General features: G+C 73.5%; 368 protein-coding genes, 4 tRNA genes, 3 rRNA genes and 2 pseudogenes (2 of these 377 cut by a window edge). 262 read left to right on the top strand and 115 right to left on the bottom strand.

Going from position 1 to position 461,373, the window contains the following annotated elements; genetic code table 11:
* The 8 genes from JOE63_RS16930 to JOE63_RS16895 form a co-directional block, all read left to right on the top strand.
* Positions 1-121, top strand: partial view of a glycosyltransferase family 2 protein gene (locus JOE63_RS16930; protein WP_087469597.1) — the 3' portion only. 842 nt of this gene lie to the left of the window's left edge; only the last 121 of its 963 coding nucleotides appear in the window; its start codon lies off the left edge, out of view; it ends in the stop codon at positions 119-121.
* Positions 118-1,395: a glycosyltransferase family 4 protein gene (locus tag JOE63_RS16925; protein WP_204542719.1), complete on the top strand. Its 1,278-nt coding sequence runs from the start codon at positions 118-120 to the stop codon at positions 1,393-1,395. Before JOE63_RS16930 ends, JOE63_RS16925 begins: the two co-directional genes overlap by 4 nt.
* A gap of 186 nt (positions 1,396-1,581) precedes the next feature.
* Positions 1,582-2,637, top strand: coding sequence for a glycosyltransferase (locus JOE63_RS16920; protein ID WP_157759446.1), 1,056 nt, complete (start codon positions 1,582-1,584; stop codon positions 2,635-2,637).
* Between the two features lie 145 nt (positions 2,638-2,782).
* Positions 2,783-4,009 (top strand): glycosyltransferase, encoded by a 1,227-nt coding sequence (locus JOE63_RS16915; RefSeq protein WP_157759445.1) that lies wholly within the window; start codon positions 2,783-2,785, stop codon positions 4,007-4,009.
* Positions 4,010-4,080: 71 nt separating this feature from the next.
* Positions 4,081-5,166 (top strand): glycosyltransferase family 2 protein, encoded by a 1,086-nt coding sequence (locus JOE63_RS16910; RefSeq protein WP_157759444.1) that lies wholly within the window; start codon positions 4,081-4,083, stop codon positions 5,164-5,166.
* A gap of 91 nt (positions 5,167-5,257) precedes the next feature.
* Entirely contained in the window at positions 5,258-6,445 is a 1,188-nt protein-coding gene (locus tag JOE63_RS16905) for a glycosyltransferase (RefSeq protein WP_204542717.1), read from the top strand.
* On the top strand, positions 6,442-8,223 hold the full coding sequence (locus JOE63_RS16900) for an ABC transporter ATP-binding protein (RefSeq protein ID WP_087469591.1): 1,782 nt from the start codon (positions 6,442-6,444) through the stop codon (positions 8,221-8,223). The genes JOE63_RS16905 and JOE63_RS16900 overlap by 4 nt, the downstream gene beginning before the upstream one ends.
* Positions 8,224-8,238: 15 nt before the next feature.
* A complete protein-coding gene (locus JOE63_RS16895) occupies positions 8,239-9,402 on the top strand; it encodes a glycosyltransferase family 1 protein (protein WP_204542715.1) in 1,164 nt (387 codons plus the stop codon).
* 36 nt (positions 9,403-9,438) lie between these two features.
* Here the strand turns inward: JOE63_RS16895 and JOE63_RS16890 are convergent, their stop codons facing one another.
* Positions 9,439-10,635 (bottom strand): glycosyltransferase, encoded by a 1,197-nt coding sequence (locus tag JOE63_RS16890; protein ID WP_157759443.1) that lies wholly within the window; start codon positions 10,633-10,635, stop codon positions 9,439-9,441.
* A gap of 63 nt (positions 10,636-10,698) precedes the next feature.
* On the bottom strand, positions 10,699-11,784 hold the full coding sequence (wecB, locus tag JOE63_RS16885; protein WP_204542713.1) for a non-hydrolyzing UDP-N-acetylglucosamine 2-epimerase: 1,086 nt from the start codon (positions 11,782-11,784) through the stop codon (positions 10,699-10,701).
* 142 nt (positions 11,785-11,926) lie between these two features.
* Between wecB and JOE63_RS21500 the strand changes: the two genes are divergently transcribed.
* The 12 genes from JOE63_RS21500 to JOE63_RS16825 all read left to right on the top strand — a co-directional run bounded on the left by JOE63_RS21500 (position 11,927) and on the right by JOE63_RS16825 (position 30,979).
* Positions 11,927-14,116 (top strand): cell wall-binding repeat-containing protein, encoded by a 2,190-nt coding sequence (locus JOE63_RS21500; RefSeq protein ID WP_167550996.1) that lies wholly within the window; start codon positions 11,927-11,929, stop codon positions 14,114-14,116.
* Positions 14,117-14,186: 70 nt separating this feature from the next.
* Entirely contained in the window at positions 14,187-16,274 is a 2,088-nt protein-coding gene (locus JOE63_RS16875; protein WP_204542711.1) for an acyltransferase family protein, read from the top strand.
* A 120-nt stretch (positions 16,275-16,394) separates the two neighbouring features.
* On the top strand, positions 16,395-17,705 hold the full coding sequence (locus JOE63_RS16870) for a nucleotide sugar dehydrogenase (RefSeq protein WP_204542709.1): 1,311 nt from the start codon (positions 16,395-16,397) through the stop codon (positions 17,703-17,705).
* A 137-nt stretch (positions 17,706-17,842) separates the two neighbouring features.
* The gene (locus JOE63_RS16865) at positions 17,843-18,802 is read left to right on the top strand and encodes a glycosyltransferase family 2 protein (RefSeq protein WP_204542707.1); all 960 of its coding nucleotides are present in this window, start codon (positions 17,843-17,845) and stop codon (positions 18,800-18,802) included.
* Entirely contained in the window at positions 18,799-19,644 is an 846-nt protein-coding gene (locus tag JOE63_RS16860; protein ID WP_167550994.1) for a glycosyltransferase, read from the top strand. The genes JOE63_RS16865 and JOE63_RS16860 overlap by 4 nt, the downstream gene beginning before the upstream one ends.
* The gene (locus JOE63_RS16855) at positions 19,637-21,661 is read left to right on the top strand and encodes a DUF6541 family protein (RefSeq protein ID WP_087469586.1); all 2,025 of its coding nucleotides are present in this window, start codon (positions 19,637-19,639) and stop codon (positions 21,659-21,661) included. The genes JOE63_RS16860 and JOE63_RS16855 overlap by 8 nt, the downstream gene beginning before the upstream one ends.
* 120 nt (positions 21,662-21,781) lie before the next feature.
* Positions 21,782-22,969: a UDP-galactopyranose mutase gene (glf, locus tag JOE63_RS16850; protein WP_087469585.1), complete on the top strand. Its 1,188-nt coding sequence runs from the start codon at positions 21,782-21,784 to the stop codon at positions 22,967-22,969.
* Positions 22,966-24,984, top strand: coding sequence for a glycosyltransferase (locus JOE63_RS16845; protein ID WP_087469584.1), 2,019 nt, complete (start codon positions 22,966-22,968; stop codon positions 24,982-24,984). Before glf ends, JOE63_RS16845 begins: the two co-directional genes overlap by 4 nt.
* Entirely contained in the window at positions 24,981-25,850 is an 870-nt protein-coding gene (locus tag JOE63_RS16840; protein WP_087469583.1) for an ABC transporter permease, read from the top strand. The genes JOE63_RS16845 and JOE63_RS16840 overlap by 4 nt, the downstream gene beginning before the upstream one ends.
* A gap of 1 nt (position 25,851) precedes the next feature.
* A complete protein-coding gene (locus JOE63_RS16835) occupies positions 25,852-26,577 on the top strand; it encodes an ABC transporter ATP-binding protein (RefSeq protein ID WP_087469582.1) in 726 nt (241 codons plus the stop codon).
* 11 nt (positions 26,578-26,588) lie between these two features.
* Entirely contained in the window at positions 26,589-28,874 is a 2,286-nt protein-coding gene (locus JOE63_RS16830) for a hypothetical protein (RefSeq protein ID WP_204542705.1), read from the top strand.
* Entirely contained in the window at positions 28,871-30,979 is a 2,109-nt protein-coding gene (locus JOE63_RS16825; RefSeq protein ID WP_204542703.1) for an acyltransferase family protein, read from the top strand. Before JOE63_RS16830 ends, JOE63_RS16825 begins: the two co-directional genes overlap by 4 nt.
* Positions 30,980-30,997: 18 nt before the next feature.
* On the opposite strand, the gene JOE63_RS16820 is transcribed toward JOE63_RS16825, so the two are convergent.
* Both JOE63_RS16820 and JOE63_RS16815 read right to left on the bottom strand, forming a co-directional pair.
* The gene (locus JOE63_RS16820; RefSeq protein WP_204542701.1) at positions 30,998-31,843 is read right to left on the bottom strand and encodes a glycosyltransferase family 2 protein; all 846 of its coding nucleotides are present in this window, start codon (positions 31,841-31,843) and stop codon (positions 30,998-31,000) included.
* Positions 31,840-32,394: a GtrA family protein gene (locus JOE63_RS16815; protein ID WP_204542699.1), complete on the bottom strand. Its 555-nt coding sequence runs from the start codon at positions 32,392-32,394 to the stop codon at positions 31,840-31,842. Before JOE63_RS16815 ends, JOE63_RS16820 begins: the two co-directional genes overlap by 4 nt.
* A gap of 89 nt (positions 32,395-32,483) precedes the next feature.
* Here JOE63_RS16815 and JOE63_RS16810 point away from each other — a divergent pair, with 89 nt between their 5' ends.
* The 3 genes from JOE63_RS16810 to rfbB all read left to right on the top strand — a co-directional run bounded on the left by JOE63_RS16810 (position 32,484) and on the right by rfbB (position 35,502).
* Complete coding sequence (locus JOE63_RS16810; protein WP_244286232.1) at positions 32,484-33,488, top strand: glycosyltransferase; 1,005 nt, start codon at positions 32,484-32,486, stop codon at positions 33,486-33,488.
* Positions 33,485-34,441, top strand: a complete 957-nt coding sequence (locus tag JOE63_RS16805; protein ID WP_087469577.1) for an NAD-dependent epimerase/dehydratase family protein — start codon at positions 33,485-33,487, stop codon at positions 34,439-34,441. Before JOE63_RS16810 ends, JOE63_RS16805 begins: the two co-directional genes overlap by 4 nt.
* Positions 34,442-34,506: 65 nt before the next feature.
* The gene (rfbB, locus tag JOE63_RS16800; RefSeq protein WP_087469576.1) at positions 34,507-35,502 is read left to right on the top strand and encodes a dTDP-glucose 4,6-dehydratase; all 996 of its coding nucleotides are present in this window, start codon (positions 34,507-34,509) and stop codon (positions 35,500-35,502) included.
* 34 nt (positions 35,503-35,536) lie between these two features.
* Here rfbB and JOE63_RS16795 read toward each other — a convergent pair whose 3' ends face one another.
* Positions 35,537-36,163, bottom strand: a complete 627-nt coding sequence (locus JOE63_RS16795; RefSeq protein ID WP_087472481.1) for a dTDP-4-dehydrorhamnose 3,5-epimerase family protein — start codon at positions 36,161-36,163, stop codon at positions 35,537-35,539.
* A gap of 2 nt (positions 36,164-36,165) precedes the next feature.
* Positions 36,166-37,677: a DUF2142 domain-containing protein gene (locus tag JOE63_RS16790; RefSeq protein ID WP_087469575.1), complete on the bottom strand. Its 1,512-nt coding sequence runs from the start codon at positions 37,675-37,677 to the stop codon at positions 36,166-36,168.
* Positions 37,678-37,749: 72 nt separating this feature from the next.
* Between JOE63_RS16790 and rfbD the strand changes: the two genes are divergently transcribed.
* The gene (gene rfbD, locus JOE63_RS16785) at positions 37,750-38,598 is read left to right on the top strand and encodes a dTDP-4-dehydrorhamnose reductase (protein ID WP_204542698.1); all 849 of its coding nucleotides are present in this window, start codon (positions 37,750-37,752) and stop codon (positions 38,596-38,598) included.
* Positions 38,599-38,626: 28 nt separating this feature from the next.
* Here the strand turns inward: rfbD and rfbA are convergent, their stop codons facing one another.
* From rfbA to JOE63_RS16770, 3 genes are all read right to left on the bottom strand, one after another.
* Positions 38,627-39,490, bottom strand: a complete 864-nt coding sequence (gene rfbA / locus JOE63_RS16780) for a glucose-1-phosphate thymidylyltransferase RfbA (protein WP_087469573.1) — start codon at positions 39,488-39,490, stop codon at positions 38,627-38,629.
* Between the two features lie 52 nt (positions 39,491-39,542).
* On the bottom strand, positions 39,543-40,211 hold the full coding sequence (locus tag JOE63_RS16775) for a class I SAM-dependent methyltransferase (RefSeq protein ID WP_204542696.1): 669 nt from the start codon (positions 40,209-40,211) through the stop codon (positions 39,543-39,545).
* Positions 40,212-40,299: 88 nt separating this feature from the next.
* A complete protein-coding gene (locus JOE63_RS16770; RefSeq protein ID WP_087469572.1) occupies positions 40,300-41,094 on the bottom strand; it encodes a TIGR03089 family protein in 795 nt (264 codons plus the stop codon).
* Between the two features lie 179 nt (positions 41,095-41,273).
* On the opposite strand from JOE63_RS16770, the gene JOE63_RS16765 reads away from it, so the two are divergent.
* From JOE63_RS16765 to JOE63_RS16755, 3 genes are all read left to right on the top strand, one after another.
* On the top strand, positions 41,274-41,603 hold the full coding sequence (locus JOE63_RS16765) for a WhiB family transcriptional regulator (protein ID WP_082141085.1): 330 nt from the start codon (positions 41,274-41,276) through the stop codon (positions 41,601-41,603).
* 132 nt (positions 41,604-41,735) lie between these two features.
* A complete protein-coding gene (locus tag JOE63_RS16760) occupies positions 41,736-45,101 on the top strand; it encodes a glycosyltransferase (protein WP_204542694.1) in 3,366 nt (1,121 codons plus the stop codon).
* A gap of 4 nt (positions 45,102-45,105) precedes the next feature.
* A complete protein-coding gene (locus JOE63_RS16755) occupies positions 45,106-46,848 on the top strand; it encodes a DUF5719 family protein (RefSeq protein ID WP_204542692.1) in 1,743 nt (580 codons plus the stop codon).
* A gap of 10 nt (positions 46,849-46,858) precedes the next feature.
* Here JOE63_RS16755 and JOE63_RS21730 read toward each other — a convergent pair whose 3' ends face one another.
* Positions 46,859-47,437: a metallopeptidase family protein gene (locus JOE63_RS21730; protein WP_307840181.1), complete on the bottom strand. Its 579-nt coding sequence runs from the start codon at positions 47,435-47,437 to the stop codon at positions 46,859-46,861.
* A gap of 113 nt (positions 47,438-47,550) precedes the next feature.
* On the opposite strand from JOE63_RS21730, the gene JOE63_RS16745 reads away from it, so the two are divergent.
* From JOE63_RS16745 to JOE63_RS16725, 5 genes are all read left to right on the top strand, one after another.
* Positions 47,551-47,904: a DUF3499 domain-containing protein gene (locus tag JOE63_RS16745; RefSeq protein WP_047232115.1), complete on the top strand. Its 354-nt coding sequence runs from the start codon at positions 47,551-47,553 to the stop codon at positions 47,902-47,904.
* A gap of 42 nt (positions 47,905-47,946) precedes the next feature.
* Positions 47,947-49,404 (top strand): phosphomannomutase/phosphoglucomutase, encoded by a 1,458-nt coding sequence (locus JOE63_RS16740; RefSeq protein WP_087472477.1) that lies wholly within the window; start codon positions 47,947-47,949, stop codon positions 49,402-49,404.
* A gap of 62 nt (positions 49,405-49,466) precedes the next feature.
* The gene (locus JOE63_RS16735; RefSeq protein ID WP_204542690.1) at positions 49,467-50,645 is read left to right on the top strand and encodes a cell wall-binding repeat-containing protein; all 1,179 of its coding nucleotides are present in this window, start codon (positions 49,467-49,469) and stop codon (positions 50,643-50,645) included.
* 269 nt (positions 50,646-50,914) lie between these two features.
* Positions 50,915-51,967, top strand: coding sequence for a cell wall-binding repeat-containing protein (locus tag JOE63_RS16730; protein ID WP_157759439.1), 1,053 nt, complete (start codon positions 50,915-50,917; stop codon positions 51,965-51,967).
* Positions 51,968-52,044: 77 nt separating this feature from the next.
* Positions 52,045-52,233 carry a Trm112 family protein gene (locus tag JOE63_RS16725; protein ID WP_087469567.1) on the top strand — a complete coding sequence of 63 codons (189 nt, stop codon included), beginning with the start codon at positions 52,045-52,047 and terminating at the stop codon, positions 52,231-52,233.
* Positions 52,234-52,311: 78 nt separating this feature from the next.
* Here JOE63_RS16725 and JOE63_RS16720 read toward each other — a convergent pair whose 3' ends face one another.
* From JOE63_RS16720 to JOE63_RS16710, 3 genes are all read right to left on the bottom strand, one after another.
* Complete coding sequence (locus JOE63_RS16720; protein WP_087469566.1) at positions 52,312-53,259, bottom strand: glycine betaine ABC transporter substrate-binding protein; 948 nt, start codon at positions 53,257-53,259, stop codon at positions 52,312-52,314.
* 116 nt (positions 53,260-53,375) lie between these two features.
* Complete coding sequence (locus tag JOE63_RS16715) at positions 53,376-54,245, bottom strand: ABC transporter permease (protein WP_087469565.1); 870 nt, start codon at positions 54,243-54,245, stop codon at positions 53,376-53,378.
* The gene (locus JOE63_RS16710; protein WP_087472476.1) at positions 54,242-55,603 is read right to left on the bottom strand and encodes a quaternary amine ABC transporter ATP-binding protein; all 1,362 of its coding nucleotides are present in this window, start codon (positions 55,601-55,603) and stop codon (positions 54,242-54,244) included. Before JOE63_RS16710 ends, JOE63_RS16715 begins: the two co-directional genes overlap by 4 nt.
* A gap of 568 nt (positions 55,604-56,171) precedes the next feature.
* Between JOE63_RS16710 and ahcY the strand changes: the two genes are divergently transcribed.
* The 5 genes from ahcY to JOE63_RS16685 all read left to right on the top strand — a co-directional run bounded on the left by ahcY (position 56,172) and on the right by JOE63_RS16685 (position 62,419).
* On the top strand, positions 56,172-57,731 hold the full coding sequence (ahcY, locus tag JOE63_RS16705) for an adenosylhomocysteinase (protein ID WP_204542688.1): 1,560 nt from the start codon (positions 56,172-56,174) through the stop codon (positions 57,729-57,731).
* A 35-nt stretch (positions 57,732-57,766) separates the two neighbouring features.
* Positions 57,767-58,396 carry a hypothetical protein gene (locus JOE63_RS16700; protein WP_204542686.1) on the top strand — a complete coding sequence of 210 codons (630 nt, stop codon included), beginning with the start codon at positions 57,767-57,769 and terminating at the stop codon, positions 58,394-58,396.
* 121 nt (positions 58,397-58,517) lie between these two features.
* On the top strand, positions 58,518-60,038 hold the full coding sequence (locus JOE63_RS16695) for a sensor histidine kinase (protein ID WP_204542684.1): 1,521 nt from the start codon (positions 58,518-58,520) through the stop codon (positions 60,036-60,038).
* Between the two features lie 115 nt (positions 60,039-60,153).
* Positions 60,154-60,813 (top strand): response regulator transcription factor, encoded by a 660-nt coding sequence (locus tag JOE63_RS16690; RefSeq protein ID WP_087472475.1) that lies wholly within the window; start codon positions 60,154-60,156, stop codon positions 60,811-60,813.
* A 211-nt stretch (positions 60,814-61,024) separates the two neighbouring features.
* Positions 61,025-62,419 (top strand): acyltransferase family protein, encoded by a 1,395-nt coding sequence (locus tag JOE63_RS16685; RefSeq protein WP_307840179.1) that lies wholly within the window; start codon positions 61,025-61,027, stop codon positions 62,417-62,419.
* 27 nt (positions 62,420-62,446) lie between these two features.
* Here JOE63_RS16685 and JOE63_RS16680 read toward each other — a convergent pair whose 3' ends face one another.
* Positions 62,447-63,265: an RDD family protein gene (locus JOE63_RS16680; protein WP_087469560.1), complete on the bottom strand. Its 819-nt coding sequence runs from the start codon at positions 63,263-63,265 to the stop codon at positions 62,447-62,449.
* Positions 63,266-63,353: 88 nt separating this feature from the next.
* Between JOE63_RS16680 and JOE63_RS16675 the strand changes: the two genes are divergently transcribed.
* Complete coding sequence (locus JOE63_RS16675) at positions 63,354-64,343, top strand: stage II sporulation protein M (RefSeq protein ID WP_204542681.1); 990 nt, start codon at positions 63,354-63,356, stop codon at positions 64,341-64,343.
* A 65-nt stretch (positions 64,344-64,408) separates the two neighbouring features.
* Here JOE63_RS16675 and JOE63_RS16670 read toward each other — a convergent pair whose 3' ends face one another.
* From JOE63_RS16670 to JOE63_RS16645, 7 genes are all read right to left on the bottom strand, one after another.
* The gene (locus JOE63_RS16670) at positions 64,409-65,719 is read right to left on the bottom strand and encodes a winged helix DNA-binding domain-containing protein (protein WP_204542679.1); all 1,311 of its coding nucleotides are present in this window, start codon (positions 65,717-65,719) and stop codon (positions 64,409-64,411) included.
* Positions 65,720-65,726: 7 nt separating this feature from the next.
* Positions 65,727-65,849 (bottom strand): hypothetical protein, encoded by a 123-nt coding sequence (locus JOE63_RS21495; protein ID WP_255318720.1) that lies wholly within the window; start codon positions 65,847-65,849, stop codon positions 65,727-65,729.
* 171 nt (positions 65,850-66,020) lie between these two features.
* On the bottom strand, positions 66,021-67,313 hold the full coding sequence (locus JOE63_RS16665; RefSeq protein WP_204542677.1) for a DUF58 domain-containing protein: 1,293 nt from the start codon (positions 67,311-67,313) through the stop codon (positions 66,021-66,023).
* A 10-nt stretch (positions 67,314-67,323) separates the two neighbouring features.
* Positions 67,324-68,298 (bottom strand): AAA family ATPase, encoded by a 975-nt coding sequence (locus JOE63_RS16660; protein WP_087472472.1) that lies wholly within the window; start codon positions 68,296-68,298, stop codon positions 67,324-67,326.
* A gap of 224 nt (positions 68,299-68,522) precedes the next feature.
* Positions 68,523-69,779 (bottom strand): DUF4350 domain-containing protein, encoded by a 1,257-nt coding sequence (locus JOE63_RS16655; RefSeq protein WP_307840178.1) that lies wholly within the window; start codon positions 69,777-69,779, stop codon positions 68,523-68,525.
* The gene (locus JOE63_RS16650) at positions 69,776-70,447 is read right to left on the bottom strand and encodes a DUF4129 domain-containing protein (protein ID WP_204542675.1); all 672 of its coding nucleotides are present in this window, start codon (positions 70,445-70,447) and stop codon (positions 69,776-69,778) included. The genes JOE63_RS16655 and JOE63_RS16650 overlap by 4 nt, the downstream gene beginning before the upstream one ends.
* On the bottom strand, positions 70,444-71,796 hold the full coding sequence (locus tag JOE63_RS16645; RefSeq protein WP_204542673.1) for a DUF7544 domain-containing protein: 1,353 nt from the start codon (positions 71,794-71,796) through the stop codon (positions 70,444-70,446). The genes JOE63_RS16650 and JOE63_RS16645 overlap by 4 nt, the downstream gene beginning before the upstream one ends.
* Before the next feature lie 197 nt (positions 71,797-71,993).
* Between JOE63_RS16645 and mtrA the strand changes: the two genes are divergently transcribed.
* The 7 genes from mtrA (at position 71,994) to secA (ending at position 82,810) form a co-directional block, all read left to right on the top strand.
* Entirely contained in the window at positions 71,994-72,677 is a 684-nt protein-coding gene (gene mtrA, locus JOE63_RS16640) for an MtrAB system response regulator MtrA (protein WP_204542671.1), read from the top strand.
* Entirely contained in the window at positions 72,674-74,515 is a 1,842-nt protein-coding gene (gene mtrB, locus JOE63_RS16635; protein ID WP_307840177.1) for an MtrAB system histidine kinase MtrB, read from the top strand. Before mtrA ends, mtrB begins: the two co-directional genes overlap by 4 nt.
* Positions 74,512-76,272, top strand: coding sequence for an LpqB family beta-propeller domain-containing protein (locus tag JOE63_RS16630; protein WP_204542669.1), 1,761 nt, complete (start codon positions 74,512-74,514; stop codon positions 76,270-76,272). The genes mtrB and JOE63_RS16630 overlap by 4 nt, the downstream gene beginning before the upstream one ends.
* Before the next feature lie 137 nt (positions 76,273-76,409).
* A complete protein-coding gene (locus JOE63_RS16625; protein ID WP_204542667.1) occupies positions 76,410-77,180 on the top strand; it encodes a ComF family protein in 771 nt (256 codons plus the stop codon).
* 273 nt (positions 77,181-77,453) lie between these two features.
* Positions 77,454-78,107, top strand: a complete 654-nt coding sequence (gene hpf, locus JOE63_RS16620; RefSeq protein WP_087469553.1) for a ribosome hibernation-promoting factor, HPF/YfiA family — start codon at positions 77,454-77,456, stop codon at positions 78,105-78,107.
* A 152-nt stretch (positions 78,108-78,259) separates the two neighbouring features.
* Positions 78,260-79,492, top strand: coding sequence for a winged helix-turn-helix domain-containing protein (locus tag JOE63_RS16615; protein ID WP_087472470.1), 1,233 nt, complete (start codon positions 78,260-78,262; stop codon positions 79,490-79,492).
* Between the two features lie 240 nt (positions 79,493-79,732).
* On the top strand, positions 79,733-82,810 hold the full coding sequence (secA, locus tag JOE63_RS16610) for a preprotein translocase subunit SecA (RefSeq protein ID WP_087469552.1): 3,078 nt from the start codon (positions 79,733-79,735) through the stop codon (positions 82,808-82,810).
* A gap of 100 nt (positions 82,811-82,910) precedes the next feature.
* On the opposite strand, the gene JOE63_RS16605 is transcribed toward secA, so the two are convergent.
* Both JOE63_RS16605 and JOE63_RS16600 read right to left on the bottom strand, forming a co-directional pair.
* A complete protein-coding gene (locus tag JOE63_RS16605) occupies positions 82,911-83,510 on the bottom strand; it encodes an Rv3235 family protein (RefSeq protein WP_087469551.1) in 600 nt (199 codons plus the stop codon).
* 27 nt (positions 83,511-83,537) lie between these two features.
* Complete coding sequence (locus tag JOE63_RS16600) at positions 83,538-84,566, bottom strand: LysM peptidoglycan-binding domain-containing protein (RefSeq protein ID WP_204542666.1); 1,029 nt, start codon at positions 84,564-84,566, stop codon at positions 83,538-83,540.
* A gap of 167 nt (positions 84,567-84,733) precedes the next feature.
* Between JOE63_RS16600 and JOE63_RS16595 the strand changes: the two genes are divergently transcribed.
* Positions 84,734-85,273 carry a hypothetical protein gene (locus tag JOE63_RS16595; protein WP_239576734.1) on the top strand — a complete coding sequence of 180 codons (540 nt, stop codon included), beginning with the start codon at positions 84,734-84,736 and terminating at the stop codon, positions 85,271-85,273.
* Positions 85,274-85,356: 83 nt separating this feature from the next.
* Here the strand turns inward: JOE63_RS16595 and JOE63_RS16590 are convergent, their stop codons facing one another.
* Positions 85,357-85,572 (bottom strand): helix-turn-helix domain-containing protein, encoded by a 216-nt coding sequence (locus tag JOE63_RS16590; protein ID WP_087472469.1) that lies wholly within the window; start codon positions 85,570-85,572, stop codon positions 85,357-85,359.
* 126 nt (positions 85,573-85,698) lie between these two features.
* Between JOE63_RS16590 and JOE63_RS16585 the strand changes: the two genes are divergently transcribed.
* Genes JOE63_RS16585 through JOE63_RS16575 form a run of 3 tightly spaced genes read left to right on the top strand, consistent with a single transcriptional unit; the run spans position 85,699 to position 88,308 of the window.
* Positions 85,699-86,400 (top strand): hypothetical protein, encoded by a 702-nt coding sequence (locus JOE63_RS16585; RefSeq protein ID WP_087469548.1) that lies wholly within the window; start codon positions 85,699-85,701, stop codon positions 86,398-86,400.
* Complete coding sequence (locus JOE63_RS16580; RefSeq protein WP_307840175.1) at positions 86,397-87,773, top strand: AAA family ATPase; 1,377 nt, start codon at positions 86,397-86,399, stop codon at positions 87,771-87,773. The genes JOE63_RS16585 and JOE63_RS16580 overlap by 4 nt, the downstream gene beginning before the upstream one ends.
* A 4-nt stretch (positions 87,774-87,777) precedes the next feature.
* On the top strand, positions 87,778-88,308 hold the full coding sequence (locus JOE63_RS16575) for a DUF6912 family protein (protein ID WP_087469547.1): 531 nt from the start codon (positions 87,778-87,780) through the stop codon (positions 88,306-88,308).
* A gap of 8 nt (positions 88,309-88,316) precedes the next feature.
* Here the strand turns inward: JOE63_RS16575 and hisN are convergent, their stop codons facing one another.
* The 5 genes from hisN to JOE63_RS16550 all read right to left on the bottom strand — a co-directional run bounded on the left by hisN (position 88,317) and on the right by JOE63_RS16550 (position 93,067).
* Positions 88,317-89,111, bottom strand: coding sequence for a histidinol-phosphatase (gene hisN, locus JOE63_RS16570; RefSeq protein ID WP_087469546.1), 795 nt, complete (start codon positions 89,109-89,111; stop codon positions 88,317-88,319).
* Positions 89,112-89,167: 56 nt separating this feature from the next.
* Positions 89,168-90,250 carry a ribosome small subunit-dependent GTPase A gene (rsgA, locus tag JOE63_RS16565; RefSeq protein WP_087472468.1) on the bottom strand — a complete coding sequence of 361 codons (1,083 nt, stop codon included), beginning with the start codon at positions 90,248-90,250 and terminating at the stop codon, positions 89,168-89,170.
* A complete protein-coding gene (aroA, locus tag JOE63_RS16560; RefSeq protein ID WP_204542664.1) occupies positions 90,250-91,605 on the bottom strand; it encodes a 3-phosphoshikimate 1-carboxyvinyltransferase in 1,356 nt (451 codons plus the stop codon). The genes rsgA and aroA overlap by 1 nt, the downstream gene beginning before the upstream one ends.
* 71 nt (positions 91,606-91,676) lie before the next feature.
* Entirely contained in the window at positions 91,677-92,381 is a 705-nt protein-coding gene (locus tag JOE63_RS16555) for a DoxX family membrane protein (protein WP_204542663.1), read from the bottom strand.
* Positions 92,382-92,521: 140 nt separating this feature from the next.
* Positions 92,522-93,067: a ferritin gene (locus JOE63_RS16550; RefSeq protein ID WP_087469543.1), complete on the bottom strand. Its 546-nt coding sequence runs from the start codon at positions 93,065-93,067 to the stop codon at positions 92,522-92,524.
* 242 nt (positions 93,068-93,309) lie between these two features.
* Between JOE63_RS16550 and JOE63_RS16545 the strand changes: the two genes are divergently transcribed.
* Together JOE63_RS16545 and rsrA are read left to right on the top strand one after the other, a co-directional pair.
* Positions 93,310-94,029, top strand: a complete 720-nt coding sequence (locus tag JOE63_RS16545) for a sigma-70 family RNA polymerase sigma factor (protein WP_239576732.1) — start codon at positions 93,310-93,312, stop codon at positions 94,027-94,029.
* The gene (gene rsrA / locus JOE63_RS16540) at positions 94,026-94,361 is read left to right on the top strand and encodes a mycothiol system anti-sigma-R factor (RefSeq protein ID WP_244286228.1); all 336 of its coding nucleotides are present in this window, start codon (positions 94,026-94,028) and stop codon (positions 94,359-94,361) included. Before JOE63_RS16545 ends, rsrA begins: the two co-directional genes overlap by 4 nt.
* A 113-nt stretch (positions 94,362-94,474) precedes the next feature.
* Here rsrA and JOE63_RS21810 read toward each other — a convergent pair whose 3' ends face one another.
* Positions 94,475-94,549: a 50S ribosomal protein bL37 gene (locus tag JOE63_RS21810; protein ID WP_099052597.1), complete on the bottom strand. Its 75-nt coding sequence runs from the start codon at positions 94,547-94,549 to the stop codon at positions 94,475-94,477.
* A 190-nt stretch (positions 94,550-94,739) separates the two neighbouring features.
* On the opposite strand from JOE63_RS21810, the gene JOE63_RS16535 reads away from it, so the two are divergent.
* The 3 genes from JOE63_RS16535 to JOE63_RS16525 all read left to right on the top strand — a co-directional run bounded on the left by JOE63_RS16535 (position 94,740) and on the right by JOE63_RS16525 (position 97,148).
* Positions 94,740-95,669, top strand: a complete 930-nt coding sequence (locus JOE63_RS16535) for a DUF4097 family beta strand repeat-containing protein (RefSeq protein WP_204542661.1) — start codon at positions 94,740-94,742, stop codon at positions 95,667-95,669.
* Complete coding sequence (locus JOE63_RS16530) at positions 95,669-96,268, top strand: PadR family transcriptional regulator (protein ID WP_087472465.1); 600 nt, start codon at positions 95,669-95,671, stop codon at positions 96,266-96,268. The genes JOE63_RS16535 and JOE63_RS16530 overlap by 1 nt, the downstream gene beginning before the upstream one ends.
* 76 nt (positions 96,269-96,344) lie before the next feature.
* Positions 96,345-97,148, top strand: coding sequence for a DUF4097 family beta strand repeat-containing protein (locus JOE63_RS16525; protein WP_087469541.1), 804 nt, complete (start codon positions 96,345-96,347; stop codon positions 97,146-97,148).
* A gap of 72 nt (positions 97,149-97,220) precedes the next feature.
* Here the strand turns inward: JOE63_RS16525 and JOE63_RS16520 are convergent, their stop codons facing one another.
* A complete protein-coding gene (locus JOE63_RS16520; RefSeq protein WP_087469540.1) occupies positions 97,221-97,844 on the bottom strand; it encodes a GDSL-type esterase/lipase family protein in 624 nt (207 codons plus the stop codon).
* 93 nt (positions 97,845-97,937) lie between these two features.
* Positions 97,938-98,852: an aldose 1-epimerase family protein gene (locus tag JOE63_RS16515; protein ID WP_307840173.1), complete on the bottom strand. Its 915-nt coding sequence runs from the start codon at positions 98,850-98,852 to the stop codon at positions 97,938-97,940.
* Between the two features lie 108 nt (positions 98,853-98,960).
* Here JOE63_RS16515 and JOE63_RS16510 point away from each other — a divergent pair, with 108 nt between their 5' ends.
* Complete coding sequence (locus JOE63_RS16510; RefSeq protein WP_204542657.1) at positions 98,961-99,956, top strand: aldo/keto reductase; 996 nt, start codon at positions 98,961-98,963, stop codon at positions 99,954-99,956.
* Between the two features lie 182 nt (positions 99,957-100,138).
* Here JOE63_RS16510 and JOE63_RS16505 read toward each other — a convergent pair whose 3' ends face one another.
* From JOE63_RS16505 to JOE63_RS16495, 3 genes are all read right to left on the bottom strand, one after another.
* Positions 100,139-103,918 (bottom strand): multifunctional oxoglutarate decarboxylase/oxoglutarate dehydrogenase thiamine pyrophosphate-binding subunit/dihydrolipoyllysine-residue succinyltransferase subunit, encoded by a 3,780-nt coding sequence (locus JOE63_RS16505; protein WP_244286225.1) that lies wholly within the window; start codon positions 103,916-103,918, stop codon positions 100,139-100,141.
* Between the two features lie 396 nt (positions 103,919-104,314).
* Positions 104,315-105,523 carry a sensor histidine kinase gene (locus tag JOE63_RS16500; protein WP_204542655.1) on the bottom strand — a complete coding sequence of 403 codons (1,209 nt, stop codon included), beginning with the start codon at positions 105,521-105,523 and terminating at the stop codon, positions 104,315-104,317.
* Positions 105,520-106,323: a response regulator transcription factor gene (locus JOE63_RS16495; RefSeq protein ID WP_239576730.1), complete on the bottom strand. Its 804-nt coding sequence runs from the start codon at positions 106,321-106,323 to the stop codon at positions 105,520-105,522. The genes JOE63_RS16500 and JOE63_RS16495 overlap by 4 nt, the downstream gene beginning before the upstream one ends.
* Before the next feature lie 150 nt (positions 106,324-106,473).
* On the opposite strand from JOE63_RS16495, the gene JOE63_RS16490 reads away from it, so the two are divergent.
* The 4 genes from JOE63_RS16490 to JOE63_RS16475 all read left to right on the top strand — a co-directional run bounded on the left by JOE63_RS16490 (position 106,474) and on the right by JOE63_RS16475 (position 110,450).
* Positions 106,474-107,850, top strand: coding sequence for a hemolysin family protein (locus JOE63_RS16490; RefSeq protein ID WP_087472464.1), 1,377 nt, complete (start codon positions 106,474-106,476; stop codon positions 107,848-107,850).
* Entirely contained in the window at positions 107,847-108,890 is a 1,044-nt protein-coding gene (locus JOE63_RS16485; RefSeq protein WP_204542653.1) for a hemolysin family protein, read from the top strand. Before JOE63_RS16490 ends, JOE63_RS16485 begins: the two co-directional genes overlap by 4 nt.
* Before the next feature lie 132 nt (positions 108,891-109,022).
* The gene (locus JOE63_RS21490; RefSeq protein WP_307840172.1) at positions 109,023-109,832 is read left to right on the top strand and encodes a M15 family metallopeptidase; all 810 of its coding nucleotides are present in this window, start codon (positions 109,023-109,025) and stop codon (positions 109,830-109,832) included.
* A 54-nt stretch (positions 109,833-109,886) separates the two neighbouring features.
* Complete coding sequence (locus JOE63_RS16475) at positions 109,887-110,450, top strand: hypothetical protein (protein ID WP_087469533.1); 564 nt, start codon at positions 109,887-109,889, stop codon at positions 110,448-110,450.
* A 38-nt stretch (positions 110,451-110,488) separates the two neighbouring features.
* Here the strand turns inward: JOE63_RS16475 and JOE63_RS16470 are convergent, their stop codons facing one another.
* On the bottom strand, positions 110,489-111,121 hold the full coding sequence (locus JOE63_RS16470) for a CYTH domain-containing protein (RefSeq protein ID WP_204542651.1): 633 nt from the start codon (positions 111,119-111,121) through the stop codon (positions 110,489-110,491).
* 118 nt (positions 111,122-111,239) lie between these two features.
* Positions 111,240-111,312 (bottom strand) — tRNA-Arg (locus tag JOE63_RS16465).
* A 151-nt stretch (positions 111,313-111,463) separates the two neighbouring features.
* Here JOE63_RS16465 and argS point away from each other — a divergent pair.
* The 29 genes from argS to nucS all read left to right on the top strand — a co-directional run bounded on the left by argS (position 111,464) and on the right by nucS (position 143,229).
* Complete coding sequence (gene argS / locus JOE63_RS16460) at positions 111,464-113,149, top strand: arginine--tRNA ligase (protein WP_087469531.1); 1,686 nt, start codon at positions 111,464-111,466, stop codon at positions 113,147-113,149.
* Positions 113,146-114,534 (top strand): diaminopimelate decarboxylase, encoded by a 1,389-nt coding sequence (lysA, locus tag JOE63_RS16455; protein WP_204542649.1) that lies wholly within the window; start codon positions 113,146-113,148, stop codon positions 114,532-114,534. Before argS ends, lysA begins: the two co-directional genes overlap by 4 nt.
* Before the next feature lie 233 nt (positions 114,535-114,767).
* On the top strand, positions 114,768-115,928 hold the full coding sequence (locus JOE63_RS16450) for a heme/hemin ABC transporter substrate-binding protein (protein WP_204542648.1): 1,161 nt from the start codon (positions 114,768-114,770) through the stop codon (positions 115,926-115,928).
* A gap of 62 nt (positions 115,929-115,990) precedes the next feature.
* Entirely contained in the window at positions 115,991-117,064 is a 1,074-nt protein-coding gene (locus JOE63_RS16445; RefSeq protein ID WP_374059070.1) for a FecCD family ABC transporter permease, read from the top strand.
* Positions 117,061-117,882 (top strand): heme ABC transporter ATP-binding protein, encoded by an 822-nt coding sequence (locus JOE63_RS16440; RefSeq protein WP_204542645.1) that lies wholly within the window; start codon positions 117,061-117,063, stop codon positions 117,880-117,882. The genes JOE63_RS16445 and JOE63_RS16440 overlap by 4 nt, the downstream gene beginning before the upstream one ends.
* On the top strand, positions 117,879-119,276 hold the full coding sequence (locus JOE63_RS16435) for a hypothetical protein (protein ID WP_204542643.1): 1,398 nt from the start codon (positions 117,879-117,881) through the stop codon (positions 119,274-119,276). Before JOE63_RS16440 ends, JOE63_RS16435 begins: the two co-directional genes overlap by 4 nt.
* Complete coding sequence (locus tag JOE63_RS16430; RefSeq protein ID WP_204542641.1) at positions 119,273-120,658, top strand: hypothetical protein; 1,386 nt, start codon at positions 119,273-119,275, stop codon at positions 120,656-120,658. The genes JOE63_RS16435 and JOE63_RS16430 overlap by 4 nt, the downstream gene beginning before the upstream one ends.
* Positions 120,659-120,823: 165 nt before the next feature.
* On the top strand, positions 120,824-122,206 hold the full coding sequence (locus JOE63_RS16425; RefSeq protein WP_204542639.1) for a hypothetical protein: 1,383 nt from the start codon (positions 120,824-120,826) through the stop codon (positions 122,204-122,206).
* Positions 122,207-122,214: 8 nt separating this feature from the next.
* Positions 122,215-123,525 carry a WxL protein peptidoglycan domain-containing protein gene (locus JOE63_RS16420; protein WP_204542637.1) on the top strand — a complete coding sequence of 437 codons (1,311 nt, stop codon included), beginning with the start codon at positions 122,215-122,217 and terminating at the stop codon, positions 123,523-123,525.
* 178 nt (positions 123,526-123,703) lie between these two features.
* Positions 123,704-125,044, top strand: a complete 1,341-nt coding sequence (locus JOE63_RS16415; protein WP_204542635.1) for a homoserine dehydrogenase — start codon at positions 123,704-123,706, stop codon at positions 125,042-125,044.
* Between the two features lie 11 nt (positions 125,045-125,055).
* A complete protein-coding gene (gene thrC / locus JOE63_RS16410; protein WP_204543792.1) occupies positions 125,056-126,159 on the top strand; it encodes a threonine synthase in 1,104 nt (367 codons plus the stop codon).
* Positions 126,159-127,085: a homoserine kinase gene (gene thrB, locus JOE63_RS16405; protein WP_087469528.1), complete on the top strand. Its 927-nt coding sequence runs from the start codon at positions 126,159-126,161 to the stop codon at positions 127,083-127,085. Before thrC ends, thrB begins: the two co-directional genes overlap by 1 nt.
* Positions 127,086-127,347: 262 nt before the next feature.
* A complete protein-coding gene (gene rho, locus JOE63_RS16400; RefSeq protein ID WP_087469527.1) occupies positions 127,348-129,510 on the top strand; it encodes a transcription termination factor Rho in 2,163 nt (720 codons plus the stop codon).
* 166 nt (positions 129,511-129,676) lie between these two features.
* On the top strand, positions 129,677-129,895 hold the full coding sequence (gene rpmE / locus JOE63_RS16395; RefSeq protein ID WP_087469526.1) for a 50S ribosomal protein L31: 219 nt from the start codon (positions 129,677-129,679) through the stop codon (positions 129,893-129,895).
* Positions 129,896-130,057: 162 nt separating this feature from the next.
* The gene (prfA, locus tag JOE63_RS16390; protein WP_087472461.1) at positions 130,058-131,161 is read left to right on the top strand and encodes a peptide chain release factor 1; all 1,104 of its coding nucleotides are present in this window, start codon (positions 130,058-130,060) and stop codon (positions 131,159-131,161) included.
* On the top strand, positions 131,154-132,143 hold the full coding sequence (prmC, locus tag JOE63_RS16385; RefSeq protein ID WP_087469525.1) for a peptide chain release factor N(5)-glutamine methyltransferase: 990 nt from the start codon (positions 131,154-131,156) through the stop codon (positions 132,141-132,143). The genes prfA and prmC overlap by 8 nt, the downstream gene beginning before the upstream one ends.
* Complete coding sequence (locus tag JOE63_RS16380) at positions 132,140-132,868, top strand: L-threonylcarbamoyladenylate synthase (protein ID WP_087469524.1); 729 nt, start codon at positions 132,140-132,142, stop codon at positions 132,866-132,868. Before prmC ends, JOE63_RS16380 begins: the two co-directional genes overlap by 4 nt.
* Entirely contained in the window at positions 132,865-134,118 is a 1,254-nt protein-coding gene (locus JOE63_RS16375; protein WP_087469523.1) for an MraY family glycosyltransferase, read from the top strand. Before JOE63_RS16380 ends, JOE63_RS16375 begins: the two co-directional genes overlap by 4 nt.
* Positions 134,115-134,651 carry a hypothetical protein gene (locus JOE63_RS16370; protein ID WP_239576729.1) on the top strand — a complete coding sequence of 179 codons (537 nt, stop codon included), beginning with the start codon at positions 134,115-134,117 and terminating at the stop codon, positions 134,649-134,651. Before JOE63_RS16375 ends, JOE63_RS16370 begins: the two co-directional genes overlap by 4 nt.
* Positions 134,652-134,815: 164 nt before the next feature.
* Complete coding sequence (atpB, locus tag JOE63_RS16365; protein WP_087469522.1) at positions 134,816-135,673, top strand: F0F1 ATP synthase subunit A; 858 nt, start codon at positions 134,816-134,818, stop codon at positions 135,671-135,673.
* A gap of 108 nt (positions 135,674-135,781) precedes the next feature.
* Entirely contained in the window at positions 135,782-136,009 is a 228-nt protein-coding gene (locus JOE63_RS16360) for an ATP synthase F0 subunit C (protein ID WP_024839300.1), read from the top strand.
* Positions 136,009-136,611: a F0F1 ATP synthase subunit B gene (locus JOE63_RS16355; protein ID WP_087469521.1), complete on the top strand. Its 603-nt coding sequence runs from the start codon at positions 136,009-136,011 to the stop codon at positions 136,609-136,611. The genes JOE63_RS16360 and JOE63_RS16355 overlap by 1 nt, the downstream gene beginning before the upstream one ends.
* Positions 136,611-137,426 (top strand): F0F1 ATP synthase subunit delta, encoded by an 816-nt coding sequence (locus tag JOE63_RS16350; protein ID WP_087469520.1) that lies wholly within the window; start codon positions 136,611-136,613, stop codon positions 137,424-137,426. The genes JOE63_RS16355 and JOE63_RS16350 overlap by 1 nt, the downstream gene beginning before the upstream one ends.
* Positions 137,427-137,535: 109 nt before the next feature.
* A complete protein-coding gene (gene atpA / locus JOE63_RS16345; protein ID WP_087469519.1) occupies positions 137,536-139,167 on the top strand; it encodes a F0F1 ATP synthase subunit alpha in 1,632 nt (543 codons plus the stop codon).
* A gap of 2 nt (positions 139,168-139,169) precedes the next feature.
* Positions 139,170-140,066: a F0F1 ATP synthase subunit gamma gene (locus JOE63_RS16340; protein ID WP_087469518.1), complete on the top strand. Its 897-nt coding sequence runs from the start codon at positions 139,170-139,172 to the stop codon at positions 140,064-140,066.
* A gap of 91 nt (positions 140,067-140,157) precedes the next feature.
* Positions 140,158-141,639: a F0F1 ATP synthase subunit beta gene (gene atpD, locus JOE63_RS16335; RefSeq protein ID WP_204542633.1), complete on the top strand. Its 1,482-nt coding sequence runs from the start codon at positions 140,158-140,160 to the stop codon at positions 141,637-141,639.
* 133 nt (positions 141,640-141,772) lie between these two features.
* Positions 141,773-142,039, top strand: coding sequence for a F0F1 ATP synthase subunit epsilon (locus JOE63_RS16330; RefSeq protein ID WP_087469516.1), 267 nt, complete (start codon positions 141,773-141,775; stop codon positions 142,037-142,039).
* A 13-nt stretch (positions 142,040-142,052) separates the two neighbouring features.
* Complete coding sequence (locus JOE63_RS16325; protein WP_047232904.1) at positions 142,053-142,469, top strand: DUF2550 domain-containing protein; 417 nt, start codon at positions 142,053-142,055, stop codon at positions 142,467-142,469.
* Positions 142,470-142,533: 64 nt separating this feature from the next.
* Positions 142,534-143,229: an endonuclease NucS gene (nucS, locus tag JOE63_RS16320; protein WP_204542631.1), complete on the top strand. Its 696-nt coding sequence runs from the start codon at positions 142,534-142,536 to the stop codon at positions 143,227-143,229.
* Between the two features lie 125 nt (positions 143,230-143,354).
* On the opposite strand, the gene JOE63_RS16315 is transcribed toward nucS, so the two are convergent.
* On the bottom strand, positions 143,355-146,735 hold the full coding sequence (locus JOE63_RS16315; protein ID WP_204542629.1) for an MGH1-like glycoside hydrolase domain-containing protein: 3,381 nt from the start codon (positions 146,733-146,735) through the stop codon (positions 143,355-143,357).
* Between the two features lie 185 nt (positions 146,736-146,920).
* On the opposite strand from JOE63_RS16315, the gene JOE63_RS16310 reads away from it, so the two are divergent.
* The 11 genes and pseudogenes from JOE63_RS16310 to JOE63_RS16260 all read left to right on the top strand — a co-directional run bounded on the left by JOE63_RS16310 (position 146,921) and on the right by JOE63_RS16260 (position 161,029).
* A complete protein-coding gene (locus tag JOE63_RS16310; protein ID WP_204542627.1) occupies positions 146,921-147,652 on the top strand; it encodes a TetR/AcrR family transcriptional regulator in 732 nt (243 codons plus the stop codon).
* Positions 147,649-148,668: a YndJ family transporter gene (locus tag JOE63_RS16305; RefSeq protein WP_204542625.1), complete on the top strand. Its 1,020-nt coding sequence runs from the start codon at positions 147,649-147,651 to the stop codon at positions 148,666-148,668. The genes JOE63_RS16310 and JOE63_RS16305 overlap by 4 nt, the downstream gene beginning before the upstream one ends.
* Positions 148,665-149,186, top strand: a complete 522-nt coding sequence (locus JOE63_RS16300; RefSeq protein ID WP_204542623.1) for a DUF1990 family protein — start codon at positions 148,665-148,667, stop codon at positions 149,184-149,186. The genes JOE63_RS16305 and JOE63_RS16300 overlap by 4 nt, the downstream gene beginning before the upstream one ends.
* A gap of 80 nt (positions 149,187-149,266) precedes the next feature.
* Complete coding sequence (locus tag JOE63_RS16295) at positions 149,267-150,544, top strand: N-acetylglucosamine-6-phosphate deacetylase (protein WP_204542621.1); 1,278 nt, start codon at positions 149,267-149,269, stop codon at positions 150,542-150,544.
* 380 nt (positions 150,545-150,924) lie between these two features.
* On the top strand, positions 150,925-151,980 hold the full coding sequence (locus JOE63_RS16290) for a LacI family DNA-binding transcriptional regulator (RefSeq protein ID WP_204542619.1): 1,056 nt from the start codon (positions 150,925-150,927) through the stop codon (positions 151,978-151,980).
* A gap of 71 nt (positions 151,981-152,051) precedes the next feature.
* Positions 152,052-153,353 (top strand): ABC transporter substrate-binding protein, encoded by a 1,302-nt coding sequence (locus tag JOE63_RS16285; protein WP_204542617.1) that lies wholly within the window; start codon positions 152,052-152,054, stop codon positions 153,351-153,353.
* A gap of 94 nt (positions 153,354-153,447) precedes the next feature.
* Complete coding sequence (locus JOE63_RS16280) at positions 153,448-154,437, top strand: carbohydrate ABC transporter permease (protein ID WP_204542615.1); 990 nt, start codon at positions 153,448-153,450, stop codon at positions 154,435-154,437.
* Complete coding sequence (locus JOE63_RS16275; RefSeq protein WP_087469508.1) at positions 154,437-155,366, top strand: carbohydrate ABC transporter permease; 930 nt, start codon at positions 154,437-154,439, stop codon at positions 155,364-155,366. The genes JOE63_RS16280 and JOE63_RS16275 overlap by 1 nt, the downstream gene beginning before the upstream one ends.
* A 78-nt stretch (positions 155,367-155,444) precedes the next feature.
* On the top strand, positions 155,445-157,742 hold the full coding sequence (gene yicI, locus JOE63_RS16270; protein ID WP_204542613.1) for an alpha-xylosidase: 2,298 nt from the start codon (positions 155,445-155,447) through the stop codon (positions 157,740-157,742).
* A 220-nt stretch (positions 157,743-157,962) separates the two neighbouring features.
* Positions 157,963-159,387: pseudogene (locus JOE63_RS16265) on the top strand (GH1 family beta-glucosidase); the annotation flags it as partial.
* Positions 159,388-159,526: 139 nt separating this feature from the next.
* Positions 159,527-161,029: an MFS transporter gene (locus tag JOE63_RS16260; RefSeq protein WP_239576728.1), complete on the top strand. Its 1,503-nt coding sequence runs from the start codon at positions 159,527-159,529 to the stop codon at positions 161,027-161,029.
* A gap of 40 nt (positions 161,030-161,069) precedes the next feature.
* Here JOE63_RS16260 and JOE63_RS16255 read toward each other — a convergent pair whose 3' ends face one another.
* Entirely contained in the window at positions 161,070-161,516 is a 447-nt protein-coding gene (locus JOE63_RS16255) for a hypothetical protein (protein ID WP_087469504.1), read from the bottom strand.
* On the bottom strand, positions 161,513-162,997 hold the full coding sequence (locus JOE63_RS16250) for an APC family permease (RefSeq protein WP_087469503.1): 1,485 nt from the start codon (positions 162,995-162,997) through the stop codon (positions 161,513-161,515). Before JOE63_RS16250 ends, JOE63_RS16255 begins: the two co-directional genes overlap by 4 nt.
* 724 nt (positions 162,998-163,721) lie before the next feature.
* On the opposite strand from JOE63_RS16250, the gene nrdH reads away from it, so the two are divergent.
* The 5 genes from nrdH to JOE63_RS16225 all read left to right on the top strand — a co-directional run bounded on the left by nrdH (position 163,722) and on the right by JOE63_RS16225 (position 169,205).
* Complete coding sequence (gene nrdH / locus JOE63_RS16245; protein WP_047232913.1) at positions 163,722-163,967, top strand: glutaredoxin-like protein NrdH; 246 nt, start codon at positions 163,722-163,724, stop codon at positions 163,965-163,967.
* An 81-nt stretch (positions 163,968-164,048) separates the two neighbouring features.
* Entirely contained in the window at positions 164,049-164,480 is a 432-nt protein-coding gene (nrdI, locus tag JOE63_RS16240; protein ID WP_021480850.1) for a class Ib ribonucleoside-diphosphate reductase assembly flavoprotein NrdI, read from the top strand.
* Positions 164,481-164,494: 14 nt separating this feature from the next.
* On the top strand, positions 164,495-166,648 hold the full coding sequence (nrdE, locus tag JOE63_RS16235) for a class 1b ribonucleoside-diphosphate reductase subunit alpha (protein WP_204543789.1): 2,154 nt from the start codon (positions 164,495-164,497) through the stop codon (positions 166,646-166,648).
* Positions 166,649-166,786: 138 nt separating this feature from the next.
* Positions 166,787-167,767, top strand: coding sequence for a class 1b ribonucleoside-diphosphate reductase subunit beta (nrdF, locus tag JOE63_RS16230; RefSeq protein WP_087469502.1), 981 nt, complete (start codon positions 166,787-166,789; stop codon positions 167,765-167,767).
* Positions 167,768-167,954: 187 nt separating this feature from the next.
* Positions 167,955-169,205 (top strand): alpha/beta hydrolase, encoded by a 1,251-nt coding sequence (locus JOE63_RS16225; protein WP_204542611.1) that lies wholly within the window; start codon positions 167,955-167,957, stop codon positions 169,203-169,205.
* On the opposite strand, the gene JOE63_RS16220 is transcribed toward JOE63_RS16225, so the two are convergent.
* Together JOE63_RS16220 and JOE63_RS21485 are read right to left on the bottom strand one after the other, a co-directional pair.
* Complete coding sequence (locus JOE63_RS16220) at positions 169,144-169,704, bottom strand: phosphoribosyltransferase (protein WP_204542609.1); 561 nt, start codon at positions 169,702-169,704, stop codon at positions 169,144-169,146. The two genes, JOE63_RS16225 and JOE63_RS16220, sit on opposite strands and share 62 nt — an antisense overlap.
* A gap of 148 nt (positions 169,705-169,852) precedes the next feature.
* Entirely contained in the window at positions 169,853-170,824 is a 972-nt protein-coding gene (locus JOE63_RS21485) for an FKBP-type peptidyl-prolyl cis-trans isomerase (RefSeq protein ID WP_307840165.1), read from the bottom strand.
* Positions 170,825-171,063: 239 nt separating this feature from the next.
* Between JOE63_RS21485 and JOE63_RS16210 the strand changes: the two genes are divergently transcribed.
* From JOE63_RS16210 to JOE63_RS16200, 3 genes are all read left to right on the top strand, one after another.
* Positions 171,064-171,369 (top strand): hypothetical protein, encoded by a 306-nt coding sequence (locus JOE63_RS16210; protein WP_047232918.1) that lies wholly within the window; start codon positions 171,064-171,066, stop codon positions 171,367-171,369.
* 31 nt (positions 171,370-171,400) lie between these two features.
* The gene (locus JOE63_RS16205) at positions 171,401-172,252 is read left to right on the top strand and encodes an alpha/beta hydrolase (protein ID WP_239576727.1); all 852 of its coding nucleotides are present in this window, start codon (positions 171,401-171,403) and stop codon (positions 172,250-172,252) included.
* A gap of 77 nt (positions 172,253-172,329) precedes the next feature.
* Positions 172,330-173,118: an alpha/beta fold hydrolase gene (locus JOE63_RS16200; RefSeq protein WP_087469499.1), complete on the top strand. Its 789-nt coding sequence runs from the start codon at positions 172,330-172,332 to the stop codon at positions 173,116-173,118.
* A gap of 52 nt (positions 173,119-173,170) precedes the next feature.
* On the opposite strand, the gene JOE63_RS16195 is transcribed toward JOE63_RS16200, so the two are convergent.
* Together JOE63_RS16195 and JOE63_RS16190 are read right to left on the bottom strand one after the other, a co-directional pair.
* Positions 173,171-173,617 carry a hypothetical protein gene (locus JOE63_RS16195; protein WP_204542607.1) on the bottom strand — a complete coding sequence of 149 codons (447 nt, stop codon included), beginning with the start codon at positions 173,615-173,617 and terminating at the stop codon, positions 173,171-173,173.
* A 3-nt stretch (positions 173,618-173,620) separates the two neighbouring features.
* Positions 173,621-175,045 (bottom strand): hypothetical protein, encoded by a 1,425-nt coding sequence (locus JOE63_RS16190; RefSeq protein ID WP_204542605.1) that lies wholly within the window; start codon positions 175,043-175,045, stop codon positions 173,621-173,623.
* Positions 175,046-175,421: 376 nt separating this feature from the next.
* Here JOE63_RS16190 and JOE63_RS16185 point away from each other — a divergent pair, with 376 nt between their 5' ends.
* Genes JOE63_RS16185 through JOE63_RS16175 form a run of 3 tightly spaced genes read left to right on the top strand, consistent with a single transcriptional unit; the run spans position 175,422 to position 178,602 of the window.
* Complete coding sequence (locus tag JOE63_RS16185; protein ID WP_204542603.1) at positions 175,422-176,600, top strand: hypothetical protein; 1,179 nt, start codon at positions 175,422-175,424, stop codon at positions 176,598-176,600.
* On the top strand, positions 176,597-177,634 hold the full coding sequence (locus tag JOE63_RS16180; protein ID WP_087469496.1) for a hypothetical protein: 1,038 nt from the start codon (positions 176,597-176,599) through the stop codon (positions 177,632-177,634). Before JOE63_RS16185 ends, JOE63_RS16180 begins: the two co-directional genes overlap by 4 nt.
* 20 nt (positions 177,635-177,654) lie before the next feature.
* Positions 177,655-178,602 (top strand): tetratricopeptide repeat protein, encoded by a 948-nt coding sequence (locus tag JOE63_RS16175; protein WP_204542601.1) that lies wholly within the window; start codon positions 177,655-177,657, stop codon positions 178,600-178,602.
* Between the two features lie 264 nt (positions 178,603-178,866).
* Here JOE63_RS16175 and glgB read toward each other — a convergent pair whose 3' ends face one another.
* Complete coding sequence (gene glgB / locus JOE63_RS16170) at positions 178,867-181,098, bottom strand: 1,4-alpha-glucan branching protein GlgB (RefSeq protein WP_204542599.1); 2,232 nt, start codon at positions 181,096-181,098, stop codon at positions 178,867-178,869.
* A 100-nt stretch (positions 181,099-181,198) separates the two neighbouring features.
* Positions 181,199-182,707 (bottom strand): glycosyl hydrolase, encoded by a 1,509-nt coding sequence (locus tag JOE63_RS16165; protein WP_204542597.1) that lies wholly within the window; start codon positions 182,705-182,707, stop codon positions 181,199-181,201.
* A gap of 223 nt (positions 182,708-182,930) precedes the next feature.
* Here JOE63_RS16165 and JOE63_RS16160 point away from each other — a divergent pair, with 223 nt between their 5' ends.
* On the top strand, positions 182,931-186,374 hold the full coding sequence (locus JOE63_RS16160) for a carbohydrate binding domain-containing protein (protein WP_204542595.1): 3,444 nt from the start codon (positions 182,931-182,933) through the stop codon (positions 186,372-186,374).
* A 166-nt stretch (positions 186,375-186,540) separates the two neighbouring features.
* Positions 186,541-187,164: a LysE family transporter gene (locus tag JOE63_RS16155; protein WP_204542593.1), complete on the top strand. Its 624-nt coding sequence runs from the start codon at positions 186,541-186,543 to the stop codon at positions 187,162-187,164.
* Between the two features lie 94 nt (positions 187,165-187,258).
* Here the strand turns inward: JOE63_RS16155 and JOE63_RS16150 are convergent, their stop codons facing one another.
* Both JOE63_RS16150 and JOE63_RS16145 read right to left on the bottom strand, forming a co-directional pair.
* Entirely contained in the window at positions 187,259-190,807 is a 3,549-nt protein-coding gene (locus JOE63_RS16150; protein ID WP_204542592.1) for a glycosyl hydrolase, read from the bottom strand.
* A gap of 223 nt (positions 190,808-191,030) precedes the next feature.
* Positions 191,031-192,038: a LacI family DNA-binding transcriptional regulator gene (locus JOE63_RS16145; protein ID WP_204542591.1), complete on the bottom strand. Its 1,008-nt coding sequence runs from the start codon at positions 192,036-192,038 to the stop codon at positions 191,031-191,033.
* A 163-nt stretch (positions 192,039-192,201) separates the two neighbouring features.
* Here JOE63_RS16145 and JOE63_RS16140 point away from each other — a divergent pair, with 163 nt between their 5' ends.
* The 5 genes from JOE63_RS16140 to JOE63_RS16120 all read left to right on the top strand — a co-directional run bounded on the left by JOE63_RS16140 (position 192,202) and on the right by JOE63_RS16120 (position 199,508).
* Positions 192,202-193,221 (top strand): LacI family DNA-binding transcriptional regulator, encoded by a 1,020-nt coding sequence (locus tag JOE63_RS16140; protein ID WP_239576726.1) that lies wholly within the window; start codon positions 192,202-192,204, stop codon positions 193,219-193,221.
* Positions 193,222-193,470: 249 nt separating this feature from the next.
* The gene (locus tag JOE63_RS16135) at positions 193,471-194,781 is read left to right on the top strand and encodes an ABC transporter substrate-binding protein (RefSeq protein ID WP_204542590.1); all 1,311 of its coding nucleotides are present in this window, start codon (positions 193,471-193,473) and stop codon (positions 194,779-194,781) included.
* Positions 194,782-194,908: 127 nt separating this feature from the next.
* Positions 194,909-195,868: a carbohydrate ABC transporter permease gene (locus JOE63_RS16130; RefSeq protein WP_204542589.1), complete on the top strand. Its 960-nt coding sequence runs from the start codon at positions 194,909-194,911 to the stop codon at positions 195,866-195,868.
* A complete protein-coding gene (locus JOE63_RS16125; protein ID WP_204542588.1) occupies positions 195,865-196,863 on the top strand; it encodes a carbohydrate ABC transporter permease in 999 nt (332 codons plus the stop codon). The genes JOE63_RS16130 and JOE63_RS16125 overlap by 4 nt, the downstream gene beginning before the upstream one ends.
* On the top strand, positions 196,860-199,508 hold the full coding sequence (locus JOE63_RS16120) for a glycoside hydrolase family 2 protein (protein ID WP_307840161.1): 2,649 nt from the start codon (positions 196,860-196,862) through the stop codon (positions 199,506-199,508). The genes JOE63_RS16125 and JOE63_RS16120 overlap by 4 nt, the downstream gene beginning before the upstream one ends.
* Positions 199,509-199,567: 59 nt before the next feature.
* On the opposite strand, the gene JOE63_RS16115 is transcribed toward JOE63_RS16120, so the two are convergent.
* The 3 genes from JOE63_RS16115 to JOE63_RS16105 form a co-directional block, all read right to left on the bottom strand.
* Positions 199,568-201,121, bottom strand: a complete 1,554-nt coding sequence (locus tag JOE63_RS16115) for an aminoglycoside phosphotransferase (protein ID WP_307840160.1) — start codon at positions 201,119-201,121, stop codon at positions 199,568-199,570.
* Positions 201,122-201,201: 80 nt separating this feature from the next.
* Complete coding sequence (gene treS / locus JOE63_RS16110) at positions 201,202-202,995, bottom strand: maltose alpha-D-glucosyltransferase (protein WP_204542587.1); 1,794 nt, start codon at positions 202,993-202,995, stop codon at positions 201,202-201,204.
* Entirely contained in the window at positions 202,992-205,097 is a 2,106-nt protein-coding gene (locus tag JOE63_RS16105; RefSeq protein ID WP_204542585.1) for an alpha-1,4-glucan--maltose-1-phosphate maltosyltransferase, read from the bottom strand. Before JOE63_RS16105 ends, treS begins: the two co-directional genes overlap by 4 nt.
* 169 nt (positions 205,098-205,266) lie before the next feature.
* Here JOE63_RS16105 and glgP point away from each other — a divergent pair, with 169 nt between their 5' ends.
* Entirely contained in the window at positions 205,267-207,867 is a 2,601-nt protein-coding gene (glgP, locus tag JOE63_RS16100; RefSeq protein WP_204542584.1) for an alpha-glucan family phosphorylase, read from the top strand.
* Positions 207,868-208,153: 286 nt separating this feature from the next.
* Positions 208,154-209,056: a hypothetical protein gene (locus JOE63_RS16095; protein ID WP_204542583.1), complete on the top strand. Its 903-nt coding sequence runs from the start codon at positions 208,154-208,156 to the stop codon at positions 209,054-209,056.
* Between the two features lie 33 nt (positions 209,057-209,089).
* Here JOE63_RS16095 and JOE63_RS16090 read toward each other — a convergent pair whose 3' ends face one another.
* The 3 genes from JOE63_RS16090 to glgX all read right to left on the bottom strand — a co-directional run bounded on the left by JOE63_RS16090 (position 209,090) and on the right by glgX (position 214,508).
* Complete coding sequence (locus JOE63_RS16090) at positions 209,090-210,346, bottom strand: hypothetical protein (protein ID WP_204542582.1); 1,257 nt, start codon at positions 210,344-210,346, stop codon at positions 209,090-209,092.
* Between the two features lie 85 nt (positions 210,347-210,431).
* Positions 210,432-212,186 carry an FAD-binding dehydrogenase gene (locus tag JOE63_RS16085; RefSeq protein ID WP_204542581.1) on the bottom strand — a complete coding sequence of 585 codons (1,755 nt, stop codon included), beginning with the start codon at positions 212,184-212,186 and terminating at the stop codon, positions 210,432-210,434.
* 63 nt (positions 212,187-212,249) lie between these two features.
* Complete coding sequence (gene glgX / locus JOE63_RS16080; RefSeq protein WP_204543784.1) at positions 212,250-214,508, bottom strand: glycogen debranching protein GlgX; 2,259 nt, start codon at positions 214,506-214,508, stop codon at positions 212,250-212,252.
* 204 nt (positions 214,509-214,712) lie between these two features.
* Between glgX and JOE63_RS16075 the strand changes: the two genes are divergently transcribed.
* The 4 genes from JOE63_RS16075 to JOE63_RS16060 all read left to right on the top strand — a co-directional run bounded on the left by JOE63_RS16075 (position 214,713) and on the right by JOE63_RS16060 (position 219,408).
* A complete protein-coding gene (locus tag JOE63_RS16075; RefSeq protein WP_204542580.1) occupies positions 214,713-215,528 on the top strand; it encodes an electron transfer flavoprotein subunit beta/FixA family protein in 816 nt (271 codons plus the stop codon).
* Between the two features lie 13 nt (positions 215,529-215,541).
* The gene (locus JOE63_RS16070) at positions 215,542-216,549 is read left to right on the top strand and encodes an electron transfer flavoprotein subunit alpha/FixB family protein (protein ID WP_204542579.1); all 1,008 of its coding nucleotides are present in this window, start codon (positions 215,542-215,544) and stop codon (positions 216,547-216,549) included.
* Positions 216,550-216,557: 8 nt separating this feature from the next.
* Entirely contained in the window at positions 216,558-217,097 is a 540-nt protein-coding gene (locus JOE63_RS16065; protein WP_087469477.1) for a hypothetical protein, read from the top strand.
* Positions 217,098-217,272: 175 nt separating this feature from the next.
* On the top strand, positions 217,273-219,408 hold the full coding sequence (locus tag JOE63_RS16060; protein ID WP_087469476.1) for a PhoX family protein: 2,136 nt from the start codon (positions 217,273-217,275) through the stop codon (positions 219,406-219,408).
* Positions 219,409-219,483: 75 nt separating this feature from the next.
* Here JOE63_RS16060 and JOE63_RS16055 read toward each other — a convergent pair whose 3' ends face one another.
* Positions 219,484-220,530, bottom strand: coding sequence for an aminoglycoside phosphotransferase family protein (locus JOE63_RS16055; RefSeq protein ID WP_204542577.1), 1,047 nt, complete (start codon positions 220,528-220,530; stop codon positions 219,484-219,486).
* A gap of 220 nt (positions 220,531-220,750) precedes the next feature.
* Between JOE63_RS16055 and JOE63_RS16050 the strand changes: the two genes are divergently transcribed.
* Both JOE63_RS16050 and mnmA read left to right on the top strand, forming a co-directional pair.
* Positions 220,751-222,034 carry a cysteine desulfurase family protein gene (locus tag JOE63_RS16050; protein WP_204542576.1) on the top strand — a complete coding sequence of 428 codons (1,284 nt, stop codon included), beginning with the start codon at positions 220,751-220,753 and terminating at the stop codon, positions 222,032-222,034.
* The gene (mnmA, locus tag JOE63_RS16045) at positions 222,031-223,209 is read left to right on the top strand and encodes a tRNA 2-thiouridine(34) synthase MnmA (RefSeq protein WP_204542575.1); all 1,179 of its coding nucleotides are present in this window, start codon (positions 222,031-222,033) and stop codon (positions 223,207-223,209) included. The genes JOE63_RS16050 and mnmA overlap by 4 nt, the downstream gene beginning before the upstream one ends.
* On the opposite strand, the gene JOE63_RS16040 is transcribed toward mnmA, so the two are convergent.
* Entirely contained in the window at positions 223,182-223,610 is a 429-nt protein-coding gene (locus JOE63_RS16040) for an ester cyclase (protein WP_157759433.1), read from the bottom strand. The two genes, mnmA and JOE63_RS16040, sit on opposite strands and share 28 nt — an antisense overlap.
* A gap of 173 nt (positions 223,611-223,783) precedes the next feature.
* On the opposite strand from JOE63_RS16040, the gene JOE63_RS16035 reads away from it, so the two are divergent.
* The 4 genes from JOE63_RS16035 (at position 223,784) to JOE63_RS16020 (ending at position 229,047) form a co-directional block, all read left to right on the top strand.
* The gene (locus JOE63_RS16035; protein ID WP_204542574.1) at positions 223,784-224,833 is read left to right on the top strand and encodes a hypothetical protein; all 1,050 of its coding nucleotides are present in this window, start codon (positions 223,784-223,786) and stop codon (positions 224,831-224,833) included.
* Positions 224,834-225,002: 169 nt separating this feature from the next.
* Entirely contained in the window at positions 225,003-225,776 is a 774-nt protein-coding gene (locus JOE63_RS16030; RefSeq protein ID WP_204542573.1) for an HAD family hydrolase, read from the top strand.
* Entirely contained in the window at positions 225,773-228,250 is a 2,478-nt protein-coding gene (locus tag JOE63_RS16025; protein ID WP_087469472.1) for a glycoside hydrolase family 65 protein, read from the top strand. The genes JOE63_RS16030 and JOE63_RS16025 overlap by 4 nt, the downstream gene beginning before the upstream one ends.
* Positions 228,251-228,711: 461 nt before the next feature.
* Positions 228,712-229,047, top strand: coding sequence for a hypothetical protein (locus JOE63_RS16020; protein WP_204542572.1), 336 nt, complete (start codon positions 228,712-228,714; stop codon positions 229,045-229,047).
* 7 nt (positions 229,048-229,054) lie between these two features.
* Here the strand turns inward: JOE63_RS16020 and JOE63_RS16015 are convergent, their stop codons facing one another.
* On the bottom strand, positions 229,055-231,241 hold the full coding sequence (locus JOE63_RS16015; protein WP_204542571.1) for a prolyl oligopeptidase family serine peptidase: 2,187 nt from the start codon (positions 231,239-231,241) through the stop codon (positions 229,055-229,057).
* A gap of 210 nt (positions 231,242-231,451) precedes the next feature.
* Between JOE63_RS16015 and adhE the strand changes: the two genes are divergently transcribed.
* Complete coding sequence (gene adhE / locus JOE63_RS16010) at positions 231,452-234,196, top strand: bifunctional acetaldehyde-CoA/alcohol dehydrogenase (protein WP_204542570.1); 2,745 nt, start codon at positions 231,452-231,454, stop codon at positions 234,194-234,196.
* A gap of 79 nt (positions 234,197-234,275) precedes the next feature.
* Here the strand turns inward: adhE and JOE63_RS16005 are convergent, their stop codons facing one another.
* Positions 234,276-234,932 carry a response regulator gene (locus JOE63_RS16005; protein ID WP_087472450.1) on the bottom strand — a complete coding sequence of 219 codons (657 nt, stop codon included), beginning with the start codon at positions 234,930-234,932 and terminating at the stop codon, positions 234,276-234,278.
* A 98-nt stretch (positions 234,933-235,030) separates the two neighbouring features.
* Complete coding sequence (locus JOE63_RS21115; RefSeq protein WP_204542569.1) at positions 235,031-236,254, bottom strand: sensor histidine kinase; 1,224 nt, start codon at positions 236,252-236,254, stop codon at positions 235,031-235,033.
* 178 nt (positions 236,255-236,432) lie between these two features.
* Between JOE63_RS21115 and JOE63_RS15995 the strand changes: the two genes are divergently transcribed.
* From JOE63_RS15995 to JOE63_RS15985, 3 genes are all read left to right on the top strand, one after another.
* Positions 236,433-236,858: a hypothetical protein gene (locus JOE63_RS15995; RefSeq protein WP_204542568.1), complete on the top strand. Its 426-nt coding sequence runs from the start codon at positions 236,433-236,435 to the stop codon at positions 236,856-236,858.
* 74 nt (positions 236,859-236,932) lie between these two features.
* Positions 236,933-237,928: a hypothetical protein gene (locus JOE63_RS15990; RefSeq protein WP_204542567.1), complete on the top strand. Its 996-nt coding sequence runs from the start codon at positions 236,933-236,935 to the stop codon at positions 237,926-237,928.
* Positions 237,925-238,497 (top strand): M15 family metallopeptidase, encoded by a 573-nt coding sequence (locus tag JOE63_RS15985; RefSeq protein WP_204542566.1) that lies wholly within the window; start codon positions 237,925-237,927, stop codon positions 238,495-238,497. The genes JOE63_RS15990 and JOE63_RS15985 overlap by 4 nt, the downstream gene beginning before the upstream one ends.
* Positions 238,498-238,514: 17 nt before the next feature.
* Here the strand turns inward: JOE63_RS15985 and JOE63_RS15980 are convergent, their stop codons facing one another.
* On the bottom strand, positions 238,515-239,468 hold the full coding sequence (locus JOE63_RS15980) for an alpha/beta fold hydrolase (RefSeq protein ID WP_307840157.1): 954 nt from the start codon (positions 239,466-239,468) through the stop codon (positions 238,515-238,517).
* A 113-nt stretch (positions 239,469-239,581) separates the two neighbouring features.
* On the opposite strand from JOE63_RS15980, the gene JOE63_RS15975 reads away from it, so the two are divergent.
* The gene (locus JOE63_RS15975) at positions 239,582-240,553 is read left to right on the top strand and encodes a helix-turn-helix transcriptional regulator (RefSeq protein ID WP_204542563.1); all 972 of its coding nucleotides are present in this window, start codon (positions 239,582-239,584) and stop codon (positions 240,551-240,553) included.
* A gap of 69 nt (positions 240,554-240,622) precedes the next feature.
* Complete coding sequence (gene ligA / locus JOE63_RS15970) at positions 240,623-243,088, top strand: NAD-dependent DNA ligase LigA (RefSeq protein WP_204542562.1); 2,466 nt, start codon at positions 240,623-240,625, stop codon at positions 243,086-243,088.
* A 34-nt stretch (positions 243,089-243,122) separates the two neighbouring features.
* Here ligA and JOE63_RS15965 read toward each other — a convergent pair whose 3' ends face one another.
* From JOE63_RS15965 to JOE63_RS15955, 3 genes are all read right to left on the bottom strand, one after another.
* Positions 243,123-244,028 (bottom strand): dihydrodipicolinate synthase family protein, encoded by a 906-nt coding sequence (locus tag JOE63_RS15965; RefSeq protein WP_204542560.1) that lies wholly within the window; start codon positions 244,026-244,028, stop codon positions 243,123-243,125.
* A gap of 40 nt (positions 244,029-244,068) precedes the next feature.
* Positions 244,069-244,734, bottom strand: a complete 666-nt coding sequence (locus JOE63_RS15960; protein ID WP_087469462.1) for a ThuA domain-containing protein — start codon at positions 244,732-244,734, stop codon at positions 244,069-244,071.
* Positions 244,735-244,804: 70 nt separating this feature from the next.
* Positions 244,805-245,986, bottom strand: coding sequence for an ROK family transcriptional regulator (locus tag JOE63_RS15955; RefSeq protein WP_204542559.1), 1,182 nt, complete (start codon positions 245,984-245,986; stop codon positions 244,805-244,807).
* 409 nt (positions 245,987-246,395) lie between these two features.
* Here JOE63_RS15955 and JOE63_RS15950 point away from each other — a divergent pair, with 409 nt between their 5' ends.
* The 16 genes from JOE63_RS15950 to JOE63_RS15875 all read left to right on the top strand — a co-directional run bounded on the left by JOE63_RS15950 (position 246,396) and on the right by JOE63_RS15875 (position 278,363).
* On the top strand, positions 246,396-247,916 hold the full coding sequence (locus JOE63_RS15950; RefSeq protein WP_087469460.1) for a sugar ABC transporter ATP-binding protein: 1,521 nt from the start codon (positions 246,396-246,398) through the stop codon (positions 247,914-247,916).
* Positions 247,913-248,953: an ABC transporter permease gene (locus JOE63_RS15945; RefSeq protein WP_374059050.1), complete on the top strand. Its 1,041-nt coding sequence runs from the start codon at positions 247,913-247,915 to the stop codon at positions 248,951-248,953. The genes JOE63_RS15950 and JOE63_RS15945 overlap by 4 nt, the downstream gene beginning before the upstream one ends.
* A 98-nt stretch (positions 248,954-249,051) precedes the next feature.
* Complete coding sequence (locus tag JOE63_RS15940; RefSeq protein WP_087469459.1) at positions 249,052-250,119, top strand: substrate-binding domain-containing protein; 1,068 nt, start codon at positions 249,052-249,054, stop codon at positions 250,117-250,119.
* 135 nt (positions 250,120-250,254) lie between these two features.
* Positions 250,255-251,427 carry a Gfo/Idh/MocA family protein gene (locus JOE63_RS15935; protein ID WP_087469458.1) on the top strand — a complete coding sequence of 391 codons (1,173 nt, stop codon included), beginning with the start codon at positions 250,255-250,257 and terminating at the stop codon, positions 251,425-251,427.
* 319 nt (positions 251,428-251,746) lie between these two features.
* Complete coding sequence (locus JOE63_RS15930) at positions 251,747-256,675, top strand: ThuA domain-containing protein (RefSeq protein WP_307840155.1); 4,929 nt, start codon at positions 251,747-251,749, stop codon at positions 256,673-256,675.
* 315 nt (positions 256,676-256,990) lie between these two features.
* Positions 256,991-257,650, top strand: a complete 660-nt coding sequence (locus JOE63_RS15925; protein ID WP_204542557.1) for a hypothetical protein — start codon at positions 256,991-256,993, stop codon at positions 257,648-257,650.
* Between the two features lie 41 nt (positions 257,651-257,691).
* Positions 257,692-258,693, top strand: a complete 1,002-nt coding sequence (locus tag JOE63_RS15920) for a sugar phosphate isomerase/epimerase family protein (RefSeq protein ID WP_053369958.1) — start codon at positions 257,692-257,694, stop codon at positions 258,691-258,693.
* Positions 258,694-258,974: 281 nt separating this feature from the next.
* The gene (locus JOE63_RS15915; protein WP_204542555.1) at positions 258,975-260,222 is read left to right on the top strand and encodes a Gfo/Idh/MocA family protein; all 1,248 of its coding nucleotides are present in this window, start codon (positions 258,975-258,977) and stop codon (positions 260,220-260,222) included.
* On the top strand, positions 260,219-261,871 hold the full coding sequence (locus tag JOE63_RS15910; RefSeq protein ID WP_204542554.1) for a sugar ABC transporter ATP-binding protein: 1,653 nt from the start codon (positions 260,219-260,221) through the stop codon (positions 261,869-261,871). Before JOE63_RS15915 ends, JOE63_RS15910 begins: the two co-directional genes overlap by 4 nt.
* Entirely contained in the window at positions 261,868-262,914 is a 1,047-nt protein-coding gene (locus JOE63_RS15905) for an ABC transporter permease (RefSeq protein ID WP_204542553.1), read from the top strand. The genes JOE63_RS15910 and JOE63_RS15905 overlap by 4 nt, the downstream gene beginning before the upstream one ends.
* Complete coding sequence (locus tag JOE63_RS15900; RefSeq protein ID WP_204542552.1) at positions 262,911-263,993, top strand: ABC transporter permease; 1,083 nt, start codon at positions 262,911-262,913, stop codon at positions 263,991-263,993. The genes JOE63_RS15905 and JOE63_RS15900 overlap by 4 nt, the downstream gene beginning before the upstream one ends.
* Before the next feature lie 147 nt (positions 263,994-264,140).
* A complete protein-coding gene (locus JOE63_RS15895; protein WP_087469453.1) occupies positions 264,141-265,370 on the top strand; it encodes a substrate-binding domain-containing protein in 1,230 nt (409 codons plus the stop codon).
* A gap of 207 nt (positions 265,371-265,577) precedes the next feature.
* Positions 265,578-266,477 (top strand): sugar phosphate isomerase/epimerase family protein, encoded by a 900-nt coding sequence (locus JOE63_RS15890; protein WP_307840152.1) that lies wholly within the window; start codon positions 265,578-265,580, stop codon positions 266,475-266,477.
* Positions 266,478-266,582: 105 nt separating this feature from the next.
* Entirely contained in the window at positions 266,583-272,165 is a 5,583-nt protein-coding gene (locus tag JOE63_RS15885) for a ThuA domain-containing protein (protein WP_204542551.1), read from the top strand.
* 110 nt (positions 272,166-272,275) lie between these two features.
* Positions 272,276-273,169, top strand: a complete 894-nt coding sequence (locus JOE63_RS15880; protein WP_204542550.1) for a hypothetical protein — start codon at positions 272,276-272,278, stop codon at positions 273,167-273,169.
* A gap of 202 nt (positions 273,170-273,371) precedes the next feature.
* On the top strand, positions 273,372-278,363 hold the full coding sequence (locus JOE63_RS15875; protein WP_204542549.1) for a ThuA domain-containing protein: 4,992 nt from the start codon (positions 273,372-273,374) through the stop codon (positions 278,361-278,363).
* 69 nt (positions 278,364-278,432) lie between these two features.
* Here the strand turns inward: JOE63_RS15875 and JOE63_RS15870 are convergent, their stop codons facing one another.
* Entirely contained in the window at positions 278,433-279,008 is a 576-nt protein-coding gene (locus JOE63_RS15870) for a GNAT family N-acetyltransferase (RefSeq protein ID WP_204542547.1), read from the bottom strand.
* An 81-nt stretch (positions 279,009-279,089) separates the two neighbouring features.
* On the opposite strand from JOE63_RS15870, the gene JOE63_RS15865 reads away from it, so the two are divergent.
* From JOE63_RS15865 to pucL, 12 genes are all read left to right on the top strand, one after another.
* Positions 279,090-279,884 (top strand): LamB/YcsF family protein, encoded by a 795-nt coding sequence (locus JOE63_RS15865; protein ID WP_204542546.1) that lies wholly within the window; start codon positions 279,090-279,092, stop codon positions 279,882-279,884.
* Complete coding sequence (locus JOE63_RS15860) at positions 279,881-281,485, top strand: 5-oxoprolinase subunit B/C family protein (RefSeq protein WP_244286214.1); 1,605 nt, start codon at positions 279,881-279,883, stop codon at positions 281,483-281,485. The genes JOE63_RS15865 and JOE63_RS15860 overlap by 4 nt, the downstream gene beginning before the upstream one ends.
* A gap of 637 nt (positions 281,486-282,122) precedes the next feature.
* Positions 282,123-283,644, top strand: a 16S ribosomal RNA gene (locus JOE63_RS15855).
* Between the two features lie 483 nt (positions 283,645-284,127).
* Positions 284,128-287,233: ribosomal RNA gene (locus tag JOE63_RS15850) — 23S ribosomal RNA — on the top strand.
* A 94-nt stretch (positions 287,234-287,327) separates the two neighbouring features.
* Positions 287,328-287,444: ribosomal RNA gene (rrf, locus tag JOE63_RS15845) — 5S ribosomal RNA — on the top strand.
* The 16S, 23S and 5S rRNA genes sit together here, the layout of an rRNA operon.
* A gap of 966 nt (positions 287,445-288,410) precedes the next feature.
* On the top strand, positions 288,411-288,707 hold the full coding sequence (gatC, locus tag JOE63_RS15840) for an Asp-tRNA(Asn)/Glu-tRNA(Gln) amidotransferase subunit GatC (protein ID WP_047232578.1): 297 nt from the start codon (positions 288,411-288,413) through the stop codon (positions 288,705-288,707).
* A 1-nt stretch (position 288,708) separates the two neighbouring features.
* Complete coding sequence (gene gatA, locus JOE63_RS15835; protein ID WP_087469448.1) at positions 288,709-290,250, top strand: Asp-tRNA(Asn)/Glu-tRNA(Gln) amidotransferase subunit GatA; 1,542 nt, start codon at positions 288,709-288,711, stop codon at positions 290,248-290,250.
* Positions 290,247-291,752 (top strand): Asp-tRNA(Asn)/Glu-tRNA(Gln) amidotransferase subunit GatB, encoded by a 1,506-nt coding sequence (gene gatB, locus JOE63_RS15830; RefSeq protein ID WP_087469447.1) that lies wholly within the window; start codon positions 290,247-290,249, stop codon positions 291,750-291,752. The genes gatA and gatB overlap by 4 nt, the downstream gene beginning before the upstream one ends.
* Positions 291,753-291,756: 4 nt before the next feature.
* Entirely contained in the window at positions 291,757-292,362 is a 606-nt protein-coding gene (locus tag JOE63_RS15825) for a GNAT family N-acetyltransferase (RefSeq protein ID WP_307840151.1), read from the top strand.
* Positions 292,363-292,681: 319 nt separating this feature from the next.
* Positions 292,682-293,179, top strand: a complete 498-nt coding sequence (uraD, locus tag JOE63_RS15820) for a 2-oxo-4-hydroxy-4-carboxy-5-ureidoimidazoline decarboxylase (RefSeq protein WP_204542544.1) — start codon at positions 292,682-292,684, stop codon at positions 293,177-293,179.
* Entirely contained in the window at positions 293,176-293,544 is a 369-nt protein-coding gene (gene uraH, locus JOE63_RS15815; RefSeq protein ID WP_087469444.1) for a hydroxyisourate hydrolase, read from the top strand. The genes uraD and uraH overlap by 4 nt, the downstream gene beginning before the upstream one ends.
* Position 293,545: 1 nt before the next feature.
* Positions 293,546-294,487, top strand: coding sequence for a factor-independent urate hydroxylase (gene pucL / locus JOE63_RS15810; protein WP_204542543.1), 942 nt, complete (start codon positions 293,546-293,548; stop codon positions 294,485-294,487).
* 121 nt (positions 294,488-294,608) lie between these two features.
* Here the strand turns inward: pucL and JOE63_RS15805 are convergent, their stop codons facing one another.
* Entirely contained in the window at positions 294,609-295,421 is an 813-nt protein-coding gene (locus JOE63_RS15805; RefSeq protein ID WP_087469442.1) for an IclR family transcriptional regulator, read from the bottom strand.
* Between the two features lie 131 nt (positions 295,422-295,552).
* Here JOE63_RS15805 and JOE63_RS15800 point away from each other — a divergent pair, with 131 nt between their 5' ends.
* The 8 genes from JOE63_RS15800 to allB all read left to right on the top strand — a co-directional run bounded on the left by JOE63_RS15800 (position 295,553) and on the right by allB (position 306,239).
* On the top strand, positions 295,553-297,049 hold the full coding sequence (locus JOE63_RS15800; RefSeq protein ID WP_087469441.1) for an NAD-dependent malic enzyme: 1,497 nt from the start codon (positions 295,553-295,555) through the stop codon (positions 297,047-297,049).
* A 42-nt stretch (positions 297,050-297,091) separates the two neighbouring features.
* Positions 297,092-298,738: a malate synthase A gene (aceB, locus tag JOE63_RS15795; RefSeq protein WP_204542541.1), complete on the top strand. Its 1,647-nt coding sequence runs from the start codon at positions 297,092-297,094 to the stop codon at positions 298,736-298,738.
* Positions 298,738-300,105: a DUF6986 family protein gene (locus JOE63_RS15790; RefSeq protein ID WP_204542539.1), complete on the top strand. Its 1,368-nt coding sequence runs from the start codon at positions 298,738-298,740 to the stop codon at positions 300,103-300,105. Before aceB ends, JOE63_RS15790 begins: the two co-directional genes overlap by 1 nt.
* Positions 300,106-300,199: 94 nt before the next feature.
* Positions 300,200-301,030: a bifunctional allantoicase/(S)-ureidoglycine aminohydrolase gene (locus JOE63_RS15785; RefSeq protein WP_204542537.1), complete on the top strand. Its 831-nt coding sequence runs from the start codon at positions 300,200-300,202 to the stop codon at positions 301,028-301,030.
* A gap of 202 nt (positions 301,031-301,232) precedes the next feature.
* Positions 301,233-302,039 carry a hydroxypyruvate isomerase family protein gene (locus JOE63_RS15780; protein WP_204542535.1) on the top strand — a complete coding sequence of 269 codons (807 nt, stop codon included), beginning with the start codon at positions 301,233-301,235 and terminating at the stop codon, positions 302,037-302,039.
* Positions 302,040-302,127: 88 nt separating this feature from the next.
* Positions 302,128-303,012, top strand: a complete 885-nt coding sequence (locus tag JOE63_RS15775; protein WP_204542534.1) for a 2-hydroxy-3-oxopropionate reductase — start codon at positions 302,128-302,130, stop codon at positions 303,010-303,012.
* A gap of 44 nt (positions 303,013-303,056) precedes the next feature.
* Positions 303,057-304,832 carry a glyoxylate carboligase gene (gene gcl, locus JOE63_RS15770; protein WP_204542533.1) on the top strand — a complete coding sequence of 592 codons (1,776 nt, stop codon included), beginning with the start codon at positions 303,057-303,059 and terminating at the stop codon, positions 304,830-304,832.
* 42 nt (positions 304,833-304,874) lie between these two features.
* The gene (gene allB / locus JOE63_RS15765) at positions 304,875-306,239 is read left to right on the top strand and encodes an allantoinase AllB (RefSeq protein ID WP_204542532.1); all 1,365 of its coding nucleotides are present in this window, start codon (positions 304,875-304,877) and stop codon (positions 306,237-306,239) included.
* Between the two features lie 125 nt (positions 306,240-306,364).
* Here allB and JOE63_RS15760 read toward each other — a convergent pair whose 3' ends face one another.
* From JOE63_RS15760 to JOE63_RS15750, 3 genes are all read right to left on the bottom strand, one after another.
* On the bottom strand, positions 306,365-306,853 hold the full coding sequence (locus tag JOE63_RS15760) for an SRPBCC family protein (protein ID WP_204542531.1): 489 nt from the start codon (positions 306,851-306,853) through the stop codon (positions 306,365-306,367).
* Positions 306,850-307,218 carry an ArsR/SmtB family transcription factor gene (locus JOE63_RS15755; protein WP_307840148.1) on the bottom strand — a complete coding sequence of 123 codons (369 nt, stop codon included), beginning with the start codon at positions 307,216-307,218 and terminating at the stop codon, positions 306,850-306,852. Before JOE63_RS15755 ends, JOE63_RS15760 begins: the two co-directional genes overlap by 4 nt.
* Before the next feature lie 62 nt (positions 307,219-307,280).
* On the bottom strand, positions 307,281-308,705 hold the full coding sequence (locus JOE63_RS15750; RefSeq protein WP_204542530.1) for a cryptochrome/photolyase family protein: 1,425 nt from the start codon (positions 308,703-308,705) through the stop codon (positions 307,281-307,283).
* A 52-nt stretch (positions 308,706-308,757) separates the two neighbouring features.
* On the opposite strand from JOE63_RS15750, the gene JOE63_RS15745 reads away from it, so the two are divergent.
* On the top strand, positions 308,758-310,338 hold the full coding sequence (locus JOE63_RS15745) for a peptide MFS transporter (protein ID WP_204542529.1): 1,581 nt from the start codon (positions 308,758-308,760) through the stop codon (positions 310,336-310,338).
* 90 nt (positions 310,339-310,428) lie between these two features.
* Here JOE63_RS15745 and JOE63_RS15740 read toward each other — a convergent pair whose 3' ends face one another.
* Positions 310,429-311,031 (bottom strand): DoxX family protein, encoded by a 603-nt coding sequence (locus JOE63_RS15740; protein ID WP_204542527.1) that lies wholly within the window; start codon positions 311,029-311,031, stop codon positions 310,429-310,431.
* Between the two features lie 321 nt (positions 311,032-311,352).
* Between JOE63_RS15740 and ilvD (JOE63_RS15735) the strand changes: the two genes are divergently transcribed.
* Positions 311,353-313,218, top strand: a complete 1,866-nt coding sequence (ilvD, locus tag JOE63_RS15735; protein WP_204542525.1) for a dihydroxy-acid dehydratase — start codon at positions 311,353-311,355, stop codon at positions 313,216-313,218.
* A 76-nt stretch (positions 313,219-313,294) separates the two neighbouring features.
* Here the strand turns inward: ilvD (JOE63_RS15735) and JOE63_RS15730 are convergent, their stop codons facing one another.
* On the bottom strand, positions 313,295-313,861 hold the full coding sequence (locus tag JOE63_RS15730; protein WP_204542523.1) for a hypothetical protein: 567 nt from the start codon (positions 313,859-313,861) through the stop codon (positions 313,295-313,297).
* Positions 313,862-313,952: 91 nt separating this feature from the next.
* Between JOE63_RS15730 and ilvD (JOE63_RS15725) the strand changes: the two genes are divergently transcribed.
* From ilvD (JOE63_RS15725) to JOE63_RS15715, 3 genes are all read left to right on the top strand, one after another.
* On the top strand, positions 313,953-315,671 hold the full coding sequence (gene ilvD / locus JOE63_RS15725; RefSeq protein WP_204542521.1) for a dihydroxy-acid dehydratase: 1,719 nt from the start codon (positions 313,953-313,955) through the stop codon (positions 315,669-315,671).
* Between the two features lie 82 nt (positions 315,672-315,753).
* The gene (locus JOE63_RS15720; protein ID WP_087469428.1) at positions 315,754-316,428 is read left to right on the top strand and encodes a 4a-hydroxytetrahydrobiopterin dehydratase; all 675 of its coding nucleotides are present in this window, start codon (positions 315,754-315,756) and stop codon (positions 316,426-316,428) included.
* A gap of 86 nt (positions 316,429-316,514) precedes the next feature.
* Positions 316,515-317,315 (top strand): hypothetical protein, encoded by an 801-nt coding sequence (locus JOE63_RS15715; RefSeq protein WP_157759428.1) that lies wholly within the window; start codon positions 316,515-316,517, stop codon positions 317,313-317,315.
* A gap of 37 nt (positions 317,316-317,352) precedes the next feature.
* Here the strand turns inward: JOE63_RS15715 and JOE63_RS15710 are convergent, their stop codons facing one another.
* The gene (locus JOE63_RS15710) at positions 317,353-318,672 is read right to left on the bottom strand and encodes a cytochrome P450 (RefSeq protein ID WP_244286213.1); all 1,320 of its coding nucleotides are present in this window, start codon (positions 318,670-318,672) and stop codon (positions 317,353-317,355) included.
* Between the two features lie 128 nt (positions 318,673-318,800).
* On the opposite strand from JOE63_RS15710, the gene JOE63_RS15705 reads away from it, so the two are divergent.
* From JOE63_RS15705 to JOE63_RS15655, 11 genes are all read left to right on the top strand, one after another.
* Positions 318,801-319,892 (top strand): 3-oxoacyl-ACP synthase III family protein, encoded by a 1,092-nt coding sequence (locus JOE63_RS15705; RefSeq protein ID WP_244286212.1) that lies wholly within the window; start codon positions 318,801-318,803, stop codon positions 319,890-319,892.
* Positions 319,889-320,680: a glycosyltransferase family 2 protein gene (locus JOE63_RS15700; RefSeq protein WP_204542519.1), complete on the top strand. Its 792-nt coding sequence runs from the start codon at positions 319,889-319,891 to the stop codon at positions 320,678-320,680. The genes JOE63_RS15705 and JOE63_RS15700 overlap by 4 nt, the downstream gene beginning before the upstream one ends.
* The gene (locus tag JOE63_RS15695) at positions 320,677-321,975 is read left to right on the top strand and encodes a cytochrome P450 (protein ID WP_204542517.1); all 1,299 of its coding nucleotides are present in this window, start codon (positions 320,677-320,679) and stop codon (positions 321,973-321,975) included. Before JOE63_RS15700 ends, JOE63_RS15695 begins: the two co-directional genes overlap by 4 nt.
* Positions 321,972-323,750: a class I adenylate-forming enzyme family protein gene (locus JOE63_RS15690; protein ID WP_204542515.1), complete on the top strand. Its 1,779-nt coding sequence runs from the start codon at positions 321,972-321,974 to the stop codon at positions 323,748-323,750. Before JOE63_RS15695 ends, JOE63_RS15690 begins: the two co-directional genes overlap by 4 nt.
* Positions 323,747-324,730 (top strand): NAD-dependent epimerase/dehydratase family protein, encoded by a 984-nt coding sequence (locus JOE63_RS15685; protein WP_204542514.1) that lies wholly within the window; start codon positions 323,747-323,749, stop codon positions 324,728-324,730. The genes JOE63_RS15690 and JOE63_RS15685 overlap by 4 nt, the downstream gene beginning before the upstream one ends.
* Positions 324,731-324,837: 107 nt before the next feature.
* Positions 324,838-325,884 carry a DUF4037 domain-containing protein gene (locus JOE63_RS15680; RefSeq protein WP_307840147.1) on the top strand — a complete coding sequence of 349 codons (1,047 nt, stop codon included), beginning with the start codon at positions 324,838-324,840 and terminating at the stop codon, positions 325,882-325,884.
* 19 nt (positions 325,885-325,903) lie between these two features.
* Positions 325,904-327,772 (top strand): glycoside hydrolase family 13 protein, encoded by a 1,869-nt coding sequence (locus tag JOE63_RS15675; RefSeq protein WP_204542510.1) that lies wholly within the window; start codon positions 325,904-325,906, stop codon positions 327,770-327,772.
* Between the two features lie 377 nt (positions 327,773-328,149).
* Positions 328,150-330,063 (top strand): acetolactate synthase large subunit, encoded by a 1,914-nt coding sequence (locus JOE63_RS15670; protein ID WP_087469422.1) that lies wholly within the window; start codon positions 328,150-328,152, stop codon positions 330,061-330,063.
* A 13-nt stretch (positions 330,064-330,076) separates the two neighbouring features.
* Positions 330,077-330,601 carry an acetolactate synthase small subunit gene (gene ilvN, locus JOE63_RS15665; RefSeq protein WP_087469421.1) on the top strand — a complete coding sequence of 175 codons (525 nt, stop codon included), beginning with the start codon at positions 330,077-330,079 and terminating at the stop codon, positions 330,599-330,601.
* A gap of 121 nt (positions 330,602-330,722) precedes the next feature.
* Positions 330,723-331,748, top strand: coding sequence for a ketol-acid reductoisomerase (gene ilvC / locus JOE63_RS15660; protein WP_087469420.1), 1,026 nt, complete (start codon positions 330,723-330,725; stop codon positions 331,746-331,748).
* A 213-nt stretch (positions 331,749-331,961) separates the two neighbouring features.
* Positions 331,962-332,501: an ASCH domain-containing protein gene (locus JOE63_RS15655; protein ID WP_204542509.1), complete on the top strand. Its 540-nt coding sequence runs from the start codon at positions 331,962-331,964 to the stop codon at positions 332,499-332,501.
* A 69-nt stretch (positions 332,502-332,570) separates the two neighbouring features.
* Here JOE63_RS15655 and JOE63_RS15650 read toward each other — a convergent pair whose 3' ends face one another.
* Positions 332,571-333,788 carry an ROK family transcriptional regulator gene (locus JOE63_RS15650; RefSeq protein ID WP_204542508.1) on the bottom strand — a complete coding sequence of 406 codons (1,218 nt, stop codon included), beginning with the start codon at positions 333,786-333,788 and terminating at the stop codon, positions 332,571-332,573.
* Between the two features lie 131 nt (positions 333,789-333,919).
* On the opposite strand from JOE63_RS15650, the gene JOE63_RS15645 reads away from it, so the two are divergent.
* A complete protein-coding gene (locus tag JOE63_RS15645) occupies positions 333,920-334,963 on the top strand; it encodes a 3-isopropylmalate dehydrogenase (protein ID WP_087469417.1) in 1,044 nt (347 codons plus the stop codon).
* A 208-nt stretch (positions 334,964-335,171) separates the two neighbouring features.
* Positions 335,172-336,305 (top strand): branched-chain amino acid aminotransferase, encoded by a 1,134-nt coding sequence (locus JOE63_RS15640; RefSeq protein ID WP_087472441.1) that lies wholly within the window; start codon positions 335,172-335,174, stop codon positions 336,303-336,305.
* A 108-nt stretch (positions 336,306-336,413) separates the two neighbouring features.
* Here the strand turns inward: JOE63_RS15640 and JOE63_RS15635 are convergent, their stop codons facing one another.
* Positions 336,414-337,004, bottom strand: coding sequence for a hypothetical protein (locus tag JOE63_RS15635; RefSeq protein WP_087472440.1), 591 nt, complete (start codon positions 337,002-337,004; stop codon positions 336,414-336,416).
* 337 nt (positions 337,005-337,341) lie between these two features.
* Between JOE63_RS15635 and cimA the strand changes: the two genes are divergently transcribed.
* Both cimA and JOE63_RS15625 read left to right on the top strand, forming a co-directional pair.
* A complete protein-coding gene (gene cimA, locus JOE63_RS15630; protein WP_087469416.1) occupies positions 337,342-339,000 on the top strand; it encodes a citramalate synthase in 1,659 nt (552 codons plus the stop codon).
* Positions 339,001-339,068: 68 nt separating this feature from the next.
* Positions 339,069-340,118, top strand: a complete 1,050-nt coding sequence (locus tag JOE63_RS15625; RefSeq protein WP_204542507.1) for a lipoate--protein ligase family protein — start codon at positions 339,069-339,071, stop codon at positions 340,116-340,118.
* A 74-nt stretch (positions 340,119-340,192) separates the two neighbouring features.
* On the opposite strand, the gene JOE63_RS15620 is transcribed toward JOE63_RS15625, so the two are convergent.
* On the bottom strand, positions 340,193-340,939 hold the full coding sequence (locus JOE63_RS15620) for a YggS family pyridoxal phosphate-dependent enzyme (protein ID WP_204542506.1): 747 nt from the start codon (positions 340,937-340,939) through the stop codon (positions 340,193-340,195).
* A 109-nt stretch (positions 340,940-341,048) separates the two neighbouring features.
* On the opposite strand from JOE63_RS15620, the gene JOE63_RS15615 reads away from it, so the two are divergent.
* A complete protein-coding gene (locus JOE63_RS15615; protein ID WP_047232538.1) occupies positions 341,049-341,447 on the top strand; it encodes a YccF domain-containing protein in 399 nt (132 codons plus the stop codon).
* 79 nt (positions 341,448-341,526) lie between these two features.
* On the opposite strand, the gene ybaK is transcribed toward JOE63_RS15615, so the two are convergent.
* Positions 341,527-342,030: a Cys-tRNA(Pro) deacylase gene (gene ybaK / locus JOE63_RS15610; RefSeq protein ID WP_087469413.1), complete on the bottom strand. Its 504-nt coding sequence runs from the start codon at positions 342,028-342,030 to the stop codon at positions 341,527-341,529.
* A 25-nt stretch (positions 342,031-342,055) separates the two neighbouring features.
* On the bottom strand, positions 342,056-342,781 hold the full coding sequence (locus tag JOE63_RS15605) for a VIT1/CCC1 transporter family protein (protein ID WP_087469412.1): 726 nt from the start codon (positions 342,779-342,781) through the stop codon (positions 342,056-342,058).
* Between the two features lie 118 nt (positions 342,782-342,899).
* On the opposite strand from JOE63_RS15605, the gene JOE63_RS15600 reads away from it, so the two are divergent.
* Both JOE63_RS15600 and JOE63_RS21475 read left to right on the top strand, forming a co-directional pair.
* Entirely contained in the window at positions 342,900-343,814 is a 915-nt protein-coding gene (locus JOE63_RS15600) for a GNAT family N-acetyltransferase (RefSeq protein WP_204542504.1), read from the top strand.
* A 70-nt stretch (positions 343,815-343,884) separates the two neighbouring features.
* A complete protein-coding gene (locus JOE63_RS21475; RefSeq protein WP_087469410.1) occupies positions 343,885-344,310 on the top strand; it encodes a carboxymuconolactone decarboxylase family protein in 426 nt (141 codons plus the stop codon).
* 79 nt (positions 344,311-344,389) lie between these two features.
* Here the strand turns inward: JOE63_RS21475 and JOE63_RS15590 are convergent, their stop codons facing one another.
* Positions 344,390-347,131, bottom strand: a complete 2,742-nt coding sequence (locus JOE63_RS15590) for a DEAD/DEAH box helicase (protein ID WP_204542502.1) — start codon at positions 347,129-347,131, stop codon at positions 344,390-344,392.
* A 289-nt stretch (positions 347,132-347,420) separates the two neighbouring features.
* On the opposite strand from JOE63_RS15590, the gene JOE63_RS15585 reads away from it, so the two are divergent.
* The 4 genes from JOE63_RS15585 to JOE63_RS21725 all read left to right on the top strand — a co-directional run bounded on the left by JOE63_RS15585 (position 347,421) and on the right by JOE63_RS21725 (position 357,721).
* A complete protein-coding gene (locus JOE63_RS15585; RefSeq protein ID WP_204542500.1) occupies positions 347,421-351,107 on the top strand; it encodes a GH92 family glycosyl hydrolase in 3,687 nt (1,228 codons plus the stop codon).
* 83 nt (positions 351,108-351,190) lie between these two features.
* Positions 351,191-354,676: a GH92 family glycosyl hydrolase gene (locus tag JOE63_RS15580; protein WP_204542498.1), complete on the top strand. Its 3,486-nt coding sequence runs from the start codon at positions 351,191-351,193 to the stop codon at positions 354,674-354,676.
* Between the two features lie 168 nt (positions 354,677-354,844).
* Positions 354,845-356,980, top strand: coding sequence for an acid phosphatase (locus JOE63_RS15575; RefSeq protein ID WP_204542496.1), 2,136 nt, complete (start codon positions 354,845-354,847; stop codon positions 356,978-356,980).
* Positions 356,981-357,127: 147 nt separating this feature from the next.
* Positions 357,128-357,721: a YdeI/OmpD-associated family protein gene (locus tag JOE63_RS21725; RefSeq protein WP_204542495.1), complete on the top strand. Its 594-nt coding sequence runs from the start codon at positions 357,128-357,130 to the stop codon at positions 357,719-357,721.
* Positions 357,722-357,727: 6 nt separating this feature from the next.
* On the opposite strand, the gene JOE63_RS15565 is transcribed toward JOE63_RS21725, so the two are convergent.
* The 3 genes from JOE63_RS15565 to JOE63_RS15555 form a co-directional block, all read right to left on the bottom strand.
* Positions 357,728-358,231 (bottom strand): hypothetical protein, encoded by a 504-nt coding sequence (locus JOE63_RS15565; RefSeq protein WP_087469405.1) that lies wholly within the window; start codon positions 358,229-358,231, stop codon positions 357,728-357,730.
* A complete protein-coding gene (locus JOE63_RS15560) occupies positions 358,228-359,454 on the bottom strand; it encodes a WXG100 family type VII secretion target (protein WP_204542494.1) in 1,227 nt (408 codons plus the stop codon). The genes JOE63_RS15565 and JOE63_RS15560 overlap by 4 nt, the downstream gene beginning before the upstream one ends.
* Positions 359,455-359,529: 75 nt before the next feature.
* Complete coding sequence (locus tag JOE63_RS15555; protein WP_204542493.1) at positions 359,530-360,339, bottom strand: helix-turn-helix domain-containing protein; 810 nt, start codon at positions 360,337-360,339, stop codon at positions 359,530-359,532.
* 144 nt (positions 360,340-360,483) lie between these two features.
* Here JOE63_RS15555 and JOE63_RS15550 point away from each other — a divergent pair, with 144 nt between their 5' ends.
* On the top strand, positions 360,484-360,879 hold the full coding sequence (locus tag JOE63_RS15550; protein WP_204542492.1) for a nuclear transport factor 2 family protein: 396 nt from the start codon (positions 360,484-360,486) through the stop codon (positions 360,877-360,879).
* A gap of 75 nt (positions 360,880-360,954) precedes the next feature.
* On the opposite strand, the gene JOE63_RS15545 is transcribed toward JOE63_RS15550, so the two are convergent.
* A complete protein-coding gene (locus JOE63_RS15545) occupies positions 360,955-361,764 on the bottom strand; it encodes an aminoglycoside 3'-phosphotransferase (protein ID WP_204542491.1) in 810 nt (269 codons plus the stop codon).
* Between the two features lie 137 nt (positions 361,765-361,901).
* On the opposite strand from JOE63_RS15545, the gene JOE63_RS15540 reads away from it, so the two are divergent.
* Positions 361,902-362,372: a peptidoglycan-binding domain-containing protein gene (locus JOE63_RS15540; RefSeq protein WP_087469400.1), complete on the top strand. Its 471-nt coding sequence runs from the start codon at positions 361,902-361,904 to the stop codon at positions 362,370-362,372.
* On the opposite strand, the gene JOE63_RS15535 is transcribed toward JOE63_RS15540, so the two are convergent.
* Positions 362,350-363,360, bottom strand: coding sequence for a 3-methyladenine DNA glycosylase (locus JOE63_RS15535; protein ID WP_374059049.1), 1,011 nt, complete (start codon positions 363,358-363,360; stop codon positions 362,350-362,352). The genes JOE63_RS15540 and JOE63_RS15535 overlap by 23 nt on opposite strands.
* 205 nt (positions 363,361-363,565) lie before the next feature.
* Between JOE63_RS15535 and JOE63_RS15530 the strand changes: the two genes are divergently transcribed.
* Both JOE63_RS15530 and JOE63_RS15525 read left to right on the top strand, forming a co-directional pair.
* The gene (locus tag JOE63_RS15530; RefSeq protein ID WP_204542489.1) at positions 363,566-364,639 is read left to right on the top strand and encodes a DUF4190 domain-containing protein; all 1,074 of its coding nucleotides are present in this window, start codon (positions 363,566-363,568) and stop codon (positions 364,637-364,639) included.
* 29 nt (positions 364,640-364,668) lie between these two features.
* On the top strand, positions 364,669-365,601 hold the full coding sequence (locus JOE63_RS15525; RefSeq protein ID WP_204542488.1) for a hypothetical protein: 933 nt from the start codon (positions 364,669-364,671) through the stop codon (positions 365,599-365,601).
* Positions 365,602-365,633: 32 nt separating this feature from the next.
* Here JOE63_RS15525 and JOE63_RS15520 read toward each other — a convergent pair whose 3' ends face one another.
* The 3 genes from JOE63_RS15520 to JOE63_RS15510 all read right to left on the bottom strand — a co-directional run bounded on the left by JOE63_RS15520 (position 365,634) and on the right by JOE63_RS15510 (position 368,314).
* Entirely contained in the window at positions 365,634-366,014 is a 381-nt protein-coding gene (locus tag JOE63_RS15520; RefSeq protein ID WP_204542487.1) for an MmcQ/YjbR family DNA-binding protein, read from the bottom strand.
* Positions 366,015-366,076: 62 nt separating this feature from the next.
* Positions 366,077-367,084, bottom strand: a complete 1,008-nt coding sequence (locus JOE63_RS15515; protein ID WP_204542486.1) for an aldo/keto reductase — start codon at positions 367,082-367,084, stop codon at positions 366,077-366,079.
* 9 nt (positions 367,085-367,093) lie between these two features.
* A complete protein-coding gene (locus JOE63_RS15510; protein WP_204542485.1) occupies positions 367,094-368,314 on the bottom strand; it encodes a heparan-alpha-glucosaminide N-acetyltransferase domain-containing protein in 1,221 nt (406 codons plus the stop codon).
* A 139-nt stretch (positions 368,315-368,453) separates the two neighbouring features.
* Between JOE63_RS15510 and JOE63_RS15505 the strand changes: the two genes are divergently transcribed.
* From JOE63_RS15505 to JOE63_RS15475, 7 genes and pseudogenes are all read left to right on the top strand, one after another.
* Positions 368,454-369,344, top strand: coding sequence for a methyltransferase domain-containing protein (locus JOE63_RS15505; RefSeq protein WP_204542484.1), 891 nt, complete (start codon positions 368,454-368,456; stop codon positions 369,342-369,344).
* Between the two features lie 57 nt (positions 369,345-369,401).
* On the top strand, positions 369,402-370,184 hold the full coding sequence (locus tag JOE63_RS15500) for a fumarylacetoacetate hydrolase family protein (protein WP_204542483.1): 783 nt from the start codon (positions 369,402-369,404) through the stop codon (positions 370,182-370,184).
* A 2-nt stretch (positions 370,185-370,186) separates the two neighbouring features.
* On the top strand, positions 370,187-370,813 hold the full coding sequence (locus JOE63_RS15495; RefSeq protein WP_204542482.1) for a hypothetical protein: 627 nt from the start codon (positions 370,187-370,189) through the stop codon (positions 370,811-370,813).
* A 736-nt stretch (positions 370,814-371,549) separates the two neighbouring features.
* Positions 371,550-373,082: a glutamate--tRNA ligase gene (gene gltX, locus JOE63_RS15490; protein WP_204542480.1), complete on the top strand. Its 1,533-nt coding sequence runs from the start codon at positions 371,550-371,552 to the stop codon at positions 373,080-373,082.
* On the top strand, positions 373,079-373,879 hold the full coding sequence (locus JOE63_RS15485) for an HAD family hydrolase (RefSeq protein ID WP_204542478.1): 801 nt from the start codon (positions 373,079-373,081) through the stop codon (positions 373,877-373,879). The genes gltX and JOE63_RS15485 overlap by 4 nt, the downstream gene beginning before the upstream one ends.
* Positions 373,880-373,900: 21 nt before the next feature.
* Entirely contained in the window at positions 373,901-375,655 is a 1,755-nt protein-coding gene (locus tag JOE63_RS15480; protein ID WP_204542476.1) for a GmrSD restriction endonuclease domain-containing protein, read from the top strand.
* A 39-nt stretch (positions 375,656-375,694) separates the two neighbouring features.
* Positions 375,695-375,979: pseudogene (locus JOE63_RS15475) on the top strand (HAD family hydrolase); the annotation flags it as partial.
* Between the two features lie 127 nt (positions 375,980-376,106).
* On the opposite strand, the gene JOE63_RS15470 reads toward JOE63_RS15475, so the two are convergent.
* A complete protein-coding gene (locus tag JOE63_RS15470) occupies positions 376,107-377,282 on the bottom strand; it encodes a YeiH family protein (RefSeq protein ID WP_204542472.1) in 1,176 nt (391 codons plus the stop codon).
* Positions 377,283-377,352: 70 nt separating this feature from the next.
* Between JOE63_RS15470 and JOE63_RS15465 the strand changes: the two genes are divergently transcribed.
* Positions 377,353-378,279 (top strand): LysR family transcriptional regulator, encoded by a 927-nt coding sequence (locus tag JOE63_RS15465; RefSeq protein ID WP_204542470.1) that lies wholly within the window; start codon positions 377,353-377,355, stop codon positions 378,277-378,279.
* Between the two features lie 30 nt (positions 378,280-378,309).
* On the opposite strand, the gene JOE63_RS15460 is transcribed toward JOE63_RS15465, so the two are convergent.
* Entirely contained in the window at positions 378,310-378,948 is a 639-nt protein-coding gene (locus tag JOE63_RS15460; protein WP_204542468.1) for a hypothetical protein, read from the bottom strand.
* Positions 378,945-379,724, bottom strand: a complete 780-nt coding sequence (locus tag JOE63_RS15455) for a class I SAM-dependent methyltransferase (RefSeq protein ID WP_204542466.1) — start codon at positions 379,722-379,724, stop codon at positions 378,945-378,947. The genes JOE63_RS15460 and JOE63_RS15455 overlap by 4 nt, the downstream gene beginning before the upstream one ends.
* Before the next feature lie 201 nt (positions 379,725-379,925).
* Between JOE63_RS15455 and JOE63_RS15450 the strand changes: the two genes are divergently transcribed.
* Both JOE63_RS15450 and JOE63_RS15445 read left to right on the top strand, forming a co-directional pair.
* Positions 379,926-379,997, top strand: a tRNA-Gln gene (locus JOE63_RS15450).
* Positions 379,998-380,096: 99 nt separating this feature from the next.
* Positions 380,097-380,169, top strand: a tRNA-Glu gene (locus JOE63_RS15445).
* Positions 380,170-380,351: 182 nt separating this feature from the next.
* On the opposite strand, the gene JOE63_RS15440 is transcribed toward JOE63_RS15445, so the two are convergent.
* The 3 genes from JOE63_RS15440 to JOE63_RS15430 form a co-directional block, all read right to left on the bottom strand.
* Positions 380,352-381,317, bottom strand: coding sequence for a PH domain-containing protein (locus JOE63_RS15440; protein WP_204542464.1), 966 nt, complete (start codon positions 381,315-381,317; stop codon positions 380,352-380,354).
* Positions 381,318-381,319: 2 nt separating this feature from the next.
* The gene (locus JOE63_RS15435; protein WP_167550992.1) at positions 381,320-381,487 is read right to left on the bottom strand and encodes a hypothetical protein; all 168 of its coding nucleotides are present in this window, start codon (positions 381,485-381,487) and stop codon (positions 381,320-381,322) included.
* Between the two features lie 190 nt (positions 381,488-381,677).
* A complete protein-coding gene (locus tag JOE63_RS15430) occupies positions 381,678-382,397 on the bottom strand; it encodes an IclR family transcriptional regulator (protein WP_024840729.1) in 720 nt (239 codons plus the stop codon).
* A gap of 161 nt (positions 382,398-382,558) precedes the next feature.
* Here JOE63_RS15430 and leuC point away from each other — a divergent pair, with 161 nt between their 5' ends.
* Positions 382,559-384,040 carry a 3-isopropylmalate dehydratase large subunit gene (gene leuC / locus JOE63_RS15425; protein WP_204543772.1) on the top strand — a complete coding sequence of 494 codons (1,482 nt, stop codon included), beginning with the start codon at positions 382,559-382,561 and terminating at the stop codon, positions 384,038-384,040.
* A 56-nt stretch (positions 384,041-384,096) separates the two neighbouring features.
* Entirely contained in the window at positions 384,097-384,732 is a 636-nt protein-coding gene (gene leuD / locus JOE63_RS15420) for a 3-isopropylmalate dehydratase small subunit (protein WP_087469387.1), read from the top strand.
* A gap of 75 nt (positions 384,733-384,807) precedes the next feature.
* Here leuD and JOE63_RS15415 read toward each other — a convergent pair whose 3' ends face one another.
* The 4 genes from JOE63_RS15415 to JOE63_RS15400 all read right to left on the bottom strand — a co-directional run bounded on the left by JOE63_RS15415 (position 384,808) and on the right by JOE63_RS15400 (position 390,928).
* Complete coding sequence (locus tag JOE63_RS15415) at positions 384,808-385,719, bottom strand: LLM class flavin-dependent oxidoreductase (RefSeq protein ID WP_239576725.1); 912 nt, start codon at positions 385,717-385,719, stop codon at positions 384,808-384,810.
* A 94-nt stretch (positions 385,720-385,813) separates the two neighbouring features.
* A complete protein-coding gene (locus JOE63_RS15410; RefSeq protein ID WP_087469385.1) occupies positions 385,814-387,121 on the bottom strand; it encodes a hemolysin family protein in 1,308 nt (435 codons plus the stop codon).
* 36 nt (positions 387,122-387,157) lie between these two features.
* Entirely contained in the window at positions 387,158-388,270 is a 1,113-nt protein-coding gene (locus JOE63_RS15405; RefSeq protein ID WP_087472436.1) for a DUF808 domain-containing protein, read from the bottom strand.
* Between the two features lie 132 nt (positions 388,271-388,402).
* Complete coding sequence (locus tag JOE63_RS15400) at positions 388,403-390,928, bottom strand: leucine--tRNA ligase (RefSeq protein ID WP_374059048.1); 2,526 nt, start codon at positions 390,926-390,928, stop codon at positions 388,403-388,405.
* Between the two features lie 257 nt (positions 390,929-391,185).
* On the opposite strand from JOE63_RS15400, the gene lpdA reads away from it, so the two are divergent.
* Positions 391,186-392,592 (top strand): dihydrolipoyl dehydrogenase, encoded by a 1,407-nt coding sequence (gene lpdA, locus JOE63_RS15395; protein WP_204542462.1) that lies wholly within the window; start codon positions 391,186-391,188, stop codon positions 392,590-392,592.
* Between the two features lie 173 nt (positions 392,593-392,765).
* Here the strand turns inward: lpdA and JOE63_RS15390 are convergent, their stop codons facing one another.
* The gene (locus tag JOE63_RS15390) at positions 392,766-393,209 is read right to left on the bottom strand and encodes a MarR family winged helix-turn-helix transcriptional regulator (RefSeq protein ID WP_087469382.1); all 444 of its coding nucleotides are present in this window, start codon (positions 393,207-393,209) and stop codon (positions 392,766-392,768) included.
* The gene (locus tag JOE63_RS15385; RefSeq protein ID WP_204542460.1) at positions 393,206-394,150 is read right to left on the bottom strand and encodes an alpha/beta hydrolase family protein; all 945 of its coding nucleotides are present in this window, start codon (positions 394,148-394,150) and stop codon (positions 393,206-393,208) included. The genes JOE63_RS15390 and JOE63_RS15385 overlap by 4 nt, the downstream gene beginning before the upstream one ends.
* Positions 394,151-394,225: 75 nt before the next feature.
* On the opposite strand from JOE63_RS15385, the gene JOE63_RS15380 reads away from it, so the two are divergent.
* The 5 genes from JOE63_RS15380 (at position 394,226) to JOE63_RS15360 (ending at position 398,387) form a co-directional block, all read left to right on the top strand.
* Entirely contained in the window at positions 394,226-394,417 is a 192-nt protein-coding gene (locus JOE63_RS15380; RefSeq protein WP_157759425.1) for a hypothetical protein, read from the top strand.
* 98 nt (positions 394,418-394,515) lie between these two features.
* Positions 394,516-395,328: a GIY-YIG nuclease family protein gene (locus JOE63_RS15375; RefSeq protein ID WP_204542459.1), complete on the top strand. Its 813-nt coding sequence runs from the start codon at positions 394,516-394,518 to the stop codon at positions 395,326-395,328.
* A 207-nt stretch (positions 395,329-395,535) separates the two neighbouring features.
* Entirely contained in the window at positions 395,536-396,405 is an 870-nt protein-coding gene (locus JOE63_RS15370; protein WP_204542458.1) for a CPBP family intramembrane glutamic endopeptidase, read from the top strand.
* A 9-nt stretch (positions 396,406-396,414) separates the two neighbouring features.
* Positions 396,415-397,686 (top strand): sensor histidine kinase, encoded by a 1,272-nt coding sequence (locus JOE63_RS15365; RefSeq protein WP_307840143.1) that lies wholly within the window; start codon positions 396,415-396,417, stop codon positions 397,684-397,686.
* Positions 397,683-398,387, top strand: a complete 705-nt coding sequence (locus JOE63_RS15360; protein WP_204542457.1) for a response regulator — start codon at positions 397,683-397,685, stop codon at positions 398,385-398,387. The genes JOE63_RS15365 and JOE63_RS15360 overlap by 4 nt, the downstream gene beginning before the upstream one ends.
* Before the next feature lie 51 nt (positions 398,388-398,438).
* On the opposite strand, the gene JOE63_RS15355 is transcribed toward JOE63_RS15360, so the two are convergent.
* Positions 398,439-399,800, bottom strand: coding sequence for a lytic polysaccharide monooxygenase (locus tag JOE63_RS15355; protein WP_204542456.1), 1,362 nt, complete (start codon positions 399,798-399,800; stop codon positions 398,439-398,441).
* 193 nt (positions 399,801-399,993) lie between these two features.
* Between JOE63_RS15355 and JOE63_RS15350 the strand changes: the two genes are divergently transcribed.
* The 6 genes from JOE63_RS15350 (at position 399,994) to JOE63_RS15325 (ending at position 406,473) form a co-directional block, all read left to right on the top strand.
* Positions 399,994-401,034, top strand: a complete 1,041-nt coding sequence (locus JOE63_RS15350) for an adenosine deaminase (protein ID WP_204542455.1) — start codon at positions 399,994-399,996, stop codon at positions 401,032-401,034.
* A 303-nt stretch (positions 401,035-401,337) separates the two neighbouring features.
* Positions 401,338-402,654, top strand: a complete 1,317-nt coding sequence (gene murA / locus JOE63_RS15345) for a UDP-N-acetylglucosamine 1-carboxyvinyltransferase (RefSeq protein WP_087469376.1) — start codon at positions 401,338-401,340, stop codon at positions 402,652-402,654.
* A gap of 75 nt (positions 402,655-402,729) precedes the next feature.
* On the top strand, positions 402,730-404,034 hold the full coding sequence (locus JOE63_RS21720; RefSeq protein WP_157759424.1) for a sensor histidine kinase: 1,305 nt from the start codon (positions 402,730-402,732) through the stop codon (positions 404,032-404,034).
* The gene (locus JOE63_RS15335) at positions 404,031-404,636 is read left to right on the top strand and encodes a response regulator transcription factor (protein WP_087469374.1); all 606 of its coding nucleotides are present in this window, start codon (positions 404,031-404,033) and stop codon (positions 404,634-404,636) included. Before JOE63_RS21720 ends, JOE63_RS15335 begins: the two co-directional genes overlap by 4 nt.
* Positions 404,637-404,668: 32 nt before the next feature.
* Entirely contained in the window at positions 404,669-405,394 is a 726-nt protein-coding gene (locus tag JOE63_RS15330; RefSeq protein ID WP_087472435.1) for a lysophospholipid acyltransferase family protein, read from the top strand.
* A complete protein-coding gene (locus JOE63_RS15325; protein ID WP_087469373.1) occupies positions 405,391-406,473 on the top strand; it encodes an NAD(P)H-dependent glycerol-3-phosphate dehydrogenase in 1,083 nt (360 codons plus the stop codon). Before JOE63_RS15330 ends, JOE63_RS15325 begins: the two co-directional genes overlap by 4 nt.
* A gap of 28 nt (positions 406,474-406,501) precedes the next feature.
* Here JOE63_RS15325 and JOE63_RS15320 read toward each other — a convergent pair whose 3' ends face one another.
* On the bottom strand, positions 406,502-407,203 hold the full coding sequence (locus tag JOE63_RS15320) for an AMIN-like domain-containing (lipo)protein (RefSeq protein ID WP_204542453.1): 702 nt from the start codon (positions 407,201-407,203) through the stop codon (positions 406,502-406,504).
* A 189-nt stretch (positions 407,204-407,392) separates the two neighbouring features.
* Here JOE63_RS15320 and JOE63_RS15315 point away from each other — a divergent pair, with 189 nt between their 5' ends.
* Positions 407,393-407,734, top strand: coding sequence for a DUF6191 domain-containing protein (locus JOE63_RS15315; protein ID WP_087469372.1), 342 nt, complete (start codon positions 407,393-407,395; stop codon positions 407,732-407,734).
* Between the two features lie 16 nt (positions 407,735-407,750).
* On the opposite strand, the gene JOE63_RS15310 is transcribed toward JOE63_RS15315, so the two are convergent.
* From JOE63_RS15310 to JOE63_RS15295, 4 genes are all read right to left on the bottom strand, one after another.
* Entirely contained in the window at positions 407,751-408,902 is a 1,152-nt protein-coding gene (locus tag JOE63_RS15310) for a trans-sulfuration enzyme family protein (protein WP_087469371.1), read from the bottom strand.
* Positions 408,903-409,046: 144 nt separating this feature from the next.
* Positions 409,047-410,252 (bottom strand): acyl-CoA dehydrogenase family protein, encoded by a 1,206-nt coding sequence (locus JOE63_RS15305; RefSeq protein WP_087469370.1) that lies wholly within the window; start codon positions 410,250-410,252, stop codon positions 409,047-409,049.
* 81 nt (positions 410,253-410,333) lie between these two features.
* Positions 410,334-411,365 (bottom strand): hemolysin family protein, encoded by a 1,032-nt coding sequence (locus JOE63_RS15300; protein WP_204542452.1) that lies wholly within the window; start codon positions 411,363-411,365, stop codon positions 410,334-410,336.
* Positions 411,362-412,792 (bottom strand): hemolysin family protein, encoded by a 1,431-nt coding sequence (locus JOE63_RS15295; RefSeq protein WP_087469368.1) that lies wholly within the window; start codon positions 412,790-412,792, stop codon positions 411,362-411,364. The genes JOE63_RS15300 and JOE63_RS15295 overlap by 4 nt, the downstream gene beginning before the upstream one ends.
* Positions 412,793-412,999: 207 nt before the next feature.
* Between JOE63_RS15295 and JOE63_RS15290 the strand changes: the two genes are divergently transcribed.
* Positions 413,000-414,169, top strand: a complete 1,170-nt coding sequence (locus tag JOE63_RS15290; RefSeq protein ID WP_087469367.1) for a D-alanine--D-alanine ligase family protein — start codon at positions 413,000-413,002, stop codon at positions 414,167-414,169.
* A 24-nt stretch (positions 414,170-414,193) separates the two neighbouring features.
* Here JOE63_RS15290 and JOE63_RS15285 read toward each other — a convergent pair whose 3' ends face one another.
* Positions 414,194-414,748, bottom strand: coding sequence for a DUF3515 family protein (locus JOE63_RS15285; RefSeq protein ID WP_307840140.1), 555 nt, complete (start codon positions 414,746-414,748; stop codon positions 414,194-414,196).
* A gap of 64 nt (positions 414,749-414,812) precedes the next feature.
* Between JOE63_RS15285 and JOE63_RS15280 the strand changes: the two genes are divergently transcribed.
* Positions 414,813-415,859: a thiamine-phosphate kinase gene (locus JOE63_RS15280; protein WP_087469366.1), complete on the top strand. Its 1,047-nt coding sequence runs from the start codon at positions 414,813-414,815 to the stop codon at positions 415,857-415,859.
* A 9-nt stretch (positions 415,860-415,868) separates the two neighbouring features.
* Here JOE63_RS15280 and JOE63_RS15275 read toward each other — a convergent pair whose 3' ends face one another.
* Together JOE63_RS15275 and rpmB are read right to left on the bottom strand one after the other, a co-directional pair.
* Positions 415,869-416,384, bottom strand: coding sequence for a GNAT family N-acetyltransferase (locus tag JOE63_RS15275; RefSeq protein ID WP_053371462.1), 516 nt, complete (start codon positions 416,382-416,384; stop codon positions 415,869-415,871).
* A 161-nt stretch (positions 416,385-416,545) separates the two neighbouring features.
* Positions 416,546-416,737, bottom strand: coding sequence for a 50S ribosomal protein L28 (gene rpmB / locus JOE63_RS15270; protein ID WP_024840757.1), 192 nt, complete (start codon positions 416,735-416,737; stop codon positions 416,546-416,548).
* Between the two features lie 321 nt (positions 416,738-417,058).
* On the opposite strand from rpmB, the gene JOE63_RS15265 reads away from it, so the two are divergent.
* The 3 genes from JOE63_RS15265 to rsmD all read left to right on the top strand — a co-directional run bounded on the left by JOE63_RS15265 (position 417,059) and on the right by rsmD (position 421,960).
* Positions 417,059-418,957 carry a DAK2 domain-containing protein gene (locus JOE63_RS15265; RefSeq protein WP_167550991.1) on the top strand — a complete coding sequence of 633 codons (1,899 nt, stop codon included), beginning with the start codon at positions 417,059-417,061 and terminating at the stop codon, positions 418,955-418,957.
* The gene (locus tag JOE63_RS15260; protein WP_087469364.1) at positions 418,954-421,212 is read left to right on the top strand and encodes an ATP-dependent DNA helicase RecG; all 2,259 of its coding nucleotides are present in this window, start codon (positions 418,954-418,956) and stop codon (positions 421,210-421,212) included. Before JOE63_RS15265 ends, JOE63_RS15260 begins: the two co-directional genes overlap by 4 nt.
* Before the next feature lie 115 nt (positions 421,213-421,327).
* Entirely contained in the window at positions 421,328-421,960 is a 633-nt protein-coding gene (gene rsmD / locus JOE63_RS15255; protein WP_204542450.1) for a 16S rRNA (guanine(966)-N(2))-methyltransferase RsmD, read from the top strand.
* 110 nt (positions 421,961-422,070) lie between these two features.
* Here the strand turns inward: rsmD and JOE63_RS15250 are convergent, their stop codons facing one another.
* Positions 422,071-422,814 carry a GNAT family N-acetyltransferase gene (locus JOE63_RS15250; protein WP_204542448.1) on the bottom strand — a complete coding sequence of 248 codons (744 nt, stop codon included), beginning with the start codon at positions 422,812-422,814 and terminating at the stop codon, positions 422,071-422,073.
* A gap of 87 nt (positions 422,815-422,901) precedes the next feature.
* Here JOE63_RS15250 and coaD point away from each other — a divergent pair, with 87 nt between their 5' ends.
* The 6 genes from coaD to mutM all read left to right on the top strand — a co-directional run bounded on the left by coaD (position 422,902) and on the right by mutM (position 426,702).
* A complete protein-coding gene (gene coaD, locus JOE63_RS15245) occupies positions 422,902-423,402 on the top strand; it encodes a pantetheine-phosphate adenylyltransferase (RefSeq protein ID WP_087472432.1) in 501 nt (166 codons plus the stop codon).
* A gap of 23 nt (positions 423,403-423,425) precedes the next feature.
* The gene (locus JOE63_RS15240) at positions 423,426-424,010 is read left to right on the top strand and encodes a hypothetical protein (RefSeq protein ID WP_307840138.1); all 585 of its coding nucleotides are present in this window, start codon (positions 423,426-423,428) and stop codon (positions 424,008-424,010) included.
* Positions 424,011-424,237: 227 nt separating this feature from the next.
* Positions 424,238-424,795 carry a YceD family protein gene (locus JOE63_RS15235; protein WP_307840137.1) on the top strand — a complete coding sequence of 186 codons (558 nt, stop codon included), beginning with the start codon at positions 424,238-424,240 and terminating at the stop codon, positions 424,793-424,795.
* 2 nt (positions 424,796-424,797) lie between these two features.
* Complete coding sequence (gene rpmF, locus JOE63_RS15230) at positions 424,798-424,992, top strand: 50S ribosomal protein L32 (RefSeq protein ID WP_021482203.1); 195 nt, start codon at positions 424,798-424,800, stop codon at positions 424,990-424,992.
* A gap of 5 nt (positions 424,993-424,997) precedes the next feature.
* A complete protein-coding gene (rnc, locus tag JOE63_RS15225; protein WP_204542446.1) occupies positions 424,998-425,756 on the top strand; it encodes a ribonuclease III in 759 nt (252 codons plus the stop codon).
* Positions 425,749-426,702, top strand: coding sequence for a bifunctional DNA-formamidopyrimidine glycosylase/DNA-(apurinic or apyrimidinic site) lyase (gene mutM / locus JOE63_RS15220; protein ID WP_204542445.1), 954 nt, complete (start codon positions 425,749-425,751; stop codon positions 426,700-426,702). Before rnc ends, mutM begins: the two co-directional genes overlap by 8 nt.
* Positions 426,703-426,766: 64 nt before the next feature.
* On the opposite strand, the gene JOE63_RS15215 is transcribed toward mutM, so the two are convergent.
* Complete coding sequence (locus JOE63_RS15215; RefSeq protein ID WP_204542444.1) at positions 426,767-427,708, bottom strand: NAD(P)-dependent oxidoreductase; 942 nt, start codon at positions 427,706-427,708, stop codon at positions 426,767-426,769.
* Between the two features lie 208 nt (positions 427,709-427,916).
* On the opposite strand from JOE63_RS15215, the gene JOE63_RS15210 reads away from it, so the two are divergent.
* From JOE63_RS15210 to JOE63_RS15200, 3 genes are read left to right on the top strand one after another with little or no spacing between them, the layout of a single operon-like run.
* A complete protein-coding gene (locus tag JOE63_RS15210; protein ID WP_087469358.1) occupies positions 427,917-429,404 on the top strand; it encodes an APC family permease in 1,488 nt (495 codons plus the stop codon).
* Complete coding sequence (locus JOE63_RS15205; protein ID WP_087469357.1) at positions 429,401-429,934, top strand: hypothetical protein; 534 nt, start codon at positions 429,401-429,403, stop codon at positions 429,932-429,934. Before JOE63_RS15210 ends, JOE63_RS15205 begins: the two co-directional genes overlap by 4 nt.
* Positions 429,931-431,346 (top strand): dipeptidase, encoded by a 1,416-nt coding sequence (locus JOE63_RS15200; protein ID WP_204542443.1) that lies wholly within the window; start codon positions 429,931-429,933, stop codon positions 431,344-431,346. Before JOE63_RS15205 ends, JOE63_RS15200 begins: the two co-directional genes overlap by 4 nt.
* Positions 431,347-431,354: 8 nt before the next feature.
* Here JOE63_RS15200 and cydC read toward each other — a convergent pair whose 3' ends face one another.
* Genes cydC through JOE63_RS15180 form a run of 4 tightly spaced genes read right to left on the bottom strand, consistent with a single transcriptional unit; the run spans position 431,355 to position 437,637 of the window.
* Positions 431,355-433,196 (bottom strand): thiol reductant ABC exporter subunit CydC, encoded by a 1,842-nt coding sequence (gene cydC, locus JOE63_RS15195; protein WP_204542442.1) that lies wholly within the window; start codon positions 433,194-433,196, stop codon positions 431,355-431,357.
* Positions 433,193-434,974, bottom strand: a complete 1,782-nt coding sequence (cydD, locus tag JOE63_RS15190) for a thiol reductant ABC exporter subunit CydD (RefSeq protein WP_087469355.1) — start codon at positions 434,972-434,974, stop codon at positions 433,193-433,195. Before cydD ends, cydC begins: the two co-directional genes overlap by 4 nt.
* Positions 434,971-436,083, bottom strand: coding sequence for a cytochrome d ubiquinol oxidase subunit II (gene cydB / locus JOE63_RS15185; RefSeq protein WP_204542441.1), 1,113 nt, complete (start codon positions 436,081-436,083; stop codon positions 434,971-434,973). Before cydB ends, cydD begins: the two co-directional genes overlap by 4 nt.
* Before the next feature lie 39 nt (positions 436,084-436,122).
* Entirely contained in the window at positions 436,123-437,637 is a 1,515-nt protein-coding gene (locus tag JOE63_RS15180; RefSeq protein WP_087469353.1) for a cytochrome ubiquinol oxidase subunit I, read from the bottom strand.
* A gap of 532 nt (positions 437,638-438,169) precedes the next feature.
* Here JOE63_RS15180 and JOE63_RS15175 point away from each other — a divergent pair.
* From JOE63_RS15175 to JOE63_RS15160, 4 genes are all read left to right on the top strand, one after another.
* Positions 438,170-441,646, top strand: coding sequence for an Rne/Rng family ribonuclease (locus JOE63_RS15175; RefSeq protein WP_204542440.1), 3,477 nt, complete (start codon positions 438,170-438,172; stop codon positions 441,644-441,646).
* Positions 441,643-442,254, top strand: coding sequence for a GNAT family N-acetyltransferase (locus tag JOE63_RS15170; protein ID WP_307840133.1), 612 nt, complete (start codon positions 441,643-441,645; stop codon positions 442,252-442,254). Before JOE63_RS15175 ends, JOE63_RS15170 begins: the two co-directional genes overlap by 4 nt.
* Before the next feature lie 63 nt (positions 442,255-442,317).
* Positions 442,318-443,778: a 5'-nucleotidase gene (locus JOE63_RS15165; protein ID WP_204542438.1), complete on the top strand. Its 1,461-nt coding sequence runs from the start codon at positions 442,318-442,320 to the stop codon at positions 443,776-443,778.
* 58 nt (positions 443,779-443,836) lie between these two features.
* Positions 443,837-444,526: a thymidine kinase gene (locus JOE63_RS15160; RefSeq protein WP_204542436.1), complete on the top strand. Its 690-nt coding sequence runs from the start codon at positions 443,837-443,839 to the stop codon at positions 444,524-444,526.
* Here JOE63_RS15160 and JOE63_RS15155 read toward each other — a convergent pair.
* On the bottom strand, positions 444,469-445,125 hold the full coding sequence (locus tag JOE63_RS15155) for a protein-L-isoaspartate O-methyltransferase family protein (RefSeq protein WP_204542434.1): 657 nt from the start codon (positions 445,123-445,125) through the stop codon (positions 444,469-444,471). The genes JOE63_RS15160 and JOE63_RS15155 overlap by 58 nt on opposite strands.
* Positions 445,126-445,295: 170 nt before the next feature.
* Between JOE63_RS15155 and JOE63_RS15150 the strand changes: the two genes are divergently transcribed.
* From JOE63_RS15150 to JOE63_RS15075, 16 genes are all read left to right on the top strand, one after another.
* Positions 445,296-445,502, top strand: a complete 207-nt coding sequence (locus tag JOE63_RS15150) for a dodecin family protein (RefSeq protein WP_087469349.1) — start codon at positions 445,296-445,298, stop codon at positions 445,500-445,502.
* Positions 445,503-445,730: 228 nt separating this feature from the next.
* Entirely contained in the window at positions 445,731-446,051 is a 321-nt protein-coding gene (gene rplU / locus JOE63_RS15145) for a 50S ribosomal protein L21 (RefSeq protein WP_047234734.1), read from the top strand.
* An 86-nt stretch (positions 446,052-446,137) separates the two neighbouring features.
* Positions 446,138-446,395 (top strand): 50S ribosomal protein L27, encoded by a 258-nt coding sequence (gene rpmA / locus JOE63_RS15140; protein WP_047234735.1) that lies wholly within the window; start codon positions 446,138-446,140, stop codon positions 446,393-446,395.
* 93 nt (positions 446,396-446,488) lie between these two features.
* Positions 446,489-448,009, top strand: a complete 1,521-nt coding sequence (gene obgE, locus JOE63_RS15135) for a GTPase ObgE (RefSeq protein WP_087469348.1) — start codon at positions 446,489-446,491, stop codon at positions 448,007-448,009.
* 150 nt (positions 448,010-448,159) lie between these two features.
* On the top strand, positions 448,160-449,287 hold the full coding sequence (proB, locus tag JOE63_RS15130; RefSeq protein WP_087472429.1) for a glutamate 5-kinase: 1,128 nt from the start codon (positions 448,160-448,162) through the stop codon (positions 449,285-449,287).
* Positions 449,288-449,340: 53 nt separating this feature from the next.
* Positions 449,341-450,687 (top strand): glutamate-5-semialdehyde dehydrogenase, encoded by a 1,347-nt coding sequence (locus tag JOE63_RS15125; protein ID WP_087469347.1) that lies wholly within the window; start codon positions 449,341-449,343, stop codon positions 450,685-450,687.
* A gap of 191 nt (positions 450,688-450,878) precedes the next feature.
* Positions 450,879-451,034 (top strand): hypothetical protein, encoded by a 156-nt coding sequence (locus tag JOE63_RS15120; RefSeq protein WP_021483496.1) that lies wholly within the window; start codon positions 450,879-450,881, stop codon positions 451,032-451,034.
* A gap of 43 nt (positions 451,035-451,077) precedes the next feature.
* A complete protein-coding gene (gene nadD, locus JOE63_RS15115) occupies positions 451,078-451,683 on the top strand; it encodes a nicotinate-nucleotide adenylyltransferase (RefSeq protein WP_087469346.1) in 606 nt (201 codons plus the stop codon).
* On the top strand, positions 451,676-452,779 hold the full coding sequence (locus JOE63_RS15110) for a hypothetical protein (protein WP_157759422.1): 1,104 nt from the start codon (positions 451,676-451,678) through the stop codon (positions 452,777-452,779). The genes nadD and JOE63_RS15110 overlap by 8 nt, the downstream gene beginning before the upstream one ends.
* Positions 452,780-452,804: 25 nt before the next feature.
* Positions 452,805-453,251, top strand: a complete 447-nt coding sequence (gene rsfS / locus JOE63_RS15105) for a ribosome silencing factor (RefSeq protein WP_087469344.1) — start codon at positions 452,805-452,807, stop codon at positions 453,249-453,251.
* The gene (locus JOE63_RS15100) at positions 453,248-453,928 is read left to right on the top strand and encodes a histidine phosphatase family protein (protein WP_087469343.1); all 681 of its coding nucleotides are present in this window, start codon (positions 453,248-453,250) and stop codon (positions 453,926-453,928) included. Before rsfS ends, JOE63_RS15100 begins: the two co-directional genes overlap by 4 nt.
* A gap of 79 nt (positions 453,929-454,007) precedes the next feature.
* Positions 454,008-454,080: transfer RNA gene (locus JOE63_RS15095), tRNA-Ala, on the top strand.
* A 370-nt stretch (positions 454,081-454,450) separates the two neighbouring features.
* Complete coding sequence (gene efeU / locus JOE63_RS15090; protein WP_204542432.1) at positions 454,451-455,326, top strand: iron uptake transporter permease EfeU; 876 nt, start codon at positions 454,451-454,453, stop codon at positions 455,324-455,326.
* Entirely contained in the window at positions 455,323-456,537 is a 1,215-nt protein-coding gene (gene efeO / locus JOE63_RS15085; protein ID WP_204542429.1) for an iron uptake system protein EfeO, read from the top strand. Before efeU ends, efeO begins: the two co-directional genes overlap by 4 nt.
* A gap of 19 nt (positions 456,538-456,556) precedes the next feature.
* Positions 456,557-457,939: an iron uptake transporter deferrochelatase/peroxidase subunit gene (efeB, locus tag JOE63_RS15080; protein ID WP_204542427.1), complete on the top strand. Its 1,383-nt coding sequence runs from the start codon at positions 456,557-456,559 to the stop codon at positions 457,937-457,939.
* Positions 457,940-458,617: 678 nt separating this feature from the next.
* Positions 458,618-459,196: a hypothetical protein gene (locus JOE63_RS15075; protein WP_204542424.1), complete on the top strand. Its 579-nt coding sequence runs from the start codon at positions 458,618-458,620 to the stop codon at positions 459,194-459,196.
* Between the two features lie 14 nt (positions 459,197-459,210).
* Here JOE63_RS15075 and JOE63_RS15070 read toward each other — a convergent pair whose 3' ends face one another.
* On the bottom strand, positions 459,211-460,188 hold the full coding sequence (locus tag JOE63_RS15070) for an SH3 domain-containing protein (RefSeq protein ID WP_204542422.1): 978 nt from the start codon (positions 460,186-460,188) through the stop codon (positions 459,211-459,213).
* Between the two features lie 171 nt (positions 460,189-460,359).
* On the opposite strand from JOE63_RS15070, the gene JOE63_RS15065 reads away from it, so the two are divergent.
* Entirely contained in the window at positions 460,360-461,205 is an 846-nt protein-coding gene (locus JOE63_RS15065) for an aldo/keto reductase (RefSeq protein WP_204542420.1), read from the top strand.
* 78 nt (positions 461,206-461,283) lie between these two features.
* Here the strand turns inward: JOE63_RS15065 and JOE63_RS15060 are convergent, their stop codons facing one another.
* On the bottom strand, positions 461,284-461,373 hold the 3' portion of the coding sequence (locus JOE63_RS15060) for a hypothetical protein (RefSeq protein WP_204542418.1). The gene runs 360 nt beyond the window's last position; the window shows 90 of its 450 coding nt (coding positions 361-450); its start codon lies beyond the right edge, outside the window; the stop codon is at positions 461,284-461,286.

The raw sequence follows: 461,373 nt of genomic DNA, 5'->3' as shown, positions 1-461,373 counted from the left end.
CACGGTCCTCCTGGCGGTGACCCCCTTCGTGCTCGGTGTCCAGATGCTCGTGTCGTCGTTGCAGCTCGACATCCAGGAGAGCCCCGACACGCCGACGCTCGCCCCGTTCGACGAGGGATGAGCCCCGAGAAGGAGCTCCGCGGCGAGGGCGACGACGTTCGCCGCGCGGGGCGGACGGCCCGCGTCACGATCGCGTCGCGGATCTTCCTGCCTGAGCCGGCCGCGGCGTCCTTCCGCCTCGCTGCGCTCGCCTCGGCACTCGCGGACGAGGGGGCGGAGGTCACCGTCGTGACGGCCTCGGTGCCCGCGTCGATGGGCTCGGGCCCCGAGCACGAGCGAGTCCGGGTGCGGCGCCGCCCCGTGCTCCGGGACGCCAGCGGGTACGTCCGGGGATACGTGCCGTACCTGAGCTTCGACGTGCCCCTCTTCCTCCGCCTGCTCGCGGGCCGACGGCCCGACGTGGTCGTGGCCGAGCCACCGCCGACCACGGGGGCGGTGGTGCGCCTGGTGTGCGCCCTGCGACGGGTGCCGTACGTCTACTACGCGGCCGACATCGTCTCGGACGCGGCGGGGTCGACCGGTGCGCCCCGGCTCGTGGTGGGCATCGTGCGCGCGCTCGAGCGCTTCGCCCTGCGCGGTGCGTCGGCTGTCCTCACCGTGACGGACGCGGTCGAGGCGCGGGCGTCGCAGCTCGGCGCCCCTCGGACGACCATCGTGCGGCACGGCGTCGACACCGCGACCTTCAACGCCGACGTCGTGCCGCTCGCACCCGAGGGCCGGGGCCCGTTCGCCGTGTACGCGGGCAACGCCTCGGAGTGGCACGGCGCCGAGGTCTTCCTCGAGGCCTGGCCCGGCGTCGTGCAGGAGGTCCCCGGCGCGCGCCTCGTGTTCCTCGGACGAGGCAGCATGCACGGCCGGCTCGCCGAGATGGCGGCCGCGATGCCCGACGGCGGAGCGAGCGTGACGTTCCTGCCGCAGCAACCCGCTGCCCAGGCCGCCCGCTGGCTCCGCGGTGCCGACGTCGCGCTCTCGAGCATCCGGCCCGAGTCGGGGTACGAGTTCGCGATCCCCACCAAGGCGCTCGCGGCGATGGCCGTCGGTACGCCGGTGCTGCAGGCCGGACCCGGTCCGGTAGGACAGATCATCGAGCGGGCGACCGCGGGCCGGGTGGTCCCGCACGCGTCCGACGCGGTCGCGCGCGCACTGGTGGAGATGCTCGAGGCGCCGCCGTCGGACGACGAGCGGCTCCGGGTCGCGGCGTGGGCCGAGGAGCACCTCTCGGTGCGCTCGACGTCCGTGATCGCCGCTCGGTCGGTCCTCGGTGTGGTGGGTTCCCGGCTCCGGCGACGCGCGGGGGAGGGGATCCGTCGTGCGACGCACCGATCACGGCCCTGACGCGCTGTGTGCCAGCATCCACGTCGTTCCGCCGGGTTCGCCGTGAACGGTCGTCCGCCCTCGCTGATCCGTCGGGCCGCGTGGTGGATCATCTCGTGGCTCCCGCCGGCGCTCTTCCTGCGGGTCGTCCGGGCGAGAGGGCGCCGGGGCGCCGTCGTCCCGCGCGTACAGGTCCCCAGGGCTCCTGTGCGTCTCTTCGTCGGCCCGGCGAACTCGGCGGGACAGGGCTGGGAATGGGCGCGGTCCGCCGAGAAGTTCCTCGACGGGGTCGGTGCGCGCAACATGACCTACCGACGATCCTTGCCTTTCCCCGCCGACGTCGACGCTCCGTTCCCGTTGCGCGGGTCGAGGGCATGGCAGGTCGCCCAGCTCAGGGCGGTACGGCGCTTCAGCCACGTGATCGTCGAGTCGCAGCTCCCCCTGTTCCCAGCGCTCGGCCGCGGCGTGACGGGGGAGATCCGCGAGCTGCGCGACTCCGGCGCCGCCGTGGCGACTCTCTGCCACGGCAGCGACGTCCGGCTGCCGAGCGCTCACGCGGCGCGCGACCCCTGGTCGCCGTTCCTGCTCGAGTCCTACCGTGACACCCCGCTGCTGCAGGCCCGCGCCGAGCGCAACCTGGACCTGCTTCGACGCCTCCACGAGGACGGCGTCCCGGCGTTCGTCTCCACACCCGACCTGCTGCTCGACGTCCCGTGGGCGACATGGCTCCCCGTGACGGTGGACGTCGAGCGGTGGAGGGAGCCCGGGACGCCGCTCGAGCGCGACGTCCCGGTCGTCGTGCACGCGCCGAGCCGCGCTGCGCTCAAGGGAACCGACCTCGTCGAGCCGGTGCTCCGGGAGCTCGAACGGGAGGGGCTCGTCGAGTATCGCCAGGCCACCGGTCTCGACCGGGACGGGATGCTCAGGCTGTACCGCGAGTCGGACGTCGTCGTCGACCAGCTCCGCATGGGGATCTACGGTGTGGCGGCGTGCGAGGCGATGGCCGCCGGCCGGGTGGTCGTCTCGCACGTGTCCGAGCAGTCGCGCTCGGTCGCGGGGCGCGCAGCTGGACAGGATCTTCCCGTGGTCGAGGCGACGGGCGACACCCTCCGTGCGGTGCTGCTCGACGTCCTCGACCGACGGGAGGATGCGCGCGCGACGGCCGCCCGTGGCCCCGGGTTCGTCCAGGTTCTCCACGACGGCCGCGCGTCCGCCCGAGCGCTGGAGTCGTTCTTGTCCAGCCCCGGCTCCCCGTCTCGGTAGACTCACCCGGTTCCTGATCCGTGACCTGGAGCGCCATGCGTACCGCCATGATGGTTGACCACGACACCCGGGGTGGCTCGCGCGCCGTCGAGCGTCCCTGCCCCGCGGCCGGCGTACCGACGGCGGGAGTCGAGGGGAGACGGCCGTGAGCGTGGTCAACAAGCTCGTCAGCAGCCTGGTGGCGAAGCGCTCCCGGCTGCCACGGCGTGTCAACGCGATGATCGACCGGCTGGTGGCACCCGGCACGGGGCCGCTCGGACGCGCGGTCCAGCGACTCGGGGGCGTCGCCGTCGGTGGCACTGTCGTCCCGCCCCCCCGGGTGCCGGAGGGGTCCGTGCGGCTCTACGTGGCACCCACGAACTACGCGGGTCAGGGGTACCTCTGGTGTCGGGCCGTGGAGCGCGAGCTCGACGGGGTCGGCGCGGTCAACATGGTCGCAGAGGCTGACCACGGCTTCCGCTTCCCGGCCGACGACACCGTGCCCATCGCCACCTATCTGATGAGCCGGCGGTGGCAGCAGGAGCGGGAGGGATACGTGCGGAGGTTCACGCACGTGATGTTCGAGGCGGAGCGTCCCCTCTTCGGTCGGCTCCACGGCGGCGATGCCTTCACCGAGGCGCGGATGCTGCGCGAGACGGGCCTGGGTGTGGCGATGATGTGCCACGGGACCGACGTGCGGCTGCCGAGCCGACACCGGGCGGCCAGCCCGTGGTCGCCGTTCCACGACGACCCGCGCTTCGACGTGCTGGAGGAGACCGCCCGGCGCAACCTCGCCGGCCTCGCCGCCCTGGGCGCCCCCGTCTTCGTCTCGACACCGGACCTGCTGGAGGACGTCCCGGCGGCGACCTGGTGCCCCGTCGTGGTCGACGGCGACCGCTGGCACGCGGAGGCGGACGCGCTCGAACGGACCCGCCTCCGCGTCGTCCACGTCCCGAGCAGCTCGGCCGTGAAGGGGACGAACCTCATCAACCCGGTCCTCGAACGGCTCGCCGCGGAGGGCGTCCTGGACTACGAGCACGTGCAGGGGGTGCCGGCGTCGCAGATGCCGGCCGTCTACGCGCGTGCCGACGTGGTCCTCGACCAGTTCCGTGTCGGCAGCTACGGTGTCGCCGCGTGCGAGGCGATGGCGTCCGGGAGGGTGGTGGTCGGGCACGTCACGTCGTCGGTGCGCGACCACGTCCGTGACGCCACGGGCCGGGACCTGCCGGTGGTCGAGGCGACGCCAGACACCCTGCGGGACGTCCTCCTCGAGATCGCGGAGGACCGCGAGACCTACCGGACGAAGGCTGCTGCGGGACCCGGTTTCGTCGCGTCCGTGCACGACGGGACGCTCTCCGCGGCGGCACTTCGCGCGTTCCTGCTGGGTCCGTGAACCGTCCGGCGCAGCGACGCCGTGCCGCACCGCCCGGTGTCGGCACCACGAACGATCGAGCAGGAGGAGCAGTGGCAGAGCTGTCGTCCGATCCCGTCGTCGACCTCGTCGTCGCCGTCCACAGCACGGCGCGTCCCGTCGAGCGTGCGGTGGCGTCGGTGCTCGCCCACACACGCACCCCGCTGCGGGTCACGGTCGTCTGCCACAACATCGACGCGGGCGCGATCGCGGAGAAGCTGGGTGCGCTGGTCGACGACCCCCGGGTGCGCACGATCGAGCATCGAGACGGGCTGCGCTCACCGTCGGGTCCCTTCAACCGGGGGCTGGACGAGGCCACGGCGCCCTTCGTCTCGATCATGGGTTCCGACGACCTGCTCGAACCGGGAGCGGTCGACTCCTGGGTGGCGCGGCAGCGGGCCGACGACGCCGACATGGTGGTGACGCACCTGCGGCACGCCTCCGGCGCGTACGTCCCGACACCGCCGGTGCGGCCGTGGCGGACCCGCCGCCTCGAGGGCTCGCGCGACCGGCTCGCCTACCGCAGCGCACCGCTCGGCATCGTCCGGCGTGCGGCCTTCCCCACGCTGCGACTCACGGAGGGGGCACCGGTCGGTGGCGACATCGCGTTCGTGCTCTCGATCTGGTTCTCGCGCCGACGGATCAGCTACGACCGTACCGGTCCCGCGTACGTCATCGGGGCGGACGCCTCCGACCGGGTGACCTTCCGGCCCAAGCCCGTCGCCGAAGAGTTCACCTACCTGGAGAGCCTGCTGGAGGACTCGCGGTTCGTGGGGCTGGGTCCGCGGGAGAGGGCCTCGTACGCGGTGAAGTTCTTGCGCGTCCAGGTCTTCGGGGCGGTGCACAACCGCCCGGACCCTGCGTTCTGGACGCCACAGGAACGCGCCGACCTGCGCGCGGTGACGCGGCAGATCCTCGACCTCGCTCCCGGTGCGGAACGTGTCCTCTCGATCGCCGACCGGCGTGTGCTGGACGCGGTGCTGGACCTGGGAACACCCGTGGAGGTCCTCTTCGCGCGCGGCGTCGCACGCCGTCGCTTCCGGAGCCCGGCCGCACTGCTGACACGTGACCCGTCCCGCCTCCTCGCCCGGGAGGCCCCCCTGCGGTTCATGGTCGCCTCGGTCCTCTCACGGCGGTGATCCCGAGCGTCCGTCACGTCCCGCGAGTTTCGGGGACGAGCGGTGCGCTTCGGTAGACTCGCCCGGTTCTCGAACCCTTCCCTGGAGACACATGCGCATCGCGTACATCGTCCACAACGACACCCATGGCGACGCGCGGGTCCTGAAGTACCTCGACTCGGCCGCCGCGAACGGCCACGAAGCGCGGCTCTTCGCCGTGGGCGGCGGTGTGTCCCGCTTTCCTCCAGGTGAGGAACGCCGGCCGAGCGGCGGCGTGATCGTCCGTCTCGGCCCGCGCCAGCGCACCGCAGACCGGGTCAAGCCCGGGCCGAAGTCGCGGCGCCGATGGCTCCAGCTCGGGCTGCGCCAGTGGACGTTCGCCCTGCGCGCCGCGGTGGCGATCCGTCGGTGGAAGCCCGACCTCGTCCACGCCCACGACGCCGACACGCTCTTCGCCGCCATCCTGGTGCGCCTCGTGACGCGGAGGCCGTTCGTCTACGACGCGCACGAGATCTGGGAGGCGCAGACCCTGCCCCCCAGGATCGCCGCCTACTACCGGTGGATCCTCGACCGGGCCTCCTCTCGGTGGGCCGGGACCATCACCGTCTCCCAGGGGATCCAGCGCTGGATGACCGACCGCTTCTCCCTCGACACGCAGCCGACGCTGGTCCGGAACGTGCCGCTGGCCGCCTCGCTGCCGGTGCCGGGGAGCCGTGGGATCCTGCGATCCGCCGCCGACGTCCCCGAGGGCGCCCGCCTCGTCGTCCACGTCGGACTCATCGGACCGGCACGCGGTGTCGCCGAGACGGTCAAGGCGTTGGCGCTCCTTCCCGACGACGTCTATCTCGCCCTGATCGGCCCGGCGCCTCAGCGCTCCCGGGACCACATCGCCTCCGTGGCACGAGAGCACGGGGTGGCCGACCGGGTGAGGTTCGTCGACCCCGTGGAGTCCGACGAGGTGCCCACGGCGATCTCCGACGCCGACGTGTCGGTCGTCTACCCGCAGCCCGTGAGCCTCAACTCGATCTACAGCCTGCCCAACAAGCTGTTCCAGTCGATCCAGGCGGGGTTGCCCGTCGTCGCCTCCGACGCCGAGGACGTGGCCGCGGTCGTCACCTCCCTCGGGATCGGTGTCGTCGCTCCGGCGCGTGACGTCGCCGCGCTCGCCCGGGCGGTCTCCGACGTGCTCGCGGCGGGAGACGGCTACCGCGAGGCCGCTCGCCGTGCCGCGCCGGAGATGACGTGGGAGCACGAGTTCGCCCGGGCGAACGAGCTCTACGGCACGGTGGTGGCACGATGAAGCGACTTCTCGACCAGTACCGGTCGATCTCGCCCTACCTGCCCCGCAGCGCGCAGCGCTTCCTCATCATCTTCTCCATCGGGTCGGCGTTCCTCTCCGTGCTCGACGTCGTGGCGCTCATGCTGCTCTCCAGCGTCCTCGCGGCGGCGGTCACCGGGGGCGACTTCACGATCCCCTTGATCGGGACGATCCCGATCAGCTCCGTGCCGGCGTTGATCGTGGTCCTCTCGGGCGTCGTCCTGCTCAAGTCCGCGATGGGCGTGGCCCTCCAGTGGAAGGCGACACGGCACTTCGCGGGCTTCGAGCTCTCGGTCGGCGACCACCTCTTCCGGTCCTACATCCACTCGCCGTGGACCGAGCGGATCAACATCAGCACGCCGAGGGTCATCCAGCTCACCGACGGCGGGGTCTCGAGCGTCGTGGGTGGGCTGCTGCTGCCCCTGACGACGGTGCCCGGCCTCCTCGTCACCGCCGTCGGGGTGGTCGTCATCATCTTCCTCCAGCAGCCGTTCACGGCGGCGATCACGCTGGCCTACCTCGGCGGTATCGGTGTCCTCCAGTACTACGTGCTGGGGAGGCGCACGCGGGTGGCGGCGCGGGTCGCCCGCGACTCGTCGCTCAAGGTCGCCGGCCTTCTCACCGGCATGATGGCGGCGCTCAAGGAGATCACGCTCCGGGAGAAGGAGGACGAGGTCGCGCAGGCCGTCGCCACGACCCGTGCACGGACCTCCCGGGCGAGGTCGAACCTGTACTTCCTGAGGGCCGTCCCGAGGTTCGTCCTCGACGCGGCGGTCATCGGCGGGTTCGTGCTGACCGGGGGCGTCGGCTTCGCCGTGGGCGGCATGACCGAGGCCGTCTCCGCGCTCGCCCTGTTCGGCATCGCCGGCTTCCGGCTGGTGCCGTCGATCACCTCGTTCCAGTCGATCGTCACGAGCTCGGTCTCGGCGGACCCCTACATCCGGACGATCATCGGCGACATCGAGCGCTCTCGTGAGCGTGCCACCGCGAACCCCGAGGACGACGACGCGGGCCCCGCGCTCCCCAGCTCGCTGGCGATCGAGATGCGGGACGTCTCCTACACGTACCCGACGGGGACCGAGCCGGCCCTGCGGGACGTCGAGCTGACGATCCCGTTCGGTTCGACGGTCGGGATCGTCGGTGCTTCCGGTGCCGGCAAGTCGACGCTGGTGGACATCCTCCTCGGGTTGCTCGAACCGAGCGGAGGGACCGTCTCGTTCGGAGGCGGGGCCCACGCCCAACGGCCCTCCGAATGGCGCCGCCACGTCGGCTACGTGCCACAGGCCGTCGCGCTGTTCGACGGCTCGATCGCCCAGAACGTCGCCCTGACCTGGGGCGGCGACTTCGATCGCGACAGGGTCGAGAGGGCCCTGCGGCGTGCCCAGCTCTGGGACGCCGTGACCGCTCGATCCCGAGGGATCGACGAGCGGATCGGAGAGGGAGGGCTGGCGCTCTCCGGCGGCCAGAGGCAGCGACTGGGGATCGCGCGGGCGCTGTACTCGGACCCGCTCGTGGTCGTGCTCGACGAGGCGACGAGCGCCCTCGACACGAAGACGGAGGCGGACGTGGCGGCGGCGATCAACGAGCTCGCCGGCGAGATCACGGTGATCTCGGTCGCGCACCGGCTCTCCACGATCCGCGACGCGGACCAGATCCTCTACATGGAGTCGGGGGAGATCGTCGCGTCGGGGACGTTCGACGACGTCGTGGCCGTGAGCCCGGCGTTCCACCAGCAGGCCAGCCTCGCGGGCCTCGTCTAGGCGGCGAGGCGAACCATGACCGCCACGACGGACACCCTGCTCATCCTCTCCTTCTCCCGGCTGGAGCAGGACGCCCGGCTGCGCCGCCAGATCGCGCTGTTCGCCGAGACGTACCGTGTGGTCACAGCGGGGTGGGGGCCGCCGGTACCTGGTGCGGAGCGGCACATCGAGCTCCGGGTGCCGCCGTCAGCCGGCTGGCGCCGACGGGCGCGGTTCTACGTCGAGGCCCTGCTCCTGCGCCTGCACGCCTACCGGCTCCTCTACTGGAGCCAGCCCGCCGTGCGTTCCGCGTGGCGGGCGCTCCGCCGGGAGCGGCCGGCCCGCATCCTCGCGAACGACATCGAGAGCCTGCCGATCGCGCTCCGGCTCGCCCCGGGGAGCAGCGTGCACGGGGACCTGCACGAGTTCTACCCGGGACTGCACGACGACAATCCTCGCTGGGTGCGGGTGCGTCAGCCCTACCTGGAGTGGCTGATCCGGCGGTATGCACCCCGCGCGGGCTCGCTCACGACCGTCGGGGCGAGCGTGGCCGAGGCCTACCGACCCTTCGGGCTCGACCTCGGCGTCGTGACGAACTCGCCCTCGTACGTCGCCATGGAGCCGGCTCCGGTCGCAGACCCCGTCCGGATCGTCCACCCCGGGGCGTCGCTGCGGGGCAGGCGGCTCGAGAACATGGTGAACGCGGTGGCGGCATCGACCGCGGACGTGCGACTCACCCTCTTCCTCACGGGGAACGACCCCGGCTATGTCGCGGAGCTCCGCGCGCTGGCCGAGGAAACCGACGGACGAGTGCGTGTCGAGGACGCGGTCCCGCACGACGAGCTCCTCGCGCTCGTCAACACGTACGACGTCGGCATCCACGTCCTGCCCCCGACCGTCACCAACAACGCGCTCGCGCTCCCGAACAAGTTCTTCGACTACGTCCAGGCGCGCGTCGGGGTCGTCGTCGGCCCGACGCCCGCGATGGCCCGCCTCGTGCGGGAGCACGGACTCGGGGCGGTGACGGACGGGTTCGACGTGGACGCCATCCGCGCGGTCATCGACGAGCTGACGCCCGAGCGTGTCGACGGCTGGAAGCGTGCCGCGGACGCGGCCGCCCGCGAGCTCTCCGCGGAGGCGCAGCTACCGGTCTGGCAGCGAGCAGTGGAGGGGCTCCGGCCGGCCCGACGGGCAGACTGACCGGTCGCGGGCGTCTGTGCGTCGACGCCGGCTCCCTCAGCCGGCTCGGGTGCCGTTCTCGACGGCGGCGAGGAAGGCCTCGCGCTCGACCTCCGCGTTGAGCACGTCGGCGGCGCGGTCCGACGCGGCCTTGACGCGGACGACGTCGTCGGGCGTGAGGCCCTCCAGCGCCGTCGCGAGATCGGCGGCGTCGAAGCCGGGGACCACCACGCCGATCCCGTGCTCGCGGACGAGCTCGGCCATGGCCGGGCTCTCGCCGACGACGACCCCCAGCCGTCCCTGGACCGCCTCGAAGAACTTGTTCGGGAGGGCGAACTCGAGGTTCCGTTCGAGCGGTCGGTAGAAGATGATCTCCAGGTCGTACTCGTTGATCCGCTGCGCCAGCTCGCGCATGGGCGCCGGAGGCACGATCCGGATGCGGTCACGGGCCGGGTGCGCGTCGACCTGCTCCCGGAGCCGTGCGTGGACCGCCGGGTTCGGCATGAGCATGAACGTCATGGTGAACCGCTCGGGCAGCACCGTCATGGCCTCGAGGATCGCGTCGAACCCCCGCTTCCACGACGCGAGCCCGTGGAAGAGCAGCCGTGTCTCGCCCGGGTCGACCGGGCTCGGCTCCTGGTCGACGAACGGCGGGATGTTGCGTACCGGGACCAGGGGCTCGACGCCGAACTCGTCGACGTAGAGCCGACCGATCGGGGCGTTCACGACCGAGCGGGACGTGAAGGCGCGATGCCCGATGAAGCTCCGCACCCACCGGTAGTGCGGGCCGGTGATCCGTGCGCCGAGGGTCTGACGTCGCTGGACGGGGTTGTGGTACTCGTGCAGGTCCAGGTGCAGCCGTGCCTGCAGGGCCTCCGGCGTGAAGACGGTCGGGTCGTCGAGGAGCGGGCCGAACTCCGTCTCGTTGAACACGACGAGGTCGTACTGCCCGGAGCGCAGCCTCTCCCGTGCGGCGCGCGGGATCCGGTCGACGATCTGTCGCCGGAACCGCACCCTGGCCGGGAGCAGGAGCTGCGACGCGAGCACCCCGGATCGCGTCGTCACCCAGCGGGACGGCTCCTCGAGCAGGAAGTGCTGCCTGACGGTCGTGGTCGGTCGGCCGCCGAGCCCGAGCGTGTCGACCGCCCATCCCGCACCGGTGAGCCAGTCCACCTGCCGTCGGACCCGCGGGTCCGACTCGATGACCGAGTACGAGAGCACGAGGGCTGATCGCGGTCCGTTCGGGCTGGTCACTCAGGCCTCATCTCTCGTCGACGGGCGCCCGCCGACGCCGACCGCGATCCTATCCGAGCTCCGTCAGGCCCGGTCCGGCACCGTCGAGGCGAGCTCCACGAGCGTCTCCACGACCCGCCGGGCGGCGTCCCCGTCACCGTAGGGGGCCTCCTCGGTCGCGGCGGGCACGGGCCGTGCGACGGCGTCGCGGATCGCCACCACGTCGTTGGCGAGCACGTTCCAGCCGAGCTCGACCGTCTCGACCCACTCGGTCTCCGTCCGGATCGTGGTGCACGGGACCCGCAGCAGGAACGCCTCCTTCTGCAGGCCCCCCGAGTCGGTGACGACGCCGCGGCTGCGCAGGGACGCCGCGACCAGGTCGGGGTAGGCGAGGGGCGCGTGGGAGCGCAGCGCGCCCGTGTCGAGCGAGAGGCCGTGCTCCGCCGCCTTCGCGACCACCCGGGGATGCGCGAGCAGCACGACCCGACGGTCCAGCCCGGCGAGAGCCTCGACGATCATCGCCATCCGCGCCCGGTCGTCGGTGTTCTCCGCACGGTGGATCGTGGCGAGGTAGAACTCGCCCGTGACGAGGTCGAGCTCGTCGAGGATCGGGACGTCGCGGTCGGCGACGGCGTCCCGCACCTGGAAGAGCACGTCGGTCATCACGTCGCCGACGAGGACGGAGCGACCGGCGAGCCCCTCGGAGGCGAGGTGGTCCATCGCGACCTGCGTCGGTGCGAGGCAGAGGTCGGCTGCGTGGTCCGTGAGCACGCGGTTGTGCTCCTCCGGCATGCGCCGGTTGAACGACCGGAGGCCGGCCTCCAGGTGCGCGAGCGGGACGTGCAGCTTCACCGCCGAGACGGCGGCCGCGAGCGTGGAGTTCGTGTCGCCGTAGGCGAGCACCCAGTCGGGGCGGTGCTCGTCGAGCACCCCGTCGAGGGCGCCGAGGATGGCCCCTGTCTGCACGCCGTGGCTGCCCGATCCGACCCCCAGGTGCACGTCCGGCGCAGGGATGCCCAGGTCTCGGAAGAACACGTCCGACAGCATCGGGTCGTAGTGCTGCCCGGTGTGGACGATGACGTGCTCGACGCCCGCGGCAGCCGCCGCGTGGGCGATCGGTGCGAGCTTGACGAACTGGGGGCGCGCGCCGACGACGCTGAGGATCTTCACGGTCGTCGATGCTATCGGGAGCGGGTACGGCGAGCGCCCCGCCCGGAATGGGGCTTTTCCTGGGAAGGGATCTGGGCTAGGTTCACGCACCGTCCGCCGTCTTCGTCTACGCGGACTGCCCACGTACCCAGGAGGCGAGACCGTGGCGCGCGACGAAGCACGGAAGACCCCGACCAGCAGCTCGACGGCGCACCGGGCGGCTGAGCCCGCGCGTGCCGTCGTCGCACGACTTCTCGCCCTCGGCCTAGTGCCGTTGCTGGCGCTCTCGGCCGCGCCCGCAGCGTCCGCCGCCGCCCTGCCGCGGTCAGCGGTCGCCGGGCCGCAGGAAGCCTCTGCGGCGGCACCGGACGCACCTGCTGCGCTGCCGCGGCTCGGCACGACGCCGGCCACCGTCGAGTCGCACGACCCGACCTCGAGCGGTGTCGTCGTCGTCGCGGACGGCTTCCAGACCGCTGCCGTGACCTGGCCGTCGGACCTCGACCCCGCGGTCCCGGAGCTCCGGCTGCGCGCGCGGGCGGTCGACGGCGCGTGGGGACCGTGGATCCACGTGGAGCGGTCGGCCGACGGAGCGGACTCCGGCAGCCACAGCGAGATCGTGACGTCGAGCACGGTCTACGTGGGCCAGTCGGAGGAGGTGCAGGTCTCCACCGTCGAGGCCGGTGCGGTGCTGCCTGAGGGCATCCGGGTGACGACGGTCTCGTCCGCGCTGACGGGGTCGCCCACCGCGCGGCGGTCCGGTCCGGTGACCGAGGCCCGTACCACGGACGCCGCGACCGCGAGCGTGGCCGGACCGGCGATCGTGACCCGCGAACAGTGGGGCGCCGCTCCGGCGTCGTGCGCCTGGGACTCCGCTCCCGCGCTCAAGGGCGGCACCGTCCACCACACGGTCAACGCGAACGACTACACGACCACAGCGCAGCTGATGCAGATCATCCGGAACGACCAGGCGTTCCACCAGGCGGAGCCGCCGAAGGGGAACGGCTGGTGCGACCTGGGCTACAACTTCCTCGTCGACAAGTGGGGCAACGTCTACGAGGGCGCCGACTCCAGCATCGAGTCGGCGCTCATCGGTGCGCACACCGGGGGCTTCAACACGGGCACTGTGGGCGTGGCGATGGTCGGCACGTTCACGAGCGTGACCCCGACGGACGCCCAGCTCGACGGAGTCGCGCGGATCATCGCGTTCCGCCTGGCGCAGTACGGCGTCGACCCTGCCGGGAGCACCACGTTCACGGCGGCGAGCAAGACGGCCGGTGGACGGTTCGAGGCCGGGCAGTCGGTGGTCCTCCCGCGCATCTTCGGTCACCGGGACACCCACCAGACCGAGTGCCCCGGGACGCTCGCCTACGGGAAGCTGGCGCGTATCCGCGAGCTCGCGGCCGGGCACTACCAGGCGTTCCGCGCGGAGATGGTCGAACGGGTCTCGGGGGCCAACCGGTACGCCACCTCGGCGGCGATCTCCGCCGCGACGTTCGAACCGGGGGCGCGCGTCGCCTACGTGGCGAACGGGCTCGCGTTCCCCGACGCGCTCTCCGGCGGCGCCGCCGCAGTCGTCTCCGGCGCTCCGGTGCTGCTGGTCGCACCCGGTGCCGTGCCGGCTCCCGTCGCCGCCGAGCTCCGCCGGCTCCGGCCGCAGGAGATCGTCGTGCTCGGCGGGTCGGGCGTGGTTTCCGGGACCGTCGTCGCGCAGCTCTCGGACCTCGCGACGACCGGGACGGTGACCCGTCTCGCCGGTACCGACAGGTACGCCACCTCCGCGGCGATCTCGTCGGCGACCTTCGCGCCCGCCGTACCCGTCGTGTACGTCGCGAACGGGCTCGCGTTCCCCGACGCTCTTTCCGCCGCCCCGGTGGCGGGCGCGGCCGGCGCCCCGGTGCTGCTCGTCGGCCCGACCTCCGTTCCTGCCTCCGTCGAGGCCGAGCTCCGGCGGCTGCAGCCCGACCGGATCGTGGTGCTGGGCGGGACCGGGTCGGTGTCCGAGGCAGTCGCGGGTCAGCTCGGTGCACTGGCGTCGAAGGGCGTGGCCCGGACCTCGGGCAGTGACCGCTTCGGGACGTCCGCCGCCGTGTCCGCGGCAGCCTTCTCCCCGGGGGTACCGGTCGTGTACGTCGCCAACGGGCTCGACTTCCCCGACAGCCTCTCTGGTGCCGCCGCGGCCGGGGCCGCCGGCGGGCCCGTGCTGCTCACGTCGAGCAGTCGCGTCCCGGCAGCGGTCGCGGCCGAGCTGGACCGGCTCGACCCGGCGCAGATCGTGGTGCTCGGGGGGTCGGGGGTCGTCTCGGACGCCGTGCGTGCGTCGCTCGCCGGGTACGAGGCTGGGCAGGGGTCGTGACCGGCCCGGCCGACGACCGCGGGTAGTCTTCGGCCGGTCACTGTCCACTCGTAGAGAGCACACCCGTCCCGTGCACCCGTCTCCCTCCACGCGTCGCTCCGCCGACCCCGTCGGGAGCGCCCCGGCGAGCACGGCCACCCAGGAGGGGAAGCGGCCCGCCGAGCGGTTCCGCCTGGACGTCCAGGGTCTGCGGGCCGTGGCGGTCGGTGCGGTCGTGCTCTACCACGCGGGAGTGCCCTGGCTGCCGGGAGGCTACGTCGGCGTCGACGTCTTCTTCGTCATCTCGGGATTCCTCATCACGGGCCACCTGCTCCGCTCGCTCGAGACCGGCGGGAGGGTCGGGTTCGCCGAGTTCTACGCCCGCCGCGCCCGCCGCATCCTGCCGGCGTCGTTCGCCGTGCTCCTGGTGACCCTGGCGGTGGCGGCGCTCACGCTCGGACCGGTGCGCGTCCGGGAAGCTGCCGTCGACGCCGTCGCCACCGCCGTCTACGTGCCCAACCTGCTCTTCGCGTACCGGGGGACGCAGTACCTCAACGAGACCGATCCGCCGTCCCTCTTCCAGCACTACTGGTCGCTCGGGGTCGAGGAGCAGTTCTACCTCGTGTGGCCGTTGCTCCTCGTGGGCTTCTTCGCCCTGCGGCGGTCGCACCGGGTACTGACGGTGCTGGTGGGCGCCGTCGTCGTGGTCTCGTTCGTGGCGTGCCTCGTGCTGACCGTCCGGGCTCAGCCCTGGGCCTTCTTCGGCCTTCCCACGCGGGCCTGGGAGCTCGCGGCCGGAGGCCTGGTGGCGGCGGTCGTGGGTCGTGGCTCCGTGCTGCGCCGGTCCCTTGCCGTCCCGGTGGGGTGGGCGGGGCTGACGGCGATCGTCGCGTCGGTCCTCCTGCTCGACGAGTCGACGCCGTTCCCCGGACCGTGGGCCGTGCTCCCCGTGGCGGGGACGGCGCTCGTGATCCTCGCCGGCGCGAGCGCCGGGCCGGGCGGTCCGGCTGCGGTGCTCGCGCGCTCGCCCATGGTCTGGGTCGGCGGGATCTCCTACTCGCTCTACCTGGTCCACTGGCCCGCGATGACGCTCCCGCAGGCGATCCTCGGCCGGGCGGAGCCCGTGCCGCTGCCCTGGCAGCTGCTCGTCGCTGCGGCGTGCGTCCCGCTCGCGTGGCTCTCGTACCGGTTCGTCGAGACGCCGTTCCGCACGGCGCGGCGACTGCGGTCGGCCCGGCCGCGGAGGGTGGGGCTCGCGGTGCTCGCTGCGACCGCCGTCGTCGTCGCGTCGGCCGGGCTGGCGGTCTGGGGCGCGGACCGCGCGCCGCAGTCGTCGGCGACCGTGGTCACGGCCACCGAGCTGCGACGCGCTCCCGTCGGCACGCCGGTCGTCCCCGCGAACCTCGAGCCGTCGCTCGCGGAGGCCGCGGACGACCTTCCGGTGGTCTACGAGGACGGCTGCCAGCTCGACGCGTCCGAGCAGGAGCCCCGCTCGTCGTGCGTCTACGGCGCCGACCCGGCGGCTCCGCGGGTCGTCCTGTTCGGCGACTCGCACGCCAGCCAGCTCGTCCCTGCGCTGAGCCCGCTGGCGGACGCCGGCTCGATCCGCCTGGACGTCATGACCAAGAGCGGCTGTCCGGCGTCGGACCTCGGTGTGGTCACGGGCAGGGGGCAGCCCTACCCGACGTGCCCGCCGTGGCGGGCGGCGGTGCTCGATCTGCTGCGGACCGATCCGCCCGCGGTCGTGGTCGTCGCCGACTACGCGGGCGAGTCGGGCGGAGCGGACGGCGCGCGCTTCGGCGCGGACGAGTGGGGCGAGGCTCTCGGGCGGACGCTCCGAGCGCTCCCGTCGACGACCCAGGTGCTGGTGGTGGGGGACACCCCGACGCCCGGGACGGCGCCCGGCGTGTGCCTCTCCGACCACGTGCAGGACGCGGCGGCGTGCGACCTGGGCGTCGAGGTGCGCAACGTCGTCGTGCAGGAGGGGCAGCGAGCCGCGGCGGGGGCCGCCGGGGCGCGGTTCGTCGACCTCGACGAGTACCTGTGCAACCCGGAGGCGTGCCCCGTGATCATCGACAACACCCTGGTGTACCGCGACGGGACGCACCTGACGGCCACGATGGCGGCGCGTCTCGGCGAGGTGCTGGGTCCCGAGGTCCTCGCGCTGCTGCCGCGGTGACCCTCGCCTCGCGTATCCTGCACGGTGGTCCGACCGCTCGACGCTGAACGACACCGTCGCGGTCCCCCGATCCGGGAGACGCTGCCGGACCGACCACCCGCTCGCCGGAAGGAACACTCGATGCGCATCGCCGTCGTCGCCCTGGGGAAGATCGGCCTTCCCCTGGCCGTCCAGTTCGCGTCCAAGGGACACGAGGTGATCGGAGTCGACGTCAACGCCGGTACGGTCGCCACGGTCAACGAGGGCAGGGAGCCGTTCCCGGGCGAGGCGCACCTCGCCGAGAAGCTCGCGGAGCTGGTCCCGGCCGGCCGGCTGCGCGCGACCACCGACTATTCCGAGGCGATCCCGGGTGCCGACGCCGTCGTGCTGGTGGTCCCGCTGTTCGTCGACGAGGAGACGGCGGCGCCGGACTTCGGGTGGATGGACGCCGCGACGAGGTCCCTCGCGGAGCACCTGACGGCGGGGACGCTCGTCTCGTACGAGACGACGCTCCCCGTCGGCACCACCCGCAACCGGTGGAAGCCGATGCTCGAGGAGATCTCGGGCCTGGTGGAGGGCGAGGACTTCCACCTCGTGTTCTCCCCGGAGCGCGTGCTGACCGGTCGCGTGTTCGCGGACCTGCGCAAGTACCCCAAGCTGGTCGGCGGGCTCTCGCCCGAGGGGGCGGAGAAGGCGCGGGAGTTCTACGAGGCGGTGCTCGACTTCGACGACCGTCCCGACCTGGACCGCCCGAACGGGGTCTGGGACCTCGGCTCGGCGGAGGCCTCCGAGCTCGCGAAGCTCGCCGAGACGACGTACCGCGACGTCAACATCGGTCTCGCGAACCAGTTCGCGCTGTTCGCCGACAGGCAGGGCATCGACGTGCACGCGGTGATCGACGCGAGCAACTCCCAGCCGTACAGCCACATCCACCGTCCGGGGATCGCCGTCGGAGGGCACTGCATCCCGGTGTACCCGCGCCTGTACCTGTCGGTCGACCCGGACGCGTCCATCGTGCGCGAGGCCCGTGCGGTCAACGCGTCCATGCCGGAACGCGTCGTGGGTCGTGCGGCGGACCTCCTGGGGTCGCTCGACGGTCTGGACGCGGTCGTGCTCGGCGCCGCGTACCGCGGCGGGGTGAAGGAGACGGCGTTCTCCGGGGTCTTCGCCACCGTGAAGGCCCTGGAGGCGCGGGGCGCGTCGGTCCGCGTGCACGATCCCCTCTACTCCGACGCCGAGCTCGCCGCGCTCGGCTTCGCTCCCTTCCACCTGGGCGACGAGGCCGACGTCGTCGTGGTCCAGACCGACCACGCCGAGTACCGTGAGGTCGGCCGCGAGAGCGTGCCGGGGGCGCGGCTCGTCGTCGACGGTCGGGGCGTCACGGACGCCGGGCGCTGGGCCGGGGTGCCGCGCGTCGTGCTGGGGCGGGGCGATGCCCCCGACGGGGCCTGAGCCGCGCGGGCGCCCTCCCGCACGGCGTCCGGACGCCGCCTGCAGGCCTCCTGACCTGCGCATCCACCCGCTGCGGGTGGACTATCCTGCACGAGCGCCTTCGCTCGTCTCCATCCACCCGATCCCCGAGGTTCTCCATGCGAATCGCCGCGGTCGTCGTCGCCTACGACCGGCGTGACCTGCTCGTCGAGGCGCTCGACGCGCTCGCCGCACAGACCCGTCCGCTCGACGCGGTCGTCGTGGTCGACAACGCGTCCCACGACGACTCGGCGGTCGTGGCGGCCGAGCACCCCGTCGGGGCGGAGGTGCTCGAGCTGCCCCGGAACACCGGCGGAGCCGGCGGCTTCGCGGTCGGCATGGCCCACGCGGTCGAGGCCCTCGGCGCGGACCTCGTCTGGCTGATGGACGACGACACGATCCCGACTCCGACGGCCCTCGCCGAGCTGCTCGCGGCGCGGGAGGCGTACCCGGGGCCGGTCGCGCTGCTGGGGAGCCGCGTCGTCTGGCACGACGGCCGCGACCACCCGATGAACACGCCGCGCCGCCGCCCGGGAGCGTCCGCGGAGCAGATCGCGCGGGCCCGGGAGTCCGGGGCGCTTCCCGTGCGGTCCTCCTCGTTCGTTTCGATGCTGGTCGACGCGCGGGCGATCCGGCACCACGGACTGCCCGTCGCGGACTACTTCATCTGGAACGACGACTTCGAGTACTCGGCGCGGCTGCTGCGCCGCGGGACCGGCCTTCACGTGCCGGCCTCCGTCGTCGAGCACCGGACCAAGACGTTCGGGGCCACGGACGCCGACCCGGGCGAGCGCTTCTACTACGAGGTGCGGAACAAGCTCTGGATGCTCCTGCGCTCGCCCTCGCTCTCGCCGGAGGAGCGGTTCCTCTACCTGGGCGCCTCGCTGCGCCGCTGGGCTCGCACGTTCAGCGGCTCGGAGCGCCGCGAGGTCCTGCGCGCCGCGGCGTTGCGGGGCGCGCGCGACGGCGTGCTCCGACGGCCCCGCCGCAACGCGACGGTGCTCGCCGCGATGGGACCGCTGACCGCGGAGGTGGACGCGCTCGACGCGCGTCGCGGGCGGCCGGGCACGCCAGCATGACGACGGGGTCGACGCCGCCCTTCTCGCTCCTCCTCCCGGTCTACCACGGCGACGACGCGGCGCACCTGCGCCGTGCCTACCGCTCGGCGACGACGGAGCAGCATCTTCCGCCCGACGAGGTCGTGCTCGTCCAGGACGGTCCCGTCGGTCCCGCGCTCGCGGAGGTCGTCGCCGAGATCGAGGACACGGCGCAAGCCGTCACCGTGCTCCGCCTCGAGCGGAACGTGGGCCTCGCGCTCGCGCTCGAGGCCGGGCTCGCCCGCTGCAGCCACGAGATCGTCGCGCGGACGGACGCGGACGACGTGTGCCGGCCCGAGCGGTTCGCGCGCCAGGTCCCGCTGGTCGCCGAGGGGTACGACATCGTCGGGTCCGCCATCCAGGAGTTCGTCTCCGAGGACGAGCCGGGGCTCGTGCGCGTCCCGCCGCTCTCCAGCGACGCCATCACGACCGGCGCCCGCTTCCACTCGCCGTTCAACCACCCGACCGTGGTCTTCCGCCGCTCCGCCGTGGCTGCCGCAGGTGGCTACCGCGACCTCCCGCTGCTCGAGGACTACTGGCTCTTCGCGCGCATGCTCGCGGCCGGCGCTCGGGGCTGCAACGTCCCCGAGCCCCTGCTGCTCTACCGGGTCGGGGCCGGGGCGTACGCGCGACGTGGGGGGACGCGCCTGCTGCGGTCCGAGATCGAGCTCCAGCGCCGGATGCGTCGCCTCGGCTTCACGACGCGGGCACAGGCCGTGCGCAACGTCGTCGTCCGGGGCGGGTACCGTCTCGTCCCGGAGAAGGTGCGCACCGTCCTGTACCGCACCTTCCTCGCAGACCGGGGAGGGCGTCGGCGTGGGTGAGTGGCTCGTCACGTGGCCCGCCGCGCTCGTCGCGGTGCTCGTCCTCGTCGTCCCTGGAGTCGGCCCCGCCTACGGGCTCGGCCTGCGCGGCCTCGTCGCCTGGGGTGCGGCGCCCGCGCTCTCCGGCGCTGTGGTCGGTTCGACGGCGGTCGTGCTCGGCGAGCTCGGGGTGGGCTGGAACGTCGCGTGGGTGGCGGTCGGCTCCGCGGTCGTGACCGCGCTCGGGTACGGCGTCTGGCTCCTGTCGGGCCGACGGAGCACGGGGACGCTGCGCCGCGGCCGGACACGCGCCGCGGTCGCCGTCGCGGTCGGCGTCACCGGGCTGGTGGCCGTCGCCCTCCAGGTGCGCAGGACCGCCGCGGCGATCGGGGGCCCCGACCGTGTCGCGCAGACCTTCGACACGCCGTACCACCTGAACTCGGTCCGGATGATCCTCGAGAACGGCGACGCCTCGTCGTTCCACATGACCCTGACGCAGCCCGAGGCCACGACGGCCTTCTACCCGGGGCTGTGGCACGGCTTCGTCAGCCTCGTCGTGCAGGTCACCGGGGCCGAGATCCCGGTCGCGGCGAACTGGGTCTCCGTCGCGACCACGTGCGTGGTCTGGCCGCTCGGCATGCTGGCCCTCGGGCGACTGCTCCTCGGCCCGCGCCCGCTCCTCCTCGGGATCGTCGTCCCGCTCTCCTTCGCGATGACGCAGTTCCCCAACCGGCTCCTGTCGTTCGGGCTCCTGTACCCGAACGTCCTCTCCTACGCGATCCTGCCCGGAGTCCTGGCCCTCAGCGTCCTCGCGCTGGTCCGCACGCACGGCCGCGGGCGGCTCCCGGCCGTCGCCGGCGTGCTGACCGGGCTGGTCGCGCTCACCTTCGCGCAGCCCAACGGCGTCTTCGCGCTCGGGTTCGTCGCGATCCCCCTGGTGGTGCACGCGCTCGTCCAGGTGACGGCCCGGCTCCGCCACCGAGGGCGCGGATGGGTCGTCGCACTGCTCCCGTGGCCGGTCACCGTCCTCGTCGTAGCGGCGGGGTACCGGGCGCTCGGCATGCTCCCGCTCGTGAGCGGGTTCCGCGGGAAGGTCGTGTGGGCCGTCACCGCGGGCCGGGAGCAGGCCACGGCCGAGGTGCTGCGGCTGACTGCCATGCACCCGTCGATCACCCCCAACTTCCCGGAGACCGAGATCCTCTCCCCGGGGACCCCGAACATCCTGGTCGGGGCGCTCGTCCTCGTCGGGGCCGTCGCGGCGCTCTTCGTCGCGCGGTGGCGCTGGCTGCCGTTCGCCTACGCGATCCTGGCCGGCCTCTACCTGCTCGTGCGCGCGGTCGACATCCCGCTGCGCGGCACCCTCACCGGCTACTGGTACGCCGACCCCCAGCGCATCGCGGCCCTCCTGCCCCTGGTCGGCGTGCCCCTGACGGTCGTCGCCGTGGCCGGGCTGGCCCGTCTCGTCACGCTCGCCGCGGGGCGCGTCCGCGGCACCGACCGCCTCCGGGTCTCGCCCTGGGCAGGGGCTGCGATCGCGGTCGTCCTGGGGCTGCTCGTCTCCGTGGTGCTGCCGCGAACGGCCACGTTCCGCGAGTCCTTCTCCTACCTGGCGCACGCGTACCGGGTGGACCCCGAGGCGGCGACGTCGACGGGCCTGGTGGACGCGCGCGAGCTGCGGCTCCTTGGTCGCCTCGACGAGATCGTCCCGGAGGGGGTGTCCGTCGCCGGTGACCCGTGGGACGGCAGCGCGCTGGTGTGGGCGCTCGCCGACCGCGAGGCGATCTACCCGCACATGGGCATGGTGATGGACCCCGACCGGGCGCTCGTCGCCTCCTCGCTCAACGAAGCCCTGACCGACCCGGCCGTCTGCGAGGCGGTCGACGACCTGGGGATCGGCTACGTGCTCGCCATGGGCAGGCACCTGTCCGACGGCGGTCAGGGCGGCTTCCCCGGCCTCGAGGGGCTCGAGGAGGCCGGCGTCGCTCGGCTCGTCGCTGCCGAGGGCGAGGCGCGTCTCTACGAGGTCACTGCCTGCTGAGACGTCGCCGCCGCGGTGGTGAAGGTCTTGTGGGGATGTGGACCGGCCGACCCGTCGGTCGAGGCGGGATGGCACGACCTTGTAGGCTTGGGCGGCTGTTCGTCGAGGCTAGGAGAGTGTGTGGACGCGGATCTTGTCGTCGTGGGGTCGGGCTTCTTCGGTCTGACCGTCGCTGAGCGCATCGCCGAGGAGTACGGCCGGAAGGTCCTCGTGATCGACCGCAGGCCGCACATCGGCGGCAACGCGTACAGCGAGGCCGAGCAGACGACCGGCATCGAGGTGCACCGGTACGGTGCCCACCTCTTCCACACCTCGAACGAGCGGGTCTGGGAGTACGTCAACCGGTTCACCGCCTTCACGAGCTACGTCCACCGCGTCTACACCACGCACCGGGGCGAGGTCTTCCCGATGCCGATCAACCTCGGCACGATCAACCAGTTCTTCCGTTCGTCGCATGGTCCTGACGCGGCGCGCGAGCTGGTCAGGGAGCTCTCCGCGGAGCTCGGCGGCAAGAAGCCCGAGAACCTCGACGAGCAGGGCGTCTCGCTGATCGGGCGACCTCTGTACGAGGCCTTCATCCGCGAGTACACCGCGAAGCAGTGGCAGACCGACCCGCGCGAGCTGCCGGCGTCGATCATCTCCCGCCTCCCGGTGCGCTACACCTACGACAACCGGTACTTCAACGACACCCACGAGGGCCTGCCCGTCGACGGGTACACCGCCTGGCTCGAGCGCATGGCCGACCACCCGAACATCGAGGTCCGGCTCGGCGTGGACTTCTTCGACGAGTCCCAGCCCGTCAGCAAGGGCAACGTCGTCGGGAACGTCCCGGTGGTCTACACGGGGCCGGTGGACCGGTACTTCGACTACGCCGAGGGCGACCTCTCGTGGCGCACGCTCGACTTCGAGGAGGAGGTGCTCCCGGTCGGCGACTTCCAGGGAACCTCCGTCATGAACTACGCCGACGCCGACGTCCCGTACACGCGGATCCACGAGTTCCGTCACTTCCACCCGGAGCGGGACTACCCGACCGACAAGACGGTCATCATGCGAGAGTTCTCGCGGTTCGCCGAGCGCGCCGACGAGCCGTACTACCCCGTGAACACCGCAGGGGACCGCGAGCGTCTCCTCAAGTACCGCGACCTCGCGGCGTCCGAGACGGACGTGCTGTTCGGCGGTCGGCTCGGGACCTACAAGTACCTGGACATGCACATGGCGATCGGTGCCGCGCTCTCCATGGTCGACAACAAGCTCGCGCCCCACTTCGGCAAGGGCGCAGGCATCGAGAGCGGGGGAGTGGACGCATGAGTGTCAAGACGGACGCGTCGGTCGTCACCGGCACCGGGCTCGTGAGCGAGGGCTTCCGCACGGTCCAGCGGGTCATCCTCCCCGTCGACGCCGACTCGGACTCGCTGCCGCTGTACGTCGAGGCCGGCGAGCTCCGGGCACAGCAGATCCCGACCGACCTCGAGTCGATCTGGGGCGGCAAGGCGCGACCCGACCTCCTCGGAGCGCGGGCATCCGAGTCGGTCCGGTCCCAGGACATCTCCGGACGGTTCTCGATCTCCGTGCGGCCGGGTCGGCGCATCTCGTTCGCCACCTACTTCAACGCCTTCCCCGCCAGCTACTGGCGTCGGTGGACCGTCGTCGACTCGGTCCGGCTGACCGTGCGCACGCGCGGAACGGGCACCGTCACGGTGTACCGCTCCAACGCGCGAGGCGTGCAGCAGCGGGTCGACTCGCACCCGGTGTCCGGCGACGGGCGCACCGTGGTGGACCTGTCGCTGGGCCAGTTCGGCGACGGCGGCTGGTACTGGTTCGACCTCATCGGTGGCACCGAGCAGCTCCATCTCGTGGAGGCGGCCTGGTCCGTCCCCGAGTCGGGGCGTGGTCACGGACGCACCAGCCTCGGCATCACGACCTTCAACCGTGCCGACTACTGCCTGGAGACGATCCGGACCGTCGCGGAGAGCCCCGAGGTCCGGGAGGTCCTCGACGAGCTCATCGTCGTCGACCAGGGGACGAAGCGCGTCCGCGACGAGGACGGCTTCGACGACGTCGCGGCCGAGCTCGGTGACCAGCTCCGGATCGTCGAGCAGGGCAACATCGGGGGGTCCGGCGGCTTCTCGCGAGGAATGTACGAGACGCTCCAGGCGGGGAAGAGCGACTACGTCATCCTGCTCGACGACGACATCGTCCTCGAGCCGGAGAGCGTGGTGCGCCTCGTCACGTTCGCCGACTTCACCCGTGTGCCGACCCTGGTCGGCGGACACATGTTCGACATGTACAACCGCTCGACGCTGCACACGTTCGGCGAGATCGTCGAGCCGTGGCGGATCCAGCCGGGTCTGCCGCACAAGGACATGGAGAACGGCCACGACTTCCGTGGCGCCGGCCTCCGGTCGACGCCGTGGCTGCACCGGCGCGTCGACGTCGACTACAACGGCTGGTGGATGTGCCTCATCCCGACCTCGGTCATCCGTGAGATCGGCCTCTCGCTTCCCGTCTTCATCAAGTGGGACGACGCCGAGTACGGGCTCCGCGCGCGTGCGCACGGGTACCCGACGGTGTCTCTCCCCGGTGCCGCGGTGTGGCACGTCTCGTGGGCCGACAAGGACGACCTGGTGGGCTGGCAGGCGTACTTCCACGAGCGCAACCGCCTCATCACGACTCTCCTCTACTCGCTCTACGAGCGTGGAGGGCGTGTCCTGCGGGAGTCCTCGTACATGGACGTCAAGCACCTCATCTCGATGCAGTACTACTCCGAGCAGGGCCGTCTCATGGCCATGCGCGACGTCCTGGAGGGCCCCGACGCCCTCCACGGCGTCATCGGGACGAAGCTCCCGGAGATCCGCGGCATGGTCGCGGAGTTCACCGACGCGCAGTACAAGCCCGACCTCGACGCCTTCCCGCCGCCCGCGCCCAGCAAGCCGCGCAACAGGGGCCGCGGCGTCCAGGTCCCCAACCGCCTCACCCTCGTCCCCTGGGCGGCGAAGACCGTGATCCGCCAGGTCGGCAAGCCGGTCGAGCCGCAGCTGGTCGACCAGCCGCAGACGATCGTCCCGCACCAGGACGCGCGGTGGTGGCGGCTCTCGCAGTACGACAGCGCCATCGTCTCCAACGCCGAGGGCACGGGTGCGTCGTGGCACAAGCGTGACCCGCGCAAGGTCCGGAGCATGCTCGCCGAGGGGGTGCGCCTGCACGCGGAGCTGTTCGCGCGGTGGGCGGACCTGCGCTCGACCTACCGCGAGGCTCTGCCGCGCATCACCTCGGTCGAGGCGTGGGAGAAGACCTTCGACGAGAACCCCCCGATGCCACGATGAGCCAGACGGTCGTGACCGAGCGGCCTCTGGTCGAGCCTGGTCGTGGCCACGGACTCGTGGACGTGGTCCGGAACCGCTTCCTCCTCCGGCTCATCGTCAAGAAGGAGGTCCGGGTCCGCTACCGGGGCTCCGTCCTGGGCATGCTGTGGTCGTACGTCAAGCCTGCAGTCCAGTTCGTCGTCTTCTTCCTCGCGCTGGGCCTGTTCCTCGGTCTGAACAAGGGGATCGAGGACTACGCGGTCTACCTGTTCTCGGGCATCGTCGTCATCAACTTCTTCGGCGAGGGCTTCTCGAACGCGACGCGGTCGATCGTCGGCAACGCTCCGCTCATCCGGAAGATCTACCTGCCCCGCGAGCTCTTCCCCGTCTCGTCGCTGTGGGTCTCGGCCGTGCACTTCCTGCCCCAGCTTCTCGTCCTCCTGGTCGGCGCGCTCATCTTCGGGTGGCGGCCCAACCCGGCCGAGCTGGGGGCGGGGCTCCTCGGGTTCACGATCGTGGCGGTCCTGTCCCTGGGCCTCGGGCTGCTCTTCGGCGCGGTGAACGTCTTCTACCGCGACGCGGAGAACTTCGTCGACCTGATCGTCATGGTGGCCACGTGGCTCTCGCCCGTCCTCTATCCGTGGGAGGCGGTGCACGACGTCCTCCCGTCGTGGCTGTTCACGATCTACCAGCTCAACCCGCTCACCGGCGCGGTCGAGCTCTTCCACTACGCGTTCTGGTACCCGGGCACGACGTCGCCCGACGTGGCGCTCCCTCCGTCGATGTGGGTCTTCGGCTGGGCGGGCCTCGGCATCGCCCTGCTGCTCCTCCTCGCGGGACAGTCCGTCTTCCGGCGCCTCGAGGGGCGCTTCGCCCAGGAGCTCTGAGATGACCACCAGCATCGAGATCCGGGACGTCCGGAAGCAGTTCACGCTGCGGCACAACCGCTCGCTCAAGGAGCTGGCGATGTCGGCGATCCGCCGCCAGCGCCTCGCGGACGACTTCGTCGCGCTCGACGACGTCAACGTCACCGTGGAGGAGGGCGAGACGGTCGCGCTCCTCGGGTTCAACGGGTCCGGGAAGTCGACGCTCCTCAAGCTCATCTCGGGCGTGCTGCGTCCCGACCAGGGCACCGTGCGCACCCGCGGGCGCGTCGCGGGTCTCATCGAGGTGGGCGCGGGCTTCCACCCGGACCTCACGGGACGGGAGAACGTCTACCTCAACGGGGCGATCCTCGGGATGCGCGAGGAGGACATCGACCGCCTGTTCGACGACATCGTCGCGTTCAGCGAGATCGAGCGGTTCATCGACACCGAGGTCAAGTTCTACTCGTCCGGCATGTTCCTGCGGCTCGCCTTCGCGGTCGCGGTGCACTCCGACCCGGAGGTGTTCCTGATCGACGAGATCCTCGCGGTCGGTGACGAGCCCTTCCAGAAGAAGTGCCTGGCACGGGTCCGGCGCCTGCGCGACGAGGGCAAGACGCTCGTCATCGTGAGCCACGACCTCGACATGGTGGCCGACCTGTGCGATCGCGGCATCCTGCTCGAGGGCGGCCGCGTGCGTGCGGACGGCCCGAGCCACGACATGGTCGACCTCCTGCGGGCGGCGGCGTAGCGGTGGCGACGATGGAAGACGGCACCGACCCGGCGACGGTCGTGGCGACGGCGGACGGCGAGGCCGGTGCGAGCGCCCCGACGCAGGCGCCGTCCGACCCCGCGCGGTGGGACGCCTTCCGGGCGTGGGGCGAGCGGGGTCGTCGTGGCCCGCTCGTGGCTCTCGCCCTCGTCGTCGTCGCGGTGGCGCTGTCGTTCGTCCCGTACCTGTTCGACGAGCGCTTCTACTTCAACGATGACACCCAGACCGGCGCGTACGGCATCTGGTACGTCATCGGGCAGAGCCTCCGGGCCGGCGAGATACCGTTCTTCGAGCCCAGCCGGTGGATGGCGGGGAACTACGCGGCCGAAGGCCAGTGGGGCCTCTTCAACCCGCTCATGATGCTGGTCGGGCTCGGCGCGAGCGCGGCCCAGGACATGACCGCGTACGCGGCCCTGGTGAAGATCGCGTTCCTCGCGATCGCGGCCGGCGGCTGGTTCCTCGTGCTGCGCTCCTACGGCGCCGACCGCACCTGGGGCTTCCTCGGGGCCGTGCTGACGACGTGCACCGGGTTCACCGTCTACGTGGACGCCGCGTCGTGGGTCACGGGACTCTTCGTCTGGGCCCTCCTTCCGTGGGCGTGGTGGGGTCTCCGCCGTGTGGCAGGCCGGGAGGGGAGCCCGTTGTGGGCCTTCCTGGGCGGCTACCTGGTCATCACCGTGGGATACGTCCACGGGACGATCATGCTCATCGCGGTGATCCTCGCGACGCTGGTCGAGGCGCTCGTCGCCCGGCGGCGGGCGGGGGCGGTCCGCGTCCTCGCGGTGGGGGCGCTCCTCGGCCTCGTCGCGCTCGCGAGCTATCTGCCCGGGCTGCTCACCGCACCGGTCACCGTGCGGGACGCGACGGGGATCCTCAACGACAACTTCATGTCCCCGGACCTCTCGGGCCTCTCGACGTCGTGGATCGCGACGGCCCAGCCCTGGGTGTCCGGCTTCTGGGGGCTTCCGGCGCCCGGGCCGATCCTGTACATCGCGTGGCTCCTCCCCGCCGTGCTCTTCGTCCGGCTCGACCGGGCACGGAGCGTCCTGCCCACTCTGCTCGGGCTGCTTCTCGTCGGCGCCTTCGCCGCCGTCTTCGTCCTCGGGCCGAGCGCCGTCGGACCGTTGCGGTTCCCTGCCCGTCTCATGCCGTACCTCGCGACGTGCGTGATCGGTGTGGTCGTGGTCCTCCTGGCACGGGCCGCAGGCCGGCCGAGCACGCGCAGGATCGTCACGGTGTCCGTCGTGGTCCTCGTCGGCGCCTACTTCGCGTACGCCGAGGCGCCGTCGTGGTGGAAGGTCTACGCGGCGTCCACCGTGCTCGCGCTCGCCGGGGTCGTCGCGCTCGGGATGCTCCTCCGACGGGGTGGGCCGCGGCAGACGCGTGCCGTCCTGGCGGGCGGGCTCGCGGTGACCACGCTGGTGGTCGTCCTGCAGCACGCCACGATCCCTCAGGCACCGCTCCCGGACTACGGGCTCTCGGGGCAGCGGGCCGACTACCAGGACAAGCTCCCCGAGGCGGAGGGCGACGTCATGGTCGTGGGCACGCCTCAGTTCGTCCCCGGTGCCTGGAGCGACGTCGCGTACGCGAACCTCTGGTACCTCAACGACGCGTCCGTCCAGAACGTCTACACCCCGTTGCAGTACCGCACCTACTCCGAAGACCTCTGCATGTCGTCTCACGGTGCTACGTGCTGGGACGTCGTGGACACCCTCTTCGCGACCGACGAGACCACGGGACGGCCGGTCGCGGACCTGCTCTCCGTGAGCACGCTGCAGATCGTCCGGCGGTCCGACGGCGAGTCGCCCGACCCGTACGCCGACGCCGAGCCTCCGCCCGGTTGGCACGAGGCGGGCCGCACCCCCCTGAGCGTCGCGTGGGTGCGGGACGAGCCCGTCGATCCGGCGGGCGGGATCGCCTGGACGTCCGAGGGCACCGAGGTCTCCGACGTCACGGTGACCGGCACGAGGGTCGAGCTCACGGTCGACGGCGTCCCCGAGGGTGGCGGCCAGATCGTCTTCTCCCGGCTCGCGTGGCCCGGATACACGGTGGAGGGTGCCTCGCTCGCCGACCCCGTGCGCGACTACCTGCTCACGGTGGACGTCCCGCCGACGAGCGCGGGCGAGCGCGTGACCGTCTCGTTCCTCCCGCCGGGATGGACCGTCGGGCTGGTCTCGTTGGGCGTCGCGATCGGCGGCGCCCTCGTCTGGTCGATCCTCTCCCTGGCCGTCCCCCGGTTCCGCCGCGCGAGCGCGACCCGGTCCGCCCGGACGTGAACGCGCGGCCGGGCACGGCGGCCGCGCACCAGGACCAGGGGGCGCGGACGGGCCACGGGCGCCGCGACGTCCAGGGGATGCGTGCGCTCGCCGTGGGTGTCGTCGTCGTCTACCACCTGTGGCCGAGCCTGCTGCCCGGGGGATTCGTCGGCGTCGACGTCTTCTTCGTGATCTCCGGCTACCTGATCATCGGTTCCCTCGTCCGCGAGCTCTCGCGGACCGGTCGGGTGCGGCTCGCCGACTTCTACGCTCGTCGGATCCGTCGGCTGCTCCCGGCATCGACGCTCGTCATCGTGGTGTCGGTCGTCGGCACGCTCCTGCTCCTGCCCGAGTCGCAGTGGCGGAAGGTGCTCTCGAGCGCCCTGACGTCGGCGCTCCAGGTGCAGAACTGGGTCCTGGCCTACGGGCCGGACGAGTACGCCCAGGCCACGGCAGAGGTCTCACCGTTCCAGCACTTCTGGTCCCTGGCCGTCGAGGAGCAGTTCTACCTCGTCGTGCCGCTGCTCATGGTCGTGGCCGCGCTCGTCGCGCGACGGACCGGGCACGCGTCGCGTCGGGTCGTGACGGCCATGCTCGCGGTCACGTTCGTCGCGTCGCTGGTCTGGTCGGTCTTCCTCTCGGCGACCGAGCCGGCGGTCGCGTACTTCGTCACGACGACACGAGCCTGGGAGCTGGCGCTCGGCGGGCTCGTCGCGCTCCTCGGCGCGCGCGTGCGGTCTCGGCGGGCGGGTGCAGCCCTGGGTGTCGTCGGGCTCGTCGCCGTGCTCGTGCCGGCGGCGACCTACTCGACCTCGATGGCGTTCCCCGGCTGGATCGCGCTCGTCCCCACGCTGGGGACCGCGCTGCTGCTCGTCTCGGGCGCCACGTCCGGGCCGAGCACGGGAGTCGCGCGCGCGCTCTCTGCCCGCCCGCTCGTGTACGTCGGCGACATCTCCTACAGCCTGTACCTGTGGCACTGGCCGATCATCGTCTTCGCGCTGGTCGTCGTCGGCGGCGCCCAGCTCACCGCACCCCTCGCGCTCGCGGTGCTCGCTCTGTCCGTCCTCGCCGCGGCGGCCTCGACGAGGTGGGTCGAGGCACCGTTCCGACGGAGCCCGACCACGACACCGGCCGCGGCCCGGCACGCGCGCCCGCGGGCCGTTCTCGCACCGACGTACGCCCTGGGCGCGGGCCTGGTCGGGCTCTCGTTGGCGGTTGCCGTCGTCCCGCTCGCGGAGGTCGTCGCGCGATCGGACGCGGCGACCCAGGTGGTCGCCGGTGCGGAGAACCCGGGCGCAGCCGTGTTCGACGGCGTCGTGGCACCTGCGGGGGCCACGATCGTCCCGGACCCGCTCGTCGCGGCCGGCGACCTGCCGGTGGTCAACCTCGACCGCTGCATCGAGGCGGACATCACCGCACCGGAGTCGAGCGCCGTGCCCGTCGACGCCTCGACGTGCCGCTACGGCGCCGACGGTGGCGCCCCCGTCGTGCTCGTCGGTGACTCGCACGCCGCCGTGCTGAGCACACCGCTCGCCAGGATCGCGGAGCAGCACGGCCTCCGGCTGACCGCGCTCGTGCGCAACGGCTGCCCGTTCACCCTCGACCCGATGTCGAGCGAGGGCATTCCGTTCGCCGAGTGCGGGGAACGCAACCGCAGGAACCTCCAGCTGATCCTCGACGAGCGACCCGAGCTCGTCGTCGTCTCGGGGATGACCGCCGACGGCTACCGGACGGCGCTCGGGTGGGGGTGGGCGGACGAGACGACGGCGGTCGCCGCGTATCGCGACACCCTGCGGCCGCTCGTCGAGGCGGGCATCCGTGTCGTCGTCGTGCGGGACACGCCCTATCCGCCGTTCGTCGGACCCGAGTGCGTGGCCGAGCACGGCCCCGGCGCTCTCGCCTGTGCGTTCCCCCGTCCGGTCGACGGGAAGGTGGTGGACCCGGCGGTCGAGGCCGCACGGAACCTCGACGGTGTCGACGTCGTCGACCTGACGGACGGGCTCTGCGAGCCAGAGGAGTGCCGCGCGGTCGAGGGCAACGTCCTCGTGTACCGCGACAACCACCTCACGGACACGTACGCCCTCAGCCTGCTGCCGCGCCTCACGCGCGAGCTCGGGCTCGGGTGAGGGGCCCGGCGGTACCGCTCAGTCCTGGCCGCGCGGACGCATGCGACGCCCGAGCACGAGGTAGGCGGCGCGACGCTGGAGGGCGACGACCTTCGCCAGACGGTCACCTCGGCGCACGTCCTGCTCGGTGATCGTGGCGGGCGCCAGCTCGCGCGCCAGGCGGTGGAACTCCGCCGCCTCCTCCGCCTGCTCCTGCATCAGGCGGACGGACCACTGGCTCGCGCTGACGCGGAACGACGCGAGGGACTCGCGCAGGGCGACCACCTGTCCCTGGACCATCACGTGGGCGTACGAGCCGGCGTCGATGTAGTACCGCAGGTCCTGCCACCACCCCGCGCGTCGCAGCGCGTCGGTGCGCATGAGCACGCAGGCGGGCTCGCCGAAGAGGTTCGTGCCGGAGCGCACGGTGGCCCGCAGCGCCTCGGCGCCGTCCACGACGCCGTCGAGGTCGCCCAGGCCCCGCGCACGGACGAAGACGTCGCCGCGCGCGTCGACGAGATCTCGCTGCGACGCCACCAGCACGGCCCCGGGACCGGCCGCGTCGATCGCCGCGACCTGGCGGGCGAGCATGGTGGGGTGGACGAGGTCGTCCCCGCAGACGAGCTTGATGAGCTCGCCCCGGGCGAGCTCGCTCACCCGGTTCCAGTTCCTCCGGGCTCCGCCGCCCGCCTCCGTCCGCACGAGCCGCACCCGGGGGTCGTCGGCGAACGCCTGGAGCTGCTCCCACGTGTCGTCGTTGGACGAGTGGTCCGCGACGACGAGCTCGAAGTCGTCGAAGGTCTGGTCCAGCACGGAGCGCATCGTCGCGGCGATGTAGTCGCCGTTGTTGTACGCGGGCACGACGACCGAGACGCGAGGGCTCACGTGGGGGCGTCCTTTCTGCTGTGGCTGTCGGGAGCGTCGGTGTCGGCGACGTCGGTGGGCGCCGGCTTCTTGCGTCGGAACGAGAAGCCCTTGTGGCCGAAGTAGCTGATGAGCGCGGTGACGCAGGTGATGAGGAGCTGGGCGGGGATCGGTGCGAGCCCGAAGAGCTCGACGACGAACGGCAGGGCGACGAGGTTGACGCCGAGCGCGCCGAGGTTCACCACCTCGAAGCGGGCGAGGTCGAGCCAGACGTGCCCCGTCACCCGGAAGACGAACTTGCGGTAGAGGACGAACGCGCAGAGCACGGCCGCGACGTGGGCGCAGACCAGGCTCGCCATGTAGCCGAACCGGCCGAGCTGGTCGCGCAGGAGCATCTCGAAGAAGACGAACCACGCCGTGCCGATGACCGTGTTGAGGCCGCCCACGATGAGGAACGCGACCCGCTGGTCCTTGACGAGGGAGAAGAGAGGACCGAGCGACCCGTGCATCCCTGCGGGAGGGGCCGGGGTCGGCGATCCGGGGGCGTCCGTCGTCGGGGGCTCCGGGTCCATGACCATCGGGCGGGGTACCTCTTCTCGGAGCTCGCGGGCGCACCCGAGGGCGGACGGGCTGCGACGACCCAACGACTATAGTCTCCAGCGTGACGAACGAAGACCTCGACGGCGGCCTTCACAAGATCTCCGTCGTCGTTCCCGTGTACCAGGGTGAGCGCACGCTCCCGGCACTCCTCGAGGAGCTCGAGAGGCTCTGTGCCCCGTTCGCGACACCGGCGGGCGCGCAGGCCCAGGTCACGGAGGTCCTGCTCGTCTTCGACCACGGTCCCGACGGTTCCGCCGCGGTCATCCGCGACCTCGCCGCGAAGTACGACGTCGTCCGGCCCGTCTGGCTGAGCCGCAACTTCGGGCAGCACGCCGCGACCCTCGCCGGGATGGCCTCCTCCGGCGGCGACTGGATCGTCACGCTGGACGAGGACGGCCAGCACGATCCCGCGGACATGGGGGTGCTGCTGGACGCGGCGCTGGCGCAGCGGGCGACCGTCGTCTACGCGGCGCCGACCAACGCCCCTCCGCACTCCGCGTTCCGCAACGTGACGTCCAAGGCGGCGAAGCGCGTGATCGAGGCGCTCGCGGGAGGTACCGACACGTCGCTCTACCAGAGCTATCGGCTCGTCCTCGGCGAGATCGGTCGGTCCGTGGCCGCGTACGCGGGCCCCAGCGTCTATCTCGACGTCGCGCTCGGCTGGGTCGCGGGAACCGTCACCACGGCCCCCGTCGCGCTCCGTGACGAGGGGGAACGTCGGTCCGGGTACTCGCTGCGACGCCTCCTGTCGCACTTCTGGCGGATGGTGCTCTCGAGCGGCACCCGGGGGCTGCGGATCGTGAGCGTGCTCGGCGCGGTCTTCGGCGTCGCGGGCGTGGTGGTCGCGGTCGCGCTCACGATCGCCCGCATCGCGGGCGAGTCCGTCCCTGCCGGCTGGACGTCGCTCATCGTCGTGATGCTGCTGGCGACCGGTCTCATCCTGTTCGCGATCGGTGTGGTCGCGGAGTACATCGGGGTGGCCGTCAACATGGCGATGGGCAGGCCGCTCTATCTCATCGTGAGCGACCCCGCGCAGGGCCCGCTCGGACGCGCGCGCGATCGATGACCGGTCCGGGGAGCGCGACCCTGGTCGTGGGCGCGGGGGGGCTTCTCGGCCGGGCCGTGACCCGTGAGCTCGGCCGCCGCGGGACGCCGTCCGTCCGGGCGCGGGTGCGGTGGGGCGTGCGTGCCGACGCCGTCGAGGACCTCGGGCGCGCGGTCGACGAGCTCCTCCGGACGGCGGGCGACGGGCCGTGGGCCGTGGTCTGGGCCGCGGGGGCGGGGGTCACCGCGTCGACGGCCGACGCGCTCGGCGCCGAGCTCGACGTCATCCGCGACGTGGTGTCCCGGATGCGGGCGCTCCCGGCAGACGTCGCGGCACGGGGCGCGCTCCTCTTCGCCTCGTCGGCCGGCGGGCTCTACGCCGGGAGCGACGGTCCACCGTTCAGCGAGGAGACCGCGCCGCGGCCGCTGGCGGCGTACGGGCGTGCCAAGCTCGACGCGGAGGAGGCCTTCCGTACGCTCGCCGGGGCGGGCACGCGCGTGGTGCTGGCACGCATCGCGAACATCTACGGTCCTGGGCAGAACCTCGCGAAACCCCAAGGGCTCATCTCCCAGCTCTGCCTGGCGCACCACACGGCCCGCCCGATCGGGATCTACGTCCCGTTGGACACGCTCCGCGACTACCTCTTCGTCGACGACTGCGCGGCGATGGTCCTCGACACGCTCGACCGCGTGGCCGCCCTCCCGCCGGGGAGCGACCCCGTGGTGAAGATCCTCGCGTCGCAGCAGTCGGTCTCGATCGCCACCCTGCTCGGCGAGATGCGCCGTATCTACAAGCGCCGCCCCCAGGCCGTGCTCGCGGCGTCTCCGTTCGCCTCTCGGCAGGCGCTCGACCTGCGGTTCCGGTCCCGGGTGTGGCCCGAGGTGGACCGCCGCGCGTTCGTGCCGCTCCCGGTGGGCATCGCCGCGACGGGCGCCGACATCGGTCTCGCCCTGCGGGCACGGACGCGGGTCTGAGACCGGGGGACCGGTCGTCTAGAGTGGTCGGTCGGCCGCACGACGACTTGGCAGGAGCAGCGCACATGAAGATGCTGGTGACCGGCGGAGCCGGTTTCATCGGGTCCAACTTCGTCCACCAGAGCGTCCGGGAGCGCCCGGACGTCGAGATCACCGTCCTGGACGCGCTCACCTACGCGGGCGACCGCTCGTCGCTCGATCCCGTGGCGGACCGGGTCCGCCTGGTGCAGGGCGACATCGCCGACGCCGACGTGGTGGACCCGCTCGTCGCCGAGCACGACCTGGTCGTGCACTTCGCCGCCGAGTCCCACAACGACAACTCTCTCAACGACCCGTCGCCCTTCGTGCGCACCAACGTGGTCGGGACGTTCACGCTGCTCGAGGCCGTCCGCCGGCACGGGGTGCGCTTCCACCACATCTCGACGGACGAGGTGTACGGCGACCTCGAGCTCGACGACCCGGCGAAGTTCACGCCGACGACCCCGTACAACCCCTCGAGCCCGTACTCCTCCACGAAGGCGGCGAGCGACCTCCTCGTGCGTGCGTGGGTCCGTTCCTTCGGGGTCGAGGCGACGCTCTCCAACTGCTCCAACAACTACGGCCCGTACCAGCACGTGGAGAAGTTCATCCCGCGCCAGGTGACCAACCTCATCGACGGCGTGCGCCCCCGGCTCTACGGTGCCGGGCTCAACGTGCGTGACTGGATCCACGTCGAGGACCACAACAGCGCGGTGTGGCGGATCATCGACGCCGGTCGGATCGGGGAGACCTACCTCATCGGTGCCGACGGGGAGACGAGCAACCTCGACGTGGTGCGGACGCTGCTCGAGATCTTCGGGCGTCCCTCCGACGACTTCGACCACGTGGCCGACCGCCCCGGGCACGACCTGCGCTACGCGATCGACGCCTCGCGGCTCCGGGAGGAGCTCGGCTGGGAGCCGCGCTACACCGACTTCCGGGACGGCCTCGCCGCGACGGTCGACTGGTACCGGGAGAACGAGTCGTGGTGGCGCCCGGCGAAGGCCGGCGTCGAGGCGACGTACGCCGCGTCCGGGCAGTAGGAGAGGGCCTCGCGGTCGGCGGGTGCCCGGGTGCTCAGGCGCCCGTGCCCCGCCGGTCGGCGAGGAAGGACCGCACGGCGTCCCAGCGGGGCAGCAGGCCCTGCGCGTGCGCCTCGTCGAACGTCGGAGCCTGGGCGTCCTTGTCCGAGAGCAGCGGGCTGAGCGCGCGGCCACGGCGGTCCGTCGTCGGCCACTCGATCGCGAGGCCCGGGTCCAGCGGGTGGATCCCGTGCTCTCTGCCCGGCGCGTACGGTGCCGAGCAGAGGTAGGCGACGGTCGAGCCGTCCTCGAGCGAGCAGAACGCGTGCCCGAGGCCCTCGCTCAGGTAGACGGCGCGACGGTCGACGTCGTCGAGCAGCACCGAGTCCCAGCGGCCGAAGGTCGGCGAACCGACGCGGATGTCCACCACGACGTCCAGCACCGCGCCGCTCACGCAGGTCACGTACTTGGCCTGGCTCGGCGGGACGTCGGCGAAGTGCACCCCCCGGACGACCCCGGCGGCGGAGACCGACAGGTTCGCCTGCCGGAGGTCGAGGTCGTGCCCGACCGTCGCAGCGAACTCGCTGCCCTGGAACCACTCGAGGAACACGCCTCGGTCGTCACCGAACTGGCGCGGCGTGAGCTCCCACGCGCCGGGGATGTCGAGCTCTCGGATCTCCACGGTCACTTCTCCGTCGGTCGGGGTTCGGGCACGTCGTCCAGGGCCCGTTCGGGGGTGGGAGCGGCTCTGCCCAGTCGTTCGGCGAGGAGGAAGACGGCGAGCGCGGCGAGCGAGCCGGTGACGAGCACGGTCAGCGGGGTCGGGGCGAGGACGTCCCACCACCAGCGGGGGTCGCCGTCGAGGTTCCACACGGGCGTCTCGATGCCGACGGTGAACCTCCGGATCGTGGTGAACAGGGCGACCGCCGCCGCCAGCGCGAGCGCCGCCGCCCCGACGACGCCTTGTGCCCGGGTCCACTCGACCTTGCCCCGGACGGTCGCCACGGTGAGGACGCCCACGAGCAGGACGAGCACGGGCAGGAGGTAGCGCGGCTGGACGAACGAGCCGGGGAGCACCCCCGACTGCTGGTGCAGGAGCGTCGGCATGCCCCACAGCGCGCCGAGGGCGACGACCGCCGCGATCAGGGTCCGGGGCGTGGCCTTGCCGAGGCCGAGGAACACGGCGGCAGAGAGGACGGCCCAGACGAGGACGGGGACGAGGGCCGGGAGGGGGACGTCGAACCAGCCGAGACCCCACCCGCCGACGGCCCCGATCCACAGGTCCGGGACCTCGAGCACGGTCCGGAAGGTGTCCCACACGCCGAGGGGCGGCCCTCCGGGTCCGTCGGCGAAGCCGCCGCTCACCTGGCCACCCTGCGTCGAGCTCAGGTAGAAGAGCGCGCCGACCGCCGCGATGACGGCGCCCGCCACGGCCGGGACGACGAGACGGCGGTCGCGGCGGAGGGAGAGGATCGCGACGATCACGACGGCGAGGCACGCGTAGATCCCGGCATCACCACGCGCTCCGGCGCCGAGGAACCCGGCGAGCACGGCGAGCAGGGCGAGCCCGATCTGGCGGCGTCCCTCGACGAGCGTGCTCGCGTAGAGCGCGAGCCACGTCACGCCCGCCGCGAGGTACGCCCACGAGCTGGGGTTGGTCGAGGGGACGACGAAGGCCCCGAGCGGGACCGCCGTGACGGCGAAGGGCAGGACGGCGCTGCGCCGCAGCCGCCCCGGGACCAGAGCGGCCACCCCGGTGACGAGCCCGACGAAGAGGAGCGCATTGAACGCCCGCATGAGCAGGACGGACGTCTCGACGTCGGCCGACGCGAAGACCGACATCGTCGCGTAGAAGACCGGGGGGTACAGGTGCGTCGTGTTGACCCGGTCCGTCTCGACGAGGTCGGTCGAGCCGGACCAGCAGGACGCGTCCCGAGCGGCGTCGCGGGCATAGCAGGGCTCGCCCGCGACCGCTGCCGGGACGAGTCGCGTGAGCTCCTCGGAGCCCTGCTCGCACAGGCCGTCCCGCTCGCCGAGCCCGCACCAGATCGACGGGAGGTGGAAGTCGTCGTCCGGGCTCGAGCCGACCGGCGAGGCGAAGCCCCATGCGAGGAGGGCGACCAGGGCGAGCAGGGGGAGCACGACCCAGGTGGCCGTCCGGCGGGCGCGGGAAGGTCCGCCGATCTCAGGGGTCATGGTTGGTCATCCTACGAGACGGGGGTCTCCACTACGCTCGTCTGGTCATCGCCCACAGATCGGAGGTCGCTCGTGCACTGGTTGGTCACGGGAGGGAAGGGCATGCTCGGCTCGGACCTCGCGGGTCGGCTCACCGAGCGGGGCGAGCAGGTGTGGGCACCGTCGTCCCGGGAGCTCGACGTGCTGGACGCCCGGGTCGTGGAGGACGCGGTCGCCGGGGTCGACGTCGTCGTCAACTGCGCCGCGTGGACGGACGTCGACGGCGCGGAGCAGAACGAGTCCGACGCGTTCGCCGTGAACGCCCTCGGTGCCGACGTCCTCGCGCGAGCGTGCGCCCGTGGCGGGCGCCGCCTCGTCCACGTCTCGACCGACTACGTGTTCGCGGGGACGGCCGACGCGCCCTACCGCGTCGACGACGCACCGTCGCCCGTGTCCGCGTACGGTCGGTCGAAGCTTGCGGGCGAGTGGGCGGTGCGTGCGGCGTCACCGGAGAACCTGGTGGTGCGCACGGCGTGGCTCTACGGCGCGCGCGGCGCCTGCTTCCCCCGGACCATCGCCCGGCTCCTGCGCGAGCGCGGCGGGGTCGACGTCGTCGCCGACCAGGTCGGTCAGCCCACCTGGACGCGGGACGTGGCCGAGATCGTCGACCGCCTCGTGGTGTCGGGCGCCCCCGGTGGCGTCTACCACGCGACGGCGAGCGGCGCGTGCTCGTGGTACGAGTTCGCGCGCGCCGTCGCGGTCGCCGACGGCCACGACCCCGAGAGCGTGCGGCCGACGACCAGCGAGGCGTTCGTGCGACCGGCACCGCGTCCCGCGTACTCGGTGCTGGACCACGCACCGCTGGCGGCGGTCGGGCTCCCCGTGATCGCCCGCTGGGAGGACCGGTGGCGGGCGGCAGCCGCCGAGGTCCTCGCGGGCTGACGGCGCTCGCACCCGCCGACCGCGGTGGTCAGGGTGCGAGAAGACCCAGCAGGTAGCTTCCGTAGCCGGACTTCACGAGCTTCTCGGCGCGGGAGCGGAGCTCGTCGTCCGTGAGGAATCCGCGCCGCCACGCGACCTCCTCGGGCGAACCGACCTTCAGGCCCTGACGGTTCTCGATCGTGCGGACGAAGTCCGACGCCTCGAGGAGGGAGTCGAAGGTCCCGGTGTCGAGCCACGCCGTGCCGCGGGGCAGCACCTCGACGTGGAGCCGCCCCTGGCGGAGGTACTCCGTGTTGACGTCGGTGATCTCGTACTCGCCGCGCGCCGACGGCTCGAGGTCCCGTGCGATCGCGACGACGTCGTTGTCGTAGAAGTACAGGCCGGGGACGGCGTAGCTCGAACGGGGCCGCTGCGGCTTCTCCTCGAGCGAGAGGGCCTTGCCGTGCTCGTCGAACTCCACGACGCCGTAGGCGGTCGGGTCGGAGACCCGGTAGGCGAACACGGCGCCCCCGTCGAGGCCGTCGAACCGCGAGAGCCGCGTACCGAGGCCCGGGCCGTAGAAGATGTTGTCGCCCAGGACGAGCGCCGCCGAGTCCGAACCGATGAAGTCCGCGCCGAGGACGAACGCCTGCGCGAGCCCGTTGGGCTCGGCCTGGACGGTGTACGAGATCGAGATGCCGAACTGCGACCCGTCGCCCAGCAGCCGACGGAACTGCTCGGCGTCGTGCGGGGTCGTGATGACGAGCACGTCGCGGATGCCCGCGAGGATCAGGGTCGACAGGGGGTAGTAGATCATCGGCTTGTCGTAGACCGGCACGAGCTGCTTGCTCACACCGAGCGTGATCGGGTGCAGTCGCGTGCCGGAGCCGCCGGCCAGGATGATTCCACGCATGGGCGCCATCCTCCCACGCGTGTCGCGCGCGATCACGACGGGCTCGCGTCGCTCAGGCCGGCAGGTGCCCGTGCACGACGAACTCGTTGTAGATGAAGAACCGGCCGGTCCAGCGGGGGAACGGGAAGGAACGCGACCCGTCCACGACGACGCCGAGCCGGTCGAGCGCCTGCGCGATCCTCCGGTCGTCGACGAAGTCGGTGTGGGTGGGGTCCGACGCGTACCCGCGCTCCTGGGGGCACACCACGAGCACCTGGGCACCCGCGGCGAGCCGTTCGACGTACGGACGCAGCATCTCGACCTGGCTCCCGGGCTCGAGGTGCTCGAGGACGTGCGAGACGAGGAGGGCGTCGAACGGCGCGAGCCGCCCGTCGGAGCTCGCCTCCAGGAAGTCCTCGGGGGTGAAGGCGTCCATCCCGAGGCTGCGGCAGAACGCGACCGACGAGGCGTTGTGGTCCACGCCGACGCTGCCCGGGGCGAGGTGACGGAGGTTGCGCCCGATCCCGCACCCCAGGTCGAGCGCCCGGCGAGATCCCAGGTGGTGCCGGACGTTCCACCGGTACGGGGCCTGCACGTTCAGGACCCTCTTCCACCGGGCACCTTGGAGCTCACGCAGGCGACGCGTGTACTCGGCGTCCTCCGTGCTCGCGGCACGCGCCGCGGCGTCGCCGGGCCCGCTGGGCACGGAACGCACGGACGGCTTGTCGTCGGGCTGGGTCACGCGCACCTCGCTCGGGGTCGTGCCTGTCCTCGGGTCCACCCACGATAGCCGTGACGTCTCGCCCGTGGGAGGGGTGCAGGGGAGCCGGTCAGGACGGCGTCGCCTGCTCCTGAGCGAGGAGCCGGCGGAGCCGCTCGGGGTCGGAGTCGAGCGCTGTCGCGGTGGTCGGAGAGACGAGGACGACGGACCCGTCCGCCGCCCAGGTCGCGAGGACCCGCACCAGGATCGACGCCGTCGGAGGATTCTCGTCCCCGGGGTGCGGCGTCGGTGCCAGGAGCTGCCGTCCGCCCGCGGAGCGCTCGACCAGGTGCGCGTGGTCCCACGACGAGGACGGCGCGGAGAGCGCCTCCAGCCCGGGCTCGACCGCGGGCGCCCAGCCCACGCGGTCGCCGTAGGTCATGACCGCGGACGCGGCGTCGACCGCCCCGGCCGGGAGGTCGCCGTCGAACCGGCGGGCGAGTGCCGGCAGGGCGACGGCGACGAGCTCGGCGCGCGTGCCCGTCCAGCGGTCGGGGTGCGTCGTCACGACGACGTCCGGTGGCGCCGCGCCGTCGTCGGCCGTAGCGTCGTCGGCAGCGGCCACGAGGACGACCGTCGCGCCGACGCGCCATGCGGCGAGCGCCCAGACGACCGTGCGCCAATGCACGGGAAGGTCGAGAACGACCCGCGTGCCAGGTCCCGCGTCGAATTCTTCGACGAGAAGGTTGGTCGTCTTGTTGACCCAGTTCTCGAGCACCGCGCCGGAGAGCTCGACGCGCTCGCCGTCGTCGCCGTACCACGTGAGCCGCGGGCGGCCGGGGTCTCGTGTGACGAGACGCAGCAGGTCAGCGACGTGCGCGGGGCGGTCGTCGCGAGGGGCCTGGGGATGGGGAGCGGTCACCATGGACACCACCCTAGAGCGCTGATATCGCGTCCCGACATGTCGGAATTTCACCCCTCGCCTCCTCGTCGCTATCACATTTCGGCTTGACGCCCGCGGACGACACGCGTGTAATTTCTTCAATGCAGTTTCCGGCGGGGTTCTCGGCACGAGGCCCGGCGAACGGCATGAAGGGGCGCACGATGTGGAACATGCTGGACGGGACGGGAGGGGTCTTCCCCTCCGACGCTGAACGAGAGGTGGAGCGCGTGGCACCGGTGCTGCCGCTCTTCGGCGAGCCGGTCGACGACTCGCTCATGGGATGGCAGGAGCGGGCGCTCTGCGCCCAGACGGACCCGGAGGCCTTCTTCCCGGAGAAGGGCGGGTCCACGCGCGAGGCCAAGAAGGTCTGCACGGGCTGCGAGGTCCGCGCGGAGTGCCTGGAGTACGCGCTCGAGAACGACGAGCGGTTCGGCATCTGGGGCGGTCTCTCGGAGCGGGAGCGCCGCAAGCTCAAGCGCCGCGTCGTCTGACGACGAGCGTCGCGGTCCGGCTCGGCGCGCGCGCCGTACCGGGGCACCTCGTGACGGGGCCACGACACCCCGCCACACCGGGGCGCGCAAATGCCGCGCCCGGAGCCGTGTCCGTCGCATGATCGACGGGACATGACTTCCTCCGACCTCACCACGTCCGCGCGCAGCGCACGCCCCGGCGACGTCACCCCGGGGGCGGCCGCGCGTGCCGCCGCGGTGCCGGGTGTCGTCGCGGCACCCGAGATCGTCGCCGCCGTCACCGGGGCGCTGCCCGTGGTCACGACGGTCACGGCCGTGGTCGTCACGCGCGGGAGCACGCCGTTCCTCGCCGCGACGATGGCCGCGCTGCGGGCGCAGACGACGAGTCCGCACGCCGTCGTCGTCGTGGACGCCGCGACGGGTGACGCGACGCGCGAGCACCAGGGCCTCCAGCTGGGGGACGCACGGTTCGTCGCGGCTCCGCGGGCCCGCTCGTTCGGGGACGCGGTCGACGCCGCGCTCGCGCACGTCGAGCCGGGCACGTGGCTCTGGCTCCTCCACGACGACTCCGCGCCCGCGCCGGACGCGCTCGCGGAGCTCCTGCGCGCGGTCGAGCACTCGACCGCGGTCGCGGTGGCGGGACCCAAGCAGGAACGGTGGACGGTCGGCACGGGAGCCGAACCGGTCGCGCCGTTCGAGCCGGGCACGGCGAGCCGCCTCGTCGAGGTCGGCGTCACGACGACGCCCCTGGGGCGGCGCATGACGGGGATCGACAACGACGAGATCGACCAGGGGCAGCACGACGCGCGCGACGACGTGCTCGCCGTCGGTCTCGCGGGCGCGCTCGTGCGCCGCACGGTGTGGCTGGAGCTCGGCGGGACCGACCCCGAGTACGGGCCGTTCGGCGACGGCCTCGACCTGTGCCGCCGGGTGCGCCTCGCCGGGCACCGCGTGATCGTCGTGCCGTCCGCGGTGGTGCGGCACGCGCAGGCGTCGCTCCTCGGCCTGCGGGACCGGCGGCGCGGGGCGACCACGCTCCCCACGCCGGACCCCGACTCCTCCTCCGCCGCGCGGCGTCGGTCGCAGCTCCACGCGCGGCTCGTCGGGGTCGCGGCGCCGTGGCTGCCGTTCGTCGCGCTCGCGATGGTCCTCGGTGCGCCGTTCCACGCCGCGTACCGGTTGCTCGTCAAGCAGCCCGGCCACGCGCGCGACGAGCTGCTCGCCCCGCTGTGGGCCCTCGTCCGGGTCGGGCCCGTGTGGCGCGCGCGGCGTGCGGCCCGGCGCACCCGCAGGCTCCCGCGTCGTGCGCTGCGTCCGCTGCGCGGCACGTGGCGCGAGGTCCTCGCCGAGCGCCGCGACCGCCGCCTGGCGCGTGCGGAGCAGCGACGCACCGCATGGGCGCCGACCGACATCGAGCGGCGGGAGCTGCGCGCGCTCGCCCTGCGGCGGCGTGCGGGGCTCGCCGCGACGGTCGTGGCCCTCGCGGCGTTCACGGCCGTCGTGTTCGGCCCGCTCGCCGGGGCGCTGCTCGCCGGCGGGCGCCTCGTCGGCGGCTCGCTGCTGCCCGCGACGGGCACGCTCGGCGACGTCTGGCGCGCCGCCACGACCGGGTGGGTCACGACAGGGCTCGGCGCGCCCGCCCCGGCCGACCCCTACGTCACGGCGCTCGTCCCCGCCTCCCTGCTCGCGGGCGGCGCGACGCAGACCGCGGTGAACCTGCTGGTGCCGGCGTGCTTCGTCGTGGCGGGACTGGGCGCCTGGTTCGCCGCGGGCGCGCTGGTCCGCTCGGTCCCGGCGCGCGCGTGGGCCACGCTCGTGTGGGTGGCCGCGCCCGCGATGCTCACCGCCGTCGGTGCGGGACGGGTGGGTGCCGTGCTCGTGCACGCCGCCCTGCCGTGGCTCGCGCTCGCGGTCGTCCGCGCGCTCGGGCTGCAGCGTGTCGACGCCGTCGCCCCGGCCACCCCCGACGCCGCGCGCCCGGCCCCGCGGCGCGAGCCGGGGTCGCTCGCCGCGGCGGCGACCGCCGGTCTGCTCTTCGCCGTCGTCGTCGCCGGCGCGCCCGTGCTCCTCCCGGTCGGCGTCGTCGTGCTCGTGGTGGTCGCGGTCGGGGTGCCCGCGCACCGGCGCTACCTCGCCCTCGTCCCCGTCCCCGCCGTCGTGCTCTTCGCGCCGTTCCTCGTGCACGTGGCGAGGACCGCGGGCGACGGCGGGTGGCGCCTCCTCCTCGCTGACCCCGGAGCGCCCGTCGCGGCCACGGCCGCGCCGCCGTGGCAGCAGCTCCTCGGCCTGCCGGTGACGCCCGGCGCCTGGTTCGGCCTCGACGGCTCGGGCGCCGTGGACCTGCTCGCGCGGTGGGCCCCGTTCGCGGCCGGCGCGGCGGTCGTGGCGCTCGCCGTCGTGGCCGTGCTCCGCGGGCGCCGCCTCGCCGTCGGCGCGTGGTTCGTCGCGGCGATCGGCCTCGCGACCGCGATCCTCGCCGGCTCGACCGTCGTCGCGGCCGGGGCGTCGCCGGACGCCCCGGTGACGGGCTGGCCCGGGGCGGGCACCTCGCTCGCGCTCCTCGCTCTCCTCGGCGCCGCGCTCGTCGGTGCGCCGCGCCTGCCCGACGGTGGCGCCCCGCCGTGGCGGACCGGCGCCGTCGTCGCGCTCGGCCTCGTCGTGACGCTGCTCCCGCTGGGCACCGCGGCGTCCTGGACGGCGGGCGTCCTCGACCGGGACGACGCGCGGGTCGGCGACGTCCGCGCGACGACCCAGCCCGTCGTCCCGCCGGTCGGTCGCCAGATGCAGTCCTCCCCGCGTCAGGCCCGGGTCCTCAGCCTCGAGCTCGGCCCCGGCGGGGTGGTCGAGTACGCGGCCCTGCGCTCGGACGGTCCGCAGGCCGTCGACTCCTCGGTCGTCGTGGAGGCGTGGCAGGCCGCGGACCCCGGCGCGACCGAGGGCGAGCTGCCCCGGCTCGTCGCGGAGCTCGTGTCCGGGACGTCGTCCGACGCCGCGGGCGGGCTCGGTCGCCTCGGTGTGGGGGCGGTCCTGCTCCCGGCGAGCGCGGAGCAGGACCAGGCGCGGGCGGAGCTCGTCGCGCGCCTCGACACGGTGCCGGGGCTCGAGCGGATGACCGAGGGCCAGGCGGGGCTGGTCTGGCGCGTGGCCCCCGAGGGCGTCGAACCCTCCTACGCCCGGGTGGAGTCCGCCGCCGGGACGCAGTCGCTCGACGCCGACCGGCAGGCGCTGCGACCGGTCGACACGGCGGTGCCCGCAGGGACCGAGGACCGGGTGGTCGTGCTCGCGGAGAACGCCTCGTCCGGGTGGCGCGCGACGCTCGACGGCCGCCCGCTGGAGGCCGTCGACCCGTCCACCTCGGGCGGGCTCCAGGCGTTCTCGCTCGGCGCCGACGGCGGGCGGCTCGAGGTGTTCCACGCCGCGGACCACCGGTCGGGCTGGATGACGGCGGCAGGGATCACCCTGCTCGTGTACGTGCTGCTCGCGGTGCCGGTGCGGCGCCGGCGGGCGGGGACGAGGTAGCGCGGTGACGACGGAGAACGAGACGGGTCAGGGTCGGACGGTCCCGGACGGTGCGAGCGCCGCGACGCCCCACGGTGGGCGGCGCGGGGTGGTGCGCCGGGTCACGACGACGGGCGCAGGCCTGGTCGCGATGCTCGCGGCCGGTGCCGTGGCCGCGTTCGGGAGCACGGGCGCGACGCTCGTCCCCGCCGCGCCGGTCCCCGCCGACGCGGTCGAGCAGGTCGCCGTCGAGCCGGGCCCGGAGGTCACGGTCTGCCCGGGCCCCGCGCGGCTCACCGACCCGGAGACGGTCGGCGACGCGCAGTTCGGCCCCGCGCCGGTGGGCACCGAGAGCAGCCTGCGCGCCGTCGTGGAGGGCGACGGGTCGGCCGAGCTCGGCGCGTTCGACGGCACGGTGGCGCGTGCCGACACCCGGGCGCTCGAGCCGGCGCCCGAAGGCGACGTCACGGTGAGCACCGTCGCGGACCCGGCCGCGGGCACCGTCCTGACCGTCCGCCCGGAGGAGGGGGCGGCGCCGCGCGTCGCGGCGTCGGTCGGGTCCGTGACGACCGCCGGCGACCTGCGCGGCCTCGCCGCGGCGAGCTGCTCACGGCCCGGCATCAGCCAGTGGCTCGTGGGCGGGAGCACCCAGATCGGCAGCAGCACCCAGCTCGTGCTCCAGAACCCTGGGCTCACGCCGGCGGTCGTGCAGGTCGACGTCTGGGGCCAGGGAGGGGCCGCGGTGCTCTCCGGGGGCGGGCAGCAGCTCGTGGGCCCGGGCGAGGAGGTCGTGACGCTCGTCGAGGCCGCCGCCCCCGAGCAGCGGCGCCTCGTGGTGCACGTCTCGGCGACCGGCGGGCTCGTCTCCGCGTACCTCCAGCACTCGACGCTCGACGGGCTGGTGCCGCTCGGCGTCGACTACGTGGTCCCCGGCGCGGAACCCGCGCACGACCTCGCGCTCGCGGGCGTCGCGAGCGTCGGCGAGGCCGTCGACGACCCGCACGCCCCGCAGCTCCGCCTCCTCGCCCCGGGCGACCAGGCCGGGACCGCGCACGTGACGGTCTACGGCGCGGACGGGCCCGTGCCGCTGCGTGGCGTGGAGGACGTCGCCCTCACGCCCGGGGTCGTCACCGACGTCTCGCTCGGCGGCCTCCCCGCGGGGTCGTACGCCGTGGCCGTGCACGCGGACGTCCCCGTCGTCGCCGGGGCGTCGGTCGACCGGCGGGGCGAGCCGGACCCCGACCTGCTCCACGAGGAGCGCCAGTACGACCGGGCGTGGATCGCGGCACGCGCGCTGGCGCCCGCGGGGGACGACGTCCCGACCGAGGAGGACGACGTGCGCGCCGGGCAGGTCGCGCTCGTCCCGGGCACGTCGTCCGTCCTGACGCTGGCGGCCGTGCCCGCCGCGGGTGCGGAGGAGACGGCCGACGGTGCGCTCGAGCTCCGGGTACGCGCCTACGACGACGCCGGGGCGGAGGCCGGCGCGACGACGGTGAGGCTGCCCGCCGGCACGACGCAGACGCTCGACCCCAGCACGCTGCGGGCGAAGGGCTCGGACGCGACGGTCGCGGTCGTGACGGTCGACGTCGTCAGCGCCCGCGGAGACCTGCACCCGTCATGGTCGGTCACGGCGAGCGTCGGTCCGCCGAGCGGGGACGACGGCGACGAGGCGCCGAGCCTGCTCTCGGTGCTCCTGCCCGTCGTCGACGCGCCGGCCCCCGGCACCGTCGCGGTCCGCGCCTCGGACACCGCGGGCCTCGGCGGCTAGGAGCCGCGGCTCAGCGGTCGCCGGTGTACCGGGGGTCGATCTCCTCCGGGGTGCGCGCGAGCAGGTGGGCGACCTGCTCCACGAGCACGTCGCGGACCAGGTCCTCCAGGTCCTCGGCGTCGAACGCACGGGCCTCGACCGGTCGACGGTAGACGACGATGCGCGCGGGCTGTCCCGACTCGGCGGGGAAGCACCGGCCGAGCGGCACGCCGCCGTCCTCCCAGGGCGCGGGGTCCGACGGCGGGACGTCCTCGACCGCGAACTCCGTCCCGCGGAGCTGCTTGGCCCACGACTGCTCGACCCGTTCGACGACGTCGACGACGACGTCGTCGAACTTCTCCGCCCGCGTGCGGCTCGCCGGTGCGGTCGGTGGCAGGAGCGGACCGCGGATCCCGCGACCACGACGGTCCCGACGCCGCGGGACCGGGCCCTGACCGCCCGGTCCGGGCGCACGGGGCGGGATGACGAGCTCGTCGAACGAGACGGGGGGCGGGGCGGGGGCCGCCCGGCGCGACCAGCGGTCGCGGGCCCGGCGCCCCTTGCCGGCGGGCTCGGGCCGCGAGCCCGGGGACGGAGTGTTGCCACGCACACCACGACTCTAGCCCGCCGACGCCCGGCGCAGCGCGCCCACCTGCGGTGGCGCGGGCACCAGGACGGCGTGTGCCGGCCCCACGACACGTCCGGAGGGCGTAAGGTCAGCGCGTGAGATCCGTCAGGCAGTGCTCGCGCACGGCGTGCGTCCGTGCCGCCGTCGCGACCCTCACCTACGTCTACGCCGACTCCACGGCGGTCCTGGGCCCCCTCGCGCACCTCGCCGAGCCGCACAGCTACGACCTGTGCGCCGAGCACGCGGAGCGGCTCACCGCGCCGCGCGGCTGGGAGGTCGTGCGCCTGTCCCCGCAGTTCGTCGAGACCGGCCCGAGCGACGACGACCTGTCGGCGCTCGCGGACGCGGTACGCGAGGCGGGCAAGGTGCGGACGGAGCCCGAGCCGCCGGACGTCACCGAGGTGGGACGACGCGGCCACCTGCGCGTGCTGCGCGCCGAGGGCGACTGACCCGACGCACCCCCGCGCTCCCGCCTCGGTAGGGTGGACGGCGTGACGACCGACCTCTCCCACCTCATCAAGGCGTACGACGTCCGCGGCACCGTCCCGGACCAGCTCAACCCTCAGGTGGCGAAGGCCGTCGGCGCGGCGTTCGCCCGGGCGGTCGTGCTCCCCGAGGCACCGACCCCCGCAGGCGACGCGCCCGCCCGGGCGCGCGTCGTCATCGGGCACGACATGCGGGACTCCGGGCCGGAGCTCGTGGACGCGTTCGCGGCCGGGCTCACCGAGGCGGAGGTCGACGTCGTGCGCATCGGGCTGTGCTCGACGGACGGGCTCTATCACGCGTCGGGCGCCCTCGGTGTGCCCGGTGCCATGTTCACGGCGAGCCACAACCCCGCCGCGTACAACGGCATCAAGCTGTGCCGGGCCGGCGCGCGGCCCGTCGGGCAGGACTCGGGGCTCGCGGAGGTCCGCCGCCTCGCGGAGGGCTATCTCGACGACGGCCTGCCGGTCGTCGCGGACGAGCAGGGCACGGTCACCGACCGGGACACGCTCGCGGACTACGCGCAGTTCCTGCGCTCGCTCGTGGACCTGTCGGGGATCCGGCCGCTCAAGGTCGTCGTCGACGCGGGCAACGGGATGGGCGGGTACACCGTCCCCGCGGTGCTCGGCACGGGCGCGGGGCTGCCCGTGCTCCCGCTCGACGTGGTGCCGCTGTACTTCGAGCTCGACGGCACGTTCCCGAACCACGAGGCCAACCCGCTCGACCCGAAGAACCTGCTCGACCTGCAGGCCGCCGTCGTCGAGCACGACGCCGACCTCGGGCTCGCGTTCGACGGCGACGCGGACCGGTGCTTCGTGGTCGACGAGCACGGCGACCCGGTGTCGCCGTCGGCGATCACGGCGCTCGTCGGGCTGCGGGAGGTCGCGAAGGAGGTCGAGGCCGGGCGCACGCCGACCGTGATCCACAACCTCATCACGTCGCGCGCCGTCCCCGACTTCCTCGGGGCCGCCGGCGCTCGCACGGTGCGCACGCGCGTGGGCCACTCGTTCATCAAGGCGCAGATGGCGGAGAACGACGCGGTGTTCGGCGGCGAGCACAGCGCGCACTACTACTTCCGCGACTTCTTCTTCGCGGACACGGGGATGCTCGCGGCGATGCACGTGCTCGCCGCGCTCGGGTCGCAGCCGCACCCCCTCTCGGCGCTCGCCGAGATGTACGAGCCGTACGTCGCCTCGGGCGAGATCAACTCGACCGTGGCCGACGTGCCCGCCGCCCGGGCGCGCGTCGTCGAGGCCTACGTGACGCAGCAGGGCGGCGGCCCGGTCGAGGTCGACGAGCTCGACGGCCTGACCGTCTCGCACTGGGACGCCCACCCGCAGTGGTGGTTCAACCTCCGCGCCTCGAACACCGAGCCGCTGCTGCGGCTCAACGTCGAGGCCGCCGACGAGGACATCATGGAGAAGGTGCGCGACGACGTCCTGTCGCTCGTGCGCGAGACTCGTTAGGGGAACGTCCGAACCACCGCTACTCTCAGCGCACCCTGTACAACCGCTGAGAGGAACTCAGAATGGCAACACCCCTGCGGGGCGCGGACCTCGACCGCCGCACCCCCGTCCGCGCGCGCCGCGTCGCGCGTGCGCTCCTCGCCTCCACGCTGGCGCTCACCGTGGTCGGTGGCGTGGCCGCTACCGCGGGGGCGGAGCCCCTCCCCGGTCCGGGCGCCACCACGCTCGGCGAGCAGTCCGGTGAGGTGAGGTCGTTCCAGGACCTCCTCGCGTCACGTCTGACCCCGGAGCATGAGGCCGAGCTCGAGCAGCGCGTCCAGGCCTTCGCGGCCGCCGGGACCGAGCGGGTAGCGGGCAAGGACCGCTACCAGACGGCGGTCGCCGTCTCCGCCGCCTTCGACCCGGGTGTCCCGGTCGTCTACGTCGCGAGCGGCACGGGCTTCGCCGACGCGTTGAGCGCGGCCCCGGCCGCCGCGGTGCAGGGTGGCCCGCTCCTGCTGGTCCAGCCGAACGGCGTCCCCACGGTCGTCGCGGACGAGCTGGCACGCCTCGCCCCGCAGCGCATCGTCGTCGTGGGCGGCTCCGGCGCCGTCTCGAACGCGGTGTACAGTCAGCTCGCGGCCTACACCCCCGCGATCCGTCGTGACTCGGGGGCCGACCGGTACGCGACGTCGCGCCTCGTGAGCGAGCGCGCGTTCGCCGGGTCCCCCGTCGGGGTCGCGTACCTCGCGACCGGCGTGGACTTCCCGGACGCGCTCTCCGCGGGCGCGGTGGCCGGCGCCTACGGGGTCCCCGTCGTCCTGGTCAACGGCAAGGCTCCCGGCGTCGACGCGACGACCAAGCAGCTGTTCCAGACGCTCGGAGTCGAGGCCGTCGGTATCGCCGGGGGCTACGGTGCGGTGAGCGCCGGCATCGAGGCCGACCTGCTGGACGAGCCGTACATCAACGGGGCGGTCGCCCGGTTCGCGGGCAAGAACCGCTACGAGACGTCGGTGGCACTGAACCAGGGCGTCTTCGAGTGGGCGACCGGGGCATTCCTCGCGACGGGCTCCGGGTACGCGGACGCGCTCGCGGGCGCGGCGGCCGCCGGCGCACTCCCCCTTCCTCTGTGGGTGGTCCCGAGCACGTGCGTCCCCGGCGGCGTGCTCGACGACGGTGCGGCGCTCGGCGTGACCACGTACTTCCTGCTCGGAGGGCGTGGGGCGCTGGGGGACGGCGTCGCGGCACTGTCGCGCTGCTGAGCGCTGGGGACGGTAGGCCTGGAGCGGATCGGTTCCAGGCCTGCCCTCCCCTCGTACCGCGCATCGACGGTGCAGTCCCCGCCTCTCGTGAGCTCCTGCATCCTCGGTGAGCCGTCGGCGGATTACGTTCGTCACCTCAGCCCTGGCGGCTGGCCTCCGGGGCCGCCGCCTCCCGTCCGATAGATGAGGCCCAGATGCATCCCAACTGCCTTCGCACGACAGCGACTCCGCACGTATTCCGACGGCACCCACGCGTCGCGCGTCGGCTCGTGGCCGTCGCCGGAGCGCTCGCACTTCTCCTGGCGGCACCGACGGCGGCTTCCGCGGGCGCGGCCGTGGACGTCCGCACGACCGGCGCGGCAGGGGATGACGGCGCGGCTCTCGGCCCTGCCGACACGGATCCTGTCCTCAACCCGACGACCGCGCGTCTCGCCGGCGCGGATCGCTACGAGACGGCGGTCGCGATCTCGAGAGCGGGGCATCCCGAGGGCTCGCCTGTCGTCTACGTCGCGAGCGGTGTGGGCTTCGCAGACGCGCTGAGCGCCGGCCCGGCGGCCGCCCATGCGGGTGGCCCGCTCCTGCTCACCCCGTCGTCCGCGTTGCCCAGCGTGATCCGCTCCGAGATCGAACGGCTGGCACCGGAGCAGATCGTCGTCGTGGGGGGTGAGGGCGCGGTGTCCGCCGACGTCTACGCGAAGCTCGCCGCCCTGGCGCCCGACATCCGGCGCGACTCGGGTCCGGACCGCTACGCGACGTCGCGCGTCGTCAACGAGCGGGCGTTCGGAGGAGACGGTCCGTTCACGGTCTCGCTCGTCGCGACGGGTAGGGACTACCCCGATGCGCTCTCGGCCGGTGCGACCGCCGGGGCCTGGGGCGTCCCGGTGATCCTCGTCGACGGGCTCGCTTCGCGCGCTGACGCCGAGACGAAGGCCCTCCTCCAGCGCCTGGGCATCCGTGGGGTGCACATCGTCGGGGGGACGGGTGCCGTGACCGCAGGAGTCGAGAAGGACCTCGGGACGGTTCTCGTGGACGGCGTCGCCCGCCAGGCGGGGAGAGACCGGTACGAGACGTCGGTGCGGGTCAACGCGGCGGTCTTCGGCTCCGCGGACGAGGCGCTCCTCGCCACCGGCGGCGACTTCGCGGACGCGCTCGCCGGCGCGGCGCTCGCCGGCTCTGTCCCCATGCCGCTGTGGGTGGTTCCGAAGACGTGCGTCCCGAAGCTCACGCTCGGCGAGGGGCGCTACCTCGGCGTCACCCGGTACACGCTCCTCGGCGGTCGCGGAGCGCTGGACGACCGCGTCGCGAGCCTCGACCAGTGCTGACTCGACGGCCCGGGCTTCTCTCGCGGCAACCCGTAGACTCACGAAGGCGCTGTATCTGGAGACGACGAGGAGCGAGCATGAGCCTGCAGATCGACCCCTGGGTGCGCGAGGCCCTGCGCTGCCCCGTGACGGGCGCGCGGCTCGTGGACGGCACCGGGCCGACCGGAGAGCCCGAGCTGCACTCCACCGACCCCGACCGCCCGCTCGCGTACCCGGTGCGCGACGGGATCCCGGTCCTGCTGGAGGACGACGCGCGCCCGCTGTGACCGTGCTCGTCGGTCCGACGACGCGCCGAAGGCCGGCTCCCCCTCGGGGAGCCGGCCTTCGGCGTCGAGCAGGGCGGGTCAGACGCCCGCGGACTCCTTGAGGTCGTCGACGAACGTCGGGTTCGCCTCGAGCCACGCCTGGACGGCCGCGGCCTCGTCGGCGTACTCGTCGGAGTTGAACATCATGTTCTCGAGCGAGAAGAGCTGCTCGTCGTCCAGGGTGAAGGCGCCGAGCAGCTTGGTCAGCGTCGGGTAGCGCTCCTCGAAGTCGGACGAGCCCCACATGTGGATCTTCTCGGCCTCGCCGAGCGCGCCCTCGGGGTCCTCGAGGTCGCGGACGGGGAACTCGTCGTAGGCCCAGTGCGGGCGCCAGAGCGTGACGGCGATGTTCTCGCCCGCGTCGGTCGCGCCCTTGAGCTCGGCGAGCATCGCGGGGGTCGAGGAGATGGAGTAGTCCATGCCCTCGAGGCCGTAGGTCGGGATGACCTGCTCCTGGGTGATCTCGGTCAGGCCGGCGCCCGCCTCGATCCCGACGAGCTTGTTGCCGTACTCGTCGGCCATGCCGGCGAGGTCCTCGAGCGACTGCGCGGGCGAGTCCTCGTTCACCGCGACGGTGAGCTTGGCGTCGTCGTACCAGTAGCCGAGGTCGGTGACCTCGTCGCCGTACTTCTTCTCGTAGGAGGCGTGCGTGTAGGGGAGCCAGACGTCGAGCGTGACGTCGAAGTCCCCGCCGGCCAGCCCGGTGTAGATGACGCCGACGTCGGCGGTCTGGGAGGAGACGTCGTAGCCCTCCTCCTCGAGGATCGCCGTCCACAGGTGGGAGACGGCGATGCCCTCGTCCCAGCCGGACGGGATCCCGATGGAGACCGAGGTCTCGTCCTCGCCCGTGGACGACGCCCCGTCGTCGGCGCCCGACCCGGAGTCGGAGGCGCAGGCGGTGAGCGCGAGGCCGAGGACGGCGGTCGCTGCCACGGCGGCGGAGCGGCGGGCGGTGCGGCGGGTGGTGCGGGTACGTGCGGGGGTCATGCTGTCCTTCCGTGGGTCCGGGCGGACCCGGTCGGTGTGCCCGACGCCGGGGGTGCGGCGGGCGGGTTCCCGGCGCTGCGTCCGGGTTCGGTTCGTGCGCGCGTCAGAGGCGCCGCTCAGACGCGCGCCGCGGCGAGCGCGCGCGAGACGGGGGCGCGGTTGCCGAGGGCCGAGGTCACGCGGTCGAGGAACATCGCGAGGATGACGACGGCGAGGCCGGCCTCGAAGCCGAGCGCGACGTTGACGCGCTGGAGCGCGGCGACGACGTCGTTGCCGAGGCCGCCGGCGCCGACCATGCCCGCGATGACGACCATGGAGAGCGACAGCATGATGACCTGGTTGACGCCGGCCATGATGGTCGGGAGCGCGAGCGGGAGCTGGATCTGGCGCAGGATGCGCCCCGGGGTCGAGCCGAACGCCTGGCCCGCCTCGACGACCTCCTTGTCCACCTGCCGGATGCCGAGCTCGGTGAACCGGACGCCGGGCGCCATGGCGAAGATGATCGTCGCGATGATGCCCGGGACGGGTCCCGTGAGGAAGATGACGACGGTCGGGATGAGGTAGACGAACGCCGGCATGGTCTGCATGAAGTCGAGGATCGGCCGCACCACCGCGGAGACGCGGTCGTTGCGCGCGGCCCAGATGCCGAGGGGGATCGCGACGACGAGGGCCAGGACGGCGGACAGCAGGACGAGGGCGAGGGTGTCCATCGCGTTGTCCCACTGGTCGACGCCGGCGATGACCACGAACCCGACGAGCGAGCCGAGCGCGAGCTTCCAGCCCTTGGCGAGGAGCGCGAGGGCGGCGAGCGCGAGCGCGACGACCCAGAACGGCGGGCTCGACAGGATCGTGTCCAGACCGTCGTAGATGCCGACGAGGACGTCCTTGACGAAGCGGAAGAGCGGCCGGAACGTCGTGGTCATCCAGTCGACGAACGTGTCGACCCACTCGCCGAGCGGGATGCGGGGGACGAGGGTGTCGTTCACGCGGCACCTCCCTCGGTCGTCGCCTGGGCGTCCACGGCGGCGTCCTCGACGGTCTCGTCCTGCACCGCCGGCGCGCCGAGGTCGATCTCGCCCGTGCGGGGCTGCTCGGTCGGGACCATGGCCTCGAGCAGGGTGACGCGCGGGACGACGCCGACGAGGCGGCCCGCGCCGTCGGTCACGGGCACGGGGAGCGAGGACTCGGCCGCGGGGGCGAAGATCTCCGCGAGGGGCGTGTCCGGGGAGACGGGGGCGACGCCGTCGTGCACGAGGTCGCCGATGGACTCCTGGCCGGCCTTGAGGGCGGCCACCGCGTCGTCGTCGCGGACGACGCCGTGCAGCACGCGCTGGCGGTCGACGACGTACGCGGCCGAGACCTGCGCCTCGCGCATCGCGCGGCTGGCCTGGCGCGGCCCGCCGCTGACGGGCACGACGACCGCGGGGCGCACCATGACCGACGACGCGGTGAGGACGCGCGTGCGGTCGACGTCGGCGACGAACTGGGCGACGTAGTCGTTCGCGGGGTCGGACAGGATCTGCTCGGCGGTGCCGATCTGCACGATCCGGCCGTCGCGCATGACGGCGATCCGGTCGCCGAGGTGCATGGCCTCGTTGAGGTCGTGCGTGATGAAGACGATCGTCTTGCCGAGGCGCTGCTGCAGGTCGAGGAGCTGCTCCTGCATCTCGCGCCGGATGAGCGGGTCGAGCGCGCTGAACGCCTCGTCCATGAGCAGGACGTCGGTGTCGGCGGCGAGCGCGCGGGCGAGGCCGACGCGCTGGCGCATGCCGCCCGAGAGCTGCGACGGGAGCGAGTCCTCCCAGCCGCCGAGCCCGACGAGGTCGAGCGCGGTGCGGGCCTTCTCGCGGCGCTCGGCCTTGCCGACGCCCTGGATCTCGAGCGGGTAGGCCGCGTTGTCGAGCACGGTGCGGTGCGGCAGGAGCGCGAAGTGCTGGAACACCATGCTCACGCTGCTGCGGCGCAGGGCGCGCAGCTGCTTGGCGTCGGTGCTCGCGAGGTCGGTCCCGCCGACCACCACGTGCCCGGCCGTCGGCTTCCACAGGCCGTTGAGCATGCGGATGAGCGTGGACTTGCCGGAGCCGGAGAGGCCCATGACGACGAAGATCTCGCCGCGACGGACGTCGAAGCTCGCGTCGATGACCGCGGCCGTGCCGAGCGCCTTGACGTCGTCACGGGCCGCGCCCTGCTCGAGCCGGCGGATCGCCTCGACCGGTCGGCGGCCGAAGACCTTGTAGACGTCGCGCACGGAGACGGCGACGTCCGTGGAGGGAGGGGTCGACGGTGCGGGGGCGTCGACCGTCGGGTCAGCGCTGTCGGGCGGGGTGATGCTGGGTGCTGTCATGCGGGCGGGTCTCGCCACCTTCCGTGCGGGGACCGGCACGCCCCGCGCGAGGACGGCGCCAGAGGGGTCCGGCGGCGGCGTCTCGGGGGCGTGGCACGCGGCTCGTGAGCGCGTCGCGGTCGGGCGCCCGGGGGCGACCTCCGCGCTCGGCGCGCAGCGGGCCACATGCTGGTCCGACGTCAATCGGTACTCCAGCACCCTGCCTGATTCGAGGTTCAACTTCTACCTAGGACCCCGGAATCGGGGACTGTTCCAGGACGATTCTTGACCGAGCATCGTTGCAACGGTGCGGATGTCGAACGATCTCGGATCGTTATCCCTTTGTGATCTTGAGATGGTCAAGCATTCGTGTTACGCGCGCGCCCGGGCGCGCGCGCCGGACGAACGGTGCGACCCGCACCGGGCGGCCCGCTCGCCGGGGCCGGGCGGCGCCGTCGTCGGTAGGCTGGGACCGGGCGGGCCGCGGTCCCGTCCGGCGCGGACGGGAGCCCCCAGCGCAGCCACCGGTCAGCCACCGGGAGGGCCGGCACCACCGGCCCGACCGGCACCGAGAACGCACAGGAGAACCATGTCCACCACAGCGCCAGCCCCGACGGCCACCCCGGGAGCCGCTCCCGGCTTCGACGAGGTCCCCGGCCGCTACAAGGTCCGTGACCTGTCCCTCGCGGAGGCGGGCCGCCACCAGCTCCGCCTCGCGGAGCACGAGATGCCCGGCCTCATGGCGCTGCGTGCCGAGTACGGCGCGTCGCAGCCGCTCGCCGGCGCGCGGATCGCCGGGTCGCTCCACATGACCGTGCAGACCGCCGTCCTCATCGAGACGCTCACCGCGCTCGGGGCGCAGGTGCGCTGGGCGAGCTGCAACATCTTCTCCACGCAGGACGAGGCCGCGGCCGCCGTCGTCGTCGGGCCGCACGGCACGCCCGAGGACCCGCAGGGCGTGCCCGTCTTCGCGTGGAAGGGCGAGAGCCTCGAGGAGTACTGGGACTGCACCGAGCAGATCCTGCTCTGGCCCGGGGACGAGTCGCCGAACCTCATCCTCGACGACGGCGGCGACGCCACGATGCTCGTGCACCTCGGCCTGCAGTACGAGCGTGCGGGCGTCGTCCCGCCCGACACGCTGCCCGGCGAGCCCGACCACACGCACGAGATGAACGTCGTGCGCTCCGTGCTGCGCCGCGCGCTCGAGGCGGACCCCCTGCGCTGGACGACGATCGCCCAGGCGATCCAGGGCGTCACCGAGGAGACGACGACGGGCGTGCACCGGCTCTACCAGCTCGCCGAGGCCGGCGAGCTGCTCTTCCCGGCGATCAACGTCAACGACTCGGTCACCAAGTCGAAGTTCGACAACAAGTACGGCATCCGCCACTCGCTGCCCGACGGCATCAACCGCGCGACCGACGTCCTCATGGGCGGCAAGGTCGCGTTCGTCGCGGGCTACGGCGACGTCGGCAAGGGCGCTGCCGAGGCGTTCCGCGGCCAGGGCGCGCGCGTCATCGTGTCCGAGGTCGACCCGATCTGCGCGCTCCAGGCCGCGATGGACGGCTACCAGGTCGCCCGGATCGAGGACGTTCTCGGCGAGGCCGACTTCTTCATCACGACCACGGGAAACAAGGACGTGGTCCGCGCCGAGCACCTCGTCGCGATGAAGGACAAGGCCGTCGTCGGCAACATCGGCCACTTCGACAACGAGATCGACATCGCCGGGCTCGCCGAGGTGCCCGGGGTGTCCCGCACCGAGATCAAGGCGCAGGTCCACGAGTGGACGTTCGCCGAGCCCGGCCCGGGCGGGCAGGCCGCGGGTCGCTCGATCGTCGTGCTGTCCGAGGGGCGCCTGCTCAACCTCGGCAACGCGACCGGCCACCCGTCGTTCGTCATGAGCAACTCGTTCTCCAACCAGGTGATCGGCCAGATCGAGCTTTTCCAGGACGCGACCGGCGCCGGGGAGGAGGGGCGCGAGCGGTCGTACGCGCGCCAGGTCTACCGCCTGCCCAAGGTGCTCGACGAGAAGGTGGCGCGCCTGCACCTCGACGCGCTCGGCGTGCGGCTCACCGAGCTCTCGCCGTCCCAGGCCGACTACCTCGGCGTCCCGGTGGAGGGCCCGTACAAGCCCGAGCACTACCGCTACTGAGCGCCGACGACCCGCTCGCGCCACGAGGAGGCCGCATGGAACCGTCGTCCGACGAGCGCGGCCCCGTCGTGCCCCCGCCCGCACCGGGCGAGGGCACGACGGGGCAGAGCGACGGGCACCCCGGCGGGCCGGGGGACGGGCCCGACAGCCCGCCACCGGGCCGCGTCCGGCCCCTGTGGCACCGGGTGGGCGACCGCTGGGAGCGCGAGCCCCCGCACGACCTGCTGTACGGCGCGATCGTCGCCGGCTTCGTCATGGCCGTCTCGAGCGTGCACGCCCCGAGCGGGGACCGCGTCGTGATCGCGACCTCGCTCGTGGCGGTCGGCTACTGGCTCGCGCACTGCTACGTCGACGCGGTCAGCGGGCGCTTCCACGACAGCGGGCACTCCCTGTGGGACCGTACCCTCACGGCTCTCCGGCTCAACGTCGGGGTGTTGCTCGGTGCGGTTCCCGGGATCGCGGTCTACCTGATCGCCTACGCCTTCGGGCGCGACGCGGAGGCCGCCGCTCTCGTCGCGGTGTGGTTCACCGTCGTGCTGCTGGGCGTCGTCGGCTTCCTCGCGGCGTTCCGCGCGGGGGCGCGGGGTGCACGACTCGTCGGGGAGACCGCGCTGGCGGCAGCGTTCGGCGGCATCGTCATCGCCGTCAAGTACCTGCTGCACTGACGCGCGCCCCGGGCCGACCGCGCCGGTGGCCGCTCCGACGGCGTGACACGGGGGTTGTCCCCACCCCGGTCGGGCGGACGCCTCCCTGTCGCCGTGACCTCGGGTCGCCGAGACTGGCACCATGACTGCCGTGACCCCTGACCAGCCGAGCGTCGTGCCCGCGGACGACCCGACGTCGGGCACCCCGACGCCCGGACCTGCGCGGGCACCTCTGGCGGCACCGACCGCACCCGCGACGGGCGTCACGGCGACGCCCACGGCGGCCGCGGACGCGACGTCGTTCGCCGGCACGCAGCCCGACCCACGGTACGTCGACCACCGCGAGCGCGTGGCGTTCGCGCGTGCGCCGTTCCACCGGCAGACGTGGCGCGCGTACGGATACCTGTGGCTCGCGATCCTCCTCGCTCCGTTCGCGTTCACCTACGGGCTGTTCGCGGTGGTCTTCCTCGTGGCGATGCTGGTGCCGGTCATCGGCCTCGTGGTCGCGGGGTGGGTCGTGGTCGGCGGGCGGGGCTGGGGCTCGATGTACCGGTCCCTGGCGCGCTCGGCGCTCGGCATCGACGTCGCCGCCCCCGCGCCGTACGTCCGGCGGCGCGGGTTCTGGAGCACCCTGTGGAGCGGCATCGGTGACGGGACGGGCTGGCGGGCCGTGCTCTTCCTCCTCGTCACGTTCCCCCTCGCGATCGTGTCGTTCGTCGTGAGCACGGTGTTCCTCGCCGTGGGGCTGGGCGGGATGACGCACTGGATCTGGTCGCGCTGGCTCCCCCTCCAGCAGGCGAGCGACGGGTCGTGGCACCGCGGCGCGTCGTTCGGCACGGACTGGTTCGTCGACACCCCGGTGCGGCAGCTCGGCCTCGTCGTCGTCGGCCTGCTCTTCCTCTGGCTCTGGGCGCAGATCACGCGAGGATTCGCGCAGCTCTTCCGCGCCCTCACCGTGGCGCTGCTCGGGCCGACCCTCTCGAGCCTGCGCGTCGCCGACCTCGAGGAGTCGCGCGGCCGCACCGTCGAGGACGCCGACGCGAAGCTGCGGCGCATCGAGCGCGACCTGCACGACGGCACGCAGGCCCGCCTGGTCGCCGTCGCGATGCAGCTCGGCGAGGCCAAGGAGCAGCTCGCCGCGGGGGGCGACCGCGACGACGCGCTCGAGCTCGTCGACCTCGCGCACTCGTCGACCAAGGAGGCGCTCGTCGAGCTCCGCGAGCTCGCGCGCGGCATCCACCCGCCGGCGCTCGACAACGGGCTCGCCGTCGCGCTGGAGACGCTCGCGGCGCGCTCGCCGCTCCCGGTCACGGTCGACGTCGACCCGGCCGTCGAGGCGTCGGGCAGGCTCGCGCCGGCCGTGGAGTCGATCGCGTACTTCTGCGTCGCCGAGCTCGTGACCAACGCGGTCAAGCACGCGCGCGCCACGGGCGCGTACGTGCTCGTCGAGCGGCAGGGGAGCGGGCGCGGCGCGCGGCTGCGCCTGCGGGTGCGCGACGACGGCCAGGGCGGCGCGCGCGTCGTGCAGCCCGGGTCCGACGGCCAGCGGTCCGGCCTCGCGGGCCTCGCGGAGCGCGTGCGCTCCGTGGACGGCACGTTCGAGCTCACGAGCCCGGTCGGCGGCCCGACGGTCGTCACGGTCCTCCTGCCCGTGCGGGTCTGACGTGCGCACGGACGACCGTGTCCTGCGGGGACGCGCGGACGGCGTCGGGCACGATGTCCCCGGGGCATCCCGCCCGCCGGGGCCGTCGCACGGCCCGCCCGACCGGAAGGACACCATGCGGCTCGTCATCGCCGAGGACTCCGCCATCCTGCGCGACGGGCTCGTCGCGCTCGTCACGCGCCGCGGCCACGAGGTCGTGGCCGCGGTCGCGGACGGCGACGAGCTCGTCGCGCGGGTGGCCCGGCTCGCGGCCGAGGACGCCCTGCCCGACGTCGCGGTCGTCGACATCCGCATGCCTCCGACGTTCACCGACGAGGGGCTGCGCGCCGCGCTCGCGCTGCGCGCCGCGCACCCCGACCTCGGGGTGCTGCTGTTCTCCCAGTACGTCGAGACGCGGTTCGCGAGCGAGCTGCTCACGGGCGGCGCGCGCGGCGTCGGGTACCTGCTCAAGGACCGTGTCGCGGACGTCGGCGAGTTCGTCGACGCGCTCACGCGCATCGCGGCCGGGCAGACCGTGCTCGACCCCGAGGTCGTGAGCCAGCTCATGGGCGCCTCGCGGTCCGACGACGGGCTGGCGCGCCTCACGCCGCGCGAGACCGAGGTCCTGGAGCTCATGGCGCAGGGGCGGTCGAACTCCGCCATCGCGGAGGCGCTGTTCCTCTCCTACGGCGCGGTCGAGAAGAACGTCACGTCGATCTTCGGCAAGCTCGGCCTGCCCCAGGACGCGGGCGACCACCGGCGCGTGCTCGCCGTGCTGCGCTACCTCAAGGTGTAGCCGACCGTCCCTCCACCTGTCAGCACGTGCTCGCGCCCGAGCGCGACGAGCTGCTGACAGGTCGTCGGGACCGGCCGGGGGACAACCCCCGTGCGCGGCGGTGGTCCGCCGCGGCGAGGTCGGGGGACCGTCCCGTACCGGGACGAACAGGATGTTTCGAGACTGGTGAGCACCGGGGATCCTCCCGGGCACGCCGACCTTGGAGCATCCCGTGGCCGTCCTGTCGCCGCCGCCGTCCCCGACCCGCGCGCCGTCCCGCGCACGCCCCGCGCCCGCCCGACCGGCGTCCCCGGGCGGGCCGCACGCCCGCCGGTACCGACCGCCGTCAGGCACCGCGCGGACGCCCGGCACCGCCCCGCTCCCCGTGGAGGACGGGGCGCGCCGGCCTCGCCGCGACGTGTTCGTCGACGCCGTGCGGGCCCTCGCGACGCTCAGCGTCCTCACGGTGCACTGGCTCATGGCGGACGCGACGTGGGACGGCGAGCACCTGCGCATCGGCAACGCCCTCGCGCACGGCGCGGGCTGGACCGTCACCTGGCTGCTGCAGGTCCTCGCGCTCCTGTTCTTCGCCGCCGGGGCCTCGGCCGCGTACGGGCTGCAGCGCGGGCCCGACGGCGGTCGCTCGCCCGGGCTCGCGGGCGCCAGGCGGGTGGTGGCCCGCCCGAGCGCCCTGGCCGACCTCGCGGCCGGGGCGCGGCTCGCCGGTCGGCGCGTCCCCCGGCTGCTGCGGCCCGTCGGGGTGTTCGTCGGGGCGTGGGTCGTCGCGATCGGCGTGCTGCTCGCGGCGGGACTGCCCGGGGACGCCGTGCGCTCGCTCGCGACGCTCGCGCCGCAGCTCCTGTGGTTCCTCGCGGTGTACCTCGGCCTCGTCGTGCTCACGCCGCTCCTGCGGCGCGCGCTGCACGCCGCGGGCTGGTGGACCGTCGGCGCGCTGGTCGCCGCACCGCTCGCGGTCGAGGCGCTCCGCTTCGGCGCCGGTGCGGAGCGCCTCGCGCTCGTCGACGTCGTGCTCGTGTGGGCCGTGCCGTACGCCATCGGGCTCCTGTACGCCGACGCGCGCTCCGGGACGCGCGTCGTGCGCCGGGGACGCGTGGTGCCGGTCGCCGTCCTGCCACGGCCGGTCGTGCTCGTGGGCGTCGGGCTCGCCGCGGCGACGCTCGCGGCCCTGCTCGTCGCCGTCGGACCGTACCCGGTGTCGCTCATCGGCATGCCGGGGGACGCGATGTCGAACCTCGGGCCGCCGACGGCGCCGGTCGTCCTGCACGCGGTCGCTCTCGTCGCGCTCGCGCTCGCCGCCCGGGGGCCGCTCGTGCGCTGGGCGGACGGCCGCGGCCGGACCGTCGTCGCGGCGATCGCCCGACGGTCCATGACCGTCTACCTGTGGCACCTCACGGCGATGATCGTCGTCGTCGGGATCGTGCTCGTGGTGCTCGACCAGCAGCTCCCGGCGCCGGGCAGCGCCGACTGGTGGGCGAGCCGCCCGGTCTGGTTCGGTGCGTTCGCGCTCGTGCTCCTGGGCATCTCCCGCCTGGTGGGCCGCTTCGAGGACGCCCGTCCCGCGCGACCTGTCAGCAGCAGCACGCGCTCGAGCGCGACGAACCGCTGACAGGAGCGGCGGACAGGTGTCGTCGCGTCAGCGCGTGGGGTCGGGGATCGAGTAGGGGAGCCGGTGCAGTAGCTCGGCCTGCTCGCCGGCGAGCGCCTGCGCGCGCTGCGCCGTCGCCCAGTCGCGGTCCCGCCGTTCCGCGAGCACGGCCAGGAGAAACGTCTCCGGGTGCGTGCCGGGCGGCGGGCCCGGCGCGACGTACCGCTCGACCTGCCCCGCGAGCTCCTGCCCCAGCCGGGCCCGCGACGCCGGGTGGAGCTTGCCCGCGCGGGAGAGGAACTGCCGCGCGGCGAGCGCGAGACCGTCGGGCAGGCGGCGCATGTCGGCGCGGGACGCCCACGCGGCGAGGTACGGCGGCATGACGAGCGGCGCGAGCGTCGGCCGCCCGCCCCGCACCCGGATCGCGTACGTCCCCGCCGCCATGTCGCCGAGGCGCTTGCCCTTGTCGTTCGTCAGCGACGCCACGAGCGCGACCGAGCCGAGCGTCAGCCAGATCTCGCCGACGCCGACCAGGGCGCGCAGGAAGGCGTGCCGGAAGCGGACCGGGCCACCGTCGTCGCGCACGACCCGGATGCCCAGCGCCAGCTTGCCGAGCGAGCGCCCGCGCGAGAGCGTCTCGACGGTCGTCGGGACGACGACCATGACGAGCACGGCGAGCGCGATCCCGATGGCCGGGGCGAAGTCCGGGTCGACGAGCTCGAGCGAGCCCGACGTCGCGAAGAGCAGGGCGAACAGCGCGACGAAGAGCGTCAGCATGTCGAGGAAGAGCGCGAGGCCGCGCGTGACGAACGACGCCGGTCGCGCGTCGAGGACCACGCCCTCGCCGATCAGGATGCCGTCCCGCACGCTGCTCCTCGCCTCGTTCCGTCACGGGTCCGTGCCCGCGCGCCGGTCGGCGCACCGGCGGCACGCCCTGTGTGGCAGGGTATCGGTCGTGGACCTCGACGCCTTCACCGACGTGCACCGCGCGCAGTGGGACCGCCTGGAGACCCTCACCTCGCGGCGCACGCTCGACGGCGCCGAGGCGGACGAGCTGGTCCGGCTCTACCAGGCCGTGGCGACGCACCTGTCGACCGTCCGGTCCGTCGCGCCGGACCCCGTGCTCATCTCCCGCCTCTCCGTCCTCCTGGGCAAGGCCCGCACGCGCATCGCGGGGGCGCACGAGCCCGCGTGGCGCGACGTCGTGCGGTTCCTCGTCGTGTCCCTGCCGGCCGCGCTGTACCGGATCCGGTGGTGGTCGGTCGGCGTGACGGTCGCGTGCGTCGTCGTGGCGCTCGTCGCCGGGATCTGGGTCGCGACGACGCCCGAGGGCCTCGCGTCCATGGGGCCGCCGAGCGTCCAGGAGAACTACGTGAACGAGGCGTTCGCGTCGTACTACGACCCCGGCCTCGACTTCGCCACCGTCGTCTGGACCAACAACGCCTGGATCGCGGCCCAGTGCATCGGGCTGGGGATCACGGGGATCTTCCCCGCGTACGTGCTCTTCACGAACGCCGTGGGCGTGGGCTCGATCGGCGGCATGATGGCCGCGCACGGCGAGCTGGGGCTCTTCCTCCAGCTCATCGCGCCGCACGGCCTGCTCGAGCTCATGTCGGTCTTCGTCGCCGGCGCCGCGGGGCTGCGGATCTTCTGGGCCTGGGTCGACCCCGGCCCGCTCCCGCGCTCGCGTGCCCTCGCGCAGGAGGGACGCGCGCTCGTCACGGTCGCGATCGGGCTCGCGATCGCGCTGGCGGTCTCCGGCGTCATCGAGGGCTTCGTCACGGGCTCGACCATGCCGTGGTGGCTCAAGATCGTCATCGGCGCGATCGCGCTCGCCGGGTTCTGGGTCTACACGATCGTGCTCGGCCGTCGTGCCGTGGCGGCCGGAGAGACCGGCGACCTCACCGCCGACCACGCGGGCGACGTCGCCCCGGTCGCGGCCTGACCTTCTTCCCGGCTCCCGGCTCTGCTTCCGGCTCCGGTTCCCGGCTCGGGGCTCGTGAGACCCGGTCAGTCGTGCACGACGACGCGCGCCCGCGCGCCCGGCCACGCGCACCGGACCCAGTCCTCGGCTCGCGCGACGACCGCGTCGCGCACGCCCGGCTCGCGGAGCCGGTCCGCGGGGGAGCGGCGGACGTCGGCGGCGCCCGCTCCGCCGCCGGCCGTACCGCGTCCGGTCACGTCACCCGCGGGGCCGCGCAGCGGGCGCACCTCGACGTGCACGACGTCACCCGCCGGCTCCTCGGGCGACGTCGCCCCGGTCGTCGCCCGGGTGGGGGCGGACCGCGCGGCCGTGGCTGTCGGGCGCGCCGTCCACGCCCCGGCGACGCGGCCGTCGACCAGCACCGTCGCCGCGACCTGGCCGTTGACGCTCACGACGCTCTTGACCGGGACGTCGCCGAGGACCCGCGTCCGGTCGTCGTGGGAGAGGACGAGGTTGTCGAAGTCGCCCGCGAGGACCACCGGCACGGGGGCGTCGCCCGGCGGGCGGGGCGCGTCGGGGAGGTCGAGGAGCTCCTTGTCGTGCGGTCCGGTGAACGTCACGAGCTCGGGACGCAGCAGGTCGAACGCGGCCTTGAGCCGGGTCAGCCCCGCCCAGCGCTGCGCGTCGGCCACGGAGGCCGGGCCGAACGCCGCCAGGTAGCGCCGCACGAGCCCGACGCGCGCCGTGAGGACGGCGGCGGGGTCCGTGTCGTGCGCGACCGCGTCGAGGACCGGGTCGGAGCGGCCCAGCCACGCCTGCGCCATCGTCCAGGTGGTCGTGGTGCCCGGCCCGTTCGCGCCCCAGAGCCCGCGCGGCGGCACCTGGACCAGCGGCAGCAGGCAGCGCGCCCCGTACGCGAGGTGCTTGGGGTCGACGTCGGGCCACCGCACCGCGAGCCGCCTGCCGAGCTCGACCGAGGTCAGCGGCTCCTCGAGCAGGTCGCGTGCGACCTCCTCGAGGTCGTCGAGGTCGACGTCCGCGAGGGCTGTGCCGTGCTGGTTCTTCGCCCGCAGGTACGTGGCGAGCGTCGGGCGCACCAGCGCTGCGAGCCCGATCGCGTCGTCCGCGGCGACCAGGTGCACCGTGCCGCGCAGCGCGCCGACGCGCACGACCTCGCGGTCGGTGAGGAGCGAGCCCAGGTCGTCGGGCGCGAACGCCGCGAGCCGTGACCACAGCGCCGGGTACGGCGACGACGGCACCTGTGACTGGAGACCGACGAGGTGCCGCACCTCGTCCAGCACCGACGCCTCGCGCGGGGCGTCGAGGTGCTGGCGCGCGAGCAGCGCGCGGCTGAGGTCGTCGTGGCTCAGCCGCGGCCCGAACCGCCCGTCCGCCATCGGCAGGTCAGGACAGCACGATCGCGAGCGCGGGGATGAGGAACGTCGCGAGGAGCGCCGCCACGACGATCATCGCGACGCGACGGTTGCGCCGTGCACGCTGTCGGGGATCGGTCGGCTGCCAGGCCACGGGTGTTCTCCTGAGATCGGTGGAAAGACCCGCACGACCCTACCTCGCCCCTGAGGGAACGTCCTTGTCCGCCGAGGTAGAACTGCCGGTCGCGAGGTAGAGCGCCCGGAGCTCTATCTCGCGACCGGAGGTTCTACCTCGCAGTCGGCTGGCTGGGTCTCGGCCCGGAGGTCAGAGGCGGCCGGCGGCCTTGAGGGCGAGGTAGGTGTCGGCGAGGCGGGGGGCGAGGTCGTCGGGGAGGGCGTCGACGACCTCGACGCCGCGCTGGCGCAGGACGGTCGTCACGGCGGCGCGCTCGATCTCGCCACGTGCCGCCGCGGCGGCGTCGTACGCCTCGGCGGTGCCGCTGCGGCCGTCGCGGAGGGCCGCGACCTCGGGGTCGCCGGCGGCGGCGAGCACGACCTGGTGCTTGGCCGTGAGCTGCCCGACGACGGGGAGCAGCCCGGTCTCGACCGCGGCGGGGTCGAGGGTGGACAGGAGCACGACGAGCGCGCGCTGGGACAGGCGTTCGTGGACGGCGCCGACGAGCCCCGGCCAGTCGGTCTCGAGCAGCGCGGGCTCGAGCGGTGCGAGCGCGTCGGCCATGGCGGGCATGAGACGCGGGCCGGCGGCTCCGGCGACGCGCGAGCGCACGGTGCGGTCGTACGCGACGAGCTCGACCCGGTCGCCCGCGCGCCCGGCGAGCGCGGCGAGCAGGAGCGCGGCCTCGATGCTCGCGTCGAGGCGCGGCTCGTCGCCGACGCGGGTCGCCGACGTGCGCGACGTGTCGACGACGATGAGCACGCGCCGGTCGCGCTCCGGACGCCACGTGCGCACGACCATGTCCCGACCGCGGGCGGACGCGCGCCAGTCGATCGAGCGGACGTCGTCGCCGAGGACGTACTCGCGCAGCGAGTCGAACTCCGTGCCCTCGCCGCGGACCTGGACCGCGGCGCGGCCGTCCATCTCGCGCAGGCGCGCGAGCCGGCTCGGCAGGTGGCGGCGGGACGCGAACTCGGGGAGCACGCGCAGCCGACCGGGCACGGTGATCGAGGCCTGGCGGGCGGCGAGGCGCAGGGGGCCGAACGAGCGGATCGTGACCCGGTCGGCGACGCGCTCGCCGCGCCGCGTGGGCACGAGGACGGTCGTGACGCGCGTGGCCTCGCCGGGCGGCAGGTCGACCGGGTGCCGGTTGACCTGGGTCCCCGCGGACGGCGGCCACGCGTCGCGCACGAGCGCGCGGAGCCGCCGGGGCGCGAGGTTGGTGAGGGTGAGGCGCGACGTCGTCGTGTCGGTGAGGCGGACCGACCCCGGGACGCGGCGCTCGATCGCGACGCGCCGCGGGGACGCCGCGAGCGACGCGTCGAGCGCGCAGAGCGCGACGACGAGCAGCGTCCACACGAGCACCGTCCCCGGCACGGGGAACAGCAGCACGGGGACGATCCCGAGCGCCGTCAGGACGACGGCGCGCCACGTGAGGGCCACGTGCGACGCCTCAGCGGGGGACGGGGACGGACGCGAGCACGGTGTCGAGCACGCTCTCGGCGGTCACGCCCTCGAGCTCGGCCTCGGGCCGGAGCTGCACGCGGTGGCGCAGGGTCGGGTGCGCGAGGGCCTTGACGTCGTCGGGAGTCACGTAGGAGCGGCCGGACAGCCACGCCCACGCGCGCGCCGTCGCGAGCAGCGCGGTGGCGCCGCGCGGGGAGACGCCGAGCGAGAGCGAGGGGGAGTGGCGCGTCGCGCGGCACACGTCGACCGCGTAGCCCAGCACCTCGCGCGCGACCTGCACGCGGGCGACCTCCGCACGCGCCCGGTCGAGCACGTCCCGTCCGGCGACGGGGCGCACGCCCGCGCCCGCGAGGTCGCGCGGGTTGAACCCGGCGGCGTGGCGCGCGAGCACCTCGACCTCCTGCTCGCGCTCGGGCAGGGGCAGCACGACCTTGAGCAGGAAGCGGTCGAGCTGGGCCTCCGGCAGCGGGTACGTGCCCTCGTACTCGACGGGGTTCTGCGTCGCGATGACGAGGAACGGGTCGGGCAGCGGGCGCGGGGTCCCGTCCACCGACACCTGGCGCTCCTCCATCGCCTCGAGGAGCGAGGCCTGCGTCTTGGGGGGCGTGCGGTTGATCTCGTCCGCGAGCAGGAGGTTCGTGAAGACGGGGCCCTCGCGGAACGAGAACTCGGCGGTCCGCGCGTCGTACACGAGCGAGCCGGTCACGTCGCCGGGCATGAGGTCGGGCGTGAACTGCACGCGCTTGGTGCCGAGGTCGAGCGACGCGGCGAGCGTGCGCACGAGCAGCGTCTTCGCGACGCCGGGCACCCCCTCCAGCAGCACGTGGCCCTTGCACAGCAGCGCGATGAGCAGGCTCGTCACGGCCCCGTCCTGCCCGACGACGGCCTTGCCGACCTCGGTGCGCACGGCGGCCAGGGCCTGGCGCAGCTCGGGGGACGGCGCAGGCGGCGCGTCGTGCACGGGCGCCGGTGCGGGGACGCCCGGCTGGCCGTAGGCCGCCGGGGGCGCTGCGCCGTAGCCGGGCGTCGGGGCGCCGGGTGCGTGCGGTCCGGGCTCGTGCCCGGGGCCGCCGGCGGCCGCGCTCACGCGGTCGGCGACGCTCGGGTCCTGGGTGTACGGCTGCTCCTGGTGCGGTGGCGGCGCGTAGCGGTCGGGCTGCGGCACGGAGCCGTCGGGGTGGTGCGTCACGAGTGGTAGACCTCGCTCTCGATCCGGTCAAGGTGACGCGCGAGCTCGAGCAGCGCCGCGTCGTCGGCGGGTGGTGGTCCGTACAGGAGCTGGGCGACCTGCTCGCCCGGGCGGCCCGTCGCGCGGGCGACGGCGTCGATGACGGCGGGCGCGTCGGCGGAGCGCGGGAGGCCGAGCCGGTTCGCGAGCCGGTCCGCGGCGCTCGCGCGCAGCCCGGCGGCGGCGTGCCCGCGCGCCCCGGCACGCCGGTAGAGGCGGCCGCGGCCGCGCGTCGTCTCGGCGGCGCGCACGACGACCGGCAGGTCCTCCGTCACGAGCCGGCCGAGCCGGCGGCCGCGCCACAGCGCGACGACGAGCACGACGACGAGCACCTGGAGCGCGACGACGCCGAACCACGGCGGGAGGGAGAGCGCCGGGGTCTGCTCGTCCTCGCCTCCGCCGAGCGACGTGTCGAACGGGTCGGGCACGAGCCACACGAGGCGGTCGTGCGCGCCGAGCGTCCACAGGGCGAGGGCGGCGTTGCCGTCGTCGGTGACCGCGTCGTTGCGCAGCACGGCCGTCGTGTCGACGGCGCGCACGCTCCGCCCGTCCGTCTCGTGCACGAGGTAGGCGCCGATCGACGGGTCGTCGGCGGAGGGGAAGCACAGGACGGTCGTCCGGTCGAGCGAGAGGAAGCCGACGCCGTCGGAGCGCAGCGACCCGGCCGCCTCCGCGGCCGGGTCGTCGCAGCGCGCCGACCGGGCGGACGTCTCCGACCCCCAGTCGTAGGCGAGCTCCGCGCCGCCGTCGGTCGCGGTCGAGAGCAGGAAGTCGGGCGGAGCCACCAGGACGAGGTCGGTCGGCGTGCGGACGAGCGCGTCGACCTGCTCGTCGAGCAGGAAGTCGCCCTGCGCGACGAGGAGGGTGCCCCCGTCCGCGGACGCCGCGACCGCGTCCGCGACCGTCGTCACGTACGTGATCTCGACGCCCCGGTCGTGCAGCACCTCGGCGACGGCGCGCGCCCCGTCGGGGCCGGGGTTGTCGGGCGCCAGCGGCGTCGACGAGGTCGTGGGGCGCGCGATCGCGGACAGGCCGGCGAGCACGAGGAGCGCGACGACCACCGCGACGGGCCAGCGGGCGCGCCGCCACCGGCTCCGCGCCCGGGAACCGGCCGTGGTGCCGTCGCCGACGACGGGCACGTGCGCCGTCGTGACCGTGCGGAGGCCGTCCGTGGCCGCGGGAGCGGCGGGCCCCGGGGGTGCCGTGGTGCTCACGCGTCACCCCCCGAGGACGGGGCGGCCGCCGTCGCGAGCTCGGCCCGCAGCACGGGACGCGTCGCCAGGGTGCGCTCGTCGAGCGCCCGCAGGAACGCGTCCGCCTCGGGCCCGACGGCGGCCTTGCCGTACGCGACGTCGTCGAACAGGTGCGCGCCGCGGGCGAGGCCGTCCGCGACGTCGGGCACGCGCTCGCCCGCGGCCTCGGCGGCCTCCCACGCGGTGCGCCCGGGACGGGCGTCGAGGACGGCCCGCTCCTCGAGCGAGCGGACGACGGCGCGGAAGCGTTCGAGCGTGGCGGTCGCCCAGTCCGACCGGGAGGCCGCGGCGTCGGCCGCCGCGCGCATCTCGGCGGCGGTCCGCACGTCGTCGTCCAGCACGACGGCGGACGTCGTCGCCCGGCGCGACAGGCGCACCGGGCCGGCGACCCAGTAGGCGATCCCGGCCACGAGGAGCACGACCGCGACGACGAGGACCGCGGTGAGCGGGCCGCCCAGGTCGATCGTGGGTGCGCCGTCGAAGAGCCCGAGCAGCCAGTCGACGAACCGCTGCAGGAGCGACGGCTCCGTGCGGTACTCGGGCTTCGCGAGCTCCTCGACGAGCCACCGGCGCGCCTCGTCGGCGCCCGGCTGCACGGGCACGTCGGCCGCGAGCGACCGCAGCGTCATGCCGGCGGCTGCGCGTTCGCCGCGGTGGCGAGCTCGACGTCCAGGCCCTCGCGCCGCATGCGCACGTCGATGTAGAGCAGCGCCACGACGCTCCCGAGGAACAACGTCATGACGATCGTCGAGAGCGCGACACCGAGCGCCAGCAGAGCGTTCGCGACGAAGCCCTGCCCCGCGGCGAGGAGGAACGTGCTCACGAGGCTGAACGGCGAGACGACGATCTGCACGACGACGTACATCGCGACGTAGGCGAGCAGGTAGATGCCGAAGAGGCGCCAGAAGCTGCCGCGCGTCAGGAGCCACGAGCGCCGGACGGTCGCCCAGAACGGCTGGCCCTCGAGCGCGAGCGCCGGCGGGACGAGCCCGGTGCGCGTGCCGACCCAGACGGCCAGCGCCACGAGGCCGGGGAGTGCGACGACGAGGAGGACCACGCCGAGCCCGGTCGTGGCGGCGAAGCCGAGGACGACCAGGAGGACGACCAGCGAGACGGCGACCGCCCACGCCAGGCCCAGCAGGAGCGAGAAGCCGATGAGGAACCACGCGCGGCGGCCGACCTGGGACCAGACCTCCCCGATCGTGGCCTTGCGCCCGATGACGGACTGCCCGATCGAGACCGTGAGCAGCCCGCTGACGATGGGGGTGGCGAGGCTCGTCGTGAGCCCGGTCCCGAGCGTGCTCGAGTAGAGCATCGCGAAGTCGTTCTCCATCCCGCCCAGCCCGGACTCGCTGGGCAGTGAGAGGAAGAAGTCGGCGAAGTAGCCGGAGAACGCCCACCCGAGCAGCGCCCCGACGACGGTGGCGATCACGACGACGAGCGTGCTCATGCCGAGCATGACGCGGGGGTTGTGGCGGATCGCGCCGAACGCGCCGTCGAAGATCTCGCCGAGCGACAGCGGGCGCAGCGGGACGATCCCCGGCTTGGCGGCCGGGGCCACGTAGTGCGCGCCCGCGAACCCGGCGGGCGGGCCGTAGCCCGGGGCGCCGTACTGCTGCTGCCCGTACTGGCCCTGCCCGTAGCCCGGCTGGCCGTACCCGCCCGGATCCTGCGGCGCGGCCTGCCCGTGCTGCGGCTGACCGGTCGACGGCTGTCCCCACCCGCTCGGCGCGGCGGGCGCGGGCGGCTGGTCCGCCGTCGGGACCTGGCCGGGTCCGTACCCCGGGGCGTACTGGCCGTACTGGGGCCGGGGGGCCGCGCTGCCCGGCGCACCGTAGCCGGGCGCGCCGTACGCGGGGGCTCCCCAGCCTCCGGCGTCGCCGCTCTGGGCGGGGTCGGCGGGCGTCGTCGGACCGGGTGCCGTCGTCGGGTCCGGCGTGGCACCGTCCGGCGTGCCGGAGGTGTCGGGTGTGCTCATCTGCTCGTGGTCCCCCGCGGTCGGCTCGGGCGTCGTTCCATGCCGCCGGGCGAGGATCGGGCGACGGCGGCGAGGCCACCCTAGTACGCGGCCCTGCGCGGCGGCGGTCCGGCCCGGCGGGTCGGCAGGGCGGGTTCACCCGCGCCGCGGTCCCCGGGCCGCGCCGAGCGGCGGCCCGTCGATGGCAAGATGTCCGCATGAAGGTTCGTGTGCTCGTGGTCGACGACGACATCGCTCTGGCCGAGATGATCGGGATCGTCCTGCGCTCCGAGGGCTTCGAACCCGTGTTCTGCGCCGACGGCGACCTCGCGCTCGAGACGTTCCGCAGCACCCAGCCGGACCTCGTGCTCCTCGACCTCATGCTCCCGGGCAAGGACGGCACCGAGGTGTGCCGCCTCATCCGTGCCGAGTCGGGTGTTCCCGTCATCATGCTCACCGCGAAGAGCGACACGGTCGACGTCGTGCTCGGCCTCGAGTCGGGCGCCGACGACTACATCTCCAAGCCGTTCAAGCCCAAGGAGCTGGTCGCCCGCATCCGCGCGCGCCTGCGCCGCACGGAGGAGCCGGCCCCGGAGCACCTGTCGATCGGCGACGTCGAGATCGACGTCACCGGCCACCGCGTCTCGCGCGGCGGCGAGCAGGTCGCGCTCACGCCGCTCGAGTTCGACCTCCTCGTCGCGCTCGCGCGCAAGCCCTGGCAGGTGTTCACGCGCGAGGTCCTCCTCGAGAAGGTGTGGGGCTACCGGCACGCCGCGGACACGCGCCTCGTCAACGTCCACGTGCAGCGCCTGCGCTCGAAGATCGAGCACGACCCCGAGAACCCGGAGATCGTGCTGACCGTCCGCGGCGTCGGGTACAAGGCGGGCGCGACCCGCACGTGAGCACGACGGCCGGCTCCACCGACGGGCGCTGGCGGGGGCTCTGGCGCCGGGTCCGACGCCGCGCGCGCGCCACGGTCCGCCGCGTCGTGTGGCGGTGGCGCTCGTCGATGCAGCTCCGTGTCGTGACGTCCGCGCTCGTGGTGGGTGTGCTCACGGTCGGCGCGCTCGGCGCCTACCTGACCGACGCGATGCGCGACGGGCTCTACGAGCGCCGCGCCGCCGAGGTCGACCTGGAGAGCGCGCAGTCGACGCAGCAGGCGCGCAGCACGCTCGACGCGTCTCCCGCCGCGAACGCGACGGAGGCGCAGTCGTTGCTGTTCGACCTGTTCTCCATGCTCCAGAGCACGGGCTCCTCGCGCGACGTCTTCCTGTGGCAGGCCGGGGGGTCGAGCACCGTCGGGTTCCTCGACCTGTCGACGAACCCGCAGCTCGCCGACCTCGTCACGCCCGAGATGCGGGCGGCGACGGTCGCCGCCGACGGCGAGCAGTACCTGCAGTCCGTCGGGATCCCGGTCGACCCGACGGACCCGGACTCGCCGGTCGTGCCGGGCATCGTCGTCGGCTCGACGGTCGAGGTGCCGGTCGCCGGGACGTGGGAGCTCTACTACCTCTACGACCTGCAGGCGGACCAGGAGACGCTGCGCTTCCTGCAGTCGGTCCTGCTCGTCGGCGCGCTCGTGCTGCTCGGGCTGCTCGTCGGCATCACCGCGCTCGTCACACGTCAGGCCGTGCTCCCCGTGCGCCAGGCGGCGAGCGTCGCGGAGCGGCTCGCCGACGGCCGCCTCGACGAGCGGCTCCCGGTCAAGGGCCACGACGAGATGGCGTCGCTCGCGCACTCGTTCAACGAGATGGCGCAGGGCCTGCAGGAGCAGATCGGGCGCATGGAGGAGCTGTCGATGCTCCAGCGCCGGTTCGTCTCCGACGTCTCCCACGAGCTGCGGACGCCGCTGACGACGATCCGCATGGCGTCCGAGGTGCTGTACTCCTCGCGCGAGGAGTTCGACCCCGTCTCGAAGCGCTCGACCGAGCTGTTGCAGGCCCAGCTCGACCGGTTCGAGGACCTCCTCGCGGACCTGCTCGAGATCAGCCGGTTCGACGCCGGGGCCGCGGTCCTGGACGCCGAGCGGCGCGACCTGCGCGACGTCGTCAACGCCGCGGTCGACCACGCCGCCCCGCTCGCCGAGCGCAAGGGCGTGTGGCTGTCGGTCCACCTCGGGGACGAGCCCGTCACGGCCGACATCGACCCGCGACGCGTCGAGCGCATCGTCCGCAACCTGGTCGTCAACGCGATCGAGCACGCGGAGGAGCGGCCCGTCGAGATCACGGTCGAGGGCGACGGGCACGCGGTCGCGATCGCGGTGCGCGACCACGGCGTCGGCATGACCTCGGACGAGGTCCAGCACGTGTTCGACCGCTTCTGGCGTGCGGACCCGGCCCGCGCGCGCACGACCGGGGGCACGGGCCTCGGCCTCGCGATCTCGCTCGAGGACGCGCACCTGCACGGCGGCTGGCTCGAGGCGTGGGGTCGTCCCGGACGTGGCGCGAGCTTCCGCCTCACGCTCCCGCGGCGCGCGGGCATCCGGCTCCAGTCCTCGCCGCTGCCGCTCGTGGCCGAGGCCGCGGTCGGCCGGGGGCTCCCGGCCGAGTGGAGCACCACGACGCCGGTCGTCGAGGACGTCGAGGGGACGGCGGGTCCCGCCGACATCCCGTCGGTCACGGGCGGCATCCCGGTCGTCCTGCCGCGGGACCACGCCGCGCACCCCGGCCGGGCGGCCGAGCCCGGACCCGGCGACAGCACGGAGCACCAGACCAGCGACGACGTGCAGGAGGCGCGATGACCACGACCGGGACGCTGCGCGGTCCGACACCGCGTGGTCGGACCCTGCGCCGACGGGCCGGGCGCGCGCTCGCCGCCGGGCTCGCGACGGCGCTGGTCGCGGCGCTCGGCGCGTGCGCGTCGATCCCGACCTCCGGGCCCGTCACGGAGGGGCAGGCCACCCCGGAGGACCCGGGCCAGCCGTTCGTCAGCGCCGCGGCCCCGATCCGGGACGCGTCGCCGACCCAGATCGTCCAGGGCTTCCTCGCGGCGCAGGCCCAGGGTGCGCGGAGCTCCTTCGACGTCGCCTCGGAGTTCCTCACGTCCGAGGTGCAGGAGGAGTGGTCCCCCCTCGCCCAGGTCGCGATCCTCTCGGGCGAGCCGGAGCTCGTCGTGGACGAGTCGACGCTCGAGGACGGCACGACGACGGTCCGCACGACCGCGGAGCTGATCGGCACCGTCGACGAGCACGGCGTCTACACCGAGCAGGTCCCCGGTCAGACCATCGAGATCTCCTACGGGCTCGTGCGCGACGACGACGACCAGTGGCGCATCGACACGGTCGACGACGGCCTGACCATCACGGAGACGAACTTCGCGCAGACGTACAAGCAGGTCAACCTCTACTTCCCGACGATCGACCGCGCCTACCTCGTGCCCGACGCGCGCTGGTTCCCCAGCCGCAACTGGCAGGCGCTCGCGGTGCGCGAGACGCTGCGCGGGCCGGCGGAGTGGCTCGCCGGCTCCGTGTCGACCGTCGCCCCCGAGGGCACCGCGCTGAGCATCGACTCGGTCCCGCCGGGGGAGGGCGCCGTCATCGTCCCGCTCAACGAGCCCGTGGCCGAGGCGTCGTCCGCCGACCGCGCCCTCCTGCTGGCCCAGCTCCAGGCCTCGCTCGGAGGGCGGGTCGAGATCACGGTCGGCGTGGGCGGCTCCACCCTCTCCGCGGACGAGGTCCCGACCATCGGCGTCGCGACCACCCCGGACGACCCCGTCGTCCTGGCCGGGGACCAGATCATGAGCCTCGAGGGCCGCACGACCAAGGCCGTCGCGTCCGCCGCGCCGCTCGCCGGGCTCCAGCCGACCGCGCTCGCGTTCCGCGGGCGGTCCGTCGACGCGACGTACGTGGTCCGGGACGGGGCGAGCCGCATCGTCACGGCGCCCACCGCGGAGTCCGGTCCGACGACGCTGCTCACCGGGTCGAACCTGCTCGCCCCGACGATCGACCGATTCCAGTACCTGTGGAGCGGGCCGCAGGTCCAGGACGGCACGCTGCAGGTCGTCGACCTCCGCGACGCGGGGTCCGACGCGGCGGTCTCCACCGTCGCGGCCCCCTGGCTCGAGGGCCGCACGATCATGTCGGTGCGCGTGGCGCCGGACGGCGCGCGGGTCGCCGTCGTGAGCGACGCCGGGAGCGGGGCGCAGATCCAGGTCGCCGGCATCGTCCGCGACGAGGCCGGTCGCCCGACCCAGCTCTCGGAGCCGGTCCGCGTGGGGCAGCCCGTGGTCGCCGCCACCCAGGTCACGTGGATGGACCGTGCCCTGCTGGGGGTGCTCGGCCGCACCGCCGGTACGGCCGAGCCTGTCGTGCAGCGCGTGCCCGTCGGTGGGCCGACGGCGGCCGCGTCGCCGGTCGAGGACGCCGTGTCCCTCGCCTCGGCGACCGGCATCGCCACGGCCCTCGTCGGGACGAGCGACAGCAGCCTCTACGCGGCGGGCACCTCGACGCTCTGGACGAAGGTCGCGACCGAGGTGCGCCTGCCCACCTACCCGGGCTGACCGGGGCGCGGACCGCCGCCGTCGGGGCCGGACCACAGGCTCGGTCGCCGGTCGCCGGTCCGGCCCGTGGGCCGCCGTCATCCACAGGGTCCACGCCCTGCGCCCGCCCGCGGACGGGCCGCGGGCATGCTGGTCCGGTGCTCCTCCGTGCTCTCGACGACGTCGCGCGCGTCGCGCTGCCGGTCGCGTGCCCCGGGTGCGACCGTCCCGACGTCCGGTGGTGCCCCGACTGCCTCGCGCCCCTGGGCGCCCCGCTGCGGCGCCGCGAGCTCGCGGCCCCGCGCCTCGACCGGCTCGACGGCGTGCCACCCCTCCCCGTCTGGGCCCCGGCGCACTACGCGGGCCCGGTGCGCGGCGTGGTCGTCGCCTGGAAGGACCGCGGCCGGGCCGACCTCGACCGCCCGCTGGGAACCGTCGCGAGACGAGCGGGAACCGCGCTGGGACAGGTCCTCGGCACCCGCGGCGGCGCACCGCCGGGCCCGGTCCTGGTCGTGCCCGCGCCGACGTCGGCAGCCGCGCGCCGGGTGCGCGGACGCGACCCCGTCACGGTGCTCGCGCGGGCCGTCGCCGTAGGCCTCGTCGCCTCGGGGGCACCGGCGCGGACCGCGTCCCTGCTCGTGCAGCGGGGACCGGTGCGCGACCAGGCCGGTCTCGGCTCCCGGGCGCGCGGTGCCCGCCTCGGGGCGGTCCGTCTCGCGGCGGGTCCGGTGACCGGACGCCGGGCGCGCGCGGCCGTGCAGGACGGGTTCCCGTGCCTCCTCGTCGACGACGTCCTCACCACCGGGGCGACGCTCGCCGCGTGCGAGGACGCCCTCCTGGGCGCCGGGATACCCGTGCTGGGAGCCTTCGTGCTGGCCGCGACACCCGCGCCGTCGACGCGTCGGCAGGCGCCCGACGGGACGGGGTGACGCCCGACGGGGCGTGCGGGTCGAAGGTCCTCCGGTTCCCCTCCCGTTGGTGCTGCCGACACCCCGCACCGCGGGTTAGTCTGAGGGCCAGTCGCCGCGGACGACGGAGGTGCAGGGCACGTCCGACGCCGCGCGAGCGTACCGAGCGCGCGGCCTCGCGCCGCAAGGAGGTGGTAGCCCACCGCACCCGGGAACGGGTGCTCCTACCGAATCCGAACGAGGCGCTCGGACGCATCGAGCCGGGCGCCGCACAAGATCCTCGCGGAGGCTCACATGGAGATCGTCGTCGTCGGCAGGCACACGGAAGTGGCAGACCGCTTCCGCCGGCACGTGGAGGACAAGCTCGCCAAGGTCCAGCAGCTCGCGCCCACGGCGCAGCGCGTGGACGTCGAGGTCACCCACGAGAACAACCCGAGGCTCTCCGGGGTCCGCGAACGCGTCGAGCTGACCGTGCGCGCCAAGGGACCCGTCGTCCGCGCCGAGGCAGCGGCAGACGACCGGTTCGGCGCCCTCGACCTCGCTATGGACAAGCTCGCCGAGCGCCTGCGCCGTGCCCGCGACCGTCGCAAGGACCACCGCAACCACACCGTCGTGCCGCCCGTCGACGTGCGCCCCTACGACCCGGCAGCGCACGCCGCACCCCCGCCGCCGGCGCCGACCGCGCCCAGCGAGCCCGGGGAGGCCGTCGAGACGACCCTCGGCGACTCGCCCGTCGTCATCCGGCAGAAGCTGCACTCCGCGGAACCCATGACCGTGGACGACGCGCTGTACGAGATGGAGATGGTCGGTCACGACTTCTTCCTCTTCGTCGACGTCGAGACCTCGCGCCCGTCCGTCGCCTATCGGCGCCGCGGCTGGACGTACGGGGTCGTCGCGCTCGACACGTCCTGCGACTGCGCCGACGCCGCGGTCGAGAAGACCGCCTGACCCGCACCGACGCGCCCGGCCCCTCCTCGGGTCCGGGCGCGTCGTGCTGTCCGCGCCCGGCCGACCAGGCGGTCCTGGTGGACAGGGGCGGGCGTGTGGGTGGGGCAGGGCAGGATCGGGGGGTGGTCGCCACGCCGTCGAGGTCCGAGTCGATGTCCCTGTCCCAGGCGCGCCGCGTCGCGCTCGCCGCGCAGGGGCTGCACCGCGAGCGTCCGTACGACGGGACGGGCGGGCGGGCCCCGACGATGCGGCAGGTCCAGGGGGTGATCGACCGCCTCGGGCTGCTGCAGATCGACTCGGTGAACGTGCTCGCGCGGGCGCACCTCATGCCGCTGTACGCGCGCCTCGGCCCGTACGACACGGCGCTGCTGGACCGCGCGGCGGGTCGTGCCCCGCGCCGGCTCGTGGAGACGTGGGCGCACGTCGCGTCGTACGTCCCGCCCAGCACGTGGCCGCTGCTGGAGTGGCGCCGCCGTCGGTACCGGACGGAGGCGTGGGGGACCATCAGCGCGGTCGAGATGAGCCACTCCGAGGCCGTGGAGGACGTGCGCCGCCTCGTCACCGAGCGCGGCCCGATCACGGCGAGCGAGGTGCACGAGATCCTGGAGGCCGAGGGCCGGGCGCACCCGCGGGACCGGTCCCAGTGGGGCTGGAACTGGACCGTCGCCAAGCGCGCGCTCGAGTTCCTGTTCTTCACCGGGGAGATCACGTCCGCGCGCCGCAACGGCGCGTTCGAGCGCTGCTACGACCTCACGGAACGCGTGCTGCCGCCGGCGGTCCTCGCGGCGCCGCCCGTCACGGACGCCGACGCCGTCCGGGCTCTCCTCGAGATCGGTGCGCGCGCGCACGGCGTGGGGACGCTGCGCTGCTTCAAGGACTACTTCCGGCTCCGCGGTCCCGCGGTGCGGACGGCGTTCGACGAGCTCGTCGAGGCCGGGACGCTGCGGCCGGTGACGGTGCGGGGCTGGGACGAGCCCACGTACCTGCACGCGGACGCCGCGCTCCCGCGTCGGGCGACGGCGACGACCCTGCTCAACCCGTTCGACCCGCTCGTGTTCGAGCGCACGCGGCTCGAGCGGCTGTTCGACGTGCACTACCGGATCGAGATCTACGTGCCGGCGCCCAAGCGGGTGCACGGCTACTACGTCCTGCCGTTCCTCGAGGGCGAGGACCTCACGGCGCGGGTGGACCTCAAGGCCGACCGGCGGGCGGGCGTCCTGCGCGTGCTGTCGGCGCACCGCGAGCAGGCGGCGGGAGAGGGGACGGCGGCGCGGCTCGCCGCGGAGCTCCGCGTGCTCGGGGGCTGGCTGGGGGTGCCCGAGGTCGACGTCGCGCCGTCGGGAGACCTGGCCCCGGCCCTGGCCGCCGAGGTGGCGGCCGCCTGACGACGCCCACCCTGACGGTGGGCGGGACCGCCGGAGGACGCCCTGTCGTCGTACCCTGGCGCGGGTCTCGCCGGCGAGGTTCGTCGTCGGCGAAACCCGGACGGGTCCGACGTCGCTCCGACTCGCCTACGATGTTGTGTGACGTTGCCGACGTCCGCTGCCGTGCGCGCCCGCGCGGGAGAGCGTCGGCGCTGCTCCCGGACCACCCGGCCCGGGCACCGATCGATACGGGAGTCCTGCGTGCCTTCGATCCTCGACAAGGTCCTTCGCATCGGCGAGGGCCGGATCCTCAAGAAGCTGTCCGGCCTCGCCGACCAGGTCAACAAGCTCGAGCCGGGCTTCGAGGATCTCACCGACGAGGAGCTGCGGGAGGAGACCGACCGCTTCAAGGCGCGCCTCGAGGCGGGCGAGACCCTCGACGACCTGCTCCCCGAGGCGTTCGCCGCGGTGCGCGAGGCGTCGCGTCGCACGCTCGGCCAGCGGCACTTCGACGTCCAGCTCATGGGCGGTGCGGCGCTGCACCTCGGCAACATCGCCGAGATGAAGACCGGTGAGGGCAAGACGCTCGTCGCGACCACGGCCGCGTACCTCAACGCGCTCGAGGGCAAGGGCGTGCACGTCGTCACGGTCAACGACTACCTGGCGAAGTACCAGAGCGAGCTCATGGGCCGCGTCTACCGCTTCCTCGGCCTCACGACGGGCGTGATCCTGTCCGGCCAGACGCCCGCGCAGCGCCGCGAGGAGTACGCCGCGGACATCACGTACGGCACGAACAACGAGTTCGGCTTCGACTACCTGCGCGACAACATGGCGTGGTCCACGGACGACCTCGTGCAGCGCGGCCACCACTTCGCGATCGTCGACGAGGTCGACTCGATCCTGATCGACGAGGCGCGCACGCCGCTCATCATCTCGGGTCCCGCGTCGGGCGACACGAACCGCTGGTTCGGCGAGTTCGCGAAGGTCGTGCGGCGCCTGAACCAGGGGGCGGACTACGAGGTCGACGAGAAGAAGCGCACCGTCGGCGTGCTCGAGCCGGGTATCGAGAAGGTCGAGGACTACCTCGGCATCGACAACCTCTACGAGTCGCTGAACACGCCGCTCATCGGGTTCCTCAACAACGCCATCAAGGCGAAGGAGCTCTTCAAGCGCGACAAGGACTACGTCGTGCTGAACGGCGAGGTCATGATCGTCGACGAGCACACGGGGCGCATCCTGCCCGGCCGCCGGTACAACGAGGGCATGCACCAGGCCATCGAGGCCAAGGAGGGCGTGCAGATCAAGGCGGAGAACCAGACGCTCGCCACGATCACGCTCCAGAACTACTTCCGCCTGTACTCCAAGCTCTCGGGCATGACCGGTACCGCGGACACGGAGGCGGCCGAGTTCCAGGGCACCTACAAGCTCGGCGTGGTGCCGATCCCGACGAACCGGCCGATGCAGCGCGTCGACCAGGCGGACCTCGTGTACAAGAACGAGGAGGGCAAGTTCGACGCGGTCGTCGCGGACATCGTCGAGCGCCACGCGCAGGGCCAGCCGGTGCTCGTCGGCACGACGAGCGTCGAGAAGTCCGAGCTGCTGTCGTCCAAGCTCAAGAAGCAGGGCGTGCCGCACGAGGTCCTCAACGCGAAGCAGCACGAGCGCGAGGCCTCGATCGTCGCGCTGGCGGGCCGCAAGGGCGCCGTCACGGTCGCGACGAACATGGCCGGTCGCGGTACCGACATCATGCTCGGCGGCAACGCCGAGTTCATGGCGGTCGCGGACCTCGCGGCGCGCGGCCTCGACGCCGCGGAGAACCCGGAGGAGTACGAGGCCGCCTGGCCCGACGCGCTCGAGAAGGCGAAGGCCGCGGTCGCGGCGGAGCACGACGAGGTCCGTGAGCTCGGTGGCCTCTACGTGCTCGGCACCGAGCGCCACGAGTCCCGCCGCATCGACAACCAGCTCCGTGGTCGTTCCGGCCGTCAGGGTGACCCGGGCGAGTCCCGGTTCTACCTGTCGATGCAGGACGACCTCATGCGCCTGTTCAACTCGACCCTCGCCGAGTCGATGATGAACCGCGCAGGGTTCCCGGACGACGTGCCGCTCGAGTCGAAGATGGTCACGCGCGGCATCGCGAGCGCGCAGGGCCAGGTCGAGTCGCGCAACTTCGAGATCCGCAAGAACGTCCTCAAGTACGACGACGTCCTGTCGCGCCAGCGCACCGTCATCTACGACGAGCGCCGCCGCGTGCTCGAGGGCGAGGACCTGCACGAGCAGGTGCAGCACTTCCTCACCGACGTCGTCACCGCGTACGTCGAGGGTGCCACGGCCGAGGGCAACCCGGAGCACTGGGACCTGGACGCCCTGTGGACCGCGATCAAGGCCGTCTTCCCCATCTCGATCTCGCCGGAGGAGGTCGTCGAGCAGGCGGGCGGGGAGACCCGGCTCTCCCAGGACCTGCTCCTCGAGGAGATCCTCTCCGACGCCCGCATCGCCTACCAGAACCGCGAGGAGCAGCTCGGCTCGGCGAACATGCGCCAGCTCGAGCGGCGCGTGACGCTCTCGGTCCTGGACCGCAAGTGGCGCGAGCACCTCTACGAGATGGACTACCTCAAGGAGGGCATCGGGCTGCGCGCGATGGCGCAGCGCGACCCGCTCGTCGAGTACCAGCGCGAGGGCTTCCAGCTCTTCCAGGCGATGACCGAGGCCATCAAGGAGGAGACGGTCGGGTACCTCTTCAACCTCGAGGTCAAGGTCGCTGAGCCGGGTGCGGCCGACCCCGCCCAGTCCCCGGCGATCTCCGTCGCGGCGGCGGCCCAGGCCGCGCAGTCGGCGGCGGGCCAGGCGCTCGGCGGTGCGGCGGGTGCGGCCTCGGCGGGCGCGGTCGCCGGTCTCGCGGCGGCGGCCCAGCAGGCGGCTGCTCCGACGCAGGACGCCCCTGTGACGGACGCTCCCGTCGAGGACGCCCCGGCGACGGCCGACGCCCCGGCCCAGGAAGCTCCGGTCGAGGACGCTCCGGTCGAGGCCGAGCCGGTCCCGGCGACGGCCCCGGCGGCGTTCGGCGGCCCGAGCGGCGATCGCCCCGGAACGCTCATCGCCAAGGGCCTGGACGGCCCCGACCGGCAGGTCCCGCTGTCGTACAGCGCGCCGAGCGAGGACGGCACCGGTCAGGCCGTCGTGTCCGGCGACGCGGGTCGACGCTCGCGCCGGGCGCTGCACGGCGAGGCGAGCGCGGTCGAGAGCGACGGGCGCACGTTCCCCGGGACGCCGCGCAACGCGCAGTGCCCGTGCGGCTCGGGCAAGAAGTACAAGGTCTGCCACGGTCAGAACGAGGAGTGACCCTCCTCCCGTCCGGCCTGCGCCGTGACGGGACCGACGACGGCGGGGCGTGCCACCACTGGTGGCGCGCCCCGCCGTCGTCGTGCGGGGTGAGGTCCGCTCACCCGATCTCGAGCGCGACCACGCGCCACGTGCCGCGGCGCGCCTCGAGCCGCGCCGCCGCGGCCCGGACGCGGTCGCCGTCCTCGACCACGACGGTGCCCTCCGCGACGCCGTCGCCGATCCGCAGCACGCGGGCGCGGCGCACGGCGACGGGCCGCGTCGTCGTCGGGCGTGGGCCGTCGGCGACGAGACGCGACCGCCGGGCGAGCGTCTCGTAGATCTCGGGCGACACCCACCGGGCGAGCTGGCCCACGGTGCGCTCGCCGCGGACGACCTCGACGGCGGCCCGCACGACGGCGCAGCACAGGGCCGTCGGGTCCGGGAGCGGGAGCGGTGCGGTCGGGGGTGCGAGGGGGCGGCCCCGCACGACGTGCTGCGGTGCCCGTGCGGTCGTGACGTCCGTCAGGTCCATCGTCGGGACGAGGCGCTCGCCGACGCAGCGCAGCAGGCGGGCGGGCGGCTCGGCGGGCACGCTCGTGGAGCGGGCGGGTCGCGCGGGCAGCTCGGGCGACGCGGGGGCAGCAGCACGACGGTGCGACGGGGCGGCGACGTCGGTCGCGGGCCGGACGTCCGCGGCGGTCAGCAGGGGAGCGGTCATGGTCGGCTCCTTCGTGGCGGGCGGTCGTCAGGAGCTCGGTGCGACGAGCACCTGGCCGGGGCGGACGAGGTCGGGGTCGTCGCCGACGACCTCGGCGTTCGCGGCGTACCAGCGCTGCACCGCGTCGGCGACCTGCGCGTCGGACGCGCCGTCCGGCAGGTGGCGTGCGGCGATCGACCAGAGCGAGTCGCCGCGCACGACGACGACCTCGCGCGGCCCGTCCGCCGCGACGTCACGCACCACCGTGAGTGCCGCGTCACGCTGCGCGGCCGCGGCGCTCGGGGCCTGCGGTGCACGTGCGGGCGCGGAGGTGCCCGCAGTCGGCGCGGTGCCCGGGGCCGTCGCCCGGTCCGGGGCCGAGGCCGCGGCGGGGGTCGACGGCGGGGTCGGTGCGGTACTCGGAGCGTCCGGGGCGCCCGGTGGTGTCGACGGTGCGGCCGGCGCGGTGGTCGCGGTGGTCGCGGGGTCGGGCGACTCCGGGACCGGGACGGTGACCGCGGGCGCCGGCTGGGCGGTGGCCGACGTCGGCACGGAGGGGGCGTGCGAGGGCGCGGGGACAGACGCGTCCGTCGGGTGCGGAGCGGGCTCCGCGGGTGCGGCCGGCTCGGGGGCGGACGCCGAGGTCTGCCACCCCAGGTCGACCGCCACGACGCCGGGGTCGGCGTCGGGGGTCGTGGCGGCCTGCGCGGTCCCTCCGGCGAGGACGAGGCCCGCCCCCACGGTCAGCCCCACGCCGGCCCGCACGGCCCGGCGGACGACGGCCGGCGCCACGCGCAGGACGAGCCGTTCTCCGGCTCCCCACGATCGACCCACGGCACGCACGACGACGCAGCCCAGGCCGAGGAGCGCGCTGACGCCCACCCAGGTGGCTGCCACGGCGCCGAGCGCCACCGCGAGAAGCTCCACGTAGGGCTCCGGGCGGGCGCCGGAGAGGGTGCCGGCGAGGTGCTCAGCGCGGAGCGAGAGCGCCGTCACGGCGCCGCTCATGACGAGGAGGAGCGCGAGGAGGACGGCGATCCCCCCGGCTCGTGCGGGTACGGCGGTGCGACGGTCCATCGGTGCCCCCTGCGCGGCCGTCCGTGGAGGACGGCCCTTGATGTCGTTTGATGTCGTTTGATCGCGACAGGTCGATCTAAGCGCGACCCGGCCCGGCTGTCCAGAGGGCTTCTCGTGATGTGGACACGGCGGGGGTCGCCGGTGCGCGGGACCGCTACGGTGTCCCGGTGCGATGGGACGCCCTCTTCGACGACCTCGCGGCACAGCTCGCCGCCGCGGAGTCGCAGGACCGGGCCGCCGCCGTCGCCGACCTCACCCGCGCCGAGCACGCGACGATCACGCTCGTCGAGCGGCTGCGCGGCACGCCCGGCACGGTCACGCTCGAGCTGCGCGACGGGTCGACCGTCACCGGAGAGCTGCGCGAGGCGGCGGAGGAGTGGGTGCTCGTGGGCGACGCCCGGCGTCAGCACCTCGTCCCGACCGGGGCGATCGCCGCCGTCCAGGGCGTCGGCCGTCACGCACAGCCCGCGCCGTCGGCCCGGTCGGCACGACTGGGTCTCGGCCACGCCCTGCGCGCGCTCATGCGCGACCGCCGACCGGTCCAGGTGCGGACCCCCGCGGGGACGTTCCCCGGCTGGGTCGCGCGCGTCGGCAAGGACCACGTCGACCTGGAGGTCGCCCCCGGCACCGGGCACGGCGCGCGGGTCGTGCCCTGGTCCGCCGTCCTGTGCGTCAGCGAGTCGGAACCGGGGTTCGTCCCGCGATGACGAGCGTGCAGGGGGAGCGCGCACGACTCGCGGCCGTGGCCGCCCAGGTCGTCTCAGGCCGAGCCCGAGGACGCGACGGGAGCTCAGCCGTCGAAGTCGCCGGCCTCGATGCGTTGGCGCGTCTGGGCGTACATCCGCTGGATGTACGCCTCGAGCTCGCTGACCTCGACGCGCCACTGCCCCCGGCCGCCCACCTGGATCGCGGGGAGCTCCCCGGAGCGGACGAGCGCGTACGCCTGCGCCGCCGAGATGTTGAGCTCGTCCGTGACGTCGGCGAGGGTGAGGAACCGCTGGGCCATGGCGTCAGTCTGGCACGCGCGCGCCGCGACCCGGCGCTCGTCCACAGGCTCCGCCACGGGCGGCGCGGACCGGGGATCATGAAGCCGCGGCACGGCTGACGTGCCGGACCACCGAGGGGGAGATCGATGACGACGACCACGGAACGACCCGTGCGGGTCGAACCGGCACCACGTGCCGCCGCGCGCCTGAGGCGACCCGGCTGGAAGGACCCACGGCTCCTCGTGGGGATCGTCGTGGTCGCGCTGTCCGTGGCCCTCGGGTCCTGGGCCGTGAGCACCGCGAGCCGGACCGTCACCGTCTACGCGGCCGGGGCGGCGCTCACGCCCGGGACGGCCGTGACCGCCGCGGACCTGAGGGCGGTGGAGGTGCGGCTCGGCACGCAGACGGACCGCTACCTCCTCGCGGCGGACGGGCTCCCGGACGAGGCCGTCGTGCTGCGGACCGTCGCTGAGGGCGAGCTGGTCCCCGCGTCCTCGCTCGGTGCGGCGGCCGACCTCGCGGTGCGCGCCGTCGCCGTACCCGTGACGACGGGCCTCTCGGAGCGCATCGTCGCCGGGGCGACGGTCGACGTCTGGTACGTCCCCGAGACACCCGTCCCGACGGCCGGCGCCGAGCCGGGTGCCGCCGCGGCCGACGAGCCGCCGCAGCCCGAGCTGCTCGTCGGCGGCGTCACCGTCGCGCAGGTCGACGAGGGGGAGGGGACGCTCGTCGTGGGCGGCCCGACGACGGTCCACCTCCTGGTCGGTGTCGACGACCTCCCGGCCGTGCTCGCGGCGGTGGCCGGGGACGGGACGATCGCGCTCGTCCCGGCCGGGGGTGCGGGGTGAGCGGGGCGACGACGGTCGCGACCGTCCTGTGCGCGGTCCGCGGTGCGCGCGAGGCCGAGGTGGTCACCACGCTCGCCGCCCCCGGGCTCCAGGTCACGCGGAGGTGCGCGGACGTCGTCGAGCTGCTCGCCGCGGCCGCGGCGGGTGCGGGGCGGGTCGCCGTCGTGTCGTGCGACCTGCCGGCGCTGGACCGGCAGGCGGTCGTCGACCTGCACGCCCACGACGTCCGGGTCGTCGCGCTCGCCCCGGGCGGGACGTGGGAGGAGGGACGGGTGCGGGCCTACGGCGTCGACGCGGTCGTCGACCTGGACGCCGCCCCGGACGCGCTGTGCGACGTCGTCCGCTCCGTCCTGCCGCCGCGCGCGGCGGCCACGGGCGCCCCCGGCGTCCCCCGGCCGGTCGTCGGCACCGGTGCGGCGGCCCCAGGGCGGGAACCCCGCCGTGGGCGGACCGTCGCCGTGTGGGGGCCGACCGGTGCACCCGGTCGCACGACCGTGGCGACAAACCTCGCCGCGGAGCTCGCGGGAGCGCCGCCGGCGCGGCGCGCTCGTCCGCCGCGCCGGGAGCGGCGCGCCGCCGACGTGGACGTCCCGGCCGGCGTCCTGCCGTCGCCCGAGGCGGAGGTCCTGCTCGTCGACGCCGACACGTACGGCGGGAGCGTCGCGCAGCGCCTCGGTCTGCTCGACGAGTCACCGGGGCTGGCCGCGGCCGCCCGCAGCGCGGGTCAGGGCGCGCTCGACGCCGCGGGGCTGGTCGCGCTGGCGCCGACGGTCCTGCCGCGGGTCCGGGTGCTCACGGGCCTGACCCGGGCGGCCCGCTGGCCGGAGCTTCCCGGGGCGTCGCTCGACGCCGTGTGGGAGGTCGCGCGGTCCGTCGCGGACTGGACGGTCGTCGACTGCGGCTTCGGGATCGAGCGGGACGAGCTCCTGACGTACGACACCCGTGCCCCGCAGCGCAACGACGCGACGTGGAGCGCGCTCGCCGCCGCGGACGTCGTGGTCGTCGTCGGCGCGGGCGACCCCGTCGGGCTCCAGCGCCTCGTCCGTGCGCTCGACGAGCTCGCCGAGACGGGCGCGTGCGTCGGTGCGGCGCGCGTCGTCGTGGTGAACCGCGTGCGCTCGAGCGCGGTCGGGCCCCGGCCGGAGCGAGCGGTGCGTGACGCGATGGCCCGCTACGCGAGCGTCGACGACCTCCACGTCGTCCCCGAGGACGGTGCGGTCGACCTCGGCCTCCGGGAGGGCCGGACGCTCGCGGAGTCGGCCCCCGCGAGCCCCGCCCGCCGCGCCCTCGCGCGGCTCGGCGCGCACGTGCGGGAGGCGGCACCTCCCGGGCGTGGTGCGGCGCACCGACTCGCGCTGGAGGCGGCACACTGAACCCATGCGCATCTACCTCCCCGCGACGCTCGACGAGCTCGACGCCGTCACCGTGACCGCCGACGCCGCCCGCTGGAGCGTCGCCCCGCGCGGCGCGCACGCCGTGACCGCCGCGCTGACGCGCGCGCTGCCCGACGAGGACGAGGAGGGCCTGGAGTACGCGGCCGCGCTCGAGGCGGCGGACGACTCGCTCGCGCTCGTCGCGGCGCGCCCGGACGCGCCGCGCCAGCGGCTCGTCGTCACGCTCGAGGTGCCCGACGGCGCGGTGCAGGTCGTGGGCGCTGACGACTCCGACGACGAGGACGCACCCGCGCCGAGCGCCGTCGAGGTCCTGCGGACCGTGCCGGACGTCGCGATCGTGTGCGTGCACGTCGACGAGCCCGAGGCGATCGAGGACGTCGAGGCGGTGCTCGCGGCGGCCGACGCCGACGGCCCGGGTGCCGACGCCGCGCTCGACGCCGCGATCGACCGCGTCAACGAGCGGGACCTGCTCTGGTACGACTGGTCGGAGCTCAAGGACGTGCCGCGGGGCTGACGACTGCGTCAGCCCAGGCGGCTCAGCACCTCGTCGTGCAGCAGGCCGTTCGTCGCGACGGCGTTGCCGCCCCACGGGCCGTCGGCGCCGTCGAGCGACGTGAACCGGCCGCCAGCCTCGGTGACGATGGGGACGAGCGCGGCCATGTCGTAGAGCTCGAGCTCGGGCTCGGCGGCCGCGTCGGCCGCGCCCTCGGCGACGAGCATGTACGACCAGAAGTCGCCGTACCCGCGCGTGCGCCAGGCGCCGCGCATGAGGTCGAGGAACGGGTCGAGCTTCCCGCGCTCCTCCCAGCCGTCGAGCGACGAGTAGGCGAGCGAGGCGTCGGACCACGACGCCACGCCCGAGACCTGCAGGCGGCTCGCGGCCGCGAGCGACTTGCCGGTCCACGCGCCGGTGCCCTTCGAGGCCCACCAGCGCCGGCCCAGCGCGGGCGCCGAGACGAGCCCGACGACGACCTCGTCGCCGTCGGCGAGCGCGATGAGCGTCGCCCACACCGGGACGCCGCGCACGAAGTTCTTGGTCCCGTCGATCGGGTCGATGATCCAGCGTCGGGCGCCGTGACCCGACTCGCCGAACTCCTCGCCGACGATCGCGTCGCGACCGCGCGCCCGGCCGAGCTGGCCGCGGATGATCTCCTCGGCGGTGCGGTCCGCGTCGCTCACGGGCGTCGAGTCGGGCTTCGACTCGACGTGCAGGTCCAGCGCCTTGAAGCGCGACATCGTGTGCGCGTCGACCTGGTCGGCGATCACGTGGGCGAGGCGCAGGTCGTCGTCGTAGCCGCGCGTCGAGGGGGGCGTCATGGCTCACACCGTAGCGGTGCCCGCCCGGCCGGGGGAGGCGCCGCGCGGTCGGGGGCTCAGGCTGCGCCGGTGCGCGAGGCGAGCACGCGGCGGAACGACTCGAGCCGGGCGGCGCGGGCGGCGCGGGTCTCGTCGTCGGGGGACGCCTCGACCCACTCGTCGAGCGCGCAGTCCGGGGCGTCGTCCAGGTGGGTGCACCCGCGGGGGCAGTCCGCGGCGACGGCGTCGAGGTCCTCGAACGCGTGCAGCAGGTGGTCGACCTGCACGTGCGCGAGGCCGAACGACCGCACGCCGGGGGTGTCGATGACCCAGCCACCGCCGGGCAGGCGCAGCGCGACGGCGGACGTGGACGTGTGCCGGCCGCGGCCCGTGACGTCGTTGACGTGGCCGGTCGCGCGCTGCGCGTCGGGGACGAGGGCGTTGACGAGCGTCGACTTGCCGACGCCCGAGTGCCCGACGAACACGGACGTGCGCCCGGCCAGCGCCTCGCGCACCGCGTCGAGCGGCTCGATCGCCCAGCCGTCGGGCGCGAGGCCGTCGGGAGCGCGGCGCGTCACGACCACGGACACCCCGAGCGGCTCGTACAGCGCGCGCAGCGGGCCGGGGTCGGCGAGGTCGGCCTTGGTGAGGCACAGGAGGACGTCCATGCCGGCGTCGTACGCGGCGACGACGCACCGGTCGATCATGCGCGTGCGCGGCTCGGGCTCGGCGAGCGCGGTGACGACGACGAGCTGGTCGGCGTTGGCGACGATGACCCGCTCGTAGGGGTCGGTGTCGTCGGCCGTGCGGCGCAGCACCGACGAGCGGTCCTGGATGCGCACGATCCGCGCGAGCGACCCGTCGTCGCCGGTCACGTCCCCGACGAGGTCGACGCGGTCCCCGCACACGATGCGCGTGCGGCCGAGCTCGCGCGCCTTCATCGCGAGGACGGTGCGCTCGTCCTCCCCGGTCCTGTGGCCGGTCCCGTCGCCCGTCCCGTCGTGGTTCCCGACGAGCAGCGTGTACCGGCCGCGGTCCACGCCCGTGACGAACCCCGTGACCGCGTCCGCGTGCTCGGGCCGCTGCTTGGTGCGCGGCCGGCTGCCGTGCTTGCCGGGGCGAGAGCGGAAGTCGGACTCGTCCGGGACGCGGCGGGCCATCAGCGGGCCGCCGCCCCCGTGCCGGATCCGGTCCCGCCCCCGAGCATGCGCTCCCACATCCCCGCGAACCCGGGCAGCGTCTTGGCCGTCGTCTCGACGTTCTCCACGCCGACCCCGGGGACGCGCAGGCCGATCACGGCCGCGGACGTCGCCATGCGGTGGTCGTGATACGTGCGGAACAGCGCGCCGTGCAGGGGGCGCGGCGTGATGACGAGGCCGTCGCGCGTCTCCTCCGCCTGCCCGCCGAGGCGCGTGATCTCCGTCGCGAGCGCGGCCAGCCGGTCGGTCTCGTGCCCGCGCAGGTGCGCGATGCCGCGCAGTCGGCTGGGGGAGTCCGCGAGGGCCGCCAGCGCAGCGATCGTCGGCGCGAGCTCGCCGGCCGCGTGCAGGTCGACGTCGACGCCGCGCACCTCGCCCGTGCCCGTCACGGACAGCACGTCGCCGTCCAGGGACGCAGTCGCGCCCATCGACTCGAGCAGCTCGGGGACCATCGCGCCGGGCTGGGTCGTCGCCGTCGGCCAGCCCGTGACGCGGACGGTGCCGCCCGCGACGAGCGCCGCCGCGAGGAACGGCGCGGCGTTCGACAGGTCGGGCTCGACCTGCACGTCGCGCGCCGCGACCGGACCGGGCTCGACCCGCCAGATCGCGGGCCGCGAGTCGTCGACGACGACGCCGACCTCGCGCAGGACCTCCACGGTCATGTCGATGTGGGGCATGCTCGGCAGCGTGTGGCCGATGTGCCGCACCGTGAGGCCCTGGTCGTAGCGTGCGGCCGCGAGGAGGAGCCCGGAGACGAACTGGCTCGACGCCGACGCGTCGACGTCGACCGACCCGCCGCGCACCCGGCCGCGGCCGCGGATCGTGAAGGGGAGCGTCGTCGGCAGCCCGTCACCGTCGCCCTCGACCGGCACGTCGAGCGCGCTGAGCGCCGCGAGGACCGGGCCCATGGGGCGCACGCGCGCGCCCTCGTCGCCGTCGAACCGGACCGTGCCGTCGGCGAGCGCGGCGAGCGGCGGCAGGAAGCGCATGACGGTGCCGGCGAGGCCGCAGTCGACCTCGACCGGCCCGCGCAGCGGACCGGGGGTCACGTGCAGCGCGCTCGGCGCCGCGCCCTCCTCGACGCCGACGCCGAGCGTGCGCAGGGCGGCGATCATGAGGTCCGCGTCGCGGCTGCGCAGGGCGCCGCGCAGCGTCCCGGGGCCGTCGGCGAGCGCGGCCAGGACGAGCAGCCGGTTCGTCAGCGACTTCGACCCCGGGACCTCGACCGTCGCGTCGAGCGGCCCGCCCGCCGTGGGCGCGGCCCAGCCCTCGTCGACGGCGGGGGGCACGGACGCGGCGGAGGGCGAGGTCGTCATGGCCTCCAGGCTAGTGGAGGGACCGCGCCCGACGGCGGACGGTCCCGCCGCGCGGACGCGTCGCGACCGCGTCAGGCGACCTTCGCGCGGACGGCGGCCTCGGCGTCGTGCACGGCGCCCGCGGCGAGGGTCGCGGCGTGCTCCGCGGCCTCCTGGGCGGCCTTCGTGGCGCGCCGCGCCGAGCGCCGCGCCTCCTCGGCCGCGTGCTTCGCTGCCTTCTTCGTGGAGCGGCCCGCCTCCTTCGCCGCTCCCCGGGCCGAGGCCGAGACGTCCTTCACGGCTCCCTTCGCGCCCGCGACCACGGCCTCCTGCTTCGCCTGCTTGGCGAGCGCGAGGTCGTGCCGAGCCTGCTCGAGGCGCCACTGCACGCCGGGGCGGCCCTCGTAGTCCGCGCCCGCGATGAGTGCCGCGCCGATCGCGCCGACGTTCGCGACGAACTTCCTCGTGCGCTCGGCGCGCGCCGCCTCGCCCGGGGTGAAGGGCTGGTTGACGACCGCCAGCGGCACCGTGAGCGCGGCGAGGGTCAGGGCGGCCGTGCGAGGCGCCTTCCCGACGGCGAGGAACAACCCCGCGACGGCCGTCGCGGCCCCGTGGGCGCGCACGAGCAGCGCGACCTGCTTCTCGCTGAGCGGAGCCTCGATCCCGGCGCTCTTCTCCACGAGCTCGACGCCCGAGCGCGCGGCTCGCACGTGCTCGGCAGGCTTGAGCGCGGCCTGGAGCCCGTCGTAGACGAACCACGAGGCCAGCATGGGCCTCGCGAGGTGACGCAGCAGCATCGGTTCTCTCCTCATCGCCGGTGACTCGTCGGTGTCCGTCCCAGGTGTCCGCCCTGGGTGTCCGCCGGTCGGTCCCAGCCTGCCGCGACCGCCGGGGCGGCGCCACCCGCGGACCGTGAGGCACGCCTCACGGCGGAGCGTCAGAGCGCCCCGCCCGCGGCTTCCGGCGCGTCGGCCGACTCGCCCGCGTCGCCGATCGTCTCGCGCGCGACGAAGTTCTCGAGGTCGAACAGGTTGTCGCCCGCGCGCTGCGCGACGGTGAGCAGGGTCGTCGCCGACGCGACCTCCTCCACCTGCTCCTTGAGGAACCACAGGAGGAACTGCTCGCCGAGGGCGTCACCCTCCTCGCGCGCGGCGCGGAAGATCGCCTCGATCTGCGCCGTGACCTGCTTCTCCTGGTCGAGCGCGAGCCGCAGCGGCTCGACGACGTCCGCGAAGTCGTTGCGGACCGGGCCGGAGCCCGGGATCTCGACGGGCAGGTCCCGGTCGAGGTGGTACTGCACGATCATCATCGCGTGGTTGCGCTCCTCCACCGACTGCCGGTAGAAGTGCGCGGCGAGCTGCGGCAGGTCGTGCGCGTCGAACCACACGGCGATCGCGATGTACTGCTGGTGCGCGTCGAGCTCGTGCCCGACCTGCTCGCGCAGCAGGGTGAGGAAGCGGGACGGGGTCTGCGAGGTCGTCATGGCGCCACGCTAGCGAGGCCGCGCCCGCAGCGCTCGGGCGGGTCACCGGGCGCGGGAATGCGCGCGGGCGCGCGCGGGTTGCACCACTCGTGACCGTCCTGCTCGAGACTCCCGCACCCGCTGCCCGGGCCGCGTCGTCGACCCCCGAGGCGCCGACGGCGGACGCGGCGTTCGCCGCCGCGTGGTCGGCACCGGTCACGTCACCGGACACCCAGACGAACAGGGGACTAGGCTCGTTGTTGATGACAGAGCGAATCTCCGGCAGCGACGTCTCCGGCAGCCCCGCGACGGCGTCGGGAACGACGCCGGTCGAGGGCACGACGCTGCCCGTGGACACGACGGACGCCGAGGACACGAACCGCGCGCCGCAGACCGAGAGCGACGCCGCGCGCGCCGCGCGGTTCGAGCAGGACGCGCTGCAGTACCTCGACCAGCTGTACTCCGCGGCCCTGCGCATGACGCGCAACCCGTCGGACGCCGAGGACCTGGTGCAGGAGACGTTCGCGAAGGCGTTCGCGGCGTTCCACCAGTACCGGCCGGGCACGAACCTCAAGGCGTGGCTGTACCGCATCCTCACGAACACGTTCATCAACACGTACCGCAAGAAGCAGCGCGAGCCGCAGCAGGCGCAGACGGACGACGTCGAGGACTGGCAGATCGCGCGCGCTGCGTCGCACACCTCGCAGGGGCTGCGCTCGGCCGAGGCGGAGGCGCTCGACCGGCTGCCGGACTCGGACGTGAAGCGCGCGCTGCAGGAGCTGCCCGAGGACCGACGCATGGTCGTGTACTACGCGGACGTCGAGGGCTTCCCCTACAAGGAGATCGCGGAGATCATGGGGACACCGATCGGCACGGTCATGTCGCGTCTGCACCGAGGCAGGCGTCAGCTGCGCGAGCTGCTGGCCGACTACGCCGTGAGGCGAGGACTGGTGGGGGCCAAGACCCCCGGAGGTGAGTCGTGAGCACGTCAGAGAGCCGGATCCCGGGGCGCGGCCCCGTGGAGGAGTCGGTGACGCCCATCCCGCACTCGACGGCGGGCGAGTCGGAGTGCGAGCACGCGCTCACGCACCTCTACGAGTACCTCGACTCGGAGATGACGCCGGACGACGAGCTGCGCATGCGTGCGCACGTCGCGCACTGCTCGCCGTGCCTCGCCGAGCTGAGCGTGGAGGAGCTCGTCAAGCAGCTCGTGCGCCGCTCGTGCCACGAGAAGGCGCCGGCGGGGCTGCGGGAGCGCATCCACACGCAGCTCACGGTCATGGTCACGACGACGACGGTCGTCGAGACGCGCTGAGACCACCCGAGGCGCCCGCCACCGCGGGCAGAGCGGGTAGAAGAGCGAGAGAGGGCCCGGACCGACGTCGTCGGTCCGGGCCCTCTCGCCGTCCCCCTGGGGGGCGCGCCGTCTCAGGCGTTGGGGCGCTTGCCGTGGTTCGCGGCGTTGCCCTTGCGGCTGCGACGCTTGCGTCCGCGCTTGCTCATGGTGTTCTCCTGACGATCGGGGGAGTCCCGCCGGTCTCGGCGGGTCCAGTCCGCCCACCATCGTCCCACACGCGACCCCTTGCCACGGTCGAGCACGCGATATATCGTGTCTGGCAGAACGAGATATATCGCGAGTCTCCCACGCGACCGCCTCCATGGCGCAGGGGGCGCGACACGGACGGAGCACAGGATGACGCAGGAGAGCTGGACCGTCACCGGTCCCCAGGCCATCGACCTCGCGCGCGTGCGGACGCTCGACGCGACCGTCATCGGCGGGCGTATCGACGTCGTCGCGCACGACGACCCGACGCGCACCGACACGCGCGTCGAGGTCCACTCGGTCGTGGGCCGTCCCCTGGAGGTGCGCCTCGAGGGGACCACGCTCCGGGTCGGCTACGGGCCGTTCGTCGCGGGCTGGAAGGGCTTCCTCGAACGCTTCCGCACGTACACCGGCAAGGACGCGGCCGACGTGCACGTGGCCGTGCCGGCGACGACGACGGTCAAGGTCGCGACCGTGCAGGGCGAGGCGCTCGTCGCGGGCGTGCGCGACGGCGCCCGGCTGGCGACCGTCTCCGGCTCCGTGATGACGAGCCGCACGCGCGGCGAGCTGCGCGTCGACACGGTCTCGGGCGAGGTCTCGGCGAGCGAGCACGACGGCCCTGTCCGCATGGACTCGGTGTCCGGCGGCCTCACCGCGACCGGCGCGCTCCGTGCGCTGCGCCTCGACTCCGTCTCGGGGTCCGTCACCGTCGACACCCGCACGACCCCGTCCGAGATCACCGTCAGCGCCGTCTCCGCCGACGTGCTCGTGCGCCTGCCCGACCCCGACGCGATGGACTACGCGATCCGCTGCGTGAGCGGGCGCCTCCTCGTGGACGGCGCGGAGCAGCGCGGGTCCGCGCGCTCCTTCCACCAGCCCGCGCGGTCCGGGAAGGGCGCGCCGGTCCGGGTCTCCGCCGTCTCCGGCGACGTGACCGTCCTGCGCGGGGCGCCGGACGAGAAGTCGTGGGACGCGGCCGGGCACCCGGTCGAGGACGCCCCGGTCGATGCTGACGCTCCCGCGTGGGGGAGCCCGGGGGCTCGCGGCGCCGCGCCGTCCAGCGGGCCGGTGGACCGCTGATGGCCACCGTCTTCGCGCACGGTGAGCTCCGGCTCTACCTGCTGGCGCTCCTCGACACCGGGCCCAAGCACGGCTACGAGCTCATCACCGAGCTCTCGGAGCGGTTCGGCGGCACCTACCGGCCGAGCGCCGGGACGATCTACCCCCGCCTCGCACGGCTCGAGGACGAGGGCCTCGTGCACCGCAGCGCCGACGGTCGCAAGACGACGTACGAGCTCACTCCGGCCGGCCGCGCGGAGATCGAGGCGCGCCGCGCCGACGTCGCCGCGCTGGAGCACGGCATCGCCGAGACGGTGCGCCAGCGCGCCGAGGCGCTGCGCGCCGACGTGCAGGGCTCGCTGAAGGGACTGCGGGCCGAGCTCGCGGCCGCCGCGCAGACGGCGCGCGCGCGCCCGCGCGACGGCGAGCCCGACCCGCGGCGACGCGAGTCGTACGCGTGGCGCATGGAGGCCGAGGCGGTGCTGCAGCGCTTCCGCGAGGACGTGCGCGCCGACCTGCGCCGGGCCGACGCGGCGAGCGTCGTCTCGGAGCTCACGGTCGACACCCTGCGCACCGTGCTCGACAGCGCGCGCAAGGCCGTGCGAGCGACCCTGCCCTGACCGACGATCACGAGAACCCCTCGACGAACGACCAGCACCGCACCCCTGAACCGCAGCACCGAACGAGGAGAAGCGCATGAGCACCGAGTCCTGGGTCATCAACGCCCCCCAGACCGTCGACGTCGCCGACGTCCGGCGCGTCGTCGTCCAGCTCACCGACGGCGCGGTCGACGTCGTCGCCGACCCCGCGCGCGAGGCCGGGGCGCACCTCTACGTCAGCGAGGTGTCCGAGCGCCCGCTCCAGGTGAGCGTGCACGACGGCGAGCTGCGCGTCGGCTACGACTTCGCCGGCGTCGAGGGCCTCGTCGAGCGGGCGAAGGGCCTGCGCGACAAGGACCGCGCCGTCGTCCGGCTCACCGTCCCCGCGCACGTGCCGGTCAAGGTGACGACGGCGCGCGCCGCGGCCTCCGTCGTCGGGACGCGGGCCGACCTGTCCGTGACGACCGCGAAGGGCGCGGTGCGCGTCCAGGGAGTGTCGGGCACGGCGTCGATCAAGACGGCGACCGGTGCGGTCGACGTCAGCGAGCACGTCGGCGACGTCCACGTGAGCACCGCGTCCGGGGCGGTCACGCTCGACGGGACGCTCGGCCGGGTGTCGGTCAACACGGTGACGAGCGGTGTCGAGGTCGTGGCACGCGAGAGCACCCCGCTCGTCGACGCGCGCACCGTCTCCGGCGACGTGGCCGTGCGCCTCGGCGCCGGGTCGCCGGTCAACCTCAAGGCCCGCAGCGTCACGGGCAAGGCCGTGCTCGACGGCGTCCGCCTGGACTCCGCCGCGCAGCGCACGACGTCGGTCGACCACGTCGACCAGCCGGGCGCGGGCGGCGCGTACGTCTCGGCGAACACCGTCTCGGGCGACCTCACGGTCTCGCGCGGCTGACGCCGACGCGCCGACGGCCCGCCGTCCCAGGAGTGGTCCTGGGGCGACGGGCCGTCGTCGTGCGTGGTGGGTTCAGACCGTGTCGTCCGGCAGGCCCAGCCACGCGTGCCAGCCCGTGTGCAGGACGAGCCAGGCCATGAGCCCGTAGCCCGCCTGCCCGGGGAAGCCGTTGCCGCTCTGCGCGAGGTCGGCGAGCCACTGCTCGTGCGTGACGAGCGGGCTGAAGGTGTCGACGTACGGCACGCGGCGCCGGTTCGCGACGTCGGAGAAGGCGTGCGAGAGCTCGGCGAGCCGGTCGGCGTCCTGCGCGTGGCCCGGCGGGGGGCCCACGACGAACGTCGGCAGGCGGTGCGACTCCGCGACGTCGAGCACGTTCGCCAGGTTGAGGCGCGAGCGCGCGACCGACAGCCCTGCGTCGAGGTCGTGGCGGCCGAGGCCGATGACGAGGCGGTTGTCCACGTCCGGCTCCTGGGCGAACCGTCGCGCGGTCTCCGCCTCCCAGCGCTGGCTGAGCGCCGTCGTCGTCTCGCCGGGGATGGCGAGCGGGAACACGTACGCCGGCTGGGGGAAGCGCGTGCGCGCGACGACGCGCCCCGCCCACCCCAGGGCCTTCGCGTCGCCGACGCCGGCGCTCAGCTCGTCGCCGACGACGCAGATCCGTACCTCACGACTCACGGCGTCCTCCACGGGCGCCATTCTCCCCGACGTGGGCGGCGTGGGTCGAAACCGCCTCGTGGGCCCGGCGTGTCCAGCCGGGCATATCGGACGGACCGCCCACGACCTGACAGGTCAGAGCAGCGTCGCGCCCCAGGTGACCTCGTGCGAGGCGCCCGACTCGAGGCGCACGAGGCGCTCACCGGTGCGGAACGCGTCCGCGATGCAGCTCATCGGCTCCGCGGCGACGCCGGACCGGCGGAACGCGACGTCCCCGACGTGGTCGCCCGTGCAGACCTGCCAGGTGTCCATCGAGCCGTCCATCCAGACGGCGGACGTGCGGCCGTCGGGAGCTGCGAGCCGCATCCAGGACAGGCCGTCGGCGTCGCGCAGCACGTCGACGTACGCGTCGTCCAGGTCGACGCCCGCGAGCTGGCGCGGCTCGCGCAGGTCGTAGCTCCCCGCGACGGGCTCGGTGCCGGTGGGCAGGAGCCGGTCGTCGGTCGTGACGCGCGTCGCGGCGTCGAGGCGCAGCGTGCACTCGTCGAGGTTCGCGCCGTCGGCGGAGAGCCACGGGTGGAAGCCGATGCCGTAGGGAGCCGTCGTCGCGCCGACGTTGGTGGTCCGCACGTGGACGCGCAGCCCGGCGTCGTCGAGCGAGTAGGTGACGCGCGTGACGAGGTCGAACGGGTAGCCGGGCGAGGGCGGCAGGTGCAGCTCGAGCGTCGCGCGCGCGGCCTCGTGCTCGACGACGACCCAGCGCTGCCAGCACGCGAGCCCGTGCAGGGCGGTGCTGCGGTCGTGCTCCGACACGGGCACCTGGTACGTGGTGCCGTCCACCTCGTACGCGCCGTCCCGCAGCCGGTTGGGCCAGGGGAGCAGGACCGCGCCGTTGAACGCGGGTGCGACCTCGTCCTCCGCGAAGGGGGTGAAGACGGGCCGGCCGCCGACCGCGTACTCGCGCACGGCCGCGCCCACCTCGGTGATCGTCGCTGCGTGCTCGCCGTGGGCGATGCGGACCTGGGTCCCCGAGGGGGCATGGGTGTTCACGCTCACATACGGTACTCGGCGTGCGAGGGTGCGCGATGCGCTCTCGGCAGTCAGACTCGGTGCCCGGGTGTGTCTCCCGGCGCACCCGACGCAGCACGAGGAGGAACGATGGAACGACAGGTGCTCGGACGCACGGGACGGCTCGTCTCGGTCGTCGGACTGGGAACCTGGCAGCTCGGCGCCGACTGGGGCGACGTGAGCGAGGACGACGCGCGCGCCGTGCTCGACGCCTCCGCCGAGGCCGGCGTGACGTTCTTCGACACCGCCGACGTCTACGGCGACGGGCGCAGCGAGCAGATCATCGGCGGCTACCTCGCGGACAACCCGGGCCACGCGATCACGGTCGCGACCAAGATGGGGCGCCGCGAGGACCAGGACGCGGACAACTTCACGCTCGCGAAGTTCCGCGAGTGGACCGACCGGTCGCGTCGGAACCTGCGGACCGACCGCCTCGACCTCGTCCAGCTCCACTGCCCCCCGACGGCGGTCTACTCGCGCGACGAGGTCTACGACGGCCTCGACACGCTCGTCGCCGAGGGCGCGATCGCGAGCTACGGCGTGAGCGTCGAGACCGTCGACGAGGCGCTCACCGCCATCGCGCGCCACGGCGTCGCGACCGTGCAGATCATCCTCAACGCGTTCCGGCTCAAGCCCCTCGACGCCGTCCTGCCCGCGGCGTCCGCCGCCGGGGTCGGTGTCATCGCGCGCGTGCCGCTCGCGTCCGGGTTGCTGTCCGGGAAGTACACGAAGGACACCACCTTCGCGGCCGACGACCACCGGACGTACAACCGCGACGGGAGCGCGTTCGACGTCGGCGAGACGTTCTCGGGCGTCGACTTCGAGACGGGTGTCCAGGCGGCGGGCGAGTTCACCACGCTCGTGCAGGACGTCGTCGGGCAGGTGCTCACGCCCGCCCAGGTCGCGATCGCGTGGGTCTGGCAGCAGCCCGGCGTGTCGACCGTCATCCCCGGCGCGCGCAACGTCGAGCAGGCGCGCTCGAACGCCGCCGCGGGCGACGCGGACGTCCTCGGCCCGCTCTTCACCTCGGGCGTCCGCGAGATCTACGACGAGCACCTGCGCGCGAAGATCCACGACCGCTGGTGACCCGCGAGGTCGACCCGCACGTCGCCAGGTCGATCCTCTGAGGGTCGATCTCGGACGCCCGGGTCGGTCTCGGCGGGGACGGCCCCCGAGCTCCCGGCACGACCGCGCCGTGCGCACGACGACGAAGGCCCCCTCCGTGCGGAGGGGGCCTTCGTCGTGTCCAGGGCCGGAGCCCGGCGAGGTCAGCGGGCGAACGCCTGCTCGAGGAGCACGGCCTGCTGGGCCTGGTGCTTCTTCGCCGTGCCGGCGGCGGTCGACGCCGACGCCGGGCGGGAGACGACGCTCACGCGCGGCAGGTCCTCGGGCAGGTTGATGTGCACGAACGACCAGGCGCCCTGGTTCTCGGGCTCGTCCTGGACCCACACGACCTCGGCGCCCGGGTACTTCGCGAGCTCGGCGCGGATGCCGTCGACGTCGAGCGGGTAGAGCTGCTCGAGGCGGACGAGCGCCACGCCCTCGTCGCCGCGCTTGGTGCGCTCGGCGAGGAGGTCGTAGTACACGCGGCCCGTGCTGAGGAGCACGCGGTCGACCTTCGCCGGGTCGACCGTCGCGTCCGGGATGACGGGCTGGAACGTGCCGGTCGTGAAGTCCTCGACGCTCGACGCGGCGGCCTTGAGGCGCAGGAGCTGCTTGGGCGTGAACACGACGAGCGGACGGCGCGGGCGGGCGTACGCCTGCTGGCGCAGCAGGTGGAAGTACGACGCGGGCGTCGACGGCTGCGCGATGGTCATGTTGTCCTCGGCCGCGAGCTGCAGGAACCGCTCGATGCGCGCGGACGAGTGGTCCGGCCCCTGGCCCTCGTAGCCGTGGGGGAGGAGCATGACGACCGACGAGTACTGGCCCCACTTCTGCTCGGCGGACGAGATGAACTCGTCGATCACCGTCTGGGCGCCGTTGACGAAGTCGCCGAACTGCGCCTCCCACAGCACGAGCGCGTCGGGGCGCTCGACCGAGTAGCCGTACTCGAACCCGAGCGCGGCGTACTCGGACAGGGACGAGTCGTAGACCCAGAACTTCGCCTGGTCCGCGGACAGGTAGAGCAGCGGCGTCCACTCGGCGCCGGTCTCGCGGTCGTGGAGGACGGCGTGGCGCTGCACGAACGTGCCGCGGCGCGAGTCCTGCCCGGCGAGGCGGACGGGCGTGCCCTCCGCGAGGAGCGAGCCGAACGCGGCGAGCTCGCCGAAGCCCCAGTCGATGCCGCCGTCGACGGACATCTGCCGGCGCTTCTCGAGGAGCTGCGCGAGCTTGGGGTGGACGGTGAAGCCCTCGGGCGGGGCGACGTGGACCTGACCGACGCGCTCGAGGACCGAGCGGTCGATCGCCGTCTTCCAGCCGACCATCGTGCCGGCGTCCTCGAGCTGGGACTCCGGGCGCTCGAGACCGGCGACCGGCTCGCGGTCCGCGGCGGGCGTGAAGCCGCCCTCCTTGGTCTCGGTGAAGACGCGCTCGAGCTGGGCCTGGTAGTCCTGGAGGACGTGCTCGGCCTCCTCGAGCGTGATGTCGCCGCGCGCGACGAGGTTCTCGGTGTACAGCTTGCGCACCGAGCGCTTCGCCTCGATGAGGTTGTACATGAGCGGCTGCGTCATCGAGGGGTCGTCGCCCTCGTTGTGACCACGGCGGCGGTAGCAGATCATGTCGATGATCACGTCGCGGTCGAACTGCTCGCGGAACGCGAACGCGAGCTCGGCGACGCGCACGCACGCCTCGGGGTCGTCGCCGTTCACGTGGAAGATCGGGACCTGGTAGCCCTTGGCGACGTCGGTCGCGTAGGTCGTCGAGCGCGACGACGACGGGCCCGTGGTGAAGCCGACCTGGTTGTTGATGATGACGTGCACGGTGCCGCCGGTGCGGTACCCGCGCAGCTGCGCGAGGTTGAGCACCTCGGGCACGACGCCCTGGCCCGCGAAGGCCGCGTCGCCGTGGATGAGGATCGGCAGCACGGAGAAGCCGTCGCCGCCCAGGTCGATGCGGTCCTGCTTGGCGCGCACGATGCCCTCGAGCACCGGGTCGACCGCCTCGAGGTGCGAGGGGTTCGCCGCGAGGTAGACCTTCGTCGTCGCGCCGGTCTCGGCCGTGAAGACGCCCTCGGTGCCGAGGTGGTACTTCACGTCGCCCGAGCCCTGGACGCTCTTCGGGTCGAGGTTGCCCTCGAACTCCGCGAAGATCTGCGCGTAGCTCTTGCCCGCGATGTTGGCGAGCACGTTGAGCCGCCCGCGGTGCGCCATGCCGATGCCGACCTCGTCGAGGCCGTTCTCCGCGGCCTTCGACAGGATCGCGTCGAGCAGCGGGATGAGCGCCTCCCCGCCCTCGAGCGAGAAGCGCTTCTGCCCGACGAACTTCGTCTGCAGGAACGTCTCGAACGCCTCGGCGGAGTTGAGGCGGCGCAGGATGCGGAGCTGGTCCTCGCGCGGCGTGCGCGCGTACCCGGACTCGAGGCGCTCCTGGAGCCACTTGCGCTGCGTGCGGTCGGCCAGGTGCATGTACTCCACGCCGACGGTGCGGCAGTAGGAGTCGCGCAGCAGGCCGAGGATGTCGCGCAGCGTCGACTTGGTGCGGCCGCCGAACCCGCCCGTGGGGAACGTGCGGTCGAGGTCCCACAGCGTCATGCCGTGGTTCTGGATGTCCAGGTCGCCGTGCTTGCGCTGGCGGTACGCGAGCGGGTCGGTGTCGGCCATGAGGTGGCCGCGCGAGCGGTAGGAGTGGACCAGCTCGGCGATCTTGGCGGGCTTGGCCGCCTCGATCTCGGCGTCCGTCGTGTTGTCGCGGACCCAGCGCACCGGCTCGTACGGGATGCGCAGCGCGGCGAACACGCGGTCGTAGAAGCCGTCCTCGCCGAGGAGCTTCTGCGACAGGATCCGCAGGAACTCGCCCGACTGCGCGCCCTGGATGATGCGGTGGTCGTAGGTCGACGTGATCGTCAGGACCTTCGAGATGCCCAGGCGCGCGAGGCGCTCGGTCGAGGCGCCCGCGAACTCGGCGGGGTAGTCCATCGCGCCGACGCCGATGATCGTGCCCTGACCCGCCATGAGGCGTGGGACCGAGTGCACGGTGCCGATGCCGCCGGGGTTGGTGAGCGAGATCGTGGTCCCGGCGAAGTCGTCGACGCCGAGCTTGCCGCCGCGCGCGCGACGCACGAGGTCCTCGTAGGCCGCCCAGAACTGGGCGAAGTCCATCGACTCGGCCTTCTTGATGCTCGGCACGAGGAGCTGGCGCGACCCGTCCGGCTTGGCGAGGTCGATCGCGAGGCCGAAGTTGACGTGCGCGGGGTGGTTCACCGCGGGCTTGCCGTCGAGCTGCGTGTAGCTCGCGTTCATGACCGGCATGTCCGCCAGCGCCTCGACGAGCGCGAACCCGATGAGGTGCGTGAACGAGATCTTGCCGCCGCGGCCGCGCGCGAGGTGGTTGTTGATGACGATCCGGTTGTCGACCATGAGCTTGGCCGGCACCGCGCGCACCGACGTCGCCGTCGGCACCTGGATGCTGGCCTCCATGTTCGTCACGACGCGAGCCGCGGGACCGCGGAGCTTCTGCACGTCGTCGCCGACGGTCTCCGCCTCGGCCTCCGGCGCGCCGGCGACCTTGCGGGCCGGGACCTGCGCGTACGGCGCGGTCGCGGGCTGGGCCGTCGCGACGGGCCGGGTCGCCAGGACCGCCTCGGCGGCGGCGTTGACCTCGGGGTCGGCCGGGAGCTTCGGGGGCTTGACGCGCTGCGCCGCCTCGGCGGCGGCCGAGCCGTCCGTCACCGCGGCCGGCACGACGGGGGCTGCCGGAGCCGCGGCGGGCGCAGCGGGAGCGCCGTTCACGGGCGCCGACGGCGCGCCGGCCGTCGTCGTGGCTGTCTCGGCACGCTCCGCCGGACGGTAGTCCTCGAAGAAGTCCCACCACGCGGGGTCCACCGCGTTCTTGTCCTGGAGGTACTGCTCGTACAGCTCGTCGACGAGCCACTCGTTCGCTCCGAACACGGAGCTTGCGTCGCTGATCGCCTCTGACTCAGCCTTCGGGGACACGCGAGGATCGCCCACTTTCACACACAGGTCGCTGTCGGTCACAGTCTGCGAGCAGACGCGAGACGGCACGCGGAAGGCGTGGCACCCGACGTCGGCACAGACTCGTCCGGATTCCGGACCACTCCAGCCTAGGCCCTCGACGGCGGCCCGGGGGGCTGCGCGGGGCGTTCGCGCGCGGCCTGTTCGCGGGTTCTTCACGCCGTGTCTGGGCCAGGCAAACGCGACCCCACGCGGACCTCGTCGGACGGCAAGATCGCGGAATTCCAAGCCATCGCGAGGTATCCGGGGCGCGCGGTGTGACGGAACTCACTCGCCCTCGCGCGCTCGTGACCCACGCTGTCAGCGCCAGGCTCAGCGCACGGTCGGGTCCTCGCCACCCGGCGCCGGGTCGTCGAGCAGGTCGGGCTCGACGGGGTGCGCGTGCGCCGGGAGCGTGACACGCATCGTCGCGCCGCTGCGCGAGTCCGCGACCTCGATCCGCCCCCCGTGCAGGTCGATCGCCCACCGGACGATCGCGAGGCCGATGCCCGTTCCGCCCGTCGAGCCGCCCGTCGTCGTGTGCGTCCCCGTCGCGCTGGCCCGGGCGAAGCGCTCGAAGATGCGCTCGCGGTCCTCCTTCGCGATCCCCGGTCCCTCGTCCACGATCTCGAGCACGACGTCGTCGTCCACGGGGTACGCCTCGAGCCGGATCTCGCCCCCCTGGGGAGAGTGCCGGATCGCGTTCTGCAGGAGGTTGGTCACGACCTGGTGCAGGCGCTCGCGGTCCGCCTCGAGCACGAGGTCGGGCGGCGTCACGTCGACGACGTACCGCAGCTGCTTCCCGGCCTCCACCATCGACACGGCCTCGGCGTTCTCCTCGAGGAAGTCGCCCACGTCGATCTCGGTGATGTTGAGGGCCGCCGCGCCGGCCTCGATGCGCGACAGGTCCAGCAGGTAGGAGACGAGGCGCGTGAGGCGCTCCGTCTGGGCCAGGGCCATCTCCATGGTCGCGGGCGTCGGCTGCGTGACGCCGTCGACGACGTTCTCGAGCTGCGCCTGGAGCGCCGCGATCGGCGTCCGCAGCTCGTGCGACACGTTCGCGATGAGCTCGCGGCGCACCTGGTCGCTCGTCGCGAGGTCCTCCGCCATGACGTTGAACGCGACGGCGAGCTGGCCCACCTCGTCCCGGCTCGTCGCCCGCACCCGACGCGTGTAGTCGCCGTCGGCCATGGCGCGCGCCGCCGCCGTCATCTCGCGCAGCGGCGACGTCATCCCGCGTGCGAGGAGCTGGGTGAGGAGCAGCGACAGGACGATCGCGAGCGGGAACGTGCGCGACGGCCCGAGCTGGTTCTGGAGCCCGATCCACGTGATGAGGACCGCGAGCGTGACGGTCGCGGCGACGAGCACGCCGAGCTTGATCTTCAGCGAGCGGAACGAGTCGAGCGGCCGGACGTCGGGCAGGTGCGGGCGGATCGTGTGCGCGCGGTGCACGCCGTTCCGCGCCGGACCGGGACTCGCCGACCCGCCCTGCGCCCGGCCCGTGCCCGTGCCGTCGACGGGGTCGGCGGGGTGGGAGGTCATCCGGCGGGCGGCTCGAACGCGTAGCCGACGCCGTGCACGGTCCGGATGAGGTCGGCGCCGAGCTTGCGGCGCAGCGCCTTGATGTGCGAGTCGACGGTGCGCGTCCCGCTCGCGTCGGCCCAGTCCCAGACCTCCGCGAGAAGCCGCTCGCGCGTGAGCACGGTCTTGGGCGAGCTCGCCAGCATGACGAGGAGCTCGAACTCGGTGGGCGTGAGGTGGACCTCCTCGCCGGCGCGGTACACGCGGCGCTGGGCCTTGTCGATCGTCACGTCGCCCACGGTCATGGGCGGGTCGGTCGGGGCGGTGCTCGCGGCCTGCGTGGCACGGTCGACCCGGCGCAGCAGCGCCTTGATGCGCGCGACGAGCTCGCGCATCGAGAAGGGCTTCGTCATGTAGTCGTCGGCGCCCACGCCGAGCCCGATGAGCATGTCGGTCTCGTCGTCGCGCGCGGTGAGCATGAGGATCGGTACGGGCTGCTCGGCCTGGATGCGCCGCGTCACCTCGAGGCCGTCGATGCCGGGCAGCATGACGTCGAGCACGATGAGGTCCGGTCGTAGCCGTGCCGCGGCGTCGACGCCGGAGAGCCCGTCGCGCGCGACCTCGACCCGCCAGCCCTCTGCGCTCAGACGCTGCGCGATCGCCGTCGCGATGGCGGGCTCGTCCTCGACGACGAGGACCGTGGCCGCCTGCTGCGGGGTGCCGCCGGCCAACGGCGCCGTCGTGGGCACGGGCCCGCGGCCCGGGACGGGACCGGCGCCCGCGCCGGTCGGTGATGCGCTCGCTGCCCTCGGATCTGCCATGGGATACAGCGTGGCACACGTCGGCCCAGGTCGGCCGGATTTCACCGCCACCCGGCGGTCGGTCGCCGCGCGCCCGGGCGGCGCGGGGCGAGCGGGCGCTAGCATCGTCGGCACGATGAAGAGCACCTCCCGATATCGGTGGAGCACCTCGTGGTAGGCGACTGGGTCATGGTCGCGCTCGGGGTGCTCCTCACCGCAGGCACCGCCGTGTTCGTGGCCAGCGAGTTCTCCCTGGTCACCCTCGACCCCGCCGTCCTCCCCGCGGGCGACGACCCCGACCAGGAGGGCGACAGACGCGGCTCCCCGCCGTCGGGCGGGAAGGCCCGTGCCGACCGGCGCGACCGCAGCGTCCGGGCCGGGCTCAAGCACCTGTCGACCGAGCTGTCGTCCGCGCAGGTCGGCATCACGCTCACGACGATCCTCCTCGGCTACACGGCGCAGCCCGCGCTGCTCTCGCTGTTCGGCTCCGGGCTGAGCGGCACGGCGCTCGGGCAGGCGGCGTCCGCCGTCCTCGCGGGGGTCCTGGCCCTCCTCGTCGTGAACTTCGTCTCGATGCTCTTCGGCGAGCTCATCCCCAAGAACTTCGCCCTGAGCGCCCCCTACGCGACGGCCCGGCAGGTCGTGCCGGTGCAGCGTCAGTTCACCAAGCTCTTCCGGCCCGTGATCGCCGTGCTCAACGGGTCGGCCAACGCGATCCTGCGACGCGTCGGCGTCGAGCCGCGCGAGGAGCTGTCGGGCGCCCGCTCGGCCTCCGAGCTCGCCGCGCTCGTGCGCCGCTCCGCCCAGGAGGGCACGCTGGACGTGTCCGTCGCGACGCTCCTCACCAACTCCATCGAGCTCGACGAGCTGAGCGCCGTCGACGTCATGACGGACCGGATGCGGATGGTCGTGGTCGACCGTGACGCGACGGCCGCGGACGTCGTGGACGCCGCTCGGCGGACCGGGCACTCCCGGTTCCCGGTCATCGGCGAGGACCGCGACGACGTCGTCGGCCTCGTCCACCTGCGCCGCGCCGTCGCCGTCCCGTACGAGCGGCGCGAGGAGGTCCCCGCGGCGGCGCTCATGGTCGAGGCGCCCCGGGTGCCCGAGACCGTGCGCCTCGGCCCGCTGCTCGTCGAGCTGCGCGGCTTCGGGCTCCAGATGGCGGTCGTGGTCGACGAGTACGGCGGCACCTCCGGCGTCGTGACGCTCGAGGACGTCGTCGAGGAGCTCGTGGGCGACGTGGCGGACGAGCACGACCCGCGCCGCTCCGGAGCGGCCCGCCGTGCGGACGGCTCCTGGCTGGTCCCGGGCGTCATGCGGCCCGACGAGCTCACCGAGGTCACCGGGCTCCGCGCGCCCGAGGACGGCGCGTACGAGACGCTCGGCGGCCTTGTCATGGCACGCCTCGGGCGCGTGCCGGAGCCGGGCGACGAGGTCGTCGCGGGCGACGGCCGCGACCGCGTCGTGCTGCGCGTGGAGGCGATGGAGGGCCGGCGGGTCGAGCGGCTCTCGGTCCGCGCGGCCCCGGTGGAGGTGGAGTCGTGAGCTCGACCACCGCGCTCCTCGTCGCCGTCCTCCTGCTCGCGGGCAACGCGTTCTTCGTCGGCGCCGAGTTCGCCGTCATCTCCGCGCGCCGCTCGGCGATCGAGCCGCTCGCCGCGCAGGGGAACCGGCGGGCGCAGACCGTCCTGTGGGCGATGGAGAACGTGTCGCTCATGCTCGCGTGCGCCCAGCTCGGCGTGACGGTCTGCTCCACCGGCCTCGGCGTCGTCGCGGAGCCCGCGCTCGCGCACCTCATCGAGGACCCGTTGCGGGCCCTGGGCGTGAGCACGTCGCTCGCCCACCCGATCGCCTTCGTCGTCGCGCTCGCGATCGTCGTCTACCTGCACGTGGTCCTGGGCGAGATGGTGCCCAAGAACCTCGCCGTCGCCGGTCCCGAGACGGCCGTGATGTGGTTCGGCCCGCCGCTGGTGTGGATCGGGCGCGTGCTGCGGCCCGTCATCGTCGCGCTCAACTGGCTCGCGAACCACGCCGTCCGGGCGACGGGGGTCGAGCCCAAGGACGAGGTCGCCTCCGCCTTCACGGCGGAGGAGGTCCAGTCGATCGTCGAGCACTCCCAGGCGGAGGGCGTGCTCCGGGACGAGCAGGGCCTCCTCTCGGGCGCGATCGAGTTCTCCGAGCGCACCGCGCAGGACGTCATGGTGCCCGTCGCCGACCTCGTCACGGTCACCGAGGGCTGCACGCCCGAGGAGGTCGAGCGCCTCGTGGCGAAGACCGGGTTCTCGCGGTTCGCGGTCGCCGACGTCGCGGGCGAGCTCGTCGGCTACCTCCACGTCAAGGACGTGCTGTACGCGGACGAGACGACGCGCGGGGCCCCCGTCCCGTCCTGGCGCGTGCGGGCGCTCGCGACCGCCGCGCCCGGCGACGAGGTCGAGGACGCGCTCCGGGCGATGCAGCGCTCGGGAGCGCACCTGGCACGCGTCGACGCGCCCGAGGGCGGACGCGCCCTCGGCGTCGTCTTCCTCGAGGACATCCTCGAGGAGCTCGTGGGGGAGGTGCGCGACGCCATGCAGCGTCGGCACTGACGAGCGCCCCGGCGTCCGGCACCGGTCCTGAGCAGGGGACTTGGCATCGTCGGAGTGCTTCGTTACTGTTCCGTGATTGATCGGTCATCGGTGGCCCGAGGGCCACCCCGAAGGGTGAGAGGCAGGTGGCGGGTGGAGTCGCAGCAGACCGACGCACCCGCCCTCGAGTCCCGACGGGCACGGCGCGAGGCGGAGCAGGGCACGCGCCGTCGCCGCCCCCAGGCACAGGTCTCCAGCCAGCACCGCTGGATGCCGCGCATCGCCGTCCTCGGGACGCTCGCCGCCGCGACGATCGCGATGCCCCTCTCCGCCGGCGCGGACGACGGCCTGGGGACCGGTTCGCCCTTCGAGCCCGAGACGCGACCGCTGGGCCCCAGCGCGCTCGACCTCGCGACCGCCGCGTCGACGGCGCCCGCGGTGTCCCAGAGCGTCGCCGCCGCGCCCCGTGTCGAGGTGCGGCGCGAGGCGGCGTCCCGGTCCGCCGCGCGCGACCCGCTGCCGGGCTGCGACCCGACGGTTCGCCCCGCCGGCACCAACGGCAACCTCGACGAGCACGCGCTGTGCGAGCTCTGGCAGGCGGGCGAGCACCTGCGGCCCGACGCGGCCGTCTCGCTGTCGGCCATGAACGAGGCCTTCCGGGCGACGTTCGGCCGCGACCTGTGCCTCGTCTCGTCGTACCGCACGCTCTCGACGCAGGTCTCGCTCAAGTCCTCCCGCGGCGCGTTCGCCGCACCTCCCGGCTGGTCCATGCACGGGTGGGGCCTCGCGATCGACCTGTGCTCGGTCGAGACCGGCTCGCGCGAGGTCTACGCGTGGATCAACCAGAACGGTGCCACCTACGGCTGGGCCAACCCGGCCTGGGCCAAGCGCGGCGGCAGCGGCGCCTACGAGCCGTGGCACTTCGAGTTCGTCCAGGGCGTCGAGGAAGTCCAGAACTCCTGACACGCGGCCCCCGTCGTCCGCCGTGGCGGCTCGGGGGACCGTAGTCTCGGAACCGTGGCCGACCTGCTCCTCGCCGCGGTCGTCCTGCGCCGTCCCGAGCACGCGCTCGCCGCGCAGGTGCTGAGCCTCGCGCTCACCGGCCTCGTCCGGGTGGATCCGACGGCGTCCGGCTCGTCCCCCGTGCTCGTCCTCCTCGACGCGTCGCCCACCTCCGAGCGCGAGCACCTCGCGCTGTCGGTGCTGTTCGGGGACGCTGCGGCGCCCGGCGCGCGCGTCGCCCTCGACCCGGCCGACGGCGTCCTGCGGGGCCGGGTGCACGACGCGTCCCGCCGCGTCGTGCAGGGTGCGCGTCGCGACGGCTACCTCGAGCCCGGGCGGGCGCGTCGTCTCACGGAGAAGGGCGAGGCCGTGCGCGCCGAGCTCGTGGCGCTGGAGGACGCCGTCGAGCGCGAGGTCGCCGACGCCCGGGCGCACGACCACGCGCGCGAGCACGTCTCGTCCGGGGCGCTCCCGTGGGCCGTGCTGTTCGGGCACGAGCCCGGGTGGGTGCCGGTCGACCGCCGGTCGGTCCGCTTCGACGTCGCCGCCGTGTGCGCGGCGGCCGACGCGCTGCGCTGACGACCTGCGTCGGACTCCCGTGGTGCCCGGCCGCGGACCTACGGCCCGGAGAGCCGCTCGTTGCGGCCGAAGTCCTGGAGGAACCGTGGGCCCGACGCCGCGAGCTCGGCCTCGAACTCCTCGCGCCACGAGCCGTACGGCCGGTTCGCGAGGGCGTCGTTGGAGAAGCGGGGGTCGTCGGTGAGCTCCGTGACGCAGAAGGCGGGGATCTGCAGGTCCGTGACGGGGCCGGTGCGCTCGCACTCCGCGACGACGAGCGGGTGGTTCGCCCCGCCGAACACGTCGACGACCCAGCCGTCCGCCCCGACCCAGACGGAGTACCGCGTCTTGACGACGCGCGCCCCGCCGCGCCGGATCATCTGCACGCCCACCGCGACGTCGACCTCGCGCTCCGCCTCGTACCGCGTGCCGCCCGCCACGGGGCCCTTGACGGTGAGGGTGCACAGGTCGACCGCGGGTGCGTAGCGGTCCAGGAGGTGCACGGCGTCCGTCGTGGGGTCCATCGTCGCGTCGACCGTGGGGACCTTGGCGCGCAGCCGCAGGGCGTAGCCCTCGTCGGCCAGGTAGTAGCTCTGGACGATGAGCGCCGGCGCGTCGCGCAGGTCCTCGGGCAGGTCGCGCACGAGGAAGCGCCGCTCGAACTCGAAGTCCCCGTAGCCGCCGTCGGTCATGGCCCCACCGTAGCGGGCGCGCGGGACGGGGCACGGGAAGCAGGCGAGGTCGACGGTCCCGGAGACGGCGCGAGCCCGGCCGCCGGAGGCGGGCCGGGCTCGTCGGAGCGGTGCAGGGTGCCCTCGATAGGATTCGAACCTACGACCTTCTGCTCCGGAGGCAGACGCTCTATCCACTGAGCTACGAGGGCGAGCGCCGACGGTGTCCGCCGACGCGATGCACGAGACTACCAGCACGTCCGGGGTGCGTGGGCCCGTCGGCGGCCCGGCGGCCCGGACGCCCGGCGGGCCTCGCGCGAAATGCCGCGACGGAGGGTGCTCGCGCCTCGGTAGAATCGCCCGGTGACCCCCGACGAGCTCTCCGAAGCGCTGAGCGCTGCCCTGGCCGCCGCCGTCGCCGACGGCACCCTCGCCCTGGACCCCACCGCGGTCCCCGAGCGCGTCCACGTGGAGCGACCCCGCCAGCGCGAGCACGGCGACTGGGCCACGAACGTCGCGCTGCAGCTCGCCAAGAGGGCGGGCACGACGCCGCGCGCCCTCGCCGAGGACCTCGCGACGCGGCTCGCCGCGACCCCGGGCGTCAAGGCCGTGGACGTCGCCGGCCCGGGCTTCCTCAACATCACGCTCGACGCGGCCGCCGCGGGCGAGCTCGCGCGCACGATCGTCGACGCGGGCCCGGCCTACGGACGCAACGACGCGGAGGCGGGCACGAAGGTCAACCTCGAGTTCGTCTCCGCCAACCCGACCGGGCCCATCCACATCGGCGGCGTCCGCTGGGCCGCCGTCGGCGACTCGCTCGCGCGCGTGCTCGAGGCGAGCGGCGCGGACGTGACGCGCGAGTACTACTTCAACGACCACGGCGCGCAGATCGACCGGTTCGCGCGCTCGCTCCTCGCCCGTGCCCGCGGCCTGGAGGCGCCCGAGGACGGGTACGGCGGCGAGTACATCACCGAGATCGCGGACGCGGTGATCGCGGACGCGCTCGCCGCCGGCGACCCCGACCCGCGGACGCTGCCCGACGCCGAGGCGCAGGAGGTCTTCCGGGCGCGCGGCGTCGAGCGCATGTTCGGCGAGATCAAGGCGTCGCTGCACGACTTCGGCGTCGACTTCGACGTGTACTTCCACGAGGACTCGCTGCACGAGTCCGGTGCCGTGGAGCGTGCCGTCGAGCGCCTGCGCGAGTCGGGGCACATGTTCGAGCAGGACGGCGCGACGTGGCTGCGCACGACCGACTTCGGCGACGACAAGGACCGCGTCGTCATCAAGTCGGACGGCGACGCCGCGTACATCGCGGGCGACATCGCGTACTACCTCGACAAGCGCGAGCGCGGGTTCGACGAGGTCATCATCATGCTCGGCGCGGACCACCACGGGTACGTCGGGCGCATGATGGCGGTGTGCGCCGCGTTCGGCGACACCCCGGGGAAGAACCTGCAGCTCCTCATCGGGCAGATGGTCAACCTCGTCAAGGACGGGCACCCCGTGCGCATGTCCAAGCGCGCCGGGACCGTCGTGACGCTCGAGGACCTCGTGGACGCCGTCGGCGTCGACGCCGCGCGCTACTCCCTCGCGCGCTCGTCGGCGGACCAGAACATCGACCTCGACCTCGACCTGCTCGCACGGGCGACGAACGAGAACCCCGTCTACTACGTCCAGTACGCGCACTCGCGCACGGCGGCGGTGGACCGCAACGCGGCCGACCGCGGCGTCGCGCGCGCCGACGGCTTCGAGCCCGCGCTGCTCGACCACCCGAGCGAGGCCGCGCTCATCGGACGCCTCACCGAGTTCCCGCGCATCGTGGCCCAGGCCGCAGAGCTGCGCGAGCCGCACCGCGTCGCGCGCTACCTCGAGGCGCTCGCGGGCGACTACCACACGTGGTACCAGCAGAAGTCGCAGCGCGTCCTGCCCTACCCCGACGAGGAGGTCACGGACACGCACCGCACGCGCCTGTGGCTCAACGACGCGGTGCGCCAGGTGCTCGCCAACGGCCTGGGGCTGCTCGGCGTGACCGCGCCGGAGCGCATGTGAGCACGGGCCTGCCGGGGTACCCCGGCGAGCCGTGGTCGCGGGGCGTGCGCCGGCGTGACGACGGGGCCGTCGAGGTCGCGGGCGTCGACGTCCACGACCTCGCGGCCGAGCACGGCACGCCCGCGTACGTGCTCGACGAGGCAGACTTCCGGGAACGCGCCCGCGCCTACCGCACGGCCTTCGAGGCGGCGTTCCGGGCGGTCGGGTCGGACGTCGACGTCTACTACGCGGGCAAGGCCCTGCTCACGGTGGCCGTCGCGCGCTGGGCGCGCGAGGAGGGCCTGCGGGTCGACACGGCGAGCGGGGGAGAGCTCGCCGTCGCGCTGCGCGCGGGCGTCCCGGGCCCGGAGATCGGGCTGCACGGCAACAACAAGTCCGACGCCGAGATCGGCCGGGCCCTCGACGAGGGCGTGGGCCGGATCATCGTCGACTCCCTCGTCGAGGTCGAGCGCGTCGCGCGCCTCGCGGGGGAGCGCGGCGTCGTCGCGCCCGTCATGGTGCGCGTGACGACGGGCGTCCACGCGGGCGGGCACGAGTACATCTCGACCGCGCACGAGGACCAGAAGTTCGGCCTGTCGATCGCGGCGCCCCGCGGCGCGGAGGGCGGCCCGTCCGGCGACTCCCCGGCCATGGTCGCGCTGCTCGACGTCGTGGCCCGGCCCGAGCTGCACCTGCTCGGGATCCACTCGCACATCGGCTCACAGATCCTCGACCCCTCGGGCTTCGAGGTCGCCGCGCGCGCGGTGCTGGAGCTGCGGGCCCGGCTCGCCGCGCGGTCGGGCGTGCTCGTCGACGAGGTGGACATCGGCGGGGGCTACGGCATCGCCTACCTCCCCGGCGAGGTCGCGCTCGACCCCGAGCGCGTCGCGAAGGACGTCGCCGCCGCCGTCGACGCGGTGGCCGCCGAGCTCGGGACGCCACTGCCGCGGTTCTCGATCGAGCCCGGCCGCGCGATCGTCGGGCCGGCCGGCCTCACGCTCTACACCGTGGGCACGGTCAAGCCGGTGACGCTCGACGACGGCCGCGTGCGCACGTACGTGTCGGTCGACGGCGGCATGAGCGACAACATCCGCCCGGCGCTCTACGAGGCGCAGTACCACGCGGAGATCGTCGGCCGGTCCTCGGACGCGGAGCCCGTGCTCGCGCGCGTCGTCGGCAAGCACTGCGAGAGCGGCGACATCGTCGTCCACGAGGTGCAGCTCCCCGGCGACGTGCGCGCGGGGGACCTCCTCGCGGTGCCCGCGACCGGGGCCTACGGCCGCTCGATGGCGTCGAACTACAACCTGCTGACGCGCCCGCCCGTCGTCGCGGTGCACGACGGCGCGAGCCGCGTGCTCGTGCGTCGCGAGACCGTCGACGACCTCCTCGCGCTCGACGAGGGCTGACCCGCCCCGAAGACACCTCTTCCGACGGCCCGTGACCTGCCAGGTCACGGGCCGTCGTCGTGCGTGCGCCGACCGCGCGGTGACGGCATGGCCCGGGGTGACGGGGGCCACAGTTCTGGCGCACTGTCAGATACTTGTCAGGTTAGGCTTTGCTAAATAAGGTAAGGCACGGCTTACTCAGATCGTCCGCGTGCGCACCCCGGTGGAGCGCGCCGAACCGGAGCACCGCACCCATGCCTCAGGACCCTCCCCGTCCGCCCCGCACCGACCCGTCGTCACGACGCGCCCGTCGCGGTGCCCGTCCCGCCTCGGTCGTCGTCCTCGGCGCGCTGCTCGCGGTCCTGACCGCGTGCTCCCTGACCGGCGCGGCCGGCACCGGCGCCGGCACTGCAGCCGTGGACACCACGCCGCTCGCCGAGCTCGACGCGCTGGACGACCCCCGCTCGTACGTCGGGGAGTCGACCGCCGTCCTCGCGGACGCCGCGATCGATCCCGTGGCGCTGGACCCGCAGCCGGCCCTGCCTGCGACGGTGACCGACACCCAGGGGACCGAGGTCACCGTCACCGACACGAGTCGCATCCTCGCGCTCGACCTCTACGGCTCGACGTCGCGCGTCGTGTTCGAGCTCGGCCTGGGGGAGAACGTCGTCGGCCGTGACCTGTCCTCGGGCTTCGAGGAGATCGCCGACGAGCCGCTCGTCACGACGAACGGGCACGAGCTGAGCGGCGAGGCGATCCTCGAGCTCGCGCCGACGGTGATCATCACCGACACGACGCTCGGGCCCTGGGACGTGGTCCTCCAGATGCGCGACGCGGGGATCCCCGTCGTGGTCGTGGACTCCCACCGGAACCTGGACAACGTCGGCACGCTGATCCAGCAGGTCGCCGACGCGCTGGGCGTCCCGGAGGAGGGCGCGGCGCTCGCGGAGCGCACGCAGGGCGAGATCGACGCGAAGCTCGCGGAGATCGCGACCCTCGTCCCGCAGGACCCGGCGGACCGTCTGCGCATCGCGTTCCTCTACGTGCGCGGCCAGGCCGGGGTGTACTACCTGTTCGGCTCCGGCTCGGGCGCGGACTCGCTGGTCAGCGCGCTCGGCGGCGTCGACGTCGCGACCGAGATCGGCTGGGACGGGATGCGGCCCGTCAACGACGAGGGCCTCGTCGCGATGCAGCCGGACCTCCTCCTCATGATGACGAAGGGCCTCGAGTCCGTCGACGGCGTGGACGGGCTGCTCGAGCAGCTCCCGGCGATCGCCCAGACGCCCGCGGGCCAGCACCGGCGCATCGTCGACATGGCCGACACCGAGATCCTCAGCTACGGCCCGAACACCGCGGGCGTGCTCGACGCCCTCGCCCGCGCGATCTACGCGCCGACGCCCGGGGACGCCTCGTGACGACGACCCACGTCCCGCGGGACGCGACAACCGACACCACCACCGATGCGGCCGTCGCGACGCTGCGGGACCTCGACGGCCCGGTCGCGCTGCCGCCGGCCCGTCCCGCGCGCGTGACCGCGCTCTTCGTCGCCCTGGCCGTCCTGCTCGTCGTCCTCGGGCTGGTCTCCGCCGGGGTCGGGCAGCTCCACGTGGCGCCGCTCGAGGTGCTCGGGTCGGTCCTGCACCGGCTCGGGCTCGACGTCGGGCCGATGCCGTCGCACCCCAACGGCGACGCGGCGCTGTGGACCATCCGGTTCCCGCGCGTCGTCATGGCGATGACGGTGGGCGCGGCGCTCGCGACCGCGGGCGCCGTCATGCAGGGCGTGTTCGGCAACCCGCTCGCCGAGCCGGGCGTCGTGGGGGTCTCCGCGGGGGCGGCGGTCGCCGCGTGCTCGACGATCGTCTTCGGCATCACCGTGCTCGGCCCGTGGACCATCGCCGTCGCGGCGTTCGTCGGCGGGCTCCTCACCACGCTGCTCGTCTACGCGCTCGCGCGGTCGCAGGGCCGCACCGAGGTCGTCACGCTCGTCCTCACGGGCGTCGCGGTGAACGCCGTGTGCGGCGCGGGCCTGGCGTTCCTCACGTTCCTCGGCGACACGCAGGCGCGCGAGCAGATCGTCTTCTGGCAGCTCGGCAGCCTCAACGGCACCCGGTGGCCGTACGTCGCGATCGTCCTGCCGCTCGTGCTCGTCGGGATCGGCGTGGCCGTCGTGCTCGCGCGCCGGCTCGACCTGCTCTCGCTCGGCGAGCGCGCCGCGCGCCACCTCGGGGTCGACGTCGAGCGGCTGCGGATCGTGTGCATCGTCGCCGTCGCGCTGCTCACGGGCGCGGCGGTCGCGTTCTGCGGCATCATCGCGTTCGTCGGGCTCGTCGTGCCGCACCTCGTACGCATGGTCGTGGGGCCGGGGCACCGCGTGCTCGTCCCCGCGAGCGCGCTCGGCGGCGCGGTGCTGCTCACCGGCGCCGACCTGGTCGCCCGCACCGCGGTGCCGTACGCGGACCTGCCGCTCGGCATGCTCACCGCGCTCGTCGGCGGGCCGTTCTTCTTCTGGCTCCTGCGCCGCACGCGCCGCACGGCGGGGGGCTGGGCATGACCGCGACCGTGAACCCGCCCGTGCTGAGCGCCCGGGGCGTCGGCGTGCGGATCGAGGGCGCGACGATCCTCGCCGACGTCGACCTCGACGCGCTCGCGGGCGAGGTGCTCGTGCTCGTCGGGCCCAACGGCGCCGGCAAGTCGACCCTGCTGGGCGTCCTCGCGGGCGACACGGCGCCGACGACCGGGACCGTCGCGTGGGAGGGCGAGCCCCTCGGCGCGGTCGGGGTCGCCGAGCTCGCCCGACGCCGCGCGGTGCTCCTGCAGGAGACGCGCCTCAGCTTCCCGTTCCGCGTCGTCGACGTCGTCCGCATGGGCCGCGCCCCGTGGCGCGGCACCGCGCGCGAGGAGCACGACGACGAGGCCGTGGCGCGCGCGCACGTCACCGCCGACGTCCTGCACCTCGCGGCCCGCCGGTTCCCGAGCCTGTCGGGCGGGGAGAAAGCGCGCGCGTCGTTCGCGCGCGTCCTCGCCCAGGAGCCGCGGCTCCTGCTGCTCGACGAGCCGACCGCCGCGCTCGACATCCGGCACCAGGAGCACGTCCTCGCGCAGGCCCGTGAGCGCGCCCGGGCGGGCGACGCCGTCGTCGTCGTGCTGCACGACCTCTCCCTCGCCGCCGCGTGGGCGGACCGCGTCGTCGTGCTCGACGGCGGCCGGGTCGCCGGCGTCGGCGCGCCCGACGACGTGCTCTCCGACGACCTCCTGACCCGCGTCTACCGCCATCCCGTGCGCACGCTGCGCCACCCCGAGACCGGCGAGCTGCTCGTGCTCCCGGCACGCACCGCCACCCTGCCGACCCCGGAGCCGTCCCTCCCATGACCACCCCGACGATCCTGCCCACGCACCTCCCGGCCCGCGCCCGTCGGCGTCCCGGCGCACGGAGCGCGCTCTCCGCGCTGCTCGCTCTCCTCGTGACCGCGTCCGCCGCCCTCGTCGGGACGGTCGTCGGTGCCGCTCCCGCGCACGCCGCGGCGCGCGTGACCGTGACGAACGACCAGGGCCGTGCCGAGGCCGACGCGACGTACGCGACGACGCTCACGCTCAGCGGCTCCGGGTTCCAGTCGATCCAGGGGGCGTTCGGCGGGGTGTACGTCTTCTTCGGCTGGGTGTCCGACCCCGCGGGCGGGTCGTGGGCCCCGAGCCGCGGCGGCAGCACCGGTGCGGACTACCGGTACGTGCCCGACTCGGAGCAGGCCGACAACCAGGGCTTCCAGCGGTTCGTCGCGTTCCCGGGCTCGGACACGGAGTACGCCGCGAACGGTGGCGTGGTCGCCGCCGACGGGACGTGGTCGACGCAGCTCGTCGTCCCGGGACCGACGTTCCAGGCGCTCGACCGCAGCGGGAACGCCGTGACCGTCGACTGCCGCGAGGTGCAGTGCGGGGTCATCACGATCGGCGCGCACGGCGTGCCGAACGCCAACAACGAGACGTTCACGCCGGTCGCGTTCACCGACGCCCCGGCGGGCGGGGGCGGTGGTACGACGTCGGGCGCGACCTCCGGCGCCGCCGACCAGGCGGTCGCGGCGCAGGACGGGTCGGGCGAGGCCGCACCCGCGCCGGCCGCCGCGGCCGGCACGGCGACGATCGGCGTCGACCAGGCGACCGCCGTCGCGGGCCGCGCGCTGAGCTTCGTGGCGCAGGGCTTCCAGCCGGGCGAGCAGGTCGTGGCGGTCCTCGACGACGGCGTGCTCGCCGTCGGTCCGCTCACCGCGGGGAACCAGGGCGAGGTCGCCGGCCTGCTCGAGCTGCCCGCGGACCTGCGGGTCGGGACGCACGTGCTCCGCCTGACGGGCGCCGGGTCGGGCCTCGCGCCCGAGGTTGAGATCACGGTCCGCAAGGACCCCGCCGCGGTCGCCGCGGAGGAGGCCGCGGCCGAGGCCGCCGTGAGCGCCGGGCGGGGCTACTCCGCGGCCGAGATCGCCGTCGGCGTGGCGGCGCTCGTGCTGCTCCTCGTGCTCGTCTCGTCGTTCGTCTCCGCGCGTCGCCGGCGGCGTGCGGCCCGCGCGGACGAGGCGACGGCCGGCGGCTCCGGGGACGCGCGGGAGTCGACGGCGGACGTCGGACCCGGGAACGTGACGGTGGCACCGTCGGTCCCGGCAGGGCACGACGGCTGGCACGACGGCCCGCGCGTCGACCTGCACGACGACGCGCCGACCCAGAGCCTGCCGCCCGTGGTCGTCCCGCAGGGTGAGCCCGTGGGGCGGCACGCATGAGCGCCAGGACGCGCGCGCGGCGCTGGGGCGCCCGGGTCGCGGCGCTCGCGGGGCTCGGTCTGGTGGCGCTCGCGGGCCCGGTCGGGCCCGGGGCGACCGCCGCGACCGCGACGGGCGGGGGCCTCGGTGCGGGGCTGGGCATCGACGACGACGGCCGGCCGGACTCGGCGGGGCTGCCGGTCACGGTCACGGTCCCGACGCTGGACGCGGCCGGCGGGCCGTTCACCGTGTCCGACGCCCAGCTCCGGTGGGGCCTCAACCACGAGGCGGGCAGCGCCGCGTTCTTCGGCGGCTGCAACTTCCTCATGGCGGGCGTGCCCGGGACCGACGGCGACACGCACGGCGGCAAGGTCTGGACCGAGGCCCACGGCTTCTACCGCGCGAGCGAGGGCGACGTGCGCGTCGTGCGGGCCGACGCGTCGGGCGCGGAGCGCACCGCGACCTTCGCGACGCGGTGCCAGGCGCCCGACGGGCAGCAGGTGTCGCTCGCGAACAACCTCAGCACCGGGGGGCAGGTCGTCGTGGACGGCGGTGCCGGGACCGTGGACCCCGAGGCCGGGACCGCGACGATCCGGTGGAAGGGCACGTTCACGACCGTCTTCTACGGCGGCCTGACCTACTGGTGGGCCAGCGACCCGGTGCTCACCGTCCGGGCGGACGGGACGGGCGAGCTCACCGCGACCGCGGGCGGGTTCGGCACGTCCATGGAGGACATGACCCGCTGGGAGCGCCTACCCGCGACGCAGGTCGTGCTCGCGGACCTCGAGAAGGTCCTGCTGGGCGACCGCGTGGGCTTCCGCGCCGTGCCGCGCTACCTCGGCGTTACGACCGCCGCGACCGGGCTCACCGTCCGGCAGACGGCGCGGACGAGCGAGAACGCCGCCCACTGGGGTGCCTTCCCCACGAGCTTCGTGCAGTTCCAGGTGCGGACGGGGCAGGCCGCGTACTGGTACACCTCGGGCGGTCAGCGTGACTGGGCGAAGGTCGCGGCGCCGCTGTACGTGAGCTACGACGCCGACGCACCCGTCCCGCAGCAGCCGGGCGGCGAGGCGACGCCGCCGGCGGGGACGGTGTCCAACCCCGTGCTCACGCCCCCGGGCGTCCGCACCGGGCCCGGAGCGGGGGCGGGGAGCGGGGCGGCTGCCTCTCGGGCGACGTCCTCGCTCGGACCCCCGACGGACACGGCGGCGCCCGTCGCGTTCCTCGCGACCCCCGCCGCCACGATCGGCGCCGCGCGCACCGGGCTCGTCCCCGACCTCGCGGACGCCCTGCGCGACCCGTCACAACGGCTCGCGCTCATGACCACCGGGCTGCTGCTCGCCTCCGCGGGCACGGTCGTCGGGTTCCGGAAGGGCTGGCTCGTCCTGCCCTTCCGGGGATAGAGGTCCGCCCCGCCGTCGGGCCCCGGGCTGGCACCCGGACCCGACGGCAGGGCGGTCGCGCCGGTTCGCCCGGCATCGCGCACGCGGGCAGCGCGCGCACCCACCACTCACGAGAGCACCACTCACGGAGCACAGGAGCCGGCACCGCCGGCACGAGAGGACATCATGCACACGCACAGACACCGGACGCGACCCACGCACCGGCTGGTCGCCGGCGCCGCCGTCGCCGCGATCGGCCTCGGCACGGTCTGGGTCGCCGCGCCCGCGCAGGCGGCCGAGCAGACGGTCGAGGGGGCCTCCTTCGTGTGGGGCCTCAACGGCTACGCGCAGAAGGGCATCTTCGGGCCCTGGACGTACAAGGACCTCACGGGCGACGCCGCCCAGCTCGTCGGGAGCGTCTCCGGCGGGACGCAGTCGGAGTACGTCGTCGACCCCGTCCCGGCAACGTCCTTCCCGGCCGAGCACGCGGGCAAGACCCCCAACGCCGTGAAGTTCACCGAGGGCTCCGGGACCTACGACGCGGACACGCACGAGCTCGCGCTCGCCTGGTCCGGCAGCTACACGGTCAACGCCTACCCGGCCCAGTTCGGCGCGCCCGACGAGATCTACGCGAACCCGCAGCTCGTCGTCGAGGCGGACGGCTCCGGGTCCTTCAGCGCAGAGTTCACGCTCGGCGCGGGGATCGACATGTCCGGCAACCCCGTCGACGAGCAGAGCTACGGACGCCTCGACCTCGTGACGTTCTCCCCGGGCTCGGTCGACGTCGTCGATGCCGACACGGTCCGCATCACGCCCGACTTCCAGGGCATCGAGGTCGACCCCGCCGACAGCTCGCCGCAGACGCGCAACTGCGTCGCGTCGGGCACCGCGACGGGCTGGTGGGGCTCCTGGGCGCCCGAGTTCGTCACCACCCTGCCGGGCAGCGTCCGCCCGCACTTCTACTCGACCGGCTGCGGCGGCATGCAGGACCTCAAGCCGGCCCTGCCGATCGACGTCACCTACACGGTCGACGCCGGCCCCGTCGACCCGGGTGGTCCGGGCGAGCCCGGGGAGCCGGGCGAGGGCGACGTGCCGATCGACGTGACCGTGCCCGAGGTCGACGAGCCCGAGGAGCCGGGCGAGTTCGTCTGGACGATCGAGGGGGGCACCCCGGCCGTGAGCCTCGGCACCGCGACCGTGCGCGACGGCTCGTTCGTCGCGAGCGGCGTGCTGCCGAAGGTGACGATCACCGACACCCGCGCGGGCCAGCCCGCGTGGGCGATCAACGGGTCCGTGAGCGACTTCGCGTCGGGCGCCAAGACCTTCTCCGGCAAGCACCTCGGCTGGGGCCCGGCGCTCGCCGGGGACAACACGGTGGGCGCGGGCAACGGGCGCGTCGTCGTCGCGGGCGAGGGCGAGGGCCTCAAGGCGTCGTCGACGCTCGCGTCGGCCCCCGCCGGCCACCCGAAGGGCTCGGTCCAGGCCGAGGCCGCGATCGACCTGCGCCTGCCGCTCGACACGGGGGCCGGGGACTACACCGGCGTCCTGACGCTCACCGCGGTGGGCTGACCGGACCGATGAACCGCGCCGCCGCCCCCGTCCGTACGCACCGCCCCGCTCGGGGCGCGGCGGCGCTCGTCGCCGTGCTCGTCGCCGTGCTCACCGGCACGCTCGCCGTCCTGCTCGCGCTCGTCCCTGCGGGGACGGCGCGGGCGGGCGGCGCGGTGCCCACGGCGCCTTCGGCGCCCGTGGTGTCCACCCTCGCGGGGGACACCACGGGCGACCTCAGCTGGGGCCTCCTGCCCGCCGACAACGACCACGGCACCGACCGGCCCAACTTCTCCTACGCCGTCCGGCCCGGCGACACGATCACCGACACGGTCGTCGTGACGAACCGCTCCGCGCAGCGCCTGGAGCTGCGCACCTACGCCGCCGACGCGTTCACGACGACGTCGGGCCAGCTCGACCTGCTCCCCGCGGCGGAGCGCTCGACGGACCTCGGCGCGTGGATCACGCTCGGGTCCGGCTCGATCACCGTCGACCCCGGCCAGTCGATCGACGTCCCGTTCACCATCGCCGTGCCTGCCGACGCGTCGCCCGGAGACCACTCGGCCGGCGTCATCACCTCCCTCGTCCAGCAGGCGTCGGCGTCCACGGTGGCGCTCGACCGGCGCCTCGCGCTGCGCGTGCACGCGCGCGTCGAGGGTGCGCTCGCCCCGGCGGTCGAGGTGAGCGACGTGGAGGTGGTCCACCACGACGTCGCGAACCCGTTCGGCACCTCGTCGGCGACCGTGCGGTACACCCTGACCAACACCGGGAACGCGCGCGTCGTGCCCGCCGAGTCCGTCGCCGTGACGGGACCGTTCGGCTGGGCGGCCACCACCGCGAGCGACGGGGAGCTGCCGGAGCTGCTCCCCGGCTCCGCGCTCGAGCGCGAGGTCGCCGTCACCGGGGTACGACCCCTCGGCCGCGCCGACGCCACCGTGGACGTGACCGCCACCGCTGTCGGGATCGGCGGCGGCGCGACGGCGAGCGACGACGGCGCGGCGCAGACCTGGGCGGTCCCCTGGGCCGCTCTCGTGCTCGTCGGGCTGGCGCTGCTCGTCGCGCTGCGTGGCCCGGCGCTCGTCGCCGCGCTCCGTCGTCGGCGCGCGGGGGACGCCCCGGGCGGTCTGCGAGCGGCCGGCTCGGCGACCGCGACCGGGACCTCGGCCTCTGTCGCAGTCTCGACGAGCCCGGTGGCGGGCCCCGCCCCGGAGGTGCGCGCCACGGCGCAGGGCGCGACCGCGCTCACCGCGACCGAGCTCGAGGAAGCGCTGGAACGGGCGCGCGCCGAGGGCCGGGCCCAGGCGCTCGCGGAGCGCGTCGACCGGGACCCCGAGGGCTGACCTCCTTCGGCGGTCCGACACGTGGTCGCACGGCGCCCGGCCGAGGAGCGGCCACGTATCCTGTCGCTGCCGTTCCCTCGCCCGACCCGTCGCCCCGCGCGACGGCCCGGTACCCGTCACCGGTTACCGGTCCGCGGACCTGGGAGCGCGCCCCGCCCGTCCCCGAGGAAGGTCCGTCGTGCCCCCTGCCGCCGAGTCCCACCCGCCCCTGCGCGTCGCCCTGCTGGGGTGCGGCGTCGTCGGCACCCAGGTCGCGCGGCTGCTGACGGAGCAGGCCGACGACCTCGCCTCGCGCGTGGGTGCGCGTCTCGAGCTCGTCGGGATCGCGGTGCGGAACGCCGCCGCGCCGCGCGCCTCGTCGGTCGACCGGTCGCTGCTGACCGAGGACGCGGAGGCCCTCGTCGCGCGCGCGGACATCGTCGTGGAGGTCATGGGCGGCACGGAGCCGGCGCGGTCGCTGCTGCTGCGCGCGATCGACGCGGGCGCCGCCGTCGTCACGGCGAACAAGGCCCTGCTCGCCGAGGACGGGCCGACGCTCTACAAGGCTGCGGACGCGGCCGGGGTCGACATCTACTTCGAGGCCGCGGTGGCGGGCGCGATCCCCATCGTGCGCCCGGTGCGCGAGTCGCTCGCGGGCGACCGCGTGCGCCGCGTGCTCGGCATCGTCAACGGCACGACCAACTACGTCCTCGACCAGATGGCCACCACAGGCATGGACCTCGAGGAGGCCGTGAAGGAGGCGCAGGACCTCGGCTACGCGGAGGCCGACCCGACGGCCGACGTCGAGGGCTACGACGCCGCGGCCAAGGCCGCGATCCTCGCGAGCCTCGCGTTCCACACCCGCGTCTCGCTGGACGACGTCGCGCGCGAGGGCATCATGTCCGTCACGGCCGACGACGTCGCCTGGGCCGCGCAGACCGGCCACGTCATCAAGCTCCTCGCCATCGCGGAGCTGCGTGACGGCACCTCGGCAGGCGCGCCGGCCGGCGTCTCGGTGCGCGTGCACCCGGCGCTCGTGCCCACGTCGCACCCCCTCGCGAACGTCCGCGGGTCGTTCAACGCGGTGTTCGTCGAGGCGGAGTCCGCGGGCGAGCTGATGTTCTACGGGCGGGGTGCCGGCGGCGCGCCCACGGCGTCGGCCGTCCTGGGCGACGTCGTCTCGGCCGCGCGCCACCGCGTGCTCGGGGGCAAGGGGCCGCAGGAGTCCACGTACGCCGAGCTCGCGATCCTTCCCGCGAGCGCGGCCGTGACCCGCTACCAGGTTCGCCTCGACGTCGACGACCGCCCGGGCGTGCTCGCGCAGGTCGCGCACGCCCTCGCCGAGCACGACGTCTCCATCGAGGCCGTCCGCCAGCCCGCGGCGCAGGGCGGGGCGGACGTCGCGGAGCCCGGGGTCGCCGAGCTCGTCATCACCACGCACGCGGCGCCGGAGTCGGCGCTGTCCGCGACCGTCGCGGCGGTCGCCGAGCTCGAGCCCGTCCGCACGATCACGTCCGTCCTGAGAGTCGAGGGAGCCTGATGGCCCACCAGATGGCCCACCAGTGGCAAGGCATCATCGCCGAGTATCGTGAGCGTCTGCCCGCGCACGTCGCCGAGCGGATCGTCACGCTCGGCGAGGGCGGCACGCCGCTCGTGGAGGCACCGGCGCTCTCCGCGCGCACGGGCGCGCAGGTCTTCGTCAAGGTCGAGGGCATGAACCCCACGGGGTCGTTCAAGGACCGCGGCATGACGACGGCGATCTCCGCCGCCGCGGGGCGCGGCGCGCAGGCGGTCGTGTGCGCGTCGACGGGCAACACGTCCGCCTCGGCGGCCGCGTACGCGGTGCGTGCCGGGATGACGTGCGCCGTGCTCGTCCCGGACGGCAAGATCGCGATGGGCAAGCTCAGCCAGGCGATCGCGCACGGCGCGCGCCTGCTCCAGGTCGACGGCAACTTCGACGACTGCCTCGTCGCCGCGCGCAAGCTCGCCGACGCCTACCCGGTCGAGCTCGTCAACTCCGTGAACCCTGACCGCATCGAGGGCCAGAAGACCGGCGCGTTCGAGATCGTCGACGCGCTGGGCGACGCGCCCGACATCCACGCGCTGCCCGTCGGCAACGCGGGGAACATCACGGCGTACTGGAAGGGCTTCCGGGAGTACGCCGGCCAGGGCGCCCCCGGCCACGCGGGGGAGGGCCTGCCGGCAGTGTCCACGCACGTCCCGCAGATGTGGGGCTTCCAGGCGGCGGGCGCCGCGCCGATCGTCGCGGGCCACCCGATCACCGAGCCGGAGACGATCGCGACCGCGATCCGCATCGGCAACCCCGCCTCGTGGGAGCTCGCCGAGGCGGCGCGCGACGAGTCGAGCGGCGTCATCGAGGCCGTCACGGACGAGCAGATCCTCGCGGCCCACCGGGTCCTGTCGAGCGAGGTCGGCGTGTTCGTCGAGCCCGCGTCGGCCGCCGGCGTCGCCGGGATCCTGTCGCGCGCGGAGCGCGGGCTCGTCCCCGCGGGCGCGCGCATCGTCGTCACGGTCACGGGCCACGGGCTCAAGGACCCGCAGTGGGCGCTGCGCACGCTCGACGGCAGCGAGGTCACCCCGACGCGCGTGAGCGCCGACGTCGTGTCCATCGCCGACGCCCTCGGGCTCGACTGATGCAGCTCGGCGCGGACCACGTGCGGGTGCGCGTCCCGGCGACGAGCGCCAACCTCGGCCCCGGCTTCGACGCGCTGGGCCTCGCGCTCGCGCTCCACGACGTGCTCGAGGTGCGGGCGCTCGCGAGCGACGACGTGGTCGTCGACGTCGAGGGAGAGGGCGCCGGCGAGGTGCCGGGCGACGAGACGCACCTCGTCGTGCGGGCGCTGCGGGCCGCCCTCGACGTGGCCGGCGCCCCGCAGACCGGGATCCACCTGACCTGCGTCAACCGCGTCCCGCACGGGCGGGGCCTCGGCTCCTCGGCGGCCGCCGTCGTCGCGGGCATCGTGGCGGCGCGGGCGCTCGTCGCCGACCCGTCGGTCCTCGACGACGACGTGGTCCTCGGCCTCGCGACGGCGATCGAAGGGCACCCTGACAACGCGGCGCCCGCGCTCCTGGGCGGCGCCACCGTCGCGTGGGACGCCGGGCACGCCGGGGGCCCCCGCGCGGTGCGGCTCGACGTGCACGACGACGTCCGGGCCACGGTGCTGGTGCCCTCCGCCCGCCTCGCGACCAGCCGGGCGCGAGGCGTGCTCCCGGCGCACGTGCCGCACGCCGACGCCGCCTTCAACGCCGGGCGCGCCGCCCTCCTCGTCGAGGCGCTCACCCGGCGGCCCGACCTGCTGCTCGACGCGACGGACGACCGGCTGCACCAGGCGTACCGGGCCGACGTCATGCCGTCGTCGTTCGAGCTCGTCCAGGCGCTGCGGGACCGCGGACTCGCCGCGACCGTCTCGGGCGCCGGTCCGACGGTGCTCGTGCTGTCGACGGCGGACGGCCTGGAGGAGGTCGCGCACCTCGCGGACACGCTCGTCGGAGGGACCGCCGATTGGGCGGTGCACCGCCTCGACGTCGACACGCGCGGCGTCGTGGCCGACCGGCTCTGACCTCGGGTGCGCCGGTGCTAGGATGATTGTCAGCCTTCGGTCACGCTCTCGCACCAGTACATCCGCACGCAGAGCGCGCTCTCACCCACCGGGTGTGCTGCGACCGAGCAGTCCGAGAGAAGGCAATCCAGCCCCGCGTCAGATGACGTCGTCGTACCACTGACGCGTGGCGACACCTACGCACCGGCCGTCACGGCCGGGCGTCGACCACCCGCGGCCCGCCCTCTGAGCGGCGGGCGCAAACGAGGGGGAAGGGTCCTTCGTGACAGACACCATCGACACCGCCACGAGCAGCGCGACCGGTTCGGCCGCTGCCGGCGGGAACGCCCGGACCGGCGCGCTCTCCACGCTGCGCCTCCCGGAGCTGCAGGCTCTCGCCTCGCAGCTCGGGGTCAAGGGCACGTCCAAGATGCGCAAGGGCGATCTTGTGGACGTCATCCGCGCCCGCACCGGCGAGCAGGGCGCCTCCGAGCGCCCCGCCGCGCCGCGGCGCGACACGGACGGGGCGAGCGCCGCGGGCCGTGAGACGAGCGAGGCGCCTGCCGCCTCCGGGCGCGGCCGCAGCCGCCGCGCCGAGCGGCCCGCCGCGAGCCCGACGGGCACCACCGACTCGGCGGCGCCGGCGCGCCAGGACGCGCCGTCGGCCGCGAGCCGCGAGGAGCGCACCGCCGCTCCGGTGCTCGACCTGCCGGTGCGCTCCGACGAGCAGCGGACGGAACAGCGCGGGGAGCCGCGTGCCGAGCGGCGTGACGGTCGTCGCGACTCCCGCTCGGAGGCCGCTGCCGCGGTCGCCGAGGCGCTCGGCGAGCAGGGCGTGCGCACGCGCGACGCCTCGAACGAGTCCGCCGACGAGCGCGCCGCGCGCGCCGCCGCGGCGGTCGGCCTCGTCACGGGCGAGCGGGGCTCGCGTCGCGCGGGCCGCGGCGCCGGCGCCCCCCGGACCGGCGAGGGCGACGGTGACGCGTCGCGCGCCGACCGTCAGCGCGACCAGCAGGGCGGCGAGCGTCAGCGTGACCAGCAGGGCGGCGAGCGTCAGCGTGACCAGCAGGGTGGCCAGCAGGCCAACCAGCAGGTCCGCGGCGAGCGCCAGTCCGACCGCCGCGACGACCGCCAGCTGCTGGACGACGAGCGCGGCGGCCGCCGTCGCCGGGGTCGTGACCGTGGCCGTGAGCGCGACCGCAAGCGTGGCCGCAACCGCCAGGGACCGGACGTCGCGGGCCTCGACGACATCGAGGTCAGCGAGGACGACGTCCTGCTCCCCGTCGCGGGCATCCTCGACATCCTGGACAACTACGCGTTCGTGCGCACGAGCGGGTACCTGCCGGGCCAGAACGACGTCTACGTCTCGCTCGGCCAGGTGAAGAAGGCCGGTCTGCGCCGCGGCGACGCGGTCACGGGCGCCGTGCGCCAGCCGCGCGAGGGCGAGAACCAGGGCAACACGGCGCGCCAGAAGTTCAACGCGCTCGTGCGCCTGGACACCGTCAACGGCATGTCGCCCGACGAGGCGCGCCAGCGCCCCGAGTTCACCAAGCTCACGCCCCTGTACCCGCAGGACCGCCTGCGCCTGGAGAACACCGAGGCGACGCGTCTGACGCCGCGCGTGATCGACATCGTCGCGCCGATCGGCAAGGGCCAGCGCGGCCTCATCGTCGCGCCGCCCAAGGCCGGCAAGACGATCATCATGCAGCAGATCGCCAACGCGATCACGGCCAACAACCCCGAGGTCCACCTCATGGTGGTGCTCGTGGACGAGCGGCCCGAAGAGGTCACGGACATGGAGCGGACGGTGAAGGGCGAGGTCATCGCCTCGACGTTCGACCGCCCCGCGTCCGACCACACGATCGTCGCAGAGCTCGCGATCGAGCGCGCGAAGCGCCTGGTCGAGCTCGGCCAGGACGTCGTCGTGCTCCTCGACTCGCTCACCCGCCTGTCGCGCGCGTACAACCTCGCGGCCCCGGCCTCGGGCCGCATCCTGTCCGGTGGTGTGGACGCGTCCGCGCTCTACCCGCCCAAGCGCTTCTTCGGCGCGGCCCGCAACATCGAGAACGGCGGCTCGCTGACGATCCTCGCCTCGGCGCTCGTCGAGACGGGCTCGAAGATGGACGAGGTCATCTTCGAGGAGTTCAAGGGCACGGGGAACATGGAGCTGCGGCTCTCCCGGAACCTCGCCGACAAGCGCATCTTCCCGGCCGTGGACGTCAACGCGTCCGGCACGCGCCGCGAGGAGATCCTCCTGTCGCAGGACGAGCTGAAGATCGTCTACAAGCTCCGTCGCGTCATGGGCGCGCTCGACCAGCAGCAGGCGATCGAGCTGCTGCTCGGCCAGCTCAAGAAGACGCAGACGAACGTCGAGTTCCTGCTCCACGTCCAGAAGACGACGCCCGGTGGTCTCGCGGACGACGACAACGTCGGCCGCACGATCTGACGGTCGTCCGGCAGGAGCCGACGGCGGGCGGCCCCGGGAAGTTCCCGGGGCGCCCGCGCGTTCTGGCACAATGGTTCGTCGGCCTGCGTCCGTCAGGCCGCCTGTCGCCGGTTCACAGGTGCGGTCGCCGCACCTGACCCGGAGACGTCACCCCAAGGAGAAAACCGTGAAGTCTGGTATCCACCCCGAGTACGTCCTCACCGAGGTGACCTGCACCTGTGGGAACACCTTCGTGACGCGCAGCACCGAGACGTCGGGCAAGATCAGCTCCGACGTGTGCAGCGCCTGCCACCCGTTCTACACGGGCAAGCAGAAGATCCTCGACACCGGTGGCCGCGTGGCCCGCTTCGAGGCCCGCTACGGCAAGAAGGCCGCCGACAAGTAGCGACACCGCAGCGCCGGTGGTCCGAGCCCGACAACCTCTCCAGGGGCAGTCGGCGAGCTCGGACCACCGGCGCTGTTGCTTTGCCCGAGCGATCCTCCCGATCCTCGCGCGGTCGTGCCCCGTGCCGACGACCGCGACCCGCCCGTCACCGAGGAGCCGTCCGTGACCGAGTCGTTCGCCGCCGTCCAGCCGCTGCTGGCCGAGCATGCCGACATCGAGGCCCAGCTCGCCGACCCCGCCGTCCACGCCGACGCGGGTCGCGCGCGCACGCTCGGGCGGCGCTACGCCGAGCTGAACCAGGTCGTCGGCGCGTACCGCGCGTGGCGGGAGGCGAGCGGCGACGCGGAGGCGGCCGCCGAGCTCGCAGCCCTGGGCGGCGAGGACGGCGACGCGTTCGCCGCGGAGCTCCCCGGCCTGCGCGCCGCCGAGGAGGAGACGCGCGAGCGCCTGCGCCGCGTGCTCGTCCCGCGCGACCCGGACGACGGCCGCGACGTCATCCTCGAGATCAAGGCCGGTGAGGGGGGCGAGGAGTCGGCGCTGTTCGCCGGGGACCTGCTGCGCATGTACCTGCGGTACGCGGAGCGCCGCGGCTGGAAGACCGAGGTCCTCGAGTCGACCGACTCCGACCTCGGCGGCTTCAAGGACGTCCAGGTCGCGGTCAAGGCGCGCAGCACGCCGACCGACCCCGCCGACGGCGTCTGGGCGAACCTCAAGTACGAGGGCGGCGTGCACCGCGTCCAGCGCGTGCCGGTGACCGAGTCGCAGGGCCGGATCCACACCTCCGCGGCCGGCGTGCTCGTCTTCCCCGAGGTGGAGGACGCGGGCGAGGTCGAGATCGACCCCAACGACCTGCGCATCGACGTGTACCGCTCGTCGGGGCCCGGCGGGCAGTCCGTCAACACGACCGACTCCGCCGTGCGCATCACCCACCTGCCCACGGGCATCGTCGTGTCGATGCAGAACGAGAAGTCCCAGCTCCAGAACCGCGAGCAGGCCATGCGCGTGCTGCGCGCGCGCCTGCTCGCCGCCCAGCAGGAGGCCGCGGCCGCGGAGGCCGCCGACCTGCGCCGCTCCCAGGTCCGGACCGTGGACCGCTCCGAGCGCATCCGCACGTACAACTTCCCGGAGAACCGCATCGCGGACCACCGCACCGGCTACAAGGCGTACAACCTCGACCAGGTGCTCGACGGCGACCTCGACCCGGTCGTGCGCTCCGCGGTCGAGGCCGACGAGGCCGCGCGCCTCGCGAGCGCCGCCGATGCCTGAGCCGGTCGGTCCGACCCCGCCGTCGGACGCCCCCACCTCCGCCTGGCTGCGCTGGGCGACGGCCGTCCTGGACGCCACCGGGGTGCCCTCGGCGCGCGCGGACGCCGAGCTCCTGCTCGCCCACGCCCTCACGGTGCCCCGGAGCGACGTGGCGCGTCGCGCTATCCTCGGCACGCCCGTCCCGGACGACGTCGTGCCGGCCCTCACCGAGCTCGTCACCCGGCGCGCGCAACGCGTGCCGCTCCAGCACCTGGTGGGCACCGCGCCGTTCCGGCACCTCGAGCTCGCCGTCGGGCCGGGTGTCTTCGTCCCGCGGCCCGAGACCGAGCAGGTCGCGCAGGTCGCCGTCGACGAGGCCCGGGCGGTCGTGGCCGGAGCAGGACGCGCGACCGTCGTCGACCTGTGCACCGGCTCGGGGGCGATCGCGCTCGCCGTCGCGACGGAGGTCGCCGGGACCGACGTGCACGCGGTCGAGCTCGACGCGTCCGCCCACGCCTGGGCGGAGCGGAACGTGACCGCCGCGCGCGAGGCGGGCGGCGCCGTCGTGCACCTGGTGCGGGGCGACGCCCGCACGGCGCTCGCCGGGGGCGTCGACGACGGCGGTCTCGACGGCACGGTCGACGTCGTCGTGTCCAACCCGCCGTACGTGCCCCCCGGTGCCGTCCCGCGCGACCCCGAGGTGGCCGACCACGACCCCGGCGTGGCGCTCTACGGCCTCGGGCCGGACGGTCTCGAGGTGCCGCGGGGGATCACCACCGCGGCCGCGCGGCTCCTGCGCCCCGGCGGTCTCTACGTCATGGAGCACGCCGAGGTCCAGGCGGAGGCCGCGCGGGACATGGTCGCGGCGACCGGCGCGTTCGTCGACGTCCGCACCGTCGCCGACCTCACGGGACGCGACCGCATGGTCGTGGCCCGGCGATCAGGGCCGGAGCCCGCCGACGACCCGGAGCCCGCCCGTGGGCGTGGAAGGATGGACCCGTGAGCTCCGTCCACCCCGTGACCGACCCGAACACCTGGGGCGCCGGCATCGACGAGGCGGTCAACGCGATCTCCCGCGGTGGCCTCGTCGTGCTGCCCACCGACACCGTCTACGGCATCGGCGCCGACGCCTTCGACGCGGAGGCCGTCGCCGCGCTCCTCGCGGCCAAGGGCCGGGGCCGGCAGATGCCCCCGCCCGTGCTCGTGCCGGACGCGCGCACGCTCGACGGCCTCGCCACGGACGTGCCCGACGCCGCGCGCCGCCTCGTCGAGGCCTTCTGGCCCGGCGGCTTCACGATCATCCTGCGCGCCCAGCCCTCGCTCGCGTGGGACCTGGGGGAGACGCACGGGACCGTCGCGCTGCGCATGCCCGACCACCCGGCCGCGCTCGCGCTCCTGCGCCGCACGGGCCCGCTCGCGGTGTCCTCGGCGAACGCGACCGGCAGACCCGCGGCCCTCGACGTCGAGGACGCGCGGGAGCAGCTCGGGGACCCGGTGGCGGTCTACCTCGACGGGGGGACGGCGCCCGGCGGGGTGGCGTCGACCATCGTCGACGCGACCTCGGACACGCTGCGCGTCGTGCGCCAGGGTGCGGTCACGCTCGACCGGCTCCGTGAGGTCGCGGACGTCGCCGGCCCCGACGACGCGCCGGACGACCCGCCCGCCGCCGCGACCTCCGACGCTCCCACCTCCGACGACGCCGGGGAGCCGGAGGCGAACGGCGGGTGAGGGTCTACCTGCTCGTGATGCTCGTCGCCGCCGTGGTGACGTTCCTCACGACGCCCTTCGCGCGCTGGGTCGCGCTGCGCACCGGCGCGATCACCGCCGTGCGCGACCGCGACGTCCACACGATCCCGACCCCCCGGCTCGGCGGGCTCGCCATGCTGCTGGGCCTCGTGGTGGCGGTGGTCTTCGCGTCGCAGATGCCGTTCCTCGAGAGCGTGTTCGTGGGCGAGGTCGCGGGCCGGCTCGTGGCCGACCCGAGGATCTGGGGGATCGTGGGCGGGGCGGCGATCGTCTGCCTGCTCGGGATCGCCGACGACATCTGGGACCTCGACTGGATGACGAAGCTCGCGGGCCAGGTGCTCGCGGCCGGGCTGATGGCGACGCAGGGCGTCGTCCTGTACCGCCTTCCCCTCGGGATCGGCGACCAGCAGCTCATCTGGTCCTCGCGCCTCCAGCTCGCCGCGACGATCCTCGTGGTGGTCGTCGCGATGAACGCGGTCAACTTCGTCGACGGCCTGGACGGGCTCGCCGCCGGGCTCGTCGCGATCGGCGGCACGGCGTTCTTCGTCTACTCGTACGTGCTCACGCAGAAGGCGAGCGCCGACGACTACTCGAGCCTCGCGACCCTCGTGATCGCCGCGCTCGTGGGCGTCTGCGTCGGCTTCCTGCCGCACAACTTCCATCCCGCGCGCATCTTCATGGGGGACTCGGGCTCGATGGTCCTCGGGCTCGTCATGTCCGCCGCGGCCATCGTCGTGACCGGCAAGATCGAGACCGACGCGCTCTCCGGCGCCCAGCAGATCCCGGCGTTCATCCCGATCCTGCTGCCGCTCGCGGTGATCCTCCTGCCCCTGCTCGACATGGGCATGGCGGTCGTGCGCCGGGTCGCGCGCGGGAAGTCGCCGTTCCACCCGGACCGCATGCACCTGCACCACCGGATGCTCGCGATCGGGCACTCGCACCGGCGCGCCGTCCTCATCCTCTACGTCTGGACGGCCGTGTTCGCGTTCGCCGCGGTCGCGCTCGTCCAGTGGCACTGGCACGGCGTGGCCGTCGGCCTCGCCGGCGCCGTCCTGGTCTCCGCCGTCCTCACGCTCGGCCCGCTGCGCACGCGCGGCCGGTTCCTCGACGACGACGCCGCGACCTCCACCGCGTCCGTGCCGCTCGCGACCACCTCCGACGACGTCCCGCCCGAGACGGCCGCCCCCTCGGCGCCCGCCGTCCCCACCCCGCCGAAGGAAGCCCTGAGATGACGACCAGCCAGCCCGAGCCCGCACGCCCGGACGACGCGGGGTCAGAAGTCGCCCGTCCGTCCGCCGAGGGTGCCGACGAGCACGCCGGCGGCACGGCTGCCGAACCTACGCTCGGGTCGCAGGGGCAGGCCGTGCGCGTCGTGTTCCGCAGGGCGCTGCGGGACGTCCTCGTGCTCCTGGGCGCGCTCACCGTCCTCGGGGTCGCGATCGGGGCGCTGGTGTCAGGGCTCCCGGGGGTCTGGGGCGCCCTGCTCGGCGTGGGCGTGGCCCTGGTCTTCTCCGCGACCACCGTGTGGGTCATGCTGCGGACCGTCGACGCGAGCCCGACGACCACCGCGGCCGTGGTCATGGGGAGCTGGCTCGCGAAGATGGTCGTGCTCATCGCGGTCCTCGTGGTGCTGCGCGGCATGGACTTCTACGACCGGTGGGTGTTCGCGGGCGTCCTGCTCGTCGGCGTGATCGGTTCCGCCGTCCTCGACTACCGGGCCGTGAGCCGCGGCCGGATCCCCTACGTGGAACCTGCCGAACGCTGACCTGGAGCTCCGTGCGGGGCGGCCGCGTCGTACTACCAGGAACCGCGTCCCGCTCGCATGAGCAAAAAGTCACAAGCAGGCCAGGATCGGCGGGACCATGCCGATCCATGCGTTAGGCTACTGGCGAATCCATGACGGCCAGGTCCGACGGCGTGCCCACAACAATGTGCTGGCTGCCGGGACCACACGACCATTGGGAGTCCACCCTGTCCACGCTTGCGACCCCCGTGCTCCTCGCTGCTTCCGAGGGCGAGAGTGGCTTCCACGCGCCGTCGATCGCCGACTTCTTCCCTCCGGCCATCCTCTTCGAGGACACGATCTTCCAGATCGACCGGATCTGGATCATCCGCATCGTCGCGACGATCGTCCTGCTGGCGATCTTCGTCGCCGGTGCGCGCCGCGCGCGGCTCGTGCCCGGTCGGCTCCAGAACGCCCTCGAGATGCTCATCGACTTCGTGCGGGTGCAGATCGTCGAGGAGATCATGGGGAAGGAGAACGCCAAGCGCTTCGTCCCGATGATCGCGACGATCTTCTTCTCCGTCCTCGCGTTCAACATCACGAGCGTCATCCCGGGCCTCAACCTGGCGGGGACCTCGCGCATCGGCCTGCCGATCGTGCTCGCCCTCTGGGTGTTCGTCGCCTACTGGGCGGTCGGCATCAAGAAGCACGGCCTCGGCGGCTACCTGAAGAACAGTCTCTTCCCCCCGGGGGTGCCGGCGCCGATCTACCTGATCGTGACGCCGATCGAGCTCCTGCAGATCCTCATCATCCGGCCCGCCTCGCTGGCGATCCGACTCGCGGCCAACATGATCGCCGGGCACATCATGCTCGTGCTCTGCTTCGCGGCGACGCAGTACTTCGTCTTCGAGGCGGTCCCCGCCATGAAGGCGTTCGGCGTCCTGACGTTCGCCGGCGGTTTCGCGATCACGCTGTTCGAGATCCTCGTGGCCTTCCTGCAGGCCTACATCTTCGCGCTCCTCGCCGCCGTGTACATCAACATGTCGCTCGAGGAGGAGCACTGACCCCCCGGGTCGTGCACCGACTCCGCTCCACCAGACACACCATCAAGCGCAGCACCAACGCGACGCCCGGTCATCCGGTCGGGCGCCCAACGGAAGGAACGAGCAATCGTGGACGTCACCACTCTCGCTGAGGTCACCGGCAACATCGGCACCGTCGGTTACGGCCTCGCCGCGATCGGCCCGGGCATCGGCCTCGGCATCCTGATCGGCAAGACCATCGAGGGCATGGCCCGCCAGCCCGAGGTCGCCGGGCAGCTCCGCGCGACGATGTTCATCGGTGTCGCGTTCGTCGAGGTGCTCGCGCTGCTGGGTCTCGTCGCCGGCTTCCTGTTCTGATGACGGCGCTGGCTGACGCCGCGCTCACCATCGCGGCGGAGACGGGCGAGGAGCACGAGGGCATCGAGCTCTTCCTGCCGGCCGGGTACGACCTGCTCTGGTCGACCGTCATCATGGTCGTCATCGCGATCGTCTTCTACAAGGCGGTCCTGCCCAAGTTCCAGGCCATCCTCGACGAGCGCACCGCGAAGATCGAGGGCGGGCTCGCCAAGGCCGAGTCCGCCCAGGCCGAGGCCGCGGCGGCGCTGGCCGAGTACCACCAGCAGCTCCAGGAGGCTCGGGCCGAGGCCGCGAAGATCCGCGAGGAGGCGCGTGCCGAGGGCGGCGCCATCGTGGCCGACCTGCGGACCAAGGCGTCCGACGACGCCGCGCGCATCGTCGAGACGGCGCACCGCCAGATCGAGGCCGAGCGTCAGCAGGCCGCGGTCTCGCTGCGCAACGACGTCGGTCTGCTCGCGACGGAGCTCGCCTCGAAGATCGTCGGCGAGTCGCTCGCCGACTCGGCGCGCCAGAGCCGCGTCGTCGACCGGTTCCTCGACGAGCTCGAGGCCGCGGGTCCCGCGGCGGCGAGCGCGGCGGGCACGGCTGCCGAGGAGCGCTGATGCGCGGAACGAGCGGCGAGTCCCTCACGCAGGCGCGGGACCGGTTCGAGCCGGTCCTGCGCTCGGCGGGCGAGGGCGCGCTCGCGCTGGGTGAGCAGCTCTTCGCGGTCACCGCGGCGCTCGACGAGTCGGCGCCGCTGCGGCGCTCGCTCGCTGACCCGTCGCGGTCCGGCGCGGACAAGGCGGCCCTCGTGTCCGCGGTCCTCGCGTCGGGCTTCGACGGTCGGGTCGTGGACCTCGTGTCCGGCCTGGTCCGGTCCCGCTGGACCCGCGAGGGCGACCTCGCGGACGCGACCGAGCGACTGGGCCTGGACGCGGTCCTCGCGTCGGCCGAGGCCCGCGGTGCGCTGGAGAAGGTCGAGGACGAGCTGTTCCGGACCTCGCGCGCGCTCGTCGGGCAGCGCGAGGCGCGGCAGGTCCTCTCCGACGACACGACCGCTCCCGAGCGGCGCGCGGCGTTCGTGCACGCGCTCCTCGACGGCAAGGTCGACCGCGTCACCGAGGTGCTCGCCGTCCACGCGACGCGCGCGCTGCGCGGTCGCCGGTTCGTCCCGACGCTGGGCTGGATCGGGGAGATCGCGGCCGAGCGTCGCCAGCGCCTCGTCGCCTCGGTCACGTCGGGCACGGTGCTCACGCAGGCGCAGCTCGACCGCCTCGCGGGACTGCTCGAGCGCGCGTACGGGCGCGCCGTGCAGCTCAACGTGACGGTGGACCCGGCCGTGCTGGGCGGGCTGCGCGTCCAGGTGGGCGCCGACGTCGTGGACTCCACCGTGCTCTCCCGGCTCGCCGACGCGCGCCGACGCCTCGTGAGCTGACGAGCCGACCCTTCCGACCGACGACCGTCCTGCCGGCCACCGGCCGCACAACCGACAAACGTTCGACCGCACCCGAACCACGAGGTGCGGCCACGACAGGAGAAGAGCAATGGCTGAGCTGACGATCCGGCCGGAGGAGATCCGGGCCGCTCTGGACAGCTTCGTGAAGTCCTACGAGCCCGAGGGCGCCGTGTCCGAGGAGGTGGGCCGGGTCACCCTGGCCGCCGACGGCATCGCCCAGGTCGAGGGTCTGCCGGGCGCGATGGCCAACGAGCTGCTGCGCTTCGAGGACGGGACCCTGGGTCTCGCCCTCACCCTCGACGTCCGCGAGATCGGTGTCGTCGTCCTCGGCGAGTTCACCGGCATCGAGGAGGGCCAGGAGGTCCGCCGGACGGGCGAGGTCCTCTCCGTCGCCGTCGGCGACGGCTACCTCGGTCGCGTCGTCGACCCGCTGGGCAACCCGATCGACGGCCTGGGCGAGGTCGCCACCGAGGGCCGTCGCGCCCTCGAGCTCCAGGCGCCCGGCGTCATGGACCGCAAGTCGGTCCACGAGCCGCTGCAGACCGGTCTCAAGGCGATCGACTCGATGATCCCGATCGGCCGCGGCCAGCGCCAGCTGATCATCGGTGACCGCCAGACGGGCAAGACGGCGATCGCGATCGACACGATCATCAACCAGAAGGCCAACTGGGAGTCGGGCGACCCCGAGAAGCAGGTCCGCTGCATCTACGTCGCCATCGGCCAGAAGGGCTCCACGATCGCGGCCGTGCGCGGCGCGCTCGAGGAGGCGGGCGCGCTCGAGTACACGACCATCGTCGCGGCCCCCGCGTCCGACCCGGCGGGCTTCAAGTACCTCGCCCCGTACACCGGCTCGGCCATCGGCCAGCACTGGATGTACGGCGGCAAGCACGTCCTCATCGTGTTCGACGACCTGTCGAAGCAGGCCGAGGCCTACCGTGCCGTGTCGCTCCTGCTGCGCCGCCCGCCGGGCCGCGAGGCGTACCCCGGTGACGTCTTCTACCTGCACTCCCGCCTGCTCGAGCGTTGCGCGAAGCTCTCGGACGAGCTCGGCGCCGGCTCGATGACGGGCCTGCCGGTCATCGAGACCAAGGGGAACGACGTCTCGGCGTACATCCCGACGAACGTCATCTCCATCACCGACGGCCAGATCTTCCTCCAGTCGGACCTGTTCAACGCCGACCAGCGCCCTGCCGTCGACGTCGGCATCTCGGTGTCCCGCGTCGGTGGTGCCGCACAGGTCAAGGCGATGAAGCAGGTCTCCGGCACGCTGAAGCTCGAGCTCGCGCAGTTCCGTTCGCTCGAGGCGTTCGCGATGTTCGCGTCCGACCTCGACGCGGCCTCTCGCGGCCAGCTGAAGCGCGGCGCGGCCCTCATGGAGCTGCTCAAGCAGGGCCAGTACTCGCCGTACCCGGTCGAGGACCAGGTCGCGTCGATCTGGGCCGGCACCAAGGGCAAGATCGACGACGTCCCGGTCGAGGACGTGCGTCGCTTCGAGTCCGAGCTGCTCGACCACCTGCGCCGCAACACGGACGTCCTGTCGACGATCGCGGAGACCGGCAAGCTGTCGGACGAGACCGAGGCCCAGCTCTCCTCGGCGGTCGACGTGTTCCGCTCCGGCTTCCTCACGGGCGACGGCACGCCGCTCGTCGGTGGGGACACCGAGGACGAGGCCGAGACGGAGATCGAGCAGGAGCAGATCGTCCGGCAGAAGAGGGCCTGACGATGGCCGGATCCCAGCGCGTCTACAAGCAGCGGATCAAGTCGACGCAGTCGCTCAAGAAGATGTTCCGCGCGCAGGAGCTCATCGCCGCGTCGCGCATCGGCAAGGCGCGCGACCGCACCGCGGCCGCGGCGCCGTACGCCCGGGCGATCACCCGGGCCGTGTCGGCCGTCGCGACGCACACGTCGACGAAGCACCCGCTGACGAGCGAGCGCACGGACACGAACCGCGTGGCGGTGCTCGTCGTGGCCTCCGATCGCGGCATGGCCGGTGCCTACTCGGCGTCGATCATCCGCGAGACGGAGCGCCTCGTCGAGCGTCTCGTGGCCGAGGGCAAGGAGGTCGCGCTCTACGGTGCGGGCCGTCGTGCCATCACGTACTACACGTTCCGCGGGCGCGAGCTCGCCGGCTCGTGGTCGTACGGGTCGGACGCGCCGAACTCCGAGGTCGCGGGCGAGATCGCGGACGCCCTGCTCGGGGCGTTCCTCGCGCCGGTGGCCGAGGGCGGCGTGAGCGAGCTGCACATCGTCTACACGCAGTTCGTCAACATGGTCACGCAGCGCCCGCGCGTCGTGCGGATGCTCCCGCTCGAGGTCGTCGAGGGCGTCGCACCGGCGGGCAAGCACGACGTGCTCCCGCTGTACGACTTCGAGCCCTCGCCCGAGGCCGTGCTCGACGAGCTGCTCCCGCGCTACGTGCGCAGCCGGATCTTCAGCTGCCTCCTCGAGGCGGCGGCGTCCGAGCTCGCGGCACGTCAGCGGGCGATGCACACGGCGACGGACAACGCGGAGGACCTCATCCGCAACTACACGCGGCTGGCGAACCAGGCGCGTCAGGCGGACATCACCCAGGAGATCAGCGAGATCGTCTCGGGTGCCGACGCCCTGGCGGCGTCATGACGGGCCGCACGGCCCGCGCGGCCAGCACCATCACCGACATCCTGACCGACACCGCCGGGGACCACTCCGGCACTGCGAAGCGAGGCCAGCAATGACCGCCACCACCGTGGAAGCACAGGTCGAGCACTCCAGCGGTCCCGGCGTGGGCCGGGTCGCTCGTGTGATCGGCCCCGTCGTGGACATCGAGTTCCCGGCGGACGCGATCCCCGACATCTACAACGCGCTGACCGTCGAGATCGACCTCTCGTCGCAGGGCGAGGGCGAGAAGTCGTTCACGCTCACGCTCGAGGTCGCCCAGCACCTGGGTGACTCGCTCGTCCGCGCCATCGCCCTCAAGCCGACGGACGGCCTCGTCCGCGGCGCCCACGTCACCGACACCGGCGCGCCGATCAGCGTGCCCGTCGGCGACGTCACCAAGGGCAAGGTCTTCAACGTCACGGGCGACGTGCTCAACGGGGCTCCCGGCGAGACCGTCGAGATCACCGAGCGCTGGCCGATCCACCGCAAGCCCCCGGCGTTCGACCAGCTCGAGTCGAAGACCACGATGTTCGAGACGGGCATCAAGGTCATCGACCTCCTCACCCCGTACGTCCAGGGTGGGAAGATCGGCCTCTTCGGTGGTGCGGGCGTCGGCAAGACGGTCCTCATCCAGGAGATGATCCAGCGCGTCGCGCAGGACCACGGCGGTGTGTCCGTGTTCGCCGGCGTCGGCGAGCGCACGCGTGAGGGCAACGACCTCATCGTCGAGATGGAGGAGGCCGGCGTCTTCGACAAGACGGCGCTCGTCTTCGGCCAGATGGACGAGCCCCCGGGCACGCGTCTTCGCGTCGCGCTCTCCGCGCTGACGATGGCGGAGTACTTCCGCGACGTGAAGAAGCAGGACGTCCTCCTGTTCATCGACAACATCTTCCGCTTCACGCAGGCGGGTTCCGAGGTGTCGACGCTGCTCGGCCGCATGCCGTCCGCGGTGGGCTACCAGCCGAACCTCGCGGACGAGATGGGGCTGCTCCAGGAGCGCATCACCTCGACGCGTGGTCACTCGATCACGTCGCTCCAGGCGATCTACGTGCCCGCAGACGACTACACCGACCCGGCGCCGGCGACGACGTTCGCGCACCTCGACGCGACGACGGAGCTCTCCCGTGAGATCGCCTCGCGCGGTCTGTACCCCGCGGTGGACCCGCTCGCGTCGACGAGCCGCATCCTCGACCCGCGCTACGTGGGCCAGGAGCACTACGACGTCGCGACGCGCGTGAAGTCGATCCTGCAGCGCAACAAGGAGCTCCAGGACATCATCGCGATCCTCGGTGTCGACGAGCTCTCGGAGGAGGACAAGACGGTCGTCGCGCGTGCGCGTCGTATCCAGCAGTTCCTCTCCCAGAACACCTACATGGCCGAGAAGTTCACCGGTGTCGTGGGCTCGACCGTCCCGCTGAGCGAGACCATCGAGGCGTTCAAGAAGATCGCGGACGGCGAGTTCGACCACATCGCCGAGCAGGCGTTCTTCAACATCGGCGGCCTCGAGGACCTCGAGCGCAACTGGGCGCGCATCCAGCAGGAGTACGGCGCCTGATCCGACGCACACGCGGGGCCGGGCCGCTCGGCCCGGCCCCGCGGGCGTCGCACCCGGACCCGGTCCGCGTCATGCGGGCCGGGCGTCGTCCCGGACACCACGCCGGGCTTGAACCGCCCATGAAGGAGTTCCCGTGGCACAGCTGAACGTCGACCTCGTGGCGGCGGACCGCAAGATCTGGTCAGGCCGCGCGCAGCGGGTCACGGCCCCTGCGGCAGACGGTGAGATCGGCATCCTCGCGGACCACTCTCCCCTGCTCTCCGTGCTGCGCGAGGGCTCGGTGCGCATCGTCGCCGAGGGCGAGACCCTCGACGTGCACGTCAGCGGAGGGTTCCTCTCCGTCGACTCCAACCAGGTCACGATCGTCGCGGACTCGGTCGAGTCCGTACCGGCCCGCTGACCCTCGCACGACCATGACGCCCCTGGCCTGGCTCGCGATCGGACTGCTCGTCCTCGTCCTTCTCGCGATCGGGCTGGGGGCGTGGCGTCTGCGGGCCCTGTCCCACCGCGTCGGCTCGTTCGAGTGCGGCGCGCGCCGCGCGGGCGCTGCCGGCGCGCCCTGGGTCGCGGGCATCGCGCACTACGGCGTCGGCCGCATCGACTGGTGGCGGCTGTGGTCGGTGTCGATCCGCCCCGCCCGGACGTGGTCGCGCTACGACCTCGTCATCGCGGGCCGCGAGCCGTTCGTCGGAGACGGCCCCGACACCTACCTCGTCCGGTGCCGCTACCACGGCCAGGACTTCGAGCTCACGATGTCGCGCGCCGCGTACGAGGGACTCGCCTCGTGGCTGGAGGCCGCGCCCCCCGGCCGGCGCGACGTCGTCGTCTGAGGCGTCGCCCGTGGGCTGACGCCACGTCCCGGACCGCCTACCACCGACCCGGAGGACCTGCCCCGTGCGTCTCGTCGTCGCCCGCTGCTCCGCCCGCTACACCGGCCGTCTCTCGGCGCACCTGCCGCTCGCGACGCGCGTGCTCATCGTCAAGGCCGACGGGAGCGTGCTGCTGCACTCCGACGGCGGGTCGTACAAGCCGCTCAACTGGATGAGCCCCCCGTGCACGCTCGCGGTGCGCGAGCCGTCCGAGGAGGCGCGCGAGCGCGGCGTGACCGAGGTCTGGGCCGTGCAGCACGCCAAGAGCGACGACCGCCTCGAGATCGAGCTCCATGAGGTCCAGCACGACAGCTCCCACGAGCTCGGCATCGACCCGGGCCTCGTCAAGGACGGCGTCGAGGCGCACCTCCAGGAGATGCTCGCCGCGCAGATCGAGCTGCTCGGCTCGGGCCACACGCTCGTGCGCCGCGAGTACCCGACCGCGATCGGCCCCGTGGACATCCTCGCCAAGGACGCGAGCGGCGCGACGGTCGCCGTCGAGATCAAGCGCCGGGGCGACATCGACGGGGTCGAGCAGCTCACGCGCTACCTCGAGCTGCTCAACCGGGACCCGCTCCTGGCACCCGTGCGCGGCGTGTTCGCCGCGCAGGAGATCAAGCCCCAGGCGCGCGTGCTCGCGACCGACCGGGGGATCGGCTGCCTCGTGCTCGACTACGACGCGATGCGCGGCGTGGACGACGTGGACTCCCGCCTCTTCTGACGCGCGGGTCTTCTCGCGCGAGAGCCGCCGACCCGCACGACCAGGCGGTCGTGGCCCGTCCCGCAGCGGGGAAGGGCCACGACCGCCTGGTCGTGCGGGTCAGGGCCGTGGGCTCGGCCGACCGATCAGCACGTGGTCGCCGGGAACGGGGCCGCGTGCTCGGTGGCCGTCCCCGCGGCGTCGGTCACCCGGACGGTCGCCGTGCCCGCCGCGAGCGACGTGGCGCGCGCGGAGAACGACTGGTAGGCGTTGGCGCCCGGGGCGACGCCCGTGACCGTGCGCGACCCGAACGGCGTCACGAGCTCGACGTCCACCGGGTCGCCCGCCCCGGCGCCGCCCGTCCCGACGTACGCCGCCCGGACCGCGACGTACGCCGTGCCGGCGAGGCAGCGCGGGACGGCGGTGACGTCGACCTGGGGCGCGGGCGTCCCGACGGACCGGGAGCGCACCTCGAACGAGGCGATGCTCACGGTGCCGCGGTCGGCCCGGAAGCCGATCGTCGGCAGGAGCCCGGCGAGCACGTCGGGGTCGGACGTGTCGAGCGCGCCGCCGGTCGTCGTGCCGCCGTACCAGGTCCACTCGCCGTCCTCCTCGGCGAACACGTCGACGCGCGCGCCGTCCACCTGGAGCGCGATCCGGTCGCCGGGGCCGTAGCCCCGGATGCCGAAGTACGGCGACGACCCGTCCGCGCCCCCGACGTAGTCGAGGCCGGATGCGACGTTCGTGTGGTTGAACCATGCGAGCGCGTAGGTGCGGTCCGCGGCCGCGAGGCCGAGGAACAGCGAGTCCTCCTGCGTCCCCGCGCCGGAGAACGCGCCGATCTCCGCGACCACCACGGACGACGACGTCGCGCGGGCCGTGCGGTGCCCGTACAGCCCCCAGTAGCGCGCGTCGCCGGTCGCGGCGAGCGTCCCGTCCCCGGCCGCGAGGGCGGGCAGCGCCTCGCCGGAGGGCTGCAGCGTCGTCCAGTCCGCGGTCGTGTCGGCGTCGAAGTCGTCGTGCAGGACGACGTCGTCGTACCAGGAGGGGTCGAACGCGAGCCGGGCGGTCGTGGTCGCGCGCGCCTCCTCGGCGCCCCCCGCGTCGCCCCAGCGCGCGACGGCGCCGATCCGGGCCTCGCTGCCGGGGACGGCGTCGGGCCCGGGCGTGACGTCCCACGAGCGGGTCGCGCGGTCCCACGCCCCGAGGTCGAGCGGGCCCGCCTCGCCCACGGCGACGGCCGTCCAGCCGGCCGGGAGATCGGGCGCGACCTCGACGCCCGTCACGGCGTCCGCGCGCGTCGACACGGTCACGTCCACGCGCGAGGCACGCCCGACGGCGGGCTCGGCGGCCTCGACGCGCGCTGAGACGGCCCGTGACACGGGGCTCCACGACTCGAGCTCGGTCACCCCGACGGACTTCCCGGGCGCGGCGTCGAACGTGACGCGGTAGCTCGTCGTCTCGAGCGGCGGGAACGTGATGCGGTTGAGGCCGTTGCCGACGGGCTGCTCGGGCACGCGCGTCTGGTCGGGGACGACCTGCCAGGCCGCGCCGTCCCAGTACTCGAGCTCGTAGCCGGCGGCGGGCTGGACGGCGTCGGCGTCCTGGTAGCCGTGGAAGCGGACGTCGCCGATCGTCGTCGGCTCGGCGAGCTCGACGCCTACCCAGTCGCGGGCGTTCGGCGAGGAGTAGTTGGACCAGCGCGTGTTCTGCGGCACCTCGTCGTACCAGACCTTGCCGTCGAGGACCCGCCACGCGTCGTCGTACCGCCACGTGTACGACGCGACGGGGCGCGGGTAGGCGTTCCGGAGCGGGTTCGCCGACGTGTTGACCACGTGGGGGAGGCGCTGCGGGTCGCCGCTCGGCACCGGCACCTCGACCGGGTCGGCACCCTCGGCGACCGCGTCGGTGTCGGCGTGCAGCACCTGCTCGCCGTCGACGTAGACGCGCAGGCCCGCGCCGGCCCCGTAGCGCGAGCCGTCACGGTCGAACAGGACCGTGACGTTGCGCCCGTGGTACGGCACGTTCTCCGCGGCGAACCAGTCCCAGTCGGCGGGCACGAGCGGGTCGAGCACGAGCGAGTCGTCGGACTGCGGCTGGAGGCCGAGGAGGTCCTGGAGCACGAGGTCCACGTAGCTGGAGTGCAGGTAGTCCTCGGAGTGGTTGTTCCCGTCGTAGATCCAGCGGTCCTCGTCGGGGTGGTGCGCCTCGGCGACGTACGGCTCGCCGTCGCGGAACTGCGTGCGGACGTAGGTGTCGAACAGGTCGAGGTAGTCCGCGCGCGTGAGGTCGCCCGCGGCGTCGTCGCGCAGCGCGGTCGCGACGCCGTCGAGCGTGAGCGACGTCGAGAACGGCCACGACGGCCCGTCCCACTTGCAGCAGCCCTGGTCGGACGAGCGCCAGAAGTCGGGGGAGCGGCGCTCGGTCACCGTCGGGCCGTACGGCGCCGCGAACCCCTGCGGGTCGAGGAGCTGGTCGAGGGCGACCGCCTGCTCCGGCGAGGCGAGGCCGAACTTCCACGGCACGAACCCGACGTCGAGCCGGTCGCGCAGCCGCTCGTGGTCCGGGTTCTCCCAGTCCACGACGTCGTAGAAGAAGTCGCGCTCGTCGTCCCAGAGGTAGGTGTCCACGGCCTCGCGCAGCGCGGCGGCACGGTCGCGGTACTCCGTCGCGGTCGCGTCGTCGCCGTTCAGCGTCGCGACCTCGACGAGCGCGAGCATGTCGCCGTAGAGGTAGGCGTTGATCGACGGCCGGAACGTGTGGCGACCGGCGTAGTCGCGGTCGGTCACGTACGACGCGGGCGAGCTCTCCTTGGCGTCGTACTCGGGCGTCTGCCAGTAGAGCCCGAGCTCGGCGTCGAACTGGTTCCCCCAGTCCTCGACGAAGGTCTCCAGCTCGGGCTGGAGCGCGCGGAGACGGTCGAGGTTCCCGGTGACCTTCGCGCGCTCGACGATCGCGGACACGGCCCAGAACGAGTACTGGTGCGCCCAGTCGGCCGCCTCGGGGTTCTGCGCGGGCTCGATCTGGCCGGGGCCGGTGAGCCAGTAGTCCTCGTAGTCGTCGAGGTAGCGCTGGTCGCGCAGCCAGCGGCCCTCGGCGAGCTGGTGGCCCGCCGCGGCGTTGATGGCCTGGTACGGCGCGGCGTAGCCGCAGCAGTCGAGGAACTCCGTGAGCACCCAGCCCGTGCCGGGCTCGGTGTAGCGCAGGTGCTCCTTGAGCACGCGCCAGCGGTAGTAGTAGACCGCCTCGGCGTCCGCGTCGGGGAGGTCGACGACCGGGACGTTGGCCGCATACCAGTCGGGGTCGGCGTAGCCGTCGAGCTTCTCGCGGACGTCGACGAAGGACGTCCCGGGCCCGACCTCGGGCCGGTCGAGGGGCGTCGTCGGGTCGTCGGTCGCTGCCCCCGGGGAGGTGGCCGGAGCGGCCGCAGGGGTCGGCGGCGTCGCCGCGACCGCCGGGGCCGCGAGGGCGAGGGCCAGGAGGCCGGAGGCGAGCGCCAGGGCGCCCGTCGAGCGTGGTCGTCGCATGCGTGTCCTTCGTCGTCGAAGAGCGGGTCCCCCGTGGTCCAGGGCACGGGGACGTGACTGCGCTGTCGGGCACAGATTCCCACAAGAGCGAACAGAAAACAACAGGCGCCGGGTGTGGACCCCCTCGTGCGGGCCTGCTGCTCCCCGTGGTAGTTTTTGAACATGTTCAAAAACGGCGCGGTCGCATGAGCGCGACACCGAAGTCCGAGCGCACGCGCGCGCACCTGCGCGACGTCGCGGTCCGGATGCTGCGCGACGTCGGGTACGAGCGCACGACCATGCGCGCCGTCGCCGCCGAGGCGGGCGTGAGCACCGGGAACGCCTACTACCACTTCCCGTCCAAGGACGCGCTCGTCCAGGAGCTCTACCTCGAGGTGCAGCGCGAGCACGCCGCGCGCGCCGCATCCGTGCTCGCCGCGGGCGGCTCGCTCGCCGACCGGCTGCGCGGCGTCTGGGGGGCGTCGGTCGACGCGTTCGCTCCCTTCCACGCGTTCGGCGGTGAGTTCGTGTCCGTCGCGATCCGCCCGGGCTCGGACGCGAGCCCCTTCTCCGCGGCCTCCGCCGTCTCGCGTGACCTCGCGCGCGACCTGTTCGAGCAGGTCGTCGCCGGGACGTCGACGCGCGTCCCCGAGCGGCTGCGCCCGCAGCTCCCCGAGCTGCTGTGGCTGGCCCAGCTCGGCATCACCCTGTTCTGGGTCCACGACACCTCGCCCGGGTTCGCGCGCACGCGCCGGCTCGTCGACGGCGGGGCCTCGCTCGTCGGCAGCCTCGTCCGGCTGTCCCGGCTCCCCGTCGCGCGCGGCGTGGTCGACGACGCGCTGCGCCTCGTGCGCGCGGTCCACCCGGGAACGCCCGGGGCGTCGCCTCCGGAGGATGCGGCCCGCGAGCGCGCAGGCGAGCCGGAGGTGGGCGCGTGAGCCCCGCCGGCGCGGCCCTCGTCTCGGGCCTGGTCGTCCTCGGCATGGTCGTGGTCCTGCCGCTCGGCCTCCGGCTCCTGGGGCCCGACGTCGTCCCCGCGGCGCGCAGCGTGGCGTGGCCCCTCGCGGGAGTCGCGGGGGCCGCGGCCGTCGTGCTCCCGCACGGCACCGTGTCCGTCCTCCTCGCGCTCGTCTTCGCGGCGGCGACCGTCGTGCTCGCCGGCACCGGCGCGCGTCTGGCGGTGCGCACGGTGCGCGACGTCCGCGACGGGCGGGTCACCGCGGCGGGTCGTGCCTCGCGCGCGGCGGCCGCGACCGCGCTGGTCATGCCGGCGGTCGGAGCGAGCGCGCTGGTCGCCGAGCGTGCCGGGTGGGGGCTCCTCGGGTTCTCCGGGACGTATCTCGCGCTCACGGTCCCGCACATGCTCTACGCCGGGTTCGGCGCGGCACTGGTGGCGGGCACGGTCGCGCACCTCGCGGTCACCGACCGGCTCGCGGTGGCCGGCGCGTGGGGCGTGCCGGTCGGGACGGTGCTCGTGCTCGCCGGCTACTTCGTCGGCGACGTGGCCGAGCTCGTCGGCGCGGGGGCGCTCACGCTCGCCCTGTGGGCGACGGCGGCCGCGGCGGTCCGCTCGCTCGCGCGGCCCACCGGTCCGGCGCACCCGGCCGACGACGCGCACCCCGCGGGTCCCGGGAGCCCGGCGAGCACGGCGGGCGCCCGGGTGCTGCTCGGCACGGGTGCGGTCGTGGTCGGGCTGTCGATGCTGCTCGCGCTGTGGTGGGCAGCGGGCGAGGCGCTCGGGTTCGCGCACCCGAGCCTCGACGTCATGGCGGCGACGCACGGCGTCGCGAACGCGCTCGGGTTCGTGCTCTGCACCCTCCTCGGGCTGCGGGTCCTCGCGGCCCGGCCGGTGCTCCCGCAGGAGGTGGAGGGCACGGGCGAGGCGGAGCACGGCCACGCGGGACAAGGCAGGAGACACGGGCCCGGACGGGCCCCGGAGGGGAGTGCGGCATGACGTTCACGTACCCGGAGGTCGGCGCGACCCGCACCGACACCTGGCCCACGGGGTATCGCCACCTGCACGTGCGCCGTCGGCTCACCGACCGGCCGCGCACGCCCGACGACCTCGCGTGGCTCGGCGAGCAGCTCCTCACGTGGCGCGTGCACGCCGCGGCGCGCGTGCGGCTCGAGACCGAGGCTCCGGTTGCCGAGCCCGGTGCGCGTGTGACCACGCTGCTCGGCGTCGGGCGGCTGCGGCTGCACGAGCCGTGCGAGATCGTGTGGGTCGAGCGGTCCGAGCGCCGGGTCGCGTTCGGGTACGGCACCCTGCCCGGGCACGCGTTCGTGGGCGAGGAGCGCTTCGCCGTCGAGCGCGACGACGCAGGGGACCTGTGGTGGAGCATCGACGTGTTCAGCCGCCCGGTGCTGTGGTGGGTGCGTCCGCTCGCGTTCGCGGTGCCGACGTTCCAGCGGCTCTTCGCCCTGCACCTCGGCCGCGGCGCGAAGCGGCTCCTCGCCTCGCGCGACCGCTGACGTCTCGCCTCCCGACCCCCGCGCGTCCACGGCCGCACGAGTTTGCACGCCAGGTGTACGAAGTGCGCCAGAATGGGCCCATGACCGACGCCCGCAGCCCTCGTCCCGACCAGCAGCCCGGCACCGCGCGAGTCCTCGTGGGTCGCGTCGTCACCCCGACGGGAGTGCTCGACGACGGCGTCGTGGCCCTGCAGGACGGGCTCGTCGCGTGGGTCGGGACCCGCGCGCAGGCCGCGGACGCCGGCTACGCCGACCTGCCCGCGGGCGACGGCGCGACGCTGCTCCCGGGCCTCGTCGACGTCCACGACCACGGCGGCGGCGGGTCGAGCTTCCCGGACGCGACGAGCGTCGACGAGGCGCGCGTCGCCGCGCGCGAGCACCTGCGCCACGGCACGACGAGCCTCGTCGCGTCGCTCGTCACCGCGCCGCGCGACGTCCTGCTCGAGCGCACCGCGAACCTCGCGGACCTCGCCGACGCGGGCGAGATCGTCGGCATCCACCTCGAGGGCCCGTTCCTCTCCGAGGTGCGCTGCGGCGCGCAGAACCCGCACGACATGCTCGAGGGCGACCCGGAGCTCGTGCGCGCGATCGCGGGCGCGGCGCGCGGGTACCTGCGGACCATGACGGTCGCGCCCGAGGTGCCGGGCGTCGTCGGCGCCGGGGGAGTGATCGAGACCCTCGTCGAGGTCGGGGCGCTCCCGTCGATCGGGCACACCGACGCGAGCACCGAGCAGACCGAGGCAGCGATCGCGGCCGGTGTCGCGGCGCTCGCGGCCGCCGGTCGGCCCGGCGCGCGGCTCACCGCGACCCACCTGTTCAACGGCATGCGCCCCCTGCACCACCGTGAGCCCGGCCCCGTCGCGGCGTGCCTCGCGGCGGCCGCGCGCGGCGAGCTGGTCGTCGAGCTCGTGGCCGACGGCACGCACCTCGCGCACGGCACGATCCGCAGCGTCGTCGAGCTCGTGGGGTCGCACGTCGGTGCCGACGGCGCCGTCGCCGGGCCGGACGCCGTCGCGCTCGTCACCGACGCGATGGCCGCCGCGGGCATGGCCGACGGCGCCTACGAGCTCGGGCCGATGCGCGTGACCGTCGCGCACGGCGTCGCGCGGCTCACCGAGGGCGGGTCCATCGCGGGCGGCACGTACCACCTGCTCGACGTCGTGCGCGAGACCGTCGAGGCCGGCGTGCCGCTGGTCGACGCCGTCCGCGCGGCGTCGTGGACCCCGGCGGGCGTGCTCGGCCTCGACGACCGCGGGGGCCTCGTCGCGGGCCGCCGCGCCGACGTCGTCGTGACGGACGCCGACCTGCGCGTGCGCGAGGTCCTGCGCGCGGGCGACCCGGTCGACCTCGCGCACTGACCCGCCCGCGCCCGCACCCGTCGCGCCGCCGACCGCACCCGCCGAACCCGGGGTCGCTCCTCACCCAGCCCGTCCCATGAGGGGCGACCCCGGGTTCGATCGGACGGGGAGGCTCGGCGAACCCGGGGTCTCGGGCGATCTGGGGGACCGAACCCACCCATGTCCCCGGGTTCGGCGGTTCGACGGGTTTCGAATCCACCCCGACGTCGTCGCAGGTCGGCTCGGGCGCCGCCAACCAGAGAGCGCGTTCTTGCTCCGCGGGCTTGACTCTCGTCATTTGTTCATCCAATACTCGTAACAACGAAGCGCTTCGACGATGCGTTTCGACGAAGCGCTTCGACGGCCGAGGCGGCGGACCGGACCACAGGGGAGTGGTGACGATGGCGACGATGCAGGACGTGGCGCGACGCGCGCAGGTCTCGCTGAGCACGGTGTCCTACGCGCTGTCCGGGACCCGTCCCGTCTCCGACGAGACGCGTCGCCGTATCGAGGACGCCATGGCCGAGCTCGGCTACCAGCCCAACGCCATGGCCCGCGGGCTCGCGTCGCGCCGCAGCCACGTGCTCGCGCTGATCTACCCCGCGATGGAGAAGGGCCTCGGCGGCACGGTCGCCGAGTTCGTCTCGTCCGCGGCGGAGACGGCGCGCGAGAACGGGTACCACCTCGTGCTGTGGCCCTTCCGCACGACCCAGGCCTCGGAGATCCGCGACCTCGTGCGCCAGGGGATGGCGGACGGCGTCCTGCTCATGGAGGTCGCGCTCGACGACGACCGCGTCGACGTGCTCGACGAGGCCGGGGTGCCGTACACGATGATCGGCCGCACGCGCGACGTGACGGACCGGCCGTCGGTGGACATCGACTTCGAGCGCACGACGGACGACGCGGTCCAGCACCTCGTCGACCTGGGGCACCGGCACGTGGCGCTCGTCAACCACTCGCAGGCGACGGCGGACGACGGCTACGCGCCGACGTTCCGCGCCGAGGAGGGCTTCGAGGCGGCGATGCGTCGCCGCGGGCTCGAGCCGGTCGCGCTGCGCGTCGACGAGTCCCCGCGCGCGGGCCGCGACGCGGTCGCGACGCTTCTCGATCGCGAGCCCCGTCTGACGGCCTTCGTCACCATGAACGAGATCGCGACGTTCGGCGTCGTCGCCGAGCTTCAGCAGCGCGGCGTCGCGATCCCCGCGGACATGTCGATCCTGTCGATCGTCACGTCGCCCGGCGTCGGGGAGATGAGCAACCCGCCGCTGACCACGATGCACGCGCCCGGGGCCGAGCTCGGCCGCCTGGGTGTGCAGAAGCTGCTGTCCCTCGTGGACGGCTCCCGTCCGAGCACGCCGAACGTGCTCATCCCGTGCGTCCTCGAAACCGGCAGCAGCGTCGCCCCCGCGGCCGGCCGGTCCCCGGACGACGACGACCGCGAGCCCGAGGCTCGCTGACCCGACCGACCGGGCGACGCCCCGGTCACCCTCCGGCTCCAGCGCCGGAACTCGATGAGGAGGACACGCACATGCTGCGATCCCGGAAGATCTCGCTCGTCGCTGCCGTGGTAGCGCTCCCACTCGCCCTCGCGGCGTGCGGGAGCTCCGGCGGCAGCGGCGGGTCCGACGACCAGACCCTGACGATCTGGCACTACGAGAACGAGGACTCCGCCATGGGCCAGGCATGGGCCAAGGCGATCGAGATCTTCGAGGAGGAGAACCCCGACGTCGACGTCGTCGTCGAGAAGCAGACGTTCGAGCAGATCCAGAAGAACGCCAAGATCGTGCTCACCGGCGACGACGTGCCCGACGTCATGGAGTACAACAAGGGCAACGCGACCGCCGGCCAGCTCTCCGCGCAGGGCCTGCTGACCCCGCTCACCGACGCGGCGACCGAGCGCGGCTGGGACGAGAAGCTCAGCGGCTCGCTCCAGACGACCGCGACCTACGACGACCAGGGCCTCATGGGCTCGGGCGAGTGGTACGGCGTCCCGAACTACGGCGAGTTCGTGCAGGTCTACTACAACAAGGACATGTTCGCCCAGTACGGGCTCGAGGTGCCGACGACGCTCGAGGAGCTCGAGACCGTCATGCAGGCGTTCAAGGCCCAGGGCGTGACGCCGCTCGCCGAGGCCGGTGCCGAGTACCCGATGGGCCAGCTCTGGTACGAGCTCGTGCTCGCGAACTCCGAGCGCGACTTCGTCGACCAGTACCAGCTCTTCGACGGCGACCCCGACTTCCACGGCCCGGAGATGACGCAGGCCACCGAGAAGCTCGACTCCTGGATCAAGGACGGCTACGTCGCGTCCGACTCCGCGGCCCTCACGGCCGAGGACATGGGCGTCTCCTTCATCAACGGCACCTACCCGATGATGGTCTCGGGCTCGTGGTGGTTCGGCCGCATCGTCGAGGAGATGGACGCCGACTGGGGCCAGTTCAACTTCCCCGGCAACACGCTCCAGGTCGGCTCGTCCGGCAACCTCTGGGTCGTCCCCGCGAACGCGGACTCGCCCGACCTCGCCGAGGAGTTCATCGACATCACGCTGCGCCCCGAGGTGCAGAACATCCTCGCGGAGAAGGGCGGCCTCCCCGTCGCCGGTGACGCGTCCGTCATCACGGACGAGCGCACGCAGCAGCTCACCGAGAACTTCCAGGCGATCCTCGACGACGACGGTCTGGCGTTCTACCCCGACTGGCCCGTGCCCGGCTACTACGACGTGATCGTCAGCGAGCTCCAGTCGCTCATCAACCAGTCGAAGTCGCCGACCGAGGTGCTCGACGGCCTCGAGTCCGCGTACGTGGACGGCAAGGCGGACCTGCTCGACAGCTGAGCGGACGCACGTGCCCGGCCGGTCGGGGCCGATCCCAGGATCGCCCCGGCCGGCCCGGCCCCCCACCCGAGGACCTCCCGCGAAAGAGACCGTCATGACCACCCGCACCGACACCGTGCCCGACGCCGGGCCCGGCCCCGCGCGCGAGGCGTCGCGCGCGACCGCGGCGCCCCGCCGCCGTCGCCGGCCCGCCTGGCTCCCGTACCTGCCCTACCTCCTGCCCGGCGCGGTGGCGTTCGTCGTCGTGATCGGCTACCCGTTCGTGATGAACGTCTACTACAGCCTGTTCAAGTGGCGCGGCGGCATGGCGCCGATGCGCTGGTACGGGCTGGGCAACTACACCGACCTCCTGCACGACTCGGCGTTCTGGACCTCGTTCCAGAACTCGATCGCGATGATCCTCGCGATGGTCGTCGCGCCGACCCTCATCGGCCTCGTCCTCGCGGCCGTGCTGTTCGACTACCTCGGCCGGCGCTTCGGCCCGCGCGTCGCGGCGTTCCTGCGCGCCACGTACTACCTGCCGCAGATCCTCCCGGTCGCCGTCGCCGGCGTGCTGTGGAACTGGATCCTCAACTCCCAGACCGGTGCGCTCAACGTGATCCTGCGCGGGATCGGCATCGAGAACCCGCCCAACTGGCTCGGCGACACGACGACCGCGCTGCCGAGCGTCATGCTCGTGCTCATCTGGGTGCAGATCGGCTACCCCGTCGTCATCTTCATGTCCGCGCTGCAGCGCGTGGACCCCGAGCTCTACGAGGCGGCCGAGCTCGACGGCGCGGGCTGGTGGCGCCGCTTCGGGGCGATCACGATCCCGCAGATCCGCCCGGAGACGTTCGTCGTCACGCTCACGTGCACGGTCGCCGCGCTCAAGGTGTTCGGCCCCATCTACGTGCTCACGCGCGGCGGGCCCGAGAGCTCGACGCTCGTCCCGAGCTACTACTCGTACCTCAACTTCTTCGACAAGTCGAAGGTCGGTTACGGCGCCGCGGTGGCGACCGTGCTGACCCTCGTCATCATCGTCGTCGCCGTCGTGATCCTCGCGCTGCAGAGCCGCGCCGAGCGTCGTGAGCAGGAGGGCCGCTGATGTCCACCGTCACCACCACCCCGACCGCGGACGGCACGCCCGCGGTGCCAGCGCCGTCGTCCGGGTCCCGCCGCCCCCTGCGGGCCACGCGCCAGGACGAGCGCTACCGTCGCGGCGTCGGTCGCTGGTTCGTGCTCGCCGCGGCGGTCCTCGTCGCCCTGCTCATGCTGTCGCCGTTCGTCATCATGGTGCTCAACGCGTTCAAGTCGCCGGCGGAGTACTCCCAGGACGGCCCGCTGAGCATCCCGAAGGAGCTCTACCTCGAGGGCGTGCAGAACTTCTGGACGCGGACGAACTTCCCGCAGAAGCTCTGGAACTCCGTCTTCATCTCGGCGCTCGTCGCCGTGTTCGGGACGCTCCTGTCGCTGCTGAGCGCGTACGCGATCGGCGTCGGCCGCATCAAGGGCCGTCTGTGGATCGTCACGCTCTTCCTCGTGGCCAACATGCTGCCGCAGGAGGCCCTCATCTACCCGCTGTTCGACATGGCGCAGAAGGTGGGCCTGTCGAACTCGCAGTGGTCGATCATCATCATCTTCACCGTCATCCAGGCGGCGTTCGGCACGTACCTGCTCGCGTCCGTGCTCGGCACGTTCCCGCCCGCGCTGCTCGAGGCCGCCCAGCTCGACGGCGCCGGCCGCTGGCGCATCCTGTGGCAGGTCGTCTACCCGATCGTCAAGCCCACGCTCGGCGTCCTCATGATCTTCTTCTTCATCTGGACGTGGAACGAGTTCTTCATCCCGCTGGTCATGCTGACGACCAACGACACCCAGACGATCCCCATCGCCCTCGCGTCGCTCCAGGGCGACCGGATGATGGACGCCCCGACGACGAACGCGGGCGCGCTCGTCTCGCTCATCCCCGCGCTGATCTTCTTCCTCATCTTCCAGCGCACGCTCACCCGGGGCGTCACGGCGGGCGCCGTGAAGTGACGCTCCCCGTGTGATGCCGAGCCGCCCCCAGGGGCGGCCCCGAGACTCCGATACGCACCGACGAAGGAAGCACCACCCATGAAGTTCACCGACGGGTACTGGCAGGTCCGGCCCGGCATGCACCCGCTCTACGCGGTCGAGGTCGACGACGTCCGCGCGGACGAGGCGGCCGGCACGCTCACCGTGTACGCGCCGACGGCGACGATCCGCGGTCGCGGCGACACCCTCAACCGCCCCATGCTCACGACGACGTACTCCTCGCCCGCGCCCGGCGTGATCCGCGTGCGCGTCGAGCACCACCAGGGCGCGGTGCGCCGCGGCCCGGCGTTCCAGGTGACCGGCGAGCCCGGGTTCCGGCCCGAGGTCGAGGTGCACGACGACGTCGCGGTCCTGCGCTCGAAGGACCTCGCCGTGCGCGTGCACCGGGGCGACCGCTGGCGCGTGGACTTCGAGGCGGACGGCGAGGTGCTGACGTCCTCGCTGCCCAAGTCCGTCGGGCACGTGACCTCCGACGACGGCCGCGCCTGGACGCACGAGCAGCTCGCGCTCGAGCCGGGCGAGCTCGTCTACGGCCTGGGGGAGCGGTTCGGCCCGTTCGTCAAGAACGGCCAGGTCGTCGACATCTGGAACGAGGACGGCGGCACGTCGAGCGAGCAGGCGTACAAGTCCGTGCCGCTCTACCTCACGACCAAGGGCTACGGCGTGTTCGTCGAGCACCCGGAGAAGGTCTCGTTCGAGGTCGCGTCCGAGGTGAACACGCGCGTCCAGTTCTCCGTCGAGGGCCAGGCGCTGGAGTACCTGGTCATCCAGGGCCCGACCCCCAAGGACGTGCTGCGCCGGTACACCGCGCTCACCGGCCGCCCCGCGCGCGTGCCGGCGTGGTCGTTCGGGCTGTGGCTCACGACGTCGTTCACGACGAGCTACGACGAGCAGACGGTGAACGGGTTCATCGACGGCATGGCCGAGCGCGACCTGCCGCTGTCGGTGTTCCACTTCGACTGCTTCTGGATGCGCGAGTACCAGTGGGTCGACTTCGAGTGGGACCCGCGCACGTTCCCCGACCCCGAGGGCATGCTGCGCCGCCTGCACGACCGCGGGCTCAAGGTGTGCGTGTGGATCAACCCGTACGTCGCGCAGCGCTCGCCCCTCTTCGCGGAGGCCGCGGAGCAGGGCTTCCTCGTCAGGCGCGAGGACGGGTCCGTGTGGCAGTGGGACCTGTGGCAGGCGGGCATGGGCCTGGTGGACTTCACCAACCCCGACGCGACCGCGTGGTACGTGGGCAAGCTCGAGGGCCTGCTCGACCAGGGCGTCGACTGCTTCAAGACCGACTTCGGCGAGCGGATCCCCGTCGACGGCATCGCGTGGCACGACGGCTCCGACCCGCGCAAGATGCACAACTACTACGCCCAGCTCTACAACGAGGCGGTCTTCCGGCTGCTCGAGCGCAAGCGCGGCGAGGGCGAGGCGGTCCTGTTCGCGCGGTCCGCGACGGCGGGCGGCCAGCAGTTCCCCGTGCACTGGGGCGGCGACTGCGACTCGACGTACGCGTCGATGGCCGAGTCGCTGCGCGGCGGCCTGTCGATGTCGATGTCGGGCTTCGGCTACTGGAGCCACGACATGGGCGGCTTCGAGGGCACGCCGGACCCGGGCGTGTTCAAGCGCTGGACGGCGTTCGGCCTGCTGTCGTCGCACTCGCGCCTGCACGGCTCGGGTTCGGTCCGGGTCCCGTGGGCGTTCGACGACGAGGCCGTCGACGTGACGCGCAAGTTCACGCACCTCAAGCTCTCGCTCATGCCGTACCTCGGGCGCGTGGCGGAGGAGGCGCACACCGACGGCGTGCCGATGATGCGACCCCTCGTGCTCGAGCTCCCGCACGACCGCGCGGGGTTCACCGCGGACACGCAGTACCTGCTGGGCGACGCGCTCCTCGTCGCGCCGGTGTTCCGCGCGGACGGCCGCGTCGAGTACTACGTGCCGGAGGGCACGTGGACGCGTCTCGTCCAGCCCGACGGCGGCCCCGCCCTGAGCGAGACCGTGACCGGCCCGCGCTGGGTCACCGAGACCCACGGTTTCGACTCGCTCCCGGTGCTCGTGCGCCCGGGCACCGTCCTGCCGGTCGGCGCCCGCACCGACCGGCCGGACTACGACTGGGCCGACGGCGTCACGCTGCACGCGTTCGAGCTGCCCGACGGGTACGACGAGCTCGTGGTCGTCCCGCCGGCGGACGGCGCACCCGGGGCCACGTTCCGCGTGCGCCGGTCGGGCACGACCCTCTCCGTCGCGTCCGACGACGCCGTCGCGGCCTGGTCCGTGCGGGCCGGATCGGCGACCGCCGAGGCGCGCGGCGCGACGAGCGTGACGATCGACCTCGGCTGAGGACGTATCCTGGGCGAGCATGTCATGGAAGCGCTCCCATGGCATGCTCGCCCCTGTACCTCCGGCCCGTGCCCCGCTCGCACCCACCGAGACGCACGAGCACCCACCGACCACCCGTCGCGGACCGCGTCGTCCGACGACCGACCAGCGAGGACCCTCGTGACCACCGACACCACCGCCCCCCGTCGACGCCCAGGCCGCGCCCGCGGCGTCGGGCCGCCGGACGTTCCCGACCGACTTCCTCTGGGGCTCCGCCACCGCCGCCTACCAGATCGAGGGCGCCGCCGCCGAGGGCGGCCGCACGCCGTCCGTCTGGGATACGTACTCCCACACCCCGGGCCGCACCCTGAACGGGGACACGGGCGACGTCGCGGACGACCACTACCACCGGTGGCAGGAGGACGTGCAGCACATCGCCGACCTCGGCCTCGGCGCGTACCGCTTCTCCATCTCGTGGTCCCGCGTCCAGCCCGGCGGCACCGGCCCGCTCAACCCCGAGGGCGTCGCGTTCTACTCGCGCCTCGTCGACGCGCTGCTCGAGAAGGGCGTCAAGCCCGTCGTCACGCTCTACCACTGGGACCTCCCGCAGGAGCTCGAGGACGCCGGCGGCTGGGCCAACCGCGACACCGCGTACGCCTTCGCCGAGTACGCCCGCCACATGGCGCGCGAGCTCGGCGACCGGATCGACACCTGGACGACGCTCAACGAGCCGTGGTGCTCCGCCTACCTCGGCTACGGCTCCGGCGTGCACGCGCCCGGCCGCACCGAGCCCGCGGCGGCGCTCGCGGCCGTGCACCACCTCAACCTCGCGCACGGGCTCGCCGTCCAGGCGATCCGCGACGAGCTCGGCGAGGACGCGAAGACGTCCGTCACGCTCAACCTGCACGTCATCCGGCCCGACGACCCGTCGTCCGAGGCGGACCTCGACGCGGTGCGGAAGATCGACGCGCTCGCCAACCGCGCGTTCCTCGCGCCCATGCTCGACGGCGAGTACCCCGCCGACCTGCTCGCCGACACCGCGCACGTGAGCGACTGGTCGTTCGTGCAGGAGGGCGACCTCGAGACGGTGCGCCAGCCGCTGTCGATCCTCGGCGTCAACTACTACTCGACCGTGCGCGTGCGCCACTTCTCCGGCGACGGCGAGCGGTCCGAGAACGACGGCCACGGCGCGTCGAGCCACAGCCCGTGGATCGGCGTCGACGACGTGGAGTTCGTCCAGCAGCCCGGCCCGTACACCGCCATGGGCTGGAACATCGAGCCCGCCGGCATGACCGAGCTGCTCGTGTCCGTCGCGAAGACCTACCCGGGCCAGCCGATGATGGTCACCGAGAACGGCGCCGCGTTCGACGACGAGGTCACCGTCGACGCCGACGGCACCCCCCGCGTGCACGACGACCGTCGCGTCGCGTACCTGCACGACCACGTCGACGCCGTCGGTGCCGCGGTCGACGCGGGCGCCGACGTGCGCGGGTACTTCGCGTGGTCCCTGCTCGACAACTTCGAGTGGGGCTACGGGTACGAGCGCCGCTTCGGGATCATCCGCGTCGACTACGACACGCTCGAGCGCACGTGGAAGGACTCCGCGCACTGGTACCGCCGGCTCGCGACGTCGAACGCGCTCCCCACGGTCGACGAGACCGTCTGACACACCGCTCCACCCGCGAGGGCCCGTCCGGTCGCACCGGGCGGGCCCTCGCCGTGCACCGCGGCGGGCGCGGGCGGCCTCCCGTCTCGCCCGGACGGGGTGAGGCGCGACCCGGGTGACCTTCCCTAGCCTCGCAGCCATGAGCGATGTCGAGGTCAAGGCCAGGACGGGCGGGGTGCTCGCCGCCGCGTGCCTGTCGACGCTGGTCGTCAACGCGAACACGTCGGCGGTCAGCATCCTGCTCCCCGCGATCAGCGAGGACACGGGCACGAGCGTGACGACCCTCCAGTGGGCGGTCACCGGCTACTCGCTCGTCGGGGCCGCGGTGATCGTCACCTCGGGAGCCCTGGGCGACGTGTTCGGCCGCAAGCGGGTGTTCCAGCTCGGGCTCCTGCTCTTCGTCGCGTCCTGCGTGCTCATCGCGCTCGCCCCGTCGGGCGGCATGGTCATCGCCGGGCGGTTCGTCCAGGGCGCGGCCGGGGCGACCATCGTGGCGTGCGGGCTGAGCCTGCTCTCCGTGGCCAACAGCGGCGACGCCCAGCTCCGGGCGGTCTCGTTGTGGGGCGCGGCGTCCGCCGTCGGCGCCGCAGCGGGGCCGCTGCTCGGCGGGGTGCTCGTCAACCTCACGGGGTGGCAAGGGCTCTTCTGGGTCGACGCCGTCGTGGCCTCGGCCTGCGTCGTCCTGACGTACGTGGTCGTGACCGAGTCGCGCGACCCCGACCGCTCCCGCTCGATCGACTACGCGGGCACCGTGCTCGTCGCGCTCACCCTCGCGCCCCTCATCCTCGCGCTGAGCAAGGGCAGCGACTGGGGCTGGGGCTCGCTCGCGACCCTCGGCAGCCTCGCGGTCGCCGTCGTGGCCGGCTGGCTGTTCGTCGTCGTCGAACGCCGGGTCGCGGTCCCGCTCCTCGACCTCGCCCTCCTGCGGAACCGCGTGCTCGTCGGCGCGACCGCGGCCATCCTCATCGGCTCCGGCACGATCAACGGGCTCATGTACCTCCTCAGCATCTACTTCCAGGACCCCGCCACGCTGGGGCTGAGCCCGCTCGAGGCGGGGCTCGCGACGCTCCCCGCGACGGCCGGGCTCGTGATCGTGGCCCCGCTCGTGCCACGGTTCGCCGCGAAGATCGGCGGTCGGCAGGTCGTGGGGCTCGGGTTCCTCCTCACCGCGGTCGGGTTCGGCGTCGTCGGGGTCGTCCAGGCCGACTGGCGGTACGGCGCCTTCGTCCTCCCCCTGATCGCCATCGCGGTCGGCATGGGGCTGTCCAACGGTCCGGCGTCCTCGGCCTCCACCGCGTGCGTCTCGGCGAACGAGGTCGGTGCGGCCTCGGGCGTCTCCAACATGGCGCGCTACGTCGGCGCCGCCGTCGCGACTGCGGTCGTCGCCTCGATCTACGCCGCCGTGGTCGCGGACCGCACCGCCGACGGCGCCTCGACGGCCGACGCGCTCGCCGCCGGCCTCGGCACGGCCTCGTGGGTGATGGCCGCGACCAGCGCGCTCGGAGTCGTCATGGCGGTCGTCATGGGGCGGCGCTACCGGGCCGAGCGCGGCACGGTGCACGACGCCGCCTCGGCCGCCGCGGCGGTGGCGCACACCCTGCCGACGTCGGCCACGCCCGTCGCCGCGCAGGCGACGGACTGACCGCAGCCCTCGACTCGGCCGCGGACTGGGGCGGACCGTGTCAGCCCTTGACCGTGTCGTCGAGCTTCAGGCCGTCCACGAGGTCCTGGAACCCGGCGAGCTCGTCCGGGCAGTAGATCTGGATGACGAGGAGCTGTCCCTGGACGACGCGGTTGTCCGCGACGACGGGCCGCATGCCCGGACCTGCGGCCCCGTTGACGAGCTGGCCCAGGAGGGTCGCCCGGCTCAGCGCGCTGCCGGGGTCCTCGCACGTGGCTCCGCCGTCGTCGCCGAGGACCCGCACGACCTGGTCGACCTGCGGTGTCGGCGCGCCCGCGGCGGCGAGCGCGGTGAGGAGCTGCTCCGCCTTCTGCTCGGCCTCCGTCGTCGTCTGCCGCTCGCCGCGGACGAGCAGCGCGACGACGACGAGCGCGACGACCACGACGGCCGCGACGACGTAGATGGTCCGGCGCTCGCGGCGCGGCTGCCGCTCCGTGACCTCGCTCATGGTGCGCTCGCCTCCTTCTCCTGCGTCGTCGCGTCCGGGAGCCTCCACGACGGCTTGCGCAACCGGTAGAACAGGTACGGGACCAGGAGGCCCAGGCCGAGGGCCCCGCCGGCGACGATGACGAGGTACGAGCCAGGACTGCCCGACCCGAACTGCGACGGCGGGATGAACCCGACCAGCAGCGCGGCGAGCGACGCGACGAAGCCGACCCCGCACAGCGCGCCGAGCAGAGGCGCGCGGTACCCGCGCGCGTGGTCGGGCTGCTGGCGGCGCAGACGGACGGCGGCGACGAACATGAGGAGGTACATGATCAGGTACACCTGCGTGGTGATCACCGAGAAGATCCAGTACGCGCTCGACACGCTCGGGATGAGCGCGTAGCCCAGCGCGATCACCGTGGTGACGACGCCCTGCGTGACGAGGATGTTCTGCTGGACGCCGTTCTTGTTGAGCTTCTGGAGGAACGGCGGGAGGTAGCCCTCCTGGCGCGAGATGAGCAGGAGGCCCTTGGACGGGCCCGCCAACCAGGTGAGCATGCCGGCGACGGACGCCGTGACGAGCATGATCCCGATGATCGGGGTGAGCCACTGCGAGCCGAAGTAGGCGAACACGGCGTCGAAGGCCTGCATGATGCCCGCCGTCAGGGAGAGCTGCTCGGCCGGGACGACCCAGCTGATCGCGAGCGCGGGGAGGATGAAGATCAGCAGCACCATGCCCATGGCGAGGAAGATCGAGCGCGGGAACTCGCGTGCGGGGTTGCGCAGCGACCCGACGTGCACCGCGTTCATCTCCATGCCGGAGTACGACAGGAAGTTGTTGACGATCAGCACGAGGCTCGACAGCCCGGCCCACGCGGGGAGCAGGTGCTCGGCGTCCATCGGTGCGGCGGACGCGTTGCCCTGCCCGAGGAACACGACGCCGAGCGTCACGAGGATCACGCCCGGGATGAGCGTGCCGATGATGAGCCCGCCGCTCGCGAGCCCCGCGACGCCCTTGGTGCCGCGGGAGGAGACCCAGACGCCGGACCAGTAGACGACCACGATGACGAGGGCGGTCCACACGCCGCTGCTCGCGAGGCTCGGGTTGATCACGTAGGCGAGGGTGCTCGCGACGAACCCGAGCAGGCTCGGGTAGTAGAAGATCGTCATCGCGAACTGGCACCACACGGCGAGGAAGCCCATCGGCTTCGAGATGCCCTCGGAGACCCACTTGTAGACGCCTCCGCTCCACCCCGAGGCCAGCTCTGCCGAGACCAGCGACGTCGGGAGCAGGAAGACGACGGCCGGCAGGAGGTAGAGGAAGACGCACGCCAGGCCGTAGACGGCCATCGTGGGCGCGGCGCGCAGGCTCGCGACCGAGCTCGTCGTCATCATCGCGAGGGCGATCCACGAGATGTAGCTGCTCGCCGGGACCTTGGCGCGGGCGCGCGCGGTCGTGGCCGGGACGGCCGGCCCCTCGGCGGCCGCGTCAGCCGCGCTCATCCTGCGCGCTCCGCGTCGCTGCGGGCTTCAGGTCCGTGCTCTGGGTGCATCTCGACCGCCTCCTCGGCGCAGTCGTGGACGTCCGACGAGCCGATCGTCCACCGCGCGCGTCGGCGGGCGGATCACCTGCTCCGGGTGACCTGCGAGCCCGGCGAACGTGGCGAACGCGGCAAGCCGGGCGAACGGACGCGGGGTATGTCCGACAGGACGTCCGACATGGCGTACGACACGCCGAGGGCGCGACACGCCGACGACTTCACCGACTTCCGTGTCTGTATTGTCCGCCTTTGCCGGGGGCCTCGGACCCGTCCGCGCGCAGGCGGAGAGGCGTCCCGGGGGTGCGTCGGCAGGGCGCACAGGGTGTGGACCGACGTCGTCCCCACCCTGTGGACGGTGTGTCCCGGGGCGCGGGAACGAGCCGTTCCGGACACCTCCGGGCGGTGGACGACGGGCTGTGGACGACGCCCTCCCGAGGCGTGTCAGAGGGTGGTGGGACCATGGGTCCATGGCTCCTAGCACACGCCGATGGGTGAAGTTCGACCACGACATCTAGTGCGGTGGCGCGGTGTCGACCACTAGGTATAGTGGTTGCACACCCAGGGGGCCGGAGGCCTTCTGGTGAATCACACAGACGTAGTTCCACCGGTGTCCTTCGAGGTCAGAGATGTTTCTCCCTCCCCGAGGACCGATCCCGGGCAGAGCGCGAGAGACGAGGAGCCACCCCATGAGCGTCACGGTCTACAGCAAGCCGGCTTGCGTTCAGTGCGACGCGACGTACCGCGCTCTCGACAAGAAGGGCATCGAGTACTCCGTCGTGGACATCAGCCAGGACGCCGAGGCGCTCGAGCTCGTGCGCGGGCTCGGCTACCTGCAGGCGCCCGTGGTCGTCGCGGGTGACGAGCACTGGTCCGGGTTCCGGCCCGACCAGATCAACGCGCTCGCGCAGAAGGTCTCGCCGGTCGTCGCCTGACCGGCCTCACCGGGGCGCCGTGAGGCGCCTCGGAACCCGTACGGAAGCAGGCGGAGCAGGGCAGGACGGAGGTGCGTCCCCGTGGGGTCGCTCGTGTACTTCTCCAGCGTCAGCGAGAACACGCACCGGTTCGTCCAGCGGCTCGACCTGCCGGCCCTCGGCATGGACGTCCAGCGCATCCCGCTGCGTCCGACCGAGGGCTTCCTGCGCGTCGAGGAGCCGTACGTGCTCATGGTCCCGACCTACGGGGGCGGCAACGAGGGCGGTGCCGTCCCGCGCCAGGTCGTGAAGTTCCTCAACGACGTGCACAACCGGTCGTTGATCCGTGGCGTCATCGCCGCGGGCAACACCAACTTCGGCGAGGCCTACTGCATCGCCGGCGACATCATCTCCGCGAAGTGCCAGGTGCCCTACCTGTACGCCTTCGAACTCCTGGGAACAGCCGAGGACGCCGCGCGCGTCCGCGACGGATTGGGACGATTTTGGCAACGACAGTCACGGATTCCGGCGTGAACTCCGCGAGCGCAGTGGCAGGTGACGTCGCGCCCCAGCAGGTGCCGCTGGCCAGCACCCAGCTCGACTACCACGCGCTCAACGCGATGCTGAACCTCTACGGCCCGAACGGCGAGATCCAGTTCGACAAGGACCGCGAGGCCGCGCGCGCGTACTTCCTCCAGCACGTCAACCAGAACACCGTCTTCTTCCACGACCTCCAGGAGAAGCTCGACTACCTCGTCGAGAACAAGTACTACGACCCGGCCGTCCTCGCGAAGTACGACCGCGCGTTCGTGAAGTCCCTCTTCGAGTTCGCGTACGCCAAGAAGTTCCGGTTCGAGACGTTCCTCGGCGCGTTCAAGTACTACACGTCGTACACGCTCAAGACGTTCGACGGGAAGCGGTACCTGGAGCGCTTCGAGGACCGCGTGTGCATGGTCGCGCTCGGCCTCGCGGACGGGAACGAGCAGGCCGCGCTCGACATCGTCGAGGAGGTCATCTCGGGCCGCTTCCAGCCCGCGACCCCGACGTTCCTCAACGTCGGCAAGGCGCAGCGCGGCGAGCCCGTGTCCTGCTTCCTGCTGCGCATCGAGGACAACATGGAGTCCATCGCGCGGGGCATCAACTCCGCGCTGCAGCTCTCCAAGCGCGGCGGCGGCGTCGCGCTGCTCCTGTCGAACATCCGCGAGCACGGCGCGCCCATCAAGCACATCGAGAACCAGTCGTCCGGCGTCATCCCCGTGATGAAGCTGCTCGAGGACTCGTTCTCCTACGCGAACCAGCTCGGCGCGCGCCAGGGCGCCGGCGCCGTGTACCTGCACGCGCACCACCCGGACATCCTGCGGTTCCTCGACACCAAGCGCGAGAACGCGGACGAGAAGATCCGCATCAAGACGCTGTCGCTGGGCGTCGTGATCCCGGACATCACGTTCGAGCTCGCCAAGAAGAACGAGGACATGTACCTCTTCTCGCCGTACGACGTCGAGCGCGTCTACGGCAAGCCGTTCGCCGACATCTCGGTCACCGAGAAGTACGACGAGATGGTCGACGACTCGCGCATCCGCAAGACGAAGATCAAGGCGCGCGACTTCTTCCAGACGATCGCCGAGCTCCAGTTCGAGTCCGGCTACCCGTACATCATGTTCGAGGACACGGTGAACAAGGCGAACCCGATCAAGGGCCGCATCACCCACTCGAACCTGTGCTCGGAGATCCTCCAGGTCTCGACGCCGTCGACGTTCAACGAGGACCTCTCGTACGACCACGTCGGCCGCGACATCTCCTGCAACCTCGGCTCGCTGAACATCGCGAAGACGATGGACTCGCCGGACTTCGCCAAGACGATCGACACCGCGATCCGCGCGCTCACCGCGGTCTCCGACCAGACGAGCATCGAGTCCGTGCCGTCGATCAAGCGGGCGAACGAGGCGGGCCACGCGATCGGCCTCGGCCAGATGAACCTCCACGGCTACCTCGCGCGCGAGCGGATCCACTACGGCTCCACCGAGGGCGTCGACTTCACCAACATCTACTTCTACACGGTCGCCTACCACGCGATCGCGGCGTCGAACCGCCTCGCGATCGAGCGCGGGCGCGCGTTCGGCGGCTTCGAGGACTCGAAGTACGCGACGGGGGAGTACTTCGACAAGTACACCGACCAGGTGTGGGAGCCGGAGACCGAGCGCGTGCGCCAGCTCTTCGCCGACGCCGGCGTGCACGTGCCGACGCAGGACGACTGGAAGGCCCTCAAGGCCTCGGTCATGGAGCACGGGATCTACAACCAGAACCTCCAGGCCGTCCCGCCGACCGGCTCGATCTCCTACATCAACAACTCGACGTCCTCGATCCACCCGGTGCCGTCGAAGATCGAGATCCGCAAGGAGGGCAAGATCGGGCGCGTCTACTACCCGGCGCCCTACCTGACGAACGACAACCTCGAGTACTACGAGGACGCGTACGAGATCGGCTTCGAGAAGATCATCGACACGTACGCCGCCGCGACGCAGCACGTCGACCAGGGCCTCAGCCTCACGCTGTTCTTCAAGGACACGGTCACGACGCGCGACGTCAACCGCGCGCAGATCTACGCGTGGCGCAAGGGCATCAAGACGCTCTACTACATCCGCCTCCGCCAGATGGCCCTGGAGGGCACGGAGGTCGAGGGTTGCGTCAGCTGCATGCTGTAGTCGCCTGAGGCAACTATTGGTTGCCTCGATGCCCGGCGCCGTCGGCCACCCTCCCGCGGAGGAGTGGCCGACGGCGCAGGGTCCGGTCCCACGAAGTCGTCCCGGTCGGTCCGGGGTCAGCAGGAGAGAAGAAGGCAGATGTCGCCCACGGGGAAGCTCAAGCTCATCGATCGCGTGAGCGCGATCAACTGGAACCGTCTCGAGGACGAGAAGGACCTCGAGGTGTGGGACCGCCTCGTCGGGAACTTCTGGCTGCCGGAGAAGGTGCCGGTGTCGAACGACATCCAGTCGTGGCACACGCTCACCGCCCAGGAGCAGCAGCTCACGATGCGCGTGTTCACGGGCCTCACGCTCCTCGACACGATCCAGGGCACGGTGGGCGCGGTGTCGCTGATCCCCGACGCGATCACGCCGCACGAGGAGGCGGTGTACACCAACATCGCGTTCATGGAGTCGGTGCACGCCAAGAGCTACTCGTCGATCTTCTCGACGCTGTGCTCGACGCGCGAGATCGACGACGCGTTCCGCTGGTCGGAGGAGAACCCGAACCTCCAGCGCAAGGCCGAGATCGTCATGGAGTACTACAAGGGCGACTCGCCGCTCAAGCGCAAGGTCGCGAGCACGCTGCTCGAGTCGTTCCTCTTCTACTCCGGCTTCTACCTGCCGATGTACTGGTCGTCCCGCGCCAAGCTGACGAACACGGCCGACCTCATCCGCCTCATCATCCGCGACGAGGCCGTGCACGGGTACTACATCGGCTACAAGTTCCAGAAGGGCCTCGAGAAGCTCAGCCCCGAGGAGCGCGACGAGCTCAAGGCGTACACGTTCGAGCTGCTCTTCGAGCTCTACGACAACGAGGTGCAGTACACCGAGGACCTCTACGACGGCGTCGGCCTCACCGAGGACGTCAAGAAGTTCCTGCGGTACAACGCCAACAAGGCGCTCATGAACCTCGGCTACGAGGCGCTCTTCCCCAAGGACGAGACCGACGTCAACCCGGCGATCCTCTCGGCCCTGTCGCCGAACGCCGACGAGAACCACGACTTCTTCTCCGGGTCCGGCTCGTCGTACGTCATCGGCAAGGCCGTGAACACCGAGGACGACGACTGGGACTTCTGAGACACGTCTCCAGGACCCCTCGCCACGAGGCGACGACCAGGCCCGGCACCGCAGCAACCTGCGGTGCCGGGCCCTTCGGCTCCCGGACCCCGCGGGCCGGAGACCGGGAGGAACGCCTCGTATTGCCACGCACCGCCTCCGGGCCTACCGTTCGGGACGAGACGGAGCGTTGCGACAGGGGGCGACGATGACCTGGCCGATCGGGTACGTGGTGGTCGTGGTGGTCGTCGGCTGGTGCACCTTCTTCGCGGCCGTCGCACCTCGTCGACCCCACCTGCTGGCGCGGGCGAGCTGGATCTTCGGCATGGTGGTCAACGAGGTGCCGTTCCTGGCGATGTACCTCCTGGTCGCGTCCACCGCCCTGGCGGCCGCCGAGGGTGACCTGGGGACGACGGGAGGCCGGGTCACGGCCGGAGTCGCCGTCGTCGTCGCCGCGGGACTGGTGGTCGTCGCGTGGCGGGGCGTGCGCAGCGACCGGTCGGTGCGGCGGGCACTGGCGGAGGGGCTCGGCCCGGACTGGCGCGAACGGGTGGACGCGCCGCTCCGGCGGCACCGTCCCTGGGCCCGGATCCTGCTGACGCCGTTCGTGCGGTCGCGCCGGGACGTGGAGCGGATCAGGAACATCGCCTACGGCGATGCCGGTCGCCGCAACCTCCTCGATCTCTACCGGCGCCGTGACGTGCCCCAGGACGCACCGGTGCTGGTCTACTTCCACGGCGGCGGGTTCACCGGAGGGGAGAAGAGCCGCGAGGCGCTGCCGTTGCTGACCTGGCTCGCGAGCCGGGGCTGGGTGTGCGTGAGCGCGAACTACCGGCTGCGCCCCCAGGTCACGTTCCCCGACCACCAGATCGATGCCAAGAAGGTCATCGCGTGGGTCCGCGAGCACGGCGGGGAGTACGGTGCCGACCCGGCGAGAGTGTTCGTGGCGGGCAGCTCCGCCGGCGCGAACCTCGCCGGCCTGTGCGCGCTCACCCCGGGCGACCCGCGGTTCCAGCCAGGCTTCGAGCAGGCCGACACCTCGGTCTCCGGGGCGATCCTCCTCTACGGCTACTACGGCCACTACTTCGGCGCGGAGCCGGCCGGGCCACCGCCCGTCCTCCAGCCCCAGGGGTACGTCCACGGCGAGGCGCCGCCGTTCTTCGTCGCCCACGGGACCAAGGACGGCTGGGGCACCGTGGAGGGCGCGCGGCACCTCGTCGCGCGCCTGCGACGCGCCGCGACGAACACCGTGGTCTACGCCGAGCTGCCCGGGGGGCAGCACTCGTTCGACGTCTTCCACTCGCCCCGCTTCGAGGCGGTCGTCGACGGGGTGGACGCCTTCACTGCCTGGGTCCTCGCCGAGGCCCGGCGACCCGCGGGCCCGCCGCGGGAGGGTGTCAGTCAGCGGGCCGGGGCTGCGCGCCCTCGACCGGCGGGTCGGCCGACCACGGGAACGTGATCCACAGGTCGGTGTCCTTCCACGAGTAGTCCGGCTGGATGATCGTGCGCGGCTTGGTGTACAGCACCGCGGAGCGCGCCTCGGCGCCGTGGGTACTGAGCATCTCCATGACCAGGGCGAGCGTACGGCCGGAGTCCGCGACGTCGTCGACCACGAGCACGTGCGCGCCAGGCAGGTCGGACGTGTCCATGAGCGGCGGGAGCACGCGCGGGTCGGTGAGGGTCTGGCCGATGTCGGTGTAGAACTCGACGTTGAGCGTCCCGACGCCCTTGGTCCCGAGCGCGTACGCGACCGCGCCGCCGGGCAGGAGGCCGCCGCGCGCGACGGCGACGACGACCTCGGGCCGGAACCCGCTCGCCACGACCTGCTCGGCGAGCTCGCGCGCGGCGACGCCGAACGTCTCCCACGTGAGCACCTCGCGCTCGGGCGGGACGGCGGGGCTCGGCGACGACGCGTCGTCGGGCACGGCGGGGACCGGGGTCGTGGAGGCGTCCGTCATGGATCGAGAGTACGTCGCGCGACGCGCGGGTCCCGCCCGTCCCGGGTCCCGACGAGCCAGGACCCCCGTCCCGGACCCAGACCGGTCGCGGACGCGACGAGGGCCGCACCCCGTGGTGGGGCGCGGCCCTCGTCGGGTCAGGCGGGGATCACTGCGCGTCGAGGATGTCCACGACGAAGACGAGCGGGGAGTCCGCGGGGATCGTGCCGCTGCCCTGCGCGCCGTAGCCCAGCTCCGACGGGATGACGAGCAGCACCTGGCTGCCGACGGTCTGCCCGGCGAGGCCCTGCGTCCAGCCCGGGATCACCTGCTGGAGCGAGAAGCTCGTCGGAGCGCCGCGGTCCCACGACGAGTCGAAGACGGTGCCGTCGAGCAGCATGCCCGTGTAGTGGGCGGTGACGGTCTGGTCCTCGGTGACGACCGGGCCGGTGCCCTTGATGAGCGTCTGCGCGACGAGCTCGGTCGGGGCCTCGTAGCCCTCGGGGATCTCGATGGTCGGCTTGCCGGTGTCGTCGAGCGTCACGGTCGGCAGGCCCTCGGCAGGCGTGACCGCCTCGCCCTCGGCGCGCGACGGGATGGTCTTGACACCGGTGACCTCACCGATGGTGAGGTAGGTGATCGGCTCACCCGTCGTCTGGTCCGTCGTCGGGTTGGCGAACAGGAAGCGGGTGCCGACCTTCTTGCCGACGACGACGTCGAGGAGCTGCGGGAAGATCGCGTCGTCGATGATCAGCTGCTCGGGGGAGTCCGTCTCCCACGTCGACCCCATCTTGGAGCCGTCCGTTCCGGAGAACGCCGCTGTGTGCATCGTGATCTGCTGCCCCTTGGCGATCTCCTCGCCGTCGCCGTCGTTCAGCGAGATGGCGGCCGCGGCGGAGACCTCGAACGGCTGGTCGAACTCCACGGTCGGCTCGGCGCCGGGGTCGCCGGTGACCGTCACAGCCTCGAGCGCCGCGACGTCCTCGGGCGACGACGTCGCGGCGTCGCTGGCGCCGTCGGCCGCGGACGGGCTCGACGACGTCTCGTCGCCGGAGCCGCCGCCCTCCGAGGCGCAGCCGGAGAGGACGAGGGCGGCGCCCAGGGTGAGCGCGGCGACGCCGCGCAGGGTGCGGTGCTTCACGAGAGGGGGTCCTTCGGGTCGGTGGGACGACGCGGGGCCGTCGGGTCTGGGCCGCACCTGCACGACGACGGTCGTCGGCGTCCCGGGTCGGGGCTGCCTCGCGGCCGCGCGCCGGGTGCAGCACCGGCGCGGACACTCTAGCGGTCCTGCCTGGACACCCGCTGGGAGCTGCAGTCCCGTCCGTCCGTCGGTCCCGCACGCCAGCCGCTCCGCGCGCGGCGCCGGGGGAGAATGGGCGCATGCCGTCCCGTCGACCGTCCCGCAAGCGACCCTGGGGGGCGGAGCCCGCGCCCCTCGACCTGGACCGTGCCCTCGGCGGCGCGCGCCGCGAGTCCGGGGCCGACGGCGAGTGGCAGGTCCGGACCGTGCGCGGCGGGTCCAAGACGTACCTGTGCCCGGGGTGCAACCAGGAGATCCCGCCCGGGACGGGGCACGTCGTGGCGTGGCAGGAGGACTCGTTCTTCGGTGCCGAGACGGCGCTCGACCACCGCCGGCACTGGCACACGTCGTGCTGGCAGGCGCGCGGGCGTCGTCGGCCCCGATAGGTCCGCGGCGGACGAACTAGGCTCGACCACGATGAGCACCGCACCCGAGCCCGCCGGGGCTGACGCACCGGCCGGCCCCACCCCCATCCGGTCCCTGACGGTCCTGCCCGCGCGGCGCGAGGACGTCGAGCTGCACACCGCGGACGGGCTGACGCTCGTCGGCGAGCTCGCGCTCCCCGCGGACCGCGACCCGGTCGCGACGCTGGTGACGCTCCACCCGCTGCCCACGCACGGCGGCTACATGGACTCGCACGTGTACCGGAAGGCGGCCTGGCGCCTGCCCGCGCTCGCCGACCTCGCGGTGCTGCGGTTCAACACGCGCGGGACGTCGTCGCCCCGTGGCACGAGCGAGGGCTCGTTCGACGGCGGTGAGGCCGAGCGCTTCGACGTCGCCGCGGCCATCGAGCTCGCCGAGTTCCGCGACCTGCCGCACCCCTGGCTCGTGGGGTGGTCGTTCGGGACCGAGCTCGCGCTCAAGCACGGGACCGACCCGGCCGTGGAGGGCGCGATCCTGCTGTCGCCGCCGCTGCACCGGGCGACGGACGAGGACCTCGACCGGTGGGACGCGTTCGGCAAGCCGCTCGTGGTGCTCGTCCCCGAGCTCGACGACTACCTGCGCCCCGACGAGGCGCGCCGACGCTTCGCGCGCGTGCGCAACGCGGAGGTGATCGGCGTCGACGGCGCCAAGCACCTGTGGGTGGGCGAGCCGTCGGTGCGGCGGGTGCTCGACGAGATCGTCGGTCACGTCCGACCGGGGTTCCCGCTGCCGCTGCCGACCGAGTGGTCCGGCGACACGACCGGGGCCGTGACGGCCGAGCGCGACACCGCCGACTCCGACCAGGCGAGCTACGAGGCGAGCCGGTCGGACGGCGTCGACGACTGACACCTGGGCGGGACGGTCGCGGCCGTGGCACGGTGGAGCGAGAGCTGACGACGGAAGCACGACCTGAGGAGGACGACGTGACGACGGCCCCGCTCGAGACCTTCACGCTGCGCGAGGGGTACGGGACACCGCTCGTGCTGCTGCACGGCTTCCCGCTGGACCACCGCATGTGGGCCGACGTCGCGGCCGCGCTGCCGGGCGAGCCCACCGTCGTCGCCGTCGACCTCCCGGGGCTCGGCGCGAGCCCGCTGGCGGGCGAGCCGGCGTCGATCGACACCGCGGCCGACGCCACCGCCGCCGCGCTCACCGCGGCGGGGATCACGCGCGCGGTCGTCGCGGGGCTGTCGATGGGCGGCTACGTCGCGCTCGCTCTCGCGGAGCGGCACCCCGGCCTGGTCGCCGGGCTCGGGCTCGTGGACACCAAGTCGACCGCTGACACCGACGAGGCCCGCGCCAACCGGCTGCGCGTCGCGGACGAGGCCGCGCGGTCCCAGACCGTCGACGCCGTCCTCGGCATGCCGGGCGTGATGCTCGGGGAGACGAGCAAGGCCGCGCGCAAGCACCTCACGGCACGGCTCGAGGAGTGGATCCGCGGGCAGCGGCCCGACGGTGTCGCGTGGTCGCAGCGCGCTATGGCGGCCCGGCCGGACCGCACCCACGTGCTCGAGGGGTTCGCCGGCCCGGTGGCCGTGGTCGTGGGGGAGGAGGACGCGCTCACGCCCGCGGCGGAGGCCGAGCACATGGCCGCTGCCGCACCCGCCGCGCAGCTGGTCCAGGTGACGGGCGCCGGGCACATGAGCGCGGTCGAGGACCCGGCCGCCGTGGCGGACGCCCTGGCCGACCTCCTGGCCCGCGCCTCGGCCTGAGCCCGGCCGGCCACGGCCGGCCACGCGCCTGCGCGTCGGCGGGCCGGGGCGGTCAGCGGCCGTCGAGCACGAGCGCGAGCGCGTCCGCGAGGTCGATCGACTCGCCGTCCCGTCCGCCCTTGCCGAGCACGAGCGGCGGGTCCGACGGCTCGACGCTCACCCCGCGCAGCCGTCCCAGCACGGTGCCGGGGACCCCGAGCACGTAGAACTCCCCGTCCTCGCCGACCGCGACGCTGCGGTTGCGGCGCAGGTACCAGCCCTGGAGCGGGGTCCGGTAGGTGGCCGTGCCGTCGAACGACCGGGCGCGCAGCGGCTCGGGCGCGAGGCCGCGCTCACGGGCGCGCACCACGAACTCGGCGAGGAGCGAGCGGGCCGCGGCGCTCTCCCGCGCGCGCTGGCGGTCGAGCTCGCGCTGCTGGTGCGCCGCGGCCTCGGTCCGCTGCCGACGCCAGTCGTCGGCAGCGGACCCGGTGCGGCCCGCGGGGTCCGCGGAGGACACCGGTCAGGCCGGTGCAGGAGCGTCGGTCTCGGCCTCGACGTCAGCCTGACCGGCGGGGCCGCGCTTCGTCGAGGTGCCCGACCCGCCCTGCTGGTCCGGCTCTTCCGCGACGACCGGGAACTCCGCCGTGAGGAGCTGCGCCGCGCGCGCCTGCTGCGCGGGCGTGCCGGCAGGCACCGCAGCCTTCTTCGCCGGAGCCTTCGCGGGCTCGGCCTCGCCGCCGAGGAGCCCGCGCAGCTCGTCGAGGTAGGTGTTGATCGAGTCGTGCTGGCGCGTGAGGTCCTCGAGCTGGCGCTGCGCCACGTTGCGCTGCTGCTCGGCCTCCGCCTTCGCGTCGCTCACCGTCTGGTCCGCGAACGAGCGCGCCTCGGCGACGATCTGGTCGGCGTTGCGCCGGGCCGTCGACATGAGGTCCTTGACGTACGCGTCCGACTCCGTGCGGACCTTCTCCGCCTGCTCCAGCGCGCGCGCGACACGCTTCTCCGCCTCCGCCGCGTGCTCCTCGGCGGTGGCGACGAGCTTCTCCGTCTCGGCCTTGGCCGCGGCGTGCCGCTCCGCGTTCTCGCGCTCCGCCTCCTCGCGGCGGCGCACGACGTCGAGCTCCGCGTCGGCGAGCGCGGTGCGGGCCTTGTCGCGCAGCTCCTCCATCTCCGACGTGACGGCGTTGGCGGCCTCGGTGGCCTTCCGCTGCGCCTCGTCGACCTGGCGCTGCGCCTCCCGGCGCGCGTTCTCCAGGAGCTCCGTGGACTCGCGCTGGGCGGCTTCGCGCTGAGCGGCGGTCTCCGCCGCGACGCGGGCACGCAGCTCGGCGGCCTCGCGCTCGGTCGTGACGCGCAGCTCCGTCGTCTCGCGCTCCGCCGTCGCGCGCAGGGTGCCGAGCTCGCGCTCGAGGGACGCGCGCCGCTCGCTCTCCTCGGTGGCGATCGCGCTCTGGATGCGCGCGGCCTCGCGCTCGGCGGAGCCGACGAACTCCTCGGCGCGGCGCTGCGCGCTGATCAGCGTGCCCTCGGCCTCCGAGGCGCTCGTGGCGCGGATCTCCTCGGACTCGAGCCGCGCGCTGTTGAGGAGCTCGGCGACCTCGTTCTCGGCGCGGGACCGCACCTGGCCGGCCGAGAGCTTGGCGCGCGCCATGATGTCGGCGGCCTGGGCGTTGGCCTGGGAGAGGATGTCCGCGGACTGCTCCTCAGCGGAGCGCATGAGCTGCTCGATGCGGGAGCCGAGGCCGGCGTACGAGGGGCGGTCCGCCTCGCGGAGCTGACGCTGCGCGTCGGAGAGCTCGCTCGTGAGCTGCATGGCGCGGGCGTCCGCGGCCTCGACGCGCGAGCGCGCGTCCTCCACGGCCTTCTCCAGCTTCGCGAGCTGGGCCTCGACCTGGACGCGGTCGTACCCGCGCATGGTGATGGGGAAGAGCGTGCGCTCGTCGGACACGTCGATGACCTCCGGTGCTGGTTCGTCGCGGCGTCCGCCGCCGGGCGGCGTCCCCTCGCGAGGAGGGAGGGCGCGGCGGTCGTGCCACGGCCCCGCCGTGCTCCGACCAGGATACGGGGATCGGGCTGTCCTGAATACCCGGATTGGAGCAGGTGAGACGATGGTCGCAGTGCTGCGGGACGGACGGCACGACGGGACGCGGCAGACCGGTCCGACGGCGTCGCGCGAGCCCTTCCTGAAGGCCGGCTGACGAGCGTGGGACCGTGGGGAGAGGGGCTCGTGAACGGATCGTGAGGATCCGCGCACGATTCCCCGCGGTCGATCTACGAGGGGTTTCGCACCTATTCTGGAACGTCGATCGACGAAGGGAAGCTCGGTGCTCCAACGAATCATCGCCGCCCTCCTGCTCGTGGGAGGGCTCGTCGCCGTCGGCCTCGGCGTCGCGTCCGCCACGGTCTGGCGGGACAGCGACACGGTCGTGGCGACCACGGCGTACACGGGGGACGGCACGCTGCTCGTCACCGAGCCCGGGGTCCTGGACCTCGTCGCCGAGGACGTGACGATCCGTGCCACGGCACCGGGCGAGCAGCAGGTCACGCTCGCGATCGGCCGCGAGGTCGACGTGACGGGCTGGGTCGGGGAGGACGCGCACGGCGTGGTCACCGGGCTCAGCGACTGGGACGCGCTCGCGACGCGTGCGGTCGAGCCGGCCGCCGCGGAGGAGACGCCCGCCGAGGGGGAGACCCCTGCGGACGGAGAGTCCCCCGCCGAGGGGGAGACCCCCGCGGACGGCGAGACGCCGGCTGAGGGCGAGACACCCGCCGAGGGCGAGACGGCCGTCGTCGGCGTCGACCCCGCCGGGTCGGACATGTGGTTCGAGGAGTCGACGGGGGCAGGCTCGGCGAGCCTGCGCTGGTCCGACCAGCCCGGCCGCTGGCAGCTTCTCGTGGCCGGCGTGGGCGAGGACGCCGTCGCCCCGACGCTCGAGCTCTCCTGGCCGCGCGAGGTCGAGACCCCGCTCCTGTGGCCGGGCGTCATCGGCGGTGCGGTGCTGATCCTCCTCGGTCTCGGCATCGGCGCGGCGAGCCTGCGGCCCAAGCGCCGTGGACCGTCGGGACGTGGCACCGCGACGTCGGCCACCCCCACGGTCGCGCCGGCCGCCTCGCCGCAGACGCCGGCGGGCGAGCACGACCCGGGCGAGAACGGCGGCGAGGCGCCGACCGACACCGCGCAGGTGCGCATGCTCACGCGGCGCGAGCTGCGCGAGCGCGAGGAGTCTGACCGCCTCGCGCAGCAGCAGACGCGCGCGCAGAAGCCGCGGCGCGCCTGGCTCACCGGTCAGATCCCGATCGTCGCGCGGGGCGAGCGGCGCCCCAAGACCGCGGCGCAGCCGGCCGTCGACGCGGCGGACGGCCACCCGACCACCCAGGACAGCGCGACGACACGTGCCGACGCCTGGCGCCGAGCATGGGGATTCACTCCCGGCAGCTCGGGGACGAGCGAGGCCCCCGACCCGCAGCGCGACCCGGACGAGACGAAGGACAGCACCCGATGACCAGCACCACCCGCGACACGGCCCGCGCCCGACGCGCCCGCCGTCACCTCGCCGGGGTGGCCGGCGGTCTTGTCGGCGCGCTCCTCCTCGCCGCCTGCTCCACGCCCCTGCCGACGCCGCAGCCGGACCCCACCCAGGACCCGCCCCCTCCCGTCCTCTCCGAGGCGCAGGAGACCGTGGTGCTGGACGCGGTCGCCTCCGCGCTCGCCGCGGCGAGCGAGGCGAACGACCCGGCGCAGCTCGACGCCCGCGTCACCGGCCCGGCGCTCGCGATCCGCACGAGCCAGCTCGCCGTCGCCGCCGCGCGCGGCAACGCGGACCTCGTGACGGAGCTGCCGACCGAGGCCCAGCAGGTCGTCATCCCGACGACGCAGACCTGGCCGCGCACGTCGTACGCCGTGAGCGTCCAGCCCGAGAGCCTGCAGACCCCGCGGCTCTCCGTCCTCGAGCAGGCGGGCGCGCGGGACGTGTACCAGCTCTGGGGGTGGGTCCGGCTGCTCCCCGGCGTGACGATGCCCAGCTTCGCGGACCCGAGCATCGGGAGCGAGGCCGTCGCGCCCGACGACTCGAGTCTCCTCGTCACGCCGACGGACGCCGTCGCGCAGTACGCCGACGTGCTCAACCTCGGGGCCGGCTCCGGCTTTGCCGGGTCGTTCGAGGACGACTCGTTCCGGACGCTGCTCGCCGAGCGCGCCCAGGCGTGGACCACGGCGCTCGAGCCCGCCGCCGGCGCGTACGCGCTGGCGTTCACCCCGAACGCCGACGAGCCGGTCCGCTCGGTGCGGACCGCGGACGGCGGTGCGCTCGTCGTCGGTGCCATGACGTCGCTCGAGTCGATGACGGCCGAGGAGGGCGCGCAGGTCCCGCCCGACACGGAGACGATCAAGGCGCTGTACGGGACGGCCACCCCGACGAACGTGCTCAAGGTCGGGTACCAGGACGTCGTCGCGCTCTACGTCCCGCCGGCCGGGTCGGACGAGAAGATCCGCGTCGTCGGCAACGAGCACGTCGCGACATCGGTGGCGAACGCCTGACGCTCCGTAGGATTGCGACCATGAGCGAACCTACCCAGCCCGCGTTCGACGTGCGCGGAGCGGTCGACCTGTCCGCGCTGACCAGGCCGCAGTCCCCTCCTCCCGGGGAGGAGGGCGGCGCCCCGGCGGCAGGCGGCTACGTCGTCGACGTCACGGACGAGACGTTCGGCCAGCTCGTCCAGGACTCGACGCAGTACCCGGTCGTGGTCCTGCTCTGGATCCCGACCGACCAGGCGAACGCGCAGCTCGGCACCGACCTCGGCGCGCTCGCCGACGAGTACGCGGGCCGCTTCCTCCTGGCCCGCGTCGACGCCCAGGCCTATCCGCAGATCACGGCGGCGTTCCAGGTGCAGGGCGTCCCGACCGTCGTCGCCGTCCTCCAGGGCCAGCCGGTGCCGCTGTTCCAGGGCGCCGCTCCCGCCGAGCAGGTGCGCTCGGTGATCGAGCAGGTCCTTCAGGCCGCCGAGGCGAACGGTGTCACCGGCCGCGCGCCGTCCCAGGGCGGCGACGGCGAGCCCGTGCCCGCCGAGCCCGCCCCGGAGCCGGAGCCGGAGCTGCCGCCGCTGCACCAGGAGGCGTACGACGCGATCGAGCGCGACGACCTCGACGCCGCCGTCGCGGCCTACGAGAAGGCGATCAAGCAGGACCCGCGCGACGCGCTCGCCGTCGCCGGGCTCGCGCAGGTCCGCCTCCTCCAGCGCACGCGCGACGCCGACCTCGCCACCGTCCGCGCCGCGGCCGCGGACGCGCCGGGGGACGTCGACGCGCAGCTCGCCATCGCCGACCTCGACGTCCTCGGCGGCCACGTCGACGACGCGCTGGGCCGCCTGCTCGACCTCCTCCCCGGCGCCGACGCCGACGGCAAGGAGAAGCTCCGCGTGCGCCTCCTCGACTACTTCGAGGTCGTCGGCCCCACCGACCCCCGCGTCGGCAAGGCCCGCCAGCGCCTCGCGATCAGCCTCTACTGACGCACCCGCACCCGCACCCGCACCCGCACCCGGACGATCGGCGGCCGGTCACCCACGGTGACCGGCCGCCGTCGCGCTGAGGAGGCAGCGCAGGAGGTGCGACGAAAGCCGGGTGGGTGGGGTGGTGGCGCCGGGTCGTGGCGGGCCTGGCGGGAGCCGCGAGGAACGAGCGGCGGATGGTAGACCCGGCGCCACCAGCCCACCCACCACCCAGGGTGACCAGACCTCTACGTCGGCAGACCAGGCCTCGACGTCGGCAGACCTCTACCTCTGTGACGGGACGAGGTACAGCGCGCCGAGCGGGGGCAGGCGCAGGGTCGCGGAGTGCGCACGACCCTTCCACGGGACGGGCTCCGCCTCGACCTCGCCGAGGTTGCCGACACCCGACCCGCCGTACACCTCGGCGTCGGTGTTGAGCACCTCGCGCCACGCTCCGCCCGACGGCAGCGCGACGCGGTAGCCCTCGTGCGGCGTGCCGGCGAAGTTCACGACGACGGCGACCTCGCCCCCGTCGCGCCCGCGGCGGACGTACGCGAGGACGTTGTGGTCGGCGTCGTCGGCGTCGAGCCACTCGAAGCCGGCGGGGTCGTGGTCGAGCTCCCAGAGCGCGGGGGTCGCGCGGTAGAGGGCGTTGAGGTCGCGCACGGCGCGCTGCACGCCCTGCCGGCCGGGGTCGGCCGCGAGGCCGTCCCAGTCGAGCGAGCGGCCCTCGTTCCACTCGGTGTGCTGGCCGATCTCGCTGCCCATGAAGAGGAGCTGCTTGCCGGGGTGGGACCACTGGTAGGCGAGGAACGCGCGGACGCCGGCGCGCTTCTGCCAGTCGTCGCCGGGCATCTTGCCGTAGAGCGAGCCCTTGCCGTGCACGACCTCGTCGTGGCTGATCGGCAGGACGAACTGCTCGGAGTAGGCGTACACCATCGAGAAGGTGATCTCGTGGTGGTGGTAGCGCCGGTTGATGGGCTCCTCCGCGACGTAGCGCAGGGAGTCGTTCATCCAGCCCATGTTCCACTTGAGCCCGAACCCGAGACCTCCGGCCGACGTCGGACGGGTCACGCCGGGCCACGCGGTCGACTCCTCGGCGATCATCATGACGCCGGGCGTGCGTCGGTAGGCCGTGGCGTTGGCCTCCTGGAGGAACGCGATGGCCTCGAGGTTCTCGCGCCCGCCGTGCACGTTGGGGTGCCACTGCCCGGGGCCGCGGGAGTAGTCGAGGTAGAGCATGGACGCGACGGCGTCGACGCGGAGCGCGTCGACGTGGAACTCCTCGAGCCAGTACGTCGCGTTGGCGACGAGGAAGTTGCGGACCTCGTTGCGCCCGAAGTCGAAGACGAACGTGCCCCAGTCGGGCTGCTCCCCGCGCAGGGGGTCGGCGTGCTCGTAGCAGGGGGTGCCGTCGAAACGCGCGAGGGCCCACTCGTCGCGCGGGAAGTGCGCCGGGACCCAGTCGACGACGACGCCGACGCCCGAGGCGTGGAGGCGGTCGACGAGGTAGCGGAAGTCGTCGGGGTGCCCGAACCGTGACGTCGGCGCGTAGTAGCCGGTGACCTGGTAGCCCCACGACCCGCCGAACGGGTGCTCGGCGACGGGCAGGAGCTCGACGTGCGTGAAGCCCTGCTCGACGACGTACGCGGTGAGCTGCTCGGCCAGGTCGCGGTAGGACAGGCCCTGGCGCCACGAGCCCAGGTGCACCTCGTAGATGCTCAGCGGCTGCGTGTGCGGGTCGTGGGCGGCGCGCGCGGCGAGCCACGCGTCGTCGGTCCACGCGAACTGCGACTCGACGACGATGCTCGCCGTCGCGGGCGGCACCTCCGCCGCCTTGGCGAGCGGGTCGGCCTTCTGGCGCCACGAGCCGTCGGGGCCGAGGATCTCGTACTTGTACCGCGCGCCCGCGCCGACGCCGGGGACGAACAGCTCCCAGACGCCGCTCGAGCCGAGCGAACGCATCGGGTGCGTCGCGCCCCAGCCGTTGAAGTCGCCGATGACGCGGACGGCGCGCGCGTTGGGCGCCCAGACGGCGAACGCGGTGCCGGTGGTGTCGCCGAGCGCGCTGGGGTACGTGCGCAGGTTGGCGCCCAGCACGCGCCACAGCTCCTCGTGCCGGCCCTCGCGGAGGAGGTGCAGGTCGACCTCGCCGAGCGCGGGCAGGAAGCGGTACGGGTCGTCGGTCGTGGTGGCCTCGTGGCCGTAGCGCGCGCGGACGCGGTAGTCAGGGGCGTGCCGGGTCCCGTCGGCGTCCTGGTGCACCGGGACGACGGCGGCCCAGACGCCGTCCTGCTCGTGCGCGGCGGCGTGCTCGCCGTCGGTCGTGACGACGACGACCTCGTCGGCGAGCGGGCGCAGGACCCGCACGACGGCACGCGCGTCGTCCGCGTCGGGCGCCAGGTGCGGGCCGAGCACGGCGTGCGGGTCGAACGTACGGCCGGACGCCGCGGCGGCGAGCGCGTCCGCGGGCACGACGACGGGGGGCGGGGTGGCGGAGTCGGCTGGCCCGGTCATGGGGCAACCTTTCCACGTCCGCGTGCCGTGCACCGGACAGGCTCGCCCGGTGGCCGCGAGGGGGCGCTCGCGACCACCGGGCGAGCCGGACCGGAGGACGTCAGGACGGCACGGTCCAGCGCTGGTTGGCGGTGCCCGTGCAGTCCCAGACCTGGAGCCGGGTCCCGTTCGTCGACGACTGGCCGGTGACGTCGAGGCACCTGTTCGACTGCGGGTTGCGCAGGGACTGCGCCGCCGCGGAGTACACCCACTGCTGCGCGCCCGAGCCGTTGCAGTCCCAGATCTGGACCACCGTGCCGTTGGTCGTGCCCTGGCCCGCGACGTCCAGGCACCTGCCTGCGTTCGGGTTGCGGATCGTGCCGTCGGCGCGCACCTCCCACGTCTGCGCGACGCCCGGCGCGCACGTGTAGAGCTGGACGGTGGTCCCGTTGGCGGTGCCCGACGCGGCGACGTCGACGCACTTGCCGGCGAGCCCGACGATCGCGCCGGTCGCGGGAGCCGGGCCAGGGTTCGGCGTCCCGCCGCCGGAGCCGAGCTGCACCTCGCCCTGGTTGAGCACGCGCGGGTGGAAGTACGCCGCCTGGACCTCGGCGTCCGTGTTGCTCCCGCGCAGCTGCTCGGACCAGACCATGAAGTAGCTCCAGCGTGGCTGGGCCGTGAGGAGCGCGTCGTTCGGGACCTTCCCCATCTCGGCGATGGCGATGGGCTTGCTCCCGGCGATGGACTGGATCTGCTGGTAGTCCGAGGTGCTGGGGTGGTTCTTGTACCAGACGTCGAGGCTCACCACGTCGACGTAGGAGGAGCCGGGATAGTAGCTCGCCCAGTTCGCGTTCGGGTTGTCCTGGACGTTCCAGACCCAGATGAGGTTGTCGAGGCCCTGGGAGTCGAAGTAGTCCTTCATCTGCTGGTAGATCTTCGCGCCGCCGTTGGCCCCGGCGCGCCCGCCCCACCAGTTCCACGTCTCGTTCATCTCGTGGAACGGCCGCCACAGCACCGGCACGCCGGCGTCCTTGAGCTGGCGCAGGTAGGGCACGACCTCGGCCATGCGCGCGCGCCAGGTCTGGTTGAGCGCGGTGCCGCCGGTGACGATCTGCTCGAACTGGCTCTGGCTGATCTGCGTCTTGACACCGCCCTCGAACTCGCACGTCGACGGTCCGGTCGGGGAGCAGACGTGCCACGTGAGGGCGACGAGCGATCCGTTGGCCCACTCCGTCTTCGCCTGGTCGACGACGCGCTGCCGGTTCGCCTGGTCCTGACCGCGGAACATCATGTCGCCGCCCCACAGGCCCGGGTACTGGCCGGTGATGTCGCGCACCTGCTGGGTGTACTGACCGGGTGCCGAGGCCGGTTCCTTGTTGTGCTGGCCCGAGACGATCGACGTCCCGGTGATCGACCGCAGGTAGTCGATCACCGCCTGCTTGTCGCGCGCCGGGAAGGCGTGCGCGACGGGGGTGGTCGGGACGAGCGTGGCCACGAGCAGCGCTGCGAGACCCGCTGCGAGCGCCGTGAGGGCGCGTCGCGGGGTGCTCCGGCGGGCGATCGTCGTCGCGCCGGGTGCCGGTTCGGGAGCGTGCCCGGGTCTGGGCTGGGTGGGGATGAGGTGTCGCATGCGTCCTCCGCGCCGTTGCGTGAGTGGTGCCTGACGAGCGGCCACGGTAGTACCGAGCCGATGCTGCTGTCTAGCGTTGTCATGAACCGCTTAATGTGTTGATAACACTTGGATCGGCCGTGGAAGCGATGTCACGGTGACAGCGTTGACACGAGGGTGGACCACGCTCTACGGTCGCCCTGCGTCGGGCGGCCGGCGCGCCACCGACGCGAAGGAGCGGACGATGACCCCACGACGACTGCGTGCGGCGAGGCCCCGCGCAGGCAACGCCGACACCCACCGAGGCCGACCGCACGCCGGGCGTCGACCCCCCGCCGGGCGCCGACCGCTCGGCCTGGCCACCGCCGTCGTGCTGGCGCTCGCGGGTACGGTCGTCCCCGTCGGCGCCGCCGCGGGCAGCGCGGACGGCAGCCCGACCAGCACCGCCGCCGCCCCGACGAAGGAGACCCCCGCCGTGAGCGCACCCCTCGGCGAGAGCCGCAACACCTCGTTCGTCGAGCGCGACGGCGCGCGCCTCGTCCTCGACGGCGAGACGTTCCGCTTCAGCGGGACGAACATCTACTGGCTCGGCCTCGACGAGAACGTCCCGCCCGGCACGGTCGACTACCCGACGGCGTTCCGCATCCGCGACGCGCTCGACACGGCCTCGAACCTCGGCGTGACGGTCGTGCGCTCGCACATGCTCGCGTCGACGGGTACGCCGCTCGCGATCCTCCCGTCGAAGGAGGCGGGGTACAACGCCGACGCGTTCGCGAGCATCGACTACGCCGTCGCCTACGCCGGCTCGAAGGGCATCCGCCTCGTCCTGCCGCTCACCGACGAGTGGGCGTACTACCACGGCGGGCACCGCGACTTCGGGGCCCCGTACGGGCTGTGCGCGCCGACGACGCCGCTCACGCCGTGCGCGGAGTTCTACTCCGACCCGCGCGTCGTCGCGGACTTCACGGACTACGTGCACCACGTCATGGACCACGTGAACCCGTACACCGGGCTCGCGCTCAAGGACGACCCGACGGTCCTCGCGTGGGAGCTCGGCAACGAGCTCGAGGGCATGACGCCGGAGTGGATCGGGCACGTCGCCACCGAGATCTCCGAGCGCGCGCCGCGCCAGCTCGTCGCGGCGGGCAAGCGGTTCGGCATCGACGACGACACGCTCGCCTCCCCGCTCGTCGACATCGTCGACGTGCACTACTACCCGCCGACGGCGAGCGGCGTCCGCGCGGACGCGGCCCGCATCACCGACGCCGGGAAGGTGTACATCGCGGGCGAGTACGCCTCGACCGCCGCGACGCCCGAGCTGCTCGAGCCGCTCGCGGCCGAGCCCGACGTCACGGGCATGATGTTCTGGTCCCTCTTCGGGCACGACGACGCGTCCGGCCTCGTGCCGCACGACGACGGCTTCACGCTGCACGACCCGGGCGCAGACGACCGGATGCGCGGCAACGTCGCGGCGATCCGCGACTTCTCGGCGGCGCTCGCGGGCGCCCCGGTCGCCGTCGAGATGAAGCAGCCGCTCGTGACGTCGGTCGGTAGCACGTACGGCTTCCACGAGGTGTCGTGGCGCGGCGCCGCGGGCGCGGCCACGTACCGGGTCGAGCGCGCGGCGGTGTCGGACGGCGTCCCGAGCGGGCCGTTCGAGGTCGTCGCCGAGGGTCTGACGGACACGGGCGAGCCGTACCTCGACACGTCCGCAGGCGGGGACGCGGCCTACCGCGTGGTGCCGGTCGGCACCGACGGCACGGACGGGCCCGTCTCGGAGTCGGTCGTCGTCGCGGCGGGCGAGCAGGTCCTCGTCGACCCGCTCGAGACGCAGCGTCCGCTCGTCGACCACGCCGGGCTCCGCGTCACGCCCGACGGCGACGCCGCGCTGCTCGGCCCGGCCGGCGACGGCGCCGCGCACGCGACGTGGGCGCTTGACGGCCTCACGGGCGCGGAGCTGCGCGTGCGGGCGGCGACCGCCGCCGACGTCGCGGCGCTCGTCGTGGAGACCAGCACCGACGGCGAGACGTGGGCCGCGGCGAGCACCGCCGTCGGGCCCGACGAGGACGGGCGCTTCCGCGTCGCGGTCTCGGCGGCGCAGGGCGAGCGGCTCCGCGTCACGTGGCCGGCGGGCTCGTCGGCGCGGCTCGAGCGCGTCACGCTGCGCGGCGCCGCCGACCTGCCCGTGCTCGACGACGCTCTGGACGACCTGGCGGGGGCGAACGTCGAGGGGTCGGTCGGCATCGACACCGGCAACCCGGACCTGTTCGGCGGTGATGCCGGGCGGGCGAAGCGCGACACGCCCGGCGCGGCGTCGCTCGCATGGGAGGCGGACGGACTCACGCGCCTCGAGGCGACGGGGTGGTACTGGCCCGACGCCGAGCCGGCCCACCTCGCGTTCGAGGCGCGGGTCGACGGCGCGTGGCAGGGCCTCGACGCCGCGGTCGCCGGCGCTCCGGGGACCGTGGGCGGCGCGTGGGGTCGCTTCGCGTACACCGCGCCCCTGCCCGCGGGGACCGACGCGGTGCGCGCGGTCTGGCCCGCCGACGCGACGCCGGAGTGGGCGCAGCAGCTCGGCCACGTGCAACTGTTCGGCACGGGCGGGGAGCTCGCCGCTCCGAGCGCGTTCGCGGCGCTCGCGCCCGACGACGGCGCGTCCGCACTGCGCGGCACGCCGACCCTGCGGTGGGAGCCGGCGGCGCAGGCCGCGACCTACCGCGTGACGCTCGCCCGGACCGACGCGCCCGGTACGCCGCTCGTGTCCGCCGAGGTGCGCGGCACGAGCCTCGCACCTGCCGTGGAGCTCGACGCCGCGACGTCGTACACGTGGCACGTCGAGGCGGTGAACGGCGCCGGGGGCACGGGCATGACGGGCGGGCCGCGGACCTTCGCGACCGACGCGCTGCCGACCGAGCCGCTCGTCGTCGAGGACTACGAGGGCTTCGCCGACGACGCCGCGCTCACCGCCGCGCACCGCGCGAACACGGGAGGCGACCCGATCACGTCGACGCTCGTCCCCGGCGCCGGCGGCGGTCATGCGATGCGGCTCGCGACGACGCTCGCGTCGTCGGGGTACGCGGGCGTGACCCGTACGTTCGACGCGCCGCAGTCGTGGTGGGGCTACGAGGGCCTCGACCTGTGGCTCGACCGCTCCGGCCTCGGCGCGGGGCAGAACCTGACCGTGCAGGTCGTCGCGGGCGGCCAGTTCTGGGAGACGGTGCTGCCCGACGCGGGCCCGCAGCCCGCGGGGGTCGTGCACGTGCCGTTCGCGGACCTGGCCCTCCCGCCGTGGGCGGGCGGCGGCGGTCGCCCGGACCTCCAGGCGGTCACCGAGATCTCGTTCTACCTCGGAGGCAACGGTCCGGCGGCGCTCGTCGTCGACGACGTGCGGACCGCCGTCGCTGCGCGGGACGTGCCCGTGACCGTCGAGGCGTCGTCGCGGTGCCTCGCGGGGAAGGCGTACGTCGCCGTCCGGGCGACGAACGACGGTGACGTGCCGATCGCCGTGACGCTCGGCACGCCGTACGGGAGCAGGGCCTTCGCGGCCGTCGCGCCGGGGGCCAACGCGTACCAGTCGTTCGCGGTCCGCGCGACGTCGGTGCCCGGCGGGTCGGCGGTCGTCACCGTGGGCTCGGGCGACGACGCGGTCGAGCTCGACGCCCCGTACGCGGCGGTCGCCTGCGGCTGAGGACAAAGCCCGACGACGGCCCGCGCGACCCGGAAGGGCCGTGCGGGCCGTCGTCGTGCCCGGGGCGCTCCGCTCAGGGTGCACGGCGCTCTGGGTGCACGCTGCTTCAGGTACGCGGTGCGCTCGGGTGCTCGGCGCCCGCCGGCTGGCGCCTATCCTGTCCGCCATGGCGTGGTCGGTCTGGACGACCCTGGCGGCCGCCGGGGTGCTCATCTCGCTCACGCCGGGCGCGGGAGCGGTCAACACGATGGCCAACTCGATCGGCGTCGGGTGGGCGCGCTCCATCTGGGGGATCCTCGGCCAGCAGCTGGCCCTCGTCGCGCACGTCGCGATCGTGGCGGCCGGCGTCGGCGTGCTCGTCGCGGGCTCGCCCGTCCTGTTCGACGTCGTCAGGTACGGCGGCGCCGCCTACCTCGTCTACCTCGGGATCCGGCAGTGGCGGTCGCGTCCGAGCGGCGACGACGGCGAGGCCGTCGCGCGCGGACCGGAGTCGCGGTGGTCCATGGTCCGGCGCGGGCTCCTCGTCAACCTCACGAACCCGAAGGCGATCGTCTTCTTCCTCGCGTTCATCCCGCAGTTCGTCCGGCCGGACCGGCCGCTGCTGCCGCAGTACGTCGTGCTCGGGGTGACGGTCGTCGTGATCGACGTGCTCGTCATGTGGTTCTTCTTCGCGACCGCGGCCACGGGGCTGCGGCGACTGACCCGCAGCCCGCGCGGGCAGCGCACCGCCAACCGGCTCTTCGGCGGCCTCTTCGTCGGGGTCGGCGTCCTGCTCGCCGCCGTCCACTGAGCGCGGCTCGGACAGGGGCAGAAGGACGCCCCCGCCGCCCGGACGGGCGGCGGGGGCGTCGTTCGTCGGTGACGACGTGCGGGAAGGTCGGACGCTACCCGCAGGTCGTGGCGTCGTACGGCGCGTCGAGCGTCGTGGTGCCGTCGCCCGCGGTGACGGTGACGGTCGCGGTTCCCGCCGGTAACGCCGTCGCCCGCGACGCGAACGACTGGTAGGCGCTCACGCCGGGCGCCACGGCCGAATACGTCCTGCTGCCGTACGGCGTGGTGAGGGAGATGCCGACCGGTTTGCCGCCGGCGTTCGTCGCCCGGACCGCGACGTACGCCTTCCCGGCGAGACAGCGCGCCGACGCCTCGACCGAGACCGCCGGGCCGCCGTCGCGCGACTGCGCGAAGAGCCAGTCCAGGACGACCGGGTTCGCGTAGGTCGGGATCCACGACGAGTGCGGGTACGCGAGCCGGTCCGGGGTGCCCGTCGTGCCCGGGGTGTACGCGGTGTGGAGCACCTCGCTGCCCGTGGCGCGCGCCTCGTCCCACAGTGCCTGCGCCCGCGCCGCCGCAGCGTCGCGCGGGAGGTTGCCCGCCCACTCGCCGCGCGTCACGACGGCGCCCGCGCGCTCGAGGCCGTCGAGGGCCGTGAGCGTGAGGGCGTACGGCGCCGTCGGGTCGTCGATCGCGTGATGTACCCAGACCGGCAGGTCGGTGATCCGCGCCGTGAGCTCGGCCGACTCGCCACCCGCGACGAGCAGCGCTCCCGCGAACAGGCCGCCGTCCTCGGCGAGCAGCGGCCAGCTCGCGCGCGAGCCGCGCGAGAGCCCGGTGAGGTACACGCGGTCGGGGTCGACCGGGTAGCGGCCGACCATGTCCTCGACCATCCCGACGAGCGCCTCGCGCCCGGAGGGCGTGAGCCAGTCCTGGTCGGGGGCGCGCTGCGGGGACAGGACGAACGCCGGGTCGCTCGCCTGCCGCTCGGGCGCGGCGAACGCGACCGAGAGCTGGTTGCCGAGGAGCTGGACGGCGTTGTCGGTGCCGGTCTCGCCCGTGCCGTGGAGCGTGAGCACGAGCGGGTAGAGCGTGTCGTCGTCCGGAGCCTCGCGGTACGCGCGCGGTGTGAAGAGCCGGTACCGGAACGCGTCGCCCGGCCCGTCCCACACCCCGGCCTCGTACTCGTCGACGACGGGCGTGTCGACCGCCGTCGACGCGACCGGGCCGTCGGACGCGGGCACGGTCGTCCCGCCGACGCGCACGTCGGCGACCTGCGTCACCGAGTACGCGGCGGCCAGGTCGTAGGTCTGCGTCGTCCCGGAGTAGAACGTCCCGGCCGCGTTGGCGTCGGACGTGTCGAGCTCCAGGACGACCCACTCGCCCGGCGCGGACTCCTGCCCGGGTGAGCCGGCGCCGTCGGGCCCTGCTGCCGTGTGAGCCCGGACCACGGTGCGCGGGCCGTCCGACGACGTGTCCGGCGTCGGGCCGTCGAGGTCCGCCCGGACGGCGAACGCCGCCGGGTCGAGCTCGCCCGCGGGCAGCGGCGTGGAGTAGCGCACCGCGAGCGCGGCCACCTCGTACCCGTGCGGGTTCACGACGCCGACGACGCGGGCGTCCGTGGCCGTGGGCGTCGCCGTGTTGTCGCGCGTCGCGAACCGCGGCAGCCCCGCGGCGCCGATGCTGTGCTCGTAGAACGTCGCCATGGCCTGCGGCGTGTTGTAGTTCCACGTCCGCACGCCCCACGGCATGGCGAGCGACCAGTCGGGCTGCGCCGCGATCTCGTCCTGCGTCGGGAAGACGAACGTCTCGCCGACGATCATCGGCTTGTCGTCGCGCTGCGCGACGCGCTGCGCCTGTTCGTAGTGCCGAGGCGCGTAGCCCTCGACGTCGTAGAAGTCGACGGACAGCACGTCGTAGTAGTCCGCACCGGGGCTGAAGCTCGACCAGTCGTTGGCGTCGTACTCGGGCAGTCCGCCCTCGAGACCCTCGTAGCGGTCGAACTTGGGGTCGCCGTCGGCGAAGCCGTAGTCGTCGGGCAGGTCCTGGACGTTCCAGACCCACACGATGTTCGACAACCCCTTCTCCTGCTCCAGGTAGTCGTGGACCATCCGGTACAGGCCGGCGCTGCCGTCGAGCCCCGGCCGCCCGCCCCACCAGAACACGTGCTGGTTCATCTCGTGGAACGGACGCAGCATGACCGTCACGCCCGCGTCCTCGAGCGGCTGGAGCAGGCGCGCGTACTCGTCCAGGCGCAGCTTCCAGTTCTCGTTGAGCGGCGAGCCGTCCCTGAGCAGCTCGTCCCACTGGTCCTCGTAGAGGAACGAGTAGATCCGGTTGGGGCTCGGGAGCGTCTCGTGCGCCTGGTCGCCGCCCCAGTTGCCTTGCGCCTCCTGGGCCACGGTGTACTGCGGGGGCGAGACGTGGAACATGATCTGCACGAGGTTGCCGGCGTCCCACTGACGGCGGACCTCGTCGATCATGTTCTGCCGGTACGGGACCGTCTGGCCGGTGAGGAAGTCCGCGCTGTACAGCGCCGGGTAGACGCCGAACTCGTTCGCGACACGCTGGTGCAGCACGTCGTTCGCCGCGGGGTTGGCGTACGACTGGTCGTGGTGCATCGCGGAGAGCATCCCGGTGCCGGTGATCGCGTCGAGGTAGTCGACGACGTCGACCGGCGCGGGCAGGTCGGTCACCTCGATCTCGAGGTGCGTGCCGACGTCGACGGCGAACGTCGTGCCCGCGCCGCCGTCCTCGGCCGGGACGAAGAGGCGCACCTGGTGGACGTCGACGCCGACCGCACCCTCGCCGCGGAAGTCGCCCTTGGGCTCGGGGCGGGTCGCGTCGCGCAGGACCGTCTGGTCGTCGGAGGTCCACGTCGCCTGGACGACCCGTGCGCCGTCGGGCACGACGGCGTGCTCGGCGAGCAGCGAGAGGAGGTTCCCGGCGCCGTCCGTGCGGAGCTCGGTGACGGGGAACGTCACCTCCGGGACCGGTGGTGCGACGTCGAACAGCAGGTCGATCTCGTCGACCACGATGGTGCCTCCTGTCCCCGCCCCGACCTGGTTGACGTAGAGCGCGAACGAGGCGATCCCGCTCGTGCGCAGGGTCCCGGTGCCGGACTTGGGGCGGAAGTCCTCGACCGGGACGTGCACGCGCTGCGGCGCGGTGGACGCCGCGTCGAAGCCCGCGACGTCGTTCAGGTGCGCCTCGAACGACGCGCCGTCGGAGAGCTGCAGCAGCACGTCCTGCCCGGGCGTGCCGTTCGCGATCCACAGCTCGACCGCCCGCAGTCCCGGCCAGTAGCCGTCGACCGCGCGCGAGCGACCGGAGTAGCCGTTGGTGAACGCGTAGTCGAACCGCATCGCCGTCCCGAGGTCCTCGCCCTCGGCGTCGAACGGCGAGTCGACGAGCGTCGCCGTGTTCGTCCCGCCGTTCGTGTTGCGGGGGTACAGCGACGACAGCGCGGAATCGCCCGCATAGCCGTCGAAGTCGTCGAGACTCACCACGACGGGCTCGTCGTCGGGCGGGTCGGCGGCGGTGGACCCCGCTGCCGGACCGGGAGAGGACCACGCGGGCGTCGCCGCGAGCGCCAACGTCGCGAGGAGCGACAGCACCGCGGCCGCGGCTGTGGTGCTCCGACGTATGTGTCGTCGGGACATGGGAGGACTCCTTCGTCCGGTGAGAGATGCGCTGACCCAGCGGACGCTAGGGCTTGCTCGCTGCACATGTCAACGTTGACATGGCTCTTTCGTCGACCGAGGACATTTGGCGGAGAGGTAGGACCGGCGGCGTCGAGCCTTCCGCTTGACAACGTCGACAATGACTGTTGCGAGCGAGAACCCCGGCCACGCGACCACGGCTCTCCCTCGCGCGGGCGGGGCGCTACCGCGGGGGGCGCTCGCCGGAGCCGCGGGGGACGAGGTGGGTGGGGATGCGGACGTGGACCGGCGCGCCCTGCGGGTCGTCGAGCCGTTCGAGGACGCGGCGTGCGGCGGCGCGACCGATCTCGCGGGTGTCGTAGGCGACGACGCTGAAACCGAGCGCGTCGGCGAGGTCGAAGTCGTCGAACCCGACGTACGCCAGGTCGTCGCGCGCGGGGCCGAGCGCGCGGACGAGCGCCGCGCTCGCGCGGTTGTTGCCGGTGACGATCGCGGTCGGGGGGTCAGGCTGGGCGAGCACGTCCAGCACCGCGGCCTCGGTGCTGCGTCCGCCGGCGTCGTCGAGTCGTTCCCACGCGGACGTGTCCGTGACGCCGACCTCGCCGAGCGCCTCCCGGTAGCCGGCGAGGCGTTCGGCGTGCGTGTACAGATTCGCCGGGCTGCACACGAACGCGACGCGGCGGTGGCCGAGCCGCGTGAGCGCCCGGACCGCCTCCGCCGTGCCCTCCCGGTTGTCGAGGACGACCGAGTCGGCGAGGAGGTTGTGCGCCGGACGGTCGATCGTCACGACGGGTGTGCCGAGCCGCCGCTCGCTCTCGAGGTAGGACTGGTCCCGCGCGATGGGGACGAGCACGAGCGCGCGCACGCGCTGGGCGAGCAGCGTGCCGGCGACGCGCTCCTCCTCGGCGGGGTCGTCCTCGGTCGCGGTGAGCACCATGGTCAGACCGTGCTGCGCGAGCTCGCGCTCCATGCCGGCGGCGACCTGGAAGTAGAACGGGTTGGTGAGGTCGCCGAGCACGAACCCCACGGCGGACGAGACCCCGCCGTGGCGGAGGTCGCGCGCAAGAAGGTTGGGCCGGAAGCTCAGGCGCGCGGCGGCCTCCTCGATACGGCGCCGGGTGTCGGGGGAGACGTTGGTGCTGCCGTCGTAGACGCGAGAGACGGTCTTGGCGCTCACCCCGGCGAGCCGCGCGACGTCGGCCAGAGTGGCTCGTTGCTGCGGCTTCTGCACGGGCCGACCCTAGCAGCGGCGACGGGGACGGTGGCCGGGCGCTGCGGTGTCCGGTCGGTCGCCGCGGAGGCGTGCCGAGGTTCGGCAGTTGACAGGTGAAGCGCTTCAGTGCAGCGTGTGGGCGACGGCACGGGGGCCGTCTCGACGACGAGGAGAGCGCACCATGGCCCGGATCACGATCGCGGACATCGCCCGGCGGGCAGGCGTGTCCACGGGTGCGGTGTCGTACGCGTTGAACAACCGGCCGGGGGTGTCGGCCGAGACCCGGTCGCGGATCCTCGGTGTCGCCGCGGAGCTGGGCTGGGAGCCGAGCTCGGCCGCGCGCTCGCTCTCGGGGGCACGCACGGAGACCGTGGGCCTGGTGCTCGCGCGCGACCCGAGCACGCTCGGCTTCGAGTCCTTCTACATGCAGTTCATCGCGGGCATCGAGTCCGAGCTCGCGGCGCGGTCGTACGGCCTGCTCCTCCAGGTGGTCCCCGATCTCGACGCGGAGCTGCGCGCCTACCGCAAGTGGCGGGCCGCGCGCCGGGTCGACGGCGTCGTGACCGTGGACCTCCGCCTCGACGACCCGCGCGTGGCCTGGCTGTCCGAGCCGGACACGATCCCGGCCGTCGTCGTGGGCGACCCGGCGCTCGCCGGCGACCTCACGAACGTGTGGACCGACGACGCCTCGGCCATGCGCGAGTCGGTCCGCTACCTGCACGCCGTGGGTCACCGGCGCATCGCGCGCGTCGCGGGGGTCACGAGCTTCGGGCACACGCACATCCGCGACGAGGCGTTCCGCGAGGAGGTGGCGCGGCTCGGCGTGCACGGGGAGATCGGGCGGACCGACTACACGGCCGACCAGGGGGCGAGCGCCACGCGCACGCTCCTCACGGGACCGGAACGGCCGACGGCGATCATCTACGACAACGACGTCATGGCCCTCGCGGGTCTCGGCGTGGCGAGCGAGCTCGGCGTCCGTGTGCCGTCGGACCTGTCGATCATCGCCTGGGACGACTCCCCGCTCTGCCAGGCGACGTACCCCCGGCTGTCGGCACTGAGCCACGACGTGACGAGCTTCGGCGCCCACGTCGCGAGGCGGTTGTTCGACCGCATCGACGGCAGGACGGGCGGGAGCTTCCTGGACTCCACGCCGACGCTGCGCCCCCGGGGCACGACCGCGCGTCGCGTCGAGAGCTGACACCGGGCCGGGCGCCAGGCCCGCGCGGACGGGGCCGTCCGAGGGGTCCGGCGCGCCGGGGTGCACGCTCTCGTCGTCGTGACCGAACCGTGACCGCGTGTCGTTGACTTACGGCAACTTAACCGCTTCACTCGTCCTCATCGACATCGGAACTGATCATCCGGTGCACCGGACAGCCGAACGGCTTAAGCGCTGTATCCGCATCGGGGCGGCGCGCACTGTCAACGACGACGAGAATGAGGGATCGAGATGGCGAAGAGGCGCATCCTTGCCGCGAGCACGGCCGCGGCCGTGGTGCTCGTGCTGGGAGCATGCTCCGGCGGCTCCACCGGCGGGGGCGACGGGGACGGCGACGGTCCGTCGGGGACGATCACCGTCCTGACGAACCGCACGGACATCGTCGACACCGTGCTCCAGGACTACGTGACCGAGTTCCAGAAGACCTACCCGGACGTCGACGTCGAGTTCGAGGCGGTGACGGACTACGAGGGCGACGTCTCGATCCGCCTCAACTCCGGCGACTACGGCGACGTCCTGCTCATCCCGAACACCGTCGACGCGGACCAGCTCTCGACCTTCTTCGAGCCCCTCGGGACGGTCGACGAGCTCGGCGAGGAGTACCGCTTCATCCACGACAAGGCGTACGAGGGCCAGGTCTACGGGCTCGCGACGTTCGGGACCGCGATGGGCTACGTGCTCAACAAGCCGGTGTGGGAGAAGGCGGGCATCACCGAGCCGCCGGCGACGCCCGAGGAGTTCCTCGACGCGCTGCAGGCGATCAAGGACAGCTCGCCCGACACCGTCCCGTACTACACGAACTACGCGGACGGCTGGCCGCTCACGCAGTGGCAGTCCAACCAGGGCTCGATCGACGGCCCCGAGGCCGTGAACCTGCGCACCGAGCAGGACGCGCCGTGGACCGAGGGCGAGGAGCAGTACGCGATCGACTCCCTCCTCTACGACGTCGTCGAGGCCGGCCTCTCCGAGCCCGACCCGACCACGACGAACTGGGAGGAGTCCAAGAACCTCGTCGGCACCGGCCAGGTCGCGAGCATGGTGCTCGGTTCGTGGGCCGTGACGCAGATGCAGGACGCCGCGGAGGCGGCGGGCAACCCGCGCGAGGACATCGGGTTCTGGCCGATGCCGTGGCAGACGGACGGCGCGTTCCACTCGACGGTCGGGGCGGACTACAAGCTCGCGATCTCGAAGCACTCGGAGAACAAGGAGGCCGCCGAGGCGTGGCTGTACTGGTTCCTCGACGAGTCGGGCTTCGCCGCGAGCCAGGGCGGGCTCGCGCCGCAGGTGGGCGGGGAGTCGCCGGAGATCCTCGCCGACTTCGAGACGTTCGGCGTCGAGGAGGTCGAGATCGCCCCGGCGCCGGAGGGTGAGGAGAACCTCCTGGCCGACATCTACAACGCCGCAGAGATCGACCTGAACGGCGACCAGTTCCGGCGCCAGTACATCGACGTCGCGCGCGGCGCGGCGGACGGCGACAAGGCGTCGTTCTTCGCCGACCTCAACGACCGCTGGGCGACGGCCCGCGCCGAGGTCGTCGGCTGACGAGGCGGGGGGCCGCGCGCCCGACGGTGCGCGGCCGCCCCGCCCGGGGCGCGACCGCCCCCGGCAAAGCCTCGCCGGCCCCCGGCGAGCGACGACCCAGCAAGCACGAACGAAGGAGGCGACTGCGATGGCCGCGGTCACCGGACCGGCCGGTGCGCTCCGAGCGACGCGCCCGGCACGCCTGAGGGGACGACGTCGTCCCGCCCCGGGCGGGGGAGCGACCAAGGGCGGGTGGCGGGTCACGCCCTGGCTCTTCCTGCTCGTCCCCGTGGGCATGCTGCTGCTCTTCACCTACGTCCCCGTGGCGAACATGGTGTGGTACAGCTTCACGTCCTGGGACGGGCTCGACCCTGTCAAGGAGCCCGTCGGCTGGAAGAACTACGTCGAGATCTTCACGCGCCCCGAGATCTTCCGCGTGTTCCTCGTGAGCCTGTACTACCTCGTGGGCGCCGCCGTTCAGCTCGTCCTCGCGCTGTACTTCGCGACGATCCTCAGCTTCAGCACGCGGTTCCGGAACTGGTTCAAGGGGATCCTCTTCTTCCCCTACCTCATCAACGGGGTCGCGATCGGGCTCGTCTTCCTCTACTTCTTCCGGCCCGGCGGGACGCTCGACGCGTTCCTCGCCGCGTTCGGCCTCACGGAGCCACCGCTGTGGCTGGGCGACCCGTCGCTCGTCAACGTCTCGCTCGCCGCGACGAGCGTGTGGCGCTACATGGGCTTGAACTTCGTGCTCTTCCTCGGGGCGATCCAGTCGATCCCGAACGAGCTCTACGAGGCGGCCGACCTCGACGGCGCGAACGCGTGGCAGAAGTTCCGCTTCATCATCGCCCCCGGGATCCGCCAGATCATCGGGCTGTCGGTGATCCTCGCGGTGTCGGGCGCGCTGTCGGTGTTCGAGATGCCCTTCATCATGACGGGCGGCGCGAACGGGTCGGAGACGTTCGTCATCCAGACCGTCAACACGGCCTTCACGTTCTCGAAGGTGGGTCTCGCGTCCGCGATGGCGGTCGTCCTGCTGATCATCGTCCTGCTCATCTCGTGGGTGCAGCGACGCATCGTCCCCGACGAGAGAGGTGACCTCGTATGAGCGCCGCACCGCTGCGCACGTCCGCCGCGACGGACGACGGCGCCCGGACGCCGGACGCGCCCCTGCCGCGTCGCGACGTCGGCGACGCGCCGGCCCGGCCGCTCCCCGCGCCGTCGGCCACCGATCGCGTCCGCGCCGGGTGGGCGCGCTGGACGCGCGGGGCGAGCCCGGTCCTCGGCCCCCTCGGCACGACGCTCAAGTACGCCTCGCTGGTCGCGGCGTGCCTGGTCGCGGTCGTGCCGCTCGTGACGGTCTTCATGGCGTCGTTCAAGACGCAGGCCGAGTTCCGGGAGACCGGCCCGCTCGACCCGCCGTCGAGCTGGACGAACCTCGACAACTTCGTCACGGCCTTCACGCGCGGGGGCATGCTCCAGGGGTTCGTCAACACGACGATCATCCTCGTGGTGGCTCTCACCGGGACGATCCTCATCGGCACGATGGCCGCCTACGCGATCGACCGCTTCACGTTCCGGGGCCAGCGGCTCGTCGTCGGGGCGTTCCTGCTCGCGACGCTCGTGCCCGGGGTCACGACGCAGGTCGCGACGTTCCAGATCGTCAGCGGCCTGGGCCTGTTCAACACCCGGTGGGCCGCGATCGTCCTGTTCATGGGCACCGACATCATCTCGATCTACATCTTCCTGCAGTTCATGAAGTCGATCCCGCGGTCGCTCGACGAGGCGGCCATGCTCGACGGCGCCAACCGTCTGACGATCTACGCGCGCATCGTCTTCCCGCTGCTCAAGCCCGCGATCGCGACCGTGATCATCATCAAGGGGATCGCGATCTACAACGAGTTCTACCTGCCCTGGCTCTACATGCCGAAGCGGGACCTCGGCGTCATCTCGACGTCGCTGTTCCGCTTCAAGGGACCCTTCGGCGCACAGTGGGAGGTGATCTCCGCCGGGACGGTGCTCGTCATCGTCCCGACGCTGGTCGCGTTCCTGCTGCTGCAGCGCTACATCTACAACGGACTGACCTCAGGAGCCACCAAGTGACGAGCACGACCGCCCCGACGCCGACCGCACCCGCCGTGCCGGCGCCCGACCCCGCGCACCTGGTCCGGCGTGAGCTCCACGCGGGCTGGACGGCGCGCGCCGTCGCGGGGACCGTTCCCGCGCACGTCGCGGGCGTGGAGTTCCCGGCCACGGTCCCCGGCAGCGCCCACACCGACCTGCTCGCTGCGGGGCTGATCCCCGACCCCTACCTCGACGACCACGAGAACCTCGTCGCCTGGGTGGGGCGCTGCGACTGGGAGTACCGGACGACGTTCGCGTGGTCCGCGTCCGACGCACCCGGTCTGGACCGGCACGACCTCGCCTTCGACGGGCTCGACACCGTCGCGACGGTGTCGCTCAACGGCACGCGCATCCTGAGCACGCGCAACCAGTTCCGCACGTTCCGCGTCGCCGTGGCGGACCTGCTGCGCGAGGGCGAGAACGAGCTCGTCGTCCGGTTCGCGTCCCCCGTGCGGTACGCCGACCGCGAGTCCCTCGCGCTCGGCTACCGCCCGCAGGTCAACAAGCACCCGTACAACGCGATCCGCAAGTCCGCGTGCAGCTTCGGGTGGGACTGGGGGATCGACGCGCCGTCGGTGGGGCTGTGGAAGCCGGTGCGCCTCGAGTCGTGGTCCACCGCGCGGGTCGCGTCCGTGCGCCCGCTCGTCTCGGTGGACCTGCCGCACGACGCGTCCTCCCGCGCGGGTCACCTCGCCACGGCGCCGGGCAGGGTCGCGGTGCACGTCGACGTCGAGCGCGCGCCGCTCGACCCGAGCGGCGCCGGCACCGCGGGCGACGGACCGCTCGCCGTGCGCGTCGCGCTGCGCGGCCCCTCGGGCCGCCACGACGCGGAGGTGGTGCTCCCTGCGGGCGCGACGACCGCCGTCGTGCCGGTGGAGATCCCGGACGCCGCGCTGTGGTGGCCGCGCGGGTACGGGGAGCAGCCGCTGTACGACGTCGAGGTGGAGCTCGCCGCGGGCGACGCCGCGATCGACGGGTGGACCGGGCGCACGGGGTTCCGCGACGCGCGGCTCGACCTCACGCCGGACGAGCACGGGACGTCGTTCACGGTCGTGGTCAACGGGCGCGCGGTGTGGGTCAAGGGTGCGAACTGGATCCCCGACGACGTGTTCGTGCACCGCGTGACGCGCGAGCGGTACGCCGCCCGGCTCGACCAGGCGGAGCTCGCGAACATGAACCTCCTGCGCGTGTGGGGCGGCGGCATCTACGAGGCCGACGACTTCTACGACCTGTGCGACGAGCGCGGCATCCTCACGTGGCAGGACTTCGCGTTCGCGTGCGCCGCGTACTCCGAGGACGAGCCGCTGCGCTCGGAGGTCGAGGCCGAGGCGCGCGACAACGTCACGCGCCTGGCACCGCACCCGAGCCTCGTCGTGTGGAACGGGAGCAACGAGAACATCTGGGGCTTCGGCGCGTGGGGCTGGGAGCTGCGGCTCGAGGGCAAGTCGTGGGGACTGGGGTACTACACCGAGCTGCTCCCGGGCGTGCTCGCCGAGCTCGACGGGACGCGCCCGTACACGCCGTCGAGCCCGTGGTCGGGGAGCCTCGACGTGCACCCCAACGACCCCGACCACGGGTCGATGCACTCGTGGGAGCTGTGGAACCGGCAGGACTGGCCGCGCTACCGCGACGACGTGCCGCGCTTCATGGCGGAGTTCGGCTGGCAGGGCCCGCCCACGTGGTCGACGCTCACGCGCGCGATCAGCGACGACCCGCTCACGCCCGAGTCGCCCGGCATGCTCGTGCACCAGAAGGCCGCGCAGGGCAACGACAAGCTCACCGACGGCCTGGTGCGGCACGTGCCGCTGCCGGACGACATGGACGACTGGCACTGGGCGATGTCGTGGAACCAGGCGGTCGCCGTGCGGGTCGCGGTCGAGCACCTGCGCTCGTGGGCGCCCCGGACGATGGGGTCGGTCGTGTGGCAGCTCAACGACTGCTGGCCCGTGACGTCGTGGGCCGCGGTCGACGGCGACGGGCGCGCGAAGCCGCTCCTGCACGCCCTCGCGCACGCGCACGCCGACCGGCTGCTCACCATCCAGCCCCGGTCGGCCGACGGCGGCGTCGCGTCGGGCGACCGTTCCGACCGGCTCGTGGTCGTGGTGTCCAACGACACGGACGAGGGGTGGTCGGGCGACGTCGTCGTGCGACGGCTGTCGTTCGAGGGCACGGAGCTCGCGGTCGCGAAGGTGCCCGTCGCGCTCGGCACGCGCACCTCGACGAGCGTCGAGGTGCCGCAGGACGTCGCGGCTCCGGGCGACGCGGCGAGCGAGGTGCTCGTCGCGACGCTCGGCACCGGGCGAGCCGTGTGGTGGTTCGCGGAGCCGCGCGACGCGTCGTTCGCCCCGCCGCGGCTCGTCACCGAGGTGCACCGTGAGCCCGGCGCGTGGGCCGTGCGCGTCACGGCCGAGAACCTCGTGCGCGACCTCGCGCTGCTCGCCGACAAGGTCCACCCGGACCTGCGCGCGGACGACATGCTCGTCACGCTCCTGCCCGGCGAGTCCGTGACGTTCCACGTCGCGGGGCCCGAGGCGGCGCTCGCGGGCGTCGAGCCCGGCGCGCTCGTCGCGCCGCGCGTGCTGCGCTCGACGAACCAGCTCGTCACCGGCCGCGGTCGGCGCTGACCCCGTCCTCGAGGGAGGGGCCCGGTGAGCGACCGGGTCCCTCCCTCCAGGGCCCCGGGTCAGGCGTTCCCCGCGAGCAGGCGGTCCACCGCGGCGAGGGGGATGGGCTCCCAGTCCGGGCGGTTGCGGGACTCGTACACGACCTCGTAGAGCGCCTTGTCGAGCGTGAGCGCCCGCACGAGCGCCTCGGACGTCGCGCGGTCGACGCCGGCCGTGTCGGCCCGGTCGTACGCGTCGAGGAAGGCGGTGCGCGCCTGGACCGCCCACGTGGCGTCGCGGGCGCGCCCGACGGCGGCGGCGTAGTCGAACGAGCGCACGATCCCGGCGACGTCGCGCAGCGCGAGGTCGGGCCGCGTGCGCTCGGCGACGGGGCGCAGCGGTTCGCCCTCGAAGTCGAGCACCTTCCAGCCGAACCGGCGGGCGTGCAGCACCTGGCCGAGGTGCAGGTCGCCGTGGACCGTCTGGAGCCGGGGGAGCGCGTCGGGGACGCGCGTGACGTTCGCGAGGCGCGCGGACGTGCGGTCCCAGAAGGCGGTGACGTCGTGCGCGCGCCGCCCGAGCGCGCGCGACGAGGCGACGGCCTCGTCTCCGCGTCGTCGCAGGTCCGCGACGAGCCAGCGCGCGTCGACGGGCGAGCCGACGTCGAACGCGCGCCGGAGCGCGGCGTGCAGGTCGGCGAGCACGCGGCCCAGGTCGGCCGCGAGGTCGGCGAACGACGCACCCTGGCCCGCGAAGGCGCACGCGAGGTCGAACCCGTCGCGCGCGCCCTCCACGAACTCGCTGAGGATCGCCAGGTGCGCGGAGCGCGGAGCCTCGTCCGGGGTGCTGCCCGACGGCGGTGCCCCGGCCGGTGCGTCCGCGTCGCCCGGTCGGTGGGCCGTGCCCGGACCGACGCGGGCCGGGTCGTCCGCCGCGTCCCAGGTCACCTCGAGCCACGCGAGCGGGCGCGGCACGCCCGTCCAGCCCTGCGCCGCGAGCGCGCGCGGGATCGTCACGTCGGGGTTCGGCCCGATCGCGATGGCCCGCAGCACCTTGAGCATGCTCCCGCCGGCGACGCCCGGGAGCAGCACCGAGCTGTTGGACTGCTCGACGCTCAGCGCACGGCCCCCGGCGAGCTCGCGGTCGGGGGCCGCGGCGTCGCCGGACCCCGCGGCACGGGGCGCCGAGCCCGGTTCCTCCCACGCGACCTCGGCCAGGAGGGCCGCCCAGCAGGCGGGGTGCGCGGCGCCGTCGTGCACGACCCATCCCGGGCCACCCGGGGCGTCCGCGCCGAGGATCCCGATCGACGTCGCGCTCCCGTGCGTCGCCGCACCACCGGGATCCACGCCCCCGGCCGCCGTGCCCGCGGGTTCGAGCACGAGGGGCACCTGCACGACGAGGTCGACGCCGTCCCCGACGAGCCGCAGGAGGTGGAGCTCGACCCGTACGCCCGCCGACGCGGCGTCGGGCCGGCCGGCTGCCGCGGCGGACGCCGGGACGTCGAGCGCGAAGGACAGCCACGGCACGTGCCGCACGGCGACCCCCTTCACGGGGTACCACCGCCGCGCGGGCAGCCAGGCGTCCAGGAGCGCCATGAGCTCCGCCGAGGGCGGGGCCGTCCGCCGTACCGTCACGCGTGCCTCCTCCGTCAGGTCGCCTTCATGCCATCACGCGCCCGTCGCGCCCGCCGCACGAGGACCGGGAGGGGCCGCGCTCAGGCGGGGTCACGCACCACGAGCCAGTAGAAGTCGCGCGAGCCCCACGTCATGACGACGCGCTCGTCGTCGTCGACGGCGGGGAAGTGCGCGCCGCCGAACACGTCGGTGAGCGTCGCCCCGGCGTGGCCGGGCAGGTGCACCGCGGCCGACCGCGCGGTCGCGGAGAGGTTCGCGACGCACAGGATCGTCTCGGTCGGCGTGCGGCGCAGGAACGCGAGGATCGAGTCGTTGTCGCAGTCGAGCGCGACGAAGTCGCCGGTGCCGAACGCCTTGTGCCGGCGCCGGACCTTGAGCATGCCGTGCACCCAGTGCAGCAACGACGTCGACTGCTCGAGCTGCGCCTCGACGTTGACGTAGCCGTAGTGGTGCACGAGCGACTGGACGAGCGGCAGGTACACCTTGCCGGGGTCGGCGGTGGAGAACCCGGCGTTGCGGTCGGGCGTCCACTGCATGGGCGTGCGCACCGAGTCGCGGTCGGGCAGCCAGATGTTGTCGCCCATGCCGATCTCGTCGCCGTAGTACAGGCAGGGGCTGCCGGGCAGGGAGAGCAGGAGCGCGTGGGCGAGCTCGACCTCCTTGCGCGAGTTGTCGAGCAGAGGAGCGAGCCGACGCCGGATACCCACGTTCGCGCGCATGCGCGGGTCGGGCGCGTACCAGCCGTACATCGACGCGCGCTCCTCGGTCGAGACCATCTCCAGGGTGAGCTCGTCGTGGTTGCGCAGGAACGTGCTCCACTGCGCGCCGGGCGGGATGTCGGGCGTGTCGGCGAGGATCTCCAGGACCTGGTTGGCGCGCTGGTCCCGGATCGCGTAGTAGATGCGGGGCATCACGGGGAAGTGGAAGCACATGTGGCACTCGGGCTCGTCCGAGGTGCCGAAGTAGTCCACGACCTCGCGCGGCCACTGGTTCGCCTCGGCGAGCAGGATGCGCCCCGGGAACTCGGCGTCCACCATGCGCCGCACGCGGCGCAGGAACTCGTGCGTCTGCGGCAGGTTCTCGCAGTTGGTGCCCTCGGCCTCGTAGAGGTAGGGCACCGCGTCGAGGCGGAACCCGTCGACCCCCATCTGCAGCCAGAACCGCGCGACGTCGAGCATCGCGTCGGCGACGCGCGGGTTCTCGAAGTTGAGGTCGGGCTGGTGGGAGAAGAAGCGGTGCCAGAAGAACTGGCGCCGCACCGGGTCGAAGGTCCAGTTGGACGTCTCGGTGTCGACGAAGATGATGCGCGCGTCCTGGTAGCGCGTGTCGTCGTCGCTCCACACGTAGAAGTCGCCGTACGGGCCCTCGGGGTCGGCGCGCGACGCCTGGAACCAGGGGTGCTGGTCGCTCGTGTGGTTCATGACGAGGTCGATGACGACGCGCATCCCGCGCGCGTGCGCCTCGCTGACGAGCTCCGCGAAGTCGGACGTCGAGCCGTACTGCGGCGCGATCGCGGTGTAGTCGGACACGTCGTAGCCGCCGTCGCGCAGGGGCGACGGGTAGAACGGCGGCAGCCACAGCGCGTCGATGCCGAGCCACTGGAGGTAGTCGAGGCGGTCGATGAGGCCCCGCAGGTCGCCCGTCCCGCTGCCGTCGGAGTCGGAGAACGCCCGGACGATCACCTCGTAGAACACGGCCGTGCGGTACCAGTCCGGGTCGTCGGACAGGCCGGGGCGCGCGTCGACGGGCGCCGTCGGCTGGCGGCGCGGCGGGAGCGCCGCGACCGGGACGGGCGCGGTGATCGGCGGCACGGGGGCCGGGCCGGCGGCGGGTCCCCGCACGGGGACCGGAGACGCGTCGCGGGGGAACGTCATGCAGGCCTCACGTGCACGACGTGCGCGACCTGGCGCATCGGCTCGAGCCGCACGTACACGTCCTGGCCCCAGCCGTAGCTCTCTCCGGACAGCTCGTCGTGCGCGACGAACGACGGCGCCCACGGGTCCTGCCCGTCGGCGAGCGGGGGCAGCCCGAGGGCCGCGAGGTCGAGGTGCACGTTCGACTCCTGCGGGGAGTGCGGGTCGAGGTTCACCACGACGACGACCGTGTCCGCCTCGCCGGTCGGCGAGTGCTCGGCGGGCAGGTGGCGCGAGAACGCGAGCACCTGGTCGTTCGTCGTCGGGTGCACGGTGAGGTTGCGGAGTTGGCGCAGGGCGGGGTGGTCGCGGCGGACCTCGTTGAGCCGCGCGAGCAGCGTCGAGATCCCGATCTCCTCGGCGAGCGCCCAGTCGCGCGGCTTGTACTCGTACTTCTCGTTGTCGATCTGCTCCTCGACGCCCGGGCGGGGCACGTTCTCCACGAGCTCGTACCCGGAGTAGATCCCCCACGTGGGCGACCCGGTCGCGGCGAGCACCGCGCGCACCGCGAACCCGGCCACCCCGCCGTGCTGGAGGTACGGGGGGAGGATGTCGTGCGTCGTCGGCCAGAAGCTCGGCCGCATGTACGCGCCCGCCTCGCCCGAGACCTCCTCGAGGTACTCGGCGAGCTCGTCGCGGGTGTTGCGCCACGTGAAGTACGTGTACGACTGGTGGAACCCGATGCGCGCGAGCGTGTGCATCATCGCGGGCTTGGTGAACGCCTCCGAGAGGAACACCACCTCGGGGTTCGTCGCGCGCACCTCGGCGAGCAGCCACTCCCAGAAGTCGAGCGGCTTGGTGTGCGGGTTGTCGACGCGGAACGCCGTGACGCCCCGGTCGATCCACACCCGGACGACGCGCAGGACCTCGGCGTAGATGCCCTCGGGGTCGTTGTCGAAGTTCAGCGGGTAGATGTCCTGGTACTTCTTCGGCGGGTTCTCGGCGTACGCGATCGAACCGTCGGCGCGCGTCGTGAACCACTCGGGGTGCTCGGTGACCCACGGGTGGTCGGGCGAGCACTGGAGCGCGAGGTCGATCGCGACCTCGAGGCCGTTGCGCCGCGCCTCCTTGACGAACGCGCGGAAGGTGCGGTCGCTCCCGAGCTCGGGGTGGATCGCGTCGTGGCCGCCGTCCTTCGAGCCGATGGCGTACGGGCTGCCCGGGTCGCCCGGGAGCGCGGTGAGCGAGTTGTTGCGGCCCTTGCGGTGGGTCGTGCCGATGGGGTGGACGGGCGTGAGGTAGACGACGTCGAAGCCCATCGCGGCGATCGCCGGCAGGCGGCGGGCGGCGGCTGTGAACGTGCCCGAGCGCCAGCGCCCGTCCTTGAGCCGGCGCGCGCCCTCCGAGCGCGGGAACATCTCGTACCACGCGCCCGCGAGCGCCAGCGGGCGCTCGACGCGCAGGTCGTACGTGGCCGACGCCGTCACGTGGTCGCGCAGGGGCGCGCGACGCAGGACGTCGCGCACCTCGGGCGACGTCGCCGCGGCGAGGCGGGCCTGCGCGGGGCGGCTCGCGTCGGCGAGGGCGGCGGCCGCGTCGGCGAGCGTGCGCGCGTCCTCGGGGGAGCGGGTGCCCGGGGTGCCGTCCGCGCCCGGGAGAGGGACGGCGTCGGCCAGGACGCGCTCGAAGAGCCGGACGCCCTCGGCCAGCATGAGGTCGACGTCGACGCCCGCGTCGATCTTGATCGTCGCGTCGTGGGACCACGTGCCGTACGGGTCGCTCCACGCCTCGACGCGCAGCGACCAGTCCCCGAGGGCGTCGGGGTGCAGCGTGGCGCGGAACCGGTCGAGGCCGGGCGCGACGTCGATCATCGGCGCGGTGCGCTCGGTCCCGTCGGGGGCGACGAGCACGGCGGTCGCGGCGACGGCGTCGTGCCCCTCGCGGAACACGGTCGCCTCGACCGGCACCATCTCGCCGACGACGGCCTTCGAGGGCCACCGGCCACCCTCGACGACGGGGGACACGTCCAGCACGGGGATGCGGCCGATCGGGGCTGACGGCGCAGGACGGGGGGTGGTCGCGGGGGCGCGGTGCGGCGCGGGGGCCGGAGGGGTCGACGTCACACGCACAACGTATCGAGGCCCGCGGGGGGCGGGCACCTGGGAGCGGTCGGCGCGTCGCGAGGAGGGGCGTGCGGCGGAGGTGACGCCGGGGTGAAAGTTCACGCAAGCGTGACGTGCGCGTGACACCGCGAGGGTGTGCACCGGCCTCGGCCTGCGTAGTCTCGTCCCCGTGAGAGCGATCCGACGGTTCACCGTCCGCACCCTGCTGCCCGCCGAGCTGCGCGACCTGGACGAGCTGGCCCACAACCTGCGCTGGTCCTGGCACGCCCCGACGCGCGACCTGTTCGCCGGCATCGACCCCGAGGCGTGGGCGTCCGTCCACGGCGACCCGGTCGCCCTGCTGGGCGCGCTCGGCCCGGAGCGCCTCGCCGAGCTCGCGGCCGACGGCGCGTTCGTCGAGCGCGTGCGCGCGGCGGCGGCCGACCTGCGCCACTACCTCGACGACGCGCTGTGGTACCAGCAGCAGGCGGCCTCGCAGGACGAGAGCGACCCGCTCCCCGCCGCGATCGCGTACTTCTCGCCCGAGTTCGGCATCACGTCCGTGCTGCCGCAGTACTCCGGCGGCCTCGGCATCCTCGCGGGCGACCACCTCAAGAGCGCGAGCGACCTCGGCGTGCCGATCGTCGGCGTCGGGCTCCTGTACGGCGCCGGGTACTTCAAGCAGTCCCTCACGCGCGACGGCTGGCAGGTCGAGACCTACCCGCTGCTCGACCCGGACGGGCTCCCGCTGACCCTGCTGCGCGACGACGACGGCACGCCCGCGCGCGTCTCCCTCGCCCTCCCGGGCGGTCGGACGCTGCACGCGCACGTGTGGGTCGCAGCCGTGGGTCGCGTCCCCCTGCTGCTGCTCGACTCGAACGTGCCCGGCAACGACGAGGCCGCGCGCAAGGTCACCGACCGCCTCTACGGCGGCGGCGGGGAGCACCGCCTCCAGCAGGAGCTCCTGCTGGGCGTGGGCGGCGTGCGCGCGCTGCGCCTGTGGTCGCGCCTCACGGGCGCCCCGGCACCGGAGGTCTACCACACCAACGAGGGGCACGCCGGCTTCCTCGGCGTGGAGCGCATCCGTGAGCTCGTCGAGCAGGGCCTCACGTTCGACGAAGCCCTGGAGGCCGTGCGCGCCGCGACCGTCTTCACGACGCACACGCCCGTCCCGGCCGGCATCGACCGGTTCGGGCGCGACCTCGTCACGCAGTACTTCGGCGGCGACATGGCCGTGGACGGACTGCCCGTGGAGCGGGTCCTCGCGCTCGGCGCCGAGGACTACGACGGCGGCGACCCGACCGTCTTCAACATGGCCGTCATGGGCCTGCGCCTGGGCGGCCGCGCCAACGGCGTCTCGCTGCTGCACGGCGAGGTGTCGCGCGGCATGTTCGAGGGCCTGTGGCCCGGGTTCGACGCGCGCGAGGTCCCCATCACGTCCGTGACGAACGGCGTGCACTCGCCCACGTGGGTGGACCCCGCCTTCGCGGCCCTCGAGTCCGAGCGGCTCGGGCTCGACGAGCTCACCGCCGCCGACGCGTCGTCGGGCTGGCTGCGCGGTGCCGGGGACGGCGGCGTGAGCGACGGCGAGCTGTGGGCGATCCGCCGCGAGATGCGCGGCCGGCTCGTCGACGAGGCGCGCCGCCGCGTGCGCAAGTCCTGGCGCGAGCGCGGCGCGACCCCGGCCGAGCTCGGCTGGGTCGACGACGTGCTCTCGCCCGACGTCCTCACCATCGGGTTCGCGCGGCGCGTGCCCACGTACAAGCGGCTCACGCTGATGCTCCGCGACCCCGCGCGCCTCAAGGCGCTGCTGCTCCACCCCGAGCGCCCCGTGCAGCTCGTCGTGGCGGGCAAGTCGCACCCCGCGGACGACCAGGGCAAGCGCCTCATCCAGCAGCTCGTCCGCTTCACCGACGACCCCGAGGTGCGCCACCGCATCGTCTTCCTGCCCAACTACGACATCGCCATGGCGCAGTCGCTCTACCCGGGCTGCGACGTCTGGCTCAACAACCCGCTGCGGCCCCTGGAGGCGTCGGGGACGTCCGGCATGAAGTCGGCGCTCAATGGCGGCCTCAACCTGTCCATCCTCGACGGGTGGTGGGACGAGTGGTTCGACGGCGAGAACGGCTGGGCCATCCCCACCGCCGACGGCGTCGAGGACCCCGACCGCCGCGACGACCTCGAGGCGTCGGCGCTCTACGACCTCGTCGAGCAGCAGGTCGCGCCGCGCTTCTACGACCGCACCGCCGACGGCGTCCCCGACCGGTGGCTCGAGATGGTGCGGCACACGCTCTCCACGCTCGGCCCCAAGGTCCAGGCGACGCGCATGGTCGGCGAGTACGTCACGCGCCTGTACGCGCCCGCCGCGGCGGCCGGTCGGGCGCTCGCCGCGGACGGCCTCGCCCCCGCGCGCGAGCTCGCGCACTGGAAGGAGTCCGTGCGGACCGGGTGGTCGCGCGTGCGCGTCGACCACGTCGACTCGTCCGGCATCGGCGAGGTGCCGCAGGTCGGCGACCGGCTCACGGTGCGCGCGTACGTCTCGCTGGGCGACCTGCGCCCGGAGGACGTGCAGGTGCAGGTCGTGCACGGCCGCGTCAGCGAGGCCGACGTCATCGAGGAGTTCACCGCCGAGCCGCTCGCGCTCGCCGAGACGTACGAGGCCGGCCGCTACGCGTTCGCCGGCGACGTCGTGCTCGACGCGTCCGGCCCGTTCGGCTACACGGTGCGCGTCGTCCCGACGCACGCCGGCCTCCCCAGCGTCGCCGAGCTCGGCCTCGTCGCCAACGCCTGACGCACCCCCGCCGAGGTAGAGCCTCCGGTCGCGACGTAGAACACCCGGTGTTCTACGTCGCGACCGGAGGCTCTACCTCGTGGGAGCCGGTGGCCGGGACGAGCCCGCCGCACGCGGTCGACGGTTGTCCACAGGTTCGTGGCCGGCCCTGGCTGCGGCCGGCGTGCTCGGCCAGTCTGTGCCCATGAGCACGGACGAGCACGAGGTCGTGCAGACACGTCGGACGGCGAGTCGTCCCCGGGACACGCGGCGCCCGCCCGGGCGAGACGACGATGCGCGTGCTTCCGTGCCGTTGCCGTCGGTGGTCCGGTTCTCGGCAGAGCGGCGCGCCGAGATCGCGGCCGGGGTCTGCCGCGGCACGCTCGTCCGGGTGCGTCGGGGTGTCTACGCGGCCCCGCCGGCTTCGGGGGCTCCGCCGGCGCAGCGTCGGCGCGACGCCGTCGTCGCGCGTGCGGTAGCGCTCGCGGGACGGTTGACGACGGACTACTGGTTCAGCCACTCGACCGCCGCAGTCCTGCACGGGCTGTGGACCTGGCGGCTCGAGGACGAGGTCCACGTGACGCAGCTCGGGAACCCGTCCGTGCGCCGGACCGACTCGGGGTTCCGCAGGCACTGGACGGCGCTGCCCGAGAGCGACCGCTGCGAGCTCGACGGTCTGCCGATCACCTCGCTGGAGCGCACGATCGTCGACTGCGCTCGTTCGCTCGACCCGACGGCAGGCGTCGTGGTCGCGGACTCGGGGCTCCGTGCCGGGGCTGACGTCCGGAAGGTCACGGCCGTCCTGGACGCGGCCGCCGGTGGGCGTGGCGTCCGGCGCGCACGTCGGGTCGTCGCCGAGGCCGATCCCCGGTCGGAGTCGCCGGGCGAGAGCGTGGTGCGCTGGTTGGTGGTCGACGCGGGCCTCCCGCACCCCGAGCCGAACCTCGCGGTGACGACCTGGCGAGGCACGTACCGGCTGGACGTCGCGTGGGCGACGTACCGCGTCGCGGTCGAGTTCGACGGAGCCGTCAAGTACTCCGGCGGCGAGTACGGCGACCCGCGGGGCCGCCTGCTCGCGGAGAAGACCAGGCACGACGCCCTGACGGAGGCCGGGTGGTTCGTCCTGCGGGTGACGTGGAACGACCTCGCGGAACCCGACGTCCTCGTTCGCCGGATCCGGGCCGCGCTCGCGCGACGTTCCACGAGATAGAGGCTCCCGCAGCGAGGTAGGGCTCGCGGAGCTCTATCTCACGACCGGAGGCTCTATCTCGCGGGTGTCGAGGAGGGCGAGGTAGCGAGTGCGGGTGCGGACGACGTCGGCGAGCTGGGTCTCGATGCCGTCGACGAACTCCTCGCGGTAGACCGCGTCGACCTGCACGGAGATCGCGTAGTAGAGGCCGGTGAAGGTCGCGATGGCGACGGAGACGCGCAGGAGCGTCTGGGTGACGACGAGGTCCGCACCGCCCACCCCGCCGCCGCCTGCGAGCGAGAGCGTCTGCTGCCAGGTGCCGCCGTCGACGTCCCACAGCGCCATGACCTCCGGCGTCACGGTGAGGGTCCCCAGCGCCATGAAGAACACGCCCATGCCGAGGCTCACGACGAGGACCTGCAGGAGCTGGCTGCTCGCGATCATCGTCGCGAGGTTCGCCGTCTGGCCGCGGCTGAAGCGCGTCGCGCGCTCGTGCCCGGGCAGCCGCGCAGCCGTCTCGGCGAGGGCCTCGCGCGCCTCGCCCGGGGAGCGCAGCGCGACGAACAGCACGACGAGCAGCGCGAAGAACGCGCCCAGCACGAGGTCTGCGACCCCGTGCGTGCGGTCGAACACCTGCCAGACCTCGGCGTTGTAGAAGAGGACGAGGGAGAACACCAGCAACAGCGGGAGCAGCCGCACGAGCCGTAGGAGGGCGGCGCCGAGCTCGTCCGTGACGCGCGCGAGGCCCCACCACAGCGACGACAGCACGCCGTACCCCACGACGACGCGCAACACCCCGAGCAGCACCAGGTTCCCCACGACGGTGAGCAGCGCCTCGTCCCACTGCCCGCCGAACACGAGCGGCAGGAGCGCCGGGACGAGCACGAAGAACGCGAGCTCGGGCACGCCGACCGACTGGGGGAGGGTCGACCACGCGCGCCCGCGCAGCACGTTGAGTCCCGCGTAGGCGCCGGCGACGATCGCGGCGCCGCCGAGGAGCGCGAGCGCGTTCGCCCAGGCGGGCCAGCCGGAGCGGAGGGCGCCGGTGAGCTCGGCGAGCAGCACGACGAGCAGGAACGGTGCCGACCGACCGAAGACGTCACGGTCCACGGAGTGACCCTCGACGAGGAGCGGGAGCCCGTTGCGGCGGAAGACGCGTTCGCACGCAGCGACGTCGGACGGGCCGGTCTCCGGCTCCGGGCCGGGCTCCTGGACGACGCCCGGCCCGGCCGGCTCGCCGTGCCCGACCGGTCCCGTACCCGAGGTGAGGGCGGGTCGTCCGGGTCGGGACGCGTCGTCGTGCACGCTCATGCTCGGTGACCCTACCGGCCGTCGCACCTCGCGCGACGGACGACGACAGCCCGCTCCCAGCGACCAGGTGCTGTCTCGCGTGGGTTCAGCCGAGCTCCGCCGCGAGCGAGCGGCCCGCGACGCGGCCCGAGTAGAGGCAGCCGCCGAGGAACGTGCCCTCGAGCGCGCGGTGGCCGTGCACGCCGCCGCCGCCGAACCCGGCGGCCTCGCCCGCGGCCCAGAGGCCCGGCAGCACGGTGCCGTCCTGGCGCAGCACGCGCGCGGACGTGTCGGTCCACAGCCCGCCGAGCGTCTTGCGCGTGAGCACCGAGAGGCGGACGGCGAGCAGCGGTCCGTCCTTGGGCGTGGTGAGCGGGCGCGGGGGCGAGACGCGGATGAGCCGGTCGACGCGGTAGCGCCGCGCCATCGCCGTCGCGACGACCTGGGGGTCCTTGCCGAGGCCGGTGCGCACCTGCTCGTCACGAAGGTGGACGATGCGGGCGAGGGCCTCGCCGTCGACGTGACCGCGCGAGCCCGGCGTCGCGTCGACGAGCGCGTTCATCCCCGCGGCGAGCTCCTCGGGCGTGTCGGCCCAGACGAACTCGGGCGACTGCTCGGCGAACCGCGCGACGGGCCCGACGGCGCCGGGCAGCACGCGCTGTGCGAGCAGCCTGACGTCCTTGCCGGTGAGGTCGGGGTTCTGCTCGGAGCCCGACAGCGCGAACTCGGTCTCCATGATCGCCTTGTTGAGCACGAACCAGGAGTGGTCGTCGCCGCGCTCGGTCACGTGCTGGAGCGCGCCGAGCGCGTCGAACCCGGGGAAGAGGGGCGCGGGCAGGCGGTTGCCGTCGGCGTCGAGCCACAGCGAGCTCGGGCCGGGCAGGATGCGGATGCCGTGGTCCGTCCACACGGGGGAGTGGTTCGCGATGCCCTCGGGGTAGTGCCACATGCGGTCCTCGTGGACGAGCGCGCCGCCCGCGTCGGCGGCGACGCCGATCATGAGCCCGTCGGTCGAGTCCGGGACGCCGGAGAGCATCCGGGCGGGCAGGCGGCCCGCCGACTGGGGCCACCGGGACCGCACGAGCTCGTGGTTCGCGCCGATCCCGCCCGACGTCACGACGACCGCGCTCGCCGCGATCTCGACCTCGCCGACCACGTCGCGCGACGACGGTGCGCCGCGCTCGACGTCCGACGGTGCGAGGACCTCCGCACGCACGCCCGTCACGGCGCCGTCCGTGACGACGAGCGACGTGACGCGGTGCCGGAACCGCAGGTCGAGCAGCCCGGCCGCCCGGGCGTCGAGCGCGGCGCGGACGAACGGCTCGAGGATGCCCGGCCCGGTGCCCCACGTGACGTGGAAGCGCGGGACGGAGTTGCCGTGCGCCCCGGCCGCCGTCCCGTCGGCGCCCGAGGTCACGGGGTACCCGCCGCGCTCCGCCCACTGCACGAGCGGGAACCAGCGCACGCCCTTGTCGTGCAGCCAGCCGCGCATCTCGCCCGCGGCGAAGTCGACGAACCCGCGCGCCCACGCGTACCCGTGGCGGTCGGGTCCCTCGCCGCGGTCGGCGCCGGGCGCGAACCGCGCGGACCCGAGCCAGTCGTCGAACGCGAGCTCGGCGGAGTCGGTGACCCCCATGCGCCGTTGTTCGGGCGAGCCCACGAGGAACAGGCCGCCGAACGACCACCACGCCTGGCCGCCGAGGCTCGCGGCCGGCTCCTGGTCGAGCAGGACGACGCGCCGCCCGGCCGCGGTGAGCTCGGTCGCCGCGACGAGCCCGGCGAGGCCGGCCCCCACGACGACGACCTCGGGATCCTCGATCGAGGGAGAGCTGAGAGGGGAGTCGACCGCGCTGTCACTCATGCGGGAAGAGTAGAGCACGTGTCCAGACCCGTGCGGCCCCGGCGGGCGCGTGCGACCACGCGCCTACCTCGGCGGGGTGGAGACGTAGACGCGCAGGCTCAGGGCCTCGAGCCCGACGACGTCGCCCGCGCGGGCGGTACCGTCGCCGTTCGTGCGGTCCCGGTCGTCGGGGTGCTCCCAGTCGGAGTCCCACGCGAGGTCCCACCGCTCGGCGTCGCCGCGCGAGGCCGCGCGCACGCCGGGGAGCGTGACGTCGACCGGGTCGAGGGCGCCGACGACGACCACGAGGACGTCGGCGTCGCCGGGCTCGGGCGCGGTCCGCAGCATCTGCAGGGTCCGGACGGCGGGGTCGTGCCACGCCGCGTGGTCCAGCAGCTCGCCGTCGGCGTCGAACCAGACCAGGTCGGGCACGCCGGCACCGTCCGTCCCCCGCTGCGTCGCTGCGTCCGTCGGGCGGGGCCGGCCGGTGAAGAACGTGTCGGGGCGCAGCGCGGGGTGCGTGCGGCGCAGGCCGAGCAGGTACCGCGTGGTCGCGAGCAGGTCCTGGCGCCATGGTGACAGGTCCCACGACACCCACGACGTCGCGTCGTCCTGCACGTAGGCGTTGTTGTTGCCGCGCTGGGTGCGACCCATCTCGTCGCCCGCGGTGAGCATCGGGGTGCCGGCGGCGAGGACGAGCGTCGCGAGGAGGTTGCGGATCGACCGGCGGCGCAGGGGCGCGATCTCCACTCCCAGCCCGAGCGCGTCGAGCCCGGCGCCGCCGCCCGCCCGCGCGTCGGGGGCCACGACCGGGCCCTCGAGACCGTGGTTCCACGACCGGTTGTCGTCCGTCCCGTCACGGTTGTCCTCGCCGTTCGCGAGGTTGTGCTTGTGGTCGTACGCGACGAGGTCGGCGAGCGTGAAGCCGTCGTGCGCGGTCACGTAGCTCACCGACGCGACGGGCCCGCGCAGGAGCGGCGGGTCGGAGTGGCCGAACAGGTCCGCGGAGCCCGCGAGCCGGGTCGCGAGGTCGCGCACGCCGTGGCCGGGCCGCCCGTGGGACGCCTCGCGCGCGTCGGCGAGCCAGAACTGGCGCGCCGCGTCGCGGAACCGGTCGTTCCACTCGGCGAGCGGGGGCGGGAACTGCCCGGTCCGCCAGCCGCCCGGCCCCACGTCCCACGGCTCGGCGACGAACTTGAGCCCGCACAGCACCGGGTCGGTCTGGAGCGCGACGAGGAACGGATGGTCGGGGTCGAACCCGGCCGAGCCGCGCCCGAGCGTGACCGCGAGGTCGAACCGGAACCCGTCGACGCCCACGACGTCCGCCCAGTACCGCAGCGAGTCGAGCGCCGCGCGCACGACCGCCGGGCGCCGGAAGTCGAGGGAGTTGCCCGTCCCGGTGACGTCCGCGAGACGCGCGGGCGCGCCGCCGTCGTGCAGGTAGTACCCGGCGTTGTCGAGGCCGCGCCACGACAGGTGGTAGCCGTCTGCACCGCCCTCGCACGTGTGGTTGTGCACGACGTCGAGCAGCACCTCGATCCCTGCCTCGTGCAGCAGGTGCACCATCCCCCGCACCTCGTCCAGGACCGCCCCGGGGCCGGCGTCCTGGGCGGCGCGCGTCGCGTACGCGGCGTGGGGCGCGAAGAAGCCGAGCGTCGAGTAGCCCCAGTAGTTGGTGCGGCCGCTCGCGAGCAGGTGCGGCTCGGGCACGTTCGCGTGCACGGGCAGGAGCTCGACCGTCGTCACTCCCAGCGACCGGAGGTGCTCGATCGTCACGGGGTGCGCGACGCCCGCGTACGTGCCGCGCAGGTGCTCCGGCAGCGCCTCGAGCCGCTGCGTGAGGCCGCGCACGTGCGCCTCGTAGACCACGGTGTCGCGCCACGGGACGCGCGGCCGGGGTGCCAGGTTCCCCGTCGGCTCGGCCACGACCACCGCGTGCGGCACGAACGGCAGCGAGTCGCGAGCGTCCGCCGGGCCGTACGGGTCGCTCCCGACCTGGCCGTGGATCGCCGGGTCGGCGACCAGCTCGCCCACGAGGCCGCGCGCGTACGGGTCGACGAGGAGCTTCGCGGGGTTGTGCCGCAGCCCGGCGGCGGGGTCCCACGGGCCGTGGACGCGGAACCCGTAGCGCTGCCCGGGGCGGACGCCCGGGACGTGGGCGCGCCAGACGCCGTACGCCGGCCCGGCGAGGGGGACGCGGCGCTCGCGGTAGCGGGCGGGGTCGTGGGCGGGCAGCGCCGCGTCGACGACGTCGACGAGGCACAGCTCGACGGCGGTCGCGTGCGAGGCGAGGACGGCGACGTCGACGCCGCCGCCCGCGACGCGGACGCCGAGCGGCGGCACGAGAGCGTGCCGGTCGACGCGTCCCGGCGCGACCGGGAGCGCGGGATCGCCGCTGGCCGGGGGGACGGGGCTCGGGTCGGGGGGCACGTGCACCCGTCCATTGTGGCGGGTGTCACCGGCTCGTCCCGCCGCCCGCCGGTAGGCTTCCCCGAGCGGGCCGGGAACCTCTCCGGCCGATCGCCCAGCGCACAGGGAGAGCAGCCGATGCGGATCGTCGTCGCCGTGAAGTACGTCCCGGACATCCACGCGGACCGGGGCTTCGAGGGCGGGCGCGTCGTGCGCCGGGCCGACGAGGGGACGCTCAACGAGCTCGACGAGAACGCGGTCGAGGCCGCGCTGCGCCTCAAGGAGGCGCTGCCGGAGGCGGAGCGCGAGACCAGCGAGGTGATCGTCCTCACGGTGGCCGGTCCCGACGCCGGCGGCGCGGTGCGCCGCGCGTACCAGCTCGGCGCGGACCGTGGGGTGCGCGTGAGCGACGACGCCGTGGCGGGCTCCGACTACTTCGGCACCGCGCGCGTGCTCGCCGCCGCGGTGCGCCGCCTCGCGGACGAGGCCCCGGTGGACGTCGTCGTGACGGGCATGGCCGCGCTCGACGGGCTCGGCTCGGTCGTCCCCGCGCTCCTGTCGGCGGAGCTCGGGCTCCCGCAGCTCACGCTCGCGGGGAAGCTCGAGGTCGAGGGAGAGCCCGGCGCTCGGACGGCTCGCGTCACGCGCGAGCTCGACGGCGTCGAGGAGGTCCTCGAGGCGCCGCTGCCCGCCGTGGTGTCCGTGACGGACCACGCGAACGACCCGCGCATGCCCAACTTCAAGCTCATCATGGCGGCGCGCACGCGCCCGGTGGAGGCGTGGAGCCTCGCCGACCTCGGCGTCGACCCGGCGCTCGTCGGCGACGCCGGCGCGCGCTCGCGCGTGACCGACGCGTCGCCCCGCCCGCCGCGCCCCGACGCCGAGATCGTCGTCGACAAGGGCGAGGGCGGGCGCGCCCTGGCCGAGTTCCTCATCCGCAACGACCTGGTCTGAGAGGCGTCCGCACATGAGCACCCCCGGGACCCGTACCGTCCTCGTCCTCCTCGACTCCGCCGGCACCGAGCTGCGCTCGCCCGTGCTGGAGCTCATCACCGTCGGCCGCTCGCTCGGGCGTGTCGAGGCCGTCGCGCTGGAGGCGCCGAGCGTCGACGTGCTCGCCCAGCTCGGCGCCTACGGCGTCGCGCTCGTGCGCCAGGCCGAGCCGTCGTCGGGCGGGGAGGTCGTGACCGGCGACGCGCTGCACCTGACGCCCGTCGTGGCCGAGGTCCTCGCCGCCGCGACGCGCGCGTCCGACGCGGACGCCGTCCTGCTCACGTCGTCCTTCCCGAACAAGGAGGCGGCCGCGCGCCTCGCGTTCCTCACCGAGGCGGGCCTCGTCGTCGACGCGTCCGCGCTGACCGACGGCGGCACGCACCTCGTCGCGGACAAGCGCGTCTTCGCGGGGTCCTGGGACGTGCGGAGCGAGATCGTCACCGACCCCGCCGTGCTCACGCTGCGGGCGAACTCCGTCGTCCCGCAGCCCGCGGAGGTCGCCGTGGCGACCGAGGTCGGTGCGCTGCGCCTCGAGCTCTCGCCCGCCGCGACCGCGGCGCGCGTCGTGTCCCGCACGGTCGACGAGTCGGCCGGCGCGGGTCGCCCCGCGCTCGGCGAGGCCGCGATCGTCGTCGCGGGGGGCCGAGGCACGAACGGCGACTTCGGTCCCGTCACCGAGCTCGCCGACGCGCTCGGCGCGGCCGTGGGCGCGACGCGCGACGCCGTCTACGAGGGCTGGCACGACCAGTTCGTCGGACAGACGGGCGTCACCGTCGCCCCGCGCCTGTACATCGGCGCGGGCATCTCCGGCGCCCCGCACCACCGCGGCGGCATGCAGGCGTCTCAGGTCATCGTCGCGGTGAACAACGACCCGGAGTGCCCGCTGTTCGAGATCTCGGACTTCGCGGTCGTCGGCGACCTCGCGGACGTGCTGCCGCAGGCGGCCGAGGTGCTGCGCGAGCACCGGTCGTCGCAGGGCTGACCGCTCTGATGGCCTGGTGGGAGGAGGACAGGTCGCCCCTCGCCGACCAGCTCGCGGACTCGAGCCGGCCGGTGCGGCCGGTGTCGCCGTACGAGGGTGACCACTCGGGCGCGTGGGCGGCCCTGCCGTGGTGGCTGCTGCTCGGAGCCGCCGTCACCGCGGCCGGGATCGCCGTGCTCCGGTTCTCCGGGACGTTCGCGGTGGCCTGCCTCGGGACGACCGTGCTCGCGCTGGGACTCTTCTACCTCAGCCAGTACGGGACCCTCGCCTTCTACGTGCTCCAGGTCGGCCGTCTGCGCGACCGGCGTGCCGCGGCGGCGCTCGCGCACGAGCCCCCGCCGCCCCTGACCGACCACGACGTGCGGCAGTTCCACGTACCGTTCCGCCGCTCGTCCACGGGCTCCGCGTTCCTGGGGCTGCTCGACCCCGGCGAGGGGCCGGCGCCGACGGCCCTGCGCGTCGCGCGGGTGGTCGGTGGCGCGTGCACCGGGGTCTTCGTCGCGGGCGCCGTCCTGACGGTCGTCGCCGGGACGCTGGCGCGCGCCTGACAGCGCCACCCACCGACCCGGCGCCCCCGAGGGCCGGCCGCTCGGCGGGCGGACAGCCGGTGCCGAGAATTCACCCGGTGTCCTCCGGGCGGTGGCCGGCCGGTCATCGACCGTTCCTAGCGTCGGGGCCGACTCCCCGGTGACGGGGAAGCCCCCCGACCTGTGGAGACGACCGATGACGATCACGCCTGCCCCCGAGCATCGCCCCCTGCTCTCCGTCGCGCCGCACGCGCGCGGCAAGCGCAGCCCCGTCACCTGCCGGCTGAAGTGCGCGGACGCGTGCTCGCACCCGGTCCCCAACGAGAGCGCCAACGAGACGTTCCGCGACGTCGTCGCGGGAGCGATGTCGCGGCGCGCGCTGCTGGGCGGGCTCGCGGTCGGCGCGGCGGCCGTCGTGCTCGGCGCGCAGACCGTCGGCGCCCCGGCCGCTGCCGCCCAGGCGTTGCCCGCCCACGGTGGCGGCCACGGCGGAGGCCGCCCGCAGAAGGGCCTGGCCTTCGGCGCGATCTCGCCCCAGCCGGCGGCGCGCGACGCGTTCGTCGTCCCCGACGGCTACCGGTGGCGGCCCGTGATCCGCTGGGGCGACCCGATCCTGCGCGGCGCCCGGCCGTTCGACGTCGCGCGCCAGACGCCTGAGGCCCAGGCCCAGCAGTTCGGCTACAACAACGACTACCTCGACATCCTGCCGTTCGAGCGCCAGCACGCCCTCGCGGGCGCTCAGGGCAAGGGCAAGGGCCCCGGCCGGGGCACGCGCGGCCTGCTGGTCGCGAACCACGAGTACACCAACCCGGCGATCATGTTCGACGCCTCGTACGACGCCCCGACGCGTCGCGCCATCGAGCGCGCCGCGCACGGCATGTCCGTCGTCGAGGTGGGCCGCCGCCGCACGGGCACCCCGTGGGACTACGTCGCGGACAGCCGGTACAACCGCCGGGTGCACCTCTCGACCGAGTTCCGCCTGACGGGCCCGGTCGCGGGCACGGACCTCGTCAAGACCGTCGCGGACCCGTCGGGGACGCGTGTGCTCGGCACGCTCAACAACTGCGCGGGCGGCACGACCCCGTGGGGGACCGTGCTCTCGGGCGAGGAGAACTTCAACGGCTACTTCCGCACGTCGGGCACGGGCCACGACGCGCGCTACGGCCTGCGCGACGCCGCGACGGGGTACGGCTGGGAGCTCGACGACCCGCGCTTCGACGCCCGCAACCCCGGGTACGAGAACGAGCCCCACCGCTTCGGCTGGATCGTCGAGATCGACCCGTACGCGCCGGACGAGCCGCCGGTGAAGCACACCGCGCTCGGCCGCTTCAAGCACGAGGGCGCCAACGTGATCCTCTCGCGGCGCGGCAACGCGGTCGCGTACATGGGCGACGACGAGCGCTTCGACTACGTGTACAAGTTCGTCTCCTCGCGCACGATGCGCCCGGGCAACAGCGAGGGCGCCCGGCGCCACAACAAGACGCTGCTCACCGAGGGCTCGCTGTACGTCGCGCGCTTCACGGGCGACTCCCCGGTGGCCGAGATCGACGGCTCGGGCGCGGTCCCGTCGGACGGCGCGTTCGACGGCCGGGGCGAGTGGGTCCCGCTCGTCCTGGACGGGCGGAGCCAGGTCGCCGGCATGAGCCTCGAGGAGGTGCTCGTCTACACGCGCGTCGCTGCCGACCAGGTCGGGGCCACGAAGATGGACCGCCCGGAGGACGTCGAGCCCAACCCGGTCACGGGCCGCGTCTACGTCGCGTGCACCAACAACACCTCGCGCGGGCCCGCGGCGGTCGAGGCCGCGACCGAGCCGAACCCCCGCAACACCAACCGCGACGGGCACGTCGTGGAGATCGTCGAGGACGGCGACGACGCCGCCGCCCTGACGTTCCGGTGGAACCTGCTGCTCGTCGCGGGCGACCCGGCCACGAACGCCTCGACCTACTTCTCGGGCTACCCGAAGGAGAAGGTCTCCCCGATCTCCTGCCCGGACAACCTCGCGTTCGACGCCGAGGGCAACCTCTGGATCTCGACCGACGGGCAGCCGAGCACGATCCAGAAGTGCGACGGGCTGTTCAAGGTCACGCTCGACGGCCGCGAGCGCGGCCGCGTCGAGCAGTTCCTCTCCGTGCCGCGGGGCGCCGAGACGTGCGGGCCCCTCGTGGACTCCACGGACCGCATGGTCTACGTCGCGGTCCAGCACCCGGGCGAGGACGGCACGTTCGACGCCCAGGCGTCGTACTTCCCCGACTACCTGACGCCGGGCACCCCGGTCCCGACGGGCGCCTTCGCCGGCCCGCGGCCGTCCGTCGTCCAGGTGTGGCGCGACTGACGCGACTCCCGCACGACCGAGGGGCCCGGCGTCGCGACGGCGCGGGGCCCCTCCGTCGTCCGCTCGGAGGCCCGCTCAGAGACCCAGGTGCTCCAGCCACGCGACGGCGGCGACACCCTGGGCGCGCTGGAACGCGCGCAGGCGGGGGATCGTCGGGACGGCGGGCTTGCGCGCGGAGTGCAGGAAGTATCCCGCGATCCCGGCGACGACCGACCGCAGGTCGGCGGGGTGCACGTCACTCCCGAGGGGGTGCGCGGCGAAGGTCGACGCCGCCCACGCGCCGCCGCGCGCGCGTCGGGTCGTGTCGGCGCTCACCGTGACCGGCTCGCAGACGTCCACGACGCCCTGCATGACGACGCTGGGCAGGAACATCGCGAGGTCGAGCCAGGCGGCGCCGCGCGACGCGTGCGGCCAGTCGACGAGGTAGACCTTCTCCGGGGTGAGGAGGACGTTGTCGGCGCGCAGGTCGCCGTGCACGAACGACTCGCCCTCGCACGCCACGAGCGCCCCGCGCTCGGCCTCCGCGAGCGCGTCGAGGTGCGCGGCGGCCCACGGCGAGACCGCGGCCAGGCGCGGGTCGGGGTCCTCGCGCAGCGCTCGCCACCCGGTCGCCATGTCGGCGAAGTCGGGCCCGGTCGGCGGCAGGCGCATGGCACGGGCCCCCGGGACGGACGCGACGCGGACGAGGGTGGTCAGGACCCGGTCGAGCTCGTCGGGGTCCCAGGGCGTGGCGGGCACGTGCCCGTCCACGACCTCGAAGGCGAGCGCGATCCAGTCGCCGTCCCCGTGACCCCACGCGAAGCGCGGGGCCGGGACGTCGCGGGGCAGCCGGGTCGCGACCTTCGCCTCGGCGCGGTGGAGGTTGGCCGCCACGGGCTCGTCCGCGGTCCGCGCCGCCTTGACGAAGAGGCGGGCACCGTCGTCGAACGTGAGGACGGAGGCGAGTCCGGGGCTGAACCCGGACGAGATCGAGCGCTCCTGCACGACCCGCCCGCCGGCGACGGCCTCGAGCTCGTCGCGCAGCGCGAGCGGCAGGTCTCCCCAGAGCAGGCGACCGCCGCCCGAGGCGACCGGGACGTCTCCGGCGGCCTCGACGGCGGGCCGTGCGGCGTCGTCGGGCATCGAGATGCCACTTCCCCTGTCGGTGGCTGGACGGTCTCGTCCTCGGCACGTTTCCGTCCCGCGGCGACGTGTGGCGCGCGACGGCGGTCCTGCGACCAGGACGAGCGCCCGGCGACGGCCGGGCGCAGACCTCTGACAACCTAGCGCTTCTTGCCGGGATGTCCAGCGCCGCCCACCCCTCGGAACGAGGGTGCCGCGATGGTTCGTAGACTGGGTGACCGTGACCCACGCCTCCGGCCCCGTCCCTGCGACGGCGGCCTACCTCGACCACGCCGCCACGACGCCGCTGTCCGCGGCGGCGCGCGAGGCCTTCGTCGACGAGCTGTCGCGCACCGGCAACCCGTCCTCGCTGCACGCCGCGGGGCGTGCCGCCCGTCGCACGGTCGAGGAGGCGCGCGAGTCGATCGCCGCGGCGCTCGGCGCGCGCCCGAGCGAGGTCGTGTTCACCGCGGGGGGCACCGAGGCGGACAACCTCGCGATCAAGGGCCTGTTCTGGGGCCGGCGCACGACCGACCCGCGCCGCCGGCGGATCGTCGTCTCGGCGGTCGAGCACCACGCGGTGCTCGACCCCGCGTTCTGGATGGCCGAGCACGCCGGCGCCGAGATCGTGCTCCTGCCCGTCGACGGCGACGGCCGCGTGGACCTCGCGGCGCTGCGGGCCGAGGTCGCGGAGCACGCCGACGAGATCGCGCTGATCTCCGTCATGTGGGCGAACAACGAGGTCGGGACGCTCCAGCCCGTCCAGGAGGTCGTGCAGCTCGCGCGCCCGCACGGCATCCCCGTGCACTCCGACGCGGTCCAGGCGGTCGGCCAGGTCCCGGTCGACTTCGCGGCGAGCGGCCTCGACGCGATGACCGTGTCCGGCCACAAGCTCGGCGGCCCCGTCGGCGTCGGCGCGCTCGTCGCCCGGCGCGACGCGCCCCTCACCCCCGTCCTGCACGGCGGGGGCCAGGAGCGCGGCGTGCGCTCCGGCACGCTCGACGCGCCCGCGATCCGCGCGTTCGGCGTCGCGGTCGCCGAGGCCGTCGCGCACCGCGAGGAGCGCGCGGCCCACCTGAGGGCGCTGCGCGACGAGCTCGTCGCGGGCGTCCGCGAGCGCGTCCCCGACGCGCTCCTCAGCGGGCCCGAGCCCGGGTCCGGGGGCCCCGCCGCCGTCCGCCTGCCCGGCAACGCGCACTTCACGTTCCGCGGCGCCGAGGGCGACTCGCTCCTCTACCTGCTCGACTCCGCCGGCGTGCAGGCCTCGACCGGCTCCGCGTGCCAGGCCGGCGTGCCGCAGCCGTCCCACGTGCTGCTCGCGATGGGCATGCCCGAGCAGGACGCGCGCGGCGCGCTCCGGTTCACGCTCGGCGCCACGTCCACGCCCGACGACGTCGCGCGCCTCCTCGACGCCCTGCCCCCCGCCGTCGAGCGTGCGCGGGCCGCGGGGCTCGCGTCCGGACCGACGCGCGCCGCGGTCCCGACCCGCACCGCGGTCCCGACCCGCGCGGGAGGTGCCGCGTGAGGGTCCTGGCCGCCATGTCGGGCGGTGTCGACTCGGCCGTCGCCGCGGCGCTCGCCGTCGAGGCGGGGCACGAGGTCGTGGGCGTCCACATGGCGCTGTCGCGCAACCGCGACCAGTTCCGGACCGGCTCGCGCGGGTGCTGCTCGATCGAGGACGCGGGGGACGCGCGGCGCGCGGCCGACGTGCTGGGCATCCCGTACTACGTGTGGGACCTCTCGGAGCGGTTCGAGGACACGGTCGTCGCCGACTTCCTCGCGGAGTACGAGGCGGGTCGCACGCCCAACCCGTGCGTGCGCTGCAACGAGCACATCAAGTTCGAGGCGCTGCTCGACAAGGCGACCGCGCTCGGCTTCGACGCCGTCGCGACGGGCCACTACGCGCGCGTCGTGACGCGCGAGGCGGCCGACGCGTCCGCGCCGGGCGGGGTGCGCCCCGTGCAGGAGCTGCACCGCTCCCCGAACTCGGCGAAGGACCAGTCCTACGTGCTCGCGGTCATGGGCCCCGAGCGCCTGGCACGCGCGATGTTCCCGCTCGGGGACTTCGCGTCGAAGGACGAGGTGCGCGCCGAGGCCGCGCGCCGTGGGCTGTCGGTGTCCGCGAAGCCCGACTCGTACGACATCTGCTTCGTCGCCGACGGCGACACCCAGGGCTTCCTCCGCGACCGGCTGGGCGCGCGCCCGGGCGAGATCGTCGACGCCGAGGGGACGGTGCTCGGCGAGCACGACGGCGCCTACGCCTACACCGTCGGCCAGCGCAAGGGCCTGGGCATCGACCGCCCCGCACCGGACGGCCGTCCGCGGTACGTGCTCGACGTGCAGCCCGCGAGCAACCGCGTGGTCGTCGGGCCGACCGAGCTGCTGAGCGTCGACCGCGTCGAGGCCGGCGCGGCGGTCTGGTTCGACGACGCGCGCCCGGCGGCGGGGGAGCAGGCCGACGTCGAGGTGCAGGTCCGCGCGCACGGTGCCCCGGTCGCGGCCCGGGTCCGGGCCGTCGGCGACGCGATGGAGGTCGAGCTCACGGGCACGCCGCTCCGGGGCGTCGCGGCCGGGCAGTCGCTCGTCGTCTACGCCGGCGCGCGCGTGCTCGGCCAGGCCACCGTGGACCGCGCCTACCGCTCGGCGGCACGGTCGGCAGGTCGGTCAGCCGGTCAGCCGACGCCGACGGGCGCGGGGTGAGCGAGCGCGCGCACGAGCGCGGACTCGTCGCGCACGCACCAGTGCTCGACCTCCTGGCCCTCGGCGAAGCGCAGCACGTGCATCTCGCGCACCTGGAAGCGACGGCCCGTCGGGGCGACGCCGCGGAAGAACCCGGTGTGCCGCGCGCTGAGCTCGACGTGCAGCGCGACGAGGTCGCCCTCGGCGACCGCGTGCAGGATCTCGACGCGCTGGTCCTCGAACGCCTCGTCGTACCAGTGCATCATCGCGAGGAGCGCGTCGGCGCCGCCCTCGCAGCCGGGCGACGTGTCGTGGTTGCGAAACCCGGGTGCGAGCAGCGTCGCGAGCGCGTCGCCGTGGTTGCCGGGGATCGCGCGCGTGTGCACGGCGACCGCCGTGGCCTTGTTCTCGTGCGTGCCCATGTCGTGGCCCTTCCGCACACCCTCGTGCTAGGCGGCCGCGCGGCCCCCGGACCCCGGCGGGGTCGCGGCACGGCTCGGTTTCCTAGTGTGCTCCTGAAGAGAGGTGGACGGCACGTGGTTCGTGACGAGAGGTCGGGCGGCGCCCGGGCCGAGGGCTCGTGCGGGGGCGCGGCGTGACCGCGGTGAGCGGGCTCGGCCCGTGGCCCGGCGGCGAGGGCGCGGACGTGCTGGAGGCGCAGCTCACCGTGCTCGGCGACCTCGCCGAGGTCCCGACGGGCGTGCGCGGGGTGCCGTTCCTCGTCCAGCTCGCGGGGCGCGGCCCCGGCGCGGACGCGACCGGGCGGACGGCCGCGCTGCTGCCCGGCCTCCCGGTCGAGCTGGGGCCGCACGGCTGGAAGCTCGCGGACCACGGGGGTGCGGACCTGCGCCGGGCCGACGCGTACCTGCGCGAGGACCTCGAGGCGCTCGCCATCGCGGGCGCCGGGTACTCCGGTCCGCTCGCCGTGACCGTCACCGGGCCGTGGACGCTCGCCGCCGACCTCTACCTCGCGCGCGGCGACCGCGTGCTGTCCGACCGGGGAGCGGTGCGCGAGGTGGTGCAGGCGCTCGCCGTGGCCGTGGGTGACCACGTCGCGCAGGTGCGCCGGCAGGTCCCCGGGGCGGACGTCGTCGTGCAGGTCGACGAGCCGCTGCTCGCCCAGGTCGGGGCGGGCGTGCTCCCGTCGTTCTCGGGCTACTCGCGCCTGCGGGCGGTACCGGGCCCGGACCTCGTGGAGGGGCTGCGGCCCGTGCTCGACGCCGCGCGCGCCGCGTCGGCGTCGACCGTCGTCCACGTGGGGCCCGCCCGGGTGGGGGTGGCGCCCGTCGTGCTCGCGGGCGCGGACGCCGTCGGCCTCGCGGTCGGCGCGTGGGACGAGCGGCTGTGGGAGACCGTCGCCCGTGCGGTCGAGCGGGGCGTCGGCCTCTGGGCCGCGCTCCCGCCCGCGAAGGTGTCGCAGTGTGCCGGCCCCGCGCTGGGCGAGCTCGCCGACGCGGTCAGCGTGCCGTGGCGCCGCATCGGGCTCCCGCTCGCCGCGCTCGACGACGTGACGCTCCTGGGCGCCTCGCGCGCGGCCGGGGGAGGGCCGGGCCGCGGCGTCGTGGGCACCCCCGACGAGCACCGCGCGCTGCTCGCGAACCTCGGCCGCGTCGCCGACGTCCTGGCCGAGCGCGCCCACGCCTGAGCGCTACCTGGGCGTCGGCTCGGCGGCTTCCCGCGCACCGCTCGTCGTGCGTACGCTTGACCTCGCGCGGCGGTCACGACGGCGACGTGCGGACGGCCGCGCCCCGGCTCTCCGGACGGCACGGACGTGGCCCGGCGCCGATCCCGTCCCCTCACCGCGAAGGACCCCCATGCCCTTGCTGCGAGCCGTGCTGTTCGACCTCGACGGCGTCCTCACGCCGACCGCCGAGATCCACATGCGCGCCTGGGAACGCCTGTTCGCGCCCTACTGCGCGGCGCACGGGCTCGCCCCCTACACCGCCGCAGACTACTTCGCGTCGATCGACGGCAAGCCTCGGTACGACGGCGTCGCGACCTTCCTCGCGTCGCGCGGCGTCGAGCTGCCCCGCGGGGACGCGTCCGACGCCCCCGGCGACGGCACGGTGACGGCGCTCGGCAACCGCAAGGACGAGATCGTCAACCGCATGTTCGCCGAAGAGGGCATCGCGCCCTACCCGGGCTCGGTGCGCTTCCTCGACGCCGTGACCGACGCGGGGGCCGCGGTCGCGGTCGTGTCGTCGTCGCGCAACACGCCCGCGGTCCTCGCCGCGGCGGGGCTCGCGGACCGGTTCGAGGTCGTCGTCGACGGGAACGTCGCCGCGCGCGAGCACATCGCCGGCAAGCCGGCCCCCGACACCTACCTGCGGGCGGCCGAGCTCCTCGGCGTCCCGGCCGCGGCAGCGATCGTCGTGGAGGACGCGCTCTCGGGCGTCCAGGCGGGCGCCGCAGGCGGGTTCGGGCTCGTGCTCGGCGTCGACCGCGGCGTGGGCGCCGACGCGCTGCGCGCGCACGGGGCCGACGTCGTCGTCGCCGACCTGGGCGACCTGGACGCGACGGTCCTCGACCGCCCGCGCGCCGCCGCGGCGTCGACCACGACCGCACGACCTGACGAGGAGAGCGCGTGATCCGCAAGACCGCTGACGAGCAGAGCACCGTGGACCGCCTGCGCTTCCCGGCCGAGCCGTGGCGGCTCGTCGAGTCGCAGTTCTCCGCCGAGGACCTCGGCGTGACCGAGACGCTCTTCGCCGTCGCGAACGGCTACCTCGGCATGCGCGGCAACGTCGAGGAGGGGCGCGAGTCCCACTCGCACGGCACGTTCGTCAACGGGTTCCACGAGACCTGGTCGATCCGGCACGCCGAGGAGGCGTACGGGTTCGCCCGCGTCGGGCAGACGATCGTCAACGTCCCCGACGCGAAGGTCATCCGGCTGTACGTCGACGACGAGCCGCTCCTGCTCCCCGTCGCGGACCTCGTCGACTACGAGCGGTCGCTCGACCTGCGCGACGGCGTCCTGCGCCGCGAGCTGCTGTGGCGCACGCCGTCCGGCAAGCGCGTGCAGATCCGCTCCGAGCGCATGGTGTCGTTCGTCGAGCGGCACCTGGCGATCATGACGTTCGAGGTCACGCTGCTCGACGCCGCGGCGCCCGTCGCGATCTCGTCGCAGATCCTCAACCGCCAGGACGGGCAGGACGAGTACCACGTGCGCTCTGCGTCGCTCGGCGAGGGGTTCGACCCGCGCAAGTCCGACCAGTTCGCCGGGCGCGTGCTGCAGCCGCAGTCACAGTGGGGCGACGACGAGCGCCTCGTCCTCTCCTACCGCGCCACCAACTCGGGCATGACGCTCGCCGTCGCGGCGGACGACCTGCTCGAGACCGAGAACGAGTGGGACGTGCGCACGCAGGTCGACGAGGACCTCGCCAAGCACGTGTTCCGCATCCACGCGGAGCCGGGTCGGCCCATCCGGCTCACCAAGCTCGTCGCGTACCACACGTCGCGCGGCGTGCCGTCGCGCGAGCTCGTCGACCGTTGCCGCCGCACGCTCGACCGGGCGCAGGAGACCGGTGTCGACGCCCAGATCGCGCTCCAGCGCGCGTGGCTCGACGACTTCTGGGCGCGCTCCGACGTCGAGATCCCCGGCCAGCCCGGCGTCCAGCAGGCCGTGCGGTGGAACCTGTTCCAGCTCGCCCAGGCCACGGCGCGCGCCGAGGGCAACGGCGTCCCCGCCAAGGGCCTCACGGGCTCCGGGTACAGCGGGCACTACTTCTGGGACACCGAGATCTACGTCCTGCCGTTCCTCACCTACACGAGCCCCCGGTACGCGCGCAACGCGCTGCGATTCCGCTACCAGATGCTCGACGCCGCCCGCCGCCGTGCAGGCGAGCTGTCGCAGAAGGGCGCGCTCTTCCCCTGGCGCACCATCAACGGCGAGGAGGCGTCCGCCTACTACGCCGCGGGCACCGCGCAGTACCACATCGACGCCGACGTCAGCTACGCGCTCGTGCAGTACGTGCGCGCCACGGGCGACGTCGACTTCCTGCGCCGCGAGGGCGTCGACGTCCTCGTCGAGACCGCGCGCATGTGGGAGGACCTCGGGTTCTGGCGCGCCAACGGCGACGACAACTTCCACATCCACGGCGTCACCGGCCCCGACGAGTACACGACCGTCGTCAACGACAACCTCTTCACCAACGTCATGGCGCGGTTCAACCTGCGTGCGGCGGCGATCGTCGTCGAGCGCATGAAGGCCGAGCACCCCGAGGACTACGCGCTCCTCGTGGACCGGCTCGGGCTCGGCGCCTACGAGGCCGCCGAGTGGGTCCGCGCGGCCGACCACATGTCGATCCCGTACGCCGAGAGCATCGGCATCCACCCGCAGGACTCGCACTTCCTCGAGCGCGAGATCTGGGACCTCGCGCACACCCCCGCCGACAAGCGGCCCCTCCTGCTGCACTACCACCCGCTCGTCATCTACCGCTACCAGGTGCTCAAGCAGGCCGACGTCGTGCTCGCACTGTTCCTCCAGGGCCAGCACTTCACGGCGGAGGAGAAGCTCGCCGACTTCGAGTACTACGACCCGTTGACCACGGGCGACTCGACGCTGTCCGGCGTCGTGCAGTCGATCGTCGCGGCCGAGGTCGGGTACCACGAGCTCGCGCTCGAGTACTTCGTGTCGTCGCTGTTCGTCGACCTCGCGAACCTCCACGCCAACGCGGCCGACGGCGTGCACGTCGCCTCCGCGGGCGGCACGTGGTCCGCGCTCGCGTGCGGGTTCGGCGGCATGCGCGACTCCGAGGGCGACCTGACCTTCGACCCGCGGTTGCCGCAGGAGTGGGAGTCCCTGACGTTCCGCGTCCAGTGGCACGGCTCGCGCCTGCGCGTCACCGTGCTCCCCGACGCGATCGAGCTCGACGCCGAGACCGGCGACGGCGCGCAGGTCACCGTGCGCGGCGAGCGGGTGAAGGTCGTGCCGGGTGAGGTCACGCGCGTCGCGCTCGACGGTCAGGGCCCCGTGAAGCCCGGCCGCCCGAGCCTGCGCGCGCTCTCCGGCAACCGCCGCGACGACGGCACCCTCATCACGGCGACGGTCCCGCACTCCTGACCTCACGCCGAGGTAGAACCGTGGTTGCGTGAGGTAGAACCGTGGTTCTTGTGCTCGACGGCGCGTGGTCGGGTCGGGTGGTCGGGGTGGGTGGTGGTGCCGCGTCTACCATCCGCCGCTCGTTCCTCGCGGCTCCCGCCAGGCCCGCCACGACGCGGCACCACCACCCACCCCGCCCGGCGTCGTCTCACCCCGGTCGGCGCTGAGCCGGGCGACCGCCCGCCTGTCGGGTTCGCCTTCACCTTCCCACTGCCGCATGCGGTCTCCGCCGCGGACCCGGCCCCGCGGCCCGAGACCCAACCACGCGTCGTGGACCCGGCCACGCCGGCACGGGACCTGGCCCCACGCCGGGGACGCGCTCGCGGGAACTGCCAGGAACCTCCTCGCGTCGTCCCCGGTCGCGATGCGCCGACGGCGGTAGGTTGCCGACGAGAGTGGGTCGGTCGAGCGCGGGGGAAGAGATGAATGGTCGTCGGTACGGGCGCGCGTGGGCCGTCGCAGTCGCGGTCGTCTGCGTGGGGGCGGTGCTGTCGGCGTGCGACGGCGGCGGGGACCTGGAGGTCGCCAACGACAGCGGGGGTGACGTGATCGTCCGTACGGGGGACGAGGAGGCCGAGGTGACCGCCGACGGCGGCGTCGTGCTTCTCGACTACGGCTGTACGCCGGGTGCCGTGACGGTCGTGCGGGCGTCGGGCGCCGAGGAGGTCGTGGACGGGCCGGTGTGCCCGGACGAGAAGATCGTGGTCCGCGACGACGAGGTGGTGCTGGTCCCCGTCGTCGCGGACGACGACTCCTGAGCGGACGTCAGCCGAGGCGCTCCGCGAGGAAGCGGTAGTGCACGGCGGCCATGTGCGCCGCCTGGGCGTTGTTCGCGGCGCCGCCGTGGCCGCCCTCGATGTTCTCGTAGTAGGTGACGTCCTTGCCCTCGCCGAGCATCTTCGCGGCGAGCTTGCGCGCGTGGCCGGGGTGGACGCGGTCGTCCTTGGTCGACGTCGTGAACAGCACGGGCGGGTACTCGCGCTCGGCGTCGAACAGGTGGTACGGCGAGAAGGTGCGGATGAACTCCCACTGCTCGGGGTCGTCCGGGTCGCCGTACTCCGCGGCCCACGACGCCCCGGCGAGGAGCTTCGTGTAGCGGCGCATGTCGAGCAGCGGGACGCCCACGATCACGGCGCCGAAGAGCTCGGGGTACTGCGTGAGCATGTTGCCGGCGAGCAGGCCGCCGTTGGAGCGGCCCTCCATGCCGAGGTGCTCGTGCGTCGTGATCCCGCGGGCCACGAGGTCGCGCGCGACGGCGGCGAAGTCCTCGTAGGCGCGGTGCCGGTTCGCCTTGAGCGCGGCCTGGTGCCAGGCCGGGCCGTACTCGCCACCGCCGCGGATGTTCGCGACGACGTACACGCCGCCGCGCGAGAGCCACGCCCGTCCCAGCGCGCCCGAGTAGGCGGGGGTCAGCGAGATCTCGAAGCCGCCGTACCCGTACAGCAGCGTCGGCGCGGTGCCCGTGCCGCCGTCGCTCGCACCGGCGACGAGGTCCGCGCGGCCGACGACGAAGTACGGCACGCGCGTGCCGTCGTCGGACGTGGCGAAGTGCTGGGCGACCGTCATGCCTGCGGCGTCGAAGAACGCCGGGTTGGACTTGACGACCTCGGGCGCGCTCGCGTCGCCCGGGTGCTCGCCGAGCGTCAGGAGCGAGAGCGTCGTCGGGGTGAGGTAGTCGGTCGTGACGAGCCAGAGGTCGTCGGTGTCGACGGGGTCGACCGCGCCGACGGCGACGGTGCCGAGCGCGGGCAGGCCCGGCAGCTCCGAGCGCACCCACGGCGCGTCGTCGGCCTCCGGCGGCGTCAGCACGTGCAGGCGGTTCTTCACGTCGTCGAGCACGTTGACCACGAGGTGGTGGCGTGTCCACGTCGCGCCGGCGAGCGACGTCGTCGCCGTGGGCTCGAACAGCACGGTGAAGCCGCGGTCGCCCGCGAGGAAGTCGTCGAACCGGGCGACGAGCAGCGAGCCCGCGCGGTACGTCGCGCCGCCGACGGTCCAGTCGTCGCGCAGCTCGACGAGCATCCACTCGCGCCGCACGCCGACCTCGGCGGAGTCGGGCACGTCGATCTTCGTCAGGCGCTGCTCGGGCGTGCCGGTGCGCTCGGCGAGGTAGAGCTCGTCGGCGTAGAACGCCTTGGAGCGGTGCACGAAGTCGCGCTCGAACCCGGGCGTGTGCGACCGCCAGGCGGAAATGTACATGTCCTCGTCGGTGCCCTCGTAGACGGTCGCCGCGTCCTCGAGCGGGGTGCCGCGCGTCCAGCGCTTGACCACGCGCGGGTACCCGGACGGCGTGAGCGTGCCCGCGCCGAAGTCGGTGAAGACGTAGACGGTGTCGGCGTCGACCCAGCCGAGCGAGCCCTTGGCCTCGGCGCGGAGGAACCCGCCGTCGCCGGGGGCGACGAACCGCTTCTCGACGAGGTCGAACTCGCGCGTGACGTCGGCGTCGGAGCCTCCGGGGGAGAGCTCGACGAGCGCGTGGCGCCAGGGGTCCCCCGCGGCGAGCTGCTCCGGCGTCGGGCGCAGCACGCTCGCGCCGTGCCAGACCCAGGACTCGCCCTCCGAGGCGGCGAGCGCGTCGAGGTCGAGCACGGTCTCCCACTCGGGGTCGTCCGTGCGGTAGGACTCGAGCGTCGTGCGGCGCCAGAGGCCGCGCTCGTGCTGCGCGTCGCGCCAGAAGTTGTAGTAGCGGTCCCCGATCTTGGAGACCTCGGGGATCTTGGCGTCGGAGTCGAGCACCTCGCGGATCGCGCGCTCGGTGGTCGTGAACTCCTCGGCGACCTCGAGCGTGTCGGCGACCTCGGCGTTGCGTGCGCGGACCCAGGTCAGGGCCTCGTCCCCCTCGACGTCCTCGAGCCAGAGGTACGGGTCGTGGGGCGCGCCGTCGTCGGGGAGCGTGGTCTCGGTGGGGCTCTCGGGCGAGAGCGAGGGGCTCGTCGTCTGCTCGGCGGTCATGGTCCCCCACCCTACGGCGGTGGGACCGGTGGTGCGGAGGTCACGAGTCGGCCGGGACCTTGGGCCCCGGAGGGGCTCCCGGCCTTGTGGGAGCGCGAGGCTTGTGAAAACATTCACAAGTAGAGAGACCGCTGAAGGAGCCGGGGCAATCCGGCCCTGGCAGCACCCACGGCCCGACGCCCGGCCTCGGCCGGGCACCGGAGGGGACGCATGAGCGCGAAGAGCGCCAGCACGAAGGTCGAGAACCGCACCGAGGACACCCGCACGACGCACGAGATCGACGGCCTCGTCGAGCGGGCCCGCAAGGCGCTCGACCAGTACATGAGCCTCACCCAGGAGGACGTCGACCGGATCGTCCTCAAGGCGTCGGTCGCGGGCCTGCACCAGCACGGCCACCTCGCGCAGATGGCCGTCGCGGAGACCGGGCGCGGCGTGTTCGAGGACAAGGCGACCAAGAACATCTTCGCGTGCGAGCACGTGCCCAACTCGATGGCGAACCTCAAGACGGTCGGCGTCATCGGCCGCGACGAGCTCACGGGCGTCGTCGAGATCGCCGAGCCCGTCGGCGTGGTGTGCGCCGTGACGCCGGTGACCAACCCGACGTCGACCACCATCTTCAAGTCCCTCATCGCGCTCAAGACGCGCAACCCCGTCGTCTTCGCCTTCCACCCGAGCGCCCAGCGCTCGTCGGTCGAGGCGGCCCGCATCGTGCGCGACGCCGCGGTGGCGGCGGGCGCGCCCGACGACTGCATCCAGTGGGTCGAGCACCCGTCGATCGAGGCGACCAACACGCTCATGCACCACCCGGGCGTCGCGCTCATCCTCGCCACGGGCGGCAACGGCATGGTGCGCGCGGCCTACTCGGCCGGGAAGCCGGCGCTCGGCGTCGGGGCGGGCAACGTCCCCGCGTACGTCGAGAAGAGCGCCGACCTCGGCCGCGCGATCAACGACGTCGTCATGTCGAAGGCGTTCGACAACGGCATGGTCTGCGCGTCGGAGCAGGCGCTCATCCTCGACGACGTGATCTACGACGACGCGATGCGCGAGCTGGCCCGGCTGCACGCCTACCGCACGACGCCCGCCGAGAAGGCGATGCTCGAGCGCCTCATCTTCGGCGTCGAGGCGAGCGGCACGAACTGCGCCGGCGCCAAGCTCAACCCGAAGGTCGTCGGCAAGTCGCCCGTGTGGATCGCGCGCGAGGCCGGCTTCGAGGTTCCCGACGACACCTCGATCATCCTCGCGGAGATCGACGACGTCGGCCCGCAGGAGCCGTTGAGCCGCGAGAAGCTCACGCCGGTCCTCGCGGTGCTGCGCGCGCGCGACACCGAGCACGGCGTCCGCCTCGCGGAGCGCATGGTCGAGCTCGACGGCCTGGGCCACTCGGCGGCCATCCACACGGCGGACGCGGACCTCGTGGAGCGCTACGGCTCGCGGGTCAAGGCCGTGCGCGTGCTGTGGAACAGCCCGACGTCGCTCGGCGGCATCGGCGACATCTACAACGCGCTGCTCCCGTCGCTCACGCTCGGTTGCGGCAGCTACGGCGCGAACTCGGTGTCGAACAACGTGTCGGCGGTCAACCTCATCAACGTCAAGCGGATCGGGCGGCGCAACAACAACATGCAGTGGTTCAAGGTGCCCGCCAAGACGTACTTCGAGCCCAACTCGATCCAGTACCTCGCGCAGATGCGCGACGTGCACCGTGTCACGATCGTCACCGACAAGGTCATGAGCCGCATCGGCGTCGTGGACCGCGTGCTCGACGTCCTCGCCCGCCGCGAGGAGAAGGTCGCGATCCAGATCATCGACGCGGTCGAGCCGGAGCCGAGCGTCGGCACCGTGAACCGCGGCGCCGAGTCGATGCGCGACTTCGAGCCCGACACGATCATCGCGATCGGCGGCGGCTCGCCCATGGACGCGGCCAAGGTGATGTGGCTGCGCTACGAGCACCCGGAGATCGAGTTCTCCGACATGCGCGAGAAGTTCTTCGACGTGCGCAAGCGCGCGTACAAGTTCCCGGAGCTCGGGGGCAAGGCCAAGCTCGTGTGCATCCCGACGTCGTCGGGCACCGGCGCGGAGGTGACGCCGTTCGCGGTCATCACCGACCCGGAGACGGGCTTCAAGTACCCGCTCGCGGACTACGCGCTCACCCCGACCGTCGCGATCGTCGACCCGGTACTCACGGACACGATGCCCGCCAAGCTCGCGGCCGACTCGGGCTTCGACGCCCTCACGCACGCCACCGAGGCGTTCGTCTCCGTCTACGCGAACGACTTCACCGACGGGCTGTGCCTGCAGGCGATCAAGATGGTCTTCGAGCACATCGAGGACTCGGTCACCCAGGGCGCGGCGGCCCCGAAGGCGCGCGAGAAGATGCACAACGCGGCGACCATCGCGGGCATGGCGTTCGGCTCGGCGATGCTCGGCATCGTGCACGCCATGGCGCACACCGTGGGCTCGACCTTCCACCTCGTGCACGGGCGCACTAACGCGGTGCTCCTGCCGCACGTGATCCGCTACAACGGCCAGGTGCCCACCAAGCTCACGAGCTGGCCCAAGTACGAGCGCTACGTGGCCCCGGAGCGGTTCCAGGAGATCGCGAAGCACCTCGGCCTTCCGGCCTCCACCCCGGAGGAGGGCGTCGAGTCGTACGCGAAGGCGGTCGAGGAGCTGCGCGCCAAGGTCGGCATCGAGTCGACGTTCGCGGCGCAGGGCGTCGACGAGACGGCGTTCCTGAGCCGTCTCGACGACCTCGCGCTCCGGTCGTTCGAGGACCAGTGCGCCCCCGCGAACCCGCGGATGCCGGTCCTGGAGGACATGCGCGACATCCTCGTCGCGGCCTACCGCGGCAGCAGCCGCGAGGTCGTGCGCGCGGAGCGTCTCGCGGCCCACGAGGCCGCGAGCGCCGAGGACGGGCAGACGGCGACCCCGCCTGCCGAGACCGTGGCGGCCGGCTGACCCTTCCCGGCCCCACGAAACCCGGAGCCCGACGGCGCGAGTCCCCTTCCGCCGTCGGGCTCCGTGCGTTCCCGAGACGTCAGCCGTGCGCCCCGGGCCGCACGAGCCCGGCCTCGTAGGCGAGGATGACGAGCTGCACGCGGTTGGTCAGCCCGACCTTCGTGAGCAGCGAGCGCACGTGGCTCTTCACGGTCGCCTCGGTGAGGTGCAGCTCGGCGCCGATCTCGCGGTTCGACAGCCCGCGCGCGACGGCGAGCAGCACCTCGCGCTCGCGCGGGGTGGCGGCGTCCAGCCCGGTCCGGGGGTCGCCGCTCCCGTCGGCGCCGTTCCCGTCGGCGTGGTGCCCGAGCGGCGCGTGCCGCGCGAGCTCGACGTAGGTCGAGATGATGCGTCCGGTGACGGCCGGGTCGAGCAGCGAGTCGCCCGCGCGGACGCGGTGCACCGCGTCGACGAGGGTCTGCGGGTCGGCGTCCTTGAGCAGGAACCCGGCCGCCCCGGCACGCAGCGCGCCGTACACGTACTCGTCGTCGTCGAAGGTCGTGAGGACGAGCGTGCGCACCGCGGCGAGGTCGGGGTCCGCGACGATGCGTGCGGTCGCCTCGATGCCGTCGAGGCGCGGCATGCGCACGTCCATGAGCACGACGTCGGGGCGCAGCGCGCGCGCCATCGTCACCGCGGTCTCTCCGTCCCCGGCCTCGCCCACGACGGTCACGTCCGGCTCGTTCTCGAGGATCATGCGCAGGCCGAGGCGGATCGTGGACTGGTCGTCGACGACGACGACGCGGACCGGGGGGAGCGCGGCGCCGCTCCCGTCCGCGCCCGGCACGGTGCCGGTCACGCGGTCTCCCGCGGGATGCGCGCCTCGACGGTCCAGCCGCCGCGCCCGTCCGGCCCGGCGGACAGCTCGCCCCCGGCGGCGAGCGCGCGCTCGCGCATGGAGGTCAGGCCGTGGCCCTGGCGCCCCCCGGCGCTCGGGAGGGGCGGGCCCGGGTCGTGGACGCGCAGGCGCAGGTCGGCGGCGTCGTCGGTCACGGTCACGGTGACGTCGGGGGCGAGCGAGTGGAGCAGCACGTTGGTCAGGGCCTCCTGGGTGATGCGGACGACGGCCAGCCCGGACTCGGCGTCCGTCGCCGGCCAGGGGCGGGGGAGCGAGAGGTCGACGGCGCGGCCCGCGTCGCGCAGGCGGCGTGCGGCCGCGCGCAGCTCGTCGGGGGCACGAGTGCCGTCCGGTGTCGGGGCGAGGGCTGCGGTCCCGCCGTCGGCCTCGCTCCCGCGGCGCAGCACCTGCACGACCGACCGCATCGCGGTCAGCGCCTGCTTGCCCTCGTCGCTGATCCAGCGCACCGCCTCGGCGGGAGCCTCGGGGCGGTTCGCCGCGACGCGGTCCGCGGCCTGGGCCCGCACGACGATGGCGGACATGTGGTGCGCGACGACGTCGTGCAGCTCGCGCGCGATGCGCGTGCGCTCGGCGAGCACCGCGCGCTCGGCGAGCTCCGCCTGGAGGGCCTGGAGCTCGGCGTTGCGCTCGCGCAGCCGCTCGGAGGTCACCGCGAGGCGGCGGAAGAAGTAGCCGGCCGCGACCGCGCCCAGGACGAGCGCGAGGGCGAGGAGCACGTCCGACGGCGACCGGCCGAGCCCGATCCACCGCGGGGAGAACGGGGTCGGGGGGAACGTCAGGTGCGGTCGGGACCAGAGCTGCATCGCGAACGCCGAGAGGCCGCCGGCGAGGCCGGCGAGCGCCCACGGGACGGCGCCCGAGCGGGTCGCGGCGAACCCCGCGACCAGGAGCGGGAGGAGCTCGAACGGCGTCTGCATGGTCCACGGCAGGGCGAGGGGGTAGAGCATCGCCGTCGCCCAGAAGAGCGGGCCCGGCAGGACCCGGCGCAGGGCGAGGGTCAGGACGATCCACAGCCCCGCCACGCGGTACGACTCGGGGGTGCGGGGGTACCAGTAGTCGCCGCTCTCCATCACGGTGATGACCGCGAACCACACGAAGCCCGCGGCGAGCGCGGTCGCGAGGTCCTGCGCCCACACGGGCAGACGGGTGAGCTGGGGCACCCGTCCACGGTAGCGGGACGTCCCGTGCCGGGGGACCGTCCCCGGGCGGGCAGGCCGGGGCGCCTGCCTCCGCCCCAGGGCGGAGGCCACCCGGTGCGACCTGCCCGCCCTCGGGCGGGGCGCGTCCCCGCCGCCGGGCCGATGCGGCGGCGCGCGAGACCACGGGACGCTCGCCGCCATGCGGAGAATCCCCGAACCGGCCCGCGCACGGGTGGTCACCTACGGCGTCGTCGGCCTGCTCCTGGCGACCGCGGCCACGGGCACCGAGGCGTGGCCGCTCACGTCGTTCCGGCTGTTCAGCACGGTACGGACGAGCACGGCCACCGGGCTCGAGCTCGTCGCCGTGCGTCCCGACGGGGCACGGTCCCTCGTGCGCTTCGATGCGGGCAACCCCGTCCTCGCGACGACGGCCGACCTCCTCGACGACGTCGCCGACCAGGAGCCGGAGCGGCAGCGCGCCATGGTGCGCGCCTGGCTCGACGCCGCGCACCTGACGCCCGGAGACGTCGACGTCGTCCGCGTCGAGCGCGTCGCGCGGACGGTGGGCGCCGATCTGTCGCGGACCGAGGTGTCGCGCGAGGTCGTGGTGGAGGTACGGCCGTGAGGTCCCGTCAGATCGACCCGCCCGTCGCGAGGTCGACCCTCCGAGGGCCGGTCTCGACCGCGCGGGTCGATCTCGTGGCCGCCGTGGTCCGGCGCGCGCGGGTGATCGACTCCGCACTGCTGAGGCCCGTGCCCGAACGCACGCTCGTCCTCGTCCACTCCCTCGTCGCCGTCGTGATCGGGCTGCGGCTGCTCGGCCGGGACTGGACCCTCGTGGCCGCCCGGCCCGCAGTCCTCACCGGCGGCCCGACGCCGTTCGGCTGGCTCCCGTTCGCCGTGCCCGTGGCCCCTCTCGTCGGGTTGCAGGTCGTGGGTCTCCTCGGCGTGGCGCTCGCGCTCGCACGGGTGCGCGCGCGCGTCGGGTTCGCCGTCGCGTGGGGCGCGTACGTGCTGCTCACGGCCCTGTGGGGCAGCTCGGGCAAGGTGCTGCACAACGACGTCCTCACCATCACGGTGGGCGTCGTGCTGCTCGCGGCCACCGTGCCGGCGCGACCCGGGCCCGGTACGGTCGCGCGGTCCGGGTGGGCGGTCCACGGGGCGCTCGCGGTCGTGGGCTGCGTCTACCTCCTCACGGGCGTGCAGAAGCTCGTCCACAGCGGACCGGCCTGGGCGTTCGGCGACAGCATGGCGTGGGTCCTGCGCCAGGGGACGTCCCCGCTCGGGGAAGGGCTCACCCGTGTCGTCGCCGACCAGCCGGTCCTGACGCGCGCGCTCGCGACAGGTGCGCTCGTCCTCGAGCTCACCGCGCCCCTCTGGCTCGCCGTTCGCGTCACGAGGATCCCGTTCGCGGCCGCGGTGGCGGCCATGCACGCGAGCATCTGGGTGTTCCTCGGCCTGGACTACTCCGCGTGGGTCCTCACGGTCGCCGCGGTCGCGGTGCCGACCGGGCTGCGGGCCGCCTCGCGCGTGACACCTCCCGCGGACGGTAGGGCCGGGACCCCGCCCGCGGGCGGAGAGGGAGTCGGACCTCGGGTGGACCGGACCGAGGGAGGTGCGCCGGACGGCGGGGGCCAGGTGCCGCCGTCGGGTCGATGTGGCGAGGGGTCGCGGCGGGCGAGCCTCGAGGCATGACCACGACACCCCTCCGTCCCGCCCGCCACGTCCCTGGCCGTCCCGGTCCCCGTCGCGCGGCTCGCGCCGTGGCCGGCGTCCTCGTCGTCGGGGCGCTCGGCGCGGTGGGCGCGATCACGTACCTCACCGTGTCGACGCCCGACGGCGGCGCCGTCGCCGACCCGTCGCCCACGCTGCGCCCGCAGACCGCGACGGGCCTCGACCCGGAGCTCGAGCGGCGCTTCGACGTGGCACGGGCGGCGGCGGACGCCGACGGCGTCGAGCTCACCCTCACGTCCGGGTGGCGCACCGCGGCCGAGCAGCAGGAGCTCGTGGACGCCGCGCTCGAGCGCTACGGGTCGCCCGAGGAGGCGCACCGGTGGGTGCTCCCGCCCGAGTCGTCCGAGCACGTCGCGGGGCTCGCGATCGACGTCGGGCCGACGGACGGCGCCCTGTGGCTCGAGCAGCACGGCGCGGAGTTCGGCCTGTGCCGCACGTACGCGAACGAGCTGTGGCACTTCGAGGCCGCCGTCGAGCCCGGCGGGACGTGCCCCCCGATGTACGACGACGCGTCCCACGGGTGGGGCTGATCACCCGTCGGCCGGCGTCACGCCCTCTCCGCGGCGCCGTGCCGCTGGAGCCATCCGAGGATCAGGCGGGTGGTCTCCTCCGAGAGCTCCTGCTGGATCCAGTGTCCGCAGTCCAGCTCCACCACCTCGACGCGCGGGACGAACGCCTCGAGGTTCGGCGCTCTCATGACCGTGTCCCGTGCGCCGTAGACCATCAGTGCGTCCTGACGGACGATCGGGTCGACCTCCTTCATCAGCTCCCAGTTGCGGTCCAGGTTGCGGTACCAGTTCACGCTCGGGGTGAAGCCCGACGCCTCGAACGCGTCGACGAACACCGTCAGCTCGGCGTCGCTCATCACGGGCTCGCCGCGCGGCGTCTCGGTCTGGGCGAGGTCGAGGAGCCACATGCCCGGCGGCGGCTCCGCCGCGGGCTCGTTCTTGCGGTACAGGTTGCGCAGGAACTGGCGGGCGTTCGCGTCGAACACGGCGTCCGCCACCCCGGGCCGGCGGTTGAAGTGGACGAAGTACGAGTCGCTGCCGACGACCGCCTCGATGAACGCCAGGGGCGGCACGTCGCCGCGCTCCATGTACGGCACGCTGAGCGCGACCACGTCCTTCACGCGGGTCGGGTGCAGCACGGCAGCGCTCCACACCACGTTCGCGCCCCAGTCGTGGCCCACGAACGTGGCGTCCTCGTACCCGTAGTGGTCCAGGAGTCCGACGAGGTCGCCGGTCAGGTGCACGACGTCGTAGTCGGAGACCTCGGCGGGGCGGGACGACCTGCCGAAGCCGCGCTGGTTGGGGGCGATGACGTGGTAGCCCGCGTCGGCGAGCGCGGCCATCTGATGGCGCCAGGAGAAGGCCAGCTCCGGCCAGCCGTGGCAGAGGACGACGGGTCTGCCGGCGTTCTCCTGCCCCGCCCCGAAGACCTCGAGCTCGATGCCGTTGACGGTGACCATGGTCGGTTCGGGAAAGTCGATGGTGTGCGACACGGGTGCTTGTCCTTCCGGTGACGTGCCGATGCGCGCGGTGCGGCGATCGATCGGCGCGACCGTAGAGACCATCGCGGACAGGAGCTGTCCGCGGTGCGCGGGAGGCTGGGAACATGTCGACGGATCCCACCGGCCGCGCGCTCACGCTGCTCTCGCTGCTCCAGACCCACCGGTTCTGGCCGTGTGCGGAGCTCGCCCGGAGACTCGGCGTGACCGAGCGGACGGTGCGTCGCGACGTGGACCGGCTCCGGGGGCTCGGCTATCCCGTCGCCGCGACCTCGGGCAGGTACGGGGGCTATCGCCTCGAGTCCGGAGCGCACCTGCCGCCGCTCGTCGTCGACGACGACGAGGCCGTCGCGCTCGCCGTCGGGCTCGGCTGTGCGGCGGTCGCCGCCGTCGAGGGTATGGAGGAGACGTCGCTGCGTGCCTTCGCGAAGGTCGAGAGCCTGCTGCCGCACCGGTTGCGCAGGCGGGTGGCGGCGCTGCGCTCCAGCGTGAGGCCTGTGACGTCGCCGACCGACCAGGACCTGGTCGACCCGGGGTCGCTCAGTGTCCTCGCCGCCGCGTGCCGCGACCACGAGCTCGTGCGCTTCCCCTACCGCGCCGGTGACGGCACCCGCACCCGGCGCCTGGTCGAGCCGCACCGGCTCGTCGCCGCCGACCGCCGCTGGTACCTCGTCGCGTGGGACCGGGACCGCGGTGACTGGCGGACCTTCCGGCTCGACCGGCTCGCACGTCCGTCCGCGACCGGGGGCCGCTTCGCACCCCGCGAGATCCCCCGTGGTGGCGCGGCAGCGTTCGTCGCCCACGCCGTCGGCGCGGTCCCCCGAGAGCGGGTCGCCACCCTCCTCCTGGACGCCAGGCTCGACGACCTCGCCGAGGTGCTCCGGTGGGTGGACCACGACGTGGTCGACGCCGCGTCGGGGGCCGCGAGGGTCCGGATCCGTGGCGAGGACGTCGGGCGGCTGGCCCTGACGGTCGCACGGTTGGCTCTCAGCGCCCCCGTGCGCGTGGTCGAGCCCGACGACCTCGCGGACGCCGTCGTGCGCCTCGGCGCCCACCTCGCGCACCGGCGTCGGCCCTGAGCGCGACGACCACGCCAGCCGCACCCGACGGGGGCGGCAGATGTCGGCGGTCCGCGCGATGATGTGCGGGTGAGCGAGAGCACCCCCGCGACGTCCGCCCCGACCACCCCGACCGCGACGGACGAGGAGGTCCCCACGGCCACGTCCGCCGCCGAGCTCGACGAGGCCGCCGCGCAGAGGCGCTGGGCCGAGCTCGTCGCGCAGGTCGAGGCCGACCAGCGCGCGTACTACGAGGAGGACCAGCCCGTCTCCTCGGACGCCGAGTACGACGCCCGGATGCACGAGCTCCAGGCCCTCGAGGCCGCTCACCCCGCGCTCCAGTCGCCCGAGTCGCCCACCCAGCGCGTCGGGGGTCGCGCCGCCGCGGGGTTCGCGACGGTGCAGCACCTCGAGCCGATGCTGTCGCTGGACAACGCGTTCAGCGAGGAGGACCTCGCGGCGTGGGCGGCGCGCGTGCACCGCGACCTCGGCGTGGCCGCCGACGCGGAGGTGGGCTACCTGTGCGAGGTGAAGATCGACGGCCTCGCCATCGCGCTGCTCTACGAGAAGGGCCGGCTCGTGCGGGCCGCCACGCGCGGGGACGGGCGCACGGGCGAGGACGTCACGGCCAACGTCCGTACCATCACGAGCATCCCGCAGCAGCTCGCGGGCGACCCGGCCACGCACCCGGACGTCATCGAGGTCCGCGGCGAGGTCTTCATGGGCGTCGCGGACTTCGCCGCGCTCAACGAGAAGCTCGTCGCCGCAGGGCAGGACCCGTACGCCAACCCGCGCAACACCGCGGCCGGGTCGCTGCGCCAGAAGGACCCGGCCGTCACCGCGAGCCGCAACCTGCGCATGTACGCGCACGGCGTCGGAGCGCTCCAGTGGGAGGCAGGCGAGCACGCCGAGCTCGCGCGCCAGTCCGACGCGTACGACCTGTTCGAGCGGTGGGGCGTGCCCGTGTCGCCGCACAACCGGGTCGTGCACGGGCTCGACGAGGTGATGGAGCGCATCGCCTACTTCGGCGAGCATCGCCACGACATCGAGCACGAGCTCGACGGGATCGTCGTCAAGGTCGACGAGCTCGCGCTCCAGCGCCGGCTCGGGGCCACGAGCCGCGCACCCCGGTGGGCCATCGCCTACAAGTACCCGCCCGAGGAGGTCAACACGCGCCTGCTCGCGATCCAGGTCGGCGTGGGCCGTACCGGCCGTGCGACCCCGTACGCGGTCATGGAGCCCGTGAAGGTCGCCGGCAGCACGGTGCGCCAGGCGACCCTGCACAACCAGGACGTCGTGCGGGCCAAGGGCGTGCGCATCGGCGACATGGTCGTGCTGCGCAAGGCCGGGGACGTCATCCCGGAGATCCTCGGCCCCGTCGCGGCGCTCGCGGACGACGGCTACCCGCGCGAGGACTTCGTCATGCCGGCCGAGTGCCCCGAGTGCGGCACGCCGCTGCGCCCCATGAAGGAGGGCGACGTCGACCTGCGCTGCCCCAACGCCGAGTCCTGCCCCGCCCAGGTGCGCGGCCGCGTCGAGCACATCGGCTCGCGCGGCGGCCTCGACGTCGAGGCGCTCGGCGAGGTCACGGCCGCCGCGCTCACCCAGCCGTACGAGCCCGCCGAGCCGCCGCTGCGCACGGAGAAGAACCTCTTCGGGCTCACCGTCGAGCAGCTCGCGCCGATCAAGGTCGTCGTGCGCGACCCGGAGACCGGCCTGCCCCGGCCGTTCGAGGGCGTGGGGGAGTCGGGCGAGGTCGCGATGTCCGACGGCTCGGTGCTGCTCGCCAAGGTCGTCCGGCCGTTCCAGAAGGTCGCCGCGCGCACCTACCCGCCCGGGTTCGAGGACGCGACGCCCGCCGAGCGCCGCGCGGCGGGCGTCCGCAAGGACTACCCGGTGTACGGGCCGTCGAGCACGGCGCAGACCCTCGTCGACGAGCTGCGGCTCGCGAAGACGAAGGACCTCTGGCGCATCCTCGTGAGCCTCAACATCCGGCACGTCGGCCCGGTCGCGGCCCGAGCGCTCGCGGACTGGTTCGGGTCCCTGGACGCCATCGAGGAGGCGATCCGTGACGGGGGCCGCGAGGCCCTCGCGGCGGTCGAGGGCGTCGGGCCGGTGATCGCGGACGAGGTGATCGCGTGGCTCGAGGTCGGTTGGCACCAGGAGATCGTCGACCAGTGGAAGCGGGACGGGGTGCGGTTCTCCATCCCGGGGCATCCCGGTCCGGGCGCCCGGAAGGCACCCACCGGACCGCTCGCGGGACTCACCGTCGTCGTCACGGGGTCGCTCGAGGGCTTCAGCCGCGACGGCGCCAAGGAGGCGGTGATCGCCGCGGGCGGCAAGTCGTCGGGGTCGGTCTCGAAGAAGACCGACTACGTCGTCGTCGGAGCGAGCGCGGGCTCGAAGGAGACCAAGGCCCGCGACCTCGGCCTGCCCATCCTCGACGAGGACGGCTTCGTCGCGCTGCTCGCCGGCGGGCCCGACGCCGTCGCGGACCGGGTGGGCGGCGACACCTCCGGCGCGGACGACGAGGCGGGCGCCGGTACGGACGGCTGAGTCGTCCGACGCTCCGCGGCGCCGCACGGGTGGGTCAGGGCGCCGACGGGCGCCGCTCCATGACCTCCCGCAGCCGCGCGACGCCGTCGGGCGGGACGGGCAGGGACGGGCCGCGCGGGGGAGCGGTCGGCACGCCGAGGAGGTTCGCGAGCGCGTGGAACCCGCTCACCGGGCGCAGCGACGCCAGGACGTCCGTGAGCGCGCGCAGCCAGTCCAGGACCTGGGCGTCGGGCGCGGTGCCCGCGGCCCGGGCGCGCCGGAGCGCCGTGTACTCGGCGGGCACGAGCGCCGCGAGCCCCGTGTGCCAGGCGTCCGCGGCCTCGGCGCCGCCGACGATCGCCGCGTCGCCGCTGAGCCCGACGCTCACGCCGAGCCCCTCGGTCGCAGCCCGGAGCGCCGCGACGCGGCCCGCCGGACGCGCGGGCGTGGACGCCGGGTCCTTGACGGCCGCGACGGTCGCGGTGCGCGCGAGCCGGGCGAGCGCGGCGGGCGTGACGTCGTACGCCGTCTGCACGCTCCGGTTGTAGTAGCAGACCGGCAGGTCGACGGACGCCGCCACGGCCTCGAACACCGCCACGACCTCGTCCTCGTCGAGCGGGAGGTAGGAGGACGGCGCGAGCACGAGCCCGTCGGCCCCGCCGTCCCGCGCCGCGCGGGCGCGGGCGACGACCTCGCGCGTGGACGCGCCGCTCACGGCGACGTGCACGGGGACGCGCGGCGAACCGGCCGAGGAGCCCGCCGCGACGGCGGCGCGTATGACGGCGTCGCGCTCGTCGGGCGCGAACGTCACCCCGGCGCCCGACGACGCGAGGACGACGACGCCGTCGACCCCCGCGCGTGCGGCGTCGGCCACGACGGCGGCGAGCGCGTCGAGGTCAGGTGCGTCGGCGGGGGTGAGCGGCGTGATCGGGTAGGCGAGGAGGCCGTGGAACGAGGTCACGCGCCGAGTGTAGGGAACGGGGTGCGGGGCGCGCCGAGGGTCAGCGGCTCGCCCAGAGGATCCCGCGCTCCACGATCGTGCGGACGGGCGGGACCTCGAGGTCGGCGAGCTGGTGGCCCGCCGCGCACACGAAGATGCGGCCGGCGCCCCAGCGGCGCGTCCACACGGCGGGGGAGATCACGGGCTCGTGCCACGGGTCGCCGTCGCGCGGGACGATGGTCGTCGTCGCGAGGACCTCGTTGTACGAGTCGGCGAGCACCCAGTACTGCTCGGAGTGCAGCGCGATCGGGCCGATGCCCGCGACGATCGGGTGGTCCGCGTGCTCCGGCGCGATGTCGATCGTGTGGTCGATGAGGTCGTGCGCGTGCGCGGCGAACTGCCCGCCCACCATCTGCAGGTAGTCGGTCGCGAGGCGGAACGAGTCCACGATCCCGCCGTGCCAGCCCGCGAAGCCGGTGCCGTTCGCGATCGCCGTGCGCAGCCCGCGCATCTCGTCAGGGAGGATCTCGCCCATCGTCCAGCACTGGACGACGAGGTCCAGGCTCGCCATGAACTCCTCGTCGGCGTACGACTCCAACGATCCCTCGAGCGTCACGTCGTATCCGGACGCCTCCAGGAACGGGACGAACAGCTCCGCCGCCTCCTCGGGTGCGTGCCCGGGCCAACCGCCCCGGACCACGAGCGCTCGACGGTCCCGCTCGGTCATGACTCCTCCTCGTGCCTCGTCACACTCGTCACGTCCGCGTGTCGCGGACAGCGGCCCCCGGCGACCGCGCTCAGGCGATGAGCGCGTCGATCGCTGCGGGCGAGAGTACGTGATCCACGGCCATGGCGCTCGCACCGAGCACGCCAGCCTGGCCACGCGCCTGCGACGTGACGATGCGCAGGTGCTGCGTCGCGAGAGGGAGCGACCGCTGGTACACGATCTCGCGGATGCCCGCGATGAGGTGCTCGCCCGCCTCGGCGACGATGCCGCCGATGACGATGAGCGACGGGTTGAGGAGGCTCACGCACGCCGCGAGCACCGAGCCGATGTCCCGCCCGGCCTGGCGGACGGCCTGGCTCGCGGTGAGGTCCCCGCCGCGGACGAGGGTGACGACGTCCGAGCTGTTCGTCGCGTCGAGGCCCGCGGCGGCGAGCGCGGCGGCGACCGCCTGGCCGCTCGCGACGGCCTCGAGGCACCCGACGTTCCCGCAGCGGCAGGGGACGTCGGCCGCGCTCGGGACGGCTACGTGGCCGATGTCCCCGGCGGCACCCTGCGCGCCGCGCCGCAGCTCGCCGTCGGCGATGATGCCGGACCCGATGCCGGTGGCGACCTTGACGAACAGCATGTCCGTCACGGTGGGCCAGGCGGTGCGGTGCTCGCCGAGCGCCATGATGTTCACGTCGTTGTCCACGAGGACCGACGCGTTGAACCGCTTCTGCAGGATGCCGGCGACGTCGACGTCGTCCCACGCGGGCATGATCGGCGGGTTGATGGGGCGGCCCGACGAGTGCTCGACAGGCCCGGGGAGGCCGACGCCGACGCTCACGAGGTCGTCGAGGCTGCGCCCGGTCGTCGCGACGAGCTTCTCGCCCGTGTCCGCGACCCAGGACAGGACGACGTCGGGGCCGTCGGCGATCGCCAGCGCGGCGTCGGTCTCGGCGAGCACGTTGGACGCGAGGTCCGTCACGGCCAGGCGGGCGTGGGTCGCGCCGAGGTCGACGGCGAGGACGATGCGCGCCTCAGGGCTGAAGGCGAAGGTCACGGGCGGCCGCCCGCCGGTCGAGCTCGCCTCTCCCGCGGGGGCGATGAGGCCCGCCGCCATGAGGAGGTCGATCCGGGCGGCGATGGTGGATCGCGCCTGCCCCGTGATCGCTGCGAGGTCCGCGCGCGTGCGCGGCTGACCGTCCCGGAGCAGCTGGAACATGTCGCCGGCGCCGGTCGGGCGCGGCGCGAACTTCAGCAGTTCCTCCATGGGCACAGTGAATCACGGAGCCTCTCGTCGGTCGTCCGTACGTGCCGGACGAGTCATCGGCTTTTGCTTGACGATCGCCAAAAGGTACCCTACTGTCCCCTCCCAAGGCGACACGGACGTCGTCGGAAGTTGTGGAGACCCGAGGAAGGGCCTCCCGTCCGGGCGAACACCCGCCCCACCCGCTCGTGCAGACCCCGACCCCAGGCCGACTTCTCGGTGGTTCGGCTCGTCAGCCGGCCGTCGCGCCACCTGTCGACCCGCCTCGTCGATCACTGCCCGTTCGCGTCGTGGGAGCGTTCTCTCGCCCTGACAGCGCTTGTCCACTTTTGCTGGTAACGAAGTTGTAACAGCAGCAAAAGCCCGCGATCTTATGATTGACCGTCGTCAAAAGGTCGGCTAGGTTCACCGCATGGTCACCGCAGACCCTCCCCAGCCGCTCCTGCAGATGCAGGGCATCGTCAAGGTCTTTCCCGGGGCTCGAGCGCTCGACGGCGTCGATCTCGAGATCCTCCCGGGCGAGGTCCACTGCCTCCTCGGGCAGAACGGCGCCGGCAAGTCCACCCTCATCAAGGTGCTCGCCGGTGCCCACCAGCCGACCGAGGGCCAGATCCTCCTCGACGGCGAGCCCATCACCATCTCCGACCCCGTCGCCGCGCTGCGGCACGGCGTCGCGACCATGTACCAGGAGCTCGACGTCGTCGACGGCCTGACCGTCGCGGAGAACGTCTACCTCGGCCACGAGCTCTCGACCCTCGGGTTCTCCCAGCGTCGCGAGGCCGTGCGCCAGACGCGGGCGATCCTCAAGCGGCTCGGCCACAGCGAGATCGCCCCTAACCAGGAGGTCGAGCACCTCTCGGCCGCGGGCAAGCAGATCGTCTCGATGGCCCGGGCGCTGTCGCACGACGCGCGCGTCATCATCATGGACGAGCCGTCCGCCGTGCTCGACTCCGAGGAGGTGGGCAACCTCTTCCGCGTGGTCAAGGAGCTGACGAAGGCGGGCGTCGCCGTCGTCTACATCTCGCACCGCCTCGAGGAGATCCGCGAGATCGGCGACCGCATCACCGTCCTCAAGGACGGTCGGACCGTCGCCCAGAACCTCGCCGTCTCCGAGACCCCGACGCAGAAGCTCATCACCCTGATGACCGGGCGGTCCGTCGAGTACGTCTTCCCCGACTCCCAGGAGCTCGAGGACGGCGCACCCGTCGTGCTCGACGTCGCGGGTCTGGCCCTGCGGGGCGTGTTCGAGGATGTCTCGTTCCAGGTGCGCGCCGGGGAGATCGTCGGCCTGGCGGGCCTCGTCGGCGCGGGGCGCTCTGAGATCATCGAGACCGTCTACGGCGCGCGGCGCGCGACCGCGGGCACCGTGACGGTCGACTCGAAGCGGCTCCGTGCCGGCTCGGTGGCCGCCGCCGTGGACGCCGGGATCGGGCTCGCGCCCGAGGAACGCAAGAGCCAGGGTCTGCTCCTCGACGAGCCCGTCTACCGCAACGTCACCCTCTCGACGTTCTCCCGCTTCGCGCGCTTCGGCTTCCTCGACGAGGGCGCCGAGCGCACGGCCGCCAAGGAGCAGGCCGACTCGCTCGAGCTGCGGCCCGCCGGCGTCGACCGCGCGATCCGGACCCTCTCGGGCGGCAACCAGCAGAAGGCGATGCTCGCCCGCTGGCTGGTCCACGGCTGCCGCGTGCTGCTCCTCGACGAGCCCACGCGCGGTGTCGACGTCGGCGCGCGCGCCGAGATCTACGCCCTCATCCGCAGGCTCGCCGACGAGGGTGCCGCCGTCGTCGTCGTGTCCAGCGAGATCCCCGAAGTCCTCGGCCTCGCCGACCGGGTCCTCGTCGTCTCCGAGGGTCGCGTCGTGCACGAGGGGCCCTCGAGCTCCATCGACGAGCACCAGGTGCTCGACATGGTCATGGAAGGAAGTGTCGCGTGAGCGAGCAGGACGTGTCGGCATCGGTGCCGACGAAGAAGCCGGACGCCGACGAGTCGGCCCGGGTCGAGAAGGCCGCGAGCGAGCGCCGCAAAAGCGGGTTCATGTCCGGGGCGGCGGGTCGCAACATCGGTCTCGTGATCGCCCTGCTGCTCCTGTGCGTCGTGGGCTTCGCCACGGGGGGTGAGCGGTTCGCGAGCGTCAGCAACCTCATGACCATCCTCAGCCTCGGGTCGATCCTCGGCGTCCTGGCCATCGGCATGACGTTCGTCATCACGACGGGCGGGATCGACCTGTCGGTCGGCTCCGTGGTCGGGCTGGCGTCCGTGTGGGCGACGACGCTCGCGACGCAGTCGTACGGCTGGGTCGTCATGGTCGTGTGTGCGCTCGCGGTCGGCATCGGCGCCGGGCTCATCAACGGCCTGATCATCGCCTACGGGAGGGTCGTGGCGTTCATCGCGACGCTCGCGATGCTCGTCGCGGCACGTGGCCTCGCCGAGCTCATCGCGCAGAAGCGCACGCAGATCGTCGACGTCGCGGCATTCAACGACATCTTCCGGGGCAACCTCCTCGGGGTGCCGAAGATCGTGTGGATCTTCGCGGTCGTCGCCGTGCTCGGCTGGTTCCTGTTCAACCGCACGACCTTCGGCCGCCGGACGGTCGCCGTCGGCGGCAACCCCGAGGCCGCGCGCCTCGCGGGCATCAAGGTCAAGCGGCACCTCATGTACGTGTACGCGCTGTCCGGCCTCACCGCCGGCATCGCCGGCGTCATGTTCCTGGCCCGTACGAGCGCGGGCTCCTCGACCAACGGCCTCCTCATGGAGCTCGACACCATCGCGGCGGTCGTCGTCGGTGGCACGCTCCTCGCGGGTGGCCGAGGGACGATCGTCGGCACGGTCCTGGGTGTCCTGATCTTCACGACGCTCACGAACGTCTTCATCATCAACAACGTCGACAGCTCGGTCCAGCAGATCGCCAAGGGCGCGATCATCGTCGGCGCGGTGCTGCTCCAGCAGCGCCTCGCCCGGCGGACCACGTAGCGCCACCGTTCCTCCGGCGCCTCGCGCCACGCACAGCCCGCATCACCCCGTCAGTTCCCCCGAAGTTCCTCCAGCAGGACAGCATCGAAGGAGATCCCATGTCCGCACGCACCACCCTCCGCCGCCGCATCACGCTCGCGACGGTCTCCGCCGCGTCGATCGCCCTGATCGCCACGGCGTGCACGTCGAACACCCCGGAAGCCGAGGACACCGCGGAGGCGAACGGCGGCGGCAGCAGCAACGAGGCCGTCTCCGACAACGACGCCCCCGGCGACCCGATCGTCATCGGCTTCTCGGCCCCCGCCGCCGACCACGGCTGGATGGGTGCCATCACGACCGCGGCCGAGGCCGAGGCCGCGGAGTACGAGGACGTCGAGCTCCGCGTCGCCGACGGCACGAACGACGTCAACGTCCAGATCAGCCAGATCGAGGGCTTCATCAACGACGGCGTCGACGCGATCGTGCTCCTGCCGTTCGACGGCGCCGCGCTCACCGAGGTCGCGACCAAGGCGATGGAGGCCGGGATCCCGGTCATCAACGTCGACCGCGAGTTCTCCAGCCCGTTCGCCGCCCGCACCACGGTGCTCGGCGACAACTACGGCATGGGCGTGAGCGCCGGCCAGTACATCTGCGAGCAGCTCGGCGACAACCCTGACGCCGTCGTCGCGGAGATCGCGGGCATCGACTCGCTGCCCCTCACGCAGGACCGCAGCCAGGGCTTCGAGGACGCGCTGTCCGACTGCGGCCTCGACGTCGACAACCGCGTCGCGGCCGACTTCACCGTCCAGGGTGGCGAGGCGGCGACCGCCAACCTGCTCCAGGCCGCGCCGCAGATCGACGCCATCTGGAACCACGACGACGACCAGGGCGTCGGCGTGCTGTCCGCGATCGAGAACGCGGGCCGCGACGAGTTCTTCATGGTCGGCGGCGCCGGCTCGAAGCAGGTCATGGAGCACATCCAGGCTGGCGACTCGGTCCTCCAGGCGACGGTCGTCTACCCGTCGACCCAGGCCGCGGACGGCATCAAGCTCGCCCGCCTCGTGGCGCACGAGAAGAACATGAGCGACCTCGCGTCGTCCGGCGTGCCGCGCACCGTCCAGCTCTTCGCGCCGGTCGTGACCAAGGACAACGTCGACCAGTACCTGCCCACGGCGTTCCAGTCCTGACGGACCGCTGACGCCCGTCGTCAGCACGCAGCAGGAAAAGCACGCGGACCACGCCCACGGTCCGCCCGGGAGCACCCGGCCGGACCGTGGGCGTGCTCACGTCACGCGCAGGAAAACGCGCACGGAAGGAACGTCATGGCAGGAAACGACGGCGCGCAGCTCGGCGTCGGCATGGTCGGGTACTCGTTCATGGGGGCAGCGCACTCGCAGGCATGGCGGACCGCCCCCCGGTTCTTCGACCTCCCCCTCGACCCGCGCATGCGGGTGCTCGGCGGCCGCAACCCGGAGGCGCTGGCCGCCGCCGCGGAGCGGCTCGGCTGGGAGTCCACGGAGACCAGCTGGCAGGCGCTCGTCGCCCGGGACGACGTCGACCTCGTCGACGTGTGCACGCCCGGTGACACGCACGCCGAGATCGCGATCGCGGCGCTCGAGGCGGGCAAGCACGTGCTGTGCGAGAAGCCGCTCGCGAACACGGTCGCCGAGGCCGAGAAGATGGTCGCGGTGGCCGAGGCCGCCGCCGCGCGCGGCCAGGTCGCGATGGTGGGCTTCACCTACCGTCGCGTGCCGGCCATCCAGCTCGCGCGGCAGCTCGTCGCCGACGGGCGCATCGGGACCGTGCGCCACGTCCGCGCGCAGTACCTGCAGGACTGGATCGCGGACGAGAACGCGCCGCTGTCGTGGCGGCTCGACAAGACGAAGGCCGGCAGCGGGGCGCTCGGCGACATCGGCGCCCACGTCATCGACCTCGCGCAGTTCATCACCGGCGAGCGGATCACGAGCGTCTCCGGACTGCTCGAGACCTTCGTGACCGAGCGGCCCGTCGCGACGGAGTTCGCGGGGCTGTCCGGCCAGGGCGGCGCCGAGCGCGGACCCGTCACCGTGGACGACGCCGCGATCTTCCTTGCCCGGCTGTCCGGCGGGGGCATCGGGACGTTCGAGGCCACGCGGTTCGCCTACGGCCGCAAGAACGCGATCCGCCTCGAGATCAACGGCTCGAAGGGCTCCGTCGCGTTCGACTTCGAGGACATGAACGTCCTGCACTTCTTCGACGCCGCGGACGACGCGGTCGTCGCCGGCTTCCGGCGCATCGTCGTCACGGAGCCGGAGCACGCGTACGTCGCGCACTGGTGGCCCGCGGGCCACGGGCTCGGGTACGAGCACGCCTTCACGCACCAGGCGGTCGACCTCGTCGAGGGGATCGCCGCCGGGAAGCACCCGGCGCCGACCTTCGCGGACGGCCTCGTGGTGCAGCGCGTGCTCGACGCGGTCGAGCGGAGCGCGGCGTCGGGAGGCTGGGTCCAGCCCTAGGGCGAGGACCGGCCTTCCGGACGGGAGTCCGGTCGTCGGCCGTGCGCAGACGCGCGGCCGACGACCGGGACGACGAGAGGAGGTAGGACCGCCGCACACGCGGCGAGAAGGTGCCCGGCGGAGCACCGACGTCTTTCCGCCGACGAGCCCGGGACGGACGGCAGGCCGATGGCGCCGACCCGGCGGAGCGCAGCACAGTTCCCCATCTCGACGAGGAGACCTTGTGAGAAACGTGCTAGGAGGATCGCGCGCCGTCAGGCGCACGGTCGCGGCAGCAGCCGCGGCAGCGGTCGCTCTCCCCCTGACCATCGCGACGGCGGTGTCGGCCACGGCCGCGCCGGCACCCGCGAGCGTCCAGACCGGCCAGGTCACGGCGCCGCTCGCGGCCGCCGCGGACACCGTCCCGTTCGACGTGCTCGTCTTCAGCAAGACCGGTGGCTTCCGCCACGGGTCGATCCCCGCGGGCATCGCGGCGATCCAGCAGCTCGGTACCGAGAACAACTTCGAGGTCACCGCGACCGAGGACGCGGGTGCGTTCACGGACGAGAACCTCGCGCAGTACGACGCCGTCGTGTGGCTGTCCACGACCGGCGACGTCCTCAACGACGACCAGCAGGCCGCGTTCGAGCGCTACATCCAGAACGGAGGCGGGTACGCGGGCATCCACGCGGCGTCCGACACCGAGTACGACTGGCCCTGGTACGGCGGGCTGGTCGGCGCGTACTTCAGCGCCCACCCCCAGAACCAGGACGCGACCGTCAAGGTCGAGGACCACGCCCACGAGTCGACGTCGCACCTGCCCGCACGGTGGGACCGCTACGACGAGTGGTACAACTTCCGCACCAACCCGCGCGACACGGTGCACGTGCTCGCGAGCCTCGACGAGACGTCGTACTCGGCAGGCTCGGGCGCGATGGGCGCCGACCACCCGACGGCCTGGTGCCAGGTCTACGACGGCGGCCGGTCCTGGTACACCGGCGGTGGTCACACCGACGAGTCGTTCCAGGAGCCGGAGTTCCTCCAGCACCTCCTCGGCGGCATCCAGACCGCCGCGGGCGTCGTCCCGTCGGACTGCAACGCGACGCAGTCCGACAGCTACGAGCTCGTGCCGCTGGACGAGAACACCGCGAACCCGATGATGCTCGACGTCGCCCCGGACGGGACGGTCTTCTACGTCGAGCGCGACGGACGCGTCCGTGTCATCGACCCGGCGACGAACCAGACCACGACGGCGGCGACGCTCTCGGTCACGCAGGCCAACGAGGACGGGCTCACGGGCATCGTGCTCGACCCGGACTTCGGCGAGAACGGGTGGGTGTACCTCTTCTGGTCGCCGCAGGACGTCGGGGCCGACGGCCCGCACAACCGGGTCTCCCGGTTCGACTACGACGCCGCCACGAAGACGGTCTCGCTCGCCTCGGAGAAGACGGTCCTCAAGATCCCGACGCAGCGCGAGACGTGCTGCCACGCGGGCGGTGACATGGTCTTCGACGCGGACGGCAACCTGTTCGTCGTCACCGGCGACAACTCGAACCCGTTCGAGTCGGGCGGCTTCACGCCGATCGACGAGCGCGCGGGTCGCCAGAACTTCGACGCGCAGCGCACGTCGGCCAACACGAACGACCTGCGCGGCAAGGTCCTGCGGATCCACCCGGAGGACGACGGCACGTACTCGATCCCCGAGGGGAACATGTTCGCGCCCGGCACCGCGCAGACGAAGCCCGAGGTCTACGCGATGGGCTTCCGCAACCCGTTCCGCATCGGGGTCGACCCGACGACCGGTAACGCGCTCGTCGCCGACTACGGTCCCGACTCGGGCGCAGCCGACCCGGCCCGCGGTCCGCGCGGTGCGGTCGAGTGGAACGTCGTGAGCGACCCCGGCTTCTACGGCTGGCCGTACTGCACGGGCTCGAACAACAACTACGTCGACTACAACTTCGCGACCGGCCAGTCCGGCGCGGCGTTCGACTGCGCCGCGGGCGTCGTCAACAACTCGCCGAACAACACCGGCCTGCAGCAGCTCCCCCCGGCGATCGCGGCCGAGGTCTGGTACACGGGCGGCGGCAACCCCGACTTCCCGGAGATCGGTGGCGGCGGTGCGCCCATGGGCGGCCCGGTCTACCAGTACGACGCCGACCTCGACTCGGACGTCAAGTGGCCCGAGTACTGGGACGGCAAGGCCCTGTTCGGCGAGTGGAACCAGGGCAGGATGTACTCGTTCCAGCTCGACGGCGAGAAGCGTGACGACCTGGTCGACATCAACCGCGTCCTTCCGAAGATCTTCGACCCGTCGGCCGGCTTCGACCGCCCGATGGACTTCGACTTCGGTCCGGACGGCGCGCTGTACGTCGTCGACTGGGGTGCCGGCTTCGGTGGCAACAACGACTCGAGCGGCGTCTACAAGGTCAACTACGTCCAGGGCGACCCCGCCCCGATCGCCCGCGCGAGCGCGGACGTGACGAGCGGCGCCGCGCCGCTGACGGTGCAGTTCTCCTCCGAGGGCACGCGCCACCCGGCGGGCGACCCGATCACGCTGCAGTGGACCTTCGGCGACGGCTCGGAGCCGTCCACCGAGGCCAACCCGGTGCACACGTACACCGCGAACGGCAGCTACACCGCTCAGCTCGTCGCGACCGACGAGGACGGCGCCGTGGGTGTGGCGAACGTGTCGATCGTCGTGGGCAACCAGGCCCCGACCGTCTCGATCACGTTCCCCGAGAACGGTGGCTTCTTCGAGTGGGGCGACCAGGTGAAGTACGAGATCGCCGTGGACGACCCCGACGGGGAGGTCACGTGCGACAACGTCACGCTGTTCACCTCGCTCGGCCACGACTCGCACGCGCACCCCATGGAAGAGCTCTCCGGTTGTGAGGGCACGCTCCAGACCGCGCGCGACGAGGGCCACGGCATCGAGTCGAACATCTTCTGGGTGGTCGAGGCGATGTACACCGACGACGGCGGCGAGGTCGGCGTGCCGCTCTCGGACAACGACCTGCAGATCCTGCAGCCGAAGCTGCTCCAGTCGGAGTTCTTCACCTCGACGGGCCGCGTCGGCTCGAACACCAGCGGGACGCCCGGCGTCCAGACCGAGACCACGGGCGACTCCGCGGGCGGCGGCCTGAACATCGGCTTCATCGAGCCCGGTGACTGGTGGGCGCACTCGCCGGTGTCGCTCGCGAACGTCGACTCCATCACCCTGCGCGCGGCCTCGCCGGGCGGCGGCGGTCCGATCTCGCTGCGGTGGGACGACCCCGAGGGGCCGGAGATCGGCAGCGTCACCGTCCCGGCGACGGGCGACTGGCAGGTCTACACCGACGTCACCGCCGAGCTGCACGACGTCCCGTCGGGCAGCGGCACGCTGTACTTCGTCCAGACCGCCGGCCAGTCGAACGTGAACTGGATGGTCATCAACGGGCGTGGCGTGACGGACAACGTCCGTCCGACGATCGACTCGTTCGACGTCACACCGACGACCGGTACGGCACCGCTGACGGTGACGGCGACGGCGACGGCCTCCGACCCCGAGGACGACGCGATCACCTTCGCGTGGGACGCGGGGCTCGGTGACGGGTTCGTCGACGGCAGCGACTCGTTCGAGGTCACGTACGACCAGCCGGGCACCTACCGGCTGCAGGTGCGTGCCACGGACGCGCGCGGGGCGTACTCGGTGGAGTACACGACCGTGACGGTGAAGGAGGCCCAGACGGGACCGGGGATGTGCTTCTCGGGCCGCTCGGACGACTTCCTCGGCACGGACCTCGACGAGGACCGCTGGACCGTGGCGAACCGCGACCAGAACCTCGCCGTGCGCGACGGCCACCTCGTCATCCCGACGACGGCGACCGACTTCTACGGCACGGGCAACACCACGGTCCCGAACCTGGTGCTGCAGGACCTGCCTGACGGGCCGTTCACGGCCACGGCCAAGCTCACGCTGCCGGCTCGCCAGCAGTACCAGCAGGCCGGTCTGGTGATCTGGGAGGACCAGGACAACTACGCGAAGATGGTGCTCCAGGGCCGCTCGCAGTCGGCGGACCCGGCAGCGCGGATCTTCCAGTTCATCCGGGAGGAGAACGGCGTCCCGAACGAGGTCGCCGCGTCCAACACGGCGAACCTCGGCGCTGCCTACCCCGACACGGTCTACGTGCGGTTCGTGAGCAACGGTGAGAACCTCCAGGCGGCCTACTCGGCCGACGGCGTCGACTTCACGACGATGTCGGAGACCAAGTCGATCGCCGACCTGGAGAACGTGAAGATCGGGCTCGTGTCGCTCAAGGGGAACAGCACCGCGTCCCCCGTGGTCGACGCCGAGTTCGACTGGTTCTCGATCACGCCCGACGACACGGCGTCCGCCGCCGGGCCGGACGACGAGTTCGACGGCACCGCCCTCGACGCGTGCCGCTGGTCGATCGTCCGCGAGGACCCGACCGGCTACCGCGTGGCGGACGGCTCGCTGCAGATCGACACGACCCCGACCGACATCTACGGGACGGGCAACACGGACGTGCCGAACATCCTGCTGCAGGAGCAGCCGGGCGACGAGTGGACGATCGAGACCAAGGTCGACGGCTCGGCGTTCGACCGCCAGTACCAGCAGGGCGGTCTGATCGTCTACGGGGACGACGACAACTACGTCAAGATCGACTACGTGGTCGACAACCAGGCGGGCCAGGCCAGGGCCGCCCGGATCGAGCTGCGCAGCGAGGTCGGCGGAGTGGTCCAGGACCCGCAGCCGAGCGTGAACAACGTCGCCGAGTCGGTCTGGCACCTGCGCCTGACGCGGTCGGGTGACACGTTCACCGGTGCGTACAGCGCCGACGGCGAGACCTGGACCGAGCTGGCCCAGGGCGTGACGAACGCGGCCGCGGCGGACGCCCAGGTCGGGCTCTTCGCGCTCGGTGCGTCGGCTGCGACGGGCGCGCCCGCGTCGTTCGACTACTTCCGGGTGGTCGGCGACGAGGCCGAGCCGATCGCGGTGACCATCACCGCGGAGACGCGCTGCATGGCCGGCAAGACGTTCGTCGCGGTGCGCGCGGCGAACGACGACGCGGTCCCGCTCGCGATCGCTCTCGAGACCCCGTACGGGTCGAAGGAGTTCGCGGACGTGGCGCCCGGTGCGAACGCCTACCAGTCGTTCGCTTCGCGCGCGGCAGGGGTGGACGCGGGCACCGTGACGGTGACCGCGACCGACGCCGAGGGGAGGACGTTCTCCGGGACGGCGGACTACGCCGCCCGGGCCTGCTCCTGACAGGTTCCGGCGGGCCGGTGCCCTGAGCACCGGCCCGCCGGGCACCGCGCTCGGCGTGCGGGCGCTCGGCGGACGGGCGGCCCATCGGCCGGGCCGACCGTACGCTGCCCGCACGACGAGCTCCACGGGGACCTCCGGGTCTCCGGCCCCGGCGCCCGGGAACGGGCGCTCCGGCCCGGCGCCGGGGCACCCCGGGGACCGACGACGACCGTCGGCCCCGGAGCCACCCACGGACCACGACGAGGTGATGACCCGATGTCCCGAACGTCTCCGCAGCCCAGCGGCACCAGCACCAGCCCCCGATCCCGGGTCGGGGTGCGCGCTCTTCTCACGGCGGCGCTCGGCGTGCTGCTCGGCGCCGTCGTCGCGCTGCTGGGTGTGGCGGCCCCCGCGGCCGCGCACGGCGGCGACGTCGTGATCTCCCTCGGCACCGACGGGGAGGGCGGCGTCTCCGCGAACCTGACCTGGAAGCTCGACGGCCACCCGGTCGAGGAGGCGGCCGACGTCTCCGTGACCGCGCAGTCCGCTGCCGGCCAGACCGTCGGCCCCCTCACCCTCTCCTCGGCGTCGGAGGGCGTCGGCTGGTACACGTCCGAGCCGGGCGTCCTTGCCGAGGGCAACTGGACCCTCACCGCGACGATCACGCACCCGTCCGAGGCGACCGCGTCCGCGCAGGTCGACGTCGTGCCTCTGCCCGAGCCGGCCCCGCACGCGGACGACGAGGCCGCGGCCGGTGCCGAGGACGGGGCCGCCTCGACGGGCGCCGAGGACGACGCCGCCGCGGCGGACGGGTCCGGTACCGCGGACGAGGAGCCCACGGGAGGCGGCGCGGGCGTGTGGATCGCGGTCGCCGTGGTCGCCGTGCTCCTCCTCGCCGGCGGCTACGTCGTCGTCCGCCGCCGCTCGCGCGCTGCCGCCGCCGACGAGTCGTCGGACGGCAAGCCCCGCTCCCTGACCAGCACGTCCGCCCGGTGACCCCGGGCGCGATACCGAGAACGACCGAAGGAGACACGACCATGGCACGACCGATCACCCTCTTCACCGGGCAGTGGGCAGACCTGCCGTTCGAGGAGGTGGCGCGGCTCGCGTCCGGCTGGGGCTACGACGGGCTGGAGATCGCCTGCTGGGGAGACCATCTCGACCCGTGGCGCTGGGACGACGACGAGTACGTCCAGGGCAAGCTCGACCTCCTCGCCAAGTACGACCTCAAGGTCTACGCGATCTCGAACCACCTCAAGGGCCAGGCCGTCTGCGACGACCCGATCGACCAGCGCCACCGCGACATCCTCCCGGACGTGGTGTGGGGCGACGGCGACCCCGAGGGCGTGCGTCAGCGCGCCGCCGAGGAGATGAAGCACACCGCGCGCCTCGCCGCGAAGCTGGGCGTGAAGACGGTCGTGGGGTTCACGGGCTCGGCGATCTGGAAGTACGTCGCGATGTTCCCGCCGGTCTCCCAGGAGGCGATCGACGCCGGCTACCAGGACTTCGCCGACCGGTGGAACCCGATCCTCGACGTCTTCGACGAGGTCGGCGTGAAGTTCGCCCACGAGGTCCACCCGAGCGAGATCGCGTACGACTACTGGACGACCGTCCGCACCCTCGAGGCGATCGGGCACCGCGAGGCGTTCGGCCTCAACTGGGACCCGAGCCACATGGTGTGGCAGGACCTCGACCCGGTGAGCTTCCTGTGGGACTTCAAGGACCGCATCTACCACGTGGACTGCAAGGACACGAAGAAGCGGATGCACAACGGCCGCAACGGCCGCATGGGCTCGCACCTGGCCTGGGCGGACCCGCGCCGCGGCTGGGACTTCATCTCCACGGGCCACGGCGACGTGCCGTGGGAGGACGCGTTCCGCATGCTCAACACGATCGGCTACGAGGGCCCCATCTCCGTGGAGTGGGAGGACGCCGGCATGGACCGCCTGGTCGGCGCGCCCGAGGCCCTCGAGTTCGTCAAGAAGTACGCCTTCGACGCTCCGGACGCGGCGTTCGACGCCGCGTTCTCGACCAAGTAGCACGCACAGTCTCCCGCCGGCCGGCTCTGCCGGCCGGCGGGTGGGGGAGAACAGTCCGACACGCCACCGCCCCCGGCCCCTCGACGGCCGGGGGCGGTGGCGTGCCTGCGTCCGTGGGCGTCGTCGCCTGTCGTCCCGCCCCTCGTCGCCGCCCGTCGTCGCCCCGAGCCAAGGCCGTGTGATCCTTCACATTTTGTTTTGCGGTTTGGGTTATATAACCGTGACGATCAATGTTCGGCTTTTGCTTGACGCTCGACAGAAGTGACCCTACGTTGTCATCCATGCGAGCCGACGACGTCGCGCAGGACGTGCGCACCCCGGTGCTGGAACCGGGTGCGCACCTCCCCGGAGCGACCACGACAGGGGCCCCCGCCGCCCAGACGACCTTCCCCGCCAGCGCGCCCGACGAGGGCGGCCTGCCCGCCTCCGGCTACCGTGCGGGGATCCTCGGCGCGGGCTTCATGGGTGGCGTCCACGCGCGCGCCGTGCGCACCGGGGGCGGTCGGGTCGTGAGCGTCGCGGCCGCGGACCTCGAGATCGCCCGCGCAGCGGCGCCGGGCCTCGGTGCCGAGCGCGCCGTCGCCAGCGCGGAGGAGCTGCTCGCCGACCCCGAGGTCGACGTCGTGCACGTGTGCACGCCCAACCACCTGCACGTCCCCCTCGCCCGCGCGGCGCTCGCGGCGGGCAAGCACGTGGTGTGCGAGAAGCCGCTCGCGACCGACGTCGAGGGGGCGGTCGAGCTCGCGGGGCTGGCCGCCGAGGCGCGCGCCGCCGACGGCCGGGTCGCCGTCGTGCCCTTCACCTACCGGTTCCACGCGATGGTGCGCGAGGCTCGCGAGCGCGTGCGCCAGGGCGAGGTCGGCACCATCTCGCTCGTGCACGGCTCGTACCTGCAGGACTGGCTCCTGCGGGAGTCGGACGACAACTGGCGCGTCGACCCCGCGCTCGGTGGCGCGAGCCGGGCCTTCGGCGACATCGGCTCCCACTTCTGCGACCTGCTCGAGTTCACCACCGGCCACCGCATCGCCCGGCTCGTCGCGCAGTCGGCCACCGTCAACCCGCGCCGCCGAGGGGCGGACGGCGTCGTGCACGAGGTCGCGACCGAGGACGCCGTCACGCTCCAGTACGCGACGGACGGCGGGGCGCTCGGGACCGCGGTCATCTCCCAGGTGTCGGCGGGCCGCAAGAACCGCCTCTTCCTGGAGATCTCGGGCTCGGAGTCGACGCTGTCGTTCGACCAGGAGCAGCCCGAGACGCTGTGGGAGGGTCGCCGTGACGTGTCGCGCCTCCTCGTGCGCGACCCCGAGGCGCTCTCCCCGGCCGCGGCCCGCTACTCGCGCCTGCCCGCCGGGCACGCGCAGGGCTACCAGGACTGCTTCGACGCGCTCGTCGCCGACACGGCGACGGCGATCCGCGGCAGCGTCCCGGACGGCCTGCCCACGTTCGACGACGGCCTGCGCGCCGCCCGCCTGGCTGCCGCCGTGGCCGAGTCGGTGCGTTCGGGCGGCTGGGTGGAGGTGCCGGCATGACCGCGACGACCACGCGCGAGCCCCGGCCGCCGGCGACGGGGGAGGGCGGCGACGAGCCGATCCTGCGGCTGCGGGGCATCGGCAAGGAGTTCTTCGGCAACTCCGTGCTGCGCGGCATCGACCTCGACGTGCGTCCGGGCGAGGTCCACGCGCTCGTCGGCGAGAACGGTGCCGGCAAGTCGACCCTCATGAAGATCATCGCGGGCGTGCACCGCCCCGACGCGGGCACGATCGAGCTCGACGGCGAGACCACGACGTTCGCGTCGCCGCTCGCGGCGCAGCACGCGGGCGTCTCGACCGTCTTCCAGGAGTTCAACCTCCTGCCCGAGCGCTCGCTCGCCGAGAACGTCTACCTCGGTCGCGAGCCGCGCCGCGCGGGCCTCGTCGACCGGCGGCGGATGCACGCCGACACGACGGCGCTCCTCGCCGACCTGGGCCTCACCGGCCTCGCGTCGTGGACGCGCGTCGGGTCGCTCTCGGTCGCGCAGCAGCAGATCGTCGAGATCGTCAAGGCCGTGTCCTACGACGCGCGCATCATCTCGATGGACGAGCCGACGGCCGCGCTCGCGGACCAGGAGGTCGAGCTGCTCTACGAGCTCGTCCAGCGGCTCAAGGAGCGCGGCGTCGCGATCCTCTACGTGTCGCACCGCCTCAAGGAGATCTTCGACCTCTGCGACACCATCACGGTGCTCAAGGACGGCAACCACGTCCTGACGACCCCGACGGCGGACATCGACCCCGACCGGCTCGTGCGCACCATGGTCGGCCGCGACTTCGCCGGGTACTTCCCGGACAAGGACGCCTCGACCGTCCCGGGCGAGGTGCGCCTCGCGCTCGAGGGCGTCGGCAACACGCAGGTCGACGACGTGTCGCTCGAGGTGCGCGCGGGCGAGATCGTCGCGCTCGCCGGGCTCCAGGGCTCGGGGCGCACCGAGATCGCGCACGGCATCTTCGGCATCGCGGGCTTCACGCGGGGCCGCGTGCTCGTCGGCGGCAAGCCGGTGGACGTGCGCTCGCCGCGCCAGGCGGTGCGCGCCGGGCTCGCGCTCGTGACCGAGGACCGCAAGGCCGAGGGCCTCGCGCTCGGCCAGTCGATCCTCGCCAACGCCCGGCTCGTCCTCGACGCGGTCGTCCCCGGGCAGGCGGACCGGCGCGCGAAGCGCATCCCGGGAATCCTCTCCTCGCTCGAGCTCGTGGCGAGCTCGCAGGAGGCCGAGGTCCAGTACCTGTCGGGCGGCAACCAGCAGAAGGTCGTCCTCGCGAAGTGGCTGGTCACCGACCCGCAGGTCATCGTCCTCGACGAGCCGACCCGCGGCATCGACGTCGGTGCCAAGCGCGCCGTCTACGACCTCATGCGCGAGCTCACCGCGAGCGGCGTCGCCGTCCTGTTCATCTCCTCCGAGCTCCCCGAGGTCGTCGCGATGGCCGATCGGGTCCTCGTCATGCGCGACGGCCGCCTCGCGGGCGAGCTCCCCGCGGGCAGCGACGAGGAGACCGTGATGGCCCTCGCCACCGGCGCGGGGGAGGACACGTCGGGCGAGCACGTCCACGTCGACCTCGGCGCCCTCGCGGACGCCGCCGACCTCCCCGGCACCGAGCCCGGCACCCCGCACGACACCGACACCGACGGCCCGAAGGAGGACCGATGAGCACCGCGGTCGCGACCGCCGCCCCCACCGCGCGCCGCGCCCCCGCGCGCCGGCGCCGCCTGGGGTCGACGGAGATCGTCTACCTCGCCCTCGTCGGGATCCTCGTGATCGCCGGCGTCCTCGTCGCCGTCGGCGGCGGCAACCTGTTCAGCACCGCCAACACGGCGTACATGCTCACGCAGACGAGCCTGCTCGGGTTCGTCGCGGTCGGGCAGACGTTCGCCATCCTGTGCAAGTCGCTCGACCTGTCCGTCGGGTACGTCGTGGCGCTCAGCTCGATCGTCGGCGCGACGACCATGGCGGGCGACCCCTCGCGCGTCTGGCTCGGCGTCCTCGCGGCGGTGGGCGTCGCGGCGGTCGTCGGCCTGGTCAACGGGCTCGTCATCGCCAAGCTGCGCGTCAACGCGTTCATCGCGACGCTCGGCGTCGGCCTCATCATCAAGGGCTACCTGGACACGCAGTTCAAGGGCCCGGCGGGCGAGGTGCCCGCCTCGTTCCAGATGTTCGGGTACACGCGCGTCGGCCCGGTGCCGGTCTCGACGATCGTCATGCTGCTCGTCGCGGCCGTGGGCGTCGTGCTCCTGACGCGCACCCGCCCCGGCTACCACATGTTCGCCGTCGGGGGGAACACCGACGTCGCGCGGCTCTCGGGCATCCGGACCGACCGGACGCTCATCCTCGCGCACGTGCTGTGCTCGGTCTGCGCGGGCGTCGCAGGCCTCCTCATCGCCGCGCGCTTCGGCACGGGCAACGCGCTCGTGTACTCCTACGGCCTCGACCTCGACTCGATCGCGGCCGTCGTCCTGGGCGGCACGCTCCTCATGGGCGGGCGCGGCTCGATCGTCGGGACCGTGGGCGGCGTCCTCATCCTCGCCGTGCTCGACACGGTGTTCAACGTCCTCGACGTCGACCCGTTCTTCAAGGACGTGCTGCGCGGCGTCATCATCATCGCCGCCGTCGCGCTCTACGCCCGGCGTCAGATCGACCCGGCGAGCAGCCGGGCCCGCTTCCGCCCGACCCGCACCGGAGGTGCGTCCGCATGACCACCGACACCACGCGCCGGACGATCCCCGCGCACGCGCCGCGGGCCGGCTGGCTCGAGCGTCTCACCGCGGGCGGGAGCTGGACCGTGTTCGCGCTGCTCGTGCTCGTCTTCGCGGTCATCCTCGTGATGAACCCGTCGTTCGGCGAGCCCATGTCGCTCATGGCCTTCGTCAAGAAGGCGGCACCGCTGGTCATCCTCGCGATCGGACAGTACTTCGTGATCGTCTCGGGCGAGTTCGACCTCTCGGTCGGCTCCCTCGTCGGTGCCCAGGTCGTCATCGCGGCCAAGCTCATGGACGGCGAGGACTCGATGACCTGGCCGGTCATGGCGCTCATGATCGTCTTCGGCCTCGCGGTCGGCCTCGTCAACGGCCTCGTGACGACGCTCCTCAAGGTCCCGTCGTTCATCACGACGCTCGGCATGATGCTCGTGCTCTACGGCGCGATCCGGCTCTGGACGGGCGGCGCCCCCACGGGCGCGCTGACCGACGGCTTCCGGCAGTGGGGACGCGGGGGCATCCCCGACACGCCCGGCCAGTTCCAGGTGCCGTACGCGCTCATGGTCGTCGTGGTGCTCGGCGTCCTCGCCGCGCTGCTCATGCGCCGCCCGTTCGGCCGCACGCTCGTCGCCACGGGCGACAACGACGTCGCGGCCGGCTACGCCGGGAGCTCCGTCTGGTGGGTGCGCACGCGCGCGTTCCTCCTCTCGGGCTTCATGGCGACCGTCGCGGCGATCCTCATCGGCGGCTACGCCGGCGTCACCGCGCAGGTCGGGCAGGGCCTGGAGTTCATGGCCATCACGGCCGTCGTGCTCGGGGGCGTCGTGCTCGGCGGCGGGCGGGGCACCGTGATCGCCGCGATGGCCGGTGCGCTGACCCTGGAGGCGCTGTTCACGCTGTTCAACCAGCTCAGCCTCCCGTCGACGATCCGGCCCGCGATCCAGGGCGTGATCATCATCGCGGCCGTCGCCTACGCCGCGCTGCCGCGCCGGTCGCGGCGCCGCGCGTCCACCCCGGACGGCCCGACTGCCGCGGGCCCGACCACCGCACCGAAGGAGCCCGCCCCCGCGAACGCCTAGCCCTCGCGCCGGCGGGACCTGAACCCGCGCGACGTCGATCCCATCCGAAGAAGACCCCTCAGAAGAAGTCCCCACCCTTTCGAGCTGTACCCCCCTTCCCCCGCACGCTGCGGGACGACGACGTCTCACCCCCAAGGAGAGAAGGACATGCGACGTACACGAGCACTCCTGGCTGGCGCGGCGGTGGCCACGCTGTTCCTCACGGCCGCCTGCACGACCGACACCCCCACCGACACCGGCGAGGGTGGCGAGACCTCGGCCGAGGAGAGCCCCGCGAGCGAGGAGTCCGGCGGCGCCGACTCCGAGTGGTTCGTCCAGGCGGACTACGACCGTCAGCTCGCCCAGCGCGAGGTCGTGCCCGAGGGCCCGGCGGACCAGCCGTGGCTGCAGGCGATCGAGCCCGAGTACGTGGACACGGCCGAGTACGCGAACGCGGAGGGCGGCAACACGCTGTGCTTCTCGAACGCGTCGGTGTCCAACCCGTGGCGCGTGACGGGCTGGATCACGATGCAGCAGCAGGTCGACGTGCTGAAGGCCGAGGGCGTCATCGGCGAGTTCCGCGTCTCGGACGCGGCGGACGACGACAACAAGCAGATCTCCGACATCCAGGCGTTCGTCGAGGCGGGCGACTGCGACGCGATCGTCATCTCCCCGTCCACGACGGCGACCCTGACGCCCGCGGTCGAGGCCGCGTGCGAGTCGGGCAAGCCGGTCATCGTGTTCGACCGTGGCGTGAACACCGACTGCATGGTCACCTTCATCCACCCGATCGGCGGCTACGCCTACGGTGCCGACGGCGCCGAGTTCCTCGTCGAGAACCTCGACCCGGGCTCGAAGGTGCTCGCGCTGCGCATCCTGCCCGGCGTGGACGTGCTGGAGAACCGCTGGGCCGCGGCCGACAAGATCTTCTCGGAGTCCGAGCTCGAGGTCGTGGGCGCGGAGTTCACCGGTGGTGACGGCGCGAAGATCAAGGACATCGTCACGCAGTACCTGCAGCGCGGGGACGTGGACGGCATCTGGATGGACGCCGGTGACGGTGCCGTCGCGGCGGTCGAGGCGTTCGAGGACGCGGGCAAGCCCTACCCGGTCTTCATGGGCGAGGACGAGATGAGCTTCCTGCGCAAGTGGCAGGACACGGACATGACCGCCCTCGGCGCCGTGTACTCGAACTTCCAGTGGCGCACGCCGATCCTCGCGGCGCAGATGATCTGGGCCGGCGAGCAGGTGCCCTCGGAGTGGGTCCTGCCGCAGTCGCCGATCGAGGCCGAGGAGCTGGACGCGTACCTCGAGGCGAACAAGGACATGCCGTCGCTGCACTACGCGAAGTTCGGCGGCGAGGACCTGCCGGGCTTCCCGGAGGCGTGGACCGACCGCTGACCCGTCGTCCGCACCGGACCTGAGGGTCCGTAGAACCATCGGTCCGACCCTCGCGGTCGGGCCAGGAGGGGCCGCCCGGTCGTCGTCCGACCGACCGGGCGCCCCGCCCGCCCGACGGCGCGGCGCACCTCCCGTGCGGAGGTGGCCCGCGGCGTCGGGCCCGCGGGCGGGACGGCCGAGCGCTCGGACCCGACGAGAGAGAGCGACGTGGCTCTTCCTACCCCGACCCCGCCGCTGCGCCGCCGCGCGCTCGGCGTCAACACGTGGGTCTGGACCTCCCCGCTCACCGACGACGCGCTGCGCGGCATCGCGTCCCGCGTCGCGGCGTGGGGCTTCGACGTGCTCGAGCTGCCCGTCGAGAACCCGGGGGACTGGGACCCGGGGACCGCGGCGACGGTCCTCGCCGACCACGGCCTCGGTGCGAGCGTCTCGCTCGTCATGGGCGAGGGACGCGAGCTCGTCGCCGCGGACGCCGCGACGGTGCGCGCCACGCAGGACTACCTGCGCCACGTCGTCGACGTCGCGCGCACGGTCGGCGCCCCGGTGATCGGCGGCCCGGCGTACGCGTCGGTCGGGCGCACGTGGCGCCTGAGCCCCGCCGAGCGCGCGGCGGCGTACGAGGAGCTCGCCGAGAACCTCGCGCCGGTCGTCGAGCACGCGATCGCGGCGGGCGTCGTCGTCGGCCTCGAGCCGCTGAACCGCTACGAGACGAGCCTCGTCAACACCGTCGACCAGGGGCTGGAGGTCGTGCGGCGCCTGCCCGCGGCCGGCATCGGCCTCATGCTCGACGTCTACCACATGAACATCGAGGAGACGGACCTGCCCGCGGCGGTCGCGCGCGCGGGCGAGCGCATCGCGCACGTCCAGGTGTGCGGCAACGACCGCGGCGCCCCCGGGAACGATCACATCGACTGGCCCGCCCTCCTCGCCGCGCTCGACGCGACCGGCTACGGCGGACCCCTCGTCATCGAGTCCTTCACCGCCGACAACGCGACGATCGCCACGGCCGCCTCCATCTGGCGGCCGCTGGCGCCGACCCAGGACGCCATCGCCGTCGATGGCCTCGCCCACCTGAAGGGACTGATGCCCACGCCGGAGCACCCCTAGCCGTAGTCGATCCACGACCGCAGCGCCGGCACGCCGCGGGATGACGACCCCCCTGCCCGGACGACGACGTCCGGGCCCGCACGTCATGCCCCTGGAGGCAGCACGATGACCGCACGACGCCCACGCAGGGCGAGGTCCGTCGCGGCACTGACCATCGGAGCGCTCGCGTTCACGCTCGCGCCCGTCACGATGGCCAGCGCCGCCGACGACCCCGTCCCCGCGGCCGAAGAGCACAAGGTGCTCATCTTCACCAAGACGACCCAGTTCCGACACAGCGAGGCGATCACGCAGGGCACCCCGGTGCTCGAGGCGGCGTTCGCGGAGGTCGGCATCGCGTCCGACCACACCGAGGACTCGACGGTCTTCAACGACGAGTCCCTCGCGCAGTACGACGCCCTGGTCATGTTCCAGACGTCGGGCGACCCGTGGAACGCCGACGAGAAGGCGGCGCTCGAGCGCTACCAGCAGGCGGGCGGCGGCATCGTCGCGATCCACAACGCCACGGACATGCGCGGCAGCTACGGCTGGTGGGACGACATGATCGGGGCGCTCATGCCCGGTCACGCCGCCACCGGCAACAGCCCCGGCCTGCCGGGCACGGTCCGGGTGGAGGACCGCACGCACCCGTCGACCGAGCACCTCTCCCAGCGCTGGACGCGCGCGGACGAGTGGTACAACTACTCGGCCAACGTCCGTGGCAGCGCGCACGTGCTCGCCACGATGGACGAGTCCACGTACGACGCGGGCAGCAACAAGATGGGCTACGACCACCCGATCTCGTGGTGCAAGCCCTACGACGGCGGTCGCGCCTGGATGACCGGCATGGGCCACTTCGGGGCGCACTACACCGACGAGCCCGACCTCGTGCAGCACATCGTCGGCGGCGTGCAGTGGGCCGCGGGCCTCGTCGAGGGCGACTGCGGCGGCACCGACTGGGGCTCGTTCGAGAAGATCGCTCTCGACTCCAACACGAGCGCGCCCTTCGGCATGGACGTCGCGCCCGACGGCCGCGTGTTCTACACCGAGCTCGTGCGCGGGCAGATCCGCGTGTACGACCCGCGGACGCAGAACACGACGACCGCGATCACCATCCCGGTGTACTCCGGCGGCGAGGACGGCCTGCTCGGCATCGCGCTCGACAAGGACTTCGCGGAGAACGGGTACCTGTACCAGTACTACGCGCCCGCGAGCTCGAACGACTCCGACCCGGCGAACTTCTTCAGCCGCGTCTCGCGGTTCACGGTCTCCTCCGAGGGGCCCGGCTCCACGGTGATCGACCCGGCGTCGGAGAAGGTGCTCATCGAGATCCCGGCCGGGCGCCTGCCCGACGAGCCGGGCCACACGGGTGGCGGCCTCACCGTCGACCACGAGACCGGTGACCTGTACATCGGCGTCGGCGACGACGTGAACCCGCACTCCGAGCCCTCGGGCGGCTACGCGCCGATCTCCGAGCGCGACGGCACGTTCCACGACGCGCGCGCGACGTCCGCGAACACGAACGACCTGCGCGGCAAGGTCCTGCGCATCCACCCGGAGGCCGACGGCACCTACTCGATCCCCGAGGGCAACCTGTTCGCCCCGGGCACCGAGAAGACGCTGCCCGAGATCTACGCGATGGGCTTCCGCAACCCGTTCCGCTTCACGATCGACGCGAAGACGGGCAACCTCGGCGTCGCCGACTACTCGCCCGACAACGGGTCGGACAACCTGGCCAACCGCGGCCCGGCCGGCATCGCCGAGTGGAACCTCATCAAGGAGCCCGGCTTCTACGGCTGGCCCCTGTGCATGGGCAACAACGAGCCGTTCCGTGACGTCGACTACCGGACGAACCCCGTCACGGTCGGTGACTTCTTCGACTGCGACGCGCCCGTGAACGACTCCGTGAAGAACACGGGTCTCACCGAGCTGCCCCCGGCCCAGCCGGCGGACATGTGGTACGGCTACCAGCGCTCGTCCGTCCCCGGCGCGATCAACGCCGGCGGCGGCCTCGCGCCCATGGGCGGCCCGTTCTACCAGTTCGACCCGGAGCTCGACTCGGACACGAAGTTCCCGGAGTCCTACGACGGCAAGGCCTTCTTCTACGAGTGGGCCCGCAACAAGATGTACACGATCGACCTCAAGGACCCCGAGGCCGCGCCCGGCGCGACCGACGTCGAGAAGGTCAACCCGTTCCTCCCGCAGGAGCAGTTCCTCGCGCCGATCGACTCGAAGTTCGGTCCCGACGGTGCCATGTACGTGCTCGACTGGGGCGGCGGCTTCGGCCGCGACAACCCGAACTCGGGCCTCCACCGCATCGACTACCTGTCGGGCTCGCGCTCGCCGGTGTCGAAGCCGGTCGCGACGCCGGACTCCGGCATCGCGCCCCTCGAGGTGGCGTTCGACGGCACGGGGAGCACCGACCCCGAGGGCGAGGAGCTCACGTACGCGTGGGACTTCGACGGTGACGGCACGACGGACTCGACGTCCGCCGCGCCCAGCCACACCTACACCGAGAACGGCGTCTTCGACGCGCGCCTCACGGTGACCGACCCCGCCGGCAAGATCGGCACGGCGACCGTCCCGATCACGGTGGGCAACACGCGGCCCGAGGTCGACTTCGGTCTGCCGCCCACCGGCTCCTTCTTCAACTTCGGCGACGACATCACGTGGGACGTGTCGGTGACCGACGCGGAGGACTCGCCCGAGGGTGACGAGATCGACGACGAGCAGGTCATCATCCAGCCCGCGCTCGGGCACGACGCCCACGCGCACCCGGCCGAGCCGCTGCACGGCCGCACGGGCACCGTGGCGACGAGCCTCGGCGGCGGCCACGGCGAGGACATGAACGTCTTCTACGTGATCGACGCGCGCTACACCGACCGCGGTGGCGAGGGCGACGTGCCCGCGCTCACCGGGTCGGACACCACGCTGATCTTCCCGAAGAAGCGCGAGGCGGAGTTCCACGCGGCCTCCGACGGCACCACGACGATCCCGAGCCGGGACGTCGAGGGCGGCGGCTCCGTCATCACCGGGTCCAACGGTTCCTGGGCGTCGTACGACCCCGTGAGCCTCTACGGCGTGCAGGCCCTGAACCTGCGGGTCGCGGCGGCGGCCGAGGGCACGATCGAGCTGCGTCGTGACGCGGCGGACGGCGAGCTCCTCGGCACGGCCGAGATCCCGCAGACCGGGCTCGGCACGTTCACGGACGTGACCGTCGAGGTCACCGACCCCCTGGAGCCGTTCACGCTCTACGTGGTCTTCCCCGGTGAGGGCGAGCGTCGCCTCAACTTCATCGAGGCCGACGGCAAGGGCGTCTCGGACACGACCCGTCCCAAGGTCCGCATCACGTCCCCCGAGGCGGGCGTCCGTCTCGAGCAGGGCGAGATGGCGGTCACCGCGGAGGCGGACGACACCGAGAACACCGTGACCCAGGTCGAGTTCTTCGTCGACGGCGAGTCGATCGGCGTCGACACCACGGCTCCGTACGAGGCCACGTGGAACCCCACGGCGGACAACTACTACGAGCTGACCGCCGTCGCCACGAACGACAAGGGCCTGTACACGCGCTCGCGCGTCGTCCTCGCCCAGGTCGGCGACCTCTTCGCGGGGATGAAGACCTTCACCAACGCGAACGGGACGTTCGAGCAGCTCGCCGAGGGCAAGTACCTCGTCACCTCGGGCGGCGCGAACATGTGGCAGGGCACCAACGAGTACTCGACCATCTACCGCGAGCAGGGCGCCGACGACACGTGGTCGGCGACCGTCAAGGTCAACAGCCAGGGCAACTCCAACGGGTCCGCCAAGGCCGGCATCATCGTCCGCAACGACGTCACGCAGACGGCCAACTCGCAGGGCTACGCGGCCCTGGGCATGCGCCCGAACGGTGGCTTCGAGTGGCTGCGCGGCAACGCCAGCGGGCAGCTCACGACGTCGACCGGCGCGAGCTCGACGAGCTACCCCGCGTGGGTGCGGATCGTGCGCGACGGCGACCTGTACACGGCCTCCTGGAGCAAGGACGGCGAGAACTTCACGCAGATCGGCGAGCCGCAGGCCCTGCCGGGTGCGGCGTCCGTCCAGGACGTGGGTCTCTTCGTCACGGCGCACAGCACGACGGCGACGAGCGCGGTCGAGTTCCAGGACTTCGTGTTCGACGACGACCCGCAGACCGAGGAGCCCGGCGGGGAGAACCCGCCGCAGTGCCTCGCGGACTCGTCCGACGAGTTCGACGGCGACGCTCTCGACCCGCGGTGGACGGTCGTCCGCCAGGCCGAGGGCCAGCCGATCACCGTCGCCGACGGCCACGCGGTCCTGCCGGTCGTGCAGGGCGACATCAACGAGGCCGTGACCGGGCCGATCAGCTACCTCGGTCAGCCCGCACCCGCCGGGGCGTGGACGCTCGAGACCAAGCTCGACGTCCCGCTCGCCCGGCACTGGCAGCACGCCGGCCTCCTGGTCCACGTGAACGACGACGAGTACACCAAGCTCGCGTTCACCAAGAACCAGAGCGGCGCCCGCTTCCTCGAGTTCCAGACCGAGACCGGCGGGTCCCGGACGTGGCACGGCCAGACGGACGTCGCGGCGGGCTTCCCGTCGGCGATCCACCTGCGCCTCGTCTCGGACGGGTCCGCGATCACGGCGGCGTACTCGGCGGACGGCCAGGCGTGGACGGCGCTCGCAGGCTCCGCGCCGGTCAAGCCCGACGCGACGTTCGGCGTCATGGCGGGCGGCGACACGGCGACCGCGAACACGGTCGCGAAGGTCGACTACGTCCACGTCACGGGCGCCGAGCCCGACGACGGCGTCCGCGAGCCGAGCGACGAGTTCGAGGGCGACGCCCTCGACGGCTGCCGCTGGGACGCGATCGTCCGGTACGACGGGTCGAAGGTCGCCGTCGCCGACGGCGAGCTGCGCATCACGACCCAGCCGGGCGACATCAACGCCGGGAACAACGGCGACCCGCGCAACTTCGTCCTCCAGACCGCTCCGGAGGGTGACTGGGTCGTCGAGACGCGGATGAAGGCGCCGCTCGTGCACCGGTGGCAGCTCGCGGGCCTCATCGCGTACGGCGACGACGACAACTACGTCAAGGCCGACGTGCTCGCGAAGAACGCACCGGGCGCGGCGCTGAACCTCGGCGCCGAGCTCGTCTCGGAGAAGGGCGGCCAGTTCGGCAACGGCGGCAACCGCCAGCTCGAGCTCGCCGACTCGACCGAGTCGGGCTACTGGTACGTGCGCCTCGAGAAGGTGGGGAGCACGTACCAGGGCTGGGTCAGCGACGGCGGGGTGAACTGGACGCCGCTGGGCGCGCCGGTGACCAACGACGCGCCGCTGACCAAGGTCGGCCTCATGGCGATCGGCCCGGAGCAGGAGACGCCGGTCACCGTGGCGTTCGACTGGTTCCGTCTCACGACGGAGTCCGAGCCGGAGCCGACGGTCGACGTCGAGGTCACCGCGTCCGCCCGCTGCCTCGCGGGCAAGGCGTACCTCGCGATCCGCGCGACGAACGTCGACGAGGCGCCCGTCGCGATCACCCTGACCACGCCGTTCGGCTCCAAGGAGTTCGGCGCGGTCGAGGTGGGCGGCAACGCGTACCAGTCGTTCGCGTCGCGTGCGACGTCGTTCGACGCGGGCACGGCCACGGTCACGGCGACGCTCGGCGACGTCACGACCGAGATCGAGGTGCCGTACGACGCCGTGAGCTGCGGCTGACGGCGGGCCGGTGACGGGCGACCCGCTCCCGTCACCGGCCACCGCGCCGGCCCGGCCTCGCGGCCGGGCCGGCGCACACCGAGCGGGACGACCAGGGACAGGAGCGACAGGTGGCACAGCGCACCGCAGGACGGACGTCTGCGACCCGGACGCCGGCGGCGAGGGACGCCCGGAAGGGTTCCGGCCGCACGGGTGGCCCGACGACGACGCCCGCCCGCTCCCGTCCCGCAGACCGGGGCGGTGCCGGCCGCCCCGAGCCCCGACCGCCGGCGCGCGTCCGCGCGCGCCGGTGGTTCGCGGGCCTCGACCCCTGGCGCCGGGTGCTGCTCGCCCTCGCCGCGCTCGCCGTCGTCGCCGTGGTGGTCGCGCTCGTCGTGTCGCTCACCCGCGGGACGTCGTCCGCACCCGACGAGGGGTTCGTCGTCGACCCCGCCCGCGTCGCCGAGCTCGAGGCGGCCGAGGAGGCGCGCGACGCCGACAACCTCGTCGCCTCGATCGAGCACGCCGAGCACGTGCAGACCGAGCTCGTCCCCGTCCTGCACGGGCTGCACGCGGTGCTCCCCGTGGACGGCTCGACCGCGGTCCCGGCCGACCCGGCCGAGATCGCGGAGTGGCGAGCGACCGTCGACGGCCTCGTGGCCGAGACCGAGTCGCTCCAGAGCGGCTCCTCCGAGCACAACATCGTCCGCAACGGGATGCTCACCTCGCTCCAGCTCGTCGGCGACACGCTCGACGCCGTCGGACTCGCGGCCGCCGCGGACGCGAACGACCCGACCACCGCCACGGACCTCTACGCCCTCGCCGGCGAGCTGCGCACGCGCGCCGTCGACACGTGGGGACTCGCCGCGATCCAGCTCGACCTGCGCTCGACCGCCGGGGGACAGGGGCACGTCCACGTGTTCCTGCCCGTGCACCCGGACGACTCGCTCGACGGTGGCATGGACCTCGGGCACGAGGGCGGTTCCGCGGACGACGAGGACGCGCACGAGGACCACGACCACTGACCGACGGCGGCCCCGGGAGGGGCCGCCCCACCGACCTCCCGGTCGGGCGCCCTCCGGGGTGCAGGCCGAGCCCGACCGGGACCTGACCGGAGCGCCCCGCGCGACGACGCGCGGAACCCACGACGCACCACGAGGAAGGAGAGCACGACCTGCGGCACGGCAACGTCGCCGAGCCGCACCGCTCAGTTCTCAAGGAGGAGAAGTGACAGCACGACCTTCGAGAGGTCGGCGCCAGGGGGTCGCGGCGGTCACCGCCGCGGCCCTCGTCGCGCCGGCGCTCACCCTCGCCACGGCGGCCCCCGCCGCCGCGCACGACGAGTTCTCCGTCATGGTCTTCAGCAAGACCGCCGGGTTCCGGCACGGCTCGATCCCCGCGGGCGTCGCGGCGATCCAGCAGCTCGGCACCGACCACCACTTCGCCGTCACCCCGACGGAGGACGCGGGAGCGTTCACGGACGCGAACCTCGCGCAGTACGACGCCGTCGTCTGGCTGTCCACCACGGGCGACGTCCTGAACGACGAGCAGCAGGGCGCGTTCGAGCGGTACATCGCCGACGGGGGCGGGTACGCCGGCGTCCACGGGGCGTCCGACACCGAGTACGACTGGCCCTGGTACGGCGAGCTCGTCGGGGCGTACTTCAACAGCCACCCCCAGAACCAGGACGCGACGGTCGTCGTGGCCGACGACGAGCACCCCTCGACCGCCCACCTCCCGGCCTCCTGGGACCGGTACGACGAGTGGTACAACTACCGCGAGAACCCGCGCGGCCAGGTCCACGTGCTCGCGAGCCTCGACGAGTCCTCGTACTCCCCGGGGTCGGGCGCCATGGGCGCCGACCACCCGATCGCGTGGTGCCAGGAGTACGACGGCGGCCGGTCCTGGTACACCGGCGGCGGCCACACCGACGAGTCCTACACCGACCCCGCGTTCGTCCAGCACCTGCTCGGCGGCATCCAGACCGCCGCGGGCGCGGTCGACGCCGACTGCGGCGCGACGGTCGACGCCTCGTTCGAGCAGGTGACGCTCGCGAAGGGCGCGGCCAAGACGGGCGAGCCGATCGCCATGGCCGTCCTGCCGGACGGCGACGTCCTGCACACCTCGCGCGACGGGCGCGTCTGGTTCACGACCGCCGACGCGACGACGGCGCTCGCGGGCACCGTCCCCGTGTACACCCACGACGAGGACGGCCTCCAGGGCGTCGCGATCGACCCGGGCTTCGCCGAGAACCGCTGGGTCTACCTCTACTACGCGCCCAGGCTCGACACGCCGCCCGGCGACGCGCCCGAGACGTCGGCCGACCCGGCCGCGTTCGAGGCGTTCGAGGGGTACAACCAGCTCTCGCGGTTCCGGCTCACGGAGCAGAACCTGCTGGACCTCGCGAGCGAGCAGAAGATCCTCGAGGTCCCGGCCGACCGCGGGCTGTGCTGCCACGCGGGCGGCGAGATCGACTTCGACGCCGAGGGCAACCTCTACCTGTCGACGGGTGACGACACGAACCCCTTCGCGTCCGACGGCTACGCGCCGATCGACGAGCGGGCGACCCGCAACCCGGCGTTCGACGCCCGCCGCAGCTCGGGCAACACGAACGACCTGCGGGGCAAGCTCCTGCGCATCACGGTCGCCGAGGACGGGTCGTACACGGTCCCCGAGGGCAACCTCTTCCCCGAGGGCGAGTACGAGGCCGGCAAGACCCGGCCCGAGATCTACGCGATGGGCTTCCGCAACCCGTTCCGCTTCGGGGTCGACAAGGCGACGGGCGAGGTCCACCTGGGCGACTACGGTCCCGACGCGGGCGGCGCGAACGCGAACCGCGGCCCCGGCGGCACGGTCGAGTTCAACGTCATCTCCGAGGCGGGCAACTACGGCTGGCCGTACTGCATCGGCGACAACCTCGCGTACAACGACTACGACTTCGAGACCAAGGTCTCCGGGCCGAAGTTCGACTGCGCGGCGCCGAAGAACACGAGCCCGCACAACACGGGCCTCGTCGACCTCCCGCCCGCCGTGCCGGCGTGGCAGCCGTACGACGGCGGGTCCGTGCCCGCGTTCGGGACGGGCGGCGAGTCCCCGATGGGTGCCGTCGTCTACGACTACGACCCCGAGCTCGAGTCCGAGACCAAGTTCCCCGCCTACTACGACGGCAAGCCGCTGCTCTACGAGTGGGACCGCGCGTGGATCAAGGAGGCGATCCGGAACGAGGACGGCAGCCCCGCGGGCTTCGTGCCTGCGCTGGACTTCATGGACCTCCGTCGGCCGATGAACCTCGAGTTCGGCCCGGACGGCTCGCTCTACGTGCTCGACTACGGCGGCGGCTACTTCGGGGGCGACGCGCTCTCGGCCGTCTACCGGATCGACTACGTGCGCGGGGGCCGCTCGCCCGTCGCGCAGATCGACGCGACGCCGACGAACGGCCAGGCACCGCTCGCCGTGTCGTTCGACGGCACCGGGTCCTCCCACCCGGACGGCAAGGAGTTCACGTACGCCTGGGACCTCGACGGTGACGGCGAGACCGACGCCACCGACGCCCAGGTCTCGCGGACGTTCACCGAGAACGGCCGGCACGAGGTGCGGCTCACCGTCACCGACGCCGACGGCAAGCAGGGCGTGGCGACCACGACCATCACCGTGGGCAACACCGCGCCCGAGGTGACGCTCGAGCTCCCGGCCGACGGCCAGTTCTTCGACTTCGGCGACCAGGTCCCGTTCCGGGTCACGGTCACCGACGCCGAGGACGGCGCGCAGGTCGACTGCAGCCGGGTCGTCGTCGAGTACATCCTCGGCCACGACAACCACGGACACCCGCTGTCCAGTGCCACGGGCTGCGAGGGCGTCCTCACGACCGCCAAGGACGAGGGGCACGGCCTCGACGCGAACATCTTCGGCGTCGTCAACGCGACGTACACCGACGGCGGGGGCGCCGACGGCGTGCCCGCGCTCGCGTCCGACGACGAGGCCGTCCTGCACACGCGCACCAAGCAGGCCGAGTACTTCACCGACAGCCAGGGCGTCCAGGTCGTCGCGAAGGACATCTCCGAGGGCGGCAAGCAGCTCGGGTACATCGCGGCCGGCGACTGGTTCGCGTTCGACCGGATGAACCTCGCGGGCATCGACTCGATCTCCGCGCGGTACAGCTCGGGCGGCTCCGGCGGCGTGCTCGACGTGCGGGACGGTGCCGTGGACGGCCCGGTCCTCGCGACGCTCACGCTGTCGCCGACCGGGAGCTGGGAGACGCCGGCGCGCACGCAGGCGGTCCCGGTCACCGACCCGGGCGGCACGCGCACGCTCTACTTCGTCGCGCGCTCGACGACGGGGGCGACGGGCGACATGTTCGACGTCGACTCCGTCACCTTCACGGGTCGGGGAGCGGCGAACAACGTGGCCCCGGTCGTCGGCTCCGTGACGGCGACGCCCGCCACGGGCGACGCGCCGCTCGACGTCGCGTTCGCCGCGCAGGCCTCCGACGCCGACGGCGACGCGCTCACGTACGCGTGGGACTTCGGCGACGGCGGCACGGCGACGGGCGCGACCGCGCAGCACACGTACACGGCGGCCGGGAGCTACACGGCCAAGGTCACTGTGAGCGACCCGTCGGGCGCGCACGCGACCGGCACCGTCGCGGTCTCCGTGTACGGCACGCTCGAGTGCACCGAGCCCGACCCGCAGCGCGGGCCCGCGGACGAGTTCGAGGGCGAGGCGCTCGACGGCTGCCGCTGGGACGTCGTCGACCTCCGCCCCGACCTCGCCCAGGTGCGCGACGGGAAGTGGGTCGTGCGCACGACGGACGCCGACTTCGCCGGCACCGGCAACCAGCGGGTGCCGAACATCATCACGACCGACCAGCCGGGCGACTCCTGGACGGTCGAGACGAAGATGACGGCCGCGTTCGCGAACCAGTACCAGCAGGGCGGCCTCATCGTCCGCGCGTCGGAGTCCGACTACGTCAAGCTCGCCGTGGTCCAGCACCCGGGCGGCCTGCGCGTCGAGCTCCGCAGCGAGATCGGCGACGTCGTGCAGTCCACGAACGGCGACGTCCTCGACGTCGCGAAGCCCGTCTACGGCGAGTACCTGCTGCGCCTGTCGCGCGACGGCGACTCGTTCACCGGGTCGTACTCGCTCGACAACGGGCAGACCTGGGTCCCGACCACGCGCGCCGTCACGCACGCGGGGCTCGGCGACGCGGGCGTCGGCGTGTTCGCGCTCGGCAAGAGCGCGGGCGCGAACCAGATCGACGTCGCGTTCGACCACGTGCGCGAGGTCGACGGCAGCGGCGTCCCCGTGTGCGAGGACGTCACCGCGAGCGACACGTTCGACGGCAGCGGGTCCGGCCTCGGCCTCGACCCGTGCCGCTGGTACGTCGTCGACGCCGACCCGTCGCGGCTCGCCGTCGCGGACGGCGCGCTGCAGCTCACCACGACCGACGACGACATCTTCGGCGCGACGAACTCCACCGTGCCGAACATCGTCCGTTCGAAGGTCGTGACGGGCGACGAGTGGACCGTCGAGACGACGGTGCGCGCCGACCTCACGCAGAACTACCACCAGGGCGGCCTCATGGTCTACAAGGACCAGGCCAACTACGTGAAGCTCGACGTGATCCACAACGGGGCCGCCAACGGCACCGTCGGGTTCGAGCTCCGCAGCGAGAAGGGCGACGTCGTGCTGCAGCCGCAGCCCGGCGTGTCGGACCTGCCCCGCGAGGCGGACAAGACGTACCACGTGCGCCTGGCCCGCTCCGGCGACACGTTCGTCGGCTCGTGGTCGCTCGACGGCGAGCGGTGGACCGAGCTCGCCGCCGTGACGAACGACCAGCTCGACGGGATCGGGGTCGGGCCGTTCGCGCTCGGCAAGAACCAGACCCAGCCCGCGGTCGTCGCGTTCGAGGACTTCGTCCTCGCGGGCGAGGTGGTCGAGCAGCCGCTCGACGTCACCACCGAGGTCCAGATCCGGTGCCTCGCCGGCAAGGCGTACGTCGCGGTGCGTGCGACGAACGCCGACGGCGTCCCGGTGGACGTCACGCTGACGACGCCGTTCGGCAGCAAGGCGTTCACCGGCGTCCAGCCGGGCGCCTCGGCGTACCAGTCGTTCGCGGCCCGGGCGACGTCCGTCGAGGCGGGCGTCGTGGGCGTCGCGGCGACCGGCGACGGCCGCACGTTCGCGGCCGACGTCGCGTACGACGCCAAGAGCTGCGGCTGACGCGGCAGCTCGGACAGCAGGCCGAGGGCCGGTCGGGGACGTCCCCGACCGGCCCTCGGTCGTGCGGCGTCAGGCGCGGGGGAGTGCCATGACCACGTCGCTGTGCGTCTCGCCGCCGACCACGTAGGTACGGCGCCCCACGACGTCGAACCGGTGCTTGCGGTAGAACGCCTGCGCCCGGGCGTTGAGCACGTTCGTGCCGAGCCACACGGGCAGGTCGGGACCGAGACGGGCGGCCGCCTGCGTCGTCGCGGTCATGAGCACGCCCGCCGCGCCCGTGCCCTGGGCCGCGGGGTGCACGTAGATCTTCGACAGCTCGACCGCCTCGCCCGGCCCCACCGCCGCGGCGACGTCGGGGTCGTCCGGCACCCCGCGGACGAGGAGCGCGTACCCGAGGGGTCCCGGGGCGTCCGTCCCGTCGGGCTCGACGAGGAGGAGGGCATGGGCGGCGCTCGCGGCCCATGCACGGAACCGCTCGGGCGAGAGCTGCGTCGTGACGTGCTCGGCGATCGCCTCGGGCGACGTGCCCGGGGGGCACGCGAGCGGGAACGTCAGGGCCGCGAGCTCTGCGAGCGCGGGCGCGTCGTCGGTCGTCGCGCGGCGCACGCGCACGGTCGCCGGGGCGGGGGAGCGGTCGTCGGGCATGCCCGCGAATGTACGCCCTGACGCTGGGTGCACGGCCGGCCTCGCACCCGGGCTCGGGTGTGTTCCGGGCATGATGGTCGGGTGACGCGCATCGACCTCAACGCCGATCTCGGCGAGGGCTTCGGCCGCTGGACCCTCGCCGACGACGAAGCCCTGCTCGGTCTTGTGACCAGTGCGAACGTGGCGTGCGGCTTCCATGCGGGCGACCCGGCGACGATGCGCGCCGTGACGCGCGACGCCGTCGCGCGCGGTGTGCGCGTCGGCGCGCACGTGAGCTACCGCGACCTCGCGGGCTTCGGGCGCCGCTTCATGGAGGTCGACCCCGGCGAGCTCGCCGACGACGTGCTCTACCAGCTCGCGGCGCTCGACGGCTTCGCGCGCCTCGCGGGGGACCGGGTGCGCTACGTCAAGCCGCACGGCGCGCTTTACAACGCGATCGTCCACCACGAGGCGCAGGCCCGCGCCGTCGTCGACGCCGTCCGCGCCTACGACCCCGCGCTCCCCGTGGTCGGCCTGCCGGGGTCCGCGGTGCTGCGCCTCGCGGACGCCGCGGGGCTGCCGACGGTCCGCGAGGCCTTCGCCGACCGGGGCTACCTCCCCACGGGCGAGCTGGTCCCGCGCGGCCTGCCGGGCGCCGTCGTGCACGACGCCGAGCAGGTCGCCCGGCGCGTCGTGGAGCTCGCCTCGGCGGGCACCGTGCTCGCGGCGGACGGCTCCGTGCTCCGGGTCGACGCGGACTCGGTGTGCGTCCACTCCGACACGCCGGGCGCCGTCGGGCTCCTGGGCTCGGTGCGGGCCGCGCTCGAGGCCGCGGGCGTCGAGCTGCGCCCCTTCGTCGACGCCGCGCCGGGTGCGCGCGAGGGCACCGTGCCGTGACGGGCGCCGTGCACGGGTTCGGGGAGACGGCGCTGCTCGTCGACCTGCCCGACCTGGCGGCCGTGCGGTCGCTGCACCGGGCGCTCGCGGACGACGTCCCGCCGGGGGTCGTCGACGTCGTCCCGGCCGCGCGCACGGTCCTGGTCCGGTGCGCGGCGCGCGGCGACGTCGCCGACGCCCGGGCCTGGGTCCAGGGGGCACTTCTCCGCGCGTCGTCCGACGTCGCGCGTCCGCCCGCCGGTCCCGTGGTGGAGATCCCGGTGCGCTACGACGGGCCGGACCTGGGCGACGTCGCCCGCTGGGCGGGGGTGAGCGTCGAGGAGGTCGTCGCCCGGCACTCCGGGCGGGTGTACGAGGCCGCGTTCGGCGGCTTCGCGCCGGGCTTCACCTACCTGGCGGGCGTCGACCCCGCCATCGCTGCCCCTCGCCTCGCGACGCCGCGCACGCGCGTCCCCCCGGGGTCCGTCGCGCTCGCGGGCGAGCTCACCGCGGTGTACCCCGGCGAGTCCCCGGGCGGGTGGCGCCTGCTCGGCCGCACCGACGTCGCGATGTTCGACGTCGACCGCGACCCGCCCGCGCTCGTCGCACCCGGGGCGCGAGTCCGGTTCGTGCCGTCCCGGTCCGTCGCGGCCACCGCGCGGCAGGGGACCCCGTCGACCGGGACGTCGGACGCGAGCGGCGCGCCGTCGGTCGTGGCGGCCGACCCGGGCCCCGGGGGGCCGTCCGTCGAGGTCGTCGCGACGGGTCCGCTCGTCCTCGTCGAGGACGGGGGCCGCCCCGGCCTCGCGGCGGTCGGCGTCGGCCCGTCGGGGGCGGCGGACCGCACCTCCCACGCGCTCGCGAACCGGCTCGTCGGCAACCCGGCGAGCGCGGCGACGCTCGAGGTCACCCTCGGTGGGCTCGCGCTCCGGTTCCGGGGCTCCGCGGTCGTCGCGCTCGCCGGGGCGGCGGTCCCCGCCACGGTCGACGAGGTCCCCGTGGGCATGAACGCACCCGTCCGGGTGTCCGACGGCGCCGTGCTGCGGCTGGGCCAGGCGGCACGGGGACTGCGGACGTACGTCGCGGTCCGGGGCGGGGTGGTCCCGGGAGCGGTGCTCGGGTCGCGGTCCCGCGACGTCCTGTCCGGGCTCGGGCCGGCCCCGCTCCGTCCGGGCGACCGCGTGCCGGTCGGTCCGCCGCCCTCGGGCACGTGGCCGCTCGTCGACGTCGCGCCGGTGCGCCACGTCCCCGGCGTGCTGCGCCCGGGCGAGCGGGCGGGGGCGCTGCTCGACGTCGTCCCGGCGCCTCGGGACGACTGGTTCCTGCCGGGTGCCTGGCAGGCGCTACGGGCGTTGCGGACCGTGAGCGCGGACAGCGACCGCGTCGCCCTGCGCCTCGACGGACAGGCGGTCCCGCGCCGCGCGGGGGAGCTGCCGTCGGAGGGACTCGTCCGCGGGGCGGTCCAGATCCCGCCCGACGGCCGACCGGTCGTCTTCCTCGCGGACCGTCCCGTCACCGGTGGCTACCCCGTCATCGGGGTGCTGCGCGAGGACGACGTCGACCGCGCGGCCCAGCTCCGCCCGGGAGACAGGGTCGTGCTCCGCGCGACGCGGCCTGCGTGACCTGCCGTCGAGGCTGTGTGCGGACGACAGAGAGGACGCACCGCAGGTCGTTCCCGTCCGCCCCGACCTGGGCCGGGACCGGGGAGGACGGCACGACCGGCCTGTGTGGCGGGTCACCCGGAGCCGGCTTGACCCCGACGCGACGGGCCACGTAATGTTCTGGATGTCGGCCCGACAGGGAGGAACAGACACCGCCTCGAACGATCGAGGGTGGCTGGTCCCGGGGTCGAAACCCTTCCACCGCATGGCGTAGGATGTTCTCCTGCCCGCGACGAGGAAGACCACGGTGACTGGACCACGGCGAACAGCCGGGGTTGAGGAGCCGGGGAAGACCTGGTAAGGTTGAAGGGTTGCCCCAAGCGAGGTTCTGCCCGGTCGGGTGGTGCTGAGTTGGTGTGTGTCGGTTGTTTGAGAACTCAACAGTGTGCTTGTTAGTCAATGCCAATTATTTGTCCCTGTGGCATGGCTGATCGTTCCCATCCGTCGGGTGGGGTGGTTGGTTGTGTCTGGGATTCCTTTGGTTGATTTCGGAAGATGATGTCATCTTTCGTGTTGATGCCAGTTTTGTGAACCCTGTTGGGGTTCGCTTCGTATGGATTGTTCACTGCTGGGTTTGCCTGGTGGTGGGCGTTGTTCATTTACGGAGAGTTTGATCCTGGCTCAGGACGAACGCTGGCGGCGTGCTTAACACATGCAAGTCGAACGATGAAGCCCAGCTTGCTGGGTGGATTAGTGGCGAACGGGTGAGTAACACGTGAGTAACCTGCCCTTGACTTCGGGATAACTCCGGGAAACCGGGGCTAATACCGGATATGAGCCGCCTTCGCATGGGGGTGGTTGGAAAGTTTTTCGGTCAGGGATGGGCTCGCGGCCTATCAGCTTGTTGGTGGGGTGATGGCCTACCAAGGCGACGACGGGTAGCCGGCCTGAGAGGGCGACCGGCCACACTGGGACTGAGACACGGCCCAGACTCCTACGGGAGGCAGCAGTGGGGAATATTGCACAATGGGCGCAAGCCTGATGCAGCGACGCCGCGTGAGGGATGAAGGCCTTCGGGTTGTAAACCTCTTTCAGCAGGGAAGAAGCGCAAGTGACGGTACCTGCAGAAGAAGCGCCGGCTAACTACGTGCCAGCAGCCGCGGTAATACGTAGGGCGCAAGCGTTGTCCGGAATTATTGGGCGTAAAGAGCTCGTAGGCGGTTTGTCGCGTCTGGTGTGAAAACTCGAGGCTCAACCTCGAGCTTGCATCGGGTACGGGCAGACTAGAGTGCGGTAGGGGAGACTGGAATTCCTGGTGTAGCGGTGGAATGCGCAGATATCAGGAGGAACACCGATGGCGAAGGCAGGTCTCTGGGCCGCAACTGACGCTGAGGAGCGAAAGCATGGGGAGCGAACAGGATTAGATACCCTGGTAGTCCATGCCGTAAACGTTGGGCACTAGGTGTGGGGCTCATTCCACGAGTTCCGTGCCGCAGCAAACGCATTAAGTGCCCCGCCTGGGGAGTACGGCCGCAAGGCTAAAACTCAAAGGAATTGACGGGGGCCCGCACAAGCGGCGGAGCATGCGGATTAATTCGATGCAACGCGAAGAACCTTACCAAGGCTTGACATGCACGGGAAGCCACCAGAGATGGTGGTCTCTTTGGACACTCGTGCACAGGTGGTGCATGGTTGTCGTCAGCTCGTGTCGTGAGATGTTGGGTTAAGTCCCGCAACGAGCGCAACCCTCGTCCCATGTTGCCAGCGGGTTATGCCGGGGACTCATGGGAGACTGCCGGGGTCAACTCGGAGGAAGGTGGGGATGACGTCAAATCATCATGCCCCTTATGTCTTGGGCTTCACGCATGCTACAATGGCCGGTACAAAGGGCTGCGATACCGTAAGGTGGAGCGAATCCCAAAAAGCCGGTCTCAGTTCGGATTGGGGTCTGCAACTCGACCCCATGAAGTCGGAGTCGCTAGTAATCGCAGATCAGCAACGCTGCGGTGAATACGTTCCCGGGCCTTGTACACACCGCCCGTCAAGTCACGAAAGTCGGTAACACCCGAAGCCCATGGCCCAACCGTTCGCGGGGGGAGTGGTCGAAGGTGGGACTGGCGATTGGGACTAAGTCGTAACAAGGTAGCCGTACCGGAAGGTGCGGCTGGATCACCTCCTTTCTAAGGAGCTACCAACCCTCGCCTCGCCGGCTTCGCTGGTGGGTGGGTGGTTCAGGTGCCACGCCATCGCCGTACGTGTGGTGGGTGGTTGCTCATGGGTGGAACATTGACGAAAGAGCGTCCTGGTCTTCGCTGGTGTCAGTACCCGCCGGCCCGCCAGGCTCTGGTCGTCCCTTCGGGGGTGGTCGGGGTCGGGTGTGGTGGTGGTGGAACATCGCTGGTGAGGGGTGGGGGCTTGTCGAGCACACTGTTGGGTCCTCAGGTCACCGGCCACCGGTTGGTGGGGTGCCTGGTACGGGCCGGTCCTCGGGCCACGAACCGCCAGTCTTGTTCCTCTGTGGAGGGGCCAGGGTGGTAGGCGGGTCGGGTGGGGGTCGGGGTCGTTGGTTGTTTGAGAACTGCACAGTGGACGCGAGCATCTTTGTAAAGATCAAGACACACTCTTGAGTGTGGTTCTTGGTTCTCTGCAGTTTTGTTGTTTTTGTTGAAGTTTTTAAGGGCACAGGGTGGATGCCTTGGCACTAGGAGCCGAAGAAGGACGTTGTAGCCTGCGATAAGCCTCGGGGAGCTGGCAAACGAGCTGTGATCCGAGGGTTTCCGAATGGGGGAACCCCGCACGAGTCATGTCGTGTGACCCGCACCTGAATATATAGGGTGTGTGGAGGGAACGTCGGGAAGTGAAACATCTCAGTACCGACAGGAAGAGATATTCCGTGAGTAGTGGCGAGCGAAAGCGGATGAGGCCAAACCGGGCGCGTGTTCAAGCTGTCAGGCGTTGCGTGTTCGGGGTTGTGGGACCCTTCTGGTGGATCTGACAGTCCGCCGGGGAGTCAGAAAGTCGTGTCATAGTCGAACCGCATTGAAAGGCGGACCATAGACGGTGCGAGTCCGGTAGACGAAATGGTGCGGCCTCCCGAAGGGGATCCCAAGTAGCACGGGGCCCGAGAAATCTCGTGTGAATCTGGCAAGACCACTTGCTAAGCCTAAATACTACCTAGTGACCGATAGCGGACCAGTACCGTGAGGGAAAGGTGAAAAGTACCCCGGGAGGGGAGTGAAATAGTACCTGAAACCGTGTGCCTACAATCCGTTGGAGCCTCCTTGGCTGGGGTGACAGCGTGCCTTTTGAAGAATGAGCCTGCGAGTTAGTGCTCAGTGGCGAGGTTAACCCGTGTGGGGAAGCCGTAGCGAAAGCGAGTCCGAATAGGGCGCCCATAGTCGCTGGGTCTAGACCCGAAGCGAAGTGATCTAGCCATGGGCAGGTTGAAGCGCGGGTAAGACCGCGTGGAGGACCGAACCCACCAGGGTTGAAAACCTGGGGGATGACCTGTGGTTAGGGGTGAAAGGCCAATCAAACTTCGTGATAGCTGGTTCTCCCCGAAATGCATTTAGGTGCAGCGTCACGTGTTTCTTGCCGGAGGTAGAGCTACTGGATGGCCGATGGGCCCTACAAGGTTACTGACGTCAGCCAAACTCCGAATGCCGGTAAGTGGAAGCGTGGCAGTGAGACTGCGGGGGATAAGCTCCGTAGTCGAGAGGGAAACAGCCCAGACCACCGGCTAAGGCCCCTAAGCGTGTGCTAAGTGGGAAAGGATGTGGAGTTGCACAGACAACCAGGAGGTTGGCTTAGAAGCAGCCACCCTTGAAAGAGTGCGTAATAGCTCACTGGTCAAGTGATTCCGCGCCGACAATGTAGCGGGGCTCAAGTACACCGCCGAAGCCGTGGCATCTGCGCTCAACTCAGGCCTTCGTGGTCCAGAGGCGCAGGTGGGTAGGGGAGCGTCGTGTGGGCAGTGAAGCCGCGGGGGAACCCAGTGGTGGAGCCCACACGAGTGAGAATGCAGGCATGAGTAGCGAAAGACGGGTGAGAAACCCGTCCGCCGAATGACCAAGGGTTCCAGGGCCAGGTTAATCCGCCCTGGGTAAGTCGGGACCTAAGGCGAGGCCGACAGGCGTAGTCGATGGACAAGGAGTTGATATTCTCCTACCGGCGAAGAACCGCCCATACCGAGCCCGGTGATGCTGACCGCCCAAACCTGTCCACCGGCCCTTCGGGGCCACCGGACAGGGGCGCGCGGGACCCAAACCGGTAGTAGGTAAGCGTATTAACAGGGGTGACGCAGGAAGGTAGCCCGGCGTGGCGATGGTAGACCACGTCCAAGGCTGTAGGCCGTCTGGTAGGCAAATCCGCCAGGCACACAGGCTGAGAGCTGACGGTGAGCGCACAAGCGCGAACTGGGTGATCCTATGCTGCCAAGAAAAGCCTCGGCGCGAGGTTCTAGCCGCCCGTACCCCAAACCGACTCAGGTGGTCAGGTAGAGAATACTAAGGCGATCGAGAGAATCGTGGTTAAGGAACTCGGCAAAATGCCCCCGTAACTTCGGGAGAAGGGGGGCCCGAAGCGTGAACACCCTCGCGGTGGGAGCGTGGACGGCCGCAGAGACCAGGGAGAAGCGACTGTTTACTAAAAACACAGGTCCGTGCGAAGTCGCAAGACGATGTATACGGACTGACGCCTGCCCGGTGCTGGAAGGTTAAGAGGACGGGTCAACCCTCGGGTGAAGCTCAGAATTTAAGCCCCAGTAAACGGCGGTGGTAACTATAACCATCCTAAGGTAGCGAAATTCCTTGTCGGGTAAGTTCCGACCTGCACGAATGGCGTAACGACTTCTCCGCTGTCTCAACCGCGAACTCGGCGAAATTGCACTACGAGTAAAGATGCTCGTTACGCGCAGCAGGACGGAAAGACCCCGGGACCTTTACTATAGCTTGGTATTGATGTTCGGTGCGGCTTGTGTAGGATAGGTGGGAGACTGTGAAGCCCGTACGCCAGTGCGGGTGGAGTCAACGTTGAAATACCACTCTGGCCGCTTCGGATGTCTAACCTCGGTCCGTGATCCGGACCAGGGACAGTGCCTGGTGGGTAGTTTAACTGGGGCGGTTGCCTCCTAAAATGTAACGGAGGCGCTCAAAGGTTCCCTCAGCCTGGTTGGCAATCAGGTGTCGAGTGCAAGTGCACAAGGGAGCTTGACTGTGAGACTGACAGGTCGAGCAGGGACGAAAGTCGGAACTAGTGATCCGGCGGTGGCTTGTGGAAGCGCCGTCGCTCAACGGATAAAAGGTACCCCGGGGATAACAGGCTGATCTTGCCCAAGAGTCCATATCGACGGCATGGTTTGGCACCTCGATGTCGGCTCGTCGCATCCTGGGGCTGGAGTAGGTCCCAAGGGTTGGGCTGTTCGCCCATTAAAGCGGTACGCGAGCTGGGTTTAGAACGTCGTGAGACAGTTCGGTCCCTATCCGCTGCGCGCGCAGGAAACTTGAGAAGGGCTGTCCCTAGTACGAGAGGACCGGGACGGACGAACCTCTGGTGTGCCAGTTGTTCCGCCAGGAGCACCGCTGGTTGGCTACGTTCGGAAGGGATAACCGCTGAAAGCATCTAAGCGGGAAGCCTGCTTCAAGATGAGGTTTCCATACCCTACGGGGTGAGAGGCACCCAGCAGAACACTGGGTCGATAGGCCGGACGTGGAAGCGGGGACGAAAGACCCGTGCAGCTGACCGGTACTAATCAGCCGACAACTTCAACACCAACACACTTTGCTACGCGTCCACTGTGCGGTTCCCGAACCACCAACACCACACCCCCTTCCGGGGTGCCCAGTGTTGAGGAGGTTCACAGAGTTACGGCGGTCACAGCGAAGGGGAAACGCCCGGTCCCATACCGAACCCGGAAGCTAAGCCCTTCAGCGCCGATGGTACTGCCCTGGAGACGGGGTGGGAGAGTAGGACGCCGCCGGACAACCCTTCACCGAAGGCCCACCCCACACGGGGTGGGCCTTCGGCATTTCCGCATACCCTCAGACATCCGGTACTGACGCCGGCGCCACGTTCGCCCACCGCGCGATCGCAAGCCGCCCGGGTCGGTCGAGACGACCGGCGATCGAGGAAGCGAGAACCACCTGGCCGCTCAAGGCAGCGCGCAGCGGTCACCCGAGGCAGAGGCGTGGTCACGGTAGGTAGAGCCGGGGTCACCCGACGTGGAGCCGGGGTCATGCACGGTCGCCCTGGGTGGTCGGGGTGGGTGGTGGTGCCGCGTCTACCATCCGCCGCTCGTTCCTCGCGGCTCCCGCCAGGCCCGCCACGACGCGGCACCACCACCCACCCCGCCCTGCTCCGTCTCGCCCTGGTCGTCACGCACCTCGGGCGACTGCCCGCGGTGTCGATTCGTGAGCATGTCTCCACGGTCGCACCCGGTCGTTGCCGGGCCGCCGCCCTGCCACACACCCCCCGTGTGCCGCGGCTCCGCGCTGCCACGCGACGCTGGTCGCGGCCCCCGCTCTCGTCGTGGCGACGTCGGGCCGAGTCGTAGCGACGCCATACCGGGCAGGTGGCCATGGCTTGTCCGGAGCGTCGGACGAGCCATGGTCGCCTGCTCGACCTGCCGAGCCCGCCTGCCCGGGCGGTCGCCAGGCCATGGTGGGCTGACGGGCTGAGCGGTGGGGGTGGGCTCGGATGCGAAGGGGCGTCAAAGCGGCGCTCCAAGAACCCACGGCCGACAGATCAGGGCGACGGCGCCGCAGCCCCGAGCACCGAGACCACCCCCACCGCGGACCCGACCACGCGGGCCTAAGAACCGAACCCCGCCGAACCCCCACCACGGGCCCGGCCGGGGTTCTACCTCGGCGGGATGACATCGGTCGCACCCGCGTGTCTGGGAGGGGGCGGCGCGGTGGGCATGGCGTCGGTCCCCACTAGAATGGCGACCATGTCCACCATCTCCCGTGACGAGGTCGCGCGCGTCGCCGCGCTGGCCCGCATCGATCTGCGACCCGAGGAGCTGGACCGGCTCTCCGGCGAGCTCGACGTGATCGTCGACGCCATCGCCAAGGTCAGCGAGGTCGCGACGCCCGACGTCCCCGCGACGAGCCACCCGCTCCCGATGACCAACGTCTTCCGGGACGACATCCCCGAGCCGCCGCTGCCGGTCGAGGACGTCCTCGCCGCGGCGCCGTCGGCCGAGGACGGGCGCTTCGCCGTCCCGCAGATCCTCGGGGAGGAGTGAGATGAGCGAGGACCTGACTCGACTGTCCGCCGCGGAGCTCGCGGAGGGGCTGACCGCGCGCGACTTCTCGAGCGTCGACGCGACCCAGGCGCACCTGGACCGCATCGCCGCGGTCGACGGCGCGGTGAACGCGTTCCTGCACGTGAACGCCGAGGAGGCGCTGGAGACGGCGCGCTCCGTCGACGAGCGACGCGTGGCCGGCGAGGAGCTGCACCCGCTGGCCGGTGTGCCGATCGCCGTCAAGGACGTCGTCGTGACGAAGGGCATGCCCACGACGGCCGGCTCGAAGATCCTCGAGGGGTGGGTCCCGCCGTACGACGCGACGCTCGTCGAGAAGATCCGCGCCGCGGGGCTGCCGATCCTGGGCAAGACGAACATGGACGAGTTCGCCATGGGCTCGTCGACCGAGCACTCGGCCTTCGGCAACACGCGCAACCCGTGGGACCTCGACCGCATCCCGGGTGGGTCGGGCGGCGGTTCGGCCGCTGCGGTGGCCGCGTTCGAGGCGCCCCTCGCGATCGGCACGGACACGGGCGGCTCGATCCGCCAGCCCGGTGCCGTGACGGGCACCGTGGGCGTCAAGCCGACGTACGGCGGCGTCTCGCGCTACGGCCTCATCGCGATGGCGTCGTCGCTGGACCAGGCGGGCCCCGTGACCCGCACCGTGCTCGACTCCGCGCTGCTCCACGAGCTGATCGGGGGCTACGACCCGCGTGACTCGACGTCGATCCCCGGCCGCGCGCCGGCGCTCGTCGACGCCGCGGTCCAGGGTGCGACGGGCGACCTCACCGGCCTGCGCGTCGGTGTCGTCAAGGAGCTCAACGGCGAGGGCTACCAGGAGGGCGTGAGCGCGCGGTTCGCGCAGTCGCTGGATCTGCTGCGCGGCCTGGGCGCGGAGATCGTCGAGGTCTCCTGCCCGCACTTCGAGTACGCGCTCGGCGCGTACTACCTCATCATGCCGTCGGAGGCGTCGAGCAACCTCGCCAAGTTCGACGGCATGCGCTTCGGCCTGCGCGTCGAGCCCGAGGAGGGCCCGGTGACCGCGGAGCGTGTCATGGCCGCCACCCGCGGTGCGGGCTTCGGCGACGAGGTGAAGCGCCGGATCATCCTCGGCACGTACGCCCTGTCCGCCGGCTACTACGACGCCTACTACGGGAGCGCGCAGAAGGTCCGCACGCTCATCCAGCGCGACTTCGCGGCAGCGTTCGAGCAGGCCGACGTGCTCGTCTCCCCGACGGCGCCGACCACGGCGTTCCGGTTCGGCGAGAAGCTCGACGACCCCCTCGCGATGTACCTCAACGACGTCGCGACGATCCCCGCGAACCTCGCCGGGGTCCCGGGGATGTCGGTCCCGGCGGGCCTGTCGGACGACGGCCTGCCCGTCGGGTTCCAGATCCTCGCGCCGGCCAAGGCCGACGACCGCATGTACCGGGTGGGCGCCGCGCTCGAGTCCGCGCTCCTCAGCGCGTGGGGCGGGCCGCTGCTCGACCGCGCGCCGGCGCTGCCCACGGCCACCATCGAGAAGGAAGGCCAGGTCGGATGACCGCCACGACCGTCGACCTCGTCGACTACGCCGACGCCACGCGCCGCTACGACCCCGTCATCGGGATCGAGGTGCACGTCGAGCTCGGCACGCTGACCAAGATGTTCTGCCCGGCCGAGGTGAGCTTCGGCGCGGAGCCGAACACCCAGGTGACCCCGGTCTCGCTCGGGCTCCCGGGCGCGCTGCCGGTCGTCAACGGCAAGGCCGTCGAGTACGCGATCCGCATCGGCCTTGCGCTGAACTGCCAGATCGCCGAGACCTGCCGGTTCGCGCGCAAGAACTACTTCTACCCGGACGTCCCCAAGAACTTCCAGACGTCGCAGTACGACGAGCCCATCGCGTACGACGGGTGGATCGACGTCGAGCTCGAGGACGGGACCGTGTTCCGCGTCGAGATCGAGCGTGCGCACATGGAGGAGGACGCCGGCAAGAACACCCACGTGGGCGGCGCGACCGGTCGCATCCACGGTGCGGAGTACTCGCTCGTCGACTACAACCGGGCCGGCATCCCGCTGGTGGAGATCGTCACGCGGCCGATCACGGGCGCGGGCGACCGCGCGCCGGAGGTCGCGCGCGCGTACGTGCAGACGCTGCGCGACATCTTCCGTGCACTCGACGTGTCCGAGGCACGCATGGAGCGCGGCAACGTGCGCGCGGACGTGAACCTCTCGCTGCGCCCGACGCCCGAGTCGCCGCTCGGGACGCGGACGGAGACCAAGAACGTCAACTCGTTCCGCTCCGTCGAGCGGGCGGTCCGGTACGAGGTCTCGCGCCAGGCCGCCGTCCTCGACGCCGGTGGCACCGTGATCCAGGAGACGCGGCACTGGCACGAGGACACCGGCGTCACGACGTCGGGGCGCGTGAAGTCCGACGCCGAGGACTACCGGTACTTCCCGGAGCCTGACCTGGTCCCCGTCGCGCCCCCGCGCGAGTGGATCGAGGAGATCCGTGCCGGGCTCCCGGAGCTCCCGGTCGCGCGCCGCCGTCGCCTCCAGGGCGAGTGGGGCTACGCCGACGCCGAGATGCGCGACGTCGTCAACGCCGGCGCGATCGACCTCGTCGAGGCGACGGTCGCGGCGGGGACGAGCCCGGCGGGTGCCCGCAAGTGGTGGATGGGCGAGCTCGCCCGTCGCGCGAAGCAGGACGAGGTCACGCTCGAGGAGCTCTCCGTGACGCCCGCGCAGGTCGCGGCGCTGCAGGGGCTCGTCGACGCGGGTCGTATCAACGACAAGCTCGCCCGCCAGGTCCTCGACGGCGTCCTCGCCGGCGAGGGCGACCCGGAGGCCGTCGTCACGGCGCGCGGTCTCGAGGTCGTCTCCGACGACGGCGCCCTGCTCGCCGCGATCGACGAGGCGCTCGCCGCGCAGCCGGACGTCGTCGAGAAGGTGCGAGGGGGGAACCTCGGACCGGTCGGCGCGATCATCGGCGCGGTCATGAAGGCGACGCGCGGCCAGGCGGACGCCGGTCGCGTGCGCGAGCTCATCCTCGAGCGGATCGGCTGACGCCGTGACGCGCGGACCGGTCCTGCTCGGGGAGATGGTGCGCCTGCGCCCGATCGAGGCGCGGGACGCCGACCGCATGTGGGAGTCGCTGCAGGACCCGGAGTCGAACCGGCTCACGGGGACGACGGCGACGTTCACCCGCGACCAGATCGACGCGTGGTCCGCGACGATCAGCGACCGCGAGGGCCGGTACGACTGGGCCGTCACGTCGAGCGCCGTGCGCGACGGTCAGCTCGTGAGCGACGAGATGCTCGGCGAGATCGTGCTCAACGACCTCGACGAGGACGCCCGCTCGGCGAACCTGCGACTCGCGCTGCTCCCGAACTACCGGGGCCGCGGCTACGGTCGTGAGGCGATCTTCGAGGTGCTGCGGTTCGCGTTCGAGGGCGCGACCGACGCCGACGGGGTCCGGCACGAGGGTCCGCGCCTGCACCGCGTGAGCCTGGACGTGCTGAGCATCAACCCGCGGGCACGGATGCTCTACGAGTCGTTGGGCTTCCGCGAGGAGGGTCGGCTGCGCGACGTCTACCGCGACGGCGACGGCTGGGCGGACGCCACCGTCATGAGCATCCTCGAGGACGAGTTCCGGGCGGGGCTCGGCGCGTCCTGAGCGCGGTAGCAGACCTCGCTTCGACCGACACCGAAGGGCCCGGCAGCAGCTGCTGCCGGGCCCTTCGTCGTCCCCGGAGTCGAGCTGGCCCTGGCCCGCCTCGTGTGCAGGACGGAGGGCCACCGTCCTGCTGCCTCCGTGCGACGTGCGACGTGCGACGTGCGATGCCGCCGACGGCGGGGGACCGTGGTTGACATGGCAGAGCCGCCCGGCGTACATTCATAAGACGGAAACGAACTTCCGAGATGTGGAATCGCATCGTAGGCCAGGTCAGGTCGGACACTGCCGGCCCACCGGACGTCGAGAGGGACACGCAGCGATGACGCTGGACGAGTTCAACCGGTTGTCGCCGTCGGAGGCGCGCGAGGTGCTCCTCGCGTGCGCGCACGTGACGCGCTGGGCCGACGCCGTCGCCGACGGGCGCCCCTACGCGACCGTCGAGGACGCGGCCGACGCCGCCCTCGCGGCGGCCGACCCGTGGACCGACGACGAGGTCGACTCCGCGCTCGCCCGCCACCCCCGGATCGGGGAGCGCGCGCAGGGCGACGCCGCGGACGCGAGCATGTCGCGGTCCGAGCAGTCCGGCGTCGACACCTCTGACGACGAGGTGACGCGCCGCCTCGCGGACGGCAACCGTGCCTACGAGGAGCGGTTCGGGCACGTGTTCCTCGTCCGGGCCGCCGGACGCAGCGCCGAGGAGATCCTCGAGCAGCTCACCGAGCGGCTCGGCAACGACGCCGAGACCGAGCGGGCGAACGCCGCCCACAACCTGCGCGAGATCGCCGCGCTGCGGCTGAAGGGAATGCTGATCCCATGAGCACCCATGCCAGCCACATCACCACGCACGTACTCGACGCGGCCAGCGGTAGGCCCGCCGAGGGGATCGCCGTCCGCCTGGAGGCGGCTCCGGAGATCGCGGACAGGACGACGGGGCAGGGCTGGTCCCTGGTGGCGTCCTCCCGCACGAACGACGACGGTCGTGTGCCCGAGCTCGGGCCCGAGACCCTCGTCCCCGGTACGTACCGGCTCGTGTTCGACACGGGCGAGTACTTCGACCGGCGAGACACCGTGTCCTTCTACCCGGAGGTCGTCATCGTCTTCCGGGTGGCGAGCGCTGAGCAGCACTACCACGTCCCCGTCCTGCTCAGCCCGTTCGCCTACTCGACCTATCGAGGGAGCTGACATGAGCACCACCACCACGACCGCCGCGCAGCCGGCGGCCACGCAGAGCAGCGGGGCCATCGTCCTGGGCGACAACCAGTGGGGCAAGGCGGAGGTGCGCCTCGTGCGCGTCGACCGCGCCACGCCTCGCCACGAGATCACCGACCTCAACGTCTCCTCGCAGCTGCGGGGCGGGCAGGAGGCCACGCACCTGGAGGGCGACAACTCCCGGTGCGTCGCCACCGACACCCAGAAGAACACGATCTACGCGTTCGCCCGCGACGGCGTCGGCGCGATCGAGGACTTCGCGATCCGCCTCGGCCGGCACTTCGTCGAGGACTTCGAGTGGATCGAGGGCGGCCGCTGGGAGATCGAGCAGTACTCCTGGAACCGCATCGAGACCGCGGAGGGCGAGCACGACCACGCGTTCGTCCGGAACAACCAGGAGACGCGCACGACCGTCGTCCAGCGCGACGGCGACGAGGTCTTCGTCGTCTCGGGCCTCACGGACCTCGTCGTGCTCAAGTCGACGGGCTCGGAGTTCCACGGGTTCCCGCGCGACCGCTACACGACCCTCGTGGAGACGAACGACCGCATCCTCGCGACGTCGGTCACCTCGCGCTGGCGCTACACGACGACGGACGTCGACTTCGACGCCGTGTACGCGAAGGTCCGCGCGATCCAGCTCGAGGCGTTCGCGACGACGCACTCGCTCGCGCTGCAGCAGACGCTGTTCGCGATGGGCAAGGCGGTCCTCGAGGCCGTCCCGGAGATCGCCGAGATCAAGTTCTCGATGCCGAACAAGCACCACTTCCTCGTGGACCTGGCGCCGTTCGGCCTCGACAACCCGAACGAGGTGTTCTTCGCGGCCGACCGCCCCTACGGCCTCATCGAGGCGACGGTGCAGCGCGAGGGCGAGCCGGCTGAGCCGCGCGCCTGGGCGACCGTCACCGGGTTCTGCTGAGCCGGCCGTGACGGACGGACGCGCCCTGCCCGACCACGGAGCCTCCGCGGTCCGGCAGGGCGCGCCCGCACCGTCACGCCCGGTCCCGTCGGCGCCCGGCCGCTCGGGTCCGCGCGTCGCCTCAGGGCGCTGCGGTGATGAGCTCGCGCGTGAGCTCGCTCGCGACGCGGTGCAGCACCGGCACGGCCCGCTCCCCGAACTCGTACGTCACGCGGGCCGCGGGGCCCGAGACGGACAGGGCGGTGGGGGTCGGGGCGTCGGGCACCGCGACGGCGAAGCAGCGCACGCCGAGCTCCTGCTCGCCGTCGTCGATCGCGTAGCCGCGCTCGCGCGTCGCCGCGAGCTCGGTGAGGAGCGCGTCGACGTCGGTGATCGACTGGTCCGTCGCGGGCGGCATGCCCACGCGGCCCATGATCTCCCGCACGGTCTGGTCGGGGAGCTGGGCGAGCACCGCCTTGCCGACGCCCGTGCAGTGCGTGTAGACGCGCCGGCCGACCTCGGTGAACATCCGCATCGAGTGGCTGGACGACGCCTGGGCGACGTAGACGGCCATGTCGCGGTCGATCATCGCGAGGTTCGCCGACTCGCCGAGGTCGTGCGCGAGCCGCTCGAGGTACGGACGGGCGCCGGCACCGAGCTGGCGCCCGGCCGACTCGCCGAGGCGGATGAGCCGCGGGCCGAGGGTGTACCGGCGCGACGGCGTCTGGCGCACGTAGCCCTGGGCGAGCAGCGTGCGCAGCAGCCGGTGGATCGTCGGCAGGGGGAGCCCGGCGTGCTGCGCGAGCTCGCTGAGCCCGGACTCGCCGCCGAAGTCGGCGAGCAGCTCGAGCAGCTCGATCGCCCGGTCCACGGACTGCACGCCCCCGGCGGGCTTCGCAGGCCGCGCGCCTGGCTGGTTCTCCGTCGGCTCCGTCGCCGTCGAGATCTCGGCCATCTCACGATCTCCTGTCCACCTGGTACCGCCCGACGACGGGTGCGCACCTCGCCTGAGCAGTGCGGGACCGTCCCGCGCTCCCTTCCGCATCACGGAAGACACGCATCAGCATACGAGAAGAAGGAACGAACATGACGTCCGAGACGAAGGCCCCGGAGACGCTGGCCTCGACGGCGAAGGCCGCTGCGACCAGCCCGAGCTACTCCATCACGCTGCGTGTCGAGGCCCCGAGCGGGCACCGCACCGCGAGCGACCTCGTCGCCGCCGTGAGCGCGACGGGCGCCGCGATCACGGGCGTCGACGTCTCGGAGTCGGGCGCGGACCGCCTCGTCGTCGACGTCACGGCGGACACCGTGGACGCCGCGCACGTCGAGCAGATCCGCGACGCGCTCAGCGCGCTCGACGGCATCACCGTGCGCCACGTGAGCGACGCGACGTTCCTCATGCACCTCGGCGGCAAGCTCGAGGTCAACCCCAAGGTCCCGCTGCGCCACCGCGCCGACCTCGCCCGCGCCTACACGCCCGGCGTGGCGCGCGTGTGCCTCGCGATCGCCGAGCGCCCCGAGGACGCGCGTCGCCTGACGGTCAAGCGCAACACCGTCGCGGTCGTGACCGACGGGACCGCCGTCCTCGGGCTGGGGGACATCGGCCCGGCGGCGGCCCTCCCGGTCATGGAGGGCAAGGCCGCGCTCTTCAAGCAGTTCGCGGGCGTCGACGCGTGGCCGGTGTGCCTCGACACGACCGACACCGAGGAGATCATCCGCACGGTCAAGGCGATCGCGCCCGTGTACGGGGGGATCAACCTCGAGGACATCTCCGCGCCGCGCTGCTTCGAGATCGAGCGTCGCCTGCGCGAGGAGCTGGACATCCCCGTGTTCCACGACGACCAGCACGGCACCGCGATCGTCGTGCTCGCCGCGCTGACGAACGCGCTGCGCGTCGTCGGCAAGCAGATCGAGGACGTGCGCATCGTCGTCTCGGGCGTCGGCGCCGCGGGGAACGCGATCATCTCGCTGCTGCAGGGCCAGGGTGCGCGCCGCATCGTCGCGTTCGACCGCCACGGCGCGATCCACCCGGGCGCGAACCTCACGGACGAGCACCGCCGTCGTCTCGCCGAGACGACCAACGCCGAGGGCTTCACCGGCACGCTGCGCGAGGGCCTCGCCGGGGCCGACGTGTTCGTCGGCGTCTCCGGCCCGAACATCCTCTCGGGCGACGACGTCGCGACGATGGCCGACGACGCGATCGTCTTCGCGCTCGCCAACCCGACGCCCGAGGTCGACCCCATCGCCGCGGCGCAGCACGCGACCGTCGTCGCGACGGGCCGCAGCGACTACCCGAACCAGATCAACAACGTGCTCGCCTTCCCGGGCCTCTTCCGCGGGCTGCTGGACGTCGGCGCGAGCGAGATCTCGGACGAGATGCTGCGCGCCGCTGCCGTCGCCATCGCCGACGCCGTCGCACCCGAGGAGCTCAGCGCGAGCTACATCGTGCCGAGCGTGTTCGAGCCCGCCGTCTCCAAGGCCGTCGCGCGCGCCGTCGCCGAGGTCGCGGAGCGCGCCCGTGCGGAGCAGGCTCAGGAGAGCACCACGTCGGGTCACCACGCCGGGTCGGCGCCCCGGGCCTGACGCACCGTCGTCAGCCCGGCCCGCCCGCAGAAAGGACACACCATGACCACCACCACGGCCGTCACCGTCCACGGACCCGCCGTCGAGCGGTCCGACGAGATCCTCACGCCCGACGCGCTCGACTTCGTCGCCGACCTCCAGCGGCTCTTCGGCGCGCGCCGCGACGAGCTGCTCGCCGCGCGCGCCGCACGACGCGAGGAGGTGGCCCGCACCGGTCGCCTCGACTTCCTGCCCGAGACCGCCGACGTGCGCGCGGGGGAGTGGACGGTCGCCGGCGCGCCTGCCGACCTCCAGGACCGCCGCGTCGAGATCACGGGTCCGCCGACGCCCAAGATGGCGATCAACGCCCTCAACTCGGGCGCGAAGGTCTGGCTCGCGGACCTCGAGGACGCGTCGACGCCGCACTGGGCCAACGTCGTCGGCGGCCAGGTGGCCCTGCACGACGCCACGCGCCGCACGCTCGCGTTCACCTCGCCCGAGGGCAAGCAGTACGCGCTGCGGCCCGAGGCCGACGGCGACCCGCTCGCCGTCATGGTCGTGCGCCCGCGCGGGTGGCACTTCGACGAGGTCCACCTCTCGGTGGACGGGACGCCCGCCGTCGGCGCGCTCGTCGACTTCGGGCTGCACTTCTTCCACAACGCCGCCGAGCTCGTCGCGCGGGGTTCGGGCCCGTACTACTACCTGCCGAAGATGGAGTCGCACCTCGAGGCGCGCCTGTGGGACGACGTCTTCTCGCACGCCGAGGAGGCGCTCGGGATCCCGCACGGGACGATCCGCGCGACGGTCCTCATCGAGACCATCCCGGCCGCGTTCGAGATGGACGAGATCCTCTACGAGCTGCGCGACCACGCGTCGGGCCTCAACGCGGGTCGCTGGGACTATCTCTTCTCGGTCATCAAGTACTTCCGCGACTCGGGCCCCTCGTTCACGCTCCCGGACCGGGGCGCGATCACGATGACCGCACCGTTCATGCGCGCGTACACCGAGCTGCTCGTCCAGACGTGCCACAAGCGCGGTGCCTTCGCGATGGGCGGCATGGCCGCCGTCATCCCGAACCGCCGCGAGCCCGAGGTCACGGCCCAGGCGTTCGACAAGGTGCGCGCGGACAAGCAGCGCGAGGCCGGCGACGGGTTCGACGGCTCCTGGGTCGCGCACCCGGACCTGGTGCCGGTGTGCCGCGAGGTGTTCGACGGCGTGCTCGGCGAGCGGCCGAACCAGCTCGACCGGCAGCGCCCCGAGGTCCACGTCACGGCCGACCAGCTCCTCGACGTGTCGTCCGCGCAGGGCGACGTCACCGAGGCGGGGCTGCGCAACAACCTCTACGTGTCCGTCGCGTACGTCGCGGCGTGGCTCGCGGGCAACGGCGCGGTCGCGATCCACAACCTCATGGAGGACGCCGCGACCGCGGAGATCTCGCGCTCGCAGGTGTGGCAGTGGGTGCGCTCGGGCGCGTCGTTCACCGCGGGGGAGGGCGCGGGCACGACGGTCACCGCCGACCTGGTCCGCACGCTCCTGCGCGAGGAGACCGCCCGGCTGCGGGACGACGTCGGGCACGAGGCCTACGACGCCGGCCCCTACGACCGGGCCGCGGCGCTCGTCGAGGACATCGCGCTCAACGAGCAATACGTCGACTTCCTCACGCTCCCCGCGTACGAGGACGTCGTCGCGCACGAGCAGGACGCCTCCTGATGCCGGCGGGATTCCCGGAGGGATCGGGCTCGGCATCGGAGCGGGCCTTCAGCGAGCAGGGGATCGCCGCGCTGCACGCGACGCTTGACGGCCTGCTCGCTCCATGGGACGCGGAGCTCGAGGCGCGGTACCCGGGCGACGACGGCTCGCGCCAGCCCGTGCACACCGTCTACGTGCCGGGCGACCACTACAGCGCGGGCCTCGTGCCCGAGTGGGCGGCGCGGGCCCGCGAGGCGGTCGACGCCCCGGGCGGCGGGGCCGGCGGGGTACGCCGCCTCGTCGACCTGCTCGGGATCGGCGCGGAGGGGGACGGCCTCGCCGAGGCCGTGGCCGAGCGCGTGCGCGCCAAGCTCGCCGTCGAGGCGATCGAGGACCTGCGGATCGACTTCGAGGACGGGTTCGGCGACCGCGGCGACGCGGCCGAGGACGCTGCGGTCACGGCCGCGGCGCGCGAGCTCGCGCGGGCCGAGGCGCAGGGCACGGCGACGCCGTTCAGCGGCATCCGCATCAAGTGCCTCGAGGCCGCGACGCGCCGGCGCGGGGTGCGCACGCTCGCGCTGTTCGTGGCCGAGCTCGTCGCTGCCCGCGCCACGCAGGGACACGCGGGGCTGCCCGACGGCTTCGTCGTCACGCTCGCCAAGGTCACCGCGCCGCAGCAGGTCGAGGCGATGGCGGTCGCGTGCGAGCGTGTCGAGCAGGCAAACGGGCTGGAACCGGGCAGCCTGCGGTTCGAGGTGCAGGTCGAGACGCCGCAGGCGCTGCTCGCGGCGGATGGCACCGCGACCGTCGCGCGGCTCGTGCACGCCGCACCCGGACGCGTCACCGCGCTGCACTACGGCACGTACGACTACTCGGCGTCCCTCGGCATCGCGGCGGCGTACCAGTCGATGGAGCACCCCGCGGCCGACCACGCGAAGTCCGTCATGCAGCTCGCGGTCGCGGGCACGGGGGTACGGCTCTCGGACGGCTCGACGAACGTGCTCCCGGTCGGCGACCCGCAGGCCGTCGACGCGGCGTGGCTCCTGCACGGACGGCTCGTGCGTCGCTCGCTCGAGCGTGGCTACTACCAGGGCTGGGACCTGCACCCCGCGCAGTTCCCGAGCCGGTTCGCGGCGACGTACGCGTTCTACCGCGAGGGCGCGGCCTCGGCGCTCGCGCGCCTCGCCGCGTACGTCGGGTACGTGCCCGACGCCGGCGGCGTGCTCGACGAGCCGGCCACGGCCAAGGCGATGGCCTGGTTCCTCGGGCGCGGCGTCGACTGCGGCGCGCTCACCGAGGCCGAGGTCCGCGCCGCGACCGGCCTGGACCGCGCCGGGCTCGACGCCGTCCGCGTCTCGGGCCACGCCCCGCAGCCCGTCGCGGGCTGACGACCCGCCCCCGCACCTTCCCGTCCACCCCGCCCCGTCCAGCCCGCCGCGACCGACCGTCGTCGGACCGGGCCTTCATCTCGAGGAGTGACCCATGACCCAGACCACCCCCTACTACACCCCGCAGGGTGGCCTGCCCGGCCAGACCGAGCTGCTCACCGACCGCGCGATCGTCACCGAGGCGTACACGGTGATCCCGCGCGGCGTGCTGCGCGACATCGTGACGAGCAACCTGCCCGGCTGGGACAAGACGCGGCTGTGGGTGCTCGCGCGGCCGATCGAGGGCTTCGCGACGACGTTCGCGCAGTACGTCATGGAGGTCTCGCCCGGCGGCGGGTCGGACCAGGGCGAGGACGAGGAGACCGTGCAGTCCGTCGTCTTCGTCACCGAGGGCACGCTCGTGCTCACGCTCGCGGGCGTCGAGCACGTGCTGGAGCCCGGCGGGTACGCGTACCTCGCGGCAGGGGAGCGGTGGGCGCTGCACAACCGGTCGGACGCCAAGGCCGCGTTCCAGTGGATCCGCAAGGTGTACGAGCCGATCCCGGGCCACACCGCGACGTCGTTCGTCACGCGTGAGCAGGACGTCGAGCCGCGCGCGATGCCGGACACCGACGGGGTGTGGGTCACGACGCGGTTCGTCGACCCCGACGACCTCGCGCACGACATGCACGTCAACATCGTGACGTTCCAGCCCGGCGGGTCCATCCCGTTCGCGGAGACGCACATCATGGAGCACGGCCTGTACGTGCTCGAGGGCAAGGCGGTCTACCGCCTCAACGGCGACTGGGTCGAGGTCCAGGAGGGCGACTTCATGTGGCTCCGGGCGTTCTGCCCGCAGGCCTGCTACGCGGGCGGCCCCAAGCTGTTCCGCTACCTGCTCTACAAGGACGTGAACCGGCAGGTCAAGCTCGACCGCCGCCGCTGACGCAGCACCCGGTTGTGGGCATGGAAAGGGCCTGGTTCCGCACGCGGAACCGGGCCCTTTCCATGCCCACAACGGGGCGGGGTGCCGCATCGGCTGTTGACGCTTCCCAGCGAGCGTGCTTACACTTCCATACAGCAGAAGAAAAGTTCCGCAGTATGGAATCGCAAGGTAGCGAAGCGCGGACGGACCCAGGGAGACGACGATGAGCCCCGCACCGACGTACACCGTCAACTGCTCGATCCTGCTCACGGACCTGCCGCTGCTCGAGCGGCCGGCCGCCGCGGCGGCCGCGGGCTTCCGCGGGGTCGAGTTCTGGTGGCCGTTCGCGTCGCCCACTCCCGCGCAGGACGAGGTCGACGCGTTCGTCGGCGCGATCGAGTCGGCGGGCGTCCAGCTCACGGGGCTCAACTTCGACGCCGGCAACATGCCCGGCGGCGACCGCGGCCTCGTGTCGTGGCCCGCGCGCTCGGCTGACCTGCGCGCCAACCTCGACGTCGTCACCGCGATCGGCGAGCGCACCGGCTGCCGCGCGTTCAACGCGCTCTACGGCAACCGCCAGGAGGGCGAGACGCCCGAGGCGCAGGACGAGCTCGGCGCCGAGAACCTCGCGCTCGCGGCGCGCGCCGTCGGGCGCATCGGCGGCACGGTGCTCGTCGAGCCCGTGAGCGGCGCCCCCGCCTATCCGCTGAAGACCGCCGCGGACGCCGTGCGCGTCATCGACCGGGTCGCGGCCGACCACGGCGAGACGAACCTGGGTCTCCTGTTCGACGTGTACCACCTGGCCGTGAACGGCGACGACGTCGACGCGGCCCTCTCGACCTACCGCGGCCGCATCGCGCACGTGCAGATCGCCGACGCCCCCGGGCGCGGCGAGCCCGGCACGGGCGACCTGCCGATCGAGCGCTGGACCAAGGACCTGCGCGCCGGCGGCTACGACGGCTGGATCGGCCTCGAGTACAAGACCGCGGCCGCCGACCCGTTCGCGTGGCTCCCGGCCACCGAGCGCTGACGCACCCGCCGATCTCACGCAGCCGCCCGCCGGCCGTTCGTCGGCCGACACAGACCCCCTCGACCTGAACCACCCAGAGGAGCACACCATGGCCTCCATCGCCTTCATCGGACTCGGCATCATGGGCAGCCCCATGGCCGTCCACCTGCAGAACGCCGGGCACGACGTCGCGGGCTACAACCGCAGCCCCGAGAAGACCGCGCCGCTCGTCGAGGCGGGCGGGCGCGCGGCGTCCTCGGTCGCCGACGCCGTCTCGGGCGCCGACGTCGTCGCGATCATGGTCCCCGACTCGCCCGACGTGGAGGCGGTGCTCACCGGCGACGACGGCGTCCTCGCGAACGCGAAGCCCGGCGCGCTCGTCGTCGACTTCTCCTCGATCCGCCCGGACGTCACGGTCGCGCTCGCGCAGCAGGCGAAGGACGCGGGCCTGCGGATCGTCGACGCCCCCGTCTCGGGCGGCGAGCCGGGGGCGATCAACGCCGCGCTGTCGATCATGGTGGGCGGCACGCCCGAGGACTTCGAGGCGGCCAAGCCGTTCCTCGACGTCGTCGGCAAGACGGTCGTGCACGTGGGCCCCAACGGCTCCGGCCAGACCGTCAAGGCCGCGAACCAGCTCATCGTCGCCGCGAACATCCAGGCGCTCGCCGAGGCGGTCGTCTTCCTCGAGGCCTACGGCGTCGACACCGAGGCCGCGATCGAGGTCCTCGGCGGCGGGCTCGCCGGCTCGGCGGTGCTGAACCAGAAGGCGCGCAAGATGCTCGACCGCGACTTCGGCCCCGGCTTCCGGATCGAGCTCCACCACAAGGACCTCGGCATCGTCACCGCCGCGGCCCGCGAGGCGGGCGTCGTCGCACCGCTCGGCGGCCTCGTCGCCCAGCTCATGGCCTCCGCGCGCGCGAACGGCGACGGCGGCCTCGACCACTCCGGCCTGTTCCGCGGCGTCGAGCGCCTGTCCGGCCGCGACGGCTCCTGACCTTCCCCCTGACGACGACGTCACCTCCAGCAAGGAGAGAAACCATGCCTCGTATGCGTGCGGTGGACGCCGCAGTGGCGATCCTCGAGATCGAGGGCGCGACCCAGGCCTTCGGCCTGCCCGGCGCCGCCATCAACCCCTTCTACTCCGCGATGCGCGCCCACGGCGGCATCGGGCACGTGCTCGCGCGTCACGTCGAGGGCGCGTCGCACATGGCCGACGGCTACTCCCGCGCGAAGCCGGGGAACATCGGCATCTGCATCGGCACGTCGGGCCCTGCGGGCACCGACATGATCACCGGCCTCTACGCCGCGTGGGCCGACTCGGTCCCGATGCTCTGCATCACGGGCCAGGCGCCGGTCGCCAAGCTCGACAAGGAGGACTTCCAGGCCGTCGACATCGCGAGCATCGCCGCTCCGGTGACGAAGATGGCCAAGACCGTCCTCGAGGCCGGGCAGGTGCCGCAGGTCTTCCAGCAGGCGTTCCACCTCATGCGGTCCGGCCGTCCGGGTCCGGTGCTCATCGACCTCCCGATCGACGTGCAGCTCACGGAGATCGAGTTCGACCCGGCGACGTACGAGCCGCTTCCCGTGCACCGCCCGACGGCGACGCGCGCGCAGGCGGAAAAGGCGATCGACCTCCTCCTCGCGGCCGAGCGCCCCCTGCTGATCGCGGGCGGCGGCATCGTCAACGCGGGCGGCGAGGACCTGCTCGTCGAGCTCGCCGAGACGCTCGGCGTCCCGGTGATCCCGACGCTCATGGGCTGGGGCGTCATCCCCGACGACCACCCGCTCATGGCCGGGATGGCCGGGCTGCAGACGTCGCACCGCTACGGCAACGCGAACCTGCTCGCCTCGGACTTCGTGCTCGGGATCGGCAACCGCTGGGCCAACCGTCACACGGGCGGGCTCGACACCTACCGCGCGGGCCGCACGTTCGTCCACGTCGACATCGAGCCGACGCAGATCGGTCGCGTGTTCGCGCCCGACTACGGCATCGTGTCCGACGCGAAGGCCGCCCTCGAGCTGTTCGTCGAGGTCGCGCGCGAGCGCCGCGACGCCGGGCGGGCGCGCGACTACGCGGGCTGGGCGGCGGAGTGCGCCGAGCGCAAGCGCACGCTGCAGCGCAAGACGCACTTCACCGAGATCCCCATCAAGCCGCAGCGCGTGTACGAGGAGATGAACAAGGCGTTCGGCCCGGAGACGCGCTACGTCACGACGATCGGCCTCTCGCAGATCGCCGGCGCGCAGTTCCTCCACGTGTACCAGCCGCGGCACTGGATCAACGCGGGCCAGGCCGGGCCCCTCGGCTGGACCGGCCCCGCGGCGCTCGGCGTCGCGAAGGCCGTGCCGGACGAGCCGGTCGTCGCGCTCTCGGGCGACTACGACTTCCAGTTCATGATCGAGGAGCTCGCCGTCGGCGCGCAGTTCAACCTGCCCTACGTGCACGTCGTCGTGAACAACTCCTACCTCGGCCTCATCCGGCAGTCGCAGCGCGCGTTCGACATGGACTACCACGTGCAGCTCTCGTTCGAGAACGTCAACTCGCCCGAGGTGAACGGCTACGGCGTCGATCACGTCAAGGTCGCCGAGGGCCTCGGCTGCAAGGCGATCCGCGTGACCGACCCCGACGAGCTGGGCGACGCGTTCGCCAAGGCGCAGGGCTTGGCGGCCGAGTTCCGCGTGCCGGTCGTGGTCGAGGTGATCCTCGAGCGGGTGACCAACATCGCGATGGGCGTCGAGCTCACGGGGGTCAACGAGTTCGAGGACCTCGCGATCTCGGCCGACGACGCGCCGACCGCCGTCGCGCTGCTCGACTGAGCGTGCCGCACCGGAGGAGCAGACGACATGGAGGAGGACGCGATGAGCACGGGTGAGGGGAGCGGTCGAGAGCACGACTACGACCTCGTCGTGCGCGGCGCGCGGGTGCTCGTCGCCGGCGGCGAGCACCCGCGCGAGGTCGGAATCAGCGGGGGAGTGGTCCGCGCGATCGAGCCGCTCGGCGCCGGGCTCGACGGCGCGCGCGTCGTCGAGCTGGCACCGCACCAGGTGCTGGTCCCCGGGCTCGTCGACACGCACGTGCACGTGAACGAGCCCGGGCGCACCGAGTGGGAGGGGTTCGCGTCCGCGACGCGGGCCGCCGCCGCGGGCGGGGTGACGACGATCGTCGACATGCCGCTCAACTCGATCCCCCCGACGGTCGACGTCGCGGCTCTGGAGACCAAGCAGAAGGTCGCGCGCGACCAGGCGTTCGTCGACGTCGGGTTCTGGGGCGGTGCCGTGCCCGGCAACGCCGACGAGCTGCGCCCGCTGTGGGACGCCGGCGTGTTCGGCTTCAAGTGCTTCCTGCTGCACTCGGGCGTCGAGGAGTTCGGGTACCTCGAGCCCGACGAGCTGGAGGCGGACCTGCGCGTCCTCGGCGAGTTCGACGGGCTGATGCTCGTGCACGCCGAGGACTCGCGCGCCATCGAGCACGCGCCCACGCCGCACGGCGACCACTACGACACGTTCCTCGCGTCACGCCCGCGCGGCGCGGAGAACGTCGCGATCGCCGCCGTGATCGAGGCGGCCCGCTGGACGGGCGCACGCGCCCACGTGCTGCACCTGTCGAGCTCCGACGCGTTGCCGATGATCCGCAGCGCCAAGCGCGAGGGCGTACGGATCACGGTCGAGACCTGCCCGCACTACCTGGCGCTCGCGGCCGAGGAGATCCCGGACGGCGCGACGCAGTTCAAGTGCTGCCCGCCCATCCGGGAGATCGACAACCGCGAGCTGCTCTGGGAAGGGCTGATCGACGGCACGATCGACTGCGTCGTCTCGGACCACTCGCCGAGCACCCTCGACCTCAAGGACCTCGACACGGGCGACTTCGGGACGGCGTGGGGCGGCGTCTCGTCGCTCCAGCTCGGGCTCGCGATCGTGTGGACCGAGGCCCGGACGCGGGGCGTGCCGTTCGCGCGCGTCGTCGAGTGGATGTCGGCTCGCCCGGCCGGCATCGCGGGGCTCCGGCGCAAGGGCTCGATCGCGCTCGGCTTCGACGCGGACCTCGCGATCGTCGAGCCGGACACGGCGTTCGTCGTCGACCCGAGGGCCCTGCACCACAAGAACCCCATCACGCCGTACGCCGACCGCGCGCTCTCGGGCGCCGTCGTCGCGACGTACCTGCGCGGCGAGGAGATCACCTTCGACCGCCCCACGGGTCGCCTCCTCTCCCGCGGCGAGGCGTGAGGGGCTGAAGCTCCCGTGCCCGGCCGCGGGGGCCGGGCACGGGGAACCACCGAACCACCGAACCCTGCCGACGACGACGGGGCGGCACCGCTGGTGGGTGCCGCCCCGTCGTCGCGCGGCTCGGGTCAGGACTCCGCGAGGAGCTCGTCGAGCTGCTCGTAGCCCTCGCGGACGCCGACCTCCATGCCGCTCGCGACGAAGCCGTCGCGGCCCTCGATCGAGTCGACGAGCGACGTCGCGGTGAGGCGGCTGCGGCCGTCGGGCAGGTCCTCGAACACGAGGCGGTCCAGCGAGACGCCGTCGGGGAAGCCCTCGAACGTGAACGTCTGGACGATGAGCTCGTCCGGGCGCACCTCGTGGACGCTGCCGAAGAACGCGTACTCGTTGCCGTCGGGGTCCACCTGGACGTAGCGGTAGGCGCCGCCCGTGCGCACGTCCCAGTGCTCGTTGCGCTGGGTGAGGTAGCGCGGGCCGTTCCAGCGCGCGAACAGCTCCGGGTCGAGGTGCGCGCGGAAGACCTTCGCCGCGGGCGCGTCGAACTCGCGCACGATGCGGACGATCGGGAGGTCCTTCGGGACGACGATCTCGGTCTCGTGGGTGCCGGTGGTGGTCATGGTGCTGCTCCTGTCGTCGGGTCGTTCTCGGGTGCGGCCAGCCGGTCGGGCAGGTCGCGCAGGACGTCGTCGAGGCGGCGGTAGCGGTCCTCCGCCTCGCGCCGGTAGCGCTCGATCCACTTCGTCATGAGGTCGAAGACCTCCGCCTCGAGGTGCACGGGGGCGCGTCGGGCGTCCGTCGTGCGGGTCACCAGGCCGGAGTCCTCGAGCACCCGCAGGTGCTTGGACACCGCCTGGACGGACATGTCGTACGGCCGGGCGAGCTCGCCCACGCTGGCGTCGCCCGACGCGAGCCGGGCCACCATGTCGCGGCGCGTGGGGTCGGCCAGCGCCGAGAACACGCGCGAGAGCGGGTCGGCCGTCACGGGACCTCCTCGTCGGGCGCCGTTCCCGGCGCCACTAGTCAACTGTTCGGTTGATGATGACGCTACGCCTCCGCCCGGTCGTCGTCAACCCTGTGGTTGATAAAAAGTCGGGTCCGTCGTGCGCGCTCGAAGTCGTCGAGCGAGACCCTGCGCTCGACGGCGTGGTCCACGATCCGCTCGGGGTAGCCGGCCGGTTGCTCCGGCAGCTTCCACGGCTCGTGGACCGCCCGGCCCTCGACGCCGCGCAGCTCCGGCACCCAGCGCCGTACGTAGGCGCCGTCGGGGTCGAACGTCTTGCCCTGCGTGACGGGGTTGAAGATGCGGAAGTACGGCGCGGCGTCCCGTCCCGTCCCGGCCACCCACTGCCAGTTGAGCTGGTTCTGGGAGACGTCGCCGTCCGCCAGGTGCGCCAGGAAGTGCGCCGCGCCCCGCTGCCACCGCACGTGCAGGTCCTTGACGAGGAACGATGCGACGACCATCCGCACGCGGTTGTGCATCCACCCCTCGCCGAGGAGCTGGCGCATCCCCGCGTCGACGAGCGGGTAGCCGGTCCGCCCGGCCGCCCAGGCCGCGAGGTACCGGTCCTCGTCCGCCCCGGTCGCCCACGCGTCGTCGGGCACGACCGCGCGCAGCGACCGCCGCGCCGCGCCCGGGTGGTGGAACAGGACGTCCGCGTGGAACTCGCGCCACGCGAGCTCGGACCGGTAGGCGAGCGCGTCGTCGGACGGCGCGAGCCCGTCGTGCAGGGCGCTCCGCACGTCGGCGAGGAGGGTCCGCGGGTGGAGCTCGCCCCACTTGAGCGGCACCGACATGCCCGACGTCGCGGCACGGTCCGGGCGGTCGCGCTCGGTCGCGTAGCCCGCGAGGTGGTCGGCGAGGAACGCGCGCCACCGCCGGCGCGCGGCTGCTTCGCCCGCACCAGGGAGCCGGGCGTCGGTCCCCGGGTCGTCCGGGACGCCGTCGGACCGCACGTCCGCCCACGGCACGTCGCGCGGGCGCGGCGCCGGGTCGCGCCAGCCGTGCGCGACCCACGCCTCGCGGAACGGCGTGAAGACCTGGAAGGGCGTCCCGCTGCGGGTGAGGACGCGCCCGGGCGCGACGGCGTAGGGCGACCCGGTGTGCACGAGGTGCGCGCCGGCGTCGGGCAGCGACCTCGCGACCGCCCCGTCCCGGGCGACGCCGTACGGCTCGAACGAGGCGGCGACGTGGACCTCCTCGGCGCCCACCTCCCGCGCGAGCGCCGGCACGACGGCGCGCGGGTCGCCGTGCCGCACGACCAGGCGCCCGCCCGTCGCGGCGTGGAGCGCCGCGAGGCTGCGCGCGAGATACGCGCGGCGCGGTGCGCCCGCGGCGCCCCACAGCTGCGGGTCGAGGACGTAGAGCGCGACGACGTCGTCGCCCGCGTCCTGAGCGGCCGCCACCGCGGCGAGGAGGGCCGGGTTGTCGGCGAGGCGCAGGTCGCGGCGGCACCACCAGATCGTCGGCACCCGGTCACGCTAACGGTCGCCCGCCGTGCACGCCGGTGGGAGCATCGAACGCATGACGACGCAGGGTGGCGGCGGCGAACGCGAGTTCGAGGTGGAGCCCGACCCGGGTGCCCCACCCGGCCCGGGGACGACCGCGCCCGCCGCCGGCGCCATCGAGGGGGACCACGCGTTCTTCGGCCACCCGCGCGGTCTGCTGACGCTCTTCACCACGGAGCTGTGGGAGCGGTTCAGCTACTACGGGATGCGCGCGATCCTGCTGTTCTACCTCACGGACTCCGTGGCGAACGGCGGGCTGGGGATCGGCGAGACGACCGGGCTCGCGCTCGTCTCCATCTACGGCACGAGCGTCTACCTGCTCTCGGTCGTGGGCGGCTGGCTCGCGGACCGCGTGATCGGGTCCCGGCGCTCGGTCCTGTACGGCGGGATCATCATCGCCGCCGGGCACGTGAGCCTCACGGTCCCCGGCGCGGGCTTCTCGATGGCGGGCATCGCGATGGTCGCGCTCGGGACGGGCCTGCTCAAGCCCAACGTGTCGTCGATGGTCGGCGAGCTCTACGCGCGCGACGACCCGCGCCGCGACTCGGGCTTCTCCATCTTCTACATGGGCATCAACCTCGGGTCGTTCGTCGCGCCGTTCCTCGTGGGGGCCGCGCGCGCCTGGGGCGGGTACCACGCGGGCTTCGCCGTGGCGGCGGTCGGCATGGCCGTCGCCCTCGTGTTCTTCGTCGCGGGCAGGCGCTACCTGGGCGAGGCGGGCGCGCACGTCCCCAACCCGGTCCGTCCGGAGGAGCGGGCGAAGATCGCGCGCATCTTCCTGCTCGTCGCCGCGGGCGTCGTGCTGGTCGGGCTGATCGCCGTGCTCGTCGCCGGTGGGTTCGACATCTCGACCTTCATCGACACGATGTCCTACCTGGCGTTCCTCGCGCCGATCGCGTACTTCGTCGTCATGTACCGCTCCCCGCGCGTCACCGACGCCGAGCGGCCCCGCGTCATCGCCTACATCCCGCTGTTCGTCGCCGCGATGCTCTTCTGGATGATCTTCGAGCAGGCCGCCACGACGCTCTCCGCCTTCGCGAAGGACCGGACCGACCTGAGCTTCTTCGGCGTCGGCATCAGCCCCGAGTTCTTCCAGTCGGTCAACCCGCTGTCGATCATCGTCCTCGCGCCCGTGTTCGCGTGGATCTGGCTCAAGACCGGCGACCGGCCGACGACGGCCAACAAGTTCGCGATCGGCCTCACGCTCGCGTCGGTGTCGTTCCTCTTCCTCGCCGCCGCGTCCGCGGTCGTCGGGGACGGCAAGGCGCCGTCGTGGGTGCTCGTGCTCGTGTACGTGATCCAGACCCTCGGCGAGCTGTGCCTCTCGCCCGTCGGGCTCGCGGCGACGACGCTGCTCGCGCCCAAGGCGTTCCGCTCCCAGGCGATGGCGCTGTGGTTCCTCGCGCCCGCCGCGGGGCAGGCCATCACGGCCCAGGTCGTCCAGGTCACCGAGGGGGCGTCGGACACCGCGTACTTCGGCGTCATCGGCGCCGTGACCCTCGTGTTCGCGCTCGCGCTGTTCGCCCTCGCCCCGTGGGTCACGCGGCACATCCGCCACGCCGACGAGCTCGAGGGGTCGCACACGGCCGGGGCCTGACGGGCCGGTGCCGCCGTGTGCAGCATGACCGTGACCGCGCGAGGTCGCGCCGTTGCGACCTCGCGCGGATCCCTTCCGGGTGCGCCGTCGTCAGCGCAGCCAGGGCGCCCGGCGGACGAGCGGCAGCGCGGCCCAGCGCCGTCCCAGCCCCCAGGTGTCGCCCGCGAGCGTCGTCGCGAGGACGACGAGGAGCAGCACCACGACGACGTGCTGGTCGACGACCGGGTTGTTCGACCCCGCCGCGAACGGCCACTGCGACAGCCAGAGCATGCCGAAGAGCAGCGCACCGCTCACCGCGGCCACGCGCAGCCCGATCCCGAGCAGGAGGGCGAGGCCGACGCCGAGCAGCCCCAGCATGAAGAGCCAGTCCGTGACCGGGCCGGCCATCGAGGTGAACGTGCCCGCGAGCGGGCCCTGTACCCCGTTCTGGAGGTAGCCCTGGGCGGGCGCCGCGCCCGCGAGCCACGCGCGCTCGCGCGGCGTCGCGTACCCGAGGCCGAGGAGCTTGTCGGCGAACGGCCAGAGGAAGACGACCGCGCCCCCGAGCCGGGCGAGCGCGAGGGCGTGCCGGGCGGACGAGCGGGTGACGACGTCGTCCTGGGTGACCGGACCGGTCGTCGGGCTGACGGCGTCGGGCTCGGTCTTCGCCGCGCTGCCGGGCGGTGAGGTCGTGCGCGTGGTGGACGTGGACATGAGGTGCCCCCTCGGGAGAGAGATCCGCGGATCTTCGGGTCGGTGCCGGGTTCGACCTTGCCGGGCCGAGGCGGCCGTGAGGGTCACCGCGGCGCCGGACGGTCTCCGGCCGTGACGTGCCCGTCTACGGTGGCAGGGGTAGGCGCGGCGGTTCAACCCTTACGTAACGTTTAGGTGGACATCCCTCGGTGGGGAGGGGGTCCACGTACGTAGCCCGACGACCACGAGACGGACGCCCGGTTCGTCCGGTCGCCGTCGGGCGTAATGTGACCCAGCGGCCGGAGGATCGGCCGCGGCCACCCGTCGAAGGAGCTAACCGACATGAGCCGCCCCCTGCGCTCCCGGACATCCACCCACGGCCGCAACATGGCCGGCGCCCGCGCCCTCTGGCGCGCGACCGGCATGGGCTCGGAGGACTTCGGCAAGCCGATCATCGCGATCGCGAACTCGTACACGCAGTTCGTCCCCGGCCACGTCCACCTCAAGGACATGGGCGACCTCGTCGCGTCGGCGATCCGCGAGGCCGGCGGCGTGTCCAAGGAGTTCAACACGATCGCCGTCGACGACGGCATCGCGATGGGCCACGGCGGCATGCTCTACTCGCTGCCGAGCCGCGACCTCATCGCCGACTCGGTCGAGTACATGGTCAACGCGCACTGTGCCGACGCGCTCGTGTGCATCTCGAACTGCGACAAGATCACGCCCGGCATGCTCAACGCCGCGCTGCGGCTCAACATCCCGGTGATCTTCGTGTCCGGCGGTCCCATGGAGGCCGGCAAGGCGGTCGTCGCCGACGGCGTCGCCAAGACCCCCCTCAACCTCGTCAACGCGATCAACTACTCGGCGGACGACGACGTGTCCGACGCCGCGCTCGCGCAGGTCGAGGAGAACGCGTGCCCCACGTGCGGCTCGTGCTCGGGCATGTTCACCGCGAACTCGATGAACTGCCTCACCGAGGCGCTCGGCCTGTCGCTCCCGGGCAACGGCTCGACGCTCGCCACGCACGCCGCGCGCAAGGAGCTCTTCCTCGAGGCCGGTCGCACGATCGTCGACCTCGCCAAGCGGTACTACGAGGAGGAGGACGACTCCGTCGCTCCGCGCTCGATCGCGACCAAGGCCGCGTTCTCGAACGCGATGGCGCTCGACGTCGCGATGGGCGGCTCGACGAACACGGTGCTGCACATCCTCGCCGCCGCGCAGGAGGGAGAGGTCGACTTCGACCTCACCGACATCGAGCGGATCAGCCGCCAGGTGCCGTGCCTGTCCAAGGTCGCGCCGAACCACCCGAACTTCCACATGGAGGACGTGCACCGCGCGGGCGGCATCCCCGCCCTCCTCGGCGAGCTCGACCGCGCGGGCCTGCTCGACCACGACGTCACGAGCGTCCACACGCCGACGCTGCGGGAGTGGCTCGACGACTGGGACATCCGCGGCGGCTCGGCGACCGAGCGGGCGGTCGAGCTGTTCCACGCGGCGCCCGGGGGCGTGCGCACCACGCAGGCGTTCTCGACGTCGAACCGCTGGGAGTCGCTCGACACCGACGCGGCGAACGGCTGCATCCGCGACCTCGAGCACGCGTACACCGTCGAGGGCGGCCTCGCCGTGCTGCGCGGCAACCTCGCCGAGGACGGCGCCGTGTTCAAGACCGCCGGCGTCGACCCCGACGTCTTCCACTTCGTCGGCAGGGCCCTCGTCTGCGAGTCGCAGGACGAGGCGGTCGAGAAGATCCTCACCAAGCAGGTCGAGCCGGGTCACGTCGTCGTCGTGCGCTACGAGGGCCCCGCGGGCGGCCCGGGCATGCAGGAGATGCTGTACCCGACGTCGTTCATCAAGGGCCGCGGCCTCGGCAAGGTGACCGCGCTCATCACCGACGGCCGCTTCTCCGGCGGGTCGTCGGGCATCTCCGTCGGGCACGTCTCGCCCGAGGCCGCCGCGGGCGGCGTCATCGGCCTCGTCGAGGACGGCGACGAGATCGAGATCGACGTCGACACGCGCCTCATCCGCCTCAACGTCCCCGACGAGGTGATCGCGGAGCGCCGCGCCAAGATGGAGGCACGCGAGAACCCGTGGCAGCCGGTCGACCGCGACCGCTACGTCTCGCCCGCGCTCCAGGCGTACGCCGCGATGGCGACGTCCGCCGACCGCGGCGCCGTCCGCGACGTGTCGCTCATCAAGCGCAGCCGCTGATCCGGCCGACGACGGGCCCGCACCCCGCGAGGTGCGGGCCCGTCGTCGTGCCAGGGGCGGGCGTCCGCGGAGGGTGTCAGCACTCCTCCTCGGACTGCTCCGTGACGACCCACCGCGTGCCCGCGGGCGCCATCACGGCGCTGCCGCAGTCGCCGCCGCCGTAGACGACGGACAGCACCGTCGTGTCGGCGCGCTCCTCGCGGACCGCGATCTCGACGTCCGGGACGTCGCCGACGGCCGCGTACAGCCCGGCGGTCGTCGTGGTCATCGACGCGCAGTCCGTGATGCCCGGCCACCCCTGCGACGTCATCTCGGCGACCATCCGCTCGACGAGCTCCGGGGCGAGGTAGCCGCAGGCGACCTCGACGTCCGGGACCCGGCTCGCGGCGAGCCAGGCACGGAACGACTCCTCGGGCGTCTCGCTGCGCTCCTCCGCGGGCTGCTCCTCGGGTGCGGTCCCGATCTCGTCCTCGGTCGCGACGTCGTCGGGGGTCGCGGTCGGGGAGCTCGACGGCGAGGCCGACACCGGCGACGTCGCGTCACCCGGGTCTGCGCCCGACGGCCCCGGGGAGGTGCACGCGGTGGTCACGACCAGGGCGAGGGCGGAGACGAGGGCAGCGGGGGCGAGGGATCGTGTGCGCACGGGCCCATGATGCCGTGCGGTCCCTGGCCGGGTCGGCGTGTCTCGGGACGTCCGGCGCGCCGTCCGGCGACGGCGTTCCTAGAGTGGGGGCATGACTGGGCAGACCCCGCGCACCGACGCCGGACCCGACCTCAAGCCTCGTTCCCGCCAGGTCACCGACGGTCTGGAGGCGACGGCGTCGCGCGGGATGCTGCGCGCCGTCGGGATGGGCGACGAGGACTTCGCCAAGCCGCAGATCGGCATCGCGAGCTCGTGGAACGAGATCACGCCGTGCAACCTGTCGCTCGACCGGCTCGCGCAGGGCGCGAAGGAGGGCGTGCACGCGGGCGGCGGGTACCCGCTGCAGTTCGGGACGATCTCCGTCTCCGACGGCATCTCCATGGGCCACGAGGGGATGCACTTCTCGCTCGTGAGCCGCGACATCATCGCGGACTCGGTCGAGACGGTGGTCCAGGCGGAACGCCTCGACGGGACGGTGCTGCTCGCGGGGTGCGACAAGTCGCTGCCGGGGATGCTCATGGCGGCCGCGCGGTTGGACCTCGCGAGCGTGTTCCTCTACGCCGGGTCGATCATGCCGGGCTGGGTCAAGCTCTCCGACGGCACGGAGAAGGACGTCACGCTCATCGACGCGTTCGAGGCCGTCGGCGCGTGCGCGCGCGGGCTCATGAGCCGCGAGGACGTGGACCGCATCGAGCGCGCCATCTGCCCCGGCGAGGGCGCGTGCGGCGGCATGTACACGGCGAACACGATGGCGTCGGTCGCCGAGGCGATGGGCATGTCGCTGCCCGGCTCGGCGGCGCCGCCGTCGGCGGACCGGCGCCGCGACGCGTTCGCGCACCGCTCGGGCGAGGCCGTCGTCAACCTGCTCCGGCTCGGCATCACCGCGCGCGACATCATGACCAAGGAGGCGTTCGAGAACGCGATCGCCGTCGTCATGGCGTTCGGCGGGTCGACCAACGCGGTGCTGCACCTGCTCGCCATCGCGCACGAGGCCGAGGTCGACCTCACGCTCGCCGACTTCGACCGGGTCGCGAGCCGCGTGCCGCACCTCGGCGACCTCAAGCCGTTCGGCCGCTACGTGATGAACGACGTCGACCGCATCGGCGGGGTGCCCGTCGTGATGAAGGCCCTGCTCGACGCGGGGCTGCTGCACGGCGACGCGCTCACGGTCACGGGGCGCACCGTGGCGGAGAACCTCGCCGACATCGACCCGCCGGACCCGGACGGCAAGATCCTGCGGGCCCTCGACAACCCGATCCATCACACCGGCGGCATCACGATCCTGCACGGGTCGCTCGCCCCGGAGGGCGCCGTCGTGAAGTCCGCCGGGTTCGACGAGGACGTGTTCGAGGGGACGGCGCGCGTCTTCGAGCGCGAGCGCGCGGCGCTCGACGCCCTGGAGGACGGGACGATCACGGACGGGGACGTCGTCGTCATCCGCTACGAGGGGCCCAAGGGTGGTCCGGGGATGCGCGAGATGCTCGCCATCACGGGCGCGATCAAGGGCGCGGGCCTCGGCAAGACCGTCCTGCTGCTCACCGACGGCCGCTTCTCCGGCGGGACGACCGGGCTGTGTGTCGGGCACGTCGCGCCCGAGGCGGTCGACGGCGGCCCCGTCGCGTTCGTGCGCGACGGCGACCCGATCCGGCTCGACGTCGCGAACAAGACGCTCGACCTGCTCGTCGACGCCGACACGCTCGCCGCACGCCGTGACGGGTGGGCGCCGCTGCCGCCGACGTTCACGCGCGGCGTGCTCGCCAAGTACGCCAAGCTCGTCCAGTCCGCGTCACGCGGCGCGATCCTCGAGTAGGGCGCGAGCCGCGCGTGCGTCGGACGCGGGCACTAGCGTGGTGTCGCACCTCGACGCAGCGACGCCCACCCGGAGGACCGCCATGACCGAGACCGCGGACGACCGCATCACCGCACGGCAGTTCCACGACAGCGACGGCGTCGAGGACTGGCGGTTCATCCTCGGGACGGTGCAGACGCTGTTCCGCACCGGGTCGTTCACCGCGGGGGTGGGGCTGGTCGACGCGATCGGCGAGCTCGCCGAGGCGGCGAACCACCACCCGGACGTGGACCTGCGCTACGGGACCGTGACGGTCCGGCTGTCCTCGCACGACGTCGGGGGCGTCAGCACGCGCGACGTCGCGCTCGCGCGGCAGATCTCCGCAGCGGCGCGCGAGCTCGACCTCGTCGCCGACCCGACGGCGGTCCAGGACCTCGAGATCGCGATCGACACGCTCGTCGGCACGGCGGTCCAGCCGTTCTGGCGTGCGGTCCTCGGGTTCGACGAGGGCTCCCCGGAGCTGCCTGCTCCGGACCTTCACGACCCGACGGCACACGCGCCCGCGTTCTGGTTCCAGCAGATGGACGCGCCCCGCGAGCAGCGCAACCGCATCCACGTGGACGTGACCGTTCCGCACGACGTCGCCGAGGCGCGCGTGACGGCCGCCATCGCCGCGGGCGGGCACCTCGTCTCCGACCGGCGCGCCCCGGCCTTCTGGGTCCTCGCCGACGCCGAGGGCAACGAGGCGTGCGTCTGCACGTGGCAGGCGCGCGACTGACCGTCGTCCCGTACGACGGCACCCGGTGAGACGCGCGCGACGGTGCCGGGTGCGCCTGAGACCCTGGTCCCATGCGAGCCGGTCCCGTGAGTTCCCCTCGTCGTCGGAGGCCCGCCGCCGTCCTCCCGCTCCTCGTCGCCACGGCCTGCGTCGTCGTGCTCGGCGCGTGCTCGACCGGCGCCGAGCCGGGTCCTCGGCCGACGACGTCGGCCGCGACCCCGACCCCGTCGGCGGAGCCCGACGACGCGAGGAGCGCGACCGACGCGCCGACGGGGGCGACCGACGAGGCGGACGACCCGCTCGCGGACCGGCCGTCGGAGCCGCCCGCGCAGGCGGTCGACGCCGGCACGGTCGCCGCCGGTGCGCCCGCCGTCGCGAGCGGTACGGGGAGCGCGGAGGTGACGTTCGTGCGCGACGGCGACTTCGCCGTCGTCGTGCACCTCGACTGCGGCGAGTGCACGGACGCACGAGCGTTCATGGCGCCCACGGGCGTCACCCCGTACCCGGGCACCCTCGGCGAGGCGACCGGCTCGTACCTCATGGACGTGTTCGAGGACTCCGCGCCGCAGCAGTCGATCTGGCTCGAGACGCCCGGGGAGTGGTCGGTGCGGTTCGAGAGCTGGAACGACCTCCCGCCCGTCACCGGCGCACAGTCGGGCACGGGGTCGACCGTCCTGCGGCTGGACGGCTCCGCGTCGAGCGCGGAGGTGTCGTGGACGCCGGCCGGGCCGGGGGACTCCTTCCAGGGCCGGTACTTCGGTGTCACGCGCGAGGCGTCGCGCGTGTTCGGCGACACCGAGGCGTTCGCCGAGACGTTCGACCTCGTGCTGCCCGGCGTCCTGGCCGTGAAGACCGCGGGCGCGTGGAGCGTGACGCCCCAGGGCTGACGCCCGGCGCCGCGTGGCGCGGCCCCGCCTTGCCGCGTCAGGCGCGCGCGACGACGAGCTCGTCGTACCCCGGCACGAGCACGCGCCGCTTCGCCCGGCGGGACACGACCCGCAGGGGCACGCCGTCGTCCCACAACGCGTGCAGCAGCGCGGCGATCTCGGCGCGTGCGAGCGCCGCCCCGAGGCACAGGTGGCGGCCCGCGCCGAACCAGAGCTGGCGCGTCTCGCGCACGTAGGGGCGGTCGGCGCGGAACGGCCCGGCGGCGACGTTCGCCGCCCACGTGAGGATCATGACGCGCTCGCCGGCGCGCAGCGTGCGCCCCGCGACCTCGACGTCAGCGGAGACGCCGCGCCCGATGACCGACGCCGGGCTGGTCACGCGCAGGCCCTCGCGCACCGCGTTCTCGACGACGTCGGGCTCGCCCGCGGCGCGCTCGACGGGGTGCGCACGTTCGTCGGCCATGAGCCGCAGCAGGCGGTGCTGCTCGCCCGTGTCGACGAGGAGCGCGGTCGTGCGGGCCATCGCGGACGCCGACGTCTCCGTGCCCGCGACCATGAGCAGGCTCGCGAGCCCCGTGGTCTCCTCCAGCCCCAGGCCGAGCTCGCGGCACCGGCCGAGCAGACGGTCGGCGGGGGCGTGGCGCCACCCGTCGGGCACGCCCCGGGTCAGCTCGGCGACGATCGCCTGCGCGGCGGTGACCTGCTCCGGCGACAGGTAGGTCGAGCCGGCGCTGCCGAGCGCGATCGACGCGAGGCGCTCGCCCGTCGCGAAGGCCGCGAGCGCGTCGTCGTCGCCGGGGACGACGGCGGCGGCGCCGTCGGAGGCGACCGCGCCGCCGAGCGTCGGGATGCCGAGCAGGGAGATCATCATCCGCCCCACGAGCACGCGCGCGAGCCGGCCGACGTCGACCGTGCCGCCCGCCGCGAGGGTCCGCCTCGCGTCGTCGAGGGCGACGGACCACGCCCCGTCGACGAGCGCCGCGGCGCTCGCCTCGGTGAACAGCTCGCGCGAGCGCGTGCGCAGGTCGTGGTGGCCTGGGCCGTCAAAGAGGTCGAGGACCCAGTCGCCGAGGATCTGCGCCCACAGGTGCCCGACCCCGCCCTCGCCGACGATCGTGAAGTGCCGGTGGTCGGTGAGGACGCGGCGCCCGACCGTCGGGTCGGCGGTGACCCAGCCGAGCCCCGGGACCTTGCGCAGCCCGCCGCCCTCGCGCGTTCCGGCGAGCGCCCCGCCCGCCAGCAGGACGCCGGCCATCGCGGGCCGCGCGGCGGCGAGCACCTGGAGCTCCCGCCAGGTCGTGGGCAGGGCGCGGCGTCGCTCGCGGGTGGTCACCGGCGCGGTCGTGGTCGCAGTCACCGGGTCAGTGTGGCGCACGCGGAGCCCGCCCGGGGGCGTGCGCCGCGATCTGGGGATGGGCACTTCACCCCATCGGATCCTGTGGACGACCGCCGTCGGAGCGGGTCTGCTTGGCTACTGTGTCGCGCGTGCCAGACAACCCCGCCGGGACGGCGTCCCGCCCGCCCCTCGCGCCCCCGACGGCGGTGCTCGCCGCCGTCGGGGTGCACCTGCCCGAGCGCACGGTCGACGTGCGCGAGGCGGAGCGCGCCCTCGCGGCGCGCAACCCGGGCGCGGCGCCGCGCGTGCCGATGGTCTCGCGCCTCACGGGCGTGCGGCAGGTCCACGTGCTCCCGGACGACTGGGACGCGTCCGACCTCGCGGTCGCGGCCGCGGAGAAGCTGCTCGCGACCGAGGGGCTGGCGACCGACGACGTCGACCTGCTGCTCTTCGCGTCGGCGAGCCAGGACATGGTCGAGCCCGCGACGAGCCACATCGTCGCCGCGAAGCTCGGCGTCCGGGCGCCGGTGATGGACGTCAAGAACGCGTGCAACTCGGTGCTCAACGCGATCGAGGTCGCAGAGGCGCTCATCGGGACCGGCCGGTACACGACCGTCCTCATCGCGTCGGGTGAGGCGCCGTCGCGCGCGGTCCGCTGGGACGTCCCGGACCGCGCCACGTACCTGCTCTCCGCGCCGGGCTACACGATGTCCGACGCCGGGGCGGCGGTCCTCGTGCGCCGCGCCACCGCCGTCGAGGCCGAGGCGCGCGACGCAGACGGCGTGCCCGCCCCGCGCGGCATCCTCGCGAGCGCGTTCGGCGCGGAGTCGACGCACTGGGACGTCGGCATGCTCCCGGGCGGCGGCACCGCGCACCCGCGCGACCTGGAGCGCACGTACTTCGAGATCGACGGGTCGCGCCTGCGCGACGCGTTCCTCGCCCTCGGGCCGGGCGTCGTCCTCGACGCGCTGGGTCGCGCGGGGCTCGGGTGGGACGACGTCGCGCTCGTCGCGGTCCACCAGGTCGCCGTCGCGTACCTCGACGACGTGCACGCCGCGCTCGGCCTCCCGACGGGCCGCACGCTCGTCACCGTCGCCGACCACGGCAACGTCGCCTCCGCGACGCTCCCGTTGCAGCTCGCCACGGCGCTGGAGACCGGCCGGGTCGGGCCGGGGGACGTCGTCGTGCTCGTCGGGCTCGCCGGCGGCATCAGCATCGGCGCCACGGTGGTGCGGCTGTGACCGCGCGCCGGTTCACGCGGCACGTCGCGAGCCCGCAGCGGCTCGCGGTCGTCGTGCCCGCGCGCGACGAGGCGCACGGGATCGTCGCGACGCTCGAGGCGCTGCGCGACCAGCAGGACACCGACTTCGACCTCGTCGTCGTCGACAACGGGTCGTCGGACGGGACCGGCGACCTCGTCCGCGCGACCGCCGCGGCGTGGGGCATGACGCGCTGGCGCGTGGTCGACGAGCCGCAGAAGGGCACGGGCGCCGCGGCCGACACGGGGATGCGCGCGGCGATCGAGCAGGGGGCGACGCACCTCGCCCGCACGGACGCCGACTGCCTCCCGCTGCCGGACTGGACCCGGCGCGTGCGGGCGGCGTTCGCGAGCGGGCACGACCTCGTCGCGGGCCGGCTCGTGGCGCGGACGGACGACCGGCCGGTCTCGCGCGTCCAGCAAGGGGTGCTGTCGGCGGCGGTGAGCGTCGCGAGCACGTTCGGGCGCTTCCGGCCCGGCAACCAGGACCCGTCCTACCTCGGCCCGTACGTCATGGCGCCGGGCTGCAACATGGCGATCACGGCCGAGCTCTACGAGGCCGCGGGCGGCTTCCCGCGCACGGCGATCGAGGACGTCCACGAGGACCGGGCGCTCGTCAACGCGGTGCGCCGGCTCACGCGGCGGTACGGGGCGCACCGCGAGGTCGTCGTGCTCGCGTCGGCGCGTCGTGCGCACGCCTGGGGCCTCGTGCGGACGCTCGGCTGGTACGCCGACCACCGCTACCGGCCCGAGGTCGTGGACATCCGATGACGGCGACGACGGTCGCGCCCTCGTCCGCCGGGCGCGTCGCGGCGATGCGGTGGGAGGAGCGCGTCCAGCGCGGGGCGCACCCGCTCGTCTACCCGGCGATCCGGGCGCTCCGCCACCGCGGACCCGTGGTGCGCGTCCCCGGCATCGGGGTGGTCGTGTCCGACGCCGCGACCGCGCGGGCCGTGCTGCTCGACACCGAGCGGTTCACCAAGGTGGGCCCGGGGTCGCCGTCGGACCTCTGGACGCCCGTGCTCGGGCCGTCCGTGCTGCTCAACATGGAGGGCGGGGACCATGCGCGGCTGCGCCGCGCGCTCTCCGGGCTCTTCACCCCGCGGGCGGTGCGGGATCTCGTGGCGGTCAGCGTCCCGGACGTCCTCGCCGGGCTCGCGCCGCGCCTGCTCGCGGGCGAGCGCGTCGACCTCGTCGCGGAGACCGCGACCATGGCGGGCACCGTCATCTGCGCCATGACCGGGCTGCCGCCCACCGACGCCGCCGTGCGCGAGGCGATGACGGCAGCGCAGTCCGTGGTCGGGCTGGTGCGGCTGCACCGGCGCAGCCTCACGCCCGCGCAGGTGCGGCACGCGCGCGCCGTCCTCGCCCGGCTCTCCGCCCCGGCGCGCGACGCGTACCGGGACGGCGACCCCGCGACCGTGCCCGGTCGCATGCGCGAGCTCGGACTCTCGGAGGTCGAGGCGATGGGCGCGGTCGGCGCGTTCGTCCTCACCGGGACGGAGACGATCCAGTCGTTCGTGCCGCGCCTCGTCGCGCTCACGGCGGACACGGGCTGGCTCGACCGGCTCCTGGCCGCGCCGCCCGGTCCCGAGGGCGCGGCGCTGCGCGGGCGCGTCGTCGAGGAGGCGCTGCGCGTCACGGCCCCCACGCCCGCGATGCTGCGCGCGGTGCGGACCGACGCGACCGTGGGCGACGTCCGCGTCCGCGCGGGGGACCGGGTCGTGATCGCGACGATCTCCTGCTGCAAGGACGCGGGCCCCTTCGACCCGGACGCACCCGTCGACCCGGCCGTGCGGCACCTGTGGTTCGGCGCCGGCCCGCACTTCTGCCTCGGCATGCCGCTCGCCCTGGCCCAGGTCGACGCGGTGCTGGACGCCCTGCGTCCCGTCGCCGCGGCGGGGCGGAGCGTCGAGGTCACCGAGCGTGCCGTCGCGCGCGGGGTGCTCATCCCCGCGTACCGCTCGCTCGTGGTGCGGGCGGCCGGCGGCGGGGTGGGCGCGTCGGGCGGGGCCGAGCGCCCGGTCACGGGACCAGACGCGTCGCCCGCGGGGGAGGCGGCGTGACCGCGCCCGACGACGCGGCCCGCCACCTGCTGGGCCCGATCCTCGAGCGGGGCGCACCCGGGCACGCGTCCGCGGACGCCGTCGCGCTCCGGCGCTGGACGCGGCCCGGTCGTCGGGGCGCGCGCGTGCGCGAGGAGGTCACGTACGCCGACCTCGCGCGCCGCGTCGAGGCGACCGCGACGGCGCTCGCGGCCGACGGTCTCGCGCCTGGTGACCGGGCGCTGTTCTCGGTGCGGCCCCGGCCGGCGGGCGTCGTGCTCGCGTTCGGGGTCGTCCGCGCGGGCGGCACGATCGTGTTCGTCGACCCCGGCTCGACGCCCGAGCTGTTCGCGGCGCGCGTGGGCGCGGCCGGGCCGTCGCTCGCGACCACCGAGTCGCTGCTGTACGCGGTGTCGCGCGGGCCGTTGCGCCGTCTGGCCCGCTCGCGCGGCCTGCTGCTGCCGGACTACGCGAGCCTGCCGCTGCGGCACGTGCACGCGGGGCCGTGGCTCCCCGGGGTGCCGCGCGGCTCGCGCGCGGCGCGCCGTCTCGCGGAGGGCCAGGTCGACCGCGCGGCGCTGCCGGAGCTCGACCCGGACCGTGAGGCCCTGACCGTCTTCACGTCCGGCACGACGGCGCAGCCCAAGGCCGTCGTGCACACGGCCGGGTCGCTGCTCGCCGGGTGCGACCTGCTGCGTGAGGTCTTCGAGCTCGCTCCGGGCGACGTCGTGCACACCGACCAGATGCTGCTCGGCGTCCCGGCGCTCCTCGCGGGCGCGACGTGGTCCGTGCCCGCCGACCCGCCGAGCCGCGACATCGCGACGTTCGGACGCCAGCTCGACGGCGCCGCGGGCACCTACCTCGTGCCCGCGGACGTCACGGCGCTGCTCGACGCGGTCGAGGACGGGACGGTGCCCGCGCGCGGCCCGCGCGTCGCGCTCGTCGGTGGAGCCCCCGTGACGCGTGCCCTGTTGGCGCGCGCGACGCGCGTCCTGCCCGGCACGCGCTGGGTCGCGGTGTACGGCATGACGGAGATCCTGCCCGTCGCGGTGGTCGAGGCCCGGGAGAAGCTCGCGCACGCGGGGGACGGCGACCTCGTCGGCGCGCCGCTGCCCGGCACGGTCGCGCGGCTCGACCCGGTGGAGGACGACGGGCCGGACGACCCGGCGGACGGCCCCGCCGACGGCGGCGCGGACGTCGTCGGCGAGCTCGTGCTGTCCGGCCCGTCGCTCATGGCGGGCTACCTGCACGACCTCGACGCCCCGGCGCGCGGCAGGGGAGCGCGGGTCGCGGAGCACCGCACCGGCGACCTCGCGCGGCTCGACGACGCGGGCAGGATCGTGCTCGTCGGCCGCACGCGGGACATGATCATCCGCGGGACGACCAACATCTACCCGGGCCTGTTCGAGCCGCGCGTCGCGGCGCTCGACGGCGTCGGCGACGCGCTCCTCGTCGGCGTGCCCCAGGTGGACGGGGACGAGCGCGTCGCGCTCGTGGTCACGTCGGCGGGCACCTCGGCGGGTCCGGTGACCGACGGCGCGCCGACCCGCGGTGCGCGGCCCGACGGCGACGTCGACCTCGACCCCGACCACCCGCTCGTCGGGCTGGTGCGGGCCGCGCTGCCGGGCGTGCTCGACCACGACGCGCTCCCCGACGTCGTGCTGCACGCCGACCGCGTCCCGCTCGCCGGGCGCTCGCGCAAGCCGGACCGGGCGGCGCTCTCGCGCGCCGCCGCGCCGTTCGTGCCCGTCGAGCCGGCCGCTGCCGGTCGCGACGCGCGCGGTGCCGTCGCGTGAGGGTCGTCGTCACCGGGGCGTCGGGGTTCGTCGGGGGAGCGGTCGCGCGCGGGCTGGTCGCCGACGGCCACGACGTCTGGACGTCCTCCCGCCGCGACCCGGGCGTCGCGGGCGCCCGGCACCTCGCGTGGGACCTCACCGCCGGTCCGCTCGCGGACCCGCCCGCGGCGGACGCCGTCGTGCACGCGGGCGCCGCCGTGTCCGACTGGTGCGCGCTCGACGTCGCGCGCGCGACCAACGTCGGCGGGACGCTCGCGGTGCGCGACGCGTTCCCTGGTGCGCGGTTCGTGCACGTCTCGTCGGGGAGCGTGTACGACCCGTTCCGCCCGAGCATCCGCGCACGCGAGCAGGAGGCGCCCGTCGCCCGGTACCTCGACGCCTACGGGACCACCAAGGCGGAGGCCGAGCGCGCGCTCGCCCGCGACGTCGCGCACCACCCCGACCGGGGCGCGGTCGTCGTGCTGCGCCCGCACGCCGTCTACGGCCCCGGGGACACGACGCTGCTCCCGCGGGTCGAGGCCGCCGTGCGCCGGGGGCGCCTCGTCCTGCCCGGCGGGGGGCGCGTGCTCCAGTCGTTGACGCACGTCGACACGCTGCTCGCCGCGGTGCGCGCCGCCGTCGCGCTGCCCGACGACGTCGCCCGTGCGTCCCGCCGCGGAGAAGGGCCGACCCGGGTGCTGCTCGTCGCGAACGTCGCCGACGCCGAGCCGGTCGTGCTGCGCGACGCGCTCACCGACGCGCTGCGCCGCCGCGGCACCGACGTCCGGGTCGTCGCCGTCCCGGTGCGCCCGGCGTGGGCGCTGGCGGGCGCGGTCGAGACGGTCGCACGGCGGCTGCGACGCCCCGAGCCACCGCGCCTCACGCGGTACGCACTGAGCCACCTCGCGATGGAGCGCACCTACGACCTCACGGTCCTGCGCGACGTGCTGGGCGTCGACCCGGCGCCGACCTCGTTCGCCTGGCTCGACCGCGCCGAGTGATGCGCTCCCGCGCGAGCGCTGCGTCCGCGGACGCAGCCGTCGCGCGCTGACGCAGCGCTCGCCGCCGGATGCCTCCGCCCCAGGTAGCGACCGGGCAGGATGGTCGGGTGGAGACCGGGACCGACCTCGCGCGGCGGTACTACGACGAGGTCGTCGGGCCGCTCGTGCTGGAGCGCTGGCCCGGGCTGCCGCACGCGGCAGGGCGCCTCGGGAGCGGGTCCGACGTCCTCGGGCTCGACGACGCGACGTCGCGCGACCACGACTGGGGCCTGCGCCTGACGCTGCTCGTCGACGAGCCGATGGTCGCGCAGGTCGAGGCGCTGCTCGACGCCGCGCTGCCCGACACGTTCGGCGGGCACCCGACCCGGTTCCCGACCACGTGGAGCCCGCACGGCCCGCACCAGGTCGAGGTCGCGTCGCCGTCGGGCTTCGTCACCTCGCGCCTCGGTGTCGACGCCACGCGTCCGCTGGCTGTGGGCGACTGGCTCGCGCTCACCGGACAGGCGGTGCTCGAGGTGACGGCGGGGCCGGTGTTCGTGGACACCGACGGGCGGGTCACGGCAGCGCGCGATCGTCTCGCCTGGTACCCCGACGACGTGTGGCGGTACGCGGTCGCCGTCGACTGGGCGCGGATCGGGCAGGAGCTGCCGTTCGTCGGCCGGACGGCGGAGCGCGGCGACGACCTCGGGTCGCGCGTCGTCGCCGCCCGGCTCGTGCGCGTCGCGATGCACCTGGGGTTCCTGCTCGAGCGGCGCTGGCCCCCGTACGCGAAGTGGTTCGGGACGGCTTTCGCCGCGCTCCCGCGCGCCGCCGCCGCCCGGCCCGACCTCGTGGCGGCGCTCGCGGCCGACGACTGGCGCTCGCGCGAGGCGGCGCTGTGCCGGGGGCTGGAGACCCTGCACGACCTCCAGCGCGAGGTGGGCCTCCCGACCGTCGCGGACGTCGTCGTCCCGTTCTTCGACCGGCCCTTCCGGGGACTTGGTCCGGTGGCCGACGCGGTGACGGCCGCGATCCAGGACCCGGTGGTGCGGGCGCTGCCGCCGGGCGTCGGGACGGTCGAGCAGTGGGTCGACGACGTCGACGTCCTCACGGACCCCGGCCGTCGCGTCGCCGCGGCGCGCGGCGTCGGGCAGGCTGGGACCAGGAACCCGTGACCCGAGAGGAAGCCGTGCGATGACCTCGTCCGCACCCACCCCGGACGCCCTGCCTCGCGGCGGATGGCCCGGCGCCGAGACGCCGGGGGACGCGCCCTGGTGGACGCGCTCGGTCGTGTACCAGGTGTACCCCCGCTCGTTCCAGGACACCGACGGCGACGGCGTCGGCGACCTCCCCGGGATCACCCGGCGCCTCGACCACCTGGAGCGGCTGGGGGTGGACGTCGTGTGGCTGTCGCCGGTGTACCGGTCGCCGCAGGCGGACAACGGGTACGACATCAGCGACTACGAGGACGTCGACCCGCTGTTCGGGTCGCTCGCGGACCTCGACGCGCTGATCGAGGGACTGCACGCGCGCGGGATGAAGCTCGTCATGGACCTCGTCGTGAACCACACGAGCGACGAGCACCCGTGGTTCGTCCAGTCGCGGTCGTCCGCCGAGAGCCCGCGGCGCGACTGGTACTGGTGGCGCCCCGCGCGCGCCGGCATGGAGCCCGGGGCGCCGGGCGCCGAGCCGACCAACTGGCGCTCGTTCTTCGGCGGGAGCGCGTGGCGGTTCGACGAGGCGTCGGGGGAGTACTACCTGCACCTGTTCGACACCAAGCAGCCGGACCTCAACTGGGAGAACCCGGAGGTCCGCCACGCGGTCTACGCCATGATGCGGAGGTGGCTCGACCGTGGTGTCGACGGGTTCCGGATGGACGTCATCAACCTGATCTCCAAGGACCTCGGGCCCGACGGCTCGCTGCCCGACGGCGAGGTGCACTGGGGCACGTACGGCGACGGGAGCCCGCACTACACCGACGGGCCGCGCGTGCACGAGTTCCTCGCCGAGATGCACCGCGAGGTGTTCGCCCCGTACCTCGCGCAGGGCCGCGAGATCCTCACGGTGGGGGAGACGCCGGGGGTGACCGTCGAGCACGGCGTCCGGTACACCGACCCCGACCGCCGCGAGGTCGACATGGTGTTCCAGTTCGAGCACATGGGGATCGACCACGGGGCGACGCGCTACGACCCGGTCCGGTGGGACCTCGCCGACCTCAAGGCGACGCTCGGCCGCTGGCAGGCGGGGCTCGCCGACCGGGGCTGGAACGCCCTGTACTGGGACAACCACGACCAGCCGCGCGTCGTCTCCCGCTTCGGCGACGACTCTCCGGCGCACCGCGTCGCGTCGGCCAAAGCGCTCGCGCTCCTGCTGCACCTGCACCGCGGCACGCCGTACGTCTACCAGGGCGAGGAGCTCGGCATGACGAACGCGCCGTTCACGCGCGTCGAGCAGTACCAGGACGTCGAGTCGCTCGGGTACTTCCGCGAGCTCACGGGCCGCACGGGCGGACCGCGGCTGCGCACCGACGGAGAGATGCTCGCCGTGCTCGCGCACGCGAGCCGCGACCACGCCCGCACGCCCGTGCAGTGGGACGCGAGCACGAACGCCGGGTTCACGACCGGGACGCCGTGGCTCGAGGTCAACCCGAACCACGCGGCGATCAACGCGGAGGCCGCGTGGGCCGACGCGGACTCGGTGCTGCACTTCTACCGGCGGCTCGTCGCCCTGCGTCGCGACGAGCCGGTCGTCGCGCTCGGTGACTTCCACATGCTCCTGCCGGACCACGACGCGGTCTACGCGTTCACGCGCGGCCTCGACACGACGCGAGCGGACGGGACGGTCGTACGCGACGAGCTGATGGTCCTCGTGAACGTGGGCGGGCAGCCCCAGGACGTGCCGGACGACGTCCTCGCCGGCTGGGAGGACGCGCCGACCCTGGTGGCCACGCACCCGGCCGGACCCGACGCCGGGGGTCGGCCGGGCGCCGGCGGGCACCTGCGGCCGTGGGAGGGTCGGGTGCTCCGCCGGACGATCGAGAACGACGCACGTCCCAGTGCGTGAGACGGCTGCCTCGACACGTGACATCCCCGAAACATGGGCGTACAGTCCCATGACGTGCAGACGATCCTCCTTGTAGTACTTCCTGAGCGCGCCGGCTGAGGCCACGCCACCAGGCTTCGTCAGCGCGCTCACCCCTCGTCCAGCCCGGCATCCCGGGTCCGAGGGGTTTTTTGTTGCCACCACAACGCCACCAGCACGGCAGACAGACCGCGGCAGGCCCACCAGGCCACCGCGAGCGCCGCACCCGCGAGACCCGCGAGGACCGGCACCCGCACACCGCGACCAGCACGACCGCACCACCACGGTCGGCTCCGGTTCCCGGCGGAGCGCCCCACGGGGCGCCCGCCGGGCCGAGGCCACGACACGCAGGAGACACCATGGCCCAGGGTCCCACCCCGGCACCTCCGCGACCGGGGGCCCCGACGCCCGCGGCGCCGGCGCCGAAGCCCGCCCCGACACCCGCGTCGGTCGCCCCGCGCGGCGACGTCCGGCGCGCTGCCACGGCTCGCCCGGCCGGCAGCACGCAGGGCACCTCGACCGGTGAGGAGATGACCGGCGCGCAGTCGATCGTCCGCTCCCTCGAGGAGGTCGGCGCCGAGGTCGTCTTCGGTATCCCGGGTGGCGCGATCCTCCCGACGTACGACCCGCTCATGGACTCGCAGCGGCTGCGCCACATCCTCGTGCGCCACGAGCAGGGCGGCGGCCACGCCGCGCAGGGCTACGCGCACGCGACCGGCAGGGTCGGCGTGACCATGGCGACGTCGGGCCCCGGTGCGACGAACCTCGTCACGCCCATCGCCGACGCGAACATGGACTCGATCCCGCTCGTCGCGATCACCGGCCAGGTCGCCGCGGGTGCGATCGGCACGGACGCCTTCCAGGAGGCGGACATCGTCGGCATCACGCTGCCGATCACCAAGCACAACTTCCTCGTCACCGACCCGGACGACATCCCGCGCACCATCGCGGAGGCGTTCCACATCGCCTCGACGGGACGTCCCGGCCCGGTGCTCGTGGACATCGCGAAGTCGGCGATGCAGTCGCGCACGACGTTCTCGTGGCCCCAGGACGTGCAGCTCCCGGGCTACCACCCGGTGACGAAGCCGCACAGCAAGCAGATCAAGGAGGCCGCGCGCCTGCTCGCGTCGGCCCGTCGCCCGGTGCTCTACGTGGGTGGCGGCGTGGTCCGCGCGGACGCGTCGGCCGAGCTGCGCCGCCTCGTCGACCTGTCGGGCGCGCCGGTCGTCACGACGCTCATGGCGCGCGGCGCCGTGCCCGACACGCACCCCCAGAACCTCGGGATGCCCGGCATGCACGGCACCGTCCCCGCCGTGGCGGCGCTGCAGAAGGCCGACCTCGTCGTGTCCCTCGGCGCGCGCTTCGACGACCGCGTCACGGGCAAGCTCTCGAGCTTCGCGCCGCACGCGCAGGTCGTGCACGCGGACATCGACCCCGCGGAGATCGGCAAGAACCGCGACGTGGACGTGCCGATCGTCGGCGACCTCAAGGAGGTCATCGCCGACCTGCTCCCCGAGCTCGAGCGCGAGCACGAGGCCAAGGGGAAGCCCGACGTCGAGGCCTGGTGGCGCCAGATCGACGACTGGCGTGAGACCTACCCGCTCGGGTACACCGAGCCCGACGACGGCCACCTCGCCCCGCAGCACGTGATCTCGCGCCTGGGTGCGATCTCCGGCCCCGAGTCGATCTACGTCGCGGGCGTCGGCCAGCACCAGATGTGGGCCGCGCAGTTCATCCGGTACGAGCACCCGCGCACCTGGATCAACTCCGGCGGCCTCGGCACCATGGGCTTCTCGATCCCCGCGGCGATGGGCGCGAAGGTCGGCCGCCCGGATGCCACGGTGTGGGCGGTCGACGGCGACGGCTGCTTCCAGATGACCAACCAGGAGCTCGCCACCTGCACGATCAACGAGATCCCGATCAAGGTCGCGCTGATCAACAACAGCTCGCTCGGCATGGTGCGCCAGTGGCAGACCCTGTTCTACGACAAGCGCTACTCCAACACCGACCTGCACACGGGCCACGGCACGGCGCGCGTCCCCGACTTCGTCAAGCTCGCCGACGCCTACGGGTGCGAGGGCATCCGCGTCGAGTCGATGGGCGAGGTCGACGCCGCGATCAAGCGCGCGATGGAGATCGACGACCGCCCCGTGGTCATCGACTTCAACGTCTCGCGCGACGCGATGGTGTGGCCGATGGTGGCCGCCGGCGTGAGCAACGACGACATCCAGTACGCGCGTGGCATCTCGCCCGCGTGGGACCGTGAAGACTGAGGAGCGCGCAGCCATGTCCCGCCACACCCTCTCCGTGCTCGTCGAGAACAAGCCCGGCGTGCTCACGCGCGTCGCGGGCCTGTTCGCCCGTCGCGCCTTCAACATCCACTCGCTCGCGGTCGGCCCGACCGAGCACGAGGAGATCTCGCGCATCACCGTGGTCGTCGACGTCGAGGAGCACCCGCTCGAGCAGGTGACGAAGCAGCTCAACAAGCTGGTCAACGTCATCAAGATCGTCGAGCTCGACGCGGCCGCGTCCGTGCAGCGCGAGCTCCTGCTCGTCAAGGTCCGCGCCGACGGGGCGAACCGCACCGGCGTGCTCGAGGTCGTCAACCTGTTCCGCGCCAAGGTCGTCGACGTCGTCCCCGACGCCGTCACCGTCGAGGCCACCGGCACGGGCGAGAAGCTCAACGCGCTGCTCACGGCGCTCGAGCCCTACGGCGTGCGGGAGATCGTGAAGTCCGGGACGGTCGCCGTCGGGCGCGGCTCCCGCTCGATCACCGACCGCGCGCTGGAACGCGTGGTCCGCTCCGCCTGACCATCGCCTACCCTCGCACCGAGACCCGCACGGGCGTCGGTGCGTCCCGATCGATCGCGTCCCACCGCGAGACGTCGCAAACAGACCCCTGCACCGCAACGAAGAACCGAGGAGATCCATCGTGGCTGAGCTGTTCTACGACGACGACGCCGACCTGTCCATCATCCAGGCCAAGAAGGTCGCGATCGTCGGCTACGGGAGCCAGGGCCACGCGCACGCCCAGAACCTGCGCGACTCCGGCGTCGAGGTCGTCGTCGCCCTCCGTGAGGGCTCGAAGTCGACCGCCAAGGCCCAGGACGAGGGCTTCGAGGTGAAGTCCGTCGCCGACGCCGCGGCGTGGGCCGACCTGATCATGATCCTCGCGCCGGACCAGCACCAGCGCTCGATCTACAACGACGAGATCAAGCCGAACCTCGCCGCCGGGAAGACGCTCGCCTTCGCGCACGGCTTCAACATCCGCTTCGGCTACATCGAGGCCCCCGACGGCGTCGACGTCATCCTCATCGCGCCCAAGGCGCCGGGCCACACCGTGCGTCGCGAGTTCGTCGCGGGCCGCGGCATCCCCGACATCATCGCCGTCGAGAAGGACGCGTCGGGCCAGGCGTGGGACGTCGCGCTGTCGTACGCGAAGGCGATCGGCGGCACGCGCGCCGGCGTCATCAAGACGACGTTCACCGAGGAGACCGAGACCGACCTGTTCGGCGAGCAGGCCGTCCTCTGCGGTGGCGTGTCGCAGCTCGTCCAGTACGGGTTCGAGACCCTGACCGAGGCCGGCTACCAGCCGGAGATCGCGTACTTCGAGGTGCTGCACGAGCTGAAGCTCATCGTGGACCTCATGTGGGAGGGCGGCATCGCCAAGCAGCGCTGGTCCGTCTCCGACACCGCCGAGTACGGCGACTACGTCTCCGGCCCGCGCGTCATCGACCCGCACGTCAAGGAGAACATGCAGGGCGTCCTCGCGGACATCCAGTCCGGCGCGTTCGCGGAGCGGTTCATCGGCGACCAGGACGCCGGCGCCCCGGAGTTCACGGAGCTCCGCGAGAAGGCCGCGCAGCACCCGATCGAGAAGGTCGGCAAGGAGCTGCGCTCGCTGTTCGCGTGGAAGCAGCAGGACGCCGACTACACCGAGGGCAGCGCCGCGCGCTGATCCTCGACCTCTGAGCTTGGCTCACCTCTGGGGGTGGGTGACCCCTGTCACCCACCCCCTTGCTGTCGGCTCACCCGGGCGCAGGCCAGCAGGCCGCCAGGCCTGGAACGGGTCGCGGCGTCCAGGGAGGTAGGGGATGGCGTCGGGGCGACACGGGTGGGACGAATGGCGGGAGACCGGGCAGATCGACCGGCGGTGCGCCACGATAGGGGCATGACCCGACAGGCGGACGAGGGGGAACCGGTGACGGACGACGTGGTGGTGGACGAGAGGGCGGCGGAGATCCTCGCGTTCTGGGAGCTGGCACGGCCGAGCGCCGGGATGGCGCGGGTGGGCGTGGTCACCGGCACCACGGTCTCCGAGACCGTGCCGCCGCCCGCGTGGTCGTTCGGCGACAACCCCGAGCTGGCCGACGGTCTGCTCGCCGCGGTGCTCAGCGGCGAGAAGACCGCGACGTCGTCCGCGCTTTGGGAGTACGAGGACTCGGGGGAGCCCGTCCCACGCGTCGGCGAGCTGTCGATCCTGCTCGACGGTGAGGGCCACCCGCGGGCTCTCGTCCGCACGACGTCCGTCGAGATCGTCGCGTTCGAGGACGTCGACGCGGACTTCGCGCTGGCGGAGGGGGAGGACGACGGCTCGCTCGAGGCGTGGCGCGACGGTCACGAGACGTACTTCAAGCGCGTCCTGGAGCGTGATTTCGCTCCCGACATGCCGCTCGTGTGCGAGCGGTTCGAGCTGCGCTACCCGCGCTGAGCGGGGATGAGCGGTGGCCGTCCGTGCCACGGTCGGACGGCCACCGCTCGCGGGGCAGGTGAAGAGGAACTACCCCGGGACTGGTGACGTGCCGACCGGGTGGTCCGGTCGACCCGCTGCGGCGAGCAGGAGCGTGCGCACGTCCTGCGCGACGACGGAGCGCGCCCCGCGCAGGACCGCGAGCTCGGGGACGGCGCTCGCGAGGACCGCGCCCGTGCGCTGGTCGGTGTCGCGGAGCACGTCAGCCGTGGCCTCGGCGAGCGCCGCGCCGCACGCGACGCCCGTCGGTCCGCCGAGCACGACGGCGTCGGGCTCGAGGATCGCCACGACGGGCTGGAGCACGATCGCGACGCGGCGGGCGAGGTCTTGCACGAGCGCGTGGACGGCGTCGGTGTCGCGGTGCTCCCGGACGGCGGCGACGGCCGCGGCGTAGGGGGTGGCCTCCGTGACCCCGGGGACGCCCGTCCGGGCGCAGAGCTCGACGAGCCGCAGGCCACCGACGAGGTCCTGCACGTTGACGGAGTCGTCGATCCCCGTGGTGGGGACGGGGAGGTAGCCGATCTCGCCGGCGCCGCCCGTGGTGCCGTGGTGGACGCGGCCGTCGAGCCACGCGCCCATGCCGATGCCCTCGCCGAGCCACAGCAGGGCGAAGCTCTGCTCGTCCCGACCGGCGTCGCGCTCGGCGATCGCGGCGAGGTTCACGTCGTTCTCGACGCGCACGTCGATGCCGAGGGCGTCCTCGAGGTGGCCCCGCAGGCCCTCGCGCGGCCAGCCCGGCAGCTCGCCGACGAGGGCGATGTCGCCCGTGCGCGGGGCGACGGCCGCCTGGACGCCGACGACGGCGGTCGCCACGCGCCCGACCGGGATGCCCGCGTCCGCGCAGGCCTCGTCGCGCGCCGTGCGGACGTCGGTCGCGGCGGCGCGGTCGGGGCCGGCGGTGACGATGGTCTCGCCGAGGGTCCGGCCGAGCGCGTCGACGACGCTCGCCCGCACGCCGTCGGGCACGACGTCGAGCGCGAGCCCGACGAGGACGTCGGTGCGTGCGGCGTACTGTGTCGCCTGCGGCCCGCGCGCGCCCTGCACGGAGCCGGTCGGCTCGATGAGACCCGACTGCTCGAGCCGTGCGACGATCTGCGAGGCCGTCGGTCGGGACACTCCCGTGCTGTCGCCGATCTGGGACCGGGTGAGCGGTCCGGCGTCGAGGAGGAGCTCGAGCGCCGCGCGATCGTTGATCGTGCGGAGCAGCCCCGGCGTGCCGGGGACCCTCGACGAGGTGGGCGCGGTCATGGCGTTCCTTCGAACGGGCTTTAGGAAAGTTTCCTAATAGTGCATGCTCGCGGCCCGTCGCGCAACTCGGGCGAAGTCCGAGACGTGAGACCGTCGTCCCGAGGGGTGGCGCGGCGGCGTACGCTCACCGCATGACGCGCACCATTGATCTGGCAGTCGTGGCCGGGGACGGCATCGGGACCGAGGTCGTCGAGCAGGGCCTCGCCGTGCTCGAGGCGGCCGTGGCCGGCTCGGACGTGAAGGTCTCCACGACGCCGTTCGACCTGGGTGCGCGCCGCTGGCACGCGACGGGCGAGACGCTCACCGACGCGGACCTCGAGGCGATCCGCGGCCACGACGCGATCCTCCTGGGCGCGATCGGCGACCCGAGCGTCCCGTCGGGCGTGCTCGAGCGCGGTCTGCTGCTCAAGCTCCGCTTCGCGCTCGACCACTACGTGAACCTGCGCCCGGGCAAGCTGTACCCGGGCGTCACCTCGCCCCTCGCCGACCCGGGCGAGATCGACTTCGTCGTGGTGCGCGAGGGCACCGAGGGCCCGTACGTCGGCAACGGTGGCTCGCTGCGCACCGGCACGCCCCACGAGATCGCGACCGAGGTCTCCCTCAACACGGCGTTCGGCGTCGAGCGCGTCGTGCGCGACGCGTTCGCCCGCGCCCAGGCGCGCCCGCGCAAGCACCTGACGCTCGTGCACAAGCACAACGTCCTCGTGCACGCGGGCCACCTGTGGCGCCGCACGGTCGAGGCCGTCAACGCCGAGTTCCCCGACGTCACGACGGACTACCTGCACGTCGACGCGGCGACCATCTTCCTCACGACGAAGCCGTCGCGGTTCGACGTCATCGTCACGGACAACCTCTTCGGCGACATCCTCACGGACCAGGCCGCCGCGATCACGGGCGGTATCGGTCTCGCCGCGTCCGCGAACATCAACCCTGACCGCACCGCGCCGTCGATGTTCGAGCCGGTGCACGGCTCGGCACCCGACATCGCCGGGCAGGGCAAGGCGGACCCGACCGCCACGGTGCTGTCGGTCGCGCTGCTCCTCGACCACCTGGGCCTCGGCGACGAGGCGAAGCGCGTCGAGGCGGCCGTCGCGGCCGACCTCGCCGAGCGGGGGAGCCGAGTACGCTCGACGGCCGAGGTGGGCCGCGAGCTCGCCGCTCGCGTCGCCGGCTGACACGCCGCCCGGGTCTCGCACGGACCCGGACACCGGTTCGCCCGCAGTCCCCGCACCTCGGTCGTCATCGCCCCAGGACCGGATCCCTCCCGTTCTGACCCGGTGACGCCCTGCCGCCGTCGTGCCCTCGCGCGGATCGCCGCACGAGCCGCACGGTCGTGGAAAACTAGGCGGAGACCACCCGGGTCGCCAGGTGAAAGGCCTCATGATGAGCACCCTCGCAGCGCAGCACCAGCCGTCCTCCTCGGAGGAGGACCTCATCGCCCTGTTCGACGTCCGCCCCACGGACGCCCCGACGCCGCCCGCCGAGCGCGAGGCCGCGATCGCGGCCCCGAAGTTCGGCACGGTCTTCACGGACCACATGGCGCGGATCAGCTGGAACTCGACCGACGGGTGGGTCGACCGCCGCATCGAGAAGTACGGCCCCCTCCTGCTGGACCCGGCGACCGCCGTCCTGCACTACGCGCAGGAGATCTTCGAGGGCATGAAGGCGTACCGCCACGCCGACGGGTCGGTGTGGACGTTCCGCCCCGAGGCGAACGCGGCGCGCTTCGCGCGCTCGGCGCACCGGCTCGCGCTGCCCGCGCTCTCGGTCGACGACTTCGTCGGGTCGATCACCGCGCTCGTGCGCACGGACGTCGACTGGGTCCCCACGGGCGACGAGGCGAGCCTCTACCTGCGTCCGTTCATGTACGCGTCGGAGGCGTTCCTCGGCGTGCGCCCGTCGCTCGAGGCCGAGTACCTGGTGATCGCCTCCCCGGTCGGGCCCTACTTCTCGGGCGGCGTGAAGCCCGTGTCGATCTGGGTCGACCGCGAGTACAGCCGCGCCGGCGCCGGCGGCACCGGTGACGCGAAGTGCGGCGGCAACTACGCCTCCAGCCTGCTCCCGCAGGTGGTCGCGCAGCAGCACGGGTGCGAGCAGGTGTGCTTCCTCGACTCCGGGACGCGCACGTTCCTCGAGGAGCTCGGCGGCATGAACGTGTTCGTCGTCAAGGCGGACGGCTCGGTCGAGACGCCGGAGCTCAGCGGCTCGATCCTCGAGGGCGTGACGCGCTCGTCGATCATCCGCCTCCTCACCGACCGCGGGCACGACGTGGTCGAGCGTCGCATCCCGCTCACCGACGTCCTCGCCGGGATCCGAGACGGCTCCGTGACCGAGGTGTTCGCGTGCGGTACGGCCGCCGTCATCACGCCGATCGGCCGCCTCGCGGGCTCTGACTTCGACCACACCATCGGTGGCGGCGAGGCCGGGACGCTCACGATGGCGGTCCGCGCCGAGCTCACGGACATCCAGACCGGGCGTGCGGCCGACCGCCACGGCTGGCTGCGCCGGCTCGCCTGAGGCGCGGCACTCCGCACCCTGCACGACGACGGGGCGCGCCTCCTGCGGGAGGTGCGCCCCGTCGTCGTCGGTGGGCAGAGCGCGCGCCGCGGGCCGCCGCGCGGAGCCTCAGACCGTCGCCGGCCGCACGACGATGGTGCGCCCGGCGACGCCCGCGAGCAGCGACCAGACCGCGATGCCGATCAGCAGGTTGATGAGCCCGGACAGGGCTGCCGCCGTGACGTCGCTCGACCAGGCGAACGGGAGCACCGCGATCACCACGATGACGAGCGCCATGATCCAGCCGAAGAACGCGCGGGGGCGCGGGGTGCTGAGGATGAGCAGGTGCAGGACCCCCGCCGCGAGGACGGCGAGGATCGCGCCGTCGATCGCCCACGCCGCCTGGCGCGACCCCGTGCCGAACAGGTCGGGCGGCGGGACGAGCGTGATCGCGAAGATGCGCTCGAAGATGATCACGCCGAGCATGCCGATGAGCGCGGCGACGAGCGCCGTCGCCGCGGCGCCCGCCCAGAACCGGCCCGCTTCGACCGCGAGGCGCGGGTCCGCGGGGTTGACCGGAGGCCGTGGTTCCGGGAACCCGGCCTGCGGGTCCGTCGGGGGGATCGCGGGTGGCTGGGCGTGCTGCGGCACGGGCGGCTGCCCGTACCGGCGCGTCGGGGGGTTCTGCGGATCGTAGCCGCCCGGCGTCGGGTCGCTCATCGTCACTCCTCGGTCGGTCGCCGCCGCGCCCGAGGGCGGTGGGCGGCTCGGTGGATGGACGCTCGTGTCCATCCTCGCGGAACCTGTGGCACCATGTGCCCTGTGACACACCTCGTCTCCCAGCTCATTATCGAGTAGCGCGCCCGGTAGCACTCACCGGACGCGCAGACCTCCCGCACCCTCGGGGGGTTTTTTTGTTGCTGGGCACCACCCCCGCCCGGCGGCACGGATGCCGGGCCACCCGCCTCACGAGGGCCCCACCCGGCGTCCTGGGAGACGGACCAGAGGGACGGACGCAGCGGCGTCCGCGACACGACGAACGGCAGGAAGAGGCACCATGACCTCGGCGACGACCCCCGTGACCGGCCCCCGCGAGGCCCGGGTCTTCCACGTCTACGACACGACCCTGCGCGACGGCGCGCAGCAGGAGGGCATGAACCTCTCCGTCGCCGACAAGCTCGCCATCGCGCCGCTGCTCGACGAGCTCGGCGTCGGGTTCATCGAGGGCGGCTGGCCCGGTGCGGTCCCCAAGGACACGGAGTTCTTCCGCCGTGCGGCCAAGGAGCTCGACCTGCGCCACGCCGTGCTCGCGGCGTTCGGCTCGACCCGCAAGGCCGGCCTGCGCGCGTGGGACGACCCGCAGGTGCGGGCGCTCGTCGACTCCGAGGCGCCGGTCGTGACGCTCGTCGCCAAGTCCGACGTCCGGCACGTCGAGCGCGCGCTGCGCACGACTCCCGACGAGGGCCTCGCGATGATCACCGACACCGTGTCGTTCCTCGTGGGCGAGGGCCGCCGGGTCGTCGTCGACGCGGAGCACTTCTTCGACGGCTACCGGTACGACCCGGCGTTCACGCGGTCCGCCGTGCAGGCGGCGTTCGAGGCCGGGGCCGAGGTCGTGGCCCTGTGCGACACCAACGGCGGGATGCTGCCGACCTGGGTCGTCGAGGTCGTCGAGGAGCTGCGCGACGCCGTCGGGCTCCCGCACGGGCGCGACGCGCTCCCGGGCGACGCGCTGCTCGGCATGCACGCGCACAACGACTCCGGGTGCGCGGTGGCGAACACCCTCGCGGCCGTCGAGGCGGGCGCGGCCCACGTGCAGGGGACGGTCAACGGGTACGGGGAGCGGACGGGCAACGTCGACCTCCTCACGGTCGTCGCGAACCTCGAGCTCAAGCACGGGCTGCGGACCTTGACCGGGGAGGGCCTGGAGGAGTCCACGCGCATCTCGCACGCGATCAGCGAGATCACCAACATCTCCCCGTACGCGCGCCAGCCGTACGTCGGCGCGAGCGCGTTCGCGCACAAGGCCGGCCTGCACGCGAGCGCGATCAAGGTCGACCCCGACCTCTACCAGCACATCGACCCGACGGCGGTCGGCAACGACATCCGCATGCTCGTCTCCGACATGGCCGGCCGCGCGTCGATCGAGCTCAAGGGCCGCGAGCTCGGGTTCGACCTCTCGGGCCAGGGCGAGCTGCTCACCCGCGTGACGAACCGGGTCAAGGACGACGAGGCCAACGGGTACACCTACGAGGCCGCGGACGCCTCGTTCGAGCTGCTGCTCCGCGAGGAGATCACGGGCGAGCGTCCCCCGTACTTCCGCGTCGAGAGCTGGCGCACGATCGTCGAGCGGGCCGGGTCGCGCGGTACCGAGGCCACGGCCGAGGCGACCGTCAAGCTCCACGCCGGGGGCGAGCGCATCGTCACGACCGGCGAGGGGAACGGGCCCGTCAACGCGCTCGACCACGCGCTCCGGCTCGCCCTCGGGCGCGTCTACCCCGAGATCGAGGTCTTCGAGCTCATCGACTTCAAGGTCCGCATCCTCGACACCGAGCAGGGGACCGACGCGATCACGCGCGTGCTCATCGAGACGACCGACGGCTCGACGTCGTGGTCGACGGTCGGCGTCGGGCCGAACCTCATCGAGGCGGCCTGGGAGGCGTTGACCGACTCCGCGATCTACGGCCTCGTCCACGCGGGGGTCGACCCTCGCTGAGCCGTCGCCGGACGGTCGTGACCGACGTCTCCCGCCGAGCCGCCGCCCCGCGGGCTTAGGGTGGACGGGTGCGTGGTGAGTACAAGGTCCCCGGTGGCAAGCTCGTAGCGGTCGACGTCGAGGTGGAGGCCGGGCGGCTCGCCCGCGTCGCGGTGAGCGGTGACTTCTTCCTCGAGCCGGACGACGCGCTCGAGGACATCGACGGCGCGCTGACGGGCATGCCCGAGACGGCGACGGTCGCGCAGCTCGCGAGCGCCGTGCAGGGCGCTCTCGACGAGGGCGTCACGATGATCGGCTTCTCGCCGGAGGCCGTGGCCATCGCGGTCCGGCGAGCACTTGGGCACGCGACGGGCTGGGGCGACCACACCTTCGAGATCGTGCACGAGGGCCCGGAGGAGCCGGCGATGCACCTCGCGCTCGACCAGGTGCTCACGGAGGAGCTCGACGCCGGTCACCGGGGCCCGACGCTGCGGATCTGGGAGTGGGCGTCGCCCGCGGTGATCATCGGCTCGTTCCAGTCGCTGCGCAACGAGGTGGACCCGGAGGGCGCGGAGCGCCACGGCGTGACGGTCGTGCGCCGCATCTCCGGCGGGGGCGCGATGTTCGTCGAGCCGGGGAACACCATCACCTACTCGCTCTACGTCCCGGGCTCCCTCGTGGAGGGGCTGAGCTTCGAGCGCTCGTACGCGTTCCTCGACGACTGGGTGCTCGGCGCGCTCGCGGACGTCGGCGTCGAGGCGACGTACAAGCCGCTCAACGACATCGCGTCGCCCGCGGGCAAGATCGCGGGCGCGGCGCAGAAGCGGCTGCGCGGGGGAGCGGTGCTCCACCACGTGACGATGGCGTACGACATCGACGCGGACAAGATGCTCGAGGTGCTGCGGATCGGCCGCGAGAAGCTCTCGGACAAGGGCACGACGAGCGCGAACAAGCGCGTCGACCCGGTGCGCTCGCAGACGGGCATGGCGCGCGAGGACGTCATCGAGGCGTTCAAGGCGCACTTCCGGTCGCGCTACCGCACGGTCGAGGGCAAGGTCACGCCCGAGGAGCGCGAGCGCGCCCAGGAGCTCGCGCGGACGAAGTTCTCGACGCCGGAGTGGACCGCGCGCGTCCCGTGACGCCCTCACCCCGTGAGGTAGAACCGCCGGTCGCGAGGTAGAGCTCCCGGGGTTCTACGTCGCGACCGCGAGTTCTACCTCGGCGTGGGTCGCGGGCCGAAGACGGCGGTGCCGACGCGGACGATCGTCGCGCCCTCGGCGATCGCGAGCTCCAGGTCGCCGCTCATGCCCATCGACAGCTCGCGCGCGTCTCCGGTCCCGGGAGCGCCCGAGGTCACGACGGCGTCGCGCACCTCGCGCAGGCGCGCGAAGCCCGCGCGCACCACCGTCTCGTCCGGCGAGTTCGCGCCGATCGTCATGAAGCCTCGCAGGCGCAGACCCTCGAGCGCGGCGACGGCGGTCGCGAGGGCGGGCGCGTCGTCGGGCCGGACGCCCGACTTGGACTCCTCGCCCGAGACGTTCACCTGGACGAGCACGTCGAGCACCCTGCCGTCACGCGCGGAGCGCGCCGCGAGCGCCTCGGCGAGCGCGAGCGAGTCCACGCTCTCGACGCCCGTCGCCGTCGCGAGGACCTGGTTGACCTTGTTGCGCTGGAGGTGCCCGATCATGCGGACCTCGACGCGGCCGACCGCCACGAGGTCGGCGAGGTCGGGCGCCTTGGCGACCAGCTCCTGCACGCGGTTCTCGCCGATCAGGTCCGCGCCGGCCTCGACGACCGCGCGCACGGCGTCCGCGGGCTGCGTCTTGGTCGCCACGAGCAGCCGCACGTCCGACGGCGCGCGCCCGGCCGCGCGGGCGGCGTCGTCGACCCGGGACCGTACCCGGGCGAGGTTCTGCGCGATCTGCGCGGGCAGCGCGGACGACGGGTCGGGGAGGGGCATGCGGTCAGTCTAGGCCGGGCAGGTCGCCCGAGATCCGGGTCGTCTCAGGGTGGTCCCGGATCGGCATCGGCGGTCTGATCGGCGAGAATGGTGGGGAAAGGACGGTGCCGTGAAGACACTGCTCAACATCATCTGGCTCGTGTTCGCCGGGCTCTGGCTCGCCCTGGGCTACGTCCTGGCGGGCATCATCTGCTGCATCCTCATCGTCACGATCCCGTTCGGCATCGCGTCGTTCCGCATCGCGGGCTACGCGCTGTGGCCGTTCGGCCGCACGGTCGTCGACAAGCCGACCGCGGGCGCGTGGTCGACGATCGGGAACGTCATCTGGGTGGTCGTCGCCGGGATCTGGCTCGCGATCGGGCACGTCGTCACCGCGATCCCGCTGTTCGTGTCGATCATCGGCATCCCGCTCGGGATCGCGAACCTCAAGATGATCCCGGTCTCGCTCCTGCCGCTCGGCAAGGACATCGTCCCGACCGACGCCCCGTACACCGCCTACCAGCGCTGACCGACCGCGAGAGAGGGGCCCCGGCAGCGCGAGGTAGAGGCCTGGTCATGGCCAGACCTCTCTCTCGGCCGACGGGCCTCTACCTCGCGAGGGAGGCGGCGGTGCCGTCCGTGAGGCGCAGGAGGTCCGACGGCGCGAGGCCGACGTCGAGGCCGCGGCGGCCGCCCGAGACGTAGACGGCGTCGAACGCGAGCGCGGTGTCGTCGAGGAACGTCCGGTGGCGCTGCTTCTGGCCGAGCGGCGAGATGCCGCCGACGACGTAGCCCGTCGCGCGCTCGGCCGCGGCGGGCTCGGCCATGGCCGCCTTCTTGCCGCCCGCCGCCTTGGCGAGCGCCTTGAGGTCGAGCTGGCGGTCGACCGGCACGACGCCCACGACGAGCGCGGCGCCGTCGACGACGGCGAGCAGGGTCTTGAACACCTGCTCCGCGGGCACCCCGATCGCCGCCGCGGCCTCCAGGCCGTACGACAGGTCGCTCGACGGGTCGTGCTCGTACGGGTGCAGCGTGTGGGCGACGCCCTCGCGCTCGAGGAGCGCGACCGCGGGCGTGCCGGCGTGCGCGGACGACTTCGACTTCTTGGCCACGGGCCGATTCTGCCGCAGCGCCGCGCTATACGTTGACGTCGAGCAGCGACCCGATCGCGTAGGTCACGCCCATCGCGACCGCGCCGCCGACGACGGTCCTGACCGTCGCGCGCCGGGTCGGCGCGTTCCCGAGGCGGGCCGAGCCCCAGCCCGTGAGCACCAGCGCGAGCACGACGGCGACGAACGTCAGCGGGATGCGCACGGCCTGCGGTGCGAGGAGGATCGCCGCGAACGGCAGCAGGCCGCCCACCGTGAACGACGCGATGGAGGCGACCGCGGCCTCCCACGGGCTCGTGAGCTCGTCGGGGTCGATGTGCAGCTCGGCGTCGGCGTGCGCGGCGAGCGGGTCGCGCTCGGTGAGCTGGACGGCGACCTGGTGCGCGAGGTCCGGCGTCAGACCCTTCGCCTCGTAGATCCCCGTGAGCTCCTCGAGCTCGGCGTCCGGCATCTCGGCGAGCTCGCGCCGCTCGGTCGCGAGCAGCGCCCGCTCGGTGTCGCGCTGCGTGCTCACGGAGACGTACTCGCCCGCCGCCATGGACAGGGCCCCCGCGAGGAGCGCCGCGCCGCCCGCCGTCGCGATGACGGGGACCGACGTGCTCGTCGCGGCGACTCCCACGACGACGCCCGCCGTCGACACGATGCCGTCGTTGGCGCCGAGGACCCCGGCGCGCAGCCGGTTGAGCCGTGACCCCGTGCTCTCCGGGTGGTGGGGTTCACCGAGGTGCTGACCGTTGCGCGGCGCGTCGCTCATGGGTTCCACCGTAGGGGCCCACCGGCCCGGCGCGACCGGAGGCCGTGCGGGCCTCCGCCGCGGGGCCGACGACGTAATGAGCGTGCGTCCCGGCGGCGCGGTGAGGTCTGATCGGGGCATGGCGATCGAGCTGGCGACCCCGGACGTCGACGGGCTGGGCGAGGCCCTGGACGCGCTGCGTGCATGGCAGGACGACGCGGCGCCGCTGCAGCTGCACCCCGGCGACGTGGGCTGGTTCTGGCGGTTCGGCGCGCAGGAGACCGCCGCCGCGCTGCGGACGTGGCGCCGCGACGGACGGGTCGTCGCCGTCGGGCTGCTCGACGGCCCCGACCTGCTCCGCCTGGGGATCGCGCCGGACCTGCAGCGCGACGACGAGCTCGCACGCCGCCTCGCCGACGACGCCGGTCGACCCGAGCGCGGCGTGCTGGGGGAGGGCGGCGCGTCGGTCGAAGCACCGGTCGGAGCCCTCGTCGACGAGTACCTGGCGGTGGCGGGCTGGCGCGTCGACGAGCGGTGGGCGCTCCTGCGCCGCGACCTGGCCGCCCCGGTCGAGGACCCGGCGGTCCGGGTGCGCGAGGTGGGGCCGCCGGAAGCCGCCGCGTGGGCCGAGACGCTCCGCTCGTCGTTCGGCGGGACGCGGGCCGCTCCGGAGCGCTGGCACGCCCTGGCGACCGGGCTCCCGTACGCGGACGCACGCTGCCTCGTCGTGCACGACGGCTCGCCCGGAGGCGGTCCGTCCGACGGCGAGACGCCCGACGGCGGCCCGGGGCCCGCCGTGGCGGTGATCGGCGTGTGGTCGGCCGGCCCGGGCCGACCCGGGCTGATCGAGCCCATGGGGGTGCACGCCGACCACCGCGGCCGTGGGCTCGGCCGGGCGGTCACCCTCGCCGGGCTGGTGGCGCTGCGGGAGCTGGGCGCGTCGAGCGCGCTCGTCGCGACGCCGGCGTCCAACGTCGGGGGTGTCGCCACGTACGTCTCGGCGGGGTTCACCCACCTGCCGGAGCGGTTCGACCGGCGGCGCGAGGCCGGCTGACCGCGCCGCCGGCCAGGCCGCGAGTGAGACCGTCGCCGCAGGTCGCGCCCCGTCCTCTACGCTGCTCGGCGTGACGCAGGGGAACTTCACGGACGACCGACCGACCACACGCGCGGAGCGCTACGAGCACGGGAGAGGAGTGTTCGGCGCCGTCAACGAGACGGCGGGCGCCGTCCTCGCGGAGGCGCTCGCGGACGTCTCGCCCGAGCTCGAGCACCAGATCTCGGCCTGGGCGTACGGCGAGATCTACGCGCGACCGCACCTGGAGCCGCGCGACCGGCAGCTCGTCACGCTCGGGATGCTCAGTGCTCTCGGCGGGTGCGAGCCCCAGCTCGAGATCCACGTCCGCACCGCGCTCGACGTCGGTCTCACGCCGGCCGAGATCGTCGAGGCGCTGCTGCAGTCGGCCGTCTACTGCGGGTTCCCGCGGGCGCTCAACGCGACTGCCGTGGCGAAGCAGGTCTTCGCCGAGCGCGGGCTGCTGCCGGTCGACTGAGCGGTCGGGGGCCCGGGGGTTCCCGGGACCGTGGCGCCGACGTGGGCGCCACGGTGTCGGCGCTCGTCGCGGCGTCGGCCTACAGCGGCCCGACCGCGAGCACGGTCACGACCGGCTCGCCCGCTTCGTCGCTCGCCGCGAGGTCGACGCTCGCCGTGATCGCCCAGTCGTGGTCGCCGGCCGGGTCGTCGAGCACCTGCCGCACGAGCCACGTGCCCGCGGGGACGACCCCGCCCGGGGCGTGCTCCGCCGTCGGGCCTTCGTGGCCGGCCGGGACCTCCGCGCCGGCCTCGACGACCTGGAACAGCGCCGCGGCACGGGCGCCGGGGCCGATGCCGACCGCGTCGTCGCCCTGGTCCTCGAACAGCGGGTCGAGCGCGTCGCCCCACGCGTCCGCGTCCCAGCCCGCGCCGCCGTCGAGCGCGCCGAGCGCGCGATAGTCCTCGCGCGACGCGAGCTCGACGCGGCGGAACAGCGCGTTGCGCACGAGCCGCCGGAACGAGCGCGGGTTGCCCGTGACCGGCCGGGTCGGCGCCTCGGCACCCGCGCCGGAGAGCGGCCCGTCGCCGACCTCGGTGTCCGCGTCGTCGTCGACGGGGTGCGCCAGGCGCTCCCACTCGTCGAGGAGCGACGAGTCGACGCCGCGCACCAGCTCGCCGAGCCACTCGACGATCTCCTGCACCTCCTCGGTGCGGTGCTCCTCGGGGACGACCTGGCGCAGCGCGCGGTAGGCGTCCGCGAGGTAGCGCAGCACGACGCCCTCGGTGCGCTCGAGCCCGTAGACGGACACGAACTCCGCGAACGTCATGGCGCGCTCGACCATGTCGCGGACCACGGACTTGGGGGAGAGCTCGGCGTCCGCGACCCACGGGTTGGACCGCTTGTACATCGCGAACGCGGGCGCCAGCAGCTCCTCGAGCGGCTTGGGCCACGTGATCTCCTCGAGCAGCGCCATGCGCTCCTCGTACTCGTACCCCTCGGCCTTCATCGCGGCCACGGCCTCGCCCTTGGCGGCGTTCTGCTGCGCGTAGAGCACCTGGCGCGGGTCGTCGAGGGTCGCCTCGATGACGGAGACGACGTCGAGCGCGTGGGTCGCGCCCTCGACGTCGAGCAGGTCCAGAGCCGCGAGCGCGAACGGCGACAACGGCTGGTTGAGCGCGAACTCGCGCGGCAGGTCGCCGACGAGCCGCACGCTCGGGCGGTAGCCCGTGGGGCGCGACGGGTCGGGCACGCGCACGCGCTCGACGATCCCGGCGACGCGCAGCGAGCGGTAGATGCGCAGCGTCTGGCGCACGTGCTCGCGGCGCTGGGTGTCGGTGTCGTGGTTCGCGAGGAGCAGGTGCCGCATCGCCTCGACCGGGTCGCGTCGCGGGTCGGACACGTCGACCGTCCCGCGCCCGTGCTGGGCCGTGCGCGCGAGGACGTTGAGCACCATGGCGTGCGTCACGGTGAAATGGCTGGTCAGCGGCTCGGGCTCGGCGTCGCGCAGGCGCTCGAACGTCGCGTCGGTCCAGTTGACCGACCCCTGCGGCGCCTTCTTGCGGACGATCTTCTTGAGCTTCTTCGGGTCGTCGCCCGCCTTGGCGAGCATCTTGCGGTTCTCGATGACGTGGTCGGGCGCCATGACGAGCACCTCGCCCACGGTGTCGTACCCGGCGCGGCCCGCGCGGCCGGCGATCTGGTGGAACTCGCGCGCCGTGAGGTGACGCATGCGCTCGCCGTCGAACTTCACGAGGCTCGTGAGCAGCACGGTGCGGATGGGCACGTTGATGCCGACGCCGAGCGTGTCCGTGCCGCACACGACCTTGAGCAGCCCCGCCTGCGTGAGGCGCTCGACGACGCGCCGGTACTTGGGCAGCATGCCCGCGTGGTGCACGCCGACGCCGTGCCGCAGGAACTTGCTCAGCGTCTTGCCGAACCCGGTGCCGAAGCGGAAGTCGCCCAGCTCGGCCGCGATCGCCTCCTTCTCGGACTTCGTCGCGACGTTCATGGACAGCAGCGACTGCGCGCGCTCGACGGCGTCCTTCTGCGTGAAGTGCACGACGTACACGGGGGCGCGGCGCGTGCTGACGAGCTCCTCGATGACCTCGGTGAGCGGCTCGACGACGTAGCTGAAGTGCAGCGGGACCGGCCGCTCGGCCGTGGTGACCTCGGCGACGGGGCGCCCCGTGCGCTCCTCGAGCTCCTCGACGAACCGCGTGGTGTCGCCGAGCGTCGCGGACATGAGCAGGAACTGGGTGTTCGGCAGCTCGAGCAGGGGGACCTGCCACGCCCAGCCGCGCTGCGGGTCGGCGTAGAAGTGGAACTCGTCCATGACGACCTGGGAGATCGCGTCGTCGTCGACAGGTCCGTCGGCGACACCGTCACCGCCGCCGCGGCGCAGCGCGATGTTCGCGAGGATCTCCGCCGTGCAGCAGATGATCGGGGCGTCGGGGTTCACGGCGGAGTCGCCCGTCGTCATGCCGACGTTCTTGGACCCGAACGCCGCGACGAGCGCGAAGAACTTCTCGCTCACGAGCGCCTTGAGCGGCGCGGTGTAGTACGTGCGGCCGCCGCGGCCTGACCGGTGCGCGGCGAGCGCGGCGAACTGCGCGCCCATCGCGACGAGCGACTTCCCCGAGCCCGTGGGCGTCGACAGGATGACGTGCGAGCCGGTGACCAGCTCGATGAGCGCCTCGCTCTGGTGCGGGTACAGCTCCAGACCCTGCTCGGTCGCCCAGGTGGTGAACCCCTCGTAGAGCGCGTCCGGGTCGGGGGCCTTGCCCGTCGGGGCGGGCACGTGCGCGAGGAGAGCCGGGGTGCGGCCGGTCGTGGTGGTCACGGGACGAGTCTGTCAGGTGTGGAGCACCGGGGTCGTCGGCAGCCCGTCGCACCGGCCGCGGGGTCGGTGCGGATCTGGCGCTGCCGAACCCGGGGTTGTTCCCCGGTTCCCCGCCGGACTGGGGGACGACCCCGGGTTCGGAAGATCGGGAGATCGGGGCACAAGGGGTTGATAGCGCTGTCAACGTGTGCGAGGGTATGCCGCGGGACCGGCGTCGAGGCCGGTCCCGGCCTCCGAGTCATCGATGACCACCGACCCCACGCCGCCGTGGGACCAAGGGGAGCACCACATGCGGACAGACAGCGCTGTCAACGCTGATCGCGATCCATTCCCGGCCCGTACCGGACCGTCCCGCTCTCGTCCGCCGCGTCCCGGCGGACACCGGCGTCGCGCGGGCGGCGCCGTCGTCGCCCTCGCCACCGCGGCGAGCCTCGCGCTCCCGCTGGCTGCGTACGCCGCGCCCGGGATCGGGGCGTCGCCCGCGACCGCCACCGGGACGGAGGCAGCGACGGGGTCCGATGCCGCCGCTGCCGCCGTCGACGGCCCGCTGGTCGACTACGTGAACCCGTTCATCGGGACCAAGGACGACGGCAACACCTACCCCGGCGCCGCCGTGCCGTTCGGCATGGTGCAGCTCTCGCCGGACAACGGCCACAACGTCGGGTACGACTACGACCGCACGTCGGTGCGCGGGTTCTCGCTCGTGCACCTGTCGGGCGTCGGCTGCGGCCTCGGCGGCCCGCTCCCGACCCTGCCGACGACGGGCGCGATCACGTCCACCGACTACGGCCAGTACGCGCTCGGCTTCTCGCACGACGACGAGGAGGCCTCGCCGGGGTACTACCGCGTCGGCCTCCAGGCCGCCGCGGGCACGATCGAGGCCGAGCTCACCGCGACCGCGCGCACGGGCGTCCAGCGGTACACGTTCCCCGCGACGGCGCAGGCCAACGTCCTGCTCAACGCTGGCCAGGCGCTCAACCGCGTGACGGAGTCCGACGTGCGCGTCGTCGACGACCGCACGGTCGAGACCCGGATCACCGTGCGCGGCTTCTGCCAGGACACCGAGCCGCAGACGATCTGGACCCGCACGACCTTCGACCGCCCCTTCGTCGCGCACGGCACGTGGGATGGCGCGACCGTCACCGCGGGCTCGGACGCCGCGTCCGGGGGCGAGGGGCGGCGCGGCGCGTACGTCACGTTCGACACCACGGGCGGCGACCTCGACGTCGAGGCCGTCACCGCGATGAGCTACGTCGGCGCCGACGGCGCCGCGGCGAACCTCGCGGCGGAGACCGGCACGTTCGACGCCGTGCACGACGCCGCGCGCTCGGCCTGGGAGGAGCGCCTCGGCCTCGTGCAGGTCGGGCAGGGGGCCGAGGACGACCTGCGCACGTTCTACTCGTCGCTCTACCGCAGCTTCCTCGCGCCGAACGTCGGCTCCGACGTCGACGGGCGCTACCGCGGCTGGGACCAGGAGGTCCACGCCGCGGAACCGGACTTCACGTACTACCAGAACTACTCGCTCTGGGACACGTACCGCACCCAGCAGCAGCTCCTGTACCTGCTCGCGCCCGACGAGTCTGCCGACATGGCGCTCTCCCTCGTGCGCCAGGGCCAGCAGGGCGGCTGGCTCCCGCGCTGGGGCTACGGCACGGTCGAGACGAACATCATGACCGGCGACCCGGCGACGCCGTTCCTCGTCAGCGCCTGGCGGCAGGGCCTGCTCGCGGGCCACGAGGAGGAGACGTACGCCGTCCTGCAGCAGAACGCCGACGGCGTCCCGCCCGCCGACTCGCCGTTCAACGGACGCGCGGCGAACGTCGAGTACCTGCGCGACGGGTTCGTCCCGCACGAGCCCGCGCGCTCCGGCAAGCCGGGGGACTACGACCTCCAGCACGGCGCCTCGGCGACCATGGAGTACGCCCTCGCCGACGCGATGCTTTCGACGATGGCGCGCGGCCTCGGCCACGACGAGGACGCCGACCGGTACGCGGCCCGCGGCCAGAGCTACCGCAACGTCTTCGACCCGCGCACGGGCAACTTCCGGGCGCGCAGCGCCGACGGCTTCTTCGTCGGCGACGCGGACCCCGCGCACTCCGACGGGTTCCACGAGGGCACGGCCGTCCAGTACCAGTGGCTCGTGCCGCAGGACGTGCCGGGCCTGTTCGACCTCATGGGCGGTACCGACGCCGCGATCGACCGCCTCGACGCGTTCTTCGCGTACGACGAACTCGTCGCCGACCCCGCGCGCGTCGCGAGCGAGGTCTGGGTCAACGGCACGTACGACTACTACGGCTGGGAGACCTACAACCCGAACAACGAGCCGAACCTCCACGCGCCGTACGTCTACCTGTGGACCGGGCAGCCCTGGAAGACGACGGACGTCGTGCGCGCCGCGTCGACGCTGTTCACCGACGGCCCCGACGGCGTCACGGGCAACGACGACCTCGGCACCATGTCCGCCTGGCACGTGCTGTCGTCGATCGGCGTGTACCCGATCGTGCCGGGCACCGACCTGTGGGGCCTGACGACCCCGCTGTTCGACGACGTGACCATCACGCTCGACCCCGAGGTCTTCGGTCGGGACTCGCTGCACCTCACGGCGGACGGTGTCGCGCCCGACGCGCACTACACGCAGTCCGTGTCGCTCGGCGGCGAGCCGCTCGACCGCGCCTGGGTCACGGGTGACGAGCTCACCGCGGCGGGCACGCTCGACGTGACCGTCGGCACCGAGCCGTCCGCGTGGGCGACCGACCCCGCGGCCTCGCCGGGCGCCGTCGTGCCCGCGGACGGCACGGTCGAGCGCCTGTTCGTCGGGGCGACGCCGCGACAGCCGGTCCTCACGCCGGGCGGGCAGACCGACGTCGCCGTCCAGGTCGTCGCGCAGGGCGCGGGGACGTCCAGCGGGACGCTCGCGGTGACGTCCGACGGCGCGGTCACCGCGACGACCGACCTCGCCGACTGGACCGCCGAGTCCGCCGGCCTGCCGGCCACGGTCGAGGGCACGGTCACGCTCGCCGCACCCGCGGACGCCGAGCCGGGGCTCCACACCGTGCGGCTCGTCGTGCGTGACGCCGCGGGCACCGAGGCGGTGCGCGAGGTGCAGGTCGTGGTGTCCGGAGAGTCGTGGATCGCGGGCGCGTTCGACAACGTCGGCATCGGCGACGCCGGGGCGGCCAACGCGAACCTCGACGGCTCGGGCGCCTATCTCCTGCGCGACCTGCTCGCTGACCTCGGCGCCGTCCAGGGTCTGGAGCTCACCGTGCCGGGCACGGACCTCACCTACACGCTCGGGGCACCGCCGGCGGGCACGCCCGACAACGTCGCCGCGAGCGGCGAGGTCCTCGAGGTGCCCGAGCACCTGCGCTCGGCCCGCCACCTCTCGGTGGTGGGGACGAGCACGCACGGCACGCACGGGGGAGGCCTCGTGCTCGGGTTCGCCGACGGCACGTCGCAGACCGTCGACGTGCGGCTCAGCGACTGGTGCACGGGCTCGCCCGAGCCCGGCAACATCACGGTCGCGAAGGCGGGGGCGCGCGGCGACCGCGAGAACGTGCAGAAGATCGGCTGCGGCCTCTACGCCACCGCGCCCGTCGCGATCCCCGACGGCAAGGTCCTGACGTCGGTCACGCTGCCGGACGACGAGCGGTTCCACGTGTTCGCGATCGCGACCGACGCGACGGGGGTCGTCCCCGCGCCGCAGGTCGAGGTCACGGCACAGGCCCGCTGCCTCGCCGGCAAGGCGTTCGTCGCGGTGCGCGCGCTCAACACCGGCGAGCAGGCCGCCGCGATCGAGCTCGCGACGCCGTACGGCTCGAAGCTCTTCGGTGACGTCGCGCCCGGGGCGAACGCGTACCAGTCGTTCGCCACCCGCGCCGCCGGCGTCGAGGCGGGCGAGGTCACGGTCACCGTGACGACGCCCGACGGCGAGCCCCAGCAGGTCACGGCCGCGTACGCCGCCGCCGCCTGCTCCTGATCGACGGTGGTGCGGGGCCGCACGGTCCCGCACCACCGTCCTCCATCCCTGCCCTCCCGCTCCTTCGTCCCGTGAGGACCCGCATGTCTCGAACACGTCTCGCGCGCACCACGGTGCGGCGCGCCGTTGCGGCGGTCTCCGCCACGGCGGTCCTGGCCGCCGGCCTCTCTCTCGCGCCCGCCGTCGGGCTCGCAGGCCCGGCGCTCGCCGCCGCACCCGACCTCGTCGAGGACCCCGTCTCCTACGTCGACCCGTTCGTCGGCACCGGCCAGGCGACGGGCGTCGTCGGGGAGATCAACAACTTCCCCGGACCGTCGATGCCGTTCGGCATGATGCAGCTCTCGCCCGACACCCAGGTCTCCGTGGGCAACGGCGACAAGGCGTACGCCGGCTACCGGTACTCGCACCAGGCGATCCGTGGCTTCTCCATGACGCACGCGGCGGCCGGGTGCTGGATCTTCGGCGACGTCCCGATCCTCCCGGTGACGGGCGACGTCGGGCAGTACCCGTGGGACCGCAAGGAGGCGTTCAGCCACGACGCGGAGAGCGCGAAGGTCGGCCGGTACGCGGTGACGCTCCAGTCGTCGGGGATCGAGGCGGAGCTGTCGGCCGCGACCCGCTCGGGCGGGCTGACGTTCGACTACCCGGAGGGCGACGCCGCGTCGCAGGTGATCGTCAACGCCGCGGGCTCGCTCGCGAGCGTGCGGAACGCGACGGTCCAGGTCGAGGACGCGCGCACGGTCACCGGGTCGGTGACGAGCGGCGGGTTCTGTGGCAAGAACAACACCCACACGACGTACTTCGCGATCGAGCTCGACCAGGACGCGCAGGCGTTCGGCACGTGGCAGGGCTCGACCGTCTCGCCCGGCGACCCGTCGGCCGACGGCAACGGCGCGGGCGCGTGGCTCACCTTCGCGCCCGGCGCGACCGTGCACGCGAAGGTCGGCATGTCCTACGTGAGCGTCGAGGGCGCGCGCGCCAACCTCGCGGCCGAGATCCCGGGCTTCGACTTCGACGCCGTGCGCGACGCGAACCGCGCCGCGTGGGCCGACCTGCTCGGGAAGGTCCGCGTCGCGGGGCAGGACGAGGACGACCTCACGATGTTCTACACCTCGCTCTACCACTCGCTGCTGCACCCGAACACGTTCACCGACGTGGACGGGCGGTACATCGGGTTCGACGGCGCGGTCCACACCGCTCCGGAGGGTCACGAGCGGTACGCGAACTTCTCCGACTGGGACACCTACCGGTCGCTCGGCGCGCTCCAGGCCCTCCTGGCGCCCGACCGCGCGTCGGACATGGCGCAGTCGCTCGTCGAGGTCGCCGACCAGTCCGGGTGGCTGCCGCGGTGGCCCGTCGCGAACCAGCACACGGGCCAGATGACGGGCGACTCCTCGGTGCCGCTCATCGCGAGCATGTACGCGTTCGGGGCGCGCGACTTCGACGCGGAGTCGGCGCTCGCGCACATGGTCAAGGGCGCGACGAGCGCGGCGCCCACGGAGAACGGGTACGTCCAGCGGCGCGGGATCGAGACCTACCTGGAGCGCGGCTACGCGCCGCAGACCGAGGAGTTCCGCGGCGACCACCGCGTCGTCGGCGCGTCCATCACGCTCGAGTGGTCGATCGCCGACTTCGCGATCGGCCAGCTCGCGGCCGCGCTCGGCCAGGACGACGTCGCCACCGAGTACGCCGCGCGCGGCCAGTGGTGGCAGAACGTGCACGACCCGGTGACCCGCACGGCGGGCGCCCGCAACGAGGACGGGACGTTCGTGCGGTCGCAGGGCGGCGGCGGGTTCGGTCAGGAGGGCTTCGACGAGGGCAACGCGGAGCAGTACACGTGGCTCGTGCCCCAGAACGTCGCGGCGCTCACCGAGGCGCTCGGCGGGCGCGAGGCCACCGTGGAGCGGCTCGACGCGTTCACCGCGCAGCACAACGCCGGACCCAACGAGCCGTACCTGTGGATCGGCAACGAGCCGAACTTCGGCGTCCCGTGGCTGTACGACTACGTGGGCCAGCCGTGGCGCACGAGCGAGCTCGTCGACGAGCTGACCTCCACGCTGTTCCGGCCCGAGCCGAACGGCAAGCCCGGCAACGACGACCTCGGCGCCCAGGCCGGCTGGTACGTGTGGGCTGCCATGGGTCTGTACCCGACGACGCCCGGCACGGACGTGCTGGCGCTCAACGCGCCGCGCTTCGACCGCGTCGTGGTCGACCTCGGCGAGGGCGACACGCTCGACCTGCGCGCCCCCGGCGCCTCGACCGGCGCCCGCTACATCAGCGGCGTCACGGTCGACGGCGCGGCCTGGGACGGGACCTCGCTGCCGCGCCACGTGGCGCACGAGGGCGGCGTCGTCGAGCTCGCGATGTCGACCGAGCGCGACACCACGTGGGGGACCGCGATCGAGGACGCGCCGCCGTCGTGGCGCGGCGGCGAGTCCGCCGTCGTCGCCGCGGCGGACCCGGGCCTCGTGACGGTCGCGCCCGGCGGGTCGGCCGACGCGTCGGTGGCCGTGCAGCTCTTCGGGGCCGACGCCGCGGACGTGCGCGTCGCGGTCGATGCTCCCGACGGCATCGGGGTCGGCGAGCCCGCGCTCGTCGACGACGGCTCGGGCCACCTCACCGGGACGGTCCCCGTCCAGGTGGGTGCCGGCGTCGCGTCCGGGTACCACGACGCGCGCCTCGTGGTCTCGGCCGGGGACGACGACGTCGAGGTGCCCCTCACCGTCCTCGTCGCCGCGCCCGGGTCGCTCGTCGCGGCCTACGACACGGTCGGCACCGCGCCCGAGGCGAACCGTGGCGTCGGGAACTTCGACGCGGCCGGCAACTCGTTCTCGCGCGAGGCGCTCGCCGACGCCGGGCTCACGCCCGGGTCGGTGCACGAGGTCGACGGCCTGGCGTTCACGTGGCCGTCCTCGCCCGTGGGGCGCCCGGACTCGGTCACGCTCACCGGCGAGACCGTGCGGCTCGACGCGCCGACGAGCCGGCTCGCGTTCGTCGGCGCGGCAACCGACGGGACCCACCGCGGGACCGCGGTCGTGACGCTCGACGACGGCAGCACCGCGTCCACGACGATCGGCTTCGGTGACTGGGTGCTGCCCAGCGCGGACGGGTCGCCCGTGGAGGGCAACTCCGTCGTCGCGCAGATGAACCGGCGCAACGGCGACAAGGACAGCGCGTTCGTGTTCGCCACGGACCCGTACACCGCCCCCGAGGGCCGGCGCGTGGTCGCCGTGACGTTCCCCGACGTCGACGACCTGCACGTGTTCGCGATCGCGACCGAGCCCGCCGCGGACGTCCACCTCGTCGACGTGACGGTCTCCCCGCGCTGCCTCGCCGGGACCCCGTACGTGGCGGTGCGCGCGGCGAACGCCTCCGCCGGGGCCGTCGACGTCGACCTCACCACGGGCGTGGGCTCGCGGTCCTTCACGGCCGTCGCTCCCGGCGCGAACGCCTACCAGTCGTTCGCCGCCCGCGGCGCGACCGGGGACGTCGACGTCACCGTCACGGCCACGGGGGAGGAGGGGACGCAGACGGTCACGCAGGCCGTCGTCGTCCCGCGCTGCTCCTGACCGACGACGGGCCTGCACCGACCACTCGGTGCGGGCCCGTCCTCGTGCTCGACCGCCGTACCGCTCGACCGCTCGAACGCAGTACCCGCAGTACCCGCACGACCGCACGCCCGGTCGGTCTCACCGACCGCACCGACGCACGACCGACAACGACGAGAGGGACGACCCATGACCGGTACGACGACGTACCCGGCCCCGCGACCCCGCGACCGCCGGACCACCGCGCCGCTCGCCCTGCTGGCGGCGCTCACCACGCTCGCGCTCCTGCTCGCCGCGGCGCTCCAGGCGCCCGCGGCGCGCGCCGCGGAGGAGTTCACGCCCACCGAGGTGGTCGGCGCCGGCACCACCTGGCGCTACCTGGACGACAACACCGACCCGGCCGCGGGTAACGCGGACCGGACCGTGTGGGCCGACCCGGCGTTCGACGACTCGGCGTGGAAGACCGGCCGGCCGGGCTTCGGCGCGGTCAACGGGACCGCGAGCGGCATCGGCGGCGGCAACACCATCACGACGCTGCTGAGCTACTGGATCACGCAGACCCCCAAGGTCGTCGTGCCCGCCTACTTCTTCCGCACGACCGTGACCCTCGACGAGGCGACGCTCGACGAGATCACCGGCCTGCGCGGCACGCTCGTCTACGACGACTCCGCCACCGTGTACGTCAACGGCGAGCGAGTCGCCGGCTGGGGCGACTCGATGATCACCCGGAACCTGCAGTACCAGGACAAGGCGGGCGCGACCGCGCCGCTGCGCGAGACCCTCGTCATCCCGGCCGACGTGCTCGTCCCGGGCGAGAACACGATCGCGGTCGAGATCCACCAGTGCAACGAGACGAGCTCGGACGTCTTCTTCTCCCTCGCGCTCTCCACCACCGACGACCCGTCGATGCCGTTCCCGCAGGACGTCCTCGACCGGACCTACGCGTCCGACGCGACGCCGTCGGCCCCAGCGGGGCAGGACTGGTTCACCTGGATGCTGCGCGGGTTCGCCGACCTGCGGGCGAACCACCCGGAGATCCTCTCGCCCAACGAGCCCGGCCAGCCGACGAGCGCCAACGACCTGGGCTCGCTCGCGCGCAACAACGCGTACGTCGCCGGCGACGCGCAGGTGCAGCGCGCCCTGACCGACGGGCGCGGCTCGGCGTACGAGACCATGGCGGACGCGCTCGGCAGCGAGCTGGGGCCGATCTACCGCGACGCGCTCGCCGACGGCCGGCTCCCCAAGACGAAGGCCCTGCTGTCCGGGCGCGTCGAGAAGTCGGTCGGCAACCACGAGCCCGCCAAGGCCGCGTACGACTACAAGCGGCCGTTCGTCCGCCTCGGCTTCACGTCCGCCGGCGGCCACGTCAACGCGTTCGAGACCTCCGGCAGCTACGAGGGCCTGCGCAACAACGGCTCGTTCCCCAGCGGGCACACGAACCACGGCTACGCGCAGGGCACCGTGCTCGCCACGCTCCTGCCGGAGCTCGCGCCGCAGATCCTCGCGCGCGCGTCCGAGTACGGCGACAACCGCCTCGTGCTCGGCTTCCACTACCCCCTCGACGTCATGGGCGGCCGCATGGCCGGGCAGAACATCGCGCAGCTCCGCTGGTCCGACCCCGCGTTCCGCGTGCTCCTCGAGCAGGCCCGGACCGAGCTCGTCACCGTGCTGGAGCGGGCGTGCGGTGACGAGATCGCGGTGTGCGCGCAGGACCAGGTGCCCTACCTCCCCACGGACCAGGCGCTCGCGGTCTACGGCCAGCGCCTCACGTACGGGTTCCCGCGCGTCGGCGAGGCGGGGCTCGAGGTCCAGGTGCCGGCGGGTGCCGAGGACCTGCTGCGCACCGCGTTCCCCGACCTCACGGGCGACCAGCGCCGCCTCGTCCTCGCCGCGACCGCGCTCGACTCGGGCTACGCGCTCGACGTCGCGGGCGAGGCCGAGTGGCAGCGCCTCGACCTCGCGGCCGCCATGGCGGCGGACGTCGTCGTGAACGCCGACGGCACGCTCACCGTGGACGGTGAGGTCGTCGGCGAGCCGACGGCGCCGCTCGTCGACGTCGAGACGTCCGCGCGCTGCCTCGCCGGTGCGCCGTACGTCGCGGTCCGCGCCCGCAACGTGTCCGACGTCGCGCTCGACGTCGCGCTCGTCACCGGCGCGGGGGAGAAGACCTTCGCCGCGGTGGCCGCCGGCGCGAACGCGTACCAGTCGTTCGCTGTGCGCGGCGTGGAGACGGGCGCGGACGTGCCCGTGACCGTCACGGCGACCGGCCCGGGCGGCGCGACCCAGGAGGTCGCGCGGGACGTCGTCGTCCCGGCCTGCGGCTGACGGACCGACCCGGGAGGCAGCCTGCGACACAGCGGGAAAAGCCTCCCGGGTCACTTCTCCGGGTCAGGTCTTCCGGTCGAAGAACTGCCTGGCGCCCCGTCGAGGTCTCGGGCACGCTGGTGCCCCCCCAGCGACGACGGAGGCGCAGTGACCGAGGAGTACCAGGGCAGGCCCGCGACGCACGCGGAGACGCCGCAGGAGTGGCGCGCGTGGCTCGCCGCGCACCACGACGACCCGGAGCCGGGGGTGTGGTTGCTCACCTGGCGCCGCGAGAGCGGCCGTGCGACCTACGGGTACGAGCCCTGGATCGAGGAGGCGCTGTCCTACGGCTGGATCGACGGCCAGGCCGCGACGGTCGACGCCGACCGGCACGCGCTCTGGTTCACGCGCCGCCGCCGCGGCAGCCGGTGGACCCGGCTCAGCAAGGAGCGCGTCGCGCGCGTCGAGGCGGACGGGCGCATGACGGACGCCGGCCGCGCCGTCGTGGACGCTGCCAAGGCTGACGGGTCGTGGACGCGGCACGACGACGCCGAGGCCCTCGTGGTGCCCGACGACCTCGCCGCGGCGCTCGCGGAGCGGCCCGGCGCCCGTGAGCGCTTCGACGCGTTCACGCCCGGGGTCCGGCGCTCGATCCTCGGCTGGATCGTCGAGGCGAAGCGGCCCGAGACCCGTGCGCGCCGGATCGCGGAGACCGCCGAGCAGGCCGAGCAGGGCGTCGCGGCCCACCAGCCGCGCCGCTGACGCGCGTCAGCTCGGGAAGCTCGCGACCCCCACGTGCGCCGTGGTGAGGTCGGGCCCGTCGACGAGGAGCACGAGGTTGCCGTAGCCGTCCTCCGGCGTGAAGCTCCTGTCGACGAACCGGGACCCCTCGGGGACCTCGACCACCGAGGTGTCCTGGAGGAGGGGCCCGGGCTCACCGGCGGGGGGCCGGCTGAGGTCGTCGAGGGAGAGCTGGAACGCGTCCCGCGCGAACCGGTCCACCGACTCTCTCGGCGCGGTGAACGTCACGGTGTACGCGTAGTGGTACCCCGGCACCTCCTCGTCGTCGACCGTGACGTCCGTGGCGTCGTCCGGGAGCTCCAGCCCGGCCAGGGCGAGGACTTCGCTCGGGTCGCTCGACATCGGTGCCTCCTGCGTGCTGCTCGACGGATCGGGTTCGCGGGGCGTGGTCGGCCCGCACCCCGCGGCGGCCAGGCCGACCACGAGGAGCGCGACGAGCGCGGTGCCGCGGCGCCGGTGTGCGGTGCTCATCCTGTCCCTTCGCTGTGCCGTGTCGACGACGACCCGACCATGGTGAACTCCTGCGCGAGACCCTTGCGGTGGAACTCCTGGAGCTCGGCGTCGGTGATCGTGAGGGGGCCGATCTGGGTCGACTTCGTGCCGTCCCAGTTGTAGCGGTCCCGGTAGTTCACCCCGGTGTCCATCTCGTAGCGCCAGGGACCGCCCGGTGGGTCGGGCGGGTAGACGGTGACCTGTCCCGACACGTTGTAGGAGAACCCGCCCGTCGCGTAGTACCAGTTCTTGTCCTGGTCGGGACCGGCGTAGTAGCCCTTCCAGTCCGTGTTGACCGGCATCGTCACCGGGCCGTCGGCACCCGACTCCTGCGCGACGCGCACCGCGTCGGCGCCGAGCTGTGCCTCGCGCGCCGCGACCTGGCTCGCGAGCTCGGGGAGGTCCGCGAGCATGGTGTCGACCGGCTGCTCGAGCGTGCCGCCCGAGTTGCCGAGGTAGTGGTGCAGGTTCCGTGCCGCGTCGGGCCACGTCGCGCTGAGGGCGTTCGCGGCCTGTCTCGCGGTCCACTCCTTCACGTGGTCCCCGAACGAGGCGTCCTCGGTTTTCCACGACGGACCGTCGACGTCCGACCCCTCGTCGGGCGGGTTCCACACCGGCGGCTCGGGCGGGTCGACCTCGGTGCCGGGGACGGGTGTGCCGAGGCCGTTGGGGAACGGCGCCGGGCCGGGGACCTGGTAGGTGGGGTCGGCGGTGCCCTCCCCGCCCCCCGTGTCTCGTCGGCTCTCCTGCCGCTGGTCCTCGCGGGACCCGTCGTCCACGCCGTCGTCGTCATCCTCGGCGGGCGGCACGGGTGGTGGGCCCGGCGACGGCGAGGGCTCGGGGCCCGTCGCGGCGGCGAGGAGCACGGCCGGTCCGGTCGTCGGCGCGCCCGCGCCGACCGTCGCGGCACCCGGGCTCCCCGTCCCGGACGAGGCGCGCGACGCCTCGTCCTGGGCGTCGGCGTCGGCGCGCAGGGTCGTCGCGGCGTCGGAGAGGGTGGAGGAGGCGCGGTGCACCGTGCCACGCAGGGTCGTGGACCACTCGCCTTGGAACTGCTCGGCGTCACCCCCGCGCCACGGCGTCGTCGAGACGAGCGAGTCGACGTGGTCGCGCAGGCCGTCCAGGCGTCGGGCCGCGTCCTCGACCGAGCGGGCGAGCGCACGCAGCGCGTCGACGTCCGCGCCCCACAGGTTCCGCGTCACGAGTCCCCCTCCGATCGTGCCGGTCGCGGGGATCCTAGCAACACGGCCGGAGGGCGTGGGGCGACGGCCCGGACGCTACGGGCCGGCCGGAGCGGTCTGCCGGGTGACGCCCAGGACGGCGGCCGTGGCGTCGTCGGCGGGGAAGAACGACTCGATCGCGACCTCGTCGAGCGTGACGTCCCGCGGGGAACCGAACACCGTCATCGTGTAGAGGAACGCGAGCTCGCCCTGGGGGGTCGCGAGGCGAAGCGGCACGACGGCGTCGCTCGCCGGGGAGCGGTCGTCGCGCCGGGGCTCCGGGTGGGGGAGATAGCTCTCCACCTCGGCGAGCAGGTCGACGAGCGCCGGGTCGCCCGTGCGGTCGAGCTGGCGGCGCACGCGTCGTCGGACGTGCGCGCCCCACTCCGCGAGGTTCGCGATCCGCGCGGCGAGGCCGTCGGGGTGCAGGGTCAGGCGCAGCACGTTGACGGGAGGCGCGCGCAGCTGATCGGGCACGCCGTCGAGGAACGCACCCGCGGCGGCGTTGGCGGCGAGCAGGGTCCAGCGTCCGTCGACGGCCATCGCGGGGAACGGCTCGTGCCCCGCGAGCACGAGGTCCACGGCCCGGCGGGCGGCCGCGAGCGTCGCGGTCGACAGCGGCGTCTCGCGGTGCCGCGGCGCGTAGCCCGCCGCGAGGTAGACGTCGTTGCGCGACCGCAGCGGGACGTCGAGCTCGTCGCACAGGCGGTCGATCATGTCCCGGCTGGGCTGCGCCCGGCCGGTCTCCACGAAGCTGATGTGGCGCGGCGAGACGTCGGCGCCCAGCGCGAGGTCGAGCTGCGAGCGCCGACGCCGCACGCGCCACTCGCGCAGCATCGATCCGGCGGGTGCGTCCAGGGGAGGCATGGACCCACCCTGCCGCTCCCCGAGGGGCTGGCCAACTACCTCCGAGGTCATCGACACCGTGTCGTGGTCCGGCCGACGGTGGTGCTCCGGCCACCCGCCGGACCGCCACGGTGCCGCGGACCAGGTGCCGGCAGAGGAGGGACCATGACCGAGACGACGACGCGGACCGCGACGGCGGTCGAGCGCTACCTGGAGTTCTGGAACACGGCGGACGCGGCCGGGCGCGACCGGCTCGCGTGCGAGACGTTCTCCCGCGACGTCGAGTACGTCGCGCCCGCGGCGCGTGCCGAGGGGTGCGACGCGGTCCTGGCGTTCGCGACCGAGCTGCTCACGCACGTCGCGGGGCACCGGTTCGAGGCACGCTCGGAGCCGGACCTGCACGACGACCGGCTGCGCCTGCGGTGGCGCGCCGTCGCCCCCGACGGGTCGGAGTTCGCGACCGGCACCGACGTCCTGCACGTCCGGCCGGACGGGCTCGTGTCGTCGGTGACGACGTTCCTGGACCGCGCCCCCGACGGTTTCGCCGCGCACCACCACTGACCCGCTGAGCGCGTGAGACGGTCGCTGTCGCTTCGATACGACGGCGACCGTCTCGTGCGCTGAGCGGCTCGGGCGTCAGGCGAGGTCCCAGAGCAGCCGGTAGTAGGCGATGCGCTCGGGGTCCGGGTCGACGCCGTAGCCCGCGTACACGTCGTCGACGTGCCCGGGGCCGTAGTTCCACTCCGTGCTCCAGGCCGCGACGGCGAGGTCGGCCCAGCGGTCCGCGACCCCGAGCGAGCCGAGGTCGACGTGCGCGGCGAACGCGCCGTCGTCGTGCAGGAGCGTGTTGGGCACGCACGCGTCGCCGTGGCACACGACGAGCCGGTCGACCGCCGGGGCGGCTCCGAGCCGGGCGCGTGCCGCGGCGACCCCCATGTCCCGGTGCTCCGGGAACCACCCCTCCGGGCCGTCGCCGCGGGCGAGGCGCGCGTCGGCGCGCGCCACGCGGTCCTCGACGGCCCAGGTGAACGGGCACGAGGCGACGGGCAGCGCGTCGTGCAGCGCGCGCAACCCACGCCCGATCGCGACCGCGGCGGTCGCCGGGTCGGCGACCCAGCGCGGCTCGACCGCGGACCGGCCCGGGACGGCGCGTGTGACGAGCCAGGCGCCGTCGCCGTCGGACCCCTGGGCGAGGACGTGCGGGACCGGGGCGCGGTCGCCGACCCACGCGAGGCGCTCCGCCTCGCCGGGCAGGTCGATCTCGGGCGTCCCGGCGGGGACCCACTTGGCGAACCGGGTTCCGTCGGCACCGTCGAGCCGGAAGGTCAGGCCGCCCAGCTCGTTGCGCCACACGGGCGTGACGGCGTCGCCGCCCGCGAGCGCGCGGACGGCCTCGGGCACGACGACCGGACCGGTCGGGACGGCGGCGAGCGGGGGGCGGGTCATGCGCGCGATCCTCGCACGACGTCTCCCGACACCTCCCGACGCATCAGGAGCGGGCCGCTGCCCTCCCTCCGGACGGGGGCGCGGGACCTCGACGGCGGGAGCACCCTGCCGGTTCCGCGACGACGGAGGGAACGACGATGACGACCGTCCTGACGACACTGCCGACCTGGCCGCGCGTGCGACGCGGCGCCAACGGGCACCCGGTCCAGACGCTCCAGCACCTGCTGCGCCATCGCGGGCACGAGATCGCGGTCGACGGGCTCCTCGGGCCGCGCACCGAGGGCGCGGTCCGCGCGTTCCAGGACGCGACCGACCTCGACGTCGACGGCGTCGTGGGGCCGGCGACGTGGGCCGCGCTCGTCGTGGTCGTGCGCCGGGGGAGCGTCGGCGAGGCCGTGCGCGCGGTGCAGCGCGAGGCTGTCGCCCGCGACCTGTCCGGCGGACCCGACCCGGTGCTCGACATCGACGGGCAGTTCGGCCCGCGCACCGAGGCGTGGGTGCGTGGCTTCCAGGACGCGCTGCACGCCGGGTTCCCGGAGGTGGTGGTCGACGGCGTCGTCGGACCCGTGACCTGGCGCTGCCTCGTCAGCGGGATGCTGTCGCACTGACCTCGCGCGCGTCCGGCGCGCCGAGGAGCGCGTCGCACACGGCGAGCAGCCGTGCGCGCAGGACCGCCCCGCGCTCGGCGAACTCGCGCTGGTGGCGCACGTACTCGGCCTTGCCCTCGGGCGTCTCGATCGCGACGGGGTCGAGCCCGTACGACGACACGTCGTACGGCGACGCCTGCATGTCGACGACCCGGACGTCGCGCGCGAGCTCGAAGCAGTCGAGCACGAGGTCGCCCGGTGCGGCAGGGGTGAGCTTGAGCGCCCACTTGTAGAGGTCCATGGTCGCGTGGAGGCAGCCTGGCTGCTCCAGGGCGGGCTGGGTCTCGCGCGTCGGCCGCAGGCGGTTGAGCGGTCCGGCCTCCGGCGTGAAGAAGCGGAACGCGTCGAAGTGCGAGCACTGCACCGGGTGGGACTCGACGACGCGGTCGGTGCCGTCGTGCCCGAGGCGCAGCGGGAGCGGGTGGCGGTGGTCGCGGCCGGTGGCCCGGTCGCGGTAGACCATCGCCCACTCGTGCAGCCCGAAGCACCCGAACCGGCTGGGCCGCGAGGCCGTGGCGGTGAGCAGGCCGTGCAGGTAGCCCACGGTGTCGCCGCGGTCGGCGAGGAACGCGTCGGCGTCGAGCGTCAGGCCCGCGGGCGTCTCGCGGTACCACCGCCACCCGGCGCGCGCTGTGTACGGGTCGGCGGCCTCCTCGTCGGGCCGAGGTGCCGTCTCGGCGGTGGGCACGTGGCCCGCCGGCCGGGCGAGCACGACGCCGGGGCCCGGGTGCCAGCGGCGGAGCTGCGCCGGGCGCGTGGGGTAGTACGTGAAGAGGAAGTCCTCGATCGCGTGCTTCTCGCCGAGCGGCTTGCGCTCGCGCCACCCCGCCGTGAACGCGTCGGCGCGCTCCGCGTGGGCGCGCTCGCACGCAGTCCACTCCTCGGCCGCGAGCACGACGGGTCGGACGACGGTGGTCGTCGAGGCGGTCGCGGTGGCGGTCGGGGGCACGGTCCCAGGGTACGAGCGTCGGGGCGGCGCCGACGAGCCGGCAGCCGGGACGCGTTTCACCCGGGCGGGCATTTTCCCGATGTGGGCAGGACCGGGAAGAATGCTCGTGAACGTGCTGTGAAGACCCGGCGCGTCCGTGCGGCCGACCACCGTCGACCCGCCACCCGAACGACCGATACGCGCGGCGAGGCCGCGGAGGAGCACCATGTCGCAGCCGCCCACGGCACCGCAGGACCCGTACCAGTTCGACCCCTACCGGCCGCACGGCGCGGACTCCGCGCCGCAGGCGCCGTCCCACGACGCCTGGGCGCCGCAGGGCGACGCGCCGACGCAGCCGTACGGCTCGGGGGACGGCGCCTACGGAGCCCCGGGCTACGGCGCCGCGCCGGACCAGGCGCCGTACGGTGCGGGCCAGGCGCCCTACGGCACGGGCCAGGCACCTGCCTACGGCGCGGACCAGCAGCAGGCGTACGGTCAGCAGCCCGGGTACGGCCAGCCCTACGGTGACCCCTCTCCGCAGCCGTACCCGCAGCCGTACCCGGACCCGGCGCAGCAGGCGTACGGCCAGCCGTACGGCGACCCGGCGCAGCAGCCGTACGGCAGCCCCTACGGGAACGGCTACTCCGCGTACACGGCACCCGCTCCGGCGACGAGCACGATCGCGATCGTCGGCTTCGTCCTGGCGATCCTGGGCTTCCTGGGGAGCTGGATCCCGTTCGTCAACGTCTTCGCGGCCCTGCTCGGCATCACCGGTGTCGTGCTCGGGTTCGTCGGGCTGTCCCAGGTGAAGCAGGGCAGGTCGGGCAAGGGCTTCTCGATCACGGCGATCGTCCTCGGCGTGCTGTCCGTCCTGGCGACGATCCTCATGTGGGTGGTCTTCGTCGTCGCGGCGAACAACGCGTCGACGCAGTACGAGCAGACGCTCTCCGAGATCCAGGAGGACTCCGACCGCGCGTTCGGCGAGGCGACGGACGAGGTCCTCGCCAACGACCTCGGCGTCGAGTTCGGGACGTTCGAGGGCACGGCCGACGAGTACGGCTGGGTCGAGTCCGCGCTGCCGGTGACGTTCACGAACACCTCTGACGAGCCGCTCACGTTCGACATCGACGTGGACGCGGTCGCCGCGGACGGCACCGTGATCGAGAGCGACTGGGCGTACTCCGAGACCCTGGAGCCCGGCGCCTCGGAGACCGTCGAGATCTTCGACTTCGTCGACGCCGAGAACCTCGAGGCCATGAAGACGGCCACGTTCGAGGTGACGCAGGCGAGCGCGTACTGACGGCGGCTGCGCGGAACTGGAGACCGAGCGTGAAGGACCCCATGACCCCGCCGGGGCCGGGCTCGCGCGAGCCCGCCTGGGGGACGGCGCCCGGCACCCAGCGCACCCCCGCCGGGGTCGGCTCCTCGCCCGACCCCGAGGACCCGCAGGCGCCACCCCCGTCCCGCGAGAGCGACCCCGCAGAGCCGTCCACGGCGGCGCGACCTCGTGGGCGCTGGTCGTGGACGACGGCCGCGCTCGTGGCCGCGACCGTCGGCGTCCTCCTCGTCGTCGCCGTGCTCGCCACCGAGGCGGCGACGGCGCGGCGCGGCTGGGCGCACGTCGGGGGCCTGTACGCGGTCGCGGGTGCTGCTGTGGTCGCGGTGGGTGCGGTCGTGTGGCGGCGCGGCACGCGCGGCGTGGCGGGCGCGACGCGCGCGCTCGTCGCGCTCCTGGCGGGCACCGTGGTACTCACGGCGTGGGTGACGGTCGACGTCATGACGGCCGGCGGGCCGGGTTACGGCCCCGGCAGCTCGCTGCGCGGGTACCCGCTGGGCGGCGGCTACGACGAGGGGCCCGAGATCGGCGCCGCCTCGGACCGGGTCTGGTACGGAGAGTCCGTGCGCTACGCGGACGGCCTCGTCGTCGCGGTGTCCGCCCCGCAGCCGTACACGCCGACCGAGGACGCCACCGAGCGGGAGGACGACCACCCGGACGCGGTGCGCCTCCGTGTGCGGGTCACCAACGGCACGGGGCAGGAGGTCGACCCCGACGGGCTCGAGCTGCAGCCCGTGTCGGGCGGTCTCGTCGCCCGCAGGGTCTTCGACTACGCCCCCGACGTGCTGCTCGACGACCCGGACACGATCGCCCGGGGGACGAGCGCCGAGTGGGACCTCGTGTACAACGTGTACGACCCCGAGGACGTCGTGGTCGGGCTCGAACCGACCTGGGCGAACTACGCGGTGGCCGTGTTCTCCTGGTGACCGTGAACGCGCGGGGGGTGTCGTTCCGTGCGTCACTCCGTGCTGTCGAGGTACTCCTGCGCGAGGCGCTTCGGGGCGCGCGCGAGCCAGGCGTCCTGCAGCAGCTCCTCGAGCTCCGGCACGGCCAGCAGGTCGAGCCGCGCGAGCACGATCGGGTACCCGTCGAAGTGGCTCGTCGTGAAGAAGACCGCGGGGTCGTCGCCGAGCAGCGCGGCCTTCTCGCCCTCGTCGGTCACGCGGAACGCGACGGGCGGCGCGACGGGCGCGGCGTCACGGAGCTCGTCGAGGTCCTTCGCCCGCAGCGGCCGCTCCCAGACGAACAGCTTGCCGTGCACGGTCCACTGCCGCGGACCCTTGAGGTCCGTGTCCGGCAGCACCGAGACGATCCGCTCGACGTCCTCCCACGAGGCCATGCCTCCACGGTAGGCCGCCCGTCGGCGACGGACCACACGACCAGCACCCCGGCCGCGGGCCGTCAGAAGGGCGCGACCTTCCCGAGCGGCGGGAAGATCTCGTCGAGCTCGGCCAGGTCCTCGGTCGTGGGGGTCCAGGCCCCCGCAGCCGCGTTCTGCCGGACCTGCTCGGGCTTCGTCGCCCCGGCGATGACGCTCGACACCTGCGGGCGCGACAGCAGCCACCCGAACGCGACCTGGACCTCGGTGATCCCGCGCGCCTGGCAGAACGCGCCGAGGCGAGCGAGCGCCTCCCAGGGCGCCGACTCCAGGAGGTGCGGCTTGGTCCGGACGAGGCGGCCGTCGTCGGGCCGCGCGCCGTGCGCGTACTTGCCCGTGAGCAGGCCGTTCGCGAGCGGGAAGTAGGGGAGCACCCCGAGCCCGTACGCGGCTGCGGCGGGCAGCACCTCGAGCTCGGCCGCACGGTCGACGAGGTTGTACTGGTTCTGCGCGGACACGAAGCGCACCGTCCCGGCCGCGCGAGCGGTGAACTCGGCCTCGGCGATCTGCCACCCCGCCCGGTTCGAGTGCCCGACGTAGAGCACCTTGCCCGCGCGCACGAGGTCGTCGAGCGCGGCGAGCGTCTCCTCGATCGGCGTCCGCGGGTCGGGCGTGTGGAACTGGTAGAGGTCGATGCGGTCCGTGCCGAGGCGGCGCAGGGAGTCCTCGACGGCGCGCACGACGTAGCGCCGCGACCCGCGGGCGTCGAAGTCGTCGCCCGCGGCGCCGCGCATCGACATGCCGAACTTGGTCGCCACCACGACGTCGTCGCGGCGCGACCCGAGCGCCTGGCCGAGCAGCTCCTCGCTCAGCCCGGGGCGGCCCCCGTACGTGTCGGCCGTGTCGAAGAACGTCACCCCGGCGTCGAGCGCGGCGTCGACGACGGCGCGCGTCCCCTCGAGCGTCTCGGTCACGGTGTCCGGGCGGCCGAAGTTGTTGCAGCCCAGCCCGACGGCGGACACGGCCAGTCCGGACCGGCCGAGGCGGCGCAGGGCGGGGCGGGGAGCGGTTCCGTCGTTCGCAGTCGTCATGCGGCGACCCTACGACGCGCCGCGGGCGGGCGTGACCGCGGAGGCGCGCGCCGCGACGGCGGCGAAGAGCCGTTCGAGCGGCCCGCGCCCCAGCGCCCAGCGCCACAGCGTCGCGACCGCGAGCGTGGCGAGGACGAGCGCGAGGAGGGGACCGTTCGTCGTCTGCTCGTAGGCGGCGTCGCCCCACGCCCACAGCACGACGATCTGCGCCGAGTAGACCGTGAGCGCCATCGCGCCGACCGCGGCGACCGGTGCGAGCACCCAGCGCCCGACCCGGCCCGCGAACAGGCACAGGCCCAGCACCGCGACGGCGAACCCGCCCGACCCCACGACCTCCGGGAGGGTGTCCGTGTGCGGGCCGGCGAGCCACAGGTACGCGCTCGTCGGCCAGGGGTCGGACCAGCCCAGGGGTTCGGGCCGGAACGTGCTCGACCACGCCGCGGCGGCGTCCTCGACCGCCTGCGCCCCGCCGAGCGGACCGGTCATGGACGCGGAGAGGCCGTACCCGATCCCTGCCGCGAGCAGACCGCCGCCCACGAGCCCGACCCGCGTGGCGGTCGACGACAGGTCCGAGCGCCCGATCGCGATCCCGACGAGCACGTACGCCATCCACACGACCGCGGGGTAGTGCCCGGAGACGAGGAAGTCCGTGAACGCACCCGAGCCGTCGTCGGGCAGGTGCAGCCCGGCGCGTGCGAGCACCTCGGGGAGCCAGTACGCGAGCACCGGTCCGACCACCGCGACCGCCCCGGCGAGCACGAGCAGGTCGCGGCGGCGCCAGCGCAGGAACGGCAGGGCGAGTACGAAGTACGCGGCGTAGAAGCCGAGGATGAGCAGCACGCGCGTCCCGAGCAGGTCCAGCAGTCCCACGAGCCCGAGGAGCAGCACGGCGCGCACGAGGATGCGCGTGCGGCTCTGCAGCGCGGGCAGCCCGTCGAGCGGCGTCCGCCCGCCCGAGACGATCGCGAGGGACACGCCCGCCACGAGCGCGAAGAGGATCGACGACCGCCCGTGGGACAACGAGAACCAGCCGGAGGGCTCTCCGAAGTCCTCGGAGGTGTACCCGACGTGGGCCGTGAACATGCCGAGGACGGCGATCCCGCGCGCGACGTCGAGCCCCGTGACGCGGCCCGGCCCGCCGAGCAGGAGCGCGGCGTGGCGGCGCGCGAACCCGGGGGAGGGGCGGGCGGGTTCGCCGGGGGCGGGAGTCGTGCCGGTCGCGGCCGTCATGGGGGGATTGTCCGCGCGCGGGCGCGCTCCCACCCGGCCGCCACGCCGGTGCGGCCGATGGCGCGGCCCTGCACGGACCGCGCGCCCAGAGTGTGAGAACGGGGTCGAGAACGATGCACGTCCGGCCTACGGTGCGGGTATGACGCACACCCCCCACGGCGCCGACGCGGCCGCCGAGCACCACGCCGACGCCCCCACCGGGGCCGGGAGCGACCCCGCGCAGGAGTCCGAGTCGTACACGCACGGGCACCACGAGTCCGTGCTGCGCTCGCACCGGTGGCGCACCGCCGAGAACTCGGCCGGGTTCCTCCTGCCGCACCTGCGGGCGGACATGAGCGTCCTCGACGTGGGCTGCGGCCCGGCGACGGTCACCGTCGACCTCGCCGACCGCGTGGCCGGGGGACGCGTCGTCGGGGTCGACGCGTCCGAGGCCGTCCTCGAGAGCGCACGCGAGCTCGCCGCCCAGCGCGGCACCGCGAACATCACCTTCCAGCACGCGAACGCCTACGAGCTGCCGTTCGCGGACGGCACGTTCGACGTCGTCTACGCGCACCAGCTCCTGCAGCACCTGTCCGACCCGGTCGCGGCGTTGCGCGAGATGAAGCGCGTCGCGAAGCCGGGTGGGCTCGTCGCCGTGCGCGACGCCGACTACGCCGCCATGACCTGGTTCCCCGAGTCCCCGGGCCTGACCGAGTGGAACACGCTCTACCACGAGGTCACGCACGCGTACGGGTTCGAGGCCGACGCCGGGCGTCGCCTCTTCTCCTGGGTCCAGGGCGCCGGGTTCGACCTCGACGGCATCGCCCCTAGCGCGAGCACCTGGTGCTACGCGACCCCGGCCGACCGCGCGTGGTGGGGCGGGCTCTGGGCCGAGCGCTGCGTCGCGTCGAACTTCGCGGTGCAGGCGAAGGAGTCGGAGCTCGCGGACGACGTCGCGCTCGAGCAGCTCGCGCAGGACTGGCTGCGCTGGGCCGAGGAGCCCGCGGGCTGGTTCGCGGTCCTCAACGGGGAGGTCCTCGCCCGCGCGTGACCGCGCGCGACACCGTCTGGCGCGGTCGCGCGGGCGCAGGCCGGATAGCCTGAGCCCGTGCGCATCGCGAGATTCACCACCGGAGACGACCCCCGCTACGCCCTCGTCCAGCAGGAGGGGGACCGCACGTACCTCGCGGTCCTCACGGGCGACCCGCTCTACATGCCTGTGACACCGACGGGCGAGCGCATCGAGCTGGGCGACGGCGTCCGGCTCCTCGCGCCGGTGATCCCGCGCTCCAAGATCGTCGCCGTGGGCCGCAACTACGCGGACCACGCGAAGGAGATGGGCAACGACGTCCCGACGAGCCCGCTGCTGTTCCTCAAGCCGAACACCTCCGTCGTCGGCCCGGACGACCCGATCGTCCTGCCCGACTTCTCGCAGGAGGTGTCGTACGAGGCCGAGCTCGCGGTCGTCATCGGCCGGCTCGCCAAGGACGTGTCGCCCGAGGCGGCGCCCGGGTACGTGCTCGGCTACACGGTCGCGAACGACGTCACCGCACGCGACGCGCAGCGCACCGACGGGCAGTGGGCGCGTGCCAAGGGCTTCGACTCGTCGTGCCCGCTCGGCCCGTGGATCGACACCGACCTGAACCCCGAGGACGTCGGCGTCCGCAGCCGTGTCAACGGCGAGGTCAAGCAGGACGGCCGCACGAGCGACATGATCTTCGACATCCCCTTCCTGGTGTCGTACATCTCCGAGGCGATGACCCTCCTGCCCGGCGACGTCATCCTCACCGGCACGCCCGCGGGCGTCGGCCTGGTCGACGTGGGCGACCGCGTCGAGTGCGAGGTCGAGGGGCTCGGCGTCCTGAGCAACCCGGTCGTCCGGCGCCACTGACCGTGGGACGCGCCCCGGGTCGTACCGTCGCGCGCGGGGCGGGCTGGGGCGCGGTCGTCCCGTGCGCGGTCGTCGTCGTGCTCGCGGTCCTCGCGTCGCTCTCCGGGCGCGTCCCCGTCGGTGAGGTGCTGGCCTATGCGGTCGTCCTCGCGATCGTCAGCGTCCCGGTCTGCGCCTTCGCGGGCGCCGCGATCGGCGGGCTGGTGGTCTTCGTCCGCGCGCGTGTTCGGCCAGATCGTCGGACCTCGACGGTAGCGGTCGAGGTGCGAGCGACCGGGACGCGGAGGGCCGCGGACGCCCGTGTGCTTCCGGTCCCGACGACGCTCACTGCCGACGACGTCCTCGCCGTCCCCGGGATCTCGTCGGTCGAGGTCACGACGGTCGAGCCGGGGCGTGAGGATCTGTACGTCCGGTTCGACCACGACCCCGACGGCGAGCGTGACGTCATCGTCCTGCACAACACCGTGCTGGGGAGCGCGCTCGTCCTGGTCGGTACAGCGAGGCTCGAGGTGGACTACGGGGATCTCCGCCAGCTCCTCGACTCGGTCGCACAGCACCGCTACCGGGTGGAGAGGGGCAACCGGGTCGTCGTCTGGCAGGCAACGGGCGACGAGCGGGTCTTCGTCTGACGCAGATGAACCGAGACACCGGGCGGGAGTGATGGGCGTGGCAGACGGCATCGTCACGGTTCGTGAGCTGCTGATCCTCGCGGCGACACTCCCCGAACGCGATCACCATCGGACAGGAGTCCTCGCGGCGTGCTGGGTCGACCCTTGGCATCGAGAGAGCCTTGACAGCCTCGCCGCCGACATCCGCCGTCTGGTCGAACGAGAAGACCTCGTCCTTCTCCCCGGTGACCAGCCCGCGACAGCGTGGGAGGGGGCGCTCCACAAGATTCTCGGGCTTCCGAAGCCACATCTGGTCCACGGGTTGGAAGGCGGCCAGATGTCCGTCGAGAGTCTCCAGGAGCACGTCTGCGATCCGCAGGAGGAAGCACTCCGAGACGAGTACCTGGCCGGCGGAGCGCCACCGGCTCAGGCAGTCGCGTGGGCGGCCGAAGCGACACAGCAGGTCCGGGCCCTGGACATGGTGCTCGGTCGATTCGCCGAGGCGGTTCTCGCTGGGTCGCCCTCCGACGATCGAAAGCCATGGATCTCAAACCTGTTGGTGTCAGAGGCCCTCACGTCGGTCTATCTGTGCGCAGACGCCTCTGCGGTCCAGGACCGGCTGCGTCGGGATGTGGTTCGACGGTTCGTCCAGACGGCAGCCGACCATGAACGCTTTCCCTACCCGCTCGGCCAGCAGCTCCTCAACGGTCTCGAGCTCTGGCGCCCGACGAGCTCGGACGCGGGGGACTATCGGGCGGTGCGCTCTCGGGCAACTACGCTGGGCACCGTGATCCCCGCACCTGGCTCCTCGCCCGTCCGCGTCCGCTTCTGCCCGTCCCCGACCGGGACGCCGCACGTCGGGCTCATCCGCACCGCGCTGTTCAACTGGGCCTACGCGCGGCACACGGGCGGCACGTTCGTGTTCCGCATCGAGGACACCGACGCCGCGCGCGACAGCGAGGAGAGCTACCAGCAGCTCCTCGACGCGCTGCGCTGGCTCGGCCTGGACTGGGACGAGGGCGTCGAGGTCGGCGGTCCGCACGAGCCGTACCGGCAGTCGCAGCGCGCGGACATCTACCAGGACGTCATCGCGCGGCTCGTCGAGGGCGGGTACGTCTACGAGTCGTTCTCGACGCCCGAGGAGTCCGACGCGCGCAACGCCGCCGCAGGCGTCAAGACCAAGGGGTACGACAACTTCGACCGCACCCTCACGGACGAGCAGAAGGCCGCGTTCCGCGCCGAGGGGCGCGAGCCGGTGCTACGCCTGCGCATGCCCGACGAGGACATCACGTTCACCGACCTCGTCCGCGGCGAGATCACGTTCAAGGTGGGCTCGGTCCCGGACTACGCGCTCGTGCGCGGCAACGGCCAGCCGCTCTACACGCTCGTCAACCCGGTCGACGACGCGCTCATGGGCATCACGCACGTGCTGCGCGGCGAGGACCTGCTGTCGTCCACGCCGCGGCAGATCGCGCTGTACCGGGCGCTGCTCGAGATCGGCGTGGCCGAGGTGATGCCGGAGTTCGGCCACCTGCCCTACGTCATGGGCGAGGGCAACAAGAAGCTCTCCAAGCGCGACCCCGAGTCCAACCTGTTCCTGCACCGCGAGCGCGGCTTCACGCCCGAGGGCCTGCTCAACTACCTCGCGCTGCTCGGCTGGTCCATCTCGCCGGACCACGACATCTTCACCGTCACGGAGCTGGTCGAGGCCTTCGACGTGCACGACGTGCTGCCCAACCCGGCGCGCTTCGACCTCAAGAAGGCCGAGGCGATCAACGCGACGCACGTGCGCCTGCTCGCGCCCGAGGACTTCCGCGACCGCCTCGTCCCGTACCTGCACGCGGGCGGCCTGGTCCCCGCGGACTCGTTCGCGGACCTCTCCCCGCGCAACCAGGAGATCCTCACGGCGGCCGCGCCGCTCGTCCAGGAGCGCATGGTTCTGCTCGGCGAGTCGGTCGGCATGCTCGGCTTCCTCTTCACGGCCGACGACGCGCTGACGGTCGAGGACGACGCGCGCGGCGCCCTGCGCGACGACGCCAAGGACATCCTCGCCGCCGCGATCACCGCGCTCGACGTGCTGCAGGACGGCGAGTTCGTCACCGCCGCGATCGAGGAGCGCCTGCGCGACGCGATCGTCGAGGGCATGGGCGTCAAGCCGCGGTTCGCGTTCACGCCGCTGCGCGTCGCGCTCACGGGCCGCCGCGTCTCCCCGCCGCTGTTCGAGTCCATGGAGCTGCTCGGCAAGGGCTCCACGCTGGAGCGCCTCGTCCGCTTGCGGGACGCGCTGTGACGGACGGCGTCTCGGCGACCCCCGTGGCGGTCGAGGGCGTCCTGTTCGACGTCGACGACACGCTCGTCGACACGCGCGCCGCGTTCGCCGAGTCGATCGCCGCCGCGTCGCGCGTCTGGCTCCCGCACCTGCCCGAGGAGCGGTACGACGAGGTCCTCGCGCTGTGGCGCTCCGACCCGAACGGTCACTACCGCGCGTACACGCGCGGCGAGGTCGACTTCGACGCGCAGCGCATGGCGCGCGCGAACGAGCTCCAGGCGACGTTCGGCGGCGCGCTGCTCGACGACGCCGCGTACGTGGACTGGAAGGACCTCTTCTGGGGCACGTTCGAGGCGTCCTGGGCGGCGTTCGACGACTCGCGACCGGTCGTGGACGCGCTCGTCGCGGCCGGGGTGCGGGTCGGGTCGCTGACCAACGCGCGCGTCGAGCTGCAGACCCGCAAGCTCGCCGCCGCGGGCCTGGCCGACGTCCCGCTGCTCGTCGGCGTCGACACGCTCGGCTTCGGCAAGCCCGACCCGTCCTGTTTTCTGGAGGCCTGCCGACGGCTCGGTACCGATCCTTCGCGAACGGCATACGTGGGCGACGAACTCGACGTCGACGCGCTCGGAGCGATTAAGGCGGGCTTGTTGGGCGTATGGCTCGACCGACCTGGCACCCGGCGAGGGCGCGTCACCACATCTGAGATTGATTCGGCCGGACGCGCTGGAGTTGTGACGATCGCCAGACTGACCGAGTTGCTTGCCGCGCGCTCGCTCGCGCTTCCAGCCGCGACGCGGTCAACTTCCTCGTCGGCTTGACAGGCATGGCACTATGTCGACGTGGCCGAACTCGACTCGCAGCCGAAGTCAATCCAGTCTCTGTATGCTTGGTACGCCGAAGGTCAACTATGGGTTAATCGGCGTTACCAGCGCAAGCTTGTGTGGACCCTGGAAGAGAAGCAGCGACTAGTTGAGTCGGTACTAAAGAAGTACCCAATCCCTGCAGTCCTTCTCGCAGAGCGGGATGGCGGAGGGTACGAAGTGATCGATGGTCTCCAGCGGATTCACTCGCTCATGTCCTTTATCGAGATGCAGTTCTCCACTTTGGATGGCCGGTACTTCAACCTGCCAGAGTTTCCGACGGCAAACACGCGGGCGTCCGAGGGCGTTTTTGAGCAAAAGACAGACGTGGCGCTATTGAGTTCACGCGAGGTAGGTACGTTCCTCGATTACAATCTAGCCATATCTGTGATGCGTGGCGCGACGACAAGCGAGATCGACGACGTCTTTGGCCGCATCAACACCTACGGGCATCGGCTAAGTGATCAGGAGCGACGACAGGCCGGAGTTCAGAACGAATTCTCTGGTCTAGTCCGCGACCTTGCTTGCGAGATCAGGGGTGATGTGTCTAGTCCTGAACTCGGCCTGGTGGACATGCCGACGATCAGCATTGACCTGCCCAAGAGCAAGCACGGATATGAAGTATCTGCGAGCGAAGTTTTCTGGGTTCGGAATGGAGTGCTGAGATCAACCGACCTTCGGGACTCGATGGACGAGCAGTGCATCGCAGATATTGTCGCTTCTGTCGTTGGCGGAAGTCTGGTAGAGCGTTCTAAGGATGCGCTAGACGCAATTTATGCTGATGGCGTGGAGGCCGACCGGATTGAGTCGGCCCTGCAAGCATACGGTTCGGCCAAGGTGACCGCCGAGTTCAAGTTTGTCGTTGACGAGGTTCAGTCTATCGTTAATAGCGGTCAGGGAAATCTCCGAGATTTGCTGTTTCAGCGAAGGACCACGAACGCGTTCCCTGCACTATTCGCCGTCGTCTTCCTCGCTCTGCATGAGTTGCTGATCGGCGAGAATACGAAGGTTGCTGACTATCGTGGCGTAAAGGAGGCTCTGCACAACTTGAACCAGCACGTTGACACCAGTAGAGGCTCCACTTCCCCAGAGGACCGTCGCAAGAACGTCAACATCATCAAGGGGCTCGTTCGCCCACACCTGGTTTCGGGTGACCACACGGATATCTACGGTGATCACACCTCGTTCGATATTGATGAGGCGATTCGCCGGTCCGAGATCGAGGCGCCGCACTACGAGTTGAAACAGGGACTGCTGCGCCTCGACGAGGCAAAGACTCTCGATCCGGGTGTGCTGGAGCGCCTCTTGGAGACGATCTGCGCGATCGCAAACAATGGGCGTTTTCGCTCTGGGACAGTGTTTTTTGGAGTTGCGGACAAACTGGCCGATGCGGAGCGGGTTCAGGCTCTTTATCAAATAGAGCCACGAGCTGTCGGTCGACGCCGCGTGGTTGGGATTCGGCGCGAGACCGAGGTGCTAGGCGAGAACGTGGAGGCGTATGTTCAGCGCATACGCAATGCGATTGCTAATTCGCAACTCTCCGAGCCCTTGAAGGGGAGTGTGCTGTCTAGTCTTGCCTACTCCGACTACTACGGCCTTGGAGTTCTGGTAGTTAGGATTCCGGAGCAGTCGGACGTATCGACGCTCGGAGACAAGGTGTTTGTGCGTGAGGGAGACCAAACGGTTGAGGTTGCGGGCTTGGATCTTCTGAACGTGCAGAAGCGGTTCATGTGAGATAACCGAAGCGGCTGTCGTTTCGGAGGATCCGGCAAGCCCGACCCCCGCGTGTTCGCCGAGGCGTGCCGCCGGCTCGGCACCGACCCGGCCCGCACGGCGTACGTCGGCGACGAGCTCGACGTCGACGCGCGCGCCGCCCTCGCGGCCGGGCTGGTCGGCGTCTGGCTCGACCGCCCCGGCACGCGCCGCGGCGGCCCGCACCCCGAGGACCCGGAGTCGGCCCGCGCGTCGGGCGTGCACGTGGTCCACGCCCTGGCCGACCTGCCCGCGACCCTCGGCATCGCCGTCCCCGCCCGCGCCGAGGCCCCCACGCCGAGGTAGAGCCCTGGTCTGCCGAGGTAGAGCCCTGGTCAAATGACCAGGGCTCTACCTCGCGTTACCAGGGCTCTACCTCGCGCCACCACGGTTCTTTCTCGCGTGACCAGGGTTCTCCGCCGGCGGGGACCGGTCAGGTGAGGAGCAGCACGCCGACGAGGGCCGTCGTCGTGACGAGGAGCGCCGACAGCGCGCCGAGGACGAGCGCGCGCCGCCCCGTGCGCAGCAGGTACGGGACGTCCACGCCGAGCCCGAGCGCGAACATGGCGGCGACGAACGCGAGCGTCGTCGCGGTCGCGAGCGCGGCGAGCAGGGGCGCCGGCACGACGCCCAGGCTGCGCAGCGCCACCGCGGCCACGAACCCGACGACGAACCACGGCACCGGTGCGACCCGCGGCGGGGCCGCGTCCGTCGTCGTACCCGAGACGTCGCGGTGGACCGCGCCGGCGGAGCCGGCCCGGGCGAGGGCCGCTCGGCGTGCCCCGCGGGCCACGACGACGCCGGCGACCGCGACGAGCGGGGCGAGGAGGGCGACGCGCGCGAGCTTGGCGACCGTGGCGGTCGCGAGGGCGGGGTCCGAGATCGTCCCGGCGGCCGTGACGACCTGGGCGACCTCCTGCACGCTCGCGCCGATCCAGAGCCCGGCCTGGCCGTCGGTGAGGCCGACCACCGACGCGAGCCACGGCAGCGCGACGATCGCGAGCGTGCCGTAGACGGTGACGAGCGCGAGCGAGGCGGCAACGCCGTCGTCGTCCTCGCGGACCTGACCGGGGGTGCGCCCGGGGCCGGCGACGACGCCCTGCATCGCCGAGATCGCCGCGGCCCCGCAGACCGAGAACCCGGTCGCGACGAGCAGCGTGGTGACGCGCGGCACCCGGAGCGCGCGACCGAGCGCGAGCGTGCCCGTGAAGGTGACGAGGAGGGTCGTCGTGACGACGACGAGCCCCCGCCAGCCCAGCGCGAGGACCTCGGGCACCGAGAGCTGGAACCCGAGCAGCACGACGCCCGTGCGCAGGACGACGCGGGACGTCCACGCGACCCCGGGTCGGGTCGAGGCGACCGCGACCGTCCCGCGCCGGGTCCTGCCCGCCCGGCCCAGCACCGGCGCGACGACCGCACCGAGCACGAGCGCGACGACGAGCGGCGACACCGTCGGGACGAGCCGCGCCCCGAGCAGCACGACGACCGTCGCCGTGGCGACCAGCCCGAGGCCGGGCAGCAGCGCACGGGAGCCCGCGGTGCGGCGGGACGCGCTCGCCGCCGCGACGGGTGGTGTGGTGCGGGTCGTGCGGGGTGCGGGAGGGGCCATGCTCTCGAGCCTGCTGCGAGCGACGACGCCGCGGAAGAGCGATCTGCCTCGCAACCCATAGAGTGGCCCTATGGCTCAGACCTCCCGCGACCGGACCTCGCTCTCCGCGCTCGAGCTGCTCGTCGCGACCGACTCGCACGGTTCGATCAGCGCCGCGGCGCGGTCCCTCGGAGTAGCCCAGCCGACGGCGTCGGCGGGGCTGCGCGCGCTGGAGCGCCGCCTCGGGCTCGAGCTCCTCGAGCGCACGACGCGCGGCTCCCGGCTCACGGAGACGGGCCGCGCCACCGCCGCGTGGGCGCGGGAGGTGATCGAGGCGTCGGACCGCTTCGAGACCTCGGTCGCCGCGCTGCGCGACGCCCCGGCCGCCCGGGTGCGTGTCGCGGCGAGCCTCACGGTCGCCGAGTACCTGGCGCCCCGCTGGCTCGCGCGCCTGGCGCTCGAGGGGTCGGGCCCCGGTGGGGGAGCGCCCGACGTCGAGCTCGTCGTGCGCAACTCGCGCGAGGTGACCGACCTCGTCCTCGACGGCGCCGTGGAGCTGGGCTTCGTCGAGAGCGCGACGCTGCGTCGGGGGCTGCGCAGTCGCACCGTGGCGCACGACCGGCTCGTCGTCGTCGTCGGACCGGCGCACCGGTGGGCGCGGCGGAGCGCGCTGCGGGTCGACGAGCTGCTCGCGGGCGGGCTGGTCGTGCGCGAGCGCGGCTCGGGCACGCGCGAGACGCTCGAGCGTGGTCTCGCGGCGGTCGGCCAGCGGCTTCCCGACCACCTGCCCTACCTCGGCTCCACGGCGGCGCTCAAGACGGCCGTGCAGCACGGCGGTGCCGTCGCCGTGCTGTCGAGCCTCGCCGTCGCCGACGACGTCGCGCGCGGCTCTCTGGTCCGGATCGCCGTCCCGGGGCTCGAGCTCGACCGACGTCTGCGCATGGTGTGGAAGGACGGCACCGCGCTCTCCTCGGCCGCCCGGCGTATCGCGGCCGCGGCCGCCGTCTCCTCGGGCTGACCGGTCCCCGCCCCGGGGCGCTGTGGCGCCTCAGCGCACCGACGCGTCCCAGCGCCAGCGCGTGCGCTGCTGCCGGCCGGGCAGCTCGCCGCGCCCGGTCGCCCACAGGAGCAGGAGGTCCGGGTCCTCGTCCGGTCCCGGGTCGACGTCCGGGAAGAGCCGTGCGAGCACCCGCGGCGCGAGGCCCGCGGGGAACGGCACGTGCTCGCCCGCGAGCCCGAGCAGGACGTCGTGGCCGTGCACGAGCACCTCGACGACGCCCATCGCCGCGAAGCCGGCGGCGTCGGAGGTCCCGTAGGGGTGGTAGGCGCGCGCGGCCACCGGCCGCGTCTCGGCGAGGGTCGCGAGCAGCTCGCCGCCGCCGAGCAGCGCCTCGCACAGGCCCGCCGTCCCCGCCGCGCGGTCGACGTGCGCGATCTCGTCCTCCCCGCGCGGCCCGACGAGCGGCACGTACGCGAGGCGTGGGAGCGCGGCGAGCTGGAGGGCATAGGCGAGCAGGTCGTCCACGACGTGCTCCGCCGTCGTCCAGCACGACCACCGCACCGGACCTGCCTGCGCGTCGAAGGCCGACACGGGGTGCTGGACGAGGTGGTCCGTGAGCCAGCGCGCCGCCGTCCGGACGTCGTCGCCCGTCACGGCGTCCGGGGAGCGGTCGGGACGGGTGCTCACGCGCTGTCCGGCGGGGCTGCCACCACGTCGGCCCGCCAGCACTCGGCGCGGTACGGCAGGTCCACCTCGGCGCGCCCCGCGAGGTCCGGGTGGGTCGCGACGAGGTCGTCGATCTCGCCGAGCAGCTCCTCCCGGCGTGCGTCGGGAAGCGTCAGGAGGTAGCTGCGCGACGCGGCGAGCGGGCGGAGCGACGACGTCGGGACGCGGTCGGCCCAGGGCACCGTGCGGTGCTCGGGCGGGGTGAAGAGCTGCCCGGCGAGCAGGGGCTCGCGGTAGCTGTGCTCGAGGGTGTCGCCCCGGTGGATGATCTCCGTGAACCGGTCGACCCAGTCGACCGCGTCGTCCCGCACGTTCCACACGATGCCGAGGCGCCCGCCGGGGCGCAGCACGCGCGCGATCTCGGGCTGGGCGGCGGGGGAGAACCAGTGCCACGCCTGGGCGACGAGCACGGCGTCGACGCTCGCGTCGGGGAGCGGGATCGACTCGGCGGAGCCGGGCAGGGCCTGCGCGCCCGGGACGGACTCCGCGAGGCGCGCACGCATCGCGTCGGAGGGTTCGACGGCGACGACGTCCAGCCCGCGGGCGACGAGCCGCTCGGTGAGCTTCCCCGTGCCCGCGGCGAGGTCGAGGACGCGGCGGGCGCCGTCGGGCAGGAGCCAGTCGACCGCCTCGTCCGGGTAGGAGGGCCGCGTGGACGCGTACTGGGCGGCGCCCTGCTCGAACGACGCGGCGCGGTCGGCGTGCGAGCCGGGGTCGGGGGAGTCTCCTGCGCTCATGCCTCGACGGTGCCAGACGGCGGCGGTGCGCGTCGACCCGGAGGCGCGCTCCGCGTGCCCGAGCTCGGCGGTTCGGGTCGCATTTGGTCCGCGTCGTCATGTCCGGTAATGTTCTCGGCCGGTGGGACCTCCACAAGAGGGAGCCAGGGGACGAGTCTCGACTCGTCGTGACGGCTCTCCGACGGTGGCTGGTTACCCCCTTGGGGTATGGTGTAATTGGCAGCACGAGTGATTCTGGTTCACTTAGTCTAGGTTCGAGTCCTGGTACCCCAGCGAAGAGCTCCGGCTCAGATCGAGCGGTCAAGACCGCCCGAAACATGAGGTAGAGTTCTCGACGGAGAAACGGACCGGAAACGGTACGAAGATCCACAGGCCCCCATCGTCTAGCGGCCTAGGACGTCGCCCTCTCACGGCGGTAACACGGGTTCAAATCCCGTTGGGGGTACAGAGAAAGGCCCGGTCACCATCACGGTGACCGGGCCTTTGTCGTGGGCGCAGGGGCTTTCAGCGCCGCGCGACGCGACGTCTCGCGCTGCTGCGCGCGCCGGTGTGACGAAGGTCGCGGGCGAGGCCGTGGAGGTCGATCGTCGTGCGGGCACGACCCTTCGTGCGGTCCCCGAGATGCCGTCAGGGCGCGCCGTCGCGACCCGGGCCGGGCTCGTAGGGCTTCGGGATCGGCGTCGGCGTGGGGCGCGGGTGGATGACGGGCACGTAGGTCGCCCGGTGCTCGCCGGAGACCGCCCAGCCGGGCTCGTCGTCCCCGTGGGCCTCGTCGTCCCAGCGGTCGTGCCCGGCGTCGTGCCGTGCGCCCTCGCGGCGCCCGGTGACGGGGAGCGGTTGGGTCGGGCCGCTCGACTCCCCGACGGGTCTGCCCGGCACGACGACCACCGGCTCGTCGGCGCGGGGCGGGGCGGGCACGGGAGGCGTCGTCGCAGGGCTGTGCCCGTCCCACGCCGGCGCGGGGGCGACGGGCGGGGGCTCGGCCGGCTGCGGTGCGCGTGGTCCCGACGGCGGGACGGGCACCGGGGCGACGACGCTCGGCGGGGCCGGTGACGCGCTCGAGCCGCCTCCGGGCGGCGTGCCGGGGCGGCTGCCCGGCGTGAAGAGCGTGTCGCACAGGAGGCGGTAGGTCGCGTCGGGGTGGGAGACCCAGTCGATCTGGCGCAGCGCCTGGTCCTGCCCGGCGGACTCGAGGAGGAACTGCCCGTAGCCGAACACGCGCCCGACGGGCGAACGCCCGTAGTTCATGTCCGTGACCTTGGTGAGCGGCATCATCGCGACCTTGTGCGTGATGAGCCCGTACAGCAGGAGCAGGCGCTTGTCGGTGGCGACGAACCACTCGTTGCGCCACTCGAAGACCTTCCACACCAGGCGCACGGCGAGGACCAGCCACAGCCACCACAGGAACAGCACGCCGTCGCCGACGGCCGGCCCGGCCTGCACGACCAGCCAGGCGACGAGGAACGCTCCCGCGACGGTGGTCACGACCGGCTCGAGCAGCATCCCCCAGTGGTGGCGCGTGGCCACCACGACCCGCTCGCCGCTCAGCACGTAGCGGTCGAGGATCCTGCTGCGAGGACGGCCGCTGGCCACGGTCAGTCCAGGAGCGAGTTGAAGAACTGGCCGATGGAGCTGAAGGCGCCGAGGATGACGTCCCAGATGCCCTCGACGATGTCAGCGGCGCGGTCGGGGCTCCTGATGACCGCGTAGACGGCGAAGATCACGAGGACCCAGATCAGGGTCATCTTCACCTTCGGATGCATCGGGACTCCTCATGTCTCGGGTTCGGACGGTCAGGCTCGCCCCCTGCCGCCACCGAGCCGTCCGGCGCCGGGGCACGCACAGCATGGCAGCAGCCGGTCACATTTTGACAGGGCACGTCCCGTTTGCGGCCCGCGGCACGCCGACCGGGACCGACCCCGCGCCCTCGACGCGAGTCCTTCGACGCGGCGGCTACTCGCCCGCGCGGCGGAGCACCTCGGTGAGGCGGTTCGCCGCGGCGACGACGGACCCGGAGTGCAGGCGGCCGGGCTGGCGGCTCAGGCGCTCGACCGGGCCGGAGATGGAGACGGCCGCGACGACGCGACCGGACGGCCCGCGCACGGGCGCGGACACCGAGGCGACGCCGAGCTCACGCTCGGAGACGGACTGGGCCCAGCCGCGGCGTCGGACGCCCGAGAGGATCGTGGCCGTGAAGACGGCCTCGCGCAGGCCGCGGTGGAGGCGGTCGGGCTCCTCCCACGCGAGCAGGATCTGCGCCGCGGAGCCGGCGTTCATCGTGAGCGTCGCGCCGACCGGGATCGAGTCGCGCAGGCCCACCGGACGCTCGGCGGCCGCGACGCAGATGCGGTGGTCGCCCTGGCGGCGGTAGAGCTGGGCGCTCTCGCCCGTGTGGTCGCGCAGCGCGGTGAGCACGGGGTTCGCGGCAGCGAGCAGGCGGTCCTCTCCGGCCGCCGTCGCGAGCTCGTTGAGCCGAGGGCCGAGGACGAAACGGCCCTGCATGTCACGCGCGACCATGCGGTGGTGCTCGAGCGCGACCGCGAGGCGGTGCGCCGTCGGGCGGGCCAGGCCGGTGGCCGTGACGAGCTGGGCGAGGGTGGCCGGTCCGGACTCCAGGGCGCCCAGGACGGAGGCCGCCTTGTCCAGCACTCCGACTCCGCTAGTATTGTCCATAGGTCGATATTGACGTCTCACGCACTGAGATGCAAGTCCGGCACGGATGTTCCACCCGCTGGACGTTCTCCCCGGCAGGCTGCCGGACGGCGGACGATCGACCCAGGCGGTTCTCCATACCCCCCAGGAGCACCGTGACAGACGACGAGGAGATGAGCTACATGGCCGGCACGCTGGCGGAGAAGGTCTGGGACGCGCACCTGGTGCGACGAGGCACCGACGGGTCGCCCGACCTCCTCTACATCGACCTCCACCTCGTGCACGAGGTCACCAGCCCCCAGGCGTTCGAGGGGCTGCGCCTCGCGGGCCGTCAGGTGCGTCGCCCCGACCTCACGATCGCGACCGAGGACCACAACACCCCGACGCTCGACATCGACCTGCCGATCGCGGACCTCACCAGCCGCACGCAGATCGACACGCTGCGCAACAACGCGCGCGAGTTCGGCGTCCGCATCCACTCGCTCGGCGACGCCGACCAGGGCATCGTGCACCAGGTCGGCCCGCAGCTCGGGCTCACCATGCCGGGGCTGACGGTCGTGTGCGGCGACTCGCACACCTCGACCCACGGCGCGTTCGGCGCGCTCGCGTTCGGCATCGGCACCTCCGAGGTCGAGCACGTCATGGCGACCCAGACGCTCCCGCTCGCGCCCTTCAAGACGATGGCGATCAACGTCGACGGCGAGCTGCCCCCGGGTGCGACGAGCAAGGACATCATCCTCGCGATCATCGCCAAGATCGGCACCGGCGGTGGCCAGGGCTACGTCCTGGAGTACCGTGGCGAGGCCATCCGCAGCCTCTCCATGGAGGCGCGGATGACGATCTGCAACATGTCGATCGAGGCGGGCGCGCGCGCCGGCATGATCGCCCCGGACGACACGACGTTCGAGTACCTCAAGGGCCGCCCGCACGCGCCCGAGGGCGCGGACTGGGACGCGGCCGTGGAGTACTGGCGCACGCTGCGCTCCGACGACGACGCCGTCTTCGACACGGAGGTCACGCTCCGCGCGTCCGACCTCGAGCCGTTCGTCACCTGGGGCACCAACCCCGGCCAGGGCCTGCCGATCTCCGCGACCGTGCCCGTCCCCGAGGAGATCGCGGACGAGAACGAGCGCGTCGCCGCCGAGCGCGCGATCGAGTACATGGGGCTCACGCCCGGCCAGCCGCTGCGCGAGCTGCCCGTCGACACCGTGTTCATCGGGTCGTGCACCAACGGCCGCATCGAGGACCTGCGCTCGGTCGCCAAGGTCGTCCAGGGCAAGCAGAAGGCCGACAGCGTCCGCGTCCTCGTCGTCCCGGCGTCCGCGCGCGTGCGCCTCCAGGCCGAGGCCGAGGGCCTCGACAAGATCTTCCTCGACTTCGGCGCCGAGTGGCGCAACGCGGGCTGCTCCATGTGCCTCGGCATGAACCCCGACCAGCTCCAGCCGGGCGAGCGCGCCGCGTCGACGTCGAACCGCAACTTCGAGGGCCGCCAGGGCAAGGGCGGGCGCACGCACCTCGTGTCGCCGCTCGTCGCCGCCGCGACCGCGCTCCGCGGGACGCTCTCCTCGCTGAGCGACCTCGACCTGCCCGAGGGCACCGACATCACGTCCTTCGACGGCACGCCGCTCGCGCCGCTCGACCCGCACGTCCTCGTGCAGGTCTGAGCACCCGCACCGCGCCGCCCCACTCGTCGCCCCGAAGACTCGAAGAGGTACCACTCATGGAGAAGTTCACGACCCACACCGGTGTCGGCGTCCCGCTGCGCCGCAGCAACGTCGACACCGACCAGATCATCCCCGCCGTCTACCTCAAGCGCGTGACGCGCACCGGGTTCGAGGACGCGCTGTTCGCCGCCTGGCGCGGTGACCCCACGTTCGTCCTCAACCAGGACGCCTACCGCGCGGGCTCCGTCCTCGTCGCCGGCCCCGACTTCGGCACCGGCTCGTCGCGCGAGCACGCGGTGTGGGCGCTCAAGGACTACGGCTTCCGCGTCGTCCTCGCGTCGCGCTTCGCCGACATCTTCCGCGGCAACTCCGGCAAGCAGGGCCTCGTCGCCGGGATCGTCGCGCAGGAGGACATCGAGCTGCTCTGGAAGATCCTCGAGACCAACCCCGGCACCGAGGTGACCGTGGACCTGGTGAACCGCACCGCGTCCGCGCAGGACGTCACCGTGCCGTTCCAGATCGACGACTACACGCGCTGGCGCCTCATGGAGGGCCTGGACGACATCGGCCTGACCCTCCAGCACGAGGACGAGATCTCCGCGTTCGAGGCGACGCGCGCGTCGTGGCGGCCCAAGACGCTGCCCGCGAAGACGCTGCCCAAGGTCGAGATCGAGGCGGCTCGCCCGGTCTGACGCTCGTCGGCCTCTGACGAGGAGCGGGCCGGGGACGGAGACGACACGTCACCGTCCCCGGCCCGCTCCGCCGTCTCAGGGGCGGGGCGGGCCCGCGTCGATCGCGGCGAGGAGCGACTCCGGGGTCGCGGTCCCGGGGTTCCAGCGGGACTCGACCCACCAGGTGGCTCCCGCGTCGGCGAGGCCGGCGAGCTGGTCCGCCGCGGCGGACCGGTCGACCGGGAGCTCGCCCTGGACGACGACGTCGAACGGGCGGGCCGCGTCGAGGCCCAGCTCCGCGCGGCGCGTGGTGAGCCAGGCGACCAGGGCGGAGACGTCGTCGGGCGTGGGCACGTCGAAGCCGCGCTCGCCGCGGAGCTGCAGCACGATCCCGTCCGCGCGCAGCGCGCGGTCGAGCGAGCGCAGCGGCGGGCGCTCGGCGTCCCAGACGCCCACCGGCCACACGGGCACGTGGTGCCCGACCACCGGGCGCTCCACGGGCCGCGGGAGGAACAGCATCTCGCCCGCGTGCACGTGCGTGCCGTCGAACGCGAACTTCTCGCCCGACCAGGCGCGGTCGAGGTAGGCGATCGCGTCGTCGAGCAGCTCCGCGCGCTCGCGCAGGGACTGCTGCTGGCCCGGGACCGCGGAGAAGCCGCCGTCGTCGAGCACGCCCACCCCGACGGGCAGGACGAGGCGGCCGCCCGACAGGTGGTCCACGGTGAGCGCCTGTCGCACGACCTCCCACGGCCTGCGGCGGGGGAGGGCGAAGACCATCGCCCCGAGCGCGATGCGCTCGGTCCGGACCGCCGCCGCCGCGAGGACCGCCCACGGGTCGAACGTGTCGACCGGCATCGACAGCAGGCTCAGCCCGTCCCAGGAGTAGAACCCGTCCCAGCCGGACTCCTCCGCCCCGACCGCCATGTCCAGCACCTGCGCCGCGGAGCCGAAGCTCCCGACCACCCCGACCTTGATCCCCGACCCTGTCCCCGTCGTCGCTGCGCTCATCCGCCCGACGCTACGCCCCGCCACCCACACCCGAGCCCGTCGACTGCTGGGTACGTGTCGTCTCCGGGTGCGGGCGACGACACCTGCCCAGCACTCAGGGCAGCGGCGTGACGTCGAGGCGGACGATGCGGCGGCGGGCGACGTCGGTCACGGTGAGACGGCGGTCGTCGACGTCGACGTGGTCGCCCACCGTCGCCAGCCGGCCGAGCTGGGCGACGACGTACCCGGCGACCGTCTCGTACGGGCCGTCGGGCAGCGCGACGCCGGTGCGCCGCGCGAACTCCTCGATCGTCTGGCCGGCGTCGACGCTCGTCGCGGCGCCGTGCTCGCGCGCCGGGGAGGGCTCGTCGGGGTCGTACTCGTCGCGGATGTCGCCCACGAGCTCCTCGACGAGGTCCTCGAGCGTGACGATCCCGTCGGTCCCGCCGTACTCGTCGACCACGACGGCGATGTGCACGCCCTCACGGCGCATCTGTGACATCGCGGGGAGCACGGTGTTCGTCGCGGGCAGGGCGAGGATCGGGCGGACGACGTCGCGCACCGCCAGGGCGCGTCCTGTCGCCGGGTCGGTCGCCGGGTGGTCGGGGCAGTCGCGCCCGAGGAGGTCGCGCACGTGGAGGAACCCGACGACGTCGTCGAAGTCGTCCCCGGTCACGGGGTAGCGCGAGTACGGGCCCGCCGCGACGGTCGCGGCGGCCTCGGAGAGGGTCGTGTCGGCGCGCAGGAACGCGACCTCGCCGCGCGGCGTCATGGCCTCGGCGAGCGACCGGTCGCCCGCCTGGAACACGTCGTCGAGGATGCGGCGCTCGTCCTCGGGCAGCGACTCGTGCGCGAGCACGATCTCGCGCAGCTCTTCCTCGCTCATCTCCTCGCTGCGCGCCGACGGGTCGCCGCCGAGCAGGCGCACCACGCCGTCGGTCGAGCGCGAAAGCAGCCAGATCACGGGACGCATGAGCGTCGCGAACCGGTCGAGGGGTGGCCCGACGGCGAGCGCCACCCCGGCCGAGCGCTGGAGCGCGATGCGCTTGGGCACGAGCTCCCCGAGGACGAGCGAGAGGTACGCGATGACGAGCGTCAGCCCGACGAGCGCGACCGTGTCCGCGAGCCCGCTCGACAGCCCGAGGGCCTCGAGCGACGGCGCGAGGTCGGGGGCGAGCGTCGAGGCGCCGTACGCCGCGGAGAAGAACCCCGCGACGGTGACGCCGATCTGCACGGCGGCGAGGAACCGGTTGGGGTCGCGCGCGACGGCCGCGACCCGCGCGCCGCGCGCGGACTGCTTCTCGAGCCGTGCGACCTGGCTCTCGCGCAGCGAGACGAGCGCGATCTCCGTGCCCGCGAACACGCCGCCGACGAGGATGAAGAGCAGGACGAGGCCGATGTTGGCCCAGGTGCCGGAGTCCATGCTCCATCCAAGCAGGCCGCCCGGCCCGCCGCGGGATCAGCGGTCGGCGGGGTTCCGACCGTCCGTGGGCTCGGGGTCGGTCGGCTCGGGATCGGCCGAGTCGGCGTCGCCGGGGTCGGCGTCGGCCGCGTCGGAGCCCTGGGGCGCGGCCGCCGGTGCGGCGGACCCGGCCGCCGTCCCGTCGGTCGCGTCGGTCGTCGCCTCGGCGGCGGCCGGCTCGCCGTGCTTGCGGCGCGGGACGAAGTGCGCGACGAGGACGACGACGCCACCCACGAGGATGCCGACGACGGCCGAGCAGGCGGTGTTGACGAGCCAGCCCAGGAACCCGCCCACGCCCGCGACGCCGGTGACGGCGTGCTCGAGGTGGTGCACGACGTCGTACGGGCCGTGCCAGCCGAGGTCGTACGCGCCCTGCAGCAGGATGTGGCCACCGACCCAGAGCATCGCGATGATGCCGACGAACGAGATGACGGACATGACCTTGGGCATCGCGCCGACGAGCCCGCGCCCGAACGACTGGACCCACGGCGTGTCGCGCTGCGCGAGGTGCAGGCCGATGTCGTCCATCTTCACGATGAGCGCCACGACCCCGTACACGAGCACCGTGATGAGCACCGCGACGATCGCGAGGATGACGAGGCGCGACCAGAAGCCCTCGGAGGCGACCTCGTTGAGCGCGATGACCATGATCTCCGCGCTGAGGATGAAGTCGGTGCGCACCGCGCTCGACACCACCGAGTCCTCGTCGACGGCCTTCTTCTCGGCCTTCGTCTCGACCTCGGCGTGGTGTCTGCCGGAGACGAGCTCCCACACCTTCTCGGCACCCTCGAACGCGAGGTAGGTCCCGCCGAGCATGAGCAGCGGCGTGAGCAGCTGGGGCAGGAACTGGCTCAGCAGCAGGATCGCCGGGAGGATGAAGAGCAGCTTGTTGCGCAGCGACCCGACCGCGATGCGCTTGACGACGGGCAGCTCGCGCTTGGCGGCCAGCCCTTCGACGTAGCGGGGCGTGACGGCGGTGTCGTCGATGACGACCCCTGTCGCCTTGGCGCTGGCGCGCCCGGCGGCCGCGCCGACGTCGTCGATCGACGCGGCCGCGAGCTTGGCGAACGCCGCGATGTCGTCCAGGAGTGCAGCGAGTCCGAAGGCCATGGGGAGGTGCTCCGTGCGCCGGCCCGCGTCGCCGCGCACGGGCCCGCTGGTCGAGTGGACGCGGCGGCAGCATCGTAGCGAGTGCCGGTCCCGCGGCGTCGCACCCGCCCACGGCGGTCGTGAGCCTCGTGCTCAGGGCGTCGCGGCGCGCGTCACGACGTTCACGAGGTGCGGCGCGCGCACGACGACGCGCACGACCTCGCGCCCGGCGGTCGCCCGGGCGACGCCGGTCGTCGCGAGCGCGAGGTCGCGCAGCGTGCGCTCGTCGACGTCCGCGGGTACGGGCACCCGGTCACGGACCTTCCCGTCGACCTGGACCGCCGCTTCGACCTCGTCCGCGACGAGCAGCGCCGGGTCGGCGACGGGCCAGGTCGCCTCGGCCACGGACGGCTCGCGCCCGAGGCGGTGCCAGGCCTCCTCGGCCGTGTGGGGCGCGAACAGGCTGAGCAGGACCGCGACCGCCTCGGCGGCCTCGCGGACGGCGGCCAGGTGCGGCGCGTCGGGCTCGCCCGGCGCCGGGCCGGCGTCGGACGCCCGCCGCGCGGCGGTGACGAGCTCCATGACGCGCGCGACCACCACGTTGAACCGGCTCCGGTCGAGCAGGTCCTGCGCCTCGTGCACGGTCCGGTGCGTGGCCCGACGCAGCGCGAGCGCGCGCGACCCGGGCACGACGTCGCCCCGCGCCCCGGGGCCGGTCGCGCCCGACCCGGAGCCCGGGCCGACGGCGTCCGCGAGCCGCAGCACGCGCGCGCAGAACCGCCGCATGGCGCCGGGGTCGACGTCCGCCCAGTCCACGTCGTCCTCCGGCGGCCCGGCGAACACCATCGCGAGGCGGACCGCGTCGGCGCCGTGCCGGTCGAGCTGCTCGCCCAGGTCGACGCCGTTGCAGAGCGACTTGCTCATCGCGCGCCCACCGTTGAGGACCTGCCCCTGGTTGAGCAGCGTCGCGAACGGCTCGACGACGTCCACCCACCCCTCGTCGTGCAGGAACTTCGTGACGAACCTGCTGTACAGCAGGTGCAGGATCGCGTGCTCGACGCCGCCGACGTACTGCGCCGCGGGCATCCACCGCCGCGTGTCCTCGGGTCGGAACGGGACGTCGTCGGGCGGGCCGTCGGCGCCCAGCGAGCAGTACCGCAGGAAGTACCAGGACGAGTCCACGAAGGTGTCGAGCGTGTCCGGGTCGCGCTCCGCGTCCGCGCCGCAGCGCGGGCACGGCACGCGCCGCCACGCGTCGGCGGCCGGGGACGCGAGCGGCGAGCGGCCACGCGGGAGCAGGTCGTCGCCGGCCAGGTCGGGCAGCCGCACGGGCAGCTCGTCGTCGGGGACGGGCACGACGCCGCACGCGGGGCAGTGCACGACCGGCACCGGGGCGCCCCAGTAGCGCTGGCGCGAGACCAGCCAGTCCCGCAGCCGGTACGACGTCGCGCGCTCGCCCGCGCCGTCGGCCTCCAGCCGTGTGATCGCGTCGTCGACGTCGGGCCACGTCTCGCCCGACCCCGCGGGCAGGCCGTGGGCGGCGGCGAAGCGCGCGTCGCGGTCGTCGTGCGCGGGCACGCCCATGACCGCGCCCGTCCCGCAGCCGGGCAGCACGTGGTCCGCCGCCCAGACGGGCAGCCGCTCGCCCGTCACCGGGTGGCGCACCCACGCGCCCAGGAACGTCCCGACGCTCGGGCGCTGCGCGTTCGTCCGCTCGATCTCCCCGGACGCCAGCGCGGCCTCCCGATGCCGGGCGAGCGCGTCCGCGCGCTCGGGCGTGCACAGCGCCGCAGCGAGCGACCCGTCCGGCGCGACGGCGACGAACGTCGCGCCGGGCAGGGTGTCGGGGCGCGTCGTGAACACCTCGACGTGCTCCGGGGTCGCGCCCCCGCCGGGCGACGCGCTCGCGGCCGGGCGCGGACCGCCGTCGGGCACGACCGCGAAGCGCACGCGCGCGCCGGTGCTGCGCCCGACCCAGTTCCGCTGCATCGTCAGGACGCGTGCGGGCCATGCGCCGTCGAGCGCGTCCATGTCGTCGAGCAGGCGGTCGGCGTACGCGGTGACGCGCACGAACCACTGCGTGAGCTCGCGCTGCACGACCGTCGACCCGCACCGCTCGCACCGCCCGCCCACGACCTGCTCGTTCGCGAGCACGGTCTGGTCGGCCGGGCACCAGTTCACCGGGGCGGTCGCGCGGTAGGCGAGGTCGCGCTCCAGCAGCCGCAGGAACAGCCACTGCGTCCAGCGGTAGTACTCCGGGCGGTGGGTCTCCAGCCGGCGCGACCAGTCGAACGACACCCCGTACCGGTGCGCCGTCGCGGCCTGCGTCGCGATGTTCGTCTCGGTGAAGACGGCGGGGTTCTCACCGCGGCGGATCGCCGCGTTCTCGGCGGGCAGCCCGAACGAGTCCCAGCCGATCGGGTTGAGCACGTCGAACCCGCGCAGGCGCCAGTACCGCGCGACGACGTCCTCCAGCGCGAACACCTCGGCGTGGCCCATGTGCAGGTCGCCCGAGGGGTAGGGGAACATCGTCAGCAGGTACCGGTGGGCTCGCGAGCCGTCGTCGCGCGCGCGGAACGTGCCGTGCTCGGCCCAGTACCGCCGCCAGCGGTCCTCGATCTCGCGCGTCGACGAGGGCGGCGGGGGCACGGCGGGGTGGGGTGGGTGTGCGGCGTCCACGGGGAGGCTCCTCGAGAAGGTGGGCTTCGTCGTCGGGCACTTGCCCGGTCCCGTGGGGACGCGCGGGCATCGCCGCGCTGAGCGTGCCCGCCCGGCGGGCTCAGCGCGGCCGGCGAAGGAGGAGCCGCAGGTGTCGCATCCCGGACATCGTGACCCGCCCGACGGCGCCCGGTCAACCCTCGCGGGCCCCGCAGGTGTGGCGGACGTCGCCCGCGCGGGCGCGCCACGGCCGATCCTGCGCCAGTAGGCTTGAGGCCATGGCATCCCACTACGACGTCGTCGTCCTCGGTGCAGGTCCCGGTGGTTACGTGGCCGCGATCCGTGCAGCCCAGCTGGGCCTGTCGGTCGCGGTCGTGGAGGAGAAGTACTGGGGTGGGGTGTGCCTCAACGTGGGCTGCATCCCGTCCAAGGCGCTCCTGCGCAACGCCGAGCTCGCGCACATCTTCCAGCACGACGCGAAGACCTTCGGCATCTCCGGAGAGGTCAGCTTCGACTTCGGCGCGGCGTTCGACCGCTCGCGCACCGTCGCGGAGGGGCGCGTCAAGGGCGTGCACTTCCTCATGAAGAAGAACAAGATCACCGAGTACGACGGCCGCGGCACGTTCCGCGACGCGCACACGCTCGACGTGAAGCTCGCCGACGGCTCGACCGACCAGGTGACGTTCGACAACGTCATCATCGCGACCGGCTCGAAGGTGCGCCTGCTCCCCGGCGTCGAGCTGTCCGAGAACGTCGTCACGTACGAGAAGCAGATCCTCACGCGCGACCTGCCCCGCTCCATCGCCATCGTCGGCGCGGGCGCGATCGGCATGGAGTTCGGCTACGTCCTCAAGAACTACGGCGTGGACGTCACGATCATCGAGTTCCTCGACCGCGCGCTGCCCAACGAGGACGCCGACGTGTCGAAGGAGATCGCCAAGCAGTACAAGAAGCTCGGCGTCAACCTGCTCACGTCGACCGCCGTCCAGACGGTCACCGACAACGGCGCGAACGGCGTCACGGTCACCTACAAGGGCGTCAAGGACGACAAGCCGGGCGAGCTCGTCGTCGACAAGGTCCTCATGGCCGTCGGCTTCGCGCCCAACGTCGAGGGCTTCGGCCTCGAGAACACCGGCGTCCAGCTCACCGAGCGCGGCGCCATCGCGATCGACGACGTCATGCGCACCAACGTCGAGCACGTCTACGCCATCGGCGACGTCACCGCGAAGCTCATGCTCGCGCACGTCGCGGAGGCGCAGGGCGTCGTCGCGGCCGAGACCATCGGCGGCGCCGAGACCCTCACGCTCGGCGACTACCGCATGATGCCGCGCGCGACGTTCTGCCAGCCGCAGGTCGCGAGCTTCGGCCTCACCGAGCAGCAGGCCCGCGACGAGGGCTACAAGGTCAAGGTTGCGACCTTCCCGTTCATGGCGAACGGCAAGGCCCACGGCCTCGGCGACCCGACCGGCTTCGTCAAGCTCATCTCCGACGAGACCTACGGCGAGCTGCTCGGCGGCCACCTCATCGGTCCCGACGCGTCCGAGCTGCTGCCCGAGCTCACGCTCGCGCAGAAGTGGGACCTCACGGTCTACGACGTCGCGCGCAACGTGCACACCCACCCGACGCTGTCCGAGGCCGTCCAGGAGTCGATCCACGGCCTCGCGGGACACATGATCAACTTCTGACCCGTCAGACGCGGTCGCCCGCACGGGCGGCCAGCCGAGCCGAGGCCCGGACCTGCTAGTTCCAGGTCCGGGCCTTGTGCTGTCCGGCGCCCGTGCGCGCGCCGGGGGACGACGTGCCCTCGCGCTCCCTCGGAGGGGAGGCAGACGGTCCGCCAGACGACCCGCCGGTGCAGCTAGGTGAGCGTCCGCGTCACGTGCTCGAGCCAGCGGGCGACGGTGGCCAGCTCGTCGGGGGTGAAGCCGTCGGTGAGGCGGTCGTTCAGCTCGGCGAGCGCGGCGCGGACGTCGTCGAGCGCAGCGGTGCCGGTGGGCGTGAGGTCCAGCCGGACGGTGCGTCGGTCGTCGGGGTCGGTGCGGCGGCGCACGAGGTCGGCGCGCTCCATGCGGGCGAGCAGGCCGCTGGTGCCGGCGGGGGAGGCCTGCAGCGCGGCCGTCACCTCGCCGATCGTCGCGCCGGGGTGGTCGGCGAGGTGCAGCAGCACGCCGGCAGCGGGGGCGCCGAATCCCTGGCCGCCGTTCCCGGAGACGTGTGCGCTGCCGCGCCGCGCGATCCAGCGCCGCATCTGGCGCTCCGCCGCGGTGGTCAGGAACACCAGCCGCGGCGGGCGGCGCGTCATCGTCGCGGCTTCCTGGCAGGGAAGCGGACGTTGCCGTCCTCCTGCGCCGGGGCGGCCCCCGCGCGGGCGTCGAGCCAGGCGAGGAGCTCGGGCCAGAGCGTGTCGCGCAGGCCCCGGCGGAAGAAGCCCAGGTGGCCGATCCTCTCCACGCCGCCGTCGGCGGGGCTCCACGTCCGTCGCTCGACGCGAGCGGCCGTGAGGCGGTCGGTGATCGCGTCGATCTGGGCGGGGGTGGCCCACGGGTCGTCGGTGAACCCGACGGCGAGGACGTCGCCGGAGACCCGTGCGGCGTCCGGCGCGGCGTGCATGGTCGGGTCGTCGAAGAAGTAGCCCGGCAGGGTCGACCAGCGGCCCCACTCGAGCATCGCGGCGGCGGGCATGTCCTCCCCGAGGCTCAGGCGACGGCCGGGGACGTAGCCGAGCACCCGGGCCGTCGCGGGGCCGAGCACCCGCAGGATCAGTCGGACGCGCGCCCGCTCGGCGCGGTCGGGGACCGTGGACGTCGAGGCGACGTGGGACGCGACCGTGACGAACCCGGCCAGGCCCCGGGAGCCCCGTCCGAGCGCGAGCGCGTGCCCGCCGATGCTGTGCCCGACGGCGAGCTGCGGCACGTCGCCGAACCGCGGGCGGGCCCACGCGGCGACCGCGGGGACGTCGTCGGCCATCCAGTCGCGCATGCGCAGGCCGCGGTGGGCGCGCGGGCTGCCGGACCGGCCGGTGCCGCGGTAGTCGTAGGTGACGGCCACGTACCCGTGGGCGGCGAGGAACTCCGCGAACCCCGTGTACAGGCGCTCGGGGACCGCCGTCGCCGGGTGGATCACGACGACGCCGCGGGGCGACTCCTCGGCGGGCTTGCGCACCGTGCCGACGACCCGGCCGCCCGCCGGGATCTGGATCCGCAGCTCCTCGGAGTCCACCGCCGCCGGGTCGTCGTTTCGCATGCGAAGTACCCTAGCGGGCCCGCCGGGCACGTTGTCGAGCGGCCGAGAACGGGTCGTGTGTGGCACGCTTCCGTCGTGGATCCGCCGAGCCGGCCGCGACAGGGCTTCTGGTACCAGGTGCGGCGACCGTTCCGAGCCCTCGGGCGCGGCACCGCCAGAGTCCTGGAGCTCGTCGACCTCGTCAGCGTCGTCGTGAACGTCGGGCGCGGCGTCGTCTGGCTCGTCCGGGGCGTGGGGCGCGTCGTGGCACGCGCCGTCGACTGGTGACGGCCCGCACTCGGACCGAAAGCCCGCCTGCGACCGCGCCGGACGGCCTCGACGACGGCGAACGAGACGCCACGACGACAGGGGAGACCGGCCAGCACATGACACTGACGCTTGAACCGATCCTGCGCAGCGGGCTCATCGACCCCGCGGAGGCTCTCGTGATCCGGCACGCCTTCGTCAAGGAGCACGAGGACACGGGCCTGCCGGGCATCCACGCGGACTCGACCGATGACGAGATCCTGGCGTACACACGCCGGCAGTCCGCGTCGCCGCGGATCTTCCCGGCCGCTCCGCCGGGCATCTGGGTCGTGTTCGTCCGCGAGGGCGGCGACCGGGCGCGGCTGTGGTCGGTCCTGGAGAACCGCGGTGAGGTCGCGAACGACGGGGCCCTCCGCACGTTCGACCTGGTCGCGTCCGAGCGGCTCGCGGACCTGAGGGACCGGTTGGTGATCGGTTGGCGGTCGCCGCGCACGTGGCGGCTCAACGGCCCGACCGCGGCGGGCTACCCGGTCATGGAGATCGCCGACGCGCGGCCCGTGCCGTTCCCCGGGTTCGACCGGCTCGTGCTGGACCACGCGCAGCTGCAGGCGGTGATGCGCGAGCACCGCTATGCCGCGTGGCGCACGGCGCTGGCCTCCGTCGTCGGTGTCTACCTGATCACCGACACCCGCGACGGCCGGCACTACGTGGGCAAGGCCGACGGCGCGGAGAGCATCCGGCAGCGCTGGACCGCGTACGCGACCAACGGCCACGGCGGCAACGTCGAGCTGCGCACCATCGACCCGACCGGCTTCCGCTTCTCGCTGCTGCGGGTGTTCGACCCGTCGACACCGACGCGGGTGATCGACGAGGCCGAGAGCCACTTCAAGGTCGCCCTGGACTCGCGGAGGCACGGCCTGAACCGCAACTGAGCTCCGGGCGTGGTGTGGCGGTCGTGGCGCCGCAGACGCCCACTGGCCGGCAGCCCGGACCGTCACGAGGCGAGACTGCCGCGGCGCCGGTCCCCCGTGAGAGCTACCCCGACTGCTCACCCGGGGGTGATTCGCCGGAGCGCCCGGATTCCTAGCGTTGCTGGTGGTCGCCCAGCCGGGCGGTCAGGCACAGCGACGGAGGCCCGCATGAGCACGACGACCACGACACCTCGCCCCCGGACCCGGGAGGACGACGGCCCCGGACCGGCGTCCCGCTTCCTGCGGCACCCCCTGACGTGGATGCTGATCGGCGTGGTCGGCGTCGCCCTCGTCGGGGGTCTGACGGCGTCGGCCGAACAGTTCCTGCTGCTTCCCGTGCTGGGCGCGGCGCTCGCGGTCGTCGTCTACCGGGTGGTCATGCGGTGCGTCGCCCACCGCCGCACGCCCGAGCTCGCGGGCCGCCGCGCCGTGCCGGAGGCTCTGCTGGGCGCCGCGGTCGGGCTCGGCTTCGTCGCGGTGTCCGCGGCCGTCGTCACGGCCCTCGGCGGCTACACGTTCCGCGTCGCCGACGGCGACCTCCTCGCGGTGGTGGCACCGATCGTCGCGGTGACCGTCGGCGCCGCCGTCACCGAGGAGCTCATGTTCCGTGGCTTCGCTCTTCAGGCGCTCGAGCGTCTGCTCGGGAGCTGGGTCGCGCTGGGGATCACGGCCCTGTTCTTCGGTCTGACGCACCTGTTCAACCCCGCCGCGACCCCGTGGAGCGCGCTGGCGATCGCGATCGAGGCGGGCGGACTGCTCGGCGCCGCCTTCCTTTGGCGTCGGAACCTGTGGTTCGCCATCGGCCTGCACCTCGCCTGGAACGCCACGATCGCGCTGCTCGGCATCCCCGTCTCGGGGCACGCCTCCGCGGGCCTGCTGGTCGCCGACGTCTCGGGGCCGAGCCTGCTGACGGGCGGAGCGTTCGGCATCGAGGGATCGGTGGTGACCGTGGTGCTCGGCGCGCTGATCGCCGTCCCGATGCTCGTGCTCGCGCGCCGGCGTGGGACGTGGGTCCCGGCCCGCCGTCGTCGCCCGTAGGCTCGGGCCGTGCCCGACACCCCCGTCCTCGACCGGGCGTCACGCCCCGGTGAGCCGCATCGACGGTGGCGACCCGGACGGCAGGGCGCGCTGGACGCGTCGCTCGCGGTCGCCCTCGCGGTGCTCGGGTTCGTCCCGACGCTCTCGACGATCGGTGTCGAGCTCGGCGACCTGCCCGAGCGGCCGACGGACGCGCTGGCGGTGACGCTCGCCCTCGCGCAGTGCCTGCCGCTCGCGTTCCGCCGCCGCTTACCCGGGGTCTGCCTCGCCGTCGTCGGCGCCGCCTTCGCCGCGGCGCAGGTGCTGGCCTGCCCGCCGACGTTCGCGAGCGTCGGCCTCTACGTGGCGCTGTACACCGCCGGGGCCCACCTGGCGCGGTTCCGCCGGAGCGTCGCCGCCGTGGTGACCGGGGGCTACGTCGTCCTCGCGGCCACGCTGTCCGGCCTCGGTTCGCCCAACCGGCTGCCTGTGTTCCTCGCGTTCTACCTCGTCCTGGTGGTGATCTGGTCGGGCGGCGCGGGAGTGCGTCGCCGGCGGGCCGAGGAGGTCGAGCGTCGGCGTCTCGCGGCCGCCGTCGCGACCGCTCAGGAGCGCGCCCGGATCGCGAGGGACCTGCACGACGTCGTGACGCACCACGTGACCGCGATGGTCGTGCAGGCCGACGCCGCGCAGTACCTCCTGCCCGCGGCGCCCGACCGCGCCGCCGAGGGGCTCGTCGCGATCAGCGGCACCGGGCGACGCGCCCTGACGGAGCTCCGGCACCTGCTGGGCGTGCTCGAGGCCACGGGCGAGCCGACACCGGCGGAGCGGGCGCCGGCCCTCGGCCGCGTGGACGACCTCGTCGACCAGGCCCGCCGGTCCGGCCAACCGGTGGAGTGGACCGAGGAGGGTCGACGGCGCGACCTGCCCGACGCCGTCGGGCTCGCCGCCTACCGGGTGGTGCAGGAGGGCCTGACCAACGCGCTCAAGCACGCCCCCGGGTGCCCGACCACGGTCCGCGTGCGGCACGGTGCCGACCACGTCGAGGCCGAGGTGAGCACCGGCGGACCCGACTCGTCGGTCACCAGTCCGCGACCCCCGTGGCCGGACCCGCCCGCCGTGGGCGCGGCACCGCCGGCACCACCGGCACCGTCGGCCGGCCGCGGGCTCGCCGGTCTGCGCGAGCGTGTCCGCGTCCTCGACGGGGACCTGGAGGCCGGACCGCCGCCCGGCGGGGGGTTCCGCGTGCGGGCCCGGATCCCCACCGCCCCGACCACCGCCCCGACCAGGAGCAGCCCATGACCCTCCCGCCACCAGAGCCACGGTCCCCGATCCGCGTCTTGGTCTGCGAGGACCAGGAGCTGGTGCGGGTCGGCTACGTCACCATCTTCTCCGCGCAGGCCGACATGGAGGTCGTCGGCGAGGCGCAGGACGGCCGGGAAGCCGTCGAGGCCGCACGACGGCTGCGGCCCGACGTCGTGGTCATGGACGTCCGGATGCCCGTTCTCGACGGCATCGAGGCGACGCGACGGATCGCGGGTCCCGACGTCGGGACGCCGACCAAGGTGCTCATGGTGACCACGTTCAACGTCGACGAGTACGTCTACGAGGCGCTGCGCGCCGGGGCGAGCGGGTTCCTGCTCAAGGACGCCCCTCCCGGCGAGCTGGTCGACGGCATCCGGACGATCGCCCGCGGCGAGTCCCTGCTCGCCCCGACCGTCACCCGCGCCCTCATCGGCCGCTACGCCGAGCGCGTGCGGCCGACCGACGCCTCCCGCCCCGCGAGGGACGAGGTCGTGCGCGCCCTGACCCGGCGCGAGCTCGAGGTGCTCGAGCAGCTCGCCGCCGGGCTGTCCAACGCGGAGATCGCGAACGTGCTCGTCATCACCCCGGAGACCGTCAAGACGTACGTGTCCCGGATCCTGGCCAAGCTCGGCCTGCGCGACCGGGTGCAGGCGGTCGTGCTCGCCTACCGGGTGGGTGTGGTCGCGGCGACGGGCTGAGGCGGGTGGGCCGACGGGTCGGTCCCCGTCGGCCCACCGTCGTCGCGCGACTCAGTCGCAGGCGACCCCGTCGAGCGTGAACCCGGTGGGGTCGGGGTGCGCTCCGGCCGTCGTGGCCGCGCCGTTGAAGCCGAACGTGACCGACTGCCCCGGCGCGATGCTCGACTGCCACGCCGGGTGGGTCGCCGTGACCGTGGTGCCCGACTGGGCGACGGTCGCGCTCCATCCCGGTGCGTCGACCCGCTGGCCCCCGGGGTAGTCGAACGTGACGACCCAGTCGTCCACGGTCGCCGCGGACGTGTTGGTCACCGTGACCGACGCGGTGTACCCGGTGCTGGCGCCGCCCCAGGCGGCCGCGGAGTAGTCGACGGTGCACGCGCCGGTGGGCTCGGGCGTCCCACCGTCGTCCAGGGTGGTGAACGTGACGGTCCGGGTCGCCGAGACCACCCCGGTGTGGTCGTTCCGGGACCGGACCGCCACGGTGTGCGCGGTGCCGGGTTCGAGCCCGTCGAGGTCGACCATGGGCGACCCGTCGGTGCTCGCGATCACCCGACCGGTGCCGGGTTCGAGGACGTCGTACCCCGTGACGCACCCGGACTCGGCGGCTCCCCACATGACGTGCGCGCTGGTCGCGGTGACGGACATGGCCATCACCGCGCCCGGGGCGCCCGGCGCCTCGTCGGGGCACGCGGGCTCGGTGGGCTCGCCGCCGTCGTCGCCGATCCCCGTGACCTCGCCGTCGCCGCCGTCGAACGCGACGTCGGAGCACGAGTAGAAGTTCTCGCTGCTGTCCGAGCGGACCCAGTGGGTGAAGATCAGGTGGTCGCCGCTGCGGTCGGCGGGGAGCGTGACGTCCCAGTAGTAGTAGTTCAGGGCACCCGGTCCGCCCGTGTCGGGCGGGTCGGTCACGGAGTCGACCAGCTCGAGGTCGTCCCACGCGAGCGGGCTCGACGGGTCCCAGCCCTCCTCCGTGACGTACACGTCGAAGCGTCCGGGGTGCTCGGCCCAGTTGTTGTGCTGGAACTGGTAGGTCTCCCCGGCGGTCAGGTGCGTCCGCGGCCAGTCGTCCCGCACGGCGTTGAACCCGCTGAAGTCGTACGGGCCGCGCCCCCCGCCGTCGCAGATCTGGCCGTCGGGGATGTAGCCCGCGGTCCGGCCCGCCCCGTTCGAGTCCAGGTTGCCGAACCAGTTGTAGAACGCCGAGGTGCCGCTGACCGCGTAGGCGTTCGCGCACGCCGGGTTCTGCGGGTCGACCTGTCCGTTGCCGGTCTGGCCGTCCACCCAGCACAGGTACTGGCGGCTCCCGGGGAACACCTCCGCCCCGTGCGCCGCGGCGGGGGCGGGCGGCGAGGCCGCCACCAGACCCGCCGCGCCGAGGACCACCGCGGCGGCCCACGCTGCCATGCGTCGCATCTTTCCAGCTCCTTTGCTCTCGGATGTCGAACACGACGACCATGCCTCGCACCCCACCCTCGGGGGCAGCCGCCTAATCGATTCGGACCGGCGCCGGCCCGACGCCGGTGCGGCTGTCCGGTGGGCCGGTGCGCCCCGGCGTCGGGCACGGGGGAGGATGAGGGCGGGGGACACCGACCCGAGAAGGAGACCCATGCCCGCGCCCACGACGCCCACCCGCGAGTTCGTCACCGGCCTGCCCAAGGCGGAGCTGCACCTGCACCTGGAGGGCACGCTCGAGCCCGACCTCAAGCTGCGCCTCGCGCAGAGGAACGGGATCGACATCGGCCAGTCGACTGTCGAGGAGGTGCGCGCGACGTACGCGTTCGACTCGCTCACGAGCTTCCTCGCCGTGTACTACCCCGCGATGGAGGTGCTGCAGACGGCCGACGACTTCTACGAGCTCGCGGACGCCTACCTCGCTCGTGCCGCGGCGGACGGGGTCAAGCACGCCGAGATGTTCTTCGACCCCCAGGCGCACACGTCGCGCGGGGTGCCGTTCGAGGCGGTCGTGACGGGCTACCACCGTGCCGCGGCCGAGGCGCCGGCCAAGCACGGGATCGACGCGCACCTCATCCTGTGCTTCCTGCGCGACCTGTCGGCCGAGAGCGCAGCCGAGACGCTCGAGGCGTCCGTCCCGTTCCGGGACAGGATCCTGGGCGTCGGTCTCGACTCGGACGAGCGCGGCAACCCGCCGCAGAAGTTCGCCGACGTCTTCGCACGCGCGCGCGAGCTCGGCTACCGGCTGACGATGCACTGCGACATCGACCAGGTCGGCAGCATCGACAACATCCGTACCGTGCTCGACGAGATCGGCGTGGACCGCGTGGACCACGGCACGAACGTCGTCGAGGACCCGGCGCTGGTCGAGGTCGTGCGCGAGCGCGGCCTGGGTCTCACCACGTGCCCGGTCTCGAACTCGTTCGTCACCGACGACATGAAGGCGACCGAGATCGCGGGCCTGCTGCGCTCGGGCGTGCGGGTGACGGTCAACTCCGACGACCCGGCGTACTTCGGCGGCTACGTGGCCGACAACTACGTGGCGCTCGCGGAGGCGGCGGACCTGACGACGGAGGAGGTCGTGCAGCTCGCGCGCAACTCGTTCGAGGCGTCGTGGCTGGGCGACTCCCAGCGGGCCGCCTTCCTCGCCGAGATCGACCGGTACGTCGCCGCGTACGACGCGACCGCCGTCTGACTCGCGCCCGCTGCGCCGAGGCAGAGCCCTGGTCCGCCGAGGGAGAGCCCTGGACCGGGGCTCTACCTCGCGGTTCTGGGCGCTCGTCCCGCGCAGACGTACCGGGGAGTAACGTGTCGGGGACGGCCGCCGCCGTCCGGATGGCGGCGAGCATGCCCGCGGGGGGTGAATAATCTCCGGGTGCCGCATGTTGGCGCACTCGGGACCCGCAGCCGCGGACGAGCCGTCCGCGGCCCGACGCGCGGGCCCGGGCCCGCAGGGGCACCACGGACCATCGGCTTGGCGAGAGGGCGACCAGAGCTCATGAAGGATGTGCTGTACGTCAACGGCGGGACCCCGCTGGACGGGACGATCACCGTGCGGGGCGCGAAGAACTTCGTGTCCAAGGCCATGGTGGCGTCGTTGCTGGGGGAGTCGCCGAGCGTGCTGCGCAACGTGCCGCAGATCCGCGACGTGGGCGTCGTGACGGGGCTGCTGGAGCTGCACGGCGTGGCGGTCAAGTCCGACCCGGACGCGGGGATCCTCGACCTGGACCCCTCCAACGTCGAGTCGGCGCACGTCGCGGACATCGACGCCCACGCGGGCTCGAGCCGCATCCCGATCCTGTTCTGCGGCCCGCTGCTGCACCGCCTGGGCGAGGCGTTCATCCCCGACCTGGGCGGGTGCCGGATCGGCGACCGGCCGATCAACTACCACCTGGACATCCTGCGGCAGTTCGGCGCCGTCGTGGACAAGCGCGAGAACGGGATCCACATCCGCGCCCCCCGCCGCCTGCAGGGCACCAAGATCGCGCTGCCGTACCCGTCGGTGGGCGCGACCGAGCAGCTCCTGCTCACGGCCGTGCGCGCCGAGGGCATCACGGAGCTGGCGAACGCCGCGATCGAGCCCGAGATCATGGACCTCATCGCGGTGCTCCAGAAGATGGGCGCCATCATCTCGGTCGACACCGACCGCGTGATCCGCATCGAGGGCGTGGACCGTCTCGACGGGTACACCCACACGGCGCTCGGCGACCGCATCGAGGCGGCCTCCTGGGCGTCGGCCGCGCTCGCGACGGGTGGCGACATCACCGTCAAGGGCGCGACGCAGCCCGAGATGATGACGTTCCTCAACACGTTCCGCAAGGTCGGCGGCCGGTTCGACGTGCAGGACGACGGCATCCGGTTCTGGCACCCGGGCGGCGACCTCTCCCCGATCGTGCTCGAGACCGACGTGCACCCCGGCTTCATGACCGACTGGCAGCAGCCGCTCGTCGTCGCGCTCACCCAGGCCAGGGGCCTGTCGATCGTGCACGAGACGGTCTACGAGAACCGGTTCGGCTTCACGGACGCGCTGCGCGGCATGGGCGCGACCATCCAGGTCTACAAGGAGTGCCTGGGCGGTCGCGACTGCCGGTTCGGCCAGCGCAACTTCCACCACTCCGCGGTGATCTCCGGCCCGACGCCGCTGGCCGCGGCGGACATCGAGGTCCCGGACCTGCGCGGCGGCTTCTCCCACCTCATCGCCGCGCTCGCCGCGAAGGGCACCTCGACGGTGCGCGGGATCAGCCTCATCGACCGCGGCTACGAGAACTTCCAGGACAAGCTCGTCGCACTCGGCGCGGACGTCCGCCGCGACTGACCCGGGACGCCCGTCGCCGCAGGTCATGACGCCTGTCACGGCGGCGCGGCGCGCGTGCGTGGGACGCTGGTCGACGTGATCACCCGACCGCGCACGTTCCTCGACGTGTGGAGCCGTCGGACCGCGCCCGAGCGGTTCGACGCCTACACGCGCTGGTCGCTGTACCTGCTCTCGTTGTTCGAGCCGTTCCTGGCCCTCACGCTCGTCGGCGTCGACCAGACGTTCCGGCCAGCGACCGTCGGCGCGTGGCTCGTGCTCGTCCTCGTGCACACCGCCGGGTGCATCGCCGTGCTGCGCGCAGGCGTGGTGCACTTCCTCGGTGGCCCCGTGGTGCGGTCGTGGCTGCTCGCGCTGCACGGCGCCCTGTCGGTCGCGGTCGCGGCGGTCGGGTTCTGGACGTTCCCGGTCGGCTCGGCGGAGGACGTCGCCGGGAGCGCCCGGTACTACGCCGTCCTGCTGGGGCTGGGGTTCGGGGCTCTTGCCGTCGTGCCGCTCCTGACGTTCCGGCGCCTCGTCCTCGTCGGCATCGTGATCGCGGCGGTCACCGGGTGCTCGGTGTGGGTCGGGACCGGACCGATCTCCTCGACCACCGTCGGCATGGCGGTCGGGCTCGGTGTGTCGAGCACGATCATGCTCGTCGCGATCTTCGGTTCCTACCGCGTGTCCGTGTGGATGCTCGGCATCGTCTGGGAGCAGGAGCGCACGCGCGTGCTGCACGCGCGGCTCGCCGTCGCGGAGGAGCGGCTCCGGTTCTCCCGCGACCTGCACGACGTCTTCGGCCGCACGCTGTCCGTCGTCGCCGTGAAGAGCGAGCTCGCCGCGGAGCTGGCGGCCCGCGGCCGCCCTGGCGCGGAGGAGCAGATGCTCGAGGTGCGCCGGATCGCGCAGGACGCCCTGCGCGAGGTGCGTGCCGTCGTCGCCGGCTACCGGACGGCCGACCTCGCCGCCGAGCTGGCGGGCGCCCGCTCGGTCCTGCGGTCGGCGGGGATCACGACGACCGTCCACGGTGACGAGACGCCCGTCGGGACGGCGGCCCAGGAGGCGCTCGCCTGGGCGGTGCGCGAGGGCGTCACCAACGTGGTGCGGCACTCGACCGCCCGCACGTGCACGATCACGGTGCACCGGGACCGGGTGTCGAGCGTCGTCGAGATCGTCAACGACGGCGCCCCCGCGGGGGTGGGCGACGGGCGCGGCTCGGGGTTGGTCGGGCTCCGGGAGCGGCTGGAGGGCGCCGGCGGGAGCCTGCAGACGTGGTCCGACGGCGGCCGGTACGGCCTCGTCGCCCGCGTGCCCGACGACGGCGCGGCCCGGGGGGCGCCGGCGCGGGGCAGCGCTCTCGACGTTCCCGCCCCCACCACCGAGAGGACCACGCGCGCGTGATCCGCATCCTGCTCGCCGACGACGAGAACCTCATCCGTGACGCCGTCGCGTCGCTCCTGGCGCTCGAGGACGACCTGGAGGTCGTGGCGCAGGCCGCCTCGGGCCCCGAGGCCGTCGCCGCCGCCCTCAAGCTCGAGCCCGACGTCGCGGTGCTCGACCTCCAGATGCCCGGGCTCGACGGGGTCGAGGTCGCGCAGCGCCTCGCGCACGACCTGCCGTCGTGCGGCGTGGTGATCGTCACGAGCCACGGTCGGCCGGGCTACCTCAAGCGAGCCCTGGAGGCGGGCGCGCGCGGGTTCCTGCCCAAGACGGTCTCGTCGCGCGTGCTCGCGGACGTCGTGCGCCAGGTGCGCGACGGCGGTCGGTACGTCGACCCCGAGCTCGCCGCCGAGGCGATCGCCGCGGGCGCCAGCCCGCTCACCGCGCGCGAGGCGGACGTGCTCGAGCTCGCCGCCGACGGCGCGCCCGTCGAGGAGATCGCGACGCGCGCCCACCTGGCCCCGGGGACGGTGCGCAACTACCTGTCGTCGGCCGCCGCCAAGCTCGGGGCGGCGAACCGCCACGAGGCCGCGCACGTGGCGCGGCGGCACGGCTGGATCTGAGCGGAGTGCCGCGCCCGGTAGGCTCGGTGACCGTGCCGAGCCTGCCCGAGACCCCGCGCGCGTACAAGAACCTCGCGTTCTTCCTGCGCCCGATCCTCTTCGCGATCACCCGCCGTGACTGGCGCGGTGCGGAGAACCTGCCCCCGACCGGCTTCATCGCCGCGGCGAACCATGTCACGGAGTTCGACCCGTTGACGCTCGCGCACTTCCTCTACGACCAGGGGCGCGCGCCCAAGATCACCGCCAAGTCGTCGCTGTTCACGGTGCCGGTCCTGGGTGGCGTCCTGCGCCGTACGGGCATGATCCCGGTCCACCGGGGCACGTCGGGCGCCGCACAGTCCCTCGTCGACTCCACCGCGCGTCTCGACGAGGGGGAGTGCGTCGTGTTCTTCCCCGAGGGGACGCTGACACGCGACCCCGACGGCTGGCCGATGGTCGGCAAGACGGGCGTCGCGCGCCTCGCCCTGACGAGCCGCGCCCCCGTCGTGCCCATCGCGCAGTGGGGCGCCGAGCAGCTCCTCGCGCCGTACGGCAAGGTGTTCAAGCCGATCCCGCCCAAGCGGGTCGCCGTGCACGCAGGCCCGCCCGTCGACCTGTCCGACCTCTACGACCGTCCGCAGGACACCGCGACGCTGCGCGAGGCGACCGAGCGCATCATGACGGCGATCACGCGTCAGCTCGAGGAGATCCGGGGTGCGAAGGCGCCCGCGGAGCGCTTCGACGTGCGTCAGCACCCGGGTTCGGAGCGCCGCCGGTGACCGGGGACCAGACCGTCGAGACGAGCCCCGGGCCGCTCGGCGCGGGCGACGTCCCCGCCGCGGAGCGCGTCGTCGCCGCGGTCCTCGGGTCGGGGAGCTGGGGCACGACGTTCGCCGCCGTGCTCGCCGACGCCGGCTGCGAGGTCCGCCTGTGGGGTCGCGATCCCGAGGTCGCCGCGCAGGTGAACCTCTCCCGACGGAACGAGAAGCGGCTTCCGGGCATCGAGCTGCCCGCAGGGATCCGGGCCACGACCGACGCGCGCGACGCGCTCGCCGGGGCGGGGCTGGTCGTCGTCGCGATCCCCTCGCAGGTCGCCCGCACGACGCTCGCCGAGCTGCGCCCGCACCTGGAGCCCGACGCCGTCGCGGTCTCGCTCATGAAGGGCGTCGAGCTGAGCACCGACCGCCGCATGAGCGAGGTCGTCGCGGAGTCCCTCGGGCTGCCGCCCGAGCGCGTCGCCGTGGTCTCGGGCCCCAACCTGGCGCGGGAGATCGCGCACCGCCAGCCGACGGCGACCGTCGTGTCGTGCGTCGACGAGGACGTGGCGCGGTACGTGGCGCGCGCGTGCTCGTCGTCGTACTTCCGTCCCTACACCAACCGCGACGTCGTCGGGGTCGAGCTCTGCGGGGCGGTCAAGAACGTCATCGCGCTCGCCGTGGGCATCGCGCAGGGCCGGGGCTTCGGCTGGAACACCACGGCCACCGTCATCACCCGCGGCCTCGTCGAGATCACGCGCCTGGGCCTCGTGCTCGGCGCCGACGCGGCGACGTTCGCCGGTCTCGCGGGCATGGGCGACCTGGTCGCGACGTGCTCGTCGCCGCTCTCGCGCAACCACACGCTCGGCAAGCACATCGGCCAGGGGCTGAGCCTCGACGACGCGATCGCCGCGACCGGCGGCACGGCCGAGGGCGTCAAGTCCTGCCGGTCGGTCCTCGAGCTGGCGCAGAAGGTGGGCGTCGAGATGCCGATCACGGCGGGGGTCGTCGCGGTGCTGCACGAGGGCATGCCCGTCGACGAGATGGCGCGCGGCCTGCTCGCCCGGCCGCAGAAGGCCGAGGGGATCTCGGCGGAGCGCTGAGGTCGACGGAGCGCGCCCGACGCGGTCGTCAGTCGTCGTCGCGGACGTCGACGACCACGCGCGTCGGGTCCTCGAGCGAGAACACCCGGAACGGGCGCTGCTCGTCGTCGACCCCGACGAACGCCTGCGTGTAGCCCTCGAAGACCCCGCGCAGCAGGACCTCCTCGACCTCGCCGTCGTCGCCCGCGCGCACCGGGTTGGGGCCCGCGTACTCGTCGACACCCGTGTCCATGGGGTACCCCGAGCCGGAGATCATGACCTGCAGGTAGGCGTCGCCGTCGACGGTCGCGACGTTGCCGCTGCCGTCGTCGATCGGCTCGTCGACGTACTCGACGCGCCACCCGGGCGTCCCCGCGCCGCCGAGCTCGAAGACGACACGGTCGAACCCGTCGTGGTGCCCGACCCGGATGTCCGTCACGGTCAGGGCTGCGTCCGCGGACGGGTCCTGGGTGTCGGGATCGGTGTTCGCGGGGAACGGCAGCGGGGCCTCGGACGCGTCGTCGGCCGGCGTCGACGAGTCGTCGGTCGGGCTCTCGCCCGACTCGTCGGACGGCGAGTCCGTGGGGCTGGGCGAGTCGCTCGTGGTGGTGCCCGACGGCGACGGGGAGTCGTCCGTGCCGCCGGGGGTGCACGCGGCGAGCGAGAGCACCAGCAGCCCGACGGCGGCCGTCGCGGCCCGTGATGACGTCGCGGCTCCGCGTCGCGCCCGGTCGCCTCGGTCCGTTCGCATCGTTCCTCGTGCCTTCATGGACCGATCGTAGAAACCGCAGGTCACGCTCGCGCGGCGGGCAGAGCACGGTCCGGTCCCGGTCGGGTCACGGTGGTGTCTCGGCGCGATCTCGACGTCGTCCCGATGTCGTGTGCGCGCGGGTCCTTGCCGTCATGGTCCTGTCGGGGTGGTCGACGCTACGCTCGGACGATGCTGCAGGGGATCGGTGCACAGGCAGGTGGGGTTCTCGTCGTGGTGGCGCTCACGGTGCTGCTCGTCGTCGGGATCACGCGGTTCACGTCAGGCGCCGAGGCGCGCGCCCGGCGCGACGCGGGCGCGGGGGAGAGCGCGTCGTCGGGCATGTTCGGCGAGATCGTCGAGATCTTCCAGCCGAGCCGCACGCACGTGACGGAGGAGAAGGAGCGGCAGCGGCTCGACATCGTGCAGCGTCCCGCGGAGGGGCGTCCGTTCGACGTCGACCTCGACGACGGCGTCTTCTACGTGCCGGCGGGCACGGCCGGTCCCGCGCGACCGGACACCGACGCGCGGTAGCGCACCTCGGACGATCTCAGCCGGCGGGTGCGCGCAGCGCCCGGTCCAGGTCCTGCCAGAGGTCCTCGACGTCCTCGATCCCGACGGAGAGGCGCAGCAGGTCCTCGGGGACCGTGAGGGACTCGGTCGCGAACCGGCGGCGACGCTCCAGGCTCGACTCCACGCCGCCGAGGCTGGTCGCGGGCACCCACAGGCGCACGGCACCGACGACGGCGTCCGCGCCCGCGGCCCCGCCACGAGGTCGGACGCCGAGGATCGAGCCGTACCCGGTCATGAGTCGCGACGCGCGCTCGTGCCCGGGGTCCGTCGGCAGGCTCGGGTGGCGCACCTCGACGACGTCGGGGTGGTCGGCGAGGCGCCGCGCCAGCTCGGCGGCGTTCGCCTGGGCGCGCTCGACGCGCAGCGCGAGGGTGCGCAGGCCGCGCAGCGCGAGCCACACCTCGAACGGACCCGGGATCGACCCGTGGAGCGTCCGGTAGGAGCGCAGCGTCGCGGTGAGCTCGGCCGTGCGCGCGACGGCGGCGCCGAGGACGACGTCGGAGTGCCCGGCGAGGTACTTCGTCACCGAGTGCACGACGACGTCCGCGCCGTGCGCGAGCGGCTGCTGTCCGAGCGGGGTCGCGAACGTGTTGTCGACGGCGGTGAGCACGCCGCGGTCACGAGCGGCCGCGAGCAGCACGGGCAGGTCGGCGACCTCGAGCATGGGGTTCGTCGGGGACTCGACGAGCAGGAGCGAGGCGCCGTCGAGCGCGGCGATCACCTGGTCGGTGTCCGCGACGTCGACCCGGACGACCTCGACCCCTGCGCGCGCCGCGAGGTCGTCGGCGAAGCCGAGCGTCACCTGGTAGGCGTGCCGGGGGAGCACGACCTTGCCGCCGGCGGGCACGAGCGAGAACACCGCCGCGATCGCCGCCATCCCGGACCCGAAGGCCACGCCCGGGTGCTCGCCCCCCTCGAGCGCGGCGAGCGCCTCCTCGAACGGGTGCCACGTCTCGGTGTCCATGCGCGTGTACAGGAGTTCGCCGGGCTGCTGTACACCCTGCGAGACGTACGTCGAGGACAGGACGATCGGCGGGTTCACGGGCGCGCCCTGCGCGCGCTCGGGCCGTCCGGCGGCGACGGCGACGGTCGCGGGAGAGAGGGCGGCGGGCACGTGCGGGTCGTTCATGGCGGCAGCGTACGCCCGGCCGCACGACGGATGCCCCGGACGGTCACCTCCTGGCACGGTCCCGGTCCTGCCGAGCATGCGGTCGTCGCCCGTCCGGTGGTCGGGATCGGCGACAGCCGCATGCTCGGCGGTCGATCGCGAGACTCAGTCCAGCGGGCCCAGCAGGGACTGGGCGACCGTCGAGTGGGCCGACTCGTCGTCGGACGGGTGGAAGATCCCGGCCAGCACGTCGCGGTACAGGCGGCCCAGCTCGTTGCCCGCGAAGTAGCTCGACCCGCCGGCGACGCGCACCATCTGGTCGACGACCGTCTTCGCCGTCTCCGTGGCGCGCACCTTGAGCCCCGCGGTCGCGCGGAACCAGCCGGCGCCGCGGTCGACGAGGGCGTCGAGCTCGCCCGCGACGGTGTCGATCTGCGGCCAGACCGCGTCGAGCGCGAGCGCGGCGTCTGCGAGGCGCCAGCGGATGTCCGGGTCCTGCGCGAGCGACGCGCCGTCGTTCTTCATCGACGTGCGGCGGCGCGCCGCCGCGACGCCGAGCTCGAGCGCGCGCCCCGCGATCCCGGTGTAGACGGACGCGAGGAGGGTCTCGAACGTCGTGAAGATCCCGACGACGAGCGGGTCGAGAGTGGGCCCGGGCGCGAGCCGCCGCACGACGCGGTCGGCGGGCGCGTGCGCGCCGTCCAGCACCGTCGATCGGGACTGCGACGCGCGCATGCCCATCGTGTCCCAGTCGTCGAGCACCTCGACCCCGGCGTCCCGGGCGACGAACGCGTGCACGAGGCGCGGGGCGTCGTCGGACACCGTGTCGAGCCCGAGGACGCCGAGGCGCGTCCACGCGGGCGAGTTGGACGTGAAGATCTTGCGGCCGTGGAACGTGTAGCCACCCGTGCCGTCCGGCCGCGCCTCGGTGCGGGACCCGAGCAGGACGAGGTCGTTGCCGCCCTCGGAGTACCCGAAGCCGAACACCTCGCCGCGACCGGCCTCCTCGAGCAGCCAGTCGAGCGAGGCGTCGCCGCGCTCGTGCAGGTAGCGCGCGACGCCGGTCCACACGTGGTGCATGTTCACCGCGAGCGCCGTCGCGGGGGCCGCGCCCGCGAGGCGCGCCTGCTCGTGCGCGACCTCGCGCAGGCCGAGCCCGGCGCCGCCGAACGACGCGGGCACGAGCGCGCGCAGGTACCCGGCCTCGGTCAGGGCGGCCAGGTCCTCGTCGAAGAAGGCGTTGTCGCGGTCGTAGCCCGCCGCCCGGCCGCGGACGGCCTCGAGCAGGTCGTCGGTGAGGAGGGTGCGGGGTTCGGGGAACGGCGGCGCGAAGGAGGAGGGGGAGGACGACGGGGCGACGGGCGTGGGCATGGCCTGCCTTCGGTCGGGGCGGACGGCGAGAGGCCCCGGCGACGCGCGTCGCCGGGGCCCCTCCACCGTACGCCGGACCGGTCAGCCGACGAGCGCCGGCGTCGGCTCCTCCGGGGACGGCAGGATGCGGCGCAGCACGTCGGCGAGCGTCACGACGCCGACGAACCGCCCGCCGTCCATGACGATCGCGAGCTGCTCGCTCGACTCGCGCATGCGCGCGAGCGCGGCGTGCACGGTCGTCCCCGACGCGAGCACGAACCCGGGACGCGCGAGCTCCCCGGCGAGCCGGTCGTCGGGCTCCAGGAGCGTGTCGCGCACGTGCACGACCTTCGGGACGACGCTCCCGTTCTGGACGAGGATCCGCAGGTGCCCCGACCGGGCCGACGCGGCACGCACGTCCGCGGCCGTGGCCGTCGCGGGGACCGACGTCGGGCGGCCCTCGGCCGGCACGAGCGCGTCGACCGTGAGGGTCTCGAGCTCGATGACGCCCGAGATCTGCACGCGGTACGACGCCTCGAGCGCACCGACGTTCGCCGAGTGCTCGACGAGGTGGCGCAGGGTCGCGGGATCCTGCCCGCCGCCCTCGACGTTCTCGACGGGCTCGACGCCCACGGCCCGCACGCAGCGGTTCGCGAGCGCGTTGAGCCAGCGCAGGAGCGGACGGAACGCCCACATGAACCCGCGCATCGGGAGCGCCAGCAGGGTGGCCGAGCGCTCCGGGTGGGCGATCGCCCACGACTTGGGCGCCATCTCCCCGATGACGAGGTGCAGGAACGTCACGATGACGAGCGCGAGCACGAAGCCCGCGACGTCGGCGGCCCACAGGGGCGCGCCCCAGGTCTCGAAGACCGGGGTGAGCCAGTGGTGCACCGCGGGCTTGGTGATGGCGCCGAGCGCGAGGGTGCACGCCGTGATGCCGAGCTGGGCGCCCGCCATGAGCAGGGTCAGCTCGTTCGAGCTGCGCAGCGCCGCGCGCGCGGCGCGGCTGGTCGGAGCGGCGTCCTCGAGGCGGTGCCGCTTGGCGCCGAGGAGCGCGAACTCCACGGCGACGAAGAACGCGCTGAGCGCGATGATCGCGACGGTCGCCACGACGACGACCCAGGGGTTGCTCATCGGGTCTCCTTCGCTGCGTCCGCCGGGTGGGCAGCCTCGTGCGTGGTGGGGTGTGCGACGTCCACGGCCGGGGCGTCGCCCCGCTGCTCGACCAGCCGGACGCGCACGAGGCGCGGCACGTGCCGCTCGACAGACAGGACGTCGACCACGAGCGTGCGGTGCACGGGCTCGTCGTGGACGAGGTCGGCCGGGTCGTCCGGCAGCGGGACCTCGATCGTGTCGCCCGCGCGGGGCAGGGCGCCGTGCTGGGCGATGAGGAGCCCGGAGACCGTCTCGTGGTCGCCGCGCGGCAGGTCGTGCCCGAGCGCGCGCTCCGCCTCGTCGACGTGGACGTCGCCGCCCATGACCCACACGCCGTCGTCCTCGGCCGTGACCGTGACGGGCTGCTCCGGGTCGTGCTCGTCGGTGATCTCGCCCACGAGCTCCTCGGCGAGGTCCTCGACCGTGAGCACGCCGGTGAAGCCGCCGTACTCGTCGATGACGCACGCGAGCTGGTTGCGCGTGGAGTTGAGCTGCCCGAGCGCGTCGGGCAGCGTCATGGTCGTCGGCAGCACGACGGCCGGTCGCATGAGATCGGTGACGGGCGCGTCGTCGGGCAGGTCGGTCGCCAGGACGTCGGCGAGCTGGACGACGCCGAGCGGCTGGTCCGTCTCGTCGACCACGGGGTAGCGGGTGTGGGCGCGGGCCATGAGCTCGCGGACCTCGGCGACGGTCGCCTCGGGGCGGACCGTCCCGACGCGCGAGCGCGGGATCATCGCGTGCTCGACGTCCCGCTGGGGGAAGTCGAGGATGCGGTCGAGCAGCACGGACAGCTCGTCGGGCAGGTCCCCGCTCTCGCGCGAGTCGGCCACGATGTGCTCGAGGTCGCGCGCGGTCGCGGTGTTGTCGACGTCGTGCACCGGCTCGATCTTGAGCAGGCGCAGCAGGGCGTTGGACGCCTTGTCGAAGACCGCGATGAGCCAGCCGAACACCGTGAGGTAGGCGGTCGTGGAACGGGCCAGGCCCTTCGCGAGCGGCTCGGCCCGCGCGATGGCGAGGTTCTTGGGGAACAGCTCGCCGAAGAGCATCTGGATGATCGTCGACAGCACGAGGGCGAGGACGGTGCCCACGACCACGCCGACGCCCGTGGGGACGCCCACGCCGCCGAGCATCGTGCCCAACGACTCGCCGATGAGCGGCTCGGCCACGTAGCCGACGAGCAGGCCCGTCACGGTGATCCCGAGCTGGGCCCCGGACAGGACGAAGGAGGTGCGCCGGGTGACGGCGAGCGCGCGCCGGGCCGACTCGTCGCCGGCCTCCGCCTTGGCCCCCAGGCGGGAGCGGTCGACGGTCATGTAGGCGAACTCCTGGGCGACGAAGTACGCCGTCGCCGCCGTGATCGCGAGAACCACGAGGAGACCGAGCAGGAGGGAGAGGAAGGTCGTCATCGTGCCCGCACCGCCCTCCGGTCGTCGGGGACGCGCAGGTGCGTCCGCTCGCTGCCGGGGCCGGTGCGGCCGGGACTATGGTCGGGGTCGTCGGCCGCGGGGGCCTCGAGAGTCGTGTCTTCCACGGCACTCCCAACGCAGGACGGTCCCGGATCGTTCCCGCGGGCGCGTCGGGCCGCGCGGACACGTCCGGTAGGGTCGTCCGCGATGTCCAGCCAGAGCCCCGACCGGTCCGTGCCGTCCACCGACGAGCACCCCACCGGCGCACCCCGCAAGCCCCGCGTCCTCGTGCTGTTCGGCGGCCGCTCCGGCGAGCACGCCATCTCCGCCGCGACCGCCGCGGGCGTGCTGCGCGCGATCGACCGCTCGCGGTACGACGTCGTCCCGGTCGGGATCACGCCGACGGGGGAGTGGGTCCTCGCGGCCGACGAGCCCGCGCGCTGGGAGATCACGGAGGGGCGCCTGCCGCAGGTCGAGCCGACCGGCGAGGAGGTCATCCTGCCGCTGTCGACCGGGCGCCGGGAGCTGCGCGTCCTCACCCCGGGCGACGTCCCGCGCGTGCTCGGCGAGGTGGACGTCGTCTTCCCGCTGCTCCACGGCCCGTACGGCGAGGACGGCACGCTCCAGGGGATGCTCGAGCTCGCCGACGTCCGCTACGTCGGCGCGGGCGTCCTGGCCTCCGCCGTCGGCATGGACAAGCACTTCATGAAGCTCGTGCTCGCCGGCGAGGGGCTGCCCGTCTCCCCGTACACCGTGATCCGCCCGGGCGCGTTCGAGCGCGACCCCGAGGCGTGGACGCAGACCGTGGCGGCCCTCGGCCTGCCCGTGTTCGTCAAGCCCGCGCGCGCGGGTTCGAGCCTCGGCATCTCCAAGGTCGACGACCTCGCAGACCTGCCCGCCGCCATCGCCGCCGCGCAGGAGCACGATCCCAAGGTGATCGTCGAGGCGGGCGTCGTCGGCCGCGAGATCGAGTGCGCCGTCCTCGGGGGCCGCGGCGGTGCGCGCCCGCGCGCGTCGCTGCCCGGCGAGATCGTCGTCACGGGCGAGGCGCACGACTTCTACGACTTCGAGGCCAAGTACCTCGACGAGGCCGGGGTCGAGCTGTCGTGCCCGGCCGACCTGCCCGAGCACCTCGTGGAGCGCGTGCGCGAGATCGCGATCCGGACGTTCGAGGCGGTCGGCGCGGAGGGCCTCTCGCGGGTCGACGTCTTCGTCACGCCCGACGAGCAGGTCGTCGTCAACGAGATCAACACGATGCCCGGCTTCACGCCCTTCTCGATGTACCCGCGCATGTGGGAGAAGTCGGGGCTGAGCTACCCCGAGCTCATCGACGAGCTCGTCGCGCTCGCGCTCGAGCGGCCCACCGGCCTGCGCTGACCCCTCCGCGACGACCCGCCGGGCTCAGCCGACGTCGCCCGTACCGACGCACGCGCGCGTCTGCGGGACCTCCATGACCGCACGGCCCAGGTCCGCGATGAACGACGTGGAGTGGTCCTCGGTCACGGCCGGCGGCACGACGACCTGCACCGCGGGGTCGCGCCCGTAGGTCGTGAACGTCCACGTGCCCTCGTCCTCGACGACGAGCCAGTCCACGGTGCCGCCGTCGGACTCGACGCTCTGGCACGTCGTCGTCGTCGGTCCGGGCACCTCGACGCCGCACCGCAGCGTCACCGCGGCGCCCGGCTCGCCCCAGGCCGCGGTGGCCTGGCTCGTCGTGCCGACCTTCGCCAGGTCCTCGCCGAGGGTCTCCGGCAGCGCGAGCACGACGTCCGCGCACAGCGGGTTCTGGGCGTCGTCCGCCACCGGGACGCCGATGCTCGGTGCGCACGCGGCGGTCGCCGCGACGACGCCGAGGAGCGCCGGCACGGCGACGGTCCGGGTCAGGGGGCGCGACCGGCGGGGCCGGGACGGACCGGGGCGGGTGGACGGCGAGGCGGGAGGGACGGCGTCGAGCACGCGACCACCGTAGCGGCCCGCGGAGGGTGCCCGTGACCGCCCGGGCGGCGACTAGGGTGGCGGCGTGAGCGAGACGCCCCTGCTGGTCCGCGACGTGCCCGAGGAGGCGCTCCTCGCCCGGATCTTCCCTCTGCTGCCCACCGCGCCGACCACCCTCGTCGGGCCGGGGGACGACTGCGCCGTCGTCGCGGCGCCGGACGGCCGCTACGTCGTGTCGACCGACGTCCTCGTCGAGGACCGGCACTTCCGGCGGCGCTGGTCCTCCGGGTACGACGTCGGGTGGCGTGCCGCGGTGCAGAACCTCGCCGACGTGGTGTCGATGGGCGCGCGCCCTGCGGCGCTCGTCGTCTCGCTCGTCATGCCGGGCGACCTGCCCGTCGACTGGGTCACCGGCCTCGCGCGAGGGCTCGCCGACGCCTGCGCGCCCCTCGGTGCCGCGGTCGTCGGCGGGGACCTCTCAGGAGGGGACCAGGTCGTCGTCGCGGTCACCGTCCACGGCGACCTCGAGGGCCGCGAGCCTGTGCTGCGCTCCGGCGCCCGCGAGGGCGACGTCGTCGCCCTCGCGGGGAGCCTGGGCCGGTCAGCGGCAGGTCTCGCGCTGCTCGACGCCGACCGGGCGGACCTCGACGACACGCTCGTCCTCGCGCACCTGCGTCCCGACCCTCCGCTCGCCGCGGGGCCCGTGGCCGCCGACGCCGGCGCGACGGCGATGATGGACGTGTCCGACGGGCTGCTGCGGGACGCGGGACGGATGGCGCGGGCCAGCGGCGTCGTCGTGGACCTGGAGCTCGCCGCTCTGCGTGCGGACCGCGACCGCCTGCGCGCGGTGGCGGCCGCGCTCGACGGCGCGCGCGAGGACGCCGCGAGCGGGGACGGCGACGCCGCGACGGACGGCGACGCCGGGGCGGACGTCGGCGACCTCGCCGAGGGCTGGGTGCTGTCGGGAGGCGAGGACCACGCGCTGCTCGCGACGTTCCCCGCCGACGCCGACCTGCCCGACGCGTTCCGGGCGATCGGCACGGTGCGCACCGTGGACGGCGACGGCGCCGGCGTGCGGGTCGACGGGCGCGTCGCGCACCGCGCGACGGGATGGGACCACTTCCGCGCCTGAGCGCGGTGGTCAGCCCCGGCGGTAGCGGACGGCGGTGAGGTCCTTGCCGCCGATGTCGTCACGGCGCTCGACGCCGTCCGGCGTGAAGCCGTGGCGACGGTAGAAGCGGCGCGCGCGCTCCGCGTCCTCGAGGACCCAGAGCGTGACGGTCGTGCCGGGACGCACCTCGCCGAGCATGGTGCGCATGAGGTCGCGCGCGACGCCGCGCCCCCAGGACTCGGGGTCCAGGTAGATGGCGAAGATCTCGAGGTCGCCCGGCTCGGCGTCCTCGTCGCGGCTGGGACCGAGGGTGGCGAAGCCGATCGTGCGCCCGTCGGCGTCGGCGAGCCACGTGCGGGCGCCGGGGGTCGCGAGGCTCTGGACCCAGTGCTGCTCGCGCTGGTCGTGGTCGAGCGAGGCCAGGTACTCGTCGGGCACGATACCGGCGTACGCGCCCCTCCAGGACGCGATGTGCACGGCTGCGATGGCGCTCGCGTCCGCGGGAGCGGCCGGGCGGATGGTTACCTCGCTCAGTTCCGTCACCATGCACAAAGACTGCCACCGCGGCCCGGATCCGCCAAACCGGTTTGTCCCGATCTTCAGGAGATCTCCGCATCTCGAGGACCGGCGGTCACCGGTCCGACGTGCAGAGACGACGAGAGCGCCTGCCGGATCCGGCAGACGCTCTCGTCACGGTCTCGCGATGCTCAGGCGGGACGGGTGACCTTCCCGGCCTTGAGGCAGGAGGTGCACACGTTGAGACGCTTGGGCGTCCCCGCGACCACGGCGCGCACGCGCTGGATGTTCGGGTTCCAGCGGCGCTTCGTCCGGATGTGGGAGTGCGAGATGCTGTGCCCGAAGCCCGGGCCCTTGCCGCAGACGTCGCAGTTGGCAGCCACGGTTTCTCCTGATCGTCGTGCACGTCGCGCACGCAGCGGCGACGTCCTGAATGGTCTGTAGGGTGTCTCGCCCGGTGTTCCTCGGCGGCTCCTCGACGGTGTCGAGGGCGCGCGAAGCACCCGGGCAACCTCGTCAGGGTAGCCGATCCGAGGGCCCGAGCTCAAACCGGGCGCTCGTCACACTCTCGGACGGCCAGCATGGCCCACCGCGCGCCCCGGCGGCGCGCGCGGTTGACTACCGTGGTCCCGACGGCCCGCGGTGCCGTCCGACCGCCCGGCCGACCGGCCCGGTCGCCCCCGAGTGCGAGGAGCCGGACCGACGTGAGCCCCGGAGCCGACGTGGTCGACGCCGTCGCCGTCGTCGCGTGGGGCCACGGTGGCGTCCGCGCGCTCGCCGCCGCGCGCGAGTCGCTCGACCGCGTGAACGTCTTCCCCGTCGCGGACGCGGACACGGGCACCAACATGTACCTCACGCTCCTCGACGCGGTCCGCGCGCTGCCTGCCGGCGACGCGGCGGGAGCGGCCGACGAGGGCACGGCGGGCGGCGCCGGCGACCTGCTTGTGCGCCTGGCCCGAGGCGCCCTCGTCGGTGCGCGCGGCAACTCGGGCGTCATCCTCAGCGAGTACCTCCGCGGGCTCGCGCTCGCGCTCGCCGAGCACCGGACCGTGACCGGTGCCGCGCTCGCGACCGGCCTCGACCACGCCGCCCGCACCGCCCGCGGAGCGGTGGCCCGCCCCGCGCCCGGCACGATCCTCACGGCGGCCGACGCCGCCGCCCGCGCGGCCGGGGCCGCGACGGAGGGTCCCGGCGCCTCCTCGCCCGCGGTCGTCGCGGCCGCGGCCCGGGACGGGGCGCGGGCCGCGGCGCTGCGCAGCACCGGCGAGCTCGACGTGCTCGCCCGGGCGCAGGTCCTGGACGCCGGAGCCCTCGGCCTGGTGCTCGTCCTCGGCGCGCTCGTCGCGGCGCTCGACGCCCGCGCCCCGGGGTCCGCACCGGGGGACGACGCCGCGGCCTCCGGCACCGTCCCGGTCCGCGCGCTCGGCGGGCACGACGACGCCCGGTCCGCGGGGGCGGGCGTGTCGGAGGTGCTCGGCATGATGGCCGGCATGGTGCCGGTGCCGGGCTCGCCCGGGGCGGCGGGCGCCGGACCGCAGGCCGACCACGAGGGGGGCGAGTTCGAGGTGATGTACGTGGTCGACGTCCCGGTGGGCGGCCCGGCGCACCCCGCGGGCGGGCCCGTCGCGGACCCCGCCGAGCCCCTGCGTGCGGAGCTCGCGCGGATCGGCGACTCCGTCGTCGTGGTGGGCGGTCCGGGGGACCACGGCTCGGGCCTCTGGCAGGCGCACGTCCACACCGACGACCCGATGGCCGCGGTCGCCGTCGGGCGTGCCGCGCTCGCGACCGTGCGGTCCGCGCGGGACGACCGCACGGAGGACCCGACGCCCACGGCGGGGGACGACGTGGTGCTGCGCCAGGTGCGGGTCCGGCACCTCCCGGGGCGCCACGAGCAGGGCCACGTCCTGGACACCGCTGCCGACGGGCCGCACGACGCCGAGGCGGGCGCACCCGCGGCGGCGGGCGGCCCGGGGCTGGTCGCGGTGACGGCGGCGCCCGGGCTCGTCGCGGACCTCGCCCGGGCGGGCGCCGTCGTGCTGCTGCGGGAGGGCCCCGGCCCGCTCGACCTGACCGCCCTGCGCCGTGTCGCGGTCGACGCCCGCGCGACGCACGTCGCGCTCCTGCCCGGTGCGGACCTCGCCGAGGACGACGTCGCAGCCCTGCGCGCGACCCTGCGCGACGACGGGGTCGAGACGCTCGAGGTGCTGCCCGCGTCGACCGACGTGCACGTCGCGGTGGCGCTCGCCGCCGCCCAGCTCGTGGAGCCCGCTGCCGCGCAGCGGCTCGACGCGGCCCGCTCGGCGCTCGCCGCCGTCCGGTGGGCCCGTCTCGGCGCCACGGGGGTGCCCGCGTCGGAGCTGGTGCAGCGGCTGACGGACCTGCTCCGACCGCTCCTGGCGCCCCTCGGCGCGCTCGTCACGGTGCTCGCCGACGACGACGTGCCGGCCGTGGCCCTCGACGCGCTCGCGGCGCACGCTACCGAGGGCGGCGCCGAGGTCGTGCTCCTGCGCTCGGGGCGCGACGGCGGTGTGGTGACGGTCGCCGTCGAGGGGCCGGAGGCCGAGGGCGACGACAGGGAGGACACCGTGGAGGCCGAGCGATGAGCGACCGCCTGTCCGAGCCGCTGACCCGCGCGGTCGGCACGCGCAGCGCGGGCCCGCTGGCGAAGCTGGGCCTCGAGACCGTCGGGGACCTCTTGCGCCACTACCCCCGACGCTACGGGGACCCGGGGCGCCTCACGGACCTCGGGGGCCTCGCGCTCGGCGAGCACGTGACGATCGTCGCGCAGGTCCGCAGCGCGACCGTCCGGCGCATGCGCAACCGTGCGGGCGCGATCCTCGAGGCGGTCGTGACCGACGGCCCGCAGCAGCTCTCGCTCACGTTCTTCGCCAAGAGCCCGAACGTCCTGCGCTACCACGAGCAGCGGCTCGCCCCGGGACGGCACGGGCTCTTCACGGGGGTGGTCGGGCTGTACCGCGGCACGCGGCAGCTCACGCACCCCGACTACAAGATCATCGGGGTCGACGACGACGCCGAGGACGCGGAGAGCGCCGTGCTCGAGGCGAGCCGGCCCATCCCCATCTACCCCGCGAGCGCGAGCATCCCGAGCTGGAAGATCCAGCCCGCGGTGCGCACCGTGCTCGACCCGCTCCGCGAGGAGGACGTCCCGGACCCGCTGCCGGACGCCGTCCGCGAGCGGCACGGGCTCGGGACGCGGCTCGAGGCGCTGCGCGACGTGCACGAGCCCTACGACGAGAAGCAGTGGCGGCGGGGCCGCGACCGGCTGCGGTACGAGGAGGCGTTCGTCCTGCAGGCGGCGCTCGCCCAACGCCGCGCCCGCGCCGCGGCCGAGCCGGCGACGGCCCGCCCTCCCCGCGGACCGGGGGAGCCGAGCATCCTCGCCGACTTCGACGCCGCCCTCCCGTTCACGCTGACGACGGGCCAGCGTGAGGTCGGGGCGGAGATCGCGGCGGACCTCGCGCTCGCGCGGCCCATGCAGCGGCTCCTGCAGGGCGAGGTGGGCTCTGGGAAGACGGTCGTCGCGCTGCGCGCCATGCTCCAGGTGATCGACGCCGGCGGGCAGGCGGCGCTCCTGGCCCCGACCGAGGTGCTCGCCGCGCAGCACGCGCGCACCCTGCGCGCGCTGCTCGGGCCGCTCGCGGAGGGCGGGTTCCTCGGGGGCGCCGAGCACGGGACGCGTGTGGCGCTCCTCACGGGGTCGCTCGGCGCCGCCGCCCGCAAGGAGGCCCTGCTGGACGCTGCGAGCGGGGCGGCGGGGATCGTCGTCGGCACGCACGCGCTGCTGTCCGAGAACGTGCAGTTCGCCGACCTCGGCCTCGTCGTCGTGGACGAGCAGCACCGGTTCGGGGTCGAGCAGCGCGACGCCCTGCGTGCCAAGGCCCGCACGGCCCCGCACCTGCTCGTCATGACCGCGACCCCCATCCCGCGGACCGTCGCGATGACCGTGTTCGGCGACCTCGAGACGTCGTCGCTCACGGAGATCCCGGCCGGACGCGCGGGCATCACGACCCACGTCGTGCCCGCCGGCAACGAGGCCTGGATGGAGCGCACCTGGGCGCGCGTGCGCGAGGAGGTCGACGCCGGGCACCGCGCGTACGTGGTGTGCGCGCGCATCCATCCGGACGAGCCGGACGCGGAGGGGCCGCCCACGGGGACCGACGACTTCGACGAGGTGCCCGACTTCCTCCTCGATCCCGACGCCCCGGACGCCTCGGACCGCGCGCCCCTGCGGGCCGTGCTCGAGGTCGCCGAGGAGCTGCGCGGCCACCCGCGGCTCGCGGGGCTCGACGTCGGGGTGCTGCACGGGCAGATGGCCCCGGCGGACAAGGACGCCGTGATGGCCGACTTCGCGTCCGGCGCCGTCCAGGTCCTCGTCTCGACGACCGTCGTCGAGGTCGGCGTCGACGTCCCCGAGGCGACGGCGATGGTCGTGCTCGACGCGGACCGGTTCGGGATCTCCCAGCTCCACCAGCTCCGCGGGCGCGTCGGCCGCGGCTCCGCGGCCGGGCTGTGCCTGCTCGTCTCGACCGCGCAGCCCGGCACGCCCGCCGCGACCCGCGTCGAGACCCTCGCGCGCACCACCGACGGGTTCGAGCTCGCGACCGTCGACCTCGAGCTGCGCAGCGAGGGGGACGTCCTCGGCGCCGCGCAGTCGGGGCGTGCGAGCTCCCTACGGCTCCTGCGCGTCGTCAAGGATGCCGACGTCATCGCGACCGCGCGCACCGACGCGGCCGCCGTCGTGGCGGAGGACCCCGACCTGACCGACCACCCCGTGCTCGCCGCCGCGATCCGCGACCAGCTCGACCCCGAGCGCGAGGAGTTCCTCGAACGAGCGTGACGGGGGAGAGCGACCGCCTCCGCCCGGGTCGCGGTCCGGTCGCGCCGCGGCCGGGCGCGTCGCGACGGAGGTGCCGCGTGCGTCGCGCGCCGCGACCCGTGCGTAGGGTGGGCGCGTGACGAGGATCGTGGCGGGAACAGTCGGTGGGCGCACCCTGCAGGTCCCGCCCCGCGGGACGCGGCCGACGAGCGAGCGCGTCCGCGAGGCGATCTTCTCCCGGCTCGAGCACCTCGGTGTCGTCGTCGACGCGCACGTCCTCGACCTCTACGCCGGCTCGGGCGCGCTCGGACTGGAGGCCGCGAGCCGCGGCGCCGCCGACGTGACGCTCGTCGACTCCGCCCGGGTCGCCGCCGACGTCGCCCGGCGCAACGTCGCGACCCTCGGCCTGTCGAACGTGCACGTCGTCGCGCAACCCGCCGAGACGTTCGTCGCCGGCGTGGCCGCGGACGCGGCGCAGCGGGCGGCGGTCGGCGGGGCGGACGGGAAGCCGACCGGTCGCGCGTCCCGTGGCCCGTACCACCTCGTGCTCGTCGACCCGCCGTACGACGTCACCGCAGAGGCCCTCGAGCGCGTGCTCGCCCACCTCGCGGTGCCTGGTGTCCTCGACCCGGCCGCCGTCGTCGTCGTCGAGCGCTCGACCCGCACCCCCGAGCCGGCCTGGCCGTCGGGCTGGGAGGTCGTCGCGCGCAAGGACTACGGCGAGACGACGGTGTACTTCGTCGGCCCCGAGCTCCCCGACGAGACGTAGACCCACGCGCCGAAGGAGCTCGCCCCGGCGGGATGGACCCCTCGCTCCGGCCGAGCGTGCGGTCGTCGCCCGTCCCCGGCGCGGAACGGCGGTCGCGGCAGACGCTGCCGTCAGGTCAGGGGCGCGGAGGTCTCGTCGGGGGAGAGGAGGCCGACGGGGACGGTCGCGAGGGCTGCGGGGTCGGCCGGGTCGACGAGCGCGACGCGGTCCCCGGACGCGGCGTCGAGCAGGCGCTGGGTCGCGGCGTCGTCGGCCAGCGCGCCCTCGCTCGCGCGGAGGTTCTCCGCGAGGAAGGCACGCAGGGGCGCTGCCGGGACGTCGTCGGGCGTGCCCGGGCCCAGCGGGAACGACACGAGGAGGAGCGCCGGGACGCGCTCGCCGCCGGGGCCGTCGCCGGGCTGGAAGTAGGGGAGCGCGAGGACGCGCGCGCCGAGCCGCGCGTAGAAGCGCAGCCGGGCGACGGGGTCGCCGTGCGCCTCGCTGCCGGCGTGGTGGGCCGGGTGCTCGACCTCCCCGACGACGAGGAGCGGGTCGAGCGTGCGCCAGTCGGCGAGCGCCGCGGCGACGAGCCGGCCGCCGACCCCGCCGCCGCGCCGGCCGGGCGCGATCGCGAGGTAGAGGACGAGGAGGACGCGCGCGTCGGGGAACCACTCGCCGACGACGCCGGCGACGACGCGCCCGTCCTCCACCACGCCGAGGCTGCGCAGGCGCCCGGTCGCGTGGTCGTCGAGGAGCTCGTCGACGTCCACGAGCTCGGCGGGCGGGAACGACGGCGCGAGCACGTCGTGGTGGAGCGAGCGCACCAGCTCGGGCGTGGTGAGCGGGACGACGACGGGTTCCTCCGGGGCGGTCACGCCGACCATCGTCGCGCGCGACGGAGATCCGCGCCCGCCCGGCCGCGCCGCCGCCGTCCGCGCGACGCCGTGTACTACCGTGACGAGGTGACCACAGCCGTCTGTCCCGGGTCGTTCGACCCGATCACCCTGGGCCACCTCGACATCGTCCGACGCGCCCGCGCGCTCTTCGACGAGGTCGTCGTCGGCGTCGCACGGAACGCGTCGAAGTCGGCGCTGCTGAGCGTCGACGAGCGCGTCGCGCTGGCCCGCGCGGCCGTCGAGGACGCCGGGCTGGCCGGGGTGCGCGTCGAGGTCGTGCCGGGGCTCCTGGTGGACTTCTGCCGCGAGACCGGGGCGGGCGCCGTGGTCAAGGGACTGCGCGGTGGCGCGGACTTCGACGCGGAGCTGCCGATGGCGCTCATGAACCGGCACCTGGCCGGCGTCGAGACCGTGTTCGTCGCGGGCGACGCCGCGCTCCTGCACGTCGCGTCGTCGCTCGTGAAGGACATCGCGCGGTACGGGGGGCCGGTGGACGACCTCGTCCCGCCGGGGGTGGGCGACGCCGTCCGTGCGGCGCTGGCACGGGTGCAGGGGAGCAGCAGGTGAGCACGACGGGAAGGACCGGGTACGTGAGCGAGCAGCAGGACCGGCGGGTGCCGCACGAGGACCGCGCGACGGAGGAGGCGCAGGTCGGGCTGAACGCGATCCTCGACGACCTGACGCACCTCGTGGAGACGGCGCGCGCGATGCCCATGTCGTCGTCGGTGCTGGTGCACAAGGGCGACGCCGTCGCGCTCCTGGACGAGCTGCGCGGCGCGCTGCCCGAGCAGCTCGCGCACGCGGACGAGGTGCTCGCCCAGGCGGACGCGGTGCTCGAGGATGCGCACCGGCAGGCGGAGGAGATCCTCACGACGGCGCGGGCGCGGGCGATCGAGCTCGTGCAGGCGGAGCAGGTCGTGGTCCAGGCGGAATCGCGGGCCCGCGAGATCGTCGACGAGGCCGACGAGGCCGCGGCGGTGCTCAGGCGTGACGCGGACGACTACTGCGACCGCAGGCTCGCGGACTTCGAGGTCGACCTCGGCAAGCTGCTCGCGCAGGTCCAGGGCGGGCGGGCGAAGCTCGCGGACCGCCTCGGGGGCCGTGTCGGCGAGCCGGAGGAGTCGCCGTTCCCGGCGACGATGCGCGAGCGCACAGGCGACCGGGCCGGCCGCTGACGCCCGCACCGGTCCGGGAGCGGCACGCCGCGGCAGGTGGCGGTCGAGCCGTCACGTGACGTAGGATCGATCTTTGGCTCGACGCATCACGCGTCGGCCTGTGCCTGGCAGTCGCCGTCGAGCGGCCGTCGGCCCCCGACCATCGTTGACCATCCGTCCGCGGGCCCCCACGCCCGCGGCCTCCGATCCTGGAGCGCGCCATCACCGCCGAGAAGACGTCGCCGCTCGTGCTCGACACGCACGAGCTCGGTCGGCGACCCGGGAGCATGCGGACGGTCGTCGCGACCGTCCCCGCGCCCGCCGACCTCGGTACCGCGGTCATCGGCATCCCCGAGGGCAGCGAGCTCGAGCTCGACCTGCGCCTCGAGGCCGTGATGGAGGGTGTGCTGGTCTCCGGGACGGTGACGGGGCACGCGGTCGGGGAGTGCGTGCGCTGCCTCGACACGGTCCACGAGGACGTCACGGTCGAGCTCGGCGAGCTGTTCGCCTACCCGGAGCGGGCGAAGGCCGCCCAGGAGTCGGGAGACGACCTGGAGGACGCCGAGGACGTGTACGACCTCGACGGCGACCTCGCGGACATCGAGCCCGCGCTACGGGATTCGGTCGTCACTGCACTACCATTCAGTCCGGTGTGCCGAGCGGACTGCCCGGGGCTGTGCTCCGAGTGCGGGGCGCGTCTGGCGGACGACCCGGGGCACACGCACGACCTTGCCGACCCTCGTTGGTCGGCGCTGGAGAGCATGTTCGACACCTCGAACGTGTCCGACGAGACGAAAGAGAGCTAGCCGTGGCTGTTCCGAAGCGCAAGATGTCGCGCAGCAACACCCGTGCGCGTCGTTCGCAGTGGAAGACGACCGCCGCGAACCTCACCACCTGCCCGCAGTGCAAGGGCGACAAGCTGTCGCACGCGGCGTGCCCGACGTGCGGTACCTACAAGGGCCGCCAGTACGCCGAGGCGCTGCGCACCGAGCACGCAGGCTGAGGCGCGTGGCACCGGCTGCACCGGCATCCGGTCTTCTCGAGAAGCTCGGGGTCCATCTGGACCCCGAGCTTCTCGTGCTTGCGCTCACGCACCGGTCGTTCGCGCACGAGAACGGCGGCATCCCCACGAACGAGCGTCTCGAGTTCCTCGGTGACACCGTCCTGGGCCTCGTCGTCACGGAGACCCTCTACCGCCGCCACCCCGACCTGTCCGAGGGCGAGCTCGCCAAGATGCGGGCGGCGACCGTCTCCCAGAAGTCGCTCGCCGCGATCGCGCGCCGGCTCGGCCTGGGGCAGTACGTGCTGCTCGGCAAGGGCGAGATCCGCACGCGCGGCAACGACAAGGACTCGATCCTGTCGGACACGGTCGAGGCGATCATCGGCGCGGTCTACCTGAGCCACGGGCTCGAGCCCGCACGGGGCCTCGTGCTCCGGCTCGTCGAGCCGACGCTGGCGGCCGCCGCGGGGCTCGGCGCCGGGCTCGACTGGAAGACGTCGCTCCAGGAGGCGGCCGCGGCCGCGGGGCTGAGCGCGCCCTCCTACTCGAGCGACGCCGTCGGGCCGGACCACGCGCGCGTCTTCACCTCGTACGTGCACCTCGACGGCCGGCTCTACGGGACCGGCAGCGGCACCGCGAAGAAGTACGCCGAGCAGGAGGCCGCCGAGCGCGCCTACCGTGCCCTGGCGACCGAGCGCGCGGAGCCGGAGCCGTCCGACGAGCGTGCGACCACGACGGTGGAGGCGGCCGAGGACGCCGGTGCCTGAGCTGCCCGAGGTCGAGACCGTCCGCGACGGCCTCGACCGCCACGTGCTGGGCTCGCGGGTCGTCGACGTCGAGGTGCTGCGCGACTACAGCGTGCGGCGCCACGACGGCGGCCCGGCCGACTTCCGGGACCAGCTCCTCGGCCAGCGGCTCGACGCCGCCGTGCGCCGCGGCAAGTTCCTCTGGCTCCCGCTCGTGCCCGGCGGGCCGACGGGTGGGCCCGACGACGGCCCCGCGGCCGCGCTGCTGGCCCATCTCGGGATGTCGGGCCAGCTCCTGGTGCGCTCGGGGCCCGGCCTCGGGGAGCGGTCGCCGCACCTGCGCGTGCGCCTCGTGCTCGAGCCCGACGGCGCCGGCCCGGCGGGCGCGCTCGCGCTCGACTTCGTCGACCAGCGCACGTTCGGGCACCTGTCCGTCCAGGACCTCGTGCCCACGCCCGACGGCGCCCCGGGCGGCCTCGGCTCCGACCTCGCCGCGGTGCCCGGCCCGGTCGCGCACATCGGTCGCGACCTCCTCGACCCCGCCCTGCGGCGCGACGACGTCGTGGACGCGATCCGCCGTCGTCGGACCGGCGTGAAGCGCGCGCTGCTCGACCAGACGGTCGTGTCCGGGGTGGGCAACATCTACGCCGACGAGGCGTTGTGGCGCGCCCGCCTGCACTTCGCGCGCGCCACGGACACGCTGCGCCGCCCGGAGGCGCACCGCCTGCTCGACGCCGCCGCCGAGGTGATGACGGAGGCGCTCGCGCAGGGCGGCACGAGCTTCGACGCGCTCTACGTCAACGTCAACGGGCAGTCCGGCTACTTCTCGCGCTCGCTCGCGGTGTACGGGCAGGAGGGCGAGCCGTGCCCGCGCTGCGGCACGCCGGTGCGCCGCGACGAGTTCATGAACCGCTCGTCCTACACGTGCCCGCGCTGCCAGCCGCGCCCCCGCAACGGCCGCTGGTAGTTCGTCGGTCCGCCCACCGCCGCCCCGGCGTCGGCTCTCCGTTCGTCTCGCCGTCGTCGCAGGGTCAGCGGGGGACGACGTTGCGGAGCTCGCGGCCCGTGCGGAGCGCGTCGAGGTTGGCGTTCACGAGGTCCGAGGCGCGCTGGGGGCGGTTGCCCGCGACGTGCGGGGTGAGGATCAGGCGGGGCGCGTCCCACAGGGGTGACGTCTCCGGCAGGGGCTCGGTCTCCGTGACGTCGAGCGCGGCGCCGCCGAGGCGGCCGTCGCGCAACGCCGCGACGAGCGCGTCCTCGTCGACCGTGGCACCGCGGCCGACGTTGACGAAGACCGCGTGGTCGGGGAGCTGGTCGATCCGGACCGCGTCGAACGCGTGCCGCGTCGCGTCGAGGGCGGGCAGCAGGGAGACGAGGACGTCGGTCGTCGCGAGGACGTCCGGCAGGTCGTCGTCGGTCACGACAGGGAACCCGTGGCGTTCGCCGCGCGCGCTCGCGACGCCGGTCACGTCGGCGCCCAGGGCGGCGAGCAGCGGGGCGAGCCGCGCCGCGATCGAGCCGAACCCCCAGATCGTCACGCGCGCGCCGTCGAGCGTGTACCGCGCGGCGGTCGCGGGGTCGGCCTGCGCCCGGTTCACGGCGGTGTCCCAGCGGCGCTCGCGCTGCGCCGCCCCGAGGACGTCGAGCCGCCGTACCGCCGCGAGGACGAGGGCGAGCGCGTGCTCGGCGACGGGGCCGTCGTGCAGCGACCGGCCCGACGTGACCGTCACCTCGGGCCCGAACCCGGCGGCCAGCACCGCGTCCGGGCCCGCTGCGAGCGTCTGGACCCAGCGCAGGCGCGTGAGCCGCGCGGCAGCGTCCGCGAGGTTCGCGGGGGTGTTCGCCCACGTCACGAGGACCTCGGCGTCGGCGTCCTCGGGACGGAACGGCGCGGCGGCGTCGTAGCGGACGACGGCGTCGCCCGGCCCGGCGTGCACGTCGAGGGCGATGGTGCTGGGCACGAGGATCTTCAACGCTGCTCCCGGGGTGGTCCGTCGAGGTCGCGGCCTGCCCGGTGCGGGACGGGCCGCCTCGCGAACGTATCACCGCCCGCTCGGCCCTCCCACCTGCGCTTCCGCAGGCGCGACGTCGCTCCCGGCGATATGTTCGCGGTGTTCCGACGACGCGCCCTCCGCGCGCCGTCCCGGTCGGCCCCGCGGGGTCACGGCTTCGGGGGTGGGGATGGGCTCGTCCACGGGCGCGCCGACGCACGCTGAGGTGCGCGCGGCGATCACGGCACGGACGCCGAAGAACTACATCACGTGGCTCACGCTCGCGTTCATGATCACGTCGTCGGTCGCGAGCTTGCGGGCGGCCCCGACGATGGCGGTCTACGGCCTGGCGGCCGTGTTCCTCTACGTCGTGCCCGCGCTCGTGTTCCTCCTGCCGACGTCGCTCGTGTCCGCCGAGCTCGCGTCCGGCTGGTCGGGCGGGGTGTACCGGTGGGTCGCCGACGGCGTGTCGAAGCCGCTCGGCTTCCTCGCGATCTGGTGCCAGTTCGCGATGACGATCTTCTACTACCCGAGCCTGCTCGGGTACGTCGCGAGCACGTTCGCGTATGTCATCAACCCGAGCCTGGCGAGCAACGGGCTGTACGTGGCGATCGTCATCGTCGTGCTCTTCTGGACGGGCGTGTGGCTCTCCTCCCAGGGCACCAAGACGGTCGCCGGGCTGTCGAGCTGGGGCCTGATCATCGGCACGCTCATCCCGGCCGCGATCCTCGTCGTGCTCGGCATCGTGTTCCTCGGTCAGGGCAACCCGTCGGCCGCGCCGATGGACGCGCAGCACCTGCTGCCGGCCTGGACGGGCCTCGCGTCCCTCGTGCTCATCGTCAACAACTTCCTGTCCTACGCGGGCATGGAGATGAACGCGGTGCACGTGACGAGCCTGCGCAAGCCCGCGTCGGAGTTCCCGCGGTCGATGTTCCTCGCGATCGGGCTCGTGCTCCTCATCTTCATCCTCCCGGCCGTCGCCATCAGCTGGGTCATCCCGGCCGACCAGCTCAGCCTCACCGCGGGCGTCATGCAGGCGTTCGACGCGTTCTTCGCCAACTTCGGCGTGAGCTGGCTGACGCCGATCCTCGGCCTCATGCTCATCGCGGCGTCCCTCGGGGGGATGCTCACCTGGCTCGCCGGACCGTCCAAGGGCCTGCTCACCGTCGCGCGCGAGGAGGGCTACCTGCCGCCGTTCCTCCAGCGCCTCAACAAGCACGGCGTGCAGCAGAACATCCTCGTCACGCAGGGCATCATCACGACCGGGATCGCGCTCCTCTACGCGTTCATCCCGGACGTGTCGAGCGCCTACTGGATCCTGTCCGTCATCACGACGCAGGTGTACCTCGTGATGTACCTGCTGCTGTTCGTCGCGGCCGTGCGGCTGCGCCGTCGTGCACCCGACCACCCGCGCGGCTACCGCGCCCCGGCGCTCACGCTCCTGTGCGTCGTCGGGTTCTGCGCGTCGGTGGCCGCGATGATCATCGGGTTCGTGCCGCCCGCCCAGTTCTCGAGCGGGAACGTCGGGGTGTACGTGCTCATCGTGGGCGGCGGCCTCGGCATCATCGGCCTGCTCGTGCCGGCGCTGTTCTACCTGCTGCGCAAGCCGTCCTGGAAGGACCCGGAGGCCGCGGCCATCGCGGCGGCGGACGAGGCGGGGGAGGGCGAGGCGGCATGAGCTCGACGCGCCCCGACCACGTCCCCGTGCACGAGCCCGAGCCGGCCTCGTCCAAGCGGTGGGTGACGTACACCGCCGCCGCGCTGCTCCTGGTCGCGCTCGGCGCGGTCATGCTCATCGTCTTCGACAACGTGCGGTCCAACCGCGACGCGCGCGAGGCCGAGCAGAAGGCGGCCGAGCTGCACGACCGCTTCGCCGAGATCGGGATCACGGCCTTCAGCGAGGAGACGATCGCCGACGTGCTCGGCGACGACGGCGGCGGGTTCTGCACCGACCCGGCGGCGCTCGTCGAGGCGACGGCGAACCTCGGCGCCGCGAACGGTGCGGCCGGACCGGGTCTGCGCCCGTCCGTGCTCGACGAGCGCCGCCTCGAGGGCGACCGCCTCGTCATCGAGGTGTACTGCCCGGACCAGCTCGACGAGTTCGACGCCTACGTCGACTCGCTCGACCTCGACCCCGGCCGGACGACGGAGCCGGGCAGCGACACCACCGAGGGTGCCGACGGCACCCCGACCGAGGAGGACGCGTGAACCAGGCGAGCGACCAGCCGGAGGACCGGACCGGCACTCACGGCGACGGGCACGTCGAGGAGGTGCGCGCCGCGGTGCGGGGCCTCGTGCCCCGCGCGCTCGACGACCTGCGCACGCTCGTCGCCATCCCGTCCGTCGCCGACGAGCGCCTCTTCCCGCGCGCCGAGTGCGAGCGCGCCGCGCAGTGGGTCGCCGACGCCTTCCGCGCCGAGGGGATCGACACGCGTCTCGAGGTCACGCCCGACGGGTCGCAGGTCGTGCTCGGGCACCGCCCCGGCCCCGACGGCGCGCCCACGGTGCTCCTCTACGCGCACTACGACGTGCAGCCGCCCCTCGACGACGCCGCGTGGACGACCCCGCCGTTCGAGCTCACCGAGCGCGACGGCCGGCTCTACGGCCGCGGCGCGGCCGACTGCAAGGGGAACATCGTCACGCACCTCACCGCGCTCCGGGCGCTGCGCGCGCTCGGCGGCGAGGACTACCCCGTGGGGGTCCGGCTCGTCGTCGAGGGCTCCGAGGAGCAGGGGACGGGGGGCCTCGACCGGTGGGTCGAGGCGAACCCCGGGGCGCTCGCGGCCGACGCGATGCTCATCCAGGACACGGGCAACGCCGAGCTCGGCCTGCCGACGCTCACCGTGACGCTGCGCGGCGCGGCGAACGTCGTCGTGCACGTCGAGGCGCTCGAGGGCGAGATCCACTCCGGCATGTTCGGCGGCGCCGCCCCCGACGCGCTCGCGGCTCTCGTCGCGATCCTCGCGAGCCTGCGCGACGAGAACGGCGACACGACCATCGACGGCGTGCCGGCCGCCGTCGGGCATGGGACGTGGGACGGCGTCGCGTACGACGAGGACCAGTTCCGCCACGACGCGGGCGTGCTCGACGGCGTCCGGCTCGTCGGGACGGGCAGCGTCGCCGACCGGCTCTGGGCGCGTCCGGTGGTGACGATCCTCGGGATCGACGCGCCGAGCGTCGTCGGCTCGGCCGCCGCGATCCAGCCCCGCGCCTCGGCGCGGCTCAACCTGCGGGTCCCTCCCGGCTCGGACGCCCAGGACCTGCAGGACAAGCTGGTCGCGCACCTGAAGGCCCACGCGCCGTGGGGGGTGCGGGTGCGCGTGGAGCGCGACGCCGTCGGGCAGCCGTTCGCGGCCCGCACGAGCGGGCACGTCTTCGACACGCTCACGGCGGCGCTCGCGGACGCGTACGGGCGCGAGACGGTCACGGCGGGGCAGGGCGGGTCGATCCCGCTGTGCAACGTGCTCGCCGGGCAGTACCCGGGCGCGGAGATCGTGCTGCTCGGCGTCGAGGAGCCTGCGTGCCTCATCCACGCGCCCAACGAGTCGGTCGCGCCGAGCGAGATCGAGAACCTCGCGGTCGGCGAGGCGCTGTTCCTCGCGCGCCTCGGCGAGGGCTGAGGCGCGGACTACCGCGGTGCGGGCGCCTCCTGGTCGAGCGCCCACCGGTAGGCGGGGAGCCCGAGCAGGTCGGCGTGCGTCCCGCGCGCGATGACGCGTGCCGGGCCGTCTCCGGTGCCCTCGGGCACTCCGAGGAGCAGCACCTCGTCGACCGCCTCCAGCGCGCTGAGCCGGTGCGTCGCGAGGACGACGCCGCGCCGGCCGCCCCCGGCCGACGCGCCCCGCGGTGCGCGGGTCGTCGCGACGAGGTGCCGCACGAGCGCGTCGGCGCCGGCCGCGTCGAGGTGCTCGGCCGGCTCGTCGAGCAGCAGCAGCGGTGCCGGCGACAGCAGCGCGCGCGCGACGAGCAGACGACGGCGCTCGCCCCCGGACACGGTCGTGGCGTCCGGGCCGAGCAGCGTCCCGACGCCGTCCGGCAGCGCGGCGAGCCAGGCGTCCAGGCCGACGTCGTGCAGCGCCGCCGCGGCCTCCTCAGCCGTGACGTCGCCGCGCGCGACGCGCAGGTTCTCCAGCACCGTCGTGTCGAAGACGTGCCCGTCCTCGGCGACGAGCACGACGCCGCGCGCCGCGTCCTCGCGGGGGAGCGCGCCGACGTCGGCACCGTCGAGCGCCACCCGGCCCGCGAGCGCGGGGACGAGCCCGGCGGCCGTGGCGAGCAGCGTCGTCTTGCCGACGCCGGACGGCCCGACGACGGCGACGGCACGCCCGGGGCGGAGGTCGAGGTCCACGCCCGCCACGACGACGCGCGGCGTGCCCGGCCAGCCCGCCGCGACGTCGTCGAGCGTGAGCGACGCCTGCTCGGTGGACGACGGCTCCGCCGGACCGGGGACGGACGCGTCCGCGGGGCGGGCGGTCGTGGTGGCGCGCCTCGCGGAGCCGTCGAGGAGCCCGACGACGCGCGCCGCCGCCTGGCGCGAGCGGTGGAGCTGGACGGCGGCGGCGGGCAGGGCGTTCGCGGCCTCGAACACCGCGAGCGGAGTGAGCACGATGACGGACAGCTCCACGGGCGCGAGCGTCCCGGCCGTCACCGCCGGGATGCCGAGGACGAGCGACGCGAGCACCGCGAGGCCGACCGCGAGCGCGGCAATCCCGGCGGCCACCCCGGCGGGCCGGGCGCCGTCGTCGGTCACGCGTGCGAGCGCGCGGTCCGTCGCGCGCAGGTCGTCGAGGCGCGCGTCGAGACGACCGGAGACCGCGAGCGGGCCGGACTGCTCGAGGATCTCGAGCGTCGTCGCGGTCATCGCCGCCCGCGTCGCGGCGCCGCGCGCCTCGACCTCGCGCGCGGAGCGGGCCGAGAGCCACGGCGCGACGACCGCGGCGAGGAGCAGGCACAGTGCGAGCGCGACGCCCGCGGCGGGCAGGAACGCCCCGACGAGCACGACGGAGCCGACGGAGATCGCGAGCGCCACGCCGGCCGGGACGAGCGCGCGCACGACGACGTCGCCCACCGCGTCGACGTCGGCCCCGACCCGGGCGAGCAGGTCGCCGCGGCGCAGCCCGACGAGCGCGCCGGGCGAGCCCTCCGCGAGGGCGGTGTAGAGGTTCGCGCGCAGGGCGGCCATGCCGCGCAGCGCGACGTCGTGCGAGGCGAGGCGCTCGAGGTAGCGGAACACTCCGCGCGAGATACCGAAGGCGCGGACGCCGACGACCGCGACGGAGAGCGTGAGGACGGGCGGCATCTGCGAGGCGCGCGCGATGAGCCAGGCGGCCACGGCGGCGAGGCCGACGGCGCTCCCGAGCGAGAGCGTGCCGAGCGTGACGGCCCACACGACGCGGCGCCAGCGCACGTCGAGCAGCCCGACGGCGCGCCACAGCGGGTCGTTCGCGAGGCGGTCACGGGGCCCCGTCACCGGTGCGTCCTCTCGGCGGGTGCGGGTCCGGGTGCGGGTGCGGCGGTGGCGAGCGCGGCCGCGTCGTCGGCCCCGCCGTCCGCGGGAGCCGGGGGATCGTCGAGCGGTGTCGAGCGGACCTCGACGACGTCGTCCGCGGCGCGGACGAGCGAGGCCCGGTGCGCGACGACGACGACCGTCCTGCCCTGGTCGCGGAAGGCCCGCACGGCGTCGAGCACGACCTGCTCCCCGCGGGCGTCGAGGTGGGCCGTCGGCTCGTCCAGCACGACGAGCGGGACGCGCGCGGGGTCGCCGAGCAGGGCTGCGGCGAGCGCGACGCGTTGGCGCTGGCCCACGCTGAGCCCGACCCCGCCGCGTCCGATCTCGGTGTCCCAGCCGCCGCGCAGCGTCGCGAGCACGCCGTCCAGACCCGCGGTGCGGGCGGCGCGGTCGAGGTCGGCATCGCTCACGGGCAGGCCGCCGGCGACGACGTCGCGCAGCCGGCCCGGGGCGAGCACGGGCCGCTGGGGCAGCCAGGCCACCTGGGCCCAGAACGTCGCGGGGTCGACGTCGGCGAGGTCGAGCGGCCCGGTACCCGGAGCGGTCAGGGTGACCGCGCCCCCGTCGGGGCGGACGAGGCCGAGGAGGACGAGCGCGGACGTCGTCTTGCCCGCCCCGCTCGGGCCGGTGAGGGCGACGACGCGGCCCGACCCGCCGAACCGGAGCGTGAGGTCGAGGTCGGCGGGCGCGAGCACGGCACGATCACCCGCCCGGACGCTCACGCCGTGCAGGGCCAGGGTGGTGCCGACGAGCGCGGGTGCGGGGGTCGTCCCGGGCTCAGGAGCCTCCTCGTCGAGCACCGCGAACGCCTGCTCCGCCGCGGCGATGCCGTCGGTCGACGCGTGGAAGTGCAGCCCGACCTGGCGCAGCGGCAGGTAGACCTCGGGCGCGAGCACGAGCACCGCGAGCGCGGGCTCGAGCTCCATGCCGCCGTGCACGAGGCGCAGCCCGACGCCCACCGCGACGACCGCGACGGAGAGCGTCGTGAGGAGCTCGAGGACCATGCCGGAGAGGAAGGCGATGCGCAGCGTGCCCATGGTCGCGCGCCGGTTGGCCTCGCCGAGCGCGCGCACGCGCCGCTCCGGGCCGCGCGCGCGGCCGAACGCGAGGAGGGTCGGCAGCCCGGCGAGCAGGTCGAGCACCTGCGCCCCCAGCCGCTGCATGACCACGAGTCGCCGCTCCGACGTCCCGGCGGTGAGCCGCCCGACGAGGACCATGAAGAGCGGGACGAGCGGGATGGTCACCGCGATGATCACCGCGGAGACCCAGTCGAGCCCGAGGACGACGGCGAGCGTCGCGGGCGTGACGGTCGCGGCGAGCAGCAGCTGGGGCAGGTAGCGCACCATGTACGGCTCGAGCGCGTCGAGCCCGCGGGTCGCGAGCGTCGCGACCTCGGGGCCGCGCCCCGTCGCGAGCCAGCGCGGCCCGAGGGCCACCGCGTGGGTCACGACCTGCTCGCGCAGCTCGGCCACCGTGCGCGTCGCGGCGCGCAGCGCGAACCGCTCCTGCGCCCAGGACGTCGCGGCCCTGGCCGCGACGACCCCGGCGAGCAGCCCGACCCGCGGCCCGAGGTCGGCCAGGCCGGCCGTCCCCTGGATCGCCGGCGCGAGGACCGACGCGAGGACGACCGCCTGGGCGACGACCAGGGCTGCCGTGGCGAACCCCAGCACCGCCGTCAGGACGACGTACCCTCGCGCGGCCCGCGCGTGGCGCAGGAGCCGCGGGTCGAGCGGCTTCACGCGTCTCCCGACCCGCCGGCCCCGAGGTCGCGGCCCGCCGAGCCGCCCGACGACGCCCCGCCGAACGCCGCCTCGCGGACCTTCTTGAGCGAGAGACCGGCGGGCGCGGGGATGTCCTTGGTCGACAGGCGGCGCCGGAACACCCAGTAGGTCCACGACTGGTAGGCGATGACGAGCGGGGTGAGGATCACCGCGACCCACGTCATCACGGTCAGCGTGTAGTCCGTGGACGACGCGTTGTGGATCGTCAGCGAGTTCGCCGGGTCGACGGCGGGCATCACGTCGGGGTACATCGATCCGAAGATCAGCACGACGGCGGCGACGATCGTCACCGCGGAGGCGATGAACGCCCAGCCCTCGGCGCCCCGGCGGTTGGCGACGAGCGCCGCCACGAGGCCGCCCGCCGCGAGCACGACGGCGGCCCACGTCCACGGGACGGAGTAGGCGACCTGGGCCCACACGGCCCAGCCGCCCGCGAGCACGAGCGCCGCGACACCGAAGACCGAGGCGTGCTGCCGGGCCCGGGCGCGGATCTCGCCGTCGGTCTTCAGGGCGACGAACACCGAACCGTGGAGCAGGAACAGGCTCAGCGTCACCAGGCCGCCGAGGAGCGCGAACGGGGACAGGAGGGAGAAGAAGCCGCCCACGAACTGGTGGTCGGCGTCGAGCTGCACGCCGCGCACGAGGTTGGCGAACGCGACGCCCCACAGCACGGCGGGCACCCACGACCCGACCTGGATCGCGACGTCGCAGCGCCGCGCCCAGCCCTCGTCGCGGATCTTGCCGCGGTACTCGAACGCCACGCCGCGCACGATGAGCGCGACGAGGATGAGCAGGAGCGGCAGGTAGAAGCCGGAGAAGAGGGTCGCGTACCACTCGGGGAAGGCGGCGAAGGTCGCACCGCCCGCGGTGAGCAGCCAGACCTCGTTCCCGTCCCAGACGGGGCCGATGGTGTTGATGAGGACGCGGCGCTCCTTCTCGCGGTGCTCCTTGTCGCCGCGCGGGAGGATCGACAGCAGCATGCCGACCCCGAAGTCGAAGCCCTCGAGCACGAGGTAGCCGGTCCACAGGACCGCGATGAGCACGAACCAGACGACGGCGAGATCCACGGTGGTGTTCTCCTGAGATTCTGGACGGGTCCGGGCGCGTCAGTACGCGAAGGACAGCGGGCGGTCTGCGGCCTCGGTGCCGTCGTCGGGCGGCTCCTGCGCCTCGGGCGACTCGTCGTGCACCACCAGCGGTACCCCCTCGATCGCGTAGCGGCGCATGAGCGTGAACCAGACCGCGGCGAGCGCGCCGTACAGGAGCGTGAAGACGATCATCGACGTCAGGACGACGCCGGGGCTCACCACGGTGGACACGCCACGCTCGGTGAGCAGGCGGATCTGGTCGATGCCCGTGGGGTTCGGGGCGACGACCCACGGCTGGCGGCCCATCTCGGTGAAGATCCAGCCGAACGAGTTCGCGAGGAACGGCATGGGGATGGCGATGAGCCCGACGCGCGCGAACCACACGTTGTCGGTGACACGGCCCTTGCGGGTGAGCCACAGCGCCATGAGCGCGAGGAGCACGGAGCCGGCGGCCATGCCGATCATGAGGCGGAAGGACCAGTAGGTCATCGCGAGGTTCGGCGTGTACGTGACGGGGTCGCCGGAGGCGGTGACGTCGCCGTAGCGCTCGGTCATCTGCTCCTGGACGTCCTCGACGCCGGGCAGGTAGCTCTCCGGCCCGGAGAAGTGGCCGGTGCCGAGGTACGACGCGAGGCCCGGGATCTCGATGAGGTGCTGGACGTTCTCGCACGAGTTCGACAGGTCGCCGATCGTGAGGATGGAGAACGCGGCACCTTCCTGCCCCTGGCAGAGCGCCTCGGCGGACGACATCTTGCCGGGCTGCTGCTCGTACATGATCTTGCCCTGGATGTCCCCGGAGACGCCGACGCCGATCCCGCCGACCAGCATGGCGATGACGCCGAGGGTGATCGCCGGGCGGTAGACGTCGCGCGCGAGCTCGACGTTCTCGGCCTTCCTGGTGCGGACGAGCCGGACCATCCACCAGGCGGCGACGCCCGTGACGAACGTGCCCGCGGTGAGGAAGGTCGCCGTGATCTGGTGCGGGAACGCGGCCCACAGCGTGTTGTTCGTGAGGACGGCGCCGATGTCGTTCATCTCGGCGCGCCCGGTCTCGGGGTTGAAGATCGCGCCCACGGGGTGCTGCATCCACGAGTTCGCGGCGAGGATGAAGAACGCGGAGAGGTTCGTCGCGATCGCCACGGCCCAGATGCACGCGAGGTGCACCTTCTTGTTGAGGCGGTCCCAGCCGAAGATCCACAGCCCGAGGAACGTCGACTCGATGAAGAACGCGGCGAGCGCCTCCATCGCGAGCGGCGCGCCGAACACGTCGCCGACGAAGCGCGAGTACTCGCTCCAGTTCATGCCGAACTGGAACTCCTGCACGATGCCCGTCACGACGCCGAGCGCGAAGTTGATGAGCAGGAGCTTGCCGAAGAACTTGGTCAGGCGCAGCCACCGCTCGTTGCCGGTGCGGACCCAGGCCGTCTGCATGATCGCGACGAGGGGTGCCAGCCCGATGGTCAACGGGACGAAGATGAAGTGGTAGACGGTCGTGATGGCGAACTGCCACCGGGCGAGATCCAGGGCTTCCACGTGCGCTCCTCGGGGGGCCGACGGGTCGGCGGGCTTCAGGGGGAGGTGCTGAGCTACGGCGCCGGTCAGGACGGTCCGGGGGAGGACCGCCCATGCTCCGACGGTAGGCCCAATCTGCCCCATCAGCAGGGCGGGAGATGACGTCAAGTGCTGAAAATCGACCGCTTGTGACTATGTTCACAAGCCCCCGGGACCATGGTCCTGCTCTGCCGGGACCCGCGGCCCGGGGCGCGGTGCGTGTCGCCGAGGTTCGTTCGCGCCCCTGTGCGATACTGGGCGGAGCCGGGTGGGCACCGCATCGCCCTCCCGACGAGCACGAGATCGCGGCACCAGCGGACCGCGGCAGTCGGAGCGCCGACCGGGGCGAAGGGCCCGGTGGCAGGCGCCCGCGCCGCGCACGCGGACCGCGGCCGTGGCCGACGACTTCCGTCGCCGGACGACGCGCTCCGGTGCGCTCGTCACGAGCGACGACCGACCGCCCCGAGGGGCCGCACGGTGCGGGGCGGTCCCTGTGGCAGCAGGAGCACGACGCGTGACGCTCGACAGCACTTCCGACAGCACCCCCTCCGAGTCGACGGCGGACGCCGCGGCGGCCCCGGACCGGGCCGAGGGCTCGACTCCGGCGGGGCGCAAGCCCGCCCGCCGCCGCGCCACGCGCAGCGCGGCGCCGCCCCAGGCGCCGGTCGCGACGGCCGAGGGTACGACCGCCTCCACCGACGCGCCCGCGGCGCTCGCGGACTCGAACCCGGCCGCCGCGGCGGCCGTCCCCGACGCGGCCGAGGAGAAGCCCGCGCGCCGCTCGCGCCGTGCGACCCGGACGACGTCCGCGTCCGCCGGGCCCGCTGCCGACGCGCCCGCGACCCCCGCCGCCGACGCGGCGGCACCGGCGCCCGCGGTCGACGACGCCGCGGTGCCCTCCGAGCCCGAGGCGGCACCGGAGGCGACCGCAGCGAAGGGTCGTGGACGCACCGCGCGCCGCGCCCAGGGCGGCGCGAGGAAGCCCGCGTCCACCGCGCCCGACGCCCCGCTCGACGTGCTCTCGGAGTTCGGGCTGAGCGCGGCCCCCGCCGCGGAGCAGGCGCCTCCCGCGACCGCCGGCCCGGACGCGGACGCCTTGCTCGGCACGACCGACGCGCCGCGCAAGACCAAGCGCACCCGGACGACGCGCAAGGCGGCCCCGGCGGGCGACGCGAAGGTGACCGAGGCGCCGGAGGCCGCGCCTGCCGAGGCCGCAGAGCCCGTCGGTGCCGCGACCGAGGCTCCCGCGGAGAAGAAGCCCGTGCGCCGCTCGCGCCGCGCGACCGCCGCGGCCGGTGCCCCGACCACGACGGCCCCCGCCGCGGAGGCTCCTGCCGCGGAGGTGACGCCGACCGCCGACGCGCCGACCGTCGCCGCCGAGGCGACCGTGCCGGAGGCGGACGCGCCCGCTCCTCAGGAGGCGCCGAAGAAGCCCGCGCGCCGCTCACGCCGCGCGACCTCGAAGGCGGCCTCGGCCGAGGCCGTGCCCGAGCCGCAGGAGGCGGCGGAGGCGACGTCCAGCGACGCACCGGCGCCCGCGGCCGCTCCCGGGACGCCCGTCTCGCCCGCCGCGACCGGTGCGGGCACGAGCACGCCGCGGCTCGCGACGACCGCCCTGCTCTTCCAGGCGCCCGATCCCGCGGCCGCGCCGCGCCGACCCCGCCGCGCCCAGAGCCCGGCCGGCCCGCCGCGTCACGTCGAGCCGACCCCCGCGGCCGAGGCAGCTCCCGTCGCGGCCGAGCCGCGCGAGCGGTCCCCGAAGAAGTCCGCGGCTGCCCCGGTGGCGTCGGAGCGCGCCGTGGACGTGACGGTCGAGGTCGCGCTCACGGGCGAGGACGCTGCCGCCGTCGAGGAGATCGAGGCCATCGAGTCGGAGCTCGTTGCCGAGGGGATCGAGCTCCCTGACGACGCGTTCGGTCCGGAGGACTTCGCCGACCTGGACGAGGCCGAGCCCGACGAGCCCGAGGACCAGGCCGCGTCCGACGAGGCCGAGTCCGGTCCTCGCCGCCGCCGTCGCCGTGGTGGCCGCGGTCGCCGCGGTCGTCCGGACGCGGGTCGCGAGCAGGACGAGAGCGACGAGACCACCGCCGAGGGCGACGAGCCGGCCGACACCGGCGCGGACGCCGAGGCCGACGAGACCGAGCACGACGCCGCCGACGCCGAGTCCGGCGAGGACGAGGCGGGCAGCAGCCGCCGTCGCCGCCGTCGCCGCCGCGGTGGGCGGGGCGAGAGCGGCGAGACCTCCTCGACCCGTTCGCGGCCGCGCGAGCGCAGCCTGGCCGACGAGGTCACCGCCCTCAAGGGATCGACGCGCCTGGAGGCGAAGCGCCAGCGCCGCCGTGAGGGCCGGGACGCGGGGCGTCGCCGCCAGATCATCACCGAGGCGGAGTTCCTCGCGCGCCGTGAGGCGGTCGAGCGGTCGATGGTCGTGCGCGAGCGCGCGGGCCGCACGCAGATCGCCGTGCTCGAGGACGGGGTGCTCGTCGAGCACTACGTCTCCCAGCAGTCGCAGGCGTCCATGGCGGGCAACGTCTACCTGGGCCGGGTCCAGAACGTGCTGCCCAGCATGGAGGCGGCGTTCATCGACGTCGGCAAGGGCCGCAACGCCGTGCTGTACGCGGGCGAGGTGAACTGGGACGCGGCCGGGCTCGAGGGCCAGCCGCGCCGCATCGAGCAGGCGCTCAAGTCGGGCGACTCCGTGCTCGTCCAGGTGACCAAGGACCCGATCGGGCACAAGGGCGCCCGCCTCACGTCGCAGATCACGCTCGCGGGCCGCTACCTCGTGTTCGTGCCGGGCGGCGGCATGACGGGCATCAGCCGCAAGCTGCCCGACACGGAGCGCAACCGCCTCAAGAAGATCCTCAAGGAGGTCGTGCCCGACGGCGCGGGCGTCATCGTGCGCACCGCCGCCGAGGGCGCGAGCGAGGAGGAGCTGCGCGCCGACGTCGAGCGTCTGCGCGGGCAGTGGGAGGCCATCGAGAGGAAGTCGAAGAGCGCCTCGGCGCCGGCGCTCCTCCAGGGCGAGCCCGACCTCGCGATCCGCGTGGTCCGCGACATCTTCAACGACGACTTCAGCTCGCTCGTCGTCGAGGGCGACGGGGCGTGGAGCGAGATCTCCTCGTACGTCGAGGAGCTCGCGCCGGACCTGCGCGAGCGCGTCTCGAAGTGGACGGGCACGCAGGACGTCTTCACGGTGCACCGTGTCGACGAGCAGCTCGCCAAGGGCATGGACCGCAAGGTCTGGCTGCCCTCCGGCGGCTCGCTCGTCATCGACCGCACCGAGGCGATGACCGTCGTCGACGTCAACACCGGCAAGTTCACGGGCTCGGGCGGCACGCTCGAGGAGACGGTGACGCGCAACAACCTGGAGGCGGCCGAGGAGATCGTCCGCCAGCTCCGGCTGCGCGACATCGGCGGCATCATCGTCATCGACTTCATCGACATGGTGCTCGAGTCCAACCGCGACCTCGTGCTGCGCCGCCTCGTCGAGTGCCTGGGCCGCGACCGGACCAAGCACCAGGTCGCCGAGGTCACGTCGCTCGGGCTCGTGCAGATGACGCGCAAGCGCGTCGGCCAGGGCCTCGTCGAGGCGTTCAGCGAGACGTGCGAGCACTGCCACGGGCGCGGGTTCATCGTGCACACCGACCCGATCGAGAAGTCGGGCGGCAACGGTCGCGGGGGTCACGACCACGGCAGCGGCACGGGCAGCAACCCTGCCGTCGAGGAGCCGGCCGAGGCCGGCCGCTCGCGGTCGCGTCGCAAGCGCGGGTCGGGCTCCGGCACCACGGCGGCCAAGGACACCGCGATCACCCTCCCGCAGGCGGCCGTCCCGGTGCTCCCGGAGGTCACCTCGGAGGCGCGTGCGGCCGTGAAGGCCACGCTCGCGACGATCGCCGCGGCCGCGGCGCACGCCCACGAGCACGAGCACGACGGCGCGGACCCCGCGTCGATCCCCGGCGACGACGCGCACGCGGAGCCCGGCGAGGAGTGACGGGGACCGCACCCGGCGGCGTACCGCTGTACGCCGCCGGGGCCCGCTCCCGCCTGCGCGGGTGGCGCGCGGACGACCTCGCCGCGTACCGTGCGTGGCTGCGCCCGGAGCACGAGTGGCACCGGTGGGACGGGCCGTACTACCCCGTGCCCGACGACGCCGCGTCCGACGCGGCGGTCGCGCGCCTCGCGCACGCCGCCGCCGCGCAGGCAGCCCGCCCGGGCGGGCTGGGCGACGACGGCCTCCCGCCGCGGCGCGTCGTGGTCGCCGACGAGGAGGACCGGCTCGTCGGGACGTGCTCCTGGTACTGGGAGTCGGCGGAGACGCAGTGGGCGCGCGTGGGCATCGGCCTCTACGACCCCGCGGTGCGCGGCCGCGGTCTGGGCCGCGACGCGCTCGGCGCGTGGATCACCTACCTGTTCTCGGTGACGGACTGGGTCCGCCTCGACCTCGCGACGTGGTCCGGGAACGCCGCGATGCTCGGCGCCGGCCGAGCGCTCGGTCTCGTCGAGGAGGGCCGGTTCCGGGACGCGCGCGTCGTCGACGGCGCGCGGTACGACGCGGTCGTCCTGGGCGTCCTGCGCCGGGAGTGGGCCGTCCGGGCCTGACCGGCTCGTGACCGGCTCGGCGGCGTCTTCGTCCCCGTCACCTGCACCTGGCATCATGCCGCCATGGGTTACGACCTCTCTGGCCGCCTCGTCGTCGGCGTCGCCTCGTCCGCACTGTTCGACCTCACCGAGTCCGACCGCGTGTTCCGCACGCAGGGGGAGGCGGCGTACCGCGACTTCCAGGAGCGCCACCGCGACGACGCGCTGGCCCCGGGCGTCGCCTTCGGGTTCGTGCGCCGTCTGCTCGCGCTGAACGACCTGGCGCCGGCGGCGGACGACCCGCTCGTCGAGGTCATCGTGATGTCGCGCAACTCGCCGGAGACGGGCCTGCGGGTCATGCGCTCGATCCGGCACCACGACCTCGACATCACGCGCGCCGTCTTCCGCCAGGGCCGCAGCCCGCACGAGTTCATCCGGCCGCTGCACGTCGACCTGTTCCTCTCGGCCGACGAGCGGTCCGTGCGCGACGCGGTCGACCTCGGCCTGCCGGCCGGGTACGTGCTGGACCCGACGTTCGCGGACGAGGCCGGCGACGAGCTGCGCATCGCGTTCGACTTCGACGGCGTGCTCGCGGACGACTCGTCGGAGCGCCGCTTCCAGGACGGCGGCCTCGCGTCGTTCCGCGAGCACGAGGAGCTCAACGCCGACGTCCCGCTCGGGCGCGGCCCGCTGCGCGAGCTCCTCGTCGGCATCCACCGCGTCCAGGTCGTCGAGCGCGAGCGGCACGCGGCCGACGCGTCGTACCAGCCGCGCGTGCACGTCTCGCTCGTCACGGCGCGCTCGGCCCCGGCCCACGAGCGCGCGGTCGCGACGCTGTCGTCCTGGGGCGTCACCGTCGACGACGCGTTCTTCCTGGGCGGCGTGGACAAGGACGGCGTGCTCGAGGTGCTGCGCCCGCACATCTTCTTCGACGACCAGCGGGCCGTCGTCGAGGCGGCGCGACGCGTCGCCCCGTCGGTCCACGTGCCCTACGGCGAGCTCAACCGTGGCATCCTGCCCGCCGACCCGACGCTCGGTGCCCGCAGCACCCGGCCGGCCGACGCCGCCCCGCCCGCGCCCGCGCGGCGTGAGGCCGCGACCCCGCCGGCCCCGGCCGCGCCCTCGGGGGAGCGCGACGCCGAGGAGGAGCCGGCGCAGGAGCCTGTGCGCGCCGCGCGCACCGGGACGCGCGAGCTCCCGCTCGTGCGGTCCGTCCCAGGCGTCGGGGGGCCGGGCCTCGCGGGGATCGCCGCGGGGGCGAGCGTCGCGCCGGACGTGGAGCCGACGCACGAGGTCGAGCGACGCGACGTCGCACCCGCCCCGGCGGACGCCGGGGACACCGCGCCCCCGGCGGCGGTGACCGCGGAGCCCGCGGGCCGTGCCTCCGACGCCGAGGGCCCCGGGTCGACCGGGACCACGCTCCTCAGCCGTCGCGACGTCGCCCGCCCCGGCGCGCCCGACCGCGTCTCGGTCCTCGGCCCGGCGGGGGAGCCCAAGCCGCTCCCCGTCCGCCCGCCGTCGAACGGCTCGGCCCGGCACCACTGACCGGGAGGCGCCGGCCGCGCGTCGCGCGGCGCCGGTGCGTCGGTGGTTCACTGCTCGCATGAGCGGCGCCGTGCGACTCCCGGACGCCCCGCCCCGGGCGGGCGGGCGGGTCGAGGTGGTGTGCGGCCCCATGTTCGCGGGCAAGACCGAGGAGCTGCTGCGCCGGGTCCGCCGCGCCGAGGTCGCGGGACGTCGGGTCGAGGTGGTCGGTCACGTGCTCGACACCCGGCGGGGGACGGGCACGGTGAGCTCGCACTCCGGTCTGGCGATCCCGTCGCGGACGGCCCGCGACGCGGCCGACCTCGCGCGCCTGGTGCGCGACGGCGCCCCGCTCGACCTCGTCGCGGTCGACGAGGCCCACTTCTTCGGGCCGGACCTCGTCGACGTCGTGCAGCGCCTCGCGGACGACGGGCTGGTGGTGGTCGTCGCGGGGCTCGACGTGACGTTCGACGCGCGGCCGTTCGAGCCCCTGCCCACGCTCGCTGCGCTCGCCGAGCGCGTCGACAAGCTCACGGCCGTGTGCGCGGTGTGCGGCGAGGACGCGGCGTTCCACGTACGGGTGGCGCCGGCGGCTGCCGCGGCGGGTCCGGGGTCGCACGACCCGCTCGTCCCGGTAGCGGCGCACGTCGGCGGCGCGGAGAGCTACGAGGCGCGCTGCCGTGCGCACCTGCCCGGGGCGCCGTGGCGGTCTCAGCCGGGCGACCCGGGAGGGTCCGGCGGGTCCTCGACGAGCGGGACGAACGAGTAGGAGCCGTGCTCGCTGAGCCGGACGCCACCGGGCTCGTCGGGCTCGCCGGGCACGTTCGGCGCGGCCTCGACGAGCACCATCGTGTGCCGGACGGGGATCACCATCCTGCCGCCTGGCGCGAGCTGGCCCACGAGGGCCTCGGGGAGCGCGTCGGCCGCGGCGGACACGAGGATCCGGTCGTAGCGCTCGCCCGGCGTGCCGAGCACCCCCCGCGACGCCGTCACGATGCGCGCCCACGGCGAGTGCGCCGTCGCGAGGTTCGCCGCGCCCCACGCGGCGAGGTCGGGGTCGCGCTCGACCCCCAGGACGTGTCCTGCCGGCCCGACGAGGACGGCGAGCAGCGCCGTCGTCCACCCGGAGCCGGCGCCGACGTCGAGCACCCGCGCTGCGGGGGCGACGTCCAGCAGCCGCAGCATCGCCGCGACGGTCGAGGGCTGCGAGTTCGTCTGGCCGTGCCCGATGGCGAGCGGGCGGTCCTGGCCGGCCCAACGCCGCTGCGCGCGGGGGAGGAACGCGCGGCGGTCCACGACGCGCATCGCGGCGGCGACGGCGTCCCGGGCGTGGCCGGAGGCGCCGCCCGGCGGGCTCGCGGAGCGCATGCGACCACCTCCCCGGCCAGCGTAGGCACGACCGGGCCGCGCCTGCCCGGTCGGCCGCCCGCGCGGTACCGGAGGGCCCTCGCCCCGGGTGGCGGGGCCGGGCGGGCGGCGGGATGCTCGAGAGGTGCGCGGGCGCACCGGTGCGCCCGCCCGGAACCGGGGAGCACGGCATGAGCGGCACGGTGGCACGGATCACGCATCTCAGCGCACGGTCGGACACGAGCTTCGAGGACGCCGTCCGCGTCGGGGTCGAGCGCGCGGCGAGCACGCTGCGCAACGTCTCGGGCGCGTGGGTGAAGGAGCAGAAGGTCGACATCGAGGACGGGCGCATCGTCGCCTGGCAGGTCGTCCTCGAGGTGACGTTCGTCCTCGAGTGAGGAGGCGCCCGGGGGCGCGGCCGCACCCGGGGGCGGTCCGGCGGGCACGTCGTCGCGGGACCGGCAGACGTCATTTGACCTGCAGGCCAGGGATCCGTAGTCTTGAACGTCGGCGCGCCCAGGCGCGCCGGTCCCGTGTGCCCACGGACGACTCGCACTCGCACGCCGCGGCGTGGCCGGAGTCTCCAAGACGAACTCGCCGTGACGAGCACGCCAAGACTAGGAGAGATGAGCAGCAACGTGGTGTACGCGATCGTCAAGGCCGGTGGCCGCCAGGAGAAGGTTTCAGTCGGCGACATCGTCGTGGTGGACCGGGTGTCCGCCAAGGTCGGTGAGTCCCTCGAGCTGCCCGCTCTCCTGCTGGTGGACGGGGAGAAGGTGACCACCGACGCGGCGAAGCTCGCGAAGGTCAAGGTCACCGCCGAGGTCGTGCGGGACGAGAAGGGTCCGAAGATCACGATCCTGCGGTACAAGAACAAGACCGGTTACCGCCGTCGTCAGGGTCACCGCCAGCAGCTGACCCGCCTCAAGGTCACCGGCATCAAGTGACCTCGCCCGGCGCGAGGTAGCGGCCACGGGCCGCCCCGCGCCGACCGGCACCCTCCCTCAGCAACCAGCACGAAAGCAGGTTCGTCATGGCACACAAGAAGGGCGCGAGCTCCTCGCGCAACGGTCGCGACTCGAACGCCCAGCGCCTCGGCGTGAAGCGCTTCGGCGGTCAGGTCGTCAAGTCGGGCGAGATCATCGTCCGCCAGCGCGGCACGCACTTCCACCCCGGTGAGAACGTCGGCCGCGGCAAGGACGACACGCTGTTCGCCCTGGCCGCCGGTGCGGTCCAGTTCGGCACGCGTCGTGGCCGCAAGGTCATCGACATCGTCGCCGTCGAGGGCTGAGCGACAGCCACAGGCTTCGAGCAGGAGGGGCGCACCGACGCGGTGCGCCCCTCCTGCTGTTTCTCGCACACCCACCTCTGAGAGGATCGTTCCATGGCCAGCTTCGTCGACCGTGTCGTCCTGCACGTCTCCGGCGGCAACGGCGGGAACGGGTGCGCCTCGGTCCGTCGCGAGAAGTTCAAGCCGCTCGCCGGCCCCGACGGCGGCAACGGCGGTGATGGCGGGACGGTCCGCCTCGTGGTCGACGCGCAGACGACCACGCTGCTCGAGTACCACCACTCGCCGCACCGGCACGCGACGTCGGGCACCCAGGGCATGGGCGACGACCGCGACGGCGCGAACGGCGAGGACCTCGTCCTGCGCGTGCCGGACGGCACGGTCGTCAAGACGGCGGACGGCGCCGTCCTCGCCGACCTCGTCGGCGACGGCGCGGAGTACGTCATCGCCGAGGGCGGTCGCGGCGGGCTCGGCAACGCCGCGCTGTCGTCCCCGCGCCGCAAGGCGCCCGGCTTCGCTCTGCTCGGCGAGCCGGGCGAGGAGCGGGACGTCGTCCTCGAGCTGAAGACCATCGCCGACGTCGCGCTCGTGGGATACCCCAGCGCGGGCAAGTCCTCGCTCGTCGCGGCCATCTCCGCCGCGCGGCCCAAGATCGCCGACTACCCGTTCACCACGCTCGTGCCGAACCTCGGCGTCGTGCAGGCAGGCTCCGCGCGGTTCACCGTCGCGGACGTCCCGGGGCTCATCCCGGGCGCGAGCGAGGGCAAGGGCCTCGGGCTCGAGTTCCTGCGCCACATCGAGCGCACCGCCGTGATCGTGCACGTCCTGGACTGCGCGACGCTCGAGCCGGGCCGCGACCCGATCAGCGACCTCGACGTCATCGAGGCGGAGCTCGCCGCCTACGCCCAGGACCTCGACATCGAGGGCGGGCGCGTGCCGCTGACCGAGCGCCCGCGGCTCGTCGTCCTCAACAAGATCGACGTGCCCGAGGCGCGCGAGCTCGCCGACCTCGTCAAGCCCGACCTCGAGGCGCGCGGTCTGCGCGTCTTCGAGATCTCGACGGCCAGCCACGAGGGCCTGCGCCCGCTGACCTACGCGCTCGCCGAGCTCGTCGAGAAGGCCCGCGCCGAGGCGCCCGCGCCCGAGCCGACGCGCGTCGTGCTGCGGCCGCGCGCCGTCGACGAGGCCGGGTTCACCGTCACGCGCAAGGGCGGGGCCACGGACTACTGGTTCGAGGTGCGTGGCGCCAAGCCCGAGCGCTGGGTGCGCCAGACGGACTTCAGCAACGACGAGGCCGTCGGCTACCTCGCCGACCGCCTCGCCCGCCTGGGCGTGGAGGAGAAGCTCTTCGCCGCCGGGGCCGTCGGGGGCGACGAGGTGCGCATCGGCACCGACGCCAACGCCGTCGTGTTCGACTGGGAGCCGACGCTCATGACCGGCTCCGAGCTGCTCGGCGGCCCGCGCGGCTCCGACAACCGCCTCGACGAGCGCCTGCGCCCCACGCGCTCGGAGAAGCGTCGCGAGCACCACGAGCGCATGGACGCCAAGGCCGAGGCCCGCCGCGAGCTGTGGACCGAGCGCGAGGCGGGGACCTGGACGGACCCCGACGCGGACTGACGCGGATATCCGTTGTGGGCGGGGAATGGGCCCCGGTCCCCTCGTGGGGACCGGGCCCATTCCGTGCCCACAGCCGGTCCGGGGCGTCCTGGTCCGTGAAATCCTGCGCGCCCGGGAGCGGCAGGCGGCGATGATGGACGCGTGAACGCCCTGTCCTCCCGCTCCGAGATCGCCTCCGCCCACCGCGTGGTGGTGAAGATCGGCTCGTCCTCGCTCACCGGCGCGGACGGGCACCTCGACCTCACCGCCCTGCGCGCCCTCGTCGACGTCCTCGCGGCGCGACGCGCGGCGGGCGGCCAGGTCGTCCTCGTCACGTCCGGCGCGATCGCCGCGGGGATCGGGCCCCTGGGGCTCGCGAGCCGACCGCGCGACCTCGCGACGGCGCAGGCGACCGCCTCGGTCGGGCAGGGCATGCTCGTCGCCCGCTACACGGAGGCGTTCGCGGGGCACGGGCTGCGCGTCGGGCAGGTGCTGCTCACCGCCGAGGACACCGTGCGCCGCGGGCACTACCGCAACGCCCAGCGCTCGCTCGAGCGGCTCCTCGACCTCGGCGTCGTGCCCATCGTCAACGAGAACGACGCCGTCGCGACGGACGAGATCCGGTTCGGCGACAACGACCGCCTCGCCGCGCTCGTCTCCCACCTCGTGCGCGCCGACGCGATGGTTTTGCTCACCGACGTCGACGGCCTCTACGACGGACCGCCGTCGCGTCCCGGCACGCGCCGGATCGCCGAGGTGCGTTCTCCCGCCGACATCGAGGGTGTCGAGGTCACGGGCCGGGGGAGCGCGGTCGGGACCGGGGGGATGCTGACCAAGCTCGAGTCCGTCTCCATCGCGACCGGCACCGGCATCCCCGTCGTGCTGACGAAGGCGCAGAACGCGGCCGCCGCGCTCGCGGGCGACGCCGTCGGGACGTGGTTCGCCGCGACCGGCAAGCGGACGACGCGCCGGCGCCTCTGGCTCGCGCACGCCGCGCGAACCCGCGGTCGGCTCGTCCTCGACGACGGCGCGGTGCAGGCCGTGCAGGGCGGGCGCGCGTCCCTCCTGCCCGCGGGGGTCACGGCCGTCGAGGGGGAGTTCGACGCCGGGGACCCGGTCGAGCTCGTGACGTCGGACGGACGCGTGGTCGCGCGCGGGCTCGTCGCGTTCGAGTCCCGCGACATCCCGGACCTCCTCGGCCGGTCGACGGGCGAGCTGCGGGCCGAGCTGGGCGAGGGCTACGACCGCGAGGTCGTGCACCGCGACGACCTCGTCCTGGTGCGCAAGCGGGGCCGCTGACCGGCGGTCGGACGGCGCCCCCGGCGCGAGGTCGACCGACGTAGGCTCGGTCCATGACCACCACCGAGGACGCGCCCGTCGTCGCGGGCGCCACCGAGCCCCAGCCCGCCGGTCCGGCCGCAACCGGCACCGGGACCGACGTCGCGAGCGCCGTCGAGGACGTCGCGCGCCGCGCCAAGGTCGCCTCGCGCACGCTGGCCACCGCCACGCGCGCGACCAAGGACGCCGCCCTCCTCGCGCTCGCCGACGCGCTCGTCGCGGCGACGGACGAGATCGTGGCTGCGAACGCCGTCGACCTCGCGCGCGAGCGCGCGAACGGCATGAGCGAGGGCCTGCTCGACCGGCTCGCGCTCGACGGCCCCCGCATCGTCGCGATCGCCGACGCGCTGCGCGCCCTCGCGGGCCTGCCGGACCCGGTGGGCGAGGTCGTGCGCGGATCGACGCTGCCGAACGGGCTGCGCCTGCGCCAGCTCCGCGTGCCCATGGGCGTCGTCGGCATGATCTACGAGGCACGGCCGAACGTGACGGTCGACGCCGCGGGGCTCGCGCTGAAGAGCGGCAACGCCGTGATCCTGCGCGGCGGGTCCGCGGCCGCGAGCTCCAACGAGGTGATCGTGGGCGTGCTCGCCCGCGCGCTCGAGGCGCAGGGGCTGCCCGGCGACCTCGTGCAGTCGATCGACCGCCACGGGCGTCCGGGCGCCGTCGCGCTCATGCACGCGCGCGGGCTCGTCGACGTGCTGGTGCCGCGCGGCGGGGCCGACCTCATCCGCACGGTGGTGCGTGAGTCGACCGTCCCCGTCATCGAGACCGGCGTCGGCAACGTCCACGTGTACGTGGACGCGAGCGCCGACCGGGCGATGGCGCTCGAGATCCTGCTCAACGCCAAGACGCAGCGGGTGGGCGTGTGCAACGCCGCCGAGACGCTCCTGGTCCACGCGGACGCCGCGCCCGACTTCCTGCCGGCCGCCCTCGCCGCGCTGACCGCGGCCGGCGTCGTCGTGCACGGCGACGACCGCACGGCCGGCCTCGCACCCGAGGGTACCGAGGTGCTCGCGGCCACCGACGAGGACTGGGCGACCGAGTACCTCGCGCCGGAGATCGCCGTGCGCGTGGTCGACGACCTCGACGCCGCGATCGAGCACGTCCGCACGTGGACGTCCGGGCACACCGAGGCGATCGTCACGCGCGACCTCGCGTCCTCGGAGCGGTTCGTCGCGGAGCTCGACTCCGCGGCGATCATGGTCAACGCGTCGACGCGGTTCACCGACGGCGGCCAGTTCGGCCTCGGTGCGGAGATCGGCATCTCGACGCAGAAGCTCCACGCGCGCGGCCCCATGGGCCTCGCCGAGCTCACGACGACAAAATGGGTCGTGCACGGGGACGGTCACGTTCGTCCGTGACGAGCGGTTCGTCGGCAAGTACCTGATACCTGCCGGACCGGGCCGCCGGACGGTCGTGAGAGACTGGTCGGCGACCGGAGCCCGTCCGGTCCGCCGTCGGGCCGGTCCCGGCAGGCGTACCGTTCCACCGCACCACCCCGGACCGCGGCACGACACCGTCCGCCCCGGGGACGACCTTCGAGGAGGACGTCGTGATCTCTGCCGTCGTGCTGGCCGCCGAGGAAGGCGCCGAGGCCGCGTCGCACCTGCCCATCCCGCCGCTCGCCTACGGACTGCTCGGGTTCGGCGGGCTCGTGGCCCTGCTGCTCGTCACCTACGCGTTCCGCAGCGTCGGCACGCGGCACTGACCGGTAGCGAACGACGGAAGCGCCCGCGACCGATGACGTCCCGATGAGCCCGCGCCGTCCCCGCCTGGGGGTGATGGGTGGCACGTTCGACCCCATCCACCACGGCCACCTCGTCGCGGCGAGCGAGGCCGCGGCGCGGTTCGACCTCGACGAGGTCGTGTTCGTCCCCACGGGCAAGCCGTCGTTCAAGCAGCACCAGAGCGTCAGCCCGGCCGAGCACCGGTACCTCATGACGGTCATCGCGACCGCCTCGAACCCGCGCTTCACGGTGAGCCGGGTCGACGTCGACCGGCCGGGACTGACCTTCACGGTCGACACGCTGCGCGACCTGCGGGACGCGCGACCGGACGCGGAGCTCTTCTTCATCACGGGGGCGGACGCGATCGAGCAGATCCTGACCTGGAAGGATGCCGACGAGCTGTGGAAGATGGCACACTTCGTGGCTGTCTCCCGCCCGGGCCACCGCCTGAGCGTCGAGGGTCTGCCGCCGGGCGTGGTCACCATGCTCGAGGTGCCGGCCCTCGCCATCTCGTCGACGGACTGTCGTCGGCGTGCGGAGGCGGGCCAGCCGGTGTGGTACCTGGTTCCGGACGGCGTGGTCCAGTACATCGCCAAGCACGGTTTGTATCGAGGTCAGCACGATGAGTGACAACGGCAGCAACATGCAGCCCGTCCGCCCCCTCACGCGGCGCGAGATGCGCGAGCGCGAGCAGGCGGCCGCGGCCGAGCGGTCCGCGCAGCCCGCCACGCCTCCACCCGCCCCGGCGCCCGGCGCCGGCGGGTGGCAGCAGCCTGCGCCCGCGCGGCCCGCTGCTCCGGCGACACCGCCGCCGTCGCGCCGCACGATGCGCGAGACGACCGGCCCGACGGACTACCCGTCGCAGCCGTCCGTCGTGCGCCCGCCGGCCGCCTCGGGCGGCATGCGTGGCCTCGACGAGACCGGTCGGCTCACCCCGGTCCAGGAGACCGCGGAGCGGGTCGCGATCCGCCCGCCGGCCCCGACGCCCGTGGTGCCGACGCGCACGAGCTCCCGCCCGCCCGCGGGCACGCCGCGGCCCGCCGCGGCGGGCGCCACCGGCCCCGTCCGGCCCCCGACGCCGTCCGCCCCCGTGACCGGGTTCGGGTCCGCACCGGTCGGCCGGGTCGGAGCGCCCGAGGCGCCGCCTGCCCAGCCTCAGCGCTTGTCGGCCTTCTCGGCCCCCGCCGCGGCACCGGCCGCGCCCCCCGCCACGCCGGCTCCCGCACCCGCCCCGTCTCCGTGGGGTGCGACCGCAGCGCCCGCACCCGAGCGCACACCGGCTGCCGCGCGGCCCGCGGCTCCGCCGGCCGCGGCCGCCGAGGCCCCGGGGGCCGCGCTCCCGTGGTCGGCGATCACCTCGGGCTCGGCACCCGAGCCCGCGAGCGCGGGCCGCGAGCCCGCCTCGCCCTTCGGCGGCGTGCGCGAGACGGCGGCCGCAGCACCCGTCGCCGCCGGCGGCCCGTCCGACGACCTCTTCCCCCGTGTGCGCGCCCGCGCGGACGAGCTCGACGACGAGGCGGACGACGACCTCGACGACGAGCCGCGCGGCCCCTCGTACACGTGGCTGCACTACCTCATCCTCGTCGCCGTGGCGTTCGTCCTCGGCCTGCTCGTGTGGACGCTCGTCTCGCGCGACGACCCGGGTCTCGCCACCGAGGACACGAGCGCCGCGGCGACCGCCGTGTCCACGGGGGACGACCCCGGCACCCTCGACACCGGCCGCTGAGCGGCCGCACCATGAACGGAGACACGTGACTGCCACCGAACGAGCCGTAGAGCTCGCCGTCATCGCGGCGCGGGCGGCGTCCGACCGCAAGGCCGAGGAGATCATCGCGCTCGACGTGAGCGAGCAGCTCGTCCTCACGGACGTGTTCCTCATCGCGTCCGGGTCGAGCGAGCGCCAGGTCTCGGCGATCGTCGACGCGGTCGAGGAGGCGATGTTCAAGGCGGGGTCCAAGCCGATCCGTCGCGAGGGCAAGCAGGAGGCACGCTGGGTCCTCATCGACTTCGGCGACGTCGTCGTGCACGTGCAGCACTCCGAGGACCGCGTCTACTACGCGCTCGAGCGCCTGTGGAAGGACTGCCCCGTCGTCGAGCTCCCCGAGGACGCGCGCGGCGGCGACGGCACGGCCGACGACGCGGACGACACGACCCGCGGCGACGGCACCATCCGGCTGTCGGGGGAGCCCCTGGCGTGAGCGCCGGGACGCTCGTCCTCCTGCGCCACGGCCGGACCGCGTACAACGCCACGATGCGCCTGCAGGGCCAGGTCGACATCCCGCTCGACGGCGTCGGGCAGTGGCAGGCCGAGCACGGCGCGAAGGCTCTCGCGAGCGCGCACCGTGCGACGCGTGTCGTCGCGTCGGACCTCGTGCGGGCGGCCGACACCGCACGCGCGTACGCCGCGGCCATCGGAGCGGACGTGCTGTTCGACTCCCGGCTGCGCGAGCGCGGCTTCGGGGAGTGGGAGGGGCTCACGGGCCCGGAGATCGCCGAGCGCTGGCCGGAGGAGTACGCGGCGTGGCGCCGGGGCGAGGAGCCCACGCGCGCGGGCGCCGAGACCAAGGCCGCCGTCGCGGCGCGCCTCGTCGAGGCCGTCACCGAGCACGTCGAGTCCCTCGAGAGCGACGACACCCTCGTCGTCGTGTCCCACGGCGCCGCGATCACGCTCGCCGTCACCGCGCTGCTCGGGCTGGACCCGGAGGGCTGGCGCGGGATCTCCGGCCTGCACAACGTCCACTGGTCCCACCTGCACCGCTCTGCTCCTGCGGCGACGCCCGCGTGGCGCCTGGTGGCGCACAACGTCGGTGCCGGGTTCCCGCTCGACGAGTGGAACGCGGGACCGGATTGGAATCTGGAGCCGGTTTCTGCGTAGACTAGCGACGCTCCGCAGGACGGGAAACCGGCCGGGGGAGTGTTCATCCAGTGCTTGACCAGGATCTTCGCAGATCCACGGGGCTGTGGCGCAGCTGGTAGCGCACCTGCATGGCATGCAGGGGGTCAGGGGTTCGAGTCCCCTCAGCTCCACCCGTCAACGGTCGAAGGCCACGTCGGATCCCGCACAGGGATCGGACGTGGCCTTCGTCGTTCCACGGCAGCGACCGGCCTACCGGTGCGACGCCGGGTCGACAGCGTCGTCGGCGCGCCGGGGAGCCACGTCACGAGCGGCACGGTGAGGGCGCCCGCGCACAGCACCCCGGCGACGACCGCCGTGGTGATCGCTGTGACGACCATCACGGCCGCGGCGGTCCGCATCGGGTCCCTGGGGTCGGAGCCGATGACGGCGAGGAGTAGCATCTGCGGAGTTAGCACAGGCTGGCCTAATAACGCGCGGCCTGAACGATCGGTTCCCGTACCCCTGCTCCAGGACTCGGGACGTCCCGGAGGGTCAGGATCCGTGTTCGCGAACTTCCTCATCGGTCTGCGCGAGGGGCTCGAGGCGTCGCTCGTCGTCTCCATCCTCGTCGCGTACCTGGTCAAGACCGGGCGCCGCGACCTGCTGCCCGCGCTGTGGTCCGGCGTCGGCGTGGCCGTGCTGGTCTCCCTCGGCTTCGGCGCGGCGCTCACGTTCGGCCCCCAAGGGCTGTCGTTCGAGGCGCAGGAGGCGATCGGCGGCACGCTCTCGATCCTCGCCGTCGGGCTCATCACCTGGATGATCTTCTGGATGGGTCGCACGGCGCGACACCTCAAGGCGGACCTGCAGCACAAGCTCGACGACGCGATCGCCGCGGGCCGGTGGGCCGTCGTCGTCATGGCGGTGCTCGCCGTCGGGCGCGAGGGGCTCGAGACCGCGCTGTTCCTGTGGGCCGGCGCCCAGGCGACCGGGGCGACGACCCGGCCCCTGCTGGGCGCCGTGCTCGGCATCGCCGTCGCGGTCGGGCTCGCGTGGGCCGTCTATCGCGGGGCGCTCCGCCTGAACCTGCGGCTCTTCTTCGCCTGGACCGGGCTGTTCCTCATCGTGGTGGCCGCGGGCGTGCTCTCCTACGGGGTCCACGACCTCCAGGAGGCGGGCATCCTCCCCGGTCTCCACAACCTGGCGTTCGACGTGTCGGCGCAGATCCCGCCGTCGAGCTGGTACGGCACGGTGCTCAAGGGCGTCTTCAACTTCTCGCCCGCGACGACGTGGCTCGAGCTCGCGGCCTGGTGGCTCTACCTCGTGCCGACCCTGTTCTTCTTCGTCCGGACCGTCTGGTTCGGACCGTCCCCCGGCGCGCCGGCGAAGCCCGCGCCCGCCCCTGTCACGAACACCGCACCTCTCGGAGGAGACCGATGACCCGCACCCGGGCCTCGCGCGCAGCCGCACCCCTGCTCGCCGCCGTCCTGCTCGTCCCGCTGGCCGCCTGCACGCCGAACGACCCGACGGGTGCGACGAGCCCCGGGGCCGACGGGCCGACGGCGCTCACGGTGAGCTCGACGGACGACGCGTGCGACGTGTCGGCGACCGAGGCGCCGTCGGGCCACCTGGTGTTCTCCGTGACGAACGACGGGAGCCAGGTCACCGAGTTCTACCTGCTCGCCGAGGACGGCCTGCGCATCGTGTCCGAGGTCGAGAACATCGGCCCCGGCATCACCCGCGACCTGGTCCTCACCGCGAAGCCCGGCTCGTACGTCACGGCGTGCAAGCCGGGCATGGTCGGAGACGGCATCCGGGCCGACTTCACCGTCACGGACTCGGGCGCCGTCGTCGAGCCGACGGGCGAGGTCGCCGACCAGGTCCAGGCCGCGGCGACGAACTACGTCGCGTACGTCAAGGACCAGACCGAGCAGCTCCTCACGGGGACCCAGGAGTTCGTCGACGCCTACGCGGCGGGCGACGACGACGCGGCGCGCGAGCTCTACGCCCCGGTCCGCGTGCACTGGGAGCGCATCGAGCCGGTCGCGGAGTCGTTCGGCGACCTCGACCCGCGCATGGACCTGCGCGAGGCCGACCTCGAGGCGGGCCAGGAGTGGACGGGCTGGCACCTGCTGGAGAAGGACCTGTGGCCGCCGGCCCCGGACGCGAACGGCGGCACGGAGTACGTCCCGCTCACCGAGGCGCAGCGCACGCAGTACGCCGACCAGCTCCTCGCCGACACGCAGGAGCTCTACGACCGGACGCACGAGGCGTCCTTCGCCGAGCAGATCGACGCGGCGGCGATCGGCAACGGTGCCAAGGGCCTGCTGGACGAGGTCGCCACGGGCAAGGTCACGGGCGAGGAGGAGATCTGGTCGCACACCGACCTGTGGGACTTCCAGGCGAACCTCGACGGCGCGAAGGTCGCCTACGAGGGCCTGCGCGACGTGGTCCTCGCGAAGGACACCGAGCTCACCGACGACCTCGACGCCCGGTTCGCCGCGCTCCAGGAGGAGCTCGACCAGTACCGCGACGGCGACGGGTTCGTGCTCTACACCGATCTCACGGCCGACCAGGTGAAGACGCTCGCCGACGGTGTCGATGCGCTGAGCGAGCCGCTGTCGCAGCTCACCGCCGCGGTCGTCCTCTGACCAGGGACGTGAGCGTGCGATGACCCAGCCCGAGATCCCCGTGCCGGAGGACGCGGCCGAGACCGCTCCGGCGGACGCGACGCCGGTGCGCCCGAGCGCGTCCCCGCGCCTCTCCCGTCGCGCCCTCCTGGGCGCGGCGGGCGCGGGGCTGCTCGCGGCCGGGGCCGCGGGCGGGTACGCGGCGGCCCGTGCGACGGACGGGCCCTCGGGCCCGACGGCGGCCGTCGGACCGGACGACGTCGTCCCGTTCGCGGGTGCGCACCAGGCGGGCGTCGCGACGCCCGCGCAGGACCGGCTCCACTTCGCCACGTGGGACCTCACGACGACGTCGCGCGACGACCTGGTCGCGCTGCTGACGGCGTGGACCGCCGCGGCGGCGCGCATGACGCGCGGCCTGCCGGCGGGCACGTTCGGGCCGGTGTCCGGGCCCTACGACGCGCCGCCCGACGACACCGGGGAGGCCCAGGAGCTGCCCGCGTCGAACCTCACCCTGACGTTCGGGTTCGGGCCGTCGCTGTTCCGCACGGCCGACGGCGTCGACCGGTTCGGGCTCGACGGGCGTCGGCCCGCGCTGCTCCAGGACCTGCCGCACTTCCCGGCGGACGCGCTCGAGGAGGCGCGCTGCGGGGGAGACCTCGCGGTCCAGGCGTGCGCCGACGACCCGCAGGTCGCGGTGCACGCGATCCGTAACCTCGCACGGCTGGCGTTCGGGACCGCGAGCGTCCGGTGGAGCCAGCTCGGGTACGGCCGCACGTCGTCGACGTCCACCGCGCAGGCGACGCCGCGCAACCTGTTCGGGTTCAAGGACGGCACGGCGAACGTCAAGGCCGAGGAGAGCGAGGCGCTGGACGAGCACGTGTGGGTCGCGCCCGCCGACGACCCGGCGGCCGTCTGGCTCGCCGGAGGCTCCTACCTCGTCGCCCGGCGCATCCGCATGACCATCGAGACGTGGGACCGGGCGCCCCTGCGCGAGCAGGAGGCGATCGTCGGGCGCACCAAGGGGTCGGGTGCGCCGCTCTCCGGCGGCGACGAGTTCACCGAGCCCGACTTCACGGTCACGGGCCGCGGCGACGAGCCGCTCATCGACCCGTCGGCGCACGTCGCGCTCGCGCACCCCACGCGCAACGCCGGGGCGCGGATGCTACGCCGCGGCTACAACTACACCGACGGCTCGGACGGCCTCGGGCGCCTCGACGCCGGGCTCTTCTTCCTCGCCTACGTGCGCGACCCCGCGACGCAGTACGTCCCGATGCAGACGACCCTTTCGCGTGACGACCCCATGATGGAGTACCTGCGCCACACCGGGTCGGGGATCTGGGCCGTCCCGGCAGGCGTCCGCGACGACACCGGCCTCCTCGACGGCACGAGCACCGCGTTCGTCGGCCAGGAGCTCTTCGCGTGACCGGCGTCGTGCGTGTCCACGCGACGGGGGCCGTGGGGTCACGGGCGCGCGGGCGTCCGGGCCCCGGACGGGACCGATAGGGTCGCGAGGACGCCGCTCGCGGTGTCGGTGCCGTCGGAGCTCGGTACCGCCCTGACCCCCCGATGCAGTGAACGGAGGCTCACATGTCGGGTCCGACCGACGTCCTCGCCGCGCTCTCGGATGCTGTGGGTGCGGAGCGGGCGGAGCAGCTGCTGGCCCGGTTCGACCGGTACTCGAACCAGCCCCACGCGGTCAAGGGCGCCTCGCGGCTCCCGAGCGATCCCGCGCTGGAGCGAGCTGCCCTGCGGGTGTTCGAGGACCCGGACCTCGGGGCGGCCGCCGGCCTCGACGCGTCGAGCCTCGCGGGTGCGCTCGACGCGCGGGCGCTCTGGGCGCTCCTCGCGCTCGCGGCCCGGGCGGACCTGACCGTCCTCGACCGGCTCCCGGCGGAGACCGCCGAGCGGGGTGCTCCGAAGGTCGCGACGATCCGCCGGGCTGTCGCGAAGCACGCGGCGGTGTCGAGGTCCGACCCTTCGTCCACTGCTGCCCCCACCTCGCCGCCGGCGCCTGCCGTGGACGACGTCCCCGTGCTCCCCGAGAAGGTGGCACAGGTGGGGAGGTGGCTCGCTGGGCATCCTGGCGCGGATCCCCGGTGGTTTGCTGCACGCCCGGGGCAGCGGGCGGCCGAGCGGCGGGCCGCTCTCCGGGCGCCTCGCGCCGCTGGCGGAGTGCACCGACCTCCGGCGGCTGCACGTGAACGTCGTCGGCGGATTGCTCGCCGGGCTCGAGGCGCTGGTGCAGCTGCCCGCGCTCACCGAGCTGCACCTGGCCGGCGGGACCCGGGACGTGGACCTCTCGGTGCTGCGGCACACCGCCGTTGAGCGCCTGTCACTGAGCCTCGGCGGCGCCGACGGCGCGTTCCTCACGCACGTGCCGCACCTGCGGTCGCTCCAGCTCTCGGGCGGGTCGGGCCCAGAGGACGCCGGGTACGACGACGAGGACGGTCCTGCTCCGCTGCCCGCGCACCCCGGGCTCGTCGACGTGGTGCTGCGGCTGGTCGCCGACGGCGTCCAGGTGGTCACCTACCGCCACGAGCGTTCCTGGGTGTCGCGGCTGACGGCCGCGGCCCCGTCCGACGTCTTCGTCGTCGAGCGCAGCGGCTACGTAGGGCTGACCCGCGACGCGTCGGACGTGGACGCCCTGGGCAGGAGGCTGTTCTCCGACGTCGTACCGTGACCGGCGGTCGTGGCCTACGAGGTGCTGACGTGCACGTGGTCGAAGTGGTTCGCGGTCGTGCCGCCGCGGTCCTCCATGCCGGACCACGCGCTCGCGGGGTCTCCGGCCATCCAGATCTGCTGCTGGTAGATGAGGTAGGTGATCCCGAGCGCCCCGGCGTTGGCCTGGAGGTAGCGGGCGATCTCCCAGCCCGTCTCGCCCGTGATCATGATGTCCAGGGCCCGACCGGTGCCGTGGTCGCCGCTGTCGCCCGGCCGGATCCCGCCGTAGGACGTCACCTGCGGGAAGATCGCGCACACCGCCCGGTAGACCGCACGGGCGTTGGACCGGAGGGACGACTCGATCCCGGAGCTCACGGAGCACGCGGCGTCGGAGATCCCGCTCGCCCCCGACCCGCTGCTCGCGGCCGTCGCCGCCGGCGCCTCGGGCTGCGTCTGCGCGAGGAAGCTCGACTTGATCCAGGCCGCGGCGCCGCCCCACACGACCTGGCTCCACTCGCCCTCGGTCGCGCCGGTGACGTCGACGGCGGTGGCGAACGCGGCGGTCGCGACACGCTCGGCGTCGGCCGACGGCCCGGTGCGGACGTTGACGGCGTCGGTCGTCCAGAGCTGGCCGGTGGCGACGGGGACGGCCGGGGCCGGCGGGGCGGCCTCGGCGGCCGGCACGACCGTGATCTGCGCGGCCGTCTCGACGAGCGGGGACTCCTGCGTCGTGGCGGGCGGTGCGACGCGCGCGGCGGACCGGCTGGCGGCCCCGGTGCCGCGCTCCACGGTCGACCCGGCGGTCGGCTCGACGCTCAGCGGCGCGAGGTCGGGGTTGCCCTCGGCGGGCTGGGGGCCCGCGCCGACCACGCCTGCGCCGAGCAGCCCGACCAGGGCGAGCGCCGGGAGCTTGAGGGCGCGTGCCGGGAGTGCCGGAAGAGCGGGCAGGGCCGGGAGCCGGAACGCGCGCGCGGGCGCTGCGGGGGCGGCGCTGTGGCGGCCTCGGGACATGGTGCGCTCCGGTTCGTTCGTGGTCAGGACCGCGCCCATGTAACCAAACCGTGATCTACAAAGTCCAGCCCGGCTCCCGCGCAGCAGGTCAGGGACTCATGAGCGGGAGCGCTGAGTCGCACCACCGGCAGTCGTTGGACGGCTGGACGCCCGGTTCCTACGCTGGAGGGCATGACCGCTCCCACAGTCCCGACCGTGACGCTCAACTCCGGGCACACCATCCCCCAGCTCGGCTTCGGCGTCTTCCTCGTACCGCCGGACGAGGCCGAGAAGGCCGTGAGCGAGGCCCTCGAGGTCGGCTACCGCCACCTCGACACGGCGGCGATCTACCGCAACGAGGAGGGCGTCGGCGCCGCGATCGCGAAGAGCGGCGTCGCGCGCGACGAGCTGTTCGTCACGACGAAGCTCTGGAACGACCGCCAGTCCGGCGAGCAGCCGCACGACGCGATCCGCGAGAGCCTCGACAAGCTCGGCCTCGAGTTCGTCGATCTCTACCTCACGCACTGGCCGGCGCCCGCCCAGGACCAGTACACGAACGCCTGGGCCAAGCTCGTCGAGATCCGCGACGCCGGCCTGGCGCGCTCGATCGGCGTCTCGAACCACCTGCCCGAGCACCTCGACCGGATCGTCGCGGACACGGGCGTCGTCCCCGCCGTCGACCAGATCGAGCTGCACCCGGCCTACCAGCAGCGCGACGTGCTCGCGTGGGCCGACGCGCACGGCACGAAGATCGAGGCCTGGGGCCCGCTCGGCCAGGGCAAGTACCCGCTGTTCGAGAAGCAGGCCGTCGTCGACGCCGCGACCGCCCACGGCGTGACCCCCGCGCAGGCGGTCCTGCGCTGGCACCTGCAGCGCGGCTTCATCGTGTTCCCCAAGTCGTCGCGCAAGGAGCGCATGGCGGAGAACTTCGACCTCTTCGGGTTCGAGCTCACCGCCGACGAGGTCGCCGCGATCGACGCCCTCGACACCGGCGACGGCTCGGGACGCGTGAGCGCGCACCCGTCCGAGGTCAACTGACCCGGTACCGCAGCGAACGCACGACGAAGGGCGCCGTCCGGTCGGACGGCGCCCTTCGTCGTGCGTCGGGAGACCCGGTCAGCCGCAGTCGTCGCAGATGCCCGTCGCGGGCAGGACCGTGAAGCACGTGGGGCACACGGCCGGCGGCTTCTCGGGCTCGGACGCGCG

The organism is Cellulosimicrobium cellulans (assembly GCF_016907755.1).
Lineage (GTDB): Bacteria > Actinomycetota > Actinomycetes > Actinomycetales > Cellulomonadaceae > Cellulosimicrobium > Cellulosimicrobium cellulans_D.
Note: the sequence above shows the minus strand (reverse complement) of the source record. Positions and strands in the feature narration are given on the sequence as shown.

Coding starts and splice junctions, on each gene's coding strand:
- JOE63_RS16925 (WP_204542719.1), top strand. CDS start 118: ATGAGCCCCGAGAAGGAGCTCCGCGGCGAGGGCGACGACGTTCGCCGC.
- JOE63_RS16905 (WP_204542717.1), top strand. CDS start 5,258: ATGCGCATCGCGTACATCGTCCACAACGACACCCATGGCGACGCGCGG.
- JOE63_RS16900 (WP_087469591.1), top strand. CDS start 6,442: ATGAAGCGACTTCTCGACCAGTACCGGTCGATCTCGCCCTACCTGCCC.
- JOE63_RS16895 (WP_204542715.1), top strand. CDS start 8,239: ATGACCGCCACGACGGACACCCTGCTCATCCTCTCCTTCTCCCGGCTG.
- JOE63_RS16870 (WP_204542709.1), top strand. CDS start 16,395: ATGCGCATCGCCGTCGTCGCCCTGGGGAAGATCGGCCTTCCCCTGGCC.
- JOE63_RS16865 (WP_204542707.1), top strand. CDS start 17,843: ATGCGAATCGCCGCGGTCGTCGTCGCCTACGACCGGCGTGACCTGCTC.
- JOE63_RS16860 (WP_167550994.1), top strand. CDS start 18,799: ATGACGACGGGGTCGACGCCGCCCTTCTCGCTCCTCCTCCCGGTCTAC.
- JOE63_RS16845 (WP_087469584.1), top strand. CDS start 22,966: ATGAGTGTCAAGACGGACGCGTCGGTCGTCACCGGCACCGGGCTCGTG.
- JOE63_RS16840 (WP_087469583.1), top strand. CDS start 24,981: ATGAGCCAGACGGTCGTGACCGAGCGGCCTCTGGTCGAGCCTGGTCGT.
- JOE63_RS16835 (WP_087469582.1), top strand. CDS start 25,852: ATGACCACCAGCATCGAGATCCGGGACGTCCGGAAGCAGTTCACGCTG.
- JOE63_RS16830 (WP_204542705.1), top strand. CDS start 26,589: ATGGAAGACGGCACCGACCCGGCGACGGTCGTGGCGACGGCGGACGGC.
- JOE63_RS16815 (WP_204542699.1), bottom strand. CDS start 32,394: ATGGACCCGGAGCCCCCGACGACGGACGCCCCCGGATCGCCGACCCCG.
- JOE63_RS16805 (WP_087469577.1), top strand. CDS start 33,485: ATGACCGGTCCGGGGAGCGCGACCCTGGTCGTGGGCGCGGGGGGGCTT.
- rfbB (WP_087469576.1), top strand. CDS start 34,507: ATGAAGATGCTGGTGACCGGCGGAGCCGGTTTCATCGGGTCCAACTTC.
- JOE63_RS16790 (WP_087469575.1), bottom strand. CDS start 37,677: ATGACCCCTGAGATCGGCGGACCTTCCCGCGCCCGCCGGACGGCCACC.
- rfbA (WP_087469573.1), bottom strand. CDS start 39,490: ATGCGTGGAATCATCCTGGCCGGCGGCTCCGGCACGCGACTGCACCCG.
- JOE63_RS16770 (WP_087469572.1), bottom strand. CDS start 41,094: ATGGTGACCGCTCCCCATCCCCAGGCCCCTCGCGACGACCGCCCCGCG.
- JOE63_RS16765 (WP_082141085.1), top strand. CDS start 41,274: ATGTGGAACATGCTGGACGGGACGGGAGGGGTCTTCCCCTCCGACGCT.
- JOE63_RS16760 (WP_204542694.1), top strand. CDS start 41,736: ATGACTTCCTCCGACCTCACCACGTCCGCGCGCAGCGCACGCCCCGGC.
- JOE63_RS16735 (WP_204542690.1), top strand. CDS start 49,467: ATGGCAACACCCCTGCGGGGCGCGGACCTCGACCGCCGCACCCCCGTC.
- JOE63_RS16725 (WP_087469567.1), top strand. CDS start 52,045: ATGAGCCTGCAGATCGACCCCTGGGTGCGCGAGGCCCTGCGCTGCCCC.
- JOE63_RS16720 (WP_087469566.1), bottom strand. CDS start 53,259: ATGACCCCCGCACGTACCCGCACCACCCGCCGCACCGCCCGCCGCTCC.
- JOE63_RS16710 (WP_087472476.1), bottom strand. CDS start 55,603: ATGACAGCACCCAGCATCACCCCGCCCGACAGCGCTGACCCGACGGTC.
- ahcY (WP_204542688.1), top strand. CDS start 56,172: ATGTCCACCACAGCGCCAGCCCCGACGGCCACCCCGGGAGCCGCTCCC.
- JOE63_RS16700 (WP_204542686.1), top strand. CDS start 57,767: ATGGAACCGTCGTCCGACGAGCGCGGCCCCGTCGTGCCCCCGCCCGCA.
- JOE63_RS16695 (WP_204542684.1), top strand. CDS start 58,518: ATGACTGCCGTGACCCCTGACCAGCCGAGCGTCGTGCCCGCGGACGAC.
- JOE63_RS16690 (WP_087472475.1), top strand. CDS start 60,154: ATGCGGCTCGTCATCGCCGAGGACTCCGCCATCCTGCGCGACGGGCTC.
- JOE63_RS16670 (WP_204542679.1), bottom strand. CDS start 65,719: ATGGCGGACGGGCGGTTCGGGCCGCGGCTGAGCCACGACGACCTCAGC.
- JOE63_RS16650 (WP_204542675.1), bottom strand. CDS start 70,447: ATGACGCTGCGGTCGCTCGCGGCCGACGTGCCCGTGCAGCCGGGCGCC.
- JOE63_RS16645 (WP_204542673.1), bottom strand. CDS start 71,796: ATGAGCACACCCGACACCTCCGGCACGCCGGACGGTGCCACGCCGGAC.
- mtrA (WP_204542671.1), top strand. CDS start 71,994: ATGAAGGTTCGTGTGCTCGTGGTCGACGACGACATCGCTCTGGCCGAG.
- JOE63_RS16630 (WP_204542669.1), top strand. CDS start 74,512: ATGACCACGACCGGGACGCTGCGCGGTCCGACACCGCGTGGTCGGACC.
- hpf (WP_087469553.1), top strand. CDS start 77,454: ATGGAGATCGTCGTCGTCGGCAGGCACACGGAAGTGGCAGACCGCTTC.
- JOE63_RS16615 (WP_087472470.1), top strand. CDS start 78,260: ATGTCCCTGTCCCAGGCGCGCCGCGTCGCGCTCGCCGCGCAGGGGCTG.
- JOE63_RS16605 (WP_087469551.1), bottom strand. CDS start 83,510: ATGACCGCTCCCCTGCTGACCGCCGCGGACGTCCGGCCCGCGACCGAC.
- JOE63_RS16600 (WP_204542666.1), bottom strand. CDS start 84,566: ATGGACCGTCGCACCGCCGTACCCGCACGAGCCGGGGGGATCGCCGTC.
- JOE63_RS16590 (WP_087472469.1), bottom strand. CDS start 85,572: ATGGCCCAGCGGTTCCTCACCCTCGCCGACGTCACGGACGAGCTCAAC.
- JOE63_RS16585 (WP_087469548.1), top strand. CDS start 85,699: ATGACGACGACCACGGAACGACCCGTGCGGGTCGAACCGGCACCACGT.
- JOE63_RS16575 (WP_087469547.1), top strand. CDS start 87,778: ATGCGCATCTACCTCCCCGCGACGCTCGACGAGCTCGACGCCGTCACC.
- hisN (WP_087469546.1), bottom strand. CDS start 89,111: ATGACGCCCCCCTCGACGCGCGGCTACGACGACGACCTGCGCCTCGCC.
- rsgA (WP_087472468.1), bottom strand. CDS start 90,250: ATGGCCCGCCGCGTCCCGGACGAGTCCGACTTCCGCTCTCGCCCCGGC.
- aroA (WP_204542664.1), bottom strand. CDS start 91,605: ATGACGACCTCGCCCTCCGCCGCGTCCGTGCCCCCCGCCGTCGACGAG.
- JOE63_RS16555 (WP_204542663.1), bottom strand. CDS start 92,381: ATGCTGCTGCGTCACCTCGCGAGGCCCATGCTGGCCTCGTGGTTCGTC.
- JOE63_RS16550 (WP_087469543.1), bottom strand. CDS start 93,067: ATGACGACCTCGCAGACCCCGTCCCGCTTCCTCACCCTGCTGCGCGAG.
- JOE63_RS16545 (WP_239576732.1), top strand. CDS start 93,310: ATGACAGAGCGAATCTCCGGCAGCGACGTCTCCGGCAGCCCCGCGACG.
- JOE63_RS16535 (WP_204542661.1), top strand. CDS start 94,740: ATGACGCAGGAGAGCTGGACCGTCACCGGTCCCCAGGCCATCGACCTC.
- JOE63_RS16530 (WP_087472465.1), top strand. CDS start 95,669: ATGGCCACCGTCTTCGCGCACGGTGAGCTCCGGCTCTACCTGCTGGCG.
- JOE63_RS16525 (WP_087469541.1), top strand. CDS start 96,345: ATGAGCACCGAGTCCTGGGTCATCAACGCCCCCCAGACCGTCGACGTC.
- JOE63_RS16520 (WP_087469540.1), bottom strand. CDS start 97,844: ATGGCGCCCGTGGAGGACGCCGTGAGTCGTGAGGTACGGATCTGCGTC.
- JOE63_RS16510 (WP_204542657.1), top strand. CDS start 98,961: ATGGAACGACAGGTGCTCGGACGCACGGGACGGCTCGTCTCGGTCGTC.
- JOE63_RS16500 (WP_204542655.1), bottom strand. CDS start 105,523: ATGACCTCCCACCCCGCCGACCCCGTCGACGGCACGGGCACGGGCCGG.
- JOE63_RS16495 (WP_239576730.1), bottom strand. CDS start 106,323: ATGGCAGATCCGAGGGCAGCGAGCGCATCACCGACCGGCGCGGGCGCC.
- JOE63_RS16470 (WP_204542651.1), bottom strand. CDS start 111,121: ATGACCGACGGCGGCTACGGGGACTTCGAGTTCGAGCGGCGCTTCCTC.
- JOE63_RS16450 (WP_204542648.1), top strand. CDS start 114,768: ATGCCTCAGGACCCTCCCCGTCCGCCCCGCACCGACCCGTCGTCACGA.
- JOE63_RS16440 (WP_204542645.1), top strand. CDS start 117,061: ATGACCGCGACCGTGAACCCGCCCGTGCTGAGCGCCCGGGGCGTCGGC.
- JOE63_RS16435 (WP_204542643.1), top strand. CDS start 117,879: ATGACCACCCCGACGATCCTGCCCACGCACCTCCCGGCCCGCGCCCGT.
- JOE63_RS16430 (WP_204542641.1), top strand. CDS start 119,273: ATGAGCGCCAGGACGCGCGCGCGGCGCTGGGGCGCCCGGGTCGCGGCG.
- JOE63_RS16425 (WP_204542639.1), top strand. CDS start 120,824: ATGCACACGCACAGACACCGGACGCGACCCACGCACCGGCTGGTCGCC.
- JOE63_RS16420 (WP_204542637.1), top strand. CDS start 122,215: ATGAACCGCGCCGCCGCCCCCGTCCGTACGCACCGCCCCGCTCGGGGC.
- thrC (WP_204543792.1), top strand. CDS start 125,056: ATGGCCCACCAGTGGCAAGGCATCATCGCCGAGTATCGTGAGCGTCTG.
- thrB (WP_087469528.1), top strand. CDS start 126,159: ATGCAGCTCGGCGCGGACCACGTGCGGGTGCGCGTCCCGGCGACGAGC.
- prmC (WP_087469525.1), top strand. CDS start 131,154: ATGCCTGAGCCGGTCGGTCCGACCCCGCCGTCGGACGCCCCCACCTCC.
- JOE63_RS16370 (WP_239576729.1), top strand. CDS start 134,115: ATGACGACCAGCCAGCCCGAGCCCGCACGCCCGGACGACGCGGGGTCA.
- atpB (WP_087469522.1), top strand. CDS start 134,816: ATGTGCTGGCTGCCGGGACCACACGACCATTGGGAGTCCACCCTGTCC.
- JOE63_RS16355 (WP_087469521.1), top strand. CDS start 136,009: ATGACGGCGCTGGCTGACGCCGCGCTCACCATCGCGGCGGAGACGGGC.
- JOE63_RS16350 (WP_087469520.1), top strand. CDS start 136,611: ATGCGCGGAACGAGCGGCGAGTCCCTCACGCAGGCGCGGGACCGGTTC.
- atpA (WP_087469519.1), top strand. CDS start 137,536: ATGGCTGAGCTGACGATCCGGCCGGAGGAGATCCGGGCCGCTCTGGAC.
- JOE63_RS16340 (WP_087469518.1), top strand. CDS start 139,170: ATGGCCGGATCCCAGCGCGTCTACAAGCAGCGGATCAAGTCGACGCAG.
- atpD (WP_204542633.1), top strand. CDS start 140,158: ATGACCGCCACCACCGTGGAAGCACAGGTCGAGCACTCCAGCGGTCCC.
- JOE63_RS16325 (WP_047232904.1), top strand. CDS start 142,053: ATGACGCCCCTGGCCTGGCTCGCGATCGGACTGCTCGTCCTCGTCCTT.
- JOE63_RS16315 (WP_204542629.1), bottom strand. CDS start 146,735: ATGCGACGACCACGCTCGACGGGCGCCCTGGCGCTCGCCTCCGGCCTC.
- JOE63_RS16310 (WP_204542627.1), top strand. CDS start 146,921: ATGAGCGCGACACCGAAGTCCGAGCGCACGCGCGCGCACCTGCGCGAC.
- JOE63_RS16300 (WP_204542623.1), top strand. CDS start 148,665: ATGACGTTCACGTACCCGGAGGTCGGCGCGACCCGCACCGACACCTGG.
- JOE63_RS16295 (WP_204542621.1), top strand. CDS start 149,267: ATGACCGACGCCCGCAGCCCTCGTCCCGACCAGCAGCCCGGCACCGCG.
- JOE63_RS16290 (WP_204542619.1), top strand. CDS start 150,925: ATGGCGACGATGCAGGACGTGGCGCGACGCGCGCAGGTCTCGCTGAGC.
- JOE63_RS16285 (WP_204542617.1), top strand. CDS start 152,052: ATGCTGCGATCCCGGAAGATCTCGCTCGTCGCTGCCGTGGTAGCGCTC.
- JOE63_RS16280 (WP_204542615.1), top strand. CDS start 153,448: ATGACCACCCGCACCGACACCGTGCCCGACGCCGGGCCCGGCCCCGCG.
- JOE63_RS16275 (WP_087469508.1), top strand. CDS start 154,437: ATGTCCACCGTCACCACCACCCCGACCGCGGACGGCACGCCCGCGGTG.
- yicI (WP_204542613.1), top strand. CDS start 155,445: ATGAAGTTCACCGACGGGTACTGGCAGGTCCGGCCCGGCATGCACCCG.
- JOE63_RS16260 (WP_239576728.1), top strand. CDS start 159,527: ATGAGCGATGTCGAGGTCAAGGCCAGGACGGGCGGGGTGCTCGCCGCC.
- JOE63_RS16255 (WP_087469504.1), bottom strand. CDS start 161,516: ATGAGCGAGGTCACGGAGCGGCAGCCGCGCCGCGAGCGCCGGACCATC.
- JOE63_RS16250 (WP_087469503.1), bottom strand. CDS start 162,997: ATGAGCGCGGCTGACGCGGCCGCCGAGGGGCCGGCCGTCCCGGCCACG.
- nrdH (WP_047232913.1), top strand. CDS start 163,722: ATGAGCGTCACGGTCTACAGCAAGCCGGCTTGCGTTCAGTGCGACGCG.
- nrdF (WP_087469502.1), top strand. CDS start 166,787: ATGTCGCCCACGGGGAAGCTCAAGCTCATCGATCGCGTGAGCGCGATC.
- JOE63_RS16225 (WP_204542611.1), top strand. CDS start 167,955: ATGACCTGGCCGATCGGGTACGTGGTGGTCGTGGTGGTCGTCGGCTGG.
- JOE63_RS16220 (WP_204542609.1), bottom strand. CDS start 169,704: ATGACGGACGCCTCCACGACCCCGGTCCCCGCCGTGCCCGACGACGCG.
- JOE63_RS16210 (WP_047232918.1), top strand. CDS start 171,064: ATGCCGTCCCGTCGACCGTCCCGCAAGCGACCCTGGGGGGCGGAGCCC.
- JOE63_RS16205 (WP_239576727.1), top strand. CDS start 171,401: ATGAGCACCGCACCCGAGCCCGCCGGGGCTGACGCACCGGCCGGCCCC.
- JOE63_RS16180 (WP_087469496.1), top strand. CDS start 176,597: ATGACCAGCACCACCCGCGACACGGCCCGCGCCCGACGCGCCCGCCGT.
- JOE63_RS16175 (WP_204542601.1), top strand. CDS start 177,655: ATGAGCGAACCTACCCAGCCCGCGTTCGACGTGCGCGGAGCGGTCGAC.
- glgB (WP_204542599.1), bottom strand. CDS start 181,098: ATGACCGGGCCAGCCGACTCCGCCACCCCGCCCCCCGTCGTCGTGCCC.
- JOE63_RS16165 (WP_204542597.1), bottom strand. CDS start 182,707: ATGCGACACCTCATCCCCACCCAGCCCAGACCCGGGCACGCTCCCGAA.
- JOE63_RS16160 (WP_204542595.1), top strand. CDS start 182,931: ATGACCCCACGACGACTGCGTGCGGCGAGGCCCCGCGCAGGCAACGCC.
- JOE63_RS16155 (WP_204542593.1), top strand. CDS start 186,541: ATGGCGTGGTCGGTCTGGACGACCCTGGCGGCCGCCGGGGTGCTCATC.
- JOE63_RS16150 (WP_204542592.1), bottom strand. CDS start 190,807: ATGTCCCGACGACACATACGTCGGAGCACCACAGCCGCGGCCGCGGTG.
- JOE63_RS16140 (WP_239576726.1), top strand. CDS start 192,202: ATGGCCCGGATCACGATCGCGGACATCGCCCGGCGGGCAGGCGTGTCC.
- JOE63_RS16135 (WP_204542590.1), top strand. CDS start 193,471: ATGGCGAAGAGGCGCATCCTTGCCGCGAGCACGGCCGCGGCCGTGGTG.
- JOE63_RS16130 (WP_204542589.1), top strand. CDS start 194,909: ATGGCCGCGGTCACCGGACCGGCCGGTGCGCTCCGAGCGACGCGCCCG.
- JOE63_RS16125 (WP_204542588.1), top strand. CDS start 195,865: ATGAGCGCCGCACCGCTGCGCACGTCCGCCGCGACGGACGACGGCGCC.
- treS (WP_204542587.1), bottom strand. CDS start 202,995: ATGACGTTCCCCCGCGACGCGTCTCCGGTCCCCGTGCGGGGACCCGCC.
- JOE63_RS16090 (WP_204542582.1), bottom strand. CDS start 210,346: ATGAGCGTGCACGACGACGCGTCCCGACCCGGACGACCCGCCCTCACC.
- JOE63_RS16085 (WP_204542581.1), bottom strand. CDS start 212,186: ATGAGTGACAGCGCGGTCGACTCCCCTCTCAGCTCTCCCTCGATCGAG.
- JOE63_RS16075 (WP_204542580.1), top strand. CDS start 214,713: ATGCGGATCGTCGTCGCCGTGAAGTACGTCCCGGACATCCACGCGGAC.
- JOE63_RS16070 (WP_204542579.1), top strand. CDS start 215,542: ATGAGCACCCCCGGGACCCGTACCGTCCTCGTCCTCCTCGACTCCGCC.
- JOE63_RS16065 (WP_087469477.1), top strand. CDS start 216,558: ATGGCCTGGTGGGAGGAGGACAGGTCGCCCCTCGCCGACCAGCTCGCG.
- JOE63_RS16060 (WP_087469476.1), top strand. CDS start 217,273: ATGACGATCACGCCTGCCCCCGAGCATCGCCCCCTGCTCTCCGTCGCG.
- JOE63_RS16055 (WP_204542577.1), bottom strand. CDS start 220,530: ATGCCCGACGACGCCGCACGGCCCGCCGTCGAGGCCGCCGGAGACGTC.
- JOE63_RS16040 (WP_157759433.1), bottom strand. CDS start 223,610: ATGGGCACGCACGAGAACAAGGCCACGGCGGTCGCCGTGCACACGCGC.
- JOE63_RS16030 (WP_204542573.1), top strand. CDS start 225,003: ATGCCCTTGCTGCGAGCCGTGCTGTTCGACCTCGACGGCGTCCTCACG.
- JOE63_RS16020 (WP_204542572.1), top strand. CDS start 228,712: ATGAATGGTCGTCGGTACGGGCGCGCGTGGGCCGTCGCAGTCGCGGTC.
- JOE63_RS16015 (WP_204542571.1), bottom strand. CDS start 231,241: ATGACCGCCGAGCAGACGACGAGCCCCTCGCTCTCGCCCGAGAGCCCC.
- adhE (WP_204542570.1), top strand. CDS start 231,452: ATGAGCGCGAAGAGCGCCAGCACGAAGGTCGAGAACCGCACCGAGGAC.
- JOE63_RS16005 (WP_087472450.1), bottom strand. CDS start 234,932: ATGATCCTCGAGAACGAGCCGGACGTGACCGTCGTGGGCGAGGCCGGG.
- JOE63_RS15995 (WP_204542568.1), top strand. CDS start 236,433: ATGCGGAGAATCCCCGAACCGGCCCGCGCACGGGTGGTCACCTACGGC.
- JOE63_RS15985 (WP_204542566.1), top strand. CDS start 237,925: ATGACCACGACACCCCTCCGTCCCGCCCGCCACGTCCCTGGCCGTCCC.
- JOE63_RS15975 (WP_204542563.1), top strand. CDS start 239,582: ATGTCGACGGATCCCACCGGCCGCGCGCTCACGCTGCTCTCGCTGCTC.
- JOE63_RS15960 (WP_087469462.1), bottom strand. CDS start 244,734: ATGACCGAGCGGGACCGTCGAGCGCTCGTGGTCCGGGGCGGTTGGCCC.
- JOE63_RS15955 (WP_204542559.1), bottom strand. CDS start 245,986: ATGGAGGAACTGCTGAAGTTCGCGCCGCGCCCGACCGGCGCCGGCGAC.
- JOE63_RS15950 (WP_087469460.1), top strand. CDS start 246,396: ATGGTCACCGCAGACCCTCCCCAGCCGCTCCTGCAGATGCAGGGCATC.
- JOE63_RS15940 (WP_087469459.1), top strand. CDS start 249,052: ATGTCCGCACGCACCACCCTCCGCCGCCGCATCACGCTCGCGACGGTC.
- JOE63_RS15935 (WP_087469458.1), top strand. CDS start 250,255: ATGGCAGGAAACGACGGCGCGCAGCTCGGCGTCGGCATGGTCGGGTAC.
- JOE63_RS15920 (WP_053369958.1), top strand. CDS start 257,692: ATGGCACGACCGATCACCCTCTTCACCGGGCAGTGGGCAGACCTGCCG.
- JOE63_RS15915 (WP_204542555.1), top strand. CDS start 258,975: ATGCGAGCCGACGACGTCGCGCAGGACGTGCGCACCCCGGTGCTGGAA.
- JOE63_RS15910 (WP_204542554.1), top strand. CDS start 260,219: ATGACCGCGACGACCACGCGCGAGCCCCGGCCGCCGGCGACGGGGGAG.
- JOE63_RS15905 (WP_204542553.1), top strand. CDS start 261,868: ATGAGCACCGCGGTCGCGACCGCCGCCCCCACCGCGCGCCGCGCCCCC.
- JOE63_RS15900 (WP_204542552.1), top strand. CDS start 262,911: ATGACCACCGACACCACGCGCCGGACGATCCCCGCGCACGCGCCGCGG.
- JOE63_RS15895 (WP_087469453.1), top strand. CDS start 264,141: ATGCGACGTACACGAGCACTCCTGGCTGGCGCGGCGGTGGCCACGCTG.
- JOE63_RS15885 (WP_204542551.1), top strand. CDS start 266,583: ATGACCGCACGACGCCCACGCAGGGCGAGGTCCGTCGCGGCACTGACC.
- JOE63_RS15870 (WP_204542547.1), bottom strand. CDS start 279,008: ATGCCCGACGACCGCTCCCCCGCCCCGGCGACCGTGCGCGTGCGCCGC.
- gatC (WP_047232578.1), top strand. CDS start 288,411: ATGTCCACCATCTCCCGTGACGAGGTCGCGCGCGTCGCCGCGCTGGCC.
- gatA (WP_087469448.1), top strand. CDS start 288,709: ATGAGCGAGGACCTGACTCGACTGTCCGCCGCGGAGCTCGCGGAGGGG.
- gatB (WP_087469447.1), top strand. CDS start 290,247: ATGACCGCCACGACCGTCGACCTCGTCGACTACGCCGACGCCACGCGC.
- uraD (WP_204542544.1), top strand. CDS start 292,682: ATGACGCTGGACGAGTTCAACCGGTTGTCGCCGTCGGAGGCGCGCGAG.
- uraH (WP_087469444.1), top strand. CDS start 293,176: ATGAGCACCCATGCCAGCCACATCACCACGCACGTACTCGACGCGGCC.
- pucL (WP_204542543.1), top strand. CDS start 293,546: ATGAGCACCACCACCACGACCGCCGCGCAGCCGGCGGCCACGCAGAGC.
- JOE63_RS15805 (WP_087469442.1), bottom strand. CDS start 295,421: ATGGCCGAGATCTCGACGGCGACGGAGCCGACGGAGAACCAGCCAGGC.
- JOE63_RS15800 (WP_087469441.1), top strand. CDS start 295,553: ATGACGTCCGAGACGAAGGCCCCGGAGACGCTGGCCTCGACGGCGAAG.
- aceB (WP_204542541.1), top strand. CDS start 297,092: ATGACCACCACCACGGCCGTCACCGTCCACGGACCCGCCGTCGAGCGG.
- JOE63_RS15790 (WP_204542539.1), top strand. CDS start 298,738: ATGCCGGCGGGATTCCCGGAGGGATCGGGCTCGGCATCGGAGCGGGCC.
- JOE63_RS15785 (WP_204542537.1), top strand. CDS start 300,200: ATGACCCAGACCACCCCCTACTACACCCCGCAGGGTGGCCTGCCCGGC.
- JOE63_RS15780 (WP_204542535.1), top strand. CDS start 301,233: ATGAGCCCCGCACCGACGTACACCGTCAACTGCTCGATCCTGCTCACG.
- JOE63_RS15775 (WP_204542534.1), top strand. CDS start 302,128: ATGGCCTCCATCGCCTTCATCGGACTCGGCATCATGGGCAGCCCCATG.
- gcl (WP_204542533.1), top strand. CDS start 303,057: ATGCCTCGTATGCGTGCGGTGGACGCCGCAGTGGCGATCCTCGAGATC.
- allB (WP_204542532.1), top strand. CDS start 304,875: ATGAGCACGGGTGAGGGGAGCGGTCGAGAGCACGACTACGACCTCGTC.
- JOE63_RS15760 (WP_204542531.1), bottom strand. CDS start 306,853: ATGACCACCACCGGCACCCACGAGACCGAGATCGTCGTCCCGAAGGAC.
- JOE63_RS15745 (WP_204542529.1), top strand. CDS start 308,758: ATGACGACGCAGGGTGGCGGCGGCGAACGCGAGTTCGAGGTGGAGCCC.
- JOE63_RS15740 (WP_204542527.1), bottom strand. CDS start 311,031: ATGTCCACGTCCACCACGCGCACGACCTCACCGCCCGGCAGCGCGGCG.
- ilvD (WP_204542525.1), top strand. CDS start 311,353: ATGAGCCGCCCCCTGCGCTCCCGGACATCCACCCACGGCCGCAACATG.
- ilvD (WP_204542521.1), top strand. CDS start 313,953: ATGACTGGGCAGACCCCGCGCACCGACGCCGGACCCGACCTCAAGCCT.
- JOE63_RS15720 (WP_087469428.1), top strand. CDS start 315,754: ATGACCGAGACCGCGGACGACCGCATCACCGCACGGCAGTTCCACGAC.
- JOE63_RS15695 (WP_204542517.1), top strand. CDS start 320,677: ATGACGGCGACGACGGTCGCGCCCTCGTCCGCCGGGCGCGTCGCGGCG.
- JOE63_RS15675 (WP_204542510.1), top strand. CDS start 325,904: ATGACCTCGTCCGCACCCACCCCGGACGCCCTGCCTCGCGGCGGATGG.
- JOE63_RS15670 (WP_087469422.1), top strand. CDS start 328,150: ATGGCCCAGGGTCCCACCCCGGCACCTCCGCGACCGGGGGCCCCGACG.
- ilvN (WP_087469421.1), top strand. CDS start 330,077: ATGTCCCGCCACACCCTCTCCGTGCTCGTCGAGAACAAGCCCGGCGTG.
- JOE63_RS15655 (WP_204542509.1), top strand. CDS start 331,962: ATGACCCGACAGGCGGACGAGGGGGAACCGGTGACGGACGACGTGGTG.
- JOE63_RS15650 (WP_204542508.1), bottom strand. CDS start 333,788: ATGACCGCGCCCACCTCGTCGAGGGTCCCCGGCACGCCGGGGCTGCTC.
- JOE63_RS15645 (WP_087469417.1), top strand. CDS start 333,920: ATGACGCGCACCATTGATCTGGCAGTCGTGGCCGGGGACGGCATCGGG.
- JOE63_RS15640 (WP_087472441.1), top strand. CDS start 335,172: ATGAGCACCCTCGCAGCGCAGCACCAGCCGTCCTCCTCGGAGGAGGAC.
- JOE63_RS15635 (WP_087472440.1), bottom strand. CDS start 337,004: ATGAGCGACCCGACGCCGGGCGGCTACGATCCGCAGAACCCCCCGACG.
- cimA (WP_087469416.1), top strand. CDS start 337,342: ATGACCTCGGCGACGACCCCCGTGACCGGCCCCCGCGAGGCCCGGGTC.
- JOE63_RS15620 (WP_204542506.1), bottom strand. CDS start 340,939: ATGCCCCTCCCCGACCCGTCGTCCGCGCTGCCCGCGCAGATCGCGCAG.
- JOE63_RS15605 (WP_087469412.1), bottom strand. CDS start 342,781: ATGAGCGACGCGCCGCGCAACGGTCAGCACCTCGGTGAACCCCACCAC.
- JOE63_RS15600 (WP_204542504.1), top strand. CDS start 342,900: ATGGCGATCGAGCTGGCGACCCCGGACGTCGACGGGCTGGGCGAGGCC.
- JOE63_RS15585 (WP_204542500.1), top strand. CDS start 347,421: ATGCGGACAGACAGCGCTGTCAACGCTGATCGCGATCCATTCCCGGCC.
- JOE63_RS15580 (WP_204542498.1), top strand. CDS start 351,191: ATGTCTCGAACACGTCTCGCGCGCACCACGGTGCGGCGCGCCGTTGCG.
- JOE63_RS15575 (WP_204542496.1), top strand. CDS start 354,845: ATGACCGGTACGACGACGTACCCGGCCCCGCGACCCCGCGACCGCCGG.
- JOE63_RS15565 (WP_087469405.1), bottom strand. CDS start 358,231: ATGAGCACCGCACACCGGCGCCGCGGCACCGCGCTCGTCGCGCTCCTC.
- JOE63_RS15555 (WP_204542493.1), bottom strand. CDS start 360,339: ATGCCTCCCCTGGACGCACCCGCCGGATCGATGCTGCGCGAGTGGCGC.
- JOE63_RS15550 (WP_204542492.1), top strand. CDS start 360,484: ATGACCGAGACGACGACGCGGACCGCGACGGCGGTCGAGCGCTACCTG.
- JOE63_RS15545 (WP_204542491.1), bottom strand. CDS start 361,764: ATGACCCGCCCCCCGCTCGCCGCCGTCCCGACCGGTCCGGTCGTCGTG.
- JOE63_RS15540 (WP_087469400.1), top strand. CDS start 361,902: ATGACGACCGTCCTGACGACACTGCCGACCTGGCCGCGCGTGCGACGC.
- JOE63_RS15530 (WP_204542489.1), top strand. CDS start 363,566: ATGTCGCAGCCGCCCACGGCACCGCAGGACCCGTACCAGTTCGACCCC.
- JOE63_RS15520 (WP_204542487.1), bottom strand. CDS start 366,014: ATGGCCTCGTGGGAGGACGTCGAGCGGATCGTCTCGGTGCTGCCGGAC.
- JOE63_RS15515 (WP_204542486.1), bottom strand. CDS start 367,084: ATGACGACTGCGAACGACGGAACCGCTCCCCGCCCCGCCCTGCGCCGC.
- JOE63_RS15510 (WP_204542485.1), bottom strand. CDS start 368,314: ATGACGGCCGCGACCGGCACGACTCCCGCCCCCGGCGAACCCGCCCGC.
- JOE63_RS15505 (WP_204542484.1), top strand. CDS start 368,454: ATGACGCACACCCCCCACGGCGCCGACGCGGCCGCCGAGCACCACGCC.
- JOE63_RS15470 (WP_204542472.1), bottom strand. CDS start 377,282: ATGGCCCCTCCCGCACCCCGCACGACCCGCACCACACCACCCGTCGCG.
- JOE63_RS15465 (WP_204542470.1), top strand. CDS start 377,353: ATGGCTCAGACCTCCCGCGACCGGACCTCGCTCTCCGCGCTCGAGCTG.
- JOE63_RS15455 (WP_204542466.1), bottom strand. CDS start 379,724: ATGAGCGCAGGAGACTCCCCCGACCCCGGCTCGCACGCCGACCGCGCC.
- JOE63_RS15435 (WP_167550992.1), bottom strand. CDS start 381,487: ATGCATCCGAAGGTGAAGATGACCCTGATCTGGGTCCTCGTGATCTTC.
- JOE63_RS15430 (WP_024840729.1), bottom strand. CDS start 382,397: ATGGACAATACTAGCGGAGTCGGAGTGCTGGACAAGGCGGCCTCCGTC.
- leuC (WP_204543772.1), top strand. CDS start 382,559: ATGGCCGGCACGCTGGCGGAGAAGGTCTGGGACGCGCACCTGGTGCGA.
- leuD (WP_087469387.1), top strand. CDS start 384,097: ATGGAGAAGTTCACGACCCACACCGGTGTCGGCGTCCCGCTGCGCCGC.
- JOE63_RS15415 (WP_239576725.1), bottom strand. CDS start 385,719: ATGAGCGCAGCGACGACGGGGACAGGGTCGGGGATCAAGGTCGGGGTG.
- JOE63_RS15410 (WP_087469385.1), bottom strand. CDS start 387,121: ATGGACTCCGGCACCTGGGCCAACATCGGCCTCGTCCTGCTCTTCATC.
- JOE63_RS15405 (WP_087472436.1), bottom strand. CDS start 388,270: ATGGCCTTCGGACTCGCTGCACTCCTGGACGACATCGCGGCGTTCGCC.
- lpdA (WP_204542462.1), top strand. CDS start 391,186: ATGGCATCCCACTACGACGTCGTCGTCCTCGGTGCAGGTCCCGGTGGT.
- JOE63_RS15390 (WP_087469382.1), bottom strand. CDS start 393,209: ATGACGCGCCGCCCGCCGCGGCTGGTGTTCCTGACCACCGCGGCGGAG.
- JOE63_RS15385 (WP_204542460.1), bottom strand. CDS start 394,150: ATGCGAAACGACGACCCGGCGGCGGTGGACTCCGAGGAGCTGCGGATC.
- JOE63_RS15375 (WP_204542459.1), top strand. CDS start 394,516: ATGACACTGACGCTTGAACCGATCCTGCGCAGCGGGCTCATCGACCCC.
- JOE63_RS15370 (WP_204542458.1), top strand. CDS start 395,536: ATGAGCACGACGACCACGACACCTCGCCCCCGGACCCGGGAGGACGAC.
- JOE63_RS15360 (WP_204542457.1), top strand. CDS start 397,683: ATGACCCTCCCGCCACCAGAGCCACGGTCCCCGATCCGCGTCTTGGTC.
- JOE63_RS15355 (WP_204542456.1), bottom strand. CDS start 399,800: ATGCGACGCATGGCAGCGTGGGCCGCCGCGGTGGTCCTCGGCGCGGCG.
- JOE63_RS15350 (WP_204542455.1), top strand. CDS start 399,994: ATGCCCGCGCCCACGACGCCCACCCGCGAGTTCGTCACCGGCCTGCCC.
- murA (WP_087469376.1), top strand. CDS start 401,338: ATGAAGGATGTGCTGTACGTCAACGGCGGGACCCCGCTGGACGGGACG.
- JOE63_RS15320 (WP_204542453.1), bottom strand. CDS start 407,203: ATGCGAACGGACCGAGGCGACCGGGCGCGACGCGGAGCCGCGACGTCA.
- JOE63_RS15315 (WP_087469372.1), top strand. CDS start 407,393: ATGCTGCAGGGGATCGGTGCACAGGCAGGTGGGGTTCTCGTCGTGGTG.
- JOE63_RS15310 (WP_087469371.1), bottom strand. CDS start 408,902: ATGAACGACCCGCACGTGCCCGCCGCCCTCTCTCCCGCGACCGTCGCC.
- JOE63_RS15305 (WP_087469370.1), bottom strand. CDS start 410,252: ATGCCCACGCCCGTCGCCCCGTCGTCCTCCCCCTCCTCCTTCGCGCCG.
- JOE63_RS15300 (WP_204542452.1), bottom strand. CDS start 411,365: ATGAGCAACCCCTGGGTCGTCGTCGTGGCGACCGTCGCGATCATCGCG.
- JOE63_RS15295 (WP_087469368.1), bottom strand. CDS start 412,792: ATGACGACCTTCCTCTCCCTCCTGCTCGGTCTCCTCGTGGTTCTCGCG.
- JOE63_RS15290 (WP_087469367.1), top strand. CDS start 413,000: ATGTCCAGCCAGAGCCCCGACCGGTCCGTGCCGTCCACCGACGAGCAC.
- JOE63_RS15275 (WP_053371462.1), bottom strand. CDS start 416,384: ATGGTGACGGAACTGAGCGAGGTAACCATCCGCCCGGCCGCTCCCGCG.
- JOE63_RS15260 (WP_087469364.1), top strand. CDS start 418,954: ATGAGCGACCGCCTGTCCGAGCCGCTGACCCGCGCGGTCGGCACGCGC.
- JOE63_RS15210 (WP_087469358.1), top strand. CDS start 427,917: ATGGGCTCGTCCACGGGCGCGCCGACGCACGCTGAGGTGCGCGCGGCG.
- JOE63_RS15205 (WP_087469357.1), top strand. CDS start 429,401: ATGAGCTCGACGCGCCCCGACCACGTCCCCGTGCACGAGCCCGAGCCG.
- JOE63_RS15165 (WP_204542438.1), top strand. CDS start 442,318: ATGGGTTACGACCTCTCTGGCCGCCTCGTCGTCGGCGTCGCCTCGTCC.
- JOE63_RS15160 (WP_204542436.1), top strand. CDS start 443,837: ATGAGCGGCGCCGTGCGACTCCCGGACGCCCCGCCCCGGGCGGGCGGG.
- JOE63_RS15155 (WP_204542434.1), bottom strand. CDS start 445,125: ATGCGCTCCGCGAGCCCGCCGGGCGGCGCCTCCGGCCACGCCCGGGAC.
- JOE63_RS15150 (WP_087469349.1), top strand. CDS start 445,296: ATGAGCGGCACGGTGGCACGGATCACGCATCTCAGCGCACGGTCGGAC.
- rplU (WP_047234734.1), top strand. CDS start 445,731: ATGAGCAGCAACGTGGTGTACGCGATCGTCAAGGCCGGTGGCCGCCAG.
- rpmA (WP_047234735.1), top strand. CDS start 446,138: ATGGCACACAAGAAGGGCGCGAGCTCCTCGCGCAACGGTCGCGACTCG.
- obgE (WP_087469348.1), top strand. CDS start 446,489: ATGGCCAGCTTCGTCGACCGTGTCGTCCTGCACGTCTCCGGCGGCAAC.
- JOE63_RS15125 (WP_087469347.1), top strand. CDS start 449,341: ATGACCACCACCGAGGACGCGCCCGTCGTCGCGGGCGCCACCGAGCCC.
- nadD (WP_087469346.1), top strand. CDS start 451,078: ATGAGCCCGCGCCGTCCCCGCCTGGGGGTGATGGGTGGCACGTTCGAC.
- JOE63_RS15110 (WP_157759422.1), top strand. CDS start 451,676: ATGAGTGACAACGGCAGCAACATGCAGCCCGTCCGCCCCCTCACGCGG.
- efeO (WP_204542429.1), top strand. CDS start 455,323: ATGACCCGCACCCGGGCCTCGCGCGCAGCCGCACCCCTGCTCGCCGCC.
- efeB (WP_204542427.1), top strand. CDS start 456,557: ATGACCCAGCCCGAGATCCCCGTGCCGGAGGACGCGGCCGAGACCGCT.
- JOE63_RS15070 (WP_204542422.1), bottom strand. CDS start 460,188: ATGTCCCGAGGCCGCCACAGCGCCGCCCCCGCAGCGCCCGCGCGCGCG.
- JOE63_RS15065 (WP_204542420.1), top strand. CDS start 460,360: ATGACCGCTCCCACAGTCCCGACCGTGACGCTCAACTCCGGGCACACC.